Source organism: Chengkuizengella sp. SCS-71B (assembly GCF_040100845.1).
Lineage (GTDB): Bacteria > Bacillota > Bacilli > Paenibacillales > KCTC-33759 > Chengkuizengella.
Genome location: NZ_JAZHSH010000001.1, coordinates 2,207,843 through 2,669,215 on the forward strand (window position 1 = coordinate 2,207,843; position 461,373 = coordinate 2,669,215).

At 34.1% G+C, this 461,373-nt stretch carries 438 protein-coding genes, 2 pseudogenes, 1 riboswitch and 4 other annotated features (2 of these 445 only partly in view); of the genes and pseudogenes, 129 read left to right on the plus strand and 311 right to left on the minus strand.

Annotated elements, in window-relative coordinates; translation table 11 throughout:
• The 17 genes from cysC to VQL36_RS10850 all read left to right on the plus strand — a co-directional run.
• A protein-coding gene (gene cysC, locus VQL36_RS10770) for an adenylyl-sulfate kinase (protein WP_349249310.1) crosses the window boundary here: on the plus strand, positions 1-254 show its 3' end. Its footprint begins 352 nt before the window's first position; the window shows 254 of its 606 coding nt (coding positions 353-606); the start codon falls outside the window, past its left edge; it ends in the stop codon at positions 252-254.
• A gap of 72 nt (positions 255-326) precedes the next feature.
• On the plus strand, positions 327-1,451 hold the full coding sequence (locus VQL36_RS10775) for a glycosyltransferase (RefSeq protein WP_349249311.1): 1,125 nt from the start codon (positions 327-329) through the stop codon (positions 1,449-1,451).
• Positions 1,452-1,642: 191 nt separating this feature from the next.
• The gene (locus VQL36_RS10780) at positions 1,643-2,488 is read left to right on the plus strand and encodes an HAD family hydrolase (RefSeq protein WP_349251167.1); all 846 of its coding nucleotides are present in this window, start codon (positions 1,643-1,645) and stop codon (positions 2,486-2,488) included.
• A 64-nt stretch (positions 2,489-2,552) separates the two neighbouring features.
• Positions 2,553-3,287, plus strand: a complete 735-nt coding sequence (locus tag VQL36_RS10785) for a metallophosphoesterase family protein (RefSeq protein WP_349249312.1) — start codon at positions 2,553-2,555, stop codon at positions 3,285-3,287.
• A 31-nt stretch (positions 3,288-3,318) separates the two neighbouring features.
• Positions 3,319-3,936 carry a class I SAM-dependent methyltransferase gene (locus VQL36_RS10790; RefSeq protein ID WP_349249313.1) on the plus strand — a complete coding sequence of 206 codons (618 nt, stop codon included), beginning with the start codon at positions 3,319-3,321 and terminating at the stop codon, positions 3,934-3,936.
• Between the two features lie 58 nt (positions 3,937-3,994).
• Positions 3,995-4,678 (plus strand): HAD family hydrolase, encoded by a 684-nt coding sequence (locus VQL36_RS10795; RefSeq protein WP_349249314.1) that lies wholly within the window; start codon positions 3,995-3,997, stop codon positions 4,676-4,678.
• A 38-nt stretch (positions 4,679-4,716) separates the two neighbouring features.
• On the plus strand, positions 4,717-5,067 hold the full coding sequence (locus tag VQL36_RS10800) for a cupin domain-containing protein (protein ID WP_349249315.1): 351 nt from the start codon (positions 4,717-4,719) through the stop codon (positions 5,065-5,067).
• Entirely contained in the window at positions 5,060-5,716 is a 657-nt protein-coding gene (locus tag VQL36_RS10805) for an HAD-IA family hydrolase (RefSeq protein WP_349249316.1), read from the plus strand. The genes VQL36_RS10800 and VQL36_RS10805 overlap by 8 nt, the downstream gene beginning before the upstream one ends.
• 51 nt (positions 5,717-5,767) lie before the next feature.
• Positions 5,768-6,316: an RDD family protein gene (locus VQL36_RS10810; RefSeq protein WP_349249317.1), complete on the plus strand. Its 549-nt coding sequence runs from the start codon at positions 5,768-5,770 to the stop codon at positions 6,314-6,316.
• 26 nt (positions 6,317-6,342) lie between these two features.
• Positions 6,343-6,813: a GNAT family N-acetyltransferase gene (locus tag VQL36_RS10815; RefSeq protein WP_349249318.1), complete on the plus strand. Its 471-nt coding sequence runs from the start codon at positions 6,343-6,345 to the stop codon at positions 6,811-6,813.
• 147 nt (positions 6,814-6,960) lie between these two features.
• Positions 6,961-7,545, plus strand: a complete 585-nt coding sequence (locus tag VQL36_RS10820) for a phosphotransferase (RefSeq protein WP_349251168.1) — start codon at positions 6,961-6,963, stop codon at positions 7,543-7,545.
• 243 nt (positions 7,546-7,788) lie between these two features.
• Complete coding sequence (locus VQL36_RS10825; RefSeq protein ID WP_349249319.1) at positions 7,789-8,499, plus strand: aspartate/glutamate racemase family protein; 711 nt, start codon at positions 7,789-7,791, stop codon at positions 8,497-8,499.
• Positions 8,500-8,678: 179 nt separating this feature from the next.
• A complete protein-coding gene (locus VQL36_RS10830) occupies positions 8,679-9,548 on the plus strand; it encodes a LysR family transcriptional regulator (protein ID WP_349249320.1) in 870 nt (289 codons plus the stop codon).
• 207 nt (positions 9,549-9,755) lie between these two features.
• A complete protein-coding gene (locus VQL36_RS10835; RefSeq protein WP_349249321.1) occupies positions 9,756-11,012 on the plus strand; it encodes a dicarboxylate/amino acid:cation symporter in 1,257 nt (418 codons plus the stop codon).
• Positions 11,013-11,161: 149 nt separating this feature from the next.
• Positions 11,162-12,628: an aspartate ammonia-lyase gene (gene aspA / locus VQL36_RS10840; protein ID WP_349249322.1), complete on the plus strand. Its 1,467-nt coding sequence runs from the start codon at positions 11,162-11,164 to the stop codon at positions 12,626-12,628.
• A 314-nt stretch (positions 12,629-12,942) separates the two neighbouring features.
• Complete coding sequence (eis, locus tag VQL36_RS10845) at positions 12,943-14,115, plus strand: enhanced intracellular survival protein Eis (RefSeq protein ID WP_349249323.1); 1,173 nt, start codon at positions 12,943-12,945, stop codon at positions 14,113-14,115.
• Between the two features lie 33 nt (positions 14,116-14,148).
• Positions 14,149-15,843, plus strand: a complete 1,695-nt coding sequence (locus VQL36_RS10850; protein WP_349249324.1) for a M3 family oligoendopeptidase — start codon at positions 14,149-14,151, stop codon at positions 15,841-15,843.
• A gap of 70 nt (positions 15,844-15,913) precedes the next feature.
• Here VQL36_RS10850 and VQL36_RS10855 read toward each other — a convergent pair whose 3' ends face one another.
• Positions 15,914-17,644, minus strand: coding sequence for an aromatic amino acid hydroxylase (locus tag VQL36_RS10855; protein WP_349249325.1), 1,731 nt, complete (start codon positions 17,642-17,644; stop codon positions 15,914-15,916).
• A 213-nt stretch (positions 17,645-17,857) separates the two neighbouring features.
• Positions 17,858-18,077 (plus strand) — a binding site (T-box leader).
• 44 nt (positions 18,078-18,121) lie between these two features.
• Positions 18,122-18,343: a binding site (T-box leader), on the plus strand.
• Between the two features lie 58 nt (positions 18,344-18,401).
• Between VQL36_RS10855 and thrS the strand changes: the two are divergent.
• The 3 genes and pseudogenes from thrS to VQL36_RS10870 all read left to right on the plus strand — a co-directional run bounded on the left by thrS (position 18,402) and on the right by VQL36_RS10870 (position 22,714).
• Positions 18,402-20,326 (plus strand): annotated as a pseudogene (gene thrS, locus VQL36_RS10860) (threonine--tRNA ligase).
• Between the two features lie 185 nt (positions 20,327-20,511).
• The gene (locus VQL36_RS10865; RefSeq protein ID WP_349249326.1) at positions 20,512-21,888 is read left to right on the plus strand and encodes an MATE family efflux transporter; all 1,377 of its coding nucleotides are present in this window, start codon (positions 20,512-20,514) and stop codon (positions 21,886-21,888) included.
• A 211-nt stretch (positions 21,889-22,099) separates the two neighbouring features.
• Positions 22,100-22,714 carry a sulfotransferase family protein gene (locus VQL36_RS10870; protein WP_349249327.1) on the plus strand — a complete coding sequence of 205 codons (615 nt, stop codon included), beginning with the start codon at positions 22,100-22,102 and terminating at the stop codon, positions 22,712-22,714.
• A 95-nt stretch (positions 22,715-22,809) separates the two neighbouring features.
• On the opposite strand, the gene VQL36_RS10875 is transcribed toward VQL36_RS10870, so the two are convergent.
• The 3 genes from VQL36_RS10875 to VQL36_RS10885 all read right to left on the minus strand — a co-directional run bounded on the left by VQL36_RS10875 (position 22,810) and on the right by VQL36_RS10885 (position 25,055).
• The gene (locus VQL36_RS10875) at positions 22,810-23,259 is read right to left on the minus strand and encodes a dTDP-4-dehydrorhamnose 3,5-epimerase family protein (protein ID WP_349249328.1); all 450 of its coding nucleotides are present in this window, start codon (positions 23,257-23,259) and stop codon (positions 22,810-22,812) included.
• A 95-nt stretch (positions 23,260-23,354) separates the two neighbouring features.
• Positions 23,355-24,152 carry an aldolase/citrate lyase family protein gene (locus VQL36_RS10880; protein ID WP_349249329.1) on the minus strand — a complete coding sequence of 266 codons (798 nt, stop codon included), beginning with the start codon at positions 24,150-24,152 and terminating at the stop codon, positions 23,355-23,357.
• Between the two features lie 180 nt (positions 24,153-24,332).
• Positions 24,333-25,055, minus strand: a complete 723-nt coding sequence (locus VQL36_RS10885; RefSeq protein WP_349249330.1) for a glycosyltransferase family 2 protein — start codon at positions 25,053-25,055, stop codon at positions 24,333-24,335.
• Between the two features lie 309 nt (positions 25,056-25,364).
• Here VQL36_RS10885 and VQL36_RS10890 point away from each other — a divergent pair, with 309 nt between their 5' ends.
• Complete coding sequence (locus VQL36_RS10890; protein ID WP_349249331.1) at positions 25,365-26,522, plus strand: DUF3900 domain-containing protein; 1,158 nt, start codon at positions 25,365-25,367, stop codon at positions 26,520-26,522.
• A gap of 165 nt (positions 26,523-26,687) precedes the next feature.
• The gene (locus VQL36_RS10895) at positions 26,688-28,355 is read left to right on the plus strand and encodes a thiamine pyrophosphate-dependent enzyme (RefSeq protein ID WP_349249332.1); all 1,668 of its coding nucleotides are present in this window, start codon (positions 26,688-26,690) and stop codon (positions 28,353-28,355) included.
• Between the two features lie 173 nt (positions 28,356-28,528).
• Here VQL36_RS10895 and bioA read toward each other — a convergent pair whose 3' ends face one another.
• The gene (bioA, locus tag VQL36_RS10900) at positions 28,529-29,893 is read right to left on the minus strand and encodes an adenosylmethionine--8-amino-7-oxononanoate transaminase (protein ID WP_349249333.1); all 1,365 of its coding nucleotides are present in this window, start codon (positions 29,891-29,893) and stop codon (positions 28,529-28,531) included.
• 431 nt (positions 29,894-30,324) lie between these two features.
• On the opposite strand from bioA, the gene VQL36_RS10905 reads away from it, so the two are divergent.
• On the plus strand, positions 30,325-30,927 hold the full coding sequence (locus tag VQL36_RS10905) for a pyroglutamyl-peptidase I (RefSeq protein ID WP_349249334.1): 603 nt from the start codon (positions 30,325-30,327) through the stop codon (positions 30,925-30,927).
• 92 nt (positions 30,928-31,019) lie between these two features.
• A complete protein-coding gene (locus VQL36_RS10910; protein WP_349249335.1) occupies positions 31,020-31,421 on the plus strand; it encodes an Asp23/Gls24 family envelope stress response protein in 402 nt (133 codons plus the stop codon).
• Positions 31,422-31,602: 181 nt separating this feature from the next.
• On the opposite strand, the gene gcvPB is transcribed toward VQL36_RS10910, so the two are convergent.
• The 3 genes from gcvPB to gcvT are packed head-to-tail and all read right to left on the minus strand — an operon-like array spanning position 31,603 to position 35,527.
• Entirely contained in the window at positions 31,603-33,060 is a 1,458-nt protein-coding gene (gcvPB, locus tag VQL36_RS10915; protein WP_349249336.1) for an aminomethyl-transferring glycine dehydrogenase subunit GcvPB, read from the minus strand.
• Entirely contained in the window at positions 33,057-34,406 is a 1,350-nt protein-coding gene (gcvPA, locus tag VQL36_RS10920; protein WP_349249337.1) for an aminomethyl-transferring glycine dehydrogenase subunit GcvPA, read from the minus strand. The genes gcvPB and gcvPA overlap by 4 nt, the downstream gene beginning before the upstream one ends.
• Before the next feature lie 2 nt (positions 34,407-34,408).
• A complete protein-coding gene (gene gcvT, locus VQL36_RS10925) occupies positions 34,409-35,527 on the minus strand; it encodes a glycine cleavage system aminomethyltransferase GcvT (protein ID WP_349249338.1) in 1,119 nt (372 codons plus the stop codon).
• A gap of 232 nt (positions 35,528-35,759) precedes the next feature.
• Positions 35,760-35,858, minus strand: a riboswitch (glycine riboswitch).
• 313 nt (positions 35,859-36,171) lie between these two features.
• Here gcvT and gcvH point away from each other — a divergent pair.
• The 12 genes from gcvH (at position 36,172) to VQL36_RS10985 (ending at position 46,467) form a co-directional block, all read left to right on the plus strand.
• A complete protein-coding gene (gcvH, locus tag VQL36_RS10930; protein ID WP_349249339.1) occupies positions 36,172-36,561 on the plus strand; it encodes a glycine cleavage system protein GcvH in 390 nt (129 codons plus the stop codon).
• Between the two features lie 237 nt (positions 36,562-36,798).
• Positions 36,799-37,512 carry a DUF421 domain-containing protein gene (locus VQL36_RS10935; protein ID WP_349249340.1) on the plus strand — a complete coding sequence of 238 codons (714 nt, stop codon included), beginning with the start codon at positions 36,799-36,801 and terminating at the stop codon, positions 37,510-37,512.
• A 184-nt stretch (positions 37,513-37,696) separates the two neighbouring features.
• Positions 37,697-38,593: a phosphoenolpyruvate mutase gene (gene aepX / locus VQL36_RS10940; protein WP_349249341.1), complete on the plus strand. Its 897-nt coding sequence runs from the start codon at positions 37,697-37,699 to the stop codon at positions 38,591-38,593.
• Between the two features lie 37 nt (positions 38,594-38,630).
• On the plus strand, positions 38,631-39,374 hold the full coding sequence (locus VQL36_RS10945) for a YheC/YheD family protein (RefSeq protein ID WP_349249342.1): 744 nt from the start codon (positions 38,631-38,633) through the stop codon (positions 39,372-39,374).
• An 86-nt stretch (positions 39,375-39,460) separates the two neighbouring features.
• Positions 39,461-40,588 carry a phosphonopyruvate decarboxylase gene (aepY, locus tag VQL36_RS10950; protein WP_349251169.1) on the plus strand — a complete coding sequence of 376 codons (1,128 nt, stop codon included), beginning with the start codon at positions 39,461-39,463 and terminating at the stop codon, positions 40,586-40,588.
• A gap of 13 nt (positions 40,589-40,601) precedes the next feature.
• The gene (locus tag VQL36_RS10955) at positions 40,602-41,726 is read left to right on the plus strand and encodes a 2-aminoethylphosphonate aminotransferase (RefSeq protein WP_349249343.1); all 1,125 of its coding nucleotides are present in this window, start codon (positions 40,602-40,604) and stop codon (positions 41,724-41,726) included.
• 105 nt (positions 41,727-41,831) lie between these two features.
• The gene (locus tag VQL36_RS10960) at positions 41,832-42,668 is read left to right on the plus strand and encodes a YheC/YheD family protein (RefSeq protein ID WP_349249344.1); all 837 of its coding nucleotides are present in this window, start codon (positions 41,832-41,834) and stop codon (positions 42,666-42,668) included.
• Between the two features lie 278 nt (positions 42,669-42,946).
• Positions 42,947-43,288 carry a PadR family transcriptional regulator gene (locus VQL36_RS10965; protein ID WP_349249345.1) on the plus strand — a complete coding sequence of 114 codons (342 nt, stop codon included), beginning with the start codon at positions 42,947-42,949 and terminating at the stop codon, positions 43,286-43,288.
• Positions 43,275-43,922 (plus strand): hypothetical protein, encoded by a 648-nt coding sequence (locus tag VQL36_RS10970; protein WP_349249346.1) that lies wholly within the window; start codon positions 43,275-43,277, stop codon positions 43,920-43,922. Before VQL36_RS10965 ends, VQL36_RS10970 begins: the two co-directional genes overlap by 14 nt.
• Positions 43,923-43,987: 65 nt before the next feature.
• Positions 43,988-45,454, plus strand: coding sequence for a DUF4173 domain-containing protein (locus tag VQL36_RS10975; RefSeq protein ID WP_349249347.1), 1,467 nt, complete (start codon positions 43,988-43,990; stop codon positions 45,452-45,454).
• A gap of 57 nt (positions 45,455-45,511) precedes the next feature.
• Complete coding sequence (locus tag VQL36_RS10980; protein ID WP_349249348.1) at positions 45,512-45,937, plus strand: hypothetical protein; 426 nt, start codon at positions 45,512-45,514, stop codon at positions 45,935-45,937.
• Positions 45,938-46,005: 68 nt separating this feature from the next.
• Positions 46,006-46,467, plus strand: coding sequence for a hypothetical protein (locus tag VQL36_RS10985; RefSeq protein ID WP_349249349.1), 462 nt, complete (start codon positions 46,006-46,008; stop codon positions 46,465-46,467).
• A 648-nt stretch (positions 46,468-47,115) separates the two neighbouring features.
• On the opposite strand, the gene VQL36_RS10990 is transcribed toward VQL36_RS10985, so the two are convergent.
• The gene (locus tag VQL36_RS10990; RefSeq protein ID WP_349249350.1) at positions 47,116-47,697 is read right to left on the minus strand and encodes a helix-turn-helix domain-containing protein; all 582 of its coding nucleotides are present in this window, start codon (positions 47,695-47,697) and stop codon (positions 47,116-47,118) included.
• A 767-nt stretch (positions 47,698-48,464) separates the two neighbouring features.
• On the opposite strand from VQL36_RS10990, the gene VQL36_RS10995 reads away from it, so the two are divergent.
• Complete coding sequence (locus VQL36_RS10995) at positions 48,465-51,842, plus strand: hypothetical protein (protein WP_349249351.1); 3,378 nt, start codon at positions 48,465-48,467, stop codon at positions 51,840-51,842.
• Between the two features lie 176 nt (positions 51,843-52,018).
• Positions 52,019-52,180 carry a hypothetical protein gene (locus VQL36_RS11000; RefSeq protein ID WP_349249352.1) on the plus strand — a complete coding sequence of 54 codons (162 nt, stop codon included), beginning with the start codon at positions 52,019-52,021 and terminating at the stop codon, positions 52,178-52,180.
• Here VQL36_RS11000 and VQL36_RS11005 read toward each other — a convergent pair.
• Positions 52,158-53,126, minus strand: a complete 969-nt coding sequence (locus VQL36_RS11005; protein WP_349249353.1) for a right-handed parallel beta-helix repeat-containing protein — start codon at positions 53,124-53,126, stop codon at positions 52,158-52,160. The genes VQL36_RS11000 and VQL36_RS11005 overlap by 23 nt on opposite strands.
• Positions 53,127-53,275: 149 nt before the next feature.
• Between VQL36_RS11005 and VQL36_RS11010 the strand changes: the two are divergent.
• Positions 53,276-53,439: pseudogene (locus VQL36_RS11010) on the plus strand (IS6 family transposase); the annotation flags it as partial.
• Positions 53,440-53,603: 164 nt separating this feature from the next.
• On the opposite strand, the gene VQL36_RS11015 reads toward VQL36_RS11010, so the two are convergent.
• From VQL36_RS11015 to VQL36_RS11030, 4 genes are all read right to left on the minus strand, one after another.
• Positions 53,604-54,122 carry a hypothetical protein gene (locus tag VQL36_RS11015; protein ID WP_349249354.1) on the minus strand — a complete coding sequence of 173 codons (519 nt, stop codon included), beginning with the start codon at positions 54,120-54,122 and terminating at the stop codon, positions 53,604-53,606.
• A gap of 403 nt (positions 54,123-54,525) precedes the next feature.
• Positions 54,526-54,990 (minus strand): hypothetical protein, encoded by a 465-nt coding sequence (locus tag VQL36_RS11020; RefSeq protein WP_349249355.1) that lies wholly within the window; start codon positions 54,988-54,990, stop codon positions 54,526-54,528.
• A 1,683-nt stretch (positions 54,991-56,673) separates the two neighbouring features.
• The gene (locus VQL36_RS11025; RefSeq protein WP_349249356.1) at positions 56,674-56,823 is read right to left on the minus strand and encodes a hypothetical protein; all 150 of its coding nucleotides are present in this window, start codon (positions 56,821-56,823) and stop codon (positions 56,674-56,676) included.
• Entirely contained in the window at positions 56,816-58,021 is a 1,206-nt protein-coding gene (locus VQL36_RS11030) for a copper amine oxidase N-terminal domain-containing protein (RefSeq protein ID WP_349249357.1), read from the minus strand. Before VQL36_RS11030 ends, VQL36_RS11025 begins: the two co-directional genes overlap by 8 nt.
• A gap of 111 nt (positions 58,022-58,132) precedes the next feature.
• Here VQL36_RS11030 and VQL36_RS11035 point away from each other — a divergent pair, with 111 nt between their 5' ends.
• The gene (locus VQL36_RS11035) at positions 58,133-58,387 is read left to right on the plus strand and encodes a DUF3969 family protein (RefSeq protein ID WP_349249358.1); all 255 of its coding nucleotides are present in this window, start codon (positions 58,133-58,135) and stop codon (positions 58,385-58,387) included.
• 364 nt (positions 58,388-58,751) lie between these two features.
• Here the strand turns inward: VQL36_RS11035 and VQL36_RS11040 are convergent, their stop codons facing one another.
• Positions 58,752-59,153 carry a hotdog fold thioesterase gene (locus VQL36_RS11040; RefSeq protein WP_349249359.1) on the minus strand — a complete coding sequence of 134 codons (402 nt, stop codon included), beginning with the start codon at positions 59,151-59,153 and terminating at the stop codon, positions 58,752-58,754.
• A 155-nt stretch (positions 59,154-59,308) separates the two neighbouring features.
• On the opposite strand from VQL36_RS11040, the gene VQL36_RS11045 reads away from it, so the two are divergent.
• Entirely contained in the window at positions 59,309-59,998 is a 690-nt protein-coding gene (locus VQL36_RS11045; RefSeq protein ID WP_349249360.1) for a TetR/AcrR family transcriptional regulator, read from the plus strand.
• Positions 59,995-62,556, plus strand: coding sequence for a PEP/pyruvate-binding domain-containing protein (locus VQL36_RS11050; protein WP_349249361.1), 2,562 nt, complete (start codon positions 59,995-59,997; stop codon positions 62,554-62,556). The genes VQL36_RS11045 and VQL36_RS11050 overlap by 4 nt, the downstream gene beginning before the upstream one ends.
• Positions 62,557-62,632: 76 nt before the next feature.
• Here the strand turns inward: VQL36_RS11050 and VQL36_RS11055 are convergent, their stop codons facing one another.
• Positions 62,633-63,031, minus strand: a complete 399-nt coding sequence (locus VQL36_RS11055) for a hypothetical protein (protein WP_349249362.1) — start codon at positions 63,029-63,031, stop codon at positions 62,633-62,635.
• Between the two features lie 138 nt (positions 63,032-63,169).
• Positions 63,170-63,712: a GNAT family protein gene (locus VQL36_RS11060; protein ID WP_349249363.1), complete on the minus strand. Its 543-nt coding sequence runs from the start codon at positions 63,710-63,712 to the stop codon at positions 63,170-63,172.
• 187 nt (positions 63,713-63,899) lie between these two features.
• Here VQL36_RS11060 and VQL36_RS11065 point away from each other — a divergent pair, with 187 nt between their 5' ends.
• The gene (locus VQL36_RS11065) at positions 63,900-66,110 is read left to right on the plus strand and encodes a DNA topoisomerase III (RefSeq protein WP_349249364.1); all 2,211 of its coding nucleotides are present in this window, start codon (positions 63,900-63,902) and stop codon (positions 66,108-66,110) included.
• Between the two features lie 41 nt (positions 66,111-66,151).
• Positions 66,152-66,439, plus strand: a complete 288-nt coding sequence (locus tag VQL36_RS11070) for a hypothetical protein (protein WP_349249365.1) — start codon at positions 66,152-66,154, stop codon at positions 66,437-66,439.
• Between the two features lie 105 nt (positions 66,440-66,544).
• Here VQL36_RS11070 and VQL36_RS11075 read toward each other — a convergent pair whose 3' ends face one another.
• Positions 66,545-66,799, minus strand: coding sequence for a YkgJ family cysteine cluster protein (locus VQL36_RS11075; RefSeq protein ID WP_349249366.1), 255 nt, complete (start codon positions 66,797-66,799; stop codon positions 66,545-66,547).
• Between the two features lie 434 nt (positions 66,800-67,233).
• Here VQL36_RS11075 and VQL36_RS11080 point away from each other — a divergent pair, with 434 nt between their 5' ends.
• The 10 genes from VQL36_RS11080 to VQL36_RS11125 all read left to right on the plus strand — a co-directional run bounded on the left by VQL36_RS11080 (position 67,234) and on the right by VQL36_RS11125 (position 75,105).
• On the plus strand, positions 67,234-68,274 hold the full coding sequence (locus tag VQL36_RS11080; protein ID WP_349249367.1) for a hypothetical protein: 1,041 nt from the start codon (positions 67,234-67,236) through the stop codon (positions 68,272-68,274).
• 36 nt (positions 68,275-68,310) lie between these two features.
• Positions 68,311-68,895, plus strand: coding sequence for a C39 family peptidase (locus VQL36_RS11085; protein ID WP_349249368.1), 585 nt, complete (start codon positions 68,311-68,313; stop codon positions 68,893-68,895).
• Positions 68,896-68,904: 9 nt separating this feature from the next.
• Positions 68,905-69,486 (plus strand): histidine phosphatase family protein, encoded by a 582-nt coding sequence (locus VQL36_RS11090; protein ID WP_349249369.1) that lies wholly within the window; start codon positions 68,905-68,907, stop codon positions 69,484-69,486.
• A gap of 88 nt (positions 69,487-69,574) precedes the next feature.
• A complete protein-coding gene (locus VQL36_RS11095) occupies positions 69,575-69,913 on the plus strand; it encodes a hypothetical protein (RefSeq protein WP_349249370.1) in 339 nt (112 codons plus the stop codon).
• Positions 69,914-70,179: 266 nt separating this feature from the next.
• Positions 70,180-70,557, plus strand: coding sequence for a MerR family transcriptional regulator (locus VQL36_RS11100; protein ID WP_349249371.1), 378 nt, complete (start codon positions 70,180-70,182; stop codon positions 70,555-70,557).
• Positions 70,558-70,576: 19 nt separating this feature from the next.
• Positions 70,577-71,947 (plus strand): aldehyde dehydrogenase, encoded by a 1,371-nt coding sequence (locus VQL36_RS11105; protein ID WP_349249372.1) that lies wholly within the window; start codon positions 70,577-70,579, stop codon positions 71,945-71,947.
• 29 nt (positions 71,948-71,976) lie between these two features.
• Positions 71,977-72,600, plus strand: coding sequence for a hypothetical protein (locus VQL36_RS11110; RefSeq protein ID WP_349249373.1), 624 nt, complete (start codon positions 71,977-71,979; stop codon positions 72,598-72,600).
• Between the two features lie 213 nt (positions 72,601-72,813).
• On the plus strand, positions 72,814-73,176 hold the full coding sequence (locus VQL36_RS11115; RefSeq protein WP_349249374.1) for a MarR family winged helix-turn-helix transcriptional regulator: 363 nt from the start codon (positions 72,814-72,816) through the stop codon (positions 73,174-73,176).
• Between the two features lie 298 nt (positions 73,177-73,474).
• Complete coding sequence (locus VQL36_RS11120; protein WP_349249375.1) at positions 73,475-74,221, plus strand: SDR family oxidoreductase; 747 nt, start codon at positions 73,475-73,477, stop codon at positions 74,219-74,221.
• Between the two features lie 359 nt (positions 74,222-74,580).
• Positions 74,581-75,105, plus strand: a complete 525-nt coding sequence (locus tag VQL36_RS11125; RefSeq protein WP_349249376.1) for a fructose-bisphosphate aldolase — start codon at positions 74,581-74,583, stop codon at positions 75,103-75,105.
• A gap of 251 nt (positions 75,106-75,356) precedes the next feature.
• Here VQL36_RS11125 and VQL36_RS11130 read toward each other — a convergent pair whose 3' ends face one another.
• Both VQL36_RS11130 and VQL36_RS11135 read right to left on the minus strand, forming a co-directional pair.
• A complete protein-coding gene (locus VQL36_RS11130; RefSeq protein WP_349249377.1) occupies positions 75,357-75,653 on the minus strand; it encodes a putative quinol monooxygenase in 297 nt (98 codons plus the stop codon).
• A gap of 101 nt (positions 75,654-75,754) precedes the next feature.
• A complete protein-coding gene (locus tag VQL36_RS11135) occupies positions 75,755-76,453 on the minus strand; it encodes a nitroreductase family protein (RefSeq protein ID WP_349249378.1) in 699 nt (232 codons plus the stop codon).
• A gap of 158 nt (positions 76,454-76,611) precedes the next feature.
• Positions 76,612-76,855 (plus strand) — a binding site (T-box leader).
• Positions 76,856-76,909: 54 nt separating this feature from the next.
• Here VQL36_RS11135 and ileS point away from each other — a divergent pair.
• From ileS to VQL36_RS11150, 3 genes are all read left to right on the plus strand, one after another.
• Positions 76,910-80,008, plus strand: coding sequence for an isoleucine--tRNA ligase (ileS, locus tag VQL36_RS11140; protein WP_349249379.1), 3,099 nt, complete (start codon positions 76,910-76,912; stop codon positions 80,006-80,008).
• Between the two features lie 380 nt (positions 80,009-80,388).
• On the plus strand, positions 80,389-81,774 hold the full coding sequence (fumC, locus tag VQL36_RS11145; RefSeq protein ID WP_349249380.1) for a class II fumarate hydratase: 1,386 nt from the start codon (positions 80,389-80,391) through the stop codon (positions 81,772-81,774).
• 308 nt (positions 81,775-82,082) lie between these two features.
• On the plus strand, positions 82,083-82,349 hold the full coding sequence (locus tag VQL36_RS11150; RefSeq protein ID WP_349249381.1) for a CD3324 family protein: 267 nt from the start codon (positions 82,083-82,085) through the stop codon (positions 82,347-82,349).
• Positions 82,350-82,411: 62 nt separating this feature from the next.
• Here VQL36_RS11150 and VQL36_RS11155 read toward each other — a convergent pair whose 3' ends face one another.
• The 3 genes from VQL36_RS11155 to VQL36_RS11165 are packed head-to-tail and all read right to left on the minus strand — an operon-like array spanning position 82,412 to position 86,085.
• Complete coding sequence (locus tag VQL36_RS11155; protein ID WP_349249382.1) at positions 82,412-83,500, minus strand: Ger(x)C family spore germination protein; 1,089 nt, start codon at positions 83,498-83,500, stop codon at positions 82,412-82,414.
• A gap of 6 nt (positions 83,501-83,506) precedes the next feature.
• On the minus strand, positions 83,507-84,598 hold the full coding sequence (locus tag VQL36_RS11160; RefSeq protein ID WP_349249383.1) for a GerAB/ArcD/ProY family transporter: 1,092 nt from the start codon (positions 84,596-84,598) through the stop codon (positions 83,507-83,509).
• An 11-nt stretch (positions 84,599-84,609) separates the two neighbouring features.
• On the minus strand, positions 84,610-86,085 hold the full coding sequence (locus tag VQL36_RS11165) for a spore germination protein (protein WP_349249384.1): 1,476 nt from the start codon (positions 86,083-86,085) through the stop codon (positions 84,610-84,612).
• 278 nt (positions 86,086-86,363) lie between these two features.
• Between VQL36_RS11165 and hppD the strand changes: the two genes are divergently transcribed.
• The 14 genes from hppD to VQL36_RS11235 all read left to right on the plus strand — a co-directional run bounded on the left by hppD (position 86,364) and on the right by VQL36_RS11235 (position 101,742).
• Positions 86,364-87,479 carry a 4-hydroxyphenylpyruvate dioxygenase gene (gene hppD, locus VQL36_RS11170; RefSeq protein ID WP_349249385.1) on the plus strand — a complete coding sequence of 372 codons (1,116 nt, stop codon included), beginning with the start codon at positions 86,364-86,366 and terminating at the stop codon, positions 87,477-87,479.
• Between the two features lie 50 nt (positions 87,480-87,529).
• Positions 87,530-88,156, plus strand: coding sequence for a flavin reductase family protein (locus VQL36_RS11175; RefSeq protein WP_349249386.1), 627 nt, complete (start codon positions 87,530-87,532; stop codon positions 88,154-88,156).
• The gene (locus VQL36_RS11180) at positions 88,153-89,061 is read left to right on the plus strand and encodes a fumarylacetoacetate hydrolase family protein (protein WP_413789506.1); all 909 of its coding nucleotides are present in this window, start codon (positions 88,153-88,155) and stop codon (positions 89,059-89,061) included. Before VQL36_RS11175 ends, VQL36_RS11180 begins: the two co-directional genes overlap by 4 nt.
• A 14-nt stretch (positions 89,062-89,075) precedes the next feature.
• Entirely contained in the window at positions 89,076-90,227 is a 1,152-nt protein-coding gene (locus tag VQL36_RS11185; protein WP_349249387.1) for a homogentisate 1,2-dioxygenase, read from the plus strand.
• A 273-nt stretch (positions 90,228-90,500) separates the two neighbouring features.
• The gene (locus VQL36_RS11190; RefSeq protein WP_349249388.1) at positions 90,501-91,841 is read left to right on the plus strand and encodes a hypothetical protein; all 1,341 of its coding nucleotides are present in this window, start codon (positions 90,501-90,503) and stop codon (positions 91,839-91,841) included.
• 269 nt (positions 91,842-92,110) lie between these two features.
• The gene (locus tag VQL36_RS11195; protein WP_349249389.1) at positions 92,111-92,920 is read left to right on the plus strand and encodes a hypothetical protein; all 810 of its coding nucleotides are present in this window, start codon (positions 92,111-92,113) and stop codon (positions 92,918-92,920) included.
• 3 nt (positions 92,921-92,923) lie between these two features.
• Positions 92,924-93,292, plus strand: coding sequence for a GntR family transcriptional regulator (locus VQL36_RS11200; protein WP_349249390.1), 369 nt, complete (start codon positions 92,924-92,926; stop codon positions 93,290-93,292).
• A 1-nt stretch (position 93,293) separates the two neighbouring features.
• Positions 93,294-93,989, plus strand: a complete 696-nt coding sequence (locus tag VQL36_RS11205) for an ABC transporter ATP-binding protein (protein ID WP_349249391.1) — start codon at positions 93,294-93,296, stop codon at positions 93,987-93,989.
• Positions 93,990-94,063: 74 nt separating this feature from the next.
• On the plus strand, positions 94,064-95,059 hold the full coding sequence (locus tag VQL36_RS11210; protein ID WP_349249392.1) for an NAD(P)-dependent alcohol dehydrogenase: 996 nt from the start codon (positions 94,064-94,066) through the stop codon (positions 95,057-95,059).
• A gap of 292 nt (positions 95,060-95,351) precedes the next feature.
• Positions 95,352-99,290 (plus strand): peptidase G2 autoproteolytic cleavage domain-containing protein, encoded by a 3,939-nt coding sequence (locus VQL36_RS11215; protein ID WP_349249393.1) that lies wholly within the window; start codon positions 95,352-95,354, stop codon positions 99,288-99,290.
• Positions 99,291-99,315: 25 nt separating this feature from the next.
• Positions 99,316-99,630: a hypothetical protein gene (locus VQL36_RS11220; RefSeq protein WP_349249394.1), complete on the plus strand. Its 315-nt coding sequence runs from the start codon at positions 99,316-99,318 to the stop codon at positions 99,628-99,630.
• Between the two features lie 513 nt (positions 99,631-100,143).
• Positions 100,144-100,785: an FMN-dependent NADH-azoreductase gene (locus tag VQL36_RS11225; protein WP_349249395.1), complete on the plus strand. Its 642-nt coding sequence runs from the start codon at positions 100,144-100,146 to the stop codon at positions 100,783-100,785.
• Positions 100,786-100,976: 191 nt separating this feature from the next.
• Positions 100,977-101,417: a DUF2269 family protein gene (locus VQL36_RS11230; protein WP_349249396.1), complete on the plus strand. Its 441-nt coding sequence runs from the start codon at positions 100,977-100,979 to the stop codon at positions 101,415-101,417.
• A 178-nt stretch (positions 101,418-101,595) separates the two neighbouring features.
• On the plus strand, positions 101,596-101,742 hold the full coding sequence (locus tag VQL36_RS11235) for a hypothetical protein (protein ID WP_349249397.1): 147 nt from the start codon (positions 101,596-101,598) through the stop codon (positions 101,740-101,742).
• Positions 101,743-101,989: 247 nt separating this feature from the next.
• Here VQL36_RS11235 and VQL36_RS11240 read toward each other — a convergent pair whose 3' ends face one another.
• A complete protein-coding gene (locus VQL36_RS11240; RefSeq protein WP_349249398.1) occupies positions 101,990-102,826 on the minus strand; it encodes a copper amine oxidase N-terminal domain-containing protein in 837 nt (278 codons plus the stop codon).
• A 699-nt stretch (positions 102,827-103,525) separates the two neighbouring features.
• Here VQL36_RS11240 and VQL36_RS11245 point away from each other — a divergent pair.
• The 6 genes from VQL36_RS11245 (at position 103,526) to VQL36_RS11270 (ending at position 108,007) form a co-directional block, all read left to right on the plus strand.
• Complete coding sequence (locus VQL36_RS11245) at positions 103,526-103,654, plus strand: hypothetical protein (protein ID WP_349249399.1); 129 nt, start codon at positions 103,526-103,528, stop codon at positions 103,652-103,654.
• A gap of 228 nt (positions 103,655-103,882) precedes the next feature.
• On the plus strand, positions 103,883-104,323 hold the full coding sequence (locus VQL36_RS11250) for a hypothetical protein (RefSeq protein ID WP_349249400.1): 441 nt from the start codon (positions 103,883-103,885) through the stop codon (positions 104,321-104,323).
• Between the two features lie 219 nt (positions 104,324-104,542).
• On the plus strand, positions 104,543-104,989 hold the full coding sequence (locus VQL36_RS11255; RefSeq protein ID WP_349249401.1) for a hypothetical protein: 447 nt from the start codon (positions 104,543-104,545) through the stop codon (positions 104,987-104,989).
• Between the two features lie 144 nt (positions 104,990-105,133).
• Positions 105,134-105,511, plus strand: a complete 378-nt coding sequence (locus VQL36_RS11260) for a hypothetical protein (protein ID WP_349249402.1) — start codon at positions 105,134-105,136, stop codon at positions 105,509-105,511.
• Between the two features lie 394 nt (positions 105,512-105,905).
• Positions 105,906-106,424, plus strand: a complete 519-nt coding sequence (locus VQL36_RS11265) for an NUDIX hydrolase (protein WP_349249403.1) — start codon at positions 105,906-105,908, stop codon at positions 106,422-106,424.
• Between the two features lie 593 nt (positions 106,425-107,017).
• Positions 107,018-108,007: a hypothetical protein gene (locus VQL36_RS11270; protein WP_349249404.1), complete on the plus strand. Its 990-nt coding sequence runs from the start codon at positions 107,018-107,020 to the stop codon at positions 108,005-108,007.
• Between the two features lie 280 nt (positions 108,008-108,287).
• Here VQL36_RS11270 and glf read toward each other — a convergent pair whose 3' ends face one another.
• The gene (gene glf, locus VQL36_RS11275) at positions 108,288-109,394 is read right to left on the minus strand and encodes a UDP-galactopyranose mutase (protein ID WP_349249405.1); all 1,107 of its coding nucleotides are present in this window, start codon (positions 109,392-109,394) and stop codon (positions 108,288-108,290) included.
• Positions 109,395-110,182: 788 nt separating this feature from the next.
• Between glf and VQL36_RS11280 the strand changes: the two genes are divergently transcribed.
• From VQL36_RS11280 to VQL36_RS11330, 11 genes are all read left to right on the plus strand, one after another.
• Positions 110,183-110,674, plus strand: a complete 492-nt coding sequence (locus VQL36_RS11280) for an amphi-Trp domain-containing protein (RefSeq protein ID WP_349249406.1) — start codon at positions 110,183-110,185, stop codon at positions 110,672-110,674.
• 130 nt (positions 110,675-110,804) lie between these two features.
• The gene (locus VQL36_RS11285; protein ID WP_349249407.1) at positions 110,805-111,896 is read left to right on the plus strand and encodes a glycosyltransferase family 2 protein; all 1,092 of its coding nucleotides are present in this window, start codon (positions 110,805-110,807) and stop codon (positions 111,894-111,896) included.
• A 243-nt stretch (positions 111,897-112,139) separates the two neighbouring features.
• Positions 112,140-113,141 carry an NAD-dependent epimerase/dehydratase family protein gene (locus VQL36_RS11290; protein WP_349249408.1) on the plus strand — a complete coding sequence of 334 codons (1,002 nt, stop codon included), beginning with the start codon at positions 112,140-112,142 and terminating at the stop codon, positions 113,139-113,141.
• 166 nt (positions 113,142-113,307) lie between these two features.
• Complete coding sequence (locus tag VQL36_RS11295) at positions 113,308-113,436, plus strand: hypothetical protein (protein ID WP_349249409.1); 129 nt, start codon at positions 113,308-113,310, stop codon at positions 113,434-113,436.
• A gap of 258 nt (positions 113,437-113,694) precedes the next feature.
• Positions 113,695-114,159: a hypothetical protein gene (locus VQL36_RS11300; protein ID WP_349249410.1), complete on the plus strand. Its 465-nt coding sequence runs from the start codon at positions 113,695-113,697 to the stop codon at positions 114,157-114,159.
• 181 nt (positions 114,160-114,340) lie between these two features.
• Positions 114,341-114,763 carry a DUF1801 domain-containing protein gene (locus VQL36_RS11305; RefSeq protein ID WP_349249411.1) on the plus strand — a complete coding sequence of 141 codons (423 nt, stop codon included), beginning with the start codon at positions 114,341-114,343 and terminating at the stop codon, positions 114,761-114,763.
• Between the two features lie 155 nt (positions 114,764-114,918).
• Positions 114,919-115,251: a hypothetical protein gene (locus VQL36_RS11310; protein ID WP_349251170.1), complete on the plus strand. Its 333-nt coding sequence runs from the start codon at positions 114,919-114,921 to the stop codon at positions 115,249-115,251.
• Positions 115,252-115,254: 3 nt separating this feature from the next.
• Positions 115,255-115,498 (plus strand) — a binding site (T-box leader).
• Between the two features lie 107 nt (positions 115,499-115,605).
• On the plus strand, positions 115,606-116,439 hold the full coding sequence (locus VQL36_RS11315; RefSeq protein ID WP_349249412.1) for an alanine--tRNA ligase-related protein: 834 nt from the start codon (positions 115,606-115,608) through the stop codon (positions 116,437-116,439).
• On the plus strand, positions 116,408-117,253 hold the full coding sequence (locus VQL36_RS11320) for an alanine--tRNA ligase-related protein (RefSeq protein ID WP_349249413.1): 846 nt from the start codon (positions 116,408-116,410) through the stop codon (positions 117,251-117,253). Before VQL36_RS11315 ends, VQL36_RS11320 begins: the two co-directional genes overlap by 32 nt.
• A gap of 318 nt (positions 117,254-117,571) precedes the next feature.
• Positions 117,572-117,835 carry a hypothetical protein gene (locus VQL36_RS11325; RefSeq protein WP_349249414.1) on the plus strand — a complete coding sequence of 88 codons (264 nt, stop codon included), beginning with the start codon at positions 117,572-117,574 and terminating at the stop codon, positions 117,833-117,835.
• A 221-nt stretch (positions 117,836-118,056) separates the two neighbouring features.
• The gene (locus VQL36_RS11330; RefSeq protein ID WP_349249415.1) at positions 118,057-118,386 is read left to right on the plus strand and encodes a hypothetical protein; all 330 of its coding nucleotides are present in this window, start codon (positions 118,057-118,059) and stop codon (positions 118,384-118,386) included.
• Between the two features lie 898 nt (positions 118,387-119,284).
• Here VQL36_RS11330 and VQL36_RS11335 read toward each other — a convergent pair.
• The gene (locus VQL36_RS11335; RefSeq protein ID WP_349249416.1) at positions 119,285-120,226 is read right to left on the minus strand and encodes a YafY family protein; all 942 of its coding nucleotides are present in this window, start codon (positions 120,224-120,226) and stop codon (positions 119,285-119,287) included.
• Between the two features lie 111 nt (positions 120,227-120,337).
• Between VQL36_RS11335 and VQL36_RS11340 the strand changes: the two genes are divergently transcribed.
• Positions 120,338-120,991, plus strand: coding sequence for an FMN-dependent NADH-azoreductase (locus tag VQL36_RS11340; protein WP_349249417.1), 654 nt, complete (start codon positions 120,338-120,340; stop codon positions 120,989-120,991).
• Positions 120,992-121,330: 339 nt separating this feature from the next.
• Here the strand turns inward: VQL36_RS11340 and VQL36_RS11345 are convergent, their stop codons facing one another.
• The 43 genes from VQL36_RS11345 to VQL36_RS11555 form a co-directional block, all read right to left on the minus strand.
• On the minus strand, positions 121,331-121,711 hold the full coding sequence (locus VQL36_RS11345; RefSeq protein ID WP_349249418.1) for a hypothetical protein: 381 nt from the start codon (positions 121,709-121,711) through the stop codon (positions 121,331-121,333).
• Position 121,712: 1 nt separating this feature from the next.
• A complete protein-coding gene (locus tag VQL36_RS11350; protein ID WP_349249419.1) occupies positions 121,713-122,501 on the minus strand; it encodes a peptidoglycan recognition family protein in 789 nt (262 codons plus the stop codon).
• Between the two features lie 11 nt (positions 122,502-122,512).
• Entirely contained in the window at positions 122,513-122,767 is a 255-nt protein-coding gene (locus VQL36_RS11355; protein WP_349249420.1) for a hypothetical protein, read from the minus strand.
• Between the two features lie 15 nt (positions 122,768-122,782).
• Positions 122,783-123,106 (minus strand): hypothetical protein, encoded by a 324-nt coding sequence (locus VQL36_RS11360; RefSeq protein WP_349249421.1) that lies wholly within the window; start codon positions 123,104-123,106, stop codon positions 122,783-122,785.
• Positions 123,107-123,297: 191 nt separating this feature from the next.
• Positions 123,298-123,432, minus strand: a complete 135-nt coding sequence (locus VQL36_RS11365; RefSeq protein WP_349249422.1) for an XkdX family protein — start codon at positions 123,430-123,432, stop codon at positions 123,298-123,300.
• On the minus strand, positions 123,432-124,370 hold the full coding sequence (locus VQL36_RS11370) for a hypothetical protein (protein ID WP_349249423.1): 939 nt from the start codon (positions 124,368-124,370) through the stop codon (positions 123,432-123,434). The genes VQL36_RS11365 and VQL36_RS11370 overlap by 1 nt, the downstream gene beginning before the upstream one ends.
• Before the next feature lies 1 nt (position 124,371).
• Entirely contained in the window at positions 124,372-129,006 is a 4,635-nt protein-coding gene (locus tag VQL36_RS11375) for a hypothetical protein (RefSeq protein WP_349249424.1), read from the minus strand.
• A 17-nt stretch (positions 129,007-129,023) separates the two neighbouring features.
• Positions 129,024-129,404, minus strand: a complete 381-nt coding sequence (locus VQL36_RS11380; protein WP_349249425.1) for a phage tail protein — start codon at positions 129,402-129,404, stop codon at positions 129,024-129,026.
• Between the two features lie 930 nt (positions 129,405-130,334).
• Positions 130,335-130,469, minus strand: coding sequence for an XkdX family protein (locus VQL36_RS11385; protein WP_349249426.1), 135 nt, complete (start codon positions 130,467-130,469; stop codon positions 130,335-130,337).
• Positions 130,469-131,392 carry a hypothetical protein gene (locus VQL36_RS11390; protein WP_349249427.1) on the minus strand — a complete coding sequence of 308 codons (924 nt, stop codon included), beginning with the start codon at positions 131,390-131,392 and terminating at the stop codon, positions 130,469-130,471. The genes VQL36_RS11385 and VQL36_RS11390 overlap by 1 nt, the downstream gene beginning before the upstream one ends.
• An 11-nt stretch (positions 131,393-131,403) precedes the next feature.
• Entirely contained in the window at positions 131,404-132,702 is a 1,299-nt protein-coding gene (locus VQL36_RS11395; protein WP_349249428.1) for a fibronectin type III domain-containing protein, read from the minus strand.
• 12 nt (positions 132,703-132,714) lie between these two features.
• Positions 132,715-138,024, minus strand: a complete 5,310-nt coding sequence (locus VQL36_RS11400; RefSeq protein ID WP_349249429.1) for a hypothetical protein — start codon at positions 138,022-138,024, stop codon at positions 132,715-132,717.
• A 17-nt stretch (positions 138,025-138,041) separates the two neighbouring features.
• Entirely contained in the window at positions 138,042-138,422 is a 381-nt protein-coding gene (locus tag VQL36_RS11405; protein ID WP_349249425.1) for a phage tail protein, read from the minus strand.
• Between the two features lie 3 nt (positions 138,423-138,425).
• Positions 138,426-139,547, minus strand: a complete 1,122-nt coding sequence (locus tag VQL36_RS11410) for a putative phage tail protein (protein ID WP_349249430.1) — start codon at positions 139,545-139,547, stop codon at positions 138,426-138,428.
• Positions 139,540-140,628: a baseplate J/gp47 family protein gene (locus tag VQL36_RS11415; RefSeq protein WP_349249431.1), complete on the minus strand. Its 1,089-nt coding sequence runs from the start codon at positions 140,626-140,628 to the stop codon at positions 139,540-139,542. Before VQL36_RS11415 ends, VQL36_RS11410 begins: the two co-directional genes overlap by 8 nt.
• Positions 140,625-141,068 carry a DUF2634 domain-containing protein gene (locus VQL36_RS11420; RefSeq protein WP_349249432.1) on the minus strand — a complete coding sequence of 148 codons (444 nt, stop codon included), beginning with the start codon at positions 141,066-141,068 and terminating at the stop codon, positions 140,625-140,627. The genes VQL36_RS11415 and VQL36_RS11420 overlap by 4 nt, the downstream gene beginning before the upstream one ends.
• Before the next feature lies 1 nt (position 141,069).
• Positions 141,070-141,387 carry a hypothetical protein gene (locus VQL36_RS11425; protein WP_349249433.1) on the minus strand — a complete coding sequence of 106 codons (318 nt, stop codon included), beginning with the start codon at positions 141,385-141,387 and terminating at the stop codon, positions 141,070-141,072.
• Positions 141,384-142,355 (minus strand): phage portal protein, encoded by a 972-nt coding sequence (locus VQL36_RS11430; RefSeq protein WP_349249434.1) that lies wholly within the window; start codon positions 142,353-142,355, stop codon positions 141,384-141,386. Before VQL36_RS11430 ends, VQL36_RS11425 begins: the two co-directional genes overlap by 4 nt.
• On the minus strand, positions 142,352-142,978 hold the full coding sequence (locus VQL36_RS11435) for a LysM peptidoglycan-binding domain-containing protein (RefSeq protein WP_349249435.1): 627 nt from the start codon (positions 142,976-142,978) through the stop codon (positions 142,352-142,354). Before VQL36_RS11435 ends, VQL36_RS11430 begins: the two co-directional genes overlap by 4 nt.
• Positions 142,979-143,016: 38 nt before the next feature.
• Complete coding sequence (locus tag VQL36_RS11440; RefSeq protein ID WP_349249436.1) at positions 143,017-145,446, minus strand: hypothetical protein; 2,430 nt, start codon at positions 145,444-145,446, stop codon at positions 143,017-143,019.
• A 150-nt stretch (positions 145,447-145,596) separates the two neighbouring features.
• A complete protein-coding gene (locus VQL36_RS11445) occupies positions 145,597-146,037 on the minus strand; it encodes a phage tail assembly chaperone (protein ID WP_349249437.1) in 441 nt (146 codons plus the stop codon).
• A gap of 30 nt (positions 146,038-146,067) precedes the next feature.
• The gene (locus VQL36_RS11450; protein ID WP_349249438.1) at positions 146,068-146,502 is read right to left on the minus strand and encodes a phage tail tube protein; all 435 of its coding nucleotides are present in this window, start codon (positions 146,500-146,502) and stop codon (positions 146,068-146,070) included.
• Positions 146,503-146,521: 19 nt separating this feature from the next.
• Positions 146,522-147,943, minus strand: a complete 1,422-nt coding sequence (locus tag VQL36_RS11455) for a phage tail sheath family protein (RefSeq protein ID WP_349249439.1) — start codon at positions 147,941-147,943, stop codon at positions 146,522-146,524.
• Between the two features lies 1 nt (position 147,944).
• A complete protein-coding gene (locus tag VQL36_RS11460) occupies positions 147,945-148,148 on the minus strand; it encodes a hypothetical protein (protein WP_349249440.1) in 204 nt (67 codons plus the stop codon).
• Between the two features lie 21 nt (positions 148,149-148,169).
• Positions 148,170-148,619, minus strand: coding sequence for a hypothetical protein (locus VQL36_RS11465; protein ID WP_349249441.1), 450 nt, complete (start codon positions 148,617-148,619; stop codon positions 148,170-148,172).
• 624 nt (positions 148,620-149,243) lie between these two features.
• Positions 149,244-151,466 (minus strand): hypothetical protein, encoded by a 2,223-nt coding sequence (locus VQL36_RS11470; RefSeq protein ID WP_349249442.1) that lies wholly within the window; start codon positions 151,464-151,466, stop codon positions 149,244-149,246.
• A gap of 5 nt (positions 151,467-151,471) precedes the next feature.
• Positions 151,472-151,942 carry a hypothetical protein gene (locus VQL36_RS11475; RefSeq protein WP_349249443.1) on the minus strand — a complete coding sequence of 157 codons (471 nt, stop codon included), beginning with the start codon at positions 151,940-151,942 and terminating at the stop codon, positions 151,472-151,474.
• 10 nt (positions 151,943-151,952) lie between these two features.
• Entirely contained in the window at positions 151,953-153,368 is a 1,416-nt protein-coding gene (locus VQL36_RS11480) for a hypothetical protein (RefSeq protein WP_349249444.1), read from the minus strand.
• A gap of 4 nt (positions 153,369-153,372) precedes the next feature.
• Entirely contained in the window at positions 153,373-155,070 is a 1,698-nt protein-coding gene (locus tag VQL36_RS11485) for a hypothetical protein (RefSeq protein ID WP_349249445.1), read from the minus strand.
• Positions 155,071-155,197: 127 nt separating this feature from the next.
• Positions 155,198-155,605 (minus strand): phage tail tube protein, encoded by a 408-nt coding sequence (locus VQL36_RS11490; RefSeq protein ID WP_349249446.1) that lies wholly within the window; start codon positions 155,603-155,605, stop codon positions 155,198-155,200.
• Between the two features lie 164 nt (positions 155,606-155,769).
• Positions 155,770-156,915 carry a siphovirus ReqiPepy6 Gp37-like family protein gene (locus tag VQL36_RS11495; RefSeq protein WP_349249447.1) on the minus strand — a complete coding sequence of 382 codons (1,146 nt, stop codon included), beginning with the start codon at positions 156,913-156,915 and terminating at the stop codon, positions 155,770-155,772.
• 239 nt (positions 156,916-157,154) lie between these two features.
• Positions 157,155-159,284, minus strand: coding sequence for a hypothetical protein (locus VQL36_RS11500; protein WP_349249448.1), 2,130 nt, complete (start codon positions 159,282-159,284; stop codon positions 157,155-157,157).
• A 3-nt stretch (positions 159,285-159,287) separates the two neighbouring features.
• Positions 159,288-160,154, minus strand: coding sequence for a phage tail family protein (locus tag VQL36_RS11505; protein ID WP_349249449.1), 867 nt, complete (start codon positions 160,152-160,154; stop codon positions 159,288-159,290).
• Positions 160,151-161,782 (minus strand): hypothetical protein, encoded by a 1,632-nt coding sequence (locus VQL36_RS11510; protein WP_349249450.1) that lies wholly within the window; start codon positions 161,780-161,782, stop codon positions 160,151-160,153. The genes VQL36_RS11505 and VQL36_RS11510 overlap by 4 nt, the downstream gene beginning before the upstream one ends.
• Before the next feature lie 53 nt (positions 161,783-161,835).
• Positions 161,836-162,117 carry a phage tail assembly chaperone gene (locus VQL36_RS11515; protein WP_349249451.1) on the minus strand — a complete coding sequence of 94 codons (282 nt, stop codon included), beginning with the start codon at positions 162,115-162,117 and terminating at the stop codon, positions 161,836-161,838.
• An 11-nt stretch (positions 162,118-162,128) separates the two neighbouring features.
• Positions 162,129-162,500, minus strand: a complete 372-nt coding sequence (locus tag VQL36_RS11520; RefSeq protein ID WP_349249452.1) for a hypothetical protein — start codon at positions 162,498-162,500, stop codon at positions 162,129-162,131.
• Positions 162,501-162,517: 17 nt separating this feature from the next.
• Positions 162,518-162,931: a phage tail tube protein gene (locus tag VQL36_RS11525; RefSeq protein WP_349249453.1), complete on the minus strand. Its 414-nt coding sequence runs from the start codon at positions 162,929-162,931 to the stop codon at positions 162,518-162,520.
• 160 nt (positions 162,932-163,091) lie between these two features.
• Positions 163,092-163,358 (minus strand): hypothetical protein, encoded by a 267-nt coding sequence (locus VQL36_RS11530; RefSeq protein ID WP_349249454.1) that lies wholly within the window; start codon positions 163,356-163,358, stop codon positions 163,092-163,094.
• Positions 163,355-163,708: a hypothetical protein gene (locus tag VQL36_RS11535; RefSeq protein WP_349249455.1), complete on the minus strand. Its 354-nt coding sequence runs from the start codon at positions 163,706-163,708 to the stop codon at positions 163,355-163,357. Before VQL36_RS11535 ends, VQL36_RS11530 begins: the two co-directional genes overlap by 4 nt.
• A 12-nt stretch (positions 163,709-163,720) precedes the next feature.
• The gene (locus VQL36_RS11540; RefSeq protein ID WP_349249456.1) at positions 163,721-164,380 is read right to left on the minus strand and encodes a hypothetical protein; all 660 of its coding nucleotides are present in this window, start codon (positions 164,378-164,380) and stop codon (positions 163,721-163,723) included.
• 62 nt (positions 164,381-164,442) lie between these two features.
• Complete coding sequence (locus VQL36_RS11545; RefSeq protein ID WP_349249457.1) at positions 164,443-164,937, minus strand: hypothetical protein; 495 nt, start codon at positions 164,935-164,937, stop codon at positions 164,443-164,445.
• A 95-nt stretch (positions 164,938-165,032) separates the two neighbouring features.
• Positions 165,033-165,413, minus strand: coding sequence for a hypothetical protein (locus VQL36_RS11550; protein WP_349249458.1), 381 nt, complete (start codon positions 165,411-165,413; stop codon positions 165,033-165,035).
• 582 nt (positions 165,414-165,995) lie between these two features.
• The gene (locus tag VQL36_RS11555) at positions 165,996-167,189 is read right to left on the minus strand and encodes a hypothetical protein (protein WP_349249459.1); all 1,194 of its coding nucleotides are present in this window, start codon (positions 167,187-167,189) and stop codon (positions 165,996-165,998) included.
• 452 nt (positions 167,190-167,641) lie between these two features.
• Here VQL36_RS11555 and VQL36_RS11560 point away from each other — a divergent pair, with 452 nt between their 5' ends.
• Positions 167,642-169,171 (plus strand): hypothetical protein, encoded by a 1,530-nt coding sequence (locus tag VQL36_RS11560; RefSeq protein ID WP_349249460.1) that lies wholly within the window; start codon positions 167,642-167,644, stop codon positions 169,169-169,171.
• Positions 169,172-169,813: 642 nt separating this feature from the next.
• Here VQL36_RS11560 and VQL36_RS11565 read toward each other — a convergent pair.
• The 3 genes from VQL36_RS11565 to VQL36_RS11575 form a co-directional block, all read right to left on the minus strand.
• A complete protein-coding gene (locus VQL36_RS11565; RefSeq protein WP_349249461.1) occupies positions 169,814-170,416 on the minus strand; it encodes a TetR/AcrR family transcriptional regulator in 603 nt (200 codons plus the stop codon).
• 234 nt (positions 170,417-170,650) lie between these two features.
• Positions 170,651-171,058, minus strand: a complete 408-nt coding sequence (locus tag VQL36_RS11570) for an Rrf2 family transcriptional regulator (RefSeq protein ID WP_349251171.1) — start codon at positions 171,056-171,058, stop codon at positions 170,651-170,653.
• Positions 171,059-171,123: 65 nt separating this feature from the next.
• Positions 171,124-171,486, minus strand: a complete 363-nt coding sequence (locus tag VQL36_RS11575; protein ID WP_349249462.1) for an IDEAL domain-containing protein — start codon at positions 171,484-171,486, stop codon at positions 171,124-171,126.
• Between the two features lie 590 nt (positions 171,487-172,076).
• Between VQL36_RS11575 and VQL36_RS11580 the strand changes: the two genes are divergently transcribed.
• From VQL36_RS11580 to VQL36_RS11595, 4 genes are all read left to right on the plus strand, one after another.
• On the plus strand, positions 172,077-173,120 hold the full coding sequence (locus tag VQL36_RS11580; RefSeq protein WP_349249463.1) for an amino acid ABC transporter substrate-binding protein: 1,044 nt from the start codon (positions 172,077-172,079) through the stop codon (positions 173,118-173,120).
• A 94-nt stretch (positions 173,121-173,214) separates the two neighbouring features.
• Positions 173,215-174,393, plus strand: a complete 1,179-nt coding sequence (locus VQL36_RS11585; RefSeq protein ID WP_349249464.1) for an ABC transporter permease subunit — start codon at positions 173,215-173,217, stop codon at positions 174,391-174,393.
• A 9-nt stretch (positions 174,394-174,402) separates the two neighbouring features.
• Positions 174,403-175,608: an amino acid ABC transporter permease gene (locus tag VQL36_RS11590; RefSeq protein ID WP_349251172.1), complete on the plus strand. Its 1,206-nt coding sequence runs from the start codon at positions 174,403-174,405 to the stop codon at positions 175,606-175,608.
• A gap of 13 nt (positions 175,609-175,621) precedes the next feature.
• On the plus strand, positions 175,622-176,392 hold the full coding sequence (locus VQL36_RS11595; protein WP_349249465.1) for an amino acid ABC transporter ATP-binding protein: 771 nt from the start codon (positions 175,622-175,624) through the stop codon (positions 176,390-176,392).
• A 270-nt stretch (positions 176,393-176,662) separates the two neighbouring features.
• Here VQL36_RS11595 and VQL36_RS11600 read toward each other — a convergent pair whose 3' ends face one another.
• The 11 genes from VQL36_RS11600 to VQL36_RS11650 all read right to left on the minus strand — a co-directional run bounded on the left by VQL36_RS11600 (position 176,663) and on the right by VQL36_RS11650 (position 187,995).
• On the minus strand, positions 176,663-177,619 hold the full coding sequence (locus VQL36_RS11600) for an L-threonine 3-dehydrogenase (RefSeq protein WP_349249466.1): 957 nt from the start codon (positions 177,617-177,619) through the stop codon (positions 176,663-176,665).
• Between the two features lie 29 nt (positions 177,620-177,648).
• A complete protein-coding gene (locus tag VQL36_RS11605; RefSeq protein WP_349249467.1) occupies positions 177,649-178,839 on the minus strand; it encodes a glycine C-acetyltransferase in 1,191 nt (396 codons plus the stop codon).
• 346 nt (positions 178,840-179,185) lie between these two features.
• A complete protein-coding gene (gene sdaAA / locus VQL36_RS11610; RefSeq protein ID WP_349249468.1) occupies positions 179,186-180,073 on the minus strand; it encodes an L-serine ammonia-lyase, iron-sulfur-dependent, subunit alpha in 888 nt (295 codons plus the stop codon).
• Between the two features lie 121 nt (positions 180,074-180,194).
• A complete protein-coding gene (gene sdaAB / locus VQL36_RS11615) occupies positions 180,195-180,857 on the minus strand; it encodes an L-serine ammonia-lyase, iron-sulfur-dependent subunit beta (RefSeq protein WP_349249469.1) in 663 nt (220 codons plus the stop codon).
• Positions 180,858-181,105: 248 nt separating this feature from the next.
• On the minus strand, positions 181,106-182,338 hold the full coding sequence (locus VQL36_RS11620; RefSeq protein WP_349249470.1) for an MFS transporter: 1,233 nt from the start codon (positions 182,336-182,338) through the stop codon (positions 181,106-181,108).
• A gap of 284 nt (positions 182,339-182,622) precedes the next feature.
• Positions 182,623-183,303, minus strand: a complete 681-nt coding sequence (locus VQL36_RS11625; protein WP_349249471.1) for a GNAT family N-acetyltransferase — start codon at positions 183,301-183,303, stop codon at positions 182,623-182,625.
• Positions 183,304-183,332: 29 nt separating this feature from the next.
• Positions 183,333-184,199: a patatin-like phospholipase family protein gene (locus VQL36_RS11630; protein WP_413789507.1), complete on the minus strand. Its 867-nt coding sequence runs from the start codon at positions 184,197-184,199 to the stop codon at positions 183,333-183,335.
• A gap of 18 nt (positions 184,200-184,217) precedes the next feature.
• Positions 184,218-185,837, minus strand: coding sequence for a ribosomal protection-like ABC-F family protein (gene abc-f, locus VQL36_RS11635; RefSeq protein WP_349249473.1), 1,620 nt, complete (start codon positions 185,835-185,837; stop codon positions 184,218-184,220).
• A 227-nt stretch (positions 185,838-186,064) separates the two neighbouring features.
• Positions 186,065-186,199, minus strand: coding sequence for an RAxF-45 family protein (locus tag VQL36_RS11640; RefSeq protein ID WP_349249474.1), 135 nt, complete (start codon positions 186,197-186,199; stop codon positions 186,065-186,067).
• 191 nt (positions 186,200-186,390) lie between these two features.
• Complete coding sequence (locus tag VQL36_RS11645) at positions 186,391-186,774, minus strand: VOC family protein (RefSeq protein WP_349249475.1); 384 nt, start codon at positions 186,772-186,774, stop codon at positions 186,391-186,393.
• A 63-nt stretch (positions 186,775-186,837) separates the two neighbouring features.
• Complete coding sequence (locus VQL36_RS11650; RefSeq protein ID WP_349249476.1) at positions 186,838-187,995, minus strand: serine hydrolase; 1,158 nt, start codon at positions 187,993-187,995, stop codon at positions 186,838-186,840.
• Between the two features lie 392 nt (positions 187,996-188,387).
• Here VQL36_RS11650 and VQL36_RS11655 point away from each other — a divergent pair, with 392 nt between their 5' ends.
• Positions 188,388-189,029, plus strand: coding sequence for an aquaporin (locus VQL36_RS11655; protein WP_349249477.1), 642 nt, complete (start codon positions 188,388-188,390; stop codon positions 189,027-189,029).
• Positions 189,030-189,236: 207 nt separating this feature from the next.
• Positions 189,237-191,438: a multicopper oxidase family protein gene (locus VQL36_RS11660; RefSeq protein ID WP_349249478.1), complete on the plus strand. Its 2,202-nt coding sequence runs from the start codon at positions 189,237-189,239 to the stop codon at positions 191,436-191,438.
• Between the two features lie 162 nt (positions 191,439-191,600).
• Here the strand turns inward: VQL36_RS11660 and VQL36_RS11665 are convergent, their stop codons facing one another.
• Entirely contained in the window at positions 191,601-192,308 is a 708-nt protein-coding gene (locus VQL36_RS11665; RefSeq protein WP_349249479.1) for a thioredoxin family protein, read from the minus strand.
• 219 nt (positions 192,309-192,527) lie between these two features.
• Here VQL36_RS11665 and xerS point away from each other — a divergent pair, with 219 nt between their 5' ends.
• Positions 192,528-193,616 carry a tyrosine recombinase XerS gene (gene xerS, locus VQL36_RS11670; RefSeq protein ID WP_349249480.1) on the plus strand — a complete coding sequence of 363 codons (1,089 nt, stop codon included), beginning with the start codon at positions 192,528-192,530 and terminating at the stop codon, positions 193,614-193,616.
• Positions 193,617-193,821: 205 nt separating this feature from the next.
• Here the strand turns inward: xerS and VQL36_RS11675 are convergent, their stop codons facing one another.
• From VQL36_RS11675 to bluB, 4 genes are all read right to left on the minus strand, one after another.
• A complete protein-coding gene (locus VQL36_RS11675; protein ID WP_349249481.1) occupies positions 193,822-194,052 on the minus strand; it encodes a hypothetical protein in 231 nt (76 codons plus the stop codon).
• Between the two features lie 87 nt (positions 194,053-194,139).
• Entirely contained in the window at positions 194,140-194,631 is a 492-nt protein-coding gene (locus VQL36_RS11680) for a DinB family protein (RefSeq protein WP_349249482.1), read from the minus strand.
• Between the two features lie 66 nt (positions 194,632-194,697).
• On the minus strand, positions 194,698-195,171 hold the full coding sequence (locus VQL36_RS11685; RefSeq protein WP_349249483.1) for a methylated-DNA--[protein]-cysteine S-methyltransferase: 474 nt from the start codon (positions 195,169-195,171) through the stop codon (positions 194,698-194,700).
• Between the two features lie 69 nt (positions 195,172-195,240).
• Complete coding sequence (bluB, locus tag VQL36_RS11690) at positions 195,241-195,885, minus strand: 5,6-dimethylbenzimidazole synthase (RefSeq protein WP_349249484.1); 645 nt, start codon at positions 195,883-195,885, stop codon at positions 195,241-195,243.
• Between the two features lie 353 nt (positions 195,886-196,238).
• Between bluB and VQL36_RS11695 the strand changes: the two genes are divergently transcribed.
• Complete coding sequence (locus VQL36_RS11695; RefSeq protein WP_349249485.1) at positions 196,239-196,715, plus strand: hypothetical protein; 477 nt, start codon at positions 196,239-196,241, stop codon at positions 196,713-196,715.
• 243 nt (positions 196,716-196,958) lie between these two features.
• Here the strand turns inward: VQL36_RS11695 and VQL36_RS11700 are convergent, their stop codons facing one another.
• From VQL36_RS11700 to VQL36_RS11765, 14 genes are all read right to left on the minus strand, one after another.
• On the minus strand, positions 196,959-198,215 hold the full coding sequence (locus tag VQL36_RS11700; RefSeq protein ID WP_349249486.1) for a MerR family transcriptional regulator: 1,257 nt from the start codon (positions 198,213-198,215) through the stop codon (positions 196,959-196,961).
• A 69-nt stretch (positions 198,216-198,284) separates the two neighbouring features.
• A complete protein-coding gene (locus VQL36_RS11705; protein ID WP_349249487.1) occupies positions 198,285-199,574 on the minus strand; it encodes an MFS transporter in 1,290 nt (429 codons plus the stop codon).
• 263 nt (positions 199,575-199,837) lie between these two features.
• Complete coding sequence (locus VQL36_RS11710; RefSeq protein ID WP_349249488.1) at positions 199,838-201,013, minus strand: thiolase family protein; 1,176 nt, start codon at positions 201,011-201,013, stop codon at positions 199,838-199,840.
• A gap of 24 nt (positions 201,014-201,037) precedes the next feature.
• Positions 201,038-201,697, minus strand: coding sequence for a 3-oxoacid CoA-transferase subunit B (locus VQL36_RS11715; RefSeq protein ID WP_349249489.1), 660 nt, complete (start codon positions 201,695-201,697; stop codon positions 201,038-201,040).
• A 13-nt stretch (positions 201,698-201,710) separates the two neighbouring features.
• Positions 201,711-202,403 carry a CoA transferase subunit A gene (locus tag VQL36_RS11720; protein WP_349249490.1) on the minus strand — a complete coding sequence of 231 codons (693 nt, stop codon included), beginning with the start codon at positions 202,401-202,403 and terminating at the stop codon, positions 201,711-201,713.
• Positions 202,404-202,632: 229 nt separating this feature from the next.
• Positions 202,633-202,959, minus strand: a complete 327-nt coding sequence (locus VQL36_RS11725) for an antibiotic biosynthesis monooxygenase (protein WP_349249491.1) — start codon at positions 202,957-202,959, stop codon at positions 202,633-202,635.
• 163 nt (positions 202,960-203,122) lie between these two features.
• Positions 203,123-203,608, minus strand: a complete 486-nt coding sequence (locus VQL36_RS11730; RefSeq protein WP_349249492.1) for an arsinothricin resistance N-acetyltransferase ArsN1 family A — start codon at positions 203,606-203,608, stop codon at positions 203,123-203,125.
• A gap of 142 nt (positions 203,609-203,750) precedes the next feature.
• Positions 203,751-204,884, minus strand: a complete 1,134-nt coding sequence (locus VQL36_RS11735) for a cation:proton antiporter (RefSeq protein WP_349249493.1) — start codon at positions 204,882-204,884, stop codon at positions 203,751-203,753.
• A gap of 537 nt (positions 204,885-205,421) precedes the next feature.
• Positions 205,422-205,742, minus strand: a complete 321-nt coding sequence (locus VQL36_RS11740) for a hypothetical protein (protein ID WP_349249494.1) — start codon at positions 205,740-205,742, stop codon at positions 205,422-205,424.
• Positions 205,739-206,029 (minus strand): hypothetical protein, encoded by a 291-nt coding sequence (locus VQL36_RS11745; RefSeq protein WP_349249495.1) that lies wholly within the window; start codon positions 206,027-206,029, stop codon positions 205,739-205,741. The genes VQL36_RS11740 and VQL36_RS11745 overlap by 4 nt, the downstream gene beginning before the upstream one ends.
• A gap of 144 nt (positions 206,030-206,173) precedes the next feature.
• A complete protein-coding gene (locus VQL36_RS11750; RefSeq protein ID WP_349249496.1) occupies positions 206,174-206,656 on the minus strand; it encodes a hypothetical protein in 483 nt (160 codons plus the stop codon).
• 97 nt (positions 206,657-206,753) lie between these two features.
• The gene (locus VQL36_RS11755) at positions 206,754-207,239 is read right to left on the minus strand and encodes a hypothetical protein (protein ID WP_349249497.1); all 486 of its coding nucleotides are present in this window, start codon (positions 207,237-207,239) and stop codon (positions 206,754-206,756) included.
• An 89-nt stretch (positions 207,240-207,328) separates the two neighbouring features.
• Positions 207,329-207,808: a hypothetical protein gene (locus VQL36_RS11760; protein WP_349249498.1), complete on the minus strand. Its 480-nt coding sequence runs from the start codon at positions 207,806-207,808 to the stop codon at positions 207,329-207,331.
• Positions 207,809-208,129: 321 nt separating this feature from the next.
• On the minus strand, positions 208,130-208,786 hold the full coding sequence (locus tag VQL36_RS11765; protein WP_349251173.1) for an HAD-IA family hydrolase: 657 nt from the start codon (positions 208,784-208,786) through the stop codon (positions 208,130-208,132).
• Between the two features lie 249 nt (positions 208,787-209,035).
• On the opposite strand from VQL36_RS11765, the gene VQL36_RS11770 reads away from it, so the two are divergent.
• Complete coding sequence (locus VQL36_RS11770; RefSeq protein WP_349249499.1) at positions 209,036-209,473, plus strand: DNA starvation/stationary phase protection protein; 438 nt, start codon at positions 209,036-209,038, stop codon at positions 209,471-209,473.
• Positions 209,474-209,611: 138 nt separating this feature from the next.
• Here VQL36_RS11770 and VQL36_RS11775 read toward each other — a convergent pair whose 3' ends face one another.
• Positions 209,612-210,565: a helix-turn-helix domain-containing protein gene (locus tag VQL36_RS11775; protein WP_349249500.1), complete on the minus strand. Its 954-nt coding sequence runs from the start codon at positions 210,563-210,565 to the stop codon at positions 209,612-209,614.
• Positions 210,566-210,870: 305 nt separating this feature from the next.
• Between VQL36_RS11775 and VQL36_RS11780 the strand changes: the two genes are divergently transcribed.
• Together VQL36_RS11780 and VQL36_RS11785 are read left to right on the plus strand one after the other, a co-directional pair.
• On the plus strand, positions 210,871-211,947 hold the full coding sequence (locus VQL36_RS11780; RefSeq protein ID WP_349249501.1) for a site-specific integrase: 1,077 nt from the start codon (positions 210,871-210,873) through the stop codon (positions 211,945-211,947).
• 148 nt (positions 211,948-212,095) lie between these two features.
• Positions 212,096-212,539, plus strand: coding sequence for an SRPBCC domain-containing protein (locus VQL36_RS11785; RefSeq protein WP_349249502.1), 444 nt, complete (start codon positions 212,096-212,098; stop codon positions 212,537-212,539).
• 2 nt (positions 212,540-212,541) lie between these two features.
• Here the strand turns inward: VQL36_RS11785 and VQL36_RS11790 are convergent, their stop codons facing one another.
• Complete coding sequence (locus tag VQL36_RS11790; protein ID WP_349249503.1) at positions 212,542-213,363, minus strand: hypothetical protein; 822 nt, start codon at positions 213,361-213,363, stop codon at positions 212,542-212,544.
• Between the two features lie 140 nt (positions 213,364-213,503).
• Between VQL36_RS11790 and VQL36_RS11795 the strand changes: the two genes are divergently transcribed.
• Positions 213,504-214,298: a VanW family protein gene (locus VQL36_RS11795; protein ID WP_349251174.1), complete on the plus strand. Its 795-nt coding sequence runs from the start codon at positions 213,504-213,506 to the stop codon at positions 214,296-214,298.
• 108 nt (positions 214,299-214,406) lie between these two features.
• Here the strand turns inward: VQL36_RS11795 and VQL36_RS11800 are convergent, their stop codons facing one another.
• The 99 genes from VQL36_RS11800 to VQL36_RS12290 all read right to left on the minus strand — a co-directional run bounded on the left by VQL36_RS11800 (position 214,407) and on the right by VQL36_RS12290 (position 314,720).
• Positions 214,407-214,859 carry a RicAFT regulatory complex protein RicA family protein gene (locus tag VQL36_RS11800; RefSeq protein WP_413789508.1) on the minus strand — a complete coding sequence of 151 codons (453 nt, stop codon included), beginning with the start codon at positions 214,857-214,859 and terminating at the stop codon, positions 214,407-214,409.
• A gap of 51 nt (positions 214,860-214,910) precedes the next feature.
• The gene (gene miaB / locus VQL36_RS11805; protein ID WP_349249504.1) at positions 214,911-216,377 is read right to left on the minus strand and encodes a tRNA (N6-isopentenyl adenosine(37)-C2)-methylthiotransferase MiaB; all 1,467 of its coding nucleotides are present in this window, start codon (positions 216,375-216,377) and stop codon (positions 214,911-214,913) included.
• Between the two features lie 145 nt (positions 216,378-216,522).
• Positions 216,523-217,092 (minus strand): phosphate propanoyltransferase, encoded by a 570-nt coding sequence (locus tag VQL36_RS11810; RefSeq protein ID WP_349249505.1) that lies wholly within the window; start codon positions 217,090-217,092, stop codon positions 216,523-216,525.
• Positions 217,093-217,271: 179 nt separating this feature from the next.
• Entirely contained in the window at positions 217,272-218,138 is an 867-nt protein-coding gene (locus VQL36_RS11815) for a 2-oxoacid:ferredoxin oxidoreductase subunit beta (protein ID WP_349249506.1), read from the minus strand.
• Entirely contained in the window at positions 218,139-219,872 is a 1,734-nt protein-coding gene (locus tag VQL36_RS11820; protein ID WP_349249507.1) for a 2-oxoacid:acceptor oxidoreductase subunit alpha, read from the minus strand.
• Positions 219,873-220,093: 221 nt separating this feature from the next.
• Positions 220,094-221,026, minus strand: coding sequence for a dipeptidase (locus VQL36_RS11825; RefSeq protein WP_349249508.1), 933 nt, complete (start codon positions 221,024-221,026; stop codon positions 220,094-220,096).
• 114 nt (positions 221,027-221,140) lie between these two features.
• Positions 221,141-221,401: a stage V sporulation protein S gene (locus tag VQL36_RS11830; RefSeq protein ID WP_160643369.1), complete on the minus strand. Its 261-nt coding sequence runs from the start codon at positions 221,399-221,401 to the stop codon at positions 221,141-221,143.
• A 117-nt stretch (positions 221,402-221,518) separates the two neighbouring features.
• A complete protein-coding gene (locus VQL36_RS11835) occupies positions 221,519-222,313 on the minus strand; it encodes a TIGR00282 family metallophosphoesterase (protein WP_349251176.1) in 795 nt (264 codons plus the stop codon).
• Positions 222,314-222,476: 163 nt separating this feature from the next.
• Positions 222,477-224,018, minus strand: coding sequence for a ribonuclease Y (gene rny, locus VQL36_RS11840; RefSeq protein WP_349249509.1), 1,542 nt, complete (start codon positions 224,016-224,018; stop codon positions 222,477-222,479).
• A gap of 212 nt (positions 224,019-224,230) precedes the next feature.
• Positions 224,231-224,887: a regulatory protein RecX gene (locus VQL36_RS11845; protein ID WP_349249510.1), complete on the minus strand. Its 657-nt coding sequence runs from the start codon at positions 224,885-224,887 to the stop codon at positions 224,231-224,233.
• Positions 224,888-225,175: 288 nt separating this feature from the next.
• Positions 225,176-226,219 carry a recombinase RecA gene (gene recA, locus VQL36_RS11850; RefSeq protein WP_349249511.1) on the minus strand — a complete coding sequence of 348 codons (1,044 nt, stop codon included), beginning with the start codon at positions 226,217-226,219 and terminating at the stop codon, positions 225,176-225,178.
• A gap of 438 nt (positions 226,220-226,657) precedes the next feature.
• Entirely contained in the window at positions 226,658-227,908 is a 1,251-nt protein-coding gene (locus tag VQL36_RS11855; protein ID WP_349249512.1) for a competence/damage-inducible protein A, read from the minus strand.
• Positions 227,909-227,953: 45 nt separating this feature from the next.
• Complete coding sequence (pgsA, locus tag VQL36_RS11860) at positions 227,954-228,541, minus strand: CDP-diacylglycerol--glycerol-3-phosphate 3-phosphatidyltransferase (RefSeq protein ID WP_349249513.1); 588 nt, start codon at positions 228,539-228,541, stop codon at positions 227,954-227,956.
• Entirely contained in the window at positions 228,538-229,866 is a 1,329-nt protein-coding gene (gene rimO, locus VQL36_RS11865; RefSeq protein ID WP_349249514.1) for a 30S ribosomal protein S12 methylthiotransferase RimO, read from the minus strand. Before rimO ends, pgsA begins: the two co-directional genes overlap by 4 nt.
• An 86-nt stretch (positions 229,867-229,952) precedes the next feature.
• On the minus strand, positions 229,953-230,444 hold the full coding sequence (locus VQL36_RS11870; protein WP_349249515.1) for a YajQ family cyclic di-GMP-binding protein: 492 nt from the start codon (positions 230,442-230,444) through the stop codon (positions 229,953-229,955).
• Positions 230,445-230,546: 102 nt separating this feature from the next.
• The gene (locus VQL36_RS11875) at positions 230,547-231,476 is read right to left on the minus strand and encodes a helix-turn-helix domain-containing protein (protein ID WP_349249516.1); all 930 of its coding nucleotides are present in this window, start codon (positions 231,474-231,476) and stop codon (positions 230,547-230,549) included.
• Positions 231,477-231,502: 26 nt separating this feature from the next.
• On the minus strand, positions 231,503-232,270 hold the full coding sequence (locus tag VQL36_RS11880; RefSeq protein ID WP_349249517.1) for a DUF3388 domain-containing protein: 768 nt from the start codon (positions 232,268-232,270) through the stop codon (positions 231,503-231,505).
• A 144-nt stretch (positions 232,271-232,414) separates the two neighbouring features.
• Positions 232,415-232,669: a DUF3243 domain-containing protein gene (locus VQL36_RS11885; RefSeq protein ID WP_349249518.1), complete on the minus strand. Its 255-nt coding sequence runs from the start codon at positions 232,667-232,669 to the stop codon at positions 232,415-232,417.
• Between the two features lie 71 nt (positions 232,670-232,740).
• Positions 232,741-233,487: an elongation factor P 5-aminopentanone reductase gene (ymfI, locus tag VQL36_RS11890; RefSeq protein ID WP_349249519.1), complete on the minus strand. Its 747-nt coding sequence runs from the start codon at positions 233,485-233,487 to the stop codon at positions 232,741-232,743.
• Entirely contained in the window at positions 233,484-234,773 is a 1,290-nt protein-coding gene (gene yfmH, locus VQL36_RS11895) for an EF-P 5-aminopentanol modification-associated protein YfmH (protein ID WP_349249520.1), read from the minus strand. The genes ymfI and yfmH overlap by 4 nt, the downstream gene beginning before the upstream one ends.
• 1 nt (position 234,774) lies before the next feature.
• Complete coding sequence (yfmF, locus tag VQL36_RS11900; protein ID WP_349249521.1) at positions 234,775-236,064, minus strand: EF-P 5-aminopentanol modification-associated protein YfmF; 1,290 nt, start codon at positions 236,062-236,064, stop codon at positions 234,775-234,777.
• Positions 236,065-236,337: 273 nt separating this feature from the next.
• On the minus strand, positions 236,338-237,063 hold the full coding sequence (gene sleB, locus VQL36_RS11905; protein ID WP_349249522.1) for a spore cortex-lytic enzyme: 726 nt from the start codon (positions 237,061-237,063) through the stop codon (positions 236,338-236,340).
• Positions 237,064-237,139: 76 nt separating this feature from the next.
• The gene (locus tag VQL36_RS11910) at positions 237,140-239,581 is read right to left on the minus strand and encodes a DNA translocase FtsK (RefSeq protein ID WP_349249523.1); all 2,442 of its coding nucleotides are present in this window, start codon (positions 239,579-239,581) and stop codon (positions 237,140-237,142) included.
• An 81-nt stretch (positions 239,582-239,662) separates the two neighbouring features.
• Positions 239,663-239,887 carry a YlzJ-like family protein gene (locus VQL36_RS11915; RefSeq protein WP_349249524.1) on the minus strand — a complete coding sequence of 75 codons (225 nt, stop codon included), beginning with the start codon at positions 239,885-239,887 and terminating at the stop codon, positions 239,663-239,665.
• Positions 239,884-240,624: a ClpP family protease gene (locus VQL36_RS11920; RefSeq protein WP_349251177.1), complete on the minus strand. Its 741-nt coding sequence runs from the start codon at positions 240,622-240,624 to the stop codon at positions 239,884-239,886. The genes VQL36_RS11915 and VQL36_RS11920 overlap by 4 nt, the downstream gene beginning before the upstream one ends.
• 152 nt (positions 240,625-240,776) lie before the next feature.
• The gene (locus VQL36_RS11925) at positions 240,777-242,450 is read right to left on the minus strand and encodes a ribonuclease J (RefSeq protein ID WP_349249525.1); all 1,674 of its coding nucleotides are present in this window, start codon (positions 242,448-242,450) and stop codon (positions 240,777-240,779) included.
• Between the two features lie 280 nt (positions 242,451-242,730).
• Entirely contained in the window at positions 242,731-243,603 is an 873-nt protein-coding gene (dapA, locus tag VQL36_RS11930; RefSeq protein ID WP_349249526.1) for a 4-hydroxy-tetrahydrodipicolinate synthase, read from the minus strand.
• A gap of 234 nt (positions 243,604-243,837) precedes the next feature.
• Positions 243,838-245,052, minus strand: a complete 1,215-nt coding sequence (dapG, locus tag VQL36_RS11935; RefSeq protein WP_349249527.1) for an aspartate kinase — start codon at positions 245,050-245,052, stop codon at positions 243,838-243,840.
• Between the two features lie 84 nt (positions 245,053-245,136).
• Positions 245,137-246,174, minus strand: coding sequence for an aspartate-semialdehyde dehydrogenase (locus tag VQL36_RS11940; RefSeq protein WP_349249528.1), 1,038 nt, complete (start codon positions 246,172-246,174; stop codon positions 245,137-245,139).
• 32 nt (positions 246,175-246,206) lie between these two features.
• Positions 246,207-246,797, minus strand: a complete 591-nt coding sequence (locus VQL36_RS11945; protein ID WP_349249529.1) for a dipicolinate synthase subunit B — start codon at positions 246,795-246,797, stop codon at positions 246,207-246,209.
• 1 nt (position 246,798) lies between these two features.
• The gene (dpsA, locus tag VQL36_RS11950) at positions 246,799-247,695 is read right to left on the minus strand and encodes a dipicolinate synthase subunit DpsA (protein WP_349249530.1); all 897 of its coding nucleotides are present in this window, start codon (positions 247,693-247,695) and stop codon (positions 246,799-246,801) included.
• A gap of 141 nt (positions 247,696-247,836) precedes the next feature.
• Positions 247,837-248,289, minus strand: coding sequence for a dUTP diphosphatase (dut, locus tag VQL36_RS11955; RefSeq protein ID WP_349249531.1), 453 nt, complete (start codon positions 248,287-248,289; stop codon positions 247,837-247,839).
• The gene (locus VQL36_RS11960; RefSeq protein ID WP_349249532.1) at positions 248,279-249,532 is read right to left on the minus strand and encodes a pitrilysin family protein; all 1,254 of its coding nucleotides are present in this window, start codon (positions 249,530-249,532) and stop codon (positions 248,279-248,281) included. Before VQL36_RS11960 ends, dut begins: the two co-directional genes overlap by 11 nt.
• A gap of 65 nt (positions 249,533-249,597) precedes the next feature.
• Positions 249,598-250,587 carry a polysaccharide deacetylase family protein gene (locus tag VQL36_RS11965; RefSeq protein ID WP_349249533.1) on the minus strand — a complete coding sequence of 330 codons (990 nt, stop codon included), beginning with the start codon at positions 250,585-250,587 and terminating at the stop codon, positions 249,598-249,600.
• A 135-nt stretch (positions 250,588-250,722) separates the two neighbouring features.
• Positions 250,723-252,819, minus strand: a complete 2,097-nt coding sequence (pnp, locus tag VQL36_RS11970; protein ID WP_349249534.1) for a polyribonucleotide nucleotidyltransferase — start codon at positions 252,817-252,819, stop codon at positions 250,723-250,725.
• Between the two features lie 208 nt (positions 252,820-253,027).
• A complete protein-coding gene (gene rpsO / locus VQL36_RS11975; protein ID WP_160643314.1) occupies positions 253,028-253,297 on the minus strand; it encodes a 30S ribosomal protein S15 in 270 nt (89 codons plus the stop codon).
• Between the two features lie 191 nt (positions 253,298-253,488).
• Positions 253,489-254,448: a bifunctional riboflavin kinase/FAD synthetase gene (locus VQL36_RS11980; protein WP_349249535.1), complete on the minus strand. Its 960-nt coding sequence runs from the start codon at positions 254,446-254,448 to the stop codon at positions 253,489-253,491.
• A gap of 27 nt (positions 254,449-254,475) precedes the next feature.
• Complete coding sequence (gene truB / locus VQL36_RS11985) at positions 254,476-255,399, minus strand: tRNA pseudouridine(55) synthase TruB (RefSeq protein WP_349249536.1); 924 nt, start codon at positions 255,397-255,399, stop codon at positions 254,476-254,478.
• Entirely contained in the window at positions 255,396-256,382 is a 987-nt protein-coding gene (locus VQL36_RS11990; RefSeq protein ID WP_349249537.1) for a bifunctional oligoribonuclease/PAP phosphatase NrnA, read from the minus strand. Before VQL36_RS11990 ends, truB begins: the two co-directional genes overlap by 4 nt.
• Complete coding sequence (gene rbfA, locus VQL36_RS11995) at positions 256,379-256,732, minus strand: 30S ribosome-binding factor RbfA (protein WP_349249538.1); 354 nt, start codon at positions 256,730-256,732, stop codon at positions 256,379-256,381. The genes VQL36_RS11990 and rbfA overlap by 4 nt, the downstream gene beginning before the upstream one ends.
• A gap of 4 nt (positions 256,733-256,736) precedes the next feature.
• A complete protein-coding gene (infB, locus tag VQL36_RS12000) occupies positions 256,737-258,983 on the minus strand; it encodes a translation initiation factor IF-2 (RefSeq protein ID WP_413789573.1) in 2,247 nt (748 codons plus the stop codon).
• A gap of 56 nt (positions 258,984-259,039) precedes the next feature.
• A complete protein-coding gene (locus VQL36_RS12005; protein ID WP_349249540.1) occupies positions 259,040-259,351 on the minus strand; it encodes a YlxQ family RNA-binding protein in 312 nt (103 codons plus the stop codon).
• Positions 259,341-259,625 (minus strand): RNase P modulator RnpM, encoded by a 285-nt coding sequence (gene rnpM, locus VQL36_RS12010; RefSeq protein WP_349249541.1) that lies wholly within the window; start codon positions 259,623-259,625, stop codon positions 259,341-259,343. Before rnpM ends, VQL36_RS12005 begins: the two co-directional genes overlap by 11 nt.
• A 24-nt stretch (positions 259,626-259,649) precedes the next feature.
• Positions 259,650-260,744, minus strand: a complete 1,095-nt coding sequence (nusA, locus tag VQL36_RS12015; RefSeq protein ID WP_349249542.1) for a transcription termination factor NusA — start codon at positions 260,742-260,744, stop codon at positions 259,650-259,652.
• 40 nt (positions 260,745-260,784) lie between these two features.
• Complete coding sequence (rimP, locus tag VQL36_RS12020; RefSeq protein ID WP_349249543.1) at positions 260,785-261,240, minus strand: ribosome maturation factor RimP; 456 nt, start codon at positions 261,238-261,240, stop codon at positions 260,785-260,787.
• Positions 261,241-261,383: 143 nt separating this feature from the next.
• The gene (locus VQL36_RS12025) at positions 261,384-265,745 is read right to left on the minus strand and encodes a PolC-type DNA polymerase III (protein WP_349249544.1); all 4,362 of its coding nucleotides are present in this window, start codon (positions 265,743-265,745) and stop codon (positions 261,384-261,386) included.
• Between the two features lie 66 nt (positions 265,746-265,811).
• Positions 265,812-267,260, minus strand: a complete 1,449-nt coding sequence (proS, locus tag VQL36_RS12030; protein WP_349249545.1) for a proline--tRNA ligase — start codon at positions 267,258-267,260, stop codon at positions 265,812-265,814.
• Positions 267,261-267,277: 17 nt separating this feature from the next.
• A complete protein-coding gene (gene rseP, locus VQL36_RS12035; RefSeq protein ID WP_349249546.1) occupies positions 267,278-268,591 on the minus strand; it encodes an RIP metalloprotease RseP in 1,314 nt (437 codons plus the stop codon).
• A 112-nt stretch (positions 268,592-268,703) separates the two neighbouring features.
• Entirely contained in the window at positions 268,704-269,858 is a 1,155-nt protein-coding gene (locus VQL36_RS12040; RefSeq protein WP_349249547.1) for a 1-deoxy-D-xylulose-5-phosphate reductoisomerase, read from the minus strand.
• Between the two features lie 22 nt (positions 269,859-269,880).
• Complete coding sequence (locus tag VQL36_RS12045) at positions 269,881-270,675, minus strand: phosphatidate cytidylyltransferase (protein ID WP_349249548.1); 795 nt, start codon at positions 270,673-270,675, stop codon at positions 269,881-269,883.
• Positions 270,676-270,696: 21 nt separating this feature from the next.
• Positions 270,697-271,470 (minus strand): isoprenyl transferase, encoded by a 774-nt coding sequence (locus VQL36_RS12050; RefSeq protein ID WP_349249549.1) that lies wholly within the window; start codon positions 271,468-271,470, stop codon positions 270,697-270,699.
• An 83-nt stretch (positions 271,471-271,553) separates the two neighbouring features.
• On the minus strand, positions 271,554-272,108 hold the full coding sequence (gene frr / locus VQL36_RS12055) for a ribosome recycling factor (protein WP_349249550.1): 555 nt from the start codon (positions 272,106-272,108) through the stop codon (positions 271,554-271,556).
• Positions 272,108-272,842, minus strand: a complete 735-nt coding sequence (pyrH, locus tag VQL36_RS12060) for a UMP kinase (RefSeq protein WP_349249551.1) — start codon at positions 272,840-272,842, stop codon at positions 272,108-272,110. The genes frr and pyrH overlap by 1 nt, the downstream gene beginning before the upstream one ends.
• Before the next feature lie 108 nt (positions 272,843-272,950).
• Complete coding sequence (gene tsf / locus VQL36_RS12065; RefSeq protein WP_349249552.1) at positions 272,951-273,601, minus strand: translation elongation factor Ts; 651 nt, start codon at positions 273,599-273,601, stop codon at positions 272,951-272,953.
• A gap of 122 nt (positions 273,602-273,723) precedes the next feature.
• The gene (gene rpsB, locus VQL36_RS12070) at positions 273,724-274,428 is read right to left on the minus strand and encodes a 30S ribosomal protein S2 (protein WP_160643281.1); all 705 of its coding nucleotides are present in this window, start codon (positions 274,426-274,428) and stop codon (positions 273,724-273,726) included.
• 245 nt (positions 274,429-274,673) lie between these two features.
• A complete protein-coding gene (locus tag VQL36_RS12075; protein ID WP_349249553.1) occupies positions 274,674-275,135 on the minus strand; it encodes a hypothetical protein in 462 nt (153 codons plus the stop codon).
• Positions 275,122-275,616, minus strand: coding sequence for a hypothetical protein (locus VQL36_RS12080; RefSeq protein WP_349249554.1), 495 nt, complete (start codon positions 275,614-275,616; stop codon positions 275,122-275,124). The genes VQL36_RS12075 and VQL36_RS12080 overlap by 14 nt, the downstream gene beginning before the upstream one ends.
• Positions 275,617-275,653: 37 nt before the next feature.
• On the minus strand, positions 275,654-276,412 hold the full coding sequence (locus VQL36_RS12085) for a FliA/WhiG family RNA polymerase sigma factor (protein WP_349249555.1): 759 nt from the start codon (positions 276,410-276,412) through the stop codon (positions 275,654-275,656).
• Between the two features lie 15 nt (positions 276,413-276,427).
• A complete protein-coding gene (locus tag VQL36_RS12090) occupies positions 276,428-276,817 on the minus strand; it encodes a hypothetical protein (protein ID WP_349249556.1) in 390 nt (129 codons plus the stop codon).
• A 1-nt stretch (position 276,818) separates the two neighbouring features.
• Entirely contained in the window at positions 276,819-277,307 is a 489-nt protein-coding gene (locus tag VQL36_RS12095; protein WP_349249557.1) for a chemotaxis protein CheD, read from the minus strand.
• Positions 277,304-277,924 (minus strand): chemotaxis protein CheC, encoded by a 621-nt coding sequence (locus VQL36_RS12100; protein ID WP_349249558.1) that lies wholly within the window; start codon positions 277,922-277,924, stop codon positions 277,304-277,306. The genes VQL36_RS12095 and VQL36_RS12100 overlap by 4 nt, the downstream gene beginning before the upstream one ends.
• Positions 277,925-277,928: 4 nt before the next feature.
• Positions 277,929-278,390, minus strand: coding sequence for a chemotaxis protein CheW (locus VQL36_RS12105; protein ID WP_349249559.1), 462 nt, complete (start codon positions 278,388-278,390; stop codon positions 277,929-277,931).
• A gap of 56 nt (positions 278,391-278,446) precedes the next feature.
• Entirely contained in the window at positions 278,447-280,750 is a 2,304-nt protein-coding gene (locus tag VQL36_RS12110) for a chemotaxis protein CheA (protein WP_349249560.1), read from the minus strand.
• Positions 280,751-280,941: 191 nt separating this feature from the next.
• Complete coding sequence (locus VQL36_RS12115) at positions 280,942-281,991, minus strand: chemotaxis response regulator protein-glutamate methylesterase (RefSeq protein ID WP_349249561.1); 1,050 nt, start codon at positions 281,989-281,991, stop codon at positions 280,942-280,944.
• A 26-nt stretch (positions 281,992-282,017) separates the two neighbouring features.
• Entirely contained in the window at positions 282,018-282,887 is an 870-nt protein-coding gene (locus VQL36_RS12120; protein ID WP_349249562.1) for a MinD/ParA family protein, read from the minus strand.
• A gap of 1 nt (position 282,888) precedes the next feature.
• The gene (gene flhF, locus VQL36_RS12125; protein ID WP_349249563.1) at positions 282,889-284,022 is read right to left on the minus strand and encodes a flagellar biosynthesis protein FlhF; all 1,134 of its coding nucleotides are present in this window, start codon (positions 284,020-284,022) and stop codon (positions 282,889-282,891) included.
• A complete protein-coding gene (flhA, locus tag VQL36_RS12130) occupies positions 284,019-286,052 on the minus strand; it encodes a flagellar biosynthesis protein FlhA (protein ID WP_349249564.1) in 2,034 nt (677 codons plus the stop codon). Before flhA ends, flhF begins: the two co-directional genes overlap by 4 nt.
• 30 nt (positions 286,053-286,082) lie before the next feature.
• A complete protein-coding gene (gene flhB, locus VQL36_RS12135) occupies positions 286,083-287,171 on the minus strand; it encodes a flagellar biosynthesis protein FlhB (protein WP_349249565.1) in 1,089 nt (362 codons plus the stop codon).
• 47 nt (positions 287,172-287,218) lie between these two features.
• Complete coding sequence (gene fliR / locus VQL36_RS12140) at positions 287,219-288,001, minus strand: flagellar biosynthetic protein FliR (protein WP_349249566.1); 783 nt, start codon at positions 287,999-288,001, stop codon at positions 287,219-287,221.
• 9 nt (positions 288,002-288,010) lie between these two features.
• On the minus strand, positions 288,011-288,280 hold the full coding sequence (fliQ, locus tag VQL36_RS12145) for a flagellar biosynthesis protein FliQ (protein ID WP_349249567.1): 270 nt from the start codon (positions 288,278-288,280) through the stop codon (positions 288,011-288,013).
• A gap of 16 nt (positions 288,281-288,296) precedes the next feature.
• On the minus strand, positions 288,297-288,974 hold the full coding sequence (gene fliP / locus VQL36_RS12150) for a flagellar type III secretion system pore protein FliP (RefSeq protein ID WP_349249568.1): 678 nt from the start codon (positions 288,972-288,974) through the stop codon (positions 288,297-288,299).
• Entirely contained in the window at positions 288,967-289,524 is a 558-nt protein-coding gene (locus tag VQL36_RS12155) for a flagellar biosynthetic protein FliO (RefSeq protein ID WP_349249569.1), read from the minus strand. Before VQL36_RS12155 ends, fliP begins: the two co-directional genes overlap by 8 nt.
• A 31-nt stretch (positions 289,525-289,555) precedes the next feature.
• On the minus strand, positions 289,556-289,918 hold the full coding sequence (locus tag VQL36_RS12160) for a response regulator (protein ID WP_349249570.1): 363 nt from the start codon (positions 289,916-289,918) through the stop codon (positions 289,556-289,558).
• 16 nt (positions 289,919-289,934) lie between these two features.
• Positions 289,935-291,122: a flagellar motor switch phosphatase FliY gene (gene fliY, locus VQL36_RS12165; protein WP_349249571.1), complete on the minus strand. Its 1,188-nt coding sequence runs from the start codon at positions 291,120-291,122 to the stop codon at positions 289,935-289,937.
• Positions 291,115-292,113: a flagellar motor switch protein FliM gene (gene fliM, locus VQL36_RS12170; RefSeq protein ID WP_349249572.1), complete on the minus strand. Its 999-nt coding sequence runs from the start codon at positions 292,111-292,113 to the stop codon at positions 291,115-291,117. Before fliM ends, fliY begins: the two co-directional genes overlap by 8 nt.
• A 31-nt stretch (positions 292,114-292,144) precedes the next feature.
• Entirely contained in the window at positions 292,145-292,582 is a 438-nt protein-coding gene (locus VQL36_RS12175; RefSeq protein ID WP_349249573.1) for a flagellar basal body-associated FliL family protein, read from the minus strand.
• Positions 292,582-292,803 (minus strand): flagellar FlbD family protein, encoded by a 222-nt coding sequence (locus VQL36_RS12180; protein WP_349249574.1) that lies wholly within the window; start codon positions 292,801-292,803, stop codon positions 292,582-292,584. Before VQL36_RS12180 ends, VQL36_RS12175 begins: the two co-directional genes overlap by 1 nt.
• Positions 292,804-292,936: 133 nt before the next feature.
• Complete coding sequence (flgG, locus tag VQL36_RS12185; protein WP_349249575.1) at positions 292,937-293,767, minus strand: flagellar basal body rod protein FlgG; 831 nt, start codon at positions 293,765-293,767, stop codon at positions 292,937-292,939.
• Between the two features lie 85 nt (positions 293,768-293,852).
• Positions 293,853-294,236: a TIGR02530 family flagellar biosynthesis protein gene (locus VQL36_RS12190; RefSeq protein ID WP_349249576.1), complete on the minus strand. Its 384-nt coding sequence runs from the start codon at positions 294,234-294,236 to the stop codon at positions 293,853-293,855.
• Entirely contained in the window at positions 294,233-294,814 is a 582-nt protein-coding gene (locus VQL36_RS12195) for a flagellar hook capping FlgD N-terminal domain-containing protein (RefSeq protein ID WP_349249577.1), read from the minus strand. Before VQL36_RS12195 ends, VQL36_RS12190 begins: the two co-directional genes overlap by 4 nt.
• Before the next feature lie 27 nt (positions 294,815-294,841).
• Complete coding sequence (locus VQL36_RS12200) at positions 294,842-296,248, minus strand: flagellar hook-length control protein FliK (RefSeq protein WP_349249578.1); 1,407 nt, start codon at positions 296,246-296,248, stop codon at positions 294,842-294,844.
• A gap of 37 nt (positions 296,249-296,285) precedes the next feature.
• Positions 296,286-297,185 carry a hypothetical protein gene (locus VQL36_RS12205; protein WP_349249579.1) on the minus strand — a complete coding sequence of 300 codons (900 nt, stop codon included), beginning with the start codon at positions 297,183-297,185 and terminating at the stop codon, positions 296,286-296,288.
• Positions 297,186-297,225: 40 nt separating this feature from the next.
• Positions 297,226-297,639 (minus strand): flagellar export protein FliJ, encoded by a 414-nt coding sequence (locus VQL36_RS12210; protein ID WP_349249580.1) that lies wholly within the window; start codon positions 297,637-297,639, stop codon positions 297,226-297,228.
• A 23-nt stretch (positions 297,640-297,662) separates the two neighbouring features.
• Positions 297,663-298,988 (minus strand): flagellar protein export ATPase FliI, encoded by a 1,326-nt coding sequence (gene fliI, locus VQL36_RS12215; protein ID WP_349249581.1) that lies wholly within the window; start codon positions 298,986-298,988, stop codon positions 297,663-297,665.
• The gene (locus VQL36_RS12220) at positions 298,981-299,799 is read right to left on the minus strand and encodes a FliH/SctL family protein (protein WP_349249582.1); all 819 of its coding nucleotides are present in this window, start codon (positions 299,797-299,799) and stop codon (positions 298,981-298,983) included. The genes fliI and VQL36_RS12220 overlap by 8 nt, the downstream gene beginning before the upstream one ends.
• The gene (gene fliG / locus VQL36_RS12225; protein WP_349249583.1) at positions 299,792-300,799 is read right to left on the minus strand and encodes a flagellar motor switch protein FliG; all 1,008 of its coding nucleotides are present in this window, start codon (positions 300,797-300,799) and stop codon (positions 299,792-299,794) included. The genes VQL36_RS12220 and fliG overlap by 8 nt, the downstream gene beginning before the upstream one ends.
• Positions 300,800-300,813: 14 nt before the next feature.
• Complete coding sequence (fliF, locus tag VQL36_RS12230; protein WP_349249584.1) at positions 300,814-302,439, minus strand: flagellar basal-body MS-ring/collar protein FliF; 1,626 nt, start codon at positions 302,437-302,439, stop codon at positions 300,814-300,816.
• Between the two features lie 41 nt (positions 302,440-302,480).
• Positions 302,481-302,786 carry a flagellar hook-basal body complex protein FliE gene (gene fliE / locus VQL36_RS12235; RefSeq protein WP_349249585.1) on the minus strand — a complete coding sequence of 102 codons (306 nt, stop codon included), beginning with the start codon at positions 302,784-302,786 and terminating at the stop codon, positions 302,481-302,483.
• An 83-nt stretch (positions 302,787-302,869) separates the two neighbouring features.
• Positions 302,870-303,322 carry a flagellar basal body rod protein FlgC gene (gene flgC / locus VQL36_RS12240; protein WP_349249586.1) on the minus strand — a complete coding sequence of 151 codons (453 nt, stop codon included), beginning with the start codon at positions 303,320-303,322 and terminating at the stop codon, positions 302,870-302,872.
• On the minus strand, positions 303,322-303,729 hold the full coding sequence (flgB, locus tag VQL36_RS12245; RefSeq protein ID WP_349249587.1) for a flagellar basal body rod protein FlgB: 408 nt from the start codon (positions 303,727-303,729) through the stop codon (positions 303,322-303,324). The genes flgC and flgB overlap by 1 nt, the downstream gene beginning before the upstream one ends.
• 251 nt (positions 303,730-303,980) lie before the next feature.
• Entirely contained in the window at positions 303,981-304,757 is a 777-nt protein-coding gene (gene codY / locus VQL36_RS12250; RefSeq protein WP_349249588.1) for a GTP-sensing pleiotropic transcriptional regulator CodY, read from the minus strand.
• Positions 304,758-304,784: 27 nt separating this feature from the next.
• Positions 304,785-306,182, minus strand: coding sequence for an ATP-dependent protease ATPase subunit HslU (hslU, locus tag VQL36_RS12255; protein WP_349249589.1), 1,398 nt, complete (start codon positions 306,180-306,182; stop codon positions 304,785-304,787).
• A gap of 11 nt (positions 306,183-306,193) precedes the next feature.
• A complete protein-coding gene (hslV, locus tag VQL36_RS12260; RefSeq protein ID WP_349249590.1) occupies positions 306,194-306,739 on the minus strand; it encodes an ATP-dependent protease subunit HslV in 546 nt (181 codons plus the stop codon).
• A gap of 246 nt (positions 306,740-306,985) precedes the next feature.
• Entirely contained in the window at positions 306,986-308,311 is a 1,326-nt protein-coding gene (gene trmFO / locus VQL36_RS12265) for an FADH(2)-oxidizing methylenetetrahydrofolate--tRNA-(uracil(54)-C(5))-methyltransferase TrmFO (protein ID WP_349249591.1), read from the minus strand.
• A 313-nt stretch (positions 308,312-308,624) separates the two neighbouring features.
• Positions 308,625-310,694, minus strand: coding sequence for a type I DNA topoisomerase (topA, locus tag VQL36_RS12270; RefSeq protein ID WP_349249592.1), 2,070 nt, complete (start codon positions 310,692-310,694; stop codon positions 308,625-308,627).
• Between the two features lie 67 nt (positions 310,695-310,761).
• Positions 310,762-311,877 (minus strand): DNA-processing protein DprA, encoded by a 1,116-nt coding sequence (gene dprA / locus VQL36_RS12275; RefSeq protein WP_349249593.1) that lies wholly within the window; start codon positions 311,875-311,877, stop codon positions 310,762-310,764.
• 88 nt (positions 311,878-311,965) lie between these two features.
• Complete coding sequence (gene sucD, locus VQL36_RS12280) at positions 311,966-312,895, minus strand: succinate--CoA ligase subunit alpha (RefSeq protein ID WP_349249594.1); 930 nt, start codon at positions 312,893-312,895, stop codon at positions 311,966-311,968.
• Positions 312,896-312,936: 41 nt separating this feature from the next.
• Complete coding sequence (gene sucC, locus VQL36_RS12285; protein ID WP_349249595.1) at positions 312,937-314,097, minus strand: ADP-forming succinate--CoA ligase subunit beta; 1,161 nt, start codon at positions 314,095-314,097, stop codon at positions 312,937-312,939.
• Positions 314,098-314,462: 365 nt separating this feature from the next.
• A complete protein-coding gene (locus VQL36_RS12290) occupies positions 314,463-314,720 on the minus strand; it encodes a hypothetical protein (RefSeq protein ID WP_349249596.1) in 258 nt (85 codons plus the stop codon).
• Between the two features lie 206 nt (positions 314,721-314,926).
• On the opposite strand from VQL36_RS12290, the gene VQL36_RS12295 reads away from it, so the two are divergent.
• Positions 314,927-316,459: a YifB family Mg chelatase-like AAA ATPase gene (locus tag VQL36_RS12295; protein WP_349249597.1), complete on the plus strand. Its 1,533-nt coding sequence runs from the start codon at positions 314,927-314,929 to the stop codon at positions 316,457-316,459.
• A gap of 14 nt (positions 316,460-316,473) precedes the next feature.
• On the opposite strand, the gene VQL36_RS12300 is transcribed toward VQL36_RS12295, so the two are convergent.
• The 25 genes from VQL36_RS12300 to VQL36_RS12420 all read right to left on the minus strand — a co-directional run bounded on the left by VQL36_RS12300 (position 316,474) and on the right by VQL36_RS12420 (position 338,284).
• Positions 316,474-316,854, minus strand: a complete 381-nt coding sequence (locus VQL36_RS12300) for a YraN family protein (protein ID WP_349249598.1) — start codon at positions 316,852-316,854, stop codon at positions 316,474-316,476.
• Positions 316,851-317,147: an EscU/YscU/HrcU family type III secretion system export apparatus switch protein gene (locus VQL36_RS12305; RefSeq protein ID WP_349249599.1), complete on the minus strand. Its 297-nt coding sequence runs from the start codon at positions 317,145-317,147 to the stop codon at positions 316,851-316,853. The genes VQL36_RS12300 and VQL36_RS12305 overlap by 4 nt, the downstream gene beginning before the upstream one ends.
• Positions 317,144-318,760 carry a hypothetical protein gene (locus VQL36_RS12310; RefSeq protein WP_349249600.1) on the minus strand — a complete coding sequence of 539 codons (1,617 nt, stop codon included), beginning with the start codon at positions 318,758-318,760 and terminating at the stop codon, positions 317,144-317,146. Before VQL36_RS12310 ends, VQL36_RS12305 begins: the two co-directional genes overlap by 4 nt.
• A gap of 237 nt (positions 318,761-318,997) precedes the next feature.
• Entirely contained in the window at positions 318,998-319,606 is a 609-nt protein-coding gene (locus tag VQL36_RS12315) for a ribonuclease HII (protein ID WP_349249601.1), read from the minus strand.
• Entirely contained in the window at positions 319,599-320,474 is an 876-nt protein-coding gene (gene ylqF / locus VQL36_RS12320; protein WP_349249602.1) for a ribosome biogenesis GTPase YlqF, read from the minus strand. Before ylqF ends, VQL36_RS12315 begins: the two co-directional genes overlap by 8 nt.
• A complete protein-coding gene (lepB, locus tag VQL36_RS12325; protein ID WP_349249603.1) occupies positions 320,471-321,073 on the minus strand; it encodes a signal peptidase I in 603 nt (200 codons plus the stop codon). Before lepB ends, ylqF begins: the two co-directional genes overlap by 4 nt.
• 112 nt (positions 321,074-321,185) lie before the next feature.
• Positions 321,186-321,530 carry a 50S ribosomal protein L19 gene (rplS, locus tag VQL36_RS12330; RefSeq protein ID WP_162034806.1) on the minus strand — a complete coding sequence of 115 codons (345 nt, stop codon included), beginning with the start codon at positions 321,528-321,530 and terminating at the stop codon, positions 321,186-321,188.
• A gap of 144 nt (positions 321,531-321,674) precedes the next feature.
• Positions 321,675-322,418: a tRNA (guanosine(37)-N1)-methyltransferase TrmD gene (gene trmD / locus VQL36_RS12335; protein ID WP_349249604.1), complete on the minus strand. Its 744-nt coding sequence runs from the start codon at positions 322,416-322,418 to the stop codon at positions 321,675-321,677.
• Between the two features lie 3 nt (positions 322,419-322,421).
• Positions 322,422-322,946, minus strand: coding sequence for a ribosome maturation factor RimM (gene rimM, locus VQL36_RS12340; RefSeq protein WP_349249605.1), 525 nt, complete (start codon positions 322,944-322,946; stop codon positions 322,422-322,424).
• Between the two features lie 109 nt (positions 322,947-323,055).
• Positions 323,056-323,286, minus strand: coding sequence for a KH domain-containing protein (locus tag VQL36_RS12345; protein ID WP_160646376.1), 231 nt, complete (start codon positions 323,284-323,286; stop codon positions 323,056-323,058).
• Between the two features lie 24 nt (positions 323,287-323,310).
• Positions 323,311-323,583, minus strand: coding sequence for a 30S ribosomal protein S16 (gene rpsP / locus VQL36_RS12350; RefSeq protein WP_349249606.1), 273 nt, complete (start codon positions 323,581-323,583; stop codon positions 323,311-323,313).
• A 55-nt stretch (positions 323,584-323,638) separates the two neighbouring features.
• On the minus strand, positions 323,639-325,006 hold the full coding sequence (gene ffh, locus VQL36_RS12355) for a signal recognition particle protein (RefSeq protein ID WP_349249607.1): 1,368 nt from the start codon (positions 325,004-325,006) through the stop codon (positions 323,639-323,641).
• A 25-nt stretch (positions 325,007-325,031) separates the two neighbouring features.
• A complete protein-coding gene (locus VQL36_RS12360) occupies positions 325,032-325,382 on the minus strand; it encodes a putative DNA-binding protein (protein ID WP_349249608.1) in 351 nt (116 codons plus the stop codon).
• Between the two features lie 206 nt (positions 325,383-325,588).
• Positions 325,589-326,596: a signal recognition particle-docking protein FtsY gene (gene ftsY / locus VQL36_RS12365; protein ID WP_349249609.1), complete on the minus strand. Its 1,008-nt coding sequence runs from the start codon at positions 326,594-326,596 to the stop codon at positions 325,589-325,591.
• Positions 326,597-326,634: 38 nt separating this feature from the next.
• A complete protein-coding gene (smc, locus tag VQL36_RS12370; RefSeq protein ID WP_349249610.1) occupies positions 326,635-330,219 on the minus strand; it encodes a chromosome segregation protein SMC in 3,585 nt (1,194 codons plus the stop codon).
• Positions 330,220-330,486: 267 nt separating this feature from the next.
• The gene (rnc, locus tag VQL36_RS12375) at positions 330,487-331,179 is read right to left on the minus strand and encodes a ribonuclease III (protein WP_349249611.1); all 693 of its coding nucleotides are present in this window, start codon (positions 331,177-331,179) and stop codon (positions 330,487-330,489) included.
• Between the two features lie 77 nt (positions 331,180-331,256).
• Positions 331,257-332,492, minus strand: coding sequence for a beta-ketoacyl-ACP synthase II (fabF, locus tag VQL36_RS12380; RefSeq protein ID WP_349249612.1), 1,236 nt, complete (start codon positions 332,490-332,492; stop codon positions 331,257-331,259).
• A 361-nt stretch (positions 332,493-332,853) separates the two neighbouring features.
• Positions 332,854-333,087, minus strand: a complete 234-nt coding sequence (gene acpP / locus VQL36_RS12385; RefSeq protein ID WP_162034818.1) for an acyl carrier protein — start codon at positions 333,085-333,087, stop codon at positions 332,854-332,856.
• Positions 333,088-333,149: 62 nt separating this feature from the next.
• Positions 333,150-333,890: a 3-oxoacyl-[acyl-carrier-protein] reductase gene (gene fabG / locus VQL36_RS12390; RefSeq protein ID WP_349249613.1), complete on the minus strand. Its 741-nt coding sequence runs from the start codon at positions 333,888-333,890 to the stop codon at positions 333,150-333,152.
• Positions 333,883-334,824, minus strand: coding sequence for an ACP S-malonyltransferase (gene fabD / locus VQL36_RS12395; protein WP_349249614.1), 942 nt, complete (start codon positions 334,822-334,824; stop codon positions 333,883-333,885). Before fabD ends, fabG begins: the two co-directional genes overlap by 8 nt.
• A gap of 45 nt (positions 334,825-334,869) precedes the next feature.
• Positions 334,870-335,856: a beta-ketoacyl-ACP synthase III gene (locus tag VQL36_RS12400; protein WP_349249615.1), complete on the minus strand. Its 987-nt coding sequence runs from the start codon at positions 335,854-335,856 to the stop codon at positions 334,870-334,872.
• Positions 335,857-335,870: 14 nt separating this feature from the next.
• Positions 335,871-336,857 (minus strand): phosphate acyltransferase PlsX, encoded by a 987-nt coding sequence (gene plsX / locus VQL36_RS12405; protein WP_349249616.1) that lies wholly within the window; start codon positions 336,855-336,857, stop codon positions 335,871-335,873.
• Between the two features lie 16 nt (positions 336,858-336,873).
• Positions 336,874-337,452, minus strand: coding sequence for a transcription factor FapR (gene fapR, locus VQL36_RS12410; protein WP_349249617.1), 579 nt, complete (start codon positions 337,450-337,452; stop codon positions 336,874-336,876).
• A 112-nt stretch (positions 337,453-337,564) separates the two neighbouring features.
• On the minus strand, positions 337,565-337,738 hold the full coding sequence (gene rpmF, locus VQL36_RS12415; RefSeq protein ID WP_160646391.1) for a 50S ribosomal protein L32: 174 nt from the start codon (positions 337,736-337,738) through the stop codon (positions 337,565-337,567).
• A 33-nt stretch (positions 337,739-337,771) separates the two neighbouring features.
• Positions 337,772-338,284: a DUF177 domain-containing protein gene (locus VQL36_RS12420; RefSeq protein WP_349249618.1), complete on the minus strand. Its 513-nt coding sequence runs from the start codon at positions 338,282-338,284 to the stop codon at positions 337,772-337,774.
• A gap of 163 nt (positions 338,285-338,447) precedes the next feature.
• On the opposite strand from VQL36_RS12420, the gene VQL36_RS12425 reads away from it, so the two are divergent.
• Positions 338,448-339,683, plus strand: a complete 1,236-nt coding sequence (locus VQL36_RS12425) for a nucleotidyltransferase (protein WP_349249619.1) — start codon at positions 338,448-338,450, stop codon at positions 339,681-339,683.
• 37 nt (positions 339,684-339,720) lie between these two features.
• Here the strand turns inward: VQL36_RS12425 and VQL36_RS12430 are convergent, their stop codons facing one another.
• Entirely contained in the window at positions 339,721-340,770 is a 1,050-nt protein-coding gene (locus VQL36_RS12430; protein WP_349249620.1) for a PDZ domain-containing protein, read from the minus strand.
• Between the two features lie 102 nt (positions 340,771-340,872).
• Here VQL36_RS12430 and VQL36_RS12435 point away from each other — a divergent pair, with 102 nt between their 5' ends.
• Positions 340,873-342,084, plus strand: a complete 1,212-nt coding sequence (locus VQL36_RS12435) for a nucleoside recognition domain-containing protein (protein ID WP_349249621.1) — start codon at positions 340,873-340,875, stop codon at positions 342,082-342,084.
• Here VQL36_RS12435 and coaD read toward each other — a convergent pair.
• Both coaD and rsmD read right to left on the minus strand, forming a co-directional pair.
• Positions 342,075-342,569, minus strand: a complete 495-nt coding sequence (gene coaD / locus VQL36_RS12440; protein ID WP_349249622.1) for a pantetheine-phosphate adenylyltransferase — start codon at positions 342,567-342,569, stop codon at positions 342,075-342,077. The two genes, VQL36_RS12435 and coaD, sit on opposite strands and share 10 nt — an antisense overlap.
• Before the next feature lie 21 nt (positions 342,570-342,590).
• Complete coding sequence (rsmD, locus tag VQL36_RS12445) at positions 342,591-343,151, minus strand: 16S rRNA (guanine(966)-N(2))-methyltransferase RsmD (protein ID WP_349249623.1); 561 nt, start codon at positions 343,149-343,151, stop codon at positions 342,591-342,593.
• A gap of 423 nt (positions 343,152-343,574) precedes the next feature.
• On the opposite strand from rsmD, the gene VQL36_RS12450 reads away from it, so the two are divergent.
• Positions 343,575-344,357, plus strand: a complete 783-nt coding sequence (locus tag VQL36_RS12450) for an S-layer homology domain-containing protein (RefSeq protein WP_349249624.1) — start codon at positions 343,575-343,577, stop codon at positions 344,355-344,357.
• A gap of 329 nt (positions 344,358-344,686) precedes the next feature.
• On the opposite strand, the gene VQL36_RS12455 is transcribed toward VQL36_RS12450, so the two are convergent.
• Positions 344,687-345,709: a copper amine oxidase N-terminal domain-containing protein gene (locus VQL36_RS12455; RefSeq protein WP_349249625.1), complete on the minus strand. Its 1,023-nt coding sequence runs from the start codon at positions 345,707-345,709 to the stop codon at positions 344,687-344,689.
• 225 nt (positions 345,710-345,934) lie between these two features.
• On the opposite strand from VQL36_RS12455, the gene VQL36_RS12460 reads away from it, so the two are divergent.
• Positions 345,935-346,549: a zinc dependent phospholipase C family protein gene (locus VQL36_RS12460; RefSeq protein ID WP_349249626.1), complete on the plus strand. Its 615-nt coding sequence runs from the start codon at positions 345,935-345,937 to the stop codon at positions 346,547-346,549.
• Positions 346,550-346,741: 192 nt separating this feature from the next.
• On the opposite strand, the gene VQL36_RS12465 is transcribed toward VQL36_RS12460, so the two are convergent.
• The 3 genes from VQL36_RS12465 to VQL36_RS12475 all read right to left on the minus strand — a co-directional run bounded on the left by VQL36_RS12465 (position 346,742) and on the right by VQL36_RS12475 (position 348,894).
• Positions 346,742-346,927, minus strand: a complete 186-nt coding sequence (locus VQL36_RS12465; RefSeq protein WP_349249627.1) for a hypothetical protein — start codon at positions 346,925-346,927, stop codon at positions 346,742-346,744.
• A gap of 393 nt (positions 346,928-347,320) precedes the next feature.
• A complete protein-coding gene (locus VQL36_RS12470) occupies positions 347,321-347,653 on the minus strand; it encodes a YolD-like family protein (protein ID WP_349249628.1) in 333 nt (110 codons plus the stop codon).
• Positions 347,650-348,894 (minus strand): DNA polymerase IV, encoded by a 1,245-nt coding sequence (locus VQL36_RS12475; RefSeq protein WP_349249629.1) that lies wholly within the window; start codon positions 348,892-348,894, stop codon positions 347,650-347,652. Before VQL36_RS12475 ends, VQL36_RS12470 begins: the two co-directional genes overlap by 4 nt.
• Before the next feature lie 194 nt (positions 348,895-349,088).
• Here VQL36_RS12475 and VQL36_RS12480 point away from each other — a divergent pair, with 194 nt between their 5' ends.
• Both VQL36_RS12480 and VQL36_RS12485 read left to right on the plus strand, forming a co-directional pair.
• Positions 349,089-349,721 (plus strand): GNAT family N-acetyltransferase, encoded by a 633-nt coding sequence (locus tag VQL36_RS12480; protein ID WP_349249630.1) that lies wholly within the window; start codon positions 349,089-349,091, stop codon positions 349,719-349,721.
• Between the two features lie 153 nt (positions 349,722-349,874).
• Entirely contained in the window at positions 349,875-351,050 is a 1,176-nt protein-coding gene (locus tag VQL36_RS12485; protein ID WP_349249631.1) for an acetoin utilization protein AcuC, read from the plus strand.
• 47 nt (positions 351,051-351,097) lie between these two features.
• On the opposite strand, the gene VQL36_RS12490 is transcribed toward VQL36_RS12485, so the two are convergent.
• From VQL36_RS12490 to VQL36_RS12500, 3 genes are all read right to left on the minus strand, one after another.
• On the minus strand, positions 351,098-352,534 hold the full coding sequence (locus tag VQL36_RS12490; RefSeq protein ID WP_349249632.1) for an MATE family efflux transporter: 1,437 nt from the start codon (positions 352,532-352,534) through the stop codon (positions 351,098-351,100).
• Between the two features lie 47 nt (positions 352,535-352,581).
• Positions 352,582-353,703, minus strand: a complete 1,122-nt coding sequence (locus VQL36_RS12495) for a DUF2087 domain-containing protein (protein WP_349249633.1) — start codon at positions 353,701-353,703, stop codon at positions 352,582-352,584.
• Positions 353,704-353,904: 201 nt separating this feature from the next.
• Positions 353,905-354,192: a stage VI sporulation protein F gene (locus tag VQL36_RS12500; RefSeq protein ID WP_349249634.1), complete on the minus strand. Its 288-nt coding sequence runs from the start codon at positions 354,190-354,192 to the stop codon at positions 353,905-353,907.
• A 166-nt stretch (positions 354,193-354,358) separates the two neighbouring features.
• Here VQL36_RS12500 and VQL36_RS12505 point away from each other — a divergent pair, with 166 nt between their 5' ends.
• The 3 genes from VQL36_RS12505 to egtD all read left to right on the plus strand — a co-directional run bounded on the left by VQL36_RS12505 (position 354,359) and on the right by egtD (position 357,363).
• Positions 354,359-355,003, plus strand: coding sequence for a LysE family transporter (locus VQL36_RS12505; protein ID WP_349249635.1), 645 nt, complete (start codon positions 354,359-354,361; stop codon positions 355,001-355,003).
• 163 nt (positions 355,004-355,166) lie between these two features.
• The gene (gene egtB, locus VQL36_RS12510; RefSeq protein WP_349249636.1) at positions 355,167-356,393 is read left to right on the plus strand and encodes an ergothioneine biosynthesis protein EgtB; all 1,227 of its coding nucleotides are present in this window, start codon (positions 355,167-355,169) and stop codon (positions 356,391-356,393) included.
• 1 nt (position 356,394) lies between these two features.
• Positions 356,395-357,363, plus strand: coding sequence for an L-histidine N(alpha)-methyltransferase (gene egtD / locus VQL36_RS12515; RefSeq protein ID WP_349249637.1), 969 nt, complete (start codon positions 356,395-356,397; stop codon positions 357,361-357,363).
• A 110-nt stretch (positions 357,364-357,473) separates the two neighbouring features.
• Here egtD and recG read toward each other — a convergent pair whose 3' ends face one another.
• Genes recG through VQL36_RS12535 form a run of 4 tightly spaced genes read right to left on the minus strand, consistent with a single transcriptional unit; the run spans position 357,474 to position 362,480 of the window.
• The gene (recG, locus tag VQL36_RS12520) at positions 357,474-359,525 is read right to left on the minus strand and encodes an ATP-dependent DNA helicase RecG (protein ID WP_349249638.1); all 2,052 of its coding nucleotides are present in this window, start codon (positions 359,523-359,525) and stop codon (positions 357,474-357,476) included.
• Positions 359,518-360,381: a DegV family protein gene (locus VQL36_RS12525; RefSeq protein WP_349249639.1), complete on the minus strand. Its 864-nt coding sequence runs from the start codon at positions 360,379-360,381 to the stop codon at positions 359,518-359,520. Before VQL36_RS12525 ends, recG begins: the two co-directional genes overlap by 8 nt.
• A gap of 20 nt (positions 360,382-360,401) precedes the next feature.
• Positions 360,402-362,099, minus strand: a complete 1,698-nt coding sequence (locus VQL36_RS12530; RefSeq protein WP_349249640.1) for a DAK2 domain-containing protein — start codon at positions 362,097-362,099, stop codon at positions 360,402-360,404.
• A gap of 15 nt (positions 362,100-362,114) precedes the next feature.
• Positions 362,115-362,480 (minus strand): Asp23/Gls24 family envelope stress response protein, encoded by a 366-nt coding sequence (locus tag VQL36_RS12535; RefSeq protein WP_349249641.1) that lies wholly within the window; start codon positions 362,478-362,480, stop codon positions 362,115-362,117.
• Between the two features lie 235 nt (positions 362,481-362,715).
• Between VQL36_RS12535 and rpmB the strand changes: the two genes are divergently transcribed.
• A complete protein-coding gene (gene rpmB / locus VQL36_RS12540) occupies positions 362,716-362,904 on the plus strand; it encodes a 50S ribosomal protein L28 (RefSeq protein ID WP_349249642.1) in 189 nt (62 codons plus the stop codon).
• Between the two features lie 86 nt (positions 362,905-362,990).
• Here the strand turns inward: rpmB and spoVM are convergent, their stop codons facing one another.
• From spoVM to VQL36_RS12635, 19 genes are all read right to left on the minus strand, one after another.
• The gene (gene spoVM, locus VQL36_RS12545) at positions 362,991-363,107 is read right to left on the minus strand and encodes a stage V sporulation protein SpoVM (RefSeq protein ID WP_349249643.1); all 117 of its coding nucleotides are present in this window, start codon (positions 363,105-363,107) and stop codon (positions 362,991-362,993) included.
• 145 nt (positions 363,108-363,252) lie between these two features.
• Positions 363,253-363,903, minus strand: a complete 651-nt coding sequence (gene rpe / locus VQL36_RS12550; RefSeq protein ID WP_349249644.1) for a ribulose-phosphate 3-epimerase — start codon at positions 363,901-363,903, stop codon at positions 363,253-363,255.
• A 1-nt stretch (position 363,904) separates the two neighbouring features.
• Entirely contained in the window at positions 363,905-364,813 is a 909-nt protein-coding gene (rsgA, locus tag VQL36_RS12555; protein ID WP_349249645.1) for a ribosome small subunit-dependent GTPase A, read from the minus strand.
• 24 nt (positions 364,814-364,837) lie between these two features.
• Positions 364,838-366,787 (minus strand): Stk1 family PASTA domain-containing Ser/Thr kinase, encoded by a 1,950-nt coding sequence (gene pknB / locus VQL36_RS12560; protein ID WP_349249646.1) that lies wholly within the window; start codon positions 366,785-366,787, stop codon positions 364,838-364,840.
• 45 nt (positions 366,788-366,832) lie between these two features.
• Entirely contained in the window at positions 366,833-367,564 is a 732-nt protein-coding gene (locus tag VQL36_RS12565; RefSeq protein WP_349249647.1) for a Stp1/IreP family PP2C-type Ser/Thr phosphatase, read from the minus strand.
• 7 nt (positions 367,565-367,571) lie between these two features.
• Positions 367,572-368,618 carry a 23S rRNA (adenine(2503)-C(2))-methyltransferase RlmN gene (gene rlmN / locus VQL36_RS12570; protein WP_349249648.1) on the minus strand — a complete coding sequence of 349 codons (1,047 nt, stop codon included), beginning with the start codon at positions 368,616-368,618 and terminating at the stop codon, positions 367,572-367,574.
• 123 nt (positions 368,619-368,741) lie between these two features.
• Complete coding sequence (gene rsmB / locus VQL36_RS12575; RefSeq protein ID WP_349249649.1) at positions 368,742-370,136, minus strand: 16S rRNA (cytosine(967)-C(5))-methyltransferase RsmB; 1,395 nt, start codon at positions 370,134-370,136, stop codon at positions 368,742-368,744.
• A 5-nt stretch (positions 370,137-370,141) separates the two neighbouring features.
• Complete coding sequence (gene fmt, locus VQL36_RS12580) at positions 370,142-371,113, minus strand: methionyl-tRNA formyltransferase (RefSeq protein WP_349249650.1); 972 nt, start codon at positions 371,111-371,113, stop codon at positions 370,142-370,144.
• Positions 371,100-371,591 (minus strand): peptide deformylase, encoded by a 492-nt coding sequence (gene def / locus VQL36_RS12585; RefSeq protein WP_349249651.1) that lies wholly within the window; start codon positions 371,589-371,591, stop codon positions 371,100-371,102. The genes fmt and def overlap by 14 nt, the downstream gene beginning before the upstream one ends.
• A 56-nt stretch (positions 371,592-371,647) precedes the next feature.
• Positions 371,648-374,092 carry a primosomal protein N' gene (priA, locus tag VQL36_RS12590; RefSeq protein ID WP_349249652.1) on the minus strand — a complete coding sequence of 815 codons (2,445 nt, stop codon included), beginning with the start codon at positions 374,090-374,092 and terminating at the stop codon, positions 371,648-371,650.
• Positions 374,093-374,109: 17 nt separating this feature from the next.
• Entirely contained in the window at positions 374,110-375,312 is a 1,203-nt protein-coding gene (coaBC, locus tag VQL36_RS12595) for a bifunctional phosphopantothenoylcysteine decarboxylase/phosphopantothenate--cysteine ligase CoaBC (RefSeq protein ID WP_349249653.1), read from the minus strand.
• A gap of 117 nt (positions 375,313-375,429) precedes the next feature.
• Entirely contained in the window at positions 375,430-375,627 is a 198-nt protein-coding gene (rpoZ, locus tag VQL36_RS12600) for a DNA-directed RNA polymerase subunit omega (RefSeq protein ID WP_349249654.1), read from the minus strand.
• Positions 375,628-375,629: 2 nt separating this feature from the next.
• On the minus strand, positions 375,630-376,232 hold the full coding sequence (gene gmk, locus VQL36_RS12605; protein WP_349249655.1) for a guanylate kinase: 603 nt from the start codon (positions 376,230-376,232) through the stop codon (positions 375,630-375,632).
• A gap of 14 nt (positions 376,233-376,246) precedes the next feature.
• The gene (gene remA, locus VQL36_RS12610) at positions 376,247-376,510 is read right to left on the minus strand and encodes an extracellular matrix/biofilm regulator RemA (RefSeq protein WP_349249656.1); all 264 of its coding nucleotides are present in this window, start codon (positions 376,508-376,510) and stop codon (positions 376,247-376,249) included.
• A gap of 65 nt (positions 376,511-376,575) precedes the next feature.
• On the minus strand, positions 376,576-377,460 hold the full coding sequence (locus VQL36_RS12615; protein ID WP_349249657.1) for a YicC/YloC family endoribonuclease: 885 nt from the start codon (positions 377,458-377,460) through the stop codon (positions 376,576-376,578).
• Between the two features lie 28 nt (positions 377,461-377,488).
• The gene (locus tag VQL36_RS12620; RefSeq protein ID WP_349249658.1) at positions 377,489-379,369 is read right to left on the minus strand and encodes a bifunctional homocysteine S-methyltransferase/methylenetetrahydrofolate reductase; all 1,881 of its coding nucleotides are present in this window, start codon (positions 379,367-379,369) and stop codon (positions 377,489-377,491) included.
• A 243-nt stretch (positions 379,370-379,612) separates the two neighbouring features.
• Complete coding sequence (locus tag VQL36_RS12625) at positions 379,613-380,815, minus strand: nitrate/nitrite transporter (protein ID WP_349249659.1); 1,203 nt, start codon at positions 380,813-380,815, stop codon at positions 379,613-379,615.
• A 269-nt stretch (positions 380,816-381,084) separates the two neighbouring features.
• On the minus strand, positions 381,085-381,918 hold the full coding sequence (gene dapF, locus VQL36_RS12630; RefSeq protein ID WP_349249660.1) for a diaminopimelate epimerase: 834 nt from the start codon (positions 381,916-381,918) through the stop codon (positions 381,085-381,087).
• Between the two features lie 285 nt (positions 381,919-382,203).
• Complete coding sequence (locus VQL36_RS12635; RefSeq protein ID WP_349249661.1) at positions 382,204-384,972, minus strand: calcium-translocating P-type ATPase, SERCA-type; 2,769 nt, start codon at positions 384,970-384,972, stop codon at positions 382,204-382,206.
• 176 nt (positions 384,973-385,148) lie between these two features.
• On the opposite strand from VQL36_RS12635, the gene VQL36_RS12640 reads away from it, so the two are divergent.
• Positions 385,149-386,915, plus strand: coding sequence for an NFACT family protein (locus VQL36_RS12640; RefSeq protein ID WP_349249662.1), 1,767 nt, complete (start codon positions 385,149-385,151; stop codon positions 386,913-386,915).
• A 75-nt stretch (positions 386,916-386,990) separates the two neighbouring features.
• On the opposite strand, the gene VQL36_RS12645 is transcribed toward VQL36_RS12640, so the two are convergent.
• From VQL36_RS12645 to VQL36_RS12705, 13 genes are all read right to left on the minus strand, one after another.
• The gene (locus tag VQL36_RS12645; protein ID WP_349249663.1) at positions 386,991-387,113 is read right to left on the minus strand and encodes a hypothetical protein; all 123 of its coding nucleotides are present in this window, start codon (positions 387,111-387,113) and stop codon (positions 386,991-386,993) included.
• Between the two features lie 36 nt (positions 387,114-387,149).
• A complete protein-coding gene (locus tag VQL36_RS12650; protein WP_349249664.1) occupies positions 387,150-388,016 on the minus strand; it encodes a PHP domain-containing protein in 867 nt (288 codons plus the stop codon).
• Between the two features lie 400 nt (positions 388,017-388,416).
• The gene (locus VQL36_RS12655; RefSeq protein ID WP_349249665.1) at positions 388,417-389,322 is read right to left on the minus strand and encodes a selenium metabolism-associated LysR family transcriptional regulator; all 906 of its coding nucleotides are present in this window, start codon (positions 389,320-389,322) and stop codon (positions 388,417-388,419) included.
• A 166-nt stretch (positions 389,323-389,488) separates the two neighbouring features.
• Positions 389,489-390,451 (minus strand): dipeptide ABC transporter ATP-binding protein, encoded by a 963-nt coding sequence (locus tag VQL36_RS12660; protein ID WP_349249666.1) that lies wholly within the window; start codon positions 390,449-390,451, stop codon positions 389,489-389,491.
• Positions 390,448-391,440, minus strand: coding sequence for an ABC transporter ATP-binding protein (locus VQL36_RS12665; RefSeq protein ID WP_349249667.1), 993 nt, complete (start codon positions 391,438-391,440; stop codon positions 390,448-390,450). Before VQL36_RS12665 ends, VQL36_RS12660 begins: the two co-directional genes overlap by 4 nt.
• Positions 391,441-391,454: 14 nt before the next feature.
• Positions 391,455-392,384: an ABC transporter permease gene (locus tag VQL36_RS12670; protein ID WP_349249668.1), complete on the minus strand. Its 930-nt coding sequence runs from the start codon at positions 392,382-392,384 to the stop codon at positions 391,455-391,457.
• On the minus strand, positions 392,371-393,327 hold the full coding sequence (locus VQL36_RS12675) for an ABC transporter permease (protein ID WP_349249669.1): 957 nt from the start codon (positions 393,325-393,327) through the stop codon (positions 392,371-392,373). The genes VQL36_RS12670 and VQL36_RS12675 overlap by 14 nt, the downstream gene beginning before the upstream one ends.
• A gap of 108 nt (positions 393,328-393,435) precedes the next feature.
• A complete protein-coding gene (locus VQL36_RS12680; RefSeq protein WP_349249670.1) occupies positions 393,436-395,127 on the minus strand; it encodes a peptide ABC transporter substrate-binding protein in 1,692 nt (563 codons plus the stop codon).
• A 245-nt stretch (positions 395,128-395,372) separates the two neighbouring features.
• Positions 395,373-396,302, minus strand: a complete 930-nt coding sequence (locus VQL36_RS12685) for an ABC transporter ATP-binding protein (protein ID WP_349249671.1) — start codon at positions 396,300-396,302, stop codon at positions 395,373-395,375.
• Positions 396,299-397,363 carry an ABC transporter ATP-binding protein gene (locus VQL36_RS12690; protein ID WP_349249672.1) on the minus strand — a complete coding sequence of 355 codons (1,065 nt, stop codon included), beginning with the start codon at positions 397,361-397,363 and terminating at the stop codon, positions 396,299-396,301. Before VQL36_RS12690 ends, VQL36_RS12685 begins: the two co-directional genes overlap by 4 nt.
• Positions 397,364-397,381: 18 nt before the next feature.
• Positions 397,382-398,407, minus strand: a complete 1,026-nt coding sequence (gene opp3C, locus VQL36_RS12695; RefSeq protein WP_349249673.1) for an oligopeptide ABC transporter permease — start codon at positions 398,405-398,407, stop codon at positions 397,382-397,384.
• Positions 398,407-399,336, minus strand: a complete 930-nt coding sequence (gene opp3b / locus VQL36_RS12700; protein ID WP_349249674.1) for an oligopeptide ABC transporter permease — start codon at positions 399,334-399,336, stop codon at positions 398,407-398,409. The genes opp3C and opp3b overlap by 1 nt, the downstream gene beginning before the upstream one ends.
• Before the next feature lie 128 nt (positions 399,337-399,464).
• Positions 399,465-401,132: a peptide ABC transporter substrate-binding protein gene (locus VQL36_RS12705; RefSeq protein WP_349249675.1), complete on the minus strand. Its 1,668-nt coding sequence runs from the start codon at positions 401,130-401,132 to the stop codon at positions 399,465-399,467.
• Between the two features lie 301 nt (positions 401,133-401,433).
• Here VQL36_RS12705 and VQL36_RS21175 point away from each other — a divergent pair, with 301 nt between their 5' ends.
• Entirely contained in the window at positions 401,434-401,808 is a 375-nt protein-coding gene (locus tag VQL36_RS21175; RefSeq protein WP_413789510.1) for a DUF3899 domain-containing protein, read from the plus strand.
• Between the two features lie 128 nt (positions 401,809-401,936).
• Positions 401,937-404,045 (plus strand): methyl-accepting chemotaxis protein, encoded by a 2,109-nt coding sequence (locus VQL36_RS12710; protein ID WP_349249676.1) that lies wholly within the window; start codon positions 401,937-401,939, stop codon positions 404,043-404,045.
• A 171-nt stretch (positions 404,046-404,216) separates the two neighbouring features.
• Here VQL36_RS12710 and VQL36_RS12715 read toward each other — a convergent pair whose 3' ends face one another.
• Complete coding sequence (locus tag VQL36_RS12715; RefSeq protein ID WP_349249677.1) at positions 404,217-404,480, minus strand: YlbG family protein; 264 nt, start codon at positions 404,478-404,480, stop codon at positions 404,217-404,219.
• Between the two features lie 48 nt (positions 404,481-404,528).
• Here VQL36_RS12715 and VQL36_RS12720 point away from each other — a divergent pair, with 48 nt between their 5' ends.
• Entirely contained in the window at positions 404,529-405,533 is a 1,005-nt protein-coding gene (locus VQL36_RS12720) for an asparaginase (protein ID WP_349249678.1), read from the plus strand.
• Between the two features lie 80 nt (positions 405,534-405,613).
• Here the strand turns inward: VQL36_RS12720 and VQL36_RS12725 are convergent, their stop codons facing one another.
• The 5 genes from VQL36_RS12725 to VQL36_RS12745 form a co-directional block, all read right to left on the minus strand.
• Positions 405,614-406,057, minus strand: a complete 444-nt coding sequence (locus VQL36_RS12725) for a YlbF family regulator (protein ID WP_349249679.1) — start codon at positions 406,055-406,057, stop codon at positions 405,614-405,616.
• 42 nt (positions 406,058-406,099) lie between these two features.
• The gene (locus tag VQL36_RS12730; RefSeq protein WP_349249680.1) at positions 406,100-408,070 is read right to left on the minus strand and encodes a helicase-associated domain-containing protein; all 1,971 of its coding nucleotides are present in this window, start codon (positions 408,068-408,070) and stop codon (positions 406,100-406,102) included.
• A complete protein-coding gene (locus VQL36_RS12735) occupies positions 408,067-409,734 on the minus strand; it encodes a DNA repair helicase XPB (RefSeq protein ID WP_349249681.1) in 1,668 nt (555 codons plus the stop codon). The genes VQL36_RS12730 and VQL36_RS12735 overlap by 4 nt, the downstream gene beginning before the upstream one ends.
• A gap of 93 nt (positions 409,735-409,827) precedes the next feature.
• A complete protein-coding gene (locus VQL36_RS12740; protein WP_349249682.1) occupies positions 409,828-410,268 on the minus strand; it encodes a CBS domain-containing protein in 441 nt (146 codons plus the stop codon).
• Positions 410,269-410,315: 47 nt separating this feature from the next.
• The gene (locus VQL36_RS12745) at positions 410,316-411,509 is read right to left on the minus strand and encodes an amidohydrolase (RefSeq protein ID WP_349249683.1); all 1,194 of its coding nucleotides are present in this window, start codon (positions 411,507-411,509) and stop codon (positions 410,316-410,318) included.
• Between the two features lie 146 nt (positions 411,510-411,655).
• On the opposite strand from VQL36_RS12745, the gene VQL36_RS12750 reads away from it, so the two are divergent.
• Positions 411,656-411,997: a YugN family protein gene (locus VQL36_RS12750; protein WP_349249684.1), complete on the plus strand. Its 342-nt coding sequence runs from the start codon at positions 411,656-411,658 to the stop codon at positions 411,995-411,997.
• An 8-nt stretch (positions 411,998-412,005) separates the two neighbouring features.
• Complete coding sequence (gene ftsW / locus VQL36_RS12755; RefSeq protein WP_349249685.1) at positions 412,006-413,154, plus strand: putative lipid II flippase FtsW; 1,149 nt, start codon at positions 412,006-412,008, stop codon at positions 413,152-413,154.
• Between the two features lie 73 nt (positions 413,155-413,227).
• On the opposite strand, the gene VQL36_RS12760 is transcribed toward ftsW, so the two are convergent.
• From VQL36_RS12760 to VQL36_RS12780, 5 genes are all read right to left on the minus strand, one after another.
• Positions 413,228-413,605, minus strand: a complete 378-nt coding sequence (locus tag VQL36_RS12760; RefSeq protein WP_349249686.1) for an Asp23/Gls24 family envelope stress response protein — start codon at positions 413,603-413,605, stop codon at positions 413,228-413,230.
• Between the two features lie 105 nt (positions 413,606-413,710).
• Positions 413,711-414,010, minus strand: coding sequence for a DUF1507 family protein (locus VQL36_RS12765; RefSeq protein WP_160647495.1), 300 nt, complete (start codon positions 414,008-414,010; stop codon positions 413,711-413,713).
• A 127-nt stretch (positions 414,011-414,137) separates the two neighbouring features.
• Positions 414,138-414,380 (minus strand): HPr family phosphocarrier protein, encoded by a 243-nt coding sequence (locus tag VQL36_RS12770; RefSeq protein ID WP_349249687.1) that lies wholly within the window; start codon positions 414,378-414,380, stop codon positions 414,138-414,140.
• A 112-nt stretch (positions 414,381-414,492) separates the two neighbouring features.
• The gene (locus VQL36_RS12775; RefSeq protein ID WP_349249688.1) at positions 414,493-415,608 is read right to left on the minus strand and encodes an aminopeptidase; all 1,116 of its coding nucleotides are present in this window, start codon (positions 415,606-415,608) and stop codon (positions 414,493-414,495) included.
• A gap of 170 nt (positions 415,609-415,778) precedes the next feature.
• Positions 415,779-417,755, minus strand: coding sequence for a diguanylate cyclase (locus VQL36_RS12780; RefSeq protein WP_349249689.1), 1,977 nt, complete (start codon positions 417,753-417,755; stop codon positions 415,779-415,781).
• Positions 417,756-418,236: 481 nt separating this feature from the next.
• Here VQL36_RS12780 and rpsD point away from each other — a divergent pair, with 481 nt between their 5' ends.
• Positions 418,237-418,836, plus strand: coding sequence for a 30S ribosomal protein S4 (rpsD, locus tag VQL36_RS12785; RefSeq protein ID WP_349249690.1), 600 nt, complete (start codon positions 418,237-418,239; stop codon positions 418,834-418,836).
• A 51-nt stretch (positions 418,837-418,887) separates the two neighbouring features.
• On the opposite strand, the gene tyrS is transcribed toward rpsD, so the two are convergent.
• Positions 418,888-420,144 (minus strand): tyrosine--tRNA ligase, encoded by a 1,257-nt coding sequence (tyrS, locus tag VQL36_RS12790; RefSeq protein ID WP_349249691.1) that lies wholly within the window; start codon positions 420,142-420,144, stop codon positions 418,888-418,890.
• A 289-nt stretch (positions 420,145-420,433) separates the two neighbouring features.
• Here tyrS and VQL36_RS12795 point away from each other — a divergent pair, with 289 nt between their 5' ends.
• Positions 420,434-423,550 (plus strand): transglycosylase domain-containing protein, encoded by a 3,117-nt coding sequence (locus VQL36_RS12795; protein ID WP_349249692.1) that lies wholly within the window; start codon positions 420,434-420,436, stop codon positions 423,548-423,550.
• A 74-nt stretch (positions 423,551-423,624) separates the two neighbouring features.
• Here the strand turns inward: VQL36_RS12795 and acsA are convergent, their stop codons facing one another.
• The 12 genes from acsA to crcB (VQL36_RS12855) form a co-directional block, all read right to left on the minus strand.
• Complete coding sequence (gene acsA, locus VQL36_RS12800; RefSeq protein ID WP_349249693.1) at positions 423,625-425,349, minus strand: acetate--CoA ligase; 1,725 nt, start codon at positions 425,347-425,349, stop codon at positions 423,625-423,627.
• A 179-nt stretch (positions 425,350-425,528) separates the two neighbouring features.
• Complete coding sequence (locus VQL36_RS12805) at positions 425,529-426,245, minus strand: 5'-methylthioadenosine/adenosylhomocysteine nucleosidase (protein ID WP_349249694.1); 717 nt, start codon at positions 426,243-426,245, stop codon at positions 425,529-425,531.
• On the minus strand, positions 426,245-427,249 hold the full coding sequence (gene ccpA / locus VQL36_RS12810) for a catabolite control protein A (protein WP_349249695.1): 1,005 nt from the start codon (positions 427,247-427,249) through the stop codon (positions 426,245-426,247). Before ccpA ends, VQL36_RS12805 begins: the two co-directional genes overlap by 1 nt.
• 349 nt (positions 427,250-427,598) lie before the next feature.
• On the minus strand, positions 427,599-428,024 hold the full coding sequence (locus VQL36_RS12815; protein WP_349249696.1) for a YgiT-type zinc finger protein: 426 nt from the start codon (positions 428,022-428,024) through the stop codon (positions 427,599-427,601).
• 53 nt (positions 428,025-428,077) lie between these two features.
• Entirely contained in the window at positions 428,078-428,524 is a 447-nt protein-coding gene (locus VQL36_RS12820; protein ID WP_349249697.1) for a VanZ family protein, read from the minus strand.
• Positions 428,505-429,029, minus strand: a complete 525-nt coding sequence (locus tag VQL36_RS12825; protein ID WP_349249698.1) for a type 1 glutamine amidotransferase domain-containing protein — start codon at positions 429,027-429,029, stop codon at positions 428,505-428,507. Before VQL36_RS12825 ends, VQL36_RS12820 begins: the two co-directional genes overlap by 20 nt.
• Positions 429,030-429,044: 15 nt before the next feature.
• Positions 429,045-430,784 (minus strand): phosphoenolpyruvate--protein phosphotransferase, encoded by a 1,740-nt coding sequence (gene ptsP / locus VQL36_RS12830; RefSeq protein ID WP_349249699.1) that lies wholly within the window; start codon positions 430,782-430,784, stop codon positions 429,045-429,047.
• 102 nt (positions 430,785-430,886) lie between these two features.
• Positions 430,887-431,459 carry a hypothetical protein gene (locus VQL36_RS12835; RefSeq protein ID WP_349249700.1) on the minus strand — a complete coding sequence of 191 codons (573 nt, stop codon included), beginning with the start codon at positions 431,457-431,459 and terminating at the stop codon, positions 430,887-430,889.
• A 138-nt stretch (positions 431,460-431,597) separates the two neighbouring features.
• Entirely contained in the window at positions 431,598-432,017 is a 420-nt protein-coding gene (locus VQL36_RS12840; protein ID WP_349249701.1) for a CoA-binding protein, read from the minus strand.
• A gap of 85 nt (positions 432,018-432,102) precedes the next feature.
• Positions 432,103-433,398 carry a 3-phosphoshikimate 1-carboxyvinyltransferase gene (gene aroA / locus VQL36_RS12845; RefSeq protein ID WP_349249702.1) on the minus strand — a complete coding sequence of 432 codons (1,296 nt, stop codon included), beginning with the start codon at positions 433,396-433,398 and terminating at the stop codon, positions 432,103-432,105.
• 15 nt (positions 433,399-433,413) lie between these two features.
• Positions 433,414-433,782: a fluoride efflux transporter CrcB gene (gene crcB, locus VQL36_RS12850; protein WP_349249703.1), complete on the minus strand. Its 369-nt coding sequence runs from the start codon at positions 433,780-433,782 to the stop codon at positions 433,414-433,416.
• On the minus strand, positions 433,779-434,171 hold the full coding sequence (crcB, locus tag VQL36_RS12855) for a fluoride efflux transporter CrcB (RefSeq protein WP_349249704.1): 393 nt from the start codon (positions 434,169-434,171) through the stop codon (positions 433,779-433,781). Before crcB (VQL36_RS12855) ends, crcB (VQL36_RS12850) begins: the two co-directional genes overlap by 4 nt.
• Before the next feature lie 91 nt (positions 434,172-434,262).
• On the opposite strand from crcB (VQL36_RS12855), the gene VQL36_RS12860 reads away from it, so the two are divergent.
• A complete protein-coding gene (locus tag VQL36_RS12860; RefSeq protein ID WP_349249705.1) occupies positions 434,263-434,562 on the plus strand; it encodes a rhodanese-like domain-containing protein in 300 nt (99 codons plus the stop codon).
• Positions 434,563-434,612: 50 nt separating this feature from the next.
• Here VQL36_RS12860 and VQL36_RS12865 read toward each other — a convergent pair whose 3' ends face one another.
• The 6 genes from VQL36_RS12865 to VQL36_RS12890 form a co-directional block, all read right to left on the minus strand.
• Positions 434,613-435,131, minus strand: coding sequence for a shikimate kinase (locus VQL36_RS12865; protein ID WP_349249706.1), 519 nt, complete (start codon positions 435,129-435,131; stop codon positions 434,613-434,615).
• Positions 435,132-435,262: 131 nt separating this feature from the next.
• On the minus strand, positions 435,263-436,678 hold the full coding sequence (gene gndA / locus VQL36_RS12870; protein ID WP_349249707.1) for an NADP-dependent phosphogluconate dehydrogenase: 1,416 nt from the start codon (positions 436,676-436,678) through the stop codon (positions 435,263-435,265).
• Positions 436,679-436,922: 244 nt separating this feature from the next.
• Positions 436,923-437,522 (minus strand): hypothetical protein, encoded by a 600-nt coding sequence (locus tag VQL36_RS12875; protein WP_349249708.1) that lies wholly within the window; start codon positions 437,520-437,522, stop codon positions 436,923-436,925.
• 233 nt (positions 437,523-437,755) lie between these two features.
• On the minus strand, positions 437,756-438,901 hold the full coding sequence (locus tag VQL36_RS12880; protein WP_349249709.1) for an ABC transporter permease: 1,146 nt from the start codon (positions 438,899-438,901) through the stop codon (positions 437,756-437,758).
• On the minus strand, positions 438,894-440,078 hold the full coding sequence (locus VQL36_RS12885; protein WP_349249710.1) for an ABC transporter permease: 1,185 nt from the start codon (positions 440,076-440,078) through the stop codon (positions 438,894-438,896). Before VQL36_RS12885 ends, VQL36_RS12880 begins: the two co-directional genes overlap by 8 nt.
• Positions 440,079-440,089: 11 nt before the next feature.
• Positions 440,090-441,025 (minus strand): ABC transporter ATP-binding protein, encoded by a 936-nt coding sequence (locus VQL36_RS12890; protein WP_349249711.1) that lies wholly within the window; start codon positions 441,023-441,025, stop codon positions 440,090-440,092.
• A 202-nt stretch (positions 441,026-441,227) separates the two neighbouring features.
• On the opposite strand from VQL36_RS12890, the gene VQL36_RS12895 reads away from it, so the two are divergent.
• The 5 genes from VQL36_RS12895 (at position 441,228) to VQL36_RS12915 (ending at position 444,678) form a co-directional block, all read left to right on the plus strand.
• Positions 441,228-442,388, plus strand: a complete 1,161-nt coding sequence (locus tag VQL36_RS12895; RefSeq protein ID WP_349249712.1) for a sensor histidine kinase — start codon at positions 441,228-441,230, stop codon at positions 442,386-442,388.
• 1 nt (position 442,389) lies between these two features.
• Entirely contained in the window at positions 442,390-443,043 is a 654-nt protein-coding gene (locus tag VQL36_RS12900) for a response regulator transcription factor (RefSeq protein WP_349249713.1), read from the plus strand.
• A gap of 137 nt (positions 443,044-443,180) precedes the next feature.
• Positions 443,181-443,792 carry a DUF1054 domain-containing protein gene (locus VQL36_RS12905; RefSeq protein WP_349249714.1) on the plus strand — a complete coding sequence of 204 codons (612 nt, stop codon included), beginning with the start codon at positions 443,181-443,183 and terminating at the stop codon, positions 443,790-443,792.
• A gap of 258 nt (positions 443,793-444,050) precedes the next feature.
• Positions 444,051-444,356 (plus strand): hypothetical protein, encoded by a 306-nt coding sequence (locus VQL36_RS12910; RefSeq protein ID WP_349249715.1) that lies wholly within the window; start codon positions 444,051-444,053, stop codon positions 444,354-444,356.
• Positions 444,357-444,537: 181 nt separating this feature from the next.
• The gene (locus VQL36_RS12915; RefSeq protein WP_349249716.1) at positions 444,538-444,678 is read left to right on the plus strand and encodes a hypothetical protein; all 141 of its coding nucleotides are present in this window, start codon (positions 444,538-444,540) and stop codon (positions 444,676-444,678) included.
• 203 nt (positions 444,679-444,881) lie between these two features.
• Here the strand turns inward: VQL36_RS12915 and VQL36_RS12920 are convergent, their stop codons facing one another.
• From VQL36_RS12920 to VQL36_RS12950, 7 genes are all read right to left on the minus strand, one after another.
• Entirely contained in the window at positions 444,882-447,212 is a 2,331-nt protein-coding gene (locus VQL36_RS12920; protein WP_349249717.1) for a peptidase G2 autoproteolytic cleavage domain-containing protein, read from the minus strand.
• Positions 447,213-447,240: 28 nt separating this feature from the next.
• Positions 447,241-449,571, minus strand: a complete 2,331-nt coding sequence (locus tag VQL36_RS12925; RefSeq protein WP_349249718.1) for a peptidase G2 autoproteolytic cleavage domain-containing protein — start codon at positions 449,569-449,571, stop codon at positions 447,241-447,243.
• Positions 449,572-450,022: 451 nt separating this feature from the next.
• Positions 450,023-450,265, minus strand: coding sequence for a hypothetical protein (locus VQL36_RS12930; RefSeq protein ID WP_349249719.1), 243 nt, complete (start codon positions 450,263-450,265; stop codon positions 450,023-450,025).
• A 26-nt stretch (positions 450,266-450,291) separates the two neighbouring features.
• On the minus strand, positions 450,292-452,655 hold the full coding sequence (locus VQL36_RS12935) for a peptidase G2 autoproteolytic cleavage domain-containing protein (protein ID WP_349249720.1): 2,364 nt from the start codon (positions 452,653-452,655) through the stop codon (positions 450,292-450,294).
• On the minus strand, positions 452,656-455,070 hold the full coding sequence (locus VQL36_RS12940) for a peptidase G2 autoproteolytic cleavage domain-containing protein (protein ID WP_349249721.1): 2,415 nt from the start codon (positions 455,068-455,070) through the stop codon (positions 452,656-452,658).
• A 52-nt stretch (positions 455,071-455,122) separates the two neighbouring features.
• On the minus strand, positions 455,123-457,513 hold the full coding sequence (locus VQL36_RS12945; RefSeq protein ID WP_349249722.1) for a peptidase G2 autoproteolytic cleavage domain-containing protein: 2,391 nt from the start codon (positions 457,511-457,513) through the stop codon (positions 455,123-455,125).
• 320 nt (positions 457,514-457,833) lie between these two features.
• Positions 457,834-459,948 carry a peptidase G2 autoproteolytic cleavage domain-containing protein gene (locus VQL36_RS12950; RefSeq protein ID WP_349249723.1) on the minus strand — a complete coding sequence of 705 codons (2,115 nt, stop codon included), beginning with the start codon at positions 459,946-459,948 and terminating at the stop codon, positions 457,834-457,836.
• Between the two features lie 249 nt (positions 459,949-460,197).
• Here VQL36_RS12950 and VQL36_RS12955 point away from each other — a divergent pair, with 249 nt between their 5' ends.
• Complete coding sequence (locus tag VQL36_RS12955; RefSeq protein WP_349249724.1) at positions 460,198-460,923, plus strand: ABC transporter ATP-binding protein; 726 nt, start codon at positions 460,198-460,200, stop codon at positions 460,921-460,923.
• On the plus strand, positions 460,920-461,373 hold the 5' portion of the coding sequence (locus VQL36_RS12960) for an ABC transporter permease (RefSeq protein ID WP_349249725.1). The gene runs 572 nt beyond the window's last position; only the first 454 of its 1,026 coding nucleotides appear in the window; it begins with the start codon at positions 460,920-460,922; its stop codon lies beyond the right edge, outside the window. The genes VQL36_RS12955 and VQL36_RS12960 overlap by 4 nt, the downstream gene beginning before the upstream one ends.

The window sequence follows — 461,373 nt, forward strand, 5'->3', positions numbered from 1 at the left end:
TAAGAGAATTATTGAATGAAAATGAATTTGTGGAAATTTATGTGAAATGCAGCTTGGATGAATGTGAAAATAGGGATCCAAAAGGACTGTATAAAAAAGCGCGTGCTGGAGAAATCAAAGGTTTTACAGGTATTGATAGTCCTTACGAAGAACCTGTAACACCTGAAATTATTGTTGAAACAGATAAACAATCTTTAGAGGAATCATTAAATCAAGTAATTAGTTATCTCGAACAAAAAAATATATTATCTTAAATAAGTGAGGATGGATTATTAAAATCGGAACCCAATTTCATCTTTTTTCATATATATAACATACATTTAAGAATGAAAATTGTACCTTACGAGGCAGGGGAAGATAATATGAGTATGGCAACAATAAGTCTTTGTATGATAGTGAGAGATGAAGAGGAAGTACTTGATCGATGTTTAGTATCAATTGCTGACTTAGTAGATGAAATCATAATTGTAGATACAGGTTCAACCGATAAGACAAAAGAAATTGCTAAGAAATATACAGACAAGATTTTTGATTTTGAGTGGGTAGATGATTTTTCTGCAGCGAGAAATTTTTCTTTTTCAAAAGCAACAAGTGACTATATTATGTGGCTCGACGCAGATGATATTGTACCTGAAGAAAGTCGCAAACGAATATTAAAACTGAAAGACAAACTTATCCCTCATAGCATGGAGTGTGTCATGATGGAATATGAATATTCCTATGATGAGGAAGGTAACCCCACATTTACGCATCGTCGCGAACGTATTGTAAAAAGGGAAAGGAATTTTAAATGGAGTGGGTTAGTTCATGAAATACTTGATGTTACAGGGGTAGTTTTCGTAACGAATATTGTTATAAAACATTTAAAAACCAAACCAAATACAGATCGAAACATTAAAATTTATGAAAAAGCGATTGAAGAGGGCAAGGACTTAACTGCAAGAGATGTGTTGCATTATGCGAATGAATGTTTTGATCATAAAAAACATAGAGAAGCGTTAGAATGGTACCAAAAATTTTTGAAAGAAGATTCTGAGAACGTAGATGAGCGAATTTATGCATATTTAAAACTTGTTGATTGTTATATTCATTTTCAACAATATGATCAAGCGTTGGCATATTGCTTGTACACATTCCAATTGAACACGCCTAGGGCAGAGGTTTGCTGTAGATTAGGTTATATTTACGAATTTAAAAAAGAAATAGAAAAAGCAATTAGCTGGTACAAAATTGCCACTGTTATTGATATTTCAGAGCAAAGTGTGTATGTTCAACAACCATGTTATACATGGCTTCCGCATATACAATTATGTGCATGTTACATGTCTTTGGGTAATCTTGAAAAAGCAAAAAAACATAATGACATGGCAGCCAAATATATTCCTAATAGTTCCTACGTAACCAACAATGAAAAAATGATAGATGAAATGAAATCTAAAATTGAAGAATGAAATGTTGAAATATGAAAATACCTAAAAAAAGCTCTGATTTAATGGGCTTTTTTTGAGCTGAATTTGAAAAGAGAAAAGACATTCATTCATACTTGTAATTTATATGGATTAAAAAGAGTTGAACTTAATAAAGAATTTGGACATACTGATATATTAGATCATCCAAAAAATGAAGGGCTTTGAAAATATTGATGAAAAAAGAAAAAGTTAATCACCTACATATTTCTGGTTTAGATGGAACATTATTAAACTATAAAGCACAACTATCTGAGTATGCTCGTCACCAATTGAATATACTCATACATAATGGCTTGCTCTTTACCGTTGCGAGTGCAAGAAGTATTTTTTCCATTCGACAAACTTTAAAGGGTTTAACTCTTACATTACCGGTTATAGAGTTTGGAGGAGCATTGATAACAGATATAGAGACTGGTCATCATCTTAAAATAAACAATATTGAATCCAATTTAACGAATGATTTATATCATTTATTTTCTGAAGTCGGATTTACACCTCTAATTACCAGTTTTAATGGAAAAGAAGATTGTCTATATTATGAAGCCATCTTAAATGAAGGAGTAAATTGGTATATAATAAACAGACAACAAATGAAAGATAACCGCTTAAAGAAAGTCGAATTAAAGAGTATAATGAAAGATCAAATTGTATGTTTCACAATTATTGAACATTATGAAGTATTAAGAGAACTTAGAAATAAGATCCTTGATATGTATTCCAATCATGTAGAAGTATACTTAAAAGAAAATCCCTTTACAAAAGGATGGTTTTGGTTAACCGTTCATGATAAAAAAGCAACAAAAGAACACGCAATTCACTACTTGTTAAAGGAGTATGGGGTTAATAAAGAACAACTAACTGTTTTTGGCAGTAAAACGAGTGATCTAAACATGTTCAAAATTGCAAAAAATCGCATCGCAGTTTCTAATGCAAAACCAGAACTAAAGAAACAAGCTACAGAGATCATTGGAAGCAACATTGAAGATAGTGTTGTGAATTACATATTAAAAAGTACATAAGCCTTGTGTCCTTGTGTTACTTAAAAACGTAAATATAAATATAACTTTCAACTTGGAGGTGCGTATGAATCGAATTGCAATTATATCTGATATTCATGGCAATATTCCTGCTCATGATGCAGTAATGAAAGACATAACGCATAGAGATATACATAAAATTTTTTGTTTAGGTGATATGGTTGGAAAAGGACCTCATTCAGAAATAGCGGTTGATAGAGTAAAAGAACAGTGTGATGTAGTCATTAAAGGAAACTGGGATGATTCTATAACGATGAAACATGAACATGAAACAATGTTATGGCATCAGAAACGATTAGGAGAACAAAGGCTTGATTATTTAAAAAGTTTACCTTATTCGATTGATTTTTGGATGAGTGGAAAGTTAGTTCGATTATTTCATGCATCAGCAGAAAGTGTGTATAAAAGAGTTCAACCCTGGGATTCAATGGAAGAAAGGCTTGCTATGTTTAACAATACAGAAAGTACGGGTTTTCCAGATAAAGAACCTGATATGGTAGGATACGGAGATATTCATAATGCTTACATACAAAACTATAGAGGGAAAACATTGTTTAATGTAGGAAGTGTCGGTAATCCTTTAGATCTTAAACAAGCCTCATATGCAATTATTGAAGGAGAATTTGATAGTAAAGAGCAGGGTTCGGTTTCAATCCAAATTGTTAGAATTCCCTATGATATTGAACTTTCAATAAAACAAGCTGTTGATGAAAACATGCCTGAACTTGAAGCTTATATTAAAGAATTGAGAACTGGCAAGTATAGAGGGTTAAAAGATTAGTTTATGAACTTTTATTACAAGGAGAGAGAAAGTGAAGGAACTAGCTGAACATTGGGATAAAATATACAAAAAAACAGAGGATGAAAATCTAGGGTGGTATGAGGAAGATTTTTCACAAACATTAAAGTTATTAAATCTAATCCGAACATGGAGAGATTCTAAAATGTTTGTATCAGGTGTTGGAACATCGGGTTTAGTTGATGAACTACTGCAATCTAAGGCAGATTTAGTTTTAAATGATTTAAGTTCAGAAGCTATTGAGAAATTAAAACTCAAATATATGGATATGGATAATCGCATTGAATGGCTTTGTCAGGACATTTCTGAACCACTACCACCAGATTTGAAAAAGATAGATATTTGGATTGATCGAGCTGTGTTGCACTTTTTAACGGATGATGCCTCTATTGGGCAGTATTTCAAAAATGTAACCTCTAGTCTGAAAGTTGGTGGTTATGCTATCTTTGCAGAATTCTCAAAAAAGGGTGCTACAAAATGTGCTGGTCTTGAGGTTAGAAGATATGATATTCAGGATTTAAAAGAAAATCTTCCTTTTTTTGAATGTATTGCAGAACAAGAATATACATTTATCAATTCTAAGGGAGACCCACGTCCTTACATATATGCTTTATTTAGAAAAATTAAATGAGTGTTACTTCCAAAAGTTAACACTATAATAGATGATTTAACATTGGAGTGGTTCAATTATGATTTTTTTTGATATTGACGAAACGCTCTTAGATTTTAAAGAAGCTGAATATCAAGGAGTAAAAAAATTATATAACAAATTTACTGATATTTTTAAAATTACAGAAGAAGAATTTTATGATCACTGGTGTGCAATTGGGAAGAAACATTTTACTAGATTTTTAAAAGGTGCGTTGACTTTTGAGGAACAAAAAATAGAAAGAATAAAAGAAGTTTTTCATTTATTTGAAACATCTCTTGATGATATAAAAGCTAAACAGTATTTTCAAATCTACTTAGCTCACTTTGAAGAAAGTTGGACAGTTTTTGATGATGTTTTTCCATGTCTTCAACAATTACAGGATTATAGACTTGGGATTATAACCAATGGAGATGCACAACAGCAAATTCAGAAGCTCAAAAAAATTGGAGTTTATGATTACTTTGAAATCATAGTATCTGCTAGTGAGGTTGGAGCAGCAAAACCTAATTCAAAAATATTTAGATTAGCTTGTGAAAGAGCGAATGTTAAACCAACAGAAAGTGTTTATGTTGGGGATGATTTAAAAACTGACATATTAGCTTGTAGAACAATAAATATGAAGGGGATTTGGTTGAATCGTAAAGATCAGAAAGAATATATTCAGGTAGAATCAATAAATACCTTAAATGAATTGAGAGATAAGATTATTAAAATCATCTAAGACGATGATAAACATTCAATACAAACCGGAGGATTTATATGAAAATAAGCAAAAAAAATGCTGAACATTATATTTGGGGGAAGTTATGTGACGGGTGGCATCTAGCAAAATCTAACGAATTAAGCATCATTCATGAGAAAATGCCTCCACACACTACTGAAAATAAACATTTCCATAATAAATCTAAACAATTTTTCTTTGTATTATCAGGACAAGCTACAATAGAAGTGAAGGATGAAATGATTTTGTTAAACGAACATGAAGGAATAGAGATTCTTCCTAATACCCCTCACCAAATGATGAACAATTCCTCTAGTGATGTTGAATTTTTAGTTATTTCAACACCAACTAGCAAAGGGGACAGAGTTGTGGTTGATAATGATGATTAAAGCAGTCGTCTTTGATTTAGATGGTACATTATTAAACAGAGAAGATTCTTTAAAGTTATTTGTTGAAGATCAACATGATCGAATAAATGCATTGAAGAAAATAGACAAACAAACTTATATTCAACGATTTATTGATTTAGATGATCACGGATATGTTTGGAAAGATAAAGTCTATGACCAACTTATAAAGGAATATCAATTGTCTATAACTGTAGATGAATTGTTGGAAGACTATATCAATTCCTTTCAACTTCATTGTATTGGTTTTCCTGGACTTATGGAAATGTTAACTGCATTAAAAAATAGAGGTTTAAAGCTAGCGATTATTTCTAATGGTTATGGATCATTTCAATACAACAATATTCAAGCGTTAGAAATAGAAAACTTTTTTGATCACATTGTCATTTCTGAATGGGAAGGTATAAACAAACCGGATTCTAAAATATTTCTTAATACGCTAAAAAAGTTGGGTGTAAAGGAAAATGAAGCTGTTTATGTTGGAGATCATCCTGAAAATGATGTGATAGCTAGTCGAAGTGTAGGCATGAAGGCATTATGGAAGGAAAGTAACTTGTATGACGTTCCATCAGAAAATGATGGGGTTATTTATAATTTGTTAGATGTCAACAAGATTATAACAAATTTGTAAAGTGAAGTTAGATAATATAAATTCACTCTATTAAGGAGCAAATTTCAACGTATGACTACAATATATGAGAAAAGTACAACTCAAGAATTTACCATTCCAGAGTATGAACTAGCTAGTTTAAGTTCTAGATTACTTGCAAAAATAATTGATACTATTTTATTAGTTATCGTTATATTTATTTCTGTCATGTTACCAAATTACATTATTAAAGAAAGAGAGGACTTAACCCTCATTTTCTTTGTTGGAATTGTTTTAACATTTGTTTTTTATCAAGCATATTTACTAACGAGATACGGATATTCTATAGGTAAAAAAGTATTAAAGATTAAGATTGTACATAATGAAAATAATAATAATGGTGGATTCTTTAGGAATGTTTTCTTGCGGTCATTTATTAATGAACTTATAGCAAGTATTATACCTTTATATGGTCTTATTGATATATTATTTATTTTTACAAATGATCATAGATGTTTACATGATAGATTAGCTGGAACTAAAGTAATTATTGATGATGAAAGTATTTCTGATCAAGAGGAGCTAGCTTTTGATGAGTTATGGAACCAAAAGCAATTTAATAATAACAAAGAATTAAAATAATGATAATACAACAAGAGGTGAAGCATATGCAAATACGTTCTTTAAAACCATCTGATTATGAAATAATTAGTCCATTAATAGACGAATGGTGGGGTGGACGAAATATGAGGCACTTACTACCAAAACTATTTTTTAACCATTTTAATAAGACTAGTTTCATTGTTGAAAAAGATGAAGAAATTATTGGATTTTTAATCGGATTTTTATCACAAACATTCTCTGACAAAGCTTATATTCATTTTGTTGGTGTTCATCCACAATATAGAAAATGTAATGTAGGTAAACAACTTTATAATGCTTTTTTTGATATAGCAAAACATAACAAACGTAATACTGTAAATTGTTTAACCTCACCTGTTAATAAAACCTCCATATTATTCCATCAAAGATTGGGGTTTAATATAGAAGATGGGGACATTGAAATTGAGGGTGTCTCTGTACATACAAATTATAATGGGAACGGTCAAGATCGGGTTTTATTTGTTAAAAAGATATGAAGTAATATTAATTATTATAGTGGGTAATTTGATAGTTTGAAAGAATTAAGGAGAAAATTTAATGGTTGAATCTTTGATAACGATGCTAAGCCATGCGGAAAAGACATTTGAATTTAAAACGAACTGCTTTAAAGAAGTTTATGGGGTATTCAGACCCCTAAACTTGAACTATGGTATATGTTAATGGAATATTGTGAAGGTTATCCTATGAGTCCTGATTCAATCAAAGAGGATCATATGTATTCCTTGGGTAAAACATGTGCGATGATGCATAAACAATTTAAAGAGATATCTACAGAAGAAGAAAGATTTCATTTTGAAAACCGTCGTGAAGTATTATTTAAACACTATCAAACACAATTAGAAAATGTTGAAAAACTTAATCAAAATCAATACATAGTACTTATTAAGAAGCTAGAAGCAATTATTGAAAGCCTTGATGATCAGTTTTTTAAACAAATTCGAAAAGGGTTTACCCATTCTGATTTTGCATCTGACAATGTATTGTTTACCAATAATGATGTGATTGTTTTGGATTTTGACCGCAATTGTTATTCATTTCAATGGCATGATGTAGGAAGAGCAATCATGTCGTACGCATTTAATAATGATTCGATTGATATATCTCTTTTAAATTCATTTGTTAAGGGCTATAACTTCATTTATTCGTTGTCTATTTCTGAAATTGTTAAAGCAATTAAACTTGTCTGGATAGTAGAAGTTACTTGGTAGATGAAATCGGACTTATTGTTGCAAAAGAAAGCACCAAAAGTAAAAAGATTCATAGAGGAATTAACATGGTTAACAAATCATTGGTTTGATTTAGAATCTATATCTTGATGTTACTTAGCCATAACTTAAGATTGTATATTTAAACATTCTATAAATGTATAGAATCATTCTATAATCCTTTACTCCAAAAAAGCATTATAATTTAAAATGTAACATTTAGAATGCTTGAAAGGAGTGATGAAAGTGACTAAAATAATAGGGATTATTGGTGGTATGGGTCCTATGGCAACTGTGGATCTAATGGAAAAGATTATTAGGAATACACCAGCAAAAGAAGATCAAGAGCATATTCACGTTATTGCTGATAATAACGCACAAATACCTGATCGTTCTTCAGCAATATTAGGCAGAGGGGAAGATCCTACTCCATTATTGGTGCAATCAGCACAAAGATTACAAAATGCAGGTGCCGAATTGCTTGTTATTGCGTGTAATACAGCACACTTTTATTATAATGCTGTAAAGAAGGCTATACAAATTCCGATCTTACACATTCCTCTTGAGACAGCTTATTATTTAAATTCCAATAACTTTAAGAAGGTTGGTTTATTAGCAACAGATGGGACTGTGAAATCAAAGTTGTATCAAAGATATTTTCTAAAATATGATATTGAATATATTCGTACGGACAATAAGTTACAGGAAAAAGTAATGCAAGGAATATATGATATCAAAGCTGGGAGATTTGATTCAGCTTATTTGCATCTATCGATGGTCGCTGAGCAATTGAAAAAGAATGGAGCTGAAGCCATTGTTGCCGGTTGTACTGAAGTTCCTTTAGTGTTGAAATCAAAAAAGGAAATGTGCATCATTGATCCAGCAGATATCATTGCCAAAAAAGTCATCGAAGTAGCTAGAGGAATCAATACTGAAAGATTTAAAATTTCAATATAAATTCATTTCTAATTCATAATTTTTCAAGTATATCACTTACTTTCATAGATATTTACTTACTTAAATTGGGTAAATTATGTTTTAATTATAGCTCAATTCTAAGTTATCACTAACTTTTAGTCCGCTTTGTGATATAGTAAAATCAATTCAAGTAAGTGAGTATGCAAAAGGAGTAAATTATGAATATTGAAAATATTGAGGCCTTTATTTATGTTTGTCAATTAGGGAGCTTTAATAAAGCAGCAGAAGCCCTTTTTTTAACACAACCTTCTGTTACTGCTAGAATTCAGTCTCTTGAACGTGAGATGAATTTAAAACTTTTTAATCGCAACGGTAAAAATATCTCATTAACTGATAAAGGCGAATATTTTTTTCCCCATGCTCAAAAAATATTACAGTCCTATCAAGATGCAAAGTATGGCATGCAACAAGTAGTTTTGCCAAATGAATTAAATATAGGCAGCGCTCTTTCGATTTCTAACAATGTTCTGCATACAATATTACCTGAAATAAAATCTCAATTTAACAATGTACGAATAAAAATTGTTACGGGTCATTCTAAAGATATACTGAATAAAGTCATAAGCAAAGAAGTGGACTTTGGTATCGTAAGAACAGAAACTCATCCACAAGTGGAATCTATTTTGTTATATGAAGATCCAATTCATTTGTTTGTTCCTCCAGGTCATGAATTATTAAATCAATGCAAGATAACATTAGAAAATGTTGGGAAACAACCGCTTATCTTTTTTGACTATGGATCAATGGACTGGTTATATATCCATCGTCTATTTTCAAGTAATCTTATAACGCCTAATATTGCGTTAGAGGTAGACAATATGGAAACAGCAAAAAATTTGTTACTCCAGGGAATGGGCATTAGTTTTTTACCAGAACATTGTGTAAAAAAAGAGCTTGAAAAAGGTCAGCTTTTTCGAGTTGCTTTAACACCGCCTATTAAAATGAATATCAATATTGATTTAATTTATTTGAAAGGGCGTTCAAAAACTATATTTATAGATTTTTTTAAAGATAAATTTAAAATGTAACTAACACTTGATATAACAACGTTTTTGTCAAGTATAATTATACAAAAAAAGTTTGTTATTAATCACTAAATCATATTTTTTCATTGACAATAAATATTTTATTGTATTAAAATGAACTAGCATTTCATGTGACACTGTGGTAACTCACTAAGTGTTTAAGTCAAACTAAATTATGACAAGCAAAATAAAATTTAAAGAGGTGAATGTATGTCATTAACAAAAAAAATTGTAATAGGAATGTGTTTAGGTATAGTTGTTGGTATTATATTTAATCTATTTATTCCACAATGGTTTGATGTAGCAGAAACATATGTTTTAAATCCACTAGGAAAAATTTTTATAGGATTAATTAAATTATTAGTAGTTCCAATTGTTGTTATTTCTATTATTTTAGGTACTGCTGGAATAAGTGATCCTAAAAAATTAGGTAGAATTGGTATTAAAACTGTCATTTTCTTTTTAATTACTACTTCTATTGCTTTAATGATTGCATTATCTGTAGGTAATATTATTGAACCTGGATATGTAGAAGGATTAAATTTTGATAGTGATACTACAGTAGAGCGAAAAGAAGCACCACCAGTTATGGAAACGCTATTAAATATTATCCCTACGAATGCGTTCCAAGCTATGGTTGAAGGAAATATGTTACAAATTATCTTTTTCTCCATCTTATTTGGATTTGCACTAACTCAATTGCAAGGAAAAGTAGATGGTGTTAAAATGTTTATTGAGGAAATTAATAAAATCTTAATGTTCCTAGTTGATGTTGTGATGAAGCTTGCTCCGATCGGTGCATTTGCATTAATTGCAATTGCAATTGGTGGTCAAGGAATGGATGCAATAAAAGCAATGATTTTTTATTTTGGTGCTGTTCTACTCGCACTATTTATACATTTAGGATTAACTTACGGTTCAGTAATTTACTTTTTAGGTAAGATGAATCCGTTTACATTCATTAAGAACTTTTTCCCTGCGATTGCAGTTGCTTTTAGTACATCAAGTAGTTCAGCTACATTACCTGTATCTATGGATACAGCACAGAAAAATTTGAAAATACCAAAAAGTATTAGTGGTTTTGTTCAACCATTAGGTGCAACGATAAACATGGATGGAACAGCAATTATGCAAGGGGTTGCTACTGTATTTATTGCTCAACTATATGGAGTTGATTTATCCATGGCTGATTTGGCAACAATAGTATTAACAGCAACGTTAGCTAGTATCGGTACAGCAGGTGTTCCAGGTGTAGGTATTATCATGTTAACGATGGTATTAACATCAGTTGGATTAAGCCTAGATGCCATTGCGCTTGTACTTGGAGTAGATCGATTGCTTGATATGACAAGAACGGCAGTAAATATCACAGGTGATGCTGCTTGTGCACAATACATTGCGAAATCAGAAGAAAAGTATGACAGAACTTCGCCTTCAACAGGTAAAACAACTACAAATACAATTTAAAAATAATAATAGCCGACCGAAAGGTTGGCTATTATTAGGAAAAAAATTAACTAAACTATTGATTTTAGAATTAAAGCTCCATTCGGGGCTTTTGTTATTGACCTGCTAATGATCATTTTTAGGAAACCATATTAAAGGGGAATAGAGAGATGTCAACAAAACAATTTCGTACTGAAAAAGATTTTCTTGGTACAAAAGAAGTACCTGTAGATGCTTATTATGGGATTCAAACCTTGCGTGCGGTAGAGAATTTTCCAATTACTGGACACCAAATGGATGTTGAGTTAATACGTTCAATTGCAGTTGTGAAAAAGGCAGCAGCGATGACAAATATGAACATTAAACGTTTACAGCCTCAGCATGCTAATGCTATTGTGCAGGCAGCAGATGAAGTGTATGAAGGGAAATTCGATGATCAATTCATCGTTGATTCTATTCAGGGGGGCGCAGGAACATCCTTTAACATGAATGCGAATGAAGTGATCGCCAATAGAGCAATAGAACTTATTGGAGGCAAAAAAGGAGATTATTCAGTTTTAAGTCCAAACAGTCATGTGAATATGGCTCAATCGACAAATGATGTTATGCCTACTGCCATACGTATTTCAGTACTTACTTTGATGAATAAGCTTTTATCAACGATGGAAAATCTTCAGAAGGGTTTTGTTGCAAAAGCAGAGCAATTTGATCATGTTATTAAAATGGGTCGAACACATTTACAAGATGGGGTTCCAATTAGACTAGGGCAAGAATTTGCAGCCTATGCGCGAGTTTTGAAAAGAGATATTGAGCGTATTACTCGTACTCGTTCACATATGTATGAGGTAAATATGGGTGCTACTGCTGTAGGTACTGGTTTAAATGCAGATCCTCGTTATATTTCAGAAGTAGTAGAAAGGTTAGCTGAGTACACTGGATTTCCCCTAAATAGTGCTGAAGACTTGGTGGATGCGACTCAGAATACGGATGTATTAACTGAAGTATCTGCATCGTTAAAAGTTTGTATGATTAATATGTCTAAAATAGCTAATGATCTTCGTCTCTTGGCTTCCGGACCTATTACAGGAATAAATGAAATTTCTTTACCTCCACGTCAGCCTGGCTCATCTATTATGCCTGGAAAAGTAAATCCTGTTATGTGTGAGGTTGTGAATCAAGTAGCATTCCAAGTAATCGGAAACGATCATACGATAAATCTCGCTTCTCAAGCAGGACAATTGGAATTAAATGTAATGCAGCCCGTGCTCGTATTTAATCTTTTACAGTCTTTAAGAATAATGAATCAAGCCTTTACAGTATTTAAAGACTATTGTCTTGATGGAATAGAAGCAAATGAAGATATTTGCCGAGAAAATGTAGAAAAAAGTGTAGGTGTCATTACAGCTTTGAATCCTCACTTAGGGTATGAAATTGTATCAAGGATTGCTAGACAAGCAATCGAAGGGGATCGTTCTGTTCGTGAATTATGTTTACTACATGACGTGTTAACTGAAGATGAACTTAATGTTATTCTTGATCCTTACGAAATGACTAATCCAGGAATAGCAGGAGCGCATTTATTGGAAGATGAGTATCAAATGAAAATGACAAATAAACCTCAAGGTGTAAAAAAATAATAAGCCTAAGTTTTATTAAATAATACATTGAATTACTTAAAAAGTTAAGGTAAGCTACAGGTTGAAATAATGAATCTGTAGCTTTTTTTGTAGGAATTTAAATGGTTTCGATAGGAGTTTTTGTTATGGCAAATTTGATTCTAAATTATTTTATCTATTTATTAAAAACACGTTATCAGTCATTATTTATATTAGAAAAAGTTTGAGTAGTAATTTTGAAATATAACCTATGTCTTTTTATTTTAAAAAATATTAGGTAATATGAGAGAGAGTAATGTAAATGAGAAAAGTAGATCAGTTAAGAGGTGAAAGGGATGATCAGACTAATTTTAGAAAAAGACTACCCGCAAGTTTTTGCATTACATGAATATGCATTTCAATACCAATTAACTGAAGAGAAGAAGAAAATAAAACAAAAACGGAAAATGATTGGCTATTTTAATGACAATCAACTGTTGGCAAAGCTTGAAATGATTGATTATAAAATATGGATTGATGGCAAAGAGTGGAGTATGGGTGGGATTGCTGGAGTTGCTACATGGCCTGAACAAAGACGTGGTAATAAAGTAAAGAAATTATTACATACTTCATTGCAAATGTTAAGAGATCAAAAAATCTCAATATCATTTTTACACCCATTTCAAATTGGATTTTATAGAAAGTATGGATGGGAGTTATTTAGTGATGAGTTGCAAATTACTATTCCTGTAAACGATTTAACATTTTTAAAGCAGAAAGAAGGAGAAGGGTATGTAAAAAGAGTTGATGTAACTAGAACATCTAAAACCTTATTGATATTAAATGAGGTATATGAGCAGTTTGCAAAAAAATACAACGGTATGCTCGTAAGAAATAATGAGTGGTGGAAGGATTCAGTTTTACCAGATCAAAAATGCGCTGGTTATTTTGATCATAATGGTCAAATACTAGGTTACATTTTATATGAGATACAAAATGGAAAATTGATCGTTCAAGAATTCATTGCCCTTAGTGCAGAAGCAAAAAAAGGATTATGGAATTTTATTTGTCAACATGATTCTATGATTACTGAAGTGGAACTTACATGTTCAAATCATGAAAATATGTTATTCATGCTTCCGAATCCAACGGTGAAATCAATACTGCATCCCTATTTTATGGCTCGCGTTGTGGATATTGAATTATTTTTAAGTCAATACCATTTTAATGAATGTGATGAGTCGGTGATCATTCATTTAACAGATAATTTTGCTTTATGGAATCAAGGAACCATTATTATAAAAAAAGGGAAAGCTACATTCTATCCTGTTAAAGAAGGAAGCAATTGTACTCATCCTCCTAAAAAAGGACTTCATATTGAGATTGGTCCATTCACAGCACTGTTCTTGGGGTACAAAACTGCACAAGAGTTAAGTAATGTAGGTTTGATTCATGGAACTGATGAAGATCTGAGCATACTGCAATCTTTAATTCCAAAGAATAAAACATTTTTCTATGATTACTTTTAATTTTATTAAGTAAATGGAAAGGAAGAATATATAATGAAATTTTCAGAATACAAGTATACAAGACCAAATATGGAAGAAATTACTTTACAATTTGATTTAGAGCTAAAACAATTTTCAAGTGCAACAACGTGGCAAGAGCAAAATGCATCAATGATGGATTTATACAACATTCATAATGATTTTTATTCCATGTTTGAATTAGGAAGCATTCGTCATTCTATAAATACAAAGGATGAGTTTTATAAAGCAGAGCAGGATTACTTAGATGAGGCGGAACCTCTATTTAAAGAGTTATTTACTAAGTTCTATAAAGCATTGATTGGATCTAAATATCGTGAAGAACTAAAAAAGAAATGGGGAAGTCATTTATTTGAACTAGCAGAAATAGAAATCAAAACCATGTCCTCTGAAATTGTGAAAGATTTACAAAAGGAAAACAAATATAAAACAAAGTATTCAGAGCTTATTGCATCTGCTGAAATTCCTTTTGATGAAAAAAAATACACTTTAGCTCAATTGTTTCCTTTTACCATATCTGATGATCGAGAAATAAGGAAAAGAGCAAATGAAGCAAGATACAAGTTTTTCTCAGAAAACGAAGAAGAGTTAGATCAACTTTATGATGATCTTGTGAAAATACGAACAAAAATTGCTAAAAAACTAGGCTTCAAAAATTTTGTAGAGTTAGGTTATGCTCGTTTAAAACGTACAGATTATGATGCAAGGGAGGTTGCTGCTTTTAGAGATCAGGTGCATCAATATATAGTCCCCATCGCTACACAATTGAAAAGACGTCAACAAAATAGATTAGAACTTCAGCATCTAAAATATTATGATGAAAATTATGAATTCAAATCTGGTAACGCAACTCCAAAAGGAAACCCTGATTGGATTGTGGATAATGGTCAAACGATGTATGAACAATTATCTAAGGAAACGGATGAATTTTACCGTTTTATGAAAGAAAGCGATCTCATGGACTTGTTAGCAAAGGATGGGAAAATGGCGGGGGGTTACTGCACATATGTACCTAATTACAAATCTCCTTATATTTTTGCAAATTTTAATGGCACTTCGGGTGATATTGATGTATTAACTCACGAAGCAGGTCATGCATTTCAAGTGTATAAAAGCCGTCATTTTGAAAATCCTGAATATGTATGGCCTACGTATGAAGCATGTGAAATTCACTCTATGAGTATGGAGTTTTTTACTTGGCCTTGGATGGAGTTGTTTTTCAAAGAAGATACGGATAAGTATAAATTTTCACATTTAAGCTCAGCATTATTATTCATACCATACGGTGTCGTTGTAGATGAGTTTCAACATTTCGTTTATGAAAACCCAGAGTCTACGCCAAAGAAACGTAAACAAATGTGGAGAGAAATTGAAAAGAAATATTTACCTCATCGTGATTATGATGGAAATCACTATTTAGAACAAGGTGGGTTTTGGCATCAACAAGGTCATATTTTCGAGGACCCATTTTATTATATTGATTATACGTTGGCACAGGTTTGTGCATTTCAATTTTGGAAAAAGATGCACGAAGATAGAAATCGTGCTTGGGATGATTATATTCATCTTTGTAAGCTAGGTGGTAGTTTACCATTTTTAAAACTCGTAAAAGAGGCTAAATTAAGTTCGCCTTTTGATAAAGGTACGGTACAATCCGTGGTAAATGAAATTGAATCATGGTTAAATCATGTTGATGATAAAAAATTTTAAATAACAAGCTTTATTAAAAAAACACACTCGCTCCTTTTTTAGGGAATGAGTGTGTTTTTGATGTTTTAGATTAGATCAGTTTTAATCCATTTGTAATAAGATTTTTTAATGATGCATCTCGTTCTTTTAAATCTATTAGATCTTGGCGTAGCTTTTGTTGCTCTTGTTGATGTATGTCATGTTCTGATAAAATTTCTAACACTTCTAATCGTAACAACCAATCGTTAGGATAGCTATGATTCAAATCGGCCACAACTTCTAATAGAGTTTCTCCTACAATCATGATGTCGTATTTTGATTCTCTCAAATTTCGTACTTTCTTATAAAGTTTTTCTAATGGATTTAAAGAGATTGGTTGCTTTTCTTCTATTTCCTCTTCTTCTATTGTAAAGTATGCTTCTGGATCAGCTGCGCCTGCATAAACAGATTTAATATTTTCTCCTACAGCCATATCATACATTCCCCATTCAGGTTTGAATAGATCTGCATGATCATAGGTTACTGTAGCATTCTTAAGACGAATGAGAATGATAATATTGTTTTTCCTAACTATTTCATGAACTAAGCCTGTTACTGTTAACCCGCTTTCAAATTCAAGATTACACTGCTCTTCAACAGCAATTCCACTCTGAAGCAATTCATTGTCTGATAATTCTTCTAGAGGTTTTTTCATACCTTTTAATAGTCCGATTGGTGAACCAAATCCATCAGCATGAACATCTTTACCGTGGCTTTCGAGTACATGATTATCATAAGATAATGTAGTTTCACCAGATGTTTGGAGGTAAATAGCTTCCTGATTCTGATCCTTGATGATTTTAGAAATGGTTCCTGTAACTTGTAAACCAGAGCTATATTCAGCCGTTGCTGTTGCACCAGATCGTATTGCTTTTTCTAAGCTTTCTGTCCCACCAACGTTAAATGCCATACGTTTTGCATATTCTTTAACTGCATCGATTAATTGATCGAAGTCTTTACATACAAATAATTGGGGTTGTTTTGTCGTTATATCAAAGCCTGTAGAAATTACCTGCTCTAATTCAAATGGTATTTTTTTGACTTCATCTGTTAAACAACTACTGCTTTCACCTACTGATGATAATAAACCAGCGCCGTAAATTTTAGGGTTTGATACATCCCCAATTAAACCGTATTCCACTGTCCACCAGTATAATCTAGAAATCTCTTCAGCCTCAGATAAATGTTTAACAGCTCGTTGTTTTTCTTCAAGTACTCGTTCTGCTTCTGCAATTTCTTCTTTAGTAGAGCTGCCTTTTTCCAACAGATTAGATAATGTACGAACAGCTTCAAATACTTCATGCTCTTCTTTAGTAGCAATCGCTCTACGACCAATTTGACCAAATAACTTTACATATTCTGCATATTTCTCATCACAAAGAATAGGTGCATGTCCTGCTGCTTCATGTATGATATCTGGTGCAGGGGTATATTCAATATTTTCTAATTTTCGAATATCAGTACCAATGGGTAACAATCCGTGGGCTTGAAAATCAAAAAAGATCACACCAGGAATGTAACCATCTATAGCTACAGCTCCCCAGTCAAACGGTTTCAAGCTAGTATGCATTTCCTCAACTCTTGGAATACTTTCAATATCCATACCTGAAGCCGTTACACCATTTGTGTATGCTTCGTGAGCAACATTCTTAAAAAAGTTAACATTTTGTCTCATAACATATCGCCAAACTGCGTGATTAATAGGTGTATATTCCTCATATTGTTGATCAATAACATATTCTCTTAAATGAGCGGGAATATCACTTTTTTTTAAAAATTCCATTATAAATCCTCCCTAACAAGTAATCATACTCCAACTAGGAATAAATTGGTGAGAAAAAACTATTCTCAAACGCTTTTTAGCCTTTGTTATTATATCATACTTTATTATTCATTGTATGTACTTATACAGTTAATAAGTAGTCAGTCCAATTACGAAAAATATTTATTGATTTCATTATTATTATGTTGTATAGTATGGAAAATAATGAAACAAAGGAAAGCAATGAAAAGGACAATAGTTATTTTAACGGTTATACAGAGAAGGAAGGAAAGCTGAGAACTTCCTAACGCAGGAAAATAACTTACCACCTTTGAGCTGTATTGGGGAATGAAAAACCAATATCGTTTATGCGACGTTACAGCAAACGGAGCCATTGATAATTCATTGATGGGAATCTGGGTGGAACCACGGATATAACACATTCGTCCCTATTGTTGGGATGAGTGTGTTTTTTGTTTTTAAAAAATTTATATGAGCTCAAAAGCAATGAAAAGGACAATAGTTATTTTAACGGTTATACAGAGAAGGAAGGAAAGCTGAGAACTTCCTAACACAGAAAAATAACTTACCACCTTTGAGCTGTATTGGGGAATAAGAAAACCAATACCGTTATGCGACGTTACAGCAAATAGAGCCATTGATGAATCATTGATGGGAATCTGGGTGGAACCACGGATATACAACACATTCGTCCCTATTGTTGGGATGGGTGTGTTTTTTTTATACAAACTATTCAAGAGGAAATGGAGTGTTATTCATGAGTAAAAATCGTATTAAAATCGTTTTTCCAGATGGACAAATGAAGGAATTAAATAAAGGGATTACTTTAGGGGAGATTACACAATCAATAAGCCCTAGTTTAAAAAAGAGGGCAGTAGCAGGGAAAGTAAATAACCAAATTGTAGATTTGAATAGAAAATTAACTGAGAATGCAAAAATAGAAATGATCACTATAGATTCTAATGAAGGAATAGATATAATGAGACATTCATCTGCACATGTGTTAGCACAAGCAGTAAAAAGAATTTACGGAAATGTGAGATTAGGGGTAGGACCTGTGATCGAAAATGGATTTTATTATGATATAGACCTGCCCAAAAAAATATCTTCAGAAGATTTATCAGAAATAGAGAAAGAAATGCAAAAAATCATAGATGAAAACTTAGAAATACAACGGATAGTGATAAGTAGAGATATGGCAGAGAAACTGTTTCAAGATATGGGTGATGACTTAAAATTAGAACTGTTAGAAGACATTCCTGTTGATGAAAAAATAACAATATACAAACAAGGAGAATTTATAGATCTGTGTCGTGGACCTCATTTGCCTTCAACTGGATTGATTAAAGCATTTAAATTAACAAAGGTTTCTGGTGCATATTGGAGAGGGGACAGCAATAATAAAATGCTTCAGCGTATCTATGGTGTTTCATTTTCCTCAAAAAAGGAAATGAAAAGTTATATTTCCTTTCTTGAAGAAGCATCAAAAAGAAATCATAAGAAACTCGGTCAACAACTTGAGCTATTCATGTTTTCTGATGAAGCTGCAGGAATGCCGTTTTACTTGCCAAAGGGACAAATCATTCGAAATGAACTTGAAACAATGCTAAGAGAGATTCAACAAAAGTTAAGTTACCAGGAGGTACGCACTCCTTCTATGATGAAGCAAAAATTATGGGAAGATTCAGGACACTGGGCGCATTATAAAGAAAATATGTATTTCTCAGATGTAGATCATACTCGTTTTGCTTTGAAACCAATGAATTGTCCTGGTCATATGTTAATTTTTAAAAATAAATTACATTCTTATCGAGAATTACCACTCAGATTGGCTGAATTTGGGCAGGTCCATCGACATGAGTTTAGTGGATCATTAAATGGATTATTAAGAGTACGGACATTTTGTCAGGATGATGCAAATATATTTTTGTAACACCTGAACAAATTAAAAGTGAAATCATTTCTATTATAAAATCTATAGATCTTATTTATAAAATCTTCGGCTTCGAATATGAAATAGAATTATCTACTAGACCAGATGACTCCCTAGGTGACGATGAATTATGGGATATAGCAGAAGGGGCTTTGAAAGATGTTCTGGAAAATCTAGATTGTGAATACAGGCTTAATGAAGGAGACGGCGCTTTTTACGGACCTAAAATTGATTTTCATATAAAGGATGCTATAAACAGAAGTCATCAATGTGCAACAGTACAATTGGATTTTCAAATGCCTGAAAAATTTGATCTAAGTTACATTAATGAGAAAAACGAAAAACAACGTCCTGTTGTGATTCATAGGGCTGTTCTTGGTTCAATAGATCGATTTTTAGGGATATTAATTGAACATTTTGCTGGAGCATTCCCAACTTGGATAGCTCCAACACAGGTTAAAATCTTACCAGTTTCAATTGAAGCTCATCGAAATTATGTTGAAGAAATTAAAGATCAGATGAATGCAGTAAATATAAGATTGGAAATAGATTGGCGGGAAGAAAAACTTGGATATAAAATTAGAGAAGCTAAGATGCAGAAGGTTCCTTATATCCTCATTGTAGGGGACAAGGAGGTTCAGGATAACACTGTAAATGTACAGCAATTTGGTAAAATAGGATCAGAACAGTACTTTTTAGAAAAATTTATTTCCAAAACAATCAATGAAATAAAACTTCGAAAACTTTAATAATATTTAAATTCTAGGTGGTCTTATGTCAATGAAATATAGATGAATACGATCACCAGAATTGTATGATTACTAGTTCAATCTTTCGCTTGTAATAATTTACATTCAACCTGTTTGAATAATCTCTTTTATGATATAATTCTAGCTATTATTTTTAACGTTTTCGATGAAAAGAGGATAACAGGATGATTCAAACAAAGACTAAAAAAGCTAAACTTCTACAATTTAACACCATATTATTGCCTATACTCATTAGTCAGCTTGGTTTATTTTCCATGAACTTTTTTGATACTGTGATGTCTGGGCAAGTGAGTCCTGCTGATTTAGCTGGAGTAGCTATAGGTTCAAGTATATGGGTTCCTATATTTACTGGTCTTTCGGGAATTTTAATGGCTTTGACACCTATTGTTTCACAATATGTTGGTGCTGGAAAAAATGAAAAAATCACAAAAGTTGTAATCCAAACCATCTATTTGTCACTTATGATCACGTTTGTAATTATTATATTTGGCTTGTTGTTTTTGCAACTCATTTTACAATCCATGAATCTAGAGTCAGATGTAAGAGTTATTGCATTCCATTATTTAAAAGCACTTTCATTCGGATTAATTCCTTTGTTTGTATACAATGTACTAAGATATTTCATAGATGGATTAGGAGAAACTCGAACGACAATGTTCATTACATTGCTGTCGTTGCCTATAAATTTATTTTTTAACTATGTACTGATTTTTGGGAAATTCGGTTTCCCTAGATTAGGTGGTGTAGGTGCAGGTTACGCTTCAGCCATTACTTATTGGAGCATATTGTTGATTGCCCTATTCGTGATCAAAAAATTTCAGCCTTTTTCAAATTACAGATTGTTTAGTCAAATAGAGAAGATATCTTTTGAAGCTTGGGGTAGATTGTTGAAAATTGGAATACCGATTGGTTTTTCGATCTTTTTTGAAACGAGTATATTTGCAGCAGTCACGTTATTGATGAGTGAATTTGATACAAATACTATCGCTGCACATCAGTCAGCATTAAACTTTGCTTCTTTTTTGTACATGATTCCATTAAGTATATCCATGGCGCTTACGATTTCAGTCGGATTTGAAGTTGGTGCCAAACGTTATAGAGATGCAGTGCAATATAGTTATATAGGAATAAGTTCGGCCATACTTATTTCCTTATTAAGTGCATTAGGTTTGTTTATCTTTATTGATCAAGTTGCAGGAATTTATACTCAAGATTCAACTGTATTAATGTTAACGAAACAGTTTCTATTTTTCGCTATTTTTTTCCAATTATCCGACGCAATTGCTGCACCAATTCAAGGTGCTCTACGTGGATATAAAGATGTAAATTCTACTTTTATATTAGCATTTGTGTCGTTCTGGATTATTGGACTCCCACTGGGTTATTGTTTAGCAAACTTTACAAGTTACGGGGCATTTGGATATTGGATAGGTTTAATATCTGGATTAGCAGTTGGGGCTGTCTGTTTAATACTTAGATTGGCTTATATTCAGAAGAAAAAATTTGTATATATAAAAAAAGAAGAACCGTCAACTTTATAACGTAAAGTGAAGTAATAGAATTAATAAAAGACGCTATCCAAATCTTTTGGATAGTTTTTTTCTATATAGTATTGGCTTTAAGTAACACATTCTTTTAAGAGATCATAAATTATCAAATAACGGATAATTGAAAAAATCGGTAAATAAATTAAGATTTAATTATTTAAACAATCGATATTTAAAATTGTAAAAAATGTGGGATGGTGCAAAAGTGACTAAAATATTTTGTATTGGTAGAAATAAGACCGGAACGACATCTCTACAAAAAGCTTTTAGAGATTTAGGGTATACAGTTGGCAATCAACAAAAAGCAGAATTATTAATGGATGATTATATATATAGAAAAAACTTTGATAGTATTATAAATTACTGTAAAACAGCAGACGTATTTCAAGATATTCCTTTTAGTCTCCCAGAAACTTATAAACATCTTGACAAAGCATATCCTGATAGCAAATTTATTTTAAGTATTCGTGATAATTCTGAACAATGGTATAGTTCAATTACTAGATTCCATGCAAAATTGTTTGGTAAAGGAAAAATACCAACAATAGAAGTTCTAAAAAATGCTAGATATCTTTATAAAGGTTATATTTGGAAAATTTTTAAAGAAGTATATGGCGCTTCTGAAAATGACCCATATAATAAGGAGGTATTAATTAAGAATTACGAAAAACATAACCGAGAAATCATAAATTATTTCAAATATAGACCAAATGATCTATTAGTCATTAATTTATCACAACCTAACTCATACAAAAAATTCTGTGAATTTTTAAATATTAAATCCCCTTATAATAAATTCCCTTGGGAAAACAAAACATAATTAGTGCATCCCTAACTTATAAAAATCATCCGAAAAACATTGATAATGAATTATCCGTCGAATCAATATCAAAAAAATCATAGTTAAATTGAGATTCAAAGCTTTCTTTCCCATTTATAAGGTATAGTTTTATCATTAGGAAGAAGTCTGTCTTCATCTTTATTTTCAAAATCATAAGCAATGTTATTCATATGAAGAAGAATAGCCGGGTCATTACTTAACGTTTTGAAGCCGTGCCATACTCCCGGAGGAATTTGTACTAGTAATGGGTCTTTCTCTACGATATATATTTCTTTAATCTGATTAAATGAAATCGAATTTTCCCTTGTATCATAAAGTACTAGCAACAACTCACCTCTTATTAGAGTGATTTGGTCTATTTGTTTACGATGCCGATACCATGCCTTAATAACTCCTGGGTTCGTAGCAGTAATATATGCTTGACCGAATCCAGGAAATTCTGCATCATCATTTCTCTGCACTTCCATTAAAAAACCTTTTTCATTTGTTACTTTTTTTAGTGACATAATTTCTATTTCGTCCACTTTTCTTCCTCCTTAATTCATGAAGATATATTATAAATATGAACTATGAATGACTTTGATTCCTATATTCCCGGTAGTCTGAAGAGATCTTTCTTTCAGGTATTCTGTATCTGTTCCAAAAGTGATGCATGTTTAAGGTCAAAAAAATCTTTTGGAGCATTAGTGTAATCATGCAGGAAATTTCTTATTAATAAAGCTTCTTCCTTAAGAGACAAACATAAATTATTCCTATCCAGCGAATCCCTGAAACTTCTTCCTAACCATCCTATAGAGGTTTTTAACCTTAATTGTTCAAATAATATTAATTCTGGATTTACGGGAAGTGTTGTATCGGATAATTTTGCTATACCGCCGAACCCCCACGGTAATTTTTTTTTGTTAATAACCATGGCATATTCTTCTAACGACCCATTTAATATCGGTTCAAAAATAGTTTTGTATCCATAACTTATGCTAAGATCATTAAATCCTATATGAATTTCATGAACCCCCTTCAATTCAACTATTTTAGGAAGTAATTCTGCTGCTTCCTTAGTTTCAATTAACAGGCTGTTGATTACAGCTCCATCTGTTAGTTTAAGGAAAGTGTTTACTTCATCCATAGTATGAAAAAAAGGAAGCATCACGATATCAGCTCCCATCTGAACCACGGTCTCTACTTCTTTTTTTGAATTTTTACTAATAGGATTTATACGGACCAAAAGTGAATTTTTTTTAAAATTTTTCTTTATTATTGGAATATCGATGATCGTGTGATCAGATAAGAAAAGGTTTTTACCAGATTGGCGAATGGACTTCCCTATTACCTCCAAGTCTATCATAATTCGATCTATTCCTGCAGATTGTACATAATTAGCCATAATAGGGTCATTAGTAATAAAGGTGAAAATCATAGTTTCTTACTCCCAACTATACGGTATAGTTTTATCTGTATGGGGAAGTCTGTCCTTATCTTTATTGGACAATCGGCATTTGTCAATGTAACCAATAGATTTCTTATACAATAAAAATTGTTTCTTTCCATTGATAATATGATGTTATTTCAATATAAATAACATATAAATTAATAAACTTTACAATATTTTAACAGCTCCTTTTTTTAAACTTTCAAATACCTGGAGTTTTTTTCTTTCATCCCATAAATAATGATTTCCCCATTGTCTAGCTATATCGGTTTTTCTAAGTTTTGTTTTTAATTCTGACGATCGGCTGTTAAAATAATCAAAACCTAAATATTTATAATGTAAAAGTTTGACTTCTTTTTTAATTGGTTTTTTAACATTACCCGAAGGAGAAGCAAAATGCCTACCAACAGAAAAGTTGATTTCTTTAATCTCATTCGGCTTGAAAATTTGAGGTTTATCCAAAACTGGACTTTTAACACCAACCTTTATACTTTCATACAAAGGTTTGTCATTATTGGGGAATGAATCTGAAACCATGTTATAACCCTCAGCTTCAATGATTGTGATCCCATCGAAAGTACAGACTTGTAGATATTCTCTAAGGTTAGGATGATATAAATGTTCATCTATGTTACAGATGATAACCCAGTCGGCCTTGCTTTGTTTCCAAAAATGGTTGTATAGGTAGAGCAATGAGAGTAGCATATTATCACCTTGTATTTTAAACCTGTTCACAATCACTTTAGAATGCGACCGTAGAATTGATAATGAATTGTCAGTTGAGTCATTATCAAAAATATAATACTGGTCAACTATGTTGTCATAATGCTTGAAAAAATAGGGTAGCATTTTTTCTTCGTTCCAGCATAGGGCATATAAGTGAATTTTCATGCAATTCACTCCTCTCAATACATTTGTATATATTTTAATACAGGTTGTTTTAATACGTTAATCCACCATTTCCCAGGCTCTGAGTAAAAACACAACATAACTTCTTCTTCATTTAATGAGATATCTTATGATTAGGATGGCATCCTTGATTGGACATATGTCTTGCTTTATGCAAATTCCGCATTTTGGTAAGGAATGAAATAATCAATGTTCCCTCTTAGGTTATTCAAATCTCAAGATAGTATAAGAAATGAGATATGATACAATAGATTTGGTATTATAGTTGTTCAACAGGGGGAAACATGACGTATGGAATTTATAGTAGAGTATTTATCATTTTTCGTGATACAAAATGAAGGACAAGAAAATGGGACATCCCTTTCCTTTCGACATTATCAAACATTAAATCGAGAAGAGTATCAGCAAAGTGAAATTAAGAGCTTTTTAGATGAAGAATATATAAGGATTACAAAACGAAAAGTAGAGAAACATCCTCAATCGAATCAAACACCTACAAAAATTGGTTATTTTATCGTTGAACCCGGGCATGAACTCACGAGCAATCCTAACTACAATTTGTTCCAAAGATTACTTCAAGCACAAGATAAACAGGAATACTTAGATTTCAGCGATGAACTAGTTCGAATGTACATGGATACAAGCTCCGTGCGGGGAGGAGCACTGGTGATTGCTAGGGCTAAAATAGACAAATATGGAGATGAACCATTTGTTTTCGTAATGAAGTGTGATTTTGAACCCAAAATAGCACGTATCTCAGATGAAAAGAATTTGATCTCACAGGTGGAAATGGCTATTAGTGCAAGAAATATTAAATCGATACAATATCCATTTATGCCTGAACCTGGAATTCGTGAGGAATATGAACTAAAAATTCATCAGTCATCTCATGCTAGGTATTTTGAAGACTTCCTTAAATATGTCACTTATGAAAAATCAATGCCAGAAATTGTGAATGAACAGATGATCACGATGGTAAACCAATATGTTGAGGATAAATGGCAGCATAAAGAAGGGCATATAGAACAGGAAGAACGAAAAAAAGAGGAAGAAAGCTTAGAATTATGGGCTGCATCTGAAAAAAGAGAATTACAACAAAGGTGGAGTCATGAACAGGTTATGCAAGCGGCCAATCAACTAGTAGAGCAGAAAGATGATATTGAGCTTAAGTTTAAGTTAGATGGAATTCAAGTAAAGGGTTTATTGGAACAGTATGGTGATCAAATACACCTAGCCAAACTAAATGGTCGTTTTGTCGTTATGATAGATGGAGATTCATTTCAGTTTGAAAAGGGAGTTTCACCTATCGAACTGCTTCATCCCGAAGATTTTGAATCTGTGATTGAAAGAATAAAAACAAGACCAAACTCGATTAAAGAAGAATTTCAAACCAATTCAACTTTAGAACCCAGACACAACGCTTTAGACGATTCTCCTCCTTGGGAATAAGGATTTTAAAAAAGATGAAAAATTCCTTATCGTTTTTTTCTATTGCATTATAATGGAATCATACTATAATCATAATTGAGTAATTACATAATATTGTAAAACAGAAATATGAATTTATAGTGTATTATTTAAAAGAATTTGAATTCAGCAATAGGGGGAAATAATATGGCGGAAATTATGACTGGAGCAGAAGCAGTTGTACAATGTATAAAAAACAAAGATGTTAATCATGTTTTTTGTGTCCCAGGGGAGAGTTATTTAGATATTATGGATGTCATTTATGATACACCAGAAATAGAACTGATTTCTGCAAGGCACGAAGGTGGAGCTTCATTTATGGCCGAAGCGTATGCAAAGGCATCAGGGAATGTTTCTGTTGCTATGGCTACAAGAGGAGTTGGAGCTGCAAATTTAGCAATCGGAGTCCATACAGCTTATCAGGATTCTACCCCAATGGTCGTTTTTTTAGGACAGGTAGATCGGAAATTTAGGGGACGAGAAGGCTTTCAAGAGGTTGAATTAGATCGTTTTTTTGATCCTATTAGTAAGTGGGCTGTAGAAATACGAGATGTAGAAAGAATCCCTGAATTCGTCCAACGTGCATTTAGAATTGCAAAATCTGGCAGACCAGGTCCCGTTGTAGTATCACTTCCAGCAGATATTTTATCAGAGAAAGCAACCATGAAATTTATAGATTCTACAAATCAACCAAGACATACTCCAACTGATTTAGAGTTGTCTAACTGTATCCAAATGATTGAAGAATCTAATAAGCCATTAATATTAGCAGGAGGGGGAATTAAACTATCAAATGCAGAAACAGAACTGCTGGAATTTGCAGAACTTTTACATATTCCCGTGGTTAGTTCCTTTAGAAGACATGATATTTTTCCTAACACAAACGATTTATATGTAGGTCATTTAGGATTAGGTACATTTAATAATATAATAGAGACTGTGAAAGAGTCAGATCTGATTATTGCAATAGGAACACGTTTTTCAGAAGTAACAACTCAAAGTTATACTTTATTTGAATCACACCATAAACTCATTCATTGCGATATAGAATCCACTACGATTGGAAAAGTGTATCCACCAGATCTTTCGTTAATTGGTGATTCAAAAGCAACGCTCTCCGCTTTAAATCAAAAAATTAAAAATGAAAAACGAGTATCAATAGGGTGGAGAAAGTGGGCAGAGGAACACAGAAAAAGTTATGAAAATAATTCAGCTTTAAATTCAATAGATGAATCTTCAAAAGGGATAGAAATGAAAGGGATCATTAAAACTCTTCAAGAAAACCTCCCTAAAGATGCAATTCTCACAAATGATGCAGGCAATTTTTCTGGCTGGCTGCATAATTATTTTCAGTTTTCTCAACCAAACACCTATATTGGACCAACCTCAGGAGCCATGGGTTATGGTTTGCCTGCAGCAATTGGAGCTAAATTAGCTTGCCCTGAAAAAGTAGTTGTATCTTTATCAGGAGATGGTGGGTTTATGATGACTTTGCAGGAACTAGAAACGGCAGTGCGTTATCAAACACCAATTATTTCACTCGTTTTCAACAATAATATGCATGGAACCATTCGAATGCATCAAGAAAAACATTTCCCTGAACGTGTAATTGGTACTGAATTAGGAAACCCAGATTTTGTGAAATTGGCAGAATCAATGGGGGTATTCGGTCAAAAGGTAGAACATAACCATGAATTTGAAAACGCTTTAAAACAAGCCTTAGACAGTCGAATACCTTCACTTATTGAAGTTGTTTGTGATCCAGAAAAAATATCAGTAAAGTATACGATTGAACAACTTAGAACATTAAAATGATTTAGATAGTATCGATCTATGTTAAAGAAAATTAAGTTAAGAGGCTGGGACATAAGTTGAAAACTAACTGATTTTTGCATAATACGCATAAATAAAATCGCATGAAATCAAGGATTATTAAATTGATTTCATGCGATTTATTCATTTTAATTGGGTTTTGTCCCAGCCTCTTTTCATGCAAGTTTTAATTCAACCAATATATCATTAATCTTATATAAAATTTGATCTATATCATCAATCGTTGTGCAAAGTGGAAGCCATACATAAATCGTATCTCCTAGTGGACGCATAATCAAACCATGTTTTAATCCTGTCAAATACACTTGATATCCCGTTCTTTTATTGGCTGCATAACTTATCCCCTTAGCTTTATCTTCAAAGATATCCATCGCTGCAATCATGCCGATGCCTCTCACGTTTCCGATATGTTTCAACTTATCAAATTCACGAAACCGATGTTGTAAATATTCTGAAGTTGCTTGTATCGAGTCTATTACTTTGTTATCTTCAAATATTTGCAGGTTTTCAAGTGCAACGGCACAAGCTAGTGGATTACCTGTGAAACTATGTCCGTGGAAAAAAGTTTTATATGTTTCATATTCATCATAAAAGGCATCAAATATTTTAAGTGTACTTAACGTAACTGAGAGTGGCATAACACCTGCAGTTAAACCTTTCGAGAGACACATAAGGTCTGGAGATATTCCAGCATGTTCGCATGCAAACAACTTACCTGTTCTACCAAATCCAACAGCTACTTCATCAGCAATAAGGTGGATGTCAAATTCATCACATAATTTACGAATACCAATTAAATAGGAGGGAGGATACACAATCATTCCACCTGCAGCTTGAACTAAAGGTTCCATGACGAATCCAGCAATCTCCTCTGACTTTTCTTCAAACAAAGTTCTGACTTCTTCTAAACAGATAGAAACAGCTTCATCTTCAGAGGCACCTTGCTGCTGTGACCAAAAAAATGGATTTGGAGATGAAACCTTGTATGAGTCAAAAAGAAGGGGTTTAAAAACAGAATGGAAAAGTTCCACACCACCAACACTTACTGCACCAATGGTATCTCCATGATAGCTATTATCCAAAAAGACGAATTTATTTTTTTCTTTTTTTCCTAAATGAAGCCAATATTGAAATGACATTTTTAACGCAACTTCTACAGCGGTAGAGCCATTATCTGAAAAAAATACTTTATTTAAACCTTCTGGTGTAATTTCAACTAGTTCTTCTGAAAGTTCTATAGCAGGTCTATGAGTAAACCCACTAAACATCACGTGATCCATCTCTGACATCTGTTTATCTATTGCTGCACGAATACGTGGATGTGAATGTCCATGGACGTTAACCCACCAAGATGAAACCGTATCGTAATACTTGTTTCCATCTGCGTCATATAAATAAATGCCTTCGGCTTTTTCTATCAGTACATGGTCCTGGTTCTCGTAATCTTTCATTTGTGTAAAAGGGTGCCACACATAATCTCTATCATTTTTTATTAGTTTATTTTTTAATTGAGTGTCCAAAAGGGTACATCCTCCTAACGAAATACTATATTTCAAATTTAACAATCCCCAATAATAATAACATATAATTGTGTTTAACAAATTCAATTGTTACAAAATTTATTCATAAGCAGAATCCATTTCAATTATAATGAGGTTATAAGAAGTAGTATGAACTAGTTTATTTTTAATAAACAACCAATCTGTTGAAGTGTATAAAGAACGTTGGAATGAATTCCTGATGTATAATAATCAATTTGTTTATGTAGCTGAAACAAAAGAAGGGGAGATCATTGGTTTTTGTTTTCTCAGGAAAAGTATTGGAAGAAGTAGCTTATGGCTTTGAAGATATCGATAAAGTTATAAAAAAACTTAAAAACAAATGATGAATGAATTATGTTTATCAAAATAATTAATGTTTCTAAAATCGTTTTTTACGGAGGGTTTTTATATTGAAAAAGATACTCTTAACTGGATTTGTACCATTTTTAAACTATCCTATCAATCCAACTGAACAAATTGTAAAACAATTAAATAGGCACACAATAGGCAATTATGAAGTGTATGGACGTGTTTTATCTGTAGATTTTGAACAATCAGGTCAAGAAATGATTAAACATTATGAAGAAACGGAGCCCGATGTTGTTCTTTCTTTAGGATTAGCAGCTGGAAATGTTAAGATAACTCCAGAAAGGATTGCAATTAATTGTAATGATGGAGAAGCAGATAATAAAGGGAATAGGAAACAAGATCAACCCATTGTATCTAATGGTCCAGACGGATTATTTTCAACATTACCTATTCGCATACTCGTAAATGGTTTAAAAGATGCAAATCTACCAGCTACAATTTCAAATACAGCAGGTACGTATTTATGTAATCATGTGATGTATACGATGTTGCATCACATCAAAAAAGAGGAAAAATCTACTCGTTCTGGTTTTGTTCATATACCTGCATCTCATGAACTTGCCATTGACAATCCTAAACTTCCAAGCTGGTCTGAACAAGATTTGCTTAGAGCAGTTACCGTTATGATTGAATTGTTGGATTAAACAGTCATAGATCTTATTTACTCGCCATATTTTATTTAGTGTAAGAGGTAACGCATTCAACTTTTATGACAGAGAAGAAAGGTGGGATTATAATGTCTTCTACAAAAACATTAACGAATTTGGAGCTTGAAAGAAAAGAGCTTGGAAGAGTGCACATTGTTCCCGAAGTTGTAGAAATCATAGCAGGAATGGCAACAATTGAAGTTGATGGTGTCGCAAGTATGAGTGGTGGGATAGCAGGGGGAATCGCAGAGTGGATCGGACGCAAAAATCTTTCTAAAGGGATTAAAGTGGAAGTTGGTGAAAGGGAAGTCATCGTTGATGTTTCTATTATTGTTGAATATGGAAAAGAGATTCCTGTTATTGCTTCGAACATCCAAGGAAATGTAAAAGAAGCAATTCATTCAATGACTGGTCTTGTTGTAGTAGAAGTAAATGTAAATGTACATGGTGTTGATCTTGAACAAGAAGATAAAAAGGATATTGTGGATTAACTATTCAATGGGGAGCTTTCCCCATTGAAATTTTATAATAGTATGAAAACTAGTAATAGAGGTACAAGTCTAGGAAGATGAGGTTTCATGTAGGTTGATATGTTTAATATAAAAGCCGATAGTTCCTTTGTATAGGAAATATCGGCTATTTAAATTAATTTGTCTTTTTTTGGTGTAACTGTTAACCACAAGAACAGTTTAATACAGGTTTTCGTGCGGCTGTTGTTTCATCTAAACGTTTTACAACCGTATCATACGGAGCCTTGATAACTATTTCAGGATTTTCTTCAGCTTCTTTAGCGATTTGAATCATGGTGTCAATAAACCCATCAAGTGTTTCTTTGCTTTCCGTTTCCGTTGGTTCAATCATAATACATTCTTCAACATTAAGAGGGAAGTAGATCGTTGGTGGATGATATCCAAAATCAAGCAATCTTTTAGCAACATCTAGTGTACGTACACCATACTGTTTTAACTTTCTACCAGATAATACGAACTCATGCTTACAAACTCCAGGATAAGCAACCTCGTAATATGGTGCTAAACGATGCATCATATAGTTAGCATTGATAACAGCTACTTCAGACACACGTTTTAATCCGTCTGGTCCATATGTGCGCATATACGTATATGCGCGAACAAGAATACCGAAATTTCCATAGTATGCTTTTACACGACCGATGGATTGAGGACGATCATAATCCCAATAGAATGAGCCGTCTTCTTTTTTATTAACAATAGGTTTTGGTAGAAACGGGATCAGTTTACTCTTCACTCCAACTGGACCAGAACCAGGACCCCCACCGCCATGAGGAGTACTCATTGTTTTATGAAGATTTAAATGTACTACATCAAAACCCATATCACCTGGGCGAGTTATCCCCATAATGGCATTTGAATTTGCACCATCGTAATATAACAATCCGCCTGCTTCATGAACGATATTTGCGATTTCTACAATTTCTTGTTCGAATAATCCTAGTGTACTTGGATTTGTGAGCATCAATGCAGCAGTATCGTCACCTACAGCATTACGTAAAGCGTCTAAGTCAACCATTCCACGCTCATCAGATTTTATCGTAATCGTTTCATAGCCAGCTGTAGTTGCACTTGCAGGATTTGTTCCATGAGAAGAATCGGGAACAATAACCTTTGTTCTTTTTTCTCCACGGCTTTCATGATAAGCCCGAATCATCATTAGCCCAGTCCATTCTCCATGTGCACCGGCAGCAGGTTGTAGCGTAACTTGATCCATTCCAGTTAATACAGCTAAATCATTTTGAAGAGTGTAAAGCAATTCAAGTGCGCCTTGAATACTTTCTTCTGGCTGATGAGGATGAATCTTAGCAAACCCTGGAAAACGAGCAGTATCTTCATTGATTTTAGGATTGTATTTCATCGTACAAGACCCTAGTGGATAAAAACCATTATCGATCCCAAAGTTTAATCTTGATAATTCTGTGTAATGTCTAATAACATCTACTTCATAGACCTCCGGCAACTCAGCAGCTTTGCTTCGTTGCATTGATTCTGGTATAACATCGTTTAGAGATACTTGAGGCACATCACATTCTGGTAAAGAATAAGCAACACGTCCTGGTTTACTAAGTTCAAAAATCAATTTTTTTTCGGGTTTCATATGATTTCCTCCAGTTCACGGATGAATCCATCAATTTCATCTTTTGTTCTTCGTTCAGTAACAGCTAACAACATATGTCCTTTTAAATCAGGATAAGAAGATCCTAGATCAAATCCACCGATATAACCTTTTTCTATTAATTTAGAATTGACTGTATTTACGTCCGTTCCTTCAGGAAGTTTTACTACAAACTCATTAAAAAATGGGGCATCAAAGGCAAGTTTTCCAGACTCAGAGAATCGTTTTGCAGCATAATGAGATTTATTTATGTTTAACTGAGCTACTTCTTGCATTCCAGCTTTCCCCATTGTAGTCATATAAATAGATGCACATAAAGCAAGCAAAGCTTGGTTGGAACATATATTAGATGTTGCTTTTTCACGACGAATATGTTGCTCTCGCGCTTGCAAAGTTAATACAAATCCACGTTTCCCATCTGTATCTGTGGTTTGACCTACAACTCTACCAGGTATACGTCTCATTAATTTTTCAGTTACCGCGAAAAATCCACATGTTGGACCACCAAGTGCAGCAGGGATACCTAACGGTTGTGCATCACCAACTACAATATCTGCACCAAGTTTACCAGGAGATTCTAATAACCCAAGGGACATTGGATTCACACTAAGGGCAAGTAAAGCTTTTTTCTCATGCACTAAAGGTTCAATGCTTCTAACATCTTCAATACAACCAAAAAAGTTTGGAGATTGAATCAAAACAGCAGCAGTATCTTCATTAATTAATGTTTTAAGTTCATCAACATTTGTTACGCCATTTTTAAATCCAACTTCTGCGATTTCAAGTCCTAAACCATGTGCAGTTGTTTGTAATATTTCACGAGCTTCAGGATGAACTGTTTTGGAAACGACAATACGTTTACGTCTTGTGGCTCCACTAGCTAAGGCTGCCGCTTCAGCTAACGCGGTAGCGCCATCGTACATACTAGCATTTGCAACCTTCATATCTGTTAATTCACAAATATAGGATTGAAATTCAAAGATGGCCTGTAACTCACCCTGACTAATTTCAGGTTGATAAGGTGTATATGCCGTGTAAAATTCAGAACGAGAGATCATATGGTTAATGACAACTGGAATGTGATGATCATAGATACCTGCGCCTAAAAAGCAAGGATTTTGTTCAAAGTGTGCATTTCTTTCAGCTAATTCACTCATATGCTTTAATAAGTCAGGCTCACTTAACGCTTCTGACATCGGCATAGTTCCTTTATATTGAATAGATTCAGGTATATCTGAAAATAATTCTTCGACGGAATCCGCACCGATCGTAGCGAGCATGTCACTTTGATCTTGTTCTGTCATCGGTATATATCGATGCTTTTTCATAGTTATTCTCCTTCTTTCTTCACTTTTGGTCTTTTATAGAAAGGGGCTTTAATTACTTTGGCTTTTAATTTTTTACCTCTAATTTCCACCCATACCTCTGTATCTAATTTTGTGTAATCTATATCTAAGATAGCTAAACCAAGATTTCTTTTTAAAGTAGGGGATTGTGTACCTGTAGTTACATTTCCAATGTTTTTATCATCTACAAATACGGAATATCCATGACGAGGAATCCCTCTATCTATCATTTCAATGCCAACTAATTTTCTTGACACACCTTGTTGTTTTTGTTCTGTTAATGCTTTGCTTCCTATAAATTCACCTTTATCTAATTTAACGAAAAAACCTAGACTTGCTTCTAATGGTGTGATGTCTTTGGATAGTTCTTGACCATAAAGGGGTAACCTTGCTTCAAAACGGAGTGTATCACGTGCACCTAATCCAACAGGAGTGAGTTCTTCGGGTTCACATGAATTTAATAGACCTTCCCATACTTTCGATGCGTCTTCCGATGAGCAATAAATTTCAAAACCGTCTTCACCAGTGTACCCAGTTCGAGATAGTAGTACTTCTGCACCGCATACTTTCGCTTGTTGAATGAAGTGGAAAGGGGATAGGGAATGAATATCATCAGCAGTAACACGAGATAGGATTTTTTCAGCATTAGGTCCTTGAAGTGCTAATAATGCAGTTTGATCTGATTTATTCTCAATGGTTACGTTCCCTGTAATGTGTTTTTGTAACCATTCTAAATCTTTGTCAATATTCGAAGCATTAACAACTAACATGAATTCGTTTTCGCTGATTTTATATACTAACAAATCATCAACGACTCCACCATCGGGATAACACATTAATGTGTATTGAGCTTGATTCAAATTCAACTTTGTTACATCGTTTGTTGTCATATGCTGAATAAAATGCTCAGCGTCTTTACCTGTTACGATAAATTCACCCATATGAGAAACATCAAAAAGTCCAGCTTGGTTTCTGACAGCTTCATGTTCTTTTTGAATCCCGAAAAATTGAACAGGTAATTCCCAGCCTCCGAAATCAATACAACGTGCAGTTGGATACTTTTCATATAAGTTAAACAAAGGAGTTCTTTTTAATTCACTCATTTCTTCACCTCTTCTATAAGTTTGGAAACACGAAAAAAAGACAGACATAAGAAAAATTAGCTACGTTGGCTTCAATTACTGAAGCGTTTCATAGTTATATGATCCCCATGCTCTGTCCTTTGTACCTGAGAGTTGTCTTACACAAAAATATATGTAAAAGATTAATAAATAGTTTTGTATAAGTTTCCCCTTGGGTGATCCTTTCATCAAAACAGGATTCTCTCCAGAGGTGCGTCAAGTAAAGGTCCTTTTGCCTGAGAGATTCACCTGTGAAGGCTTACTCCTTCGGCGTTACCTATTATACTATGGTAATCTCTCCCGCTACCATCATCCGCTTGTTATATTATTGTTTTTGACATGTATATCAAAATTATATTCTTCGATAGGGAAAGGTGTCAATAATAATTTTTTAAACTAATTTTATTCTGAATATTGACATAGCCTTATAACCTGATTTATGCTGAGTTAGAAAACAAACTTTGATGCGGATGAAGACGAATATGAATGTCTGACGTGGATTAGAACCATACATAATGATGATAGTTCGATTTTAAAGTCAGTAAAATATTGATTGATCTTTGAACCGACTTAGAATAGAACTCACATATTTTAACAATAATAATGATTGAAGTGAGGCGTTGAAGATGAGTGAATTAAGAGAAAATTTAGCGTACAGCGAAGACCACGAATGGACATTATCAGTAGAAGGACAAGTTGTACGAATTGGAATTACTGATTATGCACAAGAACAGTTGGGAGATATTGTGTTTGTAGAGTTTCCTGAAGTTGGAGACAGTTTCTCCGAAGGTGATGTAATGGGGACTATTGAGTCAGTAAAAACGGTGTCTGAAATTTATTATCCCGTATCTGGTAAAGTTACAAAAATTAACGATATCTTAGAAGGCGAGCCAGAAAAAGTGAACGCAGAACCTTATGACGGTGGCTGGTTAGTTGAAGTTGAAGTTGAAGGTGATGTAAAAGAAGCATTGAGTAAACTACTTACTGCTGAAGGTTATCGTGCTGTGATTGAATAAGTTGAATTAAGCAAATATGTTTAAAGCACTAATCCAATGGGATAGTGCTTTTTTTTTGAGAAATTTCAAACCCATTTGCATTCAGAGTTTTTTTTAACTCTTCGAGGGAACTATATCGTAGGTCAATGGTTGATAACCGCTCTTCTACTTTTTTGTAATAGATTAATATTTCAATCTTTTGGAAATAATATTTCTATTATTTACGATTGATATTAAACACTAAGGCAGGTAAAAGAATTGGATTTTATTAAAGATTTTTTAATACTTTTATTACGTGTCGTCACCAGTTTCCCTTTACTTTTAATGATGGTACTTTATATGGGGAAAAGATCTGTCGGTGAAATTCCAGTTTTTGATTTTGTCATTATTATTACAATTGGTGCTGTAGTTGGAGCAGACATTGGAGATCTAAAAGTAGAGCACATATCAACAATAGTGGCAGTGCTTTTAATTGGTTTGTTACAGCGTATTGTGAATGCCTTAATGATTAAAAGTAGGAAATTTGGTAAATGGGTTACTTTTGAACCTACTGTAGTCATTCATAATGGAAATTTATTAAAAGAGAATTTGAAGAAGGAACGTTATTCTATTGATAATATTCTTCAAATGTTGCGAGAAAAAGATATATTTAATATTGAAGATGTTGAGATGGCGATATTAGAATCAAATGGTAAGTTGTCGGTGTACAAGAAACCATTGAAGTCAGCCGTCACTATAGAAGATCTTGGGCTAGATTTAAAACATAACAAATTTTCTTACCCCATTATATTAGATGGGATCATTTCTGAAAAAGTATTATCTTATATTCAAAAAGACATGAAGTGGTTGGAGACCCAGCTTCAAAATCAAAGTGTACGAATAGAAGATGTATTTTTTGCTTCTGTGAATGAGAACTCAGAAATTCATGTGTCTAAAAATTCACCCACTCAAATTCCTCCAATAGAACATTAAAGATTAAAGATCCCTACCATATGATAATCAAGAAGGTAGGGATCTTATTTTTTATATATGTTGAATATTTTAATTTAACTTTTTATGAAAAACTCCCTTCCCAAAAAAAAAATGCAGCATATGATAATATCAACATCTTTAGAAATGAGCATGAAATATGTAAGTTGAGTGAGAGGGGAACTTTATGGAAAAAACTACACAATTAAAACAAATCCTCACTTCAAAAGAGCTGGATTTTATTATGGAAGCTCATAACGGTTTATCAGCTACCATTGTACAAGAAACTGGGTTTAAAGGAATATGGGCAAGTGGTTTATCGATCTCAGCTTCGATGGGAGTTAGAGACAATAATGAGGCTTCTTGGACTCAAGTGTTGGAGATTTTAGAGTTTATGAGTGATGCTACATCTATTCCAATTCTATTTGATGGAGATACAGGTTTCGGTAATTTTAACAATGCAAGGCGACTAGTAAAAAAATTAGAACAACGTAAAATTGCAGGGGTATGTATAGAAGATAAATTGTTTCCAAAAACGAATTCATTTATTAATGCAGCAACTCAACCACTTGCAGACATTGATGAATTTTCCGGCAAAATTAAAGCAATGAAAGATGCTCAAACAGATGATGATTTCATTGTTGTAGCCAGAGTGGAAGCGTTTATCACAGGTTGGGGATTAGAAGAAGCATTGAAACGTGCAGAAGCTTATCGTCAAGCAGGAGCGGATGCGATACTTATTCATAGCAAAAGATCGGATTTTAAAGAGATTGAATCGTTTATGCAAGAATGGTCAGGCAGGTTGCCAATTGTGTTAGTCCCTACGAAATATTACACTACTCCTACTGAACTGTTTAAGGATGCAGGCGCTAATTTAGTGATTTGGGCGAATCACAATCTGAGAGCCTCCATTGATGCAATAAAAAATATTTCTGAAATGATTTATCGAGACGAAAGTATATACCGTGCAGAAAACCTGGTAGCTGCCCTCGAAGAGGTTTTTAGGCTGCAAAATTCAAATGAGCTCGATTTAGCGGAACGTAAATATCTCCCTAAAAAAAATATAACTGAAAAAAAATTATAGATAGTAATTTATATGAAATAAATTTTGTAAAAAGGTGGTGTTTACGCTGGGGAAAATAAGAAAACATAAATGGGCTAAATATCAGTTTATGATAAAAAATGAAGACTTGATTCCATATATGCCTGAAACATACTTAATGGATAAAGAGGTTTTTGGTGTATTTCTCAATAAATATGAAGATGTAATATTAAAACCATCCAAAGGGAGTAGAGGACGTGGAGTTATTTTAGTGTCTGCAGAAGGAAATAATCGGTATAAAATTCATAGTGAAGATCATATTGTTACAAAAAAGGGGAGAGAAAAAACCTATAAGTATTTGAAAGATAAAATCGATAATTATATTATTCAACAAAGTATCTTCAGACCTACCATTAATGATTGTCCTTTTGACTTTAGAGTGATTACGCAAAGGAAGAAAGATTCAAATAGATGGGTTGTTACTGGCAAGGTAGCAAAAGTTGCTGGGGAAGGCTTTATTGTTTCTAACATAACGAGGAGTAAAGGGCATGTTTTACCAGCCAGTGCAGCTATTCAGATGTCTACAATTAGTAATCTTCCATATAAATCACTACTTAGGAAAATAGATAGAGTAGCTTTAGCTTCAGCTCACCACTTAGTTAAATATTATAAGAAAAATCGTATTTTTGGATTAGATATAGCATTGGATCAGAATGGTCATGTATGGATTCTTGAAGCTAACTTAAAACCATTCACCTCACATTTTAAAATGCTTGAGGATAAAAGTATGTATCGAAGGATTAAGAGATATAAAAGTAGTTAATGTTGAGGTCGTAGTGCCCTACTAATCATAGTACGGGCTTTTCTTCAGTATTTAATTTAGTAACAGAAGGAAAGGTGAAGGGTTTGATTGATACAAAAGAGTTTGGAGATGAATTAAAAAAATTAAATTTTTTAAAGTATATTGGCGTCCCTTGTTCTTTCCTAAAAAGTTTAATAAATTATGCAATGAATGAATGTGAATACATTGCTGCAACAAATGAAGGGGAAGCAGTAGCGATAGCGTCAGGCATTTCAATAGGAGGTATTAAACCAGTTGTTCTTATGCAGAATTCCGGATTATCAAACGCTGTTTCTCCATTAACATCTCTAATATTTCCCTTTCGAATCCCATTTCTTGGTTTCGTGAGTTTACGAGGGGAGGAAGGGATTTCTGATGAACCACAACATGAATTAATGGGTCAGATAACGACAAAAATGCTTGATTTAATGCAGATCGAATGGCAATATTTATCCACCCATTTAGATGAAGCGATCCAGCAACTATACTATGCAAACCATTGTTTGGACAATAATCGTTGTTTTTTCTTCGTCGTAAGAAAAGATACGTTTTCAAAAGAAAAATTAAAAAAAGAGCAATTACTTACTCATGTTAATCATCTAAAATTAGACTGTCACTCAAACAATCAAGTTCCTTCTAGGTTTGAGTCTTTGAAAGTAATTAATGAATTAAAAGATCATCAGACCATTCAAATTGCTACAACAGGAAAAACCGGAAGAGAATTATATGAAATCGAAGATGCATACAATAATTTATATATGGTTGGTTCAATGGGATGTGTTAGCTCAATAGGGTTAGGTTTAGCTTTATCTCGACCTGACAACAACATCATTGTTCTTGATGGGGACGGTTCTTTACTAATGAGGATGGGGTGTTTAGCTTCGAATGGTTATAATCACCCATCAAATATGCTTCATATATTATTAGATAATCATGCTTATGAATCTACTGGAGCACAAAGTACAGTATCACATAATGTTGATTTTATAAATATTGCTGCTTCATGTGGATATGTAAATTCAATTTATGTACACAACTTAAACGAACTAAAAAAAGAAATAAATGTTTGGAAAGATAATAAAGGATTAACTTTTTTATATTTAAAAATTTCCAAAGAATCTAAAAGTAAGTTAGGACGTCCTTCGATTAAACCTTATGAGGTTAAAGAAAGGTTAATGCATTTTATGAGTAATTAGAGGTGAAGGATAAATGAATCGTATTAAGAGAAATATTTTATTAAATCCAGGTCCGGCAACTACAACAGATAGCGTTAAATTGGCACAAGTTGTACCAGATATTTGCCCTCGTGAAGTTGAATTTGGCCAGCTTATGAATTCTGTATCCACAGATTTAACTCAATTTGTTGCTGACACTGCTGAATATACTACTGTTTTATTTAGTGGATCTGGTACCTCTGCCGTAGAAGCTATTTTATGTTCTAGTGTGTCTCAAGAAGATACCCTTTTCATTATTAATAATGGTGCATATGGTGAACGGATGGTTAAAATTGCAAAAACGTATAAATTAAATTATGTAGAGTTTACTAGTTTGCCTTATGAACCGTTAGACTTAGAACTCTTAGAGCGAAGGATTCAAAATTGCTCAAATAAAATTAGCCATCTCGCAGTCGTGCATCATGAAACGACAACAGGTTTATTAAACAATGTGAAATTCATTGGTGACATTTGTAATAAATATGATATTGATCTCATCGTTGATGCGATGAGCACTTATGCAGCAATTCCTATTCAGATGGATGAAATGAATATATCTTATTTGGCTGCTAGCTCAAACAAAAATCTTCAAGGAATGGCTGGCATTTCGTTTGTTGTAGCTAAAGTAAGTAAATTAGAAAAGTTAGAAAATGCGGATATTCCGAGCTATTATTTGAATTTATATGAACAATATAAATATTTCTCCAAAAACAATCAAATGCGTTTTACACCACCAGTTCAAACGATGTATGCACTAAATCAGGCGATTATAGAATTAAAAGAAGAGGGCATTTCTGATCGATATGCTAGATACACCCGTTCATGGGATAGATTAATTAGAGGAATAAGCCGTCTAGGGTTATCATACTTAGTCCCAGAAGCTCACCATTCCAAAATCATTACTGCAATAAATGAACCAGATTATTCTGACTACAACTTCCAAAATATGCATCAATATTTCTACAAACATAATATCATGATTTATCCAGGCAAATTAAATGAATTTAAAACGTTTAGAATTGCCAATATTGGTGCAATTACTTATAAGGATATAGATATTTTTTTAGAATTGTTAGAACATTATCTCGCAAATATTTCTTTGATTAAATATGAACTCTGAAATGAAATTAAAACTTATGATTCTCATGGAAATCACTCAAAATTAGACTTATTACCATGTTAAGCAGTCCATACCATTTTAAATCACCTGCATAAAATAATGTATATGTATTTGGAGGTGATTACAATCTCAAAAGATAGATTTATTGCGAGTAAATGGGAGAAGACAGTTGTATTACAACAAAATCGTACATTAAGTAAATTTGTTCCTGAGACTGAAAAATTAAACTCTAAAAAACTTCAAAATATGCTAAATAAACATAAAATGGTATATGTTAAACCAGTTATAGGTACCGGTGGAGTTGGTATCATGAAAATAAATAAATTAACTAATATAGATGGAATACGATACAAACTCCAAAAAACTACAAATATACAAAGATTTGATACCTTTGATGAATTATACAAATCACTACAAAAACATATAAAGAATAAAGATTATATCATTCAAAAAGGAATAGCGTTGCTTAAATATAAAAAAAGATTAATGGATCTTCGCATTATGGTTCAGAAAAATTTAAATAATAAATGGGAAGTGACGGGATCTGCGGCAAGAATAGCTCCAAAAAATAAAATAGTCACAAATGTTAGCAGTGGGGGCATCACAGTTGATTTTAACACGATGTTGGAACATTTTTATGAAGATGAAACAGAGCAAAAGGAATTTTTGGAATATTTACATCAGTTGTGTTTAGAAATCGTTAAGCAATTACAGAAATATAATCCTAACCTAAAAGAAATTGGAGTGGATATCGGGCTCGATAAGAAAATGCACCCTTGGATATTAGAGGTAAATACAAAACCTGATCCACGTGTATTTTTTAGAGATAGTAAAACAATTGAAAAAGTTGTTCGATATGGAAGTGCGTATGGAAGACAGTATAATCTAAAGCCTAAGTTCAAACATGAAGAAAAGTACGCCAAAAAATTAGGTAAATTATGATTCTCACAACTTTTACAAAAGTTGTGTTTTTTTATAACTTAGGAATTTATAAAATTTCAAATTATAAGTTTCAAAAACTACCTCCAAATAAAACTCGATGATTGGCAAGTCTAGACGAAGGCAGAATCGTTAGTTGCCCTTATCGGCTACCTCCATGAGAGACTCCGATTGGAGTTTTTGTTCTTACTGAGGGAAGAATTTATTAAAATATGTTGCATATTTTCCCTAAAAAGTGCTATGATAATCTATATACATAAGTTTTCTAGGTAGGTGAGAAAATGTTCAATAGAGAATTAGTAAAGGGAAGCACTTCATTAGTTGTACTACAATTGTTAAACGAGAGGGATATGTATGGTTATGAACTAGCTAAAGAATTTGGACGCCGAAGCGAGCAGCTTTTGCAAGTAAAAGAAGGTACCTTATACCCTGCTTTGCATAAACTGGAGAAACAAGCATACATCGAATGTTATTGGCAGGAACAAGAAAAAGGACCAGCCCGTAAATATTACAGAATTACTGAAGAAGGCAAGGAAATGCTGCTCGAGAAAACTTCAGAATGGGAAAAGTTCGTCAATGTAATGAATAAAGTATTAAGTGAGACAAAACATGACTTATCATAAAGTAAAAAAGCTGTATTTAGAACAGCTGGGTAATGAACTTAAAAAACATACTGAGAAAGAAGAAATTCTTATTGATTATGAGCAACATATATCTGAACTTGTAAATGACTGCGATATTAAGATTCAAACAGAACAAGAGTGGATGTTTTACATTACAGAACGATTAGGAACACCTAAAGGAGTGGCTAGAATTTGGCGAGAAGAATTAGCTGTCTCCCAAAATCGAACGCTTATTTATTTTTTGTTAGTTAACTTATTGTTCTTTATCTTTGGTGGATTACTAACTGTATTACATTTTACACTAGGCTTGAAATGGTTTAGCGAAGTTTGGAGGTTTTTAATCTCAATTCCATCTTTATTAATGATTTTATATATGTTCTTTTGGGCGTTGTTAGGATATGAATTGGGTAAAAGTTTCGGTGCAAATGGGAAAAAATTATTAAAGAAAACGTTCGTTATTGCTATTATTCCAAATTTAACCCTTATGATATTAGTCTTATTTCAAATCATACCTCATGAATGGTTTCATCCTTTACTGACTAAAACATTTATTTTACTTTGTATCACATCTACGGTTTTTCTCTATCCCATAAGTTATATAGGTTTTTGTTGGGGGAAAAAGAAGTCGGTGTAATTTTTTTAAATTGCTACATAGAATATCTATATATTTTAATTTTCTTATAAATTGGAGGGAATGTGATGAGTTCACAACTGCAAAAGTCAGATTTGAAATTATTAGCTGCATGTTTTCTTTTAGCAGTATTATTCGAACAAAGTTTTTTTCATGGAACAGTAGGTATATCTTACATTATTTTTGTTGTAGCCTTTTATTGGTTATATTATTGGCGTTTTCGTAAGTTTCCTTTATCAAATCATCGATTGGGATTTTTACTTTTAATCTGCATTTGGTTATTAGCCTTAAGTTACTTGTTATATTCAAATCCCTTTTTCTATGCAATGAATGCGATTATCATTCCTTGTTTGATCATTATTCATATCGTGCTTATTTCGAGTCAAAGTAAAATTCAATGGTATCAATGGAGGTTTGTGTCACTAATTTTTAAGAGTATTGTTGAATCTTTTTCATACCTTAGTCAGTTTTTCAAAGCAAGGAAAACTTCAATATACTCTAAAGTGGAAAAAGGTCATATTCAGATATTTAAAAAAATAGTTCTGGGGCTTTTGATCTCATTCCCCGTGTTAGTCATCGTCATCAGCTTACTTTCATCTGCAGATCAAAAATTTAGTAGTTTAATCAGCAGCTTGCCTAATTTTATGATTGGTGTACCAGTTGGAGAATGGATTGGTAGGGCAATTATCATTATCATATATACATTCATCGTATTTGGGTTCATTGGTAGTTTAAGAAATTCTGATAAAGTAATTGAATCAAATACAGTTGAGTCAAAACTAGTTACATTAGATGGTATTATCATTGCTACATTTCTAATTTTGTTGGATGTTGTGTATTTATTGTTTGTATCTGTGCAGTTTCAATATTTTTTTAGTGACAGCCTTCATGCAGGATATACTTATTCAGAATATGCTCGTCGTGGATTTTTTGAATTATTGCTCGTGTCATTAATTAATTTATCCGTGTTAAGTGGGGTTTTAGCATTTACGAAGGTTGACTCTAAAAAGATGAAACGATTGATCCAAATATTATTAACAATACTTATCATTTCAAGTGGTATTATGCTTGTTTCCGCCTTTCTTCGCTTAAATTTGTATGAAGAATATTATGGTTATACATTTTTTAGAGTTCTTCCTCATTCATTTACGATCTTTCTGGGAATCGTTTTTACCTATACATTAACTAAAGTATGGATTGACAGATTGACACTTCGTCATTTTTATTTTATTTCTGCTTTAATTTATTACACATTTTTGAATGTCATGAATGTAGATCAATTCGTTGTGAATGAAAATATGAAGAGATATGAGGAAACAGGAGTTATGGATGTGCATTTCATGAGTCAGTCAGATCCTGGTATTATCGCATTAATTGAATTATATGAATCCAATCCTAAAGAGAAGGAATCAGAAATAAAAGAAATACTTCAAATTCGCCAAAGTGGATTATGGGATTATAAAATGCCTTGGCAATCATTCAATTTCACTAAATATGCGACAGTAGAACGTTTAAAGAACCTTAATTTAGAGTGATTTTTCACAAAAAATGGCTGATACCATGTTACGATAATAATTGCAAATAAGGGTGAAATGATGAATATTGAACTCAAATCAATCGAAAAAGAAAAGAAATTTATGTTAGATCAAATACTAATTTTCGATGAGCACATCATGAAAGGGACTATCATTCAATTCACACCACTTTCTGATAGTGAATCCATTTATAAATACCATGATTATTTTAGAAATCACTTTTTTGATGACAAAGCTATATGTAAAAATGAAATTATTCAACTTTTTGATCGCTTTAATGGAAAATGGGTAATTAAAATTGCAGTTTTAAAAACAAATAGCTCAAATATACCATTTTGGCGATCAATGATTTCTAGTTATACAGAGGGTGATTTTGAAGAATACTTTGAATTAGCTCAAGGCGGGGCTACTCAAGTTTACAAATTTAATAATGATAGTTATCGGTATTACATGAAACCATTATTAAAGATTTATGGGTATTAATTTTAATATTTAGCATTATCTATTAAATGTTATAATATGACAATAGTTTAAGTTAAGGGATTGATGATATGAGTGAAAAAGACAATTTATATACGTTAGAGGAATTCCATAAGAAATGCGCTGTTCGTTTATTTAATCAAGTATGGGATCTATTAGAAAAAGAATCCCGAACTACGATGGAAGATGATACTATGATACATGCTGCACATGCATCAAGATATCATTGGGGAATTATCGGTAAAGAAGAGAATTTAGCAAGAGGGGAGTGGCAAATTTCAAGAGTTTATTCCGTATTAAAAAAGTCTGAAAGAGCGATCTACCATGGTCAAAGATGTTTAGATATTTGCTTAGAAAATCAAATCGGAGATTGGGATCTTGTTTTTGCTTATGAAGCCATTGCTAGAGCATATAAAGTGAAAAATGATATTGAAAATACTAAAAAATATCTAAAACTAGCCAATGAAGCTGGGGAAAATATAAAAGATCCAAAGGACAGAGAAGTATTGATTAAAGATTTAAAAACTGTTTAAGATTATTTCAAATCGTAGGCGATGCGTATCGTAAATTAACCAAGCAATTACGAAAAAACTATAAACTCATTATTAACTAGAAAAAAGTATACAGACTGTGTAGAGAGCTGGGAATTTTACGCCCTCAGCGTAGTGGCGGTCATGATAGCTTATTTAAGCAATACCAACTTAAGTCATAGTTGGCTCTTGGTAAGACAATCATGCCCGTGGAGGCTCCATGTCAAGCAAGTTCATCTTACAGCTATAAAGTGAAAGGTCAAAAAAGAAAAGAAATAATAAGAATCCGTTAGAAAAAAGAGATTATGTCCAAAATACGGGAGTTAAATTCGGGTTATGCGGAAATCAAACATTTTGATTTAGTTGCAATAAAATCAGAAGGTTACAACGTTAAGAATTTTAAAAGATAAAAAAAGCCTAGTTTCTCTATATTTAAACGAGAAATTAGGTTTTCGTTATTCAAGAAAAGCGCTATATCGTTCAAGATTATATCTTATTAGTAAGTTCAAAGAAACTTTACCTTACATTCTTGAATTATTCACATGCTGAATCATTCATTGATTTCATAAATTAATATGTCAAATAGTTCATTGAGTTAACCAGTTATATTTCTGGCTGATTTCATTTTTGCATGGAAAGTGAGTAAAAATTCTATTTTATAATATTTATTTCTAAAGCTTCTATAAAAAGTCTTATAATGGTTTCTTTATATTGATTACTCTCAAGTAAAGATGAAATTCGTTCATCATTAAATCTTTCTTTTAAAAAAAAAGACGTTAACATATTCGAAAAAAATAATAAACTTAATGAGTCAGATTCAAAAGAAGATTTGATCTTTCCTTTTTGTTTCATGGTATCAAAATATTCCACTAATATTTCCCCATTCATATATTGATTTGGAAGATCAATTTTTTCTCTATAGATGAATTTAATAATCTGTTGATTTTTGTTAAGCTCTCGATCAACGATCGTCAAAACCTTTCTTAAGTCTTGCTCTAATTGATATACAGCTTCATTCTCAAGGTAATGTGTGATGAGTGGTAGAGGCGTCGTAATCATGGTATTGATACGTTCCAAAATATTTTCTTTCTTGCCAAAATGTCGATAAACGGTGAGTTCTTTCGTCCCCGCTTTTTCTGCGATTTCTTTTATCGTTGTTGCTTTATATCCATTCTCTGAAAATAATTCAAGAGAAGCATTGATTATTTTTTCTTTAGTAGATAATTTCTCCAAATTCTCTCACTCCTTATTGTCTTTCCAGTTATTTTTACAATGTCATTCACACTACTTATTGTTCTTAATATTTTAACATTAATGGATTTTATTAGTATATCGAGAAATTATTCCCGTATTTACAACGTCTAAAACTTTATATGTTTAACATTCATTTTAGACCATGGTTTAGACGAAAACAAGAAGTAATTGATAGAAAAATTAAGACATTAAGAATAAGGTGATCTCATAGAAACCTCTGCGAAAAACTACTATAATAATAGGTTCATCATTATCTTTTACATTTGATCAAAGCAATTATTTGAATAAAACCCGTACGCCAACCTACCTACTAACTATGAATAGTAATATGCGAATAAAAAGAACTATCAATTTCTAAATTAGTATTATATAATAGATATTAATATCTATCATTTTATTGAAGTTTTATAATGAAAACTGAAGGGGTTGATGCTTAACGCGTATAAAAAAATGATAGAAATAGATTTTCAAAAAAGAAAGGAGGAATTGAACTCTTCTCATTAACAATTAATTTTTATATTAATCGAATTAAATAAATATTAATGCTAGATAATTATCATTAAATAAAACTAATTCGAACTTATCAAGTCTTACAAAATTATGGTGATCAAATCTAATAATAATGATAGATATATATATCTCTAAATACATGTAATATAAAATACTTAAGTTTAGTTAACCGCATATTGTTAGCGCTTTCATTATTTATTATCTCTAATCGTATACTTAAAGGGAGGACATATTAAATGAATATACAGAAAAAGGGTTTATCACTATTTGGTTTGTTATTAGTGTTTACATTGGTGTTTACTTTGTTACTTTCAGTTGATGGTTTGAATGTAAACGCTGAAGAACCAGGAGTGTATCTTTACGAACATATGAAGGGGGTTTACCTCTATGAACATACAAATTATGGTGGGCAAGTGCTTAGATTTGGTCCAGGGAGCTACAATCTAGATGAAGGATTTGGGTTTGATGATAAGTTAAGTTCGTTAAGAATCGTTGGTAATTATGTAGTGGTACTTTATCAAGATGATTGGTCAGATAATACAGAACCTTTTTATGACGATGATCCTGATTTATCTGATAATTATGTTGGTAATGATAAAGTTTCTACGATAAGAGTTTTTGAACTTCCTGCTGATGGAGAGGGGGTTTACCTCTATGAACATACAAATTATGGTGGGCAAGTGCTTAGATTTGGTCCAGGGAGATACAATTTAGATGAAGAATTTGGGTTTGATGATAAGTTAAGTTCGTTAAGAATTGTTGGTAATTATAATGTTACTCTTTATCAAGACGATTGGTCAGATACGGATGAAAGATTTTATACTGATGATGCTAATTTGAAAAATAATAGGGTTGGTAATGATAAGGTTTCTACGATAACGGTTATAGAAGACAAGCGTGATTGGATGGAACAAGTATCTGACAATAATCCGTCATTTGAAGAGTTAAAGTTAATGGAAGTTTTATTGCCTGGTACCCATGATTCAGGGACAGCTACATTCGATGATGGTGAAGAATGGCATTTAGCTACAGATGTGAGTGATTATGATTTATCAGACTATGATGACTCTAATAGAAGACTGGTTGAAATGTTTGGAGAAAATGAAGTCGCAAACCTGGGACAAGCACAAGAATTAACCATTAAAGAGCAACTTTATGAGGGAGCTCGCTACGTTGATTTACGTGTAGGTCCTTTTATGTGGTGGGATCCAAATTGCCATGTAGTTGAAGATGATACTCCAGTAGACATTGAAACTCCAGTAGATGTTGAATGTGATCCAATTTTCAAACAGGATCCAACAGATTTACGTACCATGCATGGACTATATGGTGAAAAGGTAGACGATATATTAAATGGAGTGGAACATTTTGTAACACAAAATCCGAAAGAAATTATTATATTGGATTTTCAGCATTTTCATGAGATGACAGAAACCAGCTATGACCATCTTGTTGACCAACTTGAAAATAAATTTTCAAATCAATTAATCTCGTTAGATGAACTTCAAACGAATACATTAGAACAATTATGGTCTGAAGGTAAAAATGTCGTGGTTTTATTTGGAAAGGATAATCATGCAAACAAAATTAATCCGAGAGTGGCTATTTCTCAATATATTGATAATGAGAAGATCTTGTCAAGGATAAGTAGTATGGATAGTAAATGGCATGATACAGATGAACCCTCTGTTTTAAGAGAGGAGATGTATAGAGATCTTGATAATGCAAGTAGTGAAAAACTTTATGTTTCTCAATTAATTCTTACTCCGCAACAGGAAAATTTACAAAACCCTATTGTAATGAATTTAAATTGTTTTTTGAATGGAAACGGGAGCTGTCCAAGTTTACATTATGATTTCGCGGTACCAGCGAACAATGTAGTGACAGAAGAAGTTAATAACGGATTTTTGAATGATCCACGTACAAACATTATCATGTTAGACTATTTTAACGAAACGAACATAGTGGATGAAATTATTAAAGAGAATAAAAGAAATCTAAAACCAACGAATATTCAAACATCACTAACTGATAGTGGTCTTTTAATAAGTTGGGATAACCCTGATGTTCAAAGCTACTTTGGACCACTTTCTGATACTGATCATGGAGGTGATGGTTTACCCTATTATGTTGTCTATATTTATAAAGATGGGGAGTATATGGGGATTTCTGAAGTTTCAGGAGGTAGCACGTATACGGATATAAATTATAATGGGCAGCCTCATAATTATCAATTGCGATTGTATATAAAGGCGAGCTGGGAGAACATTTTATATGACTCTGGTTTGATTGATGTAGTAGACATGGATGAGATTCTTAAGCTGACTAATATACAAACGGAACTTACTAATAATGGCCTTCAATTAAGCTGGAACAATCTCGAATCAGCGATTAAGCACTATTTTGGTGATGAACTTGCTTCTAATGATCATGAAGACGGTTTTACACCCTATTATTTTATTGCTGCTTATAAAGATGGGGAGTATATGGGGATTTCTAAAGTTTCAGAAGGTACGTACACGGATATAAATTATGATGGGCAGCCTAATAATTATCAATTGCAATTGAATGTAAAGGCGAACTGGGACAACGAGTTATATCAATCTGATTTGATTGATGTAGTAGACATGGATAAGATTCTTCAGCTGACTAATATACAAACGGAACTTACTGATAATGGCCTTCAATTAAGCTGGAACAATCTCGAATCAGCGATTAAGCACTATTTTGGTGATGAACTTGCTTCTAATGATCATGAAGACGGTTTTACACCCTATTATTTTATTGCTGCTTATAAAGATGGGGAGTATATGGGGATTTCTAAAGTTTCAGAAGGTACGTATACGGATATAAATTATGATGGGCAGCCTCATAATTATCAATTGCAATTGAATGTAAAGGCGAACTGGGACAACGAGTTATATCAATCTGATTTGATTGATGTAGTAGACATGGATGAGATTCTTAAGCTTACTAATATAAAAACGGAACTTACTGAAAGTGGCCTTCAATTAAGCTGGAACAACCTCGAATCATCGATTAAGCACTATTTTGGTGATGAACTTGCTTCTAATGATCATGAAGACGGTTTTACACCCTATTATTTTATTGCTGCTTATAAAGATGGGGAGTATATGGGGATTTCTAAAGTTTCAGAAGGTACGTACACGGATATAAATTATGATGGGCAGCCTCATAATTATCAATTGCAATTGAATGTAAAGGCGAACTGGGACAACGAGTTATATCAATCTGATTTGATTGATGTAGTAGACATGGATGAGATTCTTAAGCTTACTAATATAAAAACGGAACTTACTGAAAGTGGCCTTCAATTAAGCTGGAACAACCTCGAATCATCGATTAAGCACTATTTTGGTGATGAACTTGCTTCTAATGATCATGAAGACGGTTTTACACCCTATTATTTTATTGCTGCTTATAAAGATGGGAAGTATATGGGGATTTCTAAAGTTTCAGAAGGTACGTACACGGATATAAATTATGATGGGCAGCCTCATAATTATCAATTGCAATTGAATGTAAAGGCGAACTGGGACAACGAGTTATATCAATCTAAGTTAATTGATGTCCTTACCCCTATCCAAAAATAAATGTCAATGATCTAATTATTTATTAGTATATTCGATAAAAGTATTTGAACTTACAGCTTGAGATTAAGAGTTTATCTTACTATATCTCTATATCTTTTGCGTTAAGACGCCCACCTCTATAGGTGGGATCTTTTAATCAGGTAGCTTCTTTTCTTCAAATGGGAGTAAGGACATAATTGATTCTTCGACTTGTGCCTATAAGTGTCCCGTTTCGTATAAATTTCACTCCAATATTGTCTGTTGAATCCGTTCAAGTAAGAGTAATTCTAGTGCTTGAAAATACAGATGCAGTTAAATTAGTAGGATCAGAAGGATTCACGGAATATATACGTTATTAATGTAATAATTACCATCTGCTGTGTTGGTAAGGCTTCCATTCGCTGTTTCATTAGAAGGAACCCAAGGGTTTGAGCTTGTTCGGTTTACTTCCGCAAATTCTGCTTTAATGTTAGGGTTGTTTCCACCGTAACCAACATTATCTAAAATAATTACGTTTACTCCTTTCACATCTATAAAAGTGTCTGCATAATTGTGGCCTGAAATTCCTGAACCCAAAAAAGTATTGTTCGAAACTAATGTGCCTGAAGTTCCTTCTTTTATATCAATCAATTCAGCAGTTACATTTGGTCCAATAATATTATTTTTTATTATGGTATTATCTACGTTTCTATCATAACCTGAGTTTCCTTTATTCACTTTCCAAACAGAGCGATCTGAGCCAACATAAATTCCTTCGCCGTACCCCATATCTTTGGGATCACCAGTTGCACCAGTATGTTCAACAATACTGTTTTCTATAGTAACGTTAGAACTGCCATCCCTTACATGAATTCCCTCTTGACCAACATAAGAAACAGTTACCCTATTAATATGAGTATTATTAGAGTTATCGAGTACAATTCCTTTTTGTCCATAAGTGATTTTGAGATCTTTAATAACCCAATAATCGCCAGTAATATAGAAGGTATATCCTCCAGTTGATAAATTTCCACCCTTTAACACTGCAGGTTTAGAAGGATCTTGACTTGTAATGGTGATCGGATTGGATGAGGTTCCATTTGCGTTAGAATAGTATCTATTGTTTGGTAATTCATAAGTTCCTGGTGCAATCATAATATTGTGACCTGGCTGGGCATTTAACATCGCAGACTGTATTTCCGCAGTCGTTTTTACATATATATTAACTGCTGCATACGTTTTTGGAATGGAATGTTGTAAGCCGTAAGTAGATAAAACAAAGATAATGGAAAAAATGAAAATCAACTTCCTTTTCAAACTAACCATAAAATCAAATCCTTTCTACTTTTTGTAATCGTTATCATAATTTGATTATATTTAATAATATGTTCAAATAGTATGGTTTTTTTGTTCTGGTGTAAAAAGTTCATAGAAGGGGCTCATACTGATATAATGGTTCTAAAAAGGTTATCGATATAGAAACCAGAAACTTATTTAAATGGAAGCATTACCAATCTGAAATCATTCTTCTTAACGTCCGATGGTACCTTCGTTACAGGTTTGAGTTTACGAGATTTTAGTGGAAATAATGAAGGAACGTGGTCTGTCTGTTTCTCACCCTCAACTGATGGAGTCTGTCCAAAATGAGAAAGAATTCATACATAAATTGTTCGGACTATCCTCTTAATCCATAAACTAGAAGGGAATAGGCATTCTATTTTTCTCGCAGACTATTTTTGCACCAGAACCGGTTAAAAGCCATGCGCTTTTTTAATAATTAATCTTTCGATTAAGCTATTTACTTTAGAAATCATCAATTCTTTTAATCATGAAAGAAGCACTTATAGAACAACCAATATTGTTTAAATTTCTAACTGGTAGTGTCACTATCGAATTACTAGTTGATGAAACTCTCAATTGTATGCGAATAGGAGCTTTCACTTTTACTAAATGCTGTCCACTTAGCTGACTGAAGTTTCCTGGCATCACATCACGTGTATTTATTGAGCCTGAAAAAAGTCTATTTTGTGCTGTAGTAAGATACGTCAATACGGGAATGGGAGAATCACTAACGAGAGTAATGATCCATTTCGTAAGGTATACTCCTGATAACTGTAATAAAAAGGTATTTTGATTTTCAGGATCGGGGAAAATAATATTTTTACAATTTTGAGGTTGTGTGGTAAACCGAACTATATTTTCAGTGAAAGATGGATTAAAAGGATCCTCATTGTCGGGAGAAGTAAGTGTTTGTTTAGTTTCAGAAACAGTATAACAATAGGCATCGATAAATGGACATCTCTTTTTACTTTTTCTATCCATATACATCTTCCTTTCATGATTGTTTTGAGTAATATAAGTATATACTTGTAAAAATATTTTGGATAGGGTTAACAGACTACGAACAAGAAAAATAGATTGGTATCCACATAATAACGAAAGGAGGTAGACCGTTTAATGATTTATTGATGGAACGCCGTATGCGATGAAAGTTGCTTGTACGGTGTGGAGTGGGGGAAAAGGCGGAGGTTACTTCAAAGTCTTACCTATCACTAACATGAAACCCAGCAGAAATTCTTTGAAGAAATCTTCTAACCACTAAATCTAGATCAAAAACAATAAGCAAAAAAAACCCCTTTAAGTAAATGGTAAAGCTGTCCACTTCTCTCTCTCCTTCCTAAAGGGGGATGTCTTCATTTCTTCTATCCAATTTGTTATAAATTCTTTAAACCCACTTTTTACCTTTGACAAATCGAGTTCCAGTAAAGGTAATAGGACCAACTAAATTAACATTTGGAAATGAACTATCTATATTAGCATGTCCTTCTATACTAGCAACGACCTGATAAATTATATTTTTTTCTAAAGTGGTAACGACATCGACATATTGTTGTGAAAATATTTGTCCAAAATCATCATTACCTTCGCGATCAACTTCTGTCACTGCCGAATAAATGGGAATATTATTTTTTAATATACTGTGAAATACAGTAATATCAAAAACATTGTCATTATTTACGTGAAAAATGCTATTCAACCATATGAGATCCCCTGGTTTTAAACAGTCAAAAGTAATTTGTGCAACCAAAGTAGGATTATCAGGTTCGTCTGAAATTCCTCCTTCATTAGTAGGAGAATTCGTAGGAATATCGAATTGAAATTCTGATACATCTATTTTTTTAAAGAACACGTTATTTTTCACCTGCTTTCTTATTTAATTGATCTATATTATTCAAAAGATACTAATTTTGTATAGGCATAATATGACCTAGATTAAAAAACAATGAATTATGGATTATTTTTGATTCAATATTAAATAAGAAAATATTAATAATTTAAATAACTATCGAAAACTATATTCAAAAGGATAGTATTTAAAACATAAACATGTTGAGTTTATTGGAGAAGACTGGTTTAATAAAGGAGATTGTAAAGTGACATTATTACTCTCCATACAGAAAATTGATGAGCTTCAGCTAAGCTTTTCAAAAATACAAAGATCATCAATATTACAAAAGAATAAAAAATAATCACCAAAAATATAGCTAAGATATCAAGAGAGAGAAATCTAATTATTTGATCCATCTCTAATATCAAATATAAGTAGATTAAGGGGATACTGTAATAGCCGACCACATAACGAATCTCTTTTGTTTTACCTTTCCCACCAAAAATATATCCTACCATCTTAAAAGCAGTGGTACTAAATAGTAAGTGAGTGGCACAGCAATAAATGGGTAGATAAATTTTGGTAATAATTTATAGCATTATTTTCAAATTGTTGGGTTGAAAAAATAAAACTAAAATTTTAACTGAAGAGATTGGGGGTTATAGATCAATAATAAATTATTTCTTGGAAAAAGTTATATAAACAAGGTACATAGTAATTCCAATAATTAAGATTAAGAAAAAAACATCGCCATATATTGAGTCGATATATTTCCATATACCAAAATAACTAAATAATATATGAAGAAGTGTTAATGAACTAAACGCTATTAATGCATGAAGAATTGTTTTTATAATGTTGAATTTAGTATCAAAAAGCGTAAAGACACCAATTAAAATACTAAAAATAGCAATATCTAATAATTTCGAAATATCCATTATGACCTCACAAAAAATTTTATTGTTAATTATATCACATCAGGTTTTTAAACAATTGTTTTCTTGGTTGTTTAAAGATAAAACTAGGATTTTATCGGAAAAAGGGAGATGATTTTGTGTGGGAAATTAATAGACCATTAACAGATTAACAAGCTCATATAAATGAAGAAGAATGGCTAAAAAAATTTTTAAACATCAGTGCAGAGAATGTGAAGAATGGATTAGTTTGAATAAAAATTGTTGCGATAAATGTAAATATAATCAGAGTTTTATTGAAAGCAAATTGAAGAGAGATGAGAAAAGACCCCAAATATAAGCGGTCTAAATTAAAATATTATTGGATTAAGTCAATTAGCTGTTTAGTCATTGGGATATTAAGAAATAAAAAACTTAGCGAAAAGAGAAATCTTGTTTTTGCAGGATTTGGAGTCGCTATTATAAGCGGTATCATTGTTAATATAATGTTTTTATAGTAAGTGAAAAATCCGATTGAATTGCAATAAAAAAGAATGACAATAGTTCTATTTTTAATCCGATTTTCCTCTAGGAGAAGTGCCTTTCATTATGATTCGGAACAAAATAATATTGTTTTCGTTTTCAACTTGGAACTTTATTTGAGACTAGATAATTTGAAACTCATTTATATTGATTTTATTCAACAATCTGGCGAATTACCAATATAGAATCCATTTTGATCAATCTTTCTTTCAAAATGGATTCTATTTGTTTGTCATAGAATATAAGTTTGTATCAAACTTTATTTAATCTACACTATATGAAGATATTCAATATAATCTACTGCTTCATTCAATGCATCTAATGGATACAATTCATTATCCAGTTTAAATCCAAATTTTAATACTGCTAGTTTATTATTTTTAGTCTTCAGAAAATCATATCTTATATATTTATTCAAATTCAATATTATATTCTAATGTATCAAAGCTTAATATTTTCCACTTTCCATTACTTGCTTTTTTAAAAGTAACCAACTCTTCGTAACTTTCATAATCAACTTCTTCTGTTTCTAAATAGATTGATTTCGTACTATAAGCTACATATAGACCTGCCTCATCTCCATCAGCATATACGACATATGCTTCTTCCAAATCAACAGTTGTGTAATCAAACTCAGCAAATAGGAATTCTTTAAAGAAAACTTCTAACCACTCAGAATCAGATAGTGCTGCACTATCTTCATGTAAAGTCGATTTTAATTTAGAATAACTTTCTTCCTTAAACGCATCTAAGTGTTTTTCAAAAGTAGCAATGATTTCTTTTTCATCTTTTTCAGAAATATCTATGTCTGAATTTTTCAGTTCATCTAAATTAATATAATCAAATGATGTAAATTCAAGGTCATTAATAAGCCATTTGTCGTTCTTATGTCTTGCTAATGAATATACTATTTCATACTTATAGTCCAAAGAAAACGGTCCATCAATTCTTTCATATGTTTCCTCAACATACACATAGGCTTCATTATCCTCAATACTCAAAATTTCTAAATCTTTAACCTCAATTTGATTATGAGTATGCTCAAATTCATTTTTAAATGAATCTTCTACCCATTCTTCTTTTATTTGTTTTTCAAACAAGCTTAAAATTTCTAAATCTTTATCATTATAATATGCCTCATATTGATCAAACAATTCCAGTATCAATTCTTCATCATTTACCTTTGTTTCAGGGCTTGTAATAGATATCGTTTTACTTGCACCATCCCATTGTACATTAGCTCCAGTTGATTCCCCTACAAATCGTAAAGGAACAAAAGTACGATTATTTACTAATTGTGGTACAACTAACATCTCTAGAGATTCTCCGTTTACTTTTGCTAGATTGCTATTCAATGTTAACTCTACCGTTAATTCTTCATTTACACCTGTTATAGTCTTCGTTTCCTGATCCCACTTTACATTTAACCCTAAATCATTAAACAACGCTCTAAATGGAACTAGTGTTGTATTATTATCAATAAAAGGTTCATCTTCAAATTGTAATTGCACTCCATTAATCCACACTTCTATCTCTATTTCTTCAGACGCTATTGCTGTCATAGAAAATAAAAAAGACAACAAAAATAAGATTGAAAATACGGTTCTTTTTTTCAAGTTTAACTCCTCCTGCTATTATGTTGTATATGTAATATAGAAAACAATTATATAAAAATTTTACGAGGTCTGACCACAAGTAAATAATGTATGTTATATTTTGTCTAATAAATGAGTGATAATATGGAAATAAAAATTGAAATTTCCGAAAATAATGAAAATAACCGTCTAGTTTCTGTAATACAGCTTGGTCTAATAACTGCATTACAAAAAGATATAATTAGTATTGAAGAGGCCGAAGGATATTTATTTAATCCTTTTACTGTTGAAAAACTAGAAAAGTATGTATTTAGTATGGAAGTAATTGCAATTATAAGGGAGGGCTGTGAATTAGAAGATATACAGAGTCTGTTAAGTAGTTTATAATTATGCTAACTTAAAGTACAGTTGTTCCTTATGTCACATTGGATTATTAGTTCCATAGTGGCATATTTTAGTTTCCTAGGATTAGGGATAATGTAATTATTACTACTTTATTCAATTTAGTTATGTCTAAAATATGTGAAGCTTGGAAAGATTGTAGAAAGCTTGTATTAATAAGAGACAATTTCCTAAATTAAAAACACGATTTATTCGTGGCAATGGTTTAGTTTCAACAGAAGATGCTTATGCCAGTCCATATTATTATCTTAGTAATGGTCATGGAGATGTAGTAGGATTAAGAGCTCTCATTAAGCCTAATTTCTCGTTTGAAATATTGAGGAATTAGGCTTTTTCCCTAGTGATAAAACTATAATTTCTTCTTTTTAATGACAGCCATCGTACATCTTGAAATACATACTAAATTATCTTCTTCATCAACAATTTTTATATCCCATACCATTGTTGTTTTTCCACGATGATAGGTTGTACCAATTGCTTTTACTTTTCCGCTTCTTACTGCTTTAATATGATTTGCATTAATTTCTAAACCTACTACATTTTCATTTTCTTGATCAATTAAAAAAAATGTACCGATGCTTGCAACCGTTTCTGCTAAAGCGACAGATGCACCTCCGTGTAATATTCCAAATGGTTGATGAGTTCTCTCATCAACAGGCATCGTTCCAACGATTCTTTCTTCTGAGATTTCAATAATTTCAATCCCAAGATTAGATACTAACGTATTCTCAAAGCTTAAAGAGTCTGCCATTGGTTAATTCCTCCCTTTAATTCATCTTTAACTATAGTTTACATCATTTTCCTTGTTTGTGTTTAGGAAGATTTCTTTTTTTCATTGACTTAATTACAAACTCAGAGTAAAATTTAATTACAGACCGACGGTCGGTTTGTGAGGGGGTGTTTAAGGTGGACTTAAAACAAAAAATAATAAGCGCCGCATATAAGTTATTCGCTGAAAAAGGTGTTGAAAAGACAACTGTTGCTGAGATCATTGAATTAGCTGGGAGTTCAAAAGGCGGATTTTATCACCACTTCAAATCAAAAGATGAAATTCTTGAAGCGATTACTATGAATTATATAAACGATTTAGTAATGGAATATGAACGAATTCTACAAGATCAAGAGCTTACAGTAATTGAATTGTTAAATCTTGTCTTCTTGAAAATAAGTGAATATAAGATCGATCAAATCGAAGAATGGCCAAAAATGAAAATTTTGTTTTCCTTTAGTGGGAACCACGTTATTTTAAGAAAATTAGCAGAGCAATTTGAACTCATCAACACTGATTGTTATTTAAAACTATTTAGGAAGGGAAATGAAGAGGGGATATTTGAGATCGAGCACCCAGAGTTTTTAGCTAGTTTATGGACGAGAGAAGTTATGATGGTTTTTAACAAGTCAAGGGACGTGGTTTATACAGAAGAATCTGAAGCATTACACAATTTTGAAAATTTATTGCATTTTACTGAAAACTTATTGAATCAAACATTAGGGCTTACAAGCCATCAGATTAAAATAAAAGAGGCAGCTCTTGCTTATGTTCAAAGTGCCAGAAATGAACAGAAGAGGGGAGAGGGGAGAGGTAAAATAAGATGAAATGGTTTAATGAAATTGAAGAAGGAGATTTTAACTTAGTTGGAGGGAAAGGGTACAACTTAAGTAAGATGTATAATTTCGGTTTAAAGATCCCTAATGGATTTGTTATTACTTCTGAAACTTATGAACATTACGTAAACAGTATTGGCTTAAAAGAAAAGATAAATGATATTGTTAACAGCAGTCAACCTTCTTTTGAGAAATCAGAAGCCATAAAGAATTTTTTTGCTGAACAATTTATTGAAAATGAGTTAAAAGAACAAATAAGCATGAATTTGAAAAAGATTTCTAGCGGTGTTGTGGCTGTTAGGAGCAGTTCAACAGTAGAAGATTTACCTGGTATGAGTTTTGCAGGGCAATACAACAGTTACTTAAATGTAACAAACAAAGATATCATTGAAAAAATCATTTTATGTTGGCAATCTTTATGGAACGAAAGAGCGATTGAATATAGAATGAAAAATAACATCACTTCTGATTTTTCTCATGCAGTTGTAATTCAAGAAATGGTTAATGCCAAATTATCTGGCATTATTTTTACTTCAAATCCTTTAACTGGGGTAAGAAATGAATTACTCATCAACTCATCTTATGGGTTAGGAGAAGCGATTGTCAGTGGAGAAGTCAATCCTGATCAATATACTGTGGATAAAAAGAGTGGTGAGGTTATTAAGCAAGAGATTGCTTCAAAAGAAATTTTGAGTAAGTATGCTGAAGGCGGAATTCAAAATGTCCCTGTAGAAATCAATAAAACGAAAGTAAGCTCTTTAGAAGACTATCATATTCAAAAAATTGTAAATGAAGCAGAGAAAATTCAAAACTATTTTGCCAAACCTCAAGATATTGAATTTGCAATCAACGATTCAAATGAATTTTTTATCGTTCAATCAAGAGACATTACTTCATTATTCCCTATAGAGCATTTTGAACAGGACGGCAAAATAAGAGCCTATTTATGTGTGAATACAGTCATGTTAGGTATGAAGGAACCTTTTACACCTCTAGGTTTTGATATGTTTAGTCACACATTGCCAGCAATCATTAACATTATGAGTAGTCGTAAAAAACCAATAGATCAGGAATTTGTTAAAAATGCTGATGGACGTATTTTTGCAGAAATTACTTATTTATTATCTAAAAAATGGATTGGAAAACAATTTAGCAAGGCTTTTTCTGGAAATGACTTACCGTTTGAAGAGACTATGAATCGTTTGATCAAACAGCACGGGAAACAGTTTGTAAGTCAAGGGATTAAATTTAAAATCCCATGGGGAGTTTTTAAATATGCTCTAACAAGCGTTAAAAATTTACGTGAAGCTAAAAAAGTTCCAGTTACTAATCGTTATGAACATATGAAAGCTATAGGGGAAGCAGTTATTCAAGAACATAGAATAAAAGCAATGAACCTCAAAAAACTTGAGGAAAAACTTGAATTTTTAAAAACGGTTATGGTTGAAGCCTTTATTTTATCTGTATCAAAGCAGGCGTGGTATTGTACAGAATATATGAACCTGACAAAAATTGAAAAGAAGTTAAAAAAAATGTACGGTAATCGATTTGATGTCACACCTCTAACCAAATCATTTCCGGGTTGTATTTCAGTTGAACTAGGTATGTCACTAAATAAACTTGCCAAATACTTTGGTGAACAGCAGATTGAACCAACTAATCATCATCCAAAAGTTAAGGATTTATTAAATAAATTTGGACACAGAAGTACGCTAGAGCTGGATTTTGGTGTGAAAAGATGGTCAGAAGATCCTGAATATATAATCAATCTAATTAAATCTTATATGGTAGATCAGATGTATGAACGAAACATAGCAGAAATCGAAGAAAATGCTAAGAAAGCCGATTTATTAATTGAGGAAATCTATCAAACGATAAAAGTAGATAAAGGTGAAAGAAAAGCGAATATGATGAGAACATTGATGATTAACTATCGTACCGCTGCTGGAATGAGAGAATATCCTAAATTTGATATCATAAGAATGATGACAATTGCTAGGGGAGTTATGCTCAATGTTGGGGAAGAATTCCAAAAGGATGGGCTGCTAGAAGAACCTCAAGATATTTTCTATTTAAGAGTAAACGACATCAAGCAGAAGCAAAATTTGAAACAAATCGTGATCGAAAATAAGGAAACCTATCATAAGCAATTATCTAGAACAAACATTCCAAGAATTGTTTTAAATACTGGGGAAACATATTATTCAGCTCTAAAATTTGATCCAAATAGTAAAGTATTACAAGGGATGCCTTTATCAGCAGGTATTTATGAAGGCAAGGTCAGAGTTGTATTTGATCCTAAGAATTCTAAATTAATAGAAGGTGAAATTTTAGTAACTGAAAGTACGAACCCTGCTTGGACCCCATTATTTATAACAGCAAAAGGATTAATCATGGAATACGGTGGTCCTGTGAGTCATGGTGGAATCGTAGCAAGAGAATATGGTATACCTGCCGTAGTAGGAATTCCATCAGCAACGAATATATTGAAAGATGGACAATTGGTAAGAGTAAATGGAGAGACAGGTACGGTTGAATTATTGGAATGAATAGCCAATTGGGGAAAATCAAAGACACTCCCTTATAGAAAGTGTCTAAATCTATCATTTTACCCAGAAAAAAAGCTCACCTACGTTCTATACGATCTTTACGAAGAACTTCAGGATTTACTGGGACATCAACAGGAGTTAATTCACTATTAAGGACAGTGAAACCTGGTTGAGGAGTTCCTGTTTGATCTGTACCAAAAACGGTTGTAAGGCAATTTATGCTGTCAACTTCGATTCTAACTTCGTAGTGATTTGGAGCAATTCTGGTAAAAACTTCCTCAAACCCCAATGGTGGGATATTGAATTCGTCATCAGATAAAACTTTGGGCTCTCCATTCCACTGAAATACTACAATTCTTATATTACATGATCTTCTAGGGTCAAGGTTTGCAACTGTAGCATGTGCATAAAAAACCGTTGCAGCAGGAATTTGTATACCAGTAGACTTGACCAAAACATCTTCACGTTGAATCACTTAAACACCTCCTCCCAATTTATTGTACGCTAGCGGTGGGAGTTACGTGAGCGGTGCAGAAGTACATTTTTCCACAATGAAACGCATTTTTATTGGGCAGCCTTGTTCATGATTGCTATAATTATCATATTCTTGGGTTTATATCGTATCCATATTAATTATTGCAAATGTCTGATGATCCTCCCACTTCCCATTAATTCTTACATTTTTTTTTGCAATCCCTTCTTTATGGAATCCTGCTTTTTCTAATACTTTGATTGACCCTATGTTATGCGGCATAACCCCCGCCTCAATTCTATGTAGATTCAGCTCCTTAAAAGCATAGTTTACAGCAAGTTTCACTGTTTCTGTCATATAGCCTTTTCCATTTTGTTGTTTGTCTAAACAATAACCTAACCAGCAACTTTGCAAATCACTTCTCACTACTTCTGTTAAAGCGACATTCCCAATTAATTCTTTACTTTCTATTAAAAAAATGCCAAACGAATAGCCTGCATCTTCCTTTGCAAACAAAATACTTTTTTTAATCCTTTCTAATTGCCCATCTAGTGTATAAAACTTCTCATCTCTTAAAGGCGTATAAAGCTGAAAGAACGATCTGTTGTTTAATTCCAGGGTTAATAAATCCTCAGCATGAGAAGTTTCTAATAATTTTATAAATATATTTGGTTTATTTAACATATTTCCCACCTAATTTTGTAGTTTTAATGGTCCTCAGCTTTATCGTTAACAAGAAAAATATAAGATTTTTTGATCTGTATTTTCTGTTATGTCAATCACTTTGATTTTAATGCAATTTCAAAATATAAACAAGAATATGGTATAGTAAGTCTATTGTTTCAATACAAAAATTGTGGAGAGATGTTAAATGAAAACTTTAGTGCTTGCAGAAAAACCTTCTGTAGGGAGAGATATAGCAAGAGTGTTGAATTGTCATAAAAAAGGAAATGGATTTATTGAAGGATCAAATTACATTGTGACATGGGCATTAGGTCACTTAGTTACTTTAGCCGATCCGGAATCTTATGATAATAAATATAAAACGTGGCGTATGGATGATTTACCGATGCTGCCAGAAAAATTAAAGCTAGTTGTAATTAGAAAAACGTCAAAGCAGTTTCAATCTGTAAAACAACAAATGAGCAGAAAAGATGTAAAAGACATCGTAATAGCAACGGATGCGGGAAGAGAAGGGGAGTTGGTTGCTAGATGGATCATCGAAAAAACACACATAAGAAAACCGGTACAAAGACTCTGGATTTCTTCCGTTACAGATAAAGCGATTAAAGAAGGGTTTCGCAATCTGAAACCAGGAAAACAATATGAAAATTTATATGCTTCTGCAGTTGCTCGATCTGAAGCAGATTGGGTTGTGGGTATTAATGGTACCCGTGCTTTAACCTGTAAATTTAATGCTCAATTATCTTGTGGGAGAGTACAAACCCCTACTTTAGCCATGATTGCAAAACGTGAAGAAGAGATTAGATCTTTCCGCCCTAAATCTTTTTATGGTTTGTCTGCATTAGTTAAATCTTCAGTTAAGTTTACTTGGCAAGATGATAAATCAAAAAATACTCGGTCCTTTGATGAAACCCATATAGATCGCTTGTTATCTAGTTTAGGGAATCAATCTTTAATCGTACAAGAGGTAAAAAAGACACCTAAGAAAAGCTTTGCTCCTGCATTATATGATTTAACAGAATTACAAAGAGACGCAAACCGCATGTTTGGTTACTCTGCAAAAGAGACGTTATCTATTATGCAGCGTTTATATGAGACGCATAAATATTTAACCTACCCAAGAACCGATTCAAGATATCTTTCATCAGACATCGTTGATACATTAAAAGATCGTATTCGTGCATGTTCCATATCTCCGTATAGAGATATGGCTGCTAAACTACTACAAACAAATATTAAACCTAACAAATCTTTTGTTGATAATAGCAAGGTATCTGATCATCATGCGATTATCCCAACAGAGGAAAAAGTAAACTTAAGAGATTTAAACGATAAAGAGATGAAAATATATGATTTAGTTGTCAAAAGGTTTCTAGCTGTCTTAAGTCCTCCTATGGAGTATGAACAAACTGTAGTACGCGCTACAATAGGGGAAGCAATTTTTACTGCAAGAGGGAAAAGGGTGCTTTCACTAGGTTGGAAAGAGGTATATGGGAAGTCTTATAATGACGAATTAGATAGTGAAGGAAAATACGAGCAGGACAAAGATCAGACTTTACCAGTGTTTCAAAAAGGGGAAAAACTGAACGTACCTCAATTGAAAAAAACACAAGGAGAAACGAAACCGCCTGAACATTTCACAGAAGGCACATTGCTTTCTGCAATGGAAAACCCACAGAAATATATGAATATTGAAAAAGAAAACTCCTCTTTAGCTCGTACTTTAGGAGAAACAGGTGGGCTTGGAACGGTTGCTACAAGAGCAGATATTATTGAAAAGATATTAAGTACATTTTTGATTGAAAAAAGAGGAAAGTATCTCCATATTACATCTAAAGGGAAACAGTTATTAGATTTAGTTCCTGATGATCTCAAATCACCTGCATTAACAGCACAATGGGAGCAGAAACTAATGGCCATTTCCAAAGGAAAATTAGCAAAGCAAACATTTGTACAAGATATGAGAAATTATGCTAAGAAAGTTGTCTCAGAAATAAAACAAAGTGAACAAAAATTTAAACATGACAACATGACCACAACTCGATGTCCAGATTGCGGAAAACCAATGTTAGCAGTAAACGGGAAAAAGGGAAAGATGCTTGTCTGTCAGGATCGTGATTGTGGACACCGTAAAAATATAGCTAGAACTACAAATGCACGTTGTCCTCAATGTAAGAAAAAAATGGAATTAAGAGGAGAGGGAGAAGGTCAAATTTTTGTTTGTAGTTGTAGTTACAGAGAAAAATTATCCTCCTTCCAGAAACGAAAGGAAAAAGAACAGCATAACAAAGCATCCAAAAGAGATGTATCTCAGTATATGAAAAAACAAAATAAAAAAGATGAAGAGCCAATAAATACAGCGCTTGCTGATGCATTGGCAAAGCTGAAATTAAAGTAAATATTTAGAATTAACTATAATTATTTTGAAAGGTGTAAAAAATGAAAGAGAATAAACGTAACGATTGGGGAACAATCAGAAAAAAAGGGAAGATAAAATATATTTGGAAACATGGCATATTAACGTACGGAATTCCTGTAGGTATTCTTATCGTAGTTTATAATATGAGTAAGGATGTAGGTTTTTTAAATATTTTCACATTACAAAATATGATAGCTGGTGTGATTGCAGTTCTATTGAACGGTTTGATGATCGGATTATTATATGGTTTAATTATGTGGGCATTTTATGAAAGAAAATGGAGAAAAGAAAACAAAAATGTGAAATAAAAAAGATAACTATATAATAAACAGCTTTCTCTTAAAATAGACAGTTATGTTAAGGCTAATATTTGATTTAGGAATATTAGTCTTAATTGAGTTTAATAAAAGAATTCAAGGGTTAGTCTCATTTTCCAAAATAGATAAGTTTTTAAACGCATCCTCATTGCTTTCACCACAAATTTCCCTCGATGCTTTAAGTGATGCACATACCTCAGGACGTTCTGGTTTACCAAATAGTTTACATTTATTATCGTGTGTTAGTTGAACACAACGTATTCCAGCAGGTTTTCCTTCTGGCATACCTGGTATAGGGGAGGAGATGGATATGACGATACAACATGCTGCACAACCCATTCTACAATCCATGATTTCACCTCATTTTTTAAGAAAATAGTATCATACCATATTTATATATACAAATGTGAGAATAGTTTGATTTACAAATTTTAGGTGCTTTATATAGTTGGTTATGATACCATTATAGTATCGTACATCTATATTTAATATATTTTACTAAATTTTAGTATAAATCTAGTATTATTCTTTCTTCTCGCATCTTCTGCAAATCGAATATTCCAACTTGAAGAGTTGGAATATCAACTTGTTTACTTTCTCCAATTACAACTATAACTATTTCGAAAATCAACCAATTTCTTATCTCTTAGTTCCTTCAAATTTATATTCTTTTTAATTTCTCTATAAAGATTAACTTTAGAAACAAAGTGCAAGAACTAGCCACAATGATTGCTACTAGTAATATTTCAAAGTATATTTTAATTCTTAGCAGAGAGGTGTTTGTTATGTCTACTTTAAAATGGGGATTAATAGACAGCATAGGACATTTTAATCTTGGAAAGTCTGGAGCTAAACCTAAATTTTTCTGCGGAAGAGAGGCTTTATATTTTGAAGAATTGCATACTAGCCCTGTATTACTTAGTGATGATATTAACATGGACAGCTATCGGTTGGAAGCGGAAGTTGCATTTCCAGAATCAACTGGATTTGCAGGACTTGTATTTGGTGCACGTGATTCAAAAAACTTTGAGCTGGTTTACATTACACCTGAAAGTGATACAACAATGGGGGAAATTCAATATGATCCAATTATGAAAGGATCGAGTACATGGCAAATATATCATGGTTCTTCATATCAAGCCGCTGCATTTGTACCGGTTGGAAAATGGGTAAAACTTAGCTTGGAGGTTCAATCAAATAGTGCTTCTGTTTATGTAGGTGATTCAACTTCTCCACAGCTCATAATACGTAAACTTCAGTTAGGAAACTCTGCAGGTAAAATTGGAATTTGGGGGAATTTACCTTGTTATATAAGCTGCTTTTCAGTAAAGGAAATTAACCCTACTAAATCAATAAATGCTCCATTACAATCTGACTTACAAAAACTAGCATACGATACCTATATTACCGAGTGGATGATATCAAAGCCTTATTTATATCAAAATCCACCTCATATACATAAAGATTGGATAAAAGCAACTGTTGAAGAAAATGGAATACTTAATTTAAATAGATTATATACCTTAACTGAAAAAGGCACTGCTGTGCAATTGCAATGTATTTTTTCCTTATCCGAGAATGTAGATACAAATTTACTTCTAGGTTATAGTGATAAGATAAGATTGTGGATTAACAATGTCGAAGTACATCAAGGAGAATGTTTATGGAATCCTCCTGTGAGTGATGGGAGAATTCGATCTGATCATGTTACCATACCCGTTCGGTGGCGCAAAGGGGTTAATACAATTCATGCAGAAATCATCAATTATGAATGCATGTTTGGTTGGGGGTTAAGTATAAAAACGGGGATTTATAAACTATGGTGATGACCTAAATAGACAGACAAGGAGAAGAACCTAAGTATGAATGCAGAAAATAATTTAATAAATATAGTAAGCCCAGACAAAGGAATGAACTATTGTTTTAATGTAACACGCTATTCTCAGCGTTTCGAAATTGATGAGTGGCCAGAGGGCACTCTTATTGAAGGAAAGGGTTCAGATTATTGGGGAAAAAGATGTTGTGGACTGGCATGTCTTCGAATGATGATATCTCATTTTAGTGGAAAAGCTCCTTCTCAATATGAATTACTTAAAAAAGGGTTAAACCAAAATGCCTATTGTTCTAAAGGGTGGATTCATAAAGGACTTGCTGAACTAGGAGCTGAATACGGATTAGAAGGTACGCCAATTTATATAAAAAATCGTCAACAACTTCAAGCCACCCTTGAAAAAAGTGGTCCTATCATTGTTTCAATCACTGAATCTTTTCCTGAAGATGGACGAAAGGGTGGTCACCTTGTTGTTGTATGCGGTATCCACCAAAATAATGAGATTACAATTTCTTTTAGAGATCCTTCAAAGTGGGGAGAAAGCCATAGTGCAGTGACTGAAGAAAGATTTTTTAGTAGTTTTACTAAACGTGGAATTTGTTTTAATAAAAGATGAGGTGGGAAATTGACTACTATTGGAATGATAAGGCATGGAATTACCGACTGGAACATAGAAGGAAAAGCACAAGGACATTCTGATATCCCTCTTAACGATAAAGGAAGAAAACAAGCTCAATCTGTTGCAACAAGATTAAAGGGGGAACGCTGGGATTTAATGATATCAAGTACACTTTCTAGAGCAAGTGAAACAGCCCATATAATAAAAAAGACTTTAAATATATCAAATCTTTTATATGATGATAGATTACGGGAAATTAACTGTGGAAAAATCGAAGGATTAACTGAAAACGAAAGAATTATAAATTGGGGATTAAATTGGCGTGAAGCTGATATACAAATGGAGAAATCACAAGATGTAGCCATGAGAGGAGAGTCAACTCTTAAAGAAATTATAGAAACTTATGAGGATAAAAAAATTCTTGTCGTTAGTCACGGGGCTCTTATAGGAATAACATTGCAAAAAATACTTCCTCAGAGATTTACCAACACTTATATTGATAATACTTCAATTACAATTCTTAATTTTAAAAAGGGATCTTGGGAGTGTCCATTATACAATTGTACAACACATCTGAATGGAAGTTGAAATCTATCAATTTTCCTCTTAAAATATATTAAGTGATATAATTTACGGATACTTATCTAATATTTATACTTAATTAAGGTGGAAGATCATGAACAAAAAAACAAAATTATTAGTCATTTTTTTTACAATTATCGTTATTGTCATATCAATATCTCTTGTCATGGGTTTTCAAAAGTTGAAAGAGAAACATTTAGATGAAATCGATCGTGTCATTACAACAATGGGAGGAATCGTAACCGAGGTAAATGAAGTTAATCCAAAAACTTCTCCATTCGTAGATGAAAGTGATAGAGATAATATTATTTATAAAATTACTTATGAAAAGTCGGGTACTCAGTTGATTGCTTGGTATAGAGGTATTAATCAAGTGAATAATATTCATGATCAAACTTTTCCATTTGGGGAAAAATGGATTTTTGAAGAATAAATAATGAAGTAAACAACTTTAAATGAAACGTAAAGGACTAAATTTCTGTATGAGGGAAATTAGTTCTTTTTTCTTGTTTTAGTCAAAATCCTGTTTCACTTCTTATAGAGTTTATAGTTTTATCTTTTAAATCTCGTTGATTGATTGGATCTTCTAGTTCAAATTTTCATTATAATTATTAGAGTTTACTCAAAGTCAAATGTTATTTATAATAGAAAATAGCAAAATGATGTAACTTTAAAATATACAATATTATGGAGGCTTTTATGTACACCATAAGCGAAGTAGCTAATTCATTAGGTGTGAGTACACATACATTGAGATATTATGAAAAAGAAAATATAATCATTCCAGACCGAAATAGAAACAAAGAAAGGGTATATTCTGAATCACACCTCAAATGGTTGAAATTTGTTATGAAGTTAAAAGAAACACAGATGCCTATTATACAAATAAGGGAATATGCTAGATTATTTAAAGAAGGGGAACATACTACCCAAACACGTTTAGAGTTATTAGAAAATCATCAGATATCTATTCAGAATCAAATAAAAAACTTGTTAACTACTGAAAAAATGTTAGAGGATAAAATCAAGGCATATAAAGATTTTATTAACAACCAAGATATGACCCAAAACCAATAATTTAAAAGGAGAATGAAAAATGTCGGAAATGAGCCAATTAGTAAAAAAACAAAAACAATTTTATTTCTCAGGGGCAACTAAAGATGTTAATTTTAGATTGGATGCGTTGAATAAATTAAAAAATGCAATTTTAGAAAATGAATCTAATATTAACGTTGCATTGAAGAAAGATTTAAATAAATCAGTAACTGATACTTATCTATCAGAAATAGGTTTTGTTTTACAAGAAATATCTGATATAACAAAAAGACTTCATTCATGGATGAAACCAAAGAGGGTCAAAACTCCTCTTTCTCACTTTGGTTCCTCAAGTTATCGACTCCCAGAACCATATGGTGTTACTCTAACGATAGCTCCTTGGAATTATCCTTTCCAACTTGCTGTTGCACCAATTCTAGGTGCTATTGCTGCTGGCAATACTGTCATATTAAAACCTTCTGAATTAACACCAGCAGTATCTCACTTACTTAAAGAACTTATATCCTCTACATTTGATGAAAATTATATAGCTGTTGTTGAAGGAGGAGTGGAAACGAGTACAGAGTTATTAAAAGAACCCTTTGATTATATTTTCTTCACTGGCAGCGTTCCTGTGGGAAAAATTGTCATGGAGGCTGCATCCAAAAATTTAACACCTATAACGTTGGAGCTTGGTGGCAAAAGCCCAGTTATAGTGGATGAAACAGCTAACTTAAAACTAGCGGCTAAACGAATAGTTTGGGGCAAGTTCTTTAATGCGGGACAAACGTGTGTTGCCCCAGATTATATGCTCGTACATCATTCTATAAAAGATGAACTTATGATAAAAATGAAAGAAACGATTAAGGAATTCTATACTGAGCAACCTCTTTCTAATGAAAACTATACTCATATAGTAAATGATCGCCATTTTAATCGATTGGCGAGTTATTTAACTGATGGGAAAATCGTACAAGGCGGAAAAGTGAACAATGATTTACATGTCATTGAACCAACAATAATTGACGAAATCACTTGGGATGATCCTATCATGCAGGATGAAATTTTTGGTCCAATACTTCCTGTTATGGAATATAACAATGTGGAAGAAGTAATTAATATGATAAATGATCGACCGAAACCGTTAGCTCTCTATGTATTTTCAGAAAACAAACAGATTCAAGATCAAATTATTAACAATGTATCATATGGCGGTGGTTGTATAAACGATACGATGTACCACATTGCAACCCCACATCTTCCATTTGGAGGAGTTGGCCATAGTGGGGTAGGTGCTTATCATGGCAAACATAGCTTTGAAACATTTTCACATATTAAAAGTATCTTGAAACAAACAACGTTGTTTGATTTGCCATTTAGATATCCGACAATGAAAAACGGATTAAAGTATGCTAAAAAAATATTTAAGTAATAAGAAACAATTCATCTAAGGAGTAGAACATGATAAAAAAATTATTAATTGGAATTATTGTTGGAGTATTAATGGGATTCTTAGGTGGAATGTTCGAGATTCCACTCTGGATTATATTTACAATCACAGTAGTGATCATATTTTCAATCTCAAATCTCCCTACAATTACAGCGATTTACTTAACCAAGGATATGAAAAAAGTAAAAAAGTTCTTAAAAAACAGCAAAAACCCAATTTATTATTTTTTCAATGCCTTACTTAATGATCTTGATCTTGAAGCGAAAGAAGCTATTCTAAAAATAGAGAAGAAATATAAAAATCCCAAGTGGGCATCGTTATACAAAATATACTATGCTCATCATAAAAAAGATTTTTTAACAATTGAAAACCAATTAAAAAATATCACACATAAACCTATTAAAAAATATTATGAAACTTTGTTAGCGATTGAACATAACCAAATCGAGAAAGCCCAGAAAATGATGCATGAACTTTCAAAACCATGGATGAAAGAAGTTATACTTTGTGAATTAAGTAGAAAAAAAGAGGATAGTTTTAAAGCTCTTAAACATATAGATAATGCAATTGAAAGCACTAGAGGATTACAAAGACTTTCAATTATTAAATATAAAGAACAAGAACTTTTAAATTAAGAAGAACGAATAAATCGTCTTTGACAAAAATGTGTACCTCTATATGTGTCCGAACTTGACAAAAGGATGTGAAGAATATTATGATTAAATTTCAAATAGTTAACTAATTAACTATTTGAAAGGAGGGTATATAGTATTAAGAAATGGATTCCTTTTGAACATCCTCTTCTATCGGTCAATGTGTTTCTGACACTTTATAAAACGGAACATCATTTGGTTCAACAATTGGAAGAACAACTTGGGAAATTCGAACTGACGTTGGGACGGTGGTGTTTACTTGTTGCCCTAAAGTCTAGCGGGAGACCGATGGTTCCTTCCGAGTTAAGTGATGACCTTGCTGTCACAAGGGCTAATATAAGTAATTTATTAAATTCTTTGGAGCAAGCTGGCAGCATCCGTAGGGATTTTGACCCGAACAATAGGAGAAGGATTCTAGTAAGTTTAACACCAGAGGGTCATAAACTCATTTTGAATGTATGGCCTGTATATGAACAGTTTATTGTTCAAAATGTAGGTAATAAACTTACTCTGGAAGAACAGAATCAGTTGAAAAATTTGTTGGAAAAGTTGTTTTAGATAGTAAGAATTCTGTCCTGTAGTAGGGACAGGTTTCTATTTTAGTTAATTAATTAACTGTTAATTAATTTATCATTATGAATATCATTTTTAATGCTAAAGGGTAAAATATTGAAAATTAGCCAGAGGCTGTCAAATGCTGGCTTGAGCAAGCAAAAATTTGCTCCTACAGGTTAATGGCTAAGATCTGCTTTCTTAGTAAATCTATTAAAGACAAATCCTAAGCGAGTATATAGGGAATGGAAAATTCCTCAAATGTTACAAAGACTAAATTTGTGAAAACTAAGGAGAGATGAATATGTTAAAAGATAAGGTAGCGATAATCACAGGTGGAGGTGCTGGTATCGGTCTCTCAGCAGCTCGGTTGTTATCTGCGAAGGGGGCAAAAGTGCTAATCACTGGGCGTCGAATTGGTCCACTGCAGAAGAGTGCGTCTAGTAATTCAAACATTAAGGCATTTGTAGCGGACGTCACTGATCCTGAGTCAGCAACCAAAACAGTTGCTGCGGCAATGGAACATTGGGGGCGTCTTGACATCATCGTGAACAATGCAGGTAATGGCGTCATTCAACCACTCGCCAATGTGAATGCGAAATCGATTAATGACATTTTTGCTGTTAATGTAACTGGGCCGACAATGCTTGCGGCAGCAGCCATTCCATACCTAGAAGAAACAAAAGGTTCAATAATCAATCTATCTAGCACATATGGAAGTAAAGCTGCTGCAGGCTTATCCCTTTATGGAGCAAGTAAGGCTGCTCTGGAACATCTCACACGCTGCTGGGCTCTTGAGCTTGCTCCGAAGGGAATTCGCGTTAATGCGGTGGCTAGTGGACCAGTTGAAACTGCTTTCCTTCGCGACCGTATGGGACTTACGGAAGATCAGATTAATGAAGTAAAGGAGCAGGAGCGTCAAATAATCCCTCTAGGGCGACGAGGCGAGACAGATGACGTAGCACGGTGGATTGTGAATTTAGCTGATCCAAATTCGGATTGGCTTACAGGGCAAATCATCGGTGTTGACGGAGGGCTCGCTATAACTTAACCTTAATAGAATTGATTAGTCACCAGCAATATGAACTTTTTCAATATCTTTATTATTTAAATGTCTTAAAAGATTATCTAAATTATGATGATGTTGATTAATTAAAAATAACCTTATAAGCTTACGGAAATGGAGGAAATAAAGGAAAGAACTTAATTTTTCACTTTTATTGGTAAGCATCTGACAGACTAGAGCAGAAACCATCTTAATAAATCAAAATGTTAAAAGGCTCGTTAAAATAGGAGCCTTTTATTTTTTTGGAAAAATTTTTAGATGTGCCGGAATAACAACATTAACAATTTAGGTTTTATGGTATTATAAATTTTATATTGTATGGGGCTGGAAGGTGATATTAAATAATGAAACTAAAACAAATCTTGATATCTTTATTATATGTTATTACGATGTTAGTACTTACTGTTTCATGTAATTACATAGAAGAACCTGATATTTCAATTGAAGTTCGGGTATCAGAGTTGAGTGAAGAAGAATTTGAACATGTTGGAACATATGGATTAGACAATCCTAGCATAAATGATTTTAGAAAGTTTACATTTAATCTTGAAATGAATCATTCAGATAAGATTATTCGAAAAATTGATCTATCTTCGTTTTGGATGGATATGTGGAATAAACAGATTGACTCAATAGATGATAATGATCGCTATTGGTTTGGAAAATCCCATTCACAAGATAATGATAGTGAAAATTTTGCAATATATTATAGAGAATTTGTATTCTATGCTAACGGATTAAGTAAAGAAGAAATAATAAAAGCATACAATTCAAGTATTTTTACAATTTCATGGGAAACAATCAAAGGTCTTAAAGTAGAAAATGATTACATAGTTGGAGATTTGATTGAATTTGTTTATGAATTTTAGGAGACTGATAATTGGTAATATCATTGGAGGGTAAAATTGAGAACAAAAAATATACATTGTAAGACATTGTAAAGCATTGGGTCAATCATCAGAGTCTGAATTATTATTTTTAAATAAAATAAAAGAGTCGTGAGGAAGGTGGTGGGAAGACCTCAACGACTCATTACCCAAGAGAAAGACAATCAGCTTTTAGCTGTACAGGTAGTATACATCAACTTACAAAATTTGTAAAGATTAAAAGAATAATACTTTTATTTTTCGATTAGTTTTGCTTCATAAACCTTAGCATCCAAAGGAGATGTTAAATATTCACTTGCTTTCCCAACAAATGCTGTAAAATGTTCACTGCTATTATGACTTTGTACAGCTTCAACATCTTTCCATTCTTCAACCATCATATACACATTTTCTTTTTCTGTGTCTTTCATTAATTGATATGAAATGTTACCACTTTCTGCTCTAGAGTCCCTAATTAAAGACTGGATTTCTTTCAAGAAATCTTGTTCCTTCTCAGGATTTACATGAATAATTGCGTGAATCATAATCATAAACATTTTCCTCTCATCTATAGATTGTCTAATGTATTTTCTACTTGATATTTAACTTTTATACAAATGAATGTCTATCTTAGTACTTTATAATTAGCTAATTAGAATGTATTCCAAGTTGTTACTTCATCAAGTGGTAAGCGATTTTTCCCAAAACCTGCTTTTTCAGCTTTTCCTAGGGCAATTAACATGACTGGAGAAAGATTCTCAGGAATATTAAATGCTTCGATAAACTGATCCTTATCAAAACCACCCATTGGAACCGTATCATATCCTTTTGCTTTTGCAGTTAACATGAGTTGCATAGATACTAATCCACCATCAATCATAGTAACTCGTATCGCATCTTCATGGGATAGATTTCCATAATGAGAATTAATTTGATTCACATAGAAATCTTTAGTCTCTTCTGGAATTGCTCCTACTTTCACTAAGTTACCATAAATCTCTTCAGCATTTTTATAAGCTTCTAAATCTCCTAACACAGCTATAACCGCAGATGAATCAACAACTTGTTGTTGGTTTGCTGCAATTGGTAGTAATTTTTCTTGTAATTCTTGATTGTGAATCACTAAGAATCTCCATGGCTGTAAATTGCTAGATGATGGGGCTAGGATAGCCGTTTCTAAAATTTCTCTAATTTCTCTTTCATCTATTTTAAACTCTGAATCATAAAAACGAACAGAACTTCTTTCTTTTGCAATAGTAAAGAAATTTTGGTCCGTTAATTTTTTTGGTGCTTCTGCATTCTTTTTGCTTTCTTGAACTTTATTTAAGTATTCTTCATTATTTTGTGCCATTTTTATTTCTCCTTTAATTATGAATTATCATTAACTGTAATATTTTCTTTTACAGTATATAACGTTAAATGTAATGATGTCAACTACAGATTGTGGAAAAGTAACTTGATTGACATAGAGGCAGCGTATAAGTTATAATTATTTCCAATTTAAAGCACACAAATTTGATGACGAGAACAAGTATTTTATGATTTTGTTCCCCAGAGAGCTGGTATATGCTGAAAGCCAGTGTTCAGATCATAATTGAAAATCCTCTCCGAGAAGTCAAGCTGAAATGGATTAAGCTTGAACGGGTGTCTACCGTTAAAAGGAACGCGTATGATTGTACGTTGCTAAGTGCTATTGATGAACGACTTTATTCAATAGAATTAGGGTGGTATCGCGGTTAAACCCGTCCCTTGTTATAGGGATGGGTTTTTGTGTGCTTTTTAAATAAATTTTTAGGAGCGATATCTAATGAAACGAGAAAATATTAAAGAAACGGTTCAACAACGAGAAGAACGTGTCAGAAAACATTGGTCTAAAGAAAATACTTTTAAAAAATCTATAGATAATAGAGAAGGGAAACCCTCCTTTGTATTTTATGAAGGACCTCCTACTGCAAATGGATTACCGCATGTTGGTCATGCATTAGGTAGAACAATTAAGGACGTTGTTGCAAGATATAAAACGATGACTGGACATCAGGTCATGAGAAAAGCAGGGTGGGATACTCATGGATTGCCTGTTGAATTAGGAGTTGAAAAAGAGCTAGGCATCTCAGGTAAAAATGAAATCGAAAATTATGGTGTTGAAGCTTTTATAGAGAAATGCAAAGAAAGTGTTTTTAAATATGAAAAGCATTGGCGAGATTTTACTGAACAACTAGGGTATTGGGTAGACATGGATAATCCATATGTAACATTAGAAAATGAATACATTGAAAGTATATGGTATATCCTTGGTACGGTTCATGAAAAAGGCTTGCTTAATAAAGGACATCGAGTATCCCCTTATTGTCCTAGTTGTCAAACGTCCCTTAGTTCTCATGAGGTAGCACAAGGATATAAGATGATAAAGGATTTAACTGCAACAGTAAAATTCAAGATTCAAAATCGTGACAATGAGTACTTTCTTGGATGGACTACTACACCTTGGACTTTGCCAGCTAACGTGGCACTTGCAGTACATCCAGCAATGAGGTATGTTCGAGCGAAAGTAGATAATGAGGTATTTATAGTAGCAGAATCATTAGCAGATTCAGTTTTAAAGAAGAATTATGAAATCCTATCTGTACATTTGGGATCAGAATTAAAAGGATTTTCCTATATACCTCCGTTTGATTTCGTAAAGGTAGAAGTTGGACATAAGGTGGTAGAAGCGGATTATGTAACTGAGGATAGTGGTACAGGTATCGTTCATATTGCGCCTGCATACGGAGAAGATGATTATAAGGTTGTTCAAGATCATCATTTTTCTTTTGTAAACGTTGTGAATGAAAAAGGGCAGTATACTGATGAAGTTCCTAATTTTGAAGGACGTTTTGTAAAAGACTGTGATGTAGATATTGTTCGTTACCTTGCAGAAAAAGGTTTATTATTCAGTAAAGAAAAATATGAACATAACTACCCTCATTGTTGGCGTTGTGATTCACCTCTTTTGTATTATGCAAACGAAAGCTGGTTTATCAAAACAACAGCATTGAAGGAACAATTTATCCAAAATAATGAGAAAGTGACTTGGCATCCTGAGCACATTAAATATGGTAGGTTTGGAAAATTTCTAGAACAAATGGTAGATTGGAATATCAGTCGTAAAAGATATTGGGGAACACCTTTAAATGTTTGGCAATGCGACCAATGTAATCACCAATATGCTCCTAAAAGCATAGAAGAACTAAAAAATCTTTCTATTACACCACTGAATGAAACGGTTGAGTTACATAAACCTTATGTTGATCAAGTAAAGCTTCGTTGTTCTCATTGTGGTGATACGATGACTAGAACAGATGAAGTTATAGATGTTTGGTTCGATAGTGGTTCTATGCCGTTTGCACAAACTCATTATCCATTTGAAAACAACTCACGTTTCAAAAAACAATACCCTGCTGATGTAGTTATTGAGGGAATTGATCAAACACGCGGATGGTTTTATAGTCTTCTTGCTGTATCAACTTTATTTACAGGGGAATCTCCTTATAAAAGAGTATTATCTCTTGGTCATATATTGGATGAAAATGGACAAAAAATGTCTAAAAGTAAAGGGAATGCACTAGACCCAGTAGATTTAATTCAAAAGTATGGTGCTGATTCTTTAAGATGGGCATTGCTTGTGGATAGTGCTCCATGGAATCCGAAACGTTTTTCTGAAAGAGTCGTACAAGAAGCCAAATCCAAGCTAGTGGATACTTTAGGAAATGTATATAGTTTTTATGATCTTTATGCTAAATTAGATGGATATGATTCTAATAGACAGTATACCGTGAAAAAAAATAAATTAGATAATTGGGTTCTATCTCGTTTGCATAGCACAGTTAAAACAGCTTGCGAAAATCTAGAGCATTATCACTTTACAAATGCGGCGAGAGAAGTAGCAAAATTATTAGATGAAATAAGTAATTGGTATGTAAGAAGATCCAGAGACCGCTTCTGGTCAAATGAAATGACAGCTGAAAAAGTTGCTGCGTATGAAACGCTATATGAAGTATTAACTAAAACAAGTCAATTGTTAGCACCATTAACTCCGTTTATAGCAGAAGATGTCTACTCCAATCTAACTGGGAAAAGTGTACACCTTTCAGAATATCCAAACTATGATGAAAAAGTGATCAACATACAGTTAGAAAAAGAAATGGAAGCCGTTTTACAAGTAGTTGAATTAGGGCGAAGTATTCGAAATACATTGTCTTTAAAAGTAAAACAGCCTTTAGCAAGTCTTTCAATTTTAAGCAATAACAAAGACATGAATTGGCAGCCGTATCAAGACATCATCATGGATGAATTAAATGTAAAATCTTTTCAAGAGATCGACGATGAAGAAAAATTTGCTTCTATACATCTAAAATTAGATTTTAAAAAATCAGCTAGAAAATTCGGCAAGTTATCAAATGTCGTCAATAAATGGCTGCAGCAACTGAATCAAGAAGAATCCAACTTATTGATAGAATCAGGATTCTTAAACATGGAAACATCTCTAGAGAAAGTAAAAGTGTCTCTAGAAGACGTGATAGTTGAAAAAGTAGCCAAAGAAGGGTATTCTTCTGCTTCAAATGGTGAGTACACAGTTACATTAGATGTAGCCTTAACTGATGATTTGTTACAAGAAGGTATGGCAAGAGAATTGATTCGTTCCATACAAGATTATCGGAAAAAATTAAACTTACCTATAAACATGCATATTGATATTGAAATCAGTGCAGACGAAGAACTGCAAGTAGTTGTTGAAAAGTTTAAATCTATGTTAAAAGAAAATTTACTAATGCGAGATTTAGTGATCAAGGATCATCTTTCAGAGGGAAAAGAAATTAACATTGGTAATAATAAAGCATCTATTCAATTAATACCAATTATTAATTAGTAGTTCCCTTAAACCCCAAAGCGCCTGATTTGATCTATCTATTTATCAAATCAGGTGTTTTTTCATAACTTAAGGATTTATAAAATTTCAAATTCTAAGTTTCAACAAAAACTACCTCTAAAGAAAACTCGATGATTGGCAAGTCTAGACGAAGGCAGAATCGTTAGTTGCCCTTATACTATCTACTTTTTAATTATTTACCTCCTCGAGAGACTCCGATAGGAGTTTTTGTTCTATTTGAATGGACTGTCATTGCATCATGAATGATTAAAAGTTTCTGATTAGGGAGATAATGGGTGTGAATTTAGTCAAGAATTGCCTATAAGAGTGAACTATAAAAGCACCTAAATTTTGAAAATTTCAAATTGGAGTGAATGAATATGAATTACAGAATCGAAAAAGATTCCATGGGAGAGATTAAAGTGCCTTTAGATAAATTATGGGGATCTCAAACTCAACGAAGTAGAGAAAACTTTAATATTGGCACTGAATTAATGCCACTTGAACTCATAAGGGCATTCATTATTCTAAAAAAAAGTGCAGCTATTTCTAATCATAAATTAGGAAACCTTTCAAAAGAAAAGGTAGAAGCAATTTATCAAACATGTGATGAAATCTTATCAGGTAAGTGGGATGATCAATTTCCGCTTGTCGTTTGGCAAACTGGAAGTGGGACTCAAACAAATATGAATGTAAATGAAGTCATTGCTAATAGAGGTAATCAACTATTACAACAAAAAGAAAATGAAGATATTCTTCATCCAAATGATGACGTAAATCGATCACAAAGTTCAAATGATACGTTTCCTACAGCGCTTCATATCGCAAGTGTAGTTGAAATTGAAAATAAATTATTACCTGCATTATCTGAACTTAAAAATACTTTAAAGCATAAGGTTAATGAGTTTGAAAATGTAGTTAAAATAGGACGTACACACCTTCAAGACGCTACACCATTAACTTTGGGACAAGAAATTAGCGGATGGCATCATATGATCGAAAAAGATGAAAGGATGATCAATGAAAGTACAATGTACTTAAAAGAACTTGCAATTGGTGGGACGGCCGTTGGAACAGGATTAAATGCACATCCTCAGTTTGGAGATATGGTTGCAAAAGAAATAAGCGAAATGCTCAATTCTGATTTTACCTCTGCATCAAACAAGTTTCATGCATTAACAAGTCATGATCAAATGGTTTACGTACATGGAGCTTTGAAAGCACTAGCAGCTGATTTAATGAAGATAGCAAATGATGTAAGGTGGTTAGCAAGTGGACCTCGATGTGGGATTGGTGAAATTACCATTCCTGAAAATGAACCTGGAAGCTCTATTATGCCAGGAAAAGTAAATCCAACCCAATGTGAAGCTTTGACAATGGTTGCTGCTCAAGTGATTGGAAACGATGTAACGATTGGAATAGCAGCTAGTCAAGGAAATTTCGAATTAAATGTATTTAAACCGGTGATTATATATAATTTTCTTCAATCTGTAAGATTGTTGACAGACTCTATCCGCAGCTTTAACGAAAAGTGTGTGATAGGTATTGAACCCAATGCTGAAAAAATCCAAAACTATTTGCAAAATTCCCTAATGTTAGTTACAGCTTTAAATCCACATATAGGGTATGATAATTCAGCCAAAATTGCAAAACTTGCTCATAAAGAAGGGATCACTTTAAAGGAGGCAGCTATTAAGTCAGGATTATTAACTGAAAATGAATTTAATAAGTTTGTTAATCCTCGAAACATGATTTCACCTAAATAAAGGTAGAATATCATAAAGTTACTTAAATGAGCACAAAGTACTCCATAGTAGTCTGCATAATTTAAATCTGATAGAATATTTATCATAATGGATTTTCAGTTTAATGAAACAGATAGGAGTGTGTATATTTGATGAGTATTAACTTTGGTTTCGTTCAGGATTCAGCCTCATGCAAAGCCTAGTATTGGAAGGCGATACTTTGCATGGGGTGATATTTAATATCGCTTAGGTAATAGGATATCATTTCTGATATGTATGGCTTTGCACCTTATATTTTATTGAAAAATATAAATAAGGGGCGAGCAGAAATGAAAAGTGTGAAAGCAAATGAAATATTACCCGAAGAACTTCTAATAGAACTTCAAAAGTATGTTCAAGGAGAAATGTTATATATACCTAAATCCAAAAATAATTATCAAAAATGGGGTACACTTTCTGGTGGAAGAAAAGCAATTGATGAAAGGAATGCAACCCTTAAGCATGAATTTAAAAAGGGGAGAAGCATTAGTCAATTAGCTGATGAATATTTTCTTTCTACAGAAACCATTAAAAAAATTGTATATTCAAAAAATTAGTAAACACTGATCATCTTTATTCAAAGATGATCAGTGTTTAAGATAGCCCTCTCTTAAGTTTCTCATTTAAACTTACTCATATTTCTTATTTTCATAGTAACATCAGTAGTGAAGTTAATCTTAGGATATACTTCATCCCAATTTAAATTTTTCCATTCCTCATAAGATAAGCTATTTCTAATAGACTCACCTACCCCTATAGTATCTACTTTATGTTTTTGGAGAAAAGAAAGCATTCCTTTCATTTCACTACTTAAAATTGTATTAACTTTACTTTCTATCTCTTTTTGCACACTATCTTTGCTTAATGTTTGATCCCCTGAGTATCCTTCCAAACTGCCAGTTAGATGAAGTTCAAAATTAACAGTAAAGTTGTTTTTATTTTCCTTAGAAACTTTAATTTTGTGTTTAGTACATACATAGGATAAGTGAATATTTTCTTTTTTGCCCCCAAGTTCTATTTCAAGATCAACTACTCCTTCTTTAAACTCTTTACTTAACAAAAATATAAATATCGCTTTTTCTTTTGAAATTGAAGTTATCATCCGATCGTCTTTAAAAAGAGCAATACCTTCTAGAACAATATTCTTTTTTGTGCTAAATATCATGGGTAAATAGGGATCGATTCCATCATCATAATATGATCTTGCAAACTGCAATAGGTTGACAGAAGGATAAACGTCTTCTTCATCCAATCTTTCTAACATTGTTTGAATATAAGACCCTGTATTCGGTTCTTTTTTTAATTGTGTAACCAATACATCTTTAGCAGTTCCTTTAGCAACTGCTAGGTACACTAGTGGACCAATCGAAGGGTCACGAAGAAAAGATAATATAATTGGAAAAATGCCATCCTTAGCTAATTGCTCTCCGAATAAACTAATCCGTAATTGACCATTTACTACCTCTCTTTTTGTTTGTGACATCAGCTCAATATCTGCATTCATTAATGAATCAGCATTTGCATGTAAATATTCGAAAACATCAGTTTCTGACGGAATCTGATACATTGTAGTGATATCAAAATGCTTACCCTCATCTTCAGAAGCGTCAAAACCGACTCCACTAAGCATTGCTAAATCATCAATACCATAATTACTCATACAGCCAGTTAATAAAAATATAAAAATTATATTTAATACTCTAATCATAAATTTTCACCCTCTTTTCACCCTTTTTCTTTTTATAGTTGTAATGCCAATGATAAACAAAAGGATGATTGGTAAACCCATAGCAATGATTGCCTCTGCTCTTCCAATCCATTTTAACCAGTTCTCAACATCCAATAAAAATTTAGGAATATATGAAATACCAAAAGAAATGATGATTAGGATAATAATCGATACTTTTGGCTTTAGTTGAGGTATTGAATATCTAAAGACTTGATCACCCGCCCAATAAAACATAACAACAGTGATTAGTGCTTTCAATGAGAAAAGACTAAATATGAAGCTTTCAATTCTTTCAATAAAAGGAAATTCTAAATACTCAAATAGAGTTAAAACTGGAAAAGTCTCGTTTTTTAATTGATCAAAGCTTAAAACACCAAAGGCTATGAAGCAAATCGGTACATATATTATAAATGTCGTAAATAAATTCCCGTAGAACATCGCTTTTATAGATGATCGAGATCTTAAAATGTAAGGAAATATAAGGATGATAATCTCATATCCTAAATAAGCAGTTAGAAGTTCCATCCCTTGAGCTAATATTTCTTTTTCCCCTTTAAAAATAAATGGTGTTAATCGAGTTAATTTAAATTCCTCAACATAAAGAGCCATTAAAAAAACGGTCCAAATTGTCATAAAGAAAAAAATAATGGTTGTTTTTCCAATTTGATATAGCCCTTTACTCACAAGCAAGTAAACAAAAATTAACATAAACAATACATACACAGTGGGAGATAATTCAGGGAAATATAACATTCGAAATAACAACCCGAAATCCTTTCCAATTAAAATGCCAAGTACACACCATAACAATGCTAAACAAAGAAAAAATGGCCGCAATAGAAATTTTGGAATCAAGTCTTCAAAAATCTCAAATATAGATCTTCCCTTACCGAAATGGAAAACCATCGCGATAAACATGATATTGATCATTGGAAAAATTGACATTATAGCAACTCCAATCCATCCATTTGTCCCAAATGCACCTGCTGCTATCCTTGGTAAGCTAAATAATGTTATTCCTGATTGAATCATGTATATAAGGATAGTAATTTGAAAAGGATGGAGTTTCTCCTTCATCGTAGATCCCCCTAACGTTGATTCTTTTTAGAAGTATTTCTCTGTTTACTTATATTAGACTCATTATTTAAAGTTGAGAAAGGAGCACGAATTAATGTGTCTAACCAATTAGACGGATGTGTTGGTGAGATCGGCGATAGGTATGGAGCTTTTAAGCTTGTAAGGCTAGTAAGTGAATAAACTAAAAAACCAAAAGCAATACAAATTCCCAAATTACCAAGAAAACCAGCCATTATAATAAATCCAAATCGAATGATTCGTACTGAACTACTCATTACATAACTAGGAATGACAAAGGATGCAATTGCAGAAACGGCAACAAAAATAATTAAGATATTACTTGTAATACCTGCTTCAACGGAAGCTGAGCCGATAACAATCCCTCCAACAATCCCAATAGTTTGTCCAACTTTTGTTGGCAGTCGTGCTCCCGCTTCTCTTAACAACTCAATGGTAATCTCCATAATAAGCGCTTCTATGATAGGAGGAAAAGGAACATTACTTCTAGATTTAATTAAACTAGGTAATAGTAAATCAGGTACCATTGCATAATGAAATGTAGTAATGGATACATACAATGCCGTAAGAGTCACTGTAATTAAAAATGCAAATAATCTAAATATTCTAATCAATGATCCTGTGAGCCAACGTTGATTGTAGTCATCAGGCGAATGTACAAAATCAAAGAAAGTTGCTGGTACACTAAAAGCATATGGACTATTGCTCATGAGTCCAATAATTTTACCTTCGGTTAGTTTAGAAGACATTACATCTGGACGTTCAGTTGTAAAAATCTGAGGAAAAGGGGAAGTAGGGTACTCCTCAATTAATTGAACTAACATATTCACATCATAAATGGCATCAATTTTAATGTTTTCCATTCTATTTTTAAGATCATTTACCAAATCTATTTTTGCAAGATCCTCAATATATAAAATATACACCGTGTTTTTTGTTATTTTCCCAATAGAATATTTTAAAACCTTCAATTTAGAGCTTTTTACTCTTCTTCTAATAAGAGATAAATTTGTATTTATATCTTCATTAAAGGCATCATGTGAACCTGTGATAATGGTTTCAGATTCTGCTGTCTGTATTGATCGTGTTTGTAAGTCAATAGCGGCAAATATATAAGTTTGATTTTTATGGAAAATAATTATATTCCCTGCTAGAAGTGCATTCACTACTTCTTTGCTATCGTTGCTAGCTTGAAATTGACTATGTGAAAGAAATGCCACAATATCTTTCTCATCTAATTTGTCAATCTTTGAAAAAAGAAATTTTTCAAAAATATCTTTTGCAATCATATATTCAAAATACATTAATTGAACGTGAATCCGAGGATACTCTTTCTTTGTAATATCAGCACATTTTGAAAATTCTTCTTCAATGTAAGAGTATGTAGGTTTTTGATGTTTTTGGTTTTCTTTATATTTAGAATTAGCTTGTAAGTCATTAAAAAAGAATTTTTTAAGTAATTTAAGCAAGAGATCACCTCAATTTTGTTGATTTTACAAAATTTTCATTAAGAAGAACATGCTTTGTTAAGTAGTATGAGCAATTGTATCATTCTCAATTCATTTATTCTTACCCTAGCGGAAATGATCACAGGCGGAAGCAAACCCATTTGGAATAACTATAGGTAGGATTTTCCCTTCATCAAACTAAAGCGTTTTGTCTTTGCAGTACATTCTTGAGAAGAACACCATATTTTACTATTATAAAATTGTGAATAATTAAAATTTTTATTAATGGGGGCTTTTCAATGGAGAAACAAGTATTTGAAAGTCAAGTAGATCTTGAACAATTTTTCCCTGTCAGTAATGTAGACTATATTGAGTTTTATGTAGGAAACGCAAAACAAGCTTGTCATTATTTTTGTAAAACTTTTGGTTTTGAGGTTATTGCTTATTCTGGATTAGAAACAGGTAATCGAGAAACGGTATCATATGTTATACAACAAAATAATATTCGCTATATTCTAACTGGGTCATTAAAAGAAACAAGTCATGTTACTTCGTTTGTTAAAAAACATGGTGATGGGGTTAAAGACGTAGCTTTAGTCGTTGATAATGTTGAAAGCGCTTATACTGAAGCAGTTAAACGTGGCGCCATTGAAATTTTACCTCCAACAACATTGAAAGATGATAATGGATCAATAAAAAAGGCGATTATCGGTACTTATGGTGACACCATTCATAGTTTAATCGAGCGCACCAACTATAATGGAATGTTTTTGCCAGGTTATGAACCAATTAGCATGAACATTCCATACGAGAGTACAGGTTTAGTAGCTGTTGATCACGTAGTAGGAAACGTAGAAGAAATGGATGAATGGGTAAGTTATTATGAGAATGTCATGGGCTTTAAACAGCTCCTTCATTTTGATGATGACGATATTAGTACGGAATATTCTGCACTCATGTCAAAAGTTATGACGAATGGAGGTAGAATAAAATTCCCAATTAATGAACCTGCCGAAGGCAAGCGAAAGTCACAAATACAGGAATATTTAGAATTTAATAATGGGGCAGGGGTACAGCATATCGCTCTATTAACTGAAGATATTATAAAAACGGTTTCATTATTAAGAAAAAATGGTGTAGAATTTTTAGACACACCAGATTCGTATTATGATATGTTATCTGAGCGTGTTGGGAAAATTGATGAGGAAGTGGAGAAACTTAAGCAATTAAAAATATTAGTTGATCGTGATGATGAAGGATATTTACTACAAATTTTCACAAAACCTATTGTAGATCGTCCTACATTGTTTATTGAGGTCATTCAACGAAAAGGTGCTAAAGGTTTTGGTGAAGGTAATTTTAAGGCATTGTTTGAATCAATTGAACGTGAGCAAGCTAGAAGAGGTAATTTATAGATACCCAGAATTCCTATAATCTACGTTTGAAAATGTGGAGGTGATACATTTTGATTATTGAACCCAGAACGATACCCTGGCAAGATGCTTATAAGTTATTAATTGGATCAGTCTTACCACGACCTATTGCATTTGTATCCACCGTTGATCGTGAGGGTCGTGCAAATCTTGCACCATTTAGTTTTTTTACATGTATAAGCGCTGATCCGATGCTCATTTGTTTTGCTCCAATGGTTCGAGGTAGTGATGGAGCCAAAAAGGATACGTTAAAAAATATAGAAGCAACTGAGCAATTCATTATAAATATTGTAAGTGAAAATATCATTAATCAAGTAAATGAATGTGCAACAGAATATTCTTATGAAGTAGATGAGTTTATAGTTTCTGGGTTAGAAAAAGAGGCTGGACACAAAGTGAATGTACCCCGAGTGAAAGAAAGCCAAGTTCACTTGGAATGTACACTGCATGAATTACACAATTACGGGTCTCATCCTGGTTCAGGTAGCTTAGTTGTTGGCAAGGTTGAGCTTATAAATGTCGCGGATCACTTATATGAAGATGGGAAAATAAATACTAGTAAATTAAATCCTATTGGAAGACTAGCTGGTCAATCATATACAAGAGCGATAAGTGACACTTTTATTTTAAATAGAAAAAAAAGTGGTGATTCAAAGTGAGATATGTCACCTTTCTTACAGAAACAGGAGATATGCGAGCAGGTTGGTTAAATGGGGACAAAATCATTGACATGAATATTGCTAGTGATGGGAAACTTCCTAATGATTTACTTACTTTTATTGATAAATATGACACATATTATACTCTAATTGAGAATATACAAGCTCATGAGGAATCTATTCATGCATTAGAAAATGTTACACTTTGTGCCCCGTTACCTCACCCACCTAGTGTTCGTGACTTTTATGCTTTTGAAGAACATGTAAAAACGGCTAGAGCTAAACGTGGTTTGACTGTTATTCCTGAATGGTATGAGATGCCAGTATTTTATTTTACAAACCACAAAGCAATAACAGGACCTGAACAATCAATTGAAAAACCGAAGAACTGTTCCTGCTTAGACTTTGAGCTTGAACTTGCTTGTGTAATTGGTAAAAAAGGAAAAAACATTACAGTCGATCAAGCAGAGAAGTATATATTGGGGTATACAATCATGAACGATTGGAGTGCACGTGACATACAGGCAAAGGAAATGAAGGTAGGTTTAGGTCCAGCAAAAGGTAAAGACTTTGCCACCTCAATCGGTCCATTTATAGCGACTTCGGATGAACTAGAGCAATATAAGGTTGGAGATCGTTATCAATTAGAAATGACTGCATCGGTAAATGGTAAGCCATTATCTAAGGGAAATTTCCAGAGTATTTATTACTCCTTTGCAGAAATGATCGAACGTGCTTCTCAAAATGTAACATTGTACCCTGGTGATATCATCGGCTCAGGTACTGTAGGCAGTGGATGTATATTAGAGTTAGGTACTGATGTACACCGGTGGTTGGAACCGGGTGATGTGGTTGAACTTGAAATTACAGGGCTTGGAGTATTGCGAAATAAAATAGTTGAGTAAGGGGGAGGGGTACATTGTATTATCGTCAAATGGGCTCGATTCCAAAGAAACGTCATATACAATATAAAAAAGAAGATCACTCACTTTTTCGAGAGCAAGTAATGGGTACGAAAGGTTTTTCAGGTACACAATCCATCTTATATCATTACAATATGCCTACCATAGTTAAGGAATCAAAAATATATCCAACAAATAAAATAAAGTATGAGGAAGACACTCCATTAAAACACAGACATTTGTTAACAGAAAAGTGTGGAAAGCATAAAGATGCTGTATTAGGACGGGAATATTTGTTAGGAAATGATGATTTAGTTATTGGAGTGGTCAAACCTACAGAAGAAATGGAGTACTATTATCGGAGTGGTGATGGTGACGAGTTATTATTTGTACATCATGGTTCAGGAAAAATTGAAACGATATTTGGCAGTATTTTTTATAAAGAAGGGGATTATATCGTTATACCTATAGGGACGATTTATCGTGTTCTACCAGACACTGGAAAAAAGCAAACACTTCTCATCGTTGAAGCAAGCAGTCAAATAACCACTCCTAGAAGATATCGGAATGAATACGGGCAATTGCTCGAACATAGTCCATTTTGTGAGCGAGATATCCACGGACCTGAAAAATTAGAAACATTCGATCAGACGGGAGAGTACACTGTTTTAACGAAATCAAGAGGAATGATAACTGATCATACGTTTAATCATCATCCACTTGATGTCATTGGCTGGGACGGATATTTATATCCTTGGAAATTTAGCATTCATGATTTTGAACCCATTACGGGACGCATTCATCAACCACCGCCAGTGCATCAAACTTTTGAAGGTCATAATTTTGTGATTTGCTCGTTTGTTCCTAGACTCTATGATTATCATCCTGATGCTATTCCAGCACCTTACTACCATAGCAATGTAAACAGCGATGAGGTCCTTTATTATGTTGATGGTAATTTTATGAGTCGTAAAGGAGTAACTGAAGGCTCGATAACTCTTCATCCTAGTGGCATACCACATGGACCCCATCCTGGGAAAATAGAAGGCAGCATTGGCAAAAAAGAAACAGCAGAACTTGCTGTCATGATTGATACCTTTAAACCATTAAAGGTTGTATCTGAAGCAACACGATTTGAAGATCATGAATACATGTCAAGTTGGATCTAAAAGCATTCATTTAAATTTTATATCATTGTTAAAAGCATAAGCGCATATTGCTTATGCTTTTAATTTTGCTTATACACATAGCCCTTTTTTAAGAATCATTACAGACGACCATACGTTACTCCTTTACGTTTCATATAAATATATATAGTAGGTAAATTTATATAAGCAGAAATAATAGGTGTGACCCTAAGGGTCAAATCATTCACATACTCTTTTTCTGCTATATGAAAAATAAAACTAACAAATAACAAAGAATAGAGGTAGGATGATAACATGCCTTTTAATAATAAAACAGAAGTCAAACAATTTGAGTTCGTTACTCCTGCAAATAGTCCCGGTTCGGGAGAAGAGATTTCAGATAACTCTGCTAACCCTACTGTTGTGGCAGAAATTACTTTTGACTGTTTAAACCCAGGGGATACCATATGGCTGAACAGTATTTTTCATTTAACTAATAATCAGAGCACAGAAGAACCTATCATAGATCATGCCATATTAAAAAATAATGTACCGATTTATACTGCGCAAACAGAAATAGATAGTTCTAGTGACGATAATATAGGACAAATATTTTCAGAAGAAACTGTAGATGTCATTACCAATCTAGAAAAAAATGTAACTTATAAGGTGGTTGTGAGTACACCAAGTATAAATGGTACGGATGTTTTTTTATTCGGTCCGATTACGTTTACCGGTACTCGATTTGCCAAAGGGAAAAATAGTTTACCGTTTAATAAAACAGAAGTTAAACAATTTGAGTTCGTTACCCCTGCAAATAGTCCCGGTACGGGAGAAGAGATTTCTGATAACTCTGCTAACCCTACTGTTGTGGCAGAAATTACTTTTGACTGCTTAAACCCAGGGGATCGCATTTGGCTGAACAGTATTTTTCATATAACTAATAATCAGGGTGCAGAAGAACCTATCATAGATCATGCCATATTAAAAAATAATGTGCCGATTTATACTGCGCAAACAGAAATAGATAGTCTTGGTGATGATAATATAGGACAAATATTTTCAGAAGAAACTGTAGATGTTATTACCAATCTAGAAAAAAATGTAACTTATAAGGTGGTTGTGAGTACACCAAGTATAAATGGTACGGAAGTTTTTTTATTCGGTCCTATTACGTTTACTGGTACTCAATTTACCAAAGGGAAAAAGTGCGTAGCTTTTAATAAAACAGAAGTCAAACAATTTAAATTCGTTACCCCTGCAAATAGTCCTGGTACAGGAATAGAGATTTCAGATAACTCTGCTAGCCCTACTGTTGTGGCAGAAATTACTTTTGACTGTTTAAACCCAGGGGATCGCATTTGGCTGAACAGTATTTTTCATTTAACTAATAATCAGGGCGATGAACTTATCATAGATCATGCCATATTAAAAAATAATGTGCCGATTTATACTGCGCAAACAGAAATAGATGATACGGATGATGATAGTATAGGACAAATATTTTCAGAAGAAACTGTAGATGTCATTACCAATTTAGAAAAAAATGTAACTTATAAGGTGGTTGTGAGTGCACCAAGTATAAATGGTACGGATGTTTTTTTATTCGGTCCTATTACGTTTACCGGTACTCGATTTATCAACGGGAAAAAGTAAGACGTTGGAAAAAGCCTAATTTTCTCAAAATAAATACGAGAAATTAGGCTTTACGCTGTAAAATCCAATGATTGCTAACTCTACATATGATATAAACACCCTATTGATAGACTTATTTGCTTGACATGTCTAATGAATAGGGTGTTATTTTGATGAAAATTTGAATGATTTAGTGTGGATAATGTTGACAACAAAATAAACTTAGTGTACTATGTAACTAGATCACTAAAACAATAAAACACATTAATACATGTTTGAGGAGGATTTATATGGATTCTTGGATAGGATTATTAAAAAAAGACTTTTTATTAATGAAAAACAGATTATTGGTTTTTTTATTAATTGATTTAGCTGTATTTGCCTTAGGTTGGTATTTGCATATTCGTGAAATCGGATTTGTTCAACAACCAAACATAAATTGGGTGTTGGATGATAATGATTTGATCAAATTTATACCACTCGTAATAGCTATGGCAATACATGTGCTTTTTATAGGGAATTACATTTTGATGAGTTTAAACAAAGAAGGGAAACAGTTACATTTGTGGCTTCACAATCCACAGTCAGCAATTGTTTTGTTAGGAAGCAAATTAGTGAACGGTTTCATTGCATTGATTGTATCTTTAGGTGTGTTAATCACTCTTACGACTATCAATCTAATTCCTTTTTTATCTGAATTGAGTTTTTATCTAGGAGACTTAACAAAATTGCTACTTTATTTCGTAGTTAATATTATTTTTTTATCACTTTTAATCGGTATATGTTTCATGTTTTTTTGGACGATTTATCATGTACTTAAAAGTCGAATTGGTAGATGGAGTGTGTTAGTGATTATCGTTCTCATTAATTTATTCATATGGATTTTTGCAAGTTTTGAAAGCACTGCTATTTATGATCAATTGATTCTATGGGGTGAATATAATCTTGAGTTTTCAACACTTGAATTTATTAACCACAATGATGAGGAATTTGGAGAGAAGGTTAGCAATCATTTAGGTGAAAACTTGTTTGATGCTTTAATAGGTGTTTTATTCTTTGTAGTTGCAGCATGGTTGATAGAAAAGAAGGTCGAGGTGTAAAAAATGGAGGATTTTCAAGCCACAAAACCAATATATATGCAGTTAGTGGATCGTATTAATCATAAAATAGTACGGAATGAATTACGTGCAGGAGAGAAATTGAAATCAGTTCGAGATATGGCTGTTGAATCCGGAGTGAACCCAAATACTGTACAACGTACGTATAGTGAGTTAGAAAGGATGGATATTGTGGAAACGAAAAGAGGTCAGGGGACATTTGTTACGAAAGATGAAATGAAATTAAATCAATTGAGAGATAATTTGAAAAACGAACATATCTCAAGGTTTATATCTCAAATGGCAGACATGGGATTTACTAAAGATGAGATGGTGCAGGGTTTAAAAGATTACATTGAACAGGAAGGAGAATAAAATGATTACATTTGAAAATGTTTCAAAAAGTTATTTAACACAAAAAGCATTAAATGACATAAATCTTAGTTTACCAAAAGGAAAAATCATAGGCATCATTGGAGAAAATGGAAGTGGAAAATCAACGATGTTGAAGTTAATGGCTGGTTTAATACGTCCAACAAAAGGATCAGTGAAAGTGAACAATATTCCAGTAAACCGAAAAATATGTGAAATAGTCACTTATTTATCAGAACTTGATGCATATTATGTCATGTACACTGTTAAACAAACGATTGATTTCTTTTCCACTCAATTTAAGGATTTTGATTTAAATAAAGCATATAAAATCATGACATTTATGAAATTAAACCCAGATCAAAAAGTAAAAAACCTATCAAAAGGAAATAGAGGACGTCTAAGAATTGTATTGTCTCTAGCGAGAGATGTCCCCTATATTATTTTAGATGAACCTTTCTCAGGATTAGACCCTATGGTAAGGGAATCCGTAGTCAAAGGATTGCTTTCTTATATCGATCTGGAGAATCAAACAATAATTATTACAACCCATGAAATTCAAGAGGTGGAAGCGCTTCTGGATATGATAGTCGTGATTCGTAAAGGTCAAATTCTAGATATGAAAGAAGTAGAGCAATTGCATGAAAAAGAACAAAAGAGCGTTGTAGAATGGTTGAAAAAAGTATATGAGGCTAGTTAGCTATATTAAGTAGGTGGCTCATATATTGAGTCATCTACTAAAATAATTCAAATTGCTATCTTGGGAGGTGAATTATGAAAGCGATTGTTTATGAAAAATACGGACCACCGGAAGTTTTACAACTAGGAGAGGTAGAAAAACCTATCCCCAAGGACAATGAAGTACTGATAAGAATATATGCGACTACGGTTACGGCAGAGGACCCGAAACAGAGAGGTTTTACATTTCCACCTCTGTTTTGGCTCCCCACGGGAATATTATTTGGATTTAGAAAACCTAAAAAAAAGATACTGGGATTTGAGCTTGCAGGGGAAGTAGAGTCATTAGGTAAATCAGTAAAACGTTTTAAAAAAGGGGATCAAGTTTTTGGTTATACCGGTCTCAGCTTTGGAGCTTATGCCGAGTATAAATGTATGCCTGAAAGTGGATTGATAGCATTAAAACCTGCCAATATAACTTATGAAGAAGCCGCCTCTGCTCCCAATGGGGCATTAAGTGCGTTAGTTTACCTTAGAAATAAAGGAAAAATTCAGAACGGAGAGAAAGTTCTTATTTATGGTGCTTCTGGATCAGTAGGTACTTTTGCGGTTCAACTTGCCAAGTACTTTGGGGCAGAAGTTACTGGTGTTTGTAGTACTGCAAATTTAGAACTGGTGAAATCTCTCGGAGCTGATAAGGTTATTGATTATACGAAAGAGGATTTTACTCTATCTGGTGAGACTTATGATATTATTTTTGACACGGTGGGTAAGAGTTCATTTTCTCAAAGTAAAAGCTCACTAAATCAAAATGGACGCTATCTCTTAACACATTTTGGTCTAACAAATATTTTTCAAATGCTATGGACTTCAATGATAGGTAACAAGAAAGTAATAGGTACTGCAGCAAATTTTAGCTGGAAACTTGAAGATTTAAATCTTCTCAAAGATCTTTACGAATCTGGAAAGATAAAATCTGTCATAGATAGGCACTACCCATTGGAAGAAACCGTGGAAGCTCATAAGTATGTAGAAAAAGGACACAAGCGGGGAAATGTAGTTTTAACTCTGGAAAACCTTCATATGCTCTAAGCAAACATAGTAACACTAATGTAATAGTAAGCAAATAAAATTTTATGATTAAACAGTTAACAGAAAGAGCGTAGAATTACGTTCTTTTTTTGATCGGAAAATATCATCCAAATGTGCTAGGGAAGGGATACAGGATGATAAAAAAGAGTTACTAAAAATCACGCGTAGCATCGACTTTTGCACCTCTAATTAAATTTATTTCTTTATGAGAATGTTTAATTCCTATGCCTCATAACGTATTAAAAGGTTCTTTAATTTGATTGTTCACATCAAGAGAAGAGGAGTGATGTAAATGAGCAGTAGCTGTAATCGAGAAGCGACAGGTTCTTGTGCCACAGCTTTCGGAAGAAATACGATAGCTAGTGGAGATAACTCTTTCGCTGAGGGGAGAGGTACGACATCAGACGGGGAAAATTCCCATGCAGAAGGAAGAAGTACAGTATCTAGCGGAGATGCTTCACATACTGAGGGAAGAAATACAGCAGCAAGGGGTGATAATGCTCATGCGGAAGGAAAAGACACCGTAGCACAAGGGGATAATTCTCATGCGGAAGGAGAAGGAACACAGGCGACTGGAACAGCCTCACATGCAGAAGGAGCAAGTTCAAAAGCGAAGGGGATACAATCTCATGCAGAAGGAGATTGTACAACGGCAGATGGAAGTTACTCACACTCAGAGGGAACTAAAACGAATGCTGAAGGGGAAGCATCCCACTCGGAAGGGAGAAATACTACATCCAGTGGAGATTATGCACATGCTCAAAACAGAGATACCGTAGCACAAGGGGATAATTCTACCGCGGAAGGGTTAGGTTCTCTTGCCAGAGGGCTGAACAGTCATGCAGAAGGATATATTACACAGGCGGATGGAGAAAATGCTCATTCTGAAGGCAGAAAAACAACAGCAAGTGGTGATAATGCACATGCTCAAAACAGAGATACCGTAGCGCAAGGGGATAATTCTACTGCCGAAGGGTTAGGTTCTCTTGCCAGAGGGTTGAACAGTCATGCAGAAGGATATATTACACAGGCGGATGGAGAAAATGCTCATTCTGAAGGTAGAAATACAAAGGCAACAGGAAATAATTCTCATGCGGAAGGAATTGACACGCTTGCTCAAGGAGATCGATCTCATGCAGAAGGAGAGGGAACGACAGCAACAGGAATCGGTGCTCATGCCGAGGGAACAGCTACAGTTGCCTCTGGTGAACAAGCTCATGCGGAAGGTGTTGCTACTATAGCTTCTGGAGATTTTTCTCATGCGGAAGGAGTACGTTCGGAAGCAAATGGAAATAGATCCCATGCAGAAGGGGATACAGCAATAGCTGAGGGAACAACTTCTCATGCTGAAGGAATTGCTACTAGAGCTTCTGGAGATTTTTCTCATGCTGAAGGAGTGTTTACGCAAGCAATTGGGGAAAGGTCCCATGCGGAAGGAGATGGAACACAAGCATTAGGAATAACTTCTCATGCGGAAGGACTTGGTACTAGAGCTTTTGGAGACTTTTCTCATGCCGAAGGAACATTTACAGAAGCAATTGGAGAAAGATCCCATGCGGAAGGCGATGCAACAGTAACTTCGGGAAGAGCTTCTCATGCCGAAGGTAGTGGAACAACTGCAGAAGGTTTTGCGTCCCATGCGGAAGGATGTAATACGTTAGCTTCTGAAGATTGCTCTCACGCAGAAGGTAGATCCACAAATGCTCAAGGTATGAACTCCCATGCAGAAGGGCGGTCAACAACTGCAGGAGGTATGAATAGCCATGCGGAAGGAGATTTTACAACAGCAGAAGGAGAAGCTTCTCATACGGAAGGGCGGTTAACAATAGCAGGAGGAGACTTTTCTCATGCGGAAGGAGAAGGGACAGTAGCTGAAGGTGTTGCTTCTCATGCAGAAGGGCTAAGAACAACTGCAAGTGGTTCGAGTAGTCATGCGGAAGGAGATTTTACAACAGCAGAAGGGGGAGCTTCTCATACGGAGGGGCGGTTAACAACAGCAGAAGGAAACTTTTCTCATGCGGAAGGAGAAGGGACAGTAACTGAAGGTGTTGCTTCTCATGCCGAAGGGCTGAGAACAACTGCAAGAGGTTCGAATAGTCATGCAGAAGGAAGAGACACCGTAGCTGAAGGTGTTGCTTCTCATGCCGAAGGGCTGAGAACAACTGCAAGAGGTTCGGATAGTCATGCGGAAGGAAGAGACACCGTAGCACAAGGTGATCATTCTCATGCGGAAGGAAGAGACACCGTAGCACAAGGTGATCATTCTCATGCGGAAGGATCTAATACTCAAGCCAATGGTCTCTTTTCCCATGCCGAAGGATCTAATACTCAAGCTAATGGGACAGCTTCCCATGCCGAAGGAATCGAAACGATAGCCTCTTTTTCCGCTCATGCCGAAGGTAGATTCACAAATGCTCAAGGTATTGGCTCCCATGCGGAAGGAGAGGAGACTTTAGCCTTGTTCAATAACGCCCATGCCGAAGGAATCTTAACGACAGCGAGAGGTAGGAACTCTCACGCCGAAGGAGAGGGAACTTTGGCGTTTGGTGCCGGTTGCCATGCGGAAGGGTTTAGTACTGAAGCTCGTGGTTTTAATACCCACGCTGAAGGATCAGAAACAACTGCAGGAGGATTTAATACTCATGCTGAAGGAGAATCTACTACTTCCGAAAGTTTTGCTTCTCATGCGGAAGGGGCTTTTACATTAGCAGCTGCAGGTCAATCTCACGCCGAAGGTTTGAGGACCATGGCAACACATGTTGCTGCTCATGCTGAGGGAGTTGATACAATTGCTTCTGGTGTATATTCTCATGCGGAAGGAAATTCTAATGAAGCCAGTGGAGAAGCTGCCCATGCTGAGGGATTTAGGACAGTAGCTGGAGCGTTTGCTTCTCATGCCGAAGGATTTGGAACAACAACTAATAATGGGAGTGCTCATGCTGAAGGATTTTTAACAATAGCAAATTCAATTAGCTCCCATGCCGAAGGAAGTAGGACGATAGCTGAGGGAGAAGCTTCTCATGCTGAAGGAGAAGGGACAGTAGCTGAAGGTATAAATTCCCACACTGAAGGGCTATTTACAACTGCAAGAGGTTCCAATAGTCATGCGGAAGGTAATGGATCTGAATCATTGGGAGATAATTCTCATGCAGAGGGATTACTAACAGAAGCGGTAGGATTAGCTTCTCATGCAGAAGGTTGTAATACAATAGCTTCTGAAGACTGCTCCCACGCCGAAGGTAGTGGAACAACTGCAAGAGGTATGAATAGCCATGCTGAAGGGTTATTAACAAGTGCAAGAGGTATGAATAGCCATGCTGAAGGTAGTGATACAACAGCAAGGGGAATAAATGCCCATGCTGAAGGAGAAGGGACGATAGCTGAAGGTATTGCGTCCCATGCCGAAGGTTGTAATACGGTAGCTTTAGATGATTGTTCTCACGCTGAAGGAGATGGAACAAGAGCTGAAGGTTTTGCTTCTCATGCGGAAGGTTGTAATACAATTGCCTCTGGTGAATGCTCTCATGCAGAAGGAAACGGTACAGATACAAATAATAGAGTGAATGCGCATATTATGGGACGATCAGGTCAAGCTGTTGAAGATAATTCCTGGCATTTAGTGAATGATACCTTGATGGCTCTTATAAGCGGTAATACTGGGGATGCCTGCTTTGCAGGGAAAATCACTTCCGGTAGAGGATGCGATTTCGCTGAATTGTTTGAAACATTGGATGGCAAAGCTATTGATGTCGGATACTTTGTCACAACAGAAGGGGATAAAATAAGGAAAGCTACAAATCAAGATGAATATGTACTAGGTGTAACAAGTGCTGTCCCTGGTTTTTTAGCAGGTAGTTCCGGATATGAATGGAATGAGAGATATATGACAGATGAGTGGGGCCGCGTGCTATACGAAGAGATAATCATCCCAGAGAAAAAAGATGAGAACGGAAATCTCATCTCACCTGAGAGGATAGAAAAAAGACAATTGATAAATCCAGAATTTGATCCAAATAAACAATATACCCCAAGATTAGAAAGAGAAGAATGGGAGGCTGTTGGATTAATCGGACAGTTATTAGTGAGAGATGACGGAACAAGTGAAGTGAATGGTTATTGCAAACCTAACTCAAATGGAATTGCTACAAGATCCCCAAGTGGTTACAAAGTATTGAAACGAACAAGTGAAAATCAAATTTTAATTGTTGTATCGAGTCCTGTGCAATTTTAAAATAACATAAATGGAGAGGTGCGTAATGGAAAATAGAAGAGAAGAGTTGTCTGAATTAATGACAAGAAATAATAGCAGAGAAAATGAATTGATGGAGAATAGAAAAGAAAGGTTGAAGGAAAAGTTATCAGAAACAATTGCAATGGAAAATAGCAGAAAAAATGAAATAATAGAAGAATTAAAAAGTTCTATGGATAAATATCTAGTAAAGATTAAAAATTTAAATGTGAGTAAAGAATATTTGGAGAAGAGACAAAAGAGAATAGATGAGCTTATTCAAAGAGTTGAGGAACAAAGCGAACAATCATTAAAAAGATTAAAAGATAGGATGGGTAAGTAGTCTTCAAAATGATTATGTAAAATATTTCTTGCGATAGTGTATTACTACAAGAACATATATTCATTAAGATCCACGCACAGCGTGGGTTTTTATATTTAAAGTATACAAGTACAGGAGCGATTAAAAGAAGAATTAAAAAATATAAACGAATTAAAATTTAAAATTAAACAGTTAGCGATTCATCCGAAGGATACGTCGTTTTTTGTCTTTGTCACTTTTCTAGGCTGCCTGTGATATCCTTCAAGTGGGACAAAAAACATTCGATTATAATTCGATCTTGGGAACAGAAGCTGATAAAATTCATAAAAACTTAAAACAATTATTGACAATAAATTAAAGTCAGTGTACTATTTAAATAGATCACTAAGACAATAAATCAATAATACACAAAAAAGATTATTCATGAGTTCTTAAATTGATTTAAAAAATCTTTGCAGCAGTTCATCCCCGAACTTTAGGAGAAACCGCGAACAAAATTTAGTTTCTTATTTTAATCATGAGAGGTGAAGATAAGTGGGAAAATTATTGTATATTACAGCACATCCATTATCTGAAGAAAATTCTGTGAGTCTCCAAATTGGTAAAGAGTTTTTAGTAACTTATGAAAAGAAAAATCCAGATGTGGAAATTGTTAAACTAAATCTATACGAAGAAAATATACCTCCACTTGATGCTGATGTAATTAGTGCATGGAGTAAGTTAAGTGCAGGAGAAAGCTTCGAATCATTAACTGACGAACAACAAGTTAAAGTAGGTCGTATCGATGAATTAGCAGAACAATTTGCTGAAGCAGATTGTTCTGCATTTGTAACTCCAATGTGGAATTTTAGTTTTCCAGCTGTGTTAAAGGCATATATTGATACAATTGTAATTCCAGGGAAAACTTTTAAGACTACTGAAACCGGAATGATTGGTTTATTAGAAGGGAAGAAAGCTGTTCATATAATGGCTTCAGGTCTCATATATTCTGATGGACCAATGGTAGGATCGGAACATGCCAATAGTCTTTTAAAAACAGTTTTAGGTTTTTTAGGGGTAACTGATGTGGAAAGTATCTTTGCAGAAGGTATTTCTATGGGACCTAAGCAAGCAGAAGAAAGTAAACAAGCAGCAATTAAAAAAGCACATGAAGTAGCAAAAAACTTAGAAATATAAATAAAAGGTCATTCAAAAACATATTCTTTAATAATTCAATTAACCATAAATTAAAAAAAGGCACGAGGACCTCAAGTGCCTTTTTCGTTCTTTTGAGGTAGAACCACCTTATTGTTTATATGATTTTTTTATCATTAATTTTTGTTTAAAATCATATCATTTCAACTAAAATCATAATAGGAGGTCTTCATTTGTTTACGGTCTATAATATTATTTTATATTTACATATATTTAGCGTAATCCTAGTTATTGGTCCAATCTTTATTTTGTTTCCTTTGTTAAACAAACTAAAATATCAAGTAGAAAATCAAGAATCAGAATTAGAATTAATACGTTTTGTATTGAGGTTATCAGAATATGCAGGTCGTGTATTAATAATAATGGGAATCTTGTTAATTTGGTTAGGAGGATGGAAATGGTTAGAATCGTGGATTGTCATGGCAGTGCTTTTATTGATATGTGCTATTATTTTTATGGAACGTATATTCTCACCTGCCATTCGAAAAATTGAAAGTGAGGAGGAAGAGAGTCGTATTATTCTAATCAATAAACTTAAACAATATGTCATTTATTACATTTCTATTCTATTAATAGCTATGTGGTTTATGATACAAAAGCCCGTCTTGTGGTGAGACGGTTTTAGAATCCATTTTGATCAATATTCTTTCAAAATGGATTTTTTCTTTGTTATAGCAGATTATGGTATGTATAAATAATTTAGTTATAACAATTGATGTGTATAAAGGTGGTGAAAAATCACATTAAACAATTTGTAAAGTTGCAGAAAATGGAATAATGATAGGAGGATTTGTGAAAGGCTCTTTTGGAGTTATTATTAATAATACTGAAATATTAGAAAAAGCAAAGTACTATACTCAAACCTTTGGAAATGAAGTTAGACATTATGAGTTAAATCTAGATAATAAGTATCTTGTAATTGAAGATTTTAAGGTTTAAAGATAAGAACTACAACTTAATTTTTAACACATCGTATAAAGTAAAATGGGGCTGATGATTGAACATAAAAACCGTCCTTTCTAAAATGTAGGTGTGGTAACTTTCATTCTACTAAAAGAGACGGTTTTTTTGTACATTTTTTAAAAAAGAGCTGCCAGAAAGTCATTGAAACCTGGATGTGTCTTATTGACCAGTATAAAATTCAAATTTATGACCTTCAGGATCGATATTATTGCTTCTAAATATATTATACAACTGTATCACTGATAATCTTCAAAAAACCGTTCTTTGAGGCGGTATTAATTAACTGATTAATGGATTTCCCTGCCTTATTGCTAAATAAATACCATTGGTTTTCAGTAACGTCATAAAGTAAAATTTCTGGATATTCTTCTAAATCTGAATGAACTAAATTATAAATCTCAAAACTCTTTAGGATATCATCTTCCTGGTCCAAAAACTCATATTGTCCTACTTTATAATAAGATCCAAGAATGTCTATATTAGGACTCCATGAGTAATGTTCAGGGGCACCGACTTTATCTCCTTTATTTTCCATAAAAATATTATAAATTGCTTCGTTATATGCATTCCCATTAACTTGCTGTACTACTCCGCCCATAGTCATATGGTATTCGTGTTGCATTGCTTTTACTTGTTCACCATCTATATGCAATGGATTTGTATTAATAGTTACTGTAAAGTTGCTGTAATTCACGTCACATTCAAAAGTCTCAGCGATAAAGCGAAGTGGAACGAACATACGATTATTTTTTATATATGGTTCTATATCAAGAAGTATCTTTTTACCGTTTACCTCCGCTGTCGTGCTGTTCAAATTTAATATTACTTTAACATTGTTTTTTGTAAGAGTAACTTCTGAATTTGCCCAATGAACATTAGCTCCCAAATTTTCACTAATAACACGTACAGGCACCATTGTACGATTGTTCATAATTTCGGGTTTCACATCAGATGCAATAACAACGCCGTCAACTTTTATTTGTAATCCTGCAGCATATGTAATAGATGATGTAATAATTAAAAAAATTGAAAGTAAAACTCCAAAGAATATCTTTTTCACATATAACAGCTCCTTGTTTGGTCTCATTTTTTAAAAATAATATACGTCCATGCGTTTTAAAATTACCGATAAACTGGGGGGTAACCTCTATTTCAATGGGACGTTGATCTTCTGCATACAAGCGCTAGTCAATCGTCTTCCCCAGATCGAACATTAATTTACCATCGATAGAGTGTTGGTAGAAAAAAATTAAGTTTAATAAAAGCTTATTATAGAGGTATTCATGTAATCTTGTAAATGGTAATTTCTAACGCACTACGAAAGCGAGACTATCCGAGTTTAAAACGCTTGAGGAGCTGTAACTTTTCAACATTACTCTGAAATTAAGATGATCTAAACCTTCCATATACACAGCCTAGAGGTAAACAATCAATTAGATTCCAAAGGTTATTATCAGCCTGTCTATGCTTTTTTTTAGTATTGTTGTAAATGGAAATCCTAATTCCAGCAATCTAAAGCATAATTCATATATATTTATTGGACTGCATTCATGAACTCTATCATCGTTACGGAGGCTGGATATCGAATGATGAAGACCTACTTAGAGAATCAGGGTCATTTCTACAGCCTACTCACTGTACACAAATAGTTGCATTTATATGATTGATGCAGAAGGAACTGAAAATAATGTTGCATATGATCCATAGAGAGAATTACTGAATCTTATCGATACATTTGGTAATTTAACCAAATTGGAATATGATAGAAATTAGAGACTTTGTGAGAAATTACATTGATAATATTTATAAGAATGCTGGAGAAATAAGGACAGCAATGTGGAGAGGACTTGCTGAAGTTATGGAAATGGAAATCGAGCAGATGGCATGACTTTCTTCTTTAGAAAGGATAACTATGATGTTGTCACAGATTCAGCAGGTAATTTTGTTACTATTTTAAAAGATGGAGCTACCTAAAATATAAGATTCAAGTGTGCTGAGAATATCTTCGAAGGAACTAAGTAGGAGTTGATAATATGGATAAATTAATTAAAACTGATATAATCTATTAGTACAACTTTGCTTAATTGTTATATTATGAAATGAAGGTGTAGTTAATATGAGAACTTATAAGTTTGCTGAGTATGAAATAGAGATTGATTATGCTAGGACATTAGAATATTATAAAGACCTTCCATTCATCGGAGATGAAGATGATTGTAACTGTATATATTGCCAAAATTATGCACTAGCAACAATTTATTTTCCAGAAGACGTAAAATCTCTATGCATGAATATAGGAGTAAATCTAAAAAAAGATGCAAGAGTTAGTCACTTTTATGAAGCAAAGAATAGCAAACATATGTATCTTGCTGAATACAAATTATTTGGAAACATTATAAGAAGAGCAACAACAGAAGTAATTGATGTTGATGTGTTGTATAAAAATGATGAGGATTACTTTAAAATTCGGTTATTAAATGTAGAAGATGATGACAATGTAATTGAACTTTGTATAGAGGCATTTCTACCATGGTTATTAGATATTCCCTCTAAATAGATGCTTTTCACTGTTATAGCTTCGGTGGCTGAATCTATAGTAGATATTGATTCCCCTATATGATTTTTATAATGAACAATATTACTTTTCAATTCAATAAAATCTCTTCTTGAAAACAACTTAGGAATTTCAACTAATTTTGGTGCTGAGAAATTTTTCTATTACTTTTAAGCTTTGGGAAGCAAACTATTTGATAAATTCACTGATATTAGAATGGTGTTGAAAAATAAAATGAGGTCTTGGAGATATAAAACCACAAGCGATTATTTTGATTACTTGGATTTTCATGATTGTCTAGTAGAACAAGTGAAAATAGAAAAGGACCTAGTTACTTTAGGTTTAGAATTTATTAACATCTCAGAAAAACATCCAATTAATCCTTATGATTTAGCAAAATCAACAGACAGATGTGAGCTTACTTTTATCAATGTATCAAAGAATGAAGTGATACTCTTTGAAGAAAACATGAAGGTAAACATCTTAATTACTGATTTAGAAGAAATGGAACTATTAGAGTTTAATAAGAAAAAGGTTAAAGACTATTTCATTTTTGATATATTTGGTATTAATGGAGGAACACATGAATTTTGTAGTTTAAAACTTCATGCTAAGAGTTTTATTTTGCAATGGAATGATTTCAAAGAAAATGCTTGGTATGTAGGATAGCACAATTAATCGGAAACCTCCCATAAAATGGTTATTTTCTCTAATAGAGCAACGTCTTTCTTTATGAATTGGGTCAGATTGTTAAATAACAATATGCTAGATTTAGGAAGAGTAAAATAATCATTATGATGAAAATGGTGCTAATTGAGAGCAAGAGGTGAAATTGATATGGATAAGTTTAGCCGACTATTCGACCTAAACAGATATTTAGACGATGTAGAAGTTTGCTTTTCAATTAACGGTGAGGTAGAGCAAGATGCTTACTACTTATCAGAATCAATATGTTCTAGAATTATTTGTATTGGTAATGCTTATAAATTACACTATGTCCCGATGATTGATATTTATGGTGATATAAAACTAAATAAAACACAAGTTCTTTCACTTATTGAAGAGTTGTTATTTATAAAATCTATTATTAATGATGAGGTTATTGAGCACTTTGTTCCATTAATAATTAAACTCTTGGAAGAAATAACACATAGCAAAGATGAAAAACTTTTATGGATAATGGGGAATTAAACCTCATTTAATCATTTGATGCATTTCTCTAATAAGAGAAGTACTTTTTCTTTTTTTATTTGCCATAGAATGTGGGTCTGCGTGAGGTTTTTGATCAAACTTTATTCAAATCCAACAATAGGAGAGACAATATTGTTGATGATAAGCCATGAAAAAAAAAGATACTTTCTGATAATAACTTAAAAGAAGTATTGCATTATTAATTGGAAAATATCGTACCATGGGAGAGGGTCTCGAAACGTTTACGTTTACCTCAATTTCAGTTATACCCTATGGATGAAAAGATTCCTTTCACAGTAAGAGAGGGGAGTCGGGTCTAATGAATGCTTATTCTAATGAATTTTATTCAAAAACATAAATCCAAAAATAAAAAACAGATTAGTGGGTGAAATACATGATAAATGGGGACATTACTTTAGATATACTAAATGGGAAATTTAGCTATCGTGTTGGGGCTATAATCATTGATTCAAATGAGATTTTAATGGCAAAAGATGAAAAAACTTCGTTTTATTATACAATAGGTGGTCGTGTAAGATTTGGGGAAACTGCAGAAGAAGCAATTTTACGAGAAATTTTTGAGGAAACTCAACATCGTCTTGAACTTGGTGAATTAAAGTATGTTCACGAAAACTTCTTTACTTCTGATGAAGGTACTGTTAACCACGAGATTTCTTTTTTTTACTCGGTTAAATCAAGTGCCGAATTACGCCATATGAAACATGCTTTCTTTGAAGAGTCATATGGTAAAGTAACGTTACATTGGCTTCCGATTGATGAACTAGCAAAATTAGATTTATATCCTGAGTTTTTTAAGACTGAATCTTTAAATTCGGATTCGAATGGCAAAATTAAGTGTTTCAAAACAAAAAACAATCATACTTATTCAACAACCGATCACGAATCTAAATAGAAAGTATGTTTATATAATATAATAAGGTTCTTGTCGTCCGACTGTATTACGACAAGAACATATACTCTTTAAGATCCGCGCATAGCGTGGTTTTTTTATTTAAAGTATACAAGTTCTTGTCTTTTTCATTTGACAAGAACTTGTATACTTTCCCTATCAAAGACAAGAACTTATATCTATCCTGTAAACTTACTTCGATTATTTTAACTTGAATCTTCTAGTGGGAAATCAAATTAGATTTTATTAATTTGTATTTCTATAAATTTATATTGATATAAGGGGTTACACCGATCTATATACGTATGTACAAAGACTAGTTTTGTGTAGTTTAGAAAATAAATTTTTATAAACCACATTTCACAGATGTTAATAATATTTATATCTTGACAAAGTTAACCTTTTATATCCATAATATAGGATAATTGTTTAAAATTATAAATAAGAAGTGCAAGAGCAATTTGGAATTTTCATAATTGAAGATGGTTAATTTGAGGGAGTAGATAAAAGCATCAAGGTTAAGTAACTGGGTTCCTGGATCGATAGGAATATCTGACAGTAAGTCAGATATGAAATCAAGAATGGAGTGAATTAAAATGTTTAATAAACAATCAAGGAAATGGATCATTTTTTCTAGTCTATTAGCTCTAGGAATCATCTTTGCGGGATTCATTGACTTTGGAGAGACTAATTCAGACAAAGATGATAACACTAGTTCAATAAATACCTCACAACAAGAAAAAGAGCAAACTAATGAAAAAACAAGGGTAGAACCTATAGAAATAACTCAAAAAAATATTCAGAACTATATTGATGCTACAATGACTCGAACTGAAATCGAAAATTTATTAGGTTTACCGAATGCAGTTGGAGAATTCAACGGTGTGTGGAGATATGATGTTAAAAAAAATGAAGGATATGAAGTATATAATGGGCCTGAAGAATTGGTTAAATACAACGGTTCCAGCGTGATTGATTATGAAGGATTTAAAAATGAGGATTTGCAACTGCAATTATTTATAAAATGGAATAATGATCTTTCAATTGAGCAGCTTACATTGTATTATAATGAGAACGGTAAAGTAGTGAAATATGATGGAGATTCTATAAGTGAATTTACAATCCCTGATGTTTCTGTTTCAACTGCCAAAGTAGGTGACAATATTGTAGGTTGGACCATTACGGAAATTAAAGACGAATCCTGGATAGATATGGATGGTGATTTTTATTATAGAGTTTTTGCTACGGCTGAGGGGGTTCAAGAATTAAGTGGGCAAGTAAGTTATTCAGCATTATTTGGCGAGTTTTATTTCCAACCTGATGAAAAGTCAAAAGCACTTATTCCTAGTATAACGGAAGGATACTTGCCTACTACAATGATAATAAAATTTACATCAGATTCTTCTAAAGAATTGGAACAAGTACTTATTGAAGCTGGAAAAACTAAAACACCTGATGGTGATGTTTATTCTACTGGAACAGCTACTATAACAACCTCTAAATATTTAGCGTATCATATTGAAGCATCCGATGCTATGGATGTTATTTATGTTTCTGACATCAAAGATTTTCAGTTAAATGAATAAAGAAGAAAAACAATAAAACTTCATCATGCTTTTTATAAAAAGAACATTGAATAGTAAACTCTATGCACATTGGCACTATTACATATAGATTTTATTTTAGTTGGCCTACTGAAAAAAGTGATAAGGGATCGAAGAATTGAGGAAGTGGAGTATGACGGGAGGTAATTTTAAACAGATGTTGATTCTAAACCATTTCAATCTTTACATGGGTTGCATATTTCAACGTCATTATTAGCGACATAAGCCAATTTCCCATCCGGGGAAGTGACGCTTACGTTTGTCATTTATCACCAAACTCTTTTTCTATTGCAACAAGTGCAGCTCCTATAACCTGATGCATATCATAATAATTATAATTAGCTAGCCTTCCACCAAAAATTACATTTTGTTCTCCATCCGCTAATTCTTTATACTTCCTATATGTTTCGTTATTTTGTTGATTATTAATTGGATAATAAGGCTCATTGCATTTCTTCCATTCAATTGGATATTCTTTACTTATAATGGTTTTTTCTTGTGTACCATATTCAAAATGCTTATGTTCTATGATCCTAGTATATGGTGTATCTCTATCTGTATAGTTCACTATAGTATTTCCCTGAAAATTATCTGTATCCTCAACAACATTAGTCTCAAATTTTAAACTTCTATACTCTAATACCCCATAGATATAGTCATAATATTGATCAATCATACCAGTATAGACAGTTTTATGTGCAATCCCCTCAAATTCTTCTTTTTTATCAAAATAGTCAACTTCTAGTCTCACATCACTTTTTTCAAGCATTTTTTCGATTATCACATTGTATCCCCCTATTGGAATACCTTGATACTTATCATTAAAATAATTATTATCATAAGTAAACCTTACTGGTAGTCTTTTAATTATAAAAGCAGGTAAGTCCTTAGCAGACCTTCCCCATTGTTTTTCTGTATAACCCTTTATTAACTTTTCATAAATATCAGTACCAACAAGAGAAATTGCTTGTTCTTCTAAATTAGTTGGATTATTAATACCAACTCTTCCTTTTTGCTCTTCAATTTTTTCTTTGGCTTCCTTTGGAGTAACTACTCCCCAAAGTTTATTAAAAGTATTCATATTAAATGGAAGATTATAAATTTCACCTTTATAATTTGCTACTGGTGAATGAGTATATCTATTAAACTCTACAAAACCATTTACATAATTCCATATCTGTTCATTATTAGTATGAAATATATGGGCACCATATTTGTGTACATTAATTCCTTCTTTTTTTTCATTATAGACATTTCCACCAATATGGTTCCTTTTATCAATCACAAGACACTTTTTTCCCTTTTTAGTGGCCTCGTATGCAAATACAGAGCCAAATAAACCGGCTCCGACAATTAAATAATCATACATATTTTTACCCCTCTCCAATTTTAACTATTTAATTTTTGTTTCTTGACAATTTCATTTATCACTTTTAGATAGTTATTTAGAAAATGTTCCACGGTGAAATGTTCATCAAACAACCTAATATTTTTCTGTTCTAAAATATCTCGCTATTTTTGGGGTTTTATAATTTTCTCTATTTCATTTCACTAGTATTGCATAAAGATATCTGATTTTCGTCAAACTGCCGAATGAATTGTAATAAAAGTAATTTTTGAGTTTTTATTCCCGATTTCTATCGGTTTCATTTTCATATCATTCGTTATGATATTAATCAGTTTGTCTTCGCTGTCTTTTCGATCGACACAGCGCATGGAGCATATGAAGTTTCTTATTTCTTACCTATTTACTATATATACTTATATATCATATGCAGGTGAAATTAAATCATTATTGTGAAGACAGGTTCAACCTCACAAAAAGGAGATCACTTGTGTGGGTGATGAACCAGTTTTTTATAATACCAGTCGAGAAGAGGCATTCATCTATACCAAAACGTTTCTTTTACATAGTATAGATCAGGGGGAAAAACCGACAGATTTGAACTGAAAGAAATGGAAAATGGAGACCATATACAAAAATGGGCAGACAGATCCAATTTTTATAGAGTAAGTTTAGTCACGAGTAGCCAGTCCTTGTTGATGATGACGCACCTACTCATGAGGAGGAAATAAAATTTATTGGGTCAAGGAAGCACTTGTCCCATCTAACTCGGCGAATGCCGAGAGACTATAAAAAATAAAGGAGGTATAAACATGGCAGCTTTAAAAAAAGGAGCGAAGATAGAATGTGACTTTAGGGATGATGAGGTTGAATTAAGCGACCAGGACCAAGTCATTCTTGAGGTGAAAGTTTGTGAGAAGGATCAGAATAAAAAAGTGAAACTGGATTGGTCGGTTGATGAATTCATCATGGGAACTGATTCTAGTTCTGGACCACCACCCACTGCAGTAAACCCTTCCGCTACAGTAGAATACACGCTTTGTAAGAATAGTCAACAGATAGGATCAACTGTAACATCAGGACATTCGATTGATTTAGAATTTACGAACTCTTCTTTCCCTTTAAATGCATCTTTTACGCAAAACAACCAACCGAACTTTACGTTTTGTGACACCCCATCGCTTGGAATGAATTGTTATCAAGTGAAGGCGAGAAAATTAGACCCTAGTGGCACTAATACAACTTCAAGGGCCGTTGTAACGGATAGATCATTGAATGCGATTTATATCGACAAAAAAAAATAAATTCAATACACGGAGTGTCCTTAAATTATAAGTCCTTAGATTAAAGTTTAGGGACACTATTTACTCTGTACCATTAGTATATTATATAAGTACAGATGAGTTCATTGTTCAGATGAGAGGGGAAGATTTTATGACTACGATAAGTCTTTGTTTGAACGTAAAAGATGAAGAAGAAGTATTAAATAGATGTTTATCGTCTATCGCTCATTTAGTAGATGAAATTATAATTGTGGATTCAGGTTCAACGGATAAGACAAAAGAGATAGCCAGGAATTATACGGACAAGATTTATGATTTTAAGTGGAAGGGAGATCTTTCTGAAGCACGAAACTTCTCTTTTTCTAAAGCGACGAAAGACTATATTATGTGGTTAGATGCAGATGACATTGTTCCAGAAGAAAGCCAAAAAAAAATTTCCGAGTTCAAAAAAAATCTTGCGATTTATAAAATGGATGTTGTGGTGATGGAATATCAATACGCCTTTGATGATGAGGGAAATCCAACACTTACCCAACTTCGTGATAATATCGTAAGAAGAGAATGTAATTTTCGTTGGAAAGGATTTGTTCACTCGGCACTTGATTACTCTGGGAGAGAAGTATTCATAACCAATATTGTGATAAAACATAAAAAAAATAAATTACATTCAGATCGAATTTTAAAAACTTATGAAAGTGTGATTGAGCAAGGCAAGATATTATCTAATGGGCATCCGTTTTACTATGCGAATGCATGTTTTGGAAACAAACAATATAGAAAAGCGATGGAATGGTATGAAAGATGCCTCAACGAAAACATATACAGTGATGAAATTCAAATTTTTATATACGGGCAGCTTACTGATTGTCATATCCATTTTAACGAATTAGATAAAGCGATTACATGTAGCTTGCATACTTTCCATATTGATTCTCCTAGGGCAGAGATTTGTTGTAAATTAGGTCACATACACGATCTTAAAAATGAAATTCACCAGGCTATTAGTTGGTATAAAATAGCCACAGTGATTGATTTCCCACAACATAGTACGTTTATTCAACCATTTTACTATACATGGTTCCCCCATGTGCAATTATGTGCTTGTTATATGTCACTTAGTAATTATACGGAGGCAAAAAAGCATAATGACATAGTGGCAGAGTATATCCCTAATAGTTCTTGTGTTACCAATAATGAGAAGTTATTGGAGGAACTGAAATCTAAAATTGAAGATATGACTTAATAATTACTTTGTTTCAGGTACACATAAAATCAATACTACTTTGATTGGCTTGTTAAGACCTGGAGATCACCTACTGTAATCATACGATGGTTTAGGTTCTTTTCAGGATTATGGCATAAAGTTGTTAAGCAGTAGATTTTCTTTCGGATGGTAATGTGGGTTGGGACTTGTCAGAGTGCATTAATTCAACTGGAAATTGACTATATTGTAGGATCAAAACTTGTTATATAAGGAGAAGAAATTATGAGGATTTTTATCACTGGAGTAGCTGGTTTTTTGGGAAGCCACCTTGCAGATCGGTTGATAAAGCTAGGTAATGAAGTCATTGGAGTAGATAACTTAATTGGAGGGGATATAGATAATGTTAACGATAGTGTAGAATTTCATCAAGTTGATTGTGATTTAGATACTATGGTAACACTTATGAAAGATTGTGATATTGTATTCCATGCGGCTTGTACTGCCCATGATGGTTTTTCGTTATTTTCCCCATATCTTATAACTAAAAATACTTTTCAAATAACAATGAGTGTGTTGAGTGCAGCAGTTCAAAATAAGGTTAAAAAGTTTGTGTTTTGTTCTAGCATGTCAAGATATGGAGAACAAAAAAAAATGCCATTCACAGAAGATATGTTGTGTAATCCTACTGTTCCATATGGAGTAGCTAAATATGCATCAGAGCTTGTAGTGAAACAGTTATGTGAATTAAATGGAATTAATTGGGTTGTTATTGTTCCACACAATATTATCGGGCCGAGACAGTGTTATACAGATCCATTTAGAAATGTTGCAGCAATCATGATAAATCGAATGTTGCAGAGTAAACAACCAATTATTTATGGGGATGGCTCGCATAAAAGATGTTTTTCTTATATTGATGATGTAATATATTGTCTAGAGAAAGTATTAGTGCAAGGTAATGTGAATGGAGAAATTATTAATGTTGGACCTGATGAAGAGTTTGTTTCTATTAATGAACTTGCTGAAACTATTGCTGACATAATGAATTTTCCCCTAAAACCTATTTATGTTCCGATAAGACCCAATGAAGTGAAATATGCAACTTGTTCATCAGATAAAGCAAGAAAGCTTTTAGATTATTCAACAAAGACATCGTTAAAAGATGGATTAGTTTCTATGGTAAATTTTATATCGCAAAAAGGATCTAAAAATTTTAATTATACTTATCCTATTGAAATAATAAATGAAATCACTCCTATTACTTGGAGAAATAAGCTTATATAATCGGAATTACGATGAAGAAAAAGGATGCTTAAACGATGGGCATATAGTGAAGAAATAACTCAAGAAAATATTCAGAACTATATTGATGCTACAATGACATGAACCGAAATCGAAAATTTATTAGGTTTACCGAATGCAGTTGGAGAATTCAACGGTGTGTGGAAATATGATGTTAAAAAGAATGAAGGATATGAAGTATATAATGGGCCTGAAGAATTGGTTAAATACAACGGTTCCAGCTGGAAAAACTAAAACACCTGATGGGGATGTTTATTCTACTGGAACAGCTCTATAACAACCTCTAAATATTTAGCGTATCATATTGAAGCAACTGATGCTATGGATGCTATCTATATTTCTGACATCAAAGATTTTCAGTTAAATGAATAAAGAAGAAAATCAAATAAAACTTCATCATGCTTTTTATAAAAAGAACATTGAATAGTAAACTCTCTGCACATTGGCACTATTACATATAGATTTTATTTTAGTTGGCCTACTGAAAAAAGTGATAAGGGTCGGCTTTACAAGAAAAATTAGTAAAGAACCATAAGTGGACTTTGTTACACTTACGATGGTTCAAGGCAAGATGAACATTACCTATGGACCAATTTCACCGCTAAGAGTTAACTCACTAGACGAAGTAAAGGGATTGATCAATAGCATGGATAAACCAGAAGCATTATCTAAAGCGCCTTTAGAAAGTGGGAATCAAGATCAAATCATACGTTGGTTTATAGATTTACAAAACTGGGAAATGGAAGTCATAGAGAAATCCACTCCGAAGTTTTATACTGAAAAAGACGCCTATGATGTGATTAAAGATACTATTAATCAGTATTATGGGGACAATATGAATCAAATGATAAAATACACTAGTTATTTAGGTGAAGATCCTAGTTCTGAATACTATAAGCCTTGTGAATGTGATTCATTTATTGTGACGAATTACCTTGAGGATATGTATGATCTATTGACGCAATTAACATACCTGGAAAAACTATTAAATATAATTTAGGAGCAATTGGAGTCACAAATATAGAAAGCATTTTGGCTGAAGGACTGTCCTCTGAAGGAGAAAAAGGTAAACAAGTAGCAATAAAACAAGCTTTAGAAGTTGCTGCAAACCTTAAACTATAAATGTAGACTTTATTTGTAGAAAAATCAATATAATCTCTGGGATAAAGGTGATGATTGATATGTATAAATTGGAAAACCCTGAAGTAGCAGAAGTATTCAATAAATATCCAGAAACCATGCGTCAAAAGTTAATGTTCCTTAGAAAACTTGTTTTAGATACAGCATCAGATTTAGAAGAAGTAAATAACATTGAAGAAACATTAAAATGGGGAGAACCAAGTTATCTCACAAAAAGTGGGAGTACCATCAGAATGAATTTGAAAAAATCAAATTCAGATCAATATGCAATGTATTTTGTCTGTACTACCAATTTGGTAGAAACATTCAGAGAACTTTATGGAGAAAGTTTTAAATTTGAAGGCAATAGAGCCATCATTTTTGATAAAAATGATGAAGTACCCATTAATGAGTTGAAACATTGTATTTCATTGGCTCTCACATACCACAGAAGAAAACACCTACCAATGTTGGGCGTACTATAAAAACAATCTATTAATCAGTCTGACGCACTTATTGAACAAGGTGTTCGTGTTAATGAACTTGTAATTGTTAAAATTAGTAAATATCTTCACGATATGATGACTCCGCTATACCAGGAGTACGAGTAAGCGAAATAATAAATATTAAATTAGATGAGATTGATTTTGTTCGTTGTCAAATGCGAATCAACCAAGGAAAAGGAAAGAAAGACCGTATGGTTCCATTTCCTGAGTCTTTTAAAGAGTTATTAGCATTACATTGTGACAATATGAAACATAAAAATGCTGTCTACTTATTTGAATCAAGTTGGGATAAAAAATATACGGATCGTGGAATTAGAAAGATTCTAGCAAAATACTCAGAAGTCAGAGGATGCGAAGCATCCGAATTGCCAAAGCTGATGGTAGATTCGACAGACTTATACCTTATTAAAAATAGTGGAATTAAATTGACGGAGCAAGTTGAGTGTGATAGCATTGGTTTAACTTAAAACGAAAAGGCTATGATGAGAAATAGTAGGTATTAGGGATCTCACAGAGAGAAGATGGTTGGTGCGAATCTTCATTGATCTAATAGTGAAGCAGTCTCGGAGCTGTGAACCGAACAGAGGAATCTTAGTAGGCTTCAACGGAGTTCCACCGTTATTCAGGAAACAATATCGGAGATATCCCGTATTGATAGAGTGCAGAGAAATCTGAAATTAGGTGGTAACACGGACATAATAGTTCGCCCTAAGTTGACAAGTAATATGTCAGCTCAGGGCTTTTTTGTTTTATTTCTACTCGTTTGAACATCAAAATAATTTTTCCGAGAAGAAATAATAATTGAAATGGAGGTATTGAGCATGGTGAAAATGACACCGGATGAGTTAAGAAAATCATATATTGATTTTATGAAAGGAATAGGGGCTAGCCAAGTGCCCTCTTCTAGCTTGTTACCAGAAAATGATCCCTCAACGTTGTTTACAGGAAGTGGAATGCAACCTATGGTTCCATATTTATTGGGGGAAAAGCATCCGATAGGTAATGAGATTGCTAATATTCAGAAGTGTTTAAGGACAGTGGATATTGATGAAGTAGGAGATACGTCGCATCTGACATTTTTTGAAATGATAGGTCGATGGGAGTTTAAAGCAAATGAAAATAACTATAAGAAAAAGCAAATCGATGCCATTTGGAATTGGCATATTATAGAATTAGGAATTGATCCTGGCAGGCTGTATATCAGTGCTTTTATAGGAAGTGATGATTTGAATATACAGAAAGATACGGAAGCCATTCAAATCTGGTCAGAAAAATTTAAATCAGTTGGTATTGAACCTATTATTGAAGATGATCCCTATCAATATGGGGCATCTAGAGGTGGAAAAATATTCTTATACGATGAAAATGAAAATTGGTGGTGTCGAGCTGGAAGTCCATTGGATATGCCTGTTGGAGAACCGGGTGGAACTGATAGTGAAATGTTCTATGATCTTGAACCAGGCGGTGATTCACTGGATCATCCTGCTTCTGATAGCGAGAGATTTTTAGAAATTGGGAACAACGTATTTATGTGTTACAAAAAAGAAGACACAGGATTTGTAAAAATGCAAAATCCCAATATTGATTATGGAGGCGGATTAGAAAGGGTTGCAACAGCCCTTAATGATAGGTATACAAGGAAGTTTTGTGGGTGAGTTGTCTGAAGTTTATATAGATGAAGCAACAGCTTATGAAGATTTGATAGGTAATAAAAAGAAAGTTATCGAAATAGTAAATAAGGAAGAAAATCTTTTCTATAGAACTTTACAGCAAGGAGAATTTGAAATACAAAAACATAAGGGTAAAGTTACAGGTGCAGATGCCTTTTATTTTTACGAAACATTTGGGTTTCCCTTGGAGTTGACGGAAGAATTTCTAACTGAAAGTGGATATAGCATGGAGGACAAGGCGTCTTATATAGAAGCGGCAAAGAAACATGCTGAAAAGAGCAGAACTGCTTCTGTGGGTAAATTTAAAGGTGGATTAGCTGAACATTCAACAGAAACAACAGCGCTGCACACGGCATCTCATTTATTACTTGCTGGTTTAAGGGAAGTTTTAGGTGATCATGTTCATCAACAAGGAAGTAATATTACTTCAGAACGATTACGGTTTGACTTCAACCATGATGAAAAACTTACGCCAGAGCAAATAGCTGAGGTGGAAAAGTATGTGAATGATGCGATTTCATCAAAAGCAGTTACCTATATTTCAGAGCTGCCTAAAATTGAAGCGAAAGAAAGTAATGTTGAAGGGAATTTTTGGGATAAATATCCGGATATCGTTAAGGTGTATACAATCAAAGATAACGAAGGGAAAGTTTGGAGTCGAGAAGTATGTGGAGGACCTCATGTAAAAGATACAACAAACTTAGGAAAGTTCAGTATTAAAAAAGAACAATCTTCTGCTGCTGGAGTTAGAAGGATTAAAGGAGTAATTAATAAATATTTCCAGAACGCGGAACAATAGCTAATGTTTTAGGATTGCCATTTGTAACAACGTACTAAAATTTAAAAAAGTGAGGAAACATGCATAGAAACACATATTAGACATGACTAATATGTATTTCTATTTTTTATGTCATAAAATAAAAAAGTTTCATATTGCAGTTGGGTTTGCTAATTAAGTACAATATTTACCAAGGAAACTTTACAAAAGAAACTTCAAAAGTATACATTTTTTGATCCAAGTTGGTCCAAAGTTGAGATTACCAAATGACTTTGAAAGATAGGAAAAACTGAATGTTTAGAATTAATTTTAGAATAATCAACTTGGTTTGAATTAAAGTTGGTTGATGATGAATTAATTGCTGGAGTCATAGAAGCTCAGAAAGAAATAGGTTCAGGTTATATCGTTTCAGAACCTTTTGAAAGATATAAATATTCAGATTGGAAAAACGTACGAATTACTTTTGAAGAGTTTAAGAATGAAGTATTAATGAAGTCTGCTAAATATATTGAGAATGTATTAGAGATAAATTCAAGATTCAAAAAAAGTAAACGATATTTATATCTAATAAACTTGATTGATACAGTTAAAAATATTAATTGATATTTTTCATTTTCACATACAGACGATTTAACAGATTGTCCAAAGGGTTTTGGCAAGAACTATTGATAAAGCCATTTATTATTGGATAAATTTCTGCAATTAATAAATGTGTTGGAGGAACTTGCTGATTTAACATTTCTAAAAATGGAACAATTACTATAGATGTTGAGAGTTTAGATGAGTTTAATAAATTTATTTAAGATATAATAAGGAGAAGTAAAATGTTAATTTTAGAGGCTGAAATTTACTTTGATAAGCCGAATGAGAATCCAAAAGCATTACCAAATGATTTAAGTACAAAAATTCTCATAAGACCTGCTATTAATTTTGGTAATGATCTTCTTTTTTCAGGACAAATTGAAACTGATAAGAACATTGAAGTAATAAAAAGAGGTAAGCTTTATAAAGTTACAATTGACATGTTTACCGTAGAAGATGAAGCATATGATGCAATAAACCATTTAGTTTATAAAGGAAGTAGATTTAAGCTTCAATCAGCAAGTAGAGTAACTGGTAAAGGAAAGATATTAGATTTTATTTATTGTGGTTAGTAAGTTACAAATTGGGGGAGTCTAAATTCTCTATGATCAAATATAGAACCAATAATAGAATCTATATCAATTAATCAATATAAACATGGATTAAGTAAAATAAATCAGGTTAAATTAGCGGTAGCACTTGATTTGACACATTGATATAAGGAGAAAACAATAGAATTGTTTTTTTAAACACAACAAAACAATTGATTTTATCTTGAGAGGGGATACTAAATTGCAACTTAATGCAGATAATGTGATGACAAAAGAAAGACTTTTTAGAAAATGAAGTTAAATGGGAAAACATAACTATTGACTCATATCTAGAAGCTATGGAAGCTTGGATTATTGACACAGAACATACAGATTTTATTTCAGAAAAACCAATGTGGAGTGATTTTGCTAAGATATTACACGCAAGTAGTATGTATGAATGAAGTTTGGATTTCTAAAAGAGAGTCTGTTCATTTGTTACCTGATATATGAATCAACCAAATATTTATTAGTCTGAAATAAAAACTCCTGTTCTAATATATTGTTATCGTCATCAGAATCAAACAATGACTTATGTACAAAATACATATTATCAAGACTAAAATTTAAAAAAGTGAGGAAACATGCATAGAGATACATATTAGACATGACTAATATGTGTTTCTGTTGTTATGTCACAAAATATCTATTTTATAGACAACTGTATGGGCAGATTGTTTTTTGTAGTTACTTAAGATCGAGATGTTAGAGAATCAATATCCTCATTTTTCTTATCCCAATGGATCCAACAGCAAGTCTCACTTTTGAAAATATGGGTTAGTATTGAAGAAGATGAGATCATCGAGTTTATGTATGAAGGAATATAGATAAACTTATAGGTTATTTGTCAGTTACCTTCGCAAAGAATGCTGCCGCCTTTCTAAGTATTCACATCATTATATTTGCCTAAAATATTTTGTATATATTTTTTGAAATTTTCTCTGACACTTAGAGGTTCAATTATTTCACACTTCATTCCAAACAAAAGAAGTAGATTATATCCATGTTCATTATCTGCAATTGGATATTTTGCTAAATAATCATCCCCGTTGTTGGCAATAATATATTCTTCTCCGAATCGTTCAATAACTCTATCTTTTATGGATTTATCTATTTTAATCGTAACTGGTACTTTATCTTCAGTCATCCAATCCGTACTATTCATGGGTATTGGTGTAAAATTCTGTGGAGTAAATAATTCTTCTGAAATCCGTAACTTATTCATTCTGGCAAGCTTGAATACTCTATAGTCGTTTTTTTCTAAACTAAAAGCTTGCAAGTACCAGCTCCTTTCTTTAAAGATAACTTTGTAAGGTTCAACCTTGCGAACGCTAACTTCACCGTTTTTGTCTATGTATTTGAACAACAAATAGTGTTTATCCTTCATCGCTTTTTCAATTACTTTAATCAGATTTTTCAATGAGCGGTTTCCTTGATTAGGTTCTAGATCGATAGAAAAATATTCTTCATCAAATCTGTGTTTTAATGATTCATTTCCTTCTGTAAGGCTCTCCAATTTTATCAACGTATTTGCAATTTCTTTGTTTTCTAGCAATTGATAATAGCTTTTTAAGCTGGTTATTAAACTGTTTACATCTTTTGGAGTAAATAATTTATTATCAACTTTGTAGGTCTTCATCAAACTCACGCCACCTTTAAAACCTCTTGTTGTCATAATAGGGAGTCCTGCCATATTTAACGTGTCAATATCTCTAAATATGGTTCTTCTACTTACTTCCAGCTTTTCAGTAAGTTCGCTTGTGGGTACTACTTCTCTCTCTAAAAGAAGCATGATAATAGCAATTAGACGTTCAATTTTCATAAAACTCCACCTCTTATTTATCAATTATGCCATATAGGTGTCATATTAGGTATGATAAATTTATTTTGAGTTGTTTATTCAAAAATTTAAAAATTGAGAGGGAGAAATGAAATGAAAAAATTATTGTATATTACAGCACATCCTTTAACTGGCGAAAACTCTGTGAGTCTCCAAGTAGGTAATGAGTTTTTAGAAATCTATGAGAAGAAAAATCCAGATGTAGAGATAGTTAAACTAGATTTATATAAAGAAAATATACCTTTACTTGATGCGGATATATTAAGTGCATGGTTTAAGTTAGGTGCTGGAGGAAGTTTTGAATCATTAACTAATGAACAGCAAGTTAAAGTAGGTCGTATCAGTCAATTAGCAACACAATTTGCTGAAGCAGATCGTTATGTATTTGTAAACCCAATGTGGAATTTTAGCTTTCCAGCAGTGTTAAAGGCATACATTGATACAATTGTAGTGAAAGGAATAACGTTTGAAGCTAATGAAACTGGAACATTTGGTATATTAAAAGGGAAAAAAGCTGTTCATATTATGGCTTCAGGTAAAATATATTCTGATAGTTTAAATACTGAATCAGAGCATGCTAACAGTTTATTAAAAACAACTTTAGTATACTTAGGTGTAACTGAAATAGAAAGTATCTTTGCAGAAGGTATGGCTATACCTGATTTAGCAGAAGGAAATAAGCAAGCAGCTATTAAAAAAGTACATGAAGTAGCAGCGAATTTAGAAATAAAAAAAGTCTTTCAGTAAATAGATGTTTTACTCATTCAATCAATCTTTATGATAAAATTAGAATCCATTTGATCAAATTTATAATTCAAATCGGATTCTTTTTGTTTACTTTTCATTTTCATTTTAAATCAAACACATAATTGAAATGGGGACTATGATTTTGAGATAAAATTGATTATTTATTTATAAGTTTACTTTTACAAATTCATTGAAATCCCATGATATATAAAGGATTTCATCGATCAATTTACTTATGTACAAAATACGGATTTTGTGCAAAAGTACTGATAAGATAAAAAAGTAATGCTAGCATTTGCTTCATTTTTGCATATTGCGTTACTTTTTTATCTTTTAGATTTATTTAGTATAATTTAATGTATTATCTACTATCATTTCAATTAGTAATTCATTTTCATAATCAATTTCAACATCTAGAGAATTTAAGTTTGCTATAATTGTTGAAATCGTTAGTTGTTTTTTTTCGTTTAAACTTTTTGTATCAGAAATATGATTCAGATCATATAAATCCTTACGAATCACATCAAATATGTTCTCGAGTTTATGTTTATCATTTTCATTGATATTTTTACTAATAATAATTTTAGAAAATAATAATAATTGATCTGTCATATTCATTGTTTCTTCTGTTATATAACCTTTTTGTTTTAAATAAGGAAATAAATACACACCTAAACCTATAATTGCTGCACTAATCATTATGATCCAAGTAGTTTCCATTTTATTTAACACCTCTATCATTATTTTCACTTAATCTATCTAACATCACAAAAAATAACCATGGCATATCTTGAAGTATATCTTGAGGATTTTCAATCAGTTTCTTTTTCCAATCTTCTGCATTCACTATTAATTTTTTTTTATACAATCTATCAATAGCATCATTAGCCAGTTCAATTTGCCATTCTTTTAACTGCATTAATACGTCCTCCTTAGATAAACAATCATAGTATTCCGTTACTATATCTTGTAATAGTTGGTCATAGGATCTTCCCATTTTTGAAAGAGCGTTTTGTGGATCTGTTTTTCGCTGTGGATCTAAGACATGATGACCCACAACAGTTTTAGCAGGGTTCAATCCAAACTTGTAACAAATATAAGCTAAAACCCAAACGTATCTTTTATAAGATTCTTCATTGTTGATTCTTCCTCTTTTGTAGGAATAACAAAGCTCAACGCCACCAGCGATATCATTTGCATCATCCCCAAACAAATGATTATCCATCGTTTTTTGGTATTGAACATGCCATGCTTTTTCTGGAGTATCTGTTAGGAATGGAATGCATTCATATATCCCCGTGTCATCTACAAAAATATGTGCTGATGCACTCATGTCATTTTTTGAATTCTCGTAATAAGTAATATTTTGCAATGCTGTGGAACCATCATTTCCAGTATCATGAGCAACAATAAATCCTACTTTTGACATTTTAATTCCAGATCGTCTTTTGGTCCCTGATGTGAGGAATTCTTTTGTGATGGGATATTTAATTTCAAAGCTCAATTTCATTCTCTCCCCTCTTAGATCGGACTATCAACATTTTCTTCTTTTTTGGAATTTTTAAAATCATGTATTGCTTCTTTCGTAATGTTAAAAGCATTTATACCTGTGATTGCATATATCAAAGTACTTAGTAGTGAAAGCAGATTATCTGAAATATCTCCCTCTATTACGTACATGACTAATCCAAAAGTAGATGATAGTGTTAATACAATTACTAACGCACTTATTTTTATCTCATCAACAGAAAATACTTTGTCAAATAGATTATTCATGTCACTTCCTCCTCATTAACCTACTGAATCTTTTACAAGGATCATAAATATAGAACCAATAAGTCCGATCAAGAACCATACTGCTTTGGACCACAAATGCTCCCATTTTGTAGTTGAATCCTGATAATTATTTGCAATATCTTTCCTCATTTTATCAATGTCTTGGGTTAACTCATTAATTTCTTTATCACGACTTCTAAACATTTCATTAATTTCATTTCTTGGGACAAATGTTTTATTCCAAATATCTAATTTGCTGTCCATATTCATAATGAGATCGCGCATGGCTTTAATTTCAGTCTCTAGTTTTGCAAGTCTTTCAATGTCTTGTTTTTCCATGTTAAACCCATTCCTCCAAAGTAGTATAATCATTTGTAAATGAAAAAGAGAGCAGCGTGATTAAACTACTCTTCAGTGTATAAGCTTCTTGTTTTCTTTTGTAAAATGCTATATTAATTAAAATTAATTTTTTAAAAATAGAAATTAAGACTGTTAAAAAGGAATTCTATCAGATTAATCAAAGCATTTAATTATGCTGCAAATTCCTGTTCTGTGATCTCTAAAAACTCTGCTTCAGTAATCTTTCCACGTTCAACAAACACTTTCACTTGATCAATAGTGTAATATTTCGGATAATAACGCTTTACAATCTTTTTCCAATTCATCAAATGACACCCCCTTCAACTAATGATAAGGTTAGTCCAGCTAACTCGCTTTCTAGTTCTTCAATCTGATTTTCCTTTTTAAGCGAATCAAGAAACTGTGTAGCATTCTCACTTTCTAACTCTTCAATTTGGCCTTCCTTTTGCAGAGAATCTAAAATGAGATTTGCATTTTCTTCTTTTAGTAATTCAAGTTCATCTTCTATAGTGAGGGGTACAGGTTTAGATTTAATTTCCATGATGTCATCATAAGTAAATTCAGTCATATGCGTTTTGAAACTTACTGTCTCAGGTATTTCAACATTTTCAAAAGCTAGTTCTAGTTCTTCCGACCATTCTACATGTTGATCCGTAATTTCCGCTGGTTTCTGATCTTCATATGTTGTTAAGGTTTCCTCTATATCTTTGTAATAAAGTAAGTTACCTTCATCATCCATTTGGTGGGCTTCTACTTGACCGATAGTAAAGAGTGGAATCATTTGACCTGTAGGAACTTGCCCCCAATAGAGTAAGTTACCTTCTTCGTCTGCTTTTTGAACATTTTCGTTTTCCTCAGTCTCTTCATTCCAAACTTGCTCAATGACTGGTTCGTTGGTGACTTCGGTTGTTTCACCTCTGACTGTTTTTTGGTATGCCTTCTGATTACCTTGGTCATCTAGCACAGGAATTTGAATTGTCTCTATATTCGCCACTGGATCACTCGTTGTTTCAGTTGTTTCAACTGTCTTAGTGATTATTTCATTTACTTCTAGTTGTGGTTGAGGTAGGAGATATAAAGCATTACCTTCTTCATCAAACTTTTGTTTCTGTTCGATGTTGTAGATAGTTTTTTCTGCACCTTCTAAATACACATTTTCGATTGCAAATTCAAAAGGCTGCGGTTCTCGATTGAGTCCCACAACCTTGTTTGTCGATCTGTTTATGATTACTGTATCTGTCATGCTACACCTCCTTGATTAAAATATTTCCTTTTACTTTGTAATCTGCCACTTCACTGTAAGTTGCAGAGCCACCAGTTATACATGTCCTACCATTTGAGTAATTAGTATATACTCTTAAATGGAATTCACCTTCTATTGTGGCAAGAGCATATGCGATACTTAAATGCGGAATGCTTACAGCTAAATCTTCTCCAATTATTGGAACAATTGAGTTAGTATAATATCCTACATCTCTTCCAATTTCTAATTTCCAATGATTAATCTTTGGAATAAATATTAACGGCATATTAGCGGAAGAGTATGTTGAATGATTATTTAAAATGATTGCTTCATTTAAAAGCATATGGTCATAAATATTCGTTCCCTTTGGCAATTTATACGATAAAATAGGTATTTGAGGAGAAGCACCAGAGTATTCATTTATATGTGGACTTCCAGTTCCTCTTGTTGTTATTACTAAATTATCTGATAAAGAAAGTATCTTTCCATTTTTAGTTTCTAACCCCTGATAAGGCACATGCTCATACCAAAGAGCCACACTGTCGGTTATTCCTGTTCGGTAGTCTTTAATTGGATATTCCATTTTAAGTTCTTTGGTTTCTTTACGGACTTTTACAACATTTGATTTTACATAATCTACTTCTTCACTTAGTTCTACATCTAGCTTGATATAGTCGGTGTATACAATGCTGTTTGAGTTTACTCCTGCTGGATGGGTGCTGTGGACTAGGATGTATACTTTTTGATTGTTGGTGATCCACTTAGTTGATGACATTATAGAGCTAATCGTTGTCGGAATAGACGATAAACTTTCCATATTAGAACCATTACTCACCCACTGTTTAGCATTTGTATCCCATTGTTGTATTTTTGCCCCATAAGTTAATCCATTCCCATCATCACCTTGTCCGTATCCAGTCCATGAGACGGTGAGTTTACGGAGTTTATCTTTTAGTTCAGATAGGGATAGACCTATATGTGATAAATCAAATTCGAATAATGTTTGAGCTACTTTACCTTCTTCACCAGTTCGTGTTACATTTAAATTTCCGTTTTGAATTTGGATATTATTATAATTAGTCTCTACATATCCACCGTCCCAAATTCCATTTATATCATCAGGGGTTAAATCTGGATATTTTCCTATATACACCCTGTGTGGTACACTAACATCATCCCCTACGACTTTCCCCAAATAATTCAACGTGGTTTTAGATTTTCGTCCTTCGCTCCATGTTGGGTTTTCATTGATTCCTTTTTCCAATTTTAAGTTTTTGATAGAGAAACTAACTGCACTGTTTGACCTACTATATATTTGAAATTTTAAATTTGACGTTACTGCACCAGAGAAATTAATCACAAATAATCCATTTGTATTATTCACTTCTTGATAATGATATACTGTACCAACGCCTTCAACTGAATATAACTCAATCATGAACTCTACATTTGTCGGATTAATAATTTCTAAACTAAACGTATATCTTTCATCTAGTTTCACCTCATTGAGTTCGCTAACCCTTATTCCGTCTCCCAAAACAGATGCTTCCAACTTTGCTAATCCATCTTCCTCTATTGTTATGATACCGTTGTCTCTATGTTCAAAATCATGCAAATCCACAGGAAACGCCTGATTCTGTGTAAGTAAATTCTCATTCATCACTGGAAACTCATTTTCAGGTACTAACACATCGTATCCTGTTTCAGATACATCAACTTGAATTTCTAACTCTACATAGTCTGTATAGATGATAGATGCGGTTACTCCGTCAGATGGATCGGTATAGGCTAAGAAGTGGACGAAACCGTTATCGTCAATATAATAAGGATGATCGCTTATATTTACACCGAAAATAATATTTGTTACAGCACTGTTTGTATGGGTAGAAGGCTCGTAAAAATACCATGATTTATCATCATCTCTCCAACCACTTAAAATAGCTTTATTCCCATTCGGACACTCACCATATCCCCACCAATTACAACCAATGCTTTTCAATCTATCCTTCGATCTCTGCACCTTATCCTCAATTGTCACGCAACCTTCAAAGAATCCCTCGCCTAGTTTGTCGGTGATGGCTCGGATGATGTTGAAGGAGAATTTGATTTGTGGTATATCGTCGGTTGCTGTACTTGTTGTACTCATAATTTCAGAATTAAGTTTCATAATTGGATCATATCTAAATTGTCCTATTTCTCCTCCCCAGTTGTCATTAGGTGTAAATAGTACTGGGTCATTTTCAGGGTGAGCTGTATGTGGTATCAAATCCGTATCCTCACTCGTTTTCCCTTCAAAATTAGCCTTAATCGTCACAATCCCATCATCAGACTTAACTAACTTTTGTCTGTTAACTTCACCTTCTAACACTTCCGTAGGTACATGTTCAATTCCATTTCCACCTGGATAGTTAACACGATATTCAATAGTAAGTGTTTCTTTATTATTATTTGGGGGTGTAATTATTGTATAAGTTGATTCGTTTGTTAAAACACCATCCCATTTACCAACAATTCCGTCTGCCTTAACAATACTTTTTATAATTACTGAATTTGCATCTACATCTGCACCAAGAACTGCTTCAAATTGTATTGTTTTTTCAGTTGAATTTATGGCAGTTATAAACCTTGTTGTGCCTGACCAAATATCTCCACTTGGTTTAACGATCAAAAAACTATCTCCTACTGAAAATTCACTGACATCATCCAGATATAAAACAGTACTGTTAACATCCCCTCTAACTACTTTTGCAAAAGAATTATCTACGGTGTCGATTAATCCAAACAATCCATTTTTGCATGTGATTTTAATCGTATCCCCTGCTGTCCAAACACCTTTTGTTGCTTGTGTAACTTCAATATGAGGTAAATGTTCGTCCGATAAAACTTCTATTTTATCGGTTACTTTTTGACTAGTTTGAGCATCGGATAGAATACGTTTTTGGTCGGTTAAGTCAAAACGTGTGTTGGTTTCTTGGTTTGTATAGTCAGCAGGGACGTACCATTTGCCGTGAGGGACGAATGTAGGGTTTGGTTGAGAGCCTTTTGTTAGCTGCAAGTACCCAACTCTAATACTATTTCTTCCTAAAGTGAGATAATATTGATTTTGTTCTGCTGTGAATGTACGTGAAACCTGTATAAAAGGTTCGGTTGAAGTATTGACATAAATACTTTCATCTCGTGAATAATATCCAGGAATCTTTTGCAAACCATATGTTAAAGAGCTAGAATTAATGTTTGTATTATAAATTTCAAAAGTTAAAGTATATTCTTGACCTATCACTGTATTAAGAGTTAAAACTTCACTATAACCACCTATACCGCCTAATAATCCACCTCCATCTATAAAACCGTCATAAGAAACATCTCTTTCGATATCAATTAAATTCTCAACCACATAAGGATAGCTCTCTTGCTGCACCTCAACAAAACTCGGTGCTTTATCCAAACCAAAATACTCTTTCTTCATCTCAACATTTCCGTTTTCCCCTGCTAAGAGTTGGTTAAATTCTTCGTTCATGATCTTGTTGTAATCTTCACCTGTTAAACTAACTTTGTGTCTTAGGTCGATGATGTCACGTTGATCTATGATGTTGGAGTATAGGTTGTCTGGACGGTCTGAAGGAGAATGATATCTTTCTGACCATCCATAACCACCTCTTAGTGGTAAATATGTTATTGTGCCATCTCCATTTATAAAAATAACTTCAGCTAAATCATATTTACCATCATATTGTAAGAAATCTCCCACTTTTAATGCTGAATATAATGGATCTTCTGTGATAGAAGTAATTTCTTCACCTGCCACTGTACCACCTTGTAGATTGAAACTTACAAGTCCATTTACATACTCCCTAGCCCCATTCACATTCTCAACGCTATATCCTCCACTGTTTCTACGTGGTATACGAAACATAGGGATAGCATAGACGTATCCGTCTGCTGTTTGTAGGATGTCTTTGGATTCCTGTGTTCCATCACCTGCTAAGTAAACCCCAACATCATCAAGACCGAGTTTCTTTCCAACTATAGAGGAAATACCTCGGCTATAAGTGTCATAGAAACAACCGAATCGAATATAATTATCACTTATAGAAGTTCCGTCAGTAAAATTTAACGGAATCTCATTACTACCTTGTGATTGTACTGTGAAATTATAAGTTGTACTATCATGTTTAAATGTTAACCCTTCTGAAAACTTCTCAAAATCCACCCCTGCAACACTTCTAATCCTCCAACTCATATCATACCCATTACCCTCTATAGGAAACCAAGCTTCCAAAAACACCAGATCATCACGCTTTCCCTCTGTTGGTGCTTCTGGTAGTTCAATTTCTGTGCCTTCTGGGATGGTTAGTAGATAACCGTTTATATTTGCTACTTGTTCTTCTACTAATATAATTTTGTTTTCTCCAAATTCAAGGTCAGATATGTCCAAGAATCCGCTATGAATGGAATTTCGAATTAAACCCACTTGAGCATCTTCGAGGGATACGTCGTTATCGATTAAGGTTTGTAGCGCTTGGTTAAAATTCTCTGGATACGTTCTTGTGCTTTCTGTAAACCCCTTAACAATTTTATTGATACCTACTTTTTTAGACCCGTTCAGATTTGTTAACGTTTCTGGTTGAAGTGGCATTTGGACACCTCGCTTTCTTAAAATTCTGCATCGTAATCAAATTCGATGGTTGTACCAGTGTCTAACCCTTTATTTGTAAAGGTTTTCATGGCGACTAAATGGTTGTCTGCGTCGATTAAACCAGCTTCGTTAATGTTTTTACCTATTAAATTGTCAGCATCTGCATTTATACTCACAGAATATCTAGCGGTGTAGTTGTCAGGAAAACTTTTCGTTACATTTTTAGAAATCACTTGATTAAATAATGCACTTTCATTCCCTGTTAACGATTTTGGTGTACCATTCCCATCTGTACCTCCTGTACCGAAAACGATTTTTGTCACTTTGGGTAATGAGATATTTCCGGCATGAGCTTTTGCTAATTTCTCCCTGCCTTTGTTTGTTTTTACACTTGCCATGTGTTAAACCACCTCTTCATTAAATAAATTGTTTGAACGTACGTTCTCATGCTTTGTAATTTCACTATTACTTTTTTTGATTTCCTTGTAACAGTGAACTTGTTTAAGCTTTGCTTAAACACTCCACCTGATTTGAAGATCCCACCTATAGAGGTGGGCGTCTGTACGCAAATTATTTTGGGATAAAGTTGAGATTCAATATGTTTAAAAGTGCCTCTTATCATCCTCCGTTTCTTGACTTTTATATCGATCTACTAAGTATGTCAATTTGAAACTCGTATAAGCCACTTTTTGTATCACTTCTATATCAACTTATTTTTATCTGATTTATAAACAGTAACTCCAAGTGCGAGATATGTAATTACATCTATAGGTAGTCAAATCAAAGGTTTCTTGTTCGATTCCATAACCATAAAACTCGAACCCTTGATAAATTAATGTGGCAAGCATTAATAATATATGTGGTTGTTTGATTCTTTTTAAAAATGTATGCATATTAAATTTTCACCTTTCAAAGTTTTATTTGATAATCGATCTAACATAACGAAAATAACCATCATTTACTAGACCTTTTTCATTTAGATACTCAATAGATTGATGTGCCATTTCTAGCTGCCATTTTATTAGCTTCATGATTAATTCCAATCTATCCACCTTCTTTAACATTAAAGAACCCAGGCAGGGCTTTGAATTTATGTTCAGAAAATCTACTTTGACTGGACTGGTGTTCTGGTATAAGTACACATTTTTCATAGTTTAAAACCCCACTATATAAATAGTGAGGTTTCCGTAGAAGGATTCTATGAGCGCACACCCTCCTATTGCTAGGGGGTTAATATATTCTATGTTCAAACTCTTCATTTCGTATAGACAACTGACTTGCTTGTTTGAAAATGTGTTCCAACCCAAGTCCATACATAAAAATAGAACCTATACTGTATATGGTTCACCTACGATTTGTTCATATTGTTCTTCTGTGATCTTTGTTCTTTCAACAAATACTTTTACATTTTCTTTACTATAATACTTTGGGTAATACCTTTGAACGATTTTAAACCAATCCATTAAATCACACCTCTCTCTACTAACGATAATGTAAGTCCTGCTAGTTCTGTTTCTAGTTCTTCGATTTGGGTTTCTTTTTCAAGTGAATTAAGAAATTGCGTGGCATTTTCACGCTCTAGAGATTCTATTTGACTCTCTTTTTGTAATGAATCAAGAATAAGTGTGGCATTTTCAGATTTCAACAATTCAATCTCTTGCTCTGCTGTAAGTGGAGTCTTTGGTGCATTGATAATGTCATCATAAGTAAATACAGAAGGTTGATCCTCAAACTTCACCGTTTTAATCTGTTCAACATCTTCTAAAGCAGGCGCAAGTTCTTCTGTCCATCGTTCATCCTCTTTTATGACTTCTAGTGGATCCTGATCTTCATAGGTGATGCTAGTTTCAGTTACTTCCTTGTAATATAATAGATTGCCCTCTGGATCTTGTTTCTGATTTAGGATTAATTCCACCATGGTACAGTTAATCATCTGTCCTGTTCCTACTTGTCCCCAATATAAAAGGTTTCCGTCCTCATCAGTTTTCTGTTTCTCCATCGATTCCCCATCTTGCTCCACTTCAATCATGACTGGTTCATCTATAACCTCTGTTGTTTCTCCTCTGACTGTACGTTCATACTGCTTTTGTGTGCCATCTTCATTGAAAATGGGAATTTGAGTTGGTGTATTTACCATCACTGGATTTTCTGTAATTTCTGTGGTTTCTATCGTTTTAGGGATCTCCTCTTGTATTTCAATTGGTTCCTGTGGAAGCAAGTATAATAGATTACCATTTGAATCCACTCTATGACGTTGTATAATGTATGGAACCTGCTTGGTTAACCCTTCTATATGCACATCCTCAATTTCAATTTCAAGTGGTTGTGGTTCCCTATCCACTCCAGTCACTAAATTAGTTACTCTGTTTATAATGACATTAGCCATTTACATCCCTCCTAACTGTTTTGTAGTGCTTTTATGATGTTCTCAATTCGCCTTGGTAGTAGTTGTAAAGGATAGCTTTGATCTTTGGCGATTATGGTTTCTTCAAACTGTTGTTTTGCTTCTTTATTGTTTAGTTCTATATCTAACTGTGTGTAGACATCTAAAATAGAATCTTCTATCTCATTCCATTGAGTAGCCTTAATTGGAGTTGATTTTTTAATAATCGTTGTGTCTGTCCAGTTAATTGGATCAAGACCATTTCTGGTCCTAAACTGATTTACCTTTTCTCGTATAAAATCAATAACTTCTTTCAAATATGGATTCTCGTTAGGTAAAGTTAAATTCGAATGTTTAAAAAATGTTTTACCTTGAATGCTATTCTTTTCAGATTCATTCCCTGCTGCGTCTATAGCACTTACAGAGAGTGAATACAAAGTACCTCCCTCTAACCCAGTAAAATTATAATTTGTTATCGTCACAGTTGTGATTAGCACGTCATCTAAATAAATCCTATAACCTACAACACCAACATTATCTGTGGAAGAACTCCAAATTATATCTACTGTATTTTCTGAAAACCCTACAATAGATAAGCTTTCTGGTTTACTTGGAGGCTCAACTAATGCTGTAACGATAATTTCTACACCTGTAGATTCTTCATCGTAAATGTCATACGCTATTACATTAAAGGTATAAGTTTCACCTTCAAGCACAGTAAATGTTGCACTATTAACACTTGTGGTATACGTTTTTGAACCATACCTCACCTTATATCCAGCAAAATCTAATAGTTCTATTGGTTGATCCCATGCTAAAGAAATCGTATTCCCTGTATTTTCAGTCACTCTAAGATTAGTAGGTGGAGAGACTTGCTTGATTTCAGAAACTAGTTGCCAAACCCCTCTGTAAGTGTTAGAAAAATTATACGTGCTTCCTGGATCGACTAAAACGACTACACAACTTACTCGGACACAATTAGGAGGTAAATGATTTACGTCACCACTATAATTTCTTTCGGTGGTATAATCAGTTTCACTCTGATAAGTTGTTGTTTTAGTACCATCACGATCATAAGCATTAATTTCTACGGAATCTACATAATCATCACTTGTGTAAGGTGGAGTGAAATCATATGATATGATTCGTCTATAATGGGATCTGTCTATTTCATAATCCAGTGTAATTCTTACGTAATTATTATCGTAAAAGTCTAAAGTAATCAATGATGAATCTGGTCTTGATCCATTGGTTAACGTTTCCTTTTCGCTACTAAAGTCTATAAAATGACCTGAAGAAGTGCTTGTTGACATAGATATCACCCCCTATTGATACGTCAATATCAACTCACCGTTTTGGTCTAAGTACCCCTGTATTTCTCCTGTTTTCGTTCTCCATGCATTAGGTATAATAGCAGGATTTCTTTCACCCTTATCTAATTTAACTAACGGTTTACCCTTAATCGGTAGCAATAACCCCACACCGTTTTGAAAAGTATCTATTAATCCAGTTTCATTGTAGATACTCACCACAAATAGTTTTAACTCATTTTCATGCATAACTAAATTACCGATTATTCCAACCATCGGCTTTTGTAAGGTGGAGATTCCATATTGAGTTATAAAATAGTCTTTAAATCCTGATCCATTGATTTGAATAGACTTTCCAACATTCACATTCTTACTGTCTGCTGCTAATGGGATATTTGCAAAACCAAACTCACCAAACACTTTTAATGAATCATTACCAACCCTGTAAAGTGGGTTCATCCAATGATGTATACCTTGTTTATCCCCTACAGCACTTGATAAGTCTGAAACTAATATTTCATCTCGTTCTGCTAATACCGTTACATTTTTAGTCGATTCTAATGGTTTAGGTACTGGAACGTACTCATACCAAAGAGCCACACTATCTGTTATTCCTGTACGGTAGTCTTTAATTGGATATTCCATTTTTAATTCTTTGGTTTCTTTTCTTACTTTGACTACGTTGGATTTTACATAGTCTACTTCTTCACTTAGTTCTACATCTAGCTTGATATAGTCGGTGTATACAATGCTGTTTGAGTTTGCTCCTGCTGGATGAGTGCTGTGAACTAAGATGTATACTTTTTGGTCGTTGGTGATCCTATCTGATAAATCGCTAGCAATTGAGTGACTTAATGTTGATGGTGTTTCTAAAGTGTTAGAAGTAGCTACATTCCAATTTTCTGTATCAGTGTTCCATATTTTCACATTAGCTCCGTAAGCCAATTCATTCCCATCGTAACCTTGACCATAACCAGTCCATGAAATGGAAAGTTTACGAAGTTTGTCTTTTAGCTCGGATAAGGATAATCCTAAATGGGATAGGTCGAATTCGAATACCTCATATCTTGTACTCCCACTAGGATTATCACTGGAGCTAACTATTTGTCCGTCTTGCTTTCCAATTTGATCTAGTGCGAATTGAGTGTGTTCAGCACTCAAAATATCGACACTAGGTGCATCTGGTCCTGTGTAATAAAACCATTTATGCGGTACACTAACATCATTTCCTAACGTCTTCCCTAAATAGTTCAACGTAGTTTTGGATTTGCGTCCTGGTGTCCATATTGGGTTAGGATTTATGTCTTTTTCTAGTTTTAGGTTTGAAAAATCAAATAAGTGCATACCTTCAACTGGATTAACTACATTACTAGCCCATAAATAAAATGCTCTACTAGTTGAATTTTCGTCAATCATCTTTGAAACAGAAATCCTTAATTTGTCCCCTGCTTTAACTGTTTTGTCAGTACGAGTCGAATATGTGACGTTATCATATAAATTCGCTACGATCCTGCAATCTTGTTTAATTTCAACATCTGCTGAAAATGTTACATTTCCACTAGGTATTACATCCATATCAAACCGAGCCATGTTATGACTACTACCTAAATTAGCACCCTCACCTATATATAAAGACACTTTTCCAAGATCACTTATTTCTAATACTGCTTTGTTCTGTACTCCATATACAACCTCAACAGGAAACGCTTGATTCTGTGTAAGTAAATTCTCAGTCATCACTGGAAACGAATTTTCTGGAACCAACACATCATACCGTGCTTCAGATAAATCGATTTGTATTTCTAACTCAACGTAATCTGTGTAAATAGTGCTAGGGGTTACTCCATCACTTGGATCAGTGTAAGCAAGGAAGTGAACGAAACCGTTTGAGTCAATAGCTGTCTGCATAGTTGCCCCTATGTTGTTTTGCAAAATAGATACAACGTCTGCTTCATGAGAAAACACCGAATCACCTGTTTCCCAAGCACCATTTTTGTACTTTGTTAGATATGCAACATTACCATTAGGGCTTTCACCATAACCGTGCCAGTAAAAAGAAATATAATGCAACCTATCTTTCGCCCTCTGCACCTTATCCTCAATCGTCACACAACCTTCAAAGAACCCTTCGCCTAGTTTGTCTTGAATAGCTCGTATGATGTTGAATGAGAATAAGTGTAAAGGGCAAGTTCCACCGTTTTCAGCAATGGCAATATTTATGTCACCACCAAGGGAATAAAGATCATCATACTCATTATCACCATGTTCTTCTGTAATCGCACTAGGTATAGATATATCATTAGCATGGTGCTTCTCTTTAGCCATATGAGGATTTAAATCCGTATTATTTTGTGTCTTCCCTTCAAAATTAGCTTTAATCGTCACAATTCCATTATCAGACTTAACAAGTTTCTGACCATTTACTTTACCTTCCAGCACGTTCTTAGGTACATGTTCAATTCCTTGACCTCCTGCATAATTAACACTGTATTCTAATATAATTGATGCTGTATTATCACTTGGAACTGTATCTATGGTGTATGTTGCGTCACTCGTTGCTAGATTCATCCATGTTCCGTTTATTCCGTCTGCTTTGACTACTGGTGTTGATGTGTCTAGTGTGGTTTCTACAATCCAATAACTACTTATGTCAGTACTGTTGTATTCTGCATCCGTTGATATAATGTTATTTAAAATATCTATAGCTATCACTGTAATAGTGAGACTATAATCTGTATCGTAGTTTGGCTGCCAAAGATTATAAGTATCTCCTATTGAAAGTTTCGACACATCACTTACTTTAAATTTTGTAGAATCTAAAGTTAGATCCTTGTGAATATGCCCATCTGCATAGCTAATAATCTCTGAGATTGCTGTATCTTCATCTATCACACCACTAACAATTCCATCATATCCTTTAACTTTAATCGTATCTCCTGTTGACCAAGCACCTTCGGTAGCTTGAGTAACTTCAATATGCTTCAAATGGTCATTCGATGAAACTGCTATTTTATCGGTCACCTTTTGGCTTGTTTGAGCATCTGATAGAATGCGTTTTTGGTCTGTTAGGTCAAAACGTGTGTTGGTTTCTTGGTTGGCATAGTCATATGGGACGTACCATTTTCCGTATGGGACGAAAGGTTGTATTTCGACCAACTGATTACCCTTTATAAGCATTAGGTTCTTAAATATATACTCACTCGTATCTATCCCATTACTAGGAAAAATAGACACACTCTTAGTATTACTCGGTGTTGTAAAAACTGCATTTTCTCTAGCATTATATTTTTGGTCTATTTGATTATCTGATTCATCATACATCACAATGTCATAATAATGTTGACTTGAGATTTTAGGAAATAATAAAGTATACTCAGTATTTGGAGCTACCTTAATGTTTACTTTGCTTGATTTGTAAGTTCCAGTAGGATTCAAATACAATTCATAAGGACTTAATATAGTTGCATCATTATTGATACGATCCCACTCATAAAATGGAGGTATCAAATTCTCAATAACATTAGAATAGCCATTCACATAAGGAAACTTCTCTGCTAGTTTATCCCCTTTCCATTCGGGATCTACATCTATTAGGTTATATTCTTCTTCTGTAATTTCATAGACTCTTGTTTTATCGAAATAGACTGAGTTTACAGTTCCTACATTGGAGTAGTTATAATGGATAACACGAAAATCATTGGCTTCTGGCACTAATGCGGCAACATAAGCTGTTTCCCATTCTTGGCTTTCGGTGATATAATTATCAAGACCAAGCTTATTTTCGCCATCATATAAATAAAATCTGCTTGTCGAATTTTTACCTATACATTTTGTTTTCGTGATGGCTAAAATATACTTTCCATTTAACTTGCCACCAAATCTAAAGTCTGCTCCTCTGGTAGCATGTATGTCACCAGCATTAGCATCGATTCGCAATGATTTCCCACCATCAACACTTTCCTCAGAAGTACTTAAAACACCCCCCTCTTGAATATTAAAATAATATAGACTATCAGGAATACCGTTCTTATTACTATCTTGTTCAAAATCTCCGCGATAACTTAACAAATTTACTAACTCACGTTCAACCCCATCATTACCTTTCACTTTTACAGCTTGCAACTCAGGTTCAATGTAACTCGGTGCTTTCTCCAACCCAAAATACTCTTTCTTCATCCCAACATTTCCGTTTTCCCCTGCTAAGAGTCGGTTAAATTCTTCTTGCATAATCTTGTTGTAATCTTCGCCTGTTAAACTGACTTTGTGTCTTAGGTCGATGATGTCACGTTGATCTATGATGTTGGAGTATAGGTTGTCTGGACGGTCTGAAATACTTAGAATAGTTCCACCAGTTTGTGACCAATTACCATTATTGTTCATGATAACTACTTTATTTCTATCAGTATTAATTTTTGTGATAATCCCCCATAACACACCGCTGTTATCTTTTACAAGATCACCAACACTCACCCATTCGTCAACAACTTCATTGTTATTGATTGTTACTTCTAATTCATCTTTAGTTGGGATAGCACCAAAATCAGACCATGATAGCCACTGCTCTTTATACTCCCTAGCACCATTCCCATTACTGGAGTTATATCCTCCACTATTTCTACGTTTGATACGAAACATTGGGATGGCATAGACGTAGCCGTCTGATGTTTTTAAACTTGATATATCGTTTGCTTTGCCTCGACCTGCTACATATAAACCAACATCACTAATTCCAATTCCACCACTACTTAAACTTCTTCTAATAAATTCAGGAGCAAAATGAGAAGTAGCTCTGTAGTCTGGGTGACCGTCTAATGGAGTTTCGTTCCCTCCTTGAGCTGTAGCTACTATAGCTACTGAAGAACTATACCCAATCCCTTCAGGAAATACCTCAAAATCCACCCCAGCAACACTTCTAACCCTCCAACTCATTTCATACCCATTACCCTCTATAGGGAACCAAGCTTCAAGGAAAACTAAGTCCTCACGTTTTCCCTCTGTTGGTGCTTCTGGTAGTTCAATTTCTGTGCCTTCTGGGATGGTTAGTAGATAACCGTTTATATTTGCTACTTGTTCTTCTACTAATGTAATTTTGTTTTCTCCAAATTCTAGGTCAGATATGTCCAAGAATCCGCTATGAATGGAATTTCGAATTAAACCCACTTGAGCATCTTCGAGGGATACGTCGTTATCGATTAAGGTTTGTAGCGCTTGGTTAAAATTCTCTGGATACGCTCTTGTGCTTTCTGTAAACCCTTTAACAATTTTATTGATACCTACTTTTTTAGACCCGTTCAGATTTGTTAACGTTTCTGGTTGAAGTGGCATATGGACACCTCGCTTTCTTAAAATTCTGCATCGTAATCAAATTCGATGGTTGTACCAGTGTCTAACCCTTTATTTGTAAAGGTTTTCATGGCGACTAAATGGTTGTCTGCGTCGATTAAACCAGCTTCGTTAATGTTTTTACCTATTAAATTGTCAGCATCTGCATTTATACTTACAGAATATCTAGCGGTGTAGTTGTCAGGAAAACTTTTCGTTACATTTTTAGAAATCACCTGATTAAATAGTGCACTTTCATTCCCTGTTAACGATTTTGGCGTACCATTCCCATCTGTACCTCCTGTACCGAAAACGATTTTTGTCACTTTGGGTAATGAGATATTTCCGGCATGAGCTTTTGCTAATTTCTCTCTGCCTTTGTTTGTTTTTACACTTGCCATGTGTTAAACCACCTCTTCATTAAATAAATTATTTTGAACGTACGTTCTCATGCTAAGTTTGTCAGATTGTTTCATATAATGATTTATTCCAAGTGGATTTTTCCCGTCTAACATAAAACTGCCATCCATAACGGAGGAACCATCTAAGTACAAACCGTTAGATTCAGCGAATGGAAATGCACCTGCACCCACCAAGCCTGCTTTTACATGCATGTGACTGGAGTTAGAATAAGAGAAATCAAATAACGTTTTCACTTGTGTTTTGAGCAATGTATAGCTTTCATAATCAAGATAGACCGCGGTGAATACTAAAAGCTTTATATGGGTGTAAAATTTCTCAGATTGAGAGACGTAATGCTTCATACCCTCTGGATTTTCCCCATCACTAAAAAAAGAACCATCCAAGCCCCAAGATCCATCTAAATATCTTCCATCTGCATTAGGGGTAAAAGGATAAGTTCCTGGTCCAATAAAACCGGCCTTGAAACGAATTGTTTCTTGTTTAGCATAGCTATAGCTGATTTCCGTAGCTATTTGCTGAAGCAGAACCATTTTAGTCGCATGAGATACGTCCATCTCTAATGTAAGCAATACTCGTAAAAAGAATTCATAAGACAAATGTGCCGGTTTCATCTCATATATAACTTGTTTGACAAACTTCACAAGTTCATTGTCAATAGAATCCTGCTCCAGTGCTTTGATGAGCACTTTAAATGTGTAATCTGTTAGTTCCTGTCCTGCTTCATCAAAATGACTGATGATCTCTACAGGTAAGTCCCCTGCAGCACTTGAAATGATTGTTTTAAAACGTTCACGTGTAAGCGGCTGTTGGGTTTTCGCTTGAATCGTAGATAAAATTCGATTTCTTCGGAATTCATCATCTTTCAATTCATTCACAGGGAGACCATAAGCTTCCTCCCAATAAGACAACGCCCAAGTTGCAGTTTGCGGGAATAACTGCAGCTGTATATCTGCTGCCCATTCGTGAAGCTGATCAAACTCCGTCCCTATTTTCTCAAATACTCTTTGTACAAACAGACTGTTTTGCAAAATCGGAGAAACGTATTGAATTATTCTTTTTCCACTGTCACTCGTTTGTAAAATTTCTTCTTCTATTTTATTCATTCATACTCACATCTCCTAATACAGCGACGTTGGAATCAGGAAGTGCAATGTTATTTTCACTGCCATTGATGAGCAAATTGCTATAATCTAATACACCTGCTGTAAAAGAAATCGCTGCCCCTATTTTGGAATGAATGATGCTGCCTCCAATTTCAATGTTTGAGATGACGGTTCTAATGTTTTGGATGATGTTTTCCTTTACTTCTGTCTCATTGGTTCCTGCATATAACGTTAATGTAAAAGACAAATGCACTGGATATTCTGTAGGAGATTTCACAATGGCTTTGACACCGATCCCCGCATTTTCATTAATCTTCTCCTGTACATCTTGGATTAAAGCTTCATTACCAGGATTTCCATTTGCGTCTAATACGACAATCTCAACGGTGCCTGGACCGTCTAATTCAGGAAAAATAAATACTTGCCCTACTCCATCCACTTCTTGTGCCCAACGGAGATAGTCGTTCATGTTGCCTACGTACGATTGATTTTTATTTTCTTCTAAAATACGCAAGCGAAGACTTTCATCATTTTCCGCCTCTGTACCCCCAGAGGTCTGCTCCCGATTTTCCACATGCACGATGCCGTTTACGGAAGAAGACAGAATTTGAATTGCACCAATAACGACATTACCAATCGTGCCTGCTTCAATGGCTTCAATCTGAACCTCTACTTCTCCTGTGTCTGGTACAGTGGCTTCCTCGGTTGTCACAAATTCAATAGAGGAAACGTGTCCATCTGAAGCGGTAGCAGCAACAGTTCCTGCCGGAATAAATGTACCTGCTGCCCCTTTAAAACAAATCATTCCAGTGGCTTTCAGAGCTTGTTTGCGTTTGACCCCTTTCATCTCAGCATGGTAATCCAAATAGGTACTTGAAGCGAATTGAGGAAACGCCATTTCCAACATCCCTTTAAACTGCATTTCGATCATTTCGGCTTTTTCAATGGCAGTTGGCCTTGTTAAAGTGTAATATAATTCTCCTTCTGAAGTGTCGATTGAGGTGGGAACCTGCTCTAACATTCTTTGATGAATGTTCTCTTCAGTTTGGTCTTGTAAAAAATCTGGAAGTTCTATACTCATGCGATCAACCTCCCTTCAAGTTGTTCTTCTCCCCAAATTGTTCGAACAGTAAATTGATAACCGACTGTATCTCCTTCCCATGAAAATGAAAAATCGCCAACTTCTTTCGTTTGTGGATTAACCATTAACGTTTCTGTAATGATTCTTTTCAACTCACTTTCATTGGCTTCTCTAGGAAGATTGCGGTAAATTAAATCATCAAATTCATGCCCATAATCACGAGGATAAGCTAAATGTCGATAACGTGGTGTAGACAAAATAAACATGACCCATTGTTTATAAGCGTCAATGCCTTCTATAAAAGGAGTTTTGCCATCTGGTGTTCTCACAAAATCCCCTTTTTCAAAATCGAAAGCCCAAGTTTTCTTGGATCGTTCGCTTTCTTGTTCTGTAATTTGTTGTTCTTCAAATGGGATGGATTCTGGAAATAAACTCGCCATTTTATTTCACCACCTTGCTTAAGATAACTACCTGTTTGCCATCTACGATGCAGCAAAGTACTCGATCACCTTTTTCAAATTGACTTTTTATATCGATCTCAGCTTCAGCTTTTGATGGCATATATTCATTAGGTTGTTCGAAGGTTATAGTTGTTTTTAAATTAGCCGCATAATAAGGATCATGAATTTCATGTTTGTTCTGATCTAACTTCACGCCTCTAGTAGAGGTTATGGTACCAAAGTGAACAGAAGGCATGGGGAGATTGGATTTGACTAAATTTTTCATTTCATATACTGCATCTTGAAATACACTGCTCATGTAAAATACCTCCGTTTCACATATTCATTTGATCCCATCTTAATCTCCATCCGACCCGGATTACCTAACTCATGTCGAACAAAGGTCACGATTAAATCTAAATTGTTAATATGAACTAAATCACCTGCGCGAATGGAATGGATGTCAACCGTTACAGCGGAAAAATTCTCTTGGTATCCACTCAGTTTGGCTTGCGCTGCTTTTTTTGCTTCTGTAGCTGTAGTCATATTGCTGTCTTGAATAATCTTTTGCAATGTACCGTATTTATTCGTTTCCCCTTCTTCAACAGCAAGCACTGGGGAAGATTGTTTGTCCTGACTTTTCCCTAATACCTTCACTTTTGTTGCAATGTTGTTTAATGTACGAGTTTGTTTTATTTCTTCAAAAATATCTTCGTTGATTTCCCAAACTACTTCATTTGAACCTAACTCGAAAAGTTCCAAGCCTTTGGGCCACATTCTGACTCGATATAACTTACCACCTTTGTTGGCTGTTTCATGAAGGTCACTTTGAATCCAAGAGGAAAGTTTTTTCACCGCAATGTTACTTTTTGCTAAAGAAATTTGAGTATCTGGTACTTTCCACAAGGGGATATTCCAATCATTTGCGTATTCTTTTAAACGTTGATTTGCCGTTTGACCTGAAGTAAACAAATATTCTTCTTCGCTTTCAGTTAAATATTTACTCAAATCATAGACTGTGATTTCTAATCGTTTTGTGGCTCTTTTCGTACTTTCAATATGCCAAATGACTCCATGAATCACTTCGGTTTGTGTAGTCGAGTCAGACTCTTGCACAAATACTTGAATCGTTTGCCCATTATGAATGCCTGTTTTCTGCAAATCCTCTGTAACGATTAGCGTTAATTCAGCGGAATAAGCAACTTGATCCATGGAATCTGTCAATGATAGTTTCTCAATTAAATCTGTAATATCCCTATCTTGATTTAATACCACTTGAAAGGTCATGAGGGCATCACCAGCTTTTGTCCAGGGTAAATAAGGTTTGGATTGTTACCTATAACCCCTTTGTTTAACTGATAAATTTCAGACCAACGAGGACCTGAGCCAAGTTCCTTTTTAGCAATGCGATATAGGGAATCACCTGATTTAACTACATAGATAGAGGAGGTTTTTTTTGTATCGGATCGATTAGTTGTCTGTTTTAACGTATTCACTTGTTTGATACTGACTTCTCTCCATTCTCTACAAGTTAAATCATAATAAATGTCCCCTGGCTCCCCTCCTTTGTATGTAGTGGTAAAACCATCTATGAATACCAACATGCTTAAATCAATTTGTGAAATGACAAGTCGAACGGGCTTTTTTGATTCAATCCAGCCATTTAGCATTGTTGTAGCTTCAAGTGGAGTAGGAAAGTCCTTATATTGACAATAACTTTCATCATAATAAAGTGGGAAAAAAGAGGAGAAGCTGATTTCATCGATTTTTTTGCCTTTTGGAAAATCTACTTCTCCTTTAGTTATAAACTGAATCGTTTCTTTATGCTGCTGATGACGAACCGTAAGTTGACTCGGTGATACAGGAAGTCTAAGTTCGCCACCATTAGGTTCAATAAATATAAAATCCACCTAATCACTTCCTTTATGGGATGGTTCAAAAATTCCCCTTATGCCGTATTTTCAATCACTTTTTTGATTTCTATTGCAAACCTTTGACCAGCTTCTTGTGCAATTTCATCGTAATTGATTTCTGAACTTTGTTTCATTGTGAAGCTTTCAACATTGATTTCAATATTCAACCCTTTTTCTTGATAAACATTGACGTTATCCTTTTCTAAAGATGCATTTACAGACTGTATGTTTAGATAAGGGTTTTGTTTAGGATCATGAGAAAAAGGCAGAACATTGTTCTCGTTGATAAAAGGAGATAGATTTGGAGTTAACGGGTACTTTGCTCTTTGTTTTGGAATAGTAGGAGTCGTAGGAAAAGGTATAACGTTATTTGTATTTGTATTTGGAATGTTAACGTTAGATTGTGGGGTTGATTTCATTAAAGCATCGATTTGATTCATCCAATAAGAAACAGAATGATAAGCTTCTCTAACATGGTTTGAAATCGAACCTTTTATTTCGTTCCAAATTGTATCCGTTTGAGCTTGCAGTTTGCTCCAATGTTTCCCGATTGTCTCATCGATTTTGTTTATATTGTTAGTAACGGTTTCTTTCATACCACTCCAATGTTCATCAAATGCATTCGGCAGTTCTTTAAAATTTGAAACAAGGTTGCTGACCATTTCAGTTGTTTTCTCTGTTGCAGTATTTTTCATTTTGTTTATTTGACTCATCACATGTTTCGTATCGATATTGCCGATCTTTTCTCCGATCCAACCTCCTGCTTTTTCTCCTAGAAGTCCACCAAAATGATACCCTGCAACAGCTCCGATGGGTCCTAAAACTGGTCCAGCACCAGGAATAGCGGATAACGCACCGCCTCCAATTGTACCTATTACACCACCAGAAATATTTCCAACTACTTGTCCAATCTTTTTCGGTCTTTCATTTTTAGGTGTCTCCATAACTTCTTTGATTCCAATACCTGCTGTAATGCCAGTAGAGAGGATTCCTAATCCTTTAGAGAATCTTTTAAATTTTGTCCACTTTGATTTGGTATTCGGATTCTTTTGTAAATCTTTGTTTTCCAGATTTTTAAACACTTCTTCCATTCCTGTTGCTGCGTACCCTAAGAACGAGTTCATACTTTTAAGAGAATCGGATTTATCACTCATTCCTTTTATTCCGATAATTGAACCTGCTAGTGTTCCAAGTACTTTTTTAGAGGAAGAGGGTGAATTTTTAATTGAAGACAACTTACTTCTCGTTGTTTTTGGGATTTTGTTAAATAAATTTTTTCCTTTGTCAAAGAAACCGCCTACCTTGGTTTTTGCAAACTCACCTATTTTTGAACCTATCTTACTTCCACCAATTGCACCAACTGCACCACCTATCAACCCACCTGCGGCAGCACCAATTGCAGTTCCTGCTCCTGGGATAATGGAACCAATCGCACCACCGATCATAATTCCTGCTTTTGCACCTACTAAACCACCTGCTGCACTTCCAACTATGTCTCCCGTAACTTTAGCTCTTTCTCCTTTTTTAGCGTTTATAAGGTCTTTGATTCCCATAGCTACATTTAAAGGAGCAGAAGCTTTACCAAGAAATTTACTTCCTTTGGAAGCAATTCTCTTTAATTTGGATGGGATTTTCATTTTTGAAGAAAGGGTTGGCAGCTTTTTAGTAGATTGAGAAGGTATATTTTTTTGAGATGGCTTAGTGAGTTGTTTTGAAGAACGTGACTTCAGATTTTTTTTCTTGGTAGAACGTTTAGATTTTTTATTTGGGATGGCTATTTCATTTAAAGCGAAGTCTGCTATCATTTCGATTCTTTCATCCGGAGAAGCATTTATAAAATCAACTGCTCGATCCATCACATCTATTGGATTAAAATCTATCGATTTTTTACCTTTAACATTTCGGTTTCTCTTTTTATTTTTTTTAGAATTCCTAATCGATTTAGATGGGGTTCTTCTTTTAGATGATCTTTGTTTCTTACCTCTTGTAGAAGTTGATCTGGATGAATCTAAGGATGCAGATGGAGTAAAGATTTCTTCTGTTTCGATCACTTGTTTGATCTTTAATTCTTTAGGTAAGCTAGCAAGCTCTTTTTTCATGTTTTGTAAAGTTTTTAAGGCATCACCAGATAGATCGACTACCACATTCCATGTTTTAGATGAAAGATCCGTTGCTTTTTGTTCAATTTCCTCCAATGACCCCGTTACATTGTTTACTAATTCAATTGTAGGGCGGATGCTGCTTCCTTCAAGTTTTAACAGTGAGCTCTGAATATGTTCAAAAATGAATGTGAAACGATCTTCGATGGTGAATTCAATATCAACAGATGACCTAGATAAGTTTTGAACCCTACGTTCTGTGCGTTCAAAAAATCGAGTAAGTCGTTCTTCCGTTTGTTCAATACTTTGAATGATCTCTTCATCATTTAAGTCTATTATAATTTCGTTATTGACCAGTGTTATCACCACCTCTACTAGCCTGATTATTTTCTAAGTCATAACGTAAAGCTTCAAAAATAAATCTTTTTTCAGATATAGGAAGCGCCCAAATTTCTGCGGGCGTCTTTCCTAAAGCTTTTGCTGATTCCCAAACGAGGAAGATTAATCCCCGTTTGTTTAGAAGTTTTTTACCTCTTCTACCTCTTCAGGTTCATCAAAATAAGCAGATAATTCTAATACAACATCTACAAGTGAATTAATTTCTCCTGGCAGCAGTGCTCTCTTGATAACTTGTTCTGCAGCTGAAGCTTTATACTTGTCAAGGAGGGCTGGGTGATCCCATTTCACGTTTGAATCCCCACCAATGGCGATGGTAGAAGCGTTAATTAAAGCTCTGGAATATCTAGCTCGATCTAACTCTCTTTCTTCTTTTCCACGATTCATTTTTACTTCGGTATATCTTCTTTCTAAATCTTCAATTTGCTGTTCTTTGAGTCCACGCATTAAAAAAGACAACCCTAGTCTTGGAATTCGGATTGTCTTCTCTGGTAAATTCTCACTTGCTGTTAATAGTTTGTTTAGAATGTCATTTTCATTAAATTGAACTTGTTCACTCATCCTAACACCCTCCTATTTTTTTAGTTATAATTAAACTGCTTCGATTGGATCTAAAACTTCAAATCCACTAAACTTAAATGGAATTTCTTCCTTAACGATCTCGCCAACTTTCCAGTTTGCTAAAAAGATTTTATCAAATTTTACATTTTTCAAACGGACACGCTCATGCCCATGTGCTTCTGGATCATCTAATTTTGAAATCAGTTCTGTTTTTGTAGGTACACCTCTTGGACCTTCTGCCCAACTATGGGATTGAATCATGTCAGATGTTACTTTGAAACCAGTGATCGTACCTGATCCAGCAATAGAAGTTAGTTTATAATGTTTCCAGCGGTCCCCAGATAATTTGACATCGGCGTATTCTAAAGTTACTTCTGCGGTTACACCATCTACGTTTTGTTGATGTGCACCATCTTCCCATAATTCGCCGTATGTACCATTTATTAAACGTTCAGATTCTAACATTCAACTTTTCCTCCTTTTATTACACATTACCTGTGCCATAGATTTTTTCCATCATGTCTACGATTGTTGCTTCCCATTTCCAATAAAACTCATCACCGTTTGCTCCAGTTTGTTTATCTTGATCTACCTCTACGGTAAAGTCATTAATAAGTCCTGCTTGAACGAGTGTTTCAAAATATTGTTTACGACTGGATAAAAAGGCAGCTTGTCCATCTTCGTTATTGGCTAGTTTTCCTACAATGTTATCTTGATCATAAGATGATGTATCTGTTTTGATTGCATCCATGACACGAACAGCTTTACACTTTTTGAATGAGTTATTCTGTTCTCCATTAAGTGAAGTTAAAGTGTTGATCCCTTGCTCGATTACAACCTTCTCACCATCATGAACTAAAACGATTGTTCCAGCTTGCAATGCACTCACAACTTGATTGTGTGTTAAACGTGGAGATACGTCTTCAAAAGGTGTCACAGCATACGTCAAGCTTTCACGTAAAGATTGTCCAGCATTTAGTCCTGCAATAAAACATGCTACCTTGGCACTGGAATACAATTTTCCGTCTAACTTCGCACTAACCCCTACATTTTTAATTGCCTCATGGTTATATAAAGCTGAACGGGTATTGGCATTGTTAATGTCAGTATCTTCTGTTAAAGAACCCCCTAATGATGCTTGCACCATTTTTCCTTCCGTCCTTAAACGATTAATCCAAGCGACTACAGATGTTTTCAACGCTGCATCCTCTGCGCCATCTAATGTAAATTCATTAAAATCGTTGGCTTCAAAAGCAGAGGTTGCTGTGATATAGTCTGCGTTTGTGATAGCAGACACACCTGCATCCCCATTTGCAAGAGAAATGTTAGCTACATCTTGTAAACCTGTTCCATCTGCTAGTTTCTGTGCTGTAATCCAATTGTTTTCTTTTTCTGCATTTAAGAAATCTACTATTTCATCCGCAGAGATTGTATTACTCACTGTAAATACATAAAGTTGAGTATTTCCTTCGTATAACACGATGTCTTTACTGTTACTATCTACAAGATTATCTCTTACCGTTACGTTAAAATCTCTAGTAGTTTCATATTTTGTTTCGAGTTTCACTGTATCTATTGATCCATTACTTAAAGCTACAGAGGCTTTTGCCGCAGAAGAATCTGCTAATCTGTATGCAAGAACCTTACTTGCTGAACCCAATAATATGAGTCGGATGCACTCATAAGCTGTGAAATCGTCTGTAATGTCACTACCATATGTTGCAATTAATTCACTTTCACTTGTAATTTCTGCGATTTCTTTTACTGGTCCCCAGTTCGCTTTTACTGGAATTGCTACTACCCCACGTGTCCCAGATTGAATTGATCCTAAAGCACGTGCTCTGATGTTCATATATGATCCAGGTCTTACAGGTCTATTCGTTTCACTCCATGTTCCACTTGCCATCTTACTTCACCACTCCATTCTTAAAATTTTCAATGTACTGTTCAACTTCTTGTTTTGTATATTGTGCTTGTGACTGACCATGCAACGCGCCTACAACTACTTCGGGATTACAGCCAAAAATCTGCTTTGACTGCTCAATGAAAATTTGTTTCGGATACATCGCTGCACTTGGTTTCGGTTTAGGTTTGTTTCTTGCTTTCGCCATTCATTCACCTCCTTTACGTAGTTAACTTAACGATCCTGTTGATGAAATATGATCCATGGTTTGCACTTCCTCTGTTGGATCACTCACGATTCTAGTCATTGTTATGTTGATTTGACCGTTAGTAATTGGATTTTGTTCTAATGAAGCACTTAAATCTTGAATTGTCATATATTTGTTTGTATTCGCATCTATTTGGATTTTCTTGGCTACTTTTAGTTGTTGTAATAAATTTACTATGCGAGTGTTTTGTTCTGATAAGGTTTCGTTTATCACATGAGTAACTACGTGTTTCTTCATTAAAAAAGTACGTTTAGTAACGGGTTCTAATTGGACTTCTGTAACTCTCCATAGTATTGAGGGAGTTGCGTAATCTGGTGGGAGTTCAGTCTGATATACGGTGCTGTCTTGGTACAATGTTTTTGTCCAATCTGCTAGTGCAGTTAGCCAAGGGTCGTTTAATTCGGTTGCCAATGGATCACTTCCTTTTTGAGAGCTTGAATATATTTGTTTTATTTAACACCTTCGTTATCTTTAGAGATAATTAAATTTGTGTTTCTACATTAGTAAGTCAATTTGAAATAAAGATTTGTTAAGTTTGTTGTCATGATTTATTAAACATGTAATTACTCGTGCACATTCTTTGCACCGTCTTTAGTACGAGAGTAATTATCCAGTTCTTTACTTTTCTTCACATGCATTTTAGTTACGACAAAAAAAGTCGTATTCTTTTACTTTAAGGTTTTGCTTAAAGGAAATAGACTAAGCTAATACAAAAATCACCTGAAGGTTCTACACCTAGAATGACATTAATTTTTGTTTTCCTTTTTATGACGCTCTACCTATCCCACTAGCTGTTCAATCCATGTATACGATTTTCAAAGATCAGTCGTCTTCCAAACTCGATACCTCGGTCATCTTTTTTTAATATCGTCAATTCTAAGGTGTGCTGATTTTGCTCTTTGATCTGCAGACTTGGCAATAACATCTAATTCATTTACTAACTTCACTTGTCAATGATCTAACATTTTAACTGTATGAAACATATCGACAACGATATCTCTAAAATCAACTACTACTCTCACGATTCATTCCCCCTTAAAACTTAACCACCGTCACTTGATCCCCGTTGACGCTTTTAACCACACCTTTTGCAGACTTATTTCCATCTGCATCGCGTACAGCCTTTGTTACGATATCCACTTCATTGAATATTGAAACTTCACATCCCGTTGAATCACGACGTTGATGTGTAAGTAAATGTTTTCCGTTCCCTAGATCCACCCAATCTTTACCGCCATTAAAACTATCAAAATCTAAAGTCGTTTTGGCTAGTGGGGTTATTCCAGTTGAAGTCACTTCCAATATTTCAAGTGTTCCTGTGTAAGTGGCATCAGCATTTTTTTTCGCATAATAAGCAGCTACTTTTCCCGAATTTAGCAACATAAATCTCGCTTTTTCATAATCCGTCCCGTCTACTTTATATTCTTGTACAAGTGAAACCGATGTACCGCTAACATAAAGCAGGGAAATATACGCTTCTGAATTTTCTGAATGACCCACTAAAGCTAGTGAGCTACTGACCTTTAACAGATTACTTGAACTGTCCATGTAGTGGTTAAATGTAAAGGTTGAACCTGCGGACACACTTCTACTACTCGTGCTTAAACTTAAAACTTGAGCAAAGCCATCATCACCATTACTTCCACCGCTTTTATATGTGATTAGTGCTTTGCTGGATGAAAGTGTTACTAACTCAATGTAAAGACTTTTACTGCTTCTAATTGAGTATTCCGAATAGTGACTTACACTTGTGGAGGTTGTAGCCGAATACAGAATTTTTCCGCGTGCATAACTAGATCGATCCGTCGAATTATAGGTTAAGACGGCATAAGTATCATTCAAACGACCTAACTGTGAGTTTGTGGTTCTCCCCGATTGGTGATAGTATGCACCTCCTGTTCTAAGAGTTGTTCCATCAAGAAGAATCTTTTGCACATAACCAGCGTCTCCATTATCATAAGCAACAATATAACTTGTTGTTGTTAATTGTACCGCCGAAAAACCATTGACTCGACCTTCAGCCCAAACAAAATTAGTCACGGACGTTAGATTTCCATCTGCATTTAGATCGAAAAGTTCTGCTGACCCATTATGAAGAATTATCATTCGTGTGTCATTCACTTTAAAAACATATCTATTATTAAGACTACTAGTTGAAAATTGGTGCGTTGAACTGGCAACTATTCCTTCAGATACATTGATAAGATCACCTTTTCCTACTCCTCCTAGTGGATCAATATAGTTATCATTTTCGGTGGTATCATTCATTTTAATTCCAGCGCTATACACGCCGTCGGTTAGTTCTTGGAATGTATTGACGCTATCGGCGCCGACGTCCGAAACTGTTCCCCCTTGGTCAATGATAGCGTTTCGGATCTGATCTTTCCCATCACTGACAGATTGCTTTAAACTTACACCATCTACAATAAAGTCTGGTGCTTCAATTTGTTTTGTTGAAGTTGTCTTATCTTCTTTGACCGTAAATTCATTCGCACTGGACAACCCATCTTGTTTATAAGATCTTAATTTCATGCTGTTTGAACTTTTATCCCAAAATAATAATCCCCTATTAAGACTCTCACTGGCATAATCTCTAAACCATAAATGAGCATTAGTACTTTCTCTTTCAGGTTTAACTCTAATTGAGCTAATAAAATCATGATGCATTTTTATATTACCATCGTGGAGGAAGTCAATTATACCAGCAACATACTCATAATTACTATCGGTTGATTGTATTCTTAACTTGTCTTCATAAACATCAAATCTATAATGATTTTCCCCATCTATTGATCTAGCAGGGTTTCCTCCAAACTTCATGGGGAAATCAGGTGATTCAATTATTTGTGGCTGGGTAAAAGTGTTTTGTTCATTAACTGTGGCTAATTTTTTAAAGTCACTCCACCCTGTATCTGCTCTATATATCCTGTACCAATAACCATTTACACCACTAGAATTATCAGTTACATATTGGGTTATACGGTATTGAGAATTTGTTCTAATTGTCTGTACTACGATTAAATTAGCAGGATAGCCCATTGAAACACCATCTGATGTTTGAAAATAACTTAAACCTTCTGGGTATTCTGTACCCGTAATATTGGCGTCTTGTTCACTAATCTCTTGTATTTTAGCTTTTTCAATTAACTCCTCAATGTTACTATGAGCCTCCTCAATCCCATCCCCAATCTTATTCAACTCCTCAGCGGAAATACCAGGAGCACTACCATTTACAAACGTAGTTTTTGTATAAGCCATGTTTATCACGCCCTTCCTAAAATATCACTTCTGACAATGTTAATAGATTCCTCATCTGTTTTTTCATGATTGTATAAGATTCTAGCAACCATTACCCCACTGCCTTTTTCTGAAGTTGCTTCTGAACCACCAAAAAAACCAACCTCTTTAATATGGAAGTTGGCTTCATAAGGAGCGATGTAGGAAGAGGAGTCAACCCTTCCTATAGTCCCAGCATCTTGTTTTGTAATTGCTTTTCTGAATCGCTCGTTTCCGAGTACTGTCTGCGTTGCACTTGGAGCAGAATCATCATCTCCGAGTGCAATATACTTGATCTCTATATCTGAATTTGCATTCATCATTGCATCTCGTACAGCATTCAACCAAGAATCCGTGATTGTATTTTGTATTGTAATTTTTGTAATTTCCTCTGATGAACCGTCTTTATTCATGACTTGAATATTTACAATTCCTTTATATCCGCATTGTTCTATCATAAAAACCCTCCTAACAAGGATATATTTCGTGAGATGGATAATTCGTAACATTAGGAATAGGACAAGCAAAGGTGCTATAAGTCATTTCATCCTGAATACCGATAGATTCTGTAAGTTGCTCTAGTAAAATTAAAACTTCGTTCTCACTTATATTTTCCCGCAACACAAAAGCTTTCCCTTTATTCGCCATCTCTTTAAAAAATGTAACCCATCCACCAGTCACAGCTCCTGCAACCGCAGTAACTGTATAAGTAAAACGTTCATTTCTCTCACTTGCCGCTATGCTTTCTATGAGATAATCATCGTTAATATTAAAAGTTGGGAGTTCAATTCGCAGTAATTCTCCTGCATGCAGACCACTTAATTCTGTTTCGAATTTAATTCGTTTCCCTATCTTCCCATACTTCGCTAACTTTGCATTTGCACTCTGAAAAGCAGCTTCTCTACTGTTTACATCAGGATCGTCATCTACAAATTCATGAATTCCTGTCCCACCTTCTAAAGAGGAACGCTGAATCACTTCATCACTATCATAGGTTACAGCAATAATATCAAAAGACCCTTGATACGTAATTTCTAAAGTATCTTGTTCCCCTAAAGGTGTTGCAGATTTCTCCTGGGTAATCGTATTGCTTTCTTTGGACCAATACCAGCTTTTATCTTCATCACTGCTATTTAATCCAACCGTTTGTACAACATTGTTCACTTTAATCATTGGCTCTAATGCAATTGGATATCCTACCGTAAAAGATTGCTGTGATCCATTCCCTTTAAAAGATTCTGTTTGTGGATCTGTAATATCTCTACCTGCTTTAATATACTGTTTGTTGCGATATTTCTCTCCCGCTGGTTCCACTTCTATATTTCGGATAGGAGAATGTTCATTAATATAAATATTAGATGGATAAGTTGAAGGATCTACAAAATGTAGCTGTCGATGTTTATCTATCCACCATTCAAAACCTGCTTTCTCTGCTAACGCATCCATGGCGTCAGTAATCGGAATATAGTTGAATACGGCTTCAATGACATTAGGACCAGCCTGTACATTCCCTACATTTACTTCTTCATGAGATAAAAAATGATCTACAATATCTTGAACGATTTCACCCGCTGATTTATTTTCATATGCTCTAGCAATTATTCTTTTATCAGATAAAAAAGTCCAATCTGTACAAGTAATTTTATGAATCTTTCCTTCACCAGCTAGAGAAATATAAGTTTCAACAGATCGATCAATGACACCACCAAATACTAGAGAATTATTGTCTTGTTTTATCTCAACTCTTTGACCTTTAGAGAAATAATACTGCCCTTTTAAATCTAGTACAGTAAAAGAAGCGGTTGATCGCTGACCAATCGCTTCATCAATTTCAATCGATTCATATTGAATCTTTACTTGTTCATTTGCTATGGATATTATCATATCATCACCTCAATCCTGTCTTGAGTCTAATTTCTCTTTCCATATGAGGCAGTGTTCCTCTAGCAATTTGTCGTCCATCAAGTTCTACAACAATCATAGAATTTCTCACATCACCTGAAACATTTGCTGTTAAAGGATTTAATGAAGTTGGTACTGCAGCAGCGGCTAAAGTACCTGTAGCACCTTGAACATCTGAAATCGTACGCTCTAACCCAATAGCGAATCCATCTCCTGTCCATTCTCCTAGCTGCTTCATAACTTTAGAAGGGGAAGCAATTCCCAGCGCACTTTTGATAGTATCTTTTACTTTATCGGCAATCTCTTTTGCTTTTTCCCATATTCTTGATGCCATAGAACTGATTCCATCTAATAGCCCTTGCATAATGTCTTTTCCTATCTGTAATAAATCAAAATTGTCAAGAAATTCCTTAATATTGTCCCAAACTTCAAAGATATTGTCCTTAATGGCACCCATCTTTTCAGATATGGTCTCTTTCACACTATTAAACTTTTCAGTGACAGTGTTTACAATGTTCGAAAATGTAGTCGTTAAGAAGTCAACAATACCATTCCATAAACCAACTACGGTATCTTTGATTGCATTCCATGTCGTGGATAAAAACTTCTGTAATTCTTCTAAACTTTCTGTAAAAAGAGTGCTGATACCACTCCAGAGCTCTATGAAAAAGGTTTTAATCCCTTCCCATAATTCCTTCGTCGTATCTGTGATCGAATTCCATTTTTCAGTAATAAATGTAACAATTCCTTCTAAATTCTCAGTAAATAGTAATTTGATGCCTTCCCACAGTTCTATGAAAAAGGTTTTGATGCCATTCCATAACTCCATTGTCGTTTCTTGAATGGTTGTCCATATCATTGAAATGAACTCTGTTATTGCTTCTAATTGTGTTGTAAAAGTGGACTTAATTCCTTCCCAAACCTCTATAAAATATTCTTTAATGGAACCCCAAATCTCTGTCGCTTTTACTGAAATCGTATCCCAGTTTTTATAGACAAGCACACCGATAGCTATTAGCGCTGCTATCGCTGCAATGACAGCCAAAACAATCGCCGTCATCGGAGACATGGCAATATTTAAACCAGAAACGCCAGGTATTAAAGATAATACCGATGTTTTCAAAGCACTAAATGTTTCACCTAAAGGTCCGAGGCTTCCTATTACGCTATCCACAGCACCTATAGTCCCACTAATTCCATCAACGACTCCCATTGCAGAAGCACTCATATCTGTAAACCACCCAGTTGCTGCTCCAATCCCTTCAGATAACATTGGAAGCTTTTCTCCAAGACCTGGAATGAGGGCATCCAAAGGCTGAAGCGAATCTGTAAGGTTTTGCATATTTTGTCCAAAGGCTTGCACTGCTCCTGCTTTTTCGGAGAGAACTGTGCCTACACTTTGTGCTTTAGTTGAAAAAGAAGCCAAACCGTCTGTTATCGCTTGGTTTTCTATACCAAACTTAGCCAAGATATCCGAAGTGGTAGAAACGAGATTCGTTAAATCACTTCCGATGACATTCGAGAATCCGTTCATTACTCCACTGACTTGTTCTGTTGGTTGACTTAACTTACTTAAGGATGAAGTTAAGGAACCTTCTACAGAAACGGTTAAACCTTCAAATGAAGTTTGAAGATTACTAATCTGTTGTTCTAAATTGGATAAGAAACTTGTGTCTATTGCCACTCTTATCACCTTCTTTCTAAATAAAATAGAGCTTATCCTATGTCAGATAAGCTCTATAAAATAACCCAAAATTACAATTATTAACTTTGGGTCAATCTACTGAATAATTCTGTAGTTATGAATAACCTTATGGATTTGTAGTTAATGTACCTGTACCTTGAAATTCAAAAGAATACGTAGCCTCCCCATCATAAGGACCTTCAACTGAACGGGAAGTGACTAAACATAACCCTTGTTCGATGTTACCTGCCCCTTCTTTCCATTGCACCAATACTTTCTCTTTAGTGCGAATTGCATTTTTTAAAACGACATAAGCTGCATCGTCTGGTATATATACTCCTTCAGCAGAAATCGTAAATCCATATAAACCATATTCATACTCATAAGAGCCATTGGATCCTTTGTTTGTTACATCTACTGTTTCAGATACCTCTTCTAATGTAGCTCCTCTTTGTCCACCTACAACCGTGAAATTCGGTTCTGCCTCTGTTCCTGTGTTTGCTAAAATCACAATATCAATTCCGTTTAATGCCATAATTAAATCTCTCCTCTTCATAATTTTTTTTAAATAAAATGAAAATTATCATTTTATTTAACACTTATAAAATCCTTAGACTATGCTTTGTTTTGCTAAAGGTTCCTGTAAGTGTTTCTGTTAAGTAAGTCAATTTCAACACTTTGTTTACCACTTTTTTGTCACTATTTTCTAACTTCTGCACCTATTTGATTCAGTTCTTGTTTTAGTTTAGATATCAAAGTCGGCCTAGTATTTCCAAAGGTTGCTTCTAACTGAAATCCATTTGGTTCATATATTTCTGTAATTTCAGTAATTCTAGCATCCATGATTACACCCCAGTCTTTGTTCTGAACGGTTACTATATCACCAAGATCGTAATCTTCCTCATATTTGAAAGGTGAGTGAGTCAGGATTTGTCCTTCAAGAAACTGCTCTTGAATAAGTTCTTGAAGGTTTTGTTGTCCTTTTTCTTTTAGTTGTTGAATAATCTGATCTTCTGGAATAGGTTGTTTGTCCTCGTCTACTTCTTTAACATCACGTGCATCTATAAACGTTTCTATACGAGAAATACCTTCCGTTTCACCAACACTGATGATTCTACGTTCAAAACCTTCACCTTCACCTGCGACATAGCCAACATTACGTACATTGTAATCACTCTCTGAATATTGTAAGGATTTTAAACTATCAAATTCTGGGCTAAATATAACGGGAGGGTGAATCGATTGAGAAGTGGTAAGATTATGCCCTTCCATAACATCTAATATCCATTTAAATTGATGTAAATCTATCTTCATACCCCAACCAATTCCTGAAGCAAACGAAATCGCAGAAAGTTCATCAGAAAGATTCTCAAATCTGGACTGCCACTTTAATATTGCGCCTCGACTTAAGTTTTCAGCGATATCAATCATATCCATCTTACGTTTCCCATCTTCAGGATTGACAATATGTTTGACTACATAATGTTTTATAATAGATTCCACATTACCTTCGACCGAATCATATGCTGTACCTATTAAAGGAATCGTAATTCTTTGTCCTACAATCCCTTTTAATTCAATCCCTTTAATAGACCATTGTTCAGATTGTTTTCCACTTTCATCTAAGCCAATCTCACGATGTTTGATAATCCCCACTTTATTTAAGTCTGAACCTAGTATAATGAGGTTTCCTTTAATTAGTTTGTCTGTATGTTCTTTGTGACGGTTAATTGTTAAATTAAATTCTCCAACTTCATGAAAACTTCTGGTGAATATGAGACTTTCGTAATCATCAATTTCAGCAAGAATTTCCATAGTTGGAGATAAGACTCTCATGGGTTTCATTTTATCACTCCATTTAAAAGAACCTATACATTTTTATATGGTTCCTTTTGTTACTCTGAAATATTTATTGTTATGAATTTATATTTGTAATATTTTTGGATATTATTGGTGGCATACACCACTTCTTAAGCTTTTGGACTATCATACATATGTTCAAGGTAAAGTCGATTTAGCGATTCTACAAAAGTTGGTAGAATTTCTGGATGCTCAAGTAAATCACCATCACTTTATTTCCCCCTTTATATTTCTAAGAATACATATCTTCCAACAAATGCACCTTTCATTTTATTTGCAGTTGATATATTAAACTTGTCACCTGATTTGATACGATTAAAAGAATTATAGTCGAAAAGATTTGAGTTTAATGTGTTGATATATGCAAAATCAGTTAACGGTTCTTTCACTCCAATCAAGTATTCACCCGATGTCGGCAGATAAGCATAACTGTAACAAGTCATACCTGCATAAACACCTTGACCACCATCTTTCCCCTTTGAATAAGCTGCACCTTTGCCTTGCATATTAAGTCCAGAGGAAAACCACCAGTTGTAGTGGTAATTACTATCATTAACTTGAGTACGTCTCGAATAACCCGAACCCAACTCATCATCCGTTCCAGACCAAGTGAACAAGTATCCCTTATCACTGTAACTACATGAAAAGATTGTATCTCCATTTCTGTTTGTTTGACCTTTACCAGTAACACTATAAGAACTATAACGATGAGTGTAAACTTGTTTACTATCAGGACTAACTCGACGATAGTAGTATCTAGCAAAGTAATGACATCTTCCATAATCATCAAAGAACAGTGTATTACTATCAGGGTAATCATTACTCAAACCACTTATACCACGAGGTGTAAGTGTATTTCCATAGATATCCCACTCAACTAAGTCATTATTATTATTTTCTGCATCTTCGGAGCTCACTCCCCACATGACAAGCACTTCTTTAGTGTGGTCAAATGCAATACCTCTCGGATACCAATTACCATCTCCTGTTGTAGCACCTTGAGTTAATGAAGTCTTTTTCAACGAGCCTGTTATTGAATAATGATTAATATGGTAGTTGTTATCTCCTTCGCTTATAGAAAGATATATGTCGCCATTTCGCACATCACAAGTAATATGTGAGCATGTCTGTATGCTTGCATCATAGATTTCTAGAAGTGTATCTAAGTTGAAGTTATAAGCCATGACTTTTGAAACTCCGTTAATTGATGCTTTGAAAATAAGCAAGTCATTTCCATCATCCAATGTAAACACATTAAAATCCGATGAAATTGTCAAGTTTGTAGATACAACAGTTCTTTTAACTACTCCGTCTAAATCTATGATTTTAAATTGACCTGTTACATCAGGGTCATACATATAGAAATACTCCCATCCAGCTTTGATATATAAGCTTTTATAGCCAGTTCCCATGTCAATAATCATATTACCGGTAGAGCTAACAGAATGAGTCCAAGACGCCTCAATATACCCTTTAATATTTGGGGATACCGTTGAGATTGCATTAGAAAGCTCTTGAAATGTCGATACTCCATCATCATCAGCATCCGAAACTGTACCACCTCTGTCAATGATAGCGTTTCGGATTAGTATTTTCCCATCACTGACAGAGGACTTTAAATTGTCAATCTCGATTTGTACATTACTCCCATTTTCTGTACCAATATTAGTTGCAATAGGATCTGGAGGATTTGGTATATTCCCCAACTGCTCAGTAGGAACATTCCCATCTCCATCCAGAGTAGCGACTCCATCTGCTGCACCTTTTTCAATGTTAGGTACAAACCCGCTATTCTCAATGGTTTGCATAAAAGCATCCCACTCTTGTTGCATCTCATTAGTAGGTACACTAATGAGAGAAGATACCAATCCACATAAATCCTCATCAAATCTTTCATCCGTGATCTGAGACTGTTCAATAAAAGACTTCCCAGCGATCACTCTTACTTGAGCTAGACTAATTTCATAGATCCATTCATCTCGCTGTAATGCGGGTGGTTGAGGATCTGCACTGGATACTCCTTTGACAACAAATGCTTTTACATATCGATTGGAAATATTCTTATCTAGTCGAAGAACAATTCTATCAATTCGATCCATATCTGGTTCTGGTAAATCATGTGTTAAATACAGATCACTTGTATTCTCATAACTGAATCCCTTAATAAAGGCATTTCCTGTTTCGACGGTACTCCTCATGTCATCCCCGTCTGCTTTAACTTCAAGTTTTGGAATATTGTTTTGATGATAAATTCCACTAGTTAAAAATTTACTAAAGTAATCTGCCCAATCTTGGGCTTCATACGTTCTTTGATCTTCGTTTGTACTATTAAAAAATGAATATTTTTCTGCCAATGACTACACCCCCACGTACTGATTTTTCCATGTTACATTTACAATTGAATCGTTCTCACCTGATTCACTCGTATATTCAATCTCATTTTCTCCAACTGCTAAATTCCAGAAAACACTGTTTAAATTAATCCAGTTAAATGCATTCTCTATTGATCCGTCACTCCGAATAATATCAGCTTTTTTCTTTCCAAATGCTGTTGATATTTGTAATATCTCCTCATAACCGATTTCACGATTTACTTTGATGAATTGCCCTGTTGTTTTATTTTTAATCATTGGATTTTTCGTATATCCTTTAATTTCTATTTCCACAGGGCAAGCGACATCTCCAGTATTGCTTAAAATTCCTGAATCCCCTCTTGTACCCATCTCAGTAGGAAAAGATAATGGGAATTTTAAAGCACCTAGCCATGCCACCAAAGGTTTACTTTCAGTTGATTCATCCGTCCAAAAAGGAGAAGGAGATAACAAACTAAAAATCACTTTCTGATATTTCAATCCTTGATTGCCACTACCATCTGGAAAAATAGGAGGCTGACTCACTACTACTTCTAATTCTTTGGTTCCAGCAGGGTACAAGTATTGTAAAGAGCCTTTGCCTAGTTTGGGATTAAATATATTTAACAATTCCCTTCTTCTCTCAAATAGTTCAGATGGGGATTCTACTAAAATCATTAATTCAAAGTTCAATTCTCTTTCATCTAACAAGGAATCAATATAAGATGAACCGTCTTGGAAAGGTGCTTTTTGCGTTTGTATCTCGACCTCATTTCCGCCAAGCCCCTCTATCATTTGCAGTAAATACGGTGACTGTTGTCCTAATTCAATAGAATCTCCTCTTCCATTTGTGAAAATCATCTTTTCGCTCATGAAATCCCCCATTCCAACGCTAATTGTCTAGAAGCTTGCAGCGTTTTTCTTTTGATATCCATTGGAGACAATGCGGTTGGACTATGGATGTTAATGTTTTGGGTAATGCCGCCCTTTACTTGCCCGAATTGATTTTGTTGTGATGCTACACTTGGCATTGCTACTAATTTCTCTAAGTTGGATTGTATATGTGGGATTCCATTGGAGATAGAGTTAGAAATCGGTCTTGCAAAATCAATTTTTCCAAGGTCAGAAAGTGTCGGCTCTAGTCCAATTACAAACCCATCTCCTGTCCATTCTCCTAGCTGTTTCATAACTTTAGAAGGGGAAGCAATTCCCAGCGCACTTTTGATAGTATCTTTTACCTTATCGGCAATCTCTTTTGCCTTTTCCCATATTCTTGATGCCATAGAACTGATTCCATCTAATAATCCTTGCATAATGTCTTTACCTATCTGTAATAAATCAAAATTCTCTAGAAATTCCTTAATGTTGTCCCAAACTTCAAAGATATTGTCCTTTATGGCACCCATTTTTTCAGATATGGTATCTTTCACACTATTAAACTTTTCAGTGACAGTGTTTATAATGTTCGAAAATGTAGTCGTTAAGAAGTCAACAATACCATTCCATAAGCCAACTACGGTATCTTTGATTGCATTCCATGTCGTGGATAAAAACTTCTGAACTTCTTCTAAACTTTCTGTAAAAAGAGTGCTGATACCACTCCACATTTCTATGAAAAAGGTTTTGATGCCGTTCCATAACTCCATTGTCGTTTCTTGAATGGTAGTCCATATCGTTGAAATGAACTCTGTTATTGCTTCTAATTGTGTTGTAAAGGTGGACTTAATTCCTTCCCAAACCTCTATAAAATATTGTTTAATTGACCCCCAAATCTCTGTCGCTTTTGCTGAAATCGTATCCCAGTTTTTATAGACAAGCACACCGATAGCTATTAGCGCTGCTATCGCTGCAATGACAGCCAAAACAATCGCCGTCATCGGAGACATGGCAATATTTAAACCAGATACACCAGGTATTAAAGATAATACCGATGTTTTCAATGCACCAAAGGTTTCACCTAAAGGTCCGAGGCTTCCTACTACACTATCTACAGCACCTATAGTCCCACTAATTCCATCAACGACGCCCATTGCAGAAGCACTCATATCTGTAAACCACCCAGTTGCTGCTCCAATCCCTTCAGATAACATTGGAAGCTTTTCTCCAAGACCTGGAATGAGGGCATCCAAAGGCTGCAGCGAATCTGTAATGTTTTGCATATTTTGTCCAAAGGCTTGAACTGCTCCCGCTTTTTCAGAGAGAACTGTGCCTACACTTTGTGCTTTAGTTGAAAAAGAAGCCAAACCGTCTGTTATCGCTTGGTTTTCTATGCCAAACTTAGCTAAGGTGTCTGAAGTGGTAGAAACGAGATTCGTTAAATCACTTCCGATGACATTCGAGAATCCGTTCATTACTCCACTGACTTGTTCTGTTGGTTGACTTAACTTACTTAAGGATGAAGTTAAGGAACCTTCTACAGAAACGGTTAAACCTTCAAATGAAGTTTGAAGATTACTAATCTGTTGTTCTAAATTGGATAAGAAACTTGTGTCTATTGCCACTCTTATCACCTTCTTTCTAAATAAAATAGAGCTTATCCTATGTCAGATAAGCTCTATTGCACGATCCCAAATTCATCCATCAGTTCATTAAGCACTTGTTTGGATTGTTCTGGGCTAGTGATTTGATTCGTTTGTTTTTTCTTAAATAACTTGTCCGCTGTAATCGGACGTTTCAAGTGTGGGGACATCACCCATGCCGCAAGCTGTGCTGTTCTTCTCCACTCTTGTTCTTCTCTTAATTCATATCCTTTGATCATCAGATTATATTCAGCTAAGGTTAATGACCAAAACTCTTGGGGTTTCAGACTTAAAATCCCGTAGGCAAATGCCTGCATTTCATCCCAGTCTAAACCCCCACTGTGTTTTTTTCCTCTTCCTCATAATCTGCTGATGGATCTAACTTCACACCTTTACCGAATAGACCTGATTTATCCAATGCTTTTAAAATGGGCTGCATCAAATCTTCAAATGAGCATTCTTCGTCTTGAATTTTACTTGTTAATAATTGACCTACATTATCTAGCGTGATACCACGATCTTTTCCATGTTTCAGACCAGCATAATAGAAAACTTGTATCATTCGGAATCCAATTTGATCTTCTTTTAAAATCGCAGAAATTCCTTTACCCATGCTTTCTTCGATCTCATACATAGCATTAAAATCAAACTTTAACCGTTTTGTTGTTTCTCCAAAATGAACCTCAACTGTTCTCATCAATTGATTTCCTCCTTAAATTAAACGCTTGGATTTGTAGTTAATGTACCTGTGCCTTGAAATTCAAAAGAATAGGTTGCTTCGCCGTCATAAGGACCTTCAACTGATCGAGAAGTGACTAAACATAAACCTTGCTCAATGTTACCTGCTCCTTCTTTCCATTGCACTAACACCTTTTCTTTCTTACGGATTGCATCTTTTAATGCAACATAAGCAGCATCGTCTGGAATGTATACTCCTTCTGCAGAAATCGTAAATCCATATAAACCATACTCGTATTCATAAGAACCATTGGAACCTTTATTAGTTACATCTACTGTTTCGGACACCTCTTCTAATGTAGCTCCTCTTTGTCCACCTACAACCGTGAAGTTCGGTTCTGCCTCTGTTCCTGTGTTTGCTAAAATTACAATATCAATTCCGTTTAATGCCATAATTAAATCTCTCCTCTTTTATTTGTTTTGTTTCTTGAGTTTTAAAACTAAGTCTCGTCGCTTCTATACGTTGTGATAAACTACAGACTTTTTTGATAACCACCCCCTTAAAAAAGTTAACCCATTATAGTTTGTTTAATTTAAATGCTTAAAAATTATTTTATTTATCACCTAATACAATATGAACAAACTTTGTAATGTCTTCCCCTTTTTGATCATAAAAGTTTATTTGATCTTGATCTTGAATTACAATGACACAATCCATCGTTGCTAGATTCACCCAATCATTCCATGAACCGTTTGCTTGTTTTGCTGGTAAGTCTTTAACTCTATACTGCTCCAAATTTGAATCAATCTCATGTATTTCTCCATTAAACTCAAACGTATTATATATATTGACAGGAATTGAAGTCATCATCTCATTCATGCTCTCCCACCTTCTTCATCCATGAAATCTACTAAACCTATTAGCTGCTGATGTTCGATCGGTAAATCTGAAAAATTACATATTTTTTTATCGCCTCTCTTTAACCTTTTCATTTTGTGGGAGGATAAAATGTATTTATCTTCTTGGTATTTCCCTTTGCCTTCATCTTTAACTAAACATAAGTAGTTCGATAATATTTCTAAACATACGATTGTTTTGCTTTTTTTCCATGTTTCTATAAAATATTCAGACCATTCATCTAAAAGCTCATTGACGACTTTAAGCCTTTGTTCATAATTTAACGTTGTGTCTAGTTTTATTTTTTCATTGTTTGGTAGAATAATTTTCATTTTATTTAACTCCTATAATGTGTTTCTACTAAGTTTGTTAATTTCAGCATTGTTTTTACCAAATTGTGTGTCACTTCTTTTTCTCTGATTTCTTTTTCTTTTCTCACAAGCTCTGCATACATTATAAAATCCATCTCCTTTGTGATCTGATCTTTTTCTAAAATGGGATTTTACTTTTGGTAATTGGTACAGACAAGTTTTACATTGTTTTAATTGTGTGTGCAGCACATGCTGATGTACCCAACGATTCCATTTGGATGTATTTGTTGTCCATATGATGTTGCAAATCCTTTCAAATTTTCGTTTGATCTTACGAACAGGAACATCGCTATGATGTAAAGTTGCAACATCGTATAAGGTGTACCCCATGAAAAGTAGTTTTAACAAAGCAAGCTGCTCATCAGTCAATTGCGACTCTTGTATGATGTTATCTAAATAAATATATGTGTTTATAAGTTCTTGATTGAGTTCTCTGACATCTCCAGCTTGGTCAAAAAAACGGTTTGCATTGGAATTGAAATAAATATCTATTTGATCTCGATATAAAATCAACCACTGAATCACGTTCGGATCAGATAGATTTAATTCATGTAAATTGGTTTTAGAGCTTGTGATGGAAAACATCCCCTTTCTGAAATCTTTAGTTGTAAGTAATGATCTTTCCATTTTCATCTAAATACCCTAGCAACTCTCCTGTTGGAGTTCTCCATGTAGATACAACCACCTCTATATCTTTAGATGTGGTTAAATTCTAGTCCTTGCAGCTCTTCTTTTTCTAATATTAATTTCTTAATTTCTTCATTGATTTCACAAATTCTGCTTTTTTTATTCTCACGTTTTATTCGTGCATATTTTTCCTCGAACAGTTCTTTTGATTCCCACCAGTCTTTATGATCACTACTTTTATATGAAGACATGTCTTCAATTTTTTGTATGATAACTCCAGGGTCGATCCGATCCCTACTTAAATTGATTTGATAAATATATTTAGGCACTTCATTGTCATTTAGAAGGAATATATTGATCTTTCCACCAGAGTATCCTGAGCTCTCAGCCTTTTCAAAAGTAAGTCGATATGTATAGTTTTCAATATCATTTATTATCTTATTTAATTCTTCTATCTGAAGCAAAACCTCGTAATATCCAAATACATTTAATTGTAGTGCATTTTCTTTAATTTTTGTTGTAAGCAATTTTTCTAATTGATTTAATAAATTTATCATTTTCACCTTTTCAATCCTCTCCATTTGATATTTTTAGGTTTTTATTAGGGTTTAAATTAATTTTATATAACACTAAACAAATCATTGCAATAGATTTCATATTAAAATGATATAGTTTCAATTCGCTCAAGATTATTAAAACTTGGTTTCTCATCCTCATCTATTCCTTTAAACGTATCATGTAACCATTTATTAAATACTTTCGTAAGCAAAGTGTTTAAATCAGACATTTGACAATCATCAATGTATTGAATCCATTCCCTAGAAAAATAGTTGCTCTGTTCAGAAACATCGTTACATACTTGATCAATGACCTGATCCCCATTAACACATATATATACTTCAGATAATTCTCCGATTTGAAACGATTGTTTTGAATTTTTATAAAATTGTCGACCTGCTTTAATAGCCCCCTCTTTGGTATTGTAAATATGATCCCACTTTTTATCTGCATTCTTTTTTATATATACCCATTTTCCCATCCCTATTTTTACCCCTTCCTTTCGAAAAAGTTTAATGAGAACAAAATAGAACATGTGTTCTGTATTTGAATTTTAGCATGGCATTAATTGTAAGTCAAGTAGCACACATGTATTTTTATTTTATTTATCTCTTATTAACTTAATATTAATTTTATTAATAAAACATCAAAAACCTCCCTCATTAGAATTTATATTTGTACTTTTTTATTCAGTATATAAAAGATATTTATTTGTATTTCCATTATCTGATAATATTTAACACTTGTCAACAGTTAATTTACTAATTTAGGATAAAGTTTTCATATAAAATCCTAATAATGATACATCTTCAAAGTATTTCTTTTTCATTTTCTTATATAACTTTATAAATTAAATCTACTTTAATTATATTTAACACATGATAAATAGATTTAATTTAGCCAATTTTTCTTGAATGAAATGACAAGCCTGCATCGTTTATACGAAATAAAAAACAACCAACATATATTACGCTGGTTGATCCTCTTGAATCTGAGATTGTGATCAAAGCAATATGCATAGAAGTTTAATAAAGGGTGTCATAACCCAGATTATGCTGTTCTTTTAATTATATAATTCGGCAATCGTTTTTTCATTTATAAATTTTTTAAGAGGATACCAATTTTGTTTAGGCATCGCGAATTTATCGCAGATTTTTTGATAGTCTTCCTTTTCTAATATACCTTTTTTTTCTAAGATTAATTTTCCTTCATAAATCATTCCTGAACGAACAATGTTTTTCGCTGTTAAACATTCAATTCCTAATGTTTTAGCTATAGTTTGTATTCTACGATATACGACCATCTTTTCAACCTCTTTCTCATAACTTGTTGTTTTTGTTAATGAGCTGCGAATGAGGTAATCATTTTCTACTAATTTCGTTTTATCACTCATATGGTCATCTTCTTCCATCTGGCCATTTTTTTTAATATATGTTTCTTGTTGGAATGCACGCTCTATGATGGAGATCGCTCTATCACTCAACTTTACTGTCCGCTCATTTCCATTTTCATCTTTTAACTGTACCGTGTTCGTGTTAAAATCCATATTTCCCTTTTGAATATTTCTAATTTCAGATAAAGATTTACCTTGTACTCCTTCAAACAATAATCGAACAATGACCATATCTTGATAATTCAGGCAATCATCTTCGATTTTACGTATTGTACTATCATTGAAATATAATTGAAGGTTCTTATCATATACAAATTGATCAAACCATTTTACTTTTTTCTCACTTAATTCATTTTTGTTTCCTTTACTATATCCATGTTGTAAGGACCAGTTAATATATGAAGTTACGATTCTTCCATTCACATGGCTTGCGTCTGTTGTAAGTGGTCTCAATGAGTATAAAATGATTTCAATGTCATCTAGTCCTAAATCAAATAAATCTGTATCACGAGCAACTTCTACTTCAGCACTTATTTCAAACACTCTTAAATAGATGTATTGAGATTTGTCAGATAGTTTAGTCAAAAATTTTGATTTTATTTCACAGTTGTATAAACCTAACATATTAGGATGAATGAGCTCATCTTCTGTAACACTATGCAACTGAATGATAAATAAATAGAGCATACCGATACTTAAATCTTTGATTTTCTCAGGATTTGAAATGATTCTAATTACCTCACCACTCAACATACCATGTGTAATCATTCGATTTTTAAGTTTATTAATCATTTGTTGATTGTTCTTAATATCATTCAGAATAGATATGGTAACATTCTCTAACTCCTTGCGATATATTTTCATAAAACTACACCTATCCCTTCATAATATTTACAGATTATATTTTACATTGATAAAATCATTTTATTTTATACTCTAATACATTTGTTCTTATTTATTATACATAATACCATATATTATTTATAAATATAACCTTTTACTGGTATTTTTTTATGTAAATTATGTAAATTAGTAATTCACAGAAGTAAAATATGGATTAAATTAGGAATTTCATTATTAAATTTCATTTTATTTGCCACTTAAAAAATAAAGTCAGATCTATTCTACTCCTATACTACTATAATAATTCACTTTTTCAACATATGTGTTTTTATCCAATAACTCAAATAGTCTTTCGTCCTATATTGTTCACTTCATAAATTAAATAACCTGACCGTGTAAAAATATAACATATTTACTAAATACTATACATTAATTATAATGGAGTTAAGTATGATTAAAAGGGAGATGAGTATATGAAATATGTTATCCTCTTCTTAGTATTACTTTTGATTGTATCATCAGTATCATTCGTTTCAGCTAGTGGGTCAAGTATAAATAGGGCTCCAGCACCAGTAAATGTTGAAGATGTACCAGGCACCTGGTATTTGGGTGGCGAACCTTTAGAAATTGATGAAAGTAAGTCCCCCATCGTATTTGTTCAAGGATTACATGGAAATGCAAGAGATTGGTGGGAAGAAACAGTATATTACGGAGAAAATGATATGTATGATTATTTCTATTCGAATGGCTATCGTACTGCATTTGTGCAGTTAGTGGATGCAACGGGTGGAGATGCAGCTGATATGTGGGATAATGGTCAAATGCTTGCAGAGATGTTAAAGGAAATACATGATCATTTTGGTGAAAAAGTAAATATTGTTTCACACAGTAAAGGTGGAGTGGACACACAAGCTGCATTAATACATTACGACGCTTGGCCCTATGTTGATGATGTGATTACGCTTAGCACTCCTCATTATGGAACACCTACAGCAGACTTGGCTTATAGCTGGTGGGCAAACTGGTTAGCAGATCTAATTGGACAGACAGATGATGGAACTTATTCTATGCAAGTAGGCGAAATGGAAAAATTCAGGTTATTGACGGACAATCATGAAAACGCTTTAAAAAATACTTATTACACTGCTTCTGGTACTGGATGGGGTCCTATATTCTCAGCACTTTGGTTTGGTGGATTATATTTATGTGAAGATAGTGATGGGTTAGTACCAGTATCGAGCACTCAGCTACCTTATGGGATACACTTTTTTAGCGGTGGAGATGACGTAGATCACGATAATGTTCGTATGGGATATATTTCTTATGAAAACATGGATGTCATTTTAAACAATTTGAACTCTTTCTCCCCTCCTTCATTTTCTATAGACGAAGCAAACAATCAGTCAACCTATGTACCCGAACAATTAATACGTGGGAATACTCTACCTATAAATCAATCTATTGAAGAAGTAATTCCAGTGGAATCAGGTAATAACCAAGTTGCTTTTCAAATATTAACAAGTGAAGAGCTTGTTGATGTATCTCTTACCTCTCCAGAAGGAAAAAAATATACAAAAAAAGCAAAGCAATTTAAATCATCCGATGTAAACCATATTTTCAAAGGCAGTTATAATCAAACATTTATAATAGACCAGCCTGTTGCAGGTGATTGGACGATCACTATGAACAGTTCACAAGAAGATGCTTTTCTAATTATTACTAATTTCGAAGGATCAAATGCGCTTGATCTAAAATGGTCAGAGTTAGAAGAAAAAGCAAATCAAAAACCAAACAAAGAAAAAGATAAATCTAAAAAAGTAAAGAAATTAAAGATTGATAAAAAGATAAAGATAAATAAAAAGAAAAAGAACATCAAAGGTTTAAAACCAGATATAATAAATACAATTAACTCTGAATCAACCAATGTAACTTACGAAATTGTTGGTACTACTGAAAATGGTGAAGTTTTCTATAGAACCGCTGTAAAGTCATATGCTCAATAAAACAAATTTAACAGTGATGTTGCATAGAACAAAAACTCCTATCGGAGTCTCTCGAGGTGGTAGCTGAATTCTTCTTTACACTATCATAAATTAAATAATTAAAATGTAGATAGTATAAGGGCAACTAACGATTCTAGACTTGCCAATCATTTAGTTTTCTTTAGAGGTAGTTTTTGTTGAAACTTAGAATTTGAAATTTTAAAAATTTTTAAGTTATAAAAAAAACAGTCCGTTATTTCCCTCGTATAACGGACTGTTTAAATAATTCCACTATTCTACCAAAGGTAGATCAGCTTAATTTATTATATACCTTTCTTAAGTCTTTAACAACTACATTCCACAAAAAATTCATATATTTTTCAAATTTTTTTTAAAAAAATTGAATATTTTTCAAAAGTTTTCAAAAGTTTTCAGAAAAATGAAAATTCCTATATCACTTTACTGTAGTAGTATAACATAGTATTCCCTATTAGTAAAAAATATTCCTGATTTATTATTTAAAAGGAAAATTTAATTCTAAATAAACAAATACCCACACCTATTATTTTAGGTACGGGTATTTGTTATAGGATTTGATAATCATTAATTTCCAGCTATAGCTTTTAATTTAGCAAAGAAGTTATTCAATAAAAAATATTTAAATCAAGATGGGATACTAGTTAGAGTGAAATTATGGACAGTCTGTTCAATTAAAGAAATTAAATCTCCTTCTTCTTTTAAGAAGTAATTTCCAGCTGCAATGTGAACCACTATAATTCCATGCACCTGATAATGCAAAAGTTTACTGTTTAAAACAAGTTGGTTGTGATCTGAGGTTTTAAAATGATTTGGAAAAAAATCATTAAAAAGTAAATCATAGATATCAAATTTAAACTTATCCCATTCATCAGAAAATACTTCTGAATAGTCAGCTTTAAAACCCGCAGAAAAAAATTGCTTGTACAAATATACGTTAGATAAACCAAACTGTAGATGCAATTTACAAATCCTCATTAATTTCTCTTTTGAATCTATATCATCACTTTTTGTAATTTCCTTTAAATCATACAACAACTTTTTCATTGGTGCTACAGCTAGCTTTTCTAAAATGTTTTTCTTGTCTTTAAAATGAAAATATATCGTTGCATGAGAGCAGTTTGCATTTTTACCTATTTCTCTAATAGTGACTTTTTCAAACCCTTTTTTTGAAAATAATTCTTCCGCTGCGATTAGAATACGCTGCCTAGTATTGATCTCAGTTTCCAAGTTAGTTAACTCCCTTCTATCAGTCCCAAAATGAAAAATGACCTAAAACATAGTATGGTTATTACTATCATAATACAATCATTTAAAACTATCCATATAAATTTACTAGGTTTTATTTATTTTAGTAATAAAACACTGTAAAATTTAAAATGAAAATATTTCGGTCTGTTTAGAAAGGTAGAAAGAACAGCATATCTTACGGATCAATTACTAACCTCTTATCAGATTAAACAGTTAGGACTTTACTTTGTTTATAATGTCTTCAATTGTGTATTGACTTAAAAACTCACAGAGGTGTTGCTCACCATCTGAAAAAATGCCATTTAACACAATTTGCATATTTGCTCCAATTATACAATGTTCATTTTTTTTTGAACATTTTGGTTGTAAAGCACCTTTGGAGGTCATCTTATAAATATCTTTTAATGAAATATCGCTAGGGTCTGTATTTAAAATGAACCCTCCTCCAGCACCTTCTTTTGATTTTATATAACCATGCTTCCTAAGAATACTTAATACTTTCCGTATTCTCACTGGATGAACTGATGCACTTTCAGCGAGGCAATCACTAGTAGACATTTTATCTGGTAATATCGAAAGATAAGCTAAGCTGTGTACAGCTAATGTAAATTCACTGTTCATTTTATAGTGCTCCTCCTTTGTTACACTGCTAATCTTATCGAGTTGTTTTATCGTTGTCAATCTAATTATATTCGATGAGATCCCTCGCCTCTAGTAAAATTAATTTCTTCTAGGTTATTCATTTTTTCATGAATTGATCTTAGTTCATGAAGCTGATTCGTATACTTTAAAAAATCATCTTCATTTTTTTCTATCAAAGCAATATCGATTAGATTTAAAATATTTCCTTCAAAATACATGTCAGATGGTTCCATTGCAGTAATTTTATTAGTTGATGTTTTAACTTTACGGTTTATTAAGTGAGGGTTATCGCTTTGTACAATATATATATTGACTAATGTATCTTTTACTCGTTCTACATATCCGATAAAGAACTCATCTTCTTTACTAACCCCTTTTACCCAATCCCCTACTTTAAATAACTTCATTATAAATTCCCCTTTCAATGATTTGAAATTAAATACTGTAATAAATTATATAACAGTTTGAATAAAAAAATTTACATCTTTCCTAACTCATTATTTTATACTGTAATTATAATCATTACAGAAGTGAATTGTCAATGGTCATTATTCTAAAAGTGCATAAACTACTCTATTCTAATTATATTTAAACAATTAAATTAATCATTTTTTATGCATAAAATTTTTGATTTGTTATTACTTTACACAAAAATATCATTGTGTTCTTGTATCTCTTATATTATAATAATTTAAACTAACTGTATGCTTATAAAATTACAATATCATATTTTTCCATTATCATTTTTTTTACAACTAAATGTAAGCGCTTTTATATAAAGGTGTTACATTTATATCACTCAAATTATCTTGTAAAATATGAATTACTGTATTATATTAGTATACAGAAGTGACATTTCTTTACTATTTCTTATCATTCAATGTAAGTATTATGTGAGTGTTTTAAATAAATATTTATACATTTTCACATAAAGTTGAACTATAGAAATATGATAATCATAATGTTACTAAAATTATGAAGTTATAGGGGGAAAAAAATGAAAAAGAATATTTTGGTATTATTAAGTGTATTTTTATTAGCTTCTATCGCATTAGTTGGTTGTTCAAGTAGTGATGAAAGTACAGAATCCTCATTATCAGTACTAGATCAAATTAAAGAAAGAGGAACGTTAAACGCTGGTGTAAATGGTGAGCTACCAGGATTTAGTTATTTAGAAGGTGGGGACTATGTAGGTTTTGATGTTGATTTTGCTAAAGCTGTTGCCGCTGCTATATTAGGTAAAGCTGAAGCAGTAGAATTCTCACCTCTTACAGCTTCTGAGCGTTTTACTGCTCTTCAAACTGGATCTATTGACTTACTATCACGTAACACTACTTGGACTACTTCTCGTGATGTAGACTTAGGATTAAACTTTGCTGGAGTTACATTCTATGATGGTCAAGGTATGATGGTTCGAGCGGATAGTGGTGTTAACACTTTAACTGATATGAATGGTATGAGAATTGCAGTTGAAACAGGTACAACAACTGAGTTAAACCTTGCTGACCAAATGGCTAAACTTAATGTTGCTTATGAGCCTGTTACATTCGATAACCAAGAAGCGGCAATTGCAGCATTAGAAGCAGGTTCTGTTGATGCATTTACAACAGATAAATCAGGATTAGTTTCTAGACTATCTACAATAGCGGATGCTGACGCATACAAGATTCTAGACGATACAATGTCAAAAGAACCATTAGGTCCTGTTGTTGCAGGTGGGGACGATAAAATGGGTGATTTAACAAGATGGGTATTAAATGCTCTGATTCAAGCTGAAGAATTAGGTATTACTTCTGAAAATGTAGATTCTTTCTTAGATAGTACAGATCCAGTTATCCAACGTTTGTTAGGAACAGATGGTAATCTTGGAGAACAGCTTGAAGTTAATAATGACTTCGCGTATCAAGCAATCAAGCAAGTAGGTAACTATGGAGAAATCTTTGAGCGCCATTTAGGTAAAAATACAGTATTTAATTTAGATCGTGGACTAAATGATCTATACACAAACGGTGGATTACTATACTCACCTCCATTCCGTTAATGTACATTTAGCTCAAAATTCATTTTTAATAGGTCTGCTTATAGTTTAACTTTGAGCAGGCCTTATTTTATACATTTTGTGAGGTGTCGAATAGATGAAAAAAAATAGATCAACTACAACAGCTACACCTTTCTGGCGTGATACTAGAATTATTCCAATTCTATTGCAAATCGTTTTCGTAGTTCTCGTACTCTTTATTGGTTCATTTCTTTTTACAAACGCTATGAATGGATTGGACAAGCTAGGTATTGAATTTGGTTTTAACTTTTTGCCAAACACTGCTTTTTTTGATATAGGTGAAAACCACATTGAATACGGACCACAAGATTCTTATTTTAGAGCCTATTTGGTTGGTATAGTAAATACGATTAGGGTAGGGATTATAGGTATAATATTGGCAAGTATTGTTGGAACTATCGTTGGAATATCAAGGTTATCTAAGAACTGGTTGTTAAATAAAATAGCAACAGTATATGTTGAAATTTTTAGAAACACCCCTCTTTTAGTACAAATTTTTATTTGGTATTATGCTGTCATCCTTCCACTTCCATTGATTGAAGAACAATTTAAGGTTGGACCAATTTTTATAAGTAATCGGGGAACTGCACTGCCATGGTTTAATGCTACATCTGGATCTACTCTATGGATTATCTTGTTTTTTGTAGGATTAATAACAGCCGTTGTTGTTCGATCGCGTTTAATGAAAAAACAAATTGAAACTGGTAACAATACACGTTCTGGTTTGTGGTCTTTAACTGTATTCATTGGAACACTGATTATTGCTTTAATAGTCACAAGAACTGCCCCATTTACTTTTGATAATCCAAGTATAAACGGCAGATTATTTGAGGGTGGTTATATACTCACTCCTGAATTTAAAGCAATTTTAATTGCACTTGTTGTATATACTTCAACTTATATAGCCGAAATTGTCCGTGGTGGGATTCAAGCTATTTCTAAAGGTCAGGTTGAAGCTTCAAAAGCACTTGGATTGAAAAATAGCACAACAATGAGTAAAGTTATATTTCCACAAGCGATCAGAATTATTATTCCACCAGTAACAAGCCAATATCTAAATTTAATTAAAAACTCAAGTTTAGCCGTAGCAGTTGGTTACCCTGAATTGGTTTACGTAAGTGGAACAGTTTTAAATCAAACAGGAAGAGCCATTGAAAATATTACTCTAGTTATTCTAGTCTATTTAACTTTAAGTGTAATCACTTCAATAATAATGAACATTTTCAATAAAAAATTCCAACTGGTGGAAAGGTAGGTGCAAAATATGAATGAACAAATGAATGTAGAGAAAACTCATAAAAAGACTGAATCTGCACCACCTAAAGCTTCAATTGGAGTGAGTGGTTGGTTAAAACAAAATTTGTTTAGTAGCTGGTCTAATACTTTATTAACGGTTATTATTTCAATAATTTCTTATTTTATTCTTAAAGGTGCTTTCTCCTGGGTATTCTTTGATGCTAACTGGCATGTGGTCACGAATGAATTAAAATTCTTATTAGTTGGTCGATATCCTGAAGAAGAGGTCTGGAGAATTTGGACGCTACTTTTATTTTTCCATGCGTTACTGGGATTATCTTGGGGATTTGGTAAAGGGGTAATGAATAGCATAGCCTTTACCATTGGAGGATTACTATTTGTATCGATGTTATTTCCATTTATTGAGCTTTCAACTCGTTTATGGATTGTTGCTAACTTAGTAACTTTACTTTCTTTCTTTTATATAGGTCATAGATTTCCAAAGGTTAAGAAAATTACATTTTTTGGATGGTTCCTATCCTTTCCTTTCCTCATATTCTTCATTAATGGTCTTGGAATATTACCATCAGTAAGTACGAATCTATGGGGCGGATTTATGTTAAACATCCTTCTAGCTTTAGTTGCTATCGTATGTTCCTTTCCATTAGGAATTTTATTAGCTTTAGGCAGAAGAAGTAAATTACCCGTAGTTAAATATTTTTGCGTTATTTATATAGAAGTCATTCGTGGAATCCCATTGATCACCGTATTATTTATGGCTAAGTTTATGCTTCCATTGTTTACTGGGGGTTTTGAAATTAATGATGTAATAGGGGCAATGGTAGCTTTAACTATGTTTAGCGCAGCTTACATGGCTGAGAATGTAAGAGGTGGTTTACAATCACTTCCAAGAGGTCAATTCGAAGCATCTCAGGCTTTGGGTTTAAACTCAACTTACATGATGATTTTCATCGTCTTACCACAAGCATTAAAAGCTGTTATTCCAGCTATTGTAGGTCAATATATTGCAATATTCAAAGATACGACACTTGTCCTAATTATTGGATTATTGGATATTTTAGAAATTGGTTTATCTATAATCGCAAAACCAGAATATATCGGTTTAGATTTAGAGGTTTTAGTATTTGGTGCAGTTGTATTCTTTATCTTCTGCTACTTAATGGCTCATGTGAGTCGCAGATTAGAAAAATCACTCAGTGTAGGAAATCGTTAATGGGGGGCTCAATATGTTAGATGAAAAGAACTTACAAAAACCACTAGAAGAACGCGAAGACATTATAGTTGTTAAGGACTTAAATAAATGGTTTGGAAAACTTCATGTGTTAAAGGATGTAGATGTTAACGTAAAGCAAGGTGAAGTAGTTGTTATTCTTGGACCTTCAGGCTCAGGTAAATCAACATTTATTAGAACTATCAATGCTTTAGAGGAGTTCCAAAAAGGTGAAATTATCGTTGATGAAATCAATCTCTCTCATGATGTATCAAATATTGATAAGATACGTAAAGAAACGGGTATGGTATTCCAGCAATTTAATCTCTTTCCTCATATGACAATTATTAAAAATATTACCCTAGCTCCAATATGGGTTCGCAAATGGAAACGTGAGAAAGCTGAAAAAGTTGCAATGGAATTATTAGAAAGAGTAGGTATACCTGAGCAAGCACATAAATTCCCTGGTCAGTTATCTGGCGGGCAACAACAGCGTGTAGCTATTGCTAGAGCATTAGCTATGCAGCCAAGAATCATGTTATTTGATGAGCCCACCTCTGCACTAGACCCTGAAATGATTAAAGAAGTTCTAGATGTTATGAAAACATTGGCTAAATCAGGTATGACCATGTTAGTTGTTACTCATGAGATGAACTTTGCTAGAGAGGTTGCAGATCGTATCATCTTGTTCGATGATGGAGAAATTATTGAAGAAGGAACACCTGAAGAGCTATTTGACAATCCCAAACATGAACGGACGAAATTGTTCTTATCTCAAATTTTATAGTGTTATTTGAATAGAAGAGGCTCGGATATAAGTTGAAAACTAACTGATTTTTGCATAAAAATACGCATAAATAAAATCGCATGAAATCAAGGATTATTAAATTGATTTCATGCGATTTATTCATTTTAATTGGGTTTTGTCCCAGCCTCTTTTTTGTATTATTATCTTAGTTCACTTTTATATTTTCCAAATTCCAAGTGGAAAAAATCGTGTCCGCTCTGAGCTTCCATGAACTTCATCTATTCACTTCTATTACCTCATTCTTTCAAATTAAGAGAAAGACAACTGCTTTTTATTTATTTTTTCAAGCATATCTTTTGTTAATTTTGACAGATCATATTCAGCTTTAAAACCCCATTCTTCCTTGGCACAAGTTGCATCAATTGAATTTGGCCAGCTTTCAGCAATAGACTGTTTAATGGAATCAACTTGATAATTCATCGTAAACGTAGGAATGTATTTCTTAATTTCATTCGCAAAATCTTCGGGAGCAACACTCATCGCTGTAACGTTAAATGCATTTCTGTGTACAAGTTTGGAAGAATCTGCTTCCATTAAGTCAATAATAGATTGAATGGCATCTGGCATATACATCATATCCATATAAGTCCCTTTATCTATATATGAAGTATAACTCTGATTTTTTATTGCACTATAAAAAATCTCTACAGCGTAATCTGTAGTCCCTCCCCCTGGTAATGTGCCATAGGATATAAGTCCAGGGAAACGTAATCCCCTTGTATCTACCCCAAATTTTTGAAAGTAATAATCACACAATAACTCACCAGAAACCTTATTTACTCCGTACATCGTTGTTGGTCTTAAAATCGTATCCTGAGGTGTATGATTTGCTGGTGTTGTAGGGCCGAAAACTCCTATTGAACTTGGAGTGAAAAATTGTAAATTCAACTCTCTAGATACTTCTAGTGCATTCATTAAACTTCCCATATTTAAATTCCATGCAAGTAATGGTTTTTGTTCCGCCGTTGCTGACAATAAAGCGACCAAATGAATTAAGGTGTCAACTTCATACTTTTTCGCGATTTGATACATTTTTTGTTCATCTGTTACATCTAACAATTCAAATGGACCAGATGTTACCACAATACTATCATTTTTACGTATATCTGTTGCAATCACATTATCTGCTCCATAGAGTTTTCTTAATTTTAATACAAGTTCAGAGCCAATTTGACCTAAAGCTCCAGTGATCAGAATTTTTTTCATCCATTTCTCCTCCTTTCTAAATGTATTATTTATATCAAGTTCATTTCTTTGCCTACTTTTTCATAAACGGCTAAAGTTTGATCTAACATTTCTTTTGTATGCGCAGCTGTTGGCATATTTCGTACTCTACCTGTTCCTTTTGGTACAGTGGGAAAAACAATGGATTTAGCATAAACTCCTTCTTCGTAAAGACGTTTGCTAAATTGTTGCGTTTGTAATTCATCACCGATAATACATGGAGTAATAGGAGTTTCACTTTCTCCAATATCAAAACCAAGTTTTGTTAATCCTTTTTTCAAGTACTCGCTATTTTCCCATAATTTCTCTTGCAGTTCAGTGCTATCTGATAAAATATCGATGGATTTAATACTTGCTGCGATATCAGCTGGTGTCAGTGCAGTGGAAAATAAAAAGGGTCTGCTTCGTACCTTTAACCAATCTATAAGATCTTTTTTACCAGCTACGTAACCACCTACTACCCCTATCGCTTTTGATAAAGTACCAATTTGAAAATCTACTTTATCTGACAATTGAAAATGTTTGACTGTTCCTGCTCCATTTCCTAAAACTCCTGATCCATGAGCATCATCAACATATGTAATTAGATCAAATTCTTCAGCAATTTCAACAATCTCAGGAAGTTTGGCTATATCTCCATCCATTGAAAAAACGCCGTCAGTGATCACCATGATTTTATTATATAGTCCAGATTCCTTAGCTTCTTTTGCTTTATTCCTTAAATCAAGCATATCGGAATGGTTTACTCTAATAATTTTTGCCCTGGATAAACGACAACCATCAATAATGGAGGCATGATTTAATTCATCAGACAATATAGCATCGTTTTTATCCATGACAGCTGATATGGCAGCCATATTGCAGTTAAATCCAGATTGATAAGCAATAGCAGCTTCAGTGTGTTTGAATTTTGCTATTTTTTCTTCTAATTCTAAATGTAGTTTAAAAGTACCGTTTATAGTGCGGACAGCTCCTGCTCCCACCCCATATTCCTTAATTGCTTCAAACATCGCTTGTTTTAAACGTTCATCCGTTGCTAATCCCAAATAATTGTTAGAGGATAAGTTAATGAGTTCTTTTCCACTAATTTTAATGACGGGTCCGTTTGAACTTTCAAGTGGATCTATTTCATTGTATAAACCCTTTTCTTTTAAATCATCCAAATTTTGTTTTAAAAAATCCTGTAAAACGTTACTTGACATACCTTGTACCTCCATCATCAATTCATTATTATATTTTGTAATCTAGATAAATACAAAAATCCATATGTGGTGGACACCATGTAAGGTTTTATTAAAATCGCTTCAACTCTTTTATACCAAAGTTTTTATTAGTTTTATTATATACTATAATTAATAATTTGTTTACCCTATATGGACATTTTAGTAAAAAATTTTATAAATAGGGCTACTATTAACCTTTTCACAAATCACTTATATTTATTTTGCTATTTATTGTTAATTTTCATAAAAAAAAGACCTAATAATAAATTAAAAGGCCTTAAATAGTCCTAGTATCCAAAAATGCACATCTTTCCTTTATATTCCATCAATTGTTTTTATTTAATGACACCCCAAAAATTTTTTCTTGTAATTCCTTACCTGTAGGTGTAGCTGCTAAACCACCTTGTGCAGTTTCTTTTAATGCCGTAGGCATATTTTGACCTATTTTATACATAGCATCAATGACTTCATCACAAGGAATACGACTTGTAATACCTGCTAATGCCATATCTGCAGCAATCATAGCATTTGAAGCTCCCATTGCATTTCTTTTCACACAAGGTACCTCAACTAATCCTGCAACTGGATCACAAACTAAACCAAGCATATTTTTTAAAGTAATCGCCATCGCTTCAGCAGATTGCTTTGGAGTACCGCCCGCCATTTCAACAATTGATGCGGCAGCCATTCCTGCAGCTGATCCTACCTCAGCCTGACAACCTCCTGCAGCTCCGGAAATGGAAGCATTGTTGGCTACAACAAACCCAAATGCTCCCGCTGTAAATAAAAATTCAATCATTTGTTCTCTAGAAGGATTTAATTTATTTTTTAAAGCAAACAATGTACCTGGTACAACACCCGCTGAACCAGCAGTCGGCGTAGCACATATCGTTCCCATTGCTGCATTCACTTCATTTGTAGCAACAGCTTTACTAACTGCATCTAAAATGATTTCACCAGTTAAAAACTGTCCTTTTTGAATATACTTTTGCAATAGAACAGCATCTCCACCTGTTAAACCAGAGAATGAATGGACTCCAGTTAATCCTTTTTCTACTGCTCTTTCCATAACATCTAAATTTTGTCCCATTAACGAAAGTATTTCTTCACGTGTTTTTTCTTTAACTTCCATTTCTTGCTCAATCATAACTTGAGCGATTTTAATGTTTTTACTTTCTGCTAAATGGACAAGCTCAGCTACATTACGAAACATTAAGTTTTCTCCTCTCTATTCACGTTCCATTTCACGGAAGAATTGGTCACACTGTACTAAAACTTCCTGTTTTGTAAACTGAAAAATATTTCAAATACTTTTTACTTACTTATGGAATTTGTTAATCGACAATCTTGGTCACCTGTAATATATTTGGTAGTAACGATAAATCATCCAAAACAGACTGATCAATATTCTGATCTACCTCAATTGTCATTAATGCAAGTTTCCCTTTTTCCTTTCTGGAAACTTCCATATGACCAATATTAATTTGATGTTTGGCTAATAAGTTAGATACAGAAGCAATAGCACCAAATTTGTCATTGTGTGCAATTAAAATTGCTGGATGATTACCTGACAATTTCAATTCAAAACCGTTCAACTCTGTAATTTCAATCTTCCCACCACCGATAGAAATACCAACTAGTTCAAGTTCACCAGCATCATCTCCAACCTTAACTCTAGCGGTATTGGGATGATCTGTAACTGCTTCCTCTTCTCTAAAAGTAACATTGATTCCTAGCTGGTGCGCTATGCCAAGTGAGGATTTGATACGTTCATCAAAAGTATCAAAATCTAAAATGCCTCCAATAATTGCAACATCTGTTCCATGACCTTTATAAGTGTTAGCAAAAGAGCCATAAAACGATATTGTAATCCATTTTGGCTGTCTGCCAAATAAACTACGAGCAACCTTACCAATCCTCGCCGCTCCAGCCGTATGAGAACTAGATGGACCAATCATCACAGGTCCTATAATATCAAACACACTTTTAAATTTCATAGTGATGTTCTCCTTCCCCGTTCACTAAAAAAAATTTATTAATATTTATATAAATTACTCATGATATTTTATACTAATATATACATTTCATTCGCTTACATTACCAGTAAGATTGATGTGAATTTTATGTGTAAATTTACACCCTTAGAATATCACAAGAAACCTCTAATGGGAACTAGGAAGTTTACTCATTTCTTTGAATAAATATTGGTCTGAATTCACGATGTATAAGCTTTGCTTAAACGAGTTCACTTTGCATTTACTCGCAACTGTACTTTATCAAATATAAAATAATATATGGATGTACCTAGAAGTCCAATGCAAGTAATAATAATTGCCATTACAAAAGAGGGTAAAAATGCACCTAAAGCTACTACGATAGATGAAATCAACATGCTTAGATTAAAACTCATTCCTTTTATAGCCATATATGAACTTCTAGCATCATCAGGTGGGAGTGCAGCCATACTTGATTGTTCAACAGGAACTCTAATCACTTCTCCAACCGTAGCAATTATCATCATAATAAATAAAAGCCAAATGTTATTTGAAAAAGAAATCACACCATACCCAACAACAAACATTAAACAACCTATTATTAGAACGTTTTTCTCCTTAAATCTCTCAATAAACTTTGCAGCAAATATTGCAAATAATGCAACTAAAATTGTATTTTCTGTTCTTAAAATACCTAACATTTGAATTCCTTGAATCTCCCAATTTAGGAAATATTGATTTGTCATTTCTTCACTTAAACGAATAGCAATAAAATTCGTTAAATTAAATTCCATGGATAAAACCAAAATTCCTGCTACTACAAACCAAATGAACAAGCGATCTTTAAATACCATCTTATAAGCATCAAATATCTCCAATATGTGAAAGGAGGTATTTTCTTGTTGATTTGGAAAATAACTCTCTTTTATAAAAAACACGATCAATGAAACAGTAACTAGAGAAGCCAATGTCAAGCCAATTAACAATTCGAACAGATAATCTTTGAATAAAAAAGCACCTAAAATTCCACCTATAGCAATTGATAAATTGTTTGCCCAATAGGTTATTGAATACATAAGCTTTCGCTGTTCAGGTGTACTTACATCGATTAACATAGCTTGATGTGCTGGTCCAGAAAATCCCCAACAAATCGTGTTTACAGTCATCATTAAAAATGTAATCAAAACCGATTCAGCCCAAGGAGAGTTAAAAGCCATCATCGTAAAAAATGCAAAAAACCTGATGATCTCCGCATACATCATAATTTTTCTTCGTCCTAAACGATCAGAAATAAAACCACCAAAGAAATTAAATACAACCCCAACAATAACATTAATAAAAAGCAACAATCCAGTAATCCCTTGCCCATAATATTGTGCAAGATAAATTGCCATAAACGGAAATATCATACTACCTATGAACCTACTGATAAATGTTTCAATAATACGAATTTTAATATTAATATGAAAATCTTTAAATTTCATAACTCTCTCCCCCTCCTAGCTGTCTACCAAAATTTTAGAGTAATTTTAATATTATATAGGGAGTCGTATATTTTGGCAATCATTTTTTTTCATTGGAAAATGTTCCACTTATGATTTTAAAATAACTACAGTCTGTATATGGATTAAACACAAGAAAAGTATGAGGCAGAATGTCCTCATACTTTTCTTGTAAATAATATTTAAATGAGCACCTCATAATTTAGATGATCCATTTTATAAATTTTTCTTGAGAAATATGGAAAACAGATATTTTACTAGCTTTACTATACCTCTTCACTTCTTTGGGACAATTTATACATACCATGAGAAGCTGGATAAGTGTATTTAAACCCGTATTTCTCATATAATTTGTCTGCCGGTTCATCTGCGATTAAACTTACATAAGCACCATTGGGTGCATTTTCGTCTAAATAAGTCGTAAGTTCATTCATAATCAATTTCCCGAATCCTTGACCTTGATAATTTGGATCTACAGCAACATCTACAATTTGATAGAAGCAACCTTTATCTCCAATGATTCTACCCATACCGATCAAATTATAGTCATGATAGATTGATATAGCACAAACTGTATTTTTCAGTCCAAGTTTAGCTCCTTTTTCACTTTTCTCACTTAATCCTGTAATTTTTCTTACGTTTAAGTAGTCTTCTACATCGGGAGAGCCTTTATAAACAAGATGAGAGATTCCACTTATATCACTTGATTGTCGCTTCCTTCTCTCGTTTATAGCCATAGCAATAGATAATAGCAAATAAAGTAACAATGGAAAAATTTGAATGGTGAACTGCTCAAATATTCTTGGTGGCACTTCCAAACTATGTACGACTCCAACACGATTATTAGTGAAATATTGTATTGTAACTATAAGCAGAATTATTCGAAATACAAATAAAAATGATGACAATACTAAATTAAAAATAACTAGCCTCTTTTTCCTTTTCAAAACCTCTCCCCCATGTTTAAACGCTTTTTTTACTCATTTTTATTTATCCAATTTAAAAGTTGATCATATTGTTTTTTAGCATCTTCAATTCCTTGTTCATACAATAGTGTTAGTTTTGTTTTATCTTTTTCTAAACGATCCACTTGTAAAGGTTGTTCGGGTCTGAACACAAAAATGTCACCTTTTTCCTCAAGATGATTAACATATTGTAAAGTTGCATTGTATTCAATGTGACGATTTATCATCGTATTTACTAACCCTTTGTATTTTCGGTGGTACCTCGCTTTTAGCATCCATCTAAAACTAGCAGGCTTTTTCTTATACCCTTTATTTCTAGTTAGGATAACGATATTTCGTTTATTCCCATCTTCTATAGACTTTTTAAGGGGGATCGGATCAGCGATACCCCCATCTAATAACTTGTACTCACCGTACTCAACTATTTGGGTAATTAAAGGTAAACTAATAGATGCTTTTAATAACGTAAATACATTACTGGGTTCTTCGTTTTTGTCAAAATAAATTGGTTTACCTGTTACGCAATCTGTAACAACAATTTTAAAAGTTTGAGGTGAAGAATGAAACGCATCGTAATCAAACGGTTCATGTTTATTAGGTAGCTCATCAAAAATAATATCCATACCAAACAAACTTTTCTTTGTAATTAAATTTCTAACACTGATATACCCAGGATAATCAATGTAATCAATGGTTACTTTTTTATTTCTACCGTATTGCTTTGAAATATATGAGGTCGCGTTACAAGCTCCTGCAGAAGCACCAATGATATACGGAATGGTAAACTCCTTCTTAATAAAGTAATCCAATATCCCTGCTGTGTAAACGCCCCTTAATCCACCACCCTCAAGTACTAGCCCAATATTATCCAAAGTCATCACATCCTCATATAACTGTTAGAGTTGATGTTTTTGTTTAGCAGTATCGTAATTACCAATATACTTAAAAATTTTACCATTTTCAAGCCAGTATGTTTGATCAAAACAACGATTTAATAAATAGCGATCATGAGATACACATAAGATAGTTCCTTCAAATTGTTCCAAAGTCTCCTCTAAAACTTCTCGAGAATCAATATCTAAATGGTTAGTTGGTTCATCTAAGATGATGAAGTTCATGTTTTGGTTCATTAGCTGTGCAAGCCTTACTCGCATTCTTTCTCCACCGCTTAACTGACTTACTTTTTTAAAAACGGAATGTCCATAAAACATAAATTTGGCTAAAATATGTCGAGCTTCTGCTTCTGTCACATGAACCTGCTCTCTGAATAAATCAATGAGTCTTCCTTCATGTTGATTTTTAAACACGTGTTGAGATAAATAACCGATTCTAACATTGCTGCCTATCTGGACCGAACCTTCATCTGGTAACATTTCATCCAAAATCATTTTTAGTAAGGTTGATTTTCCACTTCCGTTGTTCCCAATTAAAGCAATGCGATCTTGATAACGTACTGAAAAAGATAATTCTTTAAAAAGAACATTTTCATTAAAACCTTTTGTGACATTTTCAATCTTCACCACCTCTTTGCCACTTCGTTCTTTCATTTGAAGATCAAATTTCATTTTTGTATTTTCTAATTTCGGTTTTTTAATCTTTTCCATACGTTCAAGTGCTCTTTCCATGTTTTTGGCTCGCTTATACAATTTTGCATTTGGCGGGTTCGCTCGATTTGCCCATTCCCTGAGTTGTTTAATGGTTTCTTTCATTTTTTTGATTTTTTTCTGCTGTTCTTGAAATGCAGCGAATTGATTTAAAAGCCTTTTTTCCTTTTCTTCTACATAATAAGAATAATTTCCATAATACGTTTGAAGCTCTCCATCTTCTATTTCAATCATTTTCATAACGACTTCATCTAAAAAATAACGGTCATGCGATACAATGATGACTGTTCCTTGATAGGTTTTCATAAAACTTTCTAACCATTGTAATGCTTGAATATCTAAATGATTGGTAGGTTCATCTAACAATAATAATTCAGGTTTTTTTAATAATATTAGACCCAAACCAATTTTTGTTTGTTCTCCACCACTACATTTTGAAAATGGTTGATCCAACAAAGAAGTGATCCCTAAACCGTTACAGATCTTCATAAGATATGCTTCCATTTCATAACCTCCCAATTTAGTAAAAACTTCTTGCATATCCCCATATTGCTTCAATAACTTTTCTAAATTGTGTGCATCTGTTTCCATTTTTTCTTCGATAACTCTCATTTTTTTATTTAACTCGTTGATCTCTTTAAAAGCTCCACACAATACATCCCTAACGGTCTCCTCTTCATCAAAAGATGGTATTTGTTCAAGGTAACCAACTTTGGCTTCTTTTTTAATATGAATTTTGCCTTCATCACAAGGTTCAATGCCAGATATGAGTTTTAAAATGGTTGTTTTACCACTCCCATTTGTCCCTACTAAACCAATACATTCTCCTTCTTTGACTTCAAATCTTAATTTTTCAAAAATCATGTTTCCACCTAAAGTTTTACTTACATCATCAAATGCACAAACAATCATTTTAATTTCTCCTTTCGAAAATACAAAAAAACCATGAGTAAAAATCAACCCATGGTTTGAACAAACAAATTTATAATTAATCTTATACAGATAATCTAGAGTCCCTATTTTAAATATGGAAACCATATTGATAATACGAAAAAGGAACCGTTTTTATAAAAACAAAAAAGAGGGCAAATCGCCCTCCCAATGATATTACCTGTATATTAAAGTTGGGTAAGAGATTTTTACATTCTGTAATATGATGTTGTTTTATTAAAAATGGACATACGTATCCCATTGAAAACAACACCAGCAAAAATTGCACGGACAATATACACATATGATAAATATCCTGTGCGACCTTTTACAGAATGTAACACCTCAATCCCCCCTTTCAAAATTAGAATAATAAAAACATATTTATCTTATCACATAGAATTTGGGATTACAATGCACTTTCTATCCATTCTCAATGCAATTTTAAAATAAAGTTTGATCATTTTCTACTCATGTTATTCCATAATCGCACCAAATTGTCGAAAACCACTAGTGATTTTAGTTTAATACTTGGTTACTTCTGCACTATCTGTATAAGGTTGCCGCATGTATCGTCGAAGATTGCCATTGTGACTTCTCCCATTTCTGTCGGCTCCATAGTAAACCTCACGTCTTTTGCTATTAACCCTTTGTACTCTTTATAAATATCTTCAACGCCAAACATTGTTGCTGGGATGCCATCGGTAAATATCTTCTTTTGATACTCTTTGGCGGCAGGATTGTCATTTGGTTCGAGTAAAATCTCTGTTCCATCCAAATCATCGGGAGAAACAAGAGTTAACCACCTAAATTCTCCGACGGGAACGTCCTCCTTTTTTACAAACCCTAGCTTTTCTGTATAAAACGCCAGTGCCTTGTCTTGATCTTGTACGAATATACTAGTAACAATGATTTTCATACTGTTGTTGCCTCCCTCGTTATTTTGATGTGCTAACAATCTCGGTTATTTTATAAAAGGTTATTATATATTTATGGTTCTAGTTTTCTGTTCCCATTGAACTTGAAAACCTAAGGTTTCAGTAATCAATCGAAGCGGCACATAGATTCGATTATGTCTCTCCATGATTTCAAAACCTAACTCTTCCTCAACCCCATTAATTAAAACCTTTTGTTTATTTTCAAAATAAAAAATCATCTCTGTTTCATTTAAAGTTACATTCAATATTCCGTTAAACCAATGTACTTGTCCACCTAAATGTTCCGTAATAAATCGAACTGGAACATAGGTTGTACCTCCTTCAGGATTCATCACCGGCTGAGCATCTGGAAAATCTACTTTTTTATTGTTCACTTGAATATGTACTGGTTTTAAATTCAAATGAATGTTGTGAATTTTTTTAGTTATTTGAGCAATGACGCCTCTTACCTTTTCATATGGTACGCCCTTTGTCATTATCACAAGAATGTATGGATGTTCATCATATACAATTCCAACATCATGATAAATTAGTTCTAATGGAAGATAACCTACTTTATGCGCTACATTTAATTCGCTAGCACCAGCAGGTATCGTGTCATTATAATCCGTATAAACAAAAACATCTAGCAATTCTTGCCCCAATAATTCATGTTCTTCAATAAATTCATTTAATGATTTAACATAGGTGGCTAAGTCTTCTGCACTTAATCTATTAGATCCATTCGGAAAAATATTTTTTCCACCTATTTCTTGTAAAAAAGAGAGAAAGTTCGCTCTTCCCATTTTCTCAGTTAACATAATATAAGCCACATTATCACTATGTACAATCATCTTTTTTACTAAATCACGAATGGTATATTGTGTACCAAAAGGCTGAAATTGAATTACTCCACTTCCTTCATAGTAATGGTAAACTGAATAGGTTAGCTTTTGATTCAAGTTCAAGCTACCATTGGCAGCTTCTTGATAAATATATACAGCCAAAGGCAATTTTATTGTGCTAGCCCCAGCATAGACCTTTTCTTTTTGATAGGACATTGATGTTCCGGTTACTAAATTTTCATAATAAAAAGCGATATTACCAATGGAATGGAGTTCGTCTAATAATCTCTCAGGTAATTTTTCTTCTTGAGCAAAACTATTAATTGTAGTAGAAAAGAAGATTATAAAAACGAATAAACAATGAATGTAGATTTTCATGATATAAATTTTTCCCCTTTTTTATTTAATTATACGATCAATATAATCATTATACATTAAATAACTTCCTTTCTAGTTCTATGGAAAAATCATATTAAAAAAAGTTTTGTTCATCCTTTATGAAAACGTCTATTTTTAGTTCCAGCCCCTCTTCATTATATCGATTTTAGCATTGAAGACATACAATAAGTAATAAAATCTAATTGAATTAGGAGGATATGGGAAATTCAAATGATGGAATGCTTAGGCATATGTGGATTTTACATTCAGTTTACAATTTTATAGTTGCATTGCAACTTGTAAATAGATCATAATATAAAAGGATTCTAACGATGATATTGAAAAATAGGAATCTTTTTTTATCCATACATTTACATTTAGGAGATTAACTTATGACAAAAAAACTAATAGCAGAATTTTTAGGCACTTACTTTTTAATATTAGCAGGTACAGGTGCTATAGTTACGAACTCGATTACTGGAGATTTAACACATGTTGGAGTAGCTATAACTTGGGGACTTGTTGTGATGGCGATGATTTATACATTCGGTCATATTTCTGGTGCACATTTTAACCCTGCTGTGACAATCGGATTTTTAACAAATCGAAGTATCGATGGAAAAGAAGCTGCTTTATATATTTCAACTCAGATTTTGGCTGGTTTGGCTGCAAGTACTACCCTTCTAATTTTATTTGGGAACATAGCTAATTTAGGTGCTACGTTACCTAGAGAGGGATGGTTGCAAACTTTTATCATTGAATTTATCCTTACGTTCTTTTTAATGATGGTTATCCTAGGTTCTGCCGTTCATGGAAAAGCTGTGAAGTCTTTTGCTGGAATCGCAATCGGTACTACAGTTGGACTTGAAGCAATGTTTGCTGGACCAATCAGTGGAGCTTCAATGAATCCTGCCAGATCCATTGGTCCTGCAATGTTATCTGGAACGTTAGAGCATCTATGGATATACATTGTCGCTACAACATTAGGTTCAATTGCAGCTGCAATTATTTATCAGTTTATACGTGAGAAATAGTACCATAGTTTAAAATCATAACAACTTCTTCAAAAAACGCTGATTTCATGTTGAAATCGGTTTTTTTTATTCCTAAATAAAAAGAAGGCTCATCAAACTTCAGAAAAAAGACATAAATGTTGAGACTTAAGATACATATATTAGCATGTAATTGTATTTTTTTTATATTATATAAATTATTCACAAGACAACAAAGGAGGATAAAGAATGACAAAGCCTTTAGATCCAAAGTTAATTACTAAGTATGTTAATCAATTAGTGGTTCCCCCTGTATTTAAACCTTTCGTTGTAAGGGACCCAGCTACAGGTGAAGTACTGAGTCACAACTATACAGTTTTTACAACTGGATTCAAGCAACAACTTCTTCCACCAGATTTTCCTGAAACACTTGTATGGGGTTACGAAGGTATTATAGAAGATGGCTCTTGTTTCAGTGCTACTCCAGGACCTACTTTTGAAGCTGTTAGAGGAATCCCCGTGAATGTTCAGTGGGTAAACAACCTTACTGATCCTCATTTTCTTCCAGTTGATCCCACCCTACACTGGGCAAATCCTAATAATATGCCCACACCAGAACCACCATTTCAATCATTTCCACCGGGATATCCACTAGCCCAAAGTCCAGTTCCCGTATCTACTCACTTGCACGGTGGAGAAGTTAGATCTGATTCTGATGGTGGTCCTGAATCGTGGTTTACAGCTGGAGAGGAAAAAACGGGGCCTAACTTCACTCAATCGCGCTTCACTTATCCAAACCAGCAGGAATCCACTACCCTATGGTACCATGATCATACACTTGGTATCACACGACTTAATGTTGTTGCTGGACTTTCTGGATTTTACTTGTTGAGAGATCCAAATAATGATATAGAGCCGCTTCTTCCAAGTGGACCGTTTGAAATTCCTATCGTTATTCAGGACCGTTCATTTAATGAAGATGGTTCATTATTGTTCCCTAACATCGGTGTTAATCCAGAAGTTCATCCTTATTGGGTTAATGATTTTTTAGGCAATTCCATTATGGTGAATGGTAAGGTTTGGCCAAACCTCGATGTTGAACGTAGGCAGTACCGTATTAGATTCCTTAATGGAGCGAATTCCAGATTCTTTAATCTAAAACTATCAAACGATCAGTCGTTTATACAGATTGGTTCTGATGGAGGATTTTTACGTAGTCCAGTAACACTGACTGAACTTCTACTTGCACCAGCAGAGCGTGCTGACGTTTTAATTGATTTTTCAAAATTACATCCTGGAACTAAAATTATAGTAAAAAATGATGCTTTTGCTCCTTTTCCTGGTGGCAATCGACCAGATCCAGATACTACAGGGCAAATTATGCAGTTCACTGTGCTTGATACACAACCAGTACGACCAGTGAGGCTTCCACCCATACTAAATAACATACCTATACTGATTCCAGATGTTCCAAAACAAACCTTCACTCTAAATGTGGTGCGTGAAGAAACAGAACCTGGTCCTCGTGAATTATTATTGGACGGTCAAAGGTGGGAATCTCCGATCTCAGAATTACCACAGGTTGGATCAACTGTGGATTGGGTTTTAGCTAATGTATCGGCAGCTACCCATCCTATTCACGTACACTTGATTCAGTTTCAAATGGTCAGTCGGCAGCTCTTTGACTCTGAAAGATACTTAGCGGATTGGGAAAGTTTAAATGGTAAACCTCCCCTCCAGCATCCAACGATCCCTTTAGATGTAGAACCCTATCTTATAGGCAAACCTATGGAGCCAGATTTGAATGAACAGGGATGGAAAGATACTTTTCGAGCGAATCCAAATGAAGTCACCATACTTAGACTTCGTTTTGCGCCACAAAATATAGAATCAGGAGGTTCCAAACCTGGAGTAAATCAATTTTCATTTGATCCTACATTTGGTCCTGGATATGTATGGCACTGCCATATTTTAGATCATGAAGATAATGATATGATGAGACCAATGAAGGTTGTATCTGGTCTTATTCTTGAAAGCAATCCACAATCTTGCTGTGAAGTTGTTGTTGAGGGAAATACGCAGTTGGTGCCTCCAGCATTAAATAATGCTCCCATTTCAAACAATAAAACAATCTTTGCCGAAATAGAAAAAGTATGTCCTGAAAAAGTAATTATTAGTGGTTTCCTTCGTAAGACGATAACCTATACTGCAGTCTTAGATAACGGAGTTAAAGAAGATACTACGATTACTGACGATCTTCCTTTTCAGTGTATTATTGATCGAGAAGATGCAAATGAGAATGACTCTTTCATGATTACTGGTTCAACCGTTTTATGTGAGGTTTTCGCTAATACACAGAACTTTGGAGCACATTCTGTAACGAATGAAGAAGTAGCTTATAATTTTATTGAAAAAGACATCATTAAGGTTTGCATAAGAAAAAATCAATAACTCTTTAAACAAAAATCCCCAGAATAAAATGCTGATGATTAATTAGAACGATTGTTTTTCCATTCTGGGGGTGACAAATTACCCATATAATTAATTTGAAATCTTCTTCTGTTTCTTAATTTCTAGCCTTACTTATTGTGTAGTGTAACCATAAGGTTATTATTAGTTATAACTATCATGCCTTTGTAACCATGCCATACTATAAGGAAGATCTTCTTCGTTACCTCGCCCTTTTGGAACTAAGTCCATATATTGATACGCACCATTTACGATGTCTAAACCACGTGAATAAGTAGAATAAGTATGAAACACTTCACCCTGCTCATTTTTATAAAAGACACTGATTCCATGCGCCTCATCGTGAGGTGCTTCGACAGTACCAAAATTATAGAGCTTTTCTCCCTTTTTAATTTCATCTTTAGTAAATGAAACTTTATAATCTCGGTTAAAATCATTACTAAAGGATGAAACCCACTTAAAACCCCATCCCATACGCTTTTTATACTCCTCTAATGTGCTTAATCCTGCCTTAGAAACAGCAATCATTGTAATATCTCTTTGGTTGAGATGAACAATAGCTCCGTTAAAGTTATCTGCCCAAAAAGAACAACTCTTACAACCTTCTTTTTCATTAGGTCCAAACATAAAGTGATAAACAATAAGTTGACTTCTTCCCTCAAAAAGCTCTTCTAGAGTTTCCTTACCATTTGGACCATCAAACACATATCCCTTTTCTACTCTTACCCAAGGGAGTTCTCGTCTATCTCGACTCAATTGGTCTTTTTGAAGCGTAAATGCTTTTTCCTTTTCAAGGTGAGCCTTTCGTATTTCAAGCCATTCTTCTCTAGAAATTATTTTCTGATTATTCATGAATATCCTCCTCTTTATTATTTAAATTTATCATGATGTCAATCTAAAATGTTACTTTTTAGTCACATATATAATGTGACTTTATGGTAACATATTTATTTTTACTTTGCAAGGGATATTGCATTGATTTATTAGTTCATTTATGAAAAAATAGTAAGATGTGGATATTCTAATGTTTATACATCTTAATGATAGATTTTTATCAAGGGGGAATTTATGATGAACATTATAAAATTAAAAGATAGACAAGAACTAGATAAAATAATTCCAACGCTGCCTTGGTATATTGAGAAATTTATCAATCACAAATTACAGGATCTTTCACCATCTACTTTACTTGAATATGTTAGAGATTATAGTACATTTCTATCTTGGTTACTTGCTGAGGGTTTATCTGATGTTAAAAATATAAAAGATGTTCCTTTAGAGCACTTAGAGAAACTACATACAGAAAGTATTGATAATTTCAGAGCATTTTTGGCAACTAGAAAAGAGAATTCAAATTCAAAAATCACAATTACTAGAAAACTCTCCTCCCTTCGATCACTTTTTCATTACTTAAGTCAAATAGCAGAAGATGAGAATTTCTATCCTCTTTTGAAAAGAAACGTTATGGCTAAAATTGAAATAAAAAGGACGAACAAAGCGAAGGAAATAGCGAATAAATTAGAAGGGAAGTTATTACAAGAAAGTGAAATTGTCGAGTTTATTGAATATGTTAAATCTGGTTATGAACAGGACATTTCAAAAAATAAACAGGCTTTATATTTTTATCAACTAAACAAAGATAGAGATGTCTGCATTATTAGCCTAATTCTTCATTCTGGTTTGCGGGTTTCAGAAGTTGTTAATTTAACCCTAGATGATATTGATTTAAAAAAACAAACGGTTTATGTATATAGAAAAGGAAATCATGATGAAACTTTTAAAACTAGAGTTTATTTTAGAAATCATGCTATAAAGTATATACAAAATTACTTATCCAATCGAGATACAATTTATAAATCACAGAAAAAAGAGAAAGCTTTCTTTCTTACTATTCCAAATGGAGCACAACAAGGTAAAAGAATGTCTAAACGTGCTATTCAAGAAATGGTCATTAAATATGCAAAAAGGTTTGGAAAGCCTTATTTAACTGTTCATAAACTAAGACATTCTTTCGCAACAGATTATTATTTGCAAAATGATCTATATAAAACACAAGAACAATTAGGACATGCATCTACCGATACGACACAAATCTACGCGCATTTAACAGACAAAACAATGGAAAAAGCGATTGATCGTAGAGTTAGTGAGAATGAATGAGGTTACTGGTTATTCAGATGAAATTAGAATGCGATCAGAATAGCAGATTTACTCGAGGGAATTGTAATAAGTTTAGAAAAACATCAATGAAGTTAGATGCATACTTAGGTAGTAAATAATGTTTAAATGCCTATTTTTTTAGAATAGGCATTTAAACTATAAATCGACTTTTTTTAAAATATCAATTCAACTATAATTTTTAATCTTATTTATTTTTCTCATTTCCCCGCTTAAAATTCCCTGTAAGTTTGGCTAATATAAGTTGAATTGCATAATCATCCTTGCCTTCTATATTAGATAAAAACTTTTTTGATTCTTTTTCACTTAACGTTTTGATCATTCTGTTATCCCAATAAATCATCGTTTTATTCGCTTTAGTTATCTTATAACTGAATGGGTTTTCCTTTAAACGATCTCTTTTATCTATATCTCCCATTTTGCTTCCTCACTCTCTAAACGACCTATGTTTCATCCAGATTTTATTAAAACAGAGTGAAGTCACTCTTGCTCTATATCGCTTATATTAGCTTACTATCATACTAGCTTTCAAGTCTTCTATTTGTTTTATATGTCTTTGTTCATGAATACCTATAAATTCCAAATATTGATCTAGGTTTAAACGGCCTAATAAAGGATGTGACATAGAAAGATGTGACAAAAGGCTATCTTCAATATTATTCAAAATACCAATCAATTGATCTCTTGACTCACTTAATAGACTCAAAATTTCTTGTTTTGACATGTATTGATCAGTTGGTTGAGTATAATCTGGGGCCTCTCTTTTAATTGTTCGATTCGTTACAATCTCAAATGATTTGATCGTTGTTTGATTTTGTTTATTTTTTTGGATTACATGTTTGAAACCAGCTTGAATAACATGCTCTGTTAAATACAAATGGTGAAGTACTTGCAATATACTCCAATCGTCATTTGTCTGCTTTTGATTTATTTGTTCATCATTCAGATCCTCTACACTTTGGATTAACTTATTTCTAATTTCTGTTACAAATTCCATATTTTCTACACCCCATTTTTATTTGTTTAAATATATATATTCTTTGAGATGTATATCATAACCTGCTCAATGAAAAGCTATATTTTCGTGGTTCAACAACCACTTTTTTCTCCATAATCCTCCGCCATAGCCTACTAACTTCCCATTACTGCCCATAACTCTATGGCACGGAACAATGATCACAATTTTGTTTTTATTATTTGCATTCCCAATTGCTCTTACTGCTTTTCCATTCCCAATTCTTTCTGCTACAGTTTTATAAGAAACTGCTTCTCCATAAGGAATATTAGTTAGTTCCTTCCATACTGTATCCTGAAATTCTGTGCCATTTAAATGTAGTTTTACATCAAATTTCGTCCTTGTCCCTGCAAAGTATTCATCCAACTGCTTAAGAGTTTCTTTTAAAATTGATGGAATTTTTAATGAAGCTTGCTCATTCTCTTCCTCGACAAAATTTACTTCTATTAATCGATTGTCATCACTTTTACATTGTATAAGTCCTACTGGTGAAGAATAGTATTGAATATATTCTCTAGTCATAACATGAGCTCCCTTCTTTATTTAACTATACAACACTTTAGAGGTTAAAGTTTTTAAAATATTGCTTTGTTATTTTTTCAATCCCCAATGATTTACATATATTAATTTACTTATCTCTTCCCTTTTAGCCCATTTACTTGTTTCCAATATTGGGGCTTCTGGATATTCATCTGTATAACCTAGAGATAACAATGCTACTGGATCTATGTGAGGTGGAATTTTCATAATTTCTCTTATGTCATTTTTTTTATAAAAACTGACCCAACCTAATGCTATTCCTTCTGCACAAGAAGCAAGCCACATATTTTGAATCGAGCAAGCAACAGACATCATATCTGTTTCAGGAATAGAATTTCGACCAAGTACATGAGTGCCTCCTCTTGTTGGGTCACAGGTAACACAAATGGTAATCGGAGCTTCCTTTAATCCCTCAACTTTTAAACTTAAAAAATGATCTTGACGTTCACCCTCATAATGAATCGCCAAAGCCCGTCTTTCTTTATCCGCTGCCCAGGCAAGTTGTTCCTTTATTTTTTGAGAACGAACGATAATAAAATTCCATGGTTGCATAAATCCAACAGATGGTGCATGGTGTCCTGCTTCAATGATTCTTTCAATCACTTCTTCTGGTATACATTTAGTTAAAAATGAACGAACATCTCTTCTCTTACGGATCACCTTATAAATTGCATCTCGCTCTTGATCAGAAAACATCATGTCCCCCCCTTAAAGTGGTCTACTGTATCTTATTCAATATAATGTTCAACGAGTTACAAAACCCTTTCAAATTATACTTTAGTTTCATTAAAAAACAATAATCATAAATATAGTTTTAAATTAAAATATTTTTTATTTTTCATTTTATATTTTTACATAATTTTTACTTAAATTCCACTATATAGCAATATATATCCAGTGTGTATCTAGAAATGCCTTTCCTAATCCTGATTCTTCCGATGTCCTAAGGTACGCAAAAGCACAATTTTAACATTAGGTACACACATCTAATCAAAATTCTAATAAAACTCATAACATATATTAGATAAAAAAAGAACGGAGGTGAAATCATGGGAACTTTTGATAGAACAATCTGTAATTGCTGTGTCTGTCCGATGCAATGCGTAATGCAACAATTAGTAGAACGTGAGGTAGATATAGCTACACCTGTTAACGTGGATGATGTTAGAATTATTTCTGTTGATAATTTTATAGCGAATACGAATGAAGGATTGTTTCCGATATGTAATGTCACAGCAGTTGGAGTTATCAGTCCTCCTTTTGATATTAAGTTAAAACCAGTGCGCCAGGATAAAAAAGGAGAGTGCAATTGTTGTGAGGATCCAGCTACAAATGAATTGCAGCAGCTCATTGGAAAAGAAGTGGATCTTGAATTTATTGGAGGAATAGCACCCTTTGCAGACGGAAATATCGTAACTGGAATTGTTTCACAAGTTGGAGAAGGTATTTTAATTTTAAGTGATCTTGGGACTTTTTCTAATGCTGCAATATCAACTTGCCAAATTACAAGAATTCAACTCAACTAATTGTATAATATCTCCAAACGATGTCCCAAAGAAAAAGAGCACTTCCAACTGATAGATTGTGTCTAACAATTGGGGTGCACTTCATTATCACCTGAATTCTACAGTCGAATATTTGCCTAACAATGTGAACGATGGATCGTCATTCCAACTGCTGCCTCCACGATAACCATATCTCGAACCTTCACTTACAGCAACTAAAATAATGAGGTTTCCTTAGAGAGATATGCAAGAAAGCCGAGGTAATTAAAGATTAAACGGGACTTTCTTCCCAGCATAACAATAAGAAAACACTTTTTCTCCTTCAACAAAATAACTTTCATATTTATCCTCAGGTTTTATTTCATCATCAAAGATGGTATCATCGATCGTTTTATATTGAAGTATTTTCATTTGTTTTTCCATTTCTGAGAATGTAAACAAATGTCTTTGTTTTAACTGATGTACAATACTATTTTCTATGAAGTTTTTAAACAACATATAAGTCCCATATATATTGCAGTTTTCCTTTAAATAATGATCAGTCTCTTTTAATAAAAAAGTGTCATGTTCAAAGTTATAATTCGTGGTCCCTCCAAGATCAAATAAATAATCTATACTTTTATTTTTAATAGGAATATTTAAAAAGTCAGAGCAAATAAATAGTATGTTTTTCGTTTGATCACTAGTTTCCAAGGTGTTTTTCACATATTGCAAACATTCATATTGATGGTCTACAGCAATGTAAAATGATTCATCTGGAATGATCTCATAAACATGTCTCAACAATAAACCTATACCTGTACCAAGCTCCAAAATATTTTTATCTACCATATCATTAGGGTCTATTTTCTTATACATCCAATCCAAACATTTATACATCTGATCTATAAGATTGCCATCTACCGTATGAATATAGTCTGAAATGATATCCTTTGTTATACTTATTTGGTCATTTTCTTTCCTTATTTTCAGCTTATCATATTGGTCTTCTGTACATAAAATACCTTCTTCAATGAAATATTGATTCCCACAGAAACATTTTAAACTCCCATTTAATAATTGATTATTTTCAATTTCTGCATTTTTTACATTTAATTTACTTCGACATTGGTGGCACGCCATCAGAGAAAGCGCTGATAAAGGTATACCTAGTTTTAAACGTTTTTCCCTTCGACTTTGATTCATCTCTATTTCTGTTTGAAGATATTGTTTTGTTTCTTCATATTTTTTTATTTTATTTTCAATTTCTTTATATTTATTATCAAATAAAGTTGTATAATACTCAAATTGCTGAAAGGGCGATAATATTCCGAGACGTTTGTATCTAAAGATAGTTTGTATTTCATGTAATGTAAACCCAAGTTTTTTAAAGTAGAGGATATCTTTTAAATCTTGGTGGCAAGTATCTTCAAAGTAATATTTCCCCCCCACCTTTTCAGCAATGATCAATCCCATGTCCATGTAATGTCTAATGCTGTCCACACTTATATTATTCTTTTTTGAAAATTTTCCTATTTTCATTCATATCACCTTAATTTCTTATTTGATCATTTTCAAACATATCCAGAACTTCAACATCATTGTTTTTATTTAAGCTTGTTGTGATCCTAATGAAGTTTTTTTCACGTTTCGAACATAATATCTCAAACTTATTAGCAACAATAATACTCCCCCAACTAAAGTTAACCAAAAAGCAGGAAAGATATTTAACATGCTGCCCGATATGAGCATAGCAAACGGTACAAACGCTTTCACTAATGTCACTGTAACACTAAGAACTCTACCTCTTAATTCATCTGGAATCTTTTTTTGTAACATGGTCAACACAGGGATGTCAACAAAAGAAATAACAATCCCAAATGTCACATGAATCAAAACATAATAAATCGTGTAAAACATTTTAAATTCATTACTAATCATTAATATTGGTACACCTAATAAGAAGATTAACACAGATGAAATCATCGTCATTAAAATTAATAATTTATTGTATTCCATTAACTTCTCACTAAATTTACCTACAATAATTGCTCCCAATAACATACCGATTGGAAAAGCACCCTCAATGATACCAAACGAGAAATCACTAAGTTCCAACACATTAATAATGATATAGGGTATAGGGATTTGAACTGAAAATGTATATAAAATATTGATGAGTATGAATAACCCTAGAACTCCAGTTAATTGTTTTTGACTGATTAAATATAAGAATCCTTCTTTCATATCTTTGAAAATTCTTGTCTTCTCTTTTTTAACTTCTTTCGTGTCATCACCAGTACTAAAGTTAAAATTAATAAGAAGTTCAGATAAACTTGAAACAAGGAAAGATATCGCATTGATTAAAATGAATAATTTAATGTCCATAAAAGCAAATACTAATCCGCCTATCATAGGTCCCAAAATAAAAGAGCTTGAAGAAATCATTTGCGTTAAAGCATTCACTTTCATTAAATTCTTTTCAAGTACGACATTTGGCTTTGCAGATTCTAAACAAACAAAAAATAATGTACTAAGGATGTTCAATATCAGTGTGACTGTGTAAATCCAGATTAAATTGAATTGTACAAAACTGACAAAAAATAAAAGCAGCAGCACCGCTCCACTTAATAAATCTGAGCCTACAATAATCATTTTACGATTTAATCTATCTGTTAATACTCCAGCAATAGGTCCTAATATGATCGTTGGTAAAATAGATAGTACTAAATTTGTAGCAAAGGATAATCCAGATCCTGTTACCGTTAAGATGTATAAACTGATTGCAAAAGAATAAATCGATGTGCCAAACATTGAAACAAATTGACCTGATCCTAATAATATAATATTTTTTAAGTCAGATTTTGGATCTCTTACTGATTTAATTACATTCACTTTCATGTTGTTGCCCTCCTTCAAATTACAAGTAAAGTACTATGTGAAAATAATGAACATTAATCACATTTTGAATGTATTTTTTCCAGTACTTAACCTCTTCATAACAAGTGTAAATCATCGGGATGGGGCGACAACAACAGGTAAATTTAATTCTAAATTTTTAAAAAAATCATTTATAATCGGGTTAACCCAATCTTATACCACCCATACACATTAGAAAAGAAAAAAACCAGGAAACTTTGCTCCCTGGTTTTACACTCTATTTATTAAGTTGTTTCTAAAAACAATGACGCTCCCATGCCTCCACCTACACAAAGGGAGGCAATCCCTTTTTTCAATTCCTGCCTTTTTAATTCATGTACAAGACTTGTAACGATTCTTGCACCGGTACAACCGATAGGATGTCCTAAACTAATGCCACTGCCATTTACATTTGTTTTATTTCGATCTAATCCTAATTCTTTTTCTACCGCTAAATATTGAGCTGCAAATGCTTCATTAATTTCAATTAAATCTGCTTCCTCTAAAGACCAATCTACTTTTGCTAAGCCTTTCTGAATTGCAGGTACAGGTCCACGACCCATCAGTTTTGGATCTACTCCAGCTATTTGAAATCCGACTATTCTTGCTAGAGGGGTCAGACCTCTTTTTAAAGCAAGTTCTTCATCCATAAGTACAAGAGCAGCAGCGCCATCATTTAATCCTGATGAATTCCCTGCAGTCACGGTTCCATTATCACGAAAAGCCGGCTTTAATTTCATCAGATTTTCTATCGTAATATTTTCACGTGGATGTTCATCTTTTGTAACTATCGTTTCATGTTTTCGACTCTTGACCTTGATTGGTACAATTTGAGAATCAAAATACCCTTTATTAATTGCATGTAATGCTCTTTGATGACTAAGTAATGATATTTCATCTTGTTCTTCACGTGTTATATGATGCAAATCTGCTAAATTCTCTGCTGTTTCACCCATCATAATATGATGAATAGGGTCCTCTAATATTTCCCAAACACTATCTGATACTTTTCCGTGTTGTAATCTTTTTCCCCATCTATGTTGATGGAGCACATATGGACTTGAGCTCATCGCTTCTACACCACCGGCAACAATGGTATCTGATAACCCAGTTTGAATCTGTAAGGCAGCAGAAATAATGGCTTGCATACCTGATGAGCATTGACGTTGAATTGTGAAACCTGTAGTTGTATCTGGAAAATCTGCTATTAAGCTAGCTGTTCTAGCAATATTAGGCATATCTGTTCTTTGAATACAATGACCTAAAATAATTTCATTTACATCTTCTTTATCAATGTTGCTCCTTTTAACCGCTTCCTGTAATACAGGTACTGCTAAATCTATAGGGCTCAGATCTTTAAAAACACCCCCAAATGTTCCAATAGGTGTTCGCACTGCTGATACAATCACTACATTTCTCATAATTATCCCCCTCAGGTCATGAAATTATTGATTAAGTAAAGTTTCCTCTATGATTAGATTAGGTTCTGTTGCAGCCTGGATCTCTGATATAGAACTATCATCCAAGATTTCTACAAGCTTTAACCCATTGTCGGTTACATCAAGAACAGCACGCTCCGTAATAATTCTATCCACTACACCTTTACCTGTAAGGGGGAGAGCACATTCATTTACAATTTTATGTTTACCATTTTTACTAAGATGCTCCATAATCACGATGATTCTTTTTGCACCATGGACTAAATCCATTGCTCCTCCCATTCCTTTAATCATCTTTCCAGGTATCATCCAGTTTGCTAAATCTCCGTTCTTAGAGACCTCCATACCGCCAAGAATAGCGATATCAATATGCCCCCCTCGAATCATTCCGAAAGATTCTGCACTATCAAAAAAAGCAGCACCTTGAATCGCTGTTACAGTTTCTTTTCCAGCATTGATAAGATCTGGATCTAATTCATCTTCTGTCGGAAACGGACCTATGCCCAATAATCCGTTTTCAGATTGAAGAACAACCTGTTTATCTTTTTGTAAATAATTTGCAACCAACGTAGGCATACCAATTCCTAAATTTACATAGAAACCGCTTTCAATTTCTTGCTCTGCTCTTCTAGCAATGGTCTCGCGAATAAGATGTTTATCAGACATGTTCTTCTCTCCTTTATATTTGTCTTATAGTTTTTCTTTCAATTCGTTTTTCTTGATGTCCAACAATTATATTTTGCACATAAACACCCGGTGTGTGAATTTGATCAGGCTCTATTTGTCCTATTTCTACTAATTCTTCTAATTCTGCAATGGTTGTTTTCCCTGCCGCAGCAATCATCGGATTGAAGTTTCTAGCCGTTTTATTATAAACTAGGTTCCCCATTTTATCGCCTTTTATAGCTCTGACTAAACTGTGGTCAGCGGTTAAAGCGGTCTCTAGCAAGTATTCTTTTCCATTAAATTCTCTTACTTCCTTACCTTCTGCTATTGATGTTCCAACACCAGCTGGAGTATAAAAAGCAGGTATCCCTGCTCCACCTGCACGAATTCGTTCTGCTAACGTACCTTGAGGAATTAGTTCAATTTCTATTTCACCAGCTAACACTTGGCGTTCAAATTCTTTGTTTTCTCCCACGTATGAACCTACCATTTTTTTTATCTGTTTATTTTTCAAGAGCAGTCCTAATCCCCAATCATCAACACCACAGTTGTTAGATATAATTGTTAAATCCTTTACTCCTGTTTCAACTAAAGCTAATAATAAGTTTTCAGGAATGCCAACTAATCCAAATCCACCTACCATAAGCGTTGAACCATCGTGGATGTTCTTAACTGCATCTTGAAAAGAAGAGTGTATTTGCTTCATTTCATATGACCTCCTTAGATATACTCATATAACTACTTGAAAATTTGCCAAACTTTATGACAGAAAGATTACACAAATAAGATATGGTTTCTAAAAAAGATTATTCCTAAAAATCTTGGAACTGTATATGTAATCCCCCTCTAAAAAAATCCTGCTTTAATTATTATAAATCAGGATCAAAGAGCTTGCTAGGGTAAAAAATAAATGCATATAATTAGCTTTGAAGAAACTACATTTCGAAATACTTATCTCTCTCTACTTTACAAACCCTTAGTGAGAAATTTTTGTACCAATCTGTCTTGCCTTTATCTTGTGCTATTTTGTGTGCCGAGTTTTCCTTCCATAATTTAATTGCATCTAAAGATTCCCAATAGGATACGGTGATCCCCAAACCCTCATCACGTGCACTTTCCACACCTAAGAAACCCTGTTGCTGGGAAGCTAAATCTACCATTTTTTCAGCCATTTTACCATAACCATTGTCACCTTCTGCTCGCTGGGAAGAGAAGATCACTGCATAATATGGTGGCTGAGGTGTTTTAGCAATTCCACTCATGTATAAATTCCCCCTAAGTTATTCTTTAACCTATCCATCTTATACTTAAAGTATGTGCTGATTGAAGTTCTCATTTACTTCATCAAGTATAACACAATAATTTCCAATCATCTTTATAAATTCCAACTATACTACCTTAACTTAATAGAGTTATCACTTTAAATTATAGTAATTTTTCCATCGCCATCACATCTACAAATTTCCCATCTAATATTCCTTGATTTTTAAAGACCCCAACTTCTCTATACCCCATTTTCAAATAAAGACCTTGACCTAACTTGTTAAAAGGAAATGTAAAAAGTAATAATTTATGAAATTCAAATTGTGTTGCCTTCAATTCAAGTTCTCTTAAAAGTGCTTTTCCAATGCCCTTTCCTCGAGAATCACGTTCAATATATATTGCGATCTCTCCAACTCCATTATAAGCACATCTTGAATTATAAGGATTTATAGAAGCCCAGCCTACAATTTGTTCATTTTCTTCAGCTACAATAACCACATATTTCTCATCTCGATTTTTAAACCAATTGTTTATGTACTCCATATTTTTAACTTCTGTCTCAAGGGTGGCAATACGATCTTCAATCCCCTGATTATATATGTTTAAAATAGGAATCAGATCTTTAAACTCAGCCAATCTTATTTCCATTTTAAGTCCTCCCACTTAAATTATATTTTTTCAACAATAAATCAATAATTTTTGATGTAGTGTATCTTACAATTTTTATTTTTGTCATCATAAATAATCTTTAAAATTTGTTGTGAATATATTAAATTACATTTAGGTATGTTTACACATGTTTTTTATCAAAAAACAATTTCAGCATAGGTGGGGTTAAAATAGTTGTAATTAAGACCACTACTACAATAACTGCAAATAACTTCTCAGTTAATAAGGCTGCCTCTAACCCTATTGCTGCAATAATTAAAGCCACTTCTCCCCTAGAAACCATTCCCGATCCAATTCCAAATGAACTTCTCCAATTAAAACCCGCAAGTTTTGCTCCTACCGCAGATCCAAGCAATTTAGTTAAGATTGCAATAATACTAAGAAAAACAATAAGCCCAATTTGATCTCCTATTCCTATAAACTCAATCTGAACACCAATAGATGTAAAAAATACGGGTACAAAAATAGAATAACTAATCGTTTCTACTTTTTCAAACACTTCGTGTTTATAGTTTGTTAAACTGATTGCAACACCAGCTATATAAGCACCTATGATGCCAGCTACCCCCGCATATTCAGCTAGAAAGGCATAACTGAAACAAATAATTAATCCTGCAGATATAACCGCCTCACTCACCTTAAGAGGAGCAAACTTTTTCAACACCCATGGTACTACTTTCCACGCCAAACCAATAGCTACAACAAAGAAAAGCGCTTTCTTTAGAATCACTTCTCCTAATTGAACATCTCCACCAGCTAAACTCATTAGAAATGCTAATGATATAATGACTAGGATATCGTCAATTACTGCTGCTCCTAAAATCGTAGTACCTTCTTTTGACTTCAATTTACCCATTTCTTTTAAAGCTTGAACTGAGATACTTACACTCGTAGCAGAAAGCAATAACCCAAGAAAAACAGCTTCCAATGTTGGTAATTCCATATAAATCCCTGCTAAATAACCTATAGTTAGTGGAACAACAATACCTAATACACCTACATATGTAGAAGATTTTCCAGTTCTTTTAAATTCTTGTACATCCGTTTCAAGTCCTGCAATAAACATTAACAAGATAACACCAATTTGACTGATTTCTTCTAATACATCTGTATTTGTAACAATCCCTAACACGGTTGGACCTAAAACAATACCAATTAATAATTTTCCTAATACTGCTGGCTGCCCTAATCTTACACTAATATCTCCAGCTAATTTAGAAAATAACAAGATAGCTGCTAATTCAATGATAAGCACTTATTTTTTCTCTCCCTTTTCCCAAAGTCAAAAGCTTTTGGATAGTATTCCTAATACAATAAAAAGCATACTACTTACTGTGTGTGTCATCGAAATAACCATAAAAAAATACGCTTTAATTTTGATCCCATATGGAATACGGAGTTGATGTAACAATCGTTTCACTTTTTAAATAAAATTATTTAAAAAGTTTATAAAGTTATCATTTTATCGTTAATAACCAAAGACGCCCTTGCTTACAGCTTATCTTCCCCATTAGCTAGGTGATAGGCTTTTTTCAAGCCACCGGCTCGGCAACATGCCTAAAAACCCTCACTCTATTGAGCAAGGGTTAATTATTTTCATATTTATATTAAATTAATAATAAAGTATAATTTATCTAATTGAACACCCGAAACTCTTAGCTTCTTCAATACTTACAACTAATCAAAGATTATTCTTGTACAATTACAGTTACATTAGAATCATATCATCAAATGAGTGATAATTTAAATCAATGAAAGAGTTAATCTGATTCTGATCCATGTTTAATTTTCTTCACAATCTTTCAGGCGGTGCAATGATTCTTATTATTCTATCTCCCTTAGGGTTAAAAACTTCAAGTATTAATCTAGAGACTAAAGTAATAAGTTTAAATTCACTAGTTTTAATTTCAACTACAAATCTATTTTTAGAAATGGCTAGAATTTTAATCTTGGCTGGTGAGTTAATCTCTATATCAAATAAAGGAGTAAATAATTTAATTTTAAAATCTTTTAAAGGCAATTTAATAATGATTTCATTTAAGGTTGGTCTATGAATAAGTGCACCTTCACTAGTATTTAATTTTTGAAATATATTAAAAACATTTTTATTCATTTTACAAACGCCTTAAATCTCACCGATACTAGCGTTCTATCTTCAGTTTGATTTGCATCTAAAGAAGGAGCCGTCAGTAAATATTCACCTGACGCTACCATAGTATTTATAATATTTTCAGGTGCAGTTTTTGTTACTAAAAATGCATTTGTATCAGGTTGAGCAGAGGCTAAAATCCTAGTATTTTTTACATTTGCTGAATCTATATTATAAAATTCTGCATCTAAATTAGCATTAACATTATCTATAATTTCTTCTATTCTAACTTCATTCATTTTTAAGTCCAATTTATAAAAACCTCCTTCCTTACAATAATAGTATATTCAAACTTGACTTCTTTGTTACAAAAATCCGCTCTTATACTACATTTTAAACATTTTAATGTTTCGACATAAATTCGAAAAATAATTTTTTAAAACTAGATTATAATTTCAAAACCTTACTGTATATGCATTTAATGAACGAAATTGAACGGTTGGTAATAATGCCACTCCTTGGATTTCTCTGACACTAGCAACTAAATAAAACGATTCTTGCAATTCCTCACAAACAGCAGTTAAGTTCGGTGTTGTATTACTTTCCAATTGGACAGGGTCAATATTTTTATTTTCAGCCCCAGTTATAACCGTTCCGCTAATAGTTTCAGCTAATCGTGGTGTAACTTCATTACAATTATCTCCTATTCCATCTAGCAATTGGTATTCTAGTGCAATTTTAAAAGGTGCAGGTTCAACTACGTGTAGAGGTGTTGCTCCAGCTAATAGAAAATTGAGCTCAAAAAAACTATCAACTTTAAAAGAACTATGTTTAAGACATTTTGGTATTTGCAAGTTTAAAAGAACTCTCTCTTCACCTGTTTCAGGTAATTCGATAGGTGGATCACCTGTCTGGGCAAAAAATATAGAGGAAGTCATTGAGTTAATCCCCCCCTTCTTTATGTTGTTTTAGTATATTTAAATAATTGCCTTTACAGACAACTATGAATGAACTTATTTAAAGGTAATATTGTATTTAATTAGTGAATACTGTAACATTTATTGCCCTAAAAGCTACAAATGGGAGAATCACTCCACCCTGTAAGTTATTTAAATTTGCTACCAAATTTAAAGTTTGATTGACTAAACCTTCTGCAACGATTGTCAGGTTTGGAGTTGTGTTGCTTTCAAAATCTATCAACTGTTCTTCCCCATTTTCAGATGCAAGAATGGCAGTTCCACTAATCGTTTCTGCTAAATTAGGAGTCAGTGCAATACAACCATCACCAACACCATCAAATAATTGATAATTTAAATCCACCATAAAGGGAACATTTTGTTGAAGTGTTGACTCTCTTTCTTCAGTACCTACTAAAAAATTTAATTCAAAAAAAGCATCAATTTTTAATAAATTATATTTGTAACATTTCGGTATATCCAAAGACAATAATGTTACCACTCCTCCGTCCCTTGGTAATAAAATGGGTGGATCATCAGTTTGAGTAAAAAAAGCAATTGTCATGTTATTTTATTCACCTCCCTTGCAGAGAAGATATTGTATTATATGATGATGGGAAGCTTTTTGCTTGTACGTATAACTATTTTTGATTGCTATGCTGAAGAAAGTATTGTTGCATTTATCGCTCTAAACTGTGCTCTAGGCACAAAAACTCCTTGAGTTTCATTGATATTCGCTACTAAATAAACTGCTTCATTAACTAGAGGATTTGTAATAACTGTTGCATTAGGTGTTGTATTGCTTTCTTCCTGAAATAACTGTTTAGTTTCTGCTTCAAAAAATAAACCTGCTGGAGTTCCAGAGATGGTTTCAGCTAAAACAGGTGTTATTTCATTACAATTTTCACCAAACCCATCAAGTAGCTGATAGTTCAAAGCTAACTTAAAAGGTTCGGCTTGCTGTAATGTTTCTGCTGACTGAACTAAAAAATTTAATTCAAAAAAAGTATCAATTTTAATTACACAATGTTTATAACGGACTGGTATAGGTAATTTAAGCAAAGTTACAAATTCTCCACTTTCTGGAATGATAATAGGTTCAGCTTCTTGTTTGAAAAATACAGGTACGGTCATATTAAGCGCACCTCCTTAATTTGAAATCAATATATCTTATACAGAAAAAAACATATTTGCTTGTACGTATAACTATTTTTAATAAAAATAGTCGTAGCCCTACTAGAACGGTTTTGATAGAACAAATAAACTCTGTCCCTTTGATATTTGTAGTGTCGAAAAGTTTATAATGTTTCTGCTGTTGGGATTTCAATTAACGGAGTTAGCTTTAGTAATACTTGTTTAAAATAGTAAGGAAGGATTTTAAAGGAGTTTGTGGGTGGATCATGTGAGTGAACTCGTTTAAGCTTTGCTTAAACGAGTTCACTAAATCAATTTAAGTTAATTCTTTTTAATTTGTGAAATAACCCACTTTAAAGATACATCGGACATGGAAGTAATTTGTAAATCTACCTTTTCAAATGGCAGTAACTTTGTAATATCGTTAGGAATAGTAACACAATGTAATCCAGCAGCTTTTGCCGCCTGCGCTCCTTTTGGTGAGTCTTCAATTGCAATTGCTTCATTTGCAGATATGCCGAGTCCCTTTATGGCTTCAAGGTAAAGTGCCGGATCAGGCTTAACATTTTCCACATCATCGGATGTTTTGAATATCTCAAAATATTGTTTAATATTAAATTTATTTAGAAAATATTCTACCCACTCACGACTTGAACTTGAAGCAATAGCTAATTTTAAACCCATTTCTTTGGCTTCTTTAAAGTACTCCTCAACTCCTGGACGCAACTCTTTCTTTTCCATTACTTCTTTATGTTTTTTACTTGTGATTACTCTAACTTCTTGGAGATCAACTTCTTTCGTCGCATTTTCTAATAAATAATCATATAAAATATGAACTCCATCTGTTCCAATCACCTGACTCCATACTTCAATTGGTAAATCTACACCATATTCTTTATAAGTTTCCAAATAAACATCAAACCATGGAGTTTCAGTGTCAAGAATCGTTCCGTCAAAATCAAATACTATTGCTTTTATCATAAAATATCCTCCTAAATATGCTAGTTCATTCACTACCTGAAAAGAAATATAAATTAATGAAAATCCAATATAAAAAAAGACGATGAAAATAGTATATCAATTTTAACTCATCAAGTCATTCTAATATGAAAGCTTAGCAAAAAAAATGAAATTGTAATAATTTCACAAAGAACGGTTAACCTATGAAAAGATGTTTACACTATGTTAATTATTAAAGCTTATTGTACATATGAGGAGGATATAAATATGACTGATCTAAAAAATTGTTTGAATGAATTATTGGCAAATTTAAATGTGATGTATACAAAACTGCATAATTATCATTGGTTTGTAACAGGTGAACATTTTTTTGAATTGCATAGAGCTTCAGAAGAGTTATATGGTGAAGTGGCAACATATATTGACGAGGTTGCAGAAAAAATGCTGGCTGTTAATATGATACCAGCTGCTACAATGAAGGAATATTTACAATTGGCTTCCATAGAAGAAGCAAAAAATGGACTAACCGCGTTTGAAATGGTGCAATCTGTTTCCGATGATCTCTATAAATTAATCCTTGATCTGAAAAATGGGATTGAATTAGCTGATCAAGAAAAACAAATCAGCATTTCAAACTTACTACAAGATATTTTATGTGATTTTGAAATGGAAAACTGGAAGCTTTCTGCTTATTTAAAAAAATAAATTTATAGGGTTAAGTTCAACACCCGCTGCATAAGATTCAGTGGGTGTTCTTAACATGACAACTTAAGTTTAAATTTATTCATTATTCTTTTTTTTGCAAAATAATATTTGAATCCTCTTTCATTCTCCATTATAGTTTCACTTTGCATTCACCTTATGTTTAAACCACTCATGCATAGATACACCTGTTTCATTTATTTCGTTCATTATTTTTTCTTTCAATTCCTCATCCATGTAGAAAGTCATAGGAGTCAATCCAGTATCTATTAATATCCCATCATATTTTTCTATGACTTTCCCTTCAACAATAAACTTTTTAAGCGTATTAATAAAATCAAAGTGGGTCTGTGATTGGACTCCTTGAAGCTCAGATTTTTTTACTTCAACCAATATTTTATCATCAATTTCAATTTTAATATTGTTAACACCAACGTGCTTTAGCAATTGAACAATAATATCATAAATCAATGAATCTATAGAGGCCGGTTTAGGGAAATGAAATTTTGCTGTTCCATACGTTGCGATATTCTTTCTCTGTTCTAATACAACTTCCCGCTTCCATCCTTCCTCTTCCGCTCTTTCAAGTGAAATCTCTTCTCCGTTTTCAGTAATAAGAAAAGACTCTGCTTTTCTCCCTTTACTATTTATTTTATAAATGCGTGCTAATTGCCCTTCTTTTTTAAAAGGTTGAAACAAAAACAGCCCCTCTTTTTTATGATAAATCACATCGTTTTTCTCTAGCTCCGGATGATTCAATTTATATTGCTCGACCACTTCTTTTTTAATAAAAAACGTTCGTTTTCCCTTGTATTCACTCTCATAATACTCCAAATCTTTATTCTTGATTAACTTATGTACATAGGTGGTGGAAACGTTTAATATTTTTGCAGCATCTGAAGAAGTCAGATCTTTTTTCTTGTAAAACGACTTGATCCTCTCCACATCCTGAGCTTTAAACTTGTATCCTCCATCCCCCCTATGGGTTTCCCTATTAATAGGCTCCAACCTTTTTTCTGTATTAGTATGCTCCATCAGCTTATAAACTGAAGTTTTACTAATATTAAACTCTTTTGCTACCTCATTAATACTCATGTATTTTTTCAACTTTAATCACCATCTACTTTCATTCATTTCTTTCAACTTATATATTCATTTTAATCATAAAAATATTTATATATTTATATACATTAGATAAACATGTTTTAATTATATCATATGTATATAACTTTTTAAATTAATATCAAACATAATATAAATACTATAGTTACATTCAAAATAAACTAATAACCTATTATTTTTGTTTAGACTTAAATCATATATTTAATATATTTACCTACCATTTATTAATTAATTTGATATAATATTAATTAATATTTTATATTTTGTAGGTGATACTTTTGAAAGTTAATTTAAATGAATTAATGTTTAATAAATTTGATAGTAGTCGTTTTTTAGAAAAAAATAGGAAGGAGATGTTTTACCTATTATTAAATGAGGAAGGGTATTCAGCGATTTATCGAAAGTTCTCTCAAAATGAGGATGAGGATGGAAATTACGATTACAGACATTTAAGTAACTTGGAAATGATCTATGTATATATACATATGAGAGGGAAAAACAGAAAGGAAAAGTCTAAAAAAGAATACGTAAGAGAATTACTGCAATTTATACAAGTGATTAAGCAATATGAGGTTGATGACATCCGTCAATTAAGTCGTAGAAATGTGGAAGGATATCAACTGCATATCGAAAAAATGTACGATAAAAGCAGTACGATTACAAAAAAAATAAATATTGTAAAGAGTTTTTTAAAGTGGTGTTATCAAGAAAGGTATACAAAAAAGGATTTAAACAGAGGATTTTATCCAGTACGGATTAACAAAGCCGAAGTTGTTGAAAGGGATATATCTGTAGAACAAATGAAACAAACAATACAATATTATGGAAATAACCCAAAGGTAAAATCAATTATTATGCTGCTTGCTACTAGCGGTTTACGACTTTCAGAAATCATAACACCAAACTGGTCTGATCTATATTATGATTCAAAGCGAAACAAGTACTATTTAAAGACGATCACAAAAAGAGATAAAGTTCGTCACGCATTAATAAAAGAGTATGTTCTAGAAGAGATATTAGAATATAGAAGTAGAGTTGGATTAAACGTGGAATTGAATGCAAAAGATGACTCTCCCTTTTATCCAAATCGTCATGGTAAAAGGTATACATTATCTAGTTTATCTACAACCTTATCAAAACAATTAGCTGAAGCTGGTTTAACAACTGTTCAAGGAGAAAGAGTCACTCCCCATTTTTTAAGACATTTTTTTGCACGAACTGCTTATTCCAACGGGGCTCCTCTCGATCATATTGCAGATACCTTGGATCACAGTGATCCAAGAATAACAAAACAAAACTATTTGTATAGAGAATTGAAAAAAGAGCACGACGTAAGCGAGTTTGTGGATTTGTAAGAAGTTCAACCCATTGTATCAGAATAATGCAAATCCATTAGAATATTGAATTATATACAAGGTTTAATTATTATTTAAAATTTTACTATAATAATTTATCACGATATGATAAGTTATAAAAAAGCATTATTGAAAGGAGTAGTTATTCATGACAATACATACTGAAATTTTTGTAAATTCTGATGTTGAATTAATTTGGAAAGCTTGGACAGAAGTTAATAAAATTACAACATGGTTTGCTCCAGCCGCAGAAATACAATTAAAGGACAATGGAAAATATGAGCTTTATTTTGATCCAACCAACAAAAACAGCATGAGTACGATTGAATGTAAAATTCTAAGTTTTGAAAAACCCAGTTTTATTGAGTTTCAATGGAAAGGTCCTGACGAATTTAAAGATGTGATGAATGATGAAAATGCACTTACTATAGTTAAAATTTCTTTCATACCTTATGAAAATGGTACTAAACTAATTCTAGACCATACTGGATGGAATGATACAGATGATTGGATTAAAGCTAAAAAATGGCATATCAAAGCTTGGGGGCAAGCATTGAGCAGTTTAAAATCTAATATGGAGTCCGACAGATGAAATTAACTCGTCCAAGCTCCTTTAATTATACCAACAATAAACCACTCCCCATTGTATTCTTCAAAAACTAATTTTAAGCTTTGCCAGTCCATTCCTTCATATTGAGGATCAAATCCAGAAAAATAAAATTCCACGATGTTTGCATCAGGATAAACTGTAAATTGATTTTGTATCATGTTTCCAGTTCCTAATATTTGATTGTAGCTAACTTGCTCTGGATTGGCAAAATCAACACTATAAACAAAAGCATTATAATAATCTACTGTAGTTAACTGGATTGGATCACCTGAACCATCATAATTTCCCCAAGTATATACGTTGTTATCTGTCATAAAGCCAGACATTTGATTAGATTGAAATACTAAATCGCTATTTACATTTACATAAAGGTAAGGAGAAAATCTTACCCCATTGATAGGATGGATGAATGTAGATAATTGTGTCATATCTTGCGCTTCTAATAACCATATGATTTCATCTGCCTTATTTAAAATTAAATCTTCTTCACTAATTTGAGGTGAATCTGGTAAATTTTCTCCGTTCTCTATGTTTAATATTTGTTCTTTTAAATCCTCATTTTCACTTTGTAACTGCTCATTATCTGCTTCTAATTGATCATTAACAATTTTTAATTGCTCCAATTTCTGTAATACAGTTAAATTTTCTTGTTTAAGCAAGTCTATTTCATCACTAATTTGATCTAATTGATTTACTAATTTCTTGTTTTCCTCTTTAATATGCGCCAGCTCTTCTTCCAAGTTTAAATTACTATTACTGCAAGCTGTTAGGAAAAAAAGCAAAACAACCACACACGTTAACCTCATACTTTTATCTCCTTTCTATCGATATGAAAATTAATATTTTTTTCTGTAATTCTAAGTTGGATGTGATATTGTATACTAGGATAATATTGTTTAATTCATCAAATGAGGTGACATCTTTGGAAACAAAACCACTCATACATATGAGACCTAAACTTCGTTCTTCTATTCGTATATGGTTTGGTTCAAAATTTTATACATTTAGAAGATATTTTGAATGGTATAAAAGAAGAAAAAAATTTGCTCGTTATTATCATCATACTCTCTTACCATATTCAGTTTTCAGTCACAAAACACCCACATTAAGAGAACTTAAAGATGTTGATATGTGGCTGCAACATAATAAGGTTATAAATTTAAAAATAGCATTAAAAAAGCTGAATAAAATTGTTATTAAATCAGGTGAAACGTTCTCTTATTGGAAACTAATCGGAAAAATAACGAAACAAAAAGGTTATGTGAAAGGTATGGTTTTACACTACGGAAAGTTCAAAATAGGTACAGGTGGTGGTTTGTGTCAGCTCTCTAATTTAATATACTGGATTACACTTCATACTCCATTAGTTGTAACAGAACGTCATCGACACAGTTATGACGTATTCCCTGATTCAAATAGAACACAACCTTTTGGAAGTGGGGCTACTTGTTCTTATAATTATCTAGACTTGCAAATTTATAATCCTACTGACCAACCCTTTCAACTTTATCTTAATATAGAAAATGATCATTTATTTGGAGAATGGAGGACAACTAAATCTCCTATTCATAAATATAAAGTATACGAAAAAGATCATTCAATTACACAAGAATATTGGGGAGATTACGTTCGACACAATATAATTCATCGTAAAGTATTTAATTTGTATAACGAATATATTGATGATCAATATTTAACTGAGAATCATGCAATTATGATGTATCAACCTTTATTAAAATAATATTAAATTTCAGATAGTTTCATACATCTATACCATAAAAAGTGAAGAAATTTACATATAAAAAAAGCATTATACCCCCTATTTATCAAGGATATAATGCTTTTTTAATTATTCACTACAATTTGAAGGCGGTGGTGCAACCTCTGAATCAAGATTAATTTTTTCTGAGACGGTATCTCTAACTACAGATACAACTAATTGAAGCAAATAGTTGATATCACTCTGTGTTTGTTGAAACTGTTTTACAATCGGTAAATGATCTAACTCGTCTTGTAGATCTGCTTGCTCGCTTTCTATCTTTTTAACCATTTCAGGATTATCAAAAGACTCAAAAGCAACAACTTCCTTTTGCTTTTTCTTAATATCACTGATCATACCTTGTATTTTTTCACTGCTATTTATTTTTTTCTCTGCTTCTTTATACATTTTTACTTCGTCTGTTGTGGAGATTAAGCTAGCTAATTCCTTCGCTTTTTTTAAAATATCATCTCTTACAACCAATTCAGTAATGGTATATTCTGGCATGCCATGTTCATTAACACGTTGTTTCGCCTCTGACAAAGTATTCACACTCCTACCATATAATATTAACTTTATTGTGGTGTAACCAAATTATACAACTTCCTGAACTACAATGTCCCCACTGACAAACCAAGTCGTTGTTTTATTAATTTTAACATGAACGAATTCCCCAATTAAGTCCTCCGTACCCTCGAAGTGGACCAATTTATTTGTACGAGTTCTACCACTTAGAACTTTTGCATTGTTTTTACTTATACCTTCTACAAGAACTTCAACTGTTTGTCCCTGTAATTTCGCATTTTGTTTATAACTTGACTCTGCTACTGCTTCATTTAGTCGCTGCAGTCGTTGTTTTTTCACTTCTTCAGGTACATCGTCTTTCATTTTAGCGGCTGGGGTTCCTTCTCTAGCTGAATAGATATAGGTATACGCAAAATCATACTCAACTTCTTTTACTAAAGAAACTGTATCTTCAAATTGCTCCTCAGTTTCTCCTGGGAATCCAACAATAAAATCTGAAGTTAAAACAACATCAGGAATTGCTTTTCTAATTTTAGAAACGAGCTCCATATAATGTTCACGAGAATATTTGCGACTCATGATTTTCAACATTTCTGTATTTCCAGATTGAACAGGTAAATGAATATGTTCTACTAAATTACCCTTTTTAGCCAATACTTCTATCAAATGATCATCAAAATCTCTAGGGTGAGAAGTTGTGAATCTAACTCTTGGAATATCTATTTTATGAATATCGTCCATTAGATCACCAAAACGATAATTTATATCTTCAAAATCCTTCCCATACGCATTTACATTTTGACCTAACAACGTAATTTCTTTAAATCCTTGGCGTGCTAGATCTCGTACTTCTGCTATGACATCTTCTGGTCTTCGACTTCTCTCTTTTCCTCTTGTATAGGGAACGATACAATACGTGCAAAACTTATCACAGCCGTACATTATATTAACCCAAGCTCTCATACCTTCCCTCTTTTTAGGAAGGTTTTCTATGATATCTCCTTCTTTAGACCAAACTTCAACAACCATCTCTTTATTGAAATAACAATCTTTTATTAAATGAGGTAAACGATGAATATTGTGTGTTCCAAATATTAAATCTACAAAATTATGTTTTTGTAAAATTCTGTTGATTACGTTTTCTTCCTGTGACATACATCCACAGACCCCTAAAATAAGAGAAGGGTTTTCCTTCTTAAGATGTTTCAGACTACCTAACTGTCCAAAAACCTTTTCCTCTGCATTTTCACGAATAGCACACGTATTAAGAAGAATAATATCAGCTTCATCAGCCTCATCTGTGGCTTCATAACCTATTTGCTCTAACATGCCCTTCATTGTTTCTGAATCATGCTCATTCATTTGACAACCATAAGTTCGAATTAAATATTTTTTCCCTATACCAAAACCTGTCATTTCCTCAGGAATAGAGAAATTATAATGAACCTTTACATCTTCTTTTCCTCTTTTTTTAGCATCGCTTAAAGAGGGTGGATTAAAATATATAGAAAAATCCTTATCGGATTTAACTGACATGGTACAACACCCTTTCACTAAAAATAAACATCCTTTTTATTATAACATCTGCAGTAACTTTTTTAAAGAATACTCGCTTATTGGATAGCTTCAAATGCAATAACAGAAGGGTAGTTGTCAGATCAACTGCTCTAAATTCAGTTCATTAATCAATAATTTCAGCAGTCTCACATGTATTTATTCCAGCTGCATTTGCTTCATCCGTATCAATGTGCATATCTAGTGCGTAATTATCAGCTACTCTAGCAATAACATCTTCAAATATTAATGGACGTTCTCCATTTACTCTTACTTTTAACAATTGTTTGTTTTGAATTCCCCATTTTTCAGCATCACTTGTATGAAAATGAATATGACGTGCGGCAATGATGACTCCTTTATCAAGTTCGACTTCTCCTGCCGGTCCAACAACTTTTATACCAGGAGTTCCGATAATATCACCAGACTCACGCACTGGAGGTTGTACGCCTAAATAAAAAGAATCTGTTTTAGATATTTCTAATTGACTTTCTTTTCTTGCAGGTCCTAAAATACGAACTTTATCAAGAGATTTCTTGGGTCCTTCTATTCTGACTGTTTCATTTGCTGCAAATTGACCCGGTTGTGATAAATCTTTCTTTACAGACAGTCCATTTTCTTTCCCAAATAAAATTGCGATATGTTCCTGAGATAAATGGATATGACGTGCGGATACACCAACTGGGACTTGTTTCATAATGGTTTCTTCCTTCCTATTTCTAAGATAATTTATATTAATATTATATCCAAAAATAAAATCTGCTTTTCTGATATCAATTCATATAACAATTCAATGCTATGAAAAAATACCGTCAATTTTTAATTATACAAAAAAGCATATGGATTACACCATATGCTTCACATAAGTTCAAACAATTATCTAAATTCAGCCACTAATTGGTCAAATTCTTCTTCTGATAAGTTTAAATCCTGCTTGTTTAAAGCTTCTTCTTTAAAACCTGGTACATGATTTTCATAACTTGTTCTCGTTTTATCTTGATAGATAACACCCGTTAACATACCATTGTTTTCCATCAATTTAGACATAGCCATGATTCTATCGGAAGAGTCATAATTTTCAATATCTTCAACACTTACGATATTTTCTTTAAACCAGTCATATGTGTTAATTTTATTAAATGTTACACAAGGACTAAATACATTAATGAAAGAAAAACCATCATGTTTAATTCCCTCTTCAATAATGTTTGTCATTTCTTTTAGATTACTTGAAAAGGATTGAGCTACGAAAGTTGCACCAGATGAAAGAGCTAACTCTAAAGGTGGTAAAGCAGCTTCTTTAGATCCTTCTGGAGTACTTTTAGTTTTAAAACCAAAAGCACTACGAGGTGAAGTTTGACCTTTCGTAAGACCATAAATTTGATTATCCATAATTATATATGTGATGTTCATATTTCTACGAATAGCATGAACAGTATGTCCAGTACCAATTGCAAGACCATCTCCATCTCCACCAGCAGCAATGACAGTTAGTTCTCGATTAGCCATTTTTAACCCTTGTGCAATTGGAAGAGAACGTCCATGAATTCCATGAAGGCCATTTGCATTTATATAACCAGATATTCTTCCAGAACAACCTATACCTGATACAACTGCTAAATCATCAGGTTCTAATCCTGTATTAGCTGCCGCTCTTTGAATTGCAGCTTGTACGGAAAAATCTCCACACCCAGGACACCAGTTAGGTTTGATTTTATTTCTAAATTCCTTAAATGTAGCCATCTATTTCAACTCCTTACAAGTTTCATGAATATCAGAAGGTAAAAACGGATTACCATCATACTTAAGATGGTTCTCAATTTTTTCAGCATATCCAACATTTAGTTTAATTAAAGAAGCTAGTTGACCCGTCGCATTATTTTCAACTACTACGACTTTTTTAGCTTTTTCAATATATGGTTTTATTTCTTCTGTTGGGAAAGGATGCATTAAACGGACAGTAACATGATTTGATGATATCCCGTCCTTATCCAATCTGGATCTTGCTTCGTCAATAGTACCTCCAGTTGATCCCATACCAATAATTAACAAATCCGGAGTTTCATGTGGAGCATCGACTAATATTGGATTAGTCACTTGAATGTTTTCCATTTTTCTCAAACGCTTATCCATCATTTTTTGACGATTATCAGCCGCTTCAGAAGGACGTCCTTCTTCATCATGTTCAACACCTGTCACATGATATATTCCATTTTGGGTTCCTGGAATTGCACGTGGTGAAATTCCATCTTCAGTAATTTCATAACGCTTAAATAATTTTCCGTCTTCACGAGGCTCAATTTCACTTACAATTTTCCCACGGTTAATTTCTATGTTTTCAAAATCTAAGTTCTCTGCAGTTTGTTTACCGAGTGATAATTGTAGGTCCGTTACAATAATTACAGGACATTGATAAATTTCTGCTAAATTAAAAGCCTCTACTGTATCATAGAAACATTCTTCAATCGTGCTTGGAGCAAGTACAATTTTAGGTATCTCACCATGCGTACCATAAATAACTGCATTTAAATCACTTTGTTCTTGTTTTGTAGGTAATCCAGTACTTGGACCACCGCGTTGTGTATCAACAATAACAACAGGTGTTTCAGTCATTCCTGCTAAACCGATTCCTTCCATCATTAATGAAAGCCCTGGTCCTGCAGATGCTGTTAAAGCACGTACACCGCCATAGTTTGCACCAATGGCCATCGTAATTGCTGCAATTTCATCTTCAGTTTGAATGACAGTACCATTGTATTTAGGTAATCTTTTTGTTAAATATTCCATAACTTCTGAAGCAGGTGTTATTGGATAAGCTGGCATAAATCTACAACCTGCAACCAAAGCCCCTAATCCAATGGCATCATTACCGATCATAAATAAACGCCTTTGTCCATCGGCTGGTTCAATTTGCAATTCTGGTAATGGACCACCAGTTTCATCAGTAATAAACCCAGCACCTCTAGAAACCGCTTCAATATTTTTATCTACAATAGCTGTTCCCTTACGGTTAAATTCTTCTTTAATTACTTCTTTAATTACATCAATAGGTAAATCAAGCAATGCTGCAGATGCACCAGTTGCCACCATATTTTTCATTAGGGATGTACCAAGTTCTTCTGCAATCCCTGTAAATGGTACTGCAAACAACCTAGCTTTTATACCTTCAGGAACTTTTGGTGAAAATTTTGCATCTGCAACAATGACTCCACCATCACGAAGTTCATGAGAATTTAAATCTATAGTTTCTTGATCAAATGCTACTAAAATATCTAAATCATCAGAAATAGAACGAATAGGTTGTTTACTAATTCTAATTTTATTGTTAGTATGTCCACCTTTAATACGGGAAGAAAAATGACGATACCCATATAAGTAATATCCAAGACGATTTAATGCTGTAGAAAATATTCGATCTGTACTTTCCAGACCTTCCCCTTGTTGACCACCAATCTTCCATGACAATTGACTAATCACTTAATGCAACTCCTTTAACGATTCATCCATTATAATTTTTATATAATTTTCAAAAAAACTTCACAAATTAGTTTCACATAGATATGTTATGATTTCGAGAAACAAAAAGCAATAGATTTTGACAAAGATTACACATAGTTATTTTAGATCATATCCATACTAATAATAGATCAATCGATAAAAGAATCTATTTTTACCATTAATAGTTATTGTCTTCAAATTTATGGTAAATTATTTGCAAAAAAGTCGAACCAGTTTTTATATAAAAAACCCTCTACAATATCTTCAGAATAATGTTTTAATAAAGTTTCCTTTAATGTAATATAATCTCCTGTATGACTCAAATCATTCATCCACAAATCAATTCCATCAAAATCAGAACCAAATCCTACATGATGTTGCCCACCTAACTCACAAATATATTCTATGTGCTTTAATAAATCATTTATATATACATCCTCACTAGTATTGACAAAGTAAGGGACAAAAGATAACCCGATTCTACCTTTATTTTTTATGATTTCTAAGATCTGATCCTTTTTTAAATTTCGAACATGTTTGCAAATATCAAAAACATTTGAATGAGAGGCTATAAAAGGTTTTTGATTGATTTGAATAAAATCCCAAAATGAGTTTTCACATAAATGAGAAACATCTAAAATAATACCTAAATTATTACATTGTTCGATAAGCTGCTTCCCTTTTAGTGTAAATCCAGCATTTCTAGGTTCTAACACTCCATCAGCCGCCCAATTTCCATAATTCCATGTGATTCCAATACAACGTACACCTAACTCATATAAAATTCTTAAATAAGTTAGATTGCCTGCCAGTGCATCCACACCCTCTAATGTGATCATTGCTCCTATTTTATTTTCAGATAAAGCAGAGGATAGGTCAGACTTATTTTTCACATGTATAATATGATCATACTTCAAAACTTTTTCGTGAAAAATATGAATATATTTCAAAATATGATCTATATTTGGATTTTGAATACTTTCAGAAATATAAATAGCAAAACATTGCATTAAAGTATTGCTTTTAATTAATCTTGAATTTGTTACATCGAGATAAAGATGATCATCAAATTGAATGTACTCATTTTCATACATTTTCATCAACACATCACAGTGTGCATCGATTACCTTCATTTATATTCCCCTCTCTTATTAACAATATTAAAGTTATATAATCAATCCATGAAATGTTTTTAAGCATAAAAAAACCTGTCTACTATGTAAACAGGTACTCCATAATGTAAAGGATTATCTAGGCTCCACAATTAATTTAATTGCTGTCCGATCTTCCCCATCAATTAATATATCTGTAAAGGCAGGAATACAAATCAAGTCAACCCCACTAGGTGCCACAAATCCTCTTGCAATGGCTACAGCTTTTATCGCTTGATTTAGTGCACCTGCACCAATAGCTTGAAGCTCAGCACTTCCACGCTCACGTAATACACCAGCCAGTGCGCCTGCTACGGAGTTTGGATTGGATTTAGCGGAAACTTTTAATACTTCCATGGACAGTACCTCCTTGAGAATGTTTGCCTTGGCTATACTTTGCATTAGTAATAATATTCGTGAAAATTAAAAAAATTCCTTCTTTTCATGAAAAGAGATTTAATTCTCTCTAAATTATCAATCGAAAATCACTTGATCTTCTGCAATTCTAATGAGATCCATTTTTTTTGCAAGACCAGTTGAATCATCTATTTGTATGATACATCCATGAAACTGCCATTTACCTTCATCAGGCGTAAATCTAACTGGCAACTGAGTTTTAAACTTTCGTAAGACTGACGATCGTTCCATACCTAATACACCTTCTTTTGATCCAACCATCCCGATATCAGTTACATAAGCAGTGCCCTGCGGTAAAATTTGATTATCGTTCGTTTGTACATGAGTATGCGTTCCAAGAACGACAGATGCCCTTCCGTCTAAGTGCCATCCCATCGCTATTTTTTCAGAAGTTGCTTCAGCATGAAAATCAACTAATATATTTTTTTGTTTTTTATTTAATTGATTAAGAATCTCATCTGCTTTTTCAAATGGACAGTCCAATGGCGGAAGGAACGTTCTGCCTTGTAAATTAACTATGACAAGTTCTTTTGTTTTATTTTTTATGATGGTAAACCCTCTTCCAGGAGTTCCTGAAGGAAAGTTTGCAGGACGCACAATTCTTTCCTCCTCATCGATAAAATCAAAAATCTCTTTGTTATCCCAAGTATGGTTCCCCATTGTAATACCGTGAACACCTAAATCATAAAAATGGTTAGCAATCTTACGAGTAATCCCTCTTCCTCCAGCAGCGTTTTCACCATTGGCTATAATGATGTCAGGTTGATACTTTTGTTTTACATAGGGTAAAACATCTTCCAATGCTTTTCGTCCAACAGAACCAACAATATCTCCTATAAATAATACTTTAATTTTATTTTCCTCCCTTTATCTATGTAATTAACAAAACAAAAACCACCCAATTGGCAGTCTTTTGAACATGTTAAGTCTATTCTTTTTCATATCATGTTTTCAGTGTTCAAACTCATTTTTTGGATAATATAAAAGTGGCTTATGTAAGCCACTTTTATAAATCTTATTTTGCGTATTCAACCGCTCTAGTTTCACGAATAACAGTCACTTTAATGTGACCAGGATATTCTAATTCATCTTCAATTTGAGACGTTATCGTACGTGCAAGTCGATAAGCTTCAGTATCGTCAACTTGTTCAGGATGAACCATGACTCTTATTTCTCTACCTGCTTGTATTGCATAGGACTTTTCAACACCCTCAAATGATTCAGAAATCTCTTCTAACTTCTCTAAGCGTTTGATATATGTTTCTAAGGTTTCTCTTCTTGCTCCAGGTCTTGCTGCTGAAAGCGCATCTGCAGCTCCAACTAGCATAGAAATTACTGAAGTTGCTTCACAATCACCATGGTGTGAAGCGATACTGTTAATAACCACAGGATGTTCTTTATATTTTTTCGCAAGTTCTACACCAATTTCAACATGAGACCCTTCTACTTCATGGTCTAAAGCTTTTCCAATATCATGTAAAAGTCCAGCACGTTTTGCCAAAGTGATATCTTCGCCTAATTCACCGGCCATTAGACCCGCTAAATAAGCAACCTCTAATGAATGTCTTAATACATTTTGTCCATAACTAGAACGGAATTTTAAACGTCCTAAAATCTTAATTAGATCAGGATGCAAACCATGAACACCAGCTTCAAAAGTAGCTTGTTCACCGTATTCACGAATACGCTCATCCACTTCTTTGCGTGATTTATCGACCATTTCTTCAATACGAGCCGGATGAATTCTTCCATCAGCCACTAATTTTTCTAGTGAAGTTCTGGCAATCTCTCTTCTGATTGGGTCAAATCCCGACAATATAACTGCTTCAGGAGTATCATCGATAATTAAATCAATTCCAGTTAATGTTTCTAAAGCTCTTATATTACGGCCCTCTCGTCCAATGATTCTACCTTTCATTTCTTCATTTGGAAGTGAAACAACTGAAACTGTCGTTTCAGCAACATGGTCAGCAGCACATCTTTGGATAGCAAGTGAAATGATATCTTTCGCTTTCTTATCCGCTTCTTCTTTCGCCCTTTGCTCAATTTCTTTAACGAGCTGTGCTGTTTCATGCCTAGTTTCCTGTTCAACACGATTTAGTATTATATCTTTGGCCTCACTCAACGTAAGATTTGAAATTCGCTCTAATTCAGAAACTTGCTTGTCATGGATTAGTTGAATTTGTGACTGTTTATCATCAATTTGCTTCTCCTTGTTGGCAATTTTTTCTTCTTTACGCTCAAAAGATTCTATTTTTTTATCCAGCGATTCCTCTTTTTGCAACAATCGTCTTTCTAGTCGTTGGACTTCATTTCGACGGTCACGAATGTCTTTTTCAGCTTCGATTCGGATTTTGTGCGCTTCATCTTTAGCTTCTAATATATTTTCCTTTTTAAGTGCTTCAGCATCTTTCTTAGCATTTAACATTATCTGCTCAGCTGCATGTTCAGCACTAGTGATCTTAGCTTCTGCAAGAGATTTGCGGATAAAATAACCAATCCCGAAGCATATTAAACCAACACCAACAACGAGAACGATAATCCAAATGGGATCCATGATTCATTCACCTCCTCGTTGATAAAACTCCAAGGGTTAGCCTGGGATAATATGGTTTTTTTAATCCGATTTACATTTTCATTTAATCATTCTTTTTTCATACTTGGCAGAAAGTTGATAAAAATTGGCGAAAAAAATAGGTGAATATACATGAATATTTTATCTTTAATAAAATAAGGTTGTCAAGTAAGGAAATGATTTAGAATATAAATCTACCATTCATTCGTTTCCTCTTTCTCAATTTTTTCTAAAATATTGCGAATTAAAGAATATTCAAATCCTCTTCTCATTAAAAAAGAACTGATTTTAGATTTTTTTTTGGTATAATCCCCACTCTGATTATCCCATCTTTTTTTCGCTAATTGATACGCCACTTCAAATTCCAATTCTTTATCTAATTCCTGTATCACTTGTGTGATTATCACTTTTTTGATACCTTTTTGAGACAATTCTTGTTCAATCCATTTCAATCCTTTTTTTTGATGTTTCATTCGATAATTTGCTAAGTTGAGTGCATAACTATAATCATCAATGAATTTTCTCTTTTCTAAATGATCTAGAGTATGATCAATCAAGGTTTCTTCATAACCTTTTTCACTTAATTTTTGTTTAAGCTCAAATCTTGACTTACCTCTACGTGAAATAATACGAATTGCTTGACGCTGTATGATCTGCTTCTCTTCATCTTCTACAACCTGCTTTATCTTTGTTTCATTTATTTCTTCCCCTTTAAGCAAACGATGTTTGACAAGTATGTCTTCATGAACAGAAAGCACATATCGATCATTCACATATATATTGTATCGATTTCGATTATTTTTTTGCTTTTCAACTAAAGTAATCAAATCTTTTTCAGACTTAGTGCTCATCAAAACCTCTCTCCTATAATGATATATGTAGATAAAGCACCTTCAATGAAGGTGCTTCGGTGAACTACACACCACTTAACACCTTTAGTGTTTGAAGTGGGTGCTTCTTGGGAAGTAGATACTTTTTAGTAGCTATCTATATGTACCAAGCAATAAGGGTAGTCCCTACCCTTAAATATACTAACTATCCCATGGCTATTTTTAGTAGATTGATATTTGCGTTCAGGTCTCTATTATGGTGGCTATTACTTGCATATTTTTTAGGTGCAATGACCAGTTAAATTATATTTACTCATTTGTAGCTAATGGGGCTTTATTTTCTGCTTTTTCATCTTCATTCTCATCTGGGATAAGATCTTTATCTATTCTAATCTTTGCTTCTATTTCCTCTGCGAGCTCTACACTGTCCTTTAAAAATTGTTTTGCATTCTCTCTTCCTTGGCCTAATCTCTCGCCCTCATAAGAATACCATGCTCCACTTTTATTGATAATATCTAATTCTGTACCAATATCTATGATGCTTCCTTCACGAGAAATTCCTTCGCCATACATAATATCAAGCTCAGCCTGTTTAAATGGGGGCGCTACTTTGTTTTTCACTACTTTGACACGCGTCCTATTCCCAACCATATCATTTCCTTGTTTAAGGGTTTCAATGCGTCTCACGTCAAGTCTGACAGAAGAATAAAACTTCAGTGCTCTACCACCTGGAGTTGTTTCTGGATTTCCAAACATCACACCTACTTTTTCACGCAGCTGATTAATGAAAATAGCTATCGTTTTAGATTTGCTGATTGCTCCAGATAGTTTTCTCAATGCCTGTGACATTAAACGGGCTTGAAGACCTACATGAGAATCACCCATCTCACCTTCAATTTCTGCTTTAGGAACTAACGCAGCAACAGAATCAACAACGATAATATCAATAGCACCACTACGAACCAATGCTTCTGCAATTTCCAGTGCTTGTTCTCCTGTATCAGGTTGTGACAAAAGTAACTCATCGATGTTTACTCCTAGCTTCTTAGCATATACAGGGTCAAGAGCATGTTCTGCATCAATAAATGCTGCTTGTCCACCAGATTTTTGTGCTTCAGCAATAGCATGAAGAGCTACTGTCGTTTTACCAGAAGACTCAGGTCCAAATACCTCTATAATTCTTCCTCTAGGGAAGCCACCAATTCCCAAAGCAATGTCTAAAGCAAGAGCTCCACTTGAAATCGTTTCTACCTGAGTACTAGTAGATTCTCCTAATTTCATTACGGAACCTTTTCCAAATTGTTTTTCTATTTGACGTAAAGCCATATCTAAAGCAGCGCGACGATCTGTCAAAGAACTCACTTCCTTTTTTCATCTTTATAGATATGTTCAAAAAGCCCTCTTTTGATCACGAAGTGGAGCAAGTATGCAAATACGACATCGAATATTGCACTCACATTTGAAGTCCGGTGCTCATGTAACAATTACACTCAGCTCCAGCTTCTGCATATTCGCACAATCTTCTTGGTGCTGAAAACCGAACTTTTTGAACACTTACTTTGATATTCATATAATACCTTGTTTTCGTGTTCTTGCCAAGCATTTTTTCGAACATATATTCGATTCGATTATTTTAAAAAAACCGTAACAAAGAAATGTCTTCGTTACGGTGCTTCCGATATCGTTATTATATATGAAAAAATAGTAAGACACAAGTGAATTAATAGAATTTGATGTCGAAATTAATACTAAAACCTCAATTCGTGCGCTTGCCTGGGAAATATCAACTGATTATATTTCCCTTATTTCTTTCCATAATTGATATAAAGCATATTTTGCTGCTCTTAGTTGAACCATTTCACGATTTCCTGGCAATTGTACTGATTTCACCTTTATTGGAGACCCCTTTTGTTTAATCCCTATATATACTAATCCGACAGGTTTCCCTTCAGATTCTGAAGGTCCAGCAACACCAGTTACCGAAATAGACCAATCTGTATTTGTTTGATGATTCAAATTTTCAGCTAACATCTCCGCTGTTTGTGTACTAACTGCACCTGGAGCATCTTTTCCTTCCAACACCTCCATAGGAATATGAAGAAACTCGTGTTTCATTTGATTACTGTAACAAACAACACCACCTCGATAAACTGAAGAACTACCTCCAACACTTGTAATCAGTTCACTAACCTTTCCACCTGTACAGCTCTCAGCAACAGATAGTGTAAGGTTCTTAGAACTCATCATTTTTATTAATGCTTCTTCAAAAGTGATATTTTCTGATGCATAAAGATATTTACCTGCTCTTTTGATAATTTCATTCTCTACAGATTTCATTTTTTCAAATGCTTTCTTTTGAGTTTCAGCTTTTGTTGTAAGTCGAATCATTACTTCTCCTTCTTTAGCATAAGGAGCAATGGAAGGATCGATTTGTTGCTCCATCAAATCCTTTAAACGGTCCTCGAGTATTGATTCACCAATTCCTGCAAATTTTAAAAACTTTGAATGCAGCGGTTGCTGATCCCCAATAATAGATTGCAGCCATGGAACAGCATATCGATCAAACATAGGTTTCAACTCTTTAGGAGGGCCAGGCAACAATATGTAATGATGTTTATTTTGAGTTAGAGCAACTCCGACAGCAAGTCCTGTATCATTTTGCAAAGGTTCACAACCAGAAACAATATAGGCTTGTTTAATATTATTTTCGGTCATATTAATTCCACGTTTTTTAAACAATTCTCTCATTTTTTTCAATGAAGGCTCATGAACTTCAATTGATCTCCCTACAAATTCTGCAAAAATATCTTTCGTTAAATCATCTTGAGTAGGTCCCAAACCTCCACAACATATAATAAAATCAGCACGATTATCTGCTATTTTTAATGCTTCAGCGATCCTCTCTTTATTATCTCCGACAACAGTTTGAAAATAAACATTCATGCCAATTTGAGCTAATTTTTCAGATAAATATTGAGCATTGGTATTCACAATTTGTCCTAATAAAATTTCTGTACCTACTGCTATAATTTCAGCTTTCAATGACATCCCCTCCTAAAATAAAAAACAACAGGTAGTATAACTTACCTATTGTTTATTTGTTGATAAATGTATGACTGATTTATTTTTAAGAAAATAATCAATTCCTGAATATACTGTAATAATGACAGCGATCCAACTTGCAACAAGATCAAATGGAAATCCGATAAATGTAAAAGGAAAATTATTGAGCAACAGTGCAATTATAGCCGTAATCTGAGATGCAGTTTTCCATTTACCCCATTTACTTGCAGCCACAACTTTTCCATCTAATAATGCAACTTGCCTTAGTCCTGTTACAGCAAACTCACGACTAATGATAACGATGGCAATCCAGGCTTCCAATTTCCCCATATCTACTAGTGAAATTAACACAGCTGCAACTAATAACTTATCAGCTAGAGGATCAAGTAATTTTCCTAAATTTGTAACAATCTTCCTTTTTCGAGCAATATATCCATCTAACCCATCCGTGCTGGCAGCAATGATAAAAATTAATGTTGCAATAATTTGACTATATGTAATTTCAAATTGAGCAAATTCTAAAGGTGGAAAATCTAAATTAACCAATAAAAAAAACATAATGATTGGTACCAAAAAAATCCTGGCCAAAGTTATGCGATTGGCTAAGTTCATAGATTCCCCTCCCCTGTTAAGTCATATTCAATAGAGTGAGTGATACGAACTGGGTGCAATTCACCGATGTTTGCTTTTATGTTTGAAACAAACACTTCTCCATCTATTTCTGGTGCGTCATACTGTGAACGACCAATAAACACATCATTTCGTCCATCATAACGTTCTATCAATACATCTAATACCTTACCAATATGTTTATTATTTTGTTCCTTTGCAACTACCCTTTGGATTTCCATCAAAATGTTAGATCTTCGTTCCTTCACATCATCCGGAATTTGATTGGGTAGTCTAGATGCAGGCGTGTCCTCTTCTTGTGAGTAAGTAAATACGCCTAATCGATCAAATTTAATTTCTTTCACAAAATCACATAATTTTCCAAAATCTTCTTCCGTTTCACCAGGAAAGCCTACAATAATAGAAGTTCTCAAGGAAATTTCTGGAATTCTATTGCGTATTTTTTCAATTAATGCTCTAGTATCTGTCTGTCTCCCTGGTCTTCTCATTCTTTTTAAGATTTGATCTTCACTATGTTGTAAAGGCATATCTATATACTTGCAAATTTTAGGATTATTAGCGATGGTTTCAATCAATTCATCTGTAAAGAAACCTGGATAAGCATAGTGTAACCGAACCCACTCGATTCCTTTTACCCTACTTACTTCATTTAATAATTCAGGCAACTTAAATTGATCATATAAATCAGTTCCATAATTTGTTGAATCCTGGGCAATTAAACTAATTTCTTTTACTCCTTGTAGTGCTAATTGTTCTACTTCAGCAATAATAGATTCAATGCTCCGGCTTCTAAATTTACCTCTCATAATGGGAATACTGCAAAAAGTGCATGCGTTATCACAACCCTCTGCAATTTTCACATATGCTGTGTATCTAGGCGTCGTTACTTTACGGGGTAAGGCTGATTCATAATTAAAGATAGGGTTACCTACAATTGCAGGTTTTTTTCCTTTAAGAGCCTCGTCAATGATTTGATTGATTTTATCAAAATCACCTGTGCCTACAATGCCATCAATTTCAGGCATTTCCATCATTAATTGCTCTTTATACCTTTGTGTTAAACAACCAGACACAATTAATGCTTTAAGATTTGCGGTGTTTTTTAGATCAGCAAGATCTAGTATGGTATTAACTGATTCTTCTTTTGCCGCATCTATAAAACCACATGTATTCACTATAATGACAGTTGCGTCATTTTTATCATCTGTAATGGAATATCCTCGCTTGTGAATTAAACCAGACATGATTTCCGAATCCACTAAATTTTTTTCACAGCCAAGAGTCACTAAGTTGACTTTTTCGCTCATTCAGTAGCGCCTCCAAATATAAGTGCATTTTATTCTTAACAAGTATAATACATGCATATTAGGCTGTCAAAACAAATTAACCCTTGTTATCTCATGTTTATAAATTGTAATTCTAGTGCCAAATCAGCTTCATTCAACAATTTGATCACTTTTTGTAAATCATCTTTATTCTTTCCTGTCACACGAATTTGCTCACCTTGTACTTGCGTTTTTACTTTTAATTTTTCATCTTGAATCAATTTGCGAATTTTTTTATTATTTTCTTGGTCTATCCCTTGTTTAACCTTAATTTTCTGTCTCACAGTGCTTGATGCAGCAGGTTCTATTTTATCGAATTCCAAATTTTTAATAGAGACGTTTCTTTTCACCATCTTTGTTTTTAAAATATCTAACACACTCTGCAATTTATAGTCATCATCAGAAATAATGGTTACCTCTTCACCATCTAATGAAATTTCACTTTTACTACCTTTAAAATCAAATCGAGTTTCAATTTCTCTCTCTGCTTGATGAATAGCATTGCTTAGTTCTTGAAAATCCACCTTAGACACAATATCAAATGAATATTCGGAAGCCATAACACTTCCCCCTTTCCATTATTTCACATCAAATTATAACAGTTAAATACAAAAAAAGGCAAACCGTATCAAGTTTACCTTATTAGTATATTGATTAATACTCTATTCGTTAGCGCTTTCTTCACTAGAAGTACCATCTGAATTCTCTAAATTTTCTGTATCCTCTGCTTGACTTGGATCAGACTTCTTGAGATTAATTTGAAAATCCCATACATTTCCAATATCCTGTTCCACTATTTCTCCATTCACAGTAATCGCTGCACTATTAGCATTACCTAAACGAATCCACAATGATCCTTCATAATCTAATGAATATGTTTCACCAATTTGATTTGTTTCAAATAATTTTTGATAAATGACTTTTCCTTCAATATTATCCTCTTTGATCTGTAGCCATACTCTATTTAGAATTTCAACTTCCACTTGAAGATTATCCACATTTGAAACGACATATGTATTTGTACCGCCTTCAGAAGTAACTAAGGTCACTTCTGGCTCAGGCGGAAGTTCAGGTATTGGAGCAGGTTCGGGTTCAACTTCTTCTACTTCAGTAGTAGAGTCATCTTCCTCTTCAGATTCAGTAAGCACTTCTGCTTCATTTTTTTCCGTTAGGCGTGGATCGTCAAGTAAATTTTGATCTTTTTCTCCACTTACTAAAAAATAATATATTAAAGCAAAAATTAAGGCTATAAAACAAATAACTAAAAAAGCAGCAGCCCATTTCGTTAATTTTTCTGTACTCATAAAACTTCTTTTTTTCCTGCGAATATTTCTTACTTTAGTTTCTGGAGCAGAAATAACTGGTACATCATTCTGATACAGTTTCATGACATGATCTCGATCTACTCCAACCGAATCTGCATAACTTTTAATAAAAGCTTTTACATAAAAATGACCAGGGAGTGCATTGAAGTCTCCTGTTTCAATTGCAATTAAATATCTTTTCTGTATTTTTGTTAATTCTTGAAGCTCATCTAAAGATATATTTTTATCAAGTCTAGCTTTTTTAAGTAGATCACCGAGTTCAGACATGTTTCACTCCCCTATGGATAATAATTTTAAAAGTCACTTAAAGGATTCGTAAAATGTTCAATTATAATTTCTTCATCAGGATGATTTCTTAATTCAATAATAAAATTAAAATCATCATAATCAAACTGCGATTCCCTCACAAAAACATCCGGGTGTTCAATTACTTTTGTTGATGGCATTCTCATCACTTCCTGCAATAAATGATAATGCATTTCATTAGATCGTATTGTACTGACAATCCCATCTATAATAAAAATGTTTTCAGGATTCAATTCATCTTCGAGTAATTGGCTACGGACCGTTTGCCTCAATAATGTTGAAGATAAAAATATCCATCTTTTTTTTGAACATACACTACCAGCAATAATGGATTCCGTTTTCCCAATTCTTGGCATTCCTCTTAATCCAATGATTTGATTGCCATCTCTTTTAAAGATCTCTCCTAAAAAATCAACCAATAATCCTAATTCATCACGAGTAAAACGAAAAGTCTTAAGGTCATCAGAATCATCACGTTCAATGAAGCGGCCATGTCTAACAGCTAGGATATCGACCAGTTTAGGCGGACGTAATGCAGTTAATGTGATATTACCTACATTCTCCATCAAATTCCTTAATGCAACAATTTTGTTGTCATCGTTAGTTTCCAACAACATTCCACGATTACTGTCCTCAACTCCATTAATGGTTAATATGTTAAAATTCAACATCCCCATAATTGAAGCGATATCACCTAATAAACCTGGTCTGTTTTTATGTATTTTATATTCCATATACCATTTTTTATATTCCAAAATAAATACACCTACCTATCGATTAAGACTGTGAACAAAAGATGAGCATTTAGAATTCGTTTGGTGATTTATCTCCTTCCATTAGTTTATCAAAAAAAAGGTTGCTTTTCCATTAAAAAATCCCCCTGAATGGGGGATAAGAATTTATGTTTTGTTTTCTACTAATTTCACCATCAACTTTGCCATTGTTTTTCTTTCTTCATCATTACCTACATCCCATAATTCCTTCAATAATCTTTCTTCTGAATTTTTGGGATCCACTTTGTCATCAAGAAATTCACCAATTTGAAAAGCGAGTTTAGATATGGTATCTTCACTCATACCTGCTTTTTTAGCCTGATCGACTCTCTCTGCAAGGAAATGTTTCCATTTATCAAATGTTTCTAATACAGTTGCCATATTCATCCCTCCTCCTTGTTGAATTTGAATCAACAGTAATAATATTTGCAAAGGTAAGGAGAAATATGCGGTTAGGTTAACCACCCACCATTTGGACTAATGATTTGCCCAGTGATGTAACTTGATTCTGGCAAAGCTAAAAAGTAAACCAAAGATGCTATTTCATCCGGATGGGCGAATCTTCCAGCAGGAATTTCACTTTGTAAATTATGTTTATCCTCTTCATTTAATTTATCAAGCATATTTGTATCAACCGCACCAGGAGCAACCGCATTCACAGTAATATTGGACGGAGCAAGTTCCTTAGCAAGAGACTTCGTAAATGCGTTCATTCCACCTTTCGTAGTTGAATACAATACTTCACAAGAAGCTCCACTAATCCCCCATATAGACGATATGTTAATAATTCTCCCATGTTTTTGGTTGATCATATAAGGTAAAAATGTTTTTGTACATAAAAACATTCCTTTTAAATTCACATTAATGACGTCATCCCAGTCATTTTCATCCACATCAGTTAATAAACCATAGTGCGATACACCTGCATTATTCACTAAAATATCAGGCTGCATATCATGATAATCCAATTTCTCTTTCATACGTTCAATCTGTTGTTTTGATCGTAGATCAGCAGAAACCGTAATAGCTTTAGACCCATTTGAAATACAAGTTCGAGCAATTTCATTCGCCGACTCATGTGAATTCAAATAATGGATTACAATATTAATTCCTACCTCCGAGAAACGTTTAGCGATTGCAGCTCCAATCCCCCTACTTCCTCCAGTAATAAGCACTGTCATCTCAGATAATGATTTCATCCATTCTCCTCACCTTTAACGATTGAAACTGACATTTTATCCCAATTAAAATGGTTATTTAGCCTATTATTAACATGCTCAATCTTCATATTTTCATAAGTAGTTAAAATATCAAACAAATCAATGTTTTTAAATTCGTATCTTGTAAATTCAGTTGCAATGGATTCAGGAGAATTTAACAGCCGTAAAAATGTACCTATCTTTTTCTTACAACTTCTTTCAAACGCAGCTGGTTCGATGCCTTTTTCGATAACTTTCTCAATTTCCTCTTTTACTCTTGAAAGCAACATTTCTGGATCTCTTGTTTCTCCGCCCATAATGGAGAAAGCATAAGTATATTGTCCATTATATTCATGTGAAAATTGATCAGTTATTAATTTTTCATCATATAATGTTTGATAAATTTCAGAACTAGATCCAAATAATATATCCAGTAATACTTTCATTTCACATTCTCTTTGTAATAATCCATTTGGTTCATTTTCTAATTGTGATTCTTTAAAACCAAACAAACACTTTGGCAAAGATACAGGCAAAACTGTAATTTTCTTAACTTCTTTTACTGAACTTGATTCGTTTTCAAAATAACGTTTAATATCACCTTGCTTTTCATAATTCTTATTCGCTTGATTTTCTTTAATAAGCTTCATGATTTGTTCTGGGTCAACACCACCGACGATAAATAAATTCATATTACTTGGATGGTAGAAGGTATAATAACACTCAAATAGCTGTTCTTTTGTAATTTTAGAAATTGAATCAATTGTACCAGCAATATCAATATGCACAGGGTGTGTATGGTACATCGCGTCAATTAAACCAAAATAACAACGCCAGTCTGGATTATCCTTATACATATTAATTTCCTGTCCTATAATCCCCTTTTCTTTTTCTACACTTTCATCTGTAAAGTAAGGGTTTTGAACGAAATTAATTAATGTTTGAATATTTTTTTCAATCTGCTCCGTTGCGGAAAATAAATATACCGTACGATCAAAGCTTGTAAATGCATTTGCTGATGCACCTTGTGAGGAAAATTGAGAAAAAATATCACCAGTTGGCTCCTCAAACATTTTATGCTCTAAAAAATGCGCAATTCCATCAGGAACCTTTACCTTTTCCTTCCCTTCAACTTGGAAATGATTATCTATTGAACCATAATTTGTTGAAAAAGTAGCAAATGTTTTTTTAAATCCGGGCTTTGGTAAAATAAAAACTTTTAATCCATTATCAAGCTTCTCATAAAAAATCTTTTCATTTAATTTTTCGTAAGGAATAGTTTTCATTTCATACTTCCCCTTTCTTATCCCGCAAGAAATAAATCGTGTCAAGATCAATTTGACCTGCAAAAGCCGAAATAGAAGGTATATCAACTTCCATGATTTGTTTAATTAATTCATCACTGCTTCTCTCTTTTCCAGACAATATATTATTAAAGTCAAAACCAATCATTTCAAAGGCTGAATCCTGTATTTCCTGCAGTTGGTTGGCAATCATCGCTTTTGTATGTGTTAATTCAATATCACTTATAATCCCTTTTTCTAGATCCTCAATTTGTTTTTTTATAATATCAACCGCTTTTTCATAATTATTTATTTCGATTCCTGAATGAATAGTTATAATCCCTTTATGCCCTTCAAATCTTGAAGAAGAGTAATAGGCCAAGCTTTCCTTCTCTCTTACATTTACAAATAATTTAGAATGTGGAAAAGAGCCTAAAATTCCGTTGTACATCAATGCAGTAGAATATTCTTTGTCAGCATACGTTACGTGAGTTCTTAGACCCATATTTAGTTTACCTTGTGTCACATCTAATTCTTCGATGACAGATTTGATTTGCTTCTGAGAAGTAGACCCCTGACTATCCATTTGTTCATATTTTGTTTGCTGTTTATCGTGAATATGGAAATGCTCTTTTACCAATGTTTGAACTTCGTTTAATGATGTGTCTCCAACTACATAGATATCCATAACAGCATCACGCAACCATCTTTTGTACTCCTCGTACAAAATTGTAGGCGTTATCTTTTTAAGTTCATCAATTTGACCTAGAGCGTATAAGCGATAAGGTTCATTCTTGCACATTTCCTGAATGCATCTCTCTGCGGCATACCTGATTTTATCATTAATAAGTCCTTCAATTCGCTTTTGAACTGTGTTTTTTTCAGCTTCAACATATGATTTGCTAAAAGCATCATTTTCAACATACGGATTTGTAATCGTATCTCCTAAAAATTGTATAGATTGTTTTAAAAGAGAGTTTTTTTCATTTACAAAATGGTCATTTATCACATCCATTTGGAATCTGATAATCTGATGATCTCCTCTTTTAACTACATCAAAACCAAAACCTGCGCCATACATATCGTCTAACTTTTCTCTAAATTGTTTTGTTTCAGGGTATTTCATAGATCCTCTTCTTAATACAAAAGGGATTAAGCCAACAGGAGTTACTGTAGATTCAGACAACGGACATCCTAAATAAACAGATATTGCATACGTTTTAAAACGTTTAGTAGGTAAAACATGTAGTCTAATTTTATTTAATGATGTTCTTTCAAACAAATGGTTACTCAAAATTGAACTCCCCCTTAAATTCATGATTCTTGTGTCAATTTATTCTAAGCGATAAAATTGTATACCATATAATGATTACCACCAAAAAAATGCATTTATTTTAATCTTATTTTATTGCATTTTAAAAAAATAGCTTGCTCAAACAAACATCAATGTGAATATATTGAGCAAGCTATAACAAAAACTCCTATCTTAGTCTCTCGAGGAGGTAGCCGAATACTTCTTTTCACTATCCATCTGATTTCTCGATGTTTAAGCAAAGCTTAAACGAGTTCACTTTGCAAATATGTGCTTTCCTATTTGTTTTACCTGTGGTCTGGTCCAAATCCAAGAGGAGGTTGCTGTATGTGGATTAAAATAATATATACAACCCCCAGACGGGTCCCATCCGTTAATGGCATCCATTACTGCTTTCTTGGATTGTTCATTTGGCGTAAGCCATATTTGACCGTCAGCTACAGCTGTAAAAGCTAATGGTTGAAAAATAACACCAGAGATTGTATTTGGAAACTTTTCAGATTCGATTCGATTTAATATTACAGCTGCTACAGCCACTTGACCAACATAAGGCTCTCCTCTTGCTTCACCATGTACCGCATTTGCCATTAAGTTCAGATCATTAGTTGAATAACCAGAATGATTCGTATATGTGACATTGTTTTGAATGTTTTCCCCTGGTTTCCAAGCTTTTGTTGCCCTCCATAGTTTAAGCTTCGTTTTTGGACCCACAATTCCATCGGCTGTTAATCCAAATTCCCATTGAAACCATTTTACAGATTTTAAAGTATTACTCCCAAAGTCACCATCAACTTTACCATTATAAAAACCTAAATGTTTAAGTCTGCCTTGCAATTCCCTCACATCGTTTCCAGCTGAACCATATTTCACAATAGCATCACTAAATGTCTGCTCAGTTTCTACTTTGGAGTTCAATTGATAGACCGTAATTAAACCTAAAATCAAACATAAGGTAATGAGAATCAAACGTTTATTTAGCATTTTTCAAACCTCTCTCATTTCTTTAATGAATTACTTTTATTCCTTATTATGAGAAAAGTTGAAATTAACTATTCGTTTATGAAGTTTTTTGATTATTACTTTGACTCAATTGATCTGGAGTTATGATTACTTCTCTAGGTTTACTCCCTTCATAAGGACCCACAAAACCTTTGGCTTCCATGGAGTCAATCAATCGAGCAGCTCTTGTGTAACCTATTCTCATTTTCCTCTGCAATAATGAAACTGAGGCTTGTTTTGCTTCAATAATAATTTGGACTGCCTGATCAAATAATTCATCCTTTGGTTCAGCTTCTTCTTCCTCCATTTCATTCACTTCTGGTACTATATCTTCATTATATTCTGCTTTTTTCTGATTTTTTACATAATTTACTACAATCTCGACTTCTTGATCTGAAAGAAAGGCACCCTGTATTCTAATTGGTTTAGATAAACCAACAGGTAGGAACAACATGTCTCCACGACCAAGTAATTTCTCAGCACCAACTGAATCCAATATCGTTCTAGAGTCAACTTGTGAAGATACACCAAAAGCAATTCTAGATGGTATATTTGCTTTAATTACCCCTGTAATAACATTCACTGAAGGTCGCTGAGTAGCAATGATTAAATGAATTCCTGCTGCTCTCGCCATTTGTGCCAACCTACAAATAGCATCCTCAACATCATTAGCAGCAACCATCATTAAATCTGCTAATTCATCTACAATAACAACAATATAAGGTAAAGGCTCTCCACTTTCGGTTTGTTTAAGGTATTCATTATAGCCTTCAATATTACGTGTACCCGTTGTTGAGAACAGCTCATATCTATTTTCCATTTCACTAACAATCTTCCTAAGTGCTAGTGAAGCTCTTCTAGGATCTGTGACAACTGGAGCTAATAGGTGAGGTATTCCATTGTAGACATTTAGTTCTACCTTTTTAGGATCAATCATCAAAAATTTAACCTCATTGGGTTTTGCTTTAAATAAAATACTTGTAATAATCCCATTCACACAAACAGATTTTCCAGATCCCGTTGCACCAGCTACTAGAAGATGAGGCATTTTTGCAAGATCGGCTATAATAGGTTGTCCAGAGATATCTTTACCTAAAGAAATGGATAGCTTGGCATTTGATTCTAAAAAAGTTGAACTTTCCATAACTTCTTTTAGAGTAACCACTGCAACTTCCGAATTAGGAACTTCGATCCCAATTGCAGATTTTCCCGGAATAGGAGCTTCCATTCGTATGTCCTTAGCAGCTAGAGCAAGTGCTATATCATCAGTAAGGCTAACAATTCTACTGACCTTTACTCCAATATCAGGTTGTACTTCATATCTTGTAACCGTAGGGCCAGGAACTACATCAATGACTCGTGCACTTACGCCGAAGCTTTCTAATGTTGCTTCTAATTTTTTTTCATTTGTTCTGAATTGATTTCTTTTTTTACTTTTCCCACCATTTGCTTTGCTTGTTAAAATTTTAATTAAAGGTAGTTGATATGTATCTGTATACTCCGAGTTATTCAAATTTACTTGGGTATGTATTTTATCTTGATTTTGATTAGAATCAGGTTCAACTACAATCTTATTCTCTATAAAAATGTTGTCTGACTCCTCAACTCCTACTTCCTGTATAAGTTCTTCTTTGCTTTCAATGGTCTGAGGTTGTGAATTAATACTTAATTGAAGACCTTTTTTATTTTCATACAATGGTTCAGTAGTGTAACTACTATGATGATTATGATTTTCTATAATGGTCTCATGATATGGTTTTTCTATAAAATCCTGTTCTAAATTATCTTCATCTATCTCATTGTTGGTAGAGTTTGATTTAGTTTTATTTCTCTGGTGGTTATAGTTTTTAAATAAAATGATGAATTTTCTAAACTTATTTTTAAAGGGTATTTTCATTTGTGTTGATTTTGACCTCAATTTTCTTAACATTTCCACAAATGACATTCCTGTTAAACACATGATTCCAATAATAAACAGTGTGATCATTATAAGTTGTGAGCCAAGATCATCAAATAATAAATATAATACGGCATAAAGAAAAGCACCAACCATGCCGCCACCTAATGAGGCTTTAAAAGCCTCTACATTCTCTGCTTTAAACAAATTCTCAGTAAAATTTTGATAAGGTATGGTTAAAATATCGATACTTTCATATTTACCCTCTGGTTCCATCTTTGATAACAAATCCATTTGAAAGTAAATTAGAAAGCCAAAAATAATGAGTAGGATTCCTGTTTTTTTATATGACCATGACAAAGGCCATTTTCGCATAACCATAACATATAAACCAGTATATATTAATATTATAGGTAAAATATAATAAAGTGCTCCGAATAAAAAATAAAATATGTAACTAAATGCATGTCCAACTGCACCGATGCCTGAAATTGAATCTTTTCCTGCAAGGGATATTATGGAGAGAATGATCAGAATTATTCCGTATATTTCGTATTTCATGTTGATTTTGATTGAATTTTTTTTCTTTCGTTTTCTAGCCAAAAAAAACACCCCCAGAATGTTAATTATACCACATTATTCCTAAAGGTGTTTAAAAGAGGTTTTTCAAATAAAGCTTGTTTTTTAGGATTCAAATTGAGGTTGAAAATATATAATCTGACCAGGTGAATAAGCCGGATTCAAATAATCTTGTGGATTTGGACTAATTAATCGTACAACCTTTGCTTGATATGCATTCATGGGTTGGACTTGCATAATAACTCCATTTAATTCAATTTCTTGATTTGGTTTATTATTTTCAATTCCATCAACAATATCATCTAAAGGAACAATCGAGTACATAATCATTGAACCATGCCCCCGTCTTTCATTTTTCTATATTGTTCTATCCGCTCATTTAATTGTTTTGTCGCATCAGATAAACCGCCAACCTTATCAATTAACCCATAGCTAACTGCGTCTGGTCCGATGACAGTTGTTCCTATATCTCTAGTCAATTCACCAGTTTTAAACATTAATTCTTTGAATTTTTCCTCTGTTATGTTAGAGTGTTCCATAACAAATTTAACAACTCTCTCTTGCATTTTATCTAAGTATTCGAATGTTTGAGGAACCCCGATTACTAATCCATTTAACCGAATTGGATGTATCGTCATCGTTGCTGTTTCCGCAATGATGGAATAATCTGAAGATACTGCAATTGGAACACCTATACTGTGACCTCCTCCCAATACGATCGTCACAGTTGGTTTTGACATCGTGGCTATCATTTCTGCAATGGCTAAACCAGCCTCAACATCACCCCCAACAGTATTTAAAATAATTAATATCCCTTCCACTTTTGAATTTTGTTCAGCTGCTACTAATTGAGGAATGATATGTTCATATTTAGTTGTTTTATTTTGAGGCGGTAAAACCATGTGACCTTCAACTTGCCCAATAATGGTCATACAAAATATGTTTGATTCTTCTTGAAGTGTAGAATTTTGCCCTAATTGTTGAATGTTTTCCACAGTCGGGTTTTTAATTTGTTCATTCGTTTGAGGCGGGGTTTCATTTGTTTTTTGATTTCTATTATTGTACATGATTTCATTCCTTCCATCGTTAAATGAATCCTTCATAGTATGAGTTAGGTGTAGAAATTTATACCCCCATGTGTCAAAGTGAATAACAGAGTTGAACACAAAAAAAGGACTCTTTTAGGTTATCCTAAAAAAGTCCTATTGCTTTATATTATTTATACTTCCATAATGATTGGTAAAATCATCGGTCTTCTTTTGGTTTGTTCATATAAAAATCGTCCTAGAGCTTCTTTAACATGTGTTTTAAGTGAAGCCCATTCATTTACATTATCATTCATTAATTTATTTAAAGTTGCTGATACAATCTTATTTGCCTCATCAAGTAAACCTTCTGATTCGCGAACGTATACGAAACCTCTTGAAATGATGTCTGGTCCAGATAAAATTTTGCCTTCTTGTTTACTCAAAGTGACCACTATAACTAATATACCATCTTGAGATAGCAGTTTGCGATCTCTAAGCACAATGTTCCCTACATCCCCTACACCTAATCCATCAATAAGTACATTACCAGCGGGTACTTTAGAAGCTTTACGAGCGGATCCATTTTGAATCTCTACTATATCTCCATTATCAACAATAAAAATATTATCTGCTTCAATTCCGACGGATTCTGCTAATTTACCATGCTGTCTAAGCATACGGTATTCACCATGTATTGGTATAAAGTACTTAGGCCTCATCAAATTCAGCATCAACTTAAGCTCTTCTTGGCTTCCATGTCCAGAGACATGCACACCTGAAGTGCTGCCAGGACCGTATATAACATTTGCACCAAGTCTAAATAGTTCATCTACAGTTCGCCCTACAAATTTTTCATTTCCTGGAATTGGTGTGGCTGCAATAATGACTGTGTCTCCAGGTAATATATCTATTTTACGATGAGTTGATCTTGCCATACGAGTTAATGCAGACATAGGTTCTCCCTGACTACCGGTTGATAAAATGACCACTCGATCAGCAGCTAATTTATTGACTTCATCAGGTTCAATCAACATTCCTTCCGGAACTCTTAAATAACCTAGTTCTGATGCAATACCTACCACATTAACCATGCTTCGACCTATCACTGTTAAATAACGGTTTGTGTTTACCGCAGCATCAATGACCTGTTGAATTCGATGAATATTGGAAGCAAATGTTGCAACTACTATTCTCTGCTTCGCTTCACGAAAGGCTCTTTCTAATTCAGCTCCCACATTTTTTTCTGACCCTGTATAACCAGGACGTTCAGCATTCGTACTGTCAGACAATAAAGCTAACACACCTTTATTTCCAATTTCAGCCATACGATGCAAATCAGCATATTGATCATTTACTGGGGTATGATCAAATTTAAAGTCACCAGTATGAACGATGACACCTTCAGGTGTATCTAAACAAACGCCAACAGAGTCAGGAATACTATGGTTTGTTTTAAAAAATGTGGCTGTCATACTCCCTAATGTGATCTCAGAATCAGCATGAATTAAAACCCTCTTTGTTGAACCTAATAAATTAGCTTCACGCAATTTATTTTCAACTAATCCTAGAGTCAATTTTGTCCCATAAATTGGAACGTTTAACTCCCTTAAAACATACGGCAGTCCACCGATATGATCTTCATGTCCATGTGTAAGAATAATGCCTCTAACTAAATCAATATTTTCTTTTAAGTAAGTCGTGTCAGGAATTACAATATCTATGCCGAGCATATCTTCCTCAGGGAATTTCAAACCAGAATCAACTACTACAATATCATTTCCATATTGAACTACATACATATTCTTACCAATTTCACCCGCGCCGCCAAGGGCAAAAATGGATATTTTATTATTTTTTTTAGACAAAAAATGTCCCTCCTATTTTTTAAAATTGACGACGATTTTAATAAAACAAAAACCAAAAAATAACCGCACCCAGTCACTTATTATAATTATACAACATTGAAAGCATGTTATTCAAGTAAGTCAACTCATTATGTATAGTGTTTCCCAAAACAATAAAATAACCCACAAAAGTGAAGTGGTACCTTGCATTGCATTTTAATCCTATTACTTTTGCGGGAGCACAACACCAATATGAAATAGAATGTATATCTTGGAGATGTTCTTATTGCTTTTTATAACTCTAAATTTTATCAATCAAATCTCTAATGAACCTTTTACCTTCGTCTGTTGCTTCAGTCATAGGCAAACGTACTCCTCCTACGTTCATATCTAACAAGCCTAAAGCATATTTTACTAAAGATGGACTAGGACATATAAATAGACCTGTAAAAATAGGATGAGATCGTTGATGTAATTCAATAGCTTTTTCAGTTTCTCCGTTTACGTATGCAGTTAACATCGCATTTATTTCTTTACCAATTATATGACCTGCCACACTTACTACACCATATCCACCAATAGAAAGCATAGGTAAAGTCAAACTATCATCCCCACTATATACCTTAAAATCACAATCAGTATTGGAAATAATTTGGGAAATCAAATCAAAATCACCATGAGCTTCTTTAGTAGCAACAATATTAGGTATTTGAGCTAATTGAATTATGGTTTGTGCCTCGATAGACACTCCAGCCCTTTTTGGTATATTGTACAACATAATAGGTAAGCTTGTAGATTGTGCGATTGTTTTAAAATGGTCATATAGACCTTGTTGGCTTGGGCGACTATAATAAGGTGCAACTAAAAGTGCTCCGTCAACACCGATTTTTTCCGCTTCCAATGTCATCTCTATGGCATGCTGTGTATTATTACTACCTGTCCCCGCAATGATTTTACAACGTCCATTTGCAAATTGAATAGTCTTTTTAAATAATTCAACCATTTCTTCATCTGATAAAGTGGGAGACTCTCCTGTTGTTCCACATACTACTAAACAATCATTCTTTTGTTCCTCAATTAAAAAATTAACGAGTTTTTCTGTTTGTTCCCAATCAATTTTCTGATTATGATCAAAAGGAGTCACCATTGCAGTCATCATTCTACCAAAATCCACTTTTTAATTCCTCCTTTATTATTTAAACTGCAAAAATATTATAAGGATATTATAATTACTTTAACGTATAAAATCTACTTTTAGTACTTTTCTTTTAATAATACAGTGATTAAGAAAAATTTATCCTATAATTTTTCGCGTGAAGACGCCCACCTCTAAAGGTGGTTGCTCCCAAATCAGGTGGAATAGACGCTCCATCTGATTTCTCGATGTTTAATTATTGCATAAACAAGTTCACTTGTGTAAATTAAATTTTTTATGAAGAGCCTTTAATGCTTTGTTCACATGATTAGCATGGACTAATACCCAAATTGTCGTATTGGAATCCGCAGATTGTAATATTTGAATATCAGCTTCCGTTAGTGCTTCAACAATTTTTGCCATTACACCCGGAACCCCATTTATTCCTCCTCCAATAACCGACACCTTTGCACAATTTGATTGATAGAATGGATCATATTCTAAATCATGCAATGTGGAAATTGCTTTTTTAATTTCATGATCATGAACGGTATACATGACACCTGAAGGCGTGACATTAATTAGATCCACACTAATTTGTTGCTGCGCCATAGCTTTAAAAACTTTCAATTGTAGATCATATTGTCCTTGGCTTGCTGTAATATGAATCTGTGAAACATTAGGTACATGAGTGATTCCTGTTACAAGACGATCATGGACAACACTCTGCTCTTGTAATGCTTCATTATTTGTTACTAATGTACCTTCATCTTTGGAAAATGTAGATCTTACTCTTATTGGTATATTAGAATGCATAGCAATTTCCACAGCTCTAGGGTGAACAACTTTAGCACCATACTGAGCCATATTACATATTTCGATATAAGAAACTTTTTTTAACGGTTTAGCATCTTCTACAATTCTTGGATCAGCAGTAAGGATTCCTTCTACATCTGTAAAAATATCAACCATCTCAGCATTTAAAGCTGAAGCAATCGCTGTTGCTGAAGTATCACTACCACCACGACCTAATGTAGTAAGATCACCTGTTTCATTACATCCTTGATAACCTGTGATGATCACAACTTTATTTTGATCTAGCAACTGCATAATACGATTAGGTTGGATAGATTTTATCAGCGCTTTATTATGTTGATTAGTGGTTAAAACACCTGCTTGTGAACCAGTTAATACTTCAGACGAAATAGAAGCCTGATTTAATAAACTGCATAATACAGAAGCAGAAATGATCTCACCACATCCCAACAATAAATCGGTTTCTTTAGGAGGGAGCTGATCCCCATTATTTTTAATTAGTTCGATTAATGTATCCGTTGCATAAGGTTCCCCTCTTCTACCCATTGCAGAAACAATGACAACCAGTTTGTAATTTTGTTCGTATGCACTCTTAATGTGATCAATCACATGAGATCTAGCAAATTCATTAGATAAAGAAGTTCCACCAAACTTTTGAACTAAAATACTCACTCTCTTTCATTCCTCCTTGGTTGTATCTAAGGAGCTTAGCATGAGTAATATATTTATAATAGTTTCTTCTTTGGTGTAGTTAGTTTATGATTGCTTTGCGATATATTCTGCAATTTGTACTGCATTCCAAGCTGCACCTTTTAATAAGTTATCAGATACAATCCACATATTTAAACCACGTGGGTTCGCTAAATCCTTACGAATTCGTCCAACAAAAACATCTAATTTACCAGCACTACTAGTTGCCAGTGGATATTTCTGTTCTTCAGGTTGATCCTCAACTATAATACCTGGTGCCTTCGAAAGTAATGATCTTACTTCCTCAACATCAAAATCTTCATTTAATTCCACATAAACAGACTCTGAATGACCATATATAACAGGGATTCTCACACATGTCACTGTTATTTCTAATGATTCATCACCCATTATTTTTTTAGTTTCGTTAATCATTTTCATTTCTTCAAACGTGTATCCATTTTCTACAAATTTATCAATTTGAGGTATCGCATTAAACGCAATTTGATGTTTAACTGGTAAACTTCCAACAGGTAAAATGTCAGGAGTCACCTCTTTGCCTTCAATGATTTCTTTTGATTGCTTTATCGTTTCATCAATCGCACTTTTTCCTGATCCTGATACTGCTTGATATGTGGACGTAATAATTCTAGAAAAACCAAAACGGTCATATAGCGGTTTTAAAGCTGCTACCATTTGAATTGTTGAGCAATTCGGGTTTGCAATTATACCTTTATGCTCATTAAGTTGATCGATATTTACCTCTGGAACGATTAATGGAGTATCTGGATCCATACGAAACGCGCTTGTATTATCTATACAAATCGCTCCACTTTCAACCGCATGAGGAACAAGATGTTTACTTACACTTCCCCCAGCACTAAACAATGCAATATCAATATTTTCAAAGCTATTTGGAGTCGCTTCTTCTAAAGTAATTTCTTGATTGTTAAACACTATCTTTTTACCAGCTGATCTAGCAGATGAAAGTAGTTTCAATTCATTAATAGGGAATTCTCTTTCTTCCAACAGTTTTATGATTTGTCCACCAACGGCTCCAGTAGATCCAACCACAGCTACATTAAATAATTTTTGATTTGTCACGTATATGTTCTCCTCTCATCTTCATCTAACAATTAAATAGGATATTGAATGATCATTGGCTGAATTTGTTTCCCATCGATAGCAGATGCACAAGCCTCAACAACAAGATCCATATTAGCTACTAAGGAATTGGGCTTTTGTTCAGGGTTATCCTGTCCGTAAGGCACAAAATATATATTTTTTGTATTATACAATTTTGCAATATTACTTGCATTTAATCCAAGTCCATCATTAGTTGAAATAGCTAGTACCAAAGGCTTTAAATTCCGGAGCTGAGCTTTAGCTGCCATAATAACAGGTGAATCTGTCATAGCATTTGCTAATTTACTTGTAGTATTACCCGTACAAGGAGCGATGACCAACACATCCAATAATTTGGATGGTCCAAGTGGCTCAGCTTCAACAATTGTAGAAATAATATCATTTCTTGTGATTTCTTTCAACTTTTTTAACCAATCTTTTGCTTTGCCAAAACGAGTATCTGTAGTTTGTAATGTAGATGAGACGATCGGGATCACATTGGCTCCTTCATCTACAAATCTTTGTATTTCTGGCAACACTTCTTCCACTGTACAATGTGATCCAGATAAAGCAAATCCAACATTTTTACTTTCCCAGTCCATATTAATTGTTCCCCCATTCACTAGAATTTTCCGATATCAACTGAATTAAACTTTTTGCTATGATCTGTCCAGCTGTTTTCGGTGCTACAATTCCAGGTAATCCTGGGGCAATCATTGCTTTAATGCCTCTTTTTTCTGCAAAACGAAAATCCGTTCCACCAGGTTTTGAGGCAAGATCAATAATAACGGCTCTATGAGGTATATGAGCGATGACCTGAGCTGTGACTATCATAGTTGGAATTGTATTAAAAAGCAAGTCAATATCAGTCACTTCATTGCTTAAATTCTTCAAGAAAAATGGATTCAACTGCATTTCAGATGCTCTTGCAAAATGCTCGTGTTTACGTACTCCAATTTTTACATGAGCTCCAATTCCTTTTAATGTCCTTGCTAATGTAATACCGGTTCTACCAAGCCCTAAAACAATGCAATTCGAACCATGAATCGTGATATCTGTATTTTCTATAGCCATCATAATTGCGCCTTCAGCTGTAGGTATAGAATTATATATAGCCACATCGTCACGTTCAAAGAGCTCAATGAGTTCAATTTTGTTTTCTTGACACAAGTTTCTAAAATATGGTTTAGAATATCCAGTGTATATTTTTGCATGTTTAGGAAGGCTTTTTAAATGACTCTGAGTAAGCAGCAATTCTTTTGATGAAAAGATTGAATCTATCTTACCAGTATTATTAGTCACAACTGCGTGAAGAATAAGGGCATCAATGGTTTTAAGTACATCTTCCTTTAATTCAGCATATTTTACCCCACTGTACTTGGGTTCTAAATTATCAAATCCAATTAAAGTAATGGATGCATCCATTTCAGAAAACTTCTCGATCACCTCTAACTGTCTTGCATCTCCGCCTAAAAATGCTACATGGATTCCTGTTAACATCAACATTAAACTCCTTTCTATACCGCCTTCAATACCTCATAATATGCTGGAGCGTACAATTAAGTTACAAACTAAAAAGAGTCCTATATAGCTTAAAAATAAAAAAACCCGCTAAAAGCGAGTTTTTCATCTCATTCTATTTTAAGATTTAAATCCTGTATGACCAAAACCACCAGATCCTCGTTCCGTAACCGTAAGTTCATCAACCTGAATGAGTTCAACATCTGGAATTGCTTGAAAAACCAATTGAGCTATTCGATCCTTGGGCTGAATGATGAATTCTTCTTTACTATGATTTATAAGTAAAACTTTTATTTCACCTCGGTAGTCTGCATCAATAGTCCCTGGAGAATTCAAAACTGTAATTCCATGTTTGAAAGCTAGTCCGCTTCTAGGTCGCACCTGTGCTTCTAAGTTATTCGGCATGCTAATTGCAATACCAGATGACACTAATATACTTTCTCCTGGTTGCAAAGCTAATGGAGAGGTAATTGCTGCAATTAAATCATAACCGCTTGCTGAGGTTGTCATTTTTTTTGGTAAATCAAACTCAATTTCTGTAGACACTTTTTTTATTTGCACATTATATGACAAGGCGATCCCTCCTAAATTGTTTAACCACATCTTCCTTTTGACCAACCATTGCCATTGCAAATGGTGTACTAAACATTTTACTGAGCAAATTTTTAACATCATCAGTAGTGACAGATTCTATTTTATTAATAATTTCATCTAAAGACAGATGTTTTCTCATCATTAATTCATTTTTTCCAAGTCTATTCATTCTACTACTTGTACTCTCTAAACTTAAAATTAAACTACCCTTTAATTGCTCTTTACTTTTTTTAAGTTGTTCAGCTGACATACCTTGAAGAAGAATGACCTCCAATGTTTCCATAGTAACATCTAATACCGATTTTGTTTGTTTCGGTGCAGTTCCCATATAAATCGTAAACAGCCCACTATCTTCAAATGCACTATGGTATGAATAAATAGAATATGCAAGGCCTCTATTTTCTCTAATTTCCTGAAATAGTCTGGAGCTCATGCCCCCGCCTATATAATTATTTAGCAATGTCATAGTAAATAATTGTTGATCTTTTAAAGAACAACCTTGTAGAGTTAAACAAATATGATTTTGTTCAGTATCTTTATAATGATATAATTGCTCAGATTCAAATGTAGGAGGAATAGGACTTGGAGATTGTCCTTGACCTGAAAATCCTCCAAAATATCTTTCTATTTTCTCCAAAATGAAATCATCAATATTTCCAGCTACACTGATCACAGTATTATTAATATGATAATGACTGTTCATATATCGTTGTAAATCTTCACTATGTAAATTTTCCAGTATACTTTCCGTCCCTAATATCGGGTACGCAAGTGGATGATTTTTATAAGCAGCCGTCGTCACTAAATCGTGGACTAGTTCATCTGGAGTATCATCATACATCGAAATTTCCTCATAGATTACATTTTTCTCTTTCATTAATTCGTTTGGATCCATAGTAGAATTTAAAAACATACTTGAGAGCACTTCTAAAGCTATATCTAAATGTTCATCTAACACTTTAGTGTAATAACATGTATATTCTTTTGAAGTAAATGCATTAACATTTCCACCAATACTATCAAATGCATCGGCAATTTCTGCAGCTGAATATTTATCTGTTCCTTTAAACAACATATGTTCAATAAAATGAGAGATACCGTTATTTTCAAATCCTTCATTTCTAGAACCTGTTTTAACCCAAATACCAAAAGAAACAGATCTGCATGCTGGTATTTTTTCAGTAATCACACGCAAACCGTTTTTTAAGTGATGTTTTTTCACTATATTGCCTCCTACTACCCCATTAAAAATCAGTATTTCGAACAAAAGGTCGTTTATTCATTCTATCAAAAATTAAAATTGGTCTCAACTTCATTGATTCTTCTAGAGGAAATTAATTCAGATACTGTACCTATGATATAACCCTCTTTTTTAATCACTTTAATCATCTCCGGTAGAGCTTTACTAGAAGATTCAGTAGGATGCATAAGAATAAGTGCCCCTGGTTCCAATCTAGAAGATATTTTTTTTATAATATAATCTGGACTAGGATTTTTCCAATCAATTGTATCGATGGTCCAATGGATTGTTTTCATATTTAGTTCATTTGCTAAGAGTACGGTCTCTTGATCCCAATCTCCAGAAGGTGGGGCAAATAACTTGTTATCTACGTTAAAGTGTTTCTTTAATAAAACTTGTGTTTTTGACATTTCATCTACAGCTTCTTTTCGATTTAAGTTGCTCATATTCTTATGAGAATAAGCATGGTTAGATAATTCATGTCCCAACTCTGCAATCTGTCTTGCAACTTCTATATTATTATTGATCCATTGACCATCTAAAAAAAATGTTGAATGAATATTTTCATTTTCTAACGTTTTTAGAATTGAAGGTATGTATTCTGTTCCCCAAGAAACGTTAACCATAATTGAAACCATTTTTTTGTTAGGGTTTCCTTTAAAAATAGCATTTGGTTCTAAATCTTCAAGCTGAATTTTTGGTTCAACTTCATTATATACAAATGGTATTTGATTATTGTTTAATTTTTTGGCTAAATAATAGGTTTTTTCTATGTTTACCTCTCTTCCATTGTATCCAGGAATCGCTTTCCAAACACGATCAATTCTAGCATCAATGGGTTCAATGTAATTCGTTTCTGCAGCTTCTTTTATTTTTTCTAATAACAAATCATTTGAGTTTTGAGCTTGATACACTGAAAGAGAGTGTTGATTTTCTTTCACACTTTGAATGTAATCATTTAAAGCGCTAGATTGATTCAAAAGCCAAAACAAAATGAAAAATAAAGAAATGGTTATCCAACCTCTTTTTATTTGCATTCATTAAACCCCTTTTTGTACAATCTTTGTCCTATCTTATGAAATTCTATATAAAAAAAGTACATATAAAGGATTTTGTAAATACAAAAAAAGAGACAGAACAATTCTGACTCTTCACTCTTATAATGAATTAAATTACGATTTATTGTCTGAAACTAACGTTGCCTTGCGAGAAAGATTGATACGTCCCTGTTGGTCAATTTCAGTCACTTTAACAGTGATACTTTCACCCATCTTCACAACATCTTCAACCTTAGCAACTCGTTCTGTAGACAATTGAGAAATGTGAACCAACCCTTCTTTACCTGGCAATACTTCCACAAACGCGCCAAACTTTTCAATTCGTTTGACTTTACCTAAGTATGTCTCTCCAACTTCAACCTCTTTAACAATATTTTCAATCGTTTGTCTAGCTTTGTCATTCATTTCTTCATTAACAGATGAAATAAAAATACGGCCATCTTGCTCAATATCTATTTTCACACCAGTATCTTCAATAATTTTATTGATGATTTTTCCACCCGCTCCAATAACATCACGGATTTTATCGGGATTAATGTTTAAAGTTAGTATTTTAGGTGCATACTGTGATAGCTTTTGATTTGGTTCTTGGATCGTCTCCAGCATTTTGTCTAAAATAAACATTCTACCCTCAGTAGCTTGAGTTAATGCTTGTGTTAATATTTCACGATTGATTCCTTCAATTTTAATGTCCATTTGAATAGCAGTCATACCGTTTCTGGTTCCTGCTACTTTAAAGTCCATATCTCCAAGATGATCTTCCATTCCTTGAATATCTGTTAAAATTGATATATGATCCTGATCTTTAATCAGACCCATCGCAATTCCAGCAACCGGGGCTTTAATTGGAACTCCTGCATCCATCATAGCCAAGGTACTTGCACAGATGCTTGCTTGTGATGATGATCCATTAGACTCAAGAACTTCAGATACTAATCGTATTGTATAAGGAAAATCAGTCTCAGGTGGAATGACTTTTTCCAATGCTCTTTCCCCTAGCGCTCCATGTCCAATTTCTCGTCTACCTGGTGGTCTTAAAGGTCTTGCTTCCCCAACACTAAATGGCGGAAAGTTATAATGGTGCATAAATCTTTTAGATTCTTCAAGATCAATTCCGTCTAAAATTTGTACATCTCCGAGCGCACCTAGCGTGCATATACTTAATGCTTGTGTTTGTCCTCTTGTAAATAAACCTGAACCGTGAGTACGCGGTAAGATGTTGGTATCTGTTTCAATGGGGCGAATCTCATCTAGAGCTCTTCCATCAGGTCTTATTTTGTCATGTGTAATTAATCTTCTGACTTCTTCTTTCACGATAGTGCCCAGTGTTTCTTTAACATCTTTTATTAAATCAGGTTCCTCTTCATAAGTGGTTGTAAAATGTTCAATTGCATCGTTTTTAACTAGATCTATTGCATCTTGGCGAGCATGTTTCTCATGAACTTGTACAGCTTCAATCAAACGTTTTGATGCAAAGTCACGAGTAGCTTGATTCACCTCTTCATTTACACTATGTAGTTCTACTTCCATTTTAGGCTTACCGGCAATTTCAATATACTTTTCTTGTACAGCTACAATTTTTTTGATCTCTTCATGGCCAAACATGATCGCTTCTAATATTATATCTTCGGGAACTTCGTCTGCTTCTCCCTCAACCATCATAATGGCATCATTTGTACCAGCTACAACTAAATATAAATCACTTTCCTCAATTTGAGCTCTGTCAGGGTTAATGACAAATTCTCCTTTAATCCTGCCAATTACAACCCCTCCAATTGGTCCGTTAAAAGGAATATCTGAAATGCTCAAAGCTGCTGAAGTACCGATCATGGCAGTAATCTCAGGGGAGAAATTCTGATCCACACTCATGACCAAGTTCATAATTTGTACTTCATTTCTAAATCCCTCGGCAAAGAGTGGTCTGATAGCTCTATCCGTCAATCTACTAGCTAAAATCGCTTTTTCACTTGGACGGCCTTCTCTTTTAATAAAACCTCCTGGGATTTTACCAACTGCATATAACCTTTCTTCATAATTCACTGTTAGTGGGAAGAAATCTAAGTTACTTGCTTCACTAGAGGCAGTGACGGTACATAATACAACTGTATCTCCATAACTTACCTTTACAGCAGCATTAGCCTGTTTGGCCAAAACGCCTGTCTCTAATGTCAGTTTTTCACCATTAATTTCCATATCTATTGTTTTTTTCATATTGTCCCTCCTTAGTATGTATAATAGTCCTTCAAAATTCATTCTTCATAAATGTTATTATTTCCTTCTTTTTTAATTAAATATCTATTTGATCGAAATTTAAATAAAAATTGTAAAAATGTCATTCATAAGTTAAAAAAAGCAACCTCATTGTTCACAGTTAGCTCAATTTAGCCAAAGGATGAACAACCGGTTGCTTTTTACTTTATTATCTACGTAATCCTAGTTTTTCAATAAGCGTACTGTAGCGTTTTACATCATTTTTCTTTAAATATGCTAATAAACTACGTCGTTGACCAACCATTTTCAACAATCCACGACGTGAATGATGATCTTTTTTATGTGTACGTAAGTGATCTGTCAGATTGTTAATGTTCTCAGTTAGGATAGCAATTTGTACTTCTGGTGATCCTGTATCTGTTTCATGAACTTTAAACTCTTGAATGATTTCTGTTTTACGTTCTGCTGTAAGTGCCATCCGTTTCACCTCCTTTTTAAATGAAATCGCCAATAGCCCAGAATTCGCTGGTGAAAACGGTATTCCATGCTATGGTTCATATGGTGTAAGAAAAATGTATTCATTCTCCAGCACCGTTGATAGTATATCACAACTGATTTATGAAAGCAAAGAAATATAAAATCTTTAAATGTGACTTTTTGAACAACCTCTTAAAGATTAATATCACTTTTTAGAGTGTATTGTTTAGCTTTTTTAACATCCTCATTAATTTGTTCAACTAAGGCTTCTACAGATTGAAATTTCTTTTCTTCTCTTAAGTAAGATAAAAATTCAACCTTTATATCTTCACCATAAATATCCTCAGAGAAGTCAAATATGTGGGCCTCTAATGTAGGTGTAATATTTTCTTCATAAAATGTTGGTTTTACTCCGATATTTAGTACCCCTGTGTAGACCTTATCGTTTAATGTTAATTTCACGACGTAAACACCTTTTTTGGGAAGTACAAAAGGTTCGGTCACCTCAATGTTAGCGGTAGGAAAACCGATTGTTCTTCCTCTACCATCCCCATGTACAACGGTTCCGGTTATAAAATAGTCGCGCCCTGTAAATTGCCTAATACAATCCACATTTCCCAAATGCAATTGTTCTCTAATCAGAGTACTGCTTACTTTTTCACCATTCAGGTTGTAAGGTTCAACAATGTTCACATTGATTCTATCATCACAGATTTGTTTTAATGTTTCGACTGTCCCACTTCCTAGGTAGCCAAATGTAAAATCAAACCCTACAACGATAGTATGTAATTTTAGCGGGAATAAAAACTTATTCACGAAATCATCAGTGCTTACTCTAGAAAATTCTTTATCAAAATGTACGATATAAACATAGTCTAAATCTAAGCTTTCAAGAAGCTCCATCTTTTTTTGTAGTGGAACAAGATACCTTGAATATTTAGATTGACCTAATACTTCTCTAGGGTGGGGATTAAAAGTCATGATAGACAATGGCAATTGGTTTCTTTTCGCAATATTTCTTGCATTTTGAATCACATACTGATGCCCTAAATGTATACCATCAAAATCACCGATCGCTAAAACCTGCTCTATATCAGGCAGATTTGGGATTGGAAACTGTAAAGGATAAGATAAATGGATAATTTTCATCATTGTTCACCTACATTAAATTAACGATCTTTAAGATTGATTATTTAAAAACAGCTTGTTTGGAATGACCATTTGATTGATGTGGTCTAATTTATAAATTCCAATAAATACATTGTTCTCTGAATAGAGCCGAATAAGGTCTATTGTTGATTCAGGTCTGAACTTTAAATCTGAAAAATTTAACTTTTTTCCAAATCGTGCGTTTTGTAATTGTGTCTCTTTTATAATAAAGCTAGGAAAATGGTGAATGGATTGATCGATTGATATTAATTTATGATTTAGTGCATTGTCATCAACCAATTTTTGAATTTCATCTATGGATAAACATTGGTTAATGTCAATATTTCCAGTTGCAGTTCGAACTAAAGAAAGCATTGTAGCTGGAAGATTTAACTCCCTTCCTATATCTACACATAATGTTCTAATATATGTTCCTTTGGAACACAACACTCTAAACTTAATTTCTGGATGTTGCAAATCCAAATTAAAGTCAAGCAAATCGATCTTATGTATCGTAACCGCCCTAGGTTTCCTTTCGACTTCTTCACCTTTTCTAGCTAATTCATATAACTTTTTCCCATTTATTTTCACCGCAGAAAACATCGGAGGTATTTGTTGAATATCTCCAATGAAGGAAAGCATCGTATTTTCAATTTGGTCTTTAGTAACATTCACTTGTCCTAATTGTTTTATCACATTACCTGTCATGTCTTCAGTATCTGTTGAAATTCCTAATTTCAAGATTACTTCGTACTCTTTAGGTAAGAGCTGAATATACTCAACAACCCTGGTAGCCTTTCCAATGCATAAAGGTAAAACTCCAGTAACTTCCGGATCCAGCGTACCTGTATGACCAATTCTTTTTATTTTTAAAATTCCCCTTACTTTTGCAACAACATCATGTGATGTCCAACCCTTTGGTTTTAAAACAGGTAAAATCCCTTCAACATTCATGAAATTTTTTTCTCCAACTCTTTTATTACATTTTTAATCACAGTGTCTATCTGTCCTTCAATTAATGCACCAGAAGCTAATATATGTCCGCCCCCATTAAAAAATTGAGCGACTTCTGCTACATTTACTTTACCAGCTGAACGAAAACTTACCTTCACTTGATTTTCATTGACTTGTTTAAATAATACTCCAACCTCAACGCCATAAATATTTCTTGGAATATTTATAAGTCCCTCAAAATCATTTGAAGAAGCGTTGGTATGTTTTATATCTTCTAATGTGACAGTCATCCAAGCAATTTGTTTATTCTTAGCAAAACTTAAAGTAGAAAGTGATTTTTCCAAAAGAGCAAGATGTGAAAGGGTGAACTTTTCTAACAATTCATCAGCAAAATGATTAGCATTAACACCTAGTTCTAATAATTTGGATGCCAATTTCATTACTTTTGATGTCGTATTAGAATATCTGAAACCTCCCGTATCTGTAAGCAATCCTGTGTACACACATTCTGAGAGTTCTTTAGTCCAAGGAATGTTAAGGAAATCAATAATATCATTTAAAACTTCAGTTGTTGAAGCTGAAGTTTCCTGAATAAAATTAAGAGTTCCAAAACCATCATTTGTCGGATGATGGTCAATGTTTAAAATTTGAACATCATCCGAAAATGCTTGAGTTACTTTCCCCATTCTTGCAAAATCAGCACAATCAACAGAAATAACATACTTATAAGTTTGATTTAATTTCTTTGATGAGTATTGTTGTATTTGTTTTGCGCCTTGTAATAAGTGAAATTTTTTAGGAATTTCATTTTCATTCAACATAACAAACTTCTTTTTTAAATGCTGCAAAATCAATCCCATTGCACAAGTTGAGCTAATCGCATCCCCGTCTGGTTGAACATGGGATACAACTAAAAAATCATCATGATTTTGTAAAAAACTCTTTATATCCAATAATACATCTTCAGCTAGAAGAGAACTCATATATTAGCATCCTTATTCATATCTCTTAACATTTCTTCTATACGGTTGCCGTATTCTATAGAAGAGTCGATTTTGAAAATCAATTCAGGTATATGTCTAAGTCGAATTCTTTTCCCTAATTCAGAACGAATATATCCACTCGCTTTAGATAAACCCTGTAAAGAATCATTTTTTTCCTTTTCACTGCCAAAAATACTTAAATACACTTTTGCTTGGGATAAATCATTAGTTACTTCCACACCAGTAACTGTAACAAAACCAACTCTCGGATCTTTAATATCAGTTTGGAGAATTAAACTAAGCTCTTTTTTGATCTGTTCTCCAATTCGACCTACTCTTATTTTGGCCATGTGATCACCTCTCGACAGTTTCCATTACGAATGCTTCAACAATATCCCCTTCTTTGAGGTCACTATAGTTTTCTATCGTTAATCCACATTCATAACCTTGAGCAACCTCTTTTGCATCATCTTTAAAACGTTTAAGGGAATCAAGCTGTCCTTCGTGAACTACAATACCCTCTCGAATTAAACGAACTTCAGCATTACGAGACATTTTACCAGAAGTCACCATACAACCAGCGATCTTACCAACTTTACTGTTTTTAAATATATTTCTCACTTCTGCATGCCCAATAACAACTTCTTTAAATTCAGGATCTAACATCCCTTTCATCGCACTTTCAATTTCTTCAATTGCATTATAGATGATACGATGTAAACGCACATCCACTTGCTCTTGTTCTGCAGTTGCGATGGCCCTAGGGTCAGGTCTAACATTAAATCCTATAATAATGGCATTTGAAGCAGAAGCCAAAATAATATCTGATTCAGTAATCGCACCAGCACCAGTATGAATGATCTTCACCCTTACGCCTTCAACATTGATTTTCTCCAATGAACCTTTTAATGCTTCAGCAGATCCTTGTACATCTGCTTTGATAATCACAGGAAGTTCCTTCATTTCTCCTTCTTGAATATGCTTGAATAAATCATCTAAAGTTATGCGGTTATTCACATTCATTTCCTGTTGTCTTACTTCATTTGCTCTTTTATCCGCAATTGCCTTCGCTTTTTTCTCTTCTTCAAACACAATGAAAGGATCTCCAGCTTGTGGAACTTCTGTTAAACCTGTTAATTCTACAGGAGTAGATGGTCCAGCTACTTTAATTCTTCTTCCCTTATCATTTACCATGGCTCTTACACGACCAAAACATACACCCGCTACAAAAACATTTCCGATTTCCAAAGTACCTTGTTGTACTAGTACTCTTGCAACAGGACCTCTTCCTTTATCCAGTTCTGCTTCAATCACAGTACCTCTAGCTCTTTTATTCGGATTTGCCTTAAGTTCTTCAACTTCTGTTACAAGCAAAATCATTTCTAATAGTTCGTCTAAGCCTTCACCTTGTTTTGCGGATACATTAACGAAAATGGTATCTCCGCCCCACTCTTCAGGTACTAAATTGTACTCCGTAAGCTCTTGTTTAATTTTATCAGGATTTGCTTCTGGTTTATCTATTTTATTCACGGCAACTATAATTGGAACCTCTGCAGCTTTGGCGTGATTAATTGCTTCAACTGTTTGTGGCATAACTCCATCATCAGCCGCTACTACTAATATCGTAATATCCGTTATTCTTGAACCTCTTGCTCTCATTGTTGTAAAAGCTTCATGACCAGGAGTATCAAGGAATGTAATTTTTTTATCATTTCTTGTTACTTGGTAAGCACCAATATGTTGTGTAATACCGCCAGCTTCTCCCTCAGTAACTTTCGTTTTTCTGATGGCGTCTAAAAGAGTCGTTTTTCCGTGATCGACATGGCCCATGATAGTCACAACAGCTGGACGTTCTTCTAAATCTTTTTCATCATCTACTTCCTCAATTTCGAATTCATCTTCTTCTACTGGAAGTCTAATATCAACTTCAACTTTATACTCATCAGCAATAAGTTGAATCGTGTCTAGATCAATCTCCTGATTAATGTTTGCCATAACGCCAAGAAATAATAATTTTTTTATTACTTCTGAAACATCTTTATGCAAAAGCTTAGCTAATTCACCTACAGACATGTTTCCTCTAACAATGATCTTTTTAGGTGTATTATCAATTTTCTCTTTCACTTCTACATTGCTGTTTTGATATCGTTTATTCTTACCTTTATAATTTTTAAAACCTCTAGAATTCGGTTGATTTCTTCTTTGTGAAGGTTTGAAATTTTTTGATGAACTATCGTTTCTTTTGTTTTGATAACCATTAGTGTTAGTTGTACCCTGTTTAGTTTGTTGATTGGGTTGATTGGGTTGTTTGCTTTTATTCATCTCAGATGTTTTTGTTTTTTTCATTACATGTTCCTTTTTATCATTATTTGTGACTTGATTATTTTGTTTCTCAAATTGCTTTGAAGATTTTTTCTTATCTTGATGAAGAACAGCTTTTTCAGGAGCATCATTTGTCGATTTCTTTTCTGCAGCATTTTCCTTAATATTACGAAAAAATTGTTCAACCTTTTTAATGGATTCATCTTCAATCACGCTCATGTGATTATTTACTGCAATATCCAATTTTTTTAAAATGGTAATAATTTCTTTACTACTCATGTTTATGGACTTAGCATACTCATAAACTCTAAATTTTTTACTCAATGCTCTTCACCTCACATCTCTTTTTCCATACAACTCATGATCATTTTTACAAAACCATCATCAGTAATTGCAATCACTACACGTTCAGCTTCTCCCAGACTTTGACCTAATTGAAAGCGATTATTATATTGGATGAGTGGAACATGATAGGAACTACACTTATCCTTAAACTTTTTAAAAGTATTATTTGAAGCATCACTGGCAATGATCACTAACTTTGCTTCATTGGATCGAATCTTGTTTAATACTTTCTCCTCACCAGACAAGCATTTCCCAGCTCGTTTTGCAAGGCCTATATACGATAATATTTTGTTATTTTCCATCATGTTCCTCTATTTTCGTGAAGTTTAATGCTAACTGCTCATATATTTCCTGGTCAACTTGATGTTTTAATGCTCTGTCAAGTGATTTGTTTTTCATAGCCAATTGTGAACAATTTACTGTTTTACATAAATAAGCCCCTCTACCAGACTTTTTACCTGTTGAATCAATGATCACTTCATTTTCAGGGGACCTAACGATTCGAACTAGCTCTTTTTTCGCTTTCATTTCCTGGCAAGCAACACATTTTCTCATAGGAATTTTTCGATTTCGCATAAAATCACCTTATTTCATGAGAATTTACTCAAAAGTTAGAAAATCTTCTTGTGGTAGATCGCTATCTTCTTTTGGTCTACCAAACTGCTCAAAAGCTTGTGATTCACTTTTGATATCTATTTTCCAACCCGTTAATTTTGCTGCAAGTCTTGCATTCTGACCTTTAATCCCTATAGCAAGTGACAATTGAAAATCTGGTACGATCACTCTGCACATTTTATCTTCTTCTAATATTTGTACCTCAAGAACTTTAGATGGACTTAAAGCATTAGCAACATATTCGCTAATATCTTCTGACCAATAAACAATATCAATTCTTTCACCTTTTAATTCATCTACTATGGTTTGAACTCGCATCCCTTTTTGTCCTACACATGCACCGACCGAATCAACCTCTGGGTTAGGAGAAAACACGGCAATTTTAGATCGATATCCTGCTTCTCTTGCTACAGAACGAATTTCGACTATTCCATCATAGATTTCAGGCACTTCTAGTTCAAATAACCTTTTTAACAAACCAGGGTGAGTCCTTGACAGCATAATTAAAGGGCCCTTAGTTGAGTTTTCAACTTTAGTGATAAAAGCTTTTATACGATCACCTTGTTGAAATTTTTCAGTTGGCATAATTTCATTTAGAGGAAGTAAACCTTCAACTCTACCTAAATTAATATATATATTTCTTTGATCCATTCGTTCTACGATACCCGTTATAATATCTTCTTCTTTGTCAATGAATTCATTAAAAATAAGTCCTCTTTCAGCTTCTCGAATTCTTTGAGTCACTACCTGTTTAGCTGTTTGTGCTGCTATACGACCAAAATCTCTAGGCGTCACTTCAATTTCAACAATATCATCTAAATGGTAATTAGCATTAATAGATCGTGCAGCATCAATGGAAATTTCCATTCTTGGATCAAGTACTTCTTCTACAACTGTCTTTCGTGCAAATACTTTAATTACCCCTGTTTGTTGATTAATATCCACTCTTACATTTTGTGCGGTATAATTACGTTTGTAACTTGAAATTAATGCCGCTTCAAGAGCATCAATTAATACCTCCTTACTAATCCCCTTTTCTCTTTCGATTTCAGTTAGAGCTTCAATAAACTCTGCATTCATTTGGAACTAGTCCCTCCTTTCAAAAGCTCAATCCTTATATTTAAAAAAGTACGGCAAGTCTGGCACTTGCCACTTTATTTAGCGGTATTTGATGTGTTTTTTTTACTAGTTTTATTTCCAACATTTCATTTTGAAAAGAAACTAATTTTCCTTCAAACTCCTTTAATCCATCAATGGATTCGTATGTAGTAATAAACACATTTTTATTCACAGCATTTTCAAAGTCCTTTGCCTTTTTTAGTGGGCGTTCAGCACCAGGCGAAGAAACTTCAAGAATGTATGCTTCAGAGATAGGGTCAGTTTCATCTAACTTTTGACTTATATATTCACTAATTCGACCACAATCATCAATATCAATACCTCCGTCTTTATCAACATAAATACGTAGATATTTATTCTCACCTTCTTTGACATACTCTATATCAACTAATTCATATCCTTCTTCTTCTATAAAGTTCTGTACCATATCTTGAACCTGATCTTTTATTTTGCTCACTTTGAACTTCGAACCCCCTAAATTCAATGCGATAAACCCCTTAAATAAAAGGCAAAGAGTGGGTTTCCCCCACTCTTCTCGAAATCGCTATCTCAATTATGAGTAAATTATATCATATTGTGAAATTCCTTACAAGGTCTGTACTAAAATAATGATAGTTGGTTCGTCTCTGGTAAACCATTAAAACAACCAAAACCATTTAATGTTTCAACAACTGTTTTAGATACCTTAGAGCGTTGCCTAAAATCTTCAATTGATAAAAACTCGCCGCCCTCTCTAGCTTCGACTATATTTTTAGCAGCATTCACACCAATTCCTTGAATCGCAGAAAATGGAGGGATTAAGGAATCGCCATCTATTATATATTTTTCAGCATCTGATCTATATAAGTTAATACCTTTGAATGTAAAACCACGAGCAGTCATTTCTAAAGCCATTTCTAAAATGGAGATCATACTTTTTTCTTTGGCTGTTGCTTTAAAACCCAATTCTTCAATTTCATTTAATTTTTTTAAAATTGCGTTGTAACCTTGACAAAATACATCAACATCAAAATCTTCTGTTCGAACAGAAAAGTAAGTCGCATAAAATGCAATAGGATAATGAACTTTAAAATAAACGGTTCTTACAGCAGAAATAACATATGCGGCAGCATGGGCCTTTGGAAACATATATTCAATTTTCAAACATGAATCTATGTACCATTGTGGAATTTTGTGCTCTTTCATTGTAGTAATCCATTCATCCTTTAAACCTTTTCCTTTACGAACACTTTCTGTAATTTGAAATGCAAGGCCTGCCTCCAAACCACCCTTGTAAATTAAATATAACATGATGTCATCACGACAACCAATAACCGTTTTAATCGAACACGTATTGTTTTTAATAAGTTCTTGGGCATTTCCTAACCAAACTCCCGTACCGTGTGAGAGACCTGATATTTGCAATAAATCAGCAAAAGTTGAAGGTTTTGTTTCCTTTAACATTTGTCTTACAAATTTTGTGCCCATCTCAGGGACACCATATGTTCCTACAGGTGATTTGATTTGCTCAGGTGTTACATTTAAAGCATCTGTTGAGTTAAACACGCTCATGATTTTTGAATCGTTCATAGGAATAGTGGTTGGGTCCACTTCCGTTAGATCCTGTAACATCCTCATCATGGTAGGATCATCATGCCCTAAAATATCTAACTTCAATAAGTTAGCATCAAAAGCATGATAATCAAAATGGGTTGTTTTCCAATCTGCTGATGTATCGTCAGCAGGATATTGAACAGGTGTGATATCCTCAACATCAATATAATCTGGAACAACGACAATGCCTCCTGGATGCTGTCCAGTACTACGTTTCACTCCTGTACACCCTGTACTTAGCCTTACCACTTCAGCATTTCTCCAACTTTTCAATTTATCTTCTTCATATTTTTTCACATAACCAAATGCCGTTTTTTCTGCCACAGTACCAATCGTTCCAGCACGATAAACATTTTCTTCTCCAAAAAGCACCTTAGTGTAATGATGTGCATTAGGCTGATATTCTCCAGAGAAATTCAAGTCAATATCAGGAACCTTGTCTCCTTTAAATCCTAGAAAAGTTTCAAATGGAATATCCTGACCATCTCCCTTTAACTGACCATCACATTTTGGACAAGTTTTATCTTCGATATCAAAACCACTACGAACACTTCCGTCAGTAAACCACTCACTATGTTTACAAGTATTGCACAAATAATGAGGAGGTAACGGATTTACCTCAGATATGCCTAACATCATAGCTACAACTGAAGATCCTACTGACCCCCGAGATCCAACTAGATAACCATCCCGATTAGATTTCTTAACCAATTTTTCTGAGATTAAATATAGAGCAGCAAATCCTGCATTAATAATAGGAACAAGTTCTTTCTCTAATCTTTCTGTAACAATTTTAGGCAGTTCCTCACCATAGATTTCCTTAGCTGTTGTATAACATGTATTTCTTATTTCCTCATCTGCCCCTTCGATGACTGGGAAAAACGGTTTATCAGGAAACAACTCGATATCTTCAAAGCGATCTGCCAAATCGTTTGTGTTTTTAATAACAACCTCATAAGCTTTCTCTTGTCCAAGATGTTCAAATTCAGCTAACATTTCTGTGGTTGTTCTAAAATGTACATCTGGTTTTTCCAAATCTTTTAGTGGACTGAATCCTGTAATTCCATGAATCGTTATATCTCTGTTTATTTTCTCTCTAGGTTGCAGGTAGTGAACGTTACCTGTAGCGATAACAGGTTTATTCAGCTTTTCCCCTAGATTACATATTTTTTTGTTTGCTTCTTCCAAATGCAAACGATGTGTAACTAAACCTTTGTCTATAAGATGTTGATTTACACCAATCGGCTGTATTTCTAAAACATCATAAAATTGAGCTACTTCCTCTGCTTCAGCGAATGATTTATTTAATACGGATTCGAACAATTCACCCTTTTCACACCCTGAGGAAATGATTAAACCTTCTCTGTGATCGATTAAAACACTTTTTGGAATCGTAGCAACTCTATTAAAATGCTCTGTGTGTGATAATGAAATTAATTTATATAAATTTTTCTTTCCTACCATATTCATAGCATAAATACAACAATGGAAAGGTCTTGCTTTAGAAAGATCTAATCCAGCATAATCATTAAGTTGGCTTACATTTAGAATATCTCTTTGTTTCAACTCTTTTAATAAATGTACAAAGATATGTTGCAATGCAATGGTGTCATCAATCGCTCTGTGATGATTGTCTAAACTGACTTTTAATTTATCAGCTAATGTGTTCAATCTGTGGTTTTTAAAATTTGGAAAAAGGAACCTCGCCAGTTCTAAAGTATCTATCACTATATTATCTACCTTTTCCAACCCACATTTCTCACATGCTGCTTGTACAAACCCCGCATCAAATCTAGCATTATGAGCTACTAAAATAGCATCCCCAATAAACTGAATAAATTTAGGAAATATTTCTTTCAGATCTGGTGCATCTACAACCATATCATCTGTAATATTCGTCAACTGGCTTATATTATATGGTATTTTTTCATGCGGATTCACAAATGAAGTAAACCTATCAATTTCTTCTCCATTTTTTATTTTCACTCCAGCAATTTCTATAATATTATGATTCGTTACAGAAAGTCCCGTGGTCTCCAAATCAAAAATAACATATGTAGCATCTTGCAAAGTAACATTGGAAGGGTTAAGCGCAATTGGAATCGCATCATTAACAACATTTGCCTCTACCCCATAAATCATTTTTATATTATTTTTACTTGCTGTCCAAAAAGCTTCCGGAAATGCTTGAACATTACCATGGTCAGTCACAGCAATCGCTTTATGGCCCCACTTAGCTGCAGTTTTTATATAATCACCGATCGAAGTCATTCCATCCATTGTGCTCATATTGCTATGAAGATGGAATTCAACACGTTTCTCCTTTTCTTGATCCTTCCGCTCAAAATTAACTGGTGCAACAACCTCATTCAAATCCATTGGAATCATCGTCAATTCATGTACAGGAAGAAAGGTATCATATTCAACTTTCCCTCTTAATTTTATCCATATTCCATTTTTTAACAATGATATTTTTTTTACATCTTCCTTCTTCTTTAAAAATATTTTGACTTTAATTGAGTCTGTAAAATCAGTTAGTATAAATTGAGATAAAGTTGTACCTGTTTTAAGTTCCCTTACTTCTAAATTAAGTACTGTCCCTTGAATAACCGTTTTTTTCTCTTCATCCGTAATTTGCTGAATAGGTACAGATGGTTCATCTATCTTTTTCCCAAGTAATAGCACTAATTCACCATCGGGAATGTCTTCTTCAATCTCTCTAGGTGTTGAATCCAATATAGCTTGAGTTACAGATCGTTCTTCCTCTTCTAATTTTTCGGAAAATCGATCGTATTCCTCAATTCTATTCAAATCAACAGAAAAGTTAATAGTAAAATGTCTCGAGAAAAAATCAATAAAGAATTGTTTGATGTTATCGTCTAGTTTCTTTTTCTTTGCCAATTCTATTCCTGTTTCATCTAACAAAGAAACATTGATTGTTTGACCCTTCACTTCAACCTTTGCCTTACTAAACCAACCATTTACTGATGTCTGTTCTCTTTGAACCCAATCTAGAAATAGCCCCCAATACTCAGATACTAGCTCCTGATTTGTAATGGATTTAGAAAAACAAAAGTTAAACCTAATTTTAGCAATATGGGCGAATTTTTTTTGAATTTGTTTACAAAATTGCCTATACATTTTTTGTGGAATCATCTGATCTTTGACAATATGAATATTCCAATCATTATGATGTCGATTGCATATTACCTTTTCGATGAATCCATCAGAAAAATAAGAATTCACGATTTCCTGCGGAATTCCTGCTTGTTTCATCAACAATTCAAAACGTGTTCTTTTTTCATGATTATTTACATTTTCTATGTTGTTCCCCTCCCAATTGCAACAAGCCAGACATAGATTCATCATCTTTATATCTGGCTTGTTATGAAACTTTCAAAAACATTAAACTTTCATATTAAAATTAAAATATATTTAATAGGATTTTCCAAATACAACTGTATGTTTTGCAGGTTCTTCACAAACCAAACACTTTCCTTTATGTTCTGTTACAACCGTAGGAATATTTCTACTTGTGGCACCTGTCTCCTCTTTCACTTGATGTTCGCAAACTTCAGACCCACACCAACCTGCTAATACAAACCCTCTTTGTTTCTCCATAGTAGATTTCATTTCATCAATGGTTTCAACTGAACCAAAATGTGAGTCCATAAAACTTTTTGCATTATCGTACATCTGTTTTTGAATCCCATCTAGCATTTTAGATACTTCTTCATTAAGCTGATCTTGAGGTACAAACTTCTTTTCCCCAGAAATTCTAGATACAAGAACAACTTGTCCTTTTTCCATATCACGAGGACCAAGTTCAATTCTAATTGGAACCCCTCTCATTTCATACTCATTGAACTTCCATCCTGGACTTTGATCTGTACGTGTATCTATGCGTACTCTTACACCAGCTTGTTTCAATCCATTCATTAATTCCAGACTTTTATTTGTAACTTCTTCTCTTTTGCTTGCTGGACCAATTGGAATCATGATGACTTGAGTTGGTGCAACTTTAGGAGGTACGGCTAACCCTTTGTCATCACCGTGGACCATAATCATTGCACCTATTAATCTTGTACTTACACCCCATGATGTCGTATAAGCATACTGTTGCTTATTATCACGATCTAAATATTGTATATCAAATGCTTTGGAAAAGTTAGTACCTAAATAGTGAGACGTGCCAGCTTGTACTGCTTTTCCATCTTTCATCATCGCTTCAATAGAAAAAGTATCTATAGCTCCAGCAAATTTTTCTGATGGGGTTTTCTGACCTACAATTACTGGAATGCTTAAAAAGTCCTCTACAAATTCACGGTAAATATCTAACATTTGCATCGTTTCTGCTCTAGCTTCCTCTTCAGTTTCGTGAGCAGTATGCCCTTCCTGCCATAAAAACTCGCTCGTTCTTAAAAACGGAAGTGTACGTTTTTCCCAGCGAACAACATTCGCCCATTGATTAATTAATACAGGAAGATCTCTATAAGATTGGATCCATTTAGAATACATATGTCCGATCATCGTTTCTGAAGTTGGTCTGATCGCTAAACGCTCTTCTAATTGTTCTCCTGCAGCTTCTGTAACCCAAGGTAATTCTGGATTAAAACCTTCAACATGTTCTTTTTCTTTTTGAAAAAAGCTTTCAGGAATAAAAAGAGGAAAATATGCGTTTCGATGCCCGGTTTCTTTAAATTTAGAATCAAGCTCCTTTTGCATCATCTCCCAAATTTCAAACCCTTCAGGTTTAAAAACGATACAACCTCTGACTGGAGAATAATCCATTAAATCTGCTTTTTTAATCACATCAATGTACCATCTAGAAAAATCCTCTTGTTGAGGCGTAATTTCTCTCACCATTTTTTTGTCCTTAGACATAATAGACCTCCTGAATATTATCCTTTAAACAATCTTAATATATCATTATAAGTAACTGCAATCATAAGTAACATTAGTACAGCGAAACCTATAAAGTGAACCATACTCTCTCGATTTGGATCGACAGGTTTTCCCCGCACAGCTTCAATTCCGAAAAACATTAACCGGCTTCCGTCTAAAGCTGGAAATGGAAGTAAATTGAATATCCCTAAATATAAACTAATCATGGCCACAAATCCCACTAAGGTATCTACACCATAACTAACCGCTTCACCAGTCATTTCAGTAATACGTATAGGTCCCCCTAAATCATCTAATGAAAATTGTAACGTAACCAACATTTTCAAACTAATGAATATTTGTTCCGTAACGTTCCACATCGTTTTAGAAGCAAAAGTTACACCTTCAATAATAGAATCAGGGTTTCTTTTCTCTAACTGAAGAGATATCCCTACTCTGCCACTTCCAGTGTCATCAGCTTTTGGTGTCACCTGAAGTTGAATATCAGACTGATCACGAGATACAATCCAATTCATAGGTTGATCTGCTGATTCTGAGATAAGCGCGAGCAATTTCTCATTATCATCAACCCCAATCTTGTGTCCGTTTACTTCAATAATGATGTCTCTTGCTTGTAAACCACCCATTTCAGCAGGAGAGTCATTTGTCACTTTACCTACTTGCCAATGAGTTGGGTTATCAACCGTAATTCCACTCATATATATAAAAGCGATAAATAAGAAAAAAGCAAGAATAAAATTCATAACGGGCCCAGCCACAATGACAAGTGCTCTTTGGGCAATCGTTTTACTCCCAAACTGTCGATCCCAAGGGGCAATTTGAGTTTCTTTCCCTTTTGTCTCCATCATTGCTTTTTCATGTACATCTAAATCTTGCAATTCACCATCAACATCTAATTTAATATTTAATTTATGCTCAAGATCAATACTATCAACAGTCCCTAGAATCACATCCGTTCTTTGATCTAATTGATCTAAATAAATGTGAGTTACCTTTTCATTTTCTATTTTAACTGCAATAGTTTGGCCTGGGTTAATTTGAACGATCTCTGGATCTTCTCCAGCCATTCGTACATAACCACCCATCGGTAATAAACGAAATGTATAACGAGTTTCATTTCTTTTTATTGATAATAACTTTGGACCAAATCCGATTGCAAATTCTCTGACTAAAATACCTACTCGTTTAGCAAAGTAAAAATGCCCCCATTCATGAATACCCACTAATAAAAAGAACATGAGAAGAGCGATAATAATCACTTCTACAGTCAATAAATTTCCCTCCCAATTTCCACTAGAACAACAACTCATTTAAGTGATGTCTAGCTCATTATCCTACAATCATTTTATTAATCTTTTATAAACAGTATGTCCTAAGATTATCATGATTGCAAATGGAAAAACAAGTTGTTAGCAATTGCAGCTAACTAGAGGAAGGAACGTTATGCGCACTTTCTCTAGCCCATTTATCTATTTCCAATAGTTCGTCTAGTTGTGGAAATGCCGTTACATCATGTTTTTCTAATACATGATGTATTATTTTTTCAATGTGTAAAAATTCAATCTCACCATTTAAAAACCTAGAAACTGCAACTTCATTAGCCGCATTAAAAACAGTAGTCGCTGACCCACCTAATTTTCCACAATCAAAAGCCATTTTTAAACAAGGAAATCGATGATAGTCCATTTGTTTAAAATTCAGTCTGCCAAGCAGTGTTAAATCCAACGGTTCCGTTGAATTTTTTAATCTTCTTGGGTAAGTTAATGCATATTGAATAGGCACTCTCATATCAGGATTACCTAACTGCGCAATAACACTACGATCATTAAACTCTACAAAAGAATGTATGATGCTTTCAGGATGGATCACTACATCAATTTTTTCGTATCCAATATCAAATAGCCAATGCGCTTCAATTACCTCTAAACCTTTGTTAACCATAGTCGCAGAATCAATTGTAATTTTAGCACCCATAGACCAATTAGGGTGTGATAAAGCTTCTTCTACAGTTACACCAACCAATTCTTCCCTTGATCTATCTCGGAAAGAACCACCCGAAGCAGTCAAAGTGACTTTCGATATTTCAGAGTGAGATTCTCCATTTAAACACTGGAAAATTGCAGAATGCTCGCTGTCTATAGGAAGTAAATCTACTTCGTGTTTATGAGTTAATTGTTTAATAATATGTCCCGCAGTGACAAGAGTTTCCTTATTAGCTAAACCAATATGTTTACCAGCCTCAATAGCACTTATTGTTGGTTTTAACCCCTTGCTGCCAACCAGTGCATTGACTATAAACGAGGCGTCAGTGTTGGCTGCAACTTCAATTAAACCTTCATCACCATAAAACACATCAATAGAAGAAGAAATGAGGGGTTTTAATTGCTCAGCTATAGATTTCGTAGCAACTGAAACTTTTTTAGGATGGTATGTATTTATTTGTTCTACAAAAAGAGGTAAGTTAGAACCTGCAGCCAAACTTTCAATAATGAAATCTTCTCTATGCATAGAAATAACATCTAACGTTTGAGTCCCAATGGAACCAGTAGAGCCTAGTATTGATACATGTTTACTCAAAAAAACACCTCACAAATCGCTGCTATAAAATATGGAATAAATGAAGTAATGGGAATACAATGATCCAGCTATCACAGCGGTCAAGAATCCCACCATGTCCAGGTAATATAGTTCCAGAATCCTTAACATCATAAACACGTTTATATGCGGATTGAATAAGGTCACCTAACTGTGAAAAAATAGAAATTACAATAGCAAGTATGATCCCTTGTTTTAGTTCCAATAAATCTGGACTTAAAATTGAAAAAATAATCGCAGCAGTCAATGTAATAAGAATTCCACCAATAGATCCCTCAATCGTTTTCTTAGGGCTTATTGAAGGCCACAAAGGATGTTTTCCAAAGGCTAATCCAGAGAAATAAGCTCCTGCGTCAGTTAACCAAATGGAAATAAATATAAATAATGCCCAAAAGAGCCCATCTTCTATAAATAATGTGAGCGCCATATAATGAAATCCGAATCCGATATAAATAGCACCTAGAAAAAGAAGAGATATTTTTTTAATATCCTGCTTATTTTTTGAAAATACTGAAGCGAGTAAAAACATCAACAGCATTCCCCAAATGACCGTATATAAAGCAAGTGAGTCAAATAATGTTATGCCCATTTCTGACCATGGTAAAACTAAATAAATAACAAAAACAAACCCTAAAACAGATGAAAATTGCCGCACCTTATTTTGAGTTATTCTTACGTATTCGAAATAGCCTATTAATGATAATAACAACATAAACATAGCGAACCATATATGTCCTAAAAATAGAAAGAACATAAATAGTGCTAATGCTAATACACCTGTTACAATTCTTTGTATCAAAGAACTCCCTCCACTTGTGAATTATAATCCACCGTATCTTCTAGCTCGATTTTGATATTCAACTATCGCTTTTACAAATTGATCTTCATCAAATTCAGGCCAGTATGCATCAGTAAACCACAATTCTGAATAGGCTAATTGCCAAAGCATAAAATTACTGATTCGCAATTCACCACTTGTACGTATTAATAAATCAGGATCAGGTAAACCAGATGTATGTAAAAATGAAGAAAAAGTTTCCTCTGTTATTTCCTTTTCATTTACTTCACCTAAATGAATGGCATGGATTAAACGATTGAAACCTTGCAAGATTTCATTTCTGCTGCCATAATTCAAAGCAAAATTCAGTATAAGACCAGTATTGTATTTTGTTAATTCTATCGCTTTTTCAATGGATTTTAAAGTATAATCAGGTAATCCTTCTTTATTGCCGATCATTTTAATTTGTATATTATTTTCAATTAGTTCATCTATCATCATAGGAAAAAATTCTTCTGGAAGTTTCATTAAGAAATCAACTTCATCTTTGGGTCGCTTCCAATTTTCCGTTGAAAAAGCATATAATGTTAACACATCAATCCCCATGTTATTAGCTGCAATCGTAATAGATCTCACATTTTTCATGCCAGCATGATGACCCATTACTCTTGGCAGTCCTTGTTTCTTAGCCCATCTTCCATTCCCATCCATAATAATAGCTACATGTTTAGGAATATTTTTATGATTCATATCTGACTGAAAATTGCTTTGTTTCGTATCTTTGTTTCCAAACCATTTTTTTAATCGTCTAAACATCATTTTTTCCTCCAAAAAAAGGAATTCTGATTAAATGAAAACCCCACCATATAGGAGGGATTTGATATCATAACATCATGATATTATACTTCCATAATTTCTTTTTCTTTTACACTAAGCAAGTCATCTACTGATGCTACATATTTATTCGTTAATTTTTGGACGTCTTCTTGATGACGACGGGATTCATCTTCTGATATTTCTGTTTTTTCAAGTTTTTTAATCTCATCATTAGCATCTCTTCTTACGTTACGAATTGCAACTTTTGCATCTTCGCCAGCTTTTTTAGTTGCTTTAACTAATTCCGCTCTGCGCTCTTCGGTAAGTGGCGGGATAGAAATACGAATAATCTCACCGTCATTCATTGGAGTTAATCCTAAATCAGACTTCATAATTGCTTTTTCTATATCGCCTAACACCGTTTTATCCCAAGGTTGGATGATTAGTGTGCGAGGATCTGGTGTGTTTATGTTACCCACTTGGTTTAAAGGAGTTGGAGTTCCATAATAATCAACTTGAATTCGATCTAAGATAGCAGGATTAGCACGCCCTGCTCTCATTGAAGACAAATCTCTTTTAAGTACTTGAACTGCTTTATCCATTCTTGATTCAGCATTACTTTTAACTGATTGAGGCATCATTCAGCACTCCCTTTTCTCTTTACTATCGTACCAATTTTTTCACCTAATACAACACGTTTTATATTCCCATTCTCTGTTATTGAGAAAATAATTAAAGGAATATTATTGTCCATACATAAAGATGAAGCTGTAGAATCCATTACACCTAAATTTTGATTTAAAACTTCCATATAAGTTAGTGTATCATATTTTTCAGCACTTTCATCTTTAAATGGATCAGCAGAATATACACCATCGACTTTATTTTTAGCCATTAATATCACTTCTGCTTCTATCTCAGCTGCTCGCAATGCTGCTGTTGTATCTGTTGAGAAATATGGGTTTCCAGTTCCGGAAGCAAAAATAACTACTCTGCCTTTTTCCAAATGTCGTATAGCTCTTCTTCGAATATAAGGTTCAGCTATTTGTTTCATCTCAATTGAGGTTTGTACACGCGTAGGAACCTTAATATTTTCAAGTGCATCTTGCAATGCTAATGAATTCATAACCGTAGCTAACATCCCCATATAATCTGCTGTGGCTCTGTCGATTCCTTGCTCACTGCCAGCAATCCCTCTCCAAATATTACCTCCACCAACAACAACTGCTACTTCAACACCTAATTCAATAACTTCTTTAATCTGGTATGCAATTGATGTAATGACATCTGATTCTATTCCATAGCCAGCATTTCCAGCTAAAGCCTCACCACTCAACTTTAATATTACACGTTTAAATTTAGGTTGTTCCAAGTATTTGCCCCCCCTTTTTTCTATATATATGTAGTTATACATGGCAGTCTATTATAAATAATCTTGAAAAAAGAAGGAACACGAAGTGTTCCAACTTATATCAGCATATTAATTTTTCATTTGAGCCTTTACTTCTTCTGCAAAGTTTTCTTCTTTTTTCTCTAAACCTTCACCAAGTTCAAATCTAACAAATCTACGAATTGAAATATTCTCACCAATTGTTCCTACTTTTTCATTTACCAAATCAGCAATTGTTTTGTCTGGATCCTTAATAAATTGTTGTTCTAACAAGCAATACTCTTCATAGTACTTGCTAAGGCGACCCTCAACCATTTTCTCAACAATGTTTGCTGGTTTCCCTTCATTAAGCGCTTGATTTTTAAGCACTTCACGTTCTCTATCTAAATCTTCCTGAGATACCTCTTCACGGCTTACATAAGATGGATTTGATGCTGCAATGTGCATTGCGATATCTTTAACAAATGCTTTAAAATCATCTGTTAATGCAACAAAATCTGTTTCACAGTTCACTTCAACAAGCACGCCAATCTTTCCACCTGCATGTATGTAAGATTCTACAACACCTTCTGATGCAACACGTCCCGCTTTTTTAGCAGCAGCAGATAAACCTTTCTCTCTTAATATATCCATCGCCTTTTGAATATCACCATTTGCTTCATCAAGTGCTTTTTTACAATCAAGCATTCCCGCACCTGTTTTTTCACGTAATTCTTTAACACTTGCCGCTGAAATAGCCATAAAAAGACCTCCTATGTTCTTTTGTAAAATGAGATGGAAGGCAATCCTTCCGTTCCTTAAAAAAAAGGGGATGATGGATATGCCCATCAACCCATCTTTCGTTTTATCAATATATTTTCAGATTAAGCAGTCGTTGATGTTTCTTCACCTTGATGTGCTTCAACTACAGCATCTGCCATTTTAGCAGTGATTAATTTTACTGCTCTTATTGCATCGTCATTACCAGGAATAACGTAATCTACTTCATCAGGGTCACAGTTTGTATCAACAATTGATACAATTGGAATACCTAATTTTTTAGCTTCTGCCACAGCAATACGTTCTTTTCTTGGGTCGATAATAAACAATGCGCTCGGAAGTTTCTTCATGTGTTTAATGCCACCTAAGAATTTTTCCAAACGAGCCTTTTCTTTGTTTAATAAGATAACTTCTTTTTTAGGTAAGACTTCAAATGTACCGTCTTCTTCCATTTTCTCTAATTCATGCAAACGATTAACACGTTTTTGTATTGTTTCAAAGTTAGTTAATGTTCCACCTAACCATCTCTGATTAATGTAGTACATACCACTGCGCTCTGCTTCATCTTTAACTGAATCCTGAGCTTGTTTTTTTGTACCTACAAAAAGAACTGTTCCATTGTCTGCTGCAATAGATTTAATGAAGTTATAAGCTTCCTCAACCTTTTTTACAGTTTTTTGTAAATCAATAATGTAAATTCCGTTTCTTTCGGTGAAGATGTAACGATCCATCTTAGGATTCCAACGACGAGTTTGATGCCCGAAGTGAACCCCAGCTTCTAATAGCTGTTTCATGGAGATTACTGCCATCCTCACACACCTCCTCTAAATTGGTTTTTTAGTTTCCTCCGCCAATCTCATTTTCTTATAAGACTTTCATCTAGAAAGCACCCTTGATAAGAATTAATTGACGTGTGTATTAACACCGTCAACTAATATACCATAACTGGCTTTCTTATGCAACAAAATACTGGTTTAAACTCAAAAAACCATCCTAATAATTTTTACGCAGGACGGTTTGTCTTTGACGATGTTTAAGCTTTGCTTAAACGAGTTCACTCAGTTATTTTGGTTATAATATCAGTTAGATCGGGTGTGTTTTCAAATATGTAATATCCTTTTTTTATTTTACGATGGAGATTTAACTCCGTCATCGTCGCCTCGAATTCGTCTATCTCAGAAATAAGATTTAATTTGAATAAAATAATACCAACATCACTAGAATTCATTCCTTCTTGTATTAGAAAGGCTTTAGTTGCAACCGGATTAGTTTTCTTACCGTTACCTTTTAACATTTCATCTATTTTTGCATTAAGTTGTTCTTGAGAAAACCTAATTTCATTGCTTGGGTATATATTGTAGTTTAGTTCATTTGCTATTTCCTTTAATTTACTCACATCGATTTCTTCATCCCTATCAATAGCATCTGTAACTGTAAAAGTGTTAAACAATAACAGGAGCGCCGTAATAACCATTCCAAATCCAAATCCATAATAAAATGTTTTATGCCTCAGCACGTGATTTGCCCTCCTGTTTAGCTAAATTAATGATAAGTTGAACTTCTCCTTTATTAATTCCCGTTTTATTGGAGATATATTGTACCGACTTCCCATCTTGATGCAATTTCATAAGTTCATTATAACGCTCATTAATTTTTAACACGTCTTCATTTTCTTTTAAAGTGTCATTTTCCATATTTTCATGCGATACTTGTTTTACTTTCAGTCTATTCTTCTCTAAGTTTATAATTTGTATTTCCAGTTGCTCCACTCTTTTTGTTAATTGTGAATATTGATCTTGAGTTGATGTACTCATTGCAATAATACGATCCATTATTTTATTATTCTCTTCATCTAATTCAGTTGAAAAGTCTTCAACGGTCTGTTTTACTTCATCTAATAATACAGAATTCGTTAAGTGATTAGATTGATCTTTCATAAATAATTTAGCAATAACGATCATTGTGATACCGATGAAAATCAATATGTAATATATCAAAGAAGTAAGTCACCTCCAAAAAATCAATTTAATGATATCAATCTTGGGAAGATTTGATTGCTCCTCTTAATCTTAAGATTGCTTTTGAATGTAGTTGAGAAATCCGTGAAGGCGTAAGAGACATGACCTCTGAAATTTCACTTAAAGAAAGATCTTCATAGTAATATAATGAAACAACTATTCTTTCCTTTTCAGTTAGTTTTTCAATTGCTTTAGTTAATGTTTTCTTTAAATGCAATTCTTCAACTTTACTTTCAGGTTGAATTGCACTTTTATCTACCAATAACGATTTCCTTGTTTCAGTCTCCTCCTCTTGAACAGGTTCATCCAAAGAGTATAAGGTTGTGATCGAAATTTCCTGTAACATTTTATTAAAATCAGATTCACTTACATCTAAATATTCGCAAACTTCGTGATCTGAAACAGATCTTAAATGTTTCTGTTCAAGTGTTCTGTAAGCTTCTTCAAGTTTTTTTGATTTTTCTCTAATAGATCTGGGAACCCAATCCCCTTTACGCAAATGATCTAAAATAGACCCTCTGATTCTCCATGATGCATACGTTTCAAATTTCAAACCTCGTTCATAATCAAATTTGTCCAAAGCATCAATTAAACCAATAACACCATAACTTTGCAAATCATCATGAGTAATATTTTTTGGTAAACCAATAGCCACTCGATTTACTACAAATTGTACAAGTGGAATATAAGACTCAATTAATTTTTTCTTTATTTCAAGATCAGAATGTTTTTTCCATTGCTTCCACAATAACATTTGGGATTGGTTGTTATTCATTTACATTCACCACCCTTACTCATTTGACAAATGCTTCACAGCTTCTGCTACTGCCTTGGAGTCTAATTTATCATTTGTTTGTAGCTTCGGAGGTTCCATAGGAGTAAAAGTGTTTTGACCCTTTTGAGAATGAACGTTTTCTTTAATAGCTTCATTCATCTCTTCTATTTCCTCTGGGGTAGTGAGGTCTAAATATGAACCTTTTACCGGGCTCTGATCTAAATTATTTTTTAATATTACTGCTATCCCCCACCTCACAACAAAACCTAAAGTAAATAGTAATAAAAAACAAATCAGACTTCTTACAATAGAGGTTTGAATCAAATTATTAAAAACATTAAAAACAAAAGTTAATATCATGCCAGTCAAACTAAAAACTAAATTCCATTTCCAAGTCCCAATCATTTTAAATTTCCTTTATTCCAAATTTAATGCTGCGAATGGATAACCTGCCGTTTAATACATCCAACTCAATTGTTCTTCCAAACGATCCACCTGTATCTTCAGCTTGAATAGGTATGTTAAGTTGTTGTAAAATTTCTTTACATTTCACTATATTTTTATATCCTATTTTCATTGAATCCAGTTCAATTTGAAACATTTGAGAACCACCTGCCATTTTTGAATGAATGTTCTCTTTTGAAGCTCCAAACTGATACATTTTTTTCAAAAGAGCAGGGATAGCAGTATCTGCATATTTTGCTACATTAAAGTTTTGATCTCTTGCAATCTCTGAAGTAGGCAGCATAATATGGGCTAATCCACCCACTTGATTTATTGGGTCAAACATTGTCAAACCTATACAAGAGCCCAGCCCTGTAGTTTTTATTTTTCCTTCTCCTTTTAACACATTAAACTCAGCAATCCCAACTCTTAATACAGTGCTTTCAATCATTGATTAGGTACTCCTAAAGCATGAAATATTTTATCTAAAGATTCAGGATCAGGTATGAAAATAAAATGTCCCTCTACTTTTTCATTATCTTCCAAAAAATTAGTTTCAATTAAAAGTGCGTAATCATCATATTGACCACATTGCATCATACCAGAGCTTAATACAGCACCTAACATATCCATTGTTAAAGAGGGAACAGATGGATAAATCTTAAGATGTGTAAGATTGGCAAGTGAAGAAAGATAAGAGCTAGTTAATATATTTCCTATTTCAGTTAAAGTAGATATTTCAAAATCTGAATACTCTTTATCTTTGTTCATTTCTATTTTTAACACATTACTAAGCAACTGATTTGCAGACTTTTGTGATAATATAAAATACATATTTCCAGGTGTTTCTCCAATGACACGAAGGTAAACTGCAATCACTACCTTTTCGGCATCCCCCAAACTTTCAGTTATATTGGAAAATGGACCAAAATTGACCCTTGGAACCTTCATATCTACCGTTTTGTTTATTAAATTAGATAGAGCAGTGGTTGCATTACCTGAACCAATATTTCCAATTTCTTGTAATACATCTAACTGGAGGGGTTGAAATCTATTGGATGTGTTCACTTTGTTAAACCTCAAATTCTTCTAACTGTACAATTTCATTTTTGTTCAACACTTCCGTAAGATTCAGTAAAACTAAAACTCCCTGTTGATCTAGTTTAGCAATACCTTGAAGATATTTTGCTTCTATACCTCCTACAAGTTCAGGTGCAGGTTCAATTAAATCACTATCAATATCAAATACATCATTTGCCTCAGCAACAATTAAACCTACTTCTATATCTTTAATAGAAACGATGATGATCCTAGTTTGTTCAGTGTACTCTGTTTCTTCTAGTCCAAAACGACTTCTTAAATCTATAATTGGAATTACAGAACCTCTTAAATTAATCACACCTTTTACAAAATCAGGTGTTTTAGGTACACGTGTAATTGGCATCATTCTTTCAATCGTATTTACGTGATCTACTTCTACTCCATATGACTCGTGACCTAAAGAAAACATAATAAATTTCAAATCTTCTCCCATATTAAACTGCCTCCTTAAGATAATATAAATAATAGTATGTGTACCCTCTAAAATGATTACTTAAACAAAGCATTTGGGTCAACGATTAAAGCTACTTGACCATCCCCGAGTATTGTAGCTCCTGAAATAGCAAAAATGTTTGTTAAATAATTACCGAGTGATTTTAATACAATCTCTTGCTGTCCGATAAATTCATCTACTACAATAGCCAGCTTATCATCTCCTTTTTGTAAGATGACAATATTATAATCTGCAGGATCATTCGTCCCAGGGATATCGTAAATGTTTTTCAAAAATAAAATGGGTATTAATTTTTCACGATATTCTATCATATTTATATTATGTACAATTTTAATGTCCTGTTTTTGCAAAATGTCTGTTTCAAGAATAGATGACAACGGTATGGCGTATTTTTCTTCCCCTTGTTTAACCAACATAGCTGGAATAATAGATAAAGTAAGGGGCAGTTGCACTGAAAATTTAGTTCCTTCCCCTATTTTAGAATCGATTTGTATTTCGCCGCCTAGAGAATTTATTTTCGTTTTTACAACGTCCAAACCGACACCTCTGCCAGATATATCAGACACTTTGTCTGCTGTACTAAAACCAGGAGAAAAGATAAGTTGATGAATTTGTTCTTCAGACATGGTTTGAGCTTCTTCATTACTAATAATTTGTTTCTTTAACGCGATGTTTATAACTTTTTCTTTATTGATCCCTCGTCCATCTTCCTCTATCTCTATGAAAACTTGATTCCCACTTTGATAAGCAGAAAGATATAATGAACCTTTTTCAGATTTACCGCTCAGAGCTCTTTCAGCAGGTGTTTCAATTCCATGATCTAGGGCATTTCTTAATAAATGAACTAAAGGATCACCAATTTCGTCAATCACATTTCGATCTAATTCTGTGTCTGCTCCTGTAATGATTAATTCTACCTCTTTATTCAAAGATTTTGCTAAATCCCTTACCATTCTTGGAAATCTATTAAAGACAGATTCAACCGGCATCATCCGTAAATTTAATACTATATTTTGAATATCACCACTGACTCTTGACATATGTTCAACGGTTTCAGTTAAATCCATTCGATTAATTTCAGATGAAAGTGCCTCTAATCTAACTCTATCTATCAACAGCTCACTAAATAAATTCATTAATGTATCAAGTTTATCAATATCCACACGAATTGTGCGATTTGAAGAGGTTTTTACACTTTTTTTATCAGGTACATGTTGTTTTTTAGGTTTAAGTTTTTTCTCTGGTTCAGATTGTTTTTCAGATTTAAGTTTTTTCTTTGGTTCAGATTGTTTTTCAGTTTTCAAAAGTTTCTTTGGTTCATGTTGTTTTTCAGGTTCAGAATGTTTTTCTGGTTGTTTTTCCAAGACATGCTGCTTCTCAGATTTAGAATGTTTCTCTGGTTGTTTTTCCAAGACATGCTGCTTCTCAGATTTAGAATGTTTCTCTGGTTGTTTTTCTGGTTGTTTCTCTGGTTGTTTTTCTGGTTGTTTTTCTGGTTCATTCCGTTTCTCTATATCAGATTGTCCCTTAGGTTTAATTCTTTCTTCATTTTCCGTTCTGTTTTGTTGCATATCCACAAAATGTTTTTCTAGAAAATGATGATCTACGACATCAATCTCTATGGAGCTGATTTCAGATATGTTTAAAATTTCATGTTTTAATGTTTCTTCATCTACATCAGAAATAAAGTAAAGTAACAATTCATTGTTAATTAATTCTTGTTCAATATCATCAGTGCTAGGTGTTATTTTGACAATCTCACCATTTTTTTCAAGAGTACTGGTTACCATAAATACTCTGGCGACTTTTAATAAACAGCCTTCATCAATGTTGATCTTTATATAAAAAACCTGCTTTGATTCTAGTGATCTTTTTAAAACAGAATATTGATGCTCATCCAATTCTGCTGCTGTATTGTCAGTCTCTTGATTTCTTTCAACGTTTTGACCTTCCTCATGATTTTTCACAACGATCGTATGAAGTGCACTTACGATATCTGATACATCTGCTTTTCCAGTACCGCCTTCGAAAATATCAGATAACATCAGTTCTAAAATATCTAAACTATTAAATAAAACATCGAATATAAATGAATTCATTTGAATTTTACTATTTCGAACAAGATCTAATACATTTTCCATTTCATGCGTTAATGAGGATAAATCATCAAAGCCCATTGTTGCAGACATACCTTTTAATGTATGAGCTGAACGAAATATTTCCTGTACCAACTCTAAATTTTCAGGTGCATTTTCCAGTTTCATAACATTATCATTTAAATGCTGTAAATGTTCCTTGGCTTCATCAATAAACATATTTAAATATTGATCTGAACTCACGATCAAACCTCCTTGGAGAAAGAATTTAATTTATTCCTATTAAATAATCTATAAGTTCTTGTTCATAAAGTTCAGTTTTCAGCACGACATCTAGCAAATTCATGGAGATATTTCTTGATCCTTACTTATAATTCAGAAAGTTCTTGTGAGCAACGTAGGATCAGCATTTCTTATGCTGATAAAGTGGTGACTTATTGAACAACTTCTATTAGTTTTGATGCAATTTTATCTAACGTTAAAATGTAACGCACCTCATTTAATTCAATTGCCGCTCGAGGCATTCCAAAAATGATACTGCTTTCTTCAGACTCAGCAAAAGTAGAGCTTACTCCCGACTGTATTAACTGTTTCATTCCTTGTGCGCCATCAGATCCCATACCAGTCATAATCACTATATGTTTCTCCAATTCTTTGAATGGAGCCAAAGATTCAAACAAATAATCTACAGATGGACGGTGACCTGCTCGAAGTTTATCCTTAGAAAGGTTGATTTTATACTTTCCAAGGTCCTTTTCTACACTCATATGCCAATCGCCTGGAGCTAGATATGCTGTTGATGTTTCAATGACTTGACCATGCTCCGCTTCAACAACTTTCATAGAAGACAACATATTTAATCGTTCTGCTAATGATTTTGTAAACTTAGGAGGCATGTGCTGTACGATTAATAAAGGAGCTGAAAAAGTTCCAGGCAATGCTGATAAAATCTGCTGAAGTGCTCTTGGACCGCCAGTAGAAGTACCTATAGCAACCAAATTTGAAAACTCATCACTTCCTTTGTTTTTATGTCTTATTTCTTTATCTGACTTTTGTCTAAAGACTGGAAGTTGTTTCTTTACATTTGATTCCACTGCACTTTTCAGCTTTTCTATAAAAGGAAAATCATTTGTATGTAAGTTAAAGCTAGCAGCAATAGATGGTTTTTTTATAAAATCTACAGCTCCATATTGCAAAGCTTTAATCGTTTCCAAAGTACCAAAATCCGTAAAATTACTTAACATAAGAACAGGTGTTGGCTGCTTTTCCATGATCATTTGTAATGCATCTAATCCATTCATGATCGGCATTTCGATATCCATTGTCACGACATCTGGTTTAAGCTCAATCACTTTATCTACAGCTTCTTTTCCATTTTTAGCAAAACAAATAATTTCAAATTCAGTATTTTCTGAAATAATATTTGTTATTAAATTCCTCATAAAAGCGGAATCATCTACTACAATTACCCTATATTTTGTCATGCGTCACTCTCCAGTATTAGGGATCATCATTTGAGTAATCTAATCATCTTATAGAAAAAACCTTTTACACTTGTATTTAAATCACTTGTTTCATTTTCATCTGATAAAAACGTTCTGCATATTTGTTGAATGTCTCTAGAGGCAGAGGTATTTGGATAAGCAGTTAAAAAAGGTGTTTGCCTTTTTACTGCTTTTGAAATATTCACATCCTCACAGATATATCCAAGTGTTGATAATTCCAAATTTAAAAATTGCCTAGCCACTAAGCTAATTTTATCAGAAGTTAATCTTCCCTCTTTTTGTGTTGTAACTCGATTAATAATCATTTTAAATTGTATTTGTTGATTCATGGAATGCACCATTTTAATGATTGCATATGCGTCTGTAATCGAGGTTGGTTCAGGTGTTGTCACAACAATCGTTTCATGTGATGACATCATTAAATTCAGAGACTGTTGAGTTAACCCTGCTCCTGTATCAAAAATAATATAATCAACGCTACCTAATAATTTACTAGCTTCATAAGCAAAATACTCTAAATCAGCTTGAGACAAATTTAATAATTCTTGGATGCCTGATCCACCTGATATAATTTGTAAGTCGTATACTCCTTTCGTTATAATCTCTTTTATATTTTTTTCTCTTTTTAACAAATGATATAAATTATATTTAGGGGTCACCCCCATTAATACATCAATGTTGGCCATGCCGATGTCTGCATCGAAAATCAGCACCTTAAAGCCTTTTAATTGCAAAGCTAAGGCAAGGTTTAAAGTTAAATTTGACTTCCCAACGCCACCTTTTCCACTTGTTATTGTGATGACTCTAGTTTTGTTGTCGTTGGAATTACTTTGCATTTTTATTAAATTTCTTAATCCTTGGGCTTGATCTTTCATGTTAAGGATCCCCCATTATGCGATCAATGACTTCATCATATTTCAAAACAGAAACATCATCTGGTACGTTTTGACCATATGTTATATAAGAAGGTTTTAGTGGAAATTCATTCATAAAATTAAAGATGTTTCCTAATGATTCTGTCTCATCCATTTTAGTAAAAAGAACTTTATCAATCCCAAATTTCATAAAATTATTAGCAATAGTTTTCATATCCTTATATTTTGTTGTTAAACTTAAAACCAAGTAGGTTTCACTTTGTTTCATAGTTTTCAACAAACTCTTCAGTTCAGAAACATTCATTTCATTTCGAAAGTTTCTTCCTGCTGTATCCATTAAAATGACATCCACATCTTGTAATTTTTCAATCGCAATTTCAAAATCTCTTGGTGAGTTCACAATATGTAGCGGTACGTTTAAAATATTCGCATAAGTTTTTAATTGTTCTATGGCTGCAATTCGATAAGTATCAGAAGTGATTAAACCAATCTTACGGTTATATTTCAATACTTGATCAGCAGCTAGTTTAGCAATGGTTGTAGTTTTACCTACACCAGTAGGTCCTACAAAGTAAGCAATTTTTGTTTGAGGTGATATCCCTTGTATATTATGATAAGATAACAACTCTATAAGACGATTTCTTACTATTTGATTTGTTTTTCTTTCAGATAATTCACTTAACTCTTCATCATGCTGTTCTATGATATGTTGTATTATGTTATCAATTAATTGGGCTTCAAATTCATGTTCATTTAAACGAAACTGTATATTTTTCAAATGGTTTGGTATTTTTGAGTTTTCATCACTTGTGTGAAACTTTAAAATAAACTCCTTTAACTTTTTTACTTCATCTAATACATCTGATTCAGAAGCTGATTTTGTTTCAGCCTTTGTAATTGTTGGTTGACTTGAATTCAGTTCAGATATTAGTGGTTTGGTTTGTTTTATTACCTTCTCCTCTTTGTTCGCTTCAGAAGCTGCAATTACTTCGATTCTTTTTTTTCTAAATAAACCTAAAAAACCACCTTGTTTGAATTCTTTTGTATTTAAAATTACAGCATTCTGCCCTAGTTCAGATTTAATTTTTTGAAAAGCAGTCGGCATGGACTCTACTACATATCGTTTTACTCTCATATATTCACCACTCCCACACTTTGAACCTCAATCGTTGGTTCTAATTCTTGATAAGATAACACAGGGATATCTTTCATTGTCTTTTCAATTAGTTGACGTAAATAGTATCTTATCGTTGGAGAAGTTAAAATAACAGGGTTATTGCCTGTTTGCATAAATTTTTTAACTTGTTCCAATATCCTTTGATGTATGATTTGTGAAGTAGAAGGGTCAAGAGCAAGGTAATTCCCATGTTCAGTTTGTTGAATCGATTCCGATATTTTCTTTTCTAAATCAGGACCAATGGCCAATACTTTTAAAACATCCCCAACTGAGCTATATTGCTGAGTAATTTGACGTGACAAACTCTGTCTAACATATTCAGTTAGAACCTGTGGATCCTTTGTATATGTAGCATAGTCTGCTAACGTTTCAAATATAGTTACTAGATCTCTTATTGAGATTTTTTCTTTTAATAAATTTACAAGTACCTTTTGGATGTCCCCAATTGATAATATATTTGGTATAAGCTCATCTATTAATGCAGGAACGTTACCCTTAATGTTCTCTACTAATGAATTTGTTTCTTGTCTACCTAATAGTTCATACGCATGGTTTTTAATGACTTCCGTTAAATGAGTGGCTACAACAGAAGGCGGGTCAACAATGGTATAGCCAGATAATTCTGCTCTGTCTTTTGTGGATTCATCAACCCATATTGCCGGTAATCCAAATGCGGGTTCTACCGTCTCAACCCCAGTAATGGAATCATCATCAATTCCAGAGCTCATTGCCAAATAGTGGTTTAATAATAATTCACCACGTGCTACTGGATTTCCTTTAATTTTTATGACATATTCATTCGGATTAAGTTGAATATTGTCGCGAATTCTCACAACAGGAACAATAAGTCCCAGTTCCAATGCACATTGTCGTCGAATCATGACGATTCTATCAAGCAAATCGCCACCTTGTCCTGCATCTGCTAAAGGAATTAACCCGTATCCAAATTCAAATTCAATAGGATCAACTTCTAATAAATTAATTACACTCTCTGGACTTTTCACTTCCTCAATGTCATGTTTCTCTTCCATCTGTTTTTCTTCTTTTTTTCTATTATTTAAGTTTTGTTGCATTTTACGTGCAGTAACGACAAATGCAATGACTAAAGGAAGGGTGATAAGTATTCCAATGGGAGTAAATATTCCCAGTAAAGCAACGGTTCCAGCTACAATATATAATAATTTAGGATATGACATCAACTGAGAAGACAAATCAAAAGCTAGATTCCCTTTAGATGCAGATCTTGTCACAATTAAACCTGCTGAAGTAGAAATTAATAATGCAGGAATCTGACTCACCAATCCATCCCCAATCGTTAATACAGAAAACGTGGAAGCGGATTCTGTCAAAGACAATCCGTGAACCATCATGCCAATCACTAAACCACCTAACAAATTAATTAACAAAATGACGATACCTGCAATAGCATCCCCTTTGACAAATTTACTAGCTCCATCCATTGCACCATAAAAATCAGCTTCACGTTCTATTTTTTGCCTTCTTTCCTTTGCCTGCTGCTCATCTATTAAACCAGCATTTAAGTCAGCATCAATACTCATTTGTTTTCCAGGCATTGCATCCAAAGTGAAACGAGCACCAACTTCTGCAACTCTCTCAGACCCTTTTGTAATTACTATAAATTGTACAACAACAAGAATAAGAAAAACGACAAAGCCTACAGCAATAGTATTTCCTCCAACAAAATTCCCAAAAGTTTCAATAACAGGACCACCTTCAGCTTTACTTAATATTGTTCTCGTAGAGGAGACATTAAGAGCTAATCTAAATAGGGTTGTAATTAACAACAAAGCAGGAAAAATTGAAAATTCCAATGCATCCTTTGTATTCATAGCAACTAACAAAATCATTAAAGCTAACGAAATATTAATAATAAGAAGGATGGACAATAATAACAAAGGTATTGGTACCACCATCATAATAACGATACCTATAATTGCAAGAAGTATTAATATTTCTTTTATTTTCATAGTATTTGCCCCTCCTTTCAACTTTTTGTATTACACATTTCGCTTTAATTTGTATACGTATGCCAATACCTCAGCTACAGCCTGGAATAATTCATTTGGAATTGAATCCCCAATTTCTACCTGTTGATAAAGTGCTCGCGCTAAAAGTTTATTCTCCATTGTGACAATTTTGTACTCTTCTGCTTTCTCTTTAATTTTAAGAGCAACATAATCCGTTCCTTTTGCTATGACTAAAGGAGCTTGCATTTTATCAGCATCATATTTTATTGCTACAGCATAATGTGTTGGATTTGTAATGACTACATCAGCATTTGGAATTTCTTGCATCATCCTTTGCATAGCCATTTGACGCTGTTTTTCTTTTATTTTACTTTTAATCAAAGGATCCCCTTCTGTTTTTTTATATTCATCTTTAATATCTTGTTTGGACATCCTCTGTTGCTTTTCAAAGTCATATTTCTGATACAGATAATCAAGTGCAGCTACGGCAATTAATATTAAACCAATTAGAATACCAAGAATCACTGTTAGATTGGCAGTGTAAGATAACATATAATCCAAAGAATTCGATGATAAAGAAAAAATATTCATTCTTTCATTCCACAAAATTAAAAAGGAAACTGCTCCGATAATAGAAACTTTTAAAATGGATTTCAAAAACTCTACAGCAGCTCGTAATGAAAATATTCTTTTCGCACCCTCAATAGGATTCAATTTACTCAATTTCATTTTTAAAGGTTCACCAGTAAATAAAAAGCCAATTTGCACATAATTTGCAAGAAAACCAAACACCATACTTAAAATAAGTAAAGGGAGCAAAAAGATGAACATACTATTTAAAAGTTCCGCAAGAATAATCATTACATTTTCAATCGTAATTTCCCACTGCATAAATTCTGTTAATGGAACAATGAAAAATTGCTGTACTCTATTACTGAAAAATGAACTAAATAAATATAAAAATAAAAAAGAGAATAGAAATATGAATGCACTCGGAAGCTCCATACTTTTGGCAACTTGCCCTTTTTTTCTAGCCTCTTGCCTTTTTTTAGGTGTCGCTTTTTCTGTTTTTTCCCCAGCAAAATATTGCAAATCTAATTTCAATTGATATTTTTGCAAGCGACTCACATCCTAAGCAACAATGAAATGAATGAGTTAGAAAAAAGTTATTGTATAATCATGAACAACTCTTCTAATCTCTTAAACATCTTCTCAAACAAATCTTCATATAAATATAAAAAACCAGCAACAAGTGTAAATAGTACGAATAAACCAACCATAATTTTAATCGGTATGCCAATAACAAATAAGTTAAACTGTGGTGCTGTTCTAGCTAACATACCTAATGCAACATCTACCAAAAACAAAACCGCTATTAAAGGGGCAGACATTTGAAATGCCAATAAAAATACATTTGTAAAGGTCGAAATGATAAATGATGAGATATCACCATCATAAATATTTGAAAACAAACCATTTGATAACGGCACCCACTCGTAACTATCCATAATGGCTCGTAATAATAGGTGGTGTCCATTCATAATTAAAAACAAAGTAATTGCTAGCATATATTTAAAGTTACCAAGTATTGGCGTCTGCACACCAGTTATGGGATCCATAACATTTGCCATACCGAATCCCATCTGTAGATCAACAAAAGCACCTGCAATTTGAACAACAGTAAAAAAAAGATAGGCTGTAAACCCTAGTAATAACCCTACCAAAACTTCTCTTAAAATAAATGTTATGTATTCACTATCGATTGATATTGGCTCCTCTAATCCAGTAGACATGAAAGTTAAAAACGTAATAAATAAAGACAAACCAATTTTATATCGTGTAGGTAGTCCTCTATATGAAAAAATAGGAGAAACTACAAAAAATGATGTTATTCGACAAAAAATCAGCAAGACATTAGGTAAATATAGAAGAAAAAGGTCTATGTACATAGAGAGTTCCTACCCAATAAATAAATATAAATTATTAAATAAATTAGAAGTGAAATCTACTAAAATCGTTAACATCCATTCACCAAAAACTAATAATGCAATAAATACGGCTACGATTTTAGGTACAAACGCTAAAGTTTGTTCTTGTATTTGTGTTGTAGCTTGTAATATACTGACGATTAATCCAACTGCTAAAGCGAGTAATATCATTGGCGCACTTACTTTTAAAACAATCCATACAGCTTCAGCTGCCAGACCAATTATAAAATTTGAAGTCATATATATCTCCCTCGCGTTATGGATTAAAGCTAAGCAATAATGATTTCACTACTAGATGCCAGCCGTCTACTAAAATAAACAATAATATTTTAAAAGGCAAAGAAATCATAACTGGCGGCAACATCATCATACCCATGGACATTAGTACACTAGATACGACCATATCAATAATTAAAAAAGGAATAAATATCATAAACCCCATTTCAAATGCGGTCTTTAATTCACTAATTGCAAAAGCAGGAATTAAAGCTGTTAGAGGTATATCATATATCGTTTCTGGTTTTTCAACATTGGCATATTCTAAAAACAATAACAAATCTTGATCCCTTGTATGTGGAACCATAAATTCTTTCATTTCATTCGAAGCATTTACAAAAGCCTGTGATTGATCAATTTCTTCATTTAATAGTGGTTGTAATGCATTTTCATTAATATCCCCTATCGTTGGAGCCATTACAAATAATGTAATAAATAAAGCAAGACCAATTAAAACCTGATTAGGCGGCATTTGTTGAGTTGCCAAACTCGTTCTGACAAAGCCAAGAACAATTACAATTCTAGTAAAACTAGTCATCAATAAGAGAATCGCAGGAGCAATACTCAAAACTGTAATCAGGAGTAAAATTGTAACTGTATTTGAAGGCTCGATTCCAGGTATTTCGGGAATGATTGGCAAAGTAAGTAAGTTAATCATTTTTATTCTCCCGATCTTTATTTTTATCGTTTATCATAGAATCGATTTTTTGATTTCGTTTTTTTACGTTATTCATTTTCTCATAGATTACTTCATGAAAAGTAGAATTAGCATGATTATCTTTATGTATTTCCTCTTCATTATTTTTATTCAAACTATTAAATATTGATTTAAAACTCAATAAATTGATGGATTTCTGATTAGAATTTAACGTCTGTTTAATAAGATTAATCTTTTCTATTTGATCAATTTTCTCAATAAGCTGTACCTCATCACCTACTCCAATCAAATAGATATCACCACCAAACTCAATGACTTGAATTGAATTCTTTTGTCCAAGTTTAACTCCACCTAAGTGTTTGATTAAACTATTAGACATCCAAGTATTTTTTTTAGATAGAAACTTAAACACTAAAAATATCAAAGCAATAATAAATAACAACATAAAAAAAACCAGGAAAAATTGTTCTGTCAATCCCTCTTCATAAGTATTTTGAAGAGGGGGCATTAGTTTATTTAAAGTATAGGTTGTATTTTTGAGTGTAGCCAAAAATGAACAATCCTTTCTATTGATGTATCAGTTAACTAAGTGTTTTCTTAATCGCCTCAATCACACGGTCTGCTTGAAAAGGTTTAACTATAAAATCTTTAGCTCCTGCTTGGATAGCATCAATCACCATCGCCTGCTGCCCCATTGCTGAACACATAATAACTTTTGAGTTAGGATCCATTTTTTTAATTTGTTTGAGTGCTTCAATACCATCCATTTCAGGCATTGTAATATCCATTGTTACTAGATCTGGTTGCAGGTCTCTATATTTTTCAACTGCTTGTGAACCATCAATAGCTTCACCTATAACTTCAAACCCATTCTTAGATAAAATATCTTTGATCATCATTCTCATAAAAGCAGCATCATCAACGATTAAAATTTTGTTAGCCATATAATTCCCTCCGTATTTATTGTATTTTATTTAGTCGATCGACTTGATTAATGATTTCAGTTACTCTAACACCGAAGTTTTCATCTATGACAACCACTTCACCTTTGGCAATGTTTTTGTCATTAACCAGAATGTCTACCGGTTCACCAGCTAATTTATCTAGTTCAATAATGGACCCTTGTGTTAATTCCAAAATCTCCTTGACCTTTTTTTTAGTTCTTCCTAATTCTACTGTGACATTCAAAGGGATATCAAGTAATAAATTCAAATTTACTTGATCTGAATGTGTTACATTCGTTTGAGTAAAGTTCTCATATTGAACATGCTGTACATTAACATTTGAATTCATAAGATTGTTATTAACAATGTTTTGTTGTTCCTTATGAGTCTGATTCATTTCTTGATATGTTCTGTTAATTTCTTTTTGTTGTACAGGTTGTTGTGATAAATTAGATGCTGAATCTGATTGTAATGTATTTTCAACAGTGTTTGTCTGCTGTTGCTGTTCACTCTGCTCTTGCTGTTCACTCTGTTGTTCTACATCCCCTCCTATTAAACTATGAACTAGATTTTTAGCAAATGGTATCGTTACTAGCTGCATAATCGTTGAATCTATCAAATTAGCGATTTTCAATCTAAAAGATACTTTTATAACCACATCATCTGAAGGCAAACCATTTTGTTGATCCGTGTCTATAACATTAATGCTTGGTGGAGATATATTTACAGTACGGTTGAAAATTGTTGACATTGATGTTGCCGATGATCCCATCATCTGGTTCATGGCTTCCTGAACTGCACTAATGTGTATTTCATTTATTTTTTCTGCTACGTTTGTTCCATCCCCACCTAACATAAGATCAGCAATAATTTTTGAATCTTCTTCAGCAATGACTAATAAGTTAATTCCCTCCAAACCAGCAATATACTCTACGTGTATTGCAAGATGAGGATGTTTAAACTCTTTTTTTAATTCATCTTTTAAAGCAATAGAAACATTAGGTGTAGTAATATCTACTTTTTGCCCAATTAATGTAGATAAAGCTGTAGCTGCACTACCAAATGTAATATTTCCAATTTCACCAAGAGCATCCAATTCCAAGGAAGATAAATATTGATGGATATCCATTGATTGATTTTGCTCGGTCGGTTGGCTAAGTAATGCGTCTATTTCTTCTTGCGTTAATAGGTTTTTACTATTCATTTCCACCCTCCTCCTCGTTTAAAATTTCTTCAATTTTTATTGCTAATTTCCCATTAATTTCACCTGGTCTTCCAATGAATTTTTCCTTATTGCCTATATTTAAGGTCAGTCCTCTTTGAATGGATTTATCTAATTTAATAACATCTCCTTCTACTATATTCAAAAATTCATGAACGGATAGACTAGAATTACCTAACTGAGCAACTATTGGTAACGTAGTATTATGTATTCTTCTCTGCAAAGCTTCAATTTCAACAGGATTTTTTTCTGCTTTTTTTTCTGATATAAACCAATGATGATCAGATAGTCTAGACATTATAGGTTCAATGACAACATGCGGTATGCACAAATTCATCATGCCAGAAAAATCTCCAATGTTTGTTCTCATTGAAATAAGGGCGATAGTTTCATTTGGAGAAACAATCTGAATAAATTGTGGATTTGTCTCCAAGGCTGTGAGTTTGGGTGTTAAATCAATCACTGATTTCCATGCCTCTTTAAAACTTTCAAACGCTCTTGTAAATATTCTTTCTAACACCATGGTTTCAATCTCTGTCAAAGTAGTAACGTTTGAAAGATTAGTTCCAACACCTCCAAGTAAACGATCAATCATGGCATAAGCAATATTAGGATGTACTTCTAGAACCATCCTTCCTTTTAAAGGTTCAGCTTCAAATATATTTAATATCGTCGTTTTTGGAATGGAGCGTATAAATTCATCATAAGGCAACTGTTCAACTTGAACGACTTTAATTTGCATAAATGTCCTTAATTGTGCCGAAAAATAGGTTGTTAAATATCTAGCAAAATTCTCATGAATTCTTGACAAACTTCTGATATGATCCTTTGAAAAACGAACCGCTCTTTTAAAGTCATATGCTCTTATTTTTTTTGCAGATTCCTCTTTTTTTAGTTCTTCTGCATCCATCTCACCTGAAGAAAGAGCAGTTAATAGAGCATCAATTTCATTCTGGGATAGAATATCTACCAATTAAACCACTCCTTAAGCACGGTTTGCGCTGTTATATCCTACTAACAACTCGATCTGTAATGTGAACTTGCTCTAATGTACCTTCTGTTAGAATTGGATTAATGATATCCTTCAGTTTGTTTATGATTAGATCTAAATCTTGACTATCACTCATCTCATTCGCTTTCGTATCTGCTAATAACCGAATGACATTTGATTCTACTATATGTATTGAAGCTTCTAATTCCTTTTTTGCATCCTTATTGTCAACCTGAAACGCAAAACTTATTCTTATTAAATAGTTTAAATCTGCTAGATTCGTTGTTACATCATCCATAAAAACAGTCAGTTCTTGAATCTCTTGTGCACTTGGATTCTCAGTTGATACGGGTTCATTTTTGACCCAATCCCAAAATATAAATGCTGATAAAGTAATTAAAGTAATAAAAACCAAAATAAAAATGAGTGAGAATAACAGATTTTTTGACACTATGATCCCTCCATATGTTGGGATTTCACCGTAGCATTTATAATACCAATATCATGAAGGTAGTTTTTAATTAATACTATCACATCTTTTACCTTTTCGAGAACCAGTATTTTTTTGCCGTTGGTTAGAGTTATAATTGTCTCAGGTATTTCTTCAATTGTTTCTATTAACAAAGCATTAATTGAAACTTTTTTTCCGTTTATTCGAGTCACAGTAATCATCATTTCTCCCCCATGTGATAGTTTGCAGCATATTCAGTGGGATAGTCTTACTTCCACCCCACTGAAGTACACTTCAAGTTATCTTGATTTACAGTTCATATTCTCCTTAAATCGTAAATAGGAGTTTCATGGATTATCGTTTCAAGTTAACTATTTCTTGAAGAATCTCATCAGATGTTGTGATTATTCTTGAATTGGATTGAAATCCACGCTGAGCAACAATCATTTCTGAAAATTCAGCGGTTAAATCTACATTTGACATTTCTAACTGTCCAGAGATGATAGAACCTGTCCCAATGTCAGGATCATTTGCTTGCCCTATTAAATCCAAAGGATCTTCTGCTTCTGCATCTGAATTTGGAGTAACTCTATATAAGTTTCCGCCTAATTTTTCAAGACCTGAAGGATTTGTAACTTTGGCTATACCGATTCGAATATCGGTTCCTTCTGATACTCCATCAACATTTACAGATACAATTTCGCCATCTTGAGCAATATAAAATGATGTCACTTCTTCTGTATCTATCGTAATAATTTCTCCTTCGGAATCTAGCAAGAACATACCATTAACATTAACAATATTCCCATTAGCATCTATTGAAAAATTCCCTGCTCGTGTCAAATAAGATGTCTCAGCATCTGAATTAGGAGCAACTGCAAAAAATCCATCACCATCAATTCTAAGATCAGTTGGCACATTTGTAGTCATTGCACTACCTGGAGTATGGATGGTATTGATCGCTCCAACAGTAACACCCAGACCAATTTCCTTTGCGTTACTTCCACCAGTTACATCGTTTGGAGCTGTTCCACCTGAAATTTGTTGGCTTAATACGTCTTGAAACATCACTCTTCCAGCTTTAAAACCTGTTGTATTCACATTTGCGATATTGTTACCTATGACATCTAATTTTGTTTGAAAGCCTTGCATTCCAGATATTCCAGAATATAAAGATCTAAGCATTTAACTCACTCCCACATTAATAATTGAATTGGTTGCTTCTATCGGTCCACAACCATAGGCCTCCTGTAAGGTCCAGCCTAGTAAATTATTTTATAATTAAAGCACTATCAATTTTTGTAAAAACATGATTTTTCAAAGAGTTACTATCCATGGCTGTCACAACAGTTCGATTTTTAATATTAACAATAAATGCAGTATTATCAAATAATATCAAAGAATCTTGAGCTCCTTTTGCAGAAGCATTATCTATTGCTTCGTTTATTTTTTGAATCTGATCTGGATATAATTTAATGCCTCTTTGCTTCAATCTTTGCTCCGCATGGTGGCTGAAATTCAGCATCTCATCTTGAAGCAACTTTTCAAATGGTTGATTTTTATTGTTCTGTGTAACTTTTGATTGAGTTTTATTCGTTATATTAGGAGGAATATGATTGGTTTGTAAATGACCTATCATTTTACGTTCTATCACTCTTCATTCACTCCATTTACAACTTCTAGATCTGCATTAACTTCAAAGATATTAATTTCCTCTTCGTTACTTGCTGGTGCATCTAATGCCCCTGGTTCTTCTGGTTCTTCTGGTATTTCTGGTTCTGGTTCTTCTGAAACAGTAACATCAGAAATTTTTATTATCAGCTCTAACGGAACTTCTTCACCTTCTACGATGGCATATTGTCTTCCACTTATGATGCTGATCGCCTCGACAATACCTGTTTCAGTAATCATCTCAGACGTATCCGTGTCATAATAACTATAAGTAATTTCTTTTCCTATCATATCTGACGAAATACCAATAGATTGACGTAATAGTTGAATTTCATCCGATATTTTTGTCAACTGTTCTAAGGATGTAAATTGAGCCAATTGCGCAATAAAATCTTGATCACTTGTAGGCGATAAAGGATCTTGGTGTTTCAACTGTTCCATAAGGAGTTTTAAAAACTGGTCTTGCCCTAAATTGTTCTGTTCCTCGGAAGTTGAAATCCTTTGATTACTTGAAGAATAGTAAGGCCATGCGTTAGTAACACCAGGTAAATATTCGGACAATTTTTTTCCTCCTTCCAATTCAAAACATTATGCGGTCACATCAAATGCCCTACCATTTACGTTAGTAAAACCTTCCGATAGCATTTCCATTTCTAAATCACCCTCAGGAAAACCTTCCAAAAAAGTTTCATATTGTTCAGGGCTTTGATTACTCTGTTGTTTAAATTGTTGTGAAAACTGCTGGTTCTTCTCATCCTGAAATAACTGTGAATCCATCTGAAGAACTTCGACTTTATCAACTTGAATACCAAGATTTTGTAGAGCCAATCTTAATTGAGGCAACTGACTTTCAATCATCTCTTTTCCTATCAATTTATCTGCCATAAACTGAGTGACTAACTGTCCATTTTCCAGTTTCAAATGAACATCTACTTGTCCTAATTGCTCAGGAATTAATGAAATTCTAGCTTCAGCAATACCATTAAATTGAGAAAACCTTATGGTTTTAAATACAAATTGACTCATTTCTTGAGAAAACTTTTGTGCTTCAATTGGTAGTTTTACTACTTCTGTGTTTGTCGGTCGGATCACATCATTGTTAAAAACAGTACCAATATTGTGATTTCCCAGTGGCTGTATTGCCCCTTCATTAGGTATGGCATTTGTTTGATATATGATTTGATTCAATATAGAAGTTTGTTGTTCTAATCTTCCAAATGAAGTCTGCTCATTTGAAAAAGATGATTTAAAATACTCAGATGAATTGGATTGATAAACTTTTAATGTTTTCTGCAATAAGTTTAACAATTCTTGACCTGTCAAAACATCCATGGATTCAAGATCTGTAACCGTTGTTTTTGATATCACGTTAAATAACTGAATAAATTGCAAAGATGATTTTTTGTCGGTGTCATTAATTAGCTTATTCATTAATTCCATTGTTTCAGGAGAAATATCTAGCAGATCATTAAAATTGAATATAACATTACTACTTTCTTTAGAGTTCATATTATGTAATAAATCTAAAAGATTTTGAGATTGTTTTTTTGAATTTTCCATCATCAGTTTCATTAGTTCAAACTGAGAATTTTCTGCCATATCCCCATTTAAAGAGAGCTTCTCCTCAACTTGTTGACTAAACTGATTAAACAGTGCAATAACTTTCAAGAATGATTGTTTAGAATCAGACTCTTCTAACCATTGCATTATGCTCTTAATATTCTCTTCATCACCACTATTTTCAGTATCAATCAACTGATTTAGCTTTGATAAGTCGGATGTCAGCAATTCTGCTAAAATTGATTGCAATAACTCATCCGTAGGCGCAGCTTCTAAATTTATTAAATCATTATCATGAGTTTGATTGTTATCATTTAAAGCCATCAGCTTTGCCATAAAATCACTACTTGATGTGTTCATAGTTTTTGAAGAATTATTTAAAAAAGAACTAGTTGAAGTATTGCTCAAATTATGTATCAAAGACATCTGCATCATGTATATCACCCCCTTTCAAATTAATGTATGATTAAATTTATGGTTTTTCTTTTGCTAATAAAGTTAAAAATTCTGCAGCATCAGTTTCAGATATTTCTGAAATAACTTGTATTATATTGGAACGAATTACGGTATCTGTCTCACGCAATATATTTAAAGCTAACTCTTGATTCTGTTTTTTCATTTCTAATAATATAGAAGCCGCATTTTCAGGTACCATCGTTGAAATAGTTAAACTTAATTCTTTATTTGATAAAGGATCTTCCTTTGGTTCTCTATTTTCCATTTCTTTCAACCGTGCTTGTAAAGCAGCAATTTGTTGATCCATTACTGAAACTGTATCCTTCAAAAGGATGGAAGCTTCAGCAGCCATTTCCGGGTTCATTTTTTCTAATATTTTAACCTGATCATCTTTATTCATTGCATTTAACATAAGCACTGTTTCACTCATCGTTAAGTTTTCAAATATGGATGCAGCCTTGCTTGGTAACATATCAGCATATATTTTAGATGTTTCTTTAATTTTTTCAGCATATTCATCCATCGTTATTTTATCTATCAATTGATCTTCTAATAAGTCGATTTTTGTTTGCAACTCGTTTATGACTTGATCTTTTTCAGCACTAATTTCTACTTCGTTCACTAATTCAGTTTGAATTCTATCCAATTCTAACTCTATAGACTCCAGTAATAGTACATTTTTCTCTTCATCTGACATTACTGTAACCTCATTATCTAATTCTTCTACATCAGGTACTAGAGTTTCTACATATGGAATTTTGTTTCCAACTTTTAAAACCATATTTAACACATTGAAGTTGTTAATCGAATCTAACACAAAAATAAGTATGGTGGTAAAAATAACAGGTATCAAAAACCAGTAGAATACTTTTGAAAACACACCCATCGATGACCCTTCTATTTTTATATTATCCACCTATAACCCTCCTATCATATATGCCGTTTCTAGCTGATAATTATCTTTGTAAACGGATAGCAATCTCATCTAGTTCCATTGTTTCTTTTTTCAAAGTTTTTTCCATATGTGTTGTATATGATTTTTCTCTTGCATTCACCCAGACTTTTTCATCTATCATTTGTTTCTTCAAACCATCTTTACTTTTAGATACTGCCATTTCTGCATTTTTCAAACCTTCGTGTTGTTTTTGTATATGATGATTTAAAGATAAGATATAGCTGGACATATTTTGCAAATCTGATATTGGGGTTTTATCTTTAAATGTTGAATATAGTTTCTGATATTGATTGTTTTTTTGATTTTGTAATTTCGATAATTTCTCATTTTCAGAATTTAATTGAATTATTGCTTTAGTAAGCTGCCATTCTGCTTGTGTTTTCAAATTATTTTTATAGTCAACGATCTTCTGCATTGGGTATTTATAAGCCACTATCATCAACTCCTGCTAAATTGATTCAGTAATAATTGTTTTGCATCTTCAAAAGTAACTCTTTCATCCGTTGATTGTTGTAAATAACTTAGAATATCCTGCATATAACTCAATGCTTGGTCAATCTCTGAATTTGAACCCTTCTGATATGCTCCGATATTAATTAAATCCTCTGATTCTGTATAAACTGATAATAGACGTTTTAAGTGCTCTGCTGATTGCTGCTGATCTTTTGAAACGATCTCCTTCATTACGCGACTCACACTAGCTAATACATTAATCGCAGGGTAGTGTCCTTTATTTGCTAAATTTCGATCCAACACGATATGACCATCCAAGATCCCTCGTACTGTATCTGCAACAGGTTCGTTCATGTCATCCCCATCGACTAGTACAGTATAAAAAGCTGTAATAGAACCTTTTAAGCTTGTACCAGCACGTTCAAGAAGTTTAGGAAGGTTTGCAAACACTGAAGGAGTATATCCCCTTGTCGTAGGAGGCTCACCTATTGCTAACCCAACCTCTCTTAATGCCATTGCATACCGGGTTACTGAATCCATCATTAACATGACGTTTAAACCACGATCTCTAAAATACTCTGCAATAGTAGTTGCTATAAGCGCACCCTTCATTCGTATTAAAGCTGGTTGGTCTGAAGTGGCTACGATAACAACTGATCTAGCTAATCCCTCTGGACCAAGATCTCTTTCAATAAAATCCATTACCTCTCTACCACGTTCTCCTATCAAAGCTATTACATTGATGTCAGCAGAAGTATTTCTGGCAATCATACCAAGAACCGTGCTTTTCCCAATACCTGATCCTGCAAATATACCTACTCTCTGACCCTTTCCTATCGTTAACAACCCGTCAATGCTGCGGATGCCTACACTAATTGGTTCTGTAATTCTTGGTCTGCTCAATGGATTACTAGGTAGGTTATTTGTGTTATACATTGTCATATTAAGAGGAAGTTTAGAACCATCTAAGGGTTCTCCGAGCCCATTTAATACTTTTCCTAATAATTCATGACCTACTTTAACATTTAAAGGTTTACCTAAACTAACCACATCACAGCCAGGCCCAATTGCATTTAAATCACCAATCGGCATCAAAATGACTTTATGATTTCGAAAACCTACAACCTCAGCTAAGACTGGTTTTTTGGATCGGTCAGGATATATGTAACAAACATCTCCAATTTTTGCTTCAGGTCCCTCAGACTCAACAGTTAGTCCAATAACTTGTGTAACCTTTCCATTAAAACGGACGGTTTCAATATGATTTAGATGCTCAATATATTTCCCTACATTAAGGTTGATTTTACTCATCTTGTTCATCACGTTTTCTAGTAATTTCTTTCAACTGATTTTTAATTTCTGATAGTTGCGTGTCTATCTTAGCGTCAATACTTCCAAATGAAGAATGAACAACACAGTCAAAATCTTCTAAAGAAGCATCAGGCACAATTTGCAATTCAGATTGCGGATCTAGTGACAAGAGCAATTCTTCTCTTGCATCTTTTATGTATTTGTACTGATTTGGCGCAACACAACACTTTATAATTCCTTCTTCCTTTCTTCTCGTTAAAACTTTACCAATCATTTGAATGACTGCTTCCTTGGAATCATGAAGTTCTTTATGTATTACCTTTTCAGCTATAGCACAGCTTAAATCAACCACAAAAGGTTCTGCCTCATGAATAATATTTTCTTTTTCTTCGTAAGCTGTATTAACAATTGTACTTGCTTCGTTAATCAAATTAGAATATTGTTGTTTTACTTGTTCTTCTGCAAGTTCAGTACCTTCTTTAATTCCCTGTTCAATTGCTTTTGCTTTTGTCTCTTGAACAATACGTTTGTCCTGTTCCCTTTTCTCAGACCACCATAACTTGATTTCATTTTCAGCTTCTGCTTTTAAAGCAGCAACTTCAGCTTTTGCATTTTCAATTTGTTCATTCGCTAAAGATTGCGCTTTTTTCAATATTTCATCTCTTTCAGAAAAAACTTCATCATCCTCTTCTATCTGATGTTCCGTATTCTCGATTTGAGTTAAATCTTTTTTTATGTAAAAGTCTGATAATTGTAATTTTTTCTTATCTTCTATTGAAATATAGTTAGTAGATTTAATGAGATTAGACAATGATATCATCTCCCAAACCTCTTGAAATAACGATATCTCCCGTTTCTTCTAAACGACGAATTACGGATACAATTCGAGTTTGTGCTTCTTCTACATCACGCAATCGTACAGGGCCCATAAACTCCATTTCTTCTTTATAGGTTTCAACCATTCTACTTGACATATTTTTGAAAATTACATCTCGTACTTCTTCACTTGATACTTTCAACGAGAGCTGTAAATCATGATTATCTAGATCACGGATAATCCGTTGAATTGATCGATTGTCCAGACTTACAATATCCTCAAACACAAACATGCGTTTTTTGATTTCTTCTGAGAGAACTGGATCTTGAATTTCCATTGATTCTAATATCGTTCGTTCAGTTGCACGGTCAACACCGTTTAAGATTTGAACGATAACGTCAATTCCACCTGATGATGTATAATCCTCACTCACTGTGGCTGATAGTTTCTGTTCAAGAATTCGTTCTACTTGTCTAATTACTTCAGGAGTAGTGCTTTGCATCGTTGCAATTCTTCTAGCAATGTCGGCCTGTTTATCTTGAGGAAGCGAAGATAAAATAACTGATGCTTTCTCAAAATCAAGGTGTGACAGTACTAAAGCTATCGTTTGAGAATTTTCATTTTGGATAAAGTTGAGTATTTGTGCCGGTTCTGCTTTCCTTGCAAAGTCAAAAGGTCTCACTTGCAGGGTTGATGTTAAGCGATGCAAAATATCAACTGCTTTTTGATGACCTAATGCTTTTTCTAATATGTCTTTGGCATAACTAATTCCACCTTGAGAAATATAATCTTGGGCTATGCAAATTTGATAAAATTCACTCATTATATTTTCTTTTTCAATACTGTTCACTTTTCTAACATTTGCAATTTCCAATGTTAATTGTTCAATTTCTTCTTCTTTTAGATGTTTAAAAACTTCCGCAGATGTTTCAGTTCCTAATGAGATTAAAAGAATGGCAGCTTTTTGTCTTCCTGATAATTGTCCCTTAGCCATAATAAACCCTCCTTCTACTCATCTGCTAACCAAGTGCGTAATATTTTTACAAACTCATCTGGTTTACTTTTTGCTAAATGTTCTAATTGCCTCTTCACTTCATCATCTACATGTTTAGTAGGAATTTCCAAGTTAGAAAGGTCATTTTCTGAACTATAAGCTAATTCTTCTTGTTCATAAAGATTATCACGTTGTTGTTTTCTTCTAAACGCTACAAGAGCTCCACCTGCGACTAGTGCTAAAGCTACAGCGCCTAGTCCGTATGCCCATGATGGAATTCCGGATGGATCTTCACTATTACCCAATAATTTACCATTAGAAGGTCGTGAAATGACTGTTACTTTTTGGGTAATCTGATCTTCTGTAAATTGCTTGCCACTATCTGCTAATGAAGCCGATACAATATTCACCAATAGACTTTCTACTTCTTTTGTCAGATCATTTATCGCTTTCACTTGAATTGGATCATTTGGATCACCATCACTCAATGAAGGAATACTTACAGATATCGTTAAATCTTGTACAATATATGGACTTTTAATGATTGAACTAGTGATCTCATCTATTTCATAATTGATTCTACTTTCACTCTCTTCCTCACTAGTCACACCATTTTGATCTGTAGCAACATAGTTAGGAATATCATTATCACCGGTACCTGTAATACCTCCTGTAGGATTATCCTCACCAGTATAAGATTTTTGAATTTCCTCTATACTTCTTACAATCCCTTTCTGATCATCATCATCAAAAGGTTCAAATCTTGTTTCTTGAGTATTCACTTGATCAAAATTCAATGTAGAAAATACATTTACTGCGATATGTTCATCTCCTATAAAGATTTGTTTTAAGAAATTTTGAACATTTCTCTGAATTTCTAACTCATATTGCTTTTTGATTTGCATCTGTTGCACTGCAACACCTGTTTGAATACCACTGCTTGTATCTGTTCTAGATGAAGGTAGTAATTCACCCGTTAAATCAGATGAAATCGTTATATTCTCCATAGGTAGGTCTCTGACACTTGTTCTCACTAAATTGTAAATTGTATCTACTATAGGCTGCTCAATTCTGTAATTTCTTTTAAAACTGACGATAACCGAAGCATAGGATTGGTCTTCTGTACCAGAAGGAGATATAAATACACTTTCCTCTGGTAAATTCAGGACCACCTTTGACCAACTAACACCTTCAATGGCATTAATTAATTGTTCAATTTCCCCTGCTCTGGCATCGGTATTTAAAATTTCAAATTGGTTTTCTGTTATGCCTCCAAAAGTAGACATATTTTCTTTGAATATATCAAAACCCTGAGAACCATCAACAATTAAGTCCTGTGAAGCTACAGCTAATTTTACATCAGTTAAATATGTACTTGGTATACCTACACTTTTTAGATCATTTGAGAATTGATACGGTATGTTATTTGAAGTTAAATATTCTTGAATTGATGCTGCGTCAGCAGGTGTCAATTCAGTGTATGCTAGTGAATATTCTGTTTTTGATAAGTTAAAAATAACGATTGCTATTATTAATAGTGTTACGAAGAAAAGAATTCCCATCATAATCTTTTGTTTTAAACTTATCTGTTTCCAAAATTGAAGTACTTTCCCCCAATAACGACTAATTGTTTCGTTCACCTTGTCACCTCACAAATATCAATAACCATTCGCTAAGTTGTTTAAATTTGCATTCTCATTATTTCTTGATATGCCTCTACTACTTTGTTTCGCACCTCAATTGTTAACTCCAAACTTAATGAGGCTTTTTGAGAAGCAATTAATAATTCATGAGGATCAACATTTCCACCTTGAATGAATTGAGAGTTCAACTGACTTACCGTTTGTTCTTCTAGATTCATATCATGAATAGCATTATTGAGAAAACTGCTAAACTGCTTAGCTAGATCGGTTCCACCTACACTTTGTTGATTTTTTAAACCAGTTCCATTAAACTCAATGGGTTGTTGGGATACCTTATTAATCACTATGTCTTCCTCCATATTTAACTTTTTTTAAGTACTTACCGATAATCATTATGTAGAGAAAATTACTTTATTATGTTTCACATTTATCTACCTATTTCTAATGCTTTCATAAACATTGATTTTGATGCATTTAATGCTGTTACATTAGCTTCATAGGACCGTGTAGCAGAAATCATATCTACCATTTCCTTGAGGATATCTACATTGGGCATATAAACAAATCCTTCTTTATTTGCATCAGGGTGTGTCGGTTGATACAATCTTTTAAATGGAGATTGATCTTCAGTTATTTGAGTAACTTTTACTCCATTGCCAACTAAGTTGCTGCTTAATTTAGATTGAAACACTTTATCAAATGAAGGTTGACCTGCGGCTTCTGTAACAACAACCTTTCTTTGATATGGGACCCATTCTCCGTCAACCAATTTCCCTCTTGTTGTTTCAGCATTAGCAATATTGGAAGATATAATATCCATTCTTAATCGTTGTGCTGTTAATGCTGAGGAGCTAGTATTAAAACTATTTGTCAAACTCACTAAGCTCTACCTCCTATGGCTAAGCGTTTTAGTTTAATTTCATGATTTAACTGTTGAATATACAAGTTATATTTCAATTGATTTTCTGCTAATAAAGACATTTCATATTCAATATCAACATTGTTATTATTGTTATTAAATACAGAGTTTTCATCTCTTATTATCTTAGGCTCAATTGTCGTTTGTTCATTACCAATAACAAAATGTTCACTGTGAGTTCTGACACCTTCAAATTTTGTATTTTTATTCATTTCCTTATGTAATAATGATTCAAATTGAACATCAGACCTTTTAAAAAAAGGCGTGTCAACATTTGAAATATTGTTTGTAATCACATTCTGTTTTAATGTGGATGCATCTATTGAACGCTCCAATAATTTGAAGGATTGATTTACTAATAACCCCAATTCAACTACCGCCTTAAATATATAGTTTTATTGATAACCTATTCAACAAATATCGATAATATCCCTTTATTTTTCGACAAAATAAACGAAAAAATATCGTTTATTATCGAATAAGCTATACTCTATAATTTAATCCCGGGAAAAAACTTACACAATAAGGAAAAAGTCCTATTTTTAAAATAAGGACTTTTTCAAAATGAATTCAATATTAATCTTTATACAGATTGAATAAGTATAAATAACGTAGTTTTTTAATGTGCATTAACAAGCGTTTCGGGTAGTTGCTCGTTTAAGATTTTAATGTAAGTCCCTTTCATCCCAAGAGACCTTGTCTCTACCACACCCGCACTTTCTAATTTTCTGAGTGCATTCACTATAACAGACCTTGTTATACCAACACGATCAGCAATTTTACTAGCGACTAATAAACCCTCATATCCATCCAGTTCGTTAAAAATATATTCAACAGCCTCAGATTCACTATAGGAAAGTGAACTAACTGCGATTTGAACGGAAGCTTTACTTCTTGCTTCTTTTTCAATTTCTATGGATCTCCCCCTCAAAATTTCCATCCCTATAATAGTAGATCCATATTCTGCCAGTATTAGATCGTCATCATCAAACTTTTCTCCCATTCTTGTTAATACTAAAGTCCCAAGTCTGTCTCTTCCTCCAATAATTGGGACAATAGTTATATGAAATCCTTCAAATATACCTGCTAATTTCTGAATCATTGGGTCATTTGAATTATCGATGTCGACATTTGTGACAGTTTCATAAATTTTTAAAAACAATTCATTGTATTCTTGTGTTAGACGATGTTCCTCGTAAACCATTTTATTTAATTCTTCTGTTTGAAAGGGATTTGAAATTGATCGTCCCAATACTTTACCCTTTCTACTTATAACAAAAATATTTGCATCTATTATTCCATCAAGAACTTCTGACATTTCAGTAAAGTTTACAGCTTTGCCCGCAGCCTTTTGTAATAACTTGTTTAATTTGCGGGTTTTGCGTATTAGTCTCATCCTTTTATTTCCTCCTAAATTGCTACATTATAAAATATATTGACTTAAGTCTTTATTTTTAGCAATATCCATTAATTTTTCATTTACATATTCAGGTGTAATTATAAATGACTCCAAATTCAAATCTGGGGCTTCAAATGATAGGTCTTCCAGCAATTTTTCCAATATCGTATGCAACCTTCTAGCACCAATATTATCTGTATTTTGATTTACTTCGGCTGCAATTTTTGCAATCTCAGTAATAGATTCTTCCGAGAATTGTATTTTAATGCCTTCAGTTTCTAGAAGTGCAGTATATTGTTTTGTAAGTGCATTTTTAGGTTCTTTTAATATCAATTCAAATTGTTCCAATGTGAGATTATTTAATTCCACACGGATTGGAAACCTACCTTGTAACTCTGGAATCATATCCGAAGGTTTTGATGTATGAAATGCACCTGCACCAATAAACAATATATAATCGGTTTTAACAGGTCCATATTTGGTCATTATTGTAGAGCCTTCTACGATAGGCAATATATCTCTTTGAACACCTTCTCTTGAGACATCTGGTCCTGACCCTCGGTTTGAAATCGTTATTTTGTCGATCTCATCAATAAATATCATTCCTAGCTGCTCAGCTCTATTCACTGACTCTTGTATGACTTCATCCATATCAATTAATTTCTGGGCTTCTTGCTGTGTTAGAATCTTTCTTGCTTCTTTGATTGGGAGCTTGCGTTTTTTTGTTTTTTTAGGGATAATATTACCAAATAACTCCTGCATATTAAAACCCATTTGCTCATTCCCTTGACCAGCAAACATATCAAACATGGAAGGTGCATTATCCTCAACATCGATTTCAATCACTCTATCTTCTAGTTGTCCTTTTTCAAGTTCTTCCTTCAAAAAGGATCTCCTACTTGTAATTTCATCAGAACTTTCATCTTGAGAATCTTCAACTTTTTGATTTTGATTACTAAAAAACATTTCTAAAGGATTTTTTTGATTTTTAGATTTGTTTTTTGAAGGTGCTAATAAAGACACAATTTTATCGTTTGCCATCTTTTCTGCCTTTTCTTTTACTAATTCTGTTTTCTCTGCTTTAATCATTCTAATAGAGGTTTCTACTAGATCACGAATCATGGATTCAACATCCCTGCCTACGTAACCTACTTCAGTAAATTTTGTGGCTTCTACCTTTATAAAAGGAGCATCAACTAATTTCGCCAATCTTCTTGCAATTTCTGTTTTCCCTACTCCTGTTGGACCTATCATCAAAATGTTCTTAGGGACAATCTCTTCTCTCATATTTTCCTCAAGCTGACTTCTACGATATCGGTTTCGTAAAGCAACTGCCACTGATTTTTTCGCATTTTTTTGCCCAACAATATATTTATCTAATTCTTCCACAATTTGTTTTGGGGTTAATGCTTGATTATCCATACTCATCCCTCCTATCCAATCTCTTCTACAATAATATTATTATTAGTATATACACAAATCTCCGCTGCTAACTCTAAAGAAGCTACAGCTATTTGCTTTGCATCCATCTGATCTGCATGTCGTTTCATAGCCCTTCCAGCAGCTAAGGCAAAACTACCTCCGGAACCAATGGCCAATATATCATCATCAGGTTCTATGATTTCTCCATTCCCTGAAATTAACAATAAGGAATGTTCATCCATTACAAGCATCATTGCTTCTAATTTTCGGAGTACTTTATCTGAGCGCCATTCTTTTGCAAGCTCTACTGCAGATCGTTGCAAATTGCCTTGATGTTCTTCTAATTTCCCTTCAAATTTCTCAAATAGTGTAATAGCATCAGCAACGGAACCTGCAAAACCTGCAACTACCTTACCTTTATATAATCTCCGAACTTTCTTTGCTTGATGTTTCATCACCATACTATTTGCAAATGTAACTTGACCGTCGCCAGCAATTGCACCTTTACCATTGTGGCGCACGGCACAAATTGTCGTAGCATGAAATCCTTGATTCATCAATTAAAACCTCCTCTTATCCCCCATATAGTTGAACATCTAAAATTTAAATACCCAAAAAGTGAAACCCACAAAAAAATATTTGCGGGATTAAAGTAACCTTAGGTTAAGTTTTGCGATCAATATATTTAAGTATCATGAAATTTTCTTTAAAAAAACCTCCTTACGGAGATCTTAATATAAGTATACAGTAAGATAGTGTTGTGTTGCTAAAACATCCTAATTTTATCATAAACAAAGTTCGTCTTACAAGTTTGTTCCGATTTGATTTTTAAATTTTTTAATTTCATCAATCGCACGATTTGCAATCATCTCATTTTTCATCTTTTTATTTCTAATTCTTTTTTCTAATGGTGGAAATAAACCAAAATTCATATTCATTGGTTGAAAGTGCTTAAAATCTGCTGTTGTAATATAATTTGCTAAACTACCCAAAGCAGTTTCTCTTGGAAATACTAAAGTTTCCTCATTTTTAGCTACTTTTGCAGCATTAATGCCTGCAATCAATCCAGCAGCTGCAGATTCAACATAACCTTCAACCCCAGTCATTTGACCTGCAAAGAACAGATTCTCATTATCTTTATATTGATATGTCGGTTTTAACAGTTGGGGAGAATTAATAAACGTATTACGATGCATTACTCCATAACGAACGATCTCAGCATTCTCAAGTCCTGGTATCATTGAAAACACCCTTTTTTGCTCCCCCCACTTTAAATGGGTTTGAAAACCAACCATGTTATAAAGTGTCCCTGCCGTATTATCTTGTCGCAACTGAACTACTCCATAAGGTTGTTCCCCAGTGTTTGGATCAGTTAATCCAACTGGTTTCATAGGGCCAAAAAGTATCGTTTTCTCACCTCTGCCTGCCATTACTTCTATAGGCATACACCCTTCAAAGAACATATCTTTTTCAAAATCTTTCACCGGTGCTTTTTCTGCTGTAATAAGTTCCTCATGAAAGCGTGTAAACTGTTCTTCATTCATGGGACAATTAAGATATGCTGCCTCGCCCTTATCGTAACGTGATGCAAAAAAAACCTTGTTCATATCAATTGAATCTTTTTCAATTATAGGAGCTGCTGCATCATAAAAATAAAAGTACTCCTGACCTAACATCTCTTTAATTTTATCAGAGAGCTCTGGTGATGTAAGCGGACCTGACGCAACAACCGTTATTCCTTCTAGTATTTCTGTTACTTCTTCATTTTTCACTTCAATGAGAGGATGATTACGTAATGTGCTCGTAATTGCTTCCCCAAAATCATCTCGATCAACAGCAAGAGCTCCACCAGCAGGTACTTGATTTTGATCTGCACTATTGATAATAATGGAATTAAAGTTCCTCATTTCTTCCTTTAATATTCCTACAGCATTTGTTAGGTTATTTGCTCTTAATGAATTACTGCAAACAAGTTCAGCAAATTTATCTGTATGGTGAGCAGGAGTCTGACGCACAGGACGCATTTCATACAAAGTAACAGGAACTCCTTGACTTGCTATCTGCCATGCCGCTTCACTTCCCGCAAGCCCTGCTCCGATTACGTTCACATGTTGTTGTTTATCTGACAAGTTATTTTCCCCCTAGTAGTGAACTAAAAGTTCAAAAAGTTCGGTTTTTTGAGCACCAAGAAGATTGTGTGAATATTTATATTACCCCAAAAAGTGAAGTGAATCATCGATGTATTTTCTAGTACGGTGACCCCGAAAACAGAGGATTGATGTTTGTTACATACACACCGGACATCTTCCTTGAATATTCGGGCCCCGTAAAAGTAATAGGTTTAAGCTACACCGTGCTACTTCATTTTTTTTGGGTATAGTCTTTATTCGACGTCGATATGCTTCCTAAGAGATGCTTCGTTTTTTGAACACCCTCTAGTGACTACTCTTTTTTATAATCACAATTAGAACACTTTAAGTAAGTCCCTTTTTTATTTCTTTTTTCAACTAAATGTGCAGAACAATCTGGACATTTTATATCTGTTGGTTTATCCCAAGAAACAAATTCACATTCCGGGTACTGGTTACAACCATAAAACACTCTGCCCTTTTTACTTCTTCGTTCAACAATTTGTCCTTTATTACATGATGGACAGGTAACACCTATATCTTTAACAATAGGTTTTGTGTTGCGACAATCTGGAAATCCAGAGCATGCTAGAAATTTTCCGAATCTCCCCATTTTATAAACAAAATGACGTCCACATTTTTCACATATTTCATCGGAAACTTCATCTTCAATTTCAATTTCTTTCATTTCTTCTTCTGCAACATCTAGTCTCTTTTTAAATGGTGAATAAAATTCTTCAAGAACATTCACCCAAAACTCTTTTCCTTCTTCAATATCATCTAGTTCTTCTTCCATGTTTGCAGTAAATTCAACATTTAATATTTCAGGAAAAAATTCTTCCATTAACTGAATTACTAGCTCTCCCATTTCTGTAGGTACGAATTTTTTATCTTCTAGTGCTACGTAACCTCTTCTGCGAATGGTATCTAAAGTTGGAGCAAATGTGCTAGGACGACCTATCCCTAACTCTTCTAAAGTTTTAACTAGTCTTGCCTCTGTGTAACGTGGAGGAGGCTGAGTGAAATGTTGCTTAGGATCAATTTTCTTGTTTTCAAGAACATCACCTGAATTTAATTCAGGTAGAAATTTATGATCCTCTTTAACTCCTTCATCGTTTCCTTCTACGTACACCTTCATAAAACCTTGAAATTTAACCTTGGATCCACTTGCTTTAAATATTGTGTTGTTAACTTCAATATCTACAGACATTGTGTCTAATATAGCTGAAGCCATTTGACTTGCAACAAATCGTTCCCAAATCAATTTATATAATCGAAACTGATCTCTACTTAAATATGACTTTATGCTTGCAGGATCTCGCAATGTTGATGTAGGTCTTATAGCTTCATGTGCATCTTGTGAATTTGCATTCTTTTTTCCATAAACTCTAGGCTTGTTTGGAACATATTTATCTCCAAACTTTTCTTTTATATAAGTCTTTGCTTCCTCCTGTGCAACTGGAGATATACGTGGAGAGTCTGTACGCATATAAGTAATTAAACCTACACTTCCACTTTTACCGATATTTACACCTTCATATAATTGCTGAGCTACTTGCATCGTTTTAGCAGCTCTATAGTTTAATTTCCTAGCAGCTTCCTGTTGAAGTAAGCTGGTTGTAAAAGGCTGAGCTGGATTTCGAAACTGTTCCTTTTCTTTCACATTTTTTACGATAAACTGCTCGTCTTTTATCATTTGTAAAATTTCTTTAACTTCAGCTTCACTATTTAATTCGAGTTTTTTATTATCTTTTCCATAGAATTTAGCTTCAAAAGTTTTACCATGAATGGAAAGTTGAGCCGTTATAGACCAATATTCTTTAGGTTCAAATTCATTAATTTCGTTTTCTCTATCTATAACTAATTTTACGGTTACAGATTGAACACGCCCTGCAGATAAACCCTTTTTTACTTTTTTCCATAATAATGGACTGATTTTATAACCTACTAAGCGATCTAATATACGTCTAGCTTGCTGTGCATTCACCAGATCCATATTGATTGGTCTTGGTGTTTTGAAGGCATCTTTCACTGCCTCTTTCGTAATTTCATTAAATACAACACGACATGATTCTTCTTCTGATACATCTAAATAATGTGCTAAGTGCCAAGCAATTGCTTCACCCTCTCGATCGGGGTCAGCTGCAAGAAATACTCGTTTAACTTTTTTCCTAGCATCTTTTAATTCTTTTAGAATTGAACCCTTTCCACGAATGGTAATATATTTAGGAGAGAATTGATTCTCAACTTCAACACCAATTTGACTTTTAGGAAGATCTCTAACATGTCCCATTGAAGCTTTAACAATAAATTTTTTTCCCAAATATTTACTTATGGTTTTTGCTTTTGCTGGTGACTCAACAATGACTAATGAATCCGCCATAGTCTCATCCCCCCCTAATGAAAGATTAACTTTAATTATAAAAGTTATAAATTTTTTATTTATTGTGTTATAAACTTTTTGTTACAAACTTAGATCCTGGTAATTGAGATATGACATTTTTCATAAGTAAAGATAACAGAACTGAGTGTAAATGTCCAAATGTAAAATCACTTTTATGTAATATTTGCTCAAAAGTAACTGGTTCTGATGATAAAAATCCAACAATTTTTTGTTCATCGTTACTTAATGTTTTACTAGTAGTTAAATTTTTTTCATTGTAACTTATTTTCATCATATGCTCATATTCTTCAACTATATCCTTTAAATCGGTTACCATCTTTGCCCCTTGTTTAATCAATGATAAAGTACCTTGACTTTTTGGTGAAGTAATCGGACCAGGTATAGCAAAGATATCCCTTGACATTTCTAATGCTTGATCTGCTGTAATTAATGAGCCGCTTTTTTCAGCTGCTTCAATTACAATTGTACCTAAAGATAAACCTGCAATGATCCGATTACGTTGCGGAAATAAACCTGGATGTGGTTTTGTCCCTAATGGAAATTCAGAAATAACCAACCCTTTATTCACAATAGACTCATATAATTGTTTGTTTTCTGAAGGATAGACTACATCTATACCTGAACCCAAAACAGCAATAGTTGAACCGAATTGATCTATAGCGGATTTATGGGCAATGCTGTCAATTCCTCTTGCTAACCCACTTATTATGCAAAATCCCAGACTAGATAATTGATTTGCTAGTTTTTCTGTAATCATCTTTCCATATACTGTAGGGTATCTTGTCCCAACAATTGCTAATTTATTATTGTCCAAGAGGTTTAAGTTCCCTTTATAATAAATGACCCAAGGAGGACTCGGTGTTTCCTTTAAAATTTTCGGATAACCCTCATCAAAAATCGTTAAAAATGAGATATTTTCATTTTTATATATATCTAATCTACACTGAATGAAGTTTAAATTCAAATTTTTTGAAATAATTTGAGCTTTACTCTTAGGAATGTTGTAGTTTTTCATCATCGAATTTTCATCACTACTAAGAAGTTTTTCCACCCCATTTTCAATGTGTTTATTGTGTTTTATGGATTGATAAATCAATTGTATCGTTTTCCATCCGATTCCATTTAACTCATGTAAACCAAACAAAATATTACGCGACTCCATTTTTCATCTCCCCCAACTTATATTTTCTTAAAGTGTAAAAAAACCTTCCATATCAACTTAGATATAGAAGGTTTTTTTTATCAATTTATTATTTAGTAATACATTTTTGCAATAATCCATGTTGCTCTAGGACACTTACTAATGTAGCTCCCATATCTGATGGTGTTGGAGCCACCTTTATTCCACAAGCTTCTAATGTTGCTGTTTTTTCAGCAGCAGTTCCTTTTCCACCTGAAATGATAGCCCCTGCATGACCCATTCTTTTCCCAGGAGGAGCTGTTTTTCCACCAATAAAACCAACAACAGGTTTTTTCATATTTTCTTTAATCCACTCTGCAGCTTCTTCTTCTGCAGTCCCACCAATTTCTCCGATCATAATAACAGCATAAGTATCAGGATCTTCATTAAAACGATCTAATACATCGATAAATTCCATTCCCTTTACGGGATCTCCACCAATACCAACTGCTGAAGATTGACCAATCCCTCGAGTCGTTAATTGATGTACCGCTTCATAAGTCAAGGTTCCACTTCTAGATACAACACCAACATGTCCCTTAGTATGTATGTACCCTGGCATAATACCAATTTTACATTCATCAGGTGTAATTAACCCTGGGCAATTTGGACCGATAAGAAGCGTCTTTTTCCCCTCCATATATTTTTGCACTTTAACCATGTCTAGAACTGGGATACCTTCTGTTATACAAATGGCTAATTCTACTTCTGTATCAACGGCTTCCATAATCGCATCAGCAGCAAAAGCAGGAGGTACATAAATAACTGAAACTGTTGCACCTGTTTCTTTTACAGCTTCCATAACCGTATTAAATACAGGCAAGGAAACTGTATTTCCATTTTCAAGTTCAATATCTACATTTGTTCCTCCTTTACCAGGAGTCACGCCACCTACCATTTGTGTTCCATAATCCAATGCACCTTTTGTATGCAACATACCAGTAGATCCGGTAATCCCTTGGGTGATGACTTTTGTATCTTTATTTATTAAAATACTCATCGTATTTTCAATCCTTTCTAAATTATTATAATTTGGGTGGATTACTTCACTAATTCCACAATTTTTTGGGCTCCATCTGCCATTGAATCAGCAGCTACTATATTTAAACCTGATTGATTTAAGATTTCTTTTCCTTGTTCTACATTTGTACCTTCAAGTCTAACAACTAAAGGACGGTCTAATTGAATCTGTTTGGCTGCTTGAACAACTCCATCAGCGATGATATCACAACGCATGATTCCACCAAAGATATTTACAAATATACCCTTAACGTTATCATCAGATAATATAATTTTAAAAGCTTCTGTTACTTTCTCAGTAGTTGCACCGCCCCCTACATCTAAGAAGTTCGCAGGGTCTCCACCATAATGTTTAATGATGTCCATCGTTGCCATAGCAAGCCCAGCACCATTAACCATACAACCGATATTTCCATCTAAAGCAATATAACTTAAATCAAATTTAGAAGCTTGGATTTCTTTTTCATCCTCTTCATCTAAATCACGATATTTTAATATATCAGGATGACGATATAATGCGTTTGAATCAAAATTCAATTTCGCATCCAACGCCATAACATTTCCGTCACCAGTCACAACTAGTGGATTAATCTCTGCAATAGAACAATCTTTTTCAACAAAAGCAGTATATAAACCGGACATAAATTTAACGGCTTTATTCACTAATTTAGTTGGGATATTTATGGAATAAGCTAATTTTCTAGCTTGAAATGCTTGCAAACCTACAGCTGGATCTACAACTTCTTTAAAGATTTTTTCAGGTGTTTTTTCTGCAACTTCCTCAATCTCGGTTCCACCCTCTTCAGATGCCATCATAACAACTCTACCTGTATCACGGTCAACAACGATTCCAACGTAATATTCTTTCTGAATATCACAACCTTGTTCAACTAACAAACGTTTGACTTCTTTTCCTTCAGGTCCTGTTTGATGTGTTACTAAAACTTTACCTAAAATTTCACCAGCATATGTACGTACTTCATCTAAATTTTTTGCTACTTTAACACCGCCTGCTTTACCTCTTCCACCCGCATGTATTTGAGCCTTTACAACATTTACAGATGTTCCAAGTTCTTTAGCAGCTTCCACAGCTTCATCAACAGTAAAAGCAACTTTCCCTTCTGGGACCGCTACACCATACTGTCTCAAGATTTCTTTCCCTTGATACTCATGGATATTCATTTCTATTTTTCCTCCTATCAAAATTCACTTATAATGTGTTGACAACTTGTCTATTTTATAACGATTCTCTATTAGAACCATATACTGGAACAGGTTTATATAGTCCTTATCACAAATCCTAAACTATTGTACCATTTTTTTTTGACAATTACCTTACTTTTAAAAAAACACACGATTCATAGCAATATCATTTTTCTAAATTAGGTATAAAAAAAATTTATCACTATAGTTCGATAACAAAAACTCCTATCGAAGTCTCTCGAACGCAGACATTTATCACATCGATGTGAAAAGGGAAAAACCGTCCTAGGGACGGTCTTCTATAATATAAATATCTTGTGCATAAAATCTATCTTTCACACACATCAGCTCATCGGTGTAGTGACATTTTCAAATCTTGGTTCCCGCTCAGCCTGTTTAATAAAGCGCATTTCGTTGCCCCTAAAGTTACATACTCTGCATTGAATCATTGGTTCCGCCTCAGCAATCACGGTTGGATCCTCTTGTTCAACGACCTGTCCGGAATAAGCATCCTTTAACATTTGTAAGGATGTTGAAGCAATTAAGTTAAACTTTATTCGATTTGCACGACAGTTTGGACAAAAATATGGTTTTTCTTCCATTTTTATCACCTCTAATATACTATGTCCATCCCTCAATAAAAATATTTCAAAATAGTTGGTTTTAAAATGGATTTCTACAGAATGGAATACAGGAAAGACTTGCAGAATAAAATGGTGTTTATTATAATAAAAAAGAAAATTCAGGAAAAATGGAAGCACCATTTTCTATTGTTTTATGATGAAATAAGAAGAGGATGGTGATTTTTTTGTATGCAAAATTATTGAGCAGCTGTTTACATGGAATCGAGGGTAAAATTATAGAGGTTGAAGTTGATCTAAGTAATGGTTTGCCTGTTTTTCAAATTGTAGGTCTTCCTGATTCTGCAGTTCGAGAATCGATAGAGCGTGTAAGAGCCGCCATTAAAAATTGTGGTTTTGTATTTCCCCTTCAACGGATCACAATTAATCTAGCCCCTGCAGATCTTAGAAAAGAAGGAGCATCTTTTGATTTAGCTATAGCTCTAGGTATTCTTGTGGCAAGTCATCAACTCCAGATAAAAAACTTATCCCAAACACTCATTATTGGAGAATTAGCTTTAGACGGGACATTAAGAACTGTTCCTGGAGTGCTTCCAATGGTAGATTATGCATATAAACAAGGGTTACACCAAATCATTTTACCAAAAAATAATGCGGCCGAAGCCGCCTTGATTGAACATTGTAAAGTTATTCCTATTTCTCACTTAAATGATTTAAACCAAAAAGAATACCCAGTTTATATGCATAATCAAGAGATATCTCAACATTTAAGATACTCAGCAACAGAGAATGTAGATTTCAAAGATGTAAAAGGACAAAATCATGCAAAAAGGGCTTTAATGATTTCTGCCTCTGGAATGCATAATATTTTGCTTATTGGTCCCCCAGGTTCTGGTAAAACCATGTTAATGAAGAGAATAACTAGTATTTTACCTATGTTATCAAACGAAGAAGCACTTGAAGTAACAAAAATATATAGTATAACTAATAAACTTAAAAATAACCAAGAACTTATGAAAAAACGTCCTTTTCGTTCTCCACATCATACGATTTCACAAGCTGGATTAATCGGTGGTGGAAGTATACCTAAACCTGGTGAAGTAAGTCTGTCTCACAGAGGGGTATTGTATTTAGACGAATTTCCAGAATTTCATCGTCATGTTCTTGAAGTTTTAAGACAACCTTTAGAAGAAAAGGAAATAACAATTAGCAGATCCAAAGCAGTATACACATATCCTTCACAGTTTATATTCGCAGCAGCTATGAATCCCTGTCCTTGTGGATATTTAGGATCTGATTCCGAATCAAATCCTTGCACCTGCAGCGCTCATAAAATCAATCAATATCGTTCAAAAATTTCAGGACCTCTGTTAGACCGTATTGACCTTCATATAGAAGTACTGCAAATGGATTATAGCACCCTAACGTCAAACGAAAAACAAATGTCTTCTGCTGAAATGATAGAACGTGTTAAGGTAGCACAAAAAATTCAACGTAAAAGATATCAACATACAAATATCCATTTTAACGGAGAAGCATACGGTTCATTAATTTATGAACATTGCAGAATGGATTCAAATGCAAAAGAACTTTTACACGCTTCTTTTGAAGCTATTGGATTGAGTGCCCGGGCATATGATCGAATTATAAAAACAGCTAGAACGATCGCTGACTTAGATGAACAAAAACATATTAAAAGCGAACATGTCGCTGAAGCGATCCAATATCGTACATTAGATCGAAGATTTCATACTGTTTGATGCTTAAATATTAATCAAAATGCATTTTTTATGTGGTCAAGTGACAGCAAAGAGTCACCCTCCTTATTTAACAATATACAAATAGCATCAAATCTAATTTTTGCATTTAACTTATTATTTTGTTGAAGAAACACCTGTGAGGCTAAACGAACCTTTTGTTGCTTTTTATAATTAATGGATTCGTTAGGAGTACCAAACCTCCCAATATCTCTTCTTGTTCTGACTTCTAAAAAAACAAGAAAATCTTTTTCATAAGCGATAATATCTATCTCGCCTAATCTGCACCTCCAATTGATCTCTTTAACGTGATAGTTATTTGTTTTTAAATAATGAACAGCTAGTTGTTCACCTGTTTGCCCTATTTTTAATCTCTGATCATTTATATGTTTTCTCATGGTTTAAATACTTCCATCACTTTTGCTTTTTGATCCGCATTATAAACCATTGTAAAAATCTCAGCAACTAACTGATATAATTCTCCAGGGATTTCTTCATTTATTTCTAATGTTGATAAGACCTCTACTAGAGAAGCATCTTCTTGAATAGGTATGCCATGATTTTTCGCTTCCTGTATAATATTGTCTGCTACTACCCCTTTACCTTTAGCTTTTAATTGAGGTGCATCATTTTTCTCAGATGTATAACTTAGAGCTACAGCTTTTGCTGATTTTAGACCATTCTTTATCATACCCGAACATCTACCCCCTTATATGCAGAATAAATATAATCATTTGGGCTATGTCTTACATTTAACTTTCCTTGCTTTTCTGGAAAAGGGAGATGTTTTAAGGAAAGAAATCGAAAACCCAAACCTTCTATTATTGGTTTCACAATACCCGTTTCTATTAACTCCTCTGTTTTAGAATGATCATTATGAATTCGTATGCTCACCATATTGCTAACAACTTGGATATCTATCAGCGTTTCACCTAATGTTTTCATGTTTAAATCAAACCACAAACTACAATTATTAACATCTATCTCACCTTTTTTATTGCGGCGGCTCTGAATACTAACCGATGAAGTCTGATCTCCGTTATCATTATAAATCGGAATAAAAATAGTAAAGTGAGTAATGACATCAGAACGATTGGATGATAAAAATAGTTGCTGCCCAGTAATATGATTGAGTAGTTGTTGTGATTGTTCTTTAATATGGCTCGGAAGATCATCAACCGATAATAACTGTAACATTAAACTTTTGAGGTTTTGAAAGTCCTTGGGAGCTTCTAAATCTGACAGAGTTGCAAAATTCATTATAGGTTGATTCATTTTATTTGATGCAAATTCAAATGATTTAAACGAATTCACTAACTGCTTCTCATAGTCTAGGCCTAGATTCTTAATAAATCGAGTAATCCAATTTTCATTCAGCTGTCCTTCTTGTGGTGTTATATGCCCCACATTAAAATATGAAGATAGGGGTTCTGTTCTTTGAACATTGCCTTTGATGTTTATTTCTGGTTGATGAGAAGCTGGATTCACCATATTCATCTTTTGACTAGATTCAGTAATCTCAAAGTTCTTATTGCTCTGTTGCTGAACCATAATGCTTTTCATCATGTTTTGTAATTTATCTAATAACTTCAAATAAAAGGTATTGGTTTCGTTAGATAATGTAGATATGTTAGTTTGATTAATAGAATTTGGATTGGATTTAGCAAACAAATCTGTTTGATGCTGAGGTTCTACTTTCAATTGTTGTAAAGCTGGTTTCACCCATTCAGCCACTGATTTATTTAATTGGTGTATCAGCTCATGCAGCGGTTTTCCATGCTGTATTTGTCTAATTGCTTTCATTGTTGTTTCAGTTATTGGTAAACCTTTATTATATAGGAACATCGCAGATTGCAACGATTTTTGTATTAAGTTATGATCCTCAGAACTGGGAATGATAGATTGAAACTGTGTAATATTTTCTTTTATAAGAGGAATTCCTTCTTTATGTAAGGTTTGTATCAGTTCTCTGTTAAACGTTGTATTCTTTAGATTAAATCCATTCAATAATTCTGATATAGACTTCTTTTCAATAGGGAATACAGAATGTTCAACTGGCTTTAAATGCAATAAACCGTCAGAAGTTTTTGGTTGAACTTGCAACAATTTATAATCCCCTTGAGTTAAAGTAATTTCTAATTTGGCTTTTAATTGTACTCCATTAATTTGAATTAATGCTTCTTGATTATCCAAAAGCTGAAGCACTAAACCTCTCACAATCTGCCCCTCTTTTAACTGAAGAGTTTTACTATCTGATAACTTTAAATCACCTAATAAATTACGCATTAATACATTAAAGTTCATTAGAATCTCCCCAATAATTCTTAGTAAGTCTATTCAATTTATTATCGGTATAATATCTACAAAAGTGAAGAGGAATGTTGTAGATTGATATCAGTTATGGTCCACCTTATTGGTTTTCAAAAAAGCCCTAAAATTGAAGTGAACCATTCACTTTTAACTTTAGGACTCAACTACGTAACATTTAATATGTTATTATAACTACTGCGTGTTCAAAAAGATCTTACCTCTATAACTGCTTTAGAAAAGAGTTTGTTGTATGTTAACGATATTTTTAAGAAAAGTCCGTCTATGTATCGGGCAAGGCCCATAGTTTAGTATGTGTTCTCTATGTAGCTTCGTTCCGTAACCTTTATGCTTCGCAATATCATATTCTGGATATTCCATATCCCACTGCAAACACATTCGATCCCTTGTCACTTTAGCAACTATGGAAGCAGCAGCTATAGACTGACTTAATTGATCCCCTTTGATGAGTGCTAATTGAGGAATGGGAGTACTAATTTTCTCAGCATCTATTAATAAAAAATCTGGTTGGATGGCTAAATTTTCAAAGGCTTGTTCCATCGCTAATCGTGTAGCTTGTTTTATATTTATATCATCTATTCTGTTTGCATCCACCTTGCCTATACCAATGGCTAGTGCTTTTTCCATAATTTTTTCATAACATATTTCTCTTTTTTTAGGACTTAGTTTTTTAGAATCATTAATACCTTCAATCACTAAATCAATAGGTAAAATAACAGCAGCAGCCACAACGTCACCTAATAAACACCCTCTACCAACCTCATCAATGCCTGCTATGTATTGTTTGTTCTGCTGCCAATAAGTTTTTTCATAACTAATCATTCAAATTCTCCGGTGTCTCCAATGAAAATCTACCTAAGGTGCCGGCTCTCATTTCCCTTAAAATGATGCTTGATGTTTTATCTAGATCAATAATTCCTCCACGTTTAATACAGCCACGCTTTTGTCCGATCTCTTCCATAACAATCACAATTTCGTTCGGATCCTCTAAATCTTCAGGAATATATTCAACATCATATCTTTCCTTTAGTCGATCAGGATAATTCTCAAGGAAATATCTAACAACATAAAATGCCACATCATCTAGGTGTAATAAAGTTTCCTTAATCGCTCCCGTTGCTGCTAATCGCATTCCTACTTTTTGATCTTCAAATTTTGGCCACAAAATACCTGGTGTATCTAGCAACTCCATTTCTAAACCAATTTTAATCCATTGCTGTGCTTTTGTCACACCCGGTTTATCTCCTGTTTCAGCTATCTTTTTCCCTGCTAAACGATTAATTAATGTAGATTTACCTACATTAGGAATGCCAACAATTAAAGATCGAATAGCACGAGGTTTAATCCCTTTTCTCAATTGGGCATCAATTTTATGCTTTATCAACTGTTTTGATCGAGGTAATATCTCGTGTACTTGTGTTCCTGAAATTGAATCAATCGGTAATGCATCTAAATTTTGTTTTTTGAAAAATTTTACCCATTCTGTAGTTACAGAAGGATCTGCTAAATCTGCTTTGTTTAAAAGAACAATCCGTGGTTTATCCTTTAAAATTTCATCAATCATTGGATTTCGACTGGATAGAGGCACTCGAGCATCTAACAGTTCAATTACGATATCAAGCAACTTTAATTTACCTTCAATCTGCCTACGAGCTCTAGTCATATGACCAGGAAACCACTGAATGGTCATTGTAGTTCACCAACTTCATGTGATACAATCCCTAGATCCTGTAAAGGCCAAATCACTAAGTCTGCACGACCAATTACCTGTTCATATGAAATAAAACCAATTAAACTTCGACTATCTTGACTATTTGGACGGTTATCCCCCATCACAAAAACTGTACCTTTTGGAACGACAGCTTTTGGGAAGTCCAAATTATTGTAGCTTCTACCATTTTGTTTAGCTTTTTCTATCTCTTCTTTAATATAGGGCTCGTCTAATCGTTCTCCATTAACAAACACTTCATCCCCTTTTACTTCCACCGTTTCACCTGGCAATGCAATAACTCTTTTAATAAAGTCTTGTTCTTGATTTGCTTTAAATATAATCACTTCACCACGTTCAGGCTCACGAATAGTGTATAGGATTTTATTAACGATTAACTTATCATTATTAAAAAAACTAGGCTGCATTGATTGTCCAGACACTACAGTTGGGGTAAATAAAAAAGAACGTATAATTACAACCAGTGCCACTGCAATTAAAATGGATTTGACCCATTCCCAAGATGTATTCAAAAAAGAATTCGTTTGATTTGTTTTTTCATTATCTATTTTTTCTTCCATATCCATGACCTTTCTGCTTATAGGAATATAATGAATAACCCTTATAAAATTGTAAGATATTATAGGGCTACTGATAAAAAAAGGGACTTGTTTTAGCAAGCCCCCTTCTTTTTTATCTTCTGATTTCTTTAATTCTTGCTGCTTTACCGCGAAGAGCACGTAAGTAATACAACTTAGCACGACGAACTTTACCACGACGAACAACATCAATTTTATCAATTTTAGGTGAATTTATAGGGAACGTTCTTTCAACTCCAACGCCGTAAGAAATTTTTCTTACTGTAAACGTTTCACTGATTCCGCCACCACGTCTTTTGATAACTACACCTTCAAATACCTGAATACGTTCACGAGATCCCTCGATTACTTTAACGTGTACTTTTAAAGTATCACCAGGACGAAAGCTTGGTAGATCTTGACGCAATTGATCTTGTGTAATTTCTCTAACAATATTCATGAGTTAATTCCTCCTTCCAAACAGATGTTCATACCGTCTATAATATAGAAATTAGTCCTATATGTTCTACGAGCAGAGGACCACCTTAGTCAATCACAACAAATTGTATTCTACCATATCATGCTTAAAAACTCAATCTAAATTTTATTCTGAACTTTGATATTTAAGCTCATTTATGTATTTTAGCTGTTCCTTACTTAATTTCACTTTTTCAAGAAGTTCTGGCCTACGTTCCAAAGTTCTTCGGAGAGATTCTTTTTGTCTCCACTCATCAATGTTTTTATGATGACCTGACAATAATACGTCTGGAACATCTAGTCCTCGAAATGATGCTGGTCTTGTATATTGCGGGTATTCTAACAGTCCAGAACTAAAGGAATCGTTCCCAGCAGAGGTTTCATTGCCTAACACGCCAGGTAGTAACCGCACAACACTATCTATGATAACCATTGCAGGGACTTCTCCTCCAGTTAAAATATAATCACCAATAGATATCTCGTCTGTAACTAAATGTTCTCTTATTCTCTCATCATAACCTTCATAGTGACCACAGATAAAAATAAGATGTTCAGCTTTGGAAAGCTCCTCTGCTTTTTTTTGATCGAACTTTTTACCTTGAGGACACATTAAAACGATTTTGGTAGTGGTTTCTCCTTCTGTTGTTATCAGATTTTCTACCGCAGAAAAAATCGGCTCTGGTTTTAATACCATCCCAGCTCCGCCCCCATATGGATAATCATCAACTGTGTTATGTTTATTATTCGCAAATTCACGAAAATTTATAGTATTTAAGGAGACAAGTCCCTTTTCATTGGCTTTACCAAGAATACTTTCACTAAAAACACCGTTAAACATGTGCGGAAATAAGGTTAAAACATCAATTTTCATGATTTATAACATTCCTTCCATCAATCGAATGATAACCTTTTTTTCTTTCACATTTACGTTCAATAAAACATCATCAATGATAGGGACTAACAAATCTTGTCCTTTTTTTCGTTTAACTACCCATACATCATTCGCACCAGGTGTTAATATGTCTGTAATTTCACCAAGCTCTTCATTTTCGTCAGAGAACACCTTGCATCCAATTATTTCATGAAAATAATACTCCTCATCTGGAAGTTCTGACAGTTGATCTTCAGAAATATATAATATGTGATTTTTCAGCTTTTCAACCTCATTGATATGATTAAAATCATTAAACTTCACAATAAATACTCCTTTATGAGGTCTTGCATTTTCTACAATCATCACTTGGTATTTATTTTCATTCTCAAGAAAGACATATAGTTTACTTCCTTTTTTAAATCTGACTTCTGAAAAATCAGACTTTGAGATAATTTTGAGATCCCCGCGTAAACCATGCGTATTTACGATCTTACCTACTCTGTAATATTTTTTATTTTGCTCCATTATCAATCACTCCTACACATCCACAAAAACTCATCATTAATATACCCATAATCAGGGAAGTAAATAAATATGTTTACAGCAAAAAGGTTAGGAAATAGTTCCCCTAACCTTATTGAATAATATCAATGTATACACGTTTTTTATCTTTTACAGCTGCAGATGATACAACTGTACGAAGCGCCTTTGCGATCCGACCTTGTTTACCGATAACTTTTCCCATATCATCGCTATGGACAGATAATTGATAAACTGTTTCACGATCTTTTTGTACTTCATTTACATGAACATCTTCTGGATGGTCTACTAGTGCCTTTACGATCGTTAAAATTAACTCTTTCATAAAAAGCCCCTCCGTATGAAGATATTATTTTTGAAGCTTCTGCTCATGAAAAGTTTTCATGATTCCTGCTTTACTGAATAAATTACGTACAGTATCAGAAGGTTTTGCACCTGTACCAAGCCATTGAAGTGCTTTCTCTTCATTGATAGTTACAGTTGCAGGCTCAGTTAACGGGTTATATGTCCCAATTTCCTCAATGAAACGTCCATCACGAGGAGAACGAGAATCAGATACTACTACACGATAAAACGGTGCTTTGTGTGCACCCATACGTTTTAAACGAATACGAGTTGCCATTATGTTTTCACCTCCTTAACAAAATAACGAAAATTATTTTAGTACAATACACTACCTATCCGAAAGGGAATTTAAATCCTTTTCCTAACTTGGGTTTCTTTCCTTTTTTACCTGGTCCACCCATCATAGAGGAAAACTGCTTCATCATTTTTTTCATATCTTCAAACTGCTTTAATAGTCTGTTGACATCTTTTACAGAGGTTCCACTACCTAAAGCTATTCGTTTACGACGACTTGCATTTAAGATTTCTGGTTTTCGTTTCTCTTCTGTTGTCATGGATTTAACGATCGCTTCTACACGACCTAACTGTTTTTCATCTACATTCAGATTTTTCATATTTTTCATTTTACCCATACCAGGCATCATATCCATAATTTGATCAAGTGGACCCATATTTCTTACTTGCTCCATCTGCTCAAGAAAATCCTCAAATGTAAATTCAGCCTTACGCATCTTACGTTCCATTTCTCTGGCTTTCTCTTCGTCGATGTTCGTTTGTGCTTTTTCAATTAAACTAAGCATATCCCCCATACCAAGTATTCGAGAAGCCATACGATCGGGATAAAACGGTTCAAGCGCATCGATTTTTTCACCCATTGCTGCAAATTTAATCGGTTTACCTGTTACCGCTTTTACAGAAAGGGCAGCACCACCTCGAGTATCACCGTCTAATTTTGTTAAAACAACTCCACTTAATTCAAGCTGTTCATTGAAGCTTTCTGCTACGTTCACAGCATCCTGACCCGTCATGGAATCTACAACCAATAATACCTCATCCGGTTTAACAGTTTCTTTTATATCCTTAAGCTCATTCATTAAATCTTCATCGATATGTAAACGTCCAGCTGTATCAATGATGACATAATCATAGTGATTTTCTTTCGCTTGCTGTAATCCTTGTTTGGCGATGTCTACAGGATTCGCTTTATCACCAAGTGAAAATACAGGTGCTCCAATTTGTTCTCCTAAAATTTGAAGCTGTTTGATTGCAGCTGGTCTATAAATATCTGCCGCAACCAATAGTGGTTTATGGTTTTGCTTTTGTAAATATTTCGCTAGTTTTCCAGTTGTGGTTGTTTTACCAGCACCTTGCAAACCTGCCATCATAATGACCGTTGGAGGTTTGTTGGATTTATTTAATTTACTTTGTGTTTCCCCCATCAAAGAGGTTAATTCTTTATTAACGATATCGATGATAACCATACCAGGCGTAAAACTTTTCATCACTTCTTGCCCAATTGCTTTTTCTTTTACTTTGTTGATGAAATCTTTAACAACCTTAAAGTTTACATCCGCCTCAAGAAGTGCAAGTCTGACTTCACGCATTGCTTCTTTTACATCATTTTCAGAAACCTTCCCTTTTCCTTTTAGCTTTCCAAAAACATTTTGCAATCTACTTGATAATCCTTCAAAAGCCGCCATTCACCTTCCCCCCAATCCTTCATATTTATATTTCATCAATATTTTTAACTTTTTGTATAATGTCTAACATATGTTCATTTTCTTTTAAATCTAAAATGTGATCATTTAATTGATTTATTAAATCATTCCGCTTTATATAGTTTGAAACTAAATGCAATTTGCTTTCATACTGCTCAAGCACTTGTTCCGCCCGTTTAATGTGTTCATATATAGCTTGTCTACTAATTTGAAATTGCTCTGCAATTTCTCCTAAAGAGTAGTCATCTTGAAAATAAAACTTTAAGTATGTTTGCTGCTTCTCGGTAAGTAAGTTTTGATAAAAATCAAATAACAGATTAACTCGATTTGTTTTTTCTAACATTTTTTCAGCAGACATTCTCTCTTCTCCTTCTGTCAAGGAAAATATCCTTACAGTCAAACTTTAATTATCATAAAGGATTTAAGAAACAATGTCAAGTGAATTTACTTGATAGGGTGATCATTCAAAGTAATAATCTCATCTGCTTTTTCTTTAGCATAAACGAAAAAACGGATATCAAATCGTAACGATATGACATCCGTCGACCATTATATATTTTTTATTTATTCCACGGATTCCTCTACTTCTCTTTTCTCTTCATCTTGAATCAATCCCGCAAACAATGCGTGAACAAACTGATCTGAATCAAATTCCTGCAAATCATCCATTTGTTCTCCTAAACCTACAAATTTCACTGGAATATCCATCTCATTCCGGATTGCTACTACAATTCCACCTTTAGCTGTTCCATCCAGCTTAGTTAATACTAAACCTGTAACACCTGTTTTTTCTCCAAATAATTTTGCTTGACTAAGAGCATTCTGTCCAGTTGTAGCATCTAATACAAGCAACACTTCATGTGGAGCATCCGGAACCTCACGTTTAATCACACGATATATTTTATTGAGTTCTTCCATCAGATTTGTTTTATTTTGCAATCTACCTGCTGTATCACAAAGAAGTATGTCAACTTCCCTTTTTTTAGCAGCTTGAACAGCATCGTAGATGACAGCAGCTGGATCTGAGCCTGCTTGTTGTTTCACAACATCTACACCAACACGGTCTCCCCAAACTTCAAGCTGTTCTATTGCCCCTGCACGAAACGTGTCTCCTGCAGCTAACAAAACTTTTTTTCCCTCTGAATTAAAACGATGGGCCATTTTTCCAATCGTCGTAGTTTTACCAACTCCATTTACACCAACAAAAAGAATAACCGTTAATCCGTTATCTTGCAAATTTATACTGTTATCCTCTTTCCCAGATAACAACTCAACAAGTTTTTCTGAAAGGACTGGTTGTAAATCTACTGCATCTTCGATTTTTCTTTTGCGCACTTCGATTCGCAGTTCATCAATCAACTCCATAACTACATTCACGCCTACATCTGCACCGATTAAAATTTCTTCTAGCTCTTCATAAAATTCCTCATCAATTTTTTTACGACGAAGAACTAATGTTTCAATTTTTTCAGTAAATGCTGTGCTCGTTTTACTTAAGCCATCCTTAAACTTTGTTGTTACCTCTTCTGTTTTTTTAGAAATTTTATCTTTCAACTTTTTAAAAAAACTCATAAATACCCTCCATTGTAGTTCTTATTTCTTATATTACTTTATGATGCAGAGAAAAACCCATCTTCCTCTTCATCCAATCGAACAGATACTAATTTGGATACTCCATCTTCTTCCATAGCTACCCCATATAATACATCCGCTTCTTCCATAGTACCTTTACGATGCGTAACAACAATAAATTGTGTCTGCAATGAAAATTCCCTTAAGTATTCGGCGAAACGAGTTACATTCGCTTCATCCAATGCGGCTTCTACCTCATCCAATACACAAAATGGTACAGGTTTTACATGTAATATTGCAAACAATAAAGCGATGGCTGTTAAAGCTCTTTCTCCACCAGATAACAATTGTAGATTTTGCAGTTTTTTCCCAGGGGGTTGTGCAACGATGTCTACACCTGTTTCTAATAAATTTTCTGGATCACTCAATAATAAATCCGCTCTTCCTCCACCAAACAACTTTGCAAATGCTACAACAAAGTTTTTGCGAATTTCTTCAAAAGTTGTAATAAAACGCTGTGACATCTCTTCATCTAATTGCCCTATAACTTGATAAAGTGTATCTTTAGCTTCAATGAGATCTTGTTGCTGTTTCGTCAAAAATTCAAATCGATTATGAATTCGTTCAAATTCGTCAATGGCACCCAAATTTACCTCACCTAACGAAGTGATTTTTCTTTTTAATTGCTTTACCATTTCTTGCGTTTCTACAACATCATTAGGAAGAGAATATTTTTGCTTTGCCAGTTCAAAACTGAGTTCATAGTCTTCAGATAGTTTATTTAATAAGTTTTCCAACTCTACATCCAACCGATTCACTTTTACTTCTACTTGATGTAATTTATCCTCTGTCTGTTTCAGGGCTATTCTTTGTTCTTTTGTTTCATTTTCTTTTAATTCTATCGTCTTTAACCCATCAGCACGTTGTTTTCTTTTAAAAGCTATTTGGTTGGTGCATTCTTGTTTATTTATTTTAAGCAGATTAAATTTTTCAAGTTGTTCTACATGTTCTCTTTCATTTTTTTCAATCTCTGCTTCAAGCTGTTGTTTTGTTTGATCATTTGCATTCATTTCTATCTGTAATTGCGTTAACTCCTGTTGAAAACGTTCCAACTGTTCAATGATAGCTTGTTTCTCCTGGGTAATGGAAGCCACTCTCACTTTTAAATCCGTTAACTCATTCTGTACTTCATCTTTTATAGATTGTTTTGTTTTTTTACTCTCTTCCACTTCCTTCATCACTTGTTGTGTTCTTTCTTCTGTTTGTAAAGATTCTGTTAATTTAATATGTTCTCTTTTTTCTTTATCAATTAACTCCTCTGATTTTTGTAATAATTGTTCAAGTTCTAATTGATTTGAAGAAATTTGCGATTCTTTATGCTCCATTTGTTGTTGATATTGATGAATTTCAGATTGTATTTTCTGTTCCTGCAAACGAAACTGTTCTCCGAGTGCTCGTAACTCTTCCAATTCTGATGAAGTTTTAGAAATTTCCTGCTTTAAATTTTTACTTTTTTCCTGTAATTGATCAAGTTGAACTTGTGAATTTGTAATCTGATGCTCCAATTCCTCAATTTGCCTTTTACGACCTAAGAGATTGGCATTTTTCTTTTGCACACTTCCCCCAGTCATAGATCCGCCAGCATTGACAACATCACCATCTAAAGTTACTACTTTAAACCGATAAGAGCAAGAAGCAGCAATTCGATTAGCATCCTCTAAGCTATCAGCAATAATTACCTGACCCAATAAATTAGAAACGATGGATGAATAAGTAGGCTCAAACTGGATTAAATCTGCAGCTATACCAATAAAACCTTCATTTTGATCCATTTTTTTAATGTCATTTTGAGAAACAGATCGAGGTTTGATAATATCTATAGGTAAAAATGTAGCTCTACCCAACTTTCTCTGTTTCAAGTAAGAGATGGCTTGTCTGCTGTCTTGTTCATTCTCCATGACAATAAACTGAAGAGCACCTCCAAGTGCTGTCTCAACCGCGGTTTCTAACTTAGCAGGAACGTTTACTAATTCAGCTACTGCTCCATGAACACCTCTTAAACCTCCAGAAGTTTGCCCCCTCTTTTTTAGTACTTCTTTAACACCATGAAAAAAACCATCAAAGTCATTTTCCATTTCTTTGAAAGTATCTTTTCTTGAAATTAAAGAATTCAATTTTTGCTGCCATTTTTGTACAGTTAATAAAATATCCTCTAACAATCTTTGTTTCTGCTTAACCTGCTCACTAATTTGAATGTATTTATTTTTCGTATCATTAATTTGATTCTGTATTTGTTCTAAGGAAACTATTGTTGTCTCATGTTTAGTATGAAGCTCATGATGTTGTTCAGTAAAAAGCTTATGTAATTGTTCAAGTTCTTCTTTTTTCTCGTCATTCATTCTTAGTTGTTGAGTTATATTACTGATTTCGTTTTTACTTTGTGCAATTTTATTAATTACTTTTAATAGTGTTTCTTGCAGTTGTTCCTCAGAATCAATATTCAATTCTGATGTTATGCCTAATAAATGTTCTTGTTTTTCATCTAAGTTGTGCTCAGCTTCTTTAAGTTGGTGTAGGATTTTCTCTAATTTGCTTTCAAATGAATTCTGCTCGTTTTGAATATTTTTATGACGTTGGTTTTTTTCAGTTACTAAAATTTCTTGTTGTGTTTTTTGCTGTAATAGATTTTTTTTTCTTTCTTTTAGAACCTCACCAAACCCCTCACTCTTTTCAACCTCTTCACTAAGGTTTAATAAGGTGTTTTGTAATGCATCCAATTCATCCTCTAGTTGTTTTGCAGCCATGCGGTCTTTTTCAATCGTTGCATCATGTTGATTAACAATCGTGGAAAGTTCAATTTGTTTGTTTTGTAATTGGTTTAAAGTTTCTGAGGATGCTTCCCAGTTTTGATGTGAATCTTCAATTCTATATACATAAAGTGATATATCATGTGCTTTTAATTGATCTTTTAATTGTTTATATAAAACAGCTTTTTCAGATTGCTTTTGTAAAGGTTCGATTTGATCCTCTAATTCAGCTATAAGGTCGTATATTCGAAGCAAGTTTTGTTCAGTTTCAGCCAGTTTTTTTTCCGATTCCTTTTTTCTAGTTTTAAACTTTACAATGCCGGAAGCTTCTTCAAAAATTCCTCTTCTCTCTTCTGAACGGTTGCTTAATATTTCTTCAATTTTACCTTGTCCAATGATAGAATATGCTTCTCTACCAATACCTGTATCCATAAAAAGCTCTATAATATCCTTCAAACGACAAGCTTGTTTGTTAATGAAATATTCACTGTCTCCACTCCGATGTATCCGTCTAGTCACTGTAACTTCACTAAAGTCAAGCAATAATTTTTCATCTGAATTATCCAATGTAAGTGAAACTTCGCCGAAGTTTACAGGCTTTCTAATCTCACTACCAGCAAAAATGATATCCTCCATTTTACCACCACGGAGCGATTTTGCTTTTTGCTCTCCTAGCACCCAACGTATGGAATCAGAGATGTTACTTTTCCCACTTCCATTTGGTCCTACAACAGCAGTGATGCCTTGTACAAAATCTAATGCAGTTTTGTCAGCAAAAGACTTAAAACCATATAATTCAATCCTTTTTAAATACATATAAAGGTCTCACCTCATGAATTAATATAACATAATTTCACCCCAAAAAGTGAACTACTTCTTTAGATTCCCAGTTCCTGGATGAACTGGTGTCGATGTTAGCCACACGGACGTGGCTGGTTTAAATCGACCGATTACTTTTGCGGGGACCATTTCTTTAAATGAAAAGAGCGCCAGCAAGTTTTTATACTTGAGGAGCCCTTCTAATAAAACTTTAATTGAACGGATTCTACAAACGCTCATCGATCGATGAATTTACAACTTTTATTATTTATAATTTAATTTTATAAGTGCTTTAGAAGCAGCTTGTTGTTCTGCTTCTTTTTTTGATCGACCTGTACCCTTACCTAGAGATGTGTCATTCATACTGACTTCAGATACAAAAAGTCTTTCATGAGCAGGACCACTTTCATCAACTATTCTATATTTTATTACACCCATATTATGCTGTTGAGTAAATTCCTGAAGCTGTGTTTTGTAGTCTTTTAATTGCGGTTTGCCTTCGCTTGATAACTTAGGGAAAATATACTTTTCTAGAAATGTCTTCACTGCTTCTAAACCTTGATCAAGAAACAATGCCCCCATAAAGGATTCAAATAAATCTGCCAACAGAGCAGGTCTTGCTCTACCACCCGTCAACTCTTCTCCTTTACCGAGAAATGCATAGGCCCCAAAATCTAAAGCTGAGGCAAACTTTTCTAAGGATGGCTCGCAAACAATAGAAGCTCTTAATTTCGTTAACTCTCCCTCTGGTAATCGTCGATAGGTTTGAAATAAATATTCAGAGATCGTTAATTCAAGTACTGCATCACCTAAAAATTCTAATCTTTCATTATCTTCATATTTAGATAAGCGATGTTCATTCACATAGGATGAGTGAGTAAATGCTTGCTTTAATAATTTTTGATTTTTAAAATAAATATCCAACTTTGTTTGTAATTGTTTCAAATCCTGATTCATATATTTCACCACCTAAACGATTAAAGTATGACTACATATAGAAAGATTTAGCTTTTTGTTTCTAATGATCACTACTTTTATTTTATTTTTTTCATAATAATACTGGCGTTATGACCACCAAAACCAAATGAATTAGACAGTGCCACTTTAACATCAGATTTACGAGCTACATTTGCGATGTAGTCAAGATCACACTGGGGATCTTGATCATCTAGATTTATAGTAGGTGGGATCATCCCGTGTTTTAAAGTCAATCCAGTAATAACAGCTTCAAGCCCTCCTGCCGCTCCTAATAAATGACCTGTCATTGATTTAGTGGAGCTGACAGCCAACTGATATGCATGGTCTCCAAATGTTTCTTTGATTGCATTCGTTTCTGAGATATCACCGACTGGAGTTGAGGTTCCGTGGGCATTGATATAATCTATTTCTTCTGGTTGAATTCCAGCATCTTTCAGCGCATTCTTCATACATCTTTCAGCACCATCTGGAGCTGGATCAGTGATATGATACGCATCTCCACTCATTCCATAACCTATAATTTCACTATATATTTTAGCATTTCGCTTCATAGCGTGTTCATATGACTCTAATATCAAAACTCCAGCACCCTCACCCATGACAAAACCATCTCTACCAATATCGAAGGGGCGACTTGCCTTTTCGGGTTCATCATTTCTTGTTGACATTGCACGTAATGCACAAAATCCAGCCATACCTGTTAATGTAATTGGAGCTTCCGCCCCGCCACAAATCATGACATCCGCATCCCCTCGTTGAATCAATTTAAAAGAATCCCCGATGGAATGAGTACCTGTAGCGCAAGCTGTTACAGGTGTCGTATTAGGTCCTTTTGCCCCCGTACGGATAGATATCTGACCTGATGCCATATTCGCAATCATCATAGGAATAAAAAATGGACTTACACGTCTTGGTCCTTTTGTTTGCAATATTGTATGTTGTTCTTCCCATGTTTGCAGTCCACCAACACCTGAGCCAACGATTACACCCGTTCTTTCAGGATCTGTATCTTCTTTTATGTTTAAATCAGCATCTTCCAAGGCATGAGTTGCTGCTGCAATCGCTAGTTGCACAAATCGATCCATTTTACGTGCTTCTTTTTTCTCCATATAATCTTCAGGATTAAAGTCTTTTATTGAAGCAGCAATTTGGGTACTTAAATCACTGACATCGATGGATTCAATGATAGAGATACCTGATTTCCCCTCTAATAAATTGTTCCAAAATGGTTCTAACTTAGAACCAAGGGAGGATGTTACACCCAAACCTGTAATCACTACTCTTTGTTTCATTAAATTCACCTCTATATAAAACATAATAAGCTTCTCGCCAACCATGAATTAGCTATTAGAGCTTCCTTGTTTATAAAATATGATAAAAATCAATAGGAATTATATTAATACTAATTGATTCAAAAGTATGTACATTAAAACATACATAAGGTTAATTATACCATATAAGTCACATCACAACAAACGTTAGTTCGCTATATGAATTTATTTCTAAACTAATAAAATCATCTATTCATGACCTTTCATAGATCCCGTTTCGTAATTTCCCTCTATTCACATCATTTATAAAATTCAAATAATAGATAATAGTCCCGTTAATAAACGGGACTTGAAGATTCTAATTAAATTATATAAGGTTCAATTATTTATGTGATTCTATGTAATTCACAACTTCACCTACGGTATTAATTTTTTCAGCATCTTCATCAGAAATTTCCATTTCAAACTCATCTTCTAATTCCATGATTAACTCAACTACATCTAAAGAATCTGCACCTAAATCATCTTTAAAAGATGCTTCGGGAGTAACTTCAGCTTCATCAACACCAAGACGATCAACAATAATTTTCTTAATGCGATCTACTAATTCTGACATTCAGTTCACCTCCTCCATGGTATTATACTTAAAATCAACTAGAATTTCCATATGCTTTTTAATTACATATACATTCCACCATCTACATGTAAAGTCTGACCAGTTATATAGGAAGACTCTTCATTAGCAAGGAATTTCACCGCATTTGCAATTTCAGCAGGCTGTCCCATTCTTGCTAGCGGAATCTGATTTAAAATTCCTTCTTCTAAATCCCCCTTTAAATGGTCCGTCATATCTGTCTCAATAAACCCCGGCGCTACTGCATTTACAGTAATTCCTCGTGGGGCTAACTCCCTAGCAGCTGATTTGGTTAAACCTATAACCCCTGCTTTTGCTGCCACATAATTAGCTTGCCCCGCATTCCCTAATACTCCTACAACGGAAGAAATATTAATAATTCTGCCTGAACGCTGTTTCATCATAGGTCTTGAAGCCGCTTTAATACAGTTGAAGACCCCCTTTAAATTGATATCAATAACTTGATCAAATTCATCTTCTTTCATTCTCATTAACAAATTATCTCTTGTTACGCCAGCATTATTCACCAAAATATCAACCTTACCAAATGTTTTTATCGTTTCCTTGAACATATCATTAACTTCAGAAACTTGAGAAACATTCGCTTTAATTTTAATCGCTTTTTGCCCCAAGTCTTCTATAGTCTCTACAACTTCAGCTGCAGCCTTTTCATTCCCAGCAAAATTCACAACGATATCTGCACCTGCTTCTGCCAAAGATAACGCAATGGATTTCCCAATTCCACGAGAAGCTCCTGTTACCAAAGCGACTTTCCCCTTAAGCATGTAATCCCTCCATTTTAAAATCTGCTATTGATTTCATGTCATTAATAGAAAACACCTTAACTTTACGATTAATCTTTTTAATTAATCCTGCTAAAACTTTTCCTGATCCAACTTCAAAGAACGTATCCACCCCTTGTTCAAGTAAGTAATTAATACTATCTTCCCACTGGACGGGTGCGCATACTTGGTCAACTAATAATTTTTGGATTTCTTTCGGTTGTGTTACCATACTTGCTGTTACATTAGCAACAACTGGGACTTGTGGATTGTTTAATGTTATTTCATCCAATGTCAATGCGAGTTTATCTGCTGCGTCTTTCATAAGAGTAGAATGAAAAGGTCCACTCACTTCCAAAGGAAGCACTCTCTTCGCTCCTGCTTCTTTCCCTTTTTCAACAATCTCCTGAACACCTTCGGTTGTCCCAGAAATCACGATTTGGCCAGGACAATTTATATTCGCCATTTCAACTAATCCTACATTTTGACTTACTTCTTTACACAGATCCTCTAACCGCTCTCTTCCTAAGCCAAGAACTGCAGCCATCGTCCCCTTCCCCTTTGGAACAGCCTGATCCATAAACTCACCGCGTAATCGAACCGTTTTTAAGGCATCCTCAAAACTAAGTACCCTCGCAGATACTAAAGCGCTATATTCTCCTAGACTATGTCCTGCTACAAAATCAGGACGAACCCCCGCCTCTTTAAAAACCTCATACAGAGCTACACTCGTCGTAAGCAAAGCAGGTTGTGTATTATAAGTAAGTTTTAATTCTCCTTCAGGTCCTTTAAATATTAAATCTGTTAATTTAAAACCTAATATTTCATCTGCTTTATCATAAATTTGCCTAGCACCCTCATGTTGTTCATAAACATCCAACCCCATGCCAACAGTTTGAGCACCTTGTCCTGGAAAAACAAATGCAATTTTCCCCATTTAATCAACTCCTAATTAATGTGGTGTTAAAACTTCCTTACTCCCTTACCAAATAAGTACGGAAGCTCCCCATGTTAACCCACCACCGAAACCAACGAGTACAACACAGTCGCCTTCACCTATTCTTCCCTGTTCATTAGCCTCTGCTAAAGCAATCGGTATGGAAGCTGCAGATACATTGCCATAATTTTGTAAATTAACAATGCATTTGTCCTCAGACAATTCCAGACGATCCAAAGCAGCTTGTATAATGCGTATGTTGGCTTGGTGAGGAACTAAAAAGTCAATATCTGATTTACTTAAATTTGCTTTTTTAAGCGCTTCTTCAGCAGCTAATCCCATAACTCGAACTGCAAATTTAAATACTTCTCTACCTTCCATGGAAATGTAGTGCAATTTATTTTCAATTGAATGTGTTGAGGAAGGATACCTTGATCCTCCTCCTTCAACTTTTAGCAGGTCGCCACCTGAGCCGTCTGCACCCAATTCAAATGAACGAAAACCTCTATGGCTGGCAACAGGTCCAAGTACAACAGCCCCTGCCCCATCACCAAATAGTATACATGTATTACGATCTGTATAATCAGTTAATGTAGATAAACTTTCAGCACCGACTACTAGAATATATTTATATGTACCATTCGCTATAAAATTGGATGCATTTGCTAAACCATAAATAAATCCTGAACATGCTGCAGATAAATCATAAGCAGCTGCCTTTCTAGCACCTAATTTATCTTGTAATATACACGCAGTAGAAGGTAGAGGCATGTCTGGTGTAACTGTTGTAACTACTATAAGGTCAAGATCCTCAGCTTCTATTCCTGCATTTTTCAAAGCCTGATCAGCTGCTTTTAATGCAAGATCTGACGTTGCTTGGTCTTCAGCTATTATTCTTCTTTCTTCAATTCCAGTACGACCTTTAATCCACTCATCATTTGTTTCAACCATGCTCTCTAAATCTTTGTTGGTTAATATTTTTTCAGGAACATATTTTCCAGTGCCTATAATTCCAACTGAAATATTACTCATCTTCTATTATGCCCTCATTTCTTACCAATCTCTGAAGCAATTGAATCCACCAATTTCTTTTCAATTGCATTTCTGGCCTGACCGATTGCATTTTTAACGGCATTTGCATCAGAGGAGCCATGGCTTTTAATACATACACCATTTACACCTAATAACGGTGCTCCACCATAAGTAGTATAATCCATCTTCTTTTTAAAAGCGCTCAAGCTAGGCTTTAGAATAGCTGCAGCTGCTTTTCTAAGCAAGTTTTTCGTTAGTTCGACTTTCAAAACAGAAAATATATTACTCGCTGTTCCTTCCATCGCTTTTAATAATATGTTACCTACAAAACCATCACATATAAGTACATCACAATTTCGATTCAATACATCTCTTGCTTCTACATTTCCTATAAAATGGATTGGAAGCTGCTTAAGTAAAGGGTATACTTCTTTTGTAATTTCACTACCTTTTCCCTCTTCTGTTCCTACATTAAGTAGCCCAACCCTTGGAGAGTCTATCCCATGAATTTTTGTTCTGTATATATTCCCCATCAGGGCATATTGCACTAAATGCTCAGCAGAAGCATCCATATTTGCTCCTAAATCTAATGCAAGCAAACCTACATTGTCCATTGTTGGCAACATAGGAGCTAAAGCAGGCCTTTCAACACCAGGGATACGACCGATGACGAGCAATCCAGTTGTCATTAATGCTCCTGTATTTCCAGCAGAAATCATTGCATCAGCACTTTTATCCTTTACCATTCTCCCTGCTAATACCATAGATGAGTTTTTTTTACGGCGTACTGCTCTGACAGGCTCTTCATTTCCTGAAATCATCTCATCCGTGTGAGTAACTGAAATATTGGGAAAAGAGGGATCAAGAAATGAATGAATTTGTTTAGAATCTCCCACTAAAATAATTTCAATATCTTTCCATTGTTTGGCCGCTAACATCGCACCCTTTACATTTACCTCAGGTGCATGATCTCCACCCATCGCATCAATCGCGATTTTCATGGGGGTCACTCCCTCATTATTTATTTTTATGTTCTGAACGAAAGATGACAAAATTCCCTTCAAAAACAAGCTCATTACCAACGTATGTAAACACATCAACATTTGCTTTATCTTGATTCAATGAATCATTGCGCACATAAGCTTTCGCGATACATTTTTCCCCTAATTTCACCGATCGTACAAAACGGATATCCGCGGAAGCCGTTAATGCTACCTCATCATCTATAACCGCGATTGCCAGCGAATTGCCTTGAGAGAATATATGATGACCTCTAGCTATTTTTGTTTTAGCAAAAACATGTTCTTCATTAATTTCAAAAATAGAGATTGCGCTTTTATCTAATTGTAAATCAACTATTTCTCCAATAACTTCATCAATTTGAAGCGAAACCACTTGATCATAAGATTTTTCCGCCATTAATTTTATTCTTTCTCGAAGCTCAGGAATACCAAGCTCCATCCTATCTAACCTAATCGTTTGAATACTAACATTAAATTTCTTTGTAAGTTGTTCATCGGTTATAAATGGATTTTGTTCAATTTCTTTTGCTAATTCCAATAACCGCTTCTGTTTTGGAAGCCGTCCGATTCTCATCACCACCAAAAATTATTACCTGATACTAAAAGTAGTATATATAAATTTATCATAAAAGTGAAGAAAAAAATAGTACTTCATCGTAATGAAGTACTATTTTTTCAAAAATTAATTATTTTGCTGCAATTTCTCTTCCTTTATAAGTTCCACATGTTTTGCATACATGATGAGAAAGCTTTAACTCTCCACACTGCTCACATTTTACCATACCTGGAACTTCTAATTTAAAATGAGTACGGCGCTTATCGCGACGAGTTTTAGATGTTCTCCTTTGAGGTACTGCCATGATTCTCCACCTCCTTAATTCGATGTCCATTCATTATTCGACATAAAAGTCTTTTAATTTAGCTAAACGAGGATCAATTTGATCCTGTTTACAAGTACAGGATGATTCATTTTTATTAACCCCACATATAGGACACAACCCTTCACACGATTCCTCACAAATCGGAGCATAGGGAAGTTCTAATAAAAATGATTCTCTAATATAAGGTTCAATATCAACCTCATCAGATGTAACTAGCTGAATACTTTCCTCAGGATCAGATTTTGCAATTTCTGAATTTTGTGTCAAAGCCTCTTGTATGTTAATTTGAAGTGTCTTATTATATTCTTTTAAACATCTGGAACAAACATAACGAATCTGACCTTTACCTATTCCCCATACTCGAGCCACTTCAAAATCCATTTTCACTTGTAAATCCACCTCTAAAGGTGTAATATCCAAAATTTCTTTGTGATTTGAAACTAGATCCGTAACAGACAAAGATAGTTGAATGACTACCGGATCTTTTTTTGTAACTAGATCACGTAAATTAATCATTATTGACATAAAGAACCACCTCAAACAGACAAATTTTATTATAGCGATTTATTTTGTGTTTTGTCAACAATATTTCCTCCATGTTATATTAAAAGTACCCTAAAAAGTGAAGAAATATCTAAGTACATAATAGGAACCAATGATAAGATCCTTTAAATTGAGGTGGGAGTAAATGAAAACGGTTGGCATAATAGTTGAATACAATCCATTACATAATGGACACGTATATCACTTTGAGCAATCTAAAAAAATATCTAACGCAGATGCTGTAGTTGCTGTAATGAGTGGAAATTTTTTGCAGCGAGGTGAACCATCAATAGTAAACAAATGGGCTCGTACAGAAATGGCTTTACACATGGGGGCTGATCTAGTCATCGAACTTCCTGTTGTTTACTCTTCTCAACCAGCCGAATGGTTTGCATACGGCGCAGTTTCTGCTTTGGATGCAACAGGAATTGTAGATCATTTATGCTTTGGCAGTGAAAGTGGTGAGCTGGAAATATTACAGACATTAGCCAAAGAATTAAAGGAAGAACCCGTTAGATTTGGAGCAGAAGTAAAGCAACAATTAAAAAAAGGAATGAATTATCCAGCTGCGTATACTTCAGCTTTTCAAAAAATCTTACCAATTGAAACACCTAAAAATATGGACCTGTCTCAGCCTAATAACACTTTAGGTTTACACTACCTAATTGCAATTGAACGTTTAAACAGCAGTATCAAACCTCTCACTATAACGAGACAAAAAGCAGGTTATCATCAGCAAGAGATCACTGATCATCAAATTGCTAGTGCTACAGCTATTCGTAAACTTATTTTTGAAAAACAAAATCAATCTTACTTTTCTCAATATATGCCTAACTATACTTACGATGTGTTGCAACGTGAATTTCAATCTGGTCGCGGACCTGTCTATTGGGAATCTTTAAAAGATCAATTATTATACAAATTATTAAGTATTACACCAGCTGAGTGTTCGCATTTTTTTGAAGTCTCAGAAGGATTGGAAAACAGACTCAAACAAACTTTGACTGAACTACAATCTGAATCATCATTTTCAGTTGCAAAATTATTAGATTTATTAAAAACGAAAAGGTATACAAGAACAAAACTACAACGCACTTTGCTTCGCATCTTACTTAATCATTACAAATCTGATATCACAATCGACAAATTGAAAAAAGGTACTCCTTATTTAAGGGTACTCGGATTTTCAGATAAAGGACAACATTTATTAAAAAGAATGAAAAAGACATCAAAAGTGCCCATCATAACAAAAGTTAATAAAAATCATGCAACATTATTAGAGATGGACATACGAGCAACCTCCATATATTCACTTTCTTATCATAACCCATCTTCTAAAGAGATGTTCCAGGATTACTATCAACCACCAGTCATCTTGTAAAAGGCAAGCAGCAGACAAGATCGGTGAACAACCACTCTTATGGACGATTTGGAGTTAGCTGGTATAAATATTCCAGCGCTTCCTCCATGGTCGTTACAGTTACGATGTCCATATCTGATTTGATTTCATGTGCCTTTTCAGCAGCCACTGCATAATTCTCTTCAGGTACAAAAAACACTTCAGCCCCTTCTTTATTAGCCGCTACAATCTTACGTTCGACTCCTCCGATAGCTCCAACCTGACCGTTTGTATAAATCTCACCTGTACCGGCTATAAGGTGGCCTTGTGTAATGTCCTCAGGTACTAACTGATTATAAATTTCAAGTGAAAACATTAACCCTGCAGATGGTCCTCTAATATTGCCTGAATCAATAACGTGCTGTAAGTCAGCTAAATAAATCCCTATACCTGGTCTTTCTTTGACCCCTTCTAAAACCTCTTCTTCACTTCTAAGATCAGTCAATGTTAATTTAACAGCTTCTTTTTTCTCTTCTCTTTCATATGTAATTGAAATTATATCACCAACCTGATGCTTTCCAACACTAGAGTAGATATCCGCTGTAGTTTTAATGTTTTGTTCATCAATGGATATGAGCTTATCTCCCGATTGCAACAAACCATCTGCAGGAAAACCTTCCACTGTACCTAATATTACAACGCCATCTATAATCGATTCATAAGCAATTCCTGCCTTACTGTAGGCTGCTTTAATAGCATTACTTTGTGAATTAATCATATTGAATGTTTGCCTTTCCATATACTCTTCTTCTGTCTCATTCCTAAAGATATCCTCTTTTTTTACCACTATAGCGTGAGGATTAATAAAAGAATATAAATAGTAAAAAACATTGCTATAATTCATGCGCACAGTAGTTAACATGAATGCCCCCTCGGCATCTTTATAACCATCTTCGACATTAACCATCGGCTCCAATATTTCAGCAGATCCTGGCTCATAAATAACATAGGGTGTTGGCATTAAAAATACAATGTATAAAATGGCGGAAACGATGAGAAAAAATTTGATGTTTTTAGAAAGTTTCAAGTCCCATATTTTGTGTTTCTTCTTCTCATTCTGATGTTCCATTTCAATTTCCCCCTAGATGGTCTATTTGGACAAACTTTAGCGTAAACATGTACCATTGTAAAGCAAATGAGGTGAAAAAGCATGTCACGATTGAATTTTAACATGAATCATCGCTTTTTTACATTTTTACTAGCCATGTGTGCAGCCTTCCTTGTTCTATTTATTATTATATTTCCAGAAGAGGCTTTTCAATCCTCATTACAAGGATTAAATATTTGGTGGAAAATTGTTTTCCCATCTCTACTGCCTTTTTTTATTTTATCTGAAATTTTAATTGCTTATGGTGTAATTCGTATGTTTGGAGTTTGGTTAGAACCACTCATGAGGTTTTTATTTAAAGTGCCGGGGGTCGGAGGCTGGGCACTTGCAATGGGGTGGACTGTCGGATATCCTTCTAGTGCTCAGATCACATCAAATATAAGACGGCAGAATTTAGTTACAAGAGATGAAGGTGAAAAAATACTAGCTATCTCTCACTCAAGTAGTCCCATATTTATCATCAATGTAATCGCTATAGGTTTTTTTCATCACATACAGCTTGGTTTGTTCATTACGACAATCCATTTTATTTCACTATTATTACTCGGAATTGTACTCCGCTTGTATTATGGAGACACTCCAAAGAAACCCCTTACTCAGAAAAATCATCTCATCGTCAGAAGTGTGAAGGAGATGTTCCAAGCACATCAACAAGATGGGAGAACCTTTGGTAAATTGCTTGGTGATGCTGTCATATCCTCTATACAAAATTTGTTGATGATTGGTGGTACCATGATGTTGTTTGCCGTAATCATCAAAATGATTACCTTAACAAACCTTTTGCACCTAATTCATAGCCTGTCAACACATTTTTTTAAAAACATAAATCTATCTGAAAATACATTGTCTTCTATTACTACAGGATGGTTTGAATTAAATCTTGGTGCATATCAAATTAGTACATCACAATCGATTCCTTTTATTTGGCAAGTTGCTTTTATTTGTAGTTTATTAGCTTGGAGCGGCTTTTCCGTGCATCTTCAAGTTAAAAACCTCATTCAAAATACAGATTTACGTTATCGTTCATTTTTGGTATCACGGATGTTACAAGCACTATTATCCTTTTTATTAACTTTTTTATTTTGGAAACCATACCAGGCTTTATTCTCTGATGTACAACCTATTTTTCTAAACACCACTCCTAATTATATGGAAGCTCCTAATACAATTTGGTCCATATGGGAGAACACATTTACTATTATACTCATCCTACTGTGCACAATGTTTATTCTATCTATTTTCATTGTCATGTTTAGAGCCGTTTTCTATAGGTAATTAAACTTTTCTCTCAAAGCTTTTTCCACTTCTTTTGGAACAAGGTCAGTGACTGTGCCATCATATTTAGCTACCTCTTTTACGATACTCGAGCTTAAATAAGAATATTGTGGATTTGTCATCATAAAAAAAGTCTCTACACCTTCGTTTAGCTTTCTATTTGTAGAAGCCATTTGCAATTCATATTCAAAATCAGAAACGGCTCTTAAACCTCTAACGATGATTTGTGCGTTTTTTGAATTCATATAGTTAGTTAGTAAGTCATGAAAATTATCAATTTCCACATTCGGTAAATCCCGAGTAGCTTCAAGAAGTAAAACCTTCCTTTCTTCCACTGTAAAAAGCGGATTTTTTTTAGCATTATTTAACACCGCAACAACCAAAGTATCAAATTGCTTGGCAGCTCTGTGAATAATATCTAGATGTCCATATGTAACGGGATCGAAACTCCCCGGATACACAGCAATACTCTGTATCTTTTGCATTTTTTCAACTCCTCATTTTATTTATTCACTATCATATTCATACACAGTAACAGCAGTATCACCGTAAACTAAACGACGATTGCTTTGTAGTTTACCAATTTGTTCATTATATTTATATACTGCATCATGTTCCACAACAACGATAGCACCCTTTTGAAAAAGGGTGAGCAAATCCATTTGTTGCAAAATATCCTCCGTCATTTCTAATTTATAGGGGGGGTCTAAAAAGACTAAATCAAATTTCAATTTGCGTTTCGCACAAGCCTTCAGAGCTTTTTTTGCATCATTTCGATACACTTCTGCTTGCTCAGTTTGACCTACAACACTAATGTTTCCCTTTATTACTTCAATGCTTTTTGGGTTAATATCTATAAAAATCCCTCGATCCATCCCCCTACTTATCGCTTCTATACCCAAGGCTCCTGTTCCTGCAAATAAATCCAATACAGTCCCCCCTGAAAAATAAGGACCAATCCTACTAAATATTGCTTCTTTTACTTTATCGGTAGTCGGCCTAGTATGACTCCCTGGAACCGCCTTTAACTTCCTACCTTTAGAGACTCCCGATATCACTCTCAACACATTCACCTGCTTATATTTTCATTCAATATGTACTTTGCTATCGTATCATATTCTGCATATCTTTCAAATACATGAACAAATAGTTGATTATTCCTATGTATATTTTCTCAAAAAAGGGCAAAAATTAATGTTAACGGCATCAAATATGTCGTAGATAACCGCGGAGAAGACTTACGTTTCCCCATAAGCTCTTCATCCGGTTTCTCCTCTCCCATGAGGTACCTGTGTGAGCAGGTACCAAAAGAAATAAACGCAGGATAAAACCTGCGTTTTTTCTGTTCTTATGATAACAATCACGATATTTTCTTGCTTTGCGGACGGATTGGTCTCCCTATTTTTGCAACCTGCTTAGGGTTTTACTTGCAACTTTCTATACTTATAGTCCGTCTAGTAAATATACCAAACGAAAGAAGGGGAATAAAATTGAGCAAAAAAATAAGATTAACTAGAGTATCTATGATTTTAATGTTTGTTTTTGTTATTACTGTACCAATTTTCGCATCAACAGAAAATGCAGCACCAGTTCCTGAGGAAAATGAAAATGGAATAGATGGGGATATTTTTAATTCTCAAAAATCACTAACCTTTGCCGAAGGCATTTCTTTCATCGTAAAAGGACTTGAATTAAATCCTGAAGAGGTAGAAATTGAAAAAGAGCTTAATCCAGATCAATGGATAACAAAAGAACAATTTGCTCACTTCTTATATCAAGCTATGCTTGCAACAAAAGTAGAATTTGTCGTTTCTGAAATGGGTTTTATATTTACAGACGATGAGCAAATCAATCCAAAGTACAGAAATAGTATAGGAGCATTATCAAATATGGGTATAGTTGGAACGGATAGTGATGGTAAATTTAATCCATCTGATAAAATTTCACTTGCTGATGCAGCATGGATGATAAACAGAGCAATAACATATCTAGATCCAGATAAATTTATATTTGATGAAGTATACGAAGAACAGTTAAAACAGTTAGAAGAGAAAAAAACATTTGTTGATGAATTTGAGGTAATTAAGGATTATTCAGGAGATATTGATGACCAATGCCCTGAAAGTTCTGTATACGCAATAACAGAGTTTGATGGACATGAATCTGTAACATGTTTAGACGAAGTGGAACTTACAGAATCAGATGAACCGATAGATATAAAAAGTGAAGGACCATTTTTTGACAAGGAAGATAAAACAAGACTTACAGAATAAAACTAGTGCTTAAAGTTGCCAGTAGATAATAACGTCATCCCTTCTTTAATGAAAGGATGGCGTTTTTGCATGCAAAGTCTATAGATAGGAGAGAGACACTCAGCCAATATGAGATATCGTTGCGAAAACCGTTCCTATCTTTTACAGACGCTACATTTGTTGGATTTGTACCAGCATCTAAGGTTGTAATGTTCTCTAGCATAAAAATCAAAATAAAAATAACCTGAAACACTATATCTACCAGTGCTTCAGGCTAAAGTGACCGAAATTCAACTGCAAAACTAAGGAGCTAAATCTATGCTGGACTTAGCTCCTTACTGTATTATCTATTATTCCACTAATATTATCTCAGCAGTACCTATTGGAGGCAAACTTTTTGTCACTCTAGGTCCATAAAAAGCATAGATTTTCGCTCCTTTTTTTATTTCATCTTTAGATAACTCGGTTTGATCCTTTGCATTTATAAATTTAGTTTGATCTAAAATGTTTAATTTAATTTCATCATAACCATTAAATCCCATTTTTTCACCCTTAACAATGATTTGATTAAACCCATCTGACATCATATCAACTACTGTCCCATATGTACCACCATACTGCTCTGCAGGCACTTCCCCTTTTACAGTTATCTTCTGTGCATTTGTCATTGGTGGGATGCTCATTGTCATGACTAAATCATGTTCTACGGCAATTTTCATTCCAACAGAAAAGTCATTTACTGTTAACTCTTGATTGTTTTCTGAATTGATTTCTGTCTGTTCTGAAATGTTTAAGATTACACCATTTGTAAAACCGTTAATTTCCACTAATGTTGTCTTTTCATTAACAGTAATATCAGTAATAATTCCCTCTTTTTTGACTAAATCCTGTTCTTCTACCTCCAGAGCATCTCTAATCTGAATGGCTCCTGCATCGGATATATTTAAAATAGCATGAAGTTTTTCAATTACGTAGTCTGTGTGCACATAAACTGTTCCTTCAGATATGTTTGAATTGTTATTTTCTTGATCAACATTTAACTCTATATGGTTGCTACCCTTAGTTAATACAACTTTTTTATTAACTCCATCCCATTTAACGTGATACCCTAATGCAATCGCTACTTTTCTCAATGGAACCATAATTGAATTTTGATCATTAAGGTACGGAACTTTATCACCCGTTAACATGGTACCATTCACTTCAAGAGAATAATGTCTTTTTTCCTGTAAATTTGCCTTTATTAATTCTTTGTTATTCGTCGTGTGAATTAGCTTCAAATTCTCATTGTTAGCATATGTATAATTCCCACTTGCTCCTGTTATCAAAGTACTGCCTATTACAGCCAAACTCAACAATTTAGTAAATTTCATGATATTCTCCTTTAGTTTTTATAGCTTTAAAAAAATAAGCTTACTTTCAAAACGATCCAAGTGCTAAAAAGGTTGCACTTATATTGAAAAAGATGGTATCTTCAAATCAGGTGGAGTAGAGTCTCCATCTGATTTCTCGATGTTTAAGCTTTGGTTAAACGAGTTCACTCACTACGAATTAAACTAAATAATATTATGAAGTAGGTGATTGATATACCTTGGCCAATGATACACTTTACAATAGCTTACAAATATTATAATGGTCGTCCTGAGCCTTCCTTTCTTCTTGGTAGTGTTGCTCCAGACGCAGTTTTGGTTAGAAAAAAAGATACTGAGGGGAAAATTAAATCTCATTTAGGCAGGAGTTTGGAAACAGACGATTATTTAAACTTCATGAAATCAAACTACATTACGAACATAAAAGACAGAAACTATTTTAATTTTCTTTTAGGTTATATCGCTCATGTATTTGTTGACTTAAAATGGGCAGACCTTAAACATCAAATATCCTATCATGATCGTTCACTTAAAGAACAAATTTGGCAGGAAGAAAACCAAATGGATTTCCATCTATATCAAAATGTTGATTGGAGAGAAGAATTAGTTGAAGCTATCAAAGTATCTCCAATTTATGAATTAGATCAAATGTATACACTAAACGAACTTGATGAATGGAGATGCAAAATATTCGCATGGTTGGATGATTCAAATAATGAACCGAAAATTGAAAATGAATACATAACTATCGATAGAGTAGAAAGCTTTATTAAACAAGTAACAAAAGAGCTTAGTGAATTGATTGAAGAATTAGAGCGCTTCTCTATTAGAGAAAAGCGCTAGATATTCCTCAATAACAGACTAATATATACTCATTTATCTTTTTAATTTTATCATTAAACCTAACTTACTAGTTTCTTATGCTCATTTTTTTATCCAAAATATTTTTGCGTACAGACGCCCATCTCTATAGATGGTATCTTCAAATCAGGTGGAGTAGAGTCTCCATCTGATTTCTCGATGTTTAAGCTTTGCTTAAACGAGTTCACTTTGAATTACCAATACCCTATTTAACAACTCGTCCACTTCAGTAGACATTAGCAGACAATCCATATAATACTCTTTATAGTTATCTTGTAACCTATTCAATTCTTTTCGTAACTCTTCTAACTTCTGAAGTTCCTTTTCCATTTCCAACTTAATTTCATTTACCTTTTCCATTAGATTCGCATCCTTTCGATTTAGCCTTGGGGGAAGATCTCCCAAGGAAATGAAACCTAAACCAGTTTCTTTGAATACACTTCATTTCTGCTGAAACGATTTCAAAAACAGTAAAGTTCATCAGATAATATACGAACAACTGAGATGGATTTGCTCCTAAAACCCTTTCCCCTCTCCATTGACGAATTTGCAGATGTTATAGTTTCAATATTATTGTTTTTCAGTTTCTATAAATAAAAAAAGATCGCATCCGACTTTGCCTTCTTGGCAAGGTGGTTTGCGATCTTTTTTACGTTCTGGCAGATGGCTGTCAAATGATCCAGCTTAAAATAAGTCCTATAAAAAAGAGAGCTAAAGCTACTAACTAAGTGTCAGCAGCTAAATGGGAAAAGTTCATTTTACATCCACGATGGTATCAAACTGAATCCATTCATAATCATCATTATAAAATAGTTTAATGCGCCTTAATGTCGAATCCATCTTGCTGACTATTCCTGTTACAAATTGATTTTTCCCTCTTTCATTAAATAGCTCGATTGTAACCTCTGCACCATCTAACATTGAATCGGACAAACGTTGTGATATCAATCCAACTTCTTCCTCAACAAGCTGTGGTTTCTTTTTCTTCTTTTGCTGTTCGTTGTATAAATTAATACGCTCTTTATGCTCTGGAAGCATCATACGGCTAGATTCCCACAAGCCATTTCCCTCTAATTTTTTACTCACTTATAATGTCCTCCAATCTTAGCTGCTCTGTCTTTGGCTTGCCCCGATCCAGTCACAGAAGCTGCGCGCATAATAATCGCATCTCCATACTTATTCTTTAACCCATCTGTCGCCTTTTCCAACGAACGATCTTTTTCAAATGGATCAAACCAACTCAATTGATATTCCTGATCACTCACCAACTGTGTTAAAGAAACCCCGAGACTGCGTATAGGTGAACCATCCCAATGTGTATAAAATAACAGGCGGACAGTTTCATATACTTCATTGGTTACATTCGTTGGAGCTGCTATCTTTTTCTGTCTATGAAACCCAGTCGGACGATCAAAATCAGCTCCTCTGCATCCTACAGAAATAACAAAACCCATATAACCTTTCGTACGACACCTGCGACAAACCAATTCTGTTAATTCTAATAGTATAACCTCAAGTTCTGTTTTGCTCCAATAATCTCTGGGTAATGTCATTTGGTGCCCAATCCCTTTTTGCTTTTCGTGCGTTTGACGCGTTACTGGTGAATCATCCATTCCCTTGGAAATTTTCCAAAGCAACTCTCCGTTCACTCCCCATTTTTCGCGAAGTTTATAAAGGGGTGTATTGGCTAAATCTCCTATCGTATGAACCCCCAAACGTAATAAATGTGTATTCATTCGGGAGCCTACTAAAAACAGTTTGTGTATGGGCAAGGGCCAAAGTACAGCATGCAAATCTTTTTTAGGAAGACAAAAAATTCCTTTTTTATTTTTCTTAGCAAAGTTGTCACACGCCATTTTTGCAACTACTTTACAGTAGCTGACCCCTATTCTTGTATATACGCCAGTAGCATCCATAATTTTCTCCTGAATTTGTTCGGCAATTTGCTCTGGTTTTCCAAATAGATGCTGCGTATTTGTAATATCTAGAAACTGTTCATCAATAGAATAGGGTTCCACTAAATCAGTGAAGGTCTGCAAAAGTTGAGTAATTTGCAAAGAAACGTCGATATATAATTGCATTTGAGGCTTTAAAATAATTAAATCGGGACACTTTCCCAATGCTTCTCCCAACCGTTCTGCTGTCACTACCCCATTTTTCTTAGCTAATGGACAAGCTGCTAGGACAATACCTGATCGCCGTTCAGGATCTCCGGCGACTACAACAGGTTTATTTTTATATTGTGGATGTGCTGCCTTTTCAACCGAAGCATAAAACGATTGACAGTCAACCAGCATAATTATACGCTCTTTTTTATTCATTTCCATCACCCTAAACAGAATATATGTTCTTATGGTTATCGTATTCAATATAACGAACATATATTCCTAATTCAAGCGGTTATTTTTTACAATAAACGATTGTATATAATTGTTTACATTCTCTTGTTAAATTTAATTCCTATTTGTATAAAATAACTGTAAAATGATAGTAAGGATCATTTTTTGAAAGGGGAATCAGTATGGAACATATAAAAATCCCTCATCAACAAAAATTAAAATTTAAAGATAAAACAATTTACATAGAAGGTCCAATTTCTTCAGCCGAATTAAAAGCGTTAACCATGCATGAACGTTTAGTTGCCTTTCGTGAACCGGAAGAACAACAAAAAGCACTAATTGAAATTACCTCCTTACCAGAAGGTAGAATCATCATTGCTCGGGACGAAAATACCATCGTAGGTTACGTAACCTTCCACTATGCTGATGAATTGGAAAGGTGGTCAAAAGGAAATATGGAGGATTTAATAGAACTAGGTGCTATAGAAGTCGCTTTCCCCTATCGATCTTTCGGTTTAGGAAAAAAGATGATTCAACATGCTTTTTTTGAAAATCAAATGGAAAACTATATTGTATTTACGACCGAGTATTACTGGCACTGGGATTTAAAAGGCAGCGGTTTAAGTGTTTGGAAATATCGAAAAATGATGGAGAGATTGATGGAATCCGCTGGGATGACATGGTACGCAACAGACGATCCTGAAATTTGTTCACATCCCGCAAACTGTTTAATGGTGCGCATCGGAAAAAACGTGCCGATAAGTTCAGAGGAGAAATTTGATCAAGTCCGTTTCCAACGCCGTTTCATGTACTAGCCAACCCCAAAAAGTGAAGTAATGCATTGTAGCTTAATCCGAATACTTTTCGGGGACCCCATAAACCTAAAACCACAAAAGTGAGACAAAGCTTTGTAAGGTTAGAAATTTCGTAGAAGAAAAATCAAAAGAAGCTAAAAAGGAGCAAGTAAAGTGAGTATAAGTTCAGCCTTTATTTATCATCCTCAAACGTTAAACTATAAATTTAATGAACATCACCCCTTTAATCAAAAGCGTCTAACTTTAACGATGGATCTACTAAAGAAATCCGGCGCTTTAAATGAAGATAATATAATCACGCCAAGTCCAGCTTCAGATGAATCTATTCATGCTGTACATCAAACTGAATTTATACAAACCGTCAAAGAATTAAGCTCACCTTCCCCATCAAAAAAAGCATTGTCTCAAGCTGAAAAGTTTGGACTTGATAAAGGTGACACACCTCATTTTGAAAACATGCATGAAATTACCTCTATTGTAGCTGGAGGGTCAATAGAAGCAAGTAAACAAGTCATGTCAGGACAATATTCACACGCTCTTCACTTAGGAGGAGGATTACATCACGCAATGCCAGACCGATCTGCTGGTTTTTGTGTATACAATGATGCCGCAATTGCCATTCAATACATCCGTAAAAATTATGGCGCAAAGGTATTGTTTGTTGATACAGATGTTCATCATGGAGATGGAGTTCAATGGTCTTTTTATGCGGATCCAGAAGTTTATACTTTCTCAATTCATGAAACAGGGAAATACTTATTCCCAGGTACAGGGTATGTAACCGAACGAGGTGAAGATAGTGGTTTTGGATATAATTTAAACCTTCCTATGCAACCGTATACAGAGGATGAATCGTGGCTGAAATGTTTCAGTGAAACATTGGAAAGAATTGTGAAAAACTTCAAACCTGATGTCATTGTCAGCTTACATGGTTGTGATGCCCACGTATATGATCCTCTTTCACACATACATTGCAGCATGGATATTTATCTCAAAATGCCTCAAATCATTCATAACATTGCTCATGAATACTGCAATGGAAAATGGATTGCACTTGGTGGAGGAGGATACGATATTTATCGTGTTGTACCAAGGGCATGGAGTCTGCTGTGGATGGTGATGTCAGATCACCCAATAATTCATTCTCTTATAGAAAAACCAAACCTCACACTGCCTGAAGAGTGGATACAACAGTGGAAAAAACAAAGTCCAAAAACACTTCCAAATACTTGGTTAGATAAAAGAGACGAATGGGACCCAATGCCTAGACGTGTGGAAATTACAAAACAGAATGAAAAAACAAAAGAAATGGCATTAACATATTGTTGAAGAAGAAATCCCGACATGTAACAAAACATAGAGCGGGATTTCTTAGGTCAATCCAAATTAGTTATATTTTTAAATTTTAATTTTTTCAAATAAAGTTGTGTTAGCAAATACGAGATGAATAAAAATAATCCGTTAACGATAGCAATAGATATAAAAACTCCATATAACCCCAAATCATATTGATAAACCATTACATAAGCCAATGGAACAGTCAGAAGTATGACAATGACAAAGTTTAATAAAGCTCCTAACAAAGGTTTACCTGTTGACTGGAAAATAGATATGGAAATAAGCGATACCATTGCGCCAAGAAAAGTTAAAGAAAGCATTCTAACTTGGGTTACACTGTTATCCACCACTTCTGGTACAGATGAAAACAAAGAAAATAAAGGATAAGCGACTAAGTTATATATCAGTGCCAAAAACAAGCAACAAATCAGACCTAATCCCACATTTGTTTTATAAATCTGTTTAACTCGCTCCATATTATTTCTGCCAAAATTCTGCCCAGCTAATGTGATCGTAGAGGTAGCAAAAGCAAATCCAGCCATTCTAAAAATCTCATCGCTCCTTCCTACTAATGACCAAGAATTCATTGCACTCTCACTAATCGAACTTACAATATGATTCAAGAATACTAAGCCTACACCCGAAGTTGCCGTCACTAATAAAACTGGTATAGCAATTTTAAGGATCTCACCAATAACTTTCCTGTCAACATGAACTATCCCCCATTTCAATTTTATGTTTGACTTCCTTTTAAATACGGACATAACATATAAACAGCTAACTATGATTGAGATTGTTGTGGCTAGGGAAGCACCTGCAAGCCCCATATCAAAACCAAATATAAGAATCGGGTCCAAAATAATATTCAATATTGTTGAAATAAGCATTGAAAAGGCGACATATTTAGCTAATCCTTCACCTTGTAAAATTCCAGATAATACTTGTGTCACTAGTATAAAACCTAAACCAGGCAACAGGAAGTATAAGTAGGTAAGTCCATAATCCATTGCTTCAATACTTAATTCGGTACCAGCTAATTTTTGAACAATGTTATCACTAAACAAATATCCAGACAAAACGGTCAGTAAGGAAATCAATAAACCCAACATCAATCCAGAATCTGCAGTTTTATCAAGCAACTTATTGTTTTTCTCACCAATTCCCCTAGCAACCAATGCACTTATTCCAATAAAAAGACCACTGGATATAGCCGTAATAAAAACAAATATAGGGAAGATTAGTCCCAAACCACTTATTAAAGCAGTTGAATGTTTATCAATTGCTGAAACGAACAATGTATCTACAATATTGTAAGCAAGAGTCAAAACATTTGCGATTAATATAGGAATCGCAAGTTTTAAACTTATGGGGACAATCGGTCCTTCTAATATACTTTTTGTTAATTTATCATCATCCTTTTCATATTTTTGTTCCTTCATTTCTTTTTCTAAAATTGATTCTTGTCCTGTGCTCATTATTTTTTCACCTCCTTTCACGTTTGATTTGATGCTATTTGGGTATGTTATTTTCTCGATCTTTTCGTGTTATACCCCTTATCCCCATATGGCTGTAATTCATTTAGCCATTTTTCCTCAAGTTTTTTCAAGGCATCCCATTTATCTAAATGCTCATCCTCTTTATGTTCTAAGCGTTCTAATACCTCAAAAGAAAACGCATCTTTTCCATACTTTTTGTAATCATTTTGCAATTTTTTAATAGGATGACTACCCATATCCAGTTGGAATTGTTTCCCGTTCAAAGATTTCATGTTCATACTGCTACCAATAAAAACCTTTTGATTTTGATTATTTTTAATCTGATACACACCCGCTTCCATTTTTGTATCCATATAGGTTTGTACCGCTTCTTTTCTATTCAACATCTCTTCTCCCTCCTTCAGCCAATACTCACTACCGTCTGATTTTCTATCTAAAAATCCATACTCAATTAAATACCTTCTTAAAATCACATAGTCATCATACACTGCAGCTAAAATTTGATTCAGTTCCTTCTCAGTGTAGATTCGTTTACTTTCAATTTTTTTAGTAATTTCTCTTAGAACAACCAACTTATGTTTTTGCTTCATTGAAAATGTTTTTAAGGGACCGTCAGTACCTTCAGGAAAAAATTTTTTCAAAATATCTGAACTTTCTTTTTCAGTAACAACATAACGATCGTCCACCATAGTTGCTGTTTGATGAGGGATAACAAAATTAGTTTCTTTTTTGTCATTTTCCTTTAAAAGCTCCATCATCACTAAAAAAACTTTAGATTGACGTTCCTTCTCTTTTAAAGCAAAACGATGGTTTCTAATCGTAGAAGCGCTTCCTACCCCAGTTTCCTTCTGAACTTCTTTATCCTTTTTCCCTTCAAAAAAGAGTCGGAGTAATGTGTTTTGATGATCGGTTAAACCCGTAATTTTTTTATCCATAGCAATTAGATAATGAAATACGGACTGATGAACTCGATTTATATGAATTCGTATATACTTGCTAGCCTCATACAAAAAACCATCGTCAGGATAAATAATTCCCTTCTCAATTTTTTCGCCGCAAAGCAAACATGTATAATATTCCTCATCTTCTTTAAATCCGCATTTCATTTCATCTAGTGACGCATTCCAAAATAAGTCTGAGTTTTTCATTTTATAACACCTTTCACTTTCTTCTTTTAATATTATAGATATTTATTGTATTTGTTTATTTATTTATAAACATTATATTTATTTGTTTATAAAAAGTCAACTTTACTTTTATTTTACCACCTAAAAAAACGTAATAAAAAAATCCCATCTCATCAAAAAACCATGAGAGGGACTATATATGAATTGCTATTTCATTAGTTTTTACCTAAACATTCCCCACAACTTTATCATATGAAATGTATTGTTTGGATCAATTTTCTGATCAATTACAAATTTGATGATTTTATTACTTGTTGCTGTGTCAACGTTGATGCCTAAAATCTTGGATGCTTTTTGTAAAAGAGCTTTCACTTTTGTACGACTTTGCAGATCTTTTTTTGTAACACCCTCTAATACCTTTTTTACTCGTTCTAAGTATACATCGTTTTGCAATTTTTTCTTCACACGATCTACAAGTGCTTGGGGTATTCCATATTCTTGATAGCCCATAAATCACACCTCCATAATGCAATGTTTATGATGAAGATGTTAAATATGTACCTATAAATAAAAAGAAAATATCAAAAAGTTTAAACATTAATTATTTTTGCATAATCTTACAATTTCCTAATATAACTAGTTACTATAAAGACAAGCTATAAAGGAGCATAAAAAGATGTCCTTACTTTTAATTAAACATATTGTACTCGGGTTATCCATCGCTGCACCCATTGGACCGATTAATATTGAAATTCTTAGAAGAGGGTTATCTCAAGGATTCTGGCCGTCTCTCTTTGTAGGCGCAGGCGGTATGACTGCTGATTGTATCTTAATGTTCCTCATGTACCAGGGACTTGCTCAGCCATTAACCCTAGAGGGAGTTCAGCTTACTTTCATTATTTTCGGTGCTATAGTGTTGATGCATACAGGTCTGCAAAGTTTAAGAAAGCAAAAAGAATCCATTTTGGTTAATGAATGGAACCACTCTATTAACACTGGATTGATGGATTCATTTTTGACAGGAGCATTTATCGCTGCTTTCAACCCCCTGAATGTTCTTTTTTGGCTCGGTATCTATGGTTCAGTATTAAGTGATACGTTTAACGACAGCAACAAAATCAAAGCATTCTTTATCAGCAGTGCTGTTTTTATAGGGGTTGGATTGTGGAACTTTAACTTAGCTCTGACGGTTCACTTTGGAAGAAAATCTCTTAACCCAAGCCATCTTAAATGGATTTCTTTTGCTGCAAGTCTTATTATATTTGGATTTGGCCTTCATTTAAGTTACCAAGCCATTATGAGAATATTAGATATGATGTAACAATGTTAGCAACAAGATCAACCTTCGTATTTATTTTAGTAAGATTTTTAAGATTTTATATTCGTTCATAATATATCTGCTGAAGTCATATATTCTTTTATTAGCTTAGTCAACTTGCAAAGGAGGGATCGTTATTCACAGTCAAACAGTAAGAAATGGTTTATTGTTAGATAAGTACCAGTATACAAGAAACTTAACACTACAAATCGTTGAACCTTTAGAAACTGAGGATTTTGGGGTGCAGGCAATGATAGATGTGAGTCCTCCCAAATGGCATTTAGCTCATACAACCTGGTTTTTTGAAGACTTTATTTTAATGGATTATAAACCTGGATATTATTATTACTTAGAAGATGCTAGGAAGTTGTTTAATTCCTACTATGAAACATTGAATAAACCGTTCCCCAGATCAAAAAGAGGGATTATTTCTCGCCCAACTATAAAAGAAGTACTAGAATACCGAAGCGTAGTGGATGAAGAAATCATGGGTCTTTTATCTCAAAGTGATGAGTTAGATGAAAAGTTATATTCTTTAATTCTATTAGGCATACACCATGAAAAACAACATCAAGAACTTTTAATTACTGATCTTAAATATAATTTTTCAATTAACCCTTTAAAACCTGCTTATAAGGAAGGTATTGATAATCCATCGGATTATACGTCAGTTATACCCCTAAAATGGGACTATTTTGAGGGGGGAGCTACAACCATTGGAACCAATAATCAAGATTTTTGTTTCGATAATGAACAACCTGCTCACAAACACTATCTATATCCTTTTTCCATCGCCAACAGACCCGTAACAAATGGTGAATATCTTGAATTTATCGAAGATAACGGTTATGAGACAGCCGTAAACTGGCTTTCTGATGGCTGGGAAACTGTTGCAAAACAAAAGTGGAAAGCACCACTTTATTGGGAATACATAGACGGAACTTGGTTTCAATTTACACTCTCTGGATTAAAACCCATAGAAAAAAAACAACCTGTTACACATATTAGCTTTTATGAAGCGGATGCTTATGCAAGATGGACCGGTACCCGACTTCCTACCGAACAAGAATGGGAACTTGCATCTCGAAATGCACCAGTTGAGGGAAAGTTTCTAGAAAACCTTCTTTTTAATGAAAGTTACGAATCAGACAAAACCATTTTCGGTACAGTTTGGGAATGGACATCCAGTCCTTATACTCCTTATCCACAAAGTGCAAGACCAGAAGGTGCATTAGGAGAATACAATGCGAAATTCATGAGCAATCAAATGGTTTTACGTGGTGGGTCCTGTGCTACTCCTCGCAATCATATTCGAGCAACTTACCGCAACTTCTTCCACCCGGATAAAAGATGGCAGTTTAGTGGTATTCGTTTAGCCAAGGAGGAACGATAACATGATGCAATCAAACCATATGATCCTAGATTTGAACCCTCCTATTTCCTCTTTAAAAGAAGAAGTCTTAAAGGGGTTAAGACAAGACCAAAAACAGTTACATCCCAAATGGTTTTACGATGAAAAAGGCAGCGAACTTTTTAATCAAATCACTACCTTACCCGAGTATTATTTAACCCGTGCTGAAAAAGAGATCTTAACAACCTACAACTCTGATATTTGTGCTTTGATTGGTCATCATTCTCCATTATTTGAGTTAGGGTGCGGCAGTGAAGAGAAAATTCAACTAATTTTAGAAGCTTTGGAAAGTAAAAATCGTTATGTTCCCATTGATATCTCACAAGAAGCTTTGAACAGTACCGTTGAAAAATTACTTGATTCATTTCCTTTATTGGATATAAAAGCAATTCGTGCTGACTATACACAAGCCTTGCCCTTCCTATATCAACTGTCAAAAGAAAAAAAAGTCATTTTATTTCTTGGATCAACGATTGGAAACTTGAATGAAAATGAGAGGGAGAAGTTTCTGTATCAATTAACCAAATATCTAAATCATCATGATGGTTTACTTATTGGCATTGATTTAAAAAAATCACCCCTTTTATTAGAAGCAGCTTATAATGATTCAAAAGGCATTACGGCTGCGTTTAACAAAAACCTGCTGCACCGGATTAATAGAGAGCTACATGCTAATTTTCAAGTGGAACAATTCACACATCATGCTTTTTTCAATGATGTCAAAAATAGAATCGAAATGCACCTTATCAGCAAAACGAATCAAGAAGTATCGATTGGGGATGAAACTTTTTCTTTTTTTTCAGAAGAAACGATTCATACAGAGAATTCCTATAAGTTCGACCTCAAAGAATTCTCACAAGCGCTAGTCAAAGTAGGACTTTGCTTGCGTAATTTTTGGACCGATAAACAAAATTACTTTGCCGTAACATATATTGAACCCATCACAAAATAATTAAAGCGACTTAATTCCTTCAATTTACATTGTATGGAACTACGAGTCGCTTTACTTTTAACTATGATTTTTAGCGTTAAGACGCCCACCTCTATAGGTGGTTTCTTCCTTTAGTCTAATTCTTTCTCTAACAACTGATCCTTATCCAATAGCTCACGAAGCGGCAAATATTTTGCAGCAGTCCAAAACTCCTCAGATTTCACTAACTCTGCTGCATCCTCTCTCGCCATCTCTAATATTTCAAAATCATGAGCTAGATCTGCCACGCGAAACTCAGGCATTCCGCTTTGTTTTGTACCAAAAAAATCACCAGGTCCCCTTAATTCTAAATCCATACGAGCGATTTCAAAACCATCATTTGTTTTCGTCATAGAACGCATTCTCTCTTGTCCCATCTCTGATTTGGGATCAGCGATTAGTATACAGTAAGATTGAGCTTGACCTCTTCCAACTCTGCCACGTAATTGGTGAAGCTGAGATAGACCAAAACGATCCGCATCATAAATGACCATGACAGTAGCATTTGGCACGTTAACTCCAACTTCTACTACCGTTGTGGATACGAGTACATGTACTTCATTTTCACTGAACTTTGACATCACCTGCTCTTTTTCATCCGCTGTTTGTCTTCCGTGCAATAAACCTACTTTGTAATCAGCTAAAACCTCTTGTATTTCTGAATGTAAATCAATCGCATTCTGAACATCAATCTTATCTGATTCTTCAATCAATGGACAAATGACGTATGCTTGACGATGAGCCTGTAATTCCTTATGAATGAAACCAAGCACTCTCTTCATCAAATTATGTTTAACCCAGTAAGTTTTAATTACTTTTCGACCTTTTGGCAACTCCTTCAATGTTGATACATCCATATCCCCAAAAGCAGTAATAGCTAATGTTCTAGGAATCGGTGTAGCTGTCATTGTAAGAACATCGGGGTTCAATCCTTTATGCCTGAATATGTTTCGTTGATTGACACCAAAACGATGCTGCTCATCTGTTACTACCAACCCTAAGTTTCTAAAATAGACATTTTCCTGTATTAAAGCATGAGTACCAACTACGATATCAATGAGTCCTGATTGTAATGATGCAAGGATGTCCCTCCGTTGTTTATTTGTTAAGCTACCTACTAACAATCCTATTTCAAGCCCATAGGGTGCAAATAATTCTTGTAAAGATAAAAAATGCTGTTCAGCTAGTATTTCTGTAGGTACCATCATCGCACCCTGAAAACCAGATTTGAAATTAGCATAAAGAGCTGCTGCAGCAACAACCGTTTTACCCGAACCCACATCTCCCTGTAAAAGACGGTTCATACTATAGGGCTTACGTAAGTCAGAAAGAAGTTCAGCGATGACATTTTTTTGTGAATCTGTCAACTGAAACGGAAGCGAGCGCACAAATTTACGAATGTCCTCAGAATCAAAATCATGCTGAATGCCATCTGCTTTTGAGCGTGATGTTGAGCGAAAGATCATCAGTTTAAGTTGAAATAAAAAAAGCTCCTCATAAACTAAACGTCGCCTTGCTTCTGATCCATCTAAAGTATCTTGAGGATGGTGGATAGACAAGATGGCTTGTTTACGAGGAATTAAATTATGTTTTTCAGTGAAAAGTGATGGGATAGGATCTTTAATAAACGCGCTATATTGTTGAAGTGCCTGATGGATGACTTTCCGAATCCACTTTTGAGTGATAGATCCTCCTATAGAATAAACAGGTTGCAAGGTACCTGCTTGAGACGAATTGGCACCTGGAAATTCAGATTCAGAAACAGTCAGAACCTGCCTTCTCCGATCCCATTTCCCTGATATAATAACTTCCTTCCCAACAATCAGACGATCCTTAAGAAAATGACGGTTAAACCATACAGTTGTAATCATAAATTGATCCTCTACCATCATTTTACACGTCATTCTTGATTTATTACGCCCATATCGTTGCACTTGGGGCAAACTATATACTTTTGCTTGTACTGTAATTCTTTCTCCATCCTCTACTTCAGCTAGATTTCGCAAACGATAATCCTCATAACGAAAAGGAAAATACTCAATTAAATCTAAAACAGAATGAATTCCTAGTGCATTTAAATCTTTACTTCTTGCCGCACCTAATCCATGAACATCTTGGAGCGGGATATTATGTAAATTATTCATTGGAACGAGGTCGCATTATTATACCAAGTGTTCCAGGACCTACATGTGTACCTATTACTGGACTTAATGAAGTTAACTTTACATTATGTACTTGAAATTGCTCTTTTAATAGTTGAGAAAAATCCTTAGCACTAGAAATATCATTTGAATGCACAATGATCATGTCTACATCTGTATTTGGAAAGTCTTCTCTAAGAAGATCAACAATTCGATTTATGGCTTTCTTTTTGCCTCTAACTTTATCAACTGAAGTAATCTCACCTTCATCATCTATCGAAAGAATCGGTTTAATATTCAATAATGAACCTACTACTGAAGCAGCCTTACCAATTCTACCGCCCTTTTGCAAATATTCTAATGTATCTACTAAAAAGTAAATTCTCATATCCTGTCGCAGTTTTGCAACGATTTCCAAAATTTCCTCTGTATTTTTTCCATTTTCATAAGCCTTTACTGCTTCAACCATCAATACTCCAATTCCATATGAAGCTGATCTAGCATCCACAATATGAAGATTTGCCTCATCATCAAGTAGAGATTTGGCTAATACAGCAGATTGGTATGTACCACTCATGGCTGAAGACAAATGAATGGAAATAATTGTACAGTTTGGATCTTCTTCATAGATTTTTTTATATACGTTTAAAAAATCTACAGGTGACGGTTGAGACGTTGTAGGCAACACTTCACTTACAGCCAATTTTTCATAAAACTCATTAGACTGAATTGTAATGGCATCCAAAAAAACCTCCTGACCAAAATGAACTTTTAACGGAACCATCTCAATGTTGTATTTTTCCCTTATTTCTAATGGAATATCCGATGTACTATCTGTAACAAATCGAATCTTAGACACACAATCACCTCATTTTATAATTATTCAACAGAAAATATATAATCGTAAATTGGTTGTCCACCTTCAATGACTTCAATTTCTATATCAGGGTAAGATTCCTCAACAAATTGTATTAATGTATCCGTATGTTGTTCAGTAATTCCTTCACCAGCAAATACCGTTAACATTTCATTATCTGGGGTGATCATTTGTTGAAGTAATTCCTTTGATGTCTCTATAATTTCATTAGAAGCAGTTACAATCTGATTTTCTTGTATTCCTAAATAATCCCCTTCATTGATGGAAATTTCATTTACTTGCGAATCTCGGACAGCAGTTGTTACAGAACCAGATTGAACGTCCTGAATCGCTTGATTCATTATTTTTTCATTTTCATCAAAATCATTCATATCTTGTAATGCCAAGGCTGCTGACAATCCTTGTGGTATTGTTTTTGATGGAATAACGATGACTTCTTTATCCTCGATTAGATCTTTTGCTTGCTGAGCAGCTAAAATGATATTTGAATTATTAGGTAAAATATATACATATTTTGCATGAATACTTTCTACAGCTTTCACAAGATCTTCAGTACTAGGATTCATCGTTTGACCACCAAAAAGAACATAGTCAACCCCGATGCTGCTAAACACATCTGAAATCCCTTCACCTGATGAAACAGTAACCATTCCGTAAGTTTTTGGCTCCAGATTCGCTTCAATGGATGTTTCATCGATTTCATTAGAAGTTTCGTTTGCTTGAATATTACTGGTTTCTTCCACAATTTCACGATGTTGGTCACGCATATTTTGAATGTGAAGACGAGTTAACTCCCCGTAACGAATCGTTAAATTTAATACATCACCAGGAGAATTGGAATGAACGTGAACTTTTACAAAATCATCATCAGGAATTAAAACGATGGAATCACCAATTTCAGCTAATTTTTTTCTTAATAAAGACTCATCAAAATGAACTTCCTTGGATAAATGAATAAAAAATTCCATATCATAAAAATGAGTTATATCTTCCGTCGCTATATTAGATTGAGCTGGTCTCGGCTTGTCCATTGTAATTTGCTGAGTATCGGTATGATTTATTTCATTAGAATCTACATGAAAATTCCCTCTTAGAGCTTCGATAAATCCTTGATAAATATATACCAATCCTTGTCCACCAGAATCTACTACTCCAGCTTGTTTTAATACAGGAAGTAAATCAGGAGTTCTAGCTAACGATTGTTTTGCTTCACTGATCACTTCCTCTAATAACTCAATAACTTGTTCAGTTTGGTGAGATACAAAAAGAGCGTGTTTTGCAGATTCTTTTGCAACAGTTAAAATCGTGCCTTCAATCGGCTTCACAACAGCTTGATATGCTGTATCCACACCTTGTTGTAATGCTGATGCGAATTGTGCTGCATTGATCTCATCTAATTCATGAACTGCCTTTGTAAATCCACGAAATAGCTGCGAAAGGATGACACCAGAATTACCACGTGCCCCCATTAATAAGCCCTTAGAAAAAGCCTCTGCCATCTCCCCAATGTGGTCCGAAGATTTTGACTGAATATACTCAATACCTGATGTTAAAGTCATATTCATGTTCGTACCTGTATCACCGTCTGGAACGGGGAACACATTCAAGCTGTTGATTTTTTCTACATTTGAATGCAGGACGCTTGCCCCAGACAAAACCATATTCATAAAATCTGTACCATTAATGAAAACTTTACTCAATGTGACTCTCCCTTTCTATTGGGATACTCTAACCCCTTGCACATATATATTTACAGTATGAACTTCAAGACCTATAAGATCATTTAAAACATATTTCACTTTATTTTGTATGTTATGTGCAACTTCCGAGATTTTAGTACCATAACTTACGATGATGTACAGGTCAATATGGATATCATTCTGTTCACCTTCTTGCCTAATCAAGACACCACGAGATAAATTCTCTCTGCCTAGCAGTTCAGCAATCCCATCCTTAAGCTGACTGCGGGAAGCCATGCCAACCAACCCATAACAATCTAATGCAGCAGATCCCGCTAATGTTGCTATAACCTCACTAGTCATCATAATCTTTCCATACTCATTATCAAGTTGAATTGTCATCTTCAATCCACTCCTTTTTTCTACAGAAATATGGACTTTATCATTGTACTATAATCGCGAATATAATAAAATCCCCTATTGGTGAAAAGTATAATATTATTTTATACTTTACTGTCCTATAAATAAATCCATTTTTCTATAAACTTCATTGACTATCTCAATTTTTTTGTGATATTATAGTAAAAGTGTTTATGAAAACGTATATGCTTCAGGATTTCTTTAAGGGGGTGTAGGAATGTCACGCAAATGTTATGTTACTGGTAAAAAAAGAGGTGTGGGAAACAACAGATCTCACGCTAACAATAAAACGAAACGTACTTGGGGAGTTAATGTCCAAAAGGTGCGAATCCTAGTAGATGGTAAGCCAAAACGCGTTTATGTTAGTACAAGAGCATTAAAATCTGGATTAGTTGAACGTGTATAAAAAATGACATTGACAAAAAGCACCTCTGTGGGGTGCTTTTTTCAGTTCATAATTGAAAGAACTTTAAAGAACTCTTTACAAACTGATCATTTTTTATTGAACGTATTTAAAACAATTCTTACAAACCCGCCTATAAATTTTGGTAGTTTAAAGGTATAAAATCTCATCCCTACCCCTCCCAGGATACATAATGAACTGACCATAGAACATGGACTTTAAATATAGTATATTCATAATCAACGAAAAATTGACTATGGTTTTAAAAAAATAAAACAAATCCAAATACTTTGCACTATTCATTATATATGTAAGATAAGCTTTCAGCATACCTATAGAAAATAATTGGAATTACTTCCCTCCTCTGAGTTGTTCAATTGCTTCTTTCTTATTGTCATGATTAAATATGGCACTACCAGAAACAAGCACGTTAGCACCTGCCTCTATGACTAAAGGAGCTGTGTCCTTGTTGATTCCACCATCAACCTCTATGTCCAGATTTAATCCTTTTTTTAGACACATCTCTCTAAGCTGTTTAATCTTGGGAAGTATAGACTCAATAAATTTCTGCCCTCCAAATCCAGGGTTAACTGTCATTAATAATACCAAATCAAGCTCATGCACCACATGTTCAATAACAGTCAAAGGAGTAGCTGGGTTTAAAACAACGCCAGCCTTTACTCCGAGACCTTTTATGTGATGTATCGTACGATGTAAATGTGGACATGCCTCAGCATGCACAGAAATGAGATCTGCACCTGCATTCACGAAATCAGGGATATAAGTATCTGGATTTTGAATCATTAAATGAACATCAAGAGGAAGTGTTGTATGTGGCCTGATGCTCTCAACAACTAAAGGTCCCAGTGTAATATTAGGTACAAAGTGCCCATCCATAACATCCACATGAATCCAATCTGCACCTAAGGATTCTAGTTCTTGAACCTCTTGTCCTAGCTTTGAAAAATCTGCTGATAATATTGATGGTGCGATACGTAACATATTAATACCTCCGTTTCATCTGGTTAATCTCTTCTAAAAACCCTAAATAATGTTCATAACGATCAGATGAAATTTCCCCTTGATTTTTTGCTTCAATAACCTTGCATTTAGGTTCATGCTGGTGTAAGCAACCTCTAAATTTACAGTCTGGAATATATTGTTTAAATTCTTTAAAGTAAAAACCCAAATCTTCCTGTTCAATATTCGTAAAATCTAATGAACTAAAGCCAGGAGTATCAGCAACGGCACCTCCATTACTTAATTCAAGTAATTCAACATGACGTGTAGTATGTTTACCTCTCCCAAGTTTTGAGCTTATTTGTTTCGTCTCTAATTCCAATCCTGGGATAATGGCATTTAAAAGAGAGGATTTTCCTACACCTGATTGTCCCGAAAACACACTGGTTTTGTTCGCCATATGCTCTAAAAGTTCTTTATGACCTTCATTTGTTTTCTTACTTGTTAACAAAACTGGATAACCAATGCTTTCATAATATTGAATCAACTCATCTAATGTTTTTGACTCATCCGAAGCATCTTGAGAGGTCTTATATAAGTCATATTTTGAAAAACAAATAATCGCTTCAAGACCAACTTTTTCAATGTGGACTAAAAATTTATCTAATAACTGTAAATTTAGTTTTGGTTCTACTAATGAAAAAACAAGAACTGCCAAATTTACATTGGCTATAGGGGGACGTATTAATTCACTAGTTCTAGGAAGAATTTCATGAACCGTGCCCTCACCATTTTCTGATAATTCAACCATTACAAAATCTCCAACTAAAGGAGAGGTTTCTCTCTTTCTGAAAATGCCTCTCGCTCTGCATTGGACTAATGGCTCTCCATTTTGATGAGGTTTTACATAATAAAATCCACTTAATGCTTTAACAATTCTTCCTTCTAGCATAAATTAATCAAAACCCTCCTTTTTTCATAATTCATCATATTTTACATCAAATCTTCCAAAATGTTTCTGATTACGATATACATTTATATATGCTGTTCCATTAGGTAAATCAGGAGTTAATACAACAGGTACATAGAAAATTTCTTCTGTTGTTATTGTTTTTGTGTTCCAAAAGCGGTCTGTACCTTTAGCATCCGTAATTGTAATTTCAATCTTTGAATCTTCTCCTTCAATCTCAGGTGAAACAATGACGGGATGATTTGTCTTTTTTACATCTGCAGGTTCTCCTTCACTTACGTGAATGGTTATCTCTTCTCCTATTTTAACAGGGACACCAGGATCATACGGGAACTGTTTAAACACAAAACCCTTGGGCATATCTAGGTCAAAATCACGTTCAACTTTAAAGGTAAGTCCTTTTTGTTCAAGGATAGCAATGGCTGCTTCTTCACTATATTCAATTAAATCTGGCATTTTAAAGCTACCTCGCCCTTCACTTACTGTAAAAGAAACACTAACATTATTTGGATTATACTTTGAGTTTGCCACAGGAGATTGATTGATTACCTGACCATTAGGAACATCACTTAATTCCGTAATCATCTCAATATTTTCATCTGTAAATCCTAATCTTTTTAAGTCATTCTCTACTTCAATCCACTGCATTCCTATATAATCTTCCATGATTTTTGTTTCCTGTCCTTGACTAACAGTGAGAGTGATAGGATAGTTCACCTTTACAGTCTTATTTTTATCCGATTGATCAATGACAATACCCTCTTCTACTTGATCATCATATTCATATTGAACAGGATCAAGCACTCTTAATTGAACGTTTTCTAGCTCCTCCGTTGCCTCTTCTAAGGTTTTACCAACAACATTAGGCACTTCTACATCAGCTACTTCAAGCATGCCTAATACTGCTTTTACACCATACCAAGCTGAGAATAAAATAATAATTGTAGTAAAAGTCCAAATAACCGGTTTTATCCAACCAAAACGATTTCTTTTTCGACCTTCTCTAAGTGCTGGCATTATGGTTTCATCATGATCCATTTCCTGAACTTTCCGATTTAATCCAATGACAGGCATGATTTTAGTATGTTCTTCATCATCTAAATCATCATTAAAATCTAATTTGTTTTCATTCATTTTCTCTGGCGATAAACAGGATTCTAAATCATGAAGCATTTGTTTAGCTGATTGATAACGCTGCTCAGGATTTTTTTGCATTGATTTTAATACAATATTTTCTACACTCTGTGGGATCAACGGATTCACTTTCCGAGGTTCTTCAACGTTCTCTTGTAAATGTTTTAAAGCTATACTAATTGGACTTTCCCCTGAAAAAGGAAGTTTGTTTGTCAACATTTGATATAATACAATGCCTAGTGAATATAAATCAGATTTCGCCCCTTGAGTTACCCCTTTTGCATGCTCAGGTGAAAAGTAATGAACAGATCCTAGAACAGATCCAGTCTGTGTAATTTCAGATGACGATGCTGCACGTGCAATCCCAAAGTCCGTAACCTTCACACGTCCGTTTCTTCCAATTAGAATATTATGTGGCTTAATATCTCTATGAATAATTTGATTTTGATGAGCATGATCCAGCGCATCACAAATTTGACAAGTAATATGTATAGCTTCCTCTACTTGAAATGGAGCTCTATTTTTAATTTCTTCGTTTAAATTGCTACCTTCTATGTACTCCATTACAATGTAATGAATATCATCTTCCTGTCCAACATCATAAATACTTACAACATTCGGATGAGAAAGTGATGCAGCAGATTGAGCTTCTCGACGAAAACGACGAATAAAATCTTCATCATAAACAAATTGTTGACGAAGCACTTTGATGGCAACCATACGGTTCAATAATTTATCATGTGCTTTAAACACTAGGGCCATTCCCCCGCCACCAACGCGGTTTAATATTTCGTATCGACCGCTTAATTGCTGTCCAATCATTTTTTCACCTCTCTACTTCTGTATAATAATTTCAGCATTTTCAAATTACTCATTTACTAATAGAACAACAGTAATGTTGTCATCTCCACCTGCTTCTAATGCATGTTGGATTAATTCATTTGCCGTTACTTCAATATTTTGTTCTTTCATTAAAATATGAACCATATCCTGCTGATTTACTAAGCTACTTAATCCATCACTACATAACATTAATAAATCATGTTGAAGCCACTCATGACGATGAATTTCAATGTTAACATATTCTTCAGTTCCCAAAGCACGAGTTAATAAATTACGTCTCGGATGTTGCTCTGCTTCTTCTGGAGAAATTTGTCCACTTTTTAATAATTCGTTTACTAAAGAATGGTCCTCTGTTAGTTGTATTATAGCTTCTTCAGTATACTTGTAAGCTCTGCTATCCCCGATATGTGCAATTAAAATCAATTCATCTGTTGCAAGAGCAACCACAACTGTAGTTCCCATACCCTTATATTTTTCATTTTCTGAAGCAAGTTGATATATTTTTGCATTTGCTAGATAAATGGCTTCTCGGATGGACAATTCACACTCTTCTACAGTCATATCTGCTTCTAAAGATTGCAAACTTTCTTGAATCGTTTCTATCGTAATTTGACTAGCGATATCCCCAGCCTGATGTCCTCCCATTCCATCTGCCACAATTGCAAGTGTAAAACCATTTAACTCTGTTTGTACTGCAGCCCGATCTTCATTAACTGCTCTAGTACGCCCAACATCTGTTTTATTGGTTGATTTCATAATTATATCACCTCTTACTTGACTCCATATGTTTAGCACGTAATTGACCGCAAGCCGCCTCTATATCATGACCCTGCTCTCTTCGAATGGTCACATTCACTTTTTTACGCTCTAAAATTTTTTTGAACTCAAAAATATCTTTTTTAGGTGTCCTAATATAATCTCGCTCTGGCACATAATTCACAGGAATCAGATTTACATGACATAACATGCCTTGCAATACATCAGCTAATTCTTCTGCATGCTCTGGCTTGTCATTTTTGCCTCCAATTAACGCATACTCGAAGGTAATTCTTCTACCTGTTGTTTGAATATAATATTTACAAGCTTTTAACAAATCACGAAGTGGAAACCGTCGATTTACAGGCATTAAACTTGAACGAAGTGCGTCGTTTGGAGCATGGATTGAGATCGCTAAATTAATTTGTGTTTTTTCATCTGCAAACTTATAAACATTTGGAACAATCCCACTGGTTGAAACAGTAATATGACGCTGCCCAATGTTTAGACCCTTTTCATGTATCATCGTATTTAAAAATTTCATCATATGATCATAGTTTTCAAAAGGTTCTCCAATACCCATAATCACAATGCTGCTAATGCGTTCGTTTGTATTATCCAATCTTTGCTGAGCCTGTACCACTTGTGCAATAATCTCTCCAGCAGTTAAATCTCTTTTTAACCCACCTAGTGTAGATGCACAGAAAGTACAACCTACTCGACAACCAACCTGTGTCGTTACACAAATACTATTACCGTAATCGTGTTTCATAATGACGGTTTCAATTGCATTTTTATCTTGCAGCTCAAATAAAAATTTGATTGTACCATCCTTGGATTCGAATCTTGTAATCTCATTTAATGTTACAAAGTTAAAATCCTTTTCTAATTTTTCGCGAAGTTGTTTTGGAATGTTTGACATTTCCTCAAAACTACTTACGCGTTTAACATATAACCAATCGTAAATTTGTTCTGCTCTAAATGTTGGTTGTTTATTTTCTTTTACCCATGTTTGTAATTCCTCTAGAGTGTAGTCATAAATAAAAGGTTTCATTTTCACACAGCCTTGTTTATATTGTAATCATTGATTTGTTCTCTATATCACTGGGGGAATTTAATACATTCACCTTTAAACGATATTTTTCACCTGTTTTGGTTAAGTTTTAGGTCTATTTTATCATACATTCTCATTTTTATGTAAACGGGCAATAAAAAAACCGTCCGAATGAAAATAATTCGGCAGCACCTGAAGCATTCCTTCCTCTAACTTGATTTGTTGATATACCTCTTGTGGCAAAAGTTTCCTAATGGAAGGATCTATAGAAAATTGTGGGTTTTGAGATAAAAATGCTTTAACAATTTGCTCATTTTCTGACGATTCTATCGTACAGGTACTATATACGAGTATACCTCCGGGTTTTACTAAGTCAGCAATATTACTCAGTATATCTAATTGTATTTGAGCTATTTCCTGAACATCTGATTCACTTTTTAGCCACTTTAAATCTGGTTTCCTACGAATCACACCTAACCCAGAACACGGTGCATCCAGCAAAATACGGTCAAAGGAATGTTTCTCAAACTTTTGAATTAATAAAGCAGCATCTTGAACTGATGTTTTGACATTTTTTAATTGTAATCTTTGAACTTGTTCATCAATCAATTTTTCTTTATGTGGGTGGATGTCATTTGCCCAAATGACTCCTGTGTTTTCCATCTTTTCAGCCATATGTGTCGTTTTTCCACCTGGAGCAGCACAACAATCAAGAATGGTTTCGTTCAGCCTAGGATCTACCACCGCTGCAACAAGCATAGAGCTTTCGTCTTGAATGGAAATTTCACCTTGCTTAAACCATAAGCTATGGGCCATATTCCCACCGCTTTCAACAACAATACCATCTACAGAAATAGAAGAAGGAGATACTTGTAATGCATTCTGTCGCATGTCTACTATTAGAGAATCTCTATCCTTTATCAAGGTATTTACTCTGACACTCACATGTGGGGTTCCATTATTTGCTTCGCATATTTGTTCAGTTATCTCTTCACCAAACTGATCGATCCAGCGTTTAACCATCCACTCAGGGTGTGAGTGCTTTAAGGATATATGTTCAACAATATTTGAAGTGCTGGGCAATTCTAATTGTTCTTTTTTCCGAATGATGTTTCTTAAAACTGCATTGACCATTCCTGAAATCCCACGATGCCCTTTCCGCTTAGATATGTTCACCGCTTCATTTACAACAGCATGATCTGGAATTCGATCTAAGTAATACAACTGGTAAAAGCTTAAACGTAATAAATTCCGCACCCATGGTTGCAGCTTTTTCACCTTTTTCGTTACGAATTGATTTAAAAAATAATCAATCGTATTCATTCTCTGAATCGTACCATATACGATTTCAGTTGTTAAAGCAACTTCTTGCCGTTCTAATTTGAATTTGTTTAATGATTCGTTCAATAATATATTGCTATAGGCCTTTTTCTCATCAACTTTTGTAAGAATGTCCATGGCTAGTTCACGAGCAGTAGGTATTTTCTTTTTTGATGTTGTAGTATTTGATGAAGTCATATAAATCAGCTCCCAAATTGTGTGCCTTCTGGAATCACACTTCCTTTGCTAAATTGCCCCACATCCATTCTTTTTTTACCAGCGGGTTGAATTTGTGTTAACCAGATCGTTCCGTCTCCTGTTTTTACCTCTATGCCAACAGCAGTCATCTGAACTACTGTTCCAGGCAATGTTGCCTTATCATAATCAGACTTTGAACTCATATCAGAAGGATTTAAACTCTCCCATACTTTTAACACTTTTCCATCCCACAAAGTATAAGAGCCTGGAAAAGGATTTAGTGCACGGATATGATTAAAAATTTCTTTAGAAGATTTTTTCCAGTCGATAAACTCATCCTCTCTTTTAATATTTGAAGCAAACGTTGCTTCTTCATGATTCTGAGCCTTAGGCTGAATATTTCCCTGAACAAGATTAATCAAAGTATCTTTTAACAATTCTGCTCCAGCAATACTCAGCTTTTCAAACATCGTTCCTGTATTATCGTCATCAAGGATTGGCACTTCTACCTTGCTAATCATGTCTCCCGTATCTAAACCTTCCTCCATATACATAATGGTCACTCCCGTCATCGCTTCTCCATTTTTTATTGCATGATGAATAGGAGCACCTCCTCTATACTTTGGAAGAAGAGAAGCATGTACATTGATGCATCCTAAGCGTGGGAGTTCTAATACCGCTTTTGGTAATATTTGTCCAAATGCTGCAGTGATAATTAAATCAGGCTGTAAATGTTTCAATTGTTCTATAGCTTCTGGGGCTTTCATTTTTTCTGGTTGAAGTACTGGGATGTTGTGCTCTAAAGCCGCCACCTTTACAGGAGTTGGTGTTAAAATCTTCTTTCTCCCTTTAGGTCGATCTGGCTGTGTTACTACTCCTACTACATTTAATTTTTCTTCAAGCAAATATAGAAAAGAGGGAACAGCAAAATCTGGTGTTCCCATAAATACGATGCGAATTTGATTAATCAATGACATTGTTTGGCTGCTCTCCTTCATAAATGGCTTCTGCTATATCTGTAAATAAAACACCGTTTAAGTGATCAATTTCATGTTGGAATATACGAGCTAGAAAATCCTCAGCTTCATACACAACTTCATTGCCATTTCGATCAAAACCTTTTACTGTAATGGCTTTAAAGCGATTTACATCTCCATTAATAGAAGGAATACTTAAACAACCTTCTGGGCCTACTTCTTTTTCTGTTGACGTTTTAAAAATTTCAGGATTAACTAACTCAATTAGTCCCGGTCCATCTTCTTCACCTGAATCAAGTACAATCACACGTTTCAATATTCCAATTTGAGGAGCAGCAAGTCCCACCCCTGGTGCATCGTACATCGTTTCAGCCATATCATCTAACAATTTGTGAAGATTTTTATTGAATTTTGTAACTTGTTTACACTTTTCCCGTAAAATTGGATCAGGATTTTTAACAATGACTCTAATTGCCATGTCAACACCTACCTTATTTAAATTCTTTATAATTTATGGTTTTTAAACTACCTCTATTACATTAACATTTGTGGGTCTACGTCTATACTTATCTGTATTTTTGTTCGTTTTATTGTTTCTTCTAATGAAGTCACTGCATTGTGAACCAAATTTATCGTTTCCCATCCTCCTCGATATTTTATCAAACATTGGAAACGATATCTATCCTTCTTCCTTGGAATCGGCGAAGCTACAGGTCCAAGAACATCTATAACGGACGAAAGTTGTTCCATTTTAATATATTCCGCAAATTTCTCACCTGTTCGTATTAAAAGGTTGATATTTTCATGAGAAAAAGTAATTAAAATTAATTTACAGTAAGGGGGATAGATGCCTCTTTTTCTCGTTTGAATCTCTGTTCTCATAAAAGATGAATAATCATGCTGGCTTGCACTAATCACACTATAATGATCAGGATTATACGTTTGTATTACAACCTCTCCAGGTAACTCGTGCCTACCAGCCCGCCCAGAAACTTGCGTAAGCAGTTGAAATGTTTTTTCAGAAGCTCTGAAATCTGGTAGATTTAACACCGTATCTGCCGCAATCACACCAACTAAGGTTACTTTTGGAAAATCCAAACCTTTGGCTACCATTTGTGTACCTAACAAAACGTCTGCCTTATGATCTCGGAATTGATTTAACCATTTTTCATGAGAACCTTTTTCTGTCGTAGTATCGACGTCCATGCGTATCACTCTTATACCAGGGAAAAAACTAGTGAGACTCTCTTCCACTTTTTGAGTGCCTGTACCAAAATATCGAATGTGACCACTTGAGCATGATGGACAAGTTTGGTGCTCTCTTTCAGCATAACCACAGTAGTGACAACGTAGATGCTGAGTATTCATATGATAGGTCAAAGAAATGTCACAGTGGGGACAACTTACAACTTGACCACAAGAACGACACATCACAAAAGTTGAGTACCCTCGGCGATTCAAAAACAGAACCATCTGTTCATTTTTGTTTAAGCGATCTTCAATCGATGTATGTAAAATTCTGCTGAACATTGTTCGATTGCCCGCTTTTAACTCTTCTCGCATATCAACAATATGTACTGAAGGCATAGAGCGCCCCGCTACTCTTGTAGGCAATGATAAATAATCCATCGATGTCTGATGACTCTCATAATAAGTTTCTAGTGAAGGAGTCGCTGAACCCAGAATAACTACAGCCTGGTGTGCTACACTTCTCTTTTTTGCAATTTCAATTGCATGATATTTTGGATTGTCTTGTTGTTTATAGGAAGCTTCATGCTCTTCATCAATAATAATTAATCCTATTTTTGTGAATGGAGCAAATATTGCAGACCTTGCTCCAATGACAACCTTCACTTTTTTTTGTTGGATTTTACGCCATTCATCATATCGTTCACCTTGAGATAATCTGCTATGAAGAACTGCAACTAAATCCCCAAAACGAGATTTAAATCTTTCTACCATTTGTGGAGTTAATGATATTTCAGGAACAAGTACAATCGCTTCTCGATTCTGATTTAAGCACTTTTGTATTGTTTGTAAATAAACTTCCGTTTTACCACTTCCCGTGACTCCATGTAATAAGAAAAGACGCTGTTTTTGTTCTTGAATAATCTGACTAATAGATTGATAAACCTTCTCTTGCTCTTCAGTAAGTTGCAATGGATGGCTCTGTATAAAATCATGTTTTTGAAAAGGGTCACGAAAGATTTCAGCCGATTCTAGTTCCAACCATTTTTTATTGACTAAAGCTTTGATACTGGAGGAACTAGTATTCAATCGTTTGGATAACTCAGCTATCGGTATCGAGATAGGATATTCTATGAAAAACTGTAAAATCTCCATTTGTTTATGTGCCTGTTTAGATAACTCTTTTTTGTACTTTTCTAACAATGTTATATCTTGCGGAGGTTTTACCATTAACACTTTTTTAGCAGATACACGATTTTTGATGTTTTGAGTTTCCGTTAATATCTCACCTAAAATCATTTCTTTTATGGTTAAACTTTCATTTGGAAAATAGTCAAGCAGCTCATTCATTTCAACCGATTGTTTGCTTTTTATAAAATGTATAATTTCATTTTCTATCTCACTCTGTGTAACAACTTCACTTTTCTCGGTGGAATCAGATAATTTAATATATTTTTCATATTTAGCTTTCAACGCACCTGGCAACATTACCTGTAGTGCAGTAATTTCATTGCACAAATATTTACGGCTCATCCATTTGGCTAATTTAACAAGTTCCTGTGTTAAAGGAGGCTGAAGATCTAAAACATCTTCAATGCTTTTCATCTTACGATCATCAACGTCACTTTTTTCTAATAACTCAATAACAAAACCTTGAATCATTCTCGGACCAAACCGCACAGCAACTCTACTCCCGACTTCTATCCAATTAGTTAAAGATGCCGGCACCTTATAATCAAATGGACGGTTGGTTTGTTTTGAAGGAACATCAACGATAACACGAGCATACATGTATTAAAATCACCACCTTACGACATTTTTGAAGCAGCAATTTTAAGAATTTGTTCTGAAATTTGCTCCTTGGATAAGAGCGGCAGTTCTTCAATTAGTCCCATTTCATCATATAAATTCACCCTATTTGTATCTGTGCCAAAACCAGCACCAGGCGCTGTCACATCATTTGCAACAAGCATATCACAATTTTTATTTTTCAGTTTTTCAAGTGCATATTTTTCTAAATCATTTGTTTCTGCTGCAAAACCGATTAAAAACTGGTTTGTTTTTAATTCACCTAATTTTTTTAATATATCTGTATTTTTTTGAAGTGTTATTGTTAAAGTATCATCTGATTTTTTTATTTTTTTATCATACTGTTCTATAGGACGATAATCAGCGACTGCAGCAGCTTTGATCACCATATCCATTTTATCATAGCGGCTTAATACAGCTTCATACATCTCTTCTGTTGTTTTAACACATACATTCTCTATTCCATCTAACACTTTTAAATGAGTGTTCGCTGTAACTAATACGACTTCAGCTCCCATTTTATAAGCCGCTTCTGCTAACGCAAAACCCATTTTCCCAGAAGAATCATTAGTGATATATCGAACTGGATCAATGCGTTCTAATGTCCCCCCGGCAGTAACTAACACGCGTTTCCCTTTAAGTAATTGTGATGATTCGAAAGTCAGAAAATGCTGCTGAACAGCTTCAAAAATGGTTTCTGGTTCAGCTAATCTACCTTCACCAACGTATCCGCAGGCTAATTGGCCTGTTCCAGGGTTCACAAAAAGAGTGCCCCGTTTCTTTAATACTTGTATATTTTGTTGTACTGCTGGATGTGCATACATATGTACATTCATTGCAGGAGCAATCATAATTGGAGCCGTTGTAGCTAATAATGTTGTACTGAGCATATCATCGGCTAAGCCATGAGCTATTTTTGCAATAATATTTGCTGTAGCTGGGGCAACCAGTACCAAATCTGCTCGATCTGCTAAATCTATATGAGAGACTACAGAGGCATCTTTTTCATCAAAGATATCCACAATAACAGGATTTCGAGATAACGTTTGTAATGTTAGCGGCTGAATGAATTGTGTTGCAGATTCAGTCATAATAACATGAACATTTGCTCCACTTTGAACTAACTTACTACATAAAGAAGCTGCCTTATATGCCGCAATTCCTCCACTAATTCCAAGTACAATTGTTTTACTTTTCAACATATAAATCCCCCTACTTTCCTAAAGATCAATAGCTCCTAGCCAAATCTCTCGAAGTGGTAGCTGAATAATCAAAAAAATAACAACCCTCAGGTTGTTTAAAAATATGAAGTATTTATCTTAATTGTTCTCTATGATTAAAATGTGATCGTTATAAATCTCTTCTAATGCTTTACCAACATACTTACGTGATTTTATTTTCTCTAACTTTACATGCTTGCCATCTCTAAGCAATCTTGCCTCTTTGGAAACAGCTACAACTAGTGAATATTTACTATCAATTCTATCAACAATTTCGTCAATGGATGGATATAACATCATTACACCTCTTCTTTCGTTTTGTTCTCAATAAATCTAAATCTTTTACAATGTTCTGCTACTATTATAGACTCTATCTTTGAACATGCATTATTTATCTTATCATTTACCACGGCATAATCATAATGCTTTAATAATTCAATTTCCTCTTGAGCCATAGACAATCGGTGTTTTATGTTATCCGCTGACTCCGTGCCTCTTCCTTCAATACGGTTTTTCAACTCATCAATAGATGGCGGAACTAAAAATACATAAACGGCTTCAGGAAATTTTTCCTTTACTTTTAAAGCACCCTGCACATCTATTTCTAAAATGATGTCTTCTCCAGAGTCAATTGTTTTTTTCACAAATTCAATAGGAGTTCCGTAATAATTACCAACATATTCTGCCCATTCTAAAAGCTCATTATTTTGTATCATCTTTTGAAATTCTTCTTTTGTTTTAAAAAAATAATTCACACCATCAGCTTCACCTTCACGCGGCTGTCTAGTAGTAGCTGATATTGAATAAATAAGTTCAGGTTTACGTTTACGCAATGCTGCACATACTGTCCCTTTTCCTACACCAGAAGGACCGGACAATACAATTAATAATCCTTTATCCATAACACTCTCCATAGTTATTCGTCTTGTTCATCTTCTTTGTTACTTGTAAGTCTTTGAGCTACTGTTTCAGGTTGCACAGCAGATAAAATCACATGATCGCTATCTGTTAATATCACAGCACGTGTTCGACGTCCATATGTAGCATCGATCAACATGTGACGGTCACGAGCTTCTTGAATTATTCTTTTAATGGGTGCCGATTCTGGACTGACTATAGAAATAATACGATTCGCAGAAACAATATTACCAAATCCAATATTAATAAGTTTTATACCCATTTCAGTTCCTCCCTATTACCTATTCACAGTTATCGTCTTTGATATACATATGAAGATCATTGCTATCATTGAATATTTTGAACTTGTTCTCTAATTTTCTCTAGTTCTGCTTTCAAATCAACGACTTTGTTTGTGATTTCGGTAAAATTAGACTTTGATCCGATCGTATTGACTTCTCTATTCATTTCTTGAATCAAAAAATCTAGCTTACGCCCAACAGGCTCAACTTGATTAAATAATGTGTAACATTGCTCAAAATGACTTAACAAACGTGTTAACTCTTCATCTATATTAGCACGTTCTGCAAGTAAAGCAACCTCCATTGTTAGACGAGATTCATCTAATTGTTTGTCAGATAGAATTTCTTGAATTCTCTGTAATAACTTATCGCGCATTTGCTCAACTGCTGTTAATGCCATAGACTGAATTTGAGTATGAAGTTTTTCCATCACTTGCACTCGTTTTATTAAATCATTGCGTAAATGAATCCCTTCTTTCGATCTCATATCTATTAATTGATGCAAAGCTTCCTCTAGGCAATCTGAAATGATTTGATGCATCAATTCATCTTGATCAGGTAATTTATTACGCAATGAAACTAGGTCGGGAATAAGCATAAGATCCTTTAACGATAATGAATCATGTAGTTTATAACGCGTTTTAAGCTGGTCTGCAGCTTGAAAGTAACAATCTGCTAGTTGCCAGTCTATTTCCGCTTGTTGCTCTGTAGGAGAATCCTGCAGTTCTATTGTCATAAATACTTCTACACGACCTCGCTGAATCCTTTTTTGAATGATTGTTTTTAACTTTTCTTCAAGTGCCAACCATTCACGAGGCATTTTTATTTTTATTTCACGATAACGATGGTTGACTGTTTTTATATCAATTTGAATTTGATAACCTTTCATCAACCGAATAGCTTGACCAAAACCAGTCATACTTTGTAACATTTAGACACATCCAATATTCTATTTTAATTCATTTTGAGATACGGTACAAGTAATTATCATGATTTGTTTTACCCCATACATATTGTGTTAACTCAGCGGTCATTTTGTAAAACATAAAAGGTGTGATCAAATAAATACCTTTGAAATAACTTACAGCCACATCCAATAATTCCTTTGCTATTTCTACTCCTTCTCTTCTACCTTCCTCGCCTGATAATCCTGCCATTCTTTTTCTTACTTCATCTGATAATTGAATTCCAGGCACTTCATTGTGAAGATATTCTGCATTTCGTTCGCTTGCAAGAGGCATAACCCCTATGAAAATAGGAGTTTTTAAATGTTTTGTAGCTTCATAAATATCCTTAATTAGTTTAGGATCATAAACTGGCTGAGTCATAATATAATCTGCTCCAGCCTCAATTTTTCTTTCAAGACGTTCTATTGCTTTATCCAAATGTTTTACATTTGGATTAAAGGCAGCTCCTACTACAAAATTTGCTTTTTGCTTTAATGGTCTTCCCGAAAAAGAAATGCCTTCATTAAGCTGTTTAATCATTCTAATCATTTCAAAAGAAGTAGTATCGTACACAGAACTAGAACCTGGTAAATCACCAAATCTAGCCGGATCACCTGTTACAGCTAAAACATGATCAATTCCTAGAGCATGCAGCCCCATCATATGAGTCTGAGAACCTATCAAATTACGGTCACGACAAGCAATATGCACTAATGGACGGACATCATACTCTTCCTTGATTATCTGTCCTAATGCTAAATTACTCATTCTTGTTACTGCTAATGAATTATCTGCCATGGTCACGGCATCTGCTCCCACTTCTTTTAAAGCTTCTGCCCCTGACATGAACTTGCTTATATCCAAATCTCTTGGTGGATCCAGCTCAACAATAACTGTATGTCTTTGTTTAACAATTTCAACAATGGAAGGTTCTTTTTCTTCTATTATATTGTTAAAAACGCTAGTTTTATGATGAACTATTGAATCTTTAGTAGGTCTAGTAGGTAGTGGAATGTGGTGCTGTGGATCAAAACCTTTAAGAGCATCAGTAATTGCGCTAACATGCTCAGGAGTAGTTCCACAGCAGCCACCGATAATTTTAGCTCCTAACTTGGCAAAACGCAATGCACTTTGAGCAAAATATTCTGGGGATGCCATGTAAGTATACTCCCCATCTACATAATCCGGGATTCCTGCATTTGGAAAAACAGATAAGGGAACTTCCTCTATTAGAGATACATTCTCCAATGTTCTTAACATCAAATTAGGACCGCTTCGACAGTTTAATCCCACAATATCAGCACCTTGTTCTCTAACTTGATGGAAAGCCTCTGATATAGAAAACCCATCGGAAGTACGCCCTGCATCCTCTATAGCAAATTGACAAATGATTGGAAGATCACTCTTTGAGCGAATGATTTGTATAGGTATGATTGCCTCATCTAAATCAAAAAAAGTTTCCAGAATAAACCCATCTACTATCCCACTTAATAAAGCATCAACCTGCTCTTCAAAATCTTTTTTCAATTGTTCAGTTGCGATGTTATTTCGACGACCAGCTCGGATAGAGCCTATAGCCCCTACAACATATGCATCCTCACCAACAGCACTTCTTGCAATATCTACCCCAGCGCGGTTAATGGCATTTACTTCATTTTCCAAACCATATTTAGATAACTTTTCTCTATTTGCAGTAAATGTATTCGTTTCAATTAAACGAGCTCCTGCCTCGTAATATTTACGATGCACGTCCGCTATAACATCAGGTCTAATCATATTAAACTCTTCATACGAAATGCCTACTGGAAATCCAAGGTTATATAAATAGGTGCCCATTGCGCCATCTCCAGTAATGATATTGTTTTTTAGTAGTTCGCGCAAATCTGGTTTCATTTCCATCCCTCACATTTAAAATATTATACTTAAATGTATCACAAAACGAACAGAAAGATAAGTAATTAAGCAAATCTTCTAATAAATAACCAATATAAGTGATTGTTCATAAATATTATGCCTCAGCAAAAAAAGGACCGCTTTGGTTGTTGATAAAATTTTATCACACCTCCGACAGTCCTTTTTTATTAACTTATTAACACCAATTTCAAAAAATCACATACCTATGATTTTCCTTCTCCTCTAAACTTTATTAACCATAACCTGAGCATTCCTAACTCTACTTGTTTTTTGCATAACTACTAATATGACAATTGCAACTAAAATAGTCGCAGATACCCACCAAAAACCATAGGTGTAAGTACCGGTAAGTTCTTTGAATGTACCTAATATATTTGGAAGAAAAAATCCTCCTAATCCACCAGCAGCTCCAACAAAGCCCGTTAAAAGTCCGACCTCTTTAGGAAATTGAACAGGGATAACTTGAAATAGTGCTCCATTGGCTGCTCCTAAAAAAAGTAATGTTAAAAACAACATAGCTAATGCTACATAAACTGGAGGAAGCATACCAACTATTAATAATGTAATCATTGCGCCGCTAAATAGAAAAACTAATAATCGTAATCCTCCGTATTTATCTGCTAAGAACCCTCCAATTGGTCGTATAAAGCTGCCTGCAAAAACACATATTGTAACGAAATCACCAGCAGTAACCTTACTTACGCCATACTGATCATAGAAAAATAAAGTTAAATAACCTGTTAAACCAACAAAACCACCAAAAGATAAGCTATAAAAAAAGCTATACAACCATGTATGTTTATGTTTTATTACATGCAAGTATTCTGTAACTTTCATAGGTTTTACAGCCTTAGGATTATCTTTTGCTAATATCGTAAATACCACAAACGCAATGAATAATGGTATTAGTGCTATACCAAAAACAGCTTGCCAACCGTACATTTCAGCTAAACGCGGTCCAAACAAAGTGGCAATGACCGTCCCACTATTACCCGCACCAGCAATCCCCATAGCTAAACCCTGATGTTTTTTAGGATACCAACGGCTAGCCAATGGTAGCGCAACAGCAAAGCTAGCTCCCGCTACACCTAGTAAAAATCCTAACATATAAATCTGAGGTAGATTGTTTGCGAATAACCATCCCCATGCTAAAGGGATCATCGTTAAAATCATACCGATTTGACCGATTCGTTTTCCACCGTATCTATCTGCCATTAACCCCATCGGAATGCGCAATAACGCTCCACCTAGTACCGGTATCCCAACCATCATACCCTTTTCAAAATCTGACAGTCCTAAATCCTCAACAATAAACGTACCTGTAGGACCTAGTAAAACCCATATCATAAAACTAATATCAAAATATAAAAATGATGCAAATAATGTTGGGTTATGTCCACTTCTTAAAAATTCTTTTAATCTCATCTCACCCACACTCCTTAAACTAAAGATAATTCTTATTAAATTGTAAACGTATCCAAAGGGATATGGATGTGACATTTGTCACGATAGATCAAAAGTTCATAAAATATTCATTTTATATACATGTTTAAATTTAAAACATCATAAACAAAGAACCTTCCCTTGACGCTACTAAAGGTTCTTTGCTTTTGTATTTTGTAGAAAAAATTATATTTGGTATTTTTTTGCGCTTACCCGAGAAATGAAACGGACGATGTGGATGAAAAAAATAATTAAAGTAGTTTTCCTTTGTACACTTCTTCAGCTGGACCCGTCATATATACATGATTATCTGCTTCATTCCATTCAATGAATAAATCCCCACCTTTTAAAGAGACAGTTGCATTACGATCTGCTTTTTCATTTAATACAGATGCAACTACGGTTGCGCATGCTCCAGTTCCACATGCTAATGTTGGACCAGCCCCTCTTTCCCAAACACGCATATCCATGAAAGAAGCATCTCTCACAGTAACAAACTCAACGTTAATTTTATTAGGAAATAGTGGATGCTTCTCAAGCTTTGGACCCCATGTATCTAAATCAAAATTCACGGCATCATCCACATATATCACACAATGAGGATTACCCATTGAAACAGCAGTAAAATAAAACTGTCTTCCATCAACTTCAATTGGATAGTTTACTACAACATCTTGATCAATGTTTGTTGGCACTTGTTTTCCTTGTAAAATAGGTTCACCCATATTTACTTTTACTGTTTTTACTTTTCCTTGGTCTACGTTCAACCATACTTTTTGTGCACCCGCACCAATCGTTTCGATTGATATTTCCGTTTTGTTTGTTAATCCATGATCGTATACAGACTTTGCCACACAACGGATCGCATTTCCACACTGCTCAGCCTCTGAACCGTCAGAATTAATAATACGCATCATAAAATCAGCCTTTTCCGAAGGAAGAATATATACTAAACCGTCTGCACCAATACCGAAATATCTATTACAAACTTTAATTGCTAAATCTGAAGCTCTTTCAGGCAATTGGTTTTCCCCTGAAACAATAATGAAATCGTTGCCTAAACCATTCATTTTTGTAAATTCCATAAAATCACTCCTTAAATCTAATCTACAATAATTTAACATGATTGTACAACTAATAAAATAGATTTTAATACATTTATTTTGTATTCAGAGACGAAATCTCTTAAACAATACTTTTCATATGAAAAAGAACCTCCAAACCACTTCTAGTGATTTTGAAAGTTCTTAGAAAAGTTTAGATTAAGCATTCATAGCTTTGCTTCACTTATTGGAACTTTATGTTCCGGGCCCCGCAAAAGCAATAGGCTTAATCTTCTTAAGCTTTTTCCTCACTTTTTGGGGTAAGTGTTACCTTGGCATTGGTTTAAACTTAATTTTTTTCTTTTTTCTAAACATGGTTTTAACTACACTTCCAGCCCCAAAGAAGAAACTCGGAATTCCTGCAAATACTAGTACTAATGACCATTCATTCAAGCCTAAACCTACTGTTTTAAATATAGGTTGAAGAGCGTCAATATATAATACACCTAATAACAATAACACAGAGGATAACACCGCAATAACTAAATACATATTTTGAAAAATATTTCGATGGAAAATAGAATGAGAACTTCGACAATCAAACACATGGATGAGTTGAGCCATTACTAGGGTTGAAAATGCAACAGTCTGTGCCCTAACTAACGTATCTGGATCTCCAGGATTTTCCCTTAGAACAATCCAAAAAGCTGCTAGTGTGCATATTCCGATGACAATTCCCCGACTAATGATTTTCCAACCTAATCTACGACCAAATATATTTTCCTTTGCAGGACGAGGTTTTTGTTTCATCAAATCGTCCTCAGCTTGATCTACTCCAAGTGCCATGGCAGGCAACCCATCAGTAACCAAATTTACCCATAGTATTTGTATAGGAACTAAAGGAAGTGGCATCCCCATCATCATAGCAATGAACATTGTTAAAATTTCTCCTACATTTGAAGCTAATAAGTAGCGTATAAATTTACGAATATTTTCATAAATGCCCCTACCTTCTTCAATTGCTGATACGATTGTAGTAAAATTATCATCACTTAATACTAATGCGGATGCTTCTTTAGAAACATCCGTTCCCGTGATTCCCATCGATATTCCGATATCAGCGGCCTTGATAGCAGGCGCATCATTTACCCCATCACCTGTCATAGCTACAACGTGACCTTTTCTCTGAAGGGATTTAACAATTCTTAGTTTATGCTCGGGGGATACGCGGGCAAAAACATTAACATCATCTATTATTTGATCTAAATCATCATCTGACATTTTAACAAGTTGTTTTCCATTGATTATACGACCAGCATCCTTATAAACGATCCCTAATTGCCTGGCAATCGCTTCCGCTGTCGTTTGGTGATCTCCTGTGATCATCACTGTTTTAATTCCTGCTTTTTTACATTTAAATATAGCCTCATGGACTTCTTTTCGAGGGGGATCTATCATACCTGTTAATCCAACAAATATTAAATTGTTTTCTAAACCTTCATCATCTTGCGATTCTGAGTTTCTTATATCACGATAAGCCAACCCTAAAACTCTTAAAGCAGATCTAGCCATCGCTTCGTTAGCAGATAAAATTTTCTTTCTTAATGTTTCATTCAATGGGGTTACTTTCCCTTCCCATAAAACATAAGAACAACGATCTAACAATAAATCAGGTGCTCCCTTTGTACATATTAACTTTCCACCTTGATGTTTTACTATGACAGACATTCTCTTTCTTTCAGAATCAAACGGAAGCTCTTTTTCTCTTTGATATAAGGTTTGTAATGAAGAATGCGTCATGCCTGCTTTAGCACCCAATACTAGCAGGGCACCTTCAGTAGGATCACCTTCAATGATCCAATCTGTTTGTTGCTTTTGGTTTCTCTTTTTGCTTTGTTTATCAGATGATTTTTGCAAAGTAGCATTATTACAAAGGACTGATATTTGCATTAAACGTCGAATAGATGAGTCTTTTTGTACATCCATCGTTTTTCCTTTATGTTTTAACTCACCAGCAGGTCTATAACCGTCCCCTGACACTTCTAAAATTTTATCTTCCATCCATAAATGAGTCACTGTCATTTTGTTCTGTGTTAACGTTCCTGTCTTATCAGAGCATATAACAGAAGCACATCCTAACGTTTCTACAGAAGGAAGTTTTCTCACTATGGCTTTTCGTTTTATCATTCGTTGTACACCAAGTGCAAGTGCGATCGTTACGATTGCAGGCAGACCCTCGGGTATAGCCGCAACAGCTAAACTTACACCAGCCAAAAACATACCGTATGTTGGTTGTCCATGCAGTATTCCTGCAACAACAACCATAATTGTCAACCCAATAGATAATGCAATTAATATTTTTCCTAACTGCTCTAAGCGATGTTGAAGTGGAGTCTCGGCTGATTCTGTATTTTGAATCAAATCTGCAATTTTACCCATTTCTGTATCCATTCCAGTTTTAACAACAATGCCTTTTGCTGTTCCTTTCGTAATCATGGTTCCCATAAAACCTAAATTTCGTTGATCACCTAAAGGAACTTCATCTTCTTCAATTACCTCATGGTGTTTTGTCACAGACACAGATTCACCAGTTAATGCTGATTCCTCTACTTGTAATCCATTTGTATTAATAAACCTTATATCTGCTGGAATTCGATCACCACCAGTGACTAAAATCAAGTCCCCAGGTACAAGCTCACTCGCTTTAATACTCATCTCTATTCCATTGCGAATCACTCTAGCTGTAGGTGCAGACATTTCCTTTAAAGCTCTCAAGGACCGTTCAGCTCTAAATTCCTGAATAAAGCCTAATATACCATTCATAATAATGATAGCAATGATTGTTATAGCATCCAAAAATTCACCCAGCAATCCAGATATCAATACCGCACCAACCAATACTAACACCATAAAATCTTTAAATTGATTTAAAAATAGAATAATAGGAGAAATCTTTTGTTTTTCGATGATCACATTTTCCCCATATTCTTCTTTATTCCTAGTTACTTCCTTTTCAGAAAGTCCTTCTCTGGCATTTACTCTGTATGCTTCTAACGTTTCATCTGTGCTTAGTTGGTACCATTTCCTTTGACTCATCACTTGTCCCCCTCTCTAAAACCTGTCTAGGGTAAATGTATTCAGACAAGCCGCAAAATATCACTTTTGTAATGAACTTTTTAATCTTTCAAATATAGTATAAAATAAGGAGATAATTGCAATAAAAACTACCACTAAAGTATTGATTTAAAAACAAGAAATGGAGCATATAAATTATGGCTATAGACGGACTAGTGATTCACGCGCTCATACACGAGCTTCAAAATTGTGTGGGTGGAAGAATAAATAAAATATATCAACCAAACGAACATGACATACGTTTGCATATACGAGCTCAAGGTAAAAATCAAAAGTTGATTTTATCGGCAAACCCTACCTATCCCAGAGTTCATTTAACAGAAGGATCATCTCAAAATCCATTGGAAGCTCCGATGTTTTGTATGTTATTAAGAAAACATTGTGAAAATGGCATTATTGAGTCTATTGAACAAATAGATCTTGAACGAATATTTCATATCAAAGTTAGGCAAAGAAATGAATTAGGTGATTTTAATCGCAAAGTCATAGTAGTGGAAATTATGGGTCGTCATAGTAATATCATATTGTTGGATACAGAAAAAAATATGATTTTAGATAGTATCCACCACGTTAATGCCTTAATAAATAGACATAGAGTAGTTTTACCAGGTGCAGAATATATCACTCCTCCAGATCAAGGAAAAATAAATCCGTTAAATTGTTCAGAGGATCAAATGAATGAGTTGATAAAAAATACAGATCATGAAGAGGAAGAAAAAACTTGGCAATTTATCCTGAACCTCTTTAGTGGCCTCAGCCCAATTACGGCTAAGGAAATCGTCAGTCGGAGTGAAATTCCATTAAACTGTTTAGTATACGAACTTCTAGAGAACGAACAACAAAAGCAGAAATTGATAAAAACATTTATAACACTTATGCAGCAATTAAAAAATAATCAATACCAGCCCACTATCTTAGAAACCTCTAATAAAATTTTATTTAATATTCTAGGGCTTACACATGTTCAAGGAAATATGACATCCTTCAAGTCCATAAACCAATGTTTGGACGAGTATTTTGGAAGCAAGGTTGAAAGAGATATTATACGACAAAAAGTAGGGGATCTTCTAAAATTAATTCAAAATGAAAAAAATAAAAATATAAAAAAACTTAAAAAACTGAACAGAACGATTGAGCAGGCTGAGGAAGCAGATTTGTACCGTATTTATGGTGAACTTCTTACCGCATCTCTTCATGAAATCAATCGTGGAGATAAAGAAATAGAAGTTATCAATTATTATGATGAAGATCAGAGAAAAATTAAAATTCCATTAAATCAAAAGTTTTCACCTTCAGAAAATGCTCAATATTATTTTAAAAAATATACAAAAAGTAAAAATAGTGTATCAGTAGTTAAAGAGCAAATTGAAGTAACCGAAAAAGAAGTAGAATATTTAGACACCATTCTTCAACAAATAAGTTCAGCATCTATCTCAGATATAGACGAAATAAAAGAGGAATTGATGGAGCAAGGTTACATTCGAAAAAGAAATACTGGAAGAAAGAAAAAGAAGAAAAATGACAAACCTACTTTAACTTGTTATACCTCAAGTGAGGGAGTTCAAATTTACGTAGGAAAAAATAATCTGCAAAATGAGTATTTAACCAACCGTTTTGCAAGTTACAAAGATACATGGTTACATACAAAAGATATACCCGGTTCACATGTTGTTATTAAAAGTACCGAGTTTGGAGAAAAAACATTAGAAGAAGCCGCTATGATTGCAGCTTATTTCAGTAAAGCAAAGGAGTCAAGCCAAGTCCCTGTTGACTATACTCTTATTCGTCATGTACGAAAACCAAATGGCTCAAAACCTGGGTATGTGATATACGACAATCAGAAAACGGTTTTTATCACACCTGAGGAAGAAGTGATTAAAAAGATGGAGCATTGTGTGAAATAGTTCAGAGTATTTATATTTTAAAAAGAGAGCTAAAAAATAGTATGCCAAACTACTGTGGCATACTATTTTTATACATTATGAGTCTACTCTTAATTTGTTTACTATTGCATAATCAATCAAATCGTGCATTTTCTCAATTGATTCATCACGAAGTAAGTATTGATTTCCATCATCTAATAAAATGACATATTCATCCACGAACTTGAGATGATACTGTTCAATACCTAATGAATTTCAATTGATTTTATTTTTCAGCTTCGATAAAACTTCTATATTTATTTTTCGACCACCAATAGGAGCATGGAACACTTCACCATTTCGTTCACCATGAAAATCAGAACCTGCTGTTACGACCAATTGATATTTATTAGCTAATCTAAGGTACTTATCCTCTTCTTCAGCGTTGTGGTCAGAATGATATACTTCTAATCCATCTACCCCATGTTGAATTAACTCTTCCACCAATTCATCATTTTCATATAATCCAGGATGTGCGATCACGGCAACACCACCTGCTTGTCTAATCCAATCTACCGCTTCAGAAGGATGGATACGTGGAGGGTTTACAAATGCTTTCCCATCTTTGCCAAGATATAATTCAAAAGCTTCCTTAATCGTTTTAACAATTCCTTTATGAACAAGCACTTCAGCAATATGCGGTCTTCCTACGGTTTGTCTTGTTTTTTTCTTTGGGGCCAGCTCTAAAACATCATCCATCGTAATTTCTATCCCTAGATCTTGCAGTTTTTTAATCATCATGTCATTACGAATAGATCGAACATCACGAAGTTGATCTAATCGCTCTAAAAAAATGGTATCTTCATAATTTATATAGTAGCCAAGTATATGAATATCCAATTTATTAGCAACAGTACTAATTTCAATACCTGGAACAACTTCAATTCCAATTTTTTCACCTTCAGCTATTGCTTGCTTTAATCCTGAAACAGTATCATGATCCGTAATTGCCACACCTGCTAAACCTTTTTCTTTGGCCATTTTTACATTTTCGCTTGGAAGATGAAGTCCATCAGAGGCTAAAGTATGTGTATGAAGATCTACGTATTGATTGTTGTTATTCATGTTAAGACCAACTTTCATTTCTATTATTTAAATTCTAAAAAGTACTAGACTAACCTACAAAGCTTTTCTTCACTTTTTTAGGAATAATTGTTCTGGGGTCCCCGAAAAGTATTCGGATTATTCTTCAGAGCTTCCCTTCACTTTTTCGATTTAAATTTAATCGGATCTGGGCCCCGCAAAAGTAAAAGGACTAACCTAAAGCTTCACCATACTTTTTTTAGATTCTCCCGGTTCCCTGAAAAAGTAATCGGTCGGTTATAAACTGCCACCTCCATGTTGGCAATTCCGACACCAGTTCATCCATGAACTGGGTATACTCTTCAAAGGCTGACTTCACTTTTTTAGGAATAATCGTTATGGGGTCCCCGAAAAGTATTCGGATTATTCTTCAGAGCTTCCCTTCACTTTTTGGGGTTGCTTAAAGCCATTTACCGATGTCACGTTCTCTAAGGAAGTTCAAAAAAGTGATGGCTGAAATTGGCAAAATAGCCGTATTTATATGTACTGAATAAAAATCTCTTTTAAAAGAAACGCCATGGATCGTTCTAGTGTGTAACAAACCTAGGGTTTTTTCATGTTTTACAGATGAATGTGAAAGTATGGATATACCAGAACCAGATTCCACAGCTGATTTAACTGCACCTGTACTACCTAATTCCATCACAATATTCATAGCGTTTATTTCAACCCCATGTTTAGATAATTCTTTTTCCATAACTTGTCTTGTTCCAGAACCCTGTTCCCTTAAAATAAAAGGATATTTTAATACATCTTCTAGCATTAAAATATCTAACTCCAAAAGAGGATGGTTTGAAGGTAATATTAATGTAAGTTCGTCACTTAGAACAGATTGCGTTTGTAAATCTGGATGATGTATTTCTGCTTCTATTAATCCAAACGTTAATTTATGCTTTAATATTTCATCTAATATTTGAGTTGTATTATTCACTTTTAAACTAACTGAAATGTCTGGATATTCAGATGAAAATGGACCTAAAATTCTTGGTAAAATGTATTCACCTATAGTAAGACTGGCACCTAACTGCAATCTAGCTTTTAAAGAGTGTGTAAATTTAGACATTGCCTCATCTGTTTCTTTAATTAAATGTATGCTCTGTTTCGCGTACGGCAATAAGGTCTTCCCTGCTTCAGAACAAACTACTTTTTTAGTTGTACGATGAAACAATTTAGTACCGAAGTGTTCCTCAAGCGCTTGTATTTGCATCGTTACAGCAGGTTGAGTCATGTGTAAAAATTGTGCAGCTGCAGAAAAACTACCTTTTTCAGCAACAGTAAAAAAAATATGAAGTTGATGGAAATTCATGATGAGTCATCCTCTCCATTTCATTCGCAACTTTAAGTATATGCATGTATACTATTATATATAAAGTATCTCATAAAAGTGAAGGAAAATAAAAATAGAGTTGGAAAATCCCCGATTGCAGGAAAGTGAGATCGCAATAGGGGATTTTCTAATGATATCTGTCTGCTCATTTTTCTGTATAATGACATGCAGCCCAATGTCCAGGTCTAATCTCTTGGAATTCTGGTTTAACTTCCGCACATTTATCTGAAGCTATAGGACAACGTGTTCGAAAAGCACATCCACTTGGTGGGTTAATCGGGCTAGGTAGATCACCTGTTAACACTATACCTTCACGGTGCTCCTCAACATCTGGATCAGGTATTGGAATGGCAGACATCAAAGCTTTTGTATATGGATGTAGAGGATCTTTGTATAAAATTTGACTATCCGCTAGTTCTACAATATTACCTAAGTACATAACAATGACTCTATCACTTATATGTTTTACCATAGATAAATCATGTGCAATAAATAAATAGGTTAATCCAAATTGATCTTGTAATTCCTTTAAAAGATTTACTACTTGTGCTTGAATTGAAACGTCTAGAGCAGAGATCGGTTCGTCACAAATAATAAATTTAGGATTCACCGCTAAAGCTCTAGCTATTCCTATTCTTTGTCTTTGCCCACCTGAAAATTCGTGAGGATAACGATTTGCATGGTCAGGATTTAAACCAACTAAATCTAATAATTCTTCAACTCTTTTAATTCGCGCCTTCTTACTTGATGATAATTTATGAATATCTAATGGTTCAGCGATAATATCCCGCACCGTCATTCTTGGATTTAAAGAAGCATACGGATCTTGAAATATCATTTGCATATCACGACGTTTTTGTTTTAATTCTTTTGCAGATAATGAGAACATATTCTCTCCATTTACTAGCATTTCTCCTGAAGTAGGTTCATATAAACGAAGCATCGTTCTTCCAACTGTTGATTTACCGCATCCAGATTCTCCAACCATACCTAGAGTTTCTCCATGTTGAATAGTGAAATTAACACCATCTACTGCTTTTAAAACTTTTCCTCGTCCAACTTGAAAGTGCTTTTTTAAATTCTTCACTTCAATTAATGGTTGCTTCATAATTCCACCCCTTGTGCCATTGGATGCATTAGCCAGCATCTAGAATGCTGACTTTCAGAAATTTTATAGAGATCAGGCTCCTCTTGTTTGCAAATGTTCATTGCCTTGTCACATCGCTCGCAAAAAGCACATCCCTCAGGAGGACTGATCAAATCTGGTGGAGTACCAAATATCGGTACTAAGGAAGTTTCTTTTTCTTGGTCTAATCTTGGAATTGATCTAAGCAATCCCCTAGTATAAGGGTGCTGGGGACCTTTGAAAATTTCACGCTTTGTCCCTTGCTCCACTACTTTTCCAGCATACATCACAACAATTCGGTCACAAAGGTCAGCCACAACCCCAAGATCATGAGTAATAAGAATAATAGAGGTATCCATCTGCTTTTGAAGGTGTTTCATTAACTTCAAAATTTGTGCTTGAATTGTGACATCTAAAGCCGTTGTAGGTTCATCTGCAATTAATAATTTAGGGTTGCATGCCAAAGCGATTGCGATCATAGCTCTCTGTCTCATACCTCCGCTAAATTCATGTGGATATTGATTGATTCGTTTCTCTGGTTGTGGGATTTCCACTAACTGCAATAATTCTATCGCTCTTTCATTAGCAGCTTTTGAACTCATTCCCTGATGTTTTATAAGTCCTTCACGAATTTGTTTTCCCACTTTCATAGTAGGGTTTAATGAGGTCATTGGATCTTGAAATATCATCCCGATCTCTTTTCCACGAATATCAAACATTTCATTTTTTGATTTCGTTACAATTTCCTCTTTATTAAACAGTATAGAACCATGTTTGATTTCCCCTGGCGGCATCGGAATTAATTTCATAATCGTTTGAGCTGTTACACTTTTTCCACAACCTGACTCACCTACAATTGCAACTGTTTCTCCTTTATCCACATCAAAACTTACTCCACGCACAGCTTGTACTTCTCCAGAATAAGTCTGAAAGGATACGTGTAAATCCTTTACCTGTAATAACTTTTCCAAATAAACCACCTCCCTTATTTACGTAAACGTGGATCAAGTGCATCGCGTAACCCATCACCTAAAATATTAAAAGCCAATATCGTTAAACTAATAAAAAATGCTGGGAAAAAAATTCTCCAAGGAAAATAACGTAAAGCCTGTATCCCATCACTTGCCATCGTCCCCCAACTAGCAATTGGGGCCTGAACACCTAATCCTAAAAAGCTTAAAAAAGCTTCTGTAAATATGGCTAACGGTATCGTTAATGTCATCGTAACGATAATCGGTCCCATGGCATTAGGTATTAAATGTCTAGATAACAAACGTTTTGTATTTGCACCTAATGAACGTGCAGATAGCACAAATTCTTGCTCCTTTAATTGTAGGATTTGTCCACGTACAATTCTAGCCATGGTGATCCAGCCTGTAACCGTCAATGCGAGAATCATGGTGCCTAATCCTTGAGGTAATACAACCATTAACATAATAACTACTAATAAATAAGGAATCCCGTACAAAATATCACAAATGCGCATCATCACTTCGTCTACTCGTCTACCAAAGAAACCTGCAATGCTCCCATATACAATCCCAATTGTTAGATCGATTAATGCCGCTACAACTCCAATAAATAATGAAATCCTAGCACCGTACCATGTGCGAACAAACATATCCCTTCCTAAATCATCTGTTCCAAACCAATGCTCAGCCGAAGGAGCTAAGTTTTTGTCTTCAAGTACTTGTCCTTGATACTCATACGAGCTTAAAATCGGTGCAAATATAGCCATGAATACTAATATAATTAATGTAAATAAAGCAACTACAGCTAATTTATTGCTTTTTAGACGAACCCAAACATCTTGCCAATAATTTAAACTTTTCCGTGAAATAATCTCAGCTTGTCTTACGTCTTTTTTATAAGGTTTAAAATGATCTGGAGTTAACGTTGTTTTATGAATATTCATTAACATCCCCCCCTGTAACTTCTCCTCCCGCAATTTTAATCCGTGGATCAATAATTCCATACAGCATATCGACTACAAATACCATGAACACAAGAATAATGCTGTAAAAAACGGTTGTACCCATAATCACTGTATAGTCTCGATTTGTTATGCTCTGGACAAATTGAGTTCCTAATCCAGGTATACCATAAATATTTTCCACTACAAAACTACCTGTTAGTATACCGGCAGTTAATGGACCTAAATAAGTAACTACGGGGAGAATAGCATTACGAATAGCGTGTTTAATTAAAACTATACTCTCCTTTAACCCTTTTGCTCTTGCTGTTTTAATATAATCCTGCTGTAACACCTCCAACATGTTAGACCGTGTTAAACGAGCAATAAAAGCAATTGGTAAAGCAGATAATGATAAAGCAGGGAGTACATGATGCATAGGAGTTTCAAATCTTCCTGCTGGGAATACATCTAGCTGTATAGCAAAAACATACTGTAAAAATACCGCCAGTATAAAACTAGGAACAGACATACCAATTACAGCGATTACCATTGCTGAATAATCCTGAAATTTATTATGATATAATGCAGCCAATACACCAAAAAACACCCCTAATGCAATGGATAAAAACAAAGCTTCTAACCCTAAAACTAAAGAGATTTTAAATGTTCTGTTTATGATGTCGTTTACTGTTTCCGCTTTATATCTAAAAGAAGGACCTAGATCCCAGGTAACTACTGATTTAACATAATCAAAATACTGCATAACTAAAGGTTTATCTAATCCATAATGTGCTTCTAAGGTTTTTAGAATTTCTACTGGAACTTTTTTTTCAGCTGAAAAAGGTCCACCAGGGACAGCTCTCATTAAGAAAAAAGTTGCTGATATTATAATCCAAAGTGATATCAAAACAAAGATCAAGCGTCGCAAAAGAAACCTAGTCAAAACATACCACCTCCATTTTACATACAATGGTCTAAATAGTCTTTAAGGTATATGGAACTTCTCCATATACCTTAAAGTCATAAAATCTGTATTATTTAAATGTTATAATTAATAATGTGCCCATTTTAAATCCGTATTCCCTAAACTATCAAGGAAGATACCTTTTATTTCAGGATTAAAAACATAGTTATAAGTATAATAAAATACTGGGGCTATTGGCATTTCATCCATGAAGATCACTTCTGCATCTTTTAAAAGTTGAGTTCTAGTTGGTATATCTCCTTCAGAATAAGTTAGATCTAACAATCTAGCATATTCTTCATTATGCCAACGGGTGTTGTTATTTCCTCCTATTTCCTTAAATATTTCGAGAAAGTTGATCGGATCGTTGAAATCACCAATCCAACCATAACGAGCGATTTGGAAATCCCCTTCATCAATCTGATCTAGGTAAACTCCCCATTCAGCATTTTCTAGTGTTAGTTCAATTCCGAAAACCTGTCTCCATTGCTCTTGAACAGCCTGAGCAATTTTTTGATGACCTTCACTAGTATTGTGGCTAATCACTAATGGTGGTAAATCATCTGCGCTGGCATAGCCCAACTCTTTAAGCCCCTCATCAAATAATTCCTTTGCCCTTTCTACATTATTATCTTGAAAATAAGGTTCTTTAACTAATTCCATGTTTGGAGGAACAAGGCCCATTGCGGGAATTTGCTCACCTTGAGCTACATGATCAATAATTGATTGACGATCAATTGCGTATGAAAACGCCTGACGTATTTTTTTATTATTGAATGGCTCTTTTTCTACATTAAATTTATACATATAAGTTCCAGTTCTAATTTGAGTAGTTAATAACCCTTGTTCTTTTAAAATGGGCAATGAATCTGTAGGTAATGATGAAAACGGAGATCCTGCCCAATCTAATTCCCCATCTTCATATAAAGCTAAAACAGTGCCCTCATCCTCAACTACAGCATAAATGATGCGATCTAACTGTACTGTATCTGCATCCCAATAATCATCATTTTTAACTAGCTGGATTTCATTACCATGCTCCCAAATATCCAATTTGAAAGGACCATTGCTAACATATAAATCACCTGCATCATTAGCCCACGTTTCATTAGCTTCTACAACTTTTTTATTTACTGGTTTGTAAGTTGTAAATGCGAAGAGATCCATGATATAAGGAGTTGGGTTTTCAAGCGTAACTTCTAGCGTTTTATCATCTAACGCTTTTACTCCAACATCTTCCATGCTTCCTTTTCCTGTATTGGCAGCTTCCGCATTTTTAATATAATAGAGCTGATATGCATAATCAGCTGCAAATGCAGGATCCAATACACGTTTCCAAGCATATTCATAATCATGAGCTGTCACTGGATCACCATTAGTCCAACTATGATCCCTTAAAGTGAACGTATAAGTTAAATAGTCATCAGAGATTTCTACATTCTCAGCTCCTGCTAATGCAGCACCATCAGGTGTAATTCGAGTTAAACCTTCAAAAACACCTCTAAGAACAGTAGAAGAAGTTGTATCTGTTGCTTGACCCGGGTCTAAAGAGGGTGGTTCACTTGCAAAACTCGCACGAAATACTTTTTCCGTCATTTCATCACCTGATGAGTTTTCATCATCATTTTCATCTTTTTGATCATTTTGATTATCTTCTGTCTTTTCAACCTCTTCTGGTTCGGTCGTTGTATCTTCTGAACATCCTACTAAGGCCAATCCCATTACAAAGATTAAAGCGAATACAGTCAGGAAACTTATTTTGAACCCCTTTTTCATCATTTTATTTCCCCCTAATTTTATTTGTCACCATCTATCGAATTTTGTTAGTCTCCTAAACTTTCTATTCGAAAGATGTGACCGTGTTCATAACTATTTATATTAGGTTAATGAATATATATAACTAAAATTAGGACAAATTATTATTTATTTTCATACTTAAGAGTAAAAAAGCTCTCCGACTGGAGAGCTTAAAAAAAATCACCCATACATGACAATATTAAAGTCATGGGTGGGTGATTTATATATTAGTTATATTCAGCTTTATAACGTTTATATTCAGTTTCAGAACAATATACAAAATGACCAGGTTTAATCTCTTTCAAAGAGGCTTCACCATCATATTGATGTTGAGCAGGATCGTAAATAATACGTTTACGATTTCTCTCATGTTCAGGATCAGGTAATGGTATGGCTGATAACAGTGATTTTGTATATGGATGAATTGGGTTTTCATAAAGCTCATCACTTTCAGCAAGCTCTACAATTTTCCCTCGATACATTACCCCAATTCGATCACTAATATATTTAACCATTGATAAATCATGTGCTATAAATAAATAAGTTAATTTCTTTTCTTTCTGTAGCTTTTTCAATAGATTAATTACTTGTGCTTGTATAGAAACATCTAAAGCAGATATAGGTTCGTCTGCTATGATAAATTCCGGTTCAACAGCAAGTGCTCGAGCAATACCTATCCGCTGACGTTGTCCTCCACTAAATTCATGAGGATATCTATTTGCATGTTCTTCATTTAATCCAACTGTTTTAAGCAATTCGTATACACGATTCATTCTCTCCTCTTTTGAAGAGGCTAACCCATGTATATCTATTCCTTCAGCAATAATGTCAGAAACCTTCATACGTGGATTCAATGATGCATACGGATCCTGGAAAATCATTTGCATTTTTCGATTAAAAGCTTTCAAATCAGATCTTGATTTTTTTCCATGCACATCAACACCATCATATATAATTTTACCATCTGTAGCATTGTACAAACGAATGATCGTACGTCCTGTAGTAGACTTACCGCAGCCAGATTCTCCAACTAGTCCAAAAGTTTCACCTTTGTATATATCAAATGAAATACCATCAACAGCTTTTACTACATTATGTTTAGATATTTCAAAGTGCTGTTTCATGTTCTTTATTTCTAACAGCTTTTGTTTACTCATTTGTGATCACTCGCTTTCACACCTGACTTAGACATATGTTTCGTCTTTTTCAATCGCTGAATAAATGCTGGTGGCTCAACCTTAGGAGCATTTTCATGCAACAACCAAGTTGCAGCATAATGAGTATTTGAAACTTTAAACATTGGTGGTTCTTTTTCTAAATCAATCTTTAATGCATATTCGTTTCTAACTGCAAATGCATCTCCTGTTGGCGGTTTAATTAAATTTGGAGGTGATCCAGGAATTGCGTAGAGTTCAGCATCACTTGTTTCCAAGTTAGGCATAGAACTGAGCAATCCCCACGTATATGGATGCTGTGGATTATAAAAGATTTCATCCACTGTTCCAATTTCAACAATTTTCCCTCCATACATGACCGCAACACGATCAGCTACATTGGCAACAACACCTAAGTCATGTGTAATAAATATAATAGAGGTATCCATTTTCTTTTGAAGATCTTTCATCAACTCTAAAATTTGTGCTTGAATGGTTACATCAAGCGCAGTAGTTGGCTCATCAGCTAATAATATTTTAGGATTACAAGCAAGAGCGATCGCAATCACAACACGTTGACGCATCCCCCCTGAAAATTGATGGGGAAATTCATTTATTCGAACCTCTGGCTGCGGAATACCAACTAAACCTAATAGTTCAATAGCTCGTTCTTTAGCAGCACTTGAGCTTAGATTTTGATGTTTAATTAAACCTTCCATAATCTGTTTCCCAACTTTCATAGTTGGGTTTAGAGAAGTCATCGGATCTTGAAATATCATTGAGATTTCTTTACCACGAATTTTTTGCATCTCTTTTTCAGAAAGTTTGGCTAAATCTTTTCCTTCAAATATAATTTCGCCTTCTTTAATTCTCCCTGGTGGAGTAGGAATTAGTCGCATTATTGTCTTAGATGTAACTGATTTACCAGAACCTGATTCACCTACGATTGCTAAAGTCTCTCCTTTATTGAGGTCAAAGTCAACACCTCGAACAGCTTGGACTTCACCAGCAAATGTATCAAATGAAACATTCATATTTTTTACTTCAAGTATCTTCTTTTCCATATTTACCACCTACCTTTATTAGTCACGCATTTTTGGATCTAACGCATCACGCAGCCCATCCGCAACAAGATTGAATGCAATCATGATCAAACTGATAACTATTGATGGAAATACCAATATATGAGGATATATTTGTAATGATTTAAATCCATCTTCAATTAACGTACCTAGTGAAGCTGTCGGAGCCGGTAAACCTAAACCGATAAAACTTAAAAATGCTTCTGTAAAAATCGCGCTTGGTATAGTAAACATTGTATTAATGATAATTACACCAGTAATATTTGGTATTAAATGTTGCATGATAATCTTAGAATCTTTAGCCCCTAATGTTTTTGAAGCCAATACAAACTCTTGATTTTTTAATTTCAAAATTTGTCCACGTACAACACGAGACATACCGAGCCAACCTGTTATGGTCATGGCTACTGTAAGAGTTAATATGCCTGGTTCTAGTATAAGGATTATTAATATAACCACGATTAAAAAAGGAATTCCGATCAATATCTCAACGATACGTTGCATAATAAGATCTACTCTTCCTCCGTAATAAGCAGAGATTCCTCCATAAGCAACACCGATAACCATATCAATTGATGCAGCTAAAAGTGCAATGTATAAAGAAATTCGTGTTCCTTCCCACGTTCTAGTCCACAAATCACGTCCTAGACCATCAGTTCCAAACCAAAAGTATCCATCAACACCTTTTTGCTCGTATACATCAATTCGTGGCTGATCTTCATTCAATTGAATCGTTCCATCTAAATGAAGAAAACTAATGTTTTCAAGCACAGGGATTTTTGGAGGTAACTTTGCCCTTGATAAATCCTGTTCAAACGCATCGTACGGTGTCATCATAGGTCCAAAGATAGCCATAAAAGCTAACACTAATAACAAGATAATACCTACGATAGCTCCCACATTTTTTCTTATTCTTAACCACGCATCCTTCCAATAGGAAAGAGTAGGACTCGTAATTTCTTCGCCCTTGTTAGGATCAAGTTGAACAGGTATAAATAATTCTTTCGATAATTGTTCAGATTTCATTATTTATTACCTCCTGCAAGTCGAATACGTGGATCAATGATTCCGTATAAAATATCAACTATTAATATTGCTAAAATGATTAAAATTGAAAAGAACATCGTTAATCCCATAATCATAGAATAATCATTTACATATATGGAACGTACAAACTGCTCTCCAAGACCAGGAATAGCAAAAATGTTTTCAATTACAAGTGAGCCTGTTAGCAAACCTGCTGTTAATGGTCCTAGTACAGTTATTAGTGGTATCAGACCGTTACGAAGTCCATGTTTTACTGTAACAGCAAAACTATTTAACCCCTTTGCTTTAGCAGTAGTTATATAATCTGATGACAGAACATCAATCATTTCCGTCCTCATAAATCTTGCAGCAACTGCAAGTGTAAACATAGAATTTGCAATGGTTGGCATTATAGTGTAACTAAAACCGTCCCAAAATGCAACAGGAAACCAACCTAACTTGACACCTATAAAATACTGCATTATACCAGCAAAAACGAAATTTGGGACTGATTTCCCTAATACAGCCAGAAATGTTGAACCATAATCCCACATTGTATTTTGTTTCAATGCTGCTATTACACCAAAGAATATCCCGACTATTGCTCCAAAGATTAACGTTTGAATTCCTAAATGAGCCGACGGTCCAATTCGATCCATAATTAATTCTGTAACATCTCTATTGCCAAATTGGAACGATGTGCCAAAGTCACCTTTAAGCATATTACCAATATAAATAGCATATTGAACAGGCACTGGATCGTTAAGATTATATTTATCTTTTAAAATCTCAAGTTGTTCCTCAGTTAATTTCTCTTGAGCAGTAAACGGTGTTCCTGGCAGTAGTTTCATTAAGAAAAACGTTGCGGATGCTATAATAAATAATGTTATCAGTGTAAAGAACAGACGTTTAACAATGTATTTTGCCATGTTTGCACCTCCTAATCGATTTTGTGAATGGACATGCCCTCCACATTTCACTAGCAAGGAAAAGAGAGTATGGGCTAGAGCACACATACTCTCTTTCCTAATTCTTTATAATTTAAACATGTTTCTTATTATTTTTCAATATATGCCCATTTGTAACTGTAATCTGGACCAAATGGTTGAATTAACAAACCTTTAACATAAGGTTGAATTAATGTAGCACGTGCACGTTGATATAATGGAGAAATTGCAGCATCTTCCATTGCGATACGAGCAGCTTCTTGCATTGCTTCAAAACGTTCTGCACCAGTTAATGAAGTTTTAGCGTCTGTAACTAATTTATCAAATTCAGTGTTGGAATATTCCATCTTATTGTGTCCACCATCTGTTAACCAAAGATCAACAAATGTCATAGCATCAAGATAATCTGGTCCCCAACCTGCAAATTGAAGATCATAATCTTGAGCATCATCTAAATCAAGACGAACGTTAAATGGTACTTCTTTTAAAGTGATAGTTAATCCAGGTAAATGCTTCTCTAATTGATCCTTAAGATATGCATTTAAATTTTTAGATGTTTCAGTATCTCCACCTAAGATTTCAAGAGAAAGTTCAGTAATACCAAGTTCCCCTAAACCTGCATTCCAATGTTCTAAAGCTTTATCAGCGTCAAATACGTAGAAATCTCCGTATTTATCATTAAAGTCTTCACCAGTTTCTGGGTGAGATACAAACCCTTTTGGAACTGTAGTATATGCTGGAATTGAACCGTTGTTTAAGATTACATCTGTTAAACTAACTCTATCAACACCATATGCAATCGCTTTACGAATATTTTCGTTTGCTAAAGCTTCAGTTCTAGTTTGGTTCATTTTCAACCAGAAAACAACTGTTTCTTCAATTGTAGTAAATGCTGGATCATTTCTATACTTATCAACGAATTCAGAAGTTAAACCTACGCGATCAATGTCCCCTGTATCATATAAGTTAACAGCGGTTGCATTATCTTTAACAACTTTTACGTTAATTTGCTCTAATCTAACTGTATCTGCATCCCAATAATCAGGATTTTTCTTGAATGTCCAACCTTCTTCATGTTTCCACTCTGATAATACAAATGGGCCATTGAAGATTAAGTTTTCTACTTCTTTAGCGTAATCTTCACCTTGTGATTCAACAAACTCTTGTTTTTGAGGATAATAAACAGGGAATGCTGTTAAAGAAAGGAAATAATCTACAGGCTGCTCTAATGTTACTTCTAAAGTTTTCTCGTCAATTGCTTTAACACCTAACTCTTCAGGAGCCATTTCTCCAGCCATAATTTTGTTAGCGTTAAGAATATCACCCATAATGAAGTTATATTGAGAACCAGTCTCTGGGTTTACAACCTTGCGCCATGTATATAGGAAATCTTCTGCTACAACTTCAGATCCATCAGACCATTTTGCATCACGCAAATTGAAAGTATACACTAAACCATCATCACTTACATCATGGCTTTCAGCAATACCTGGAACAGGTTGAGCATTTTCTCCTAATCTGTATAGACCTTCAAATACTGCGTCAGCTACTTCAAAAGCTACCGCATCTGTACCCATTACAGTATCCATTGTTGGAATTGTAGCTGAGTCAACAATGTTTAAAATTTGTTCAACTTGCTCTGCTGGTTGTTCTGGAGTTGTTGGTTCCTTTTCCCCGTCACCAGTATCAGGAGTTGCTTCTCCACCAGTACATGCTGCTACGAATACGCTTAACACTAACATAAGTGTTAATAGAAAGGACCACTTTGTCTTTCTCATGAATAAAATCTCCCCTTTTTATCATCATTTTTTTCCAGTGGGGACTAGCCCACTATATTTCATTATACAGGTTTTCTACAAATTGTACATATTTTTTTTAATACGTTTACAATCATGTATAATAACCTCTAGAATCAGATTAATTAGGCGAATAGACCTGTACATTTATTTCTATATACTTAGAAAAGATGTATTATTTTGTCGATTTTTAGCATTATATTATTGTTATGGTAAAGCGTTGTTTTGCTGAAAACTTTCTTTTTTAGCAATGCACGAATATAATCATTATTAGGAGGTCATCATGATTTTATTCAAAAAAAATGTAATTATATTCAATATTATTAGTTTACTATCACCTTTTTTCCTATCTTTGTTTTATTATAAAAAGATTACCTTAGTGTCAGTAATAAATTCTTTATTTTTTGTTTCTTCCTCGTATTTATTGCTAACATTGTTACTTATTGTCGTAAAAGGTGGTTTTTTTGATCTTTTTTATTCTAGTTCTAGAAAGTTGTTTAAACGAACAACCAGACAAGGTGAAATGCTCGGTGACGATATCGACACTATGTCGCTCCCTTCTGAAATGTCTGAATTTAGATTTATTAAGCCCCTGTTGGCAACTGGAATTATCTTGTTATGTATCATGTTGATCTGCTTATTATTTTATTATTTGTAATTTTTTATGTAAAAAACCATAATAAAATTCATTGCGAAAATAGTATGTTTTTGTAAAATTAAATAGTTTACTTGCCCCCCAATAATGATATAATTAGCTCGATTGTATTCTTGAAGGGGGCTTTTTGTGTGGAAAAATTTGAAAATAATAGAGGAATTGAACTAGAACCAAAATACATAAAAAACAAGTTCAACTTTTTTGGAATTGGCGCCAAAATCAATTTATTATTCCTTATTTGTATGATAGTTACTGGAATACTACTCAGCTTTATCATTACACCATATGTTACCAAAAAGATGGAGGCTAATATTCAAAGTCAGTCTCTAATGGTTGCTCAAACTCAATTGAAGTCATTTCAAAATTATATTCTTACAGCAGCTGAAGAGCTCAATCTCATGTCGGAAGTTTTAAAAAACAAATCTATTGATGAGATCAACAGTGGTTTTTCACAAATGCAAGGTTCAAGCTCAAAGTTCATTGATATTTTCCAAACTGATAAAAATGGACAAGAAGTTTTAAGGCAGGGCTACTCATCTCTCTTAAAAGATCGGTCCCAAGATCCTTCGTATATAGAAGTAAATAACTCAGGGAGCTACATAGGTAATATTAAAGAAAGTAATTATACAATGGGTCCAAGATTTATTATAGAAGTATCAAACACAGTTACTGATCTAGTCAATGAACCCATTGGTACAATTGGTACATACTTAGGAATGCAAGAGGCATGGCAGGACCTCAGAGGAAATACAGATGAAGATTCACATAATCAAATGTTCTTAGTTTCTAACGAAGGACTTTTAGTTGCTACAGATGATGAGGAACAGATGAATAATTTAATGAATGCTGATGGTTCGATTGATAATTTATTGCGACACGAAGGCGTTGCTGATATGATATCAAATTTAGAAACCGCTTCATTTTCTGAGGGAAATAAGATTTTATATGGTTATGGAATCTTTAAAGATGAAAAAGGCATAGAGCAAGTTACGTCGTATGTTTATGACAATAAAATAGGTGGAGCTGTTTTTATCCAAACACCAGTAAGCGTTGCTTTTGGAGCTGTCACTGAAATCAGAAATGTTATTTTTGCTGTTATCAGTATCTCATTAGTAGTCATTACAATTATTGCATTTTTATTTTCAATTAGACTGGTGAAACCGCTTAAGAAGTTGATTTCCATTTCAAAACGAATTTCCAGTGGGGATTTGACTCAAACAACAAATATCGTTCGAAAAGATGAAATTGGCTTACTTGCAAACTCATTTGATGAAATGGTTGTTAGTTTAAATCAAATTGTTACAAAAACAAAACAAGCATCTAAATTAACACTTAATACTTCAGAGCAATTACGTTCATCTGTAAATGAAGTTGCAGTGGCTTCTAAGCAGATCACCGCGGCTATAGACGAAATTGCTAAAGGATCAGAAAACCAAGCTATAATTAGTCAAGAGACCGATGATAAAATTCATCAGTTTATGCAGCTTGCTACTGAGTTGGAAGAACAAAAAAATGAAGTCGTTGAAAAAGCAATGCAAACACAAGAAACAATAAGTGACAATCAATCTGTCTTAGAAGAAGTTATAAGTGGTGTGCAATCATTGGCAGAATCTACAGACCATTCTTCTCAAGAAGTCGGTGCTTTAGAGGAACGTACTCATCAAATCAGGTCAATACTTGAAACATCAAAAGATATAGCTAAACAAACAAATATGTTAGCTTTAAATGCTGGGATAGAAGCTGCAAGAGCAGGAACTCACGGAAAAGGTTTCGCAGTTGTTGCTAGTGAGATAAGGGAATTAGCGGAGCAAAGCAAAGAAGCATCGGATCACGTTGAAGATATTATCAGCAGTGTTGATGAATCAATCTCATTAGTTAATACAACGATGACTCTAAATATTGAACAAGCTAAAAATGAACGAGTTGCTGCTGAAAAAGCAAAAACAGCTTTGTTAGAAATTGTAGCATCTATGGATAAAGTTTTGTTAACGGTTAATTTAATGAATAAGTTATTGCAAGAACAAAAAACGAGTGTGACTGCAATCAAGAGCAATTCGGAGGACTCTTCTGCATATGCCATGGAGACTACATCAAGCACTGAGGAAGTCGCTGCATCTGCAACTGAAACTACAGCCAATATGAATAGAGTTCTTGAGAGTATTGATGAATTGTTATCTATGTCAACTGAATTAAATAAATCGGTAGAACGCTTTAAAGTAGAGCAAGATAAACAGAATTAACGGATTCTAATTTACACATAAAAAAATGCGCCTTCTTAATTCGTAATGAATTAGACTTCATTCATCTTTTAAGAAATGGCGCTTTTTTATGTACTTTTATAAGTGTAAATATTACTATTAATAGTATTTGACTTATATAAATCATTAGGTGATAATCATATGTGATTTGAATTAAATGGAGTAAAATCTAGTTTTATCAGGAACATTAGTATCATACTCAGTTTTAATTTCTCGACGATACGACCTTTCTACATCTGTAACAAAATTCAGCTTGTTTAACTGCACAATAACTTGCTCTACCTTATCTACATTTACATAGAGCACTACGTATTTTAACTTTTTTGATACATAGTGGATATTGCCATATTTTTCAACTAGTCTTAATGCTTTAATATGTTTAACCCATATGATGAGTCCAGTTCTTCCAGTAAACATTATAACACCTCAAATTCAAAATATCGTAAAACTGAAGGAGTGACATTCTTGTCTATTATCATACATGTAAAAAGGGGATCATTGATAGAGAGTCAACACAACGGTTATATCGTAGTTGCTGATTCAAACGGTCAAATACAATATCATTTAGGTGATCCTGAATATAAAACTTTTGCTAGGTCTAGTGCCAAAATACTGCAAGCGATTCCAATTATTGAAGAAATGATTAAGAACGACTTGCATTTAAGTGATGAAGAAATTGCAGTTATATGTTCCTCTCATAATGGAGAGGCAGAACATGTGAAAAAAGTTCAGTCAATATTAGCTAAACTCAATTTAAATCCTTCACACCTATTATGTGGTGAACAACTGCCTTTACACAAAGAAACCAGAGAAAGGTTATTGCGAAATAACTTCAAGTTTACAACATTACATAATACTTGTTCCGGAAAACATGCGGGTATGCTTATATTAGCAAAATTATTGAATAGTCCTATTGAAAACTATTTATCAATTGATCATCCTGTTCAACAGGCCATGCTTAATACCATAGTTGAAATGTCTGGTGCAAAAATGAATGAAGTTGATATAGCCAAAGATGGCTGTGGAGTTCCAGTTTTTGGTCTAACTACACATCAAATTGCCAAAGCATTTGCAAAAATTGGTTCTTCTTCTTCAATTTCTGAAAATAGATCGCAAGCCTGTAAAAAAATCATACAAGCTATTTCTTCACATCCTTTTTACATAGCAGGAACAGACCGATTTGACACCCAACTCATTCATGTAACCCAAGGTCGAATCATCGGTAAGATGGGTAATGAAGGAGTCTTTGCTTTAACCATACCTTCAGAAGGTTTGGGAATCGCAATTAAAGTTAAAGATGGTGCTGAAAGAGCTTCCTATCCTACTGTTGTGGAAACCTTGTCACAGCTGAACCTTATTTCTACCCAAGAACAAAAACAATTAGAAAGTTTCCATTATCCAATCATTAAAAATCGTAGAAATGAAACTGTAGGTCGATTAGAACCAGCATTTAAGCTTTTACGTGTATAATATTATTTTTATTTAAAATTCATTCGTTTTCAAGAGATGTATAAGGTGAATATCGGCTCTCCTTTACATCTCTTGTTTCTTTAACTACACTTTCCACTACACCCACCAGATCCACAGCCTTCTACTGTTGGCAACGGGTTATTACTTGGCACTTTAATTTCTTCTGATATTTCATGAGCGATTAATTTAGAAACTGAGTAAAGTAAATCATCTATTTTCTCCTCAGCCTCTTTAAAATTTTTCACTAACTCTAATCCATTCAGTTTATGTTCCACTTTCTGTACTTCTTCTAACGCAGAATGGTAATCGGGATGAAATTGCCCAAATCTTTGACAATCCTCATAAATTTCCTTCTTTTTCAAAAATTGATTAACAAGTAATTGAACTTGCTTATCTTTCTCCATCTCTTTTTTCCAGTGTAAATAATTATGAAGTTCTTCGGAAGCATTTATCATATCACCAAGATCGTATGCTTCCAATAAAACCGTGGACATATCTAACTCAGTGATTTCATTGACACTCATTTATATCATTCCTATTCTATCTTTTGTATTAGGACTTAATTACTATTTATCATTAATCCCTGGGAAAATCAACCTCATTTCTTCCCAGTCATGGGAAAATAAGGTTATTTTGATGTTTTTTTCAAAAGCATGAATGAATAACTTGCCTTCCTTTTCTTCTAATTTCTGTGGTAATACTATTCTTTCTACTTTGTTTTTTCTTATTTTTAAATACACATGACTTTCAATTGCTTTCTGAATGATTTCTTTTTCAGTAGAAGGATGGTAAGCTCTATATTGCTTTAACCATATCGCCGGAATTTCATCCAAGGAAGGATAAATGTCTTTTACATTAGGGAAATTTTGTTCCATTTCATAATATATCATGGTTTTATTTGAATTCACTAATCCATTTGTTCCCTTTGAATCTTCTAGTATATAAGAATCATTAGATGTTTTATTGAAATATGGAAATTGTACTTTTTCCTTCTCAATTCCTTGCTGCGCTGAAAACAATGGAGAATATCCATTATCCTCAAGTTTTTTCATTAATTCCTTTAACTTACTTTTTTGAATAATAAAATTTCTATCTCCTATTTTTGTCATTATATAAGGTTGAAATAATGGATTGGCGCTAAGTTGTTTTACAGTACTTTCGTCCGCACAACGTAAAAGAAGTACTTCTTGAAAAACAATTTTACCAACATGCTCAGACCAATCTTCAACAGATTTTTTCACATTATCTGGTAAGCCATATTTTGAATGTTTATTTAAAAATTGAAAAATATCTGCTGTAGATCTTCCATTTTGTACAGCGTTCTTTATAGTTTTTTTAGTCAATGCATAACGCATGATAGTATCTGAATAAACCATTTCTGACATACTTTCTAATTCCCATAGAATATGGAATGGGACATTGGGGGGAACAATAATTTCAAAATCTGCCTGAATATAAAATTCAATTTCATCTAAATTTAATGATTCATCTGTTGAATTTAAATTTATTTTCCATCTAAAAACCATTTCATTATTATCTGTTTTACCTAACTGAATCCATCCAAAACCTACAAATACCTTCATCCAGTTTAGCAGTTGATTAAAACAATTCTTATTTTCTAAATCATAACACAGCATCAATTCTGAATGTTCTACCCAATTTACTAGCTCTTGTATAGGATACCACACATCATAAGGAATGGTCTCCATTTTTGCCCATATTAGTTGCAGCCAAACTTGATCTGGCATACATATTTGATGCCAAACTTCATATAAAGTTTTATTCATTTGTTGACTATTTTGAAGTAACCATCCATGAACTTTATCCCTATTTAGTTCAACATGTTTTGATTTTTGCTCCACTAGCTGTAATCTTAGCAGAAGATCATATACAAGTACGAATGTTTTAGGATATACATCCTGTCCTATATATTTTAAATCTATATACTGTAAATCTTCTTCGTTGATATCAATTAAATTGCACATTTTCTGAAGCTGTCTCTTTTTAATCATTCGATTTTGTGTTAGTAAAACCTCATTTTTTCCTATATAGATAATCAGATGAAATAAATCAAAAATCAAACCCCTGCCTATTCTATCTTGGGATTCAACTTCCTCATCACTGAAGCAATTTACCTTTTTAATTTGTGGTAACAATACATTAACCCATGAGTGAAAAGCATCTTTTGGAATCACATAGATTTGTTCTCCCCACGTTTTACGGAATGTAAAAACAATGCCTTTTTGTCTTAAAAGTGTTAGTCCCACTTTTAATTCTGCTTTCGATAACTGATCCTCCATCAAGGATATAATATGTTTCCATTCAAATGGCTCATACCCTACATTTTTAATTAACCATGATAATGTATGTCTTTCTATGTAATTTAATTTTTCATAACACTTTTCTAGTAATTGTGGAGAGGTTAAACAATCCTTTAGTTCATATCCATGTTTAATTAAATTTTCATAGGCGGATTGCGTTTGAATTTCTCTTAAATAAGAAGGGGGTAATTGTGTAAGATACTTTTCACAGTTCATGAAGTTAACAACTCCTTATTTTCTATCTCACTTGCATCAAGGATATGATACTGATATCCTTGTTCAACCAAAAACAGCTGACGTTTTAGTGAAAATTCTTGCTCTTTTGAATCTTTAGTTACAAGTGTATAAAAATGAGCTTGATTTTTTGACTTTTTGGGCCTTAAAACTCTACCTAATCTTTGTGCCTCTTCTTGCCTTGATCCATAACTTCCAGAAACTTGGATTGCTACTGCAGCATCTGGTAAATCAATAGCAAAATTGGCTACCTTTGATACAATTAGTAGTTTGATTTCCCCCTTTTTAAATCCAGTGTATAAAAACTCCCTTTCTGTATGGGGTAATTCCCCAGTAATTAAAGGGGCTTGAAAATGATTTGAGATCTCTTTTAACTGATCTATATATTGACCAATGATAAGAGTAGGTGTTTTGGGGTGTTGTTTAAGCAACTGTTTAATTACATTTATCTTCATCGGGTTTTCACTTGCTAACCTAAACTTATGTTTTTGATTAGTCATTTGATGATACTGATCTATGTTATCATCAGTAAAGTCTACTCGAATCTCATAACATTCCACTCTAGATATCCAACCATGTTGCTCCAACTGCTTCCAAGGAAAATAATAACGTTTAGGTCCAACTAAAGAAAAAACATCTTCTTCTCTTCCATCTTCTCTAATTAAAGTTGCTGTTAATCCCAACCTTCTAGTTGCTTGAATATTTGCTGTTTCTCTAAAAACAGGGGCAGGCAGCAAATGTACTTCATCATAAATAATCAAACCCCAATCTCTTTTTTTAAATAATTCCATATGAATGAAATCAGTATCTTTGTTTTTTCGATGTGTTAAGATTTGATAAGTAGCAATTGTGATTGGTTTCACTTGTTTTATATCTCCAGTATATTCACCGATTAAATCTTCATGAACATCCGTTTTTGTTAAAATCTCCCTCTTCCACTGCTTTACAGAAGTTACATTTGTCGTCAAAATTAAAGTCTCACATTTTAATTTAGACATTACACCAATGCCAACAATAGTTTTACCAGATCCACAGGGTAAAACGATAAGTCCACTTCCCCCAGTTTTCTTTCCTCCTTGATAAAAAGCCTCAATAGCATTTATTTGATAATCTCTTAAATCCACATCACTTAACTGTATCTCTAAACTTTCACCAGATAAATAACCCGCAATATCTTCAACTGGAAACCCTAATTGTATCAATTCTTGTTTAATTAAACCTCTATGTATCAAGTTTATTTTGGAGGAGAATTTATCAATTTCATCTTGCAAATAAGGTTGAATCACCTTCGATTTTCTAATTTCCTTCATAATATCTGAGTCTCTAGAAATCAATGTTAATTGGTCATTATTTTTTTCCAACCTTAAAATGCCATACCGATTCATGTACTTTTGAATTTCTTTACAAATTTTCAATGGGATCTCAAATTTACTATACTTTTTTAAAAAATCGATAATATCTTGAGATTTCATAGCAGACGCGGATGCATTCCACATGGATAATGGGGTTATTTTATAGGTATGAATATGTTCAGGTGTTTTTATTAGATCTGAAAAAAGAGATAAATACGAACTGATCTCCTCATATTGAGGTGAATTAGTTTCAAAAAGTATGGTGGAATCAGCTTGTACAATTAAACATGACACGAGATTTCCCTCCTTATTTGAAAAGGGAAGTCTAATTAGACCCCCCCTTTCTTTAACCAACATATGAACTCTTGCACTGAGAAAAATTTAACTTTAATGTGCAAAATTTTGTGATTCATGAGTTGGTTCAGATATTTTACTTAATGCGTCACTAGCTTCATTTTCAAAAATATCACGTACTGCTAAATCTCCTATCGCAACAATACCAACTAAATTTCCATTTTCAACGACTGGTAAACGACGAATTTGCTGCTCTGCCATTATATTTGCTGCGTCATCAATATTTGTATCTGGTGAAGCTGTTGTTATATTTTTACTTATCACTTCTTCCACAGCAGTTGATCCTGATTTCTTCTCCGCATAACCTCTAATCACTAAATCTCGGTCAGTTGCCACACCGATTAATTTTTTATTGTCCACAACAGGGATAATTCCAATATTATGTTCTTTCATTTTCACTGCAACTTCATAAATATTATCTTGCAAAGTTACTGTTACACAATCAGTAGTCATGATTTCTTTTAATGTTGACATGGGTAACCCTCCTTAATTTTTTCACAAATTCGGATTCAAATTTAGAGTTACCCATTCAACTCATTTACATACATATAATCTAACGTCATTCCTAAAAGCAATTGCACAGCATTTCTCATTGCACTTTCATCAAAGTCAAATTTAGGGTGATGATGAGGATAGTCCATCCCTTTATCTTCATTTCCTGCTCCTACAAACATAAAACATCCAGACACGATTTTTAAGTAATATGAAAAGTCTTCACCCGCCATAATGAGGGGAGATTTTGTAATATTTAAATTCATAAGATCTTTTTTTCCCATTTTAAAAAAGCGATTCGCTTCTGCTTCATGATTTACAACAGGAGGATACACATTAATATAATTCAATTTTATTTCAGCATCGTACATTACTCCAACTTGCTCACAAATATGAATAAAACGTTTTTGAATATGCTCTCTTATCTCATCACTAAACGTTCGTACAGTACCTTTAATAGTACATTGGGAGGAAATGATATTAAAGCTGTTTCCTGAATGAAAAGAACCAACAGAGACAACAGCGGGTTCTATCGGATTTACCATTCGACTAACAATGGATTGTAATTGGACAACTAATTGTGCCCCAATATATGTACAGTCAACTGTATCATGCGGTAATCCTGCATGCCCTCCTTTGCCTTCAATTTTAATCTCAAATTCATCAACCGATGCCATAATAGGTCCAGCAATAGAAGAAGCAATTCCTGTTTGAAAAGGTGTCCATAAATGAACTCCATAAATAACATCTACTTTTTCCAATGCTCCATCATCAATCATCGTTAATGCTCCACCTGGATATTGCTCCTCAGCTGGCTGAAATATAAGTCTGATATTCCCATTCAGCCCAGATCGATCTTCTTGTAATATTTTTGCTATAGCCAGTAAAATTGTTGTATGACCATCATGCCCGCATGCATGCATTATATTTTGTTTCTGTGAAGCATAATTCACATTCTTTTGATCTTGTATAGGCAATGCATCAATATCTGCTCTTAATGCAACAGTAGGACCAGGTTTACCACCTTCAATGGTACCAATCACTCCATGATCATTTTTTGATTTACTCGCTTTGATTCCCCAACTTGAGAGTTTGTCATATATAAATTGAGTCGTCTTATATTCTTGAAAAGATAACTCAGGATTCATATGTAGGTGCCTTCTCCATTTCACCATCTCCGGAAAAAGTTCTTCAATTTTTTGAATATATTTTTTCAAACTCATCACCTTCTAATGAAAATCATTACTTTTTCATATTATATCATCATCTTCATCATTCGTTCGTCACGAATTTTATAAATGTTAAACTTGCACAACTGAATGAAACATAATATCATGGAAAAGAACAAATAGGACTTGGAGGTCAACTCATGATATTAGAAAAAACAAAATTACAAGGGTTACAGAGTGAATTAAAATATATGGATGAAATCACAAGTGGACTTGGATTTGTCAGAGGCCAGTGGGAATATTACCGTGCTACATATGATTTTAGAATTCAAGATCAAAAAAATGATGTGTATTTTTTAAGAGTAAATTGCAGAGTTATTGATGGAAAAATGGAATCTCCTTATGCAGTTTTAACTCCAGAAGATATTTACATAGGTATAGAGTCGTTCCCACATGGACTAGATTATAGTGTTGAAATCCCTAATTCTGTTTTGAAAATTGCAAATGATAAAATGTCTGAATTAGAAAAGCTATTGAGCTAGGGTATACAATGGATACTGGTCGAAGAGGTACACCAGATTTTATTCTACTTTTTTTAACTTTTTTACTAGTAGGGTTTGGGATCGTAATGGTTTTCAGTTCCAGTTCTCCAATTGCTTCTTTTTACTTACAAGATGCTTTATATTACACCAAAAAGCAAATTATATTTGCAATCGTAGGTTTAATTGCTATGTTTTTTGTTATGAATATGCGTATCGAAAAACTAAAAAAATGGATTGTACCTGTTAATTTTATCATTATCGTCATGCTGTTCATGGTATTATTTACAGACCCAATAAATGGTGCGAAAAGTTGGATACCTTTGGGGTCTTTTGGTACTTTACAGCCGTCTGAATTTGCAAAAATCGGGATTATCTTATATATTGCTGCTCTCATCTGTAAAAAAGGAGAGCAGTTTAGAGATTTTAAAACAGGATTGCTGCCTGTGTTAACCATTATCGCATTTATATCTTTATTGATTTTGCTCCAACCTGATATTGGAACAGCTGCAATTCTTATCTTTGGTACAATGTTAGTTGTTTTTGTAGGTGGAGCTAATCTTAAGCATCTATTTGGTCTCTTCGCAATTTTCTCAGGGTTGATGACTATATTTTTGTTAGTCTTAACTAACATAGAGATAACGAGTGGACCTATTAATGAAAGATTAAGCCGATTTACCTCCTACCAAGATCCATGGGCAGATCCATTAGACGGAGGATATCATATTATCCAATCACTGTATGCATTTGGACATGGAGGTATGACAGGCGCTGGATTTGGACAAAGTATTCAAAAGCTATTTTATCTACCTTTTGCATATAATGATTTTATCTTTTCAATCATTGGTGAGGAGTTAGGGTTTATTGGAAGCTCTCTTTTTTTAATCACATACTTATTGTTGTTGTGGAGAGGATTAGTCATTTCTATTAAATCACCTAATATGTTTGGAACTTTAGTAGGGACTGGTATAGTCGGAATATTAGCAATCCAAGCACTGATTAATATCGGCGGAGTTACCAATGCGATCCCTATAACTGGAGTTCCCCTTCCTTTCATTAGTCAAGGAGGCTCTTCGATGATTACCTCACTGATCAGTGTAGGTATTTTACTCAGTATCTCACGTGAAAACAATCGTTTATCCAAAGTAGAAAAAAAATAACCCTATATAGGGTTATTTTTTTTCTACTTTCGTCTTAGTAGGATCGGTATTCCTGTACACATTGTGATGTGAGTTACTTTACTCTTTGAAGCGCTTCAGTAACTTCCTCTTGGAAAACCACACCTTCTACTTTAACATTTACCTCTACAACAGTTAAACCTGTCATACTCATTACGGATTCCTTTACATTTGTTTGCAAGTTTTTACATACCTCATGAATTTTTGAGCCATAGTTCACAATCACTCTTAAATCAATAGCAGTTTCTACTTGACCCACCTCAACCGAGACACCTTTTTGTACATTTTTACCACTTAACCTTTTAGCAAACCCTTCTGAAATCCCACCAGACATACCAGCAATTCCAGATGTCTCTATAGCTGATAAACCAGCTATTGTGGCTACTACATCATTTGAGATACGAACAACACCAACATCACTAAAATCAGACATAAGCTCACCCCTTCTTATTTTCAATATTTTCAATATATGAAATAAAAAGCTCACTATTGAGCTAAATTTTGAAATAGTAGAGGTACTTCTTAATATACAAAGAACTTAAAGACACTCATCTTTACTTTGATTTAGAGCTTCATAAAGTTTAGCTAAATTTCTTTCAAGCTCACTTAAAATTTCTTTACCCGTTGTATTTGTCATTAGACCTGCTCTTACGGCAAAATCAATTTCTCTTGATAAGCCGTACATTTGAGTGTCCAAAACTTCCTCATACAAAGGACATCTACGGTTGGCGAGTGTTTCCATTTGCACTTCGATCAACTTTAATATTTTATCAGCATCTTCTTTAAGAAGATTATAGGCTTTTTGAACTAAATCGTTTGATATTTCAGATGTAGACACCCAACTTCCCCCCTGTGATTGGCACTTCCCTTTAAAAAATAGTTTAGACGAAAACGTAGAAATACACAAGAGATGATCCATAATTCATAAAAAGGAAGCAAGGAAATGAAAAAATATATCTGTTAAATCAATCTTTTTTTATTTCAATTGTTAAATTATGCTTAGCAAATACTTCCTTCATACTTGCAATAGCTTCTTCTTGGTCAGGACCATGCACGTGCAATTCATAACTATTTGAATCCACTAGGGTTGTAAACAAACCTAAAATACTTTTTACATCAATATATTTGTTTTCAAATTGTAATACGATAGAAGAAGTAAATTTATTAGCAGTTTGAGAAATTTCCATAATGGCTTCATTTTTTGACATATGCTTCCCTCCATTTTTTAAATAAATACCATATCTTTCATTTAAATATATGATACCTCTTATAGATGAATTCACGCAAGTGATTTCTACCCAACAATATAACTGCAACTCGTTATGTCAAATTTTCTGGATTTAAAAGTTCCAGTTCACTGATTACAAAACGACCATCCTTTCGAATTAAACGATCGTCAAAGTAAATTTCTCCACCTCCGAATTCTGGTCTTTGAATCAACACTAAATCCCAATGTACAGAGGATCGATTGCCATTATCTGCTTCATCATAGGCTTGACCGGGAGTGAAGTGCAAACTACCATCTATTTTTTCATCAAATAAAATATCCTTCATCGGATATTTTATATATGGATTAAAACCTAAACTAAATTCACCTATGTAACGTGCTCCAGAATCTGAATCCAAAATCTTATTAAGTCTTTCAGTATCATTGCTCGTAGCCTCAACTATTTTTCCATTCTCAAACTTAAACTGTATGTTTTCAAAAGTAATACCTGAATATACAGTTGGAGTATTATAAGAAATGATTCCATTAACTGATTCTAATACTGGCGCTGTGTATACTTCTCCATCAGGAATGTTATTAGAACCAGCACATTTAATCGCAGGAATATCTTTAATTGAGAAGCTTAATTCTGTTCCTGGAGATTTAATTTTTACCTTATCTGTTTGATTCATTAACTTCACTAATGCATCCATCGATTTGGACATTTTAGCATAGTCCAAATTACATACATTAAAATAAAAATCTTCAAAAGATTCAGTACTCATATTAGCAGATTGAGCCATTGAGTTATTCGGATATCTTAATATCACCCATTTTGTTTGTTTCACCCTCTGTTCAGAATGTACTGGATGACGATAATCATTTATGTACATCTTCATTTTTTCATCAGGTACATCAGATAATTCATTGGAATTATCACCTGAACGTATACCAATATAAGCATCCATCCTTTTCATACGAATTAAATCATAAGATGACCACTCATTAATTTGTTCCTCTGATGCATTCATCAATAAAGATCTCATTACTGAAGAATCTGTAATTTCCACAAAAGGAAGCCCTCCACAAGCTTGAACCTCTTCAATGACACTCTTCAATAATTCTCTTTCTGTACCAATCATCTCAATTAAAACCTTTTCTCCAGGTTTACATTCAATAGAATAGTTCACTAACTGTTTAGCTAATGTTTGTACTCTTGGATCTCTCACCTTATTTCAACCTCCAATATTTTAAACGAAATTATCTTCATAAAAATTTTAACACAAACCTTCCTTGAATAAAAAGTACAGCACCTTTCACGTTAAGGAATCTTATATTAAAAAAATACTCAAAGGTGAGTTATTCATTGAAGTTATCACTAGACCTTTGAGTAATTTATTTATCCATTAATTTGTATTTGATTTCTTCCTAATTTTTTAGCTTCGTATAAAGCCATATCTGCTTTATATATTAAGTTTTCAACCCCAATGATACTATCATCTAAACTCCAATCAGAGATTCCACATGAAACACTAACTTGTGGATTTGTCTCATTATAAACTCTATAACGGATACGCTCAGCTATTTTTATGGCTTGTTCCACTTTCGCTTCAGCAATATAAACCGCTATCTCTTCTCCCCCCCACCTTGCAGCGATGTCTGAATCCCCAATACAAGACAGAATAATTTTACTTACTTGTTTCAAAATTTTATCTCCAAGTTGATGACCATAAGTATCATTTACTCTTTTAAAAAAATCGATATCGAACAGAATTAGAGAACCATAATGATGATCATTTATCATCTTTGTAACCTGCTGATCTAAATAGTGTCTTGCATATAACCCTGTTAAATTGTCAGTGATCACCATTCGATTCATTTCATCATGAAGCATGGCGTTACTCATCGCAAGTCCAATATGCGTGGAAAGAACTTGCAGCATTCTATAATTATCATAAGAAAAAAAATTAGGAATTCGATTTGTAAACATGACAACACCTGAAACCTCATCGTTTACCAGAATAGGCGAAGCAATTAATGATCGAGATTTTGTAATTTCCATCACCTTTGAGCTTACAGATGGATTCATTTCATAGTCTTGGACAATAACTCCTTCTTTTGTTTGATTCACAATACCTGAAAAACCATAATTAACTGAAAAAACATCATTTGATAAATTTGGAATATTACTCGATTTTACAGTAATTTGATTTTTTTCCTTATTAAATTCAATTATACAACCAAAATCCGCATTAAATATATTTATTAATTCGTTTGAAATATAGTCAAAAAGTTCATTTAAATTCAAACTTTTATTCAACCTTCTCGTAATGTCATTAATTAATCTTAACTCACCGATTAAAGAATTGGACTGCTCCAACAATTTAGCATTTTCAAAAGCAACCCCAGCAGAATCAACTAACATGGAAACAAAACTAATATCTTTATCACAGAAAGGCTCTAAGTTTGTTTGGATTCTAAAAACACCGTAAACAGCTTGTAGGCCTCGTAAAGGAACAGAAATGAGTTGATTGTCTGACTCAAAATGTTGTACTTGGATCTCACCTTCCATAAAAGCAAGTTTACAATAAGGATCTTCATTTACATCAAAAGATATTGTTTTAAGTGATGTGTTTGGTTTATTATCTTGCGATAAGAACAATTGAACTTCACATTTGGGATAGATATCTTTTATCTTCTGTATGACTTCTGATAATATTAAATCCCCATCCAATTTTGATTGCAGGTTTTTGTTGATCTGATATAATTGTTCTTTTTGTTTATTTTCTTTAGATACCTTTAAATTTTCATTGTATAATTTAAAATTCAAATAAGATTCTATATTTTTATATAAGATCGATTGGAATGACATACCTAACGATTTTATTAAAAGTTCATTCATATTTTCATTGTTCTTAAAAATAGCACCTAACACTACTTTCTGTTTATTTTCTACTGAAAATATGATAGGAACTGCGCAAGTAATGTATTTTTTAAAAGGTTTATATGAATGTTTTTCAAAATAAACCATACTTAGTTTAAAATTTCTAATACACTCATTTATTGCGTTAGCTCCTAACTCAGTATCATCCCAAACTGTATTAGGCTGTAACTTCATATATAATTCATCTTTATAAAGCCAATCTGAAAATACATGACTGTTTAACAATTTTCCATTCATGTCCACTATAAAAAAAGCACCCTGAACTTGTAGTGATTCAGAGATGAATTGATTCATAAATTCTTTAAATGATTTTGTTATGATTTGCCAGATATGCTGAACATTCATATTTTCGATTTTGCTACTATAGTCCCGTTGATGAAAGGTATATACTCTATCTTTTTTAATCTTACATTGATTATCATTCACATTCATACAAACACCTTCTTCACCAAAAAAAAATAGTAAACATAGTCTAAAGTCACACATGACAAAAATGAATTCAGTTTCCAAATTTTCCAATATATCTATAATACTATTAATTTAGTAATTTTGCACTATATCAATTTGATATGGACAAAGAATAGCTAATTATGAACTTACATTTCAAAGATGTTGCCGACTTGCAGAGGAAAGTATGACAATATTTTTTATAATTAAATGATTTTCTAATAAAAACTTGACTTTTACAGTGCTTTTCTTATAAAATTAACGATTAGAGAATGTGGATAGCGTTATGTATTTATGGCGGGAAAAATTTGTGTGAATACCCTCACTAATTTTGTGGACGATAGACCTGCGGCTGAAGAGTTTATCAATGTTTAACCTTCGCTATCCCTTTGGTTAAACTGCATAAATTTAGGCACAAGCGGAACCGACCAATTAAATTTATTAATTATAAAAGGAGTCAAAATACATGGCACGTTACACAGGTCCAAAATTCAAATTAAGTCGTCGCTTAGGGATTTCCTTAAGTGGTACAGGTAAAGAATTAAAGAGAAATTATCCACCAGGTCAACATGGTGCAAATCAAAGAAGAAAAGTTAGCGGATACGGTTTACAGCTTATGGAAAAGCAAAAACTTCGTCATATGTACGGATTAAATGAAAAGCAATTCCGTAATCTGTTTGACAAAGCTTCTAATATGAAAGGTATTTCTGGTGAAAACTTCATGATCTTATTAGAAGGCCGCTTAGATAATTTAGTTTATCGTTTTGCATTATCCAATTCACGTGCTGGAGCTCGTCAGCTTGTAGCACATGGACATGTAACTGTAAATGGTAAAAAAGTGGATATTCCATCTTATGCTGTTAAACCAGGTGACGTAATTGGTTTGAGAGAGAAAAGCAGAGGTTTAAAAGTTATCAAAGAATCTTTGGAAAACAGCAATTTTACTCCGGCTTATGTTGAATTTGATGAAAAAACAATGGAAGGTAAATATGTTCGCTATCCAGAACGTGCGGAATTACCTCCTGAAATCAACGAACAACAAATCGTCGAGCTTTACAGCAGATAATAAAAACCCCTCCATTGAGGGGTTTTTTCTATTCCAATTTTTTTTACTTTTTCAAGTCAAGATTACTTTTGCAAATTTCCTTTTCCCAACTTGGACAATATCCCCTTCTTTTGGATTAACTACAGCATTGACATCCGTAATTTTCTCTTCATTTATTCTAACTGCTCCTTGAGTGATGCTTCTTCTTGCTTCTCCATTTGAACTTTGTAATTTTAAATGTACAAGTAAATTTATTAAACGTAATGTACCGTTATCCAATATACTTGATGGGATTTCAATAGAAGGAATATCTTCTGGCAATGCTCTTTTTTGGAAAACGGTTTTAAAGCGTTCTTGTGCCTCATTCGCTGCCTCTAAACCATGATACATTCGTACAAATGTATGTGCTAACTTCATTTTTGCATCTCTAGGATGCACTGATCCATTCTCTAAACCTGCTTTAAGAGCATCTAAATCTTCCATAGACATATCTGTAGCAAGTTCATAATATTTAACCATCAGTTCATCAGGGATTGACATAGATTTACCATAAATCTCGCTTGGTTCTTCATCTATACCAATATAATTGTTTAAGCTTTTACTCATTTTTTTAACGCCGTCTAACCCTTCAATTAATGGAAGCATAACAGTAGCTTGTGTCGGAACATTGTATTCTTTTTGCAAAGTCCTTCCCATCAATAAGTTAAATTTTTGATCAGTTCCGCCAATTTCAACATCACTCTGCAAAGCGACTGAGTCATACCCTTGCATTAAAGGATAGAAAAACTCATGAATACTAATAGATTGACCTGAATTGTATCGTTTTGTAAAATCATCGCGTTCCAGCATCCGTGCAACGGTAACTTTTGCAGAAAGTTCAACAACATCTGCAAAATTTAATGGTGCCAGCCATTCTGAATTAAAAAAAACAGTTGTTTTTTCAATATCAAGTATTTTAAAAAATTGTTCTTTATAGGTCTGAGCGTTTTTGATAACATCTTCTTCAGTTAACTGTTTACGAGTTTCAGATTTTCCTGTAGGGTCTCCTATCCGACCTGTAAAATCCCCTATAATCAGTTGAACCTGATGTCCAAGGTCTTGAAATTGTCTAAGTTTATGTAATACTACAGTGTGCCCTATGTGAATATCTGGTGCCGAAGGGTCTAATCCTAATTTTACTTTTAAAGGATTTTTCGTTAACACTGATTTGATAACCTTTTGCTTCAACTCATCCTCTGGTACGATTTCAACTACTCCGCGACGGATAATTTCTAATTGCCTGTTAACTTCCGTTTGTTGCTCTGCTGAAAGCTCTTCCCACTTTGCCATTAATACTTTCCCTCCAAATTAAATCCTAAAAATAATCATAATATTATCCATCAATATCTATTAAAGGTAATAATTACAATGCGATAACTAATACAAAATGTTTTATTACATTTATTAAAAAGTGCAACTTTTACTCTTTATTAACGTAAAAAAGTTGTATTATTTTGATTGCAATTTCATTCTTTTATATCAAACAACAACGGTAAAGTCAACAAAAGATGTTATATTATAGCGAATGTTCAAGCAAAAACCTTTATGCTATAATGGGTTAGACCGGAGGGGATCAAAAATGTCAAAGAAAAAAAGTAAAAACAACTCAAAAACTATACTTAAAAAATCATTATTTATATCTTTGATAACTGTGAAATGGATTTTAATTATTGGCTTAATTTTTGGAATTTTAACTGGTGGAGTAGTATTAGGTTATGTGACTTCTATCGTTAAAGATGAACCTGTACGTTCACCAGAAGAAATGGTATCCGAGGTTATGAAAAACAATGTCTCTGGATTTGCCTATTTTAATGATGAAACGTTGATCGGACAACTCCGCTCAACAGAAGATCGTAGAATGATTGAGTTGGATGACATACCTAAAGTCATTCAAGATGCTTTTATAGCCACAGAGGATCAAAATTTTGAAAATCACATTGGGATTGATATTAAAGGATTAACACGTGCAGTAAAACAGCAAGTGTTTAATGAGGAAATTCAAACAGGTGGAAGTACAATTACACAACAATTGGCTAGAAGAGTATTTTTAAATTTTGACCAAACAATTGATAGAAAAGTAAAAGAAATCATTCTTTCTGTTCGTATGGAGCAAGTTTTAACAAAAAATCAAATTCTTGAAGCATATTTAAATAAAATAGGATTTGGAACAGGTTCTAGCGGTTATCCAGTTTCTGGAGTAAAAGCTGCCATTCAAGGTATCTTTGGATTAGAGAACCTTAACGATATCAATATTGCTCAAGCTGCATTCTTAGCTGGTTTGCCGCAAAATCCAAATAAATACTCGCCTTTTACTGGATATGGGGAGTTTGATGAAGTAGGGTTTAATGCTGCAATCGAAAGACAAAAACATGTACTTAATAGAATGAAAGAAGCTGAAAAAATTACAGAAGCTGAATATAAAGAAGCGTTGAATTACGATCTCAAAGCATCATTAGCTGAACCTTCTGAAAAAGCATATACTACTTACCCTTACCTTATGTTTGAAATTGAACGTAGAGCGGCGGAAGTTTTAATTAAACAAAAAAACCCTGAACTATCTCAGAAGGAAGTCAACTCCTTAGTAGAGGAAACTCGCGAAGAAGTAGTCAATGGTGGATTTAAAATATATACAACCATAGATCAAACGATTTATGACGCTTTGCAAGAAATAGCCAGCAACCCTGAAAACTTCGCTCCAGATAATGAAAATGGTGTGGAACAAACCGGTGCAGTAATGATTAACAATAGTACCGGTGCCATCTTAGGGATGATTGAAGGTCGCGGTTATGAAATTGAAGAGTATAACCATGCTACTCAAATGAAAAGACAACCTGGTTCTTCCATGAAACCTATTGCAGCATATTTACCAGCGTTAGAATCAGGTGAATTGCAGCCTGCTTCTGTCGTAGACGATATTCCGATGATCTTACCTGATGGAGGTAAGGGTGCTCATATTCCTTTGAACTGGGATTATAAGTATCATGGATTGATGACAGCTCGTGAGGCATTAAATGAATCTTACAATATCCCTGCCATTTATATATACAACGAAATAGTTGGTAGAGATGGCGCACTAGATTTTGTTGAACAGCTAGGGATTACCACTTTAACCGAGGAAGATAGAAACGCACAAACTGGGGTTATTGGTGGACTTTCCTACGGAACTACTGTTGAAGAATTAACCAATGCATATTCAAGTATAGCTAACTATGGTGAGTTTAACGATGCCTTTTTAATTGAAAAAATTGAAGATCAGGATGGAAAAATCGTATACGAACATCAACTTGCACCTGAAAGAGTATTTTCAGAACAAGCTGCTTATTTAATAACAGATATGTTAAAAACAGCAGTTTCTGAAGGAGCTTCAGGTGGAGAAATCAGAAAAGGATTCCAAAATTATGGCAAAATACCAATTGTAGGTAAAACAGGTACTACGAATCTATATCGAGATGTATGGTTTTTAGGATATTCTCCTGATATTACATTAGGTGTATGGGCTGGATATGACCAAAATGGTTCATTAGATTTTGGAAGATATGATGAACGTACTGGAAAAACCAGAGCGAAAGAAATTTGGGCAAAAGTCATGGATAAAACGATTGAATTAAAACCTGAACTTTTTACGACCACTGAATTTTATCAACCAGATGGACTTACAAGAAAAACAGTTTCAAGTAAATCGGGACTAATTGCTTCTGAATTAACTAAACAGGCCGGATATACAACAACAGATTTATTTGATAAAAGGTATGTACCTACTAAGATGGATGATAGCTTATCAGAATTACCTGTTATCAGCTATAAAGACATCAATTATATCCCACTTGCTGCTACACCAAACGATATGATTGAAACCAAAATCGTTGTGAATAGAAGCACGCCATTAAAGGAGCTTTATGAGGAAATTGATACAATCCTAAAAGGGTATTCCAGTAGTCAAAAACCTAAAAATAGAAATGGATATCCTATGAGGCTTGAAGATTTCTATCCTACTGACATGGATTCAACTGCACCTATTGCTGAAGACCCAAGAATAGAGGACGGTAAAAACCCCGAACCTCCATTCAATGTAAGGTTGGAACAAAAAGAAGGAATCAATGTTATTACATTTGACCATAGTCCAAGTGAGGATGTAGTAGGTTATCGTTTTTATAGAAATAATGGAAATGGATATACACATTCACAAACTAAACGATACGATGATGAATTGAAATTTAAAGATTATGTCAGTGCATCTGTTGATTATTTTTATTATGTAGTATCTGTTGATGTCTCTGGGAATATTTCAGAACCAAAGCAGCTTCAAACAAATAAAGATGCTCAGTCACCTGAAATTCCTGAGGAGAATGACGATGGAGAAGATACGGATGACAATGATGATAATGATGATAATGAAAGAAATAATAATGATCTAGATAATATTGGATCATTACCTAAGGTCCCTACAAATATTGAAGCTACAAAAGAGGAATTAACTGTAAAAATTACATGGACTGCAAACTCAATCGATGACAAAGTTTTATACTATGAGATTTATTACAGCGATGAAAAAGATGGAGAATATCAATTCATCTCCAATGCAAATAAAAATTCCTTTGCAGACACCAGTCTTATAAATGAAGGATGGTACCGAATTACTGCTGTAAATAAAACGGGAGCTTCAGCATTATCTGAGCCTGTAGAAGTGAATGAATAATACCAACACTAAGAACCCCCTATCCAAATCATAAAGTGGATAGGGGGTTCTAAATATTAATCAATCATAACTCATCAATCATCAATAGTAGATAAATCTCCAGTTGGGAGGTTTAATTCCCAAGCCTTTAACACACGTCTCATAATTTTACCACTTCTTGTTTTTGGAAGCTTATCTTTAAATACAATTTCACGAGGTGCTGCATGAGCAGACAACCCTTCTCTTACATACTGTGAAATCTGTTCTTTTAATACTTGTGAAGGTTTATATCCGTTTCTCAAAGAGATATAAGCTTTAATAATTTCACCGCGCACAGGATCAGGAATCCCAATTACACCAGCTTCAGCAACAGCAGGATGTTCAACCAATTTACTTTCTACCTCAAACGGACCTACTCTCTCACCAGATGTATTAATAACATCATCAATTCTACCTTGAAACCAAAAATAACCGTCATCATCACGATAAGCTGAGTCTCCAGATATATACCAACCAGGTATTCTAAAATACTCCTCATATTTGGCTTCATTTTTCCATATTTTCCTCATCATCGAAGGCCAAGGGGTTTTTATTGCTAAGTTGCCCATGTGATATGGAGGTACTTCCTTGCCACGATCATCAATAATTGCTGCATCAACACCTGGAATTGGTTTCCCCATTGAACCAGGTTTGATTTCCATTCGAGGATAATTACAAATGAGCTGTCCTCCTGTTTCTGTCATCCACCAAGTATCATGGATACGCTGATTATATACTTTCAACCCCCAGCGAATAACCTCAGGATTCAGTGGCTCTCCTACACTTAATACATGTCTAAGGCTAGATAGATCAAATTGGTGGACAACATCGTCCCCTGCTCCCATCAGCATGCGAAATGCAGTGGGTGCACTGTACCATACTGTAATTTTATATTTTTGAATGGTTTCATACCAATCCTGAGGACTAAATCTACCACCTCTAATCACATTGGTTGCTCCATTTAACCAAGGAGCAAATATCCCATATGATGTTCCAGTTACCCATCCAGGATCGGCAGTACACCAATAAATATCGTCCTCTTTTAAATCCAGAACGATTTTACCAGTATAATAATGCTGAATCATTGCATTGTGAGAGTGAAAAACACCTTTAGGCTTTCCAGTAGAGCCAGAAGTATAGTGAATAATTAAACCATCTTCACGATCTACCCATTCCATTTCAAACTTATCTGAAGCATTTTTCATTTCTTGATTAAAATCCACCTGTCCTTCAGATAAAGAAATATCCTTGCCAACTAATATGATATGTTTTAAATTAGGAAGATCTGAAACTTGAATTCTATGAAGTAATTCTGGCGTAGTTACTACTGCAACAGCTTCACTATCCTCCAAGCGATCTTTCACGGCAGTCTCCATAAATGCTTCAAATAATGGACCTACGATTGCTCCATTTTTAATGGCCCCTAATAAGACAAAATAAAGCTCAGGAGTTCTTGGCATAAAAATAAATACACGATCCCCTTTGTGAATTCCTAGATCTCTTAATACATTTCCTGCTTGGTTAGATTTCTTTTTCATGTCTGCGAAAGTGTAAGATTCATCACGTAGTGAATCACTATAATATAAAGCAACCTTATCTTTTATCGTTGATTCCGCATGCCGATCAATTGCCTCGTAAGCCATATTCACTTTCCCTGAATTGTACCAAGAAAAATCCTTAATAATATGCTCCCACTCGAACTCTGAACGACTGGTCTCATAGTCTTGTAAATTTGCCTCTGAAGCTACTACCTCGATCACTTCTTCATTATTTTTCCCCATAATCTCCCTCCTACTTTAATAACTATATTGCTAGTGCTTCCATTAAAATATATGAAAACAAAAAAATACGATGAACATTTTCTGATATTTCCATTATATCATATCTATAAGGTGATATATGTCTAACAAAAGAGTAACATCATCCATAAATTTATAAATTCTTAAAATGAAAAAAGCCCTCACTTTAGGTAAGGACTCATGTTTTTAAACATATGCTCTACAATTTGATAAGAATGTTGAGAGGCTTGTACAACAAACTCTGTAAAATTAACATCTGCTGAGCCATCAGCTTTATCTGACATCGAGCGAATAATGACGAATGGAACTGCATTCATGTAACACACTTGAGCTACTGCTGCCCCCTCCATTTCTGTACAATCTCCATCCATCTGTTCATGTAAATTTCTAACGATTTCTCGATCAGCTATGAATTGATCTCCTGATAATACTCTTCCTTTTCGTGTACGATCTCTAAACCACTTCTCACTTGCATTAAAAGCTAAATTTATTAAATGATCATCTGCTTTAAAAACAGAGGTTTTATCATAAGGAATCATGCCTTTATCAAAACCAAGTGCTGTGGCATCCATATCATGATGCATACAATCCGTAGAAATCAGAATATCACCTATTTGTAACTCTGGATGAAGAGCACCTGCAACTCCTGTAAAAATAACGGCATCTACCAAGAAGGTATCGATTAATATTTGAGAACATATTGCCGCGTTTACTTTTCCTACACCGGATTTACATAATACGACCTTTGTATCGTAAAAATAACCTTCATAAAACTGTATTCCTGCTTTTACAACTGTTTTTGAATTATCAATATGATCAAGAAATCTTTTTATTTCTTCATCCATTGCACCAATTAATCCTATCTTATTATAATTCATTATAAACTCTTCACGCTATTTCTTTGAATTAATTCATGTGGTAATATAATCTGAGGTTGCTCAATCTCTTCATTTAACATTAGTTTTGTTAAAAGCCTCATAGAAACAGCACCAATATCATACATCGGTTGTGCTATTGTAGTAAGCAAAGGTCTTACCATAGAAGCCATTCTAATATTATCAACACTGATAACAGAAATATCCTCAGGTACTTTTAATCCGGCATCTTGAATTGCATGAATTGCACCTATAGCCAATTCATCTGTTGCAGCAAATACTGCGGTAATATTTTGATTAGATTTTAAGAAGTTCTTCATTTTTTCTAAACCTGATTCATAACGGAAATTACCAACTTGAATAAGATCTTCATTTACGGTCAATCCTGAATCTTCAATTGCTTTTATATACCCTTGATATCGTGCAAATCCTTTAGCTAAATCTTCAAAGTTTCCACCAATTAGAGCAATCTCACGATGCCCCTCATTTATTAAAGCTTTTACTGCATCATAGGCCGCTTTTTCGTGATCAATATCCACAGATGGTATATTTTCAGACTCTTCTTTTGTTCCGCACAATACGATCGGTACACTTGCTGTTTTAAACGCATGAATATGATCTTCTGTTACTGTGCCACCCATAAATAATAATCCATCCACTTGTTTTTCTAACAACGTATTGATCACTTGAATTTCCTTCTCTTTTTTCTTATCAGAGTTACATAAAATGATATTGTATCGATACATATTAGCAATATCTTCGATACCTCTAGCGACCTCAGAAAATATGGTATTTGAAATGTCAGGGATCACTACACCTACCGTAGTCGTTTTTTTACTTGCTAGTCCTCTAGCTACAGCATTTGGTCTGTATCCTAACTTTTCTATGGCATCGAACACCTTTTTACGTGTTTGAGGTTTCACATTCGGATTGTTATTAACTACCCTAGATACGGTAGCCATTGAAACACCTGATTCTCTTGCTACATCATAAATAGTTACTGTCACTTATTCTCTCTCCAATTGTTATATTTTATAGTTATCATACGATATTATAATCTTATTGTAAACTTTCGGCAGTTTTCAGATTTATATAAATGAAATACAATTACATAATACACTTAAACAACTGATGAAAACTCATGAAAAGATGTAAATCCCAGAACAATTTTGACTGGTAATAAAAAAATCAATCCAATGATTGATTTTTTTTATTCAATTTAAATTTTAAGTTTAAATATTTATCCAAAAATATTTTACGTACAGACGCCCACCTCTATAGGTGAGATCTTCAAATCAGGTGGAGTAGAGTCTCCATCTGATTTCTCGATGTTTAAGCAAAGCTTAAACGAGTTCACTATATTTTATAAATTTTTTTATTATAAATAATTTGATCTGTAATTTGCAATAAACGTTTCTCAGTTTCTTTAACCCACTTTGTATCATCTAAGTATTGAGCTAACAATAAAATATCAAGAAGTTCATTAATTCTTTGTTCAATGATCTCCTCAATGGGAATATGTATTAATTCTTTCTCTGAACTTACAAATAAAAGGTGAGCAAACTCATTAATTTCGTTAAAAAATATTTGATGCTTTGTATTAGAATGATCTATATCTTTTATCAATTCAGTTAAATCTTCCTTAACATCCAACAACACTTCACTTTCCTCACATTCTTCACATGAAAATATGGGGACGTTTTTTATATGTACTTTTTTTGAGTATTGAACTGTCCTTAATTGAATATTCAATGTACTACCGCATTTACAATCTTTTTGCAAACCAATCACTCCCTATGCGTCAGTATTTCGACACTTGAGCAACTAATTCCTGTTTAACAGTTTCGGTAAATATAGGAAGAAAGCAACTTGGAATATAGATGTTTAAAAGGAGGAATTGAGATGAACACCATGCCTAAGGCAGCACCGAAAGTATCATTTCTTAGATCCAAAATTTCAGGTGTTCTTCCAGGTATGTATGATTGATGAATCTCATCTGTGATCCCATATAATAAACACAAGCTTACAACAAAAACTTTTCCTATAAATGTATTATAGTTTTTTCCTAACCCCAGCAATAATACCCAAGAGAGAATGAAATAGGCTACAATATGTCCCCAGTTAAAACTAATCATCCCCGGGAACCATTTTTGAAAAAGAGGTAAAAAGGAGTGAAGTTCATCTCCTTGCTGATGAGAAAGAAGAAATATTATTGTCATCCAAATAAGAGCTGGGACCCATCTTAAAAACAAACCAAATGATTTATACCTCTGCAAGAACACGTATAAATTCCTTTGTAAAGTTTGGTAAATCAGGAGGTCTTCTACCAGAAACGATATGACGGTCTACAACAACTTCCTGATCTATCCAGTTAGCCCCAGCATTTATTAAATCATCTTTTATCCCTGGTGTAGAAGTCATTGTGAATCCTTCACATATTTTTGCTGAAATCAATACCCAGCCACCATGACAGATGTGAGCAATCGGTTTCTTTACTTCATGAAACTCTTGAGTTAGACGTAACACATCTTCATACCTTCTTAATTTATCAGGTGCCCAACCACCTGTAACATATAGTCCAATATAATCTTTAGAATCAACTTCATCAAATGCCATCATGGTAGAAATAGGAACCCCATACTTTCCAATATAGGTTTCATTTGCTTTTGGACCCACTAAATCAACTTGGATACCTGCTTCTCTCATTCGTAATACTGGATACCATAATTCAAGATCTTCAAATTCTTTTTCCACAAAAGCCATTACTTTTTTTCCTTGTAATTCCAAAATAATACCTCCTTTTTAATAAGATACATTCGAATCTGTTTTATCATTCATCTTTTTAACTAGTTCGGTTATTTCTTGACTTGTTTTACACAATAATATGTCATCAATCATTTGTTTACATTCTGTTTCATATATGGATAAGACCCTCTCTTTTACTTGTAAAATAGATTGTGAGGACATACTTAATTTATGAACACCTAACCCTATAAAAATTGGGGTTGCATTAAAGTCTCCAGCCATTTCTCCACATACACTTATATCAATGTGATTTGCTTTAGCTGCATCTACTGTTTGTTTAAGCATTCGAATAACTGCTGGATGAAATGGTTCGTAAAAATCTGCGATATGTTCATTCATACGATCAACGGCTAATACATACTGAATAAGATCATTTGTTCCAATACTGAAAAAATCTACTTCTTGAGCTAACAAATCAGCGATTGCAACGGCACCTGGAACTTCTATCATGATTCCAATTTCTATGTTTGTGTTAAAGTCATATCCGTTTTCAAGTAATTCCTCTTTAGCCTGCTCTAATATTGAATTCGCCTTTCTGATTTCTTCTACAGATGAAATCATTGGATACATTATTTTCACATTTCCCACTGCACTTGCTCTTAAAATAGCTTTTAACTGTGTTTTAAAAATGTCTTTTTGATCCAGCAAAAAACGAATAGCACGATATCCTAAAAAAGGATTATCTTCTTCAGGAAAAGTGACATAATCTAATTGTTTATCTCCACCGATATCCAATGTTCGAATAATAATGGGTTTGTTCCCAAGTTTTTGTACTACATCCTTGTAAGCTTTCAGTTGCTCTTCTTCGGATGGGAAATGATCGCGATCCATATACAAATACTCACTGCGAAATAATCCAACTCCAGATAAATCGTAAGACAATGCAAAATCTACGTCGTTTTGTGAATTAACATTAATATCTAATTGAATTTTTTTACCATCCCTCGTAGTTGCAGGTATATTGATTATTTTTTGTAGACTTTTTTGCCTCTCTATCCATGTTTGTTTTTTAAGATTGTAAGCTTGTACGATTTCTTCGTGTGGATTTACATATACACTGCCTTCATCTCCATCAAGAACAATGAAATCACCCGTTTCAATCGGGGTTTCCATCTTACCTTCTAAACCCAGAACAGAAGGAATTCCTAGTGCACGAGCCATAATAGCAGAGTGAGAAGTTTTTCCTCCTGCCATCGTCAAAATCCCTTCCACATGTGAAGGATTTAAATGTGCTAACTGTGAAGGAGATAGCTCTTTAGCCACTAAAATAAAAGGTTGGTTATCCTGTGGTAAAGTGACCTCAGGAGTTCCTAACAAATGTTTAAGTAAACGATTACCAACATCTTTAATATCTAAAGCACGCTCTCTCATATATTCATCATCCAACAAATCAAACATATTTGTAAAATGATCCATCGCTTCTTTTACTGCTACTTCAGCTACTTTATATTGACGTTTAATAATCCCTTGAATTTCATCCATAAAAACTGGATCGTCTAAAATAGCTAAGTGAACGTCAAAAATTTTAGATTCTTCACTGCCAATCACTTCATTAAATTCTTTTTTTATGTTTGATATTTCATGTTTAGATATTTGTATGCCTTCATATAATCTTTCAAATTCCTTTGCAAAATCAGTAACACTTATGTTCTCTTCATTTAAATCCCAATTCCATGAAGGAAGAACGAATGCTCTACCTATTGCGATACCAGAAGATGCCGCGATTCCTTTCACCAATGTTATTCCCCACCTTCCTACTATATTGATGGTAAATCGTTATCGAAATTTTGTCAAAAAAAATCTCTGGTTCTTGAAGAACCAGAGTTAATCGAATCAAAATTAATGTGTGGGTCTATTACTCGAAGCCTGACTTGGTTGATTAGCTCTGAAACTTGAAAAGTGTTGTGGCTGATGAGCAGTCGTTTGAGTTCTATGCATTGTAGAAGGATATGTTGTTGTCTGATGCTGCTCTTGGTTATTTTGATACATCATGGATTGAACAAATCCAGTTGGTTGATATGTTTGTGGTTGATTTTGTGCCTGATTAGTGTATCCAGTAGTAATAGTTGGTTGACTATGAGTTTGCCTTTTTAAAGTATTTTGAACTGATGGTTCAGAACTGCGATAATTTGTTTGTCGATAAGATTGTGGCGTAGTCATATGACTTTGCCAAGATTGATTTCCAGAATAGGTAGATTGAGTTTGAGTATTACTTTGATATATGGATGGTACAAATCCTGCTGGTTTATAATTTGTCTGTGTTCCAGCTTGAAAGTTATAGTTGTTAGCATTAGCTGGTTGCTGATGGCTTCGAAAATTTGTTAATTTAAACTGGCTGGAAGCAGCTTGCTGCTGTGAAGGTTGCATCCATTGTGGTTGTTGAGATTGATTCATTTGTTGTTGATGATACAACTTAAATTCCTCCCTAAAAAGTAGTCTACACTTTGTAAGTTCTTCAATTTGTGTAGCCTATATTAGTTTTTCAAGAATAAACTTATTTTATTATGGAAGGTATTGGGATACATAACACCCTAGAAAAAGGATTTTTTATTAAGCTTTAGGATTTAATATAGAGTCTTCTACTTTAATACAGCGATCCATTATCACTTCTAATCCACCATCTTTGGCAATTTGAGCTGACTCTTCATTTTCTATGCCGAGCTGTAACCAAAGTACCTTTGCTCCAACTTTTACAGCTTCCTTAGCTATAGGTGGAGTATATTCACTCCTGCGAAAAACGTTAACAATATCTATGCTTTGCGGGATATCTGATAGGTTTTTATAACTCTTTTGCCCTAGTATTTCTTCAGCATTAGGATTGACAGGTATGATTGTATATCCCCTTTTCTGCATAGCTGCTGAAACCATATGGGACGTACGATCAGGTTTATCGGAAAGACCAACAACCGCTATGGTTTCAGCTTGTTTAAGTATTTCCTTTATTTGATCTCTAGATGGATTCTCATGCATTTTCCATTCCCCCAATAATTTCTATATTTTAAATTTTTAAATTATCTGATTTCTCGATGTTTAAGCTTTGCTTAAACGAGTTTCACTAGTCTTCTTGTAACTCCACTTTTGCACCTAATGATTGAATATGTTCAAAGAACTGTGGATAAGATTTCGCAACATGTTGTGCATCTTGAATCATAAGACCTTTCTTAGAACGCAATCCAACAACCGTTAGCGCCATGATCACTCTATGATCATAATGTGCATTAATTTCAACTCCACCTTCCACACCATTAGGTTGCCCATGAACAATAATTTCACTTTGTCTTTCTTCCACATTTGCTCCAGCTTTTTTTAATTCATTACAAAAATCAGTAATGCGATCACACTCTTTATATCTTAAATTCTCCACATTATAGAAACGTGATGTACCGTTAGCAAATACAGCAGCGGCTACCATTGCTAATACTGCATCTGTAAAGTCATCCCCATCAAATTCACCAGCTGTTAGTTTTTGATTGCCATGAATTTTTAATGTGGATTGATCATAACTTAAATTCACACCCATTTCTTTTAGCACATTCACCGCTGCTTGTTCTCCTTGTTTACTATTTTCAATTAAACGAAGCATCTGAACATTGGAATTTGTGACCGCTGCTGCCGCTAATATTGCAGCAGAACCAGGATAGTCACCTTCCACTACGTATTTTTGAGGTATATATTTTTGATTCCCTGGGATTTTATAATACATCAGATCATCACTGGCTTCAATCTGAATGCCAGCTTGTTTTAAGACATCCAAAGTTTGTCCCACTACCACCTTTGACTTTAGATCATGTAATACTTCAATTTCGCTATCTTCTGTAAGCAATGGTGTTAAAAACAGCAAAGAACTTAGAAACTGTGAACTAACATCCCCAGACACTTGAATTTTGCCACCTTGTGGATTACCGCCAACTATTGTGATTGGAAGTTTGCCATCTTGATGCTTAACTTTTATATTCATTTGCTCTAATGCATGAATCAAATCATCATGTGGTCTTTTACCTAGAGATTGCGGATAAGTATTTACAAAAGTCACTTCAGGACACAAGGTTGCAGTAGACATTAAAAACCGTAAAACTGCTCCTGCATTACCAACATTGAGTTCTTTTACTGGACTTGGTGATTTTCCAAAACCTGTTATAACAATCTTTTCATCATCCTCTTGCATTTGGGCACCTAAATCTTGAATACATCTTCTCATTGCATCACTATCTTCACTGTGTGCTGGATAATAAATTGTACTTGTCCCTTCTGATAATGCTGAAGCTAATAAATAACGTGTTGTGTAATTTTTTGAAGATAAAGAATTAATTTCTCCGTTTAATATTCCAGTAGGTTTTACAATTGCTTTCATTTATTTATCTCTCCCTTATTTCAATCCTATTAAAAATCCTATATAAGCTAATAAAATCCCAAAAACATAACTACATATGATATATAAAAGCAAAGCTTTCCAATATTTATTTATAAACATTTTCTGAATTTCTACTTTAAAAGTTGAAAATGTAGTAAAGGACCCTAAAAATCCAGTAGCAAAAAACAACATAAAAAAATGATAACTAGAATCCAAGCAGCCAATTACTAGTCCTAAAAAAAATGATCCTATTAGATTTACAGTTAGTGTACCATATGGGAATTTAGTTGAACATCTTCTTACAAAAACACTAGATATAAAAAAACGACTACAAGCACCTAAAAATCCACCAGTGCCTATTAAAAAAATATGCAATAAACTCATATCAATACACGTCCTATTTTATAACCTAACCAAACAAAAAAAGATCCACCAATAAAACTTACAAAGATATAAATAACTGCAATAAACACTTTGTGATCTTGAATTAAAGAAATCGTCTCAATGCTAAAAGCAGAAAAAGTTGTAAATGAACCAATAAGTCCAGTAGAAATTGCTGTTTTTATTTTTACTGATAACTTGCTTGTCTTCATATATTCAGAAAACCAACCTAATGCAAAACAACCAATGAGATTACAAAGTAAAGTTCCTGTTGGAAAAAAATAATCACTTGAATAGGTAAACTCACTAATCATAAAACGTAGATTTGCACCTAAAAATCCTGCCAGTCCGATATATAAGTAGATCGCCTTATCACTGTTTAACCATGACATGTTGCATATCCTTTCTGTGATATAATAAAATAATTGTTAAAACACTTCATATTTTTGGTTATCACTTAATTATTGGAGGCGACAAATAATAATGAACGAACAAAGTATTTTACCAAAAGAAGTAAAAAATAAACTAGATCAAGGTTTAGAACTCAACATCATTGATGTTCGAGAACATGAAGAGGTTGCTCAAGGAATGATATCAGGTGCAAAACATATTCCATTGGGAGAATTGCCTGTGCGTCATCATGAAATTGAACAAACTGACAATATTATTCTCGTCTGTCGAAGCGGGAATCGAAGTGGAAAAGCACTTGAATATTTACAAATGTTAGGGCTGAAAAACCTTAAAAATATGGAAGGCGGCATGTTAGAGTGGGATAAGCTCTAATTGATTTTGCCTTTACTACATAGAGTTAATCTAAGATTTAAACTAGTATTTTAGATTTTATGTAATACAACAACGTTATAAATTTGTTCTACTATGCTTTCCACTTCAAAAACATTTGTATCGATAACAAAATCTGCAAATTCATAAGCATGTTTGCGCCGCTCCATCATTTCATAGACCTTTTCTTCTAAATCCCCTTGAAGTAAAGGTCTTTTTAACTTTTCACCCTCTAAACGTTTAATAATTATCTCTGCATCAGCATCTAGTTGTACTACTGTACCATGACTCAACATCCTACTTCGATTTTGAAGCCTTAATACGGACCCTCCACCAGTTGCTATGACCTGCATGTCATTTGACAATACTTCCTGAATGATTCTAGTCTCTACTTCTCTAAAGTAACTTTCACCTTTTTTTGAAAAGATTTCTGGTATACTCATATTCTCTCTGTGTTCTATCATGTGATCTGTATCAACAAATTCCCAACCTAATTTTGATGAAAGTTGTTTTCCAACCGTAGATTTTCCAGTCCCCATAAACCCAACTAAAACGATATTATTTTTTTTCATTCATTCTCCCTTTCCCTTCATAACCACATCAATCTAATCCTTTTCTCTTTTGCTGCACTAAACTCTTTATTTAATTGAAAAGGTTGAGATAAAGTAATTCCCAACCTTTTTGTTAAAAACGAATATTATTTTTACTCACTGTCTAACCATTCGTAATGGAAAGTACCTTCTTTATCAATACGTTTAAAAGTGTGAGCTCCAAAATAATCTCTCTGTGCCTGTAGCAAGTTCGCAGGTAATCTTTCTGTACGATAACTGTCATAATAAGCTAGCGCAGTTGAAAAACCAGGAACAGGAATTCCATGAGTAACTGCTAAAGAAATTACTTTTCTCCAAGCATCTTGATAATTTTCTACAATCTCTTTGAAATAAGGATCTAACAATAAATTTTTCAAGGCTGGGTCTCGGTCATATGCATCTTTAATGTTTTGTAGAAAACCAGCTCGTATAATACAGCCTCCTCTAAAGATCATAGCAATATTACCATATTGTAAATTCCAGTTGTATTCTTCTGAAGCAGCTCTCATTTGAGCAAAACCTTGTGCATAAGAACAAATTTTACTTGCATATAAAGCTTTTCTAATCGCTTCAATTAAATCTTGTTTTCCTTCACTTAACTCGACTGCTTTAGGACCATTTAATACTTTACTAGCTGCTACTCTTTCTTCCTTCATTGCAGAAATAAAACGAGCAAATACAGATTCAGTAATAATGGATAAAGGTACACCTAAATCAAGTGCGCTCTGACTTGTCCATTTCCCCGTTCCTTTTTGTCCAGCAGTATCTAAAATAACATCAACTACTGGCTTATTCGTTTCTGAGTCTACTTTTGTAAAAATATCTGCTGTAATTTCAATTAAATAACTATCCAGCTCACCTTTATTCCACTCAGAAAAGATTTCATGAATCTCATGAGTTTCTAATTGAAGCACTTCTTTCATAAGATGATACGCTTCACATATAAGTTGCATATCACCGTATTCGATTCCGTTATGTACCATTTTCACATAATGACCAGCACCATCTGGTCCGATATATGTACAACATGGATCTCCGTTTACTTTTGCTGATATGGCTGTTAAGACCGGCTCAACTAATTTGTAAGCATCTTCTTGACCACCAGGCATAATCGAAGGTCCCTTTAATGCACCTTCTTCACCACCTGAAACGCCAGTACCAATAAAACGAATTCCTGCTTCCTCTAATTGTTTATTTCTTCTTTGTGTATCAGGGAAATAAGCATTACCACCATCAATAATAATGTCTCCTTTTGATAGGTACGGTAACAACTGTTGAATTGTATCATCTGTTGGAACACCAGCTTTTACCATAATAATAATTTTTCTTGGAACTTCTAATGAGTTAACAAAACTTTCAATCGTATCATAACCTGATACCTTTTTATCTGTATTTTCTTTTAGAAACTCATCAGTTTTCTGATATGATCTATTAAATACAGACACAGAAAAACCTCTGCTTTCAATGTTTAAAGCTAAATTTTTTCCCATGACTGCAAGTCCAATCACACCGATTTGTTGTTTTGACATATGATTTCTTACACCCTTCCATCCAATTTCTAATGTTTATTTTACCTATTTTTAATAAATTCCACAAACCTTCTTTTGTAAAAAACGCCTGCTAAAGCGAGAATTGTAAAGAAAACTAACTAAGCGAACCTAAATAATTCTTAAATAACAAGTAATTTGCAAGTTAAAAAGGACGATCTACACAACATATACAGATCGTCTTTTTTAACTTGCAAGCGATTTTAATCCATTGTTCATTATTTACCTAACCTTCCAATAAAATAAATTCATGACTTAAATCCCTTAATTTTTCCTTACAGATTTTAATTTCATCTTCGCTCCTCCCATTTTTTATAAGCTTATGAAGCATCGTTAATTCTACATCTAATTCATAACGTAATATCGGAATTCTTTCTTCAATCCTAGAAGATTCAAATGCCTGTATAACGGCTTCTAAAGTAATATAAGGATCCTTTTGGTAAAGTACCTTTTGTTCAACTCCATTAATTTCAACCGTTTTAATAATTTCACCAAACATGATATTTTCAATTAAAATTTGAGTGTCTAAAAATCTTTTTACTATCGCATGTCCTTTAGAGTTCTCTATCATTTTTTCCAATAGTTCAGTTAACCTTCTATCAGTGATTGAGTAATTCCCTATCATCTTGAAACGTTCTTTCATTCGTTCAAATTTTAATTTTAAAAGTTTTTTTCCTAAACGAATAGAAATAATAAAATACTTATCATTTTCATTCCAATATAATGAATAACCTTCTTCAATCAAATTGGTTATAAAATTCTGAATAAGCTGACGGTCAAAGCGCAACTCAAGATTGCAATATTCCACTTCATAACTTTGCTTCACGGCAATCCTCCTCATCTTTACAATATCGTTGTGTAATTAACAGAAATTTCTGAAATTTTCTTGTTACTTATATTATACTGAATTATATGTTTTCGCAACTTGGTTTAATGTTTAAAAACAAAAAAAAGGGCACCCCTTGGTGGCCCTAATTATTTCATAAATATAAAAAAATGTTTAAAGTGTTAATTATATAGACTAGCAGATAAATCATCATATGCTATGCCACTTTTTTATTATGTTTCTACTGGTTTAAAGACTGCAGAACCAAATCCAATTAATATCACAGCAAATAAAAATAGTACTAAGAAATGCATGCTTACATCAGATAAGCTCTGACCCATTGCCATTTTTTCAACCGCTTCAATAGTCCATTTCTGCGGAACGATATTTGCTAATTTTTGCATGAAATCCGGCATGATTTCAATTGGCCAGAAGCAACCCCCAATCATACAAGTCGGCACAACAATTAAAGGAGTAATATTACTTAATATTTTAATATTATTTACAGTACTAGCTATGGCAGTAGCTATTCCCATAGAAGCCAACATGAAAAATAATAATATAAGCAATAACTTGCCAAAAGAAACACCATATTCAAAACCCACTATATATTTCGTAAACATTAGCAAAAATATAACTTGTAAACTTCCGATTAGAAAGCTTCCTAAAAAATGTCCAAGTACAATTTCATAACGTTGAATGGGGGCTGCATATATTCTCATCATCGTTTGATTCGCACGATCTTCCAATATTAAAGTAACAGAACTTACTATCAAACCCATTAGAAACATAATCATAAATCCTAAAATTGAATTAAGACCTGGTTTAACATTTTCATTAAATTTAGTATAAACAGCACTCACTTGATTTTTATTAACTTGTTCCATCAATGATTCCATTGCAGGCTGTATTGATACCCCATTGCCATCTATTTGTTTTAACTGTTTGATAGATTGAGCAAACTGATTTATTCGAAGGTCCAGCCTTTGTTTTAGTGCAAAACTCTCCGCATTTTGATTGAGCTGATATAAGGTCACATTGATGCTTTTTCCATTAAATAAGTTTTGAGTAAAATCTTTATGAATCGCTATTGCATAGTTAGCTTTACCATCAGCAACCCACTCCTTCACTTCTTCAACATCTTGTGCAGCTAATATTTCATATTCACTGAAGGAAGATAAATTATGAATCAGCTCTTCACCTAATAACCCTCCATCTAAATTTAAATAAGCTATTGTATAGTTTTCGGTATAGTCTCTATCAAAGATAAAAATAATCACAGTCATAACAATGACAGGAATCAGAATGATGGTAAGGAATCCTTTTATTGTGCCTATCATTCTTTTCAGCATATTCAGAGCAATAATCACACTATTCATGATATCCCACCTTCCAATAGAGTAGACCAGCTGATAAAGCTAAGACTAAGCTGGTACTTCCAATTACCCCCATGTTTTTTATAATCATCGTTGAATCACTTTCTATCATTAAATGAATTAAAGTATTGGATGACCAATAATTAATGGAAAACTTCCCTAACGTATTCAAAAATTCACCTAAATTAGGAATCATGCCTCCACTTAAAAATGTCATGACAAAAATTAAAGCTTGATATGTTGCTATGATTGATTTAGATGATCGTAAAAATGAGGTTAAAATAACTCCAAGACTAGTAGAAGATACAATCGTTAAAATGATCACACCAAATATCATAATATAATTATCACCCCAATCTACCCCATAAACAAAAGTAGAAAAAGATAAAATAACCATCGCTTGTATTAAAGAAAATATCCCCACACCTAACAGCTTCCCGATAATAATTGTATTTGAATGTAATGGAATCGAATTAAGCCTAAGCAAAGTAAACGTCTCTTTTTCTTCAGCTAAACTTATAGCAGCAGCCATACCTGAAAACAATAAAAACATCACTAACATGGTTACTGCATAATATTGAATCGCTGAAGTCTTACTTTCATTTTTTTGTAAGCTACCTATTTCTACATAATTTGAAAATTGGAAATGTTTATTTTGATCAGTAAATAAAGGTTTTTCTAACGTTTCTGGCCCCAATACAAAAACTCTAGCTTGCATTTCATTCACTTGGCTTAAGAACGATTCAAAGATCGTTCTAGCAACTAAATTTTTTTCAATAAACTCCCCTTCGATAAATTCCCATCCAGTAATCCTTGCACTCATGACAGAATCACTAAAATCATCCGGCACTACTATTCCATAGTCTATTTCTTTACTTTCATATTTTTCAAAGAGTTCTTCTCTTGATTTCACTAGTTTTACTGAGACATAAGATTGTATATCCGGTGAAGACAGAAAATCTGAGATTATTTGCTTAAAAACCCCCTGATCTTCATTTAAAACAGCGACCTTCACTGTCTCCAACTTTTGATTCTCACCAGAGGTTTGAAACACACCTGAAAGTGCAGTACCCAAAATTAGAATTAATAATAATGGCAAGCCAAGCATGTTGAGTAAAATGGAGCGCATTCTAAAAAAACGGATAAGCTCATAACGAGCTATTGTAAATATATTCTTCATGCTAACTCCTCCTAATCTCTTAATGTACGACCTGTTAGGGATAAAAATAACGACTCTAAATTAGGCTCTTCCCTTTTCAAAGTTTGGATTTTCACATCGTGTTTGGATAAGATGAAAAAAATATCTTGCAAGTATATTTGTGAAGAATTTATAAATATTTCTATCGACTGCTCTGTTGCGGTAACTTCTTTTGTATGAGGATGTGCATCTAATTCTAAAATGACTTCACTTGGAATATGATCCACATTCAGTGTTATCTTTTCATCCTGTTTATTTTGATCTTTTAATTCTTGTACTGAACCTAAAGCAATCAATCGACCAGAATCTATGATCCCTACTCTCGTGCAAATGGTTTCAATTTCTTCCATGTAGTGACTTGTATAAATAATTGTAGAACCCATTTCATTTAATTTTTTTACAGATTCTAAAATGTGGTTGCGGGATTGAGGGTCAATCCCTACTGTAGGTTCATCCATGATAATTAACTTTGGTTGGTGAACTATAGCACACGCAATGTTTAATCGGCGTTTCATCCCTCCTGAAAATTTTTCAGGCCTTTCATTTTGTCGTTCAGTTAATCCAACGAATTGTAAAGCTTCATCCACTTTCTTTTTTAGATCTTTGCCGCGCAAACCATATAATTTTCCAAAAAAAAGTATATTTTCTCGTGCGCTTAAGTTCTCATATATAGCTAATTCCTGAGGAACTAAACCGAGTCTTTTTTTAACTTCAATTGGATTCGAATTCACAGAAATACCATCTACAAATATTTGACCTTGATCTATTTTTAATAACCCACAGATCATTTTTATCGCAGAGCTTTTACCCGCCCCATTTGGTCCGAGTAATCCAAATATTTCGTGTTTATCAACTTTAAAGCTTAGATGGTCTACTGAAATCAAATCATCATAACGCTTCACCACTTTTTCGCATTGAATAAAAGTCATTTTTGTTCAACTCCTTTACCCTATAGTAGCTTATTCCAAATAAATCCACATCTAGATCAAGTCATATATTCTTCATGACAAAAGTCACTTTCCTTATTTCACCTAATAAATATGTTCTATGTTATAATTTCATCAAAGTTACATATTGAAGGAATGATGAATCAGCTTAATTTTAAATTTTTATGTTAAGAGGTTATGTACTTTGAAATATCAACTTTCATGGTTTCAATATTTGTTTATCATTATCACGGCACTGGGTACCTTATTTCTAAACATTGAAATTGATGCACCCACATTTACTTTGTTCATTTTATTACTTATTTTAATAAGTCAAGCAAAAAACCATTACATCTCAACTAAACTATTTCCTTGGTTTATTTTAATAGAAACAGGATATATTTATTGGCTTAACAGCCAATTTCAAGGTTTCTTATTCATTCTTTTTTTTATTACTATATCTTCAATCTTCCAACTTAAATCTAAACTACAGTGGTTTCTTATCATAGGTCAATGGCTATTATTAAACTATTTATTATTTCAACAATACCCTGATCTTCTCCTTGTAATAAATCTATTATATGTAATGACATTACTGCTGCATTGGAACATTCATTCATTAACATATAAACAAAAAGATATGACATATCTATATGATCAATTGAGAGGAAAACACTATGAATTAGAGGAAGCTAGGAAAAGAGTTAAGGAATATGCTTCTGAAATAGAAAATATGGCACAAATAGAAGAGAGAAATCGGATATCCAAAGAAATTCATGACGATCTCGGACATCAATTGATTCGTGTAAAAATGATGATGGAAGCCGCTTTGCCGCTCGTTCAAGATCAACCCAAAAAGAGCATGAATCTACTTGAACAAATAAAAGACCAGCTTTCGTATAATATGGAAACATTACGTAAAACGGTCCGAAATTTGAAACCAGACGATCATAGAATTCATCAATATTCTTTAAATCATTTAATTGAACAGTTTGCGAAAAGCTGTAACATACATATTCAATATGATGTGAGGGGGCTTCCTTACCCACTATATCCAAGTGCAGAGTTAACATTGTATAAAAATGTACAAGAAGCAATGACAAATGCAGTGAAACATGCTCATGCAACTGAAGTAAAAATTGTATTGGAATTCCACCCTCATTTTATTGAATTTATCATTAGTAATAATGGGGAGATGCCTGATAAAAAGTTAAGAAAAGGACTTGGTTTAAGAGGGATGGAAGAAAGAATCGAAATATTAGGTGGAGAAATGTCTTTTGAATCCTCTAATTCATTTAAAGTAAAAATGAGACTCCCTCGGAAAAATATTGAGGTTCAACAAACAAATGAACGGAGTGAATTGTAACATGATCCATCTATTAATCGTTGATGATGATCCCTTTATAAGAGAGAGTCTGCAAATCATTTTTGAAAATTATGCAAAAAACGAGATTAAGGTTTTGGGCACATGTTCAAATGGAAAAGAAGCTTTAGCTTTTATGAATCAAAATCCTGAAGTTAACGTTGTATTAATGGATGTTAGAATGCCTGTTTGTGATGGTGTTGAAGGAACTAAAATCATTAAACAAAAATTCTCTAATGTAGCTGTACTCATATTAACTACATTTGACGACGATGAATACATCATTGAAGCGCTAAAAAATGGGGCAAATGGTTATATGTTAAAAAATATTCCACCTAAACAAATTATTGAAGGTATAAAATCCGTAATGCAAGGTAACCTTCTCATCCACCCCAATATTGCAAAAAAACTAACTGGTTTTTTACAACATAAACCTAACCCTGTTCCAAGAGATAAACTTTTGGAGTCGTATCAATTGTCAAAAACCGAACAAAAAATAATAGAACAAATCTCTGAAGGTTTATCAAATAAAGAAATTGCAGAAGTATTATTTTTAAGTGAGGGCACAATCAAAAATTACATTACTACGATATTGGGAAAGCTCTCATTAAGAGATCGAACACAAATTGCTATTTTTTATTTGAAAAATAGAGGTTAATTAGTTAAATTCATTAAACATATGTTTTGAAATGTATGTTAATACTTGATAAGAAAACTTGTCCCAAATCTTCAAATACGATATATTTACTTGAAAGCTACTAACTACAATATAATTGAAAAATCGGGAGGTTTATAATGTCATTTCAAGGGTTCAAAAAACATGATTTTGATACATTTAATATAGAAGGTCTTGACGCAAGGATGGAGGCAATAAAAGAAAGAATTCAACCGAAATTCAAGGTAATTGGAGACGAATTAACTGGCGATCTTTCTACAATGATCGGAAATGAAATGTTTTTACATATAGCGAAGCATGCACGACGTAGCGTCAATGCACCAAATGATACTTGGCTGGCGATAGCGGCGAATAAACGGGGTTATAAAAAACACCCTCATTTTCAAGTTGGCTTGTTTGACTCTCATGTTTTCATTTGGCTTGCGTTCATATATGAATTACCGAATAAATCGGATATAGCAAAGGTTTTCTTAAACAATATTGAATCAATCAATAACTTACCAAAAGACTTCGTCATATCCCAAGATCATATGAAAAAAGAAGCGCATAAAATAGATGAAATGGATATCGTAAAATCACTTGAACGTTTCCGTGACATAAAGAAATCCGAATTTTTAATAGGGCGTCATATTTCTGCAACAGACCCTATCCTGAAAGACGGAACAAAATTCATGGATTATGTAAGGAAAACTTTCGAAACACTTGTTCCATTATACTTGCTTTCGTATTAAGTGAACTCGTTTAAGCAAAGCTTAAACATCGAAAAATCAGATGGGGACTCTACTCCACCTGATTAGGGAGAAACCCACCTATAGAGGTGGGCATCTTAACGCTTTTTACCATTATTTAAAACTATCTTTGAATGGATTACACTCTGTATAATTACAAGAGTTGAATACCAAAAACAACATTGGTTAGATGATGGAGTTCCTATATATCCGACAACAACGGATAAACTTCATATAGGAAATAAATGGGGATGGTAAAAAATGAATAAAAAAATTATTTTGTCTAGCATCGCTGTTATAGTTATTGCTATTTCTGGATATCTTTATGTAGATCATAAGATGGTTAATACAGTGGAAGGATCAGTAATTAAAACAACTGTTGAAAAGCCAGCAGAAGAACTGCAAGATTATACAACACTTCCAATTCAAAGAGGATCAGCTTATAATGTACCTTGGGAATTGGATATGCTCACTGAAGAAGTTGATTTAGTAATGGAAGTTATTCCAACTGAAAAAAGAAAAAACATTTTTGATCCAGATGCATTTGGTAACGGTATGACGAACTGAAACATCTGTAAATGTTAAAAGAGTCATAAAAGGTGACAAATCTCTAGAAAACACAAAAATTACTATTAATGAACCATATTATTCAGCAGATGGAAAAACACTTCATACTTGGGATGATTATACACCTCTTCAAAATGAAGGGAAATATATCCTATTTCTAATATGGAATGAATCAATACAAATGTATAGTGTTGGTGCATTACAACAAGGAAAGTACAATATTGACAATAAAGATCCTAAAGAAGAAAAAGTAGAAAAAAGGAATAAGCATTATAAAGAACTTAAAGATCAAGTGAAACAAAAATATAAAGAGAACAACTAAAAGGAAATTTATAGAACTCTTTATTTCAAATATTATAATAAGGACTCTTGAAATTACTTTACGAGTCCTTTTTTATTAATACAGCCCCAGTTACTTTGTTCAAATATTTATTCAAACTAAAATGTAAATATCATGTCCTTTGGAAAGTATAAGTGAAGTTAATTATCCTTGGAACGTTATGCTATTTTCCATTACGTACCTCCCTATTTTAGAATAATTAAAATTTGGTTTTCACCTGTTCGTTTTAACACTCTATAACCTTTATCGGCTCTTGTAGCAAAACCGTCAGCGTTTGACCAACAATATCCATTCACTTCACTTGTTCCATCATCTCTTACTAATAATTGACCTACTAATCCAACAGCCACCCATTCTGGTCTTTCGATTCTTGGAATATACTGCTTATTTGGATCATATTCTGGATTTAACTTTTGCCTTTTTTCGATTTTCTCTGGTGAAATGAGTTTACCGCTGTCATCTTTTTCTGCTGGAATGGTAACATCTTCATATAACACTCGACCCCACTCATTCGTCATATATCTCTTGTTCCATTCATAACCAGCGCTACCAGCCAAGAAACCGGGGATTGCACTGGTGACACCTAAGATATATTCATCTCCATCTGTAACTTTCCTTATTTTATCCCCTTCTATTGTGACAAAGTATCCGTCACCAATGGGATTGCCATCCATCGTTTCAAACAATTCAGCGAAATCGCATCCTCTGCCTGAAGTAATTTTCCCTGCAAAACAAGCATCCCCCGTATTCCCATTAATCAAAGCCATTAATGTATCATTTACTAAATGCCAGGAATTATCTTCAACGGCTTGACCTGATCTTCCCATTATATGAGCATTGATTTTATTGTTTGTATCCGTACCATTTCCTTCGGCATGGGAGCACTCACCCGAAGCTATCGTATTACAACCTTCAGCATGGGAAGCAAATCCTTCGGCTGTTGTCCCATCTCCTTCGGCATGGGAGCACTCACCTGTAGCAAGCGTATTACAACCCTCAGCATGAGAAGCAAGTCCTTCGGCTGTTGTCCCATCTCCTTCGGCATGGGAGTTGTCTCCTTGTGCAAGTGTATCTATTCCTTCAGCATGAGAATTAACTCCTTCGGTTGTCGTTCCATTTCCTTCGGCATGGGAAAAATCTCCGTTCGCTTCAGTTAATATTCCTTCAGCGTGGGAAGCGAATCCCAATGTCATCGTTCCTTCCCCTTCGGCATGCGAGGCAAATCCTTCAGCTATTGTTGCTTCCCCTTCGGCATGAGAAGATCTACCATTAGCTTCTGATATGGATCCTTCAGCATGGGAGGATATTCCCAAGGCCGTCGTGAATTCCCCTTCTGAGTGGGAATTATTACCGATTGAATCAGTTGCTAATCCTTCGGCATGAGAAGCTGTTCCCATTGTTAAGGTAGCTCTTCCTTCCGTATGCGATATAATTCCAGCGGATATTGTTCCTAACCCTTCGGCATGAGAAGCTGTTTCCCTTGCTTCTGTAACATTACCTTCAGCATGGGAGAAATCACCTGTAGCAATCGTATTACAGCCTTCCGCATGAGAGCTTTCTCCCTCTGTTAAAGTTCCCTCTCCTTCCGCATGGCTAAAATCACCTGTAGCTAAAGTAACAGCTCCTTCTGCATGACTAGCAGCTCCAGAAGATTCTGACCCAAGACCTTCGGCATGACTAAAATCACCTGTAGCTGAAGTATTAACTCCTTCGGCATGGGAACATGCACCAGAAGCAACCGTATCACATCCTTCTGCATGGGTAGCGAATCCCGTTGCCTTAGCACCATCTCCTTCCGCATGAGAATGATCTCCTTGGGCTATGGTATCTCTGTTTTCAGCATGTGCATTATCTCCCTTTGCTTTCGTGTTCCTCCCCTCAGAATGAGCATTTTCTCCATCCGCCTGTGTGATATATCCTTCGGCGTGGCTGTTTAAACCTCTAGCAAGAGAGCCTAAACCCTGAGCAGTTGAATGATCCCCTTGGGCTATGGTATCCCGATTTTGAGCATGTGCATAATCTCCACTTGCTTTGGTATTTCTTCCTTCAGAGTGGGAAGCTTCCCCTTCGGCATTCGTTCTATATCCCTCTGCGTGAGATGAATCTCCTGCCGCAGTTGTACAATTACCTTCAGCATGGGATTGTAGTCCCTTGGCTTTTGTTGTCATGCCTTCAGTATGAGATGCTCTTCCAGTTGCCCCAGTTCCTTCTCCTTCTGCATGAGAATATTCCCCTTTTGCTATGTTTTCTTTTCCTTCCGCATGGGAAGCATCTCCACTCGCTGTGGTATTTCTTCCTTCCGTATGAGAAGCAGCACCACTAGCCGTTGTACTTCTCCCCTCAGAGTGTGAAGCATCCCCATTTGAGGTTGTACCTCTTCCTTCTGAATGAGAGTTCTCCCCACTAGATCGAGTACTTCTACCTTGAGCAAGTGAATTGTCTCCACTGGCTATCGTATTTCTACCAAGCGCTGTGGCGCAATCACCTTTAGCTTCTCGGTTACAATCAGTATTCATTTATATCACCCTTATATTTTGACTTTAGTTATTTTAAAATAATTAAAATTTGGTATTCCCCTGTTCGTTTTATCACCCGGTAACCACTTTGTGATCTTGTAGCAATACCATTAGCGTTAGGTTTGCAATATCCATTTACTTCACTTGTTCCGTCGTCTCTTACTAATAATTGTCCTATTAATCCAACGGCAGTCCATTCTAGTCTTTCTGATCTTGGAATATACTGCTTATCTGAATCATATTCTGGATTTAGTTTTTGTCTATTTTCAGTTCTCTCAAGTAAAATGATATTACCTTCCTCATCTTTTTCCGCTGGTATGGTGACCTCTTCATATAACACTCGACCCCACTCATTCGTCATATATCTCTTGTTCCATTCATAACCTGCGCTACCAGCTAAGAAACCAGGGACAGCACTGGTGACACCTAAGATATATTCATCTCCATCTGTAACTTTCCTTATTTTATCTCCTTCTATTGTGACAAAGTATCCGTCATCAATGGGATTGCCATCCAATGTTTCAAACATTTCAGCAAAATCACATCCTCTGCCTGAAGTAATTTTCCCTGCAAAACAAGCATCCCCTGTATTCCCATTGATCAAAGCCATTAATGTATCATTTACTAAATGCCAGGAATTATCTTCAACAGCTTGACCTGATCTTCCCATTATATGAGCATTGATTTTATTGTTTGTATCTGTATCGTTACCTTCGGCATGAGAGCACTCACCCGAAGCTTTAGCATTACAACCTTCGGCATGTGAAGCAAATCCTTCGGTTGCTGTTCCATCTCCTTCGGCATGGGAGCACTCACCTGAAGCAAGCGTATTACAGCCCTCGGCATGTGAGGCAAGACCTTCAGCTGTCGTTTCTTCTCCTTCAGCATGGGAGTTGTCTCCTTGTGCAAAAGTGTCTATTCCTTCAGCATGTGAGTTAACTCCTTCGGTTGTCGTTCCATTTCCTTCGGTATGGGAAAAATCTTCATTGGCTTCAGTTAATATTCCTTCAGCGTGGGAAGCGAATCCCAATGTCATCGTTCCTTCCCCTTCGGCATGCGAGGCAAATCCTTCAGCTATTGTTGCTTCCCCTTCGGCATGAGCGGCTATACCAAAAACTTGTGATATGGACCCTTCGGCATGTGAGGATGTTTCAAAAGTCATCGTAAATTCTCCTTCAGCATGAGAATTATCCCCAAAAGATTCTGTAGCCGTTCCCTCCGCATGAGAATTAATACTCAGTGCCCGTGTATCTCTCCCTTCAGCATGAGACTGTGGACCAAGAGCAGTTGTAAAATCACCCTCGGCATGAGAGTTACACCCTACTGCCCTCGTCTGAATTCCTTCGGCATGGGAAGCGTCTCCAAATGATTCCGTATCTATTCCTTCGGCATGAGAATTAAAACCACACGCTATCGAAGTATCACCTTCAGCATGGTTAAATCGATCTCTACTCTCTGTTGATATACCTTCGGCATGGCTAACTTGTCCCGAAGAGATTGTATTAAAACCTTCGGCATGACTGAATTCACCTACGGCAAACGTACCACCACCTTCGGCATGAGAGCATGCACCAACAGCAAGCGTATCACATGTTTCTGTATGAGTAGCGAAACCTATTGCCTTCGTTCCCACTCCTTCAGCATGAGAGCAATCTCCTTCAGCAAGTGTATCTCTTCCTTGCGAATGGGATTCATCTCCTGTCGATTTTGTATTTCTACCTTCTGCATGTGTATTTTCTCCATCGGCCTGTGTGATGTATCCTTCCGTATGGCTGTTCAGCCCTCTAGCAAGAGAACCTAGTCCCTCTGCGGTTGAATTATCTGCTTGGGCTACAGTATCTCGATTTTGAGCATGTGAATAATCTCCTGTGGCTTTAGTATTTCTCCCTTCAGAATGGGAAGCTTCACCTTCAGCATCCGTTTTAGTTCCCTCTGCGTGAGAAGATTCTCCAGCCGCCGTTGTACAATTTCCTTCGGCATGGGATTGAAGCCTCTTCGCTTTTGAATTCGTTCCTTCCGTATGAGAGGCTGCTCCTATCGCATGAGTTCCTTCTCCTTCGGCATGGGAATGTTCTCCTTGTGCTACGGTGTCTTTCCCTTCCGCATGGGAAGCCTCTCCCCCAGCTGTGGTATTTCTTCCTTCCGTATGAGAAGCATCACCACTAGCCACTGTATTTCTCCCTTCAGAATGAGAAGCATCACCGCTAGCCACTGTATCTCTTCCCTCAGAATGAGAAGCATCACCGCTTGATCGTGTACTTTTTCCTCCAGCTAGAGAGTTGTCTCCACTAGCAATCGTATTTTTACCAAGCGATGTGGCGCAATCTCCTGTCGCTTCTCGATTACAATTACTACTCAATTTATGTCCTCCTTATATAATGATAGAAAATCATTATTAAAATTAAATACTTCATAACACAACATATGGAGAAAATAGTATAAACGTGTGAGGATATTCTCAAGATTTCTGATGACGTGATTCTGGATATTTCCGGTTTAAGCAAAACATTGCGCACCATGAAATATCGGCACGCAATATCAGCAAAATTCAAAATCCTTATTAAAAATTCAACATATTTATATGAATATATCAATTAATTTAACCTTTAACCTTTTATATTCCATTACACTTTCTTCTATTGATATTTGCCTATTAAATTTGATCTATATCTGTGTTTGTTCCAACATTTCAAATCTTTCTAGATATTACTTATTATGAGTAATCTTAGTAATAACTTTCTTTTTTAAAAATGTTCAAAGCTTCAAAACTTTTATTCTTTGTTTTAAAGTATACCTATGAAATTTATAAATCAAAGTCTATCTTGTAATCTTTTAAATAATTGTTCACTTCTATCTTCCACTCTTTGAATAAGCTCATCTATTCGCTTACGTCTCTTTTCTATACGTTCTTTACTTACATTCGCATCTTTCATTCTCTCTTCATATTTATCCATAGAACTTTTCAAATCTTCAATGATTTCATTCTTTCTATTCTTTTCTCGAGCCATGACTTCTGATAACTGCTCTCTTAACTCTTCTCTTCTATTTTCCATTTCGCATTCTCTCCTTTTTTGTTAGTTTAAAATTGCATTGGACATTCAACAACAATTAAAATTTGATTTTCCCTTGTTCGTTCCAGCACTCTATAACCTCTATCTGCTTTTGTAGCAATACCTTCAGCGTTAGGACTACAATATCCATTTACTTCACTTGTACCGTCGTCTCTCACTAACAATTGCCCGATTAATCCAACAGCCTCCCATTCTGGTCTTTCTGTTCTTGGTATATACTGTTGATCTGGGTCATATTCTGGATTTAGCTTTTTTCTTTTTTCGATTCTCTTAGGAGATATCAGATTACCATGCTCATCTTTTTCTGTTGGGATGGTAATCTCCTTGTATAACACACGATCCCACTCATCGGTCATATATCGCTTATTCCATTCATAACCGGAACCGCCTGCTAAGAAACCAGGGACAGCACTTGTTACACCCAAAATAAAATCATCTTCATCTGTTGCTCTCCTTATTTTCTTCCCTTCTGTTGTGACAAAGTAACCGACATCGATGGCTTTGCCATCCATCGTTTCAAACAACTCAGCGAAATCGCATCCTCTACCGGATGTAATTTTACCTGCAAAGCAGGCATCCCCCGTATTTCCATTTATAAGAGCCATTAATGTTCCATTGACTAAATGCCAGGAGTTATCTTCAACGGCTTGACCTGAGCGACCCATAATATGTGCATTGACTCTATTATTCGTATCTGTACCGTTTCCTTCGGAATGGGAGCAGTCACCCGAAGCAATCGTATTACATCCCTCGGCATGAGATGCAAACCCTTGGGCTATCGTATTGCTTCCTTCGGCATGAGAAGCATTCCCAATGGCTTCTGTATTACAACCTTCAGCATGGGAAGCAATACCTTCAGCTATCGTTCCATCTCCTTCGGAATGGGAGGCCATACCGATAGCTTCGGTATTATTACCTTCGGCATGAGACGCTAATCCCTCTGCAGTTGTTCCATTTCCTTCGGAATGGGAGAAGTCACCAATAGCCATTGTATTAAAACCCTCGGAATGGGAGGCCAAGCCTTCAGCTATCGTTGTATCACCTTCAGCATGAGAAAAATCCCCATTGGCTTCCGTAAATCTTCCTTCGGCATGAGAAACATCACCATTAGCAAAATCCAAAGCACCTTCTATATGAGAACAAAAACCATCGGAACGATTAAAAAATCCTTCCGAATGTGAACCTGTACCAGCGGCCGTAGTAGAATTTTCAGCATGAGAAAAATCTCCTATGGCTGTGCCTTCTGCATGAGCTGCCTCTCCTTCGGCTCTTCCATTTTCAGCATGAGAGGCAATACCACTAGCCACTCTATTTTGCGCATGGGAAAACATGCCAATGGACATAGCTCCTTCTCCTTGGGCATGAGAACCGAACCCAGAAGCAATTGTATTTCTGCCCTCTGCATGAGATGCATCTCCGCTGGCTTCAGTACTTAACCCTTCAGCATGGGACCATATTCCAGATGCAATTGTATTTCTGCCCTCTGCATGAGAAAAATCCCCACTCGCTGTAGTCTTTGTTCCTTCAGCATGACCCTGTATACCAGTAACAACTGTATCTGTTCCCTCAGCATGAGAACCGATACCCATTGCCATCGTTCCCTCTCCTTCAGCATGGGAATTAACTCCTTGGGCAAGCGTGTTTATTCCTTCCGCGTGGGAGTTATCTCCTGTAGCTTTTGTGTTTCTACCTTCCGCATGCGCATTTTTTCCAGCCGCTTGTGTGATATATCCTTCCACGTGACTGTTCAATCCTCTGGCATGAGAACCTAATCCCTCAGCGCTAGAGTTATCCCCTTGCGCTACGGTATCCCTATTCTCGGCATGCGCAGTATCTCCACTCGCTATAGTATTTCGTCCTTCCGAGTGGGAAGCTTCACCTTCAGCATTCGTTCCGTCCCCCTCTGCGTGAGAAAAGTCTCCAGCTGCAGTTGTACAATTTCCTTCGGCATGAGATTGTATCCCCTTCGTTTTTGTGCTTCCTCCTTCAGAGTGAGAGGCTGTTCCAATCGCCTCAGTTCCTTCTCCTTCCGCATGGGAGTTTTCCCCTTCTGCTACATTATCTTTTCCTTCTGAATGGGAAGCATCACCACTAGACATGGTATCTTTTCCTTCTGAATGGGATGAATCTCCGCTTGATGTGGTATTTCTGCCCTCAGAATGGGATGTATCTCCACTTGATGTGGTATTTCTGCCCTCAGAATGGGATGAATCTCCGCTTGATATGGTATCTCTTCCCTCAGAATGAGAGTTCTCCCCATCTGATCTCGTGCTTCTTCCCTCAGCAAGAGAGCTGTCTCCACTAGCTATCGTATTTCTTCCAAAAGCTGTTGCACACTCTCCTGTAGATTCACGGTTACAATTTCTATTCATTTAAATCTCTCCTTGTGTTTTAATTGATAATTGCATAGGACTTGATAACACAATTAAAATTTGATTTTCACCTGTTCGTTCCAACACCCTATAACCTCTTTGGGAGCATGTAGCGATACCATCAGCGTTAGGTCTGCAATATCCATTCACTTCACTCGTCCCGTCATCTCTCACTAATAACTGCCCGACTAATCCAACAGCCTCCCATTCTGGTCTTTCTATTCTTGGAATATACTGTTGATCTGGATCATATTCTGAATTTAACTTTTGTCTTTTTTCGATTCTTTCAGGTGAAATCACGTTCCCATGCTCATTTTTTTCCTCTGGAATGGTAACCTCTTCGTATAACACACGCCCCCACTCATCCGTCATATATCTTTCATTCCATTCATAGCTGGAGCTGCCGGCTAAAAAACCAGGAACAGCACTAATTACACCTAGTATAAAATCATCTTTTTTTGTTGCTTTTCTTATTTTATCTCCTTCAATTGTGACAAAGTATCCAACATCGATAGGTTTGCCATCCAACGTTTCAAACAATTCGGCGAAATCGCATCCTCTACCGGATGTAATTTTACCAGCAAAGCAGGCATCCCCCGTATTTCCGTTTATCAAAGCCATTAAAGTATCATTGACTAAATGCCAAGAGTTATCTTCAACGGCTTGACCTGATCTCCCCATTATATGAGCATTCACTCTATTATTTGTATCTGTACCGTTTCCTTCAGCATGAGAGCAGTCACCTGAGGCAATCGTATTACAACCTTCTGCATGAGAAGCAAATCCTTCGGCTATCGTCCTTTCTCCTTCGGCATGAGAAGATGTACCATTGGCTTCAGATACGAATCCTTCCGCATGAGCACCGAAATCACCATTAACTACCGTAAACCCACCTTCTCCATGAGCACCGAAATTACCATTGACTGTACTGCGACCTTCCCCATGAGAAAAATCACCAATTACTCGAGTAACCCTTCCCTCCGCATGAGACTGTTCACCAAAGACAGAAGTTAACGACCCCTCAGCGTGAGATGAAACTTCAAAGACTTGCGACCTTCCTTCCGCATGGGAAAAATCAACAAAAGCTCGAGATAAAAATCCTTCAGCATGAGATGCTATACCACCGGATTCTGTACTACCACCTTCCGCATGGGAAGCAAAACCACCTCTGGTCAGGGTATCACAACCTTCCGCATGTGAAGTATTTGCTTCAGCACTTGTTCCAAATCCTTCAGCATGAGAATTTGAGGCTGAAGATACGGTATTACCACCTTCTGCATGAGAAGCAAATCCAATTGATTGAGTATTCATTCCTTCCGCATGGCATCTAGTACCACTGGCTATCGTTCCTTGTCCTTCAGCATGACATCTAATACCAGAAGATTCAGTATTACCACCTTCCGCATGACTTTGTAATCCAGAAGAAATTGTACCTACTCCTTCAGCATGAGATTCTCTTATACTGGCTAAGGTATTACCACCTTCCGCATGACATCGATCAGAAGAGGCAATTGTACCTCTTCCCTCAGCATGGGAAGCATCTCCACTTGCTTCCGTTTCTGCTCCTTCCGCATGAGACTGTTCGCCGGAGGCAACTGTAAAGGTTCCCTCCGCATGAGAACCAATACCCAATGCCTTCGTTCCTTCTCCTTCCGCATGGGAGTTATCTCCTTGAGCTAGTGTGTCTCTTCCTTGGGCATGAGCATTATCCCCTGTTGCTTTCGTGTTTCTGCCTTCCGCATGCGCATTTTCTCCATCTGCCTGTGTAATATATCCTTCCGCATGGCTGTTCAATCCTCTGGCAACAGAACCTAATCCTTCCGCATGGGAATTGTCTCCTTGTGCTAGAGTATCTCTATTTTGTGCGTGTGCATTATCTCCACTCGATATTGCATTTCTGCCTTCCGTATGGGAAGCTTCACCTTCAGCAATCGTTCCAACCCCCTCTGCATGAGAAAAGTCCCCTGCTGCCGATGTACAATTTCCTTCGCTATGAGATTGAAGAGCCTTCGCTTTTGTACGCCCTCCTTCCGCATGGGAAGCTGTTCCAATCGCCTCAGTTCCTTCTCCTTCCGCATGGGAATTGTCTCCTTGTGCAAGTGTGTTTATTCCTTCCGCATGAGAATGATCACCGCTGGCTTCGGCATTTCTGCCTTCGGCATGACTACTTTCCCCACTTGAGATCGTATTTCTGCCTTCCGCATGAGAAGCATCTCCTTTTGACTTCGTATTTCTGCCTTCCGCATGAGAAGCATCTCCGCTTGACATGGAGTCTCTACCCTCGGCATGAGAATTCTCCCCCTTTGATCTGGTTGTTCTTCCTTCAGCAAGAGAGTTGTCTCCACTAGCCATCGTATTTCTTCCAAAAGCGGTGGCACAATCTCCTGTTGCTTCACGATTACAATTTCTATTCAATTTAAATCTCTCCTTTAACATCAAGATATTTAATAAATGTTTACTTCTAGCCTTAACCCGTTAAGCTCTTCACGATTAAAATTTGGTTTTCACCAGTTCGTTTGATCACTCTATAACCTCTATCGGCACTAGTAGCAATACCTTCATCGTTAGGTTTACAATATCCATTCACTTCACTTGTTCCATCATCTCTTACTAATAATTGTCCAACTAGTCCAACTGCCTCCCATTCTGGTCTTTCTGATCTTGGAATATATTGTTTTTCCGGATCATATTCGGGATTTGGCTTTTGTCTTTTTTCTGTTCTCTCAGGTGAGATGATTTTACCGTTCTCATCTCTTTCCTCTAGGATGGTGACCTCTTCGTATAACATACGACCCCACTCATCGGTCATATATCTCTTATTCCATTCATAACCGGAACTGCCTGCTAAAAAGCCAGGAACAGCACTTGTTACTCCTAAGATATAATCATCCTTATCTGTTGCTTTCCTTATTTTCTTCCCTACTAATGTGACAAAGTATCCAACATCGATCGGTTTGCTATCTAACGTTTCAAACAACTCAGCAAAATCGCATCCTCTTCCAGAAGTAATTTTACCTGCAAAGCAAGCATCCCCCGTATTTCCATTAATAAGAGCCATTAATGTTCCATTGACTAAATGCCAGGAGTTATCTTCAACAGCTTGACCTGAGCGACCCATAATATGTGCATTGACTCTATTATTCGTATCAGTACCGTTTCCTTCGGCATGAGAGCATTCACCTGAAGCAATCGTATTACAACCCTCCGCATGAGAGCCAAATCCTTCAGCTATCGTTCTGTCTCCTTCCGCATGACAGCGAGTACCACTAGCTAAAGTCTCGAAACCTTCGGCATGAGCACTTAATAAACCGCTTGCCACCGATAAGATTCCTTCAGCATGGGCAAAGCTAACGATGGCTTCGGTGTTCATTCCTTCGGCATGAGAGGACTCTCCTGAAGCTATCGTACCTTGCCCTTCAGCATGAGAATATCTACCACTAGCTTCGGTATTACTGCCTTCGGCATGAGAAGACTCTCCTGAAGCTATCGTCCCATCTCCTTCCGCATGAGAACCAACATCACCACTAGCTTGGGTACCACGTCCTTCAGTATGAGAATACTCACCACTGGCTTCGGTGTTCATTCCTTCGGCATGAGAGTTAAGACCAAAGGCAATGTTAAATGCACCTTCCGCATGAGATGCCATGCCCATAGCTTGACTATCTATCCCTTCGGCATGTGAAAAATCACCACTGGCTTCGGTCTCAAAACCTTCGGCATGAGAGGCAATACCAATGGCTTCGCAATTTATTCCTTCCGCATGAGAGGCATCCCCTTCGGCTATCGTACCTTGCCCTTCAGCATGAGAAAATTCTCCAATTGCTATCGTGTTACCACCTTCGGCATGAGAACCAAATCCCAAGGCCATTGTACCTACTCCCTCAGCATGAGATAAATCACCACTGGCTTCGGTCTCAAAACCTTCGGCATGAGACTGTAATCCAGAAGCACTTGTACCTCTTCCCTCAGCATGAGAAAAATCACCGCTTGCTAACGTATCTGCTCCTTCAGCATGACCCTGTACCCCAGAAACAACTGTAAAGGTTCCCTCAGCATGAGAACCAATACCCATTGCCATCGTTCCTTCTCCTTCGGCATGAGAATTATCTGCTTGTGCAAGCGTATCTCTTCCTTCAGCATGAGTATTATCTCCTGTGGCTTTCGTGTTCCTTCCTTCGGAGTGAGCACTTTCTCCATCTGCTTGTGTGATATATCCTTCTGCATGGCTGTTCATTCCTCTAGCAACAGATCCTAAACCCTCGGCAGTTGAGTTATCCCCTTGAGCTACGGTATCTCGATTTTGAGCATGTGCATAATCTCCACTCGCTGTGGTATTTCTTCCTTCCACATGTGAAGCTTCACCTTTAGCATTCGTTCCGACTCCTTCTGAGTGAGAGAAGTCTCCAACTGCCGTTGTACAATCTCCTTCTGCATGGGATTGTATCCCTTTTGCTTTTGAACTTGTTCCTTCCGAATGGGAGGCTGTTCCAATCGCCTGTGTTCCTTCTCCTTCGGCATGAGAATGTTCTCCCTGTGCTACGGTATCTCTTCCTTCAGCATGGGAATTATCCCCGCTTGCTGTAGTATTTCTTCCTTCCGCATGAGAAACATCCCCACTCGAGACTGTGTTCCTGCCTTCAGCATGAGAAGCATCTCCACTTGACATTGTGTCTCTCCCTTCAGCATGAGAAGCATCTCCACTTGCCACTGTATCTCTTCCCTCGGAATGAGTGTTTTTCCCTTCCGATCTCGTACTTCTTCCTTCCGCAAGAGAGTTGTCTCCACTCGCTATCGTATTTCGACCAAGAGCAGTAGCACAAACCCCTGTAGATTCACGGTTACAATTTTCACTACTCAATCTATATCACTCCTTGAACTTAAATTAAATTTCATACAATCCACCTTATGTAGGTATTAGCCTAATTGCTACTATGAAATCTTAATCTTTTTAGTTTGAAAAATAGCACTTATCAACAACATAAATCAGGTTCAATCCATAATTCCAGTTCATTATGTCATTGTTGAAACTTAGAATTTGAAATTTTATAAATTCTTAAGTTATAAAAAAAGAGAGGAGGTTGGATTTAGTCCACTCCCCTCTCATTCAAATTAAAACCTTATTCAATTCAAAAATCATGAGTTACTATCAAACCCTATCTTTTAACCTTTACTACCTCCCTATTTTAGAATAATTAAAATTTGATCGTCATCAGTTCGTTCTATCACTCTATAGCCACTTTGGGACCTTGTAGCAATACCATCAACGTTAGGTCTACAGTATCCATTTACTTCACTTGTTCCATCATCTCTTACTAATAATTGTCCAACTAATCCAACAGCTTCCCATTCTGGTCTTTCTGATCTTGGAACATACTGTTTGTCTGGATCATATTCTGGATTTAACTTTTGTTTTTTTTCGATTCTTTCAGGTGAGATAATTTTACCATTCTCATCTTTTTCTTCTGGGATGGTGACTTCTTCGTATAACGTACGACCCCATTTATCCGTCATATATCGCTTATTCCATTCATAACCGGAACTGCCTGCTAAAAAACCAGGAACAGCACTTGTTACACCCAAGATATAATCATCCTTTTCTGTAGCCTTCCTTATTTTATTCCCTTCAGTTGTGACAAAATATCCAACATCAATGGGTTTCCCATCTAATGTTTCGTACAATTCAGCAAAATCACACCCTCTACCGGAAGTAATTTTCCCTGCAAAGCAAGCATCCCCCGTATTCCCATTAATAAGAGCCATTAAGGTATCATTCACTAAATGCCAAGAGTTATCTTCAACGGCTTGACCTGATCTCCCCATTATATGAGCATTGACTTTATTATTTGTATCTGTACCGTTTCCTTCTGCATGGGAACATTCCCCTGAAGCAATTGTATTACAACCCTCGGAATGAGATGCAAAACCTTCCGCTCTTGTTCCATCACCTTCAGCGTGTGAACAATCTTCTAAAGCTACCGTATCACAACCTTCGGCATGAGAGGCTCGACCTTCGGCTCTGGTTCCATCGCCTTCAGAATGGGACGCTAACCCTACCGCTGTTGTTACATTTCCTTCTGCATGTGCGCCTAATTCTTCGGCTGATGTTTCATTTCCTTCAGAATGGGACGCAAATCCTGTTGCTGATGTTGTATTTCCCTCGGAATGAGCTGCAAACTCGTTTGCTATCGTAAAATTTCCTTCTGCATGAGAATTAGGCCCCAAGGCTTGTGAGCCAAAACCTTCGGCATGACATTGTTCTTCTTCTGCAAGGGTATCTCTTCCTTCAGAATGGGAATTAACTCCTTGTGCTGTCGTTGACTCTCCTTCAGCATGAGAAACATCTCCGATGGCTTCGGAAAGAAATCCTTCTACATGGCTAGCTATTCCACTTGCTCTTGTTTGATTACCTTCCGCATGGGATTGGTCTTCTTCTGCAATAGTAGCTACTCCCTCTGCATGAGAAAAATCTCCTTTGGCTTCTGTATCTAGACCTTCTGCATGACTACTTTCTCCACTAGCTGTTGTAGCATTTCCTTGAGAATGTGAAAAATCTCCATTGGCTTCTGTAAGTAACCCTTCAGCATGAGATGCTATACCTACAGCTTGGGATGCAAATCCTTCCGCATGTGACTGATCTCCTTCAGCAGTGGACACTCCCTCTGCATGGGATTGGTCACCCATTGCAATACCTTCTCCTTCTGCATGGGAAGACTCACCTTCCGCTAGCGATTGATTCCCTTCAGCATGAGAAAAATCTCCATTGGCCTCTGATTGATTCCCTTCAGCATGTGACTGCTCGCCAGCGGCAACTGTATCTGTTCCTTCAGCGTGGGAACCTTTACCTGTTGCCTTTGCTCCCTCTCCTTCTGCATGGGAAGACTCACCTTCCGCTAGCGATTGATTCCCTTCAGCATGAGAAAAATCTCCATTAGCCTCTGTTTGATTTCCTTCCGCATGTGACTGCTCGCCAGCGGCAACTGTATCTGTTCCTTCAGCGTGGGAACCTTTACCTGTTGCCTCTGCTCCCTCTCCTTCTGCATGGGAATTATCTCCCCTAGCAAGTGTATCTCTGCCTTCCGAATGTGCATTATCTCCGCTCGCTATTGTATTTCTACCTTCTGCATGAGAAGCATCTCCACTAGCCGTTGTACTTCTGCCTTCTGAATGAGAATTCTCTCCACTTGAACTTGTACTTCTTCCTTCTGCAAGAGAGCTGTCCCCACCTGCAACTGTATTTCTACCAAAAGCTGTCGAGCAATCTCCTGTAGCTTCTCGATTACAATCTTTATCCATTTATATCACTCCTCTTATTTTGATATTGACATAGTTAAAAACTTATAAACTCCCTAAGTTAATATATGGAGAAAATACTATAAACGGATGGATTGTCACCTATTAAATTTAAAAAAGGTATTAACCTATGAAACTCATTTTCAGTAACAAAACTTTTAAAAAGGTCAAAGTTCTTTACAATTAAATCCAAAAAGTGTAAACTTTAAATGAGTGATTACTCACTTTTTATAAAATGGGGAGGGATGATAAATGACTAAACCTTGTATTCAAGTAGATCAGCTCACGAAAAAATTCAACAAAAAAACAATCCTTAATAAAATAACTTTAGACATTCCAAGCGCTAAGATTACAGGACTATTAGGTCCATCAGGTGCAGGAAAAACAACTCTAATCAAACAAATTGCAGGTATGGATACATCTGATCAAGGACATATTTACGTTTTATCCAAAAAAATGCCTTCATTAGATATAATTCATCGTATCGGGTATATGGCTCAATCGGATGCTTTGTACAATGAATTGTCTGCCTATGATAATTTAAATTTTTTCGCACAACTGTATGGTTTAAAAGGAAAAGCAAAAAAACAAAGAATTTATAAAGTCATGGAATTAGTAGACTTAACTGCTGATTTGCGAAAAAAAGTAAGCAAGTACTCCGGTGGAATGAAACGGCGATTATCTTTAGCTATAGCGTTGGTTCATCAACCAGAAATATTATTGCTCGATGAACCAACAGTGGGTATCGATCCAGTGTTGCGTCAATCCATATGGTCTGAACTTGAGATATTAAGTAATCAGGGAACAACGATCATCGTAACGACCCATGTTATGGATGAAGCTGAAAAGTGCCATCAACTAGCTATGCTTCGTAATGGAGAAATTATTGCTTTTGACACACCAAACAAGCTCGTAGAAGAAACAGAAACAAAAAGTATTGAAGAAGCCTTTCTTTATTATGGGGGTGTAAAAGCATGAGGATTCGAGCACTTGTATTACGCATAATAAAACAATTTATGAATGATAAAAGAACATTAGCCATGATCTTAATTGCCCCTATGTTTATATTATGGTTAATGTCACAAGTTTTCCATACTGATCAATATGAACCTACCATAGCTCTAGTAGATGTACCAGAACAAGTCTCCATCCTTTTAAAAGAGGAGGATGTGGAACTATTATATTATTCTTTTTCAGAAGCTGAAGTAGTCTTATCTGATGGAGAAATAGATGCCTTATTAACTTGGACATCTAAAGGACCTGAAATCATGTTAGAAGGCAGTGATCCTTCTGCAAACAAATCTGTGTTTATGATCGTTCAAAATATAGCCAATGAAATTCACCCAACTTCAAACTCGCTCCAAGCTTCTATCACTTACTTACACGGTTCTGAAGACATGACAGCATTTGATTCTTTTGGCCCCGTAC

Bases quoted from the DNA above. Each gene is read 5' to 3' on its own strand.
- VQL36_RS10775 (WP_349249311.1), top strand. From the start codon at position 327: ATGAAAATTGTACCTTACGAGGCAGGGGAAGATAATATGAGTATGGCA.
- VQL36_RS10780 (WP_349251167.1), top strand. From the start codon at position 1,643: ATGAAAAAAGAAAAAGTTAATCACCTACATATTTCTGGTTTAGATGGA.
- VQL36_RS10785 (WP_349249312.1), top strand. From the start codon at position 2,553: ATGAATCGAATTGCAATTATATCTGATATTCATGGCAATATTCCTGCT.
- VQL36_RS10795 (WP_349249314.1), top strand. From the start codon at position 3,995: ATGATTTTTTTTGATATTGACGAAACGCTCTTAGATTTTAAAGAAGCT.
- VQL36_RS10800 (WP_349249315.1), top strand. From the start codon at position 4,717: ATGAAAATAAGCAAAAAAAATGCTGAACATTATATTTGGGGGAAGTTA.
- VQL36_RS10805 (WP_349249316.1), top strand. From the start codon at position 5,060: ATGATTAAAGCAGTCGTCTTTGATTTAGATGGTACATTATTAAACAGA.
- VQL36_RS10810 (WP_349249317.1), top strand. From the start codon at position 5,768: ATGACTACAATATATGAGAAAAGTACAACTCAAGAATTTACCATTCCA.
- VQL36_RS10815 (WP_349249318.1), top strand. From the start codon at position 6,343: ATGCAAATACGTTCTTTAAAACCATCTGATTATGAAATAATTAGTCCA.
- VQL36_RS10830 (WP_349249320.1), top strand. From the start codon at position 8,679: ATGAATATTGAAAATATTGAGGCCTTTATTTATGTTTGTCAATTAGGG.
- VQL36_RS10835 (WP_349249321.1), top strand. From the start codon at position 9,756: ATGTCATTAACAAAAAAAATTGTAATAGGAATGTGTTTAGGTATAGTT.
- aspA (WP_349249322.1), top strand. From the start codon at position 11,162: ATGTCAACAAAACAATTTCGTACTGAAAAAGATTTTCTTGGTACAAAA.
- eis (WP_349249323.1), top strand. From the start codon at position 12,943: ATGATCAGACTAATTTTAGAAAAAGACTACCCGCAAGTTTTTGCATTA.
- VQL36_RS10850 (WP_349249324.1), top strand. From the start codon at position 14,149: ATGAAATTTTCAGAATACAAGTATACAAGACCAAATATGGAAGAAATT.
- VQL36_RS10855 (WP_349249325.1), bottom strand. From the start codon at position 17,644: ATGGAATTTTTAAAAAAAAGTGATATTCCCGCTCATTTAAGAGAATAT.
- VQL36_RS10865 (WP_349249326.1), top strand. From the start codon at position 20,512: ATGATTCAAACAAAGACTAAAAAAGCTAAACTTCTACAATTTAACACC.
- VQL36_RS10880 (WP_349249329.1), bottom strand. From the start codon at position 24,152: ATGATTTTCACCTTTATTACTAATGACCCTATTATGGCTAATTATGTA.
- VQL36_RS10885 (WP_349249330.1), bottom strand. From the start codon at position 25,055: ATGAAAATTCACTTATATGCCCTATGCTGGAACGAAGAAAAAATGCTA.
- VQL36_RS10890 (WP_349249331.1), top strand. From the start codon at position 25,365: ATGGAATTTATAGTAGAGTATTTATCATTTTTCGTGATACAAAATGAA.
- VQL36_RS10895 (WP_349249332.1), top strand. From the start codon at position 26,688: ATGGCGGAAATTATGACTGGAGCAGAAGCAGTTGTACAATGTATAAAA.
- VQL36_RS10910 (WP_349249335.1), top strand. From the start codon at position 31,020: ATGTCTTCTACAAAAACATTAACGAATTTGGAGCTTGAAAGAAAAGAG.
- gcvPB (WP_349249336.1), bottom strand. From the start codon at position 33,060: ATGAAACCCGAAAAAAAATTGATTTTTGAACTTAGTAAACCAGGACGT.
- gcvPA (WP_349249337.1), bottom strand. From the start codon at position 34,406: ATGAAAAAGCATCGATATATACCGATGACAGAACAAGATCAAAGTGAC.
- gcvT (WP_349249338.1), bottom strand. From the start codon at position 35,527: ATGAGTGAATTAAAAAGAACTCCTTTGTTTAACTTATATGAAAAGTAT.
- gcvH (WP_349249339.1), top strand. From the start codon at position 36,172: ATGAGTGAATTAAGAGAAAATTTAGCGTACAGCGAAGACCACGAATGG.
- aepX (WP_349249341.1), top strand. From the start codon at position 37,697: ATGGAAAAAACTACACAATTAAAACAAATCCTCACTTCAAAAGAGCTG.
- VQL36_RS10955 (WP_349249343.1), top strand. From the start codon at position 40,602: ATGAATCGTATTAAGAGAAATATTTTATTAAATCCAGGTCCGGCAACT.
- VQL36_RS10960 (WP_349249344.1), top strand. From the start codon at position 41,832: ATGTATTTGGAGGTGATTACAATCTCAAAAGATAGATTTATTGCGAGT.
- VQL36_RS10965 (WP_349249345.1), top strand. From the start codon at position 42,947: ATGTTCAATAGAGAATTAGTAAAGGGAAGCACTTCATTAGTTGTACTA.
- VQL36_RS10970 (WP_349249346.1), top strand. From the start codon at position 43,275: ATGACTTATCATAAAGTAAAAAAGCTGTATTTAGAACAGCTGGGTAAT.
- VQL36_RS10975 (WP_349249347.1), top strand. From the start codon at position 43,988: ATGAGTTCACAACTGCAAAAGTCAGATTTGAAATTATTAGCTGCATGT.
- VQL36_RS10980 (WP_349249348.1), top strand. From the start codon at position 45,512: ATGATGAATATTGAACTCAAATCAATCGAAAAAGAAAAGAAATTTATG.
- VQL36_RS10985 (WP_349249349.1), top strand. From the start codon at position 46,006: ATGAGTGAAAAAGACAATTTATATACGTTAGAGGAATTCCATAAGAAA.
- VQL36_RS10995 (WP_349249351.1), top strand. From the start codon at position 48,465: ATGAATATACAGAAAAAGGGTTTATCACTATTTGGTTTGTTATTAGTG.
- VQL36_RS11005 (WP_349249353.1), bottom strand. From the start codon at position 53,126: ATGGTTAGTTTGAAAAGGAAGTTGATTTTCATTTTTTCCATTATCTTT.
- VQL36_RS11015 (WP_349249354.1), bottom strand. From the start codon at position 54,122: ATGGATAGAAAAAGTAAAAAGAGATGTCCATTTATCGATGCCTATTGT.
- VQL36_RS11035 (WP_349249358.1), top strand. From the start codon at position 58,133: ATGAGTGATAATATGGAAATAAAAATTGAAATTTCCGAAAATAATGAA.
- VQL36_RS11040 (WP_349249359.1), bottom strand. From the start codon at position 59,153: ATGGCAGACTCTTTAAGCTTTGAGAATACGTTAGTATCTAATCTTGGG.
- VQL36_RS11050 (WP_349249361.1), top strand. From the start codon at position 59,995: ATGAAATGGTTTAATGAAATTGAAGAAGGAGATTTTAACTTAGTTGGA.
- VQL36_RS11060 (WP_349249363.1), bottom strand. From the start codon at position 63,712: ATGTTAAATAAACCAAATATATTTATAAAATTATTAGAAACTTCTCAT.
- VQL36_RS11065 (WP_349249364.1), top strand. From the start codon at position 63,900: ATGAAAACTTTAGTGCTTGCAGAAAAACCTTCTGTAGGGAGAGATATA.
- VQL36_RS11070 (WP_349249365.1), top strand. From the start codon at position 66,152: ATGAAAGAGAATAAACGTAACGATTGGGGAACAATCAGAAAAAAAGGG.
- VQL36_RS11075 (WP_349249366.1), bottom strand. From the start codon at position 66,799: ATGGATTGTAGAATGGGTTGTGCAGCATGTTGTATCGTCATATCCATC.
- VQL36_RS11080 (WP_349249367.1), top strand. From the start codon at position 67,234: ATGTCTACTTTAAAATGGGGATTAATAGACAGCATAGGACATTTTAAT.
- VQL36_RS11085 (WP_349249368.1), top strand. From the start codon at position 68,311: ATGAATGCAGAAAATAATTTAATAAATATAGTAAGCCCAGACAAAGGA.
- VQL36_RS11095 (WP_349249370.1), top strand. From the start codon at position 69,575: ATGAACAAAAAAACAAAATTATTAGTCATTTTTTTTACAATTATCGTT.
- VQL36_RS11100 (WP_349249371.1), top strand. From the start codon at position 70,180: ATGTACACCATAAGCGAAGTAGCTAATTCATTAGGTGTGAGTACACAT.
- VQL36_RS11105 (WP_349249372.1), top strand. From the start codon at position 70,577: ATGTCGGAAATGAGCCAATTAGTAAAAAAACAAAAACAATTTTATTTC.
- VQL36_RS11110 (WP_349249373.1), top strand. From the start codon at position 71,977: ATGATAAAAAAATTATTAATTGGAATTATTGTTGGAGTATTAATGGGA.
- VQL36_RS11120 (WP_349249375.1), top strand. From the start codon at position 73,475: ATGTTAAAAGATAAGGTAGCGATAATCACAGGTGGAGGTGCTGGTATC.
- VQL36_RS11125 (WP_349249376.1), top strand. From the start codon at position 74,581: ATGAAACTAAAACAAATCTTGATATCTTTATTATATGTTATTACGATG.
- VQL36_RS11130 (WP_349249377.1), bottom strand. From the start codon at position 75,653: ATGATTATGATTCACGCAATTATTCATGTAAATCCTGAGAAGGAACAA.
- VQL36_RS11135 (WP_349249378.1), bottom strand. From the start codon at position 76,453: ATGGCACAAAATAATGAAGAATACTTAAATAAAGTTCAAGAAAGCAAA.
- ileS (WP_349249379.1), top strand. From the start codon at position 76,910: ATGAAACGAGAAAATATTAAAGAAACGGTTCAACAACGAGAAGAACGT.
- fumC (WP_349249380.1), top strand. From the start codon at position 80,389: ATGAATTACAGAATCGAAAAAGATTCCATGGGAGAGATTAAAGTGCCT.
- VQL36_RS11150 (WP_349249381.1), top strand. From the start codon at position 82,083: ATGAAAAGTGTGAAAGCAAATGAAATATTACCCGAAGAACTTCTAATA.
- VQL36_RS11155 (WP_349249382.1), bottom strand. From the start codon at position 83,500: ATGATTAGAGTATTAAATATAATTTTTATATTTTTATTAACTGGCTGT.
- VQL36_RS11160 (WP_349249383.1), bottom strand. From the start codon at position 84,598: ATGAAGGAGAAACTCCATCCTTTTCAAATTACTATCCTTATATACATG.
- hppD (WP_349249385.1), top strand. From the start codon at position 86,364: ATGGAGAAACAAGTATTTGAAAGTCAAGTAGATCTTGAACAATTTTTC.
- VQL36_RS11190 (WP_349249388.1), top strand. From the start codon at position 90,501: ATGCCTTTTAATAATAAAACAGAAGTCAAACAATTTGAGTTCGTTACT.
- VQL36_RS11195 (WP_349249389.1), top strand. From the start codon at position 92,111: ATGGATTCTTGGATAGGATTATTAAAAAAAGACTTTTTATTAATGAAA.
- VQL36_RS11200 (WP_349249390.1), top strand. From the start codon at position 92,924: ATGGAGGATTTTCAAGCCACAAAACCAATATATATGCAGTTAGTGGAT.
- VQL36_RS11205 (WP_349249391.1), top strand. From the start codon at position 93,294: ATGATTACATTTGAAAATGTTTCAAAAAGTTATTTAACACAAAAAGCA.
- VQL36_RS11210 (WP_349249392.1), top strand. From the start codon at position 94,064: ATGAAAGCGATTGTTTATGAAAAATACGGACCACCGGAAGTTTTACAA.
- VQL36_RS11215 (WP_349249393.1), top strand. From the start codon at position 95,352: ATGAGCAGTAGCTGTAATCGAGAAGCGACAGGTTCTTGTGCCACAGCT.
- VQL36_RS11220 (WP_349249394.1), top strand. From the start codon at position 99,316: ATGGAAAATAGAAGAGAAGAGTTGTCTGAATTAATGACAAGAAATAAT.
- VQL36_RS11245 (WP_349249399.1), top strand. From the start codon at position 103,526: ATGATAGAAATTAGAGACTTTGTGAGAAATTACATTGATAATATTTAT.
- VQL36_RS11250 (WP_349249400.1), top strand. From the start codon at position 103,883: ATGAGAACTTATAAGTTTGCTGAGTATGAAATAGAGATTGATTATGCT.
- VQL36_RS11265 (WP_349249403.1), top strand. From the start codon at position 105,906: ATGATAAATGGGGACATTACTTTAGATATACTAAATGGGAAATTTAGC.
- VQL36_RS11270 (WP_349249404.1), top strand. From the start codon at position 107,018: ATGTTTAATAAACAATCAAGGAAATGGATCATTTTTTCTAGTCTATTA.
- glf (WP_349249405.1), bottom strand. From the start codon at position 109,394: ATGTATGATTATTTAATTGTCGGAGCCGGTTTATTTGGCTCTGTATTT.
- VQL36_RS11280 (WP_349249406.1), top strand. From the start codon at position 110,183: ATGGCAGCTTTAAAAAAAGGAGCGAAGATAGAATGTGACTTTAGGGAT.
- VQL36_RS11285 (WP_349249407.1), top strand. From the start codon at position 110,805: ATGACTACGATAAGTCTTTGTTTGAACGTAAAAGATGAAGAAGAAGTA.
- VQL36_RS11290 (WP_349249408.1), top strand. From the start codon at position 112,140: ATGAGGATTTTTATCACTGGAGTAGCTGGTTTTTTGGGAAGCCACCTT.
- VQL36_RS11295 (WP_349249409.1), top strand. From the start codon at position 113,308: ATGATGTTAAAAAGAATGAAGGATATGAAGTATATAATGGGCCTGAAG.
- VQL36_RS11305 (WP_349249411.1), top strand. From the start codon at position 114,341: ATGTATAAATTGGAAAACCCTGAAGTAGCAGAAGTATTCAATAAATAT.
- VQL36_RS11315 (WP_349249412.1), top strand. From the start codon at position 115,606: ATGGTGAAAATGACACCGGATGAGTTAAGAAAATCATATATTGATTTT.
- VQL36_RS11320 (WP_349249413.1), top strand. From the start codon at position 116,408: ATGATAGGTATACAAGGAAGTTTTGTGGGTGAGTTGTCTGAAGTTTAT.
- VQL36_RS11330 (WP_349249415.1), top strand. From the start codon at position 118,057: ATGTTAATTTTAGAGGCTGAAATTTACTTTGATAAGCCGAATGAGAAT.
- VQL36_RS11335 (WP_349249416.1), bottom strand. From the start codon at position 120,226: ATGAAAATTGAACGTCTAATTGCTATTATCATGCTTCTTTTAGAGAGA.
- VQL36_RS11340 (WP_349249417.1), top strand. From the start codon at position 120,338: ATGAAAAAATTATTGTATATTACAGCACATCCTTTAACTGGCGAAAAC.
- VQL36_RS11345 (WP_349249418.1), bottom strand. From the start codon at position 121,711: ATGGAAACTACTTGGATCATAATGATTAGTGCAGCAATTATAGGTTTA.
- VQL36_RS11350 (WP_349249419.1), bottom strand. From the start codon at position 122,501: ATGAAATTGAGCTTTGAAATTAAATATCCCATCACAAAAGAATTCCTC.
- VQL36_RS11355 (WP_349249420.1), bottom strand. From the start codon at position 122,767: ATGAATAATCTATTTGACAAAGTATTTTCTGTTGATGAGATAAAAATA.
- VQL36_RS11360 (WP_349249421.1), bottom strand. From the start codon at position 123,106: ATGGAAAAACAAGACATTGAAAGACTTGCAAAACTAGAGACTGAAATT.
- VQL36_RS11365 (WP_349249422.1), bottom strand. From the start codon at position 123,432: ATGAATTGGAAAAAGATTGTAAAGCGTTATTATCCGAAATATTACACT.
- VQL36_RS11370 (WP_349249423.1), bottom strand. From the start codon at position 124,370: ATGACAGATACAGTAATCATAAACAGATCGACAAACAAGGTTGTGGGA.
- VQL36_RS11375 (WP_349249424.1), bottom strand. From the start codon at position 129,006: ATGCCACTTCAACCAGAAACGTTAACAAATCTGAACGGGTCTAAAAAA.
- VQL36_RS11380 (WP_349249425.1), bottom strand. From the start codon at position 129,404: ATGGCAAGTGTAAAAACAAACAAAGGCAGGGAGAAATTAGCAAAAGCT.
- VQL36_RS11385 (WP_349249426.1), bottom strand. From the start codon at position 130,469: ATGGATTGGTTTAAAATCGTTCAAAGGTATTACCCAAAGTATTATAGT.
- VQL36_RS11390 (WP_349249427.1), bottom strand. From the start codon at position 131,392: ATGGCTAATGTCATTATAAACAGAGTAACTAATTTAGTGACTGGAGTG.
- VQL36_RS11395 (WP_349249428.1), bottom strand. From the start codon at position 132,702: ATGTCAACAAGCACTTCTTCAGGTCATTTTATAGACTTTAGTAGCGAA.
- VQL36_RS11400 (WP_349249429.1), bottom strand. From the start codon at position 138,024: ATGCCACTTCAACCAGAAACGTTAACAAATCTGAACGGGTCTAAAAAA.
- VQL36_RS11405 (WP_349249425.1), bottom strand. From the start codon at position 138,422: ATGGCAAGTGTAAAAACAAACAAAGGCAGAGAGAAATTAGCAAAAGCT.
- VQL36_RS11410 (WP_349249430.1), bottom strand. From the start codon at position 139,547: ATGAATAAAATAGAAGAAGAAATTTTACAAACGAGTGACAGTGGAAAA.
- VQL36_RS11415 (WP_349249431.1), bottom strand. From the start codon at position 140,628: ATGAGTATAGAACTTCCAGATTTTTTACAAGACCAAACTGAAGAGAAC.
- VQL36_RS11420 (WP_349249432.1), bottom strand. From the start codon at position 141,068: ATGGCGAGTTTATTTCCAGAATCCATCCCATTTGAAGAACAACAAATT.
- VQL36_RS11425 (WP_349249433.1), bottom strand. From the start codon at position 141,387: ATGAGCAGTGTATTTCAAGATGCAGTATATGAAATGAAAAATTTAGTC.
- VQL36_RS11430 (WP_349249434.1), bottom strand. From the start codon at position 142,355: ATGACCTTTCAAGTGGTATTAAATCAAGATAGGGATATTACAGATTTA.
- VQL36_RS11445 (WP_349249437.1), bottom strand. From the start codon at position 146,037: ATGAGTGAACAAGTTCAATTTAATGAAAATGACATTCTAAACAAACTA.
- VQL36_RS11450 (WP_349249438.1), bottom strand. From the start codon at position 146,502: ATGTTAGAATCTGAACGTTTAATAAATGGTACATACGGCGAATTATGG.
- VQL36_RS11455 (WP_349249439.1), bottom strand. From the start codon at position 147,943: ATGGCAAGTGGAACATGGAGTGAAACGAATAGACCTGTAAGACCTGGA.
- VQL36_RS11460 (WP_349249440.1), bottom strand. From the start codon at position 148,148: ATGGCGAAAGCAAGAAACAAACCTAAACCGAAACCAAGTGCAGCGATG.
- VQL36_RS11470 (WP_349249442.1), bottom strand. From the start codon at position 151,466: ATGGCTTATACAAAAACTACGTTTGTAAATGGTAGTGCTCCTGGTATT.
- VQL36_RS11475 (WP_349249443.1), bottom strand. From the start codon at position 151,942: ATGATAGAACAATGCGGATATAAAGGAATTGTAAATATTCAAGTCATG.
- VQL36_RS11480 (WP_349249444.1), bottom strand. From the start codon at position 153,368: ATGATAATATCCATAGCAAATGAACAAGTAAAGATTCAATATGAATCG.
- VQL36_RS11490 (WP_349249446.1), bottom strand. From the start codon at position 155,605: ATGGCATTAAACGGAATTGATATTGTGATTTTAGCAAACACAGGAACA.
- VQL36_RS11495 (WP_349249447.1), bottom strand. From the start codon at position 156,915: ATGAAACCCATGAGAGTCTTATCTCCAACTATGGAAATTCTTGCTGAA.
- VQL36_RS11505 (WP_349249449.1), bottom strand. From the start codon at position 160,154: ATGAGCGAAAAGATGATTTTCACAAATGGAAGAGGAGATTCTATTGAA.
- VQL36_RS11515 (WP_349249451.1), bottom strand. From the start codon at position 162,117: ATGCAGGCATTTGCCTACGGGATTTTAAGTCTGAAACCCCAAGAGTTT.
- VQL36_RS11525 (WP_349249453.1), bottom strand. From the start codon at position 162,931: ATGGCATTAAACGGAATTGATATTGTAATTTTAGCAAACACAGGAACA.
- VQL36_RS11530 (WP_349249454.1), bottom strand. From the start codon at position 163,358: ATGAATGAGATGATGACTTCAATTCCTGTCAATATATATAATACGTTT.
- VQL36_RS11535 (WP_349249455.1), bottom strand. From the start codon at position 163,708: ATGAAAATTATTCTACCAAACAATGAAAAAATAAAACTAGACACAACG.
- VQL36_RS11540 (WP_349249456.1), bottom strand. From the start codon at position 164,380: ATGAAAATGGAAAGATCATTACTTACAACTAAAGATTTCAGAAAGGGG.
- VQL36_RS11550 (WP_349249458.1), bottom strand. From the start codon at position 165,413: ATGGGAAAATGGGTATATATAAAAAAGAATGCAGATAAAAAGTGGGAT.
- VQL36_RS11555 (WP_349249459.1), bottom strand. From the start codon at position 167,189: ATGAAAATATATCGCAAGGAGTTAGAGAATGTTACCATATCTATTCTG.
- VQL36_RS11560 (WP_349249460.1), top strand. From the start codon at position 167,642: ATGAAATATGTTATCCTCTTCTTAGTATTACTTTTGATTGTATCATCA.
- VQL36_RS11570 (WP_349251171.1), bottom strand. From the start codon at position 171,058: ATGAACAGTGAATTTACATTAGCTGTACACAGCTTAGCTTATCTTTCG.
- VQL36_RS11575 (WP_349249462.1), bottom strand. From the start codon at position 171,486: ATGAAGTTATTTAAAGTAGGGGATTGGGTAAAAGGGGTTAGTAAAGAA.
- VQL36_RS11580 (WP_349249463.1), top strand. From the start codon at position 172,077: ATGAAAAAGAATATTTTGGTATTATTAAGTGTATTTTTATTAGCTTCT.
- VQL36_RS11585 (WP_349249464.1), top strand. From the start codon at position 173,215: ATGAAAAAAAATAGATCAACTACAACAGCTACACCTTTCTGGCGTGAT.
- VQL36_RS11590 (WP_349251172.1), top strand. From the start codon at position 174,403: ATGAATGAACAAATGAATGTAGAGAAAACTCATAAAAAGACTGAATCT.
- VQL36_RS11595 (WP_349249465.1), top strand. From the start codon at position 175,622: ATGTTAGATGAAAAGAACTTACAAAAACCACTAGAAGAACGCGAAGAC.
- VQL36_RS11600 (WP_349249466.1), bottom strand. From the start codon at position 177,619: ATGAAAAAAATTCTGATCACTGGAGCTTTAGGTCAAATTGGCTCTGAA.
- VQL36_RS11605 (WP_349249467.1), bottom strand. From the start codon at position 178,839: ATGTCAAGTAACGTTTTACAGGATTTTTTAAAACAAAATTTGGATGAT.
- sdaAA (WP_349249468.1), bottom strand. From the start codon at position 180,073: ATGTTTCGTAATGTAGCTGAGCTTGTCCATTTAGCAGAAAGTAAAAAC.
- sdaAB (WP_349249469.1), bottom strand. From the start codon at position 180,857: ATGAAATTTAAAAGTGTGTTTGATATTATAGGACCTGTGATGATTGGT.
- VQL36_RS11620 (WP_349249470.1), bottom strand. From the start codon at position 182,338: ATGAAATTTAAAGATTTTCATATTAATATTAAAATTCGTATTATTGAA.
- VQL36_RS11630 (WP_413789507.1), bottom strand. From the start codon at position 184,199: ATGACTTTGGATAATATTGGGCTAGTACTTGAGGGTGGTGGATTAAGG.
- abc-f (WP_349249473.1), bottom strand. From the start codon at position 185,837: ATGATTGTTTGTGCATTTGATGATGTAAGTAAAACTTTAGGTGGAAAC.
- VQL36_RS11645 (WP_349249475.1), bottom strand. From the start codon at position 186,774: ATGAAAATCATTGTTACTAGTATATTCGTACAAGATCAAGACAAGGCA.
- VQL36_RS11650 (WP_349249476.1), bottom strand. From the start codon at position 187,995: ATGAAAATCTACATTCATTGTTTATTCGTTTTTATAATCTTCTTTTCT.
- VQL36_RS11655 (WP_349249477.1), top strand. From the start codon at position 188,388: ATGACAAAAAAACTAATAGCAGAATTTTTAGGCACTTACTTTTTAATA.
- VQL36_RS11660 (WP_349249478.1), top strand. From the start codon at position 189,237: ATGACAAAGCCTTTAGATCCAAAGTTAATTACTAAGTATGTTAATCAA.
- VQL36_RS11665 (WP_349249479.1), bottom strand. From the start codon at position 192,308: ATGAATAATCAGAAAATAATTTCTAGAGAAGAATGGCTTGAAATACGA.
- xerS (WP_349249480.1), top strand. From the start codon at position 192,528: ATGAACATTATAAAATTAAAAGATAGACAAGAACTAGATAAAATAATT.
- VQL36_RS11675 (WP_349249481.1), bottom strand. From the start codon at position 194,052: ATGGGAGATATAGATAAAAGAGATCGTTTAAAGGAAAACCCATTCAGT.
- VQL36_RS11680 (WP_349249482.1), bottom strand. From the start codon at position 194,631: ATGGAATTTGTAACAGAAATTAGAAATAAGTTAATCCAAAGTGTAGAG.
- VQL36_RS11685 (WP_349249483.1), bottom strand. From the start codon at position 195,171: ATGACTAGAGAATATATTCAATACTATTCTTCACCAGTAGGACTTATA.
- bluB (WP_349249484.1), bottom strand. From the start codon at position 195,885: ATGTTTTCTGATCAAGAGCGAGATGCAATTTATAAGGTGATCCGTAAG.
- VQL36_RS11695 (WP_349249485.1), top strand. From the start codon at position 196,239: ATGGGAACTTTTGATAGAACAATCTGTAATTGCTGTGTCTGTCCGATG.
- VQL36_RS11700 (WP_349249486.1), bottom strand. From the start codon at position 198,215: ATGAAAATAGGAAAATTTTCAAAAAAGAATAATATAAGTGTGGACAGC.
- VQL36_RS11705 (WP_349249487.1), bottom strand. From the start codon at position 199,574: ATGAAAGTGAATGTAATTAAATCAGTAAGAGATCCAAAATCTGACTTA.
- VQL36_RS11710 (WP_349249488.1), bottom strand. From the start codon at position 201,013: ATGAGAAATGTAGTGATTGTATCAGCAGTGCGAACACCTATTGGAACA.
- VQL36_RS11715 (WP_349249489.1), bottom strand. From the start codon at position 201,697: ATGTCTGATAAACATCTTATTCGCGAGACCATTGCTAGAAGAGCAGAG.
- VQL36_RS11720 (WP_349249490.1), bottom strand. From the start codon at position 202,403: ATGAAGCAAATACACTCTTCTTTTCAAGATGCAGTTAAGAACATCCAC.
- VQL36_RS11725 (WP_349249491.1), bottom strand. From the start codon at position 202,959: ATGAGTGGAATTGCTAAAACACCTCAGCCACCATATTATGCAGTGATC.
- VQL36_RS11730 (WP_349249492.1), bottom strand. From the start codon at position 203,608: ATGGAAATAAGATTGGCTGAGTTTAAAGATCTGATTCCTATTTTAAAC.
- VQL36_RS11740 (WP_349249494.1), bottom strand. From the start codon at position 205,742: ATGAATAAAAATGTTTTTAATATATTTCAAAAATTAAATACTAGTGAA.
- VQL36_RS11750 (WP_349249496.1), bottom strand. From the start codon at position 206,656: ATGACTTCCTCTATATTTTTTGCCCAGACAGGTGATCCACCTATCGAA.
- VQL36_RS11755 (WP_349249497.1), bottom strand. From the start codon at position 207,239: ATGACAATTGCTTTTTTTACTCAAACTGATGATCCACCCATTTTATTA.
- VQL36_RS11760 (WP_349249498.1), bottom strand. From the start codon at position 207,808: ATGACCGTACCTGTATTTTTCAAACAAGAAGCTGAACCTATTATCATT.
- VQL36_RS11770 (WP_349249499.1), top strand. From the start codon at position 209,036: ATGACTGATCTAAAAAATTGTTTGAATGAATTATTGGCAAATTTAAAT.
- VQL36_RS11775 (WP_349249500.1), bottom strand. From the start codon at position 210,565: ATGAGTATTAATGAGGTAGCAAAAGAGTTTAATATTAGTAAAACTTCA.
- VQL36_RS11785 (WP_349249502.1), top strand. From the start codon at position 212,096: ATGACAATACATACTGAAATTTTTGTAAATTCTGATGTTGAATTAATT.
- VQL36_RS11790 (WP_349249503.1), bottom strand. From the start codon at position 213,363: ATGAGGTTAACGTGTGTGGTTGTTTTGCTTTTTTTCCTAACAGCTTGC.
- VQL36_RS11795 (WP_349251174.1), top strand. From the start codon at position 213,504: ATGAGACCTAAACTTCGTTCTTCTATTCGTATATGGTTTGGTTCAAAA.
- miaB (WP_349249504.1), bottom strand. From the start codon at position 216,377: ATGTCAGTTAAATCCGATAAGGATTTTTCTATATATTTTAATCCACCC.
- VQL36_RS11810 (WP_349249505.1), bottom strand. From the start codon at position 217,092: ATGAAACAAGTCCCAGTTGGTGTATCCGCACGTCATATCCATTTATCT.
- VQL36_RS11815 (WP_349249506.1), bottom strand. From the start codon at position 218,138: ATGGCTACATTTAAGGAATTTAGAAATAAAATCAAACCTAACTGGTGT.
- VQL36_RS11825 (WP_349249508.1), bottom strand. From the start codon at position 221,026: ATGAAGGTAATCGATGCACACTGTGATGTGTTGATGAAAATGTATGAA.
- VQL36_RS11830 (WP_160643369.1), bottom strand. From the start codon at position 221,401: ATGGAAGTATTAAAAGTTTCCGCTAAATCCAATCCAAACTCCGTAGCA.
- rny (WP_349249509.1), bottom strand. From the start codon at position 224,018: ATGGATCCCATTTGGATTATCGTTCTCGTTGTTGGTGTTGGTTTAATA.
- VQL36_RS11845 (WP_349249510.1), bottom strand. From the start codon at position 224,887: ATGAGCACTAAGTCTGAAAAAGATTTGATTACTTTAGTTGAAAAGCAA.
- pgsA (WP_349249513.1), bottom strand. From the start codon at position 228,541: ATGAACTTAGCCAATCGCATAACTTTGGCCAGGATTTTTTTGGTACCA.
- rimO (WP_349249514.1), bottom strand. From the start codon at position 229,866: ATGAGCGAAAAAGTCAACTTAGTGACTCTTGGCTGTGAAAAAAATTTA.
- VQL36_RS11870 (WP_349249515.1), bottom strand. From the start codon at position 230,444: ATGGCTTCCGAATATTCATTTGATATTGTGTCTAAGGTGGATTTTCAA.
- VQL36_RS11875 (WP_349249516.1), bottom strand. From the start codon at position 231,476: ATGTCTGAACTCGGTGATCTACTTAAAAAAGCTAGACTTGATAAAAAT.
- VQL36_RS11885 (WP_349249518.1), bottom strand. From the start codon at position 232,669: ATGGCAACTGTATTAGAAACATTTGATAAATGGAAACATTTCCTTGCA.
- ymfI (WP_349249519.1), bottom strand. From the start codon at position 233,487: ATGAAATCATTATCTGAGATGACAGTGCTTATTACTGGAGGAAGTAGG.
- yfmH (WP_349249520.1), bottom strand. From the start codon at position 234,773: ATGAAAACTATTCCTTACGAAAAATTAAATGAAAAGATTTTTTATGAG.
- sleB (WP_349249522.1), bottom strand. From the start codon at position 237,063: ATGCTAAATAAACGTTTGATTCTCATTACCTTATGTTTGATTTTAGGT.
- VQL36_RS11915 (WP_349249524.1), bottom strand. From the start codon at position 239,887: ATGATTATGTACTCGATTGTTCCTTTAGATGATATTGTTGATGGAATT.
- VQL36_RS11920 (WP_349251177.1), bottom strand. From the start codon at position 240,624: ATGTACAATAATAGAAATCAAAAAACAAATGAAACCCCGCCTCAAACG.
- VQL36_RS11945 (WP_349249529.1), bottom strand. From the start codon at position 246,797: ATGGACTGGGAAAGTAAAAATGTTGGATTTGCTTTATCTGGATCACAT.
- dpsA (WP_349249530.1), bottom strand. From the start codon at position 247,695: ATGTTAACAGGAATCCATGTAGCATTTTTAGGCGGAGATGCAAGACAG.
- VQL36_RS11965 (WP_349249533.1), bottom strand. From the start codon at position 250,587: ATGCAAATAAAAAGAGGTTGGATAACCATTTCTTTATTTTTCATTTTG.
- pnp (WP_349249534.1), bottom strand. From the start codon at position 252,819: ATGAAAAAAACAATAGATATGGAAATTAATGGTGAAAAACTGACATTA.
- rpsO (WP_160643314.1), bottom strand. From the start codon at position 253,297: ATGGCACTTACAGCAGAACGTAAAACAGAAATCATTCAAGAGTTTAAA.
- VQL36_RS11980 (WP_349249535.1), bottom strand. From the start codon at position 254,448: ATGATGAAAATTATCCATTTATCTTATCCTTTACAGTTTCCAATCCCA.
- truB (WP_349249536.1), bottom strand. From the start codon at position 255,399: ATGAATGTTGAAGGGATTTTACCTGTTTTAAAACCAAAGGGTTGGACA.
- VQL36_RS11990 (WP_349249537.1), bottom strand. From the start codon at position 256,382: ATGAGTTCTCTTCTAGCTGAAGATGTATTATTGGATATAAAGAGTTTT.
- rbfA (WP_349249538.1), bottom strand. From the start codon at position 256,732: ATGGCCAAAATAAGAGTAGGTCGAATTGGAGAACAGATCAAAAAAGAG.
- infB (WP_413789573.1), bottom strand. From the start codon at position 258,983: ATGAGTAGTAAAGAAATTATTACCATTTTAAAAAAATTGGATATTGCA.
- VQL36_RS12005 (WP_349249540.1), bottom strand. From the start codon at position 259,351: ATGGAAAATAACAAAATATTATCGTATATAGGCCTTGCAAAACGAGCT.
- rnpM (WP_349249541.1), bottom strand. From the start codon at position 259,625: ATGCGAAATCGAAAAATTCCTATGAGAAAATGTGTTGCTTGCCAGGAA.
- nusA (WP_349249542.1), bottom strand. From the start codon at position 260,744: ATGAATGCAGAGTTTATTGAAGCTCTAACTGAAATCGAAAGAGAAAAG.
- VQL36_RS12025 (WP_349249544.1), bottom strand. From the start codon at position 265,745: ATGATGAATCTATGTCTGGCTTGTTGCAATTGGGAGGGGAACAACATA.
- proS (WP_349249545.1), bottom strand. From the start codon at position 267,260: ATGTCTAAGGACAAAAAAATGGTGAGAGAAATTACGCCTCAACAAGAG.
- rseP (WP_349249546.1), bottom strand. From the start codon at position 268,591: ATGAGTTGTTGTTCTAGTGGAAATTGGGAGGGAAATTTATTGACTGTA.
- VQL36_RS12050 (WP_349249549.1), bottom strand. From the start codon at position 271,470: ATGTTTAGACGATTAAAAAAATGGTTTGGAAACAAAGATACGAAACAA.
- frr (WP_349249550.1), bottom strand. From the start codon at position 272,108: ATGCCTCAATCAGTTAAAAGTAATGCTGAATCAAGAATGGATAAAGCA.
- tsf (WP_349249552.1), bottom strand. From the start codon at position 273,601: ATGGCTATTTCAGCGGCAAGTGTTAAAGAATTACGTGAAAAAACAGGT.
- rpsB (WP_160643281.1), bottom strand. From the start codon at position 274,428: ATGGCAGTAATCTCCATGAAACAGCTATTAGAAGCTGGGGTTCACTTC.
- VQL36_RS12085 (WP_349249555.1), bottom strand. From the start codon at position 276,412: ATGAATAACAACCAATCCCAAATGTTATTGTGGAAGCAATGGAAAAAA.
- VQL36_RS12090 (WP_349249556.1), bottom strand. From the start codon at position 276,817: ATGATTGGGACTTGGAAATGGAATTTAGTTTTTAGTTTGACTGGCATG.
- VQL36_RS12095 (WP_349249557.1), bottom strand. From the start codon at position 277,307: ATGATTGAAAGCACTGTATTAAGAGTTGGGATTGCTGAGTTTAATGTG.
- VQL36_RS12105 (WP_349249559.1), bottom strand. From the start codon at position 278,390: ATGGGAGAAGATTTGAAATTTATTATGTTTTCTTTAGGTCACGAGTCA.
- VQL36_RS12115 (WP_349249561.1), bottom strand. From the start codon at position 281,991: ATGACAAAATATAGGGTAATTGTAGTAGATGATTCCGCTTTTATGAGG.
- VQL36_RS12120 (WP_349249562.1), bottom strand. From the start codon at position 282,887: ATGAAAGATCAAGCCCAAGGATTAAGAAATTTAATAAAAATGCAAAGT.
- flhF (WP_349249563.1), bottom strand. From the start codon at position 284,022: ATGAGAGTAAAACGATATGTAGTAGAGTCCATGCCGACTGCTTTTCAA.
- flhA (WP_349249564.1), bottom strand. From the start codon at position 286,052: ATGAAAATAAAAGAAATATTAATACTTCTTGCAATTATAGGTATCGTT.
- fliR (WP_349249566.1), bottom strand. From the start codon at position 288,001: ATGTACATAGACCTTTTTCTTCTATATTTACCTAATGTCTTGCTGATT.
- fliQ (WP_349249567.1), bottom strand. From the start codon at position 288,280: ATGACTTCAAATTTTATAATTGGTCTGGCAGCTGAAGCTGTATGGATT.
- fliP (WP_349249568.1), bottom strand. From the start codon at position 288,974: ATGATTAACTTACTTACTTTGCCAATCATTCCCGAAATACCTGGAATC.
- VQL36_RS12160 (WP_349249570.1), bottom strand. From the start codon at position 289,918: ATGGCTAACAAAATTTTAATCGTTGATGATGCTGCTTTTATGAGAATG.
- fliY (WP_349249571.1), bottom strand. From the start codon at position 291,122: ATGAATAGTAAAAACCTATTAACGCAAGAAGAAATAGACGCATTACTT.
- VQL36_RS12180 (WP_349249574.1), bottom strand. From the start codon at position 292,803: ATGATTACTGTGACTCGAATAAACGGAAAAAAAGTTTCAATTAATGCT.
- flgG (WP_349249575.1), bottom strand. From the start codon at position 293,767: ATGCTTAGATCTTTATATTCTGGAATATCTGGAATGCAAGGCTTTCAA.
- VQL36_RS12200 (WP_349249578.1), bottom strand. From the start codon at position 296,248: ATGATGCAGATGTCTTTGATACATAATTTGAGCAATACTTCAACTAGT.
- VQL36_RS12210 (WP_349249580.1), bottom strand. From the start codon at position 297,639: ATGCAGAAGATCGTTGACTATAAAAATAATTTGAAAACACAAGCAGAA.
- fliI (WP_349249581.1), bottom strand. From the start codon at position 298,988: ATGAGTAAAATCAACCTTAATGTAGGGAAATATATTGAGCATCTAAAT.
- fliG (WP_349249583.1), bottom strand. From the start codon at position 300,799: ATGGCTAAGGGACAATTATCAGGAAGACAAAAAGCTGCCATTCTTTTA.
- codY (WP_349249588.1), bottom strand. From the start codon at position 304,757: ATGAGACTAATACGCAAAACCCGCAAATTAAACAAGTTATTACAAAAG.
- hslU (WP_349249589.1), bottom strand. From the start codon at position 306,182: ATGGATAATCAAGCATTAACCCCAAAACAAATTGTGGAAGAATTAGAT.
- hslV (WP_349249590.1), bottom strand. From the start codon at position 306,739: ATGAATCAAGGATTTCATGCTACGACAATTTGTGCCGTGCGCCACAAT.
- topA (WP_349249592.1), bottom strand. From the start codon at position 310,694: ATGGCGGATTCATTAGTCATTGTTGAGTCACCAGCAAAAGCAAAAACC.
- dprA (WP_349249593.1), bottom strand. From the start codon at position 311,877: ATGGAGTCGCGTAATATTTTGTTTGGTTTACATGAGTTAAATGGAATC.
- sucD (WP_349249594.1), bottom strand. From the start codon at position 312,895: ATGAGTATTTTAATAAATAAAGATACAAAAGTCATCACCCAAGGGATT.
- sucC (WP_349249595.1), bottom strand. From the start codon at position 314,097: ATGAATATCCATGAGTATCAAGGGAAAGAAATCTTGAGACAGTATGGT.
- VQL36_RS12290 (WP_349249596.1), bottom strand. From the start codon at position 314,720: ATGGAAGAAAAACCATATTTTTGTCCAAACTGTCGTGCAAATCGAATA.
- VQL36_RS12300 (WP_349249598.1), bottom strand. From the start codon at position 316,854: ATGAGAAAACATATAAATGATCAGAGATTAAAAATAGGGCAAACAGGT.
- VQL36_RS12305 (WP_349249599.1), bottom strand. From the start codon at position 317,147: ATGATAAAGAATGGTCTAAAATCAGCAAAAGCTGTAGCTCTAAGTTAT.
- VQL36_RS12310 (WP_349249600.1), bottom strand. From the start codon at position 318,760: ATGAACTTTAATGTATTAATGCGTAATTTATTAGGTGATTTAAAGTTA.
- VQL36_RS12315 (WP_349249601.1), bottom strand. From the start codon at position 319,606: ATGATTAGTTATGAAAAAACTTATTGGCAGCAGAACAAACAATACATA.
- ylqF (WP_349249602.1), bottom strand. From the start codon at position 320,474: ATGACCATTCAGTGGTTTCCTGGTCATATGACTAGAGCTCGTAGGCAG.
- lepB (WP_349249603.1), bottom strand. From the start codon at position 321,073: ATGGAAGAAAAAATAGATAATGAAAAAACAAATCAAACGAATTCTTTT.
- rplS (WP_162034806.1), bottom strand. From the start codon at position 321,530: ATGAATATTGTTAGAGAAATTACACAAGATCAATTGCGTCAAGATCTA.
- trmD (WP_349249604.1), bottom strand. From the start codon at position 322,418: ATGAAAATTGATGTTTTAACCTTATTTCCGCACATGTTTAACGGTGTT.
- rimM (WP_349249605.1), bottom strand. From the start codon at position 322,946: ATGGAGCAAAATAAAAAATATTACAGAGTAGGTAAGATCGTAAATACG.
- VQL36_RS12345 (WP_160646376.1), bottom strand. From the start codon at position 323,286: ATGAAAGAGTTAATTTTAACGATCGTAAAGGCACTAGTAGACCATCCA.
- rpsP (WP_349249606.1), bottom strand. From the start codon at position 323,583: ATGGCAACTCGTATTCGTTTAAAACGTATGGGTGCACACAAAGCACCG.
- ffh (WP_349249607.1), bottom strand. From the start codon at position 325,006: ATGGCGGCTTTTGAAGGATTATCAAGTAGATTGCAAAATGTTTTTGGA.
- VQL36_RS12360 (WP_349249608.1), bottom strand. From the start codon at position 325,382: ATGTCTGCTGAAAAAATGTTAGAAAAAACAAATCGAGTTAATCTGTTA.
- ftsY (WP_349249609.1), bottom strand. From the start codon at position 326,596: ATGAGTTTTTTTAAAAAGTTGAAAGATAAAATTTCTAAAAAAACAGAA.
- smc (WP_349249610.1), bottom strand. From the start codon at position 330,219: ATGTATTTAAAAAGGATTGAATTATATGGTTTTAAGTCTTTTGCTGAC.
- rnc (WP_349249611.1), bottom strand. From the start codon at position 331,179: ATGAATCAGGATTTGAAACAATTACAAACAAAGTTGGATATTTATTTT.
- fabF (WP_349249612.1), bottom strand. From the start codon at position 332,492: ATGAAACAAAGAGTAGTGATTACAGGTTTGGGTGTAACATCCTCCCTT.
- acpP (WP_162034818.1), bottom strand. From the start codon at position 333,087: ATGTCAGAATTAGTAGATCGCATTAAGAAAATTATTGTTGATCGTCTT.
- fabG (WP_349249613.1), bottom strand. From the start codon at position 333,890: ATGCTTAAGGGGAAAGTCGCTTTGGTAACAGGAGCTTCTCGTGGAATT.
- fabD (WP_349249614.1), bottom strand. From the start codon at position 334,824: ATGGGGAAAATTGCATTTGTTTTTCCAGGACAAGGTGCTCAAACTGTT.
- VQL36_RS12400 (WP_349249615.1), bottom strand. From the start codon at position 335,856: ATGAGTAATATTTCAGTTGGAATTATAGGCACTGGAAAATATGTTCCT.
- plsX (WP_349249616.1), bottom strand. From the start codon at position 336,857: ATGAAAATCGCGATTGATGCGATGGGTGGAGATCATGCACCTGAGGTA.
- fapR (WP_349249617.1), bottom strand. From the start codon at position 337,452: ATGAGAATCGGACGGCTTCCAAAACAGAAGCGGTTATTGGAATTAGCA.
- rpmF (WP_160646391.1), bottom strand. From the start codon at position 337,738: ATGGCAGTACCTCAAAGGAGAACATCTAAAACTCGTCGCGATAAGCGC.
- VQL36_RS12420 (WP_349249618.1), bottom strand. From the start codon at position 338,284: ATGTCAATAATGATTAATTTACGTGATCTAGTTACAAAAAAAGATCCG.
- VQL36_RS12425 (WP_349249619.1), top strand. From the start codon at position 338,448: ATGAAAACGGTTGGCATAATAGTTGAATACAATCCATTACATAATGGA.
- VQL36_RS12430 (WP_349249620.1), bottom strand. From the start codon at position 340,770: ATGGAACATCAGAATGAGAAGAAGAAACACAAAATATGGGACTTGAAA.
- VQL36_RS12435 (WP_349249621.1), top strand. From the start codon at position 340,873: ATGAATCATCGCTTTTTTACATTTTTACTAGCCATGTGTGCAGCCTTC.
- coaD (WP_349249622.1), bottom strand. From the start codon at position 342,569: ATGCAAAAGATACAGAGTATTGCTGTGTATCCGGGGAGTTTCGATCCC.
- VQL36_RS12455 (WP_349249625.1), bottom strand. From the start codon at position 345,709: ATGAAATTTACTAAATTGTTGAGTTTGGCTGTAATAGGCAGTACTTTG.
- VQL36_RS12460 (WP_349249626.1), top strand. From the start codon at position 345,935: ATGATACACTTTACAATAGCTTACAAATATTATAATGGTCGTCCTGAG.
- VQL36_RS12465 (WP_349249627.1), bottom strand. From the start codon at position 346,927: ATGGAAAAGGTAAATGAAATTAAGTTGGAAATGGAAAAGGAACTTCAG.
- VQL36_RS12475 (WP_349249629.1), bottom strand. From the start codon at position 348,894: ATGGAAATGAATAAAAAAGAGCGTATAATTATGCTGGTTGACTGTCAA.
- VQL36_RS12480 (WP_349249630.1), top strand. From the start codon at position 349,089: ATGGAACATATAAAAATCCCTCATCAACAAAAATTAAAATTTAAAGAT.
- VQL36_RS12490 (WP_349249632.1), bottom strand. From the start codon at position 352,534: ATGAGCACAGGACAAGAATCAATTTTAGAAAAAGAAATGAAGGAACAA.
- VQL36_RS12495 (WP_349249633.1), bottom strand. From the start codon at position 353,703: ATGAAAAACTCAGACTTATTTTGGAATGCGTCACTAGATGAAATGAAA.
- VQL36_RS12500 (WP_349249634.1), bottom strand. From the start codon at position 354,192: ATGGGCTATCAAGAATATGGAATACCCCAAGCACTTGTAGATCGTGTG.
- VQL36_RS12505 (WP_349249635.1), top strand. From the start codon at position 354,359: ATGTCCTTACTTTTAATTAAACATATTGTACTCGGGTTATCCATCGCT.
- egtD (WP_349249637.1), top strand. From the start codon at position 356,395: ATGATGCAATCAAACCATATGATCCTAGATTTGAACCCTCCTATTTCC.
- recG (WP_349249638.1), bottom strand. From the start codon at position 359,525: ATGAATAATTTACATAATATCCCGCTCCAAGATGTTCATGGATTAGGT.
- VQL36_RS12535 (WP_349249641.1), bottom strand. From the start codon at position 362,480: ATGACAATTCAACTTGATAATGAGTATGGAAAGATTATGATGACTAGT.
- rpmB (WP_349249642.1), top strand. From the start codon at position 362,716: ATGTCACGCAAATGTTATGTTACTGGTAAAAAAAGAGGTGTGGGAAAC.
- spoVM (WP_349249643.1), bottom strand. From the start codon at position 363,107: ATGGTCAGTTCATTATGTATCCTGGGAGGGGTAGGGATGAGATTTTAT.
- rpe (WP_349249644.1), bottom strand. From the start codon at position 363,903: ATGTTACGTATCGCACCATCAATATTATCAGCAGATTTTTCAAAGCTA.
- rsgA (WP_349249645.1), bottom strand. From the start codon at position 364,813: ATGCTAGAAGGAAGAATTGTTAAAGCATTAAGTGGATTTTATTATGTA.
- pknB (WP_349249646.1), bottom strand. From the start codon at position 366,787: ATGATTGGACAGCAATTAAGCGGTCGATACGAAATATTAAACCGCGTT.
- VQL36_RS12565 (WP_349249647.1), bottom strand. From the start codon at position 367,564: ATGAAATCAACCAATAAAACAGATGTTGGGCGTACTAGAGCAGTTAAT.
- rlmN (WP_349249648.1), bottom strand. From the start codon at position 368,618: ATGAAACCTTTTATTTATGACTACACTCTAGAGGAATTACAAACATGG.
- rsmB (WP_349249649.1), bottom strand. From the start codon at position 370,136: ATGACTTCATCAAATACTACAACATCAAAAAAGAAAATACCTACTGCT.
- fmt (WP_349249650.1), bottom strand. From the start codon at position 371,113: ATGTCATTGATTAATCAAATTCGCATCGTATTTATGGGAACACCAGAT.
- def (WP_349249651.1), bottom strand. From the start codon at position 371,591: ATGGCAATTAGAGTCATTGTTAAAAATCCTGATCCAATTTTACGGGAA.
- priA (WP_349249652.1), bottom strand. From the start codon at position 374,092: ATGTATGCTCGTGTTATCGTTGATGTTCCTTCAAAACAAACCAACCGT.
- coaBC (WP_349249653.1), bottom strand. From the start codon at position 375,312: ATGTTGAAAAGTAAAACAATTGTACTTGGAATTAGTGGAGGAATTGCG.
- rpoZ (WP_349249654.1), bottom strand. From the start codon at position 375,627: ATGTTATATCCATCCATTGACGAAATTGTTGATAGAATTGATAGTAAA.
- gmk (WP_349249655.1), bottom strand. From the start codon at position 376,232: ATGGATAAAGGATTATTAATTGTATTGTCCGGTCCTTCTGGTGTAGGA.
- remA (WP_349249656.1), bottom strand. From the start codon at position 376,510: ATGGGTATAAAACTTATTAATATTGGATTTGGTAATATTGTTTCTGCG.
- VQL36_RS12615 (WP_349249657.1), bottom strand. From the start codon at position 377,460: ATGTTACAAAGTATGACTGGTTTTGGTCAAGCTATTCGGTTGATGAAA.
- VQL36_RS12620 (WP_349249658.1), bottom strand. From the start codon at position 379,369: ATGAAACCAGATTTGCGCGAACTACTAAAAAACAATATCATTACTGGA.
- VQL36_RS12625 (WP_349249659.1), bottom strand. From the start codon at position 380,815: ATGAGATTAAAAGAATTTTTAAGAAGTGGACATAACCCAACATTATTT.
- dapF (WP_349249660.1), bottom strand. From the start codon at position 381,918: ATGGAATTTACAAAAATGAATGGTTTAGGCAACGATTTCATTATTGTT.
- VQL36_RS12635 (WP_349249661.1), bottom strand. From the start codon at position 384,972: ATGAGTCAAAGGAAATGGTACCAACTAAGCACAGATGAAACGTTAGAA.
- VQL36_RS12640 (WP_349249662.1), top strand. From the start codon at position 385,149: ATGGCTATAGACGGACTAGTGATTCACGCGCTCATACACGAGCTTCAA.
- VQL36_RS12650 (WP_349249664.1), bottom strand. From the start codon at position 388,016: ATGAAAGTTGGTCTTAACATGAATAACAACAATCAATACGTAGATCTT.
- VQL36_RS12655 (WP_349249665.1), bottom strand. From the start codon at position 389,322: ATGAATTTCCATCAACTTCATATTTTTTTTACTGTTGCTGAAAAAGGT.
- VQL36_RS12660 (WP_349249666.1), bottom strand. From the start codon at position 390,451: ATGAAGCAACCATTAATTGAAGTGAAGAATTTAAAAAAGCACTTTCAA.
- VQL36_RS12670 (WP_349249668.1), bottom strand. From the start codon at position 392,384: ATGAATATTCATAAAACAACGTTAACTCCAGATCATTTTAAACCTTAT.
- VQL36_RS12680 (WP_349249670.1), bottom strand. From the start codon at position 395,127: ATGATGAAAAAGGGGTTCAAAATAAGTTTCCTGACTGTATTCGCTTTA.
- VQL36_RS12685 (WP_349249671.1), bottom strand. From the start codon at position 396,302: ATGAGTAAACAAAAGCTGTTAGAAATAAAGAACATGAAACAGCACTTT.
- VQL36_RS12690 (WP_349249672.1), bottom strand. From the start codon at position 397,363: ATGGAAAAGAAGATACTTGAAGTAAAAAATATGAATGTTTCATTTGAT.
- opp3C (WP_349249673.1), bottom strand. From the start codon at position 398,407: ATGAAATCTGAACAATTATCGAAAGAATTATTTATACCTGTTCAACTT.
- opp3b (WP_349249674.1), bottom strand. From the start codon at position 399,336: ATGGCAAAATACATTGTTAAACGTCTGTTCTTTACACTGATAACATTA.
- VQL36_RS12705 (WP_349249675.1), bottom strand. From the start codon at position 401,132: ATGAGAAAGACAAAGTGGTCCTTTCTATTAACACTTATGTTAGTGTTA.
- VQL36_RS21175 (WP_413789510.1), top strand. From the start codon at position 401,434: ATGATTTTATTCAAAAAAAATGTAATTATATTCAATATTATTAGTTTA.
- VQL36_RS12715 (WP_349249677.1), bottom strand. From the start codon at position 404,480: ATGTTTACTGGAAGAACTGGACTCATCATATGGGTTAAACATATTAAA.
- VQL36_RS12725 (WP_349249679.1), bottom strand. From the start codon at position 406,057: ATGAGTGTCAATGAAATCACTGAGTTAGATATGTCCACGGTTTTATTG.
- VQL36_RS12730 (WP_349249680.1), bottom strand. From the start codon at position 408,070: ATGAACTGTGAAAAGTATCTTACACAATTACCCCCTTCTTATTTAAGA.
- VQL36_RS12740 (WP_349249682.1), bottom strand. From the start codon at position 410,268: ATGTCAACATTAAAAGAAATCATGACTACTGATTGTGTAACAGTAACT.
- VQL36_RS12745 (WP_349249683.1), bottom strand. From the start codon at position 411,509: ATGAGTTTGAAAAAATATATTCAAAAAATTGAAGAACTTTTTCCGGAG.
- VQL36_RS12750 (WP_349249684.1), top strand. From the start codon at position 411,656: ATGATATTAGAAAAAACAAAATTACAAGGGTTACAGAGTGAATTAAAA.
- ftsW (WP_349249685.1), top strand. From the start codon at position 412,006: ATGGATACTGGTCGAAGAGGTACACCAGATTTTATTCTACTTTTTTTA.
- VQL36_RS12760 (WP_349249686.1), bottom strand. From the start codon at position 413,605: ATGTCTGATTTTAGTGATGTTGGTGTTGTTCGTATCTCAAATGATGTA.
- VQL36_RS12770 (WP_349249687.1), bottom strand. From the start codon at position 414,380: ATGTCAAAAAATGAAGCCATTATGGAAATTTCTCAAACTGCTAATAAA.
- VQL36_RS12780 (WP_349249689.1), bottom strand. From the start codon at position 417,755: ATGAATGTGAATGATAATCAATGTAAGATTAAAAAAGATAGAGTATAT.
- rpsD (WP_349249690.1), top strand. From the start codon at position 418,237: ATGGCACGTTACACAGGTCCAAAATTCAAATTAAGTCGTCGCTTAGGG.
- tyrS (WP_349249691.1), bottom strand. From the start codon at position 420,144: ATGGCAAAGTGGGAAGAGCTTTCAGCAGAGCAACAAACGGAAGTTAAC.
- VQL36_RS12795 (WP_349249692.1), top strand. From the start codon at position 420,434: ATGTCAAAGAAAAAAAGTAAAAACAACTCAAAAACTATACTTAAAAAA.
- acsA (WP_349249693.1), bottom strand. From the start codon at position 425,349: ATGGGGAAAAATAATGAAGAAGTGATCGAGGTAGTAGCTTCAGAGGCA.
- VQL36_RS12805 (WP_349249694.1), bottom strand. From the start codon at position 426,245: ATGAATTATAATAAGATAGGATTAATTGGTGCAATGGATGAAGAAATA.
- VQL36_RS12840 (WP_349249701.1), bottom strand. From the start codon at position 432,017: ATGCATGAGAATCCATCTAGAGATCAAATAAAGGAAATACTTAAACAA.
- aroA (WP_349249702.1), bottom strand. From the start codon at position 433,398: ATGAAAGCAATTGTAAAACCTACTGGAATATTAAACGGAGAAATTAAT.
- crcB (WP_349249703.1), bottom strand. From the start codon at position 433,782: ATGAGTTTATTGCATATTTTTTTAATAGGCACTGGTGGATTTTTAGGT.
- crcB (WP_349249704.1), bottom strand. From the start codon at position 434,171: ATGTCATGGTTAAACAGTGATAAGGCGATCTACTTATATATCGGACTG.
- VQL36_RS12860 (WP_349249705.1), top strand. From the start codon at position 434,263: ATGAACGAACAAAGTATTTTACCAAAAGAAGTAAAAAATAAACTAGAT.
- VQL36_RS12865 (WP_349249706.1), bottom strand. From the start codon at position 435,131: ATGAAAAAAAATAATATCGTTTTAGTTGGGTTTATGGGGACTGGAAAA.
- gndA (WP_349249707.1), bottom strand. From the start codon at position 436,678: ATGTCAAAACAACAAATCGGTGTGATTGGACTTGCAGTCATGGGAAAA.
- VQL36_RS12880 (WP_349249709.1), bottom strand. From the start codon at position 438,901: ATGAATAGTGTGATTATTGCTCTGAATATGCTGAAAAGAATGATAGGC.
- VQL36_RS12885 (WP_349249710.1), bottom strand. From the start codon at position 440,078: ATGAAGAATATATTTACAATAGCTCGTTATGAGCTTATCCGTTTTTTT.
- VQL36_RS12890 (WP_349249711.1), bottom strand. From the start codon at position 441,025: ATGACTTTTATTCAATGCGAAAAAGTGGTGAAGCGTTATGATGATTTG.
- VQL36_RS12900 (WP_349249713.1), top strand. From the start codon at position 442,390: ATGATCCATCTATTAATCGTTGATGATGATCCCTTTATAAGAGAGAGT.
- VQL36_RS12905 (WP_349249714.1), top strand. From the start codon at position 443,181: ATGTCATTTCAAGGGTTCAAAAAACATGATTTTGATACATTTAATATA.
- VQL36_RS12910 (WP_349249715.1), top strand. From the start codon at position 444,051: ATGAATAAAAAAATTATTTTGTCTAGCATCGCTGTTATAGTTATTGCT.
- VQL36_RS12915 (WP_349249716.1), top strand. From the start codon at position 444,538: ATGTATAGTGTTGGTGCATTACAACAAGGAAAGTACAATATTGACAAT.
- VQL36_RS12920 (WP_349249717.1), bottom strand. From the start codon at position 447,212: ATGAATACTGATTGTAACCGAGAAGCTAAAGGTGATTGCGCCACAGCG.
- VQL36_RS12930 (WP_349249719.1), bottom strand. From the start codon at position 450,265: ATGGAAAATAGAAGAGAAGAGTTAAGAGAGCAGTTATCAGAAGTCATG.
- VQL36_RS12935 (WP_349249720.1), bottom strand. From the start codon at position 452,655: ATGAATAGAAATTGTAACCGTGAATCTACAGGAGAGTGTGCAACAGCT.
- VQL36_RS12950 (WP_349249723.1), bottom strand. From the start codon at position 459,948: ATGGATAAAGATTGTAATCGAGAAGCTACAGGAGATTGCTCGACAGCT.
- VQL36_RS12955 (WP_349249724.1), top strand. From the start codon at position 460,198: ATGACTAAACCTTGTATTCAAGTAGATCAGCTCACGAAAAAATTCAAC.